The following is a 461373-nucleotide window of genomic DNA, read 5'->3' as shown; positions in this document are numbered from 1 at the left end:
GCTTCAATCTGATGCTGGATCAGTTGGAGGCTGAGCTTACGAGCGGAAATCGAAAACCAGAGAACGAGAAGCAGTACGCCAAATACTTTGAACTGTCAGATACCCCGGTACGTGGAATCAAGATCATTCCCAAACAGGATGCCATCACTCGAGCTGAAAAGGACTATGGCTTTTTCGCGCTGTTAAGTAACGACATCAAGGATCCCATCATAGCCTTGGAGATTTACCGTAACAAAGATCTGGTCGAGAAGGCGTTTGGGAATCTTAAAGAAAGGCTCAATCTGAGGCGAACTGCAGTCTCATCTGAAAGCTCGCTGGACGGAAAGCTGTTTGTCCAATTCATTGCCCTGATTTTTATGTCCCATTTGAAAAAGACGATGGCCGATAAGGGTCTATTCCAAAACTACACCATGCAGGAGCTACTAGACGAACTTGATGTCATAGAAGCATTTGAAAATCCAGGGAAGGCTCTCCAAGTAGGCGAAGTGACCAAGAAGCAGGAAGGCTTGTATACGAACTTGGGAGTAGACCCGCCATCCACGTTATAATTTTTCGGGAATTTAGGATGGATGAAATCATGGAAGTACTTCGAGAGCACGGAATCGGAAAAATCGAGGACGTAGACCTAGCCGTACTTGAGGTGGATGGGAACATCAGTGTCCTCTCGAATGGATACCAGACAAAATCAGTTAAGAAAAAGAAAACGAAAGGCCAGGATCAGCTCAAAGGATATTAACCGGTGATTCAGTGATCACTGTTCATTCAGGTGATTTGCTCTATCTGCAGAACAGCTCAACTCGATGAAGGTGAGATGACAGACAGAAACACCCTTCGATCAACGGATCGAAGGGGGTTTCTGTCTCTTATGACTCAGCCTAAAAGTCAGCGAGGAATCGTTCCATTTTTGAGCAACTGCCTGACCATGGCTGTAAGACGGGACTTAGCAGCCGCCGCAGCTCTTAATAAACTCCGGATCGTGCTTCAGCTTGCCTGAAGCGTAATCCAGCGCCGCCTGTCTGGGATCGCCGGATACACCCAGAACAACATCGACTCCGGCATTCTTCATCACGTCGACGGCTCCCTGTGCTACCGTTCCGCCAAGTGCAGCTGCCACATGAAGACCCGCCACAAAACTTGGTGGAGTAACGCCTGGCGCGTGGCCGGGATTTTTATGAAGTTCCTCACCGACGATCTTTCCATCCTCCACATCCAGAACCATGTAGTTCTCGCATAATCCAAAATGATCAGAAATGACCTGATCATTGACTGATACTGCAATTCTCATATGTTTTCTCCTTCTCTGACTTCGTCAGTTATTGTTATTTTGACCACCTTCATCCGTCTCAATACAGAGGATGCAATTAAATGGTGTACTCTGTGATTATAAGATATTTTCCGATTTACGTCATCTCCCGTTTGATCTGGTACCCGATCGTTTTAATGTGCTTCTAAGTCACTCCTGTTAGAATGAATCATGATAAACCCCCAGGATTCCAGGGTCCAACTTATTTATTGAGCGCTCTTATGGCCTGACTCTGCCCAGTCTACAGGAGGAATTTTTTTGACGTTAAAGGAAACTTATCAACAAATCCAGCATCGCCTCAGTGGGTTGGACCTGGATTCTGTCTGGTCCAAATTCTCTCTTCATCGATTTGCGCTATATAACGATACAGAAGTTATTCTCGACGGCATCAGCCTGCCAAAAACAGAAGAATTTGTTGGAAATACCGCCATCCGGTTTCAGGGAGATTTTGTTGCAATCTGGTATCTGCCGCAACCGATGGATCCGGACATTCTGACCAGTAAAATTGTGCATGAAATGTTCCATGCCTATCAGGTGGAACAGGGTGAAAGCCGATTTCCCCATGAAATCGAAGCCTTGCTTGGCTATGACTATGACAGTCACTGCATGAGCATCAAATATCGCGAGAATATCCTGCTGGCCCAGTTGTGTGAAACCTTCGATCCACAGCTTTATGCCGAATTCCTGGCACTGAGAGCCGTTCGTGAGCGGGACTTCCCATTTCAGTACCGTTATGACAGTTCCATCGAAGTCGTCGAGGGCAGTGCTCAATATGTCGAGCTTCAAGTTCTGAGACAGCTCAGCCCGATCAAATACGACAAAGAAATCCACCGCCTGATCGCACGGCTGCGTCAAGTGGAACTGCTTCGACCCGTTCGAATCCTCAGTTATGATGTCGGAGCAATAATCATCTGCCTTTGCCATGACAACAACCTGCCGTGCAATCAGACGGTCGGTCCCTGCGACTCGTTCCTTCTGGAAACAGCAGAAGCTGCAATCAGCATCGAGCCCGATGAATCCGTCATTCACTTTCTGGAAGAACATAATCAATGCTTTCGCAGCCGGCTGAATCGTGTGCGACAGAACAGCCCGAAAGTGATGGAAGGTCTCTTTGAGCTGATCGGAGTCAATGTCTATTCCGCGATCTTCCAGGACAATCATATCAGCACCGAATATTTCCTTCAGTATCGCACGGAACAGGGCGAAGCCCAAACTCTGATGGGAAATTACCTGCTGGAAATGAAAGAAAATAAAATCATTCGAATCGTTCAAGAAGATGCCTGAGCTGACCTGACAGTCTCCCCTCTCCCAGCCCAACGGGTCAAAGATAGCATGCGGTCGGAAGACAAGCCGTTGAATCACCGGTAGATTGCCATTGACTATTCTGTAAACTGGTATAATTGAGATAAGATAAGCATTTTCCACAGACCGGAGGAAGGTGTGCCTTATGGAAGAACCCAGACTGCTTGACGGATTGACGGAAGCTGAAGTCAGTCAGCGGATCAAGGAAGGACGAGTTAATTCCTATGTTAGAAAGACAAGCCGGACATACTCCGACATCATCTGTTCCAACGTCCTGACCAGGTTCAATGCGGTACTTGGCGGTCTGTTTCTTATTGTTATTTTCCTGGGAGCAATCAATGACGCCTTGTTTGGACTATTGATGATCATTAACAGTCTGATCGGTATTATCCAGGAGATCCGCGCCAAAAGGACCCTGGATAACCTGGCTCTGATCAGTTCACCCAAAGCAAAAGTTATCCGGGAAGGCAGACAGCTTGAAATTCCTTACGATCAGGTGGTCCAGGACGACCTGCTGGTGCTGCATCCCGGTGATCAGGTGGTAGTCGATGGGATCATTGTTGCGGAAGAAGGGCTTGAAATTGATGAATCCGTCCTGACCGGAGAATCCATTCCCATTGCGAAAGACGCGGGAGATGAACTTCTGTCCGGTAGTCATGCCGTTGCGGGAACAGGAAGGTATCGATCAGTCAGGGTAGGGTCCCAGGCCTATGCCCAGGAACTGGCCGACAAGGCCAGAAAGTTCCGCCTGTCAAAGTCCGAGCTCCGCGAAGGGATTGATCAGCTGCTGCGCTGGATCTTCCGGGCGATCATTCCGGTTGCCCTGCTGTTGTTTTACAGCCAGGTGCGAGCCGGGCTGTCGACTCATGACATCTACATCGGGACTATTGCTGGAATCGTAGGCATCATTCCCCAGGGACTGGTTCTGGTCACCAGCATGGCCCTGGCTGTCAGCGTGATCAATCTGGGAAGACAACGGGTGCTGGTTCAGGAATTGCCGGCTGTTGAAATTCTGGCAAGGGTTGATGTTCTTTGCGTAGACAAAACCGGAACTCTGACAGACGGAACGATTCAGACCTGCAAAGTCATTGAACTGGAATCAGGATATGATATCCCGACGGTTCTTGGTGCCTTTTGCGGTGCCGTTGCTGCTAAAAATTCAACCATCGCCGCGATCGAAGCAAATTATCCAGACCCCCACTGGACCGTTGCCGGGACCGTTCCCTTTTCATCCGACCGCAAATGGAGTTCTGCAAGTTTTAAAGACCACGGCCACTGGATTCTGGGGGCACCGGAAATCCTGATGACTGACAGCCATCCATCGGATCAAACTGCTGCGCTTTATGAAGAATTTGCGCAAAAAGGCTATCGCGTGCTGATGCTGGCTCGGAGCCATAAACCTCCTACTCAAAGGAGATTGCCCGCTCCGATTCAACCGGTTGGCCTGGTGCTTCTGGAAGAAAAAGTCAGAGATGATGTCGCGGCTTCAATGAATTTTTTCAAGAAACAGGGCGTCGCAATAAAAGTCATTTCCGGAGATAATCCCCTCACCGCGCTAAGCGTGGCCCGGCGAGCCGGTATTGCCAACGGAGGCAGCGCCTATGACGTGAGATCCCTGCCCGATGATGACGACGCCGTAGCTCAAATCATGGAGACCTACGAGGTATTTGGCCGGGTAACGCCGGAACAGAAGCAGCGAATGGTGAAGGCGCTTCAGACCCGCGGACATGTCGTTGCCATGACCGGAGACGGCGTCAATGATGTGCTGGCCCTGAAAGACGCAGACCTCGGCTTGGCGGTTGGATCCGGAGTGGCAGCAACCAAATCCGTGGCCAGGATCATTCTGCTGGACGGCAAATTCGCAACGCTGCCAAAAATCGTCGCGGAAGGCAGACGTCTGATCGCCAATATCGAGCGGGTGGCAAACCTGTATCTGGTCAAAACCATGTGTGTCATGATCCTGAACCTGGTCACCTTAATTGCCGGACTGCCCTATCCGTTCCTGCCAAGACATCTCTCCCTGGTCAGCGAGGTCACGATCGGCATTCCCTCCTTCTTTCTCGCACTGGCACCTAACACCAGACGATATCAGCCAGGCTTCATAGGCAGAATCCTAAGGTTTGTCCTGCCCATCGGATCCATCGCCGGCATTTTTACCCTAGCCAGCTTCTATTTGGCCCTTCAAGGTGGCACCCCGCTGGAAGAAGCCCGAACGGCAGCCACCCTGACACTGCTCCTGATCAGCATGTGGGTGCTTCTCCTCCTGGCTCATCCGCTGACCCGGAAGAAGACGGCCCTCATTATCGGCATGAATTTCCTGCTGCTCTGTGTCTTTCTCATTCCCTTCTCCAGAAGCTTCTTTGCCTTGAATATGCCCCCTTTGAACATTGCCGCTCGTTCCCTGATTATGACCGCAGGATCAATCCTGGCTATTGAAGTTTACTGGAGACTTCGATTGAAAGACATCATCAATCCGTGACCCGGACAATCGAACAATCCGTGACCCGGACAATCGAACAACCCTTGTTCTTTCAAAATAGAATGCCAAACCGAACTTCCTGAAACAGCGTTCCAGGAAGTTCGGTTTTTTCCATGTTTCTAGGTTGACCAGCATGATCTGCTGTAGTCTTTCAGTCCCAGACAATCACGAATCGATCAGGCCAACGATCAATGATACGGGCGCAATCAGTCCGATCAAAGGAGAACCTCGCAGCCAGTCAAAGATACGGAAGACAATGTTCACGACAGTCTTCCGAAAGCCAGCAAATAAAACTGCAGAAAATGGGAGCAGTTCATTTTAATATTCAGCGCAACTGATAACCAGATCAATTTAAATTATTAGTTGACAAATATTTCTCCTAAATGTAATGTTATAAGAACAATACCAAAGAGATGAATTCGTAAATCATCATTCCATCTGATATATACATCAGATCTTTCCTGCTCCTTCAGATAAAAAACCAACTGTCGTGAAAGGACTAAATTATGGCTCATCATTTCCCAAAGATTCAATACTCACTCATTGCCGTCACATTGGTGATCGTCCTTCTTTCTTTTCTCACGAATAACATCCGCGCAGGAAGCTATTCATGGCTTGCGGTTGCCATTCTGTTGCTTATGAACGGCTTAATGAGCTTTTACAGGAAACATCGGGCAGAAGGATTTATCTATTTACCCACCGCAACTGCTTTCACTTTTCTATTCATAAGGTTCTAGCAACGACGAAGGAATCATGCGATGAGACTGTAATGTTGTGAGACAGTATTTTGATAAGGCAAACATGATGGATCTGAACCATTGAGACGGCTCTGTAAGGGCAATCTCAGTGGTTTCTTGATTTTGGGACGAATTCAGCTCCCACGATGTTGCAGTTAGATCCCACCAGGTTCAGCTCAGACTTTCAGAGATCACAATTATTTCCGCATAAGAGGGAATCCGACCTGTCAGGTGAGCCATGATTTGCTATGATTAAGGTAATATCATGATGATTCATTGAAAGGAAGACCTATGAAGAAAGATGACTCATATTATTCCGGGCTGGTGCTCCTGGCAGCTGTTCTGTGGGGCACCACGGGAACGACCCAGGCTTTTGCCCCTGCCGGGGCCTCTTCGCTCTCCATCGGTGCCGTCCGCCTGATGGTGGGCGCCGCCGCTTTAATCCTGGCGGCCTCTTTCAAAGGTTCCATGAAGGACAGGAGGCTGTGGCTCAACCGCTTCACCCTGCTGGCCGCAGTCTCTGTGGCTGCCTACCAGCTGCTCTTCTTTGCCGGTGTCAGGAATACCGGAGTCGCCACCGGCACCATTGTGACCATCGGAAGCGCTCCGATCTTTGCCGGTCTGGCTTCTCTGCTGTTTAAACGAACAAATCCAGGCCTGTTATGGCTGGCGGCTACCCTGATGTCTGTGATCGGGTGTGTGCTTCTGGTAACTGGAGGGCAGGCAATGGAAGTCAACGCATCTGGGGTTCTGCTGAATCTGGGTGCCGGATTTGCCTATGCCATGTATTCCGCCATGTCGAAAGAGCTCCTGAAAAACTATTCAGCCGTGACGGTCACCGGAACTGTATTTGCCATAGGTTCCCTCCTGCTCCTCCCGGTGCTGATAACCTCCGACCCATCCTGGCTGGTTTCGATGCGCGGACTTGCCACCGCGCTTCACCTTGGCTTGCTGGCTACCGCGCTGCCCTATCTGCTCTACACAATGGCTCTGGCAAGAATTCCATTTCCCAAGGCAGTCACCCTGACACTGGCAGAACCGGTAACTGCCGCACTCCTGGGTCTGCTGGTTCTGCAGGAACATCTCCCCCCGATCAGTCTCCTGGGCATGGGATTTGTTTTTTCCGGACTGGTAATTCTAAGTGCAGGTCAGCTTCTGTCCAATCGTTTCCGCCAGCCCAAACCGGGATCCAGTGAATCACAATAAGCTAATACCGACTGAAGCTGATCCCGCAAAGAACGATCAGCTGCTCACAGCGCCGTCTACCCGGAATGGGGAAAGGGATTGACCATGCCGTCAAAAAATGAAGCTGTTTCAATGTATAGCGAAGCTTTGAAGACCGGATTGATCCAGGATGGCTACCGGATCATCCTGGCCTGCATGTCCCAGTTGCAGCGCTATTTGGCAGCGCAGCATCCTGAAATGCACTGTTCTTACATATACCCCGGTACGATGGACATGACATACTTTGCCCTGATCCCCGATGACCTGGCATCTCAAAATCTGAAAATTGCTCTGGTTTATCTTCACCGGGAGCAGTGCTTCGAAGTCTGGCTGGCAGGAAAAAACCGGAAAGCCCAGCAAGACCTTTATCCTCTCCTGAAAGATCAGGATCTTGGGGCAAGTCATCTCTCAGTTCCCGGACCCGGTGTTGATTCGATTCTGACTCGTACCCTTCTGGTTTGTCCTGATTTTGATCATGCCGAGACGCTCAACCACCTGCTGGAAGAAGGCATCCATCGATTCCTGGAGGACGTTCGCCAGCTGCTCCCCTGCCGTTCGGTTTAACCGCCGGCGTTCCCTCCCCTTTGAACGTTGAATTATCCCAACGGCAATGGCGGCCGTGGCTGCCAACCAGAGAATTAGTAAGAGTGTTTCAAATCGGTTTACCGCCTGCGCAGGACTGATTGAAAATAATGGCAACAGAAAATCGGCAGAAGGCCTTCGGTGACTTCTGCCGATTTTCCGTTGTGTGCAGAGCGATCTGAATTCCTGGTTCCGACTCGCTCCATTCGTTTTCATATGATGGCCATAGATTGAAAGCAGGAACCAAGGACCGTCAGATGTTATTGAGGAATGACGCCTGTCAGATCATTCATATACTGATCGAAGGTATAGCTCAGGTTCAAGCCGTATCCGTTCAAAAATTCCAGTACGTTGTTCCAGTACCTGGGATTGGCATGCTTCACGTCATTGATCAGAATCGCTGACGTTTCCCCCTTAAAATTCGTACCGGGTCCCATGGCTTTTCGAACTTCTTTGATCAAATCCAGTTTGAATGGTTTCTGCACCTTACCCCTGGCTAAGTTTGCTGTTCTACTAATAATCAGATTGGATGAAACCCCGGATTTTGACAAGATGATTTTTGCTACTTCCGGAGCTGGCAGTGGTGCTATGACCATTGCCGGAGACGCCATCGCGATCTCAAACACCGAAGATTCAACGGTCAGGATTTCAGCACTTGAAAATACAGCCTCTGCCTGAATTTGATAGAATCCCAGTTCCCTGACAGTCCAGGGATTGGATTGAAAGTCGCTGAAGGAAAGCCCCTGGAATACACCGTAATCCTTCGATGCTACGGGATCCCCCTCGTACGCAATGATATTCTGTACGTCCGTCCAGGTTCCCAGTTCATCCATGGCCTGTCCTGTCACCCGAAGCGATGTCAGTGTGGGTCCACCAACCAACTCATTCATTTCCGTAATAAATTGAATAAATCCGCTGAAAGTGATCAGCTTGCCGTCCAGTTGAAACTGATCCAGTTCCTCCTGGCTGAAGCTGATATTGCCCGGAGCATCCATCATGATCTCTGCTACGCCAGGAGCATCGACCCCCGGAACACCGGTTTCTGCCAGCGTCTGATGTTCCGTCACCATCAGCATCATCACCAGAACCAGCAGAAGAGAAAGCAGTTTCTTTTTCATTCGTTCACCACCTCATTTATTTTTACGTTTTATCCCGGTTCGAACGGAAAATCACAATTCAAACCGATAATTAATTTTAGCAAAATAATTAATTTCAATCAATTGAAACCAATTAAAATATTCAATTTAATCTCCCGATTATAATCTCTTCGGCATTTTATTTATTATGGATATAATCATTTTATTTTTCCGTTCATCGAAATATTCCGTTGTATCATAGCGATCTTCCTTAAAATAGCTTTGTTTCTATAACAGTATATTCTTCCATTTTATACTGTATTACTGATTTTTCTTTGATGGATACTGCCTGACTCCCCCCTACCTGGTCAAAGATTCGTTCCCTTCAATATCACCGGGAATGCCCGGCAGCGTCAACCATCAGACCTGCTGCCGGCAGAACTGAATCAGGGCCGCCACATGACGTGGCGGCCCTGATAACTGTTTAAATCGATTGATGGGTTCAGGCTGAATTAGCCTCGTTTCCGCTTGCTACCGGACTTTCCGTTCCCTTTTTTGTTGTCTTTCCGCTTCTTCTCGAAAAAGCCGGGGCCTTTGCGTTTGCTCTCTTTTCTCGGTTCAGTCTGCCGGCTCTTGCTTTTTTGGAAGGTGCCCAGAATCAGAGGATCCCGATCGAGATGATCTTTCCGCTTGGTGAACTCACCGTCCTCACTGATCCGGCCCAGAAATTCGAAATTGATTTCCCGGTTGTCCACATCAACGGCGGCAACCTGTACCCGGACACGATCACCCAGGCTCATGGTGCCATAGGTATCGGAGGTCAGAATCATCCGGCGGTCATCGTACATGACATCCATGGGCAGGGTATTGATATGAACCAGTCCTTCAATGGTGTTGGGCAGCTCCACAAAGAATCCGAAGCTGGTGACGGAGGAGATGACCCCCTCGAACACCTGACCCAGGCGGGCGTGCATGTACTGAGCTTTCTTCATGTCATCCACTTCGCGTTCCGCTTCTTCTGCCACTCGCTCCATCTCGCTGGAAATAAGGGAAGTTTTGGCTACCACCGCGTGATAGCGTTCCAGCTCGGGTCCGGCCAGCTGGCCGTTGAGCTGCTTTTTGATGATGCGGTGAATTTGCAGATCGGGGTAACGGCGGATCGGCGAGGTAAAGTGACTGTAATATTTGGCAGCCAGACCAAAGTGGCCCAGATTATTCGGTGAATACTTTGCCTGCATCATGCTACGCAGAAGAAGTTTTGATAACACGTGTTCTGCATCCGTGCCCTTGACGTTTGCCAGAACCTTTTGCAGATCCATCGGTTCAATGTCCCCGCCGAATCGAATCGGGACTCCCATGGTCGTTGCCATATCCGAGAACACCTGCAGTTTTTCCGGATCCGGATCTTCATGAATCCGATAGACAAACGGCAGGTTCTGCCAGTGGTAGGTCTCTGCAACGCACTCATTGGCCGCCAGCATGAACTCCTCGATGATCCGGTTGGAAACGCCGCGCACAAAGGGACGCACATCCACCGGTTCGCCATTTTCGTCCAGTACGATGTAACTTTCCGTAAAGTCAAAGTCGATGGCTCCCCGCAGCATCCGCTTTCGGTTCAGAATCTCATAGAGCGCTTCCATCTCCCGGAACATCGGGACCAGATGCTCATACTTCTGTGTGAGAGCCTCGTCATGGTCCGTCAGGATCGCATTGACATCATTATAGGTCATGCGGGCGGTGGTCCGAATGACGGACTCAAACACATCCGACTGCTTCACGGTGCCATGGCTGTCAATCTCCATTTCACAGGACAACGTCAGCTTGTCTGTATTGGGATTCAGGGAACACAGGTCATTGGACAGCTTCTGGGGCAGCATGGGGATGACCAGATCAATCAGGTAGACCGACGTCGCCCGCTTTAAGGCCTCTTCATCCAATACACTTTTTTCTTTGACATAATGAGTGACATCCGCGATATGAACCCCCAGCTTGTAATTGCCGTTCTCAAGCTTTACCACACTGATGGCATCATCCAGATCTTTGGCATCGGCTCCGTCGATGGTGACGATGGTTTCACCGCGCAGATCGCGTCTTCGCTCCAGTTCCTGGGGCGGGATGACATTGGGAATGCGGTCCACATAGTCCAGAACCGGCTGGGGGAAGGTCTGAGGAAGATTATATTTCGCCAGCACGGTCATCATATCGACGCCGGGATCTCCCTTACGGCCCAGCACTGAGATGACTTTCCCTGAGGCATTCTTATCGCCGCTGGGATATTTGGTCAGCTCGCAGACGACGACATCATTATTTTTGGCATTCAGGCTTTCACCTTTCGGGATGAAGATGTCCTCCCGGATTTTTTTATCCTCCGGCACCACGAAGCCATAATTGGCGCTCTCCTGATACACCCCGATCACAGTGGTTGTATTGCGGGCGATGATTCTGACAACTTCGCCTTCATCGCGGGCACCGGACTCATAGGCCTTCAGATCCACCTTAACCAGCACGGTATCACCATTCATGGCATTTTTGGTTTTGTCCGGAGGCAGGAAGATGTCCGGCCGAGCTTTTTCCCCCTCGACCTTATCCTGGATCAGGAAGCCAAAGCCCTTGGCATGGAGCTGGATCCGGCCACTGAAGAAGCCCAGGTTTTCCGGAAGGGTCAGCCGCCCTTTCTTGGTTTTTACAACCTGGCCGGTAATTTCCATGTTATTAATGATTCGGATCAGCTCCGTCAATTCTTTCCCCTCAAGGTTTAATTCTGACGCCAGCTCATCCATGGTGGGGGACTTTTTCCCCTGTCGTTCCTTTAGAATGTCCAGTATTTTCATTTCATCCATATCATGCACCTCGTCTTTCTTCTTATATCATTATACGCAAGGCAGTCACTGCCTGCGCATTCGCCATGAAAACTTCAATTGTTGGTTACATTTATGTTGTTTTTTCAAGCTAAAATCCCCCCGAAACCCATCTTCCAGTTCCCGTTGGCGGCGACCGGAGCAGGCGACTCAGAAAAAGCACCGCAGGCTGACCCTGAGTGCTTTTTCTGAGTGACTATTGACTTGGCGATTGCCACACGCCGTAAGACCGGCTCAAAGGAACTTGATCCCGAACAGCAAATCGGCCGGACGCCTTACGCAGAAATCGTATTTACACGAGGTAATGCTCGACATCCGCATCGTAATCAATGTCGGTCCGGCCGAAGCCGAACAGCTTCAGGAACGCCTGACGGAACCGTTCCGGATTGCCGATGTCCTCCGGAAGAATCTCTCCCGGAACAATCGAGTTCCACTTTTTATCCACCTGTTGCTGAATGGCCTCGCTCAGCTCGAACTCATTGTTGAGAACCAGGTGACCTGGCCGCGTATTGAGAAAACAGGTCTCCATCATGCGGTTGATGTGTGCCTGAGTGGAGTTGTCATACTTTTCCTGGTGGAATATCTCCATCAGAATTGTCATATACAGCGAAATTGACGGGATGACCGAACTGGACTGGGTGACCACCGCCGGCTGGGATATGACCTGGGCATTGACCCGACCGCTTTGGCTCAGGGCCTGGGCGGTCTGTGCCAGGTGATCCTTGGCTTTACCGATGGCTCCGTCATTGTAGATGGATTTAGTCTGGCTGGAACCGATGTAGGTATACGCAAAGCTTTTGCATCCTGGCTTCAGAACACCGGCTTCATGGAGCGCTTCAATCCATAATGCCCAGTCTTCTCCCCCCATGACCTTACGGGTGGATTCGACTTCCTCCGGGCTGGCCGGTTGAAGCTGAACTTCCCGCACAACTCCGCTTTCCAGATCCAGGTCCAGTGTGGTGACGGCCTCTCCAACCGGTCGGATGGAAGACTTGTAGAGATTGTCACCCACCTTGCGCCGGGCAGCTGCAATGCTGTAGATGACCAAATCCAGCCCCTGTGGAAATTCTCGGCGCAGAATGTCGATGGCTTGAGCCTTCGTCTGCGGATCAAAGGCATCCGCATTCAGATCAACATGATGGGTCGGCAGCGATTTCAGTTCTTTTGCCAACGCATAGCTGTTGTACCAGCCGGACGTCGCCTCGCGCCGATCCGAAGGAGGCTTGGAGCTGAACACGCCCATGGTATTGGCGCCCATGGAGTAAGCGGCACAAATCCGGGAACTTAATCCGAAACCATTGGAACTCCCAATGACCAGGACATTCATCGGACCATCCGTCAGATGACTCTGTCTGGCCTGATCGATTTCTTCTTTCACGTTCATGGCGCACCCGCCTGGATGGCTGTTAATGCAGATGAATTTCTTGCACTTTGGTTTAATGATCATATAATTACCCTCATTCTGGATTTGCCTCCGGGCGAATCGAACCGCCTTTGGGAGTGATTATTTACTTTGACATGCAAATTATTTGATTTTCTAACTAACTACTTCATCATATCATAGAATGCCCCAGATCAAAAGTTGACCCTTTCAATTTCTGCCGGATCTTTCGTCCCCCTCAGTTCCCAAAAAATGAAAAAATCCGGCACCCCGGATTCAATCATTCTTACACAAAATAATGCATGAAGATCGTGTTAATTGCTAACAGCACCGCAATAATGACGGTCGCTCTGGCATACATGACTTCACTGGTTCTTCCTTTATTTCTGGAGAAGAACGTATCCTGAGCGCCGCCGCCGATGAAGCCTCTCAATCCATCCTGCTTGGACGGCTGGAGCAACACGAAAGCAATGAGCGCAATCGCAAGGATAAATTCCATTACGACTAAAAAAGTTGCCATGAATCTGACCTCCTGATTTGGAACTTCGAACAACTTATTTTATCATACCACAAATCACTTGACAACGAAACGCCACTTTGTAGAAATTTGTGCAAGGCGGTCCATCGGCATTCCATCTCTCCCAGCGGCCTGCCAGGCAGATAGCGGAGGGTACCACCGATCGGGTGAGCCTGTGGGTCTCCCCCAGGTCCACTGCATACCAGTGCCTTCAGTCCACACTGCCTGATCTCTTTTATGCCTCATCTCTTTCATTCCTTAGCCGTTTCATCCTTCAGCGTCTTCATGCCTGAATTGCTTGATACCTGAACCGAGTCCTGTCTGCGCTGCAATAAGCCCGCCTTTATCCATGATCATTTTCCTCATTCTGCCCGGAGGATGAGCTGTCCTCCCTGTTCGAAGGTTGTCCAGACAATCTGGTCTGACTTAAGGCATTTCGCCAAAGCCTATGCTCGCAAGTCCAGCTTAAAGAACTTCTTTTTTCCGACTTTCAGGATATCTCCGGATTCACACGACCCCAAACTGGTAACTTTTTCTCCGTTCACCTGAATCCCCGACTGGTCCAGCATTCGGCGCAGCTCACTGGTGCTGATTGCAGTCGACCGCTTGATCGCCTGCAGTATTTCAGATTCTTCCAGAGACTGAATGCTCAGCAGCGGCACGTCCTGCGGCAGAATGCCCAGAGAAAACGTCTCCCGAAAGAAGCGTTCGGCTTCAGCCGTTTCATTCTCTGACCAGTATAGTCGGGTGATCGTCCGGGCGAGCGTCAGTTTCTCATCTCTTGGGTTCGCACCGGCGTCCAGTCGAGTCTGCACGGCTGCAATCGCCTCAGGCGTTTCATCCGTCACCAGTTCAAAATACCTGATGATGAGATGATCCGGGATGGACATGACCTTTTGAAACATGACTCGTGCCGGTTCACTGATTCCGATGTAATTGCCCAGACTTTTGCTCATTTTCAAAACTCCGTCAGTTCCCGCCAGGAGCGGAAGCGTAATCACGGCCTGGGGCGACTGACCGAAGGATTTCTGCAGGGTCCGGCCCATCAACAGATTGAATGTCTGATCGGTCCCCCCTACCTCGATGTCAGCTTCCAAGGCTATGCTGTCCCTTGCCTGGAGCAGCGGGTACATAAATTCATGGATGCCGATGGGCGTTCCGGACTCAAACCGATTCTTAAAATCATCCCGTTCCAGCATTCTGGCTACGGTGACACAGGCGGCCATCGCCAGTGAATCACTCAGACTCAGTTTGCCCAGCCACTCACTATTGTACTTGATCTGGGTTTTTTCACGATCCAGCACCCGAAAGACCTGTTCAAAGTAGGTGGCGGCATTTCGGCGAACCTCTTCATCGGTCAGCTGAACCCGTGTCTTGCTCTTTCCCGAGGGATCCCCGATCTTGCCGGTGAAGTCACCGATGATGATGACAACCTGATGCCCCAGATCCTGCAGCAGCTTCATTTTACGCAGTACAACCGTGTGCCCCAGATGAATATCCGGAGCAGTCGGATCCAGCCCAAGCTTGACGACCAGCGTTCGGCCCTGCAGCAGCTTCTCTCTGAGATCATCCTCTCCCACAACCTGGTCAGTACCTTTGCGGATCAGGCCTAAAATCCGTTCCGTCTCAGCTACCCTGTCCTCAGATGTTAAACTCAATCCATTCAATCCATTCAATCCATTCAAATCACCAATTCCACTCTCTTGAATCAATCCGCTCACTTGACTCACCCCTGTCTTTCCAATTATTTCATTCATCCGACTCACCTCTGCCCTATCTTCCATTTCGCTACCTTTTTCAGTCTTATCTGTTTCACTCACTTTATTATTCACTTGGTTATTCACTTCATTATTCACTTCAAACCTCAATTCAAACATCACGTCAGACCTCACTTCATCACTCACCTCAGACCTCACTGCTTTGTTCACTTTCCTCTTGATCACCTTATTTCCTAATGTTCAGTTTTTGATCAGCCGAACACCCCAAGGATCCTGGGCACAATGAGCTGCAAAAAATAAAAACGCCCTTTTGCTCCATGCAAAAGGACGGATATTCCGTGGTACCACCTTTTATTCACTCCTGCCTCACGGCAGGAAGCCTTTTCGGGTACGTTCATACCCTAGCATTGTAACGTATGCAGGTCACGTCACAGCCTTGAGGATCCAAAATAGGAACCTGTTCAGTGTGAGGCTCAGAGATGTATTCGGCAGATTCTGCAGTGCACCTCTCATCATCCGGTTGCTTTCTGTCCTGCTGATTATCTGCGTACTCGTTCTCATCAAAGCCGATCATATATATTCCCATCTTATAGCACAATCAGCCGTTTCGTCAAGAAATGCCAAGTCAAATTTTAACTTAACTTTAAGGGCTCGATGCCATAATGTAACCAGTTTGAAAAGACTGGGGAGTGCACGATGTTATAATTAACCTGAACTTTCCCATCGAAAAACTGCAATATTCCATGAAAAATAAGCGTTAGAATTTGAGAAAACAAGGGAGACCAAAGATGAAGCAAGGAATTATTCGAATGATCAGCGGACTTATTCTGACTGTCAGTGTTGCTGCAGCACCCATCGCCGCCAAAGCGGAGCTTAATGTGGCAGAGACCCCCTGGTCCAAGCCGACTTTTGTCTACGGAGCGGGCCTGAACTCTCAGGAAATCCTGACAACGGCCAATCATCTGGGCATTTCCGGAGAAGACTTGCTGCAGATGAATATCGATTCGAAGGATATTCAGCGGTATATCGGCAAAACCGCCTCGGACAAAGGCATGATATCGTCTGCCCTGGTCACCCGGCTCAAGGATGGCGAAGGCGTGAAGGTTGAAATCAAAACTCCTGACAACATCACTGAAATCACAGAGATCATGTATGCCAATGCCGCCATCACAGCCGGCATCAAGGACATTCGCATTGATGTAGCCGCGGTCCGTCCCGTTACCGGCAGTTCCGCCCTGACCGGGGTCTACAAAGCCATGGAAGCCAATGGCGTGCTGCTGGATGAAGACCGGATGGTAGTTGCCCAGGATGAACTGGATACAGTCAATGACATCACCCAGGAAAACACCGACAATGACAAATTCAGCATCAAGAATTTTGATCAGGTCATCATCAACATCAAGAACGAACTTAATATTTTCTACAACAATCTGCCCGATGACAAAAAAATCACCCGGGAAGATGTTCAGAAGATCGTCAATGACGCCCTGGCCAAAAACAATCTGAATGGTGTCCTGTCTCAGGATCAGATTGACCGCCTGGTCGCCTTCTTTGAAAAGTACTCAAAAACGGATGCCATCAATTCTGCGGAAGTTATCACGCAGCTGAAAGACCTCTCCGGCAATATTGTTGAACGGGCCAAGGAACTCTACGGCGAAGCCCAGGCTTCCGGCCTGCTGGACCGCATTGTTCAGTTCTTCAGTGATCTGTTCGCCGCCATTGCGTCATTCTTTCAGAATCTGACAGCCTGATCTCACCATCTGCTTGAGTAACACCGGATGAATTGAACGGTTCTCTTCTCTATAAATCCCTGACTTGTCCCGCTGGCCCCTGATTTATCCGATCCGATTCAACGATCAGTTTCGGTGATCAGGCATTGGGATCAGGCATTGGGATCAGGCATTGGGATCAGGCATTGGGATCAGGCATTGGGATCAGGCATTGGGATCAGGCATTGGGATCAGGCATTGGGATCAAGCATAGGGATCCGTCTCAGCGATCAGTCGATCCGAATTTCGAACTGCTACTGGATAAAACAGATCGGGCTGCCCAAGAGGGCAGCCCGATCTGTTTTTGTCGCCTGAATCACGGGCGATTCGTTTTAATTACAGAGGTTTTACCGGGGGATTTGCCGGGGGATTAAACATCCGAGCACCCGCCTCTCCATCAAGAAGGGTCAGGCCTGGTCCGGTTTGAGCCCGTTCCAGCTTGGCTACCCAGGTGGTGAAGTTGTCTTCTTCTTCAGCCTGTTCCTCGATGTACCAGGAGAGGAATTTCTGAGCATGGTAATCCTTGTCCAGAACGGCCTGATCATACAGGTCCTTAATGCAGGCGGTGATGAATTTCTCATGTTCCAGACCTTTCTTGAATACATCCAGAACGGATTCATATTCGTTGGTCTGAGCCTTGAGCTCTCTCATTTCCCACTTATGTCCGACAAAGGCGATGTATTCCATGAAGAACCGGCAGTGTGCCATTTCCTCTTCCGCCTGAATGTGGAAGAAGTTGGCGAAGCCGTCCCAGTTCTGTTCTCTTAAATAGGATTCCATGCCAAAATAAACATTTCTTGAGTCATACTCATGCTTGATCTGCTGGTTAAACATATCCAGCAGTTTTTCACTTAATGCCATTTGTTTTCCCTCCAACCTTTACGTGCTGTAATAGTAAATTGACTTACTCTCATTATAAGGCAGGAAAGCCGGCTAATTTCGAACTAACCATGTCCAAATAATGACTAAAATTTGAACAGCTTCGAACCGCCGGCTCTGTCACTGACTTAGCGCTTGATGTTGAAGAAGGAATCCAGGCCCTTGTACTCGGCGATTTCTTCCAGTTCTTCCTCAATGCGAAGCAGCTGATTGTATTTGGCAACCCGCTCGGACCGTGCCGGAGCTCCGGTCTTGATCTGGCCGGCATTGACTGCTACGGACAGATCGGCGATGGTGGTATCCTCGGTTTCACCGGACCGGTGGGAAATGACCGCGGTGTAGCCTGCCCGGTTGGCCATCTGAATGGCTTCCAGAGTTTCCGTCAGGGAACCGATCTGATTAAGCTTGATCAGGATGGAGTTGGCTACGCCCAGGTCAATGCCCTTCTTCAGCCGTTCCACGTTGGTAACGAACAGGTCGTCGCCTACCAGCTGAACTTTCTTTCCGATCCGTTCGGTCAGCTTCTTCCAGCCATCCCAGTCCTCTTCTGCCATCCCGTCTTCCAGTGAAATCACCGGATACCGGGTGACGATGTCTTCCCAATAATCCACCATTTCATCGGATGTCAGCTTACGGCCTTCTCCGGCCAGATGGTAATGACCGTCTTCATAGATTTCGGAAACGGCGGGATCCATGGCCAGCATAACATCGGTGCCCGGCTCGAAACCGGCTTTCTCGATGGCTTCCAGAATGACCTTGATGGCTTCCTCATTGTTGGCCAGGTCAGGAGCAAAGCCACCTTCATCGCCGACACCTGTCGCCAGCTTGCGTTCCTTCAGGACTTTCTTCAGAGCAACGTAGATCTGGGCTCCCATCTGCATGGCTTCGGCGAAGGATTCTGCTCCAACCGGCATCACCATGAATTCCTGGAAATCGATGTTGTTGTCGGCATGAGCTCCGCCATTCATGATGTTCATCATCGGAACCGGCAGTACTTTGGCGTTGACTCCGCCAATGTATTCATACAGGGACAGGCCAAGGAATCCGGCAGCAGCCTTGGCGCAGGCCAGAGAAACACCCAGGATCGCGTTGGCGCCAAGCTTGCTCTTGTTCTGGGTACCGTCCAGTTCGATCATGACCTTGTCAATGAGCGGCTGATCCAGAACATTCATTCCGATCAGTTCCGGAGCGATCACTTCATTGACGTTGTCCACTGCCTTGAGCACACCCTTGCCATTGAAATAATCGGCATCGCCGTCGCGCAGCTCCACTGCTTCAAACTGTCCGGTGGATGCACCGGATGGAACGGCGGCCCGGCCGACGGTTCCGTCCTCCAGAGTAACTTCCACCTCAACGGTTGGGAAAGCCCTGGAATCGAGCACCTGTCTTGCGAAAATGTCAATGATTTCTACATACTGTTTCATTGTTATACCTCTTGCTTTCGTTGTTGTATTGAGTAACCGGCCAAGGGCCGTGAGCTCGTCGTTGGGATCGAATCAGATCTTTCGTTTAAATAAGGATTTGCTGGTCATTTCCGAAGGGACCACCATGTCCATTTCTTCCAGCATGGTCGGGGCAAGATCGGACAGAATGCCGTCATTGCGCAGTTCCCTGGCCGGTTCATTGGTAATATAGATCAGCGGCACCGGATTGATGGTATGGGAGGTGAACACCTCGCCGGTCTCATAATCGATGAGCTGCTCGGCATTGCCGTGGTCGGCCGTGACGAAGACCGATCCGCCCTGCTCCAGAACGTTGTCGATGACCCGCTTCATCGCGCCGTCAAGGTATTCCACCGCCGTTCTGGCTGCTTCGAATACGCCCGTATGCCCCACCATATCGCAGTTGGCATAATTGAGCACAATCATGTCATAGGCCGTCTCGGCCATGGCTCGAATGACTGCGTCAGTCACCTCGGGGGCACTCATCTCCGGTTTCAGATCATAAGTCGCCACTTTCGGTGAAGGAATCAGAATCCGATCCTCCCCGGCCATGGGCTGTTCGACGCCGCCGTTGAAGAAGAATGTGACATGAGCGTATTTTTCGGTCTCGGCGATGCGCAGCTGCTTTTTGCCGGCCGCTGACACCAGTTCGCCCAGCATATGGGTCAGTTCCTGCGGCAGGTAGGCAACCTCGACGTTTTCCAGCGTGCGGTCATACTGGGTCAGCGTGACATAGGTCAGATCCAGGTTGTCCCGGGTAAACCCGGAGAATTCCCGGTCATTGAGCGCTCTGGTCATTTCCCGTCCCCGGTCCGGCCGGAAGTTGAAGAAGATGACCGAATCGCCCTTCGTGATCAGTCCCACAGGCTCACCGCCTGCCGTTACAGTCACCGGGTCGATGAATTCATCGGTGATGTCCTTTTCGTAGGAAGCTTCCAGATAGGCAATGGCATCCTGCGTCTGATTGACTGTGCCGCGCACCATGGCGGTGTAGGCCCGTTCAACCCGTTCCCAGCGATTGTCCCGGTCCATGGCATAGTAACGCCCGCTGACGGACGCGATCTGACCGGTCTGTTCCAGATCCATCAGATCCTGCAGTTCTTTCAGATAGCTGGCCCCGGCGGTCGGAGACGTATCCCGGCCGTCCATGAAGGCATGGAGGTAGAGCTTCTTGATCCCCTTCTCCTTGCCCAGCCGGATCAGCGCTTTGATGTGATCAATATGGGAGTGTACCCCTCCGTCGGATACCAGGCCCAGCAGATGAACCGCGCCATCCCTGGCCAGCGCCTGGTCAAAGGCGTGGTTCAGGGCCTGATTGCGGAAAAACTCCTGGGTCTTGATCATCTCGGAGATCCTGGTCAGTTCCTGATAGACCACCCGGCCGGCGCCAATGTTCATGTGGCCGACTTCGGAATTTCCCATCTGGCCCTCCGGCAGGCCGACCGCCAGCCCGGAAGCATTCAGCGTGGTATGGGGATAATGGTTCCAGTAATAGTCAAAATTTGGTTTCGAAGCTGCGCTCACGGCATTGCCCAGCGTTTTGTCATTGAGCCCGAAGCCATCGAGAATTAGCAGCATAACCGGTTTTTTCATGTGGTTCCTTTCCTTTACGGGCCTTGCCCGTTTATCCTTGGTTATTTGTTGTAGCGAACGATGGCGGCAAAATCGGCAGCTTTCAGGGAAGCTCCGCCTACCAGCGCGCCGTCGATGTCCGACATCGCCATCTGTTCTTGGATCGTATCGGGCTTGACGGATCCGCCGTACTGAATGCGCACGGCCTGTGCCACCTCTTCGCCATAGAGCTGTTCCACGGTATTGCGGATCAGATGGATCGTGTCATTGGCATCCTGGGCGGTGGCGGTCTTTCCGGTGCCGATGGCCCAAATTGGTTCATAGGCAATGATCATTTCCTGAACCTGCTCCGGCGACAGATTGGCCAGGCCACCCTTGACCTGACGTTCCAGATGTTCCTCGGTCTCGCCCTGTTCGCGCTGTTCCAGCGTCTCGCCGCAGCACATAATGGGGATCAGCTTATGGTTGAACGCCGCCTTGAGTTTGCGGTTGACCGTGTCATCCGTCTCACCGAAGTACTGACGGCGCTCCGAATGACCGATGATGACGTAATCTACCCCCAGATCTTCCAGCATTCCGGGAGAGATTTCACCGGTGAAGGCGCCCTTCTCCTCAAAGTGCATGTTCTGGGCTCCAATCTTCACGTTGGTTCCCGCCGTCGCTGAAACCAGCTCCGGCAGATGGATAAACGGCGCACACAGCACCACTTCGCAGTCAGCGTCTGCTACCAGGGGAATCAGCTCCTTGGCCGTTTTCACAGCTTCCGGCAGCGTGTAATGCATTTTCCAGTTTCCGGCAATGACAGGTCGTCTCATCTTATAGTTCCTCCCGATCGTTTAATGCGGCAATACCAGGCAGTTCCTGGCCTTCCAGAAATTCCAGGGAAGCTCCGCCGCCCGTGGAGATGTGGGTCATGCGATCGCCAAAGCCCAGCTGGTTGGCTGCCGCGGCAGAATCGCCGCCGCCGATGACCGTGGTGGCATCCGACTCTGCCATGGCTTTCGCCACCGCAATGGTGCCCTGGGCAAAGTTCTTGAATTCAAACACCCCCATGGGTCCGTTCCAGATGACCGTTTTGGCGGTGCGGACTGCATCGGCAAAAAGCTCCCGGGTGTTCGGTCCGATGTCCAGCCCCATCATGCCTTCGGGAATATTCTGATCCGGAGTGACGACCGGTTCGGTATCTTCGGCAAATTTCGCCCCGACAACATGGTCCACCGGCAGAAGCAGGCTGACGCCCTTGGTTTTGGCTTTTTCCACCATTTCCAGGGCATAATCCATCCGGTCGGCCTCCAGCAGCGAGCTGCCGATGGTGTAGCCCTGAGCTTTCAGGAAGGTGTAGGCCATCCCGCCGCCAATGATCAGAGTGTCCACCTTCTCCAGAAGGCTGTTGATTACGTTGATTTTGTCTGAAACCTTGGCTCCGCCCAGAATCGCCACGAAGGGACGTTCCGGATTGTTTACCGCCTCGCCCAGGAACTTCAGCTCCTTTTCAATGAGGTAGCCGGCAACCGCAGTATCAAGGAATTTTGTCACGCCTTCCGTGGAAGCATGGGCGCGATGGGCCGTGCCGAAGGCGTCGTTGACATAGACATCCGCCAGAGAAGCCAGTTCCCTCGCAAAGTCTTCCCCGTTCTTGCTCTCTTCGGGCCGGAACCGGGTATTTTCCAGAAGAATCAAGTCGCCGTCAGCCATGGCGGCAGCGGCTGCCCGGGCATTGGGACCGACCACGGCATCATCCTGGGCAAACTTCACGTCGCGTCCCAAAAGCTCTGACAGAGCCTTGGCAACGGGAGCCAGTGACAGGGACGGATCCGGACCCTTGGCCTTGCCCAGGTGCGACGTCAGAATGACGCGGGCACCATGCTCGGACAGGTAGCGCAGCGTCGGCAGCGCGCCTTCCAGGCGGGACTGGTCCGTGATCTGTCCGTCCTTCATCGGAACGTTGAAATCACAGCGGACCAGAACCCGCTTGCCTTTGACATCAATGTCTTCCACAGTTTTCTTGTTGTAATTCATACATTTTCCTCCTGCATGGACTCAAGTTATGGCGGGAACCGATCAATCCCTGAAAAGAGTCCGGCATATAACATCAGCTATAGACCGGACCCACCCTTTTCGGTTTTAGCTATTTGGTCTGAGCGTCGACTTTTGCAACATGGGCGGTCAGATCAACCAGCTTGTTGGAGTAACCCCATTCGTTGTCATACCAGGAAATCACCTTGACGAAATGGTCATTGAGAGAAATTCCGGCTTTGGCATCGAAAATGGAGGTCCGCTTGTCATGGATGAAATCGGTGGATACCACTTCATCTTCAGTATACCCCAGGATGCCCTTGAGTTCACCCTCTGATGCCTCTTTCATGGCCAGCTTGATGTCTTCGTATGAAGCCGGCTTTTCCAGTCGGCAGGTCAGGTCGACCACGGAAACATCAATGGTCGGAACGCGGAAGGACATTCCTGTCAGCTTGCCGTTGAGTTCCGGAATGACCTTGCCCACGGCCTTGGCCGCACCGGTGGATGACGGGATGATGTTGGTGGAAGCGGCCCGCCCGCCTCTCCAGTCCTTTTTGGAAGGACCGTCCACCGTCTTCTGAGTAGCCGTCGTGGAGTGGACCGTCGTCATCAGACCTTCGAGCATGCCAAACTTGTCATTAAGGACTTTGGCGATGGGGGCCAGGCAGTTCGTCGTGCAGGACGCGTTGGAGATGATGTCCATGTCACTGGTGTAGGTGTTCTGATTGACGCCCATGACGAACATCGGCGCATCCGCGGATGGCGCGGAAATAATGACTTTCTTGGCTCCGCCGGCCAGATGCTTTCTGGCATCTTCGGACTTGGTGAACAGCCCGGTGCATTCCAGGATGTATTCTGCCCCGGCTGATGCCCAGTCGATGGCGGCAGGGTCTTTTTCAAAGAAGACTTTTACCTTTTCTCCGTTCACGATGAGATAGCTGTTCTCCTCATCGACCTCGACTTCGCCCTTGAAGCCGCCATGCACGGAATCATGGGTCAGCATGTACTTCATGTAAGGAATATCCATAAAGGGGTCATTGACTGCAACTACCTGAACTTCAGGATTTTCCAGCGCTGCCCAAAAGGCCAGCTTGCCGATTCGACCGAATCCATTGACGCCTACTTTAACTTGTTCCATAAATTATCCCTCCCAGAATGGTTTAGAGTGTTTCTTTTGTTGTTTGATTTATTGCCATGTCTTTCGACAGTTCAATTATTTCTCGGGCTGCGCCCTCATCCGTGACCAGGGTCGCTCCCAGGGCATTGAAGTCCACCGAGAGGATAGCCCGGGCTTTGGCTGAGCCGCCGGCCAGTACGATGACTTCTCGGGACTGGCGGACATCCGCCAGGGAAAGCCCCACCGCCAAATTCTGCTTGACGATCTGGCCGGACTGGTTGTAATAAGATCCGAAAAACTCGCCCTGAGCTCCTGCTTGTCGCAGTTCTCTGGTTTCTTCCTCGGTCAGGTTGCGCCGACGAGCCATGGTCATGGCATCGCCGATGCCCGCAACGACGACGTCAGCCTGGCGGATCAGCCGGATCGTCTCCAGTACTTCCTTTTCCTTCAGCATCGTTTCCAGGGCAGCTTCGCTGATCATATCCGGGAGATTCAGGAGCCGGTAGTTTCCGCCGATTTTGTCAGCCAGCTGTCCGACCAGCGTATTGGCCTGAATGTCGTAATGACGTCCAACGCCGCCCCGGGCTGGCACCACTGTGACATCCGGATAGTTCCGGCTGGCGGGAAACTGTTCCACCATTTTCTTGATGGTATTGCCGCCGGTCAGGGCTACAACGGAATATTGCTTCATCATCCGGGCCAGCAGCTCAGAGCTTTTCCGCCCCATTTCATCCAACGTCTCCGGCTGTTCATCCGAATCCCCGGAGATGACATAGACCTTTTTAAAATGAAGGGACTTACGCAGGACCTCGGCTATTTCCTCGAGTCCCAGAAAGTCATGCATGATTGCGGTCAGTTCTTCGAGCAGATCGATTCCAGACAGCGTCATGATCATGCCGCGAGGCACAAAATCGATGAATTGCCGGCTTTTCAGATAATCGGTCTCGGACCGAACCACCCGTTCAGTCAGTCCGGAGCGTTGAGCCAGTGTGCGCCGCCCGATGGGCTGCTCCGACTGGATGGTGCGCAGAAGCGTAAATCGTCGTTCGAGAAGCTCGATGCCTTCAGGAATTATTTTTCGCTGCAATTGAAGTATCCTGTTCACGCCGCCTCCTTTGGGACATATTATGTCCCGATTGTTAATTTACGTCCCACCTTAATTATAACCGCATTACTTTAATTGTAAATCCTTAATATTAAGATTTTCTTCCCCTGATGTTAACTTACTATGAAGGAAATATCCATTTTCTTGCGTTTCTGTTAATTGCAGTAAACGATATCCTGAGCCAATTCCAAGCCAAAAAATCATCTTGCCTGGGCGATCCCCTCGCCTGGATTGAAACCAAACCAACCGGCCATCAGCACGGAACAAAAAAAGAGCCCTCAGGCTCTGGCTGTTCATTCTGTCGGTTGATCCTGGATTCACTGAATCTCTGGCTGCATTGAATATCTGGATTCACTGAAATCATCGGATTTTCTGATTTCACTGTATTATGGGTAGGACGAATAAATCGGGATCCCCTGACTTTTGGCCCAAATAATGAGACGCAGGTCATGCTTGAGTCGGGTGGAAATAAAATTGCGCTGCTTTTCTTCATAGCGGAACACAAACTTAATATCGCGTCCCGGCTGAAACCACTCCACATGATCAAACTGCTCCGGGGTGAACCGCTCGTAGCGGTTGAACCGGTTACGGTAGACCACGACATGATGCTTAAAGGTAATGCGGCGCCCTTTCAGCAGAGTAAAATAGCAGGCCACCATCCCGACCAGGACAGTGATCAGCGGCTCGGCCAATAGAACTTTGGTCCTCTGATAATGCAGAACCAGAATAACGAAGGCAACAATGGAGATCAGGGCCAGAAACAGGGCCAGGATCTGAATATCCTTGGTATCGATCCGGATCGGCATCTCGATGTTTTTCCAGTTGGTCTGCCCCGGCTGGCCGGAAGTTTCCTTCGGACACGGATCCGTCGCTGTCGTCATTCCCAGAATCATCACCGGACCGCCATTGCCGAAGTACTCCCTGACCGTCATAGAACCGCTTTCCAGCTCCTCGACTGCGCCCTGGCGCACCCGTGCCAGAACCTGACAACTCATGTCGCGCACTGCCATCAGATTCCAGTCCTGGCGATGATCCGGCAGCTCCAGGACTGACAGGTATTGATATACATACTGATCCACCACTTCTTCCATAGTGGTTTCATCGGAAAACTCACGCGTTTTGGCAAATGAGGTCAGCACCCTCGTTTCCCCTTCATAGGCCCTTCGCTCGAAACAAATCTTCATGCCATCCCTCCCTGCGGACTGTGTCCATCGGTTCTGTCGCGGGGGATTCGCCCGCAGACCTTATTCTAATTATAGCCTCAAAGCCAGGCAAAAGACCAATCTTCCACTTCGGATTTGAAATAAGGTGACACGATCTCAGAGCCTTTTGCTCGCCCAACTGACCGCGTCAACGGAAAAGCCGCCGACTCCGGCTGGAGTCGGCGGCCCTGTGATGATCCAGTTCCTGAAACTATTTCTCGCCCTCAACGTAGGCAGAAGGAGCGACATTGTTCTTTTCAAGGAACGTTGTGACGAAGAACGCGATGGTACCCATGGCGCAGCCGAAAACAATCGGCAGTACCGGATGGGTGGAATTGTATACCTGCCAGTACACAACGGCGATGGATCCGACAATGATGGATACCAGCCCGGAGTGTTTCGAAGCCTTGGGCACCGTCAGACCAAACGCATAGGCGGCGAAGGGTCCGGCGCTGCGCAGGGCAAAGGCAAAGAGATTCATGGTCACGATGTTGACCTTGAACATGGCAATACCCATACTGATGACGAGGATTGCGACGTTGCTGGCGCGGGTCAGGAAAATGATGCGCTTGTCTTCCACATTGGGGTTAAAGTACTTCATGTAGATATCCCGGATAATAATGGTGGAAGCGCAGAGGAGGTTGGAGTCGGCACTGGACATGGTGGCTGCAACAATCGCTGCCGCAACGATTCCAGTGATCCAGGACGGTGCAAAGTGAGTGGTCGCGTACATCAGGGCGGAGGTTCCTTTTCCACCGTCCAGCTGCGGATCCATGGCCAGGGAGACCAGACCGATGATCGTCGGGATGAAAGCCATCATGGTCATAAGGACTGCGGACAGGACGGATGCTTTCTGAGCGGCGCGTTCATCCTTGGCGGAAGAGAAACGGGAAACCATTTCCGGTCCGGACAGGAAAGTACAGAAGTAGTTGAATACCAGCCCAAGAATGGTTACCCAGCCGATCTTGAAGAAATCAAGCTGAACCGGAGGCAGTTTGGAGGAGATGACTTCCCAGCCGCCGGCACCGTTGATGATGAACGGCAGGGCAATGGCCAGACCTAAGAGAATGATGAAGAATTGAACTAAGTCCGTAATTTGATCCGCGATCATACCGCCCATGGTGGTATAAGCGATGGTGACCACACCGGCAATCAGGATGCTGACATTCAGAGGAATGCCCGTCAGCGCGTTGACGACGGTTCCGGATGCCAGGATCTGGGAAGAAGTCAGGAAGAATAAGGCCAGAACATTCAGGACGGCCGTGAGGCTGCCTGCCAGATCGCCAAAGCGGCGATTGACGACTTCAGGGATGGTCACAGCCATGGTTTTGCGGATTTTTGGTGCAAACCAGGCCAGGGGGATCATGGCGACGGAAGCGGCGATGACATACCAGGCTGCGGATAAGCCCCAGACGCCGAAGGCTCTGGTTGCGACGCCCAAAGTGGAGCCGCCGCCCACGTTGTTGGCGGACAGCGAGGCTGCCACCATGAGGACTCCCATGCGCCGACCGGCCAGCATGTAGTCGGTACTGCTCTTGATGGCATACTTGTTGGTGTAGAAACCAACGGCCAGCATGCCGATCATGTAAAGAATGACGATAAGGATTGGTGCGTTCAAATGAATTCAACTCCTTTAACAATATGTTAATGTTTACATTGTACCCGATGTGCAAACGTTCGCACAGTGGGGACGGAATATTTACCATACTGTTGAAAAAGCTTTTGGGATTAAACAAAAATTTACCTGTTTTTAATTTTCCGATAATTCAATTGTTAGATTAAGCATAACTTTGTAATCAATCCAATTCGTGAAGAGATTGGTGCTTCTGAAAAACCTCTGGTGTATCAGTTTTTCTTCTGATCCCAAAGGAAAAAGCCGCATCAGCGATGCAGCTTTTCGAAATCGATTGATCAAGACCCCGGATCAGCGCTGCCCCTTCTCATAGGGTTGCCCCAGAGAAGCCGGAGCATGCGACCGTTTGCCAAACAGGGTGATGGCAATCATGGTCAGAAGATACGGCAGGATGTAGTAAGCCTCTGTTGGGATGGGCAGTCCGAAGGCCTGGGACCGAATCTGCAGGGCTTCCGCCGCTCCGAACAGGAGTGAAGCGCCCAAAGCCCCCAAGGGTGTCCAGTTGCCGAAGATCATGGCCGCCATGGCAATGAAGCCGCGGCCGTTGATCATGCCATCCCGGTACACATTGCCCGAGACGATGGACAGAGAGGCTCCGCCGATGGCTGCCAGCACACCCGACAGGAGCACTGCCTGGTAGCGCGTCCGGAAGACGCTGATTCCCAGAGTATCCGCCGCTCTGGGATATTCACCCACAGCGCGCAGACGCAGTCCCCAGCGGGACTTGTTGATCACCCAGGTCAACACAACAACCAAAATCAGAGCGACGAAGACCATATAGTTCAGTTCCAGCAGGAAGGGTCCGATCCCGGGAATTCCGCCCAGAAAACTGCGAACCGCCGGAGAATAGCCGATTCGGGCTACCCCTTCCGACTGACTCTGCATTCCAAAGAGGATCCAGAGCAGCAGAGACGGGATGGCCGAGGCCAGCGTGTTGATGGCCGTACCGGAGATAACCTGGTCAGATTTGAGGTTGATGGACAGGAAGGCGTGAATGCCCGACGTGACAATTCCGGCGATAATTCCCGATGCCAGGCCAATGTAGGCATTGCCGGTATACTGGGATCCTACCACGGCGAAGAAAGCGCCCATGATCATGATGCCTTCCAGACCGATGTTGGTGACGCCTGATTTTTCATTGAGTACGCCGCCCAGGGAAGTCAGGATCAGCGGGGTGGCAATGCGCAGAGTGGCAGCCAAAAACGCTACCAGGAAAGGCAATGAGTTATTTTCCATTTTTGGCTGCCTCCTTTTTCTTTCTCTTATCCAGCAGGATTTTCCAGATGTGGTCTGCCGCTACGAACAGGATAACCAGAGCCTGGACAATATAGCCGATATCCTTGGAGATTCCGTTCAGCTGCATGTAGGGTCCGGCATTGATCAGGGCTCCGAACAGCATGGCTGAAAGCAAAACGCCCAGCGGATGGGACTTGGCCAGCAGCGCTACGGCGATGCCGTTGAGCCCGAATCCGGCGAACATGGACAGCTCCTTGGCTGAATGCTCCGGCCCCATGATCTGGACCGCGCCGGCCAAGCCGGCCAGGGCGCCCGAGAGCACCATTGCCAGGATGATGTTGCGCTTGCGGTTAATGCCGCCGTATTCTGCTGCGTACATATTCAGGCCGGTGGCCCGGAGTTCAAAGCCGTTCTTGGTGTAGCTCATAAAGTACCAGACGCCAAAGGCGCAGGCAATGGCAAGGAACAGGCCCAAATTGACCCGATACCGGTCGCCCAGGAATCGATAGAGGAAAGCGGAGGACTGAATGGTTTCCGTGGCTACGGTGTTGGGAACCTTCAGTGGATTCTTGACGATGTAGTTGTACACATGCATGGCGATGTAGTTCATCATGATGGTGTTGACGACTTCATTGGTCCCGCGGGTCGCCTTGAAGAAGCCGGGAATGAATGCCCAGAGGGCACCGGCCAGAATGGCTCCGGCGATGACCAGCGGGATATGGACGATCATCGGCAGCCCCGGGATGAGCCCCAGAGCGGCTGCGGTGATGGCTGCCACCGTGAACTGACCCTCGACACCGATGTTGAACAGTCCGGAACGGAATGCCAGCGTATGGGCCAGTCCGGTGAAGATCAGCGGAGTGGTATTGACCAGGAAGTCAGAGACGGCCTTCGTATTCTTAAAGTTCGCTTCCAGCAGCGAAGAGAAGAACAACTTGGCGGAATCGCCCAGTGAAATGTCCGGAATGGTGTAGTACACCACAAACAGGGAGATGACCAGAGCCAGGGCCAGCGAAGCCACCGGAGTAATCAGCGGCAGGAATTGCTCCAATGAGCGAGCCTTATTTTTCTGTTCCATGGCTGACCTCCTTCGGTTCCGGTTGAATGGCTTGCACCATGACTTCTGAGACGGGTGGCTGGGCGGGCACTGCGGCGGCTGAGGCAGCTTCCAGCGTACCTCCGGCCATCAGAATGCCCAGTTTGTTTTCCGTCGCGTCGGCCCGGTCGATGGTGGTGCTGATATGCCCGCCATAGATGACGCTGATGCGATCGGACAGATCCATGACTTCATCCAGTTCCAGGGAAACCAGGATGACAGCCTTGTCAGCGTCCCGCTCCCGGATCAGGCGCTTATGGATATACTCAATGGCTCCGACATCCAGACCCCGGGTGGGCTGGGACGCAATCAGCACCGCTGGATCCTTTGAGATTTCGCGGGCTGCGATGAGCTTTTGCTGATTTCCGCCGGAAAGACTTCGGGCGGGAACCGATTCATTGGGGGTCCGGATGTCGAAATCCTTGATCAGACCCCGGGTGTATTCCTTGATGGCTGCGTAATCCAGCGAGATGCCCTTGTTGAACTTTTTCTCGCGATGCTGTCCGAGAATGGCATTCTCATACAGTGGAAGCTGCAGCACCAGGCCTCGTTTGTGCCGGTCCTGCGGAATGTTCGACATGCCTGCCCGGATGACCTGGTCCGCGTTGAATCCGAGGATTTCCTGACCGTTCAGCCGAACGCTGCCGGAGTCGGCTTTGATCAGGCCGGTGAGAATCTCCACCAGTTCCTGCTGGCCGTTGCCGTCAACGCCGGCAATGCCGAGAATCTCGCCGCGACGCACGGAGAAGGACAGATCCTTGATCTTAGCCACCCCGCGCTCATCCTTGTAGTTCAGGTTCGATACCACCAGTACCTCGTCCCCGGCTTCATGAGGTTCCTTGTCCACGGACAGCTTGACCTGACGGCCCACCATCAGTTCAGCCAGCTCCGGAATGGTCGTATCTTTCGTGAGTACCTGCCCCACGACCTTGCCCAGCCGGAGAATGGTTACCCGGTCGCTCATCTTCATGATTTCCTTGAGTTTATGGGTAATGAGTATAACCGACTTGCCTTCCCGCGTCAGGTTGCGCAGGATGATCTCCAGTTCGTCGATTTCCTGCGGCGTCAGAACCGCCGTGGGTTCATCCAGAATCAGGATGTCGGTCTTCCGGTAAAGCGCCTTCAGGATCTCAACCTTCTGCTGCTGGCCGACCGTGATGTCCTTGATCAGGGCATCGGGATCCAGATTGAAGCCATACTGGTCTGCCAGCTGCTTCACATCTTCCCGGGCTTTGTCCAGATCAACCTGAAGACCGTTCATCGGTTCATTGCCCAAAATGATGTTCTCAGTCACCGTGAAGATATCGACCAGCATGAAATGCTGATGGATCATGCCGATGCCCAGCTCGATCGCCTTGGACGGATTGGTGATCTTCTGCTCCTTGCCATTGACAAAAATCTTGCCTTCTTCCTGCTGATAGAGTCCGTACAGGACATTCATCAGCGTCGTCTTTCCAGCGCCATTTTCTCCCAGAAGAACATGGATCTCTCCTTTGTTCAAATCAAAATCCACTTTGTCATTGGCTACGACACCCGGAAAAACTTTGGTGATTCCCTTCATTTCAATTACTTTTTCCATTATCGCACCCCTTGGAATATTATTCCGTTTCAATTGGTTCTTAACTTAATTATAACGTAAAAGAACGTCGGATGGTTAATCCATCCGACGTTCCATCAAATCTAATTCGATTGGATCAAGTCTTGTTAGGGCTTGAAGGTCTTAAGTTCTTCCAATGTTGCCGGAACCACCAGGGATCCGCCGACGATCTTTTGCTTAAATTCATCAACCTTAGTCAGGACTTCTGGCTTGGCTTTCAGATCGGGATGGATTGTATCAGACAATCCAACTGCGTCTTCCTTGAGTCCCAGGTTTTCCACGCCGTTCTTGAACGTACCGTCAATGTAGGATTTTACTGCGTTGTACACAGCAACGTCTACCCGCTTCAACATGGAAACGAGGATGACATCTGCTTTGTCCGGGAGCAGGAGAGCCTGGTCAGAGTCAACGCCCATGGCGTATTTCTTGACTTCCTGAGCTGCGTCGAACAGTCCGATGCCGACTCCGCCGGCTGCGTGGTAAATGACGTCAGCGCCGCGGCCATACATTTCCTTGGCAATTTCTTTGCCCTTGCCTGCATCCGAGAAGTTTCCGGCGTAGCTGACAAATTCACCGTGCTTTGCGTTGCCCTGGGGAACGAGAAGCTTTCCGGCTTCGGGATTCACGCTCATGACACCGGCTGCAAATCCGGACTCAAACCGTCCGATGACTTCGCCTTCCATACCGCCGATAAAGCCGATTTTGTTGGTCTTGGTCATCATTCCGGCGATGACGCCCAGGAGGAAGGAACCTTCATGTTCCTTGAAAAGAACGTTCTTGACGTTAGGCAGATCGACCACTCCATCAACCAGAAGGAATTTCTTTTCCGGATTGGCGGTCGCAACCAGCTTAACGGCATCCATCATTTTGAATCCGACGGTAACGGCCATTTCATCCTTGGATACGATGGTTTCCAGGTTCTGCTGAATCTGGCTCGGGTCCTTGGTTTCGATCAGATCATAGTTTAATCCGAATTCACTCTTGATCTTATCCAGACCGGCAATACCGGCGTCATTGAAGGACTTGTCGCCCTTTCCGCCTTCATCCGTAGACATTCCCACTGATTTTCCGGTAACGTCCGACTTGCTGACCGGTGTTGTTGTCGAAGTCTGTGTTCCTGCCGGAGTAGTGGTTGGTGTGGTCGGTTTGCATCCGGCCACGATGGTGGCCATCATCATCATGGATGCGACGACCGCGGTGATTCTCTTGTTCATTGAATTCTACCCTCCTGTATATAAATAGGTTTAACATTCACCTTGATTATAGCACAGAGCGAAACAAATTAACGTAACAAAACTTAAACTCCCTCTCAAATTATTATGATTCAAATAATAAAAATCTGCTGTTTATTCGCCCTGTTTTCAAAGGGTTTTGCTCTTGTCGAACAGGAAGAATTCCGGCAGCGGATCGCTTCCCAGCAGCGGCAGAGCGTAGTCCACAAACTCCTGTGTCAGGTCCGTACCGTCCGGGGAGATCCACTCCCGGGGAATCGGTTTCTCCCGGTTGGCGATTCTGGCGACATCCATCGGCACATAGTCTACCCGGTAAGGATCGGAACTGACTCGTTGCATCGTCACCATGACGCGGTTCATTCCGGCCACGGCACACTCCACGGCCTTCTCGCCGCAGGCATAAGCTTCTTCCACATCCACATCCGAGGACAGGTGGGCGGCCGACCGCTGCAGCAGGCTGAATTCAATGGTTCGCGTCTTGAATCCGAACTCCTTGCGGACAATGTCTTCCAGGTAGCGTCCGGAACCGGACAAGGCGGCGTGGCCGAAGGAATCAAATTCCGATTTGGGCTGAACATTGACATATTCACCGGATGCAAACTTAATGCCTTCCGAGACGGCCACGACAATAACCTTCTGCTGCTGCGACATCTCCTTGATCCGTTCTACGAACTGCTCCCGGTCAAAGGGAACTTCCGGCAGATAGACCAGATGCGGCGCATTGAACTTTTCATTCCGGGCCAGTACCGACGCGGCGGTCAGCCAGCCGGCGTTACGGCCCATGATCTCGACGATGGTGACGGAATTCCGGTCATACACCGAGGCGTCACAGAAGATCTCGCGCAGGCTGTGGGCGACGAATCGGGCCGCAGAGCCATATCCCGGTGTGTGATCAGTTTCCACCAGGTCATTGTCTATGGTCTTGGGAATGCCGATGCATTTGATCTCCATCCCCGATTCCTCGAAGTAATTGGAGAGCTTGTTCACCGTATCCATGGAGTCATTGCCGCCAATGTACATGAAATAGCCGATTTCCAGCTCCCGCAGACGGCGGGCAATGGATTCATAGTTATCATCCGGTTCCTTGGCCAGCTTGAAGCGACAGGAGCCCAGCGCCATGGACGGAGTCCGCTTAAGACACTCAAAAGCCTCCTCCTGGGCAAAGGCGCTCTCCACATCAATAATCTGATTCTTCAGCACACCTTCCAGACCGTGCAGCGCGCCATAAATCTTGCCGATAGCCGGACTGGCCATCGCTGACCGGATGGCTCCGGCCAGGGAAGCGTTGATGACCGAAGTCGGACCTCCGGATTGAGCAATCAATAAATTATTTCCCATTTTTTTCTTCCTTCTCATCTTTTGATATAATTTGTTACTAATATTGCGATGAATCTTGTGTATATACATTAATCATACAATAGCTGAGTAACTCTGTCACGAATTCTTTCAATCGGGAAACCCATACCATCCTGCTCGCGCGCTGTTTCCGAAGAATATCAATTACTTTTCCTCTGACTGAGACAGCGGCCGCAACAGTCTGAATCATCTCAATAATCTCCATGATCTCCATGATCTGCCTGATCTGCTTCAGCTGCTTGATCTGCTTCAGCTGCTTCACCTGCTCGACCTTTATCACCTGCTCGACCTTTTTCACCTGCCTGACCTGCTTCACCTGCTCGAGTTCAGTGTATCAGCGGTTCGAGAGGCTTCCACAAGGGACTTCATCGATTCAAGAAAGGATACAGGCTACTTCATCTGCGGAAAGCCCAGCTGCTTCATCGCTTCATAGGCAACAACTGCCACGGTATTAGAGAGATTGAGCGACCGGGTACTGGTCTGGATCATGGGAAGTCGGATCAGACGGTCTGCCAGGCAGTTTCGGATTTCATCCGGCAGTCCGCTGGATTCCCGCCCGAACAGAATGAAATCCCCATCCTGATAGGCAACGTCATGGTAATATCGGCTGCCCTTGGTGCTGATGGCATAGATGACTGCCTCAGGATACCTGGCGCAAAAATCCTGCCAGCTCTCATGGATTTCCAGATCCACATCCTTCCAGTAATCCAGACCGGTCCGCCGGATCTGCTTGTCGGAAATTTCGAATCCCAGGGGCTTGATCAGATGAAGCCGGGATCCGGTCAGGACGCAGGTTCTGCCAATGTTGCCGGTATTCTGCGGAATCTCCGGCTGGTACAATACGATATTTATCATAGTCCTCCTAGAGCGATGTCCCGGATGGCGCGAGCCACCCCGTGCTGAGTATTGTCCAAAGTCACAAATTTGGCCGCAGCCTGGATTGAGGCTGAGGCGTTGCCCATGGCAACCGAATAGCCGGCCGCTTCGAGCATCGTGCGGTCATTCTCCGAGTCCCCGATCACCATGATTTCCTCAGGGCTGATCCCCATGGATTCTCCCAGAAGCCGGATCCCCCGGCCCTTGTCGGCCTCGTGATGCGTTATTTCGAGATTGGTGGAAGCAGAGGATACCACCGCGATGGAGCCGATCTCCTGAAGAGCAGCCCGCAGGGGCTCCTTATCCTCCAATGACGGGAAGAAAATCCCCTTCAGCACCTGATCACCGTAGCGGTCCATCAGATCCTGGTAGGAGAACTCTCCCCCCATTTCCACAATGCGATATCTTGGATCCAGGCTGGCCAGAATGCGGTTGTCGTAATAGCGCTGCAAGCCGCTGCCGGCATACAGATTGAATTCATCATAGAAATTGGGCTGATATCCGGCCGATGTAATCTTCGCGATCACCTCACCCAGCTCCCGCCTGCCCAGGCGGAGTTCATGCAGCTTGGCCTGGGTGAAGGGATGCTTAATGAGGGCTCCGTTCATCGTCACCAGCGGCACATCAAGCTTAAGCTCTCTGGCGTAAATCAGGGCAGAGGCAAACATTCGTCCCGTAGCGAGCGTAACAGCGATGCCATGCTCCTGCGCCAGGCGGATTGCCTCCCGGTTCTCCCTTGATATGTTCAGTTCCGGATCCAGGAGGGTTCCGTCGATGTCCAGGCAGATCAGTTTTACCATAGTTGTTCTTGATTCCTCTCGTGTTTTTAGGTCTTTGTCTCTGCAGGTCTCGATGTGTCCTGCAAATCATTAGGTGTCCTGCAGATCGATATTCGCCCTGCAGATCGTTGTTTGAATGAAGGCATTGCCTTAATCAGCTAGTTCTTTTGTCATCTGCAACGCTGATGTCCTCGAGCCTGTTGTACTGATGCCGGCTGCCCTGGTATTCCTGACCAGTCTGACGGTTCAGGGAGGTTTGAGTTTCCTGCTGATTCAGCTCCCTGGACCCGGAGGACGGCTTCAGTGATATCACAGGATCCAGCGCCGCAGCAGATGGCGCGTTCTGGAACTGGTGATTCGGTGATAGCGCAGGGTCTCCTCCAGAAGCCGGGCCCGAACGGCGGCCGCAACGCTGTGGGGTGTCGACCCGTAGCGTGCCTTATAATGAGCTTCCCCGTACCGGATGAACTGACGCTGCAGGTCATGATCGGGAATGCGCCGGCTTATTTCGGACAGGGTCTGGGATTCGGTGATTTCGAGACCGGATTCCTTCAGCAGCCGGATGATGAAGTCCAGGAAAGCCTGATCCCCGGGATCTTCCAGCAGTCGCTTCACACGCTGTTTTTTCCACAGGATCAGTCCGCCCAGGCTGATCAGTCCGATCCAGGAAACAGACAGCCAGGGAGGCAGGTTCCGTTCACTGGTGGTTTCTCCGGGCGTGGGGGCGGCTCCGTTGCCCGGGGTGGTATCGGGCAGCGTGTCCTCGGCCAGGGTTCGGATCGGAGTCGTTGCAGGCGTCCCGCCGGGTTCCGTCGGAGTTGGATTCGAACCGGTGCCACCGCCGGTCTGCCCGTGTTCCCGGGCAGTCCCCGTGGCATCCCAGATCGTCCAGAGATCGCGTTCCGGATCGGTCAGAACCTCAGCCCAGGCATGCGCATCCGAATTCCGCACCAGGCGATTGCCCTGGGTGTCCACTTCCGACGACACCCGGAATCCCTCGACATAACGGGCCGGAATCCCGGCAATCCGCAGCATTACGGTCAGAGCCGTGGCATAGTAAACACAGTACCCTTCCCGGACCTCAAACAGGAAGTGGTCCACAAAATCCCCCTCCGGGAACGAGCCCGGGGAAAGCGTGTATTCATAATTATCCCTGAGATAGGTGGTCAGCGCCAGCATCTTTTCCGCCGGATCCTCCCGATCCCCCACAATGTCTTCCACCAGGTCAACGGTGCGCTGGGTTATGGTATCCGGCAGCTGCAGGTAATCCCGCCGGTCCTCCGGCACTGCCGGATCGACGGCGGCCATTGCATAGTCCTCCACCGCTTCCTGGTCATAGTAGACCACGGTATAGGGGTCAGCCTGTTCTTCGCTGACCATGAAGGTCTGGTCCTGAATGCTGTAATAGATGCGGTTGTCGCGGCTTCGGTCAGACAGTGTCACCGATCCGGGATAAACCGGAACAAACAGCGAGGAGGTCAGCAGTTCCTCCGGAAGGACAGTCAGTCGTTTCTGCGCCGCGCTGCGGTAGGCCTGGGTCACCAGGCTGGAGGCGGCGTTGTCCGTTCGGTAAAGGAAATCACTCTTTTCCCAGATGCGGCCGGTATAGACCCGCTTGGTATTGCCGCGCAGGTACTCGGGGATGTCTTCGGCCAGGCGCAGGGCAATGGACTGATCCAGCGTGACATTCCCGCCCAGTCGGGTGGAGGAGTCCTGATAGCCGGTTCGACTTAAAGAAAAGGCATCCAGAAAATAATTGCCCGGCAGAAAATCATCCTGCATGAGGTAATCATTGGCTTTCATCCAGATTTTTTCGTAATAGGTCCCCTTGCGGTCTGGAACTGCACTCATCGCAATCAGTCCCAGACAGAGCGCGATGGCGATTCCCTGCAGCATCCGCGCCCGCCCGTCAATCCGGTGAACCCGGAACGTCGCGTACTCGGCGTCACGGGCCAGAATTCGTTCATGGACCAGCACAAACGCCCACAGAAAGACAAAGGACGTCAGGACGGCGGCAGGATCGGTCAGACTGTCCACCGCCCATAAAAAGAACAGGAATGCCAGATCCGTCAGGAGCAGATTCCAGGGATAGGCATAGATCGTGAGAAAGGACAGCGCCAGCACCAGGATCACAATATTTTCCAGGAGATAGGCAAAATCCTGATACACCAGGGGCCGCGAGGCGCTGAGCTTGTCATTGATGCCCTGAACCGAGCGGATTATTTCCCCGGTATCATACTGATAGGTCTGCCAGAGGAAGAGTGCCCCGATCAGAAGGAACAGGCCGTAAACCGGCTTCAGGTCGCGAAGCAGACCGGCCAGGCCGATCCCGATCAGAAGCACAGGGATCGCCACGCCCAGAAGCGGCGGCAGATAGCCAAACGGATCCGCGCGCCGCACCTCATAGGCATCCATGAGGAGTTTGGCCAGCATCAGGCTGTGAATCAGAAGGACCAGCACCTTCACCCGGTTATTCTTAAGCCATTTCATAGCCGGGTCCCTCCAGTTCCTTCAGAATCAGGCGGCTGCCCGACAGCTCCGCCCCGCTTTTTCCAAGCTGAGGTGCAAACACCACCACTTCGTTGCGTTCATGGATCAGCTGTTCACAGGCTTCCAGATCCGATGACAGCGGCCGGGTGAAAAACAGCAGGGTCCCCCGCTCATGGAGAAACTCCTTCTTCTCCGCGATGAACTCCGCCAGCGGTTCCCGGGCATCGGCCTTCTGTGTCAGCAGATCCTCTTCCAGCTGGCTGAACACTTCCATGGTCGAAATATCAAAGAAGGGATGTCTTGAATCTGTGCGGATAAAGCCATGGGGGATCCCTTCTTCCAGCAGACCTCGCGACAGGCTGAGCGCATCCGTCACCAGGGCGTTTTCGTAGATCCCCTCGGGATCCATCTGCAGGATCTTTTCGTTCATATCCAGAATGATCAGGATGTCCTTCTCCTGAGTGGTCTCGCCGCGGCGCACCAGAAGTTCATTGTATCGGGCCGACACCTTCCAATTGATCTTGCGGAAGGAATCCCCCGGCTGATAGCGGCGCAGTTCCCGGACCACATAGGGATTTTCCCGGGAATACGTCCGGAACAAAGACCCTTCGCCCACGGTATCCAGCGCCAGTTCCCGGGTCCGGTCCGAGCGGACGGCCGGATAGATTTTAACCGGATGGGTTTCGATCCGGCGGCGGCGGATCAGAATATTCAAGACATCCGAAACGCCGACTTCAACGGTGCCCACATCCAGGATGCCACGCACCTGCGGACGAAAGTCATAGGGCAGACTGGCCCGGTCTCTGGCCGGAATCGAGATCACCCGGTGATCCCCCAGATGCTCCGCGTCGGACCGGATATAGGGTATGTTCATGAACCCGCGATTTTCCAGATTAATGGCCAGGCGGATTTTCTCTCCCGCTTCGAGCCTGCCCTGGGGTTCGACCAGCTCCACCCGGAGCGCCCGGGAAAACAGCAGAATCTGCAGCAGGGCAGCCGCCAGGAGAAGAACGGACAGCATCGCCAGCGTATTGGCGACATAGCCGCCCACGCTGAGAGAAAACAGCACTGCCAGACCGGCCGTAAAAACATAGCGAAGATCGATTTTCATAGCGTTTCCTCTGACCGCGCCGCGCTAGCGGGGAGCCTTGACATAATTGACAATGGCGGCGATGACGTCGATTTCCGTCAGGGTCCGGCCGCGGGCCTGGGAGGAAAGCTTGACCCGGTGCGGGAAGCAGAGCATGACATTGTATTTGACATCCTCCGGGATCACATAGTCCCGCCCCTCAATCAGCGCCTGAGCCTGAGACAGGCGCATCAGGGCAAGCGAAGCTCTGGGACTCACTCCGATGGTCAGGTAATTGGACGTCCGGGTTTCTTCCGCCAGCCGCACAATGTAGTCATTGATGGCGTCAGCCACTTCCACCTGGCGCACCTGATCCATCAGGTGCAGAATATCCTGCCGGGTCACAGCCGGCTCCAGCTCATCCAGCGGATTCCTCACCCGGAAATTCTTCAGGATGTTCATCTCCTGTTCCTTATCGGGATAGCCAATGGACGTCTTCATCATAAACCGGTCCAGCTGGGCTTCCGGCAGATTGAAGGTCCCTTCATACTCAATGGGATTCTGGGTTGCCAGCACCACAAACGGCTTCTCCAGCTGGTAGGACACAGCCCCTTCTGAAACCTGGGTTTCCTCCATGACCTCCAGCAGAGCGGACTGGGTTTTCGGTGAGGTCCGGTTGATCTCATCGGCCAGGACCAGATTGGCAAACACCGGACCGGGTCGAAACTCAAAGTTCATCTCCTTCTGGTTGTAGATGGAGATGCCAGTAATATCCGACGGCAGCAGATCCGGCGTAAACTGAATCCTGGAGAAACTCAGGTCCATGGTACGCGCCAGGGCTTTGACAATGGTCGTCTTGCCCAGGCCCGGGAGATCCTCAATCAGAATATGACCTCCGGAGAGGATTCCTTTGAGGATATCGATGATTTCGTTGTCCTTGCCGACGATGACCTTGCGGACGTTGGCTAAAATTCGCTGTACGATGATATTTTCCAATGCGTTCATCCTCTAATGCACAATTCATGCGGCAGAAGGTATAGTGACGTCAGCTTCCAGGGAGCACTCCCCGGGGAGATCTGGTCACCAGGCAGCAGATCATGATAGACAATAGACGGAACAGAGCGGGAGCATCAAAGAAAATAGGAGTTCGAGCTCCCCTAATCGAACAACAGGACCGCGGGCGGCAGACCGTTCCGAATGGATGGTACGGGATCCGGTCTCCGGGCTCCCTCACTTATGCAGGGTTTTGCCCGGTTCCTTCCAAAGAAGGTTTTCCCCTTCATTATAGCAGTTGCGCTGTTGTCCGCCAAAGAAACCCGGTCTTGAGAAAAGACCTCCGAACCCTGTGAAATGAGGGATCGAAAGTCTTTTGCTCCTGTATTTACAAAAAGTTTGAATCTGGATCCGGTTCGGCCCGGTGATCAACTGCTACCGGCCGACACGCTTGACTCCGACCAGTTCCCGGTAGCTGACTTTATCCCACAGGATGGTTTTAATCAGCTTGCCGTCCTTGTAGGTCTTGCGCCAGACGGTGACAGACGCTTTGGGATGGGGATAAACCAGAATTTCCTCTTCGCCTTTGTCCAGATCATCCGTGTACTTGATCTTCCAATGCTTCTCCCCTTCCACGATATTGGTCTGGGTGAACTTGTAACTGATGCCGCCCATGGCGTCTTCGTCGCTGATAATACTGAAGGTAACTCGGCCGTCCACCGCGGTTCCCTTGATGGTAATGGGATAATCCAGGGTGTTGCGGAACTTGAAATCAAGCGACGGCGCATAGATTGTGGCGTCCATGCCATAGGGCAGATAGAGTACGGAGAAGGAATGGGTGTGGCGCTCCACCAGCTCAAGACCAGCCCGCACCACCGCATTGTAGAGAGTGGATGAAACCTGGCAGACACCGCCGCCCGAGCCCTCTACGAGACTGTCCCCGGAATAAACCTGAGAGATCCGGTAACCGTTGGCAACGATCGGAGCTTTGATGGTTCGCAGCACAGAAAAGACTTCTCCGGGCTGAACCACAGTGCCGTTGATGCGTTTGGTAGCAAGCCGGACATTATGGGCGCGGGGAATCAGGCTTTCACTGTAGCGGGAGGTACCCTTCGCGATAATCGCCTGGCCCTCCTTGACTCCGGCAACAAGCTTCGGCGTGGTCTTGACCGATGCCTTGAAGCTGGCAGAGGACTTGGTCGTATAACGAATCATGCCGTCCAGCTTGTCAATGAGGGTCTGCTTGAGCAGGCTCAGCCCGGTAACCTGAGTGGTCGCCTTGCGGTAGACCTGATCGGCAACTTTATTGACATAGTTTGAAAGGACGCCGTCATTCATGGTCAATTCAAGTTCAAAGCGAAGCTCCGGAGCCGTCCGGATCATCTGTGCCCGTTCCTCCACGCTCAGATCGCGGTAGGCGGCCTGGGCGGAAGCCAGGGCCGCGGTGAACGAAACACTCAGCCCGAGCTGGCTCTGGGTTGGCGCAAATTTCCTGGTTCCCACCGTAAACGGAATCGTCCGGGCCAGAACCCGGGTGGTGATTTCATTGGCTTTGGCCTCTGCTTCGGCATAGGTCAGCCCGCCCACCTTAATGCCGGAAATAACGATCCCGGGATAAATTTTTTCACCCCATTGCTCCACCAGAAGTTCTGACTCCGACTTGGTAGCGACGGGTGTCGTCGACGGAACGGTTCCGGGGATCGATCCGGGGATGCTGGCAGGGTATGAGGTCTGACCCGGAGTCTGCTGACCCGGAATCGTCCCGGCAGCTGAAGTGTGCCCCGAAGCGGATCCCTGAGTCTGACCGGGCAAAGAGGACCCTTGCGGACCGGTTATGAGGGAACTCATTCCCTGACAGCCGCTCAAAAGAGCGCCGCAAAGAATGGTAAGTGTCAAAATACGAGCAGGTTTCACTGGTGATCTCCTCCAATAACATAGAATAAATGCAAATCACAACCAATGGATCGCTTGGGCAGCCCACTCGAAGTCCATCGAAGAATTATTATATTATCAATATACTCCTGTACGGTCAAGAATTTGTTACTAAAGAACTACAAAGTGACAGTTTATATAATTTATTATACAGATATTTTCCGGTTTTCAAATTACCGTTGGGACAACAGGCAAACCAGCTTCCCGGAAGACACCCTGTGCCCTCCGGGAAGCCGAATACCAGACGGAGTGCCCTCAGGAAATGCCTTTTCACTCATCCGCCGTTTGCTATAATGGACAGAGAAATCAATTTCAAACTCGAGGTGACATATGAACAACCAAATGATTGAACAACTGCGCGAGCTGATTGAAATACCCAGCCCGACCGGTTATGACCGCGAAATACTGCCCTACATCGAAGGAAAAATCAAAGAATCCGGTTTGGAAATCTGGCGGCTCAATAAAGGCGCCATCCTGGCCAAGCTGCCGGGACAGTCTGAAGAAGCCATTCTGTTCTCAGCTCATGTCGATACCCTGGGAGCCATGGTTAAGGAAATCAAGAGCAACGGCCGGCTGAAAGTCTCCATGCTGGGCGGCTGCCCCTGGATCAGTCTGGATGCTGAGAACTGTCTGGTTCGCACCGCCGAGGACCGCCGCATCAGCGGAACCTTCCAGGGAACCAAGCCCTCGGTGCATATTGACGGCGGCGATGTTTCCAAAACCGAACGCACCCAGGATACCACGGAACTGATCCTGGATGAAAAGGTGGAGAGCAAGGAAGATGTTGAGAAACTGGGCATCGAGGTGGGTGACTTTGTGTTCGTGGATCCCCGCTTTACGGCTCTCCCCAATGGTTTTATCAAGACCAGATATCTGGATGACAAAGCTTCCGTGGCCATCCTCCTGGAAGCGATTCAGGCCCTGAAGGCTGAAACCCTCAAAAATACCCTGTATTTCTTCATCTCCACCTACGAAGAAGTCGGTCACGGCGCAGCCGCCGGCGTTCCCTCCCAGGTCCGTGAATTCATCGCGGTTGACATGGGAGCACCCGGCAACGGTCAGAACTCCTCCGAGTTTGCCGTCAATATCTGCGCCAAGGATTCCAGCGGTCCCTACGATCTGGACATCAAGGAACGGATGGTGAAGCTGTGCAAGGATCAGGCCATTCCCTACAAAGTGGACATTTACACTTACTACGGATCCGATGCCTCCGCCTCGCTGAGAGCGGGCCACGATCTCCGCACCGGTCTCATCGGCGCCGGTGTTTTTGCCTCCCATGGCTATGAACGCACCCACATCGATTCCATGCAGGCAACCCTGGATCTCGTCCTGGCTTATGCCCGGGCCGGTCTTGCCCCGGAAAGCCGCTAACAAAGCGAAGATCTGCAAATTTCGGATACCGTACACCACCAAGAAAATACAGCTCTGCCGCTCAGCGGCAGAGCTGTATTTTCTATGGCTTGTTTAAGAGCGTCGCGTCTTGAGGGCTGCTCTTTCCGGTTTGTACTGATGGAAATCAGAAACCGGGCTTCGGCTTAGATCTCCCGCGTGTCCAGGGAGCGCTCGAAATCACGCCGGGCCAGGGAAACCTGTATGATCTTCTCCACCAGTTCCTGGTAACCCAGTCCGATGCTCTTCGCGCTGCGCGGAATCAGCGATGTGGCCGTCATGCCGGGAAGGGTGTTGATTTCCAGAACATAGGGCGTGCGGTCATGCAGAATGAAATCCACCCGGCCATATACAGAACACTTGAGGGCGTGGTAAGTGGCCAGTGCCATCTGATTCACCTGCTGCTGCAGCTCATCGTCCAGCCGGATGATGACTTCCGTGGCTCCGCCGTGGGCTTCATCCTGATACTTGGCGGTGTAATCGAAAAATCCGGTGGGCGAGCTGATCTGAATGGTTGGCAGTACCTCATCATCGAGGATCGGCACGGTGATCTCCACGCCCGAAATAAATTCTTCCACCATCACTTCGTGATCGATCAGCAGCGCTTTCCTGATGCAGTCCGCCATGACGGATTCCTCGTCGCAGATGAACGTCATGACCGAAGAACCCCCGCTGTTCGGTTTTACGACCACTTTTTTCTTGTGTTTCAGGAAGGGAGCTGCCATTGCGGCAATCTCCTGCTCATTGTGAATGACAATCCAGTCTGCCGTATTAACGCCGCGGCCGCGCAGGATGACCTTGGACAGATCCTTGTCCATGGCAATGGCTGAGCTTTTGACATCTGATCCGGAATAAGGGAGGCCCATGGCATCGAGAATGCTCTGGATCTGCCCGTCTTCGCCGTACTTGCCGTGCAGGGCCAGCAGGGCAAAATCAATGCCCTGGCATTTTTCCATGACATCGTCCTTGGAATCCAGGATGATGCGGCTCGCCTCATGTCTGGTCCGGTCGATACTGTTGAACATGTTTTCCCCGGTTTTCAGGGACACTTCCCGTTCGGTGGAGATGCCACCCATCAATACCCCGATCTTCATAGTAGCTCCTTTGCTTCTTCCGCCAGATCCTGGGTTGCCTGCGTTTTTTTCAGGCGGCGCGGTTTGCTCTGGCGGGTGATGTCTTTATAATATTTGCAGTAGTCCTGTATGGTGCATTCATGACATTGCGGGTTGCGGGCAAAGCAGGTGCGCCGGCCATGAAAAATCAGCAGGTGGTGGGCCATGATCCAGACGTTTTTATCCAAGGCTTTCATCAGCGCCTGCTCTGTTTTTTCTACATCCTTCTCATCTGTAATGCCGATCCGGTTGGCCAGCCGGAAGACGTGGGTATCCACCGCAATGCCCGGTACGCCATAGGCATTGGACAATACGACGTTGGCGGTTTTACGGCCGACTCCCGGCAGCGTGATCAGCTCCTCCATAGTCCGGGGCACCTGTCCGTCAAACCGGTCAATCAAATCGCGGACCAGCCGGTAGAGGTTTTTGGCTTTGCTCTTATACAGGCCGATGGTGCGAATCCGTTCTTCAATTTCTTCCTGGGACAGGTTCAGCCAGTCCTCCGGCCCCGGCAGCACTTCATACAGCGGCGGCATGACTTTGTTGACCTGAACATCTGTGGTCTGAGCTGACAGTACGGTGGACACCAGCAGCTGAAACGGTGTCTCGTGGATCAGCTCGCAGGCCGCGTCGGGATAGCGTTCCTGCAGCAACCGGATAATTTCCTTCTCCTTCTTGCGCATTACTCGACCTGTGTCGAAGCCGGGTCAACCACTCCGTCATAAACGCCGCGATACTCCGGTCTCAGGTTGGCGGCGATGTGGTTCATAATATCCCGGAGCGCCCGCTCATCGTACTCGTGCTTATCTTCCGCCGGTCTCTTCTTCGTCAGATGAAACGGCTCGCCTACCACGATTTCCACCGTGCCGGGATGAATCCGCTCCTGGTCCATCCGACCGGATGGATGAATCGGTACGACCTGCTCTGTCCCCATCAGGGCGATGGGGACGATGGGTACTTTTGCCATGCGGGCAATCAGGGTAATTCCCTTTTTCGCCTCGATCATGGAACCGGTTCTCGAACGGGTTCCTTCCGGGAAAATCATCACCGATTCGCCGTTCTTCAGCGTGTTGATAATGGTCTTGAGCGATTCCAGATCTGCCGAATTGGGCTTGATGTTGATGGTCTTGATCAGGGACTTGAAAAGATTCGTAAACCGGTCATTGGACAGTTTGATGCCTGCCACAAAATGCGGATCAAACTGTTTTTTCAAAAAACGCATGAGGACCATTCCGTCCAGATTGGACAAATGGTTGGCGACAAACAGACAGGGCGATTGCAGGTTATCCAGATGATGTTGCCCGCGCACGGTCAGTTTCACCTTGCGCTTCAGTTCGCGATCGATATAGGCATTGGCAATTTTCAGCTGCAGTCCCTGCGGCAGCAGGGCTAATAGATCCAGTAATTTCATTGGTTTACCTCTTTGTCAGCCCGAACGACGGGCGTTAAATCTCTTTTAGTTTATCATAAACTGCCCGGACCAGCGGGGAAGCCGGGTCAAGTTCCTGCGGCAGTCGTCCCAGGCGATGGAGCGCGGCCAGGGCGTTTTTTTCCAGTACTGCCTTTCCTCTCCAGCCCGCGCTGGTGGGAGCATACAGGCTGCGAAACTCCGCTTTGGACAGATGAACCAGCTGTTCCAGATCGGGCCGGACCATATGGTCATATGGTTTGAACGGAGCAAGACCCAGTCCGGCTTTCTCCTGATTCCAGGGACAGACTCGCTGACAGGTATCGCAGCCGAACAGCCGTCCGTCCAGGAGGAGCAGTTCCTCCGGGGAATGAGTCTTCTGCTGGGTTACAGAAGACAGGCAGCGCCTGGTTTCCACGTAGCGGGGACCCAGAATGCCGACCGGACAGGCCTTCAGACAGCGGGTGCAGTCACCGCAGGCGCTGTAGTCCCCCGGCGCGACGAACGTCTGGCTGGGCGGCAGCGACAGATTCGTACGGATTTCTCCCAGAAACACATAGGTGCCGTAGCGGCGCGTGATCAAAAGGCCGCTGCGGCCCAGCCAGCCCAGTCCTGCCAGGGCGGCAATGAGGCGCTCGGGCAGTTCATTGGAATCCACATAGGCTTGCGCCGAATATCCCCGTTCCCGGAGAAATGAGCAGATGGATTCCAGATACCCGGCCGCGACCTGATGATAATCCCTGCCCCTCACATAGACGGAAAAATGGGCATCCCGGGGCCAGGTCAGCTCATGGGCATAGGGAAATGCGACCGACAGAAACGATCCGCTGAGCTGGCAGCGGCTCTCCTGGTCTCCGCTTTCAAATGGCGAGACGGTCTCGCGGGGCCGCTCGTCATAGTACGGCTGAAAGTGCCGGATCCGCTCCCCGCTGGCAAAGCCGTACAGATCCAGGCCCAGGCTTTCGATATGCGCCTTCAAGTCCCGGACCGTATCAGAATCGCCGGCATATTGATCATTCATCAGTTTTTCCGCTTCCACAGCGGTGCCAGGAACTCATCAATGACATCGTGGATATTGATGACCCCCACCAGCTTGTTGTCATCGTCCACCACCGGGATCTGAAGCAGTTCGTACTTGATCGCCAGATCCACCGCGGTTTCCGCATGATCCCTGGCGTTGACATCCTCCACCCGGGTGTTCATGATATCCCGCAGCAGCGCGTCGTCCGCATTCTGAATCAGGTCGCTCATGGAGATGAAGCCCATGAGTTCGCCCATCTGGTCGGTGACAAATATGTAGTACATTTCGTCTGAATCGTATTCGTCGGACAGCTCGCGGATAATCTCCCGAGCCTCCCGAACGGTCAGCGAATCAAGAAATGACAGGAATTCCTTGGCCATAATGGAGCCGGCTTCCTCATCGGAATAAGATAAAATTTCCTGAACTTCCGTGGCATCGTCATAGACCAGGTTGGACAGGATCTTTGCCTTGGCCTCGTCGTCCATTTCCTCAAGAATTTCGGCGATTTCATCATTGGGAATCATTTCGAGTATTTCCTGCGCTTTGGTTTCCGACATGGCTGACAGGATCTCGGCCTGAACACCGGGGGCTTCGATTTCTTCCAGGGTATCGGCCGCCAGTTCCTCATCCAGCGTCTCAAACACCAGATTGCGGTAATGGGATTCGACCTCTTCCAGAACATCGGCCAGATCCGCCGGATGCAGCGTGGACAGCTCCTGGTAAGGTACGCTGAGTTTCAGCGTATCCTTCAGGTTCTTCGATTCCTTCAGGCTTTCCACGTCATCCCACAGAATCAGGGATTCACTGGTCGACTGGCCCGACACCTTGTTCCAGCCCTTCATCAGGGTCGAGAGGCCGTTGCGCCGGGCCCACCCGTTTCTGGACTTGTCGATGGCCAAAAGCCGCAGTCCGTCGTCCAGCTGGACCATGCGGACATCATGCACCTTGAAACTGCGCTTGCCGTTGACGTCAACCACTTCCTTGTCCAGGATGTCTTTTGAAATCAGAAACGAGAAGCTCTGCGGGATGATGTCCCGGGCTCCCCGGACCTCGATGGACACCCGACCATGGGAATCCTCGTAAAATTCGATGTCCTTGAACTCGTAATTGTAGATATCCCCGGACTTGTCGACTTTGTAGCCGATGGCCTTGGGATAGCCCTGTCCGCGGTTGATGTAGATGTCTTTCAGGATGCCCACCGTATCATCCGTTTCATCCTTGATGGGACGGTTCAGGATGGATGAGAAGTAGATCAGGTTCAGTCGTTCCATAACATTCCTCCTTCGATACTATTAACCGGGAGGATTGCTGTGCGAGCCTCCCGTGCTGATTATGTTCCGTTGATTACTGCCAGGCCCACTATCCACGAGCTCCCACTTCCTTTCATCTGATCTGATCGTTATTTTGTACTGCTTGTTGGCTCTTTCCAGGGGACCTGCCGTCCGCCGGTTCAGGCATTCCTATGATTTTGGTACGCATATTCTCTGCTTGTTCGGACCAACAGGTCCTGCCCTTGCCATGAAAGCAAGTCACCGGACTGTTCGGTCCAGCCACCGGCTTCATAATGCCTGCAGAACCATTCGAATTAATTATAGATGATATCGCCGCAAGAAAAAACCAGTTGTCCGAAAGGACAACGGTTTCTAGCGGAAATCTTTTTGTTTTTCTTCTCCCACCGGACCAAACGATGCAGGCACCCTCCCCAGTCCGATTCCGCGGATCATCGCCGCAGCGCCGGCGACCGTCAGGACCAGACCTGCCAGAAGCAGGGCTGGGACGCCTGCCTGATCCAACAGAAAGCCTCCGGCGGGATTGCCAATCACGCCGCCCAGGGTATTGGCGGTTGTCATCATAGCCTGACCTTTGACCTGATCCCTGCGATGCATCCGTTCCCGGCTGTAATAGACGATGGCCGGCATGAAGGGCGCGAAGGACAGTCCGTGCAGCACCTGAACGCCGTAAATCTGTCCGATGCTGCCTGCCAGCACATAGGCCAAAGCCTTCATGATCCAGAAAAGCGCGGCCAGCTTCATCACGCCCTCGGAAGAAACCTTGCTGGCAAAGCGGGTAAAGAAAATCATGGCGGGCAGCTCCAGGACGGCCGCCAGCCCCAGGGTCAGTCCCAGATTCTGTTCATTGCCGCCGACGTGGCGGATCATCTGAATCAGATAGGTGCTGGTGATGTTATGGAAACTGAAAATCAGGACCACGCCGGCCAGAACCAGGAAAAAACCGGGGTAGCGCTGAAAGAAACCGTTGTCGATGTCTGCCGCCGAATCCGGTGTGTCCTCTGCACTCAGTTCCAGGTGAGGGGTTTTAACCAGGGCCGTCACCAGAATCAGAACAGCTGTGAGGAATGAAGTGATCAATGGCAGTCGGGCCGCGCCCCAGGCCTGCAGAAACCAGCCGATGAAAGCGGAGGTTCCGGCAAATCCCAGAGATCCCATAGCCCGGGCAACGCCGTAATTGCAGGTCGAGCTGCCTTCATTGAAATACATGCCGACGCCGTTGACGAGGGGCATCAGGAGCGTAGTCAGCGCAATCAGCAGGACATAAAGAAAAGAAGTTCCCCGGGTATTGGGAACTCCGATCCAAAAGCTGATTGCCATCATCAGGAAACCCAGTCCACCGATGAGCTGGCTCAGCGTGAGGCGTTCCGTGCGGTCGGCAAAGTCCGCTATCAGGGGCTGCAGCAGCGCCCCGAGAATATTGCCCAGGGCCAGCAACAGGCCAATGACGGTGGCCGAGAATCCGCGTTCCAGAAGAAATACGGAAGCATAGCCGATCACCAGACAGAAGATCATCCAGTACAGTGCCTGGATCAGGGAGTAAATTCCCGTACGATCCACCTTGCCCATCATAAGTGAGCACTCACGCCCAGCACGGTCAGGCGATTGCTGGCGCATTCAATGCGAACCGGCAGTTCCGGGCCTTTCTCGCCATCCACATCCGTTGGAATCGGCTCCAATGATTCAATGGTTACATCCTTGGTCTGGAAGAACAGGACGCCGGGATCCGCCAGCGCGCTTTCATCCCCCCGCAGAATTTTGATCAAGGTCGGGCCCAGTTCCGTAATCTGAGTGGTCTTGAGCACGATAACATCCAGCAGTCCATCGTTGCCGCGGGACTCCATGGCCAGCTTCATCCGGCCGACACTGATGCCGTTAAATACGGTGCAGAACAGCATATCCCCCTCATACTGCGCCTCTTTGGCCGTGATCCGGACCTTGACGGTCCGAAGCTCCCGCATCACTTCAAAGGATTTCAGGACATAGGCCAGATATCCGATGCTGGTCTTCAGATCATTGTCCGTCCGCTGCACAAAATCGGTAAAATAACCACCGGCAAAGACGTTCAGGAAATATCGGTCATTGACTTTGCCCAGATCCATCTGCTGCGGCGGCAAGGTCAGAATCTGACGCAGGGATTCCTCGACATTCTGAGTCATTCCGATGTAGGTTGCGTAATCATTGGATGTGCCCATGGGCAGAAATGCCACCGGCGTCTCAATGCCTCGAGCCAGCATTTCATTGACAATAATATCGCAGGTTCCATCGCCGCCGGCGATGAGAACATGATCATACGTATCGGCCGGTTCAGGAAACAGATCCATCTCCTGCGAATTTTCATCCAGCCGCAAGACATCGACCTGATAGCCGTACTTCTGATACATCCAGAAGACAACATCCAGCTGCTTGCGCATCTTGCCGTCTCCGGACTGTGGGTTATATAAAAACTTAACGCGTTTCATCACAATCACCTCATGCAAAATCTGTGCCTGACAAGGCCATTGCTTTATTCTAACTTCATTTTACACGCAAATGCCGGAAGGGTCGAATTGTTTGATAAAAATTCAATCTTTTACCACAAATCCCCTCGCCCAGCTCTTCCGAGCATTCCTGGTCGTGGAGTCAGCGCATTGTCCCAGCGGTCTCTCACTTCCATTGATTCGTTCCTAAAATCTGGAACGGAGCACTCAATCTGAACGAATCAGTTTGAAGCAATCGATTGATTGCATCAGGTTATTTTTTTCACGGGAATATGCTAGAATAGGAATTCGGAGGATGCAACTATGAATTTCAAAGAACGTTTTTTTTGCAAGTCCCATGTCCCAAACTGCCTGACGTTTCTCAACCTGGCTTTTGGTGTGGCTGCCCTGATGGAAATCCTGCCCGGGCGCTACGGAAATGCCGGCCTGTTCATTCTGGCAGCTGGCATTGTGGATCGCTATGACGGCCGGATTGCCCGACTGATTGATGCCGAGTCCCTGATCGGACGGGAACTGGATTCCCTGGCGGACAATGTCTCTTTCGGAGTGGCACCTGCGATTCTTCTCTATCAGCAGTTTCAGCTAAGCCAGATTCCGGTGCTCGGAACTCTGATCCCCATCCTGTACTGCATCAGTTCAACCTTTCGCCTGGCCCGTTACAACTCCAGCGAATTTGACGGATATTTCACCGGCATTCCGGTAACGGTGGCCGGCCCAGCCCTGGTTGTGGTTGCCCTGTTTATGAAGAACCAGGGAATCACTCCGGCTCCGCCCATGCTGCTGCTGATGCTGCTGCTGATGCTGCTCTTTGCCTGGCTCATGTCCAGTCAGCTGCGCTTTCGCAAGCAGTAACCGAACTTCGCCGGATCCCGGGACGCAGCACCGGATGACGCTTCACCCAGCATCCCGGAACACTGCTTTGCCGCGGACCAGGCGCACTGCCTGAGCTTGAGATCTATCTCTCCGGTCCCGATCCAGTGTCTGATTTGCTGAGTGCCCGGTCGCCCAAACGCTGTTCTGCCTGGTGAGGACCCGCTGACCGACCAGTCGCCTTTGACCGCTCTGCGCAATTATTCTATTTTCGAAAAAAACCGGCTGATCGGGGCTCAAAAAAGCGAAGCGTACAATGAACGCTTCGCTTTTTTCATGCAGCCAGTTCCAGTGGATCGATTGAATCCCGGAATTTGGCTATTTGTGGTCTTTATGGACTTCGTGGATCTCGGCCTCGCCAAATACCATCTGTTTGAGCCGTTTTCCGGTGGGTGTGCCGGCGATTCCGCCGATGCCGGTTTCCCGAAGGTTTTCGTTCATGGAACGGCCTACTTCGTACATGGCGATCACTGCTTCATCAAAGGGAATGCGCGAGCGGACGCCAGCCATGACCATATCGGCCGTGGTCAGGGCGTTGACAGCCCCCTGGGCGTTGCGGTAGACGCAGGGGATCTCAACCAGACCTGCCACCGGGTCACAGACCAGTCCCAGCATATTCATGAAGACAATGGCGCCGGCATCCAGGCACATGGCGGGGGTTCCGCCCAGCAGGTGAACTGCCGCGCCTGCGGCCATGGCCGTAGCGGAACCGGTCTCGGCCTGACAGCCGCCTTCGGCACCGGAGATCGTCGCGTTCTGCCCAATGATGATGCCCATTGCGCCGGCGACGGCCAGCGCATCGATGAGCTGATCCTCGCTGCACTGCCGTTCATCGGCGAATGTTTTCAGGATGGCCGGGACAATGCCGCAGGCACCGGCGGTCGGCGCTGCCACAATGCGGCCCATGGCCGCGTTGACTTCGGAGGAGCTCATGGCAAAAGCCATGGCATTGGTCATGACGCTGCCGCTGATCGCCTGCCCGGTTTTGGCATAGGCGGATATTTTGGTGGAGTCGCCGCCGATCAGTCCGGACAGAGAAAATACCAGACGGCGTTTTCCTTCGGTAGCTGCGACCTTCATCACTCGGATAACCTCCGCCAGATCCGCCCGGACCTCTTCCCGGCTTACGCCGGATTCTTCCATCTCATGTCGGATTGCGGCTTCCCCCAGATGAATCCCTTCCTCTTCACAGATTTTCAGCAGTTCATGCGCGTATTGCGGAAACATTACTCCACCTCCTGCAGGTTCAGATAGCTGACCATGGATACCCCGGACAAGGTTCTCAGTTCCGCCAGAACCGATTCCGTCACCGCTTCATCTGTTTCAAACACCATGGTGGCGCCGCGGCCGCGCGAGGACCGGAACACTTTCATGAACGCGATGTTGATGTTGGACTCAGACAGCGAGCGGGTGACCTGGGCGATCACTCCGGGCACGTCCGTATGGCGGACAATCAGGGTTGGGTAGTCCCCGGTAAAATCCACTTCATCGCGATTGATGGCAATGATGCGGATATTGCCGCCGCCGATGGAGGATCCGGTAATGGAGTATTCTTTGCCCGCCTCATCGGTGACAATGGTGCGCACGGTGTTGGGATGAACGTCCCCCAGATCGGTGGGGATGAACCTGAACTCAATGCCCCGGCCTCTGGCAATGAACAGTGCGTCCTTAATGTCCTCCGACCAGGTGGAAAAGCCCATGAGTCCGGCCAGTAGAGCTCGATCCGTGCCATGTCCCTTATAAGTCATGGCGAAGGAGCCATGGAGATGAAACTCAACTTTGACAATGCGGCCCGTCACCAGAGCCCGGGCGACCCGGCCCAGCTTAACCGCACCGGCCGTATGTGAGCTGGAGGGACCGATCATGGTTGGTCCCAGAATGTCGAACAAACGATATTTCTTCAATCGAAAAAACTTCCTCCTATGAATTCTCTTAATATGGAGTTGGCAGGCACCAGCTCATCGGGCAGGTCTTCGACAAAGTTCAGCATGGCGGTAATGCGCCGCGCTTCGTCATAGACCGGGGAATCACTGGCAATCGAGGTCAGCAGCGGCAAAGCGTGTTTTTTCAGGATGGGCAGCTCATAAACCAGCGTGGTATTGAACATTTCATCGGCCTGATCCTGAAAGGGGAATATGTTCTTCTTCTCGCCGATTGTAACCCGGGTAAACAGATCCAGGGTCTGTTCCGAGGTCCAGCCGCGCTTGCGGTGATCCCGCACAATCCGGCGGATTTTTCGGACATCGGTAGTGGAAATGCGGTTGTGCGCATCCATGTTGAGCTGGGTCAGCGCGCTGACATAAACCTTGAATTTGAAGCGGTCTTCGATATTGCGCAGCAGCTCCGGATTGAGGGCATGAATGCCTTCAATAATCATGATGCCGTCAGGGGGGATAGTCAGTTCATGGTCCCCCGGCAGGGAGAGCCCCTGCTTGAAGTCAAACACCGGAGGCCGCACCGTTTCGCCGGCCATCAGGCGGCTGATATCCTCACTGAACTGGTCCAGCCGAATGGCATGAATGGACTCAAAATCAAAGGTCCCGTCCGGCAGAACCGGCGATTTGTCCCGATCCACGAAATAATTGTCCATTTCGATGGGATAGGGCTTCATGCCGTTGACCATCATCTGGATCGCCAGCCGGCGGGACGAGGTCGTTTTGCCGGAAGAGGACGGACCGGCGATCAGCACGACCCGGACATCGCCCTTCTGCTTGATCCGGTCCGCGATGTGGGCGTACTTTTTTTCATGCAGCCCCTCGGACACTCCGATCAGGCGCTTGGCATCCCCTTCCCGGATCGCCTGATTGAGTTCGCCAAGAAATGAGGTCCCTAAAATGGCATCCCATTCCCCGGTTTCACGGAAAATCTCATAGAGTTTTTCCTGAGAGTAAAACTCGGGAACCCGGTCCGGGATGGTCTGCGAGGGGTACATCAGGACAAAGCCGGCTTTATAGGGAATCAGGTCGAACAGTTTCAGATCTCCGGTATTCGCCGCCAGCGGCCCGTAAAAGAACCCGATCAGACCGTCCAGTTCATACAGCTTGATTTCGCTGAAATCCGTTCCTTCAAACAGCTTGACGACCTCGGGCCGCCGGCTGGCGCGGAAGCGGCGCAGCGCTTCGGTCTTTTCCATTACTTTCGGGATGATGGGCAGATCTTCCCGGACCAGAGCAGTCATTTCGGCTTTCAGATCCGCCAGTACGGCGTCGGTCACCGGCAACCCCTTCAGCTCACAGAACAGACCGCGCGATATCGAATGCTCAATAATGACGGTGGCGTCGGGATCCAGCCGTTTCAGCGCACGAATCATGAGGAAGCAGATGCTTCTTTCATAGGCCCGGTTCCCGGATGGATGATCCGTGGATACTACCTTGTAGTCCATGGTTTCATCCAGGACTTCCTTGCTGAGTTCGACAAACTCATCGCCGATTCGGATCAGCATTGGCAGGCCGTCATAGCCGTTCTCTCTTAAGATCTCACGATAATTCACTGCGTTACCTCCATGGATGAGTATTAGGTTCATTATACTCGATTCGCCCTTTGCCGTCAGTGGTTCTGGGTCAGTGTGACCGCCATCGATCCGTTTTTTTATCACTTTAATTCACACAATATTCAGAATGAAGATCCTCCTTCAATGCTAGAATGGTAGTAAGTATTCGAACCGGTCCATCCAGGGACAAGGAGGACTTCCATGAACGAAATCGAAGTGAAGATTCTGGATATTGACAAGGCGGCCATCCTGGCCAGACTCCGCGAAATCGGCGCTGAGCTGGTGAAGGACGAAGCGCAGGTCAATACCATTTATGATTATCCCGATCTGCGCCTGCTCGGCAAAAAAGGCTATGCCCGCATCCGGGAGATCAAAGATCGGATCACGCAGCGGGAAGCCGTCTATATGACGCTGAAAACCATGCTTTCTCAGGAAAAGTACAAAATCATGGATGAGCGGGAAACCAAAATCGAAGATGCACAGGCTGGCCACGGCATCTTTACGGGTCTGGGACTGATCGTGCGCAAGATCCTGATCAAGGATCGAATCAGCTATCTCTACAAACACTCCCTCATTGAGATCGATGATGTGAAAGACCGGGAATATCCTTTCCCGCTCCTGGAAATCGAAACGCAATACGAGGAAGAGCTGCGCGAAATTGTCGAACTGCTGGGTTATGCCATGACGGACACAACATCCATGACTATGACGGAAATCATGGAAAAGCGCCGAAACGCCATGAACATCGCTTTAAAATGAGGCTGGTCCCTCAGAAAGAGCCAGTCCCCGCCAGCCATTGACGAAATGGCCGGGGATTGGCTATAATCATTGATAGATTCCATATCATCAACATCGCTGAAATCGGAGCAGTAAGAATTGAAACCACCAAAGAGAGCCCTGGGTCGGTGCGACAGGGTGTGGCCAAAATCCTGAACTCGCCGGTGGAGATGGTCCCAGGCAATGGGGATCCGTAAACCCGCGTGAAGGGAATAGAGTGAAACAACCCTGTTGTTTAACTAGAGTGGTACCGCGCATGACTTCGTCTCTATATCCGAGACGGAGCTTTTTTATTTCTCAAGCCAAAACAGGTCAGCCACGCCACCGTGCAACAGTTCATATGTGGAAAGATCAGTCAGTATCAAAAACGCCCTCATGAGACAACAGACAGAAAAATAAGGATGAATCATCAAGCAGCATGGCAGCTTCACAAACTGTGCCTGCTTGCGAGCAGAACGAACGAACAATCCCGGGAGGAGATCTTATGATAAACATTCGTGAAACCGAACAAAAATGGCAGAAGCACTGGCTGGAGAATCACACCTTCAGTGCCTCCAATCAATCTGAGAAGGAAAAATACTACTACTTGATCGAATTCCCCTATCCCTCCGGCTCCGGCCTCCACGTCGGCCATTGCCGCAGCCACGTGGCACTGGATGTCATGGCGCGCAAGAAACGAATGATGGGCTACAACGTCCTGTTCCCCATTGGCTGGGATGCCTTCGGTGCCCCGGCGGAGCAGTATGCCGTCAAAAACAAGATCCATCCGAAAAAGGCCGTCGAGGAAAACATCCGGACCTTCAAGGCTCAGGTTCAGTCCATGGGTACTTCCTTTGAATGGGACCGCGAATTTTCCACCACAGACCCCGACTACTACAAGTGGACCCAGTGGCAGTTCCTGAAATTCTTTGAAGCCGGCCTGGCCTACAAGGCGGAGAAAAACATCAACTGGTGCCCCACCTGCAAAACCGGTCTGTCCAATGAGGATTCCTCCGGCGGAGTCTGCGAGCGATGCGGCACGCCCGTCGTTCAAAAATCCAAGGCGCAGTGGATGCTGAAGATGCAGAGCTACGCGGAACAGCTCCTGGAAGGTCTGGATGACACCCATTTCCAGGAGAAAATTAAACTGGCGCAGGTCAACTGGATCGGAAAATCCGTCGGAGCTGAAATCGACTTTGCCATCGCCGGAACGGACGAAAAACTGAGGGTCTTCACCACCCGGCCGGATACGATCTATGGCGTCACCTTCATGGTTCTGGCCCCGGAACACCCCATGATCGAAACCTACCAGGAGCGGATCACCAACCTGGATGAAGTCCGCAGCTATCAGCATGAGGCAACCCACAAATCCGAATTCGAGCGGACGCAGCTCAACAAAGATAAAACCGGAGTGGAAATCAAAGGACTCAAAGCCCTCAACCCGGTCAGCGGCGAAGAACTCCCCATCTTTATCTCCGACTATGTCATGATGGGCTACGGCACCGGAGCCATCATGGCGGTCCCCGGCCACGATCAGAGAGACTGGGAATTTGCCCGTAAATTCAATGTCCCCATCGTGGAAGTCATTGCCGGCGGCGACATGGATAAGGAAGCCTATTCCGGGGATGGCGCCAGCGTCAATTCACCTCTGATCAACGGCATCACCGACCGCAAGGAAGCCATCGGTCGGATCGTGGACCATCTGGTCGAACACCGCACCGGTGAGGCGAAAGTCAACTACAAGCTGCAGGACTGGGTCTTCTCCCGCCAGCGCTTCTGGGGCGAGCCGATTCCACTGATCTACTGCGACAGCTGCGGCTGGCAGAGCGTCCCCTATGACCAGCTTCCGGTGGAGCTTCCGGAAATTGTCGAATATGAGCCGACAGAAGACGGTGAAAGCCCCTTGGCCAACATCGACTCCTGGGTAAATACCACCTGCCCGCACTGCGGCGGATCCGCCCGCCGGGAAACCGACACCATGCCCAACTGGGCGGGTTCCTCCTGGTATTTCCTGCGCTACATGGATCCAAAGAACGACCAGGAGTTCGTCTCCCGAGAAGCCATGAATTACTGGGGCAAGGTTGACTGGTACAACGGCGGCATGGAGCACGCCACCCGCCATCTGCTGTACGCCCGGTTCTGGAATCAGTTCCTCTACAATGAAGGCCTCGTTCCCTACAAAGAACCCTTCAACGTCCGGGTGGCACATGGCATGGTGCTTGGTTCCGATGGCGAGAAAATGAGCAAATCCAAGGGGAATGTCATCAATCCCGATGACATCATCCGTCAGTACGGCGCGGATACCCTGCGCTGCTACATCATGTTCATGGGCGACTATGAAAAGGAAGTATCCTGGAACGACCACGGAGTAGCCGGTTCGCGTCGGTTCCTCGACCGGATCGTCAAGGTCGGCGATAAAGTACGGGACGGCCAGAGCTATAGCCCCGCCCTGGAAAAAACATACCACAAGACCATCAAGAAAGTGACCCGTGACATCGATGAAATGAAATTCAACACGGCCATCGCCAGCCTGATGATCCTGATGAATGAGATCGATGAACAGAGCACCGTCACCCGCAAGGATTACCGGACCCTGCTGCATCTGCTCAATCCCTTCTGTCCGCACCTGACCGAAGAGCTCAATGAACAGTTCAGCCTGGGCGAAGAACTGTCCCAGTCCGCCTGGCCAACCTATGATGAAGCGAAAACCATTGACCAGGAAAAGGAAATCGCGATCCAAGTCAACGGCAAAGTCCGTTCCACCATCCTGGTGCACCTGGATGACACCGAAGAAGCCATCAAAGCCAAAACTCTGGAAGATGAAAAGGTTCAGAAGTTCCTGGAAGGCAAGACCGTGGTCAAAGTCATCGTCATCAAAGGCAAGATCGTCAATATCGTCGTCAAATAGCAGTCCATTCAACAGGTTGAAGCCAGCCCCCTTCTGCAGCAGCAATGGCTGATCTGGCCGTCGTGCAGTTCAACGATCCGATGAATCGGCTGACGGATCAACCGATGAATCGACTGACAGATCAACCGATGAATCGACTGACAGATCAACCGACCGATCAGTAAGAAACTGAGCCCCAATCCCAGGGGCTCAGTTTCTTTTCAGTCAGGCAATCAAGTACGGATGAAATGCGATCCAGGGAACCAGGGAAACAGGTCATGGATTCTGCTCTCCCAGGAATCCGGTCATTCATATCCGAGTACTTCACTAAACATTAACATTTCGTTCACGTTTCGTTATTGATAATGACTATCATTAGATGGAGTGGTATGGTATATTGGAACTACGGAAGATAGTAAGCAGCCACTTAGTATTTTCATATTTCCCCCTTTACACGATTAGTACAGTTACCTTGAAAGAGCAGTTCCCCCGACTGCTCTTATTTTTTTTCATCGTCTTGTAGAGTAATCAAAAAAAAGATATAATACGTAATGATATGGTAAATCAGATCAAAACACTATGATTTAAAAGGAGAACGTACTATGGCAATGATTAACATCAGCGATGCAGCTTACAATGAATTCAGAGAGCTGCTGACAGCAAACGATATAACCGACACTACCGTTCGGATCGCCCTGGCCGGCTTTGGCTGTTCCGGACCAAGATTCGGACTTATGGTGGACGAGCCCACAGAGAATGACGCCACCGAACTGGTGAAGGAACTCAATTTCGTGGTGGAAAAGGAACTGGTGGAAGAATACGAAGGCTTCACCATCCTCTCCGATGAAGAAAACGGCGGAGGCGGAATGTCCTTAAGACCTCTGCGTCTGGACGAATCCGCATCAGGCTGCTCTTCCTGCGCCAGCGGCTGCTCCGTATAACATCATCCAAGCATAAATGGAAAAACCAACCGGACCGGGAGCAATCCCGGTCCGGTTGGTTTTTTTGCCGGCTCTGTTTCATTGCTGAATCCAGATTGTTAACGGGCCCATTCATGGAGCAGTTCCCGCATCGCCTCCAGACCGAAGGTCGCGTTGCGGACTTCCTGCTCCCGATTCAGCCGGATCACTTGGCCAAAGGGCTTTTTCACACTGAGCGAATCGCCGGTCACAATCCAGAGCACCTGATGCTGCGGCTTGAGCGTCAGTTCAGCCTCTCCCTGACCATCGGTAAAGTAGATCAGGAAGCACTGGCGCAGGCCCTCATCCCGCAGCCGCTCAAAGACAGGTGAGAAGGCGGTGCCGCCCCGGCGTCTGGTCATGGGGCGGATATCCGTCAGTGCAGCGATGCGATAATCCGCCTGGATTTTGTCATCGCATTCGATGACCCGCAGACTGCGGCGATAGGCTTTGGTTATCCCAAGGATCTCACTGAGAAAGTGTTTAAGGTCATGGTCCTGAATGGAGGCGGAGATGTCGATGGCTACAATGACTTCCGGAACGTAATCCCTCAGTTCGCCCTTAAGATCCAGCCGGTGTGGCTGGCGGCGGTTGCGCCGGGTGATGGTCTTGCGCCGGCCCGCCGGCATGGAAATCAGAGCACGCCGCAGGGCGTCGCTCCAGGACAGCTTCGCCGGCCCGGAAGCCTGAATCAGGTTCTTGAGTTCCTCCGGCGTTCCGCCCTTTCCGGCTTCCCGCAGCATGGCGCTGAGTTTTTCGCGGGAAGCCTCCTTTTTCAGGTCATTTCCCCGGTTCCAGGCATCGTGGACCCTGGAAAAATCGATGCCATGCTCCTTCTGATACCGGGCAGCCGCTTTGCGGTCTCTGGCCAGCGCCCGGTCAATGTCCCGGGCATAGGTCTCCAGCGTTTCATTGAATTTTAGATCCAGCTCCAGCCGGGCATTGACCGAATTGAGTTTTTCACTGAAAGCCGGCAAAAACTTAATGTACTGGTTCACCGCCACATCCATGGCCAGGTTGATGGCCAGGCTTGAATAGCGGTTCTTCAGGGCATGTTCCCGCGAATGATGATCCAGAATCAGGTGCAGCACCTCATGCTTGATCAGCGCACGGGCTTCCGCTTCGCGCAGAAATAAGAACGAGATCGGATTGACCAGTAGCTGGATTTCACTGCCCTTGACCACCGTGGCCAGAGGCCAGGTCAGGCTGAAATCCACCTCTCGTTTCATTTCCCGGGTGAACCGGGCATAAAAGTCCTCCCCGTCTTTCACCAGCTGAAAATCGATGTCGCGCAGGTATTCAAAAAAATCCCGCATGAACCCCTGGCGCAGACCGTTTCCTTCAGTATAAGCCACGACATCCCGCAGCAGATGCCGTCGGGCCGTTTCAAACCGGTCGGAAGGCTCATAGCGCTTATCGATAGCACTCAAAGAACGCCTCCAGGAAAAGGTCATCCTCCCGCAGCAGCGGATACAGATCTTTGCCATACACTTCCCGGATTTCCTTCATCAGTGAGATTCTCAGATCCCTGGGATACAGGAGCAGAATCTGGGATACGCGCCGGACGCGCTGATCACTTACCTCACCTTTGAGCTCCTTGAGCAGGTTCATCATCAGAATGTAGAGCCTGGAATGAGAGGAGTGCGCAATTTCATCCTTCACGCTCTGGGTAACCTGGTCCAGCTGGAACAGGTCCCTGGCCTTGAGCAGAGGATTTTCATTTTCTTTCAGAAAGCCCATGAAATCCTGCGCGATTCGGGTGCCGACATTTCCCCGGACAAAATGATACAGGGTCTCCCGGGTAAAATGAGTGCTCCGGTCCATCACCTTCAGGGCATCGGATACGCGCTCCCAGCTGCGCGGGGTAGCTTCGATGAATTCTTCCTCCGAAGCGGAATGGAGATATTCGTCAAAGGACGAAATGAACTCAATGACCTGGGCGTGAATATCGCCTTCCTGCAATCCCCAGAGAATCCACTCTCTGGCATCGGAATCCATGTTGAACCAGACGAAACGGTTCTCCTGAGCCGGATCCATTTCAACCACCTGATACTCGGTGTGCTTGAAATCTTCCATCCGGGCGGAGGGATTCATGGCCGAAGCCACAATGACCCGCTCATCCAGATGGTAGCCGTTGATTTCCCGGTTCAAAATCAGATTCATCAGTTCCTGCTGCACCGCATGGTCACAGCGGTTAATTTCATCGATGAACAGCAGGCAGCCCTTATCCCCCCGCTCCAGCAGCTCATCCATCTGAGCCAGCTTGTGGTGCGTCGCGTAAAAGGTGCGGCCCTTCTCCACCGTGGGAAGACCCCCGATTTCGCCTTCTTTCAGGAGATTGGCATCGATATTGACCAGATACAGGTTCATTTCCTGGCAGTAGCGCCGGATCAGAGCCGTCTTGCCAATGCCGGACTCTCCGATGATCAGGGGCACGGCTCCCGCGGCCAGAGTCAGTTCCACCGCGTGATAAGTTTCAATGAAATTCATGGTGTCTACCTCCCCAGCACGTAATCCATCAGCTTCTGACGGGTTGATTTCGATCCGTTGGCGCCGACAAAGGCAATTTTGTCCAGATCCAGAATTTCCAGTTCCATGAAGTCCCGCAGGTAGACCGCGTCAGCATCCCCCTGGAATACTTCGGTCAGGATCCGGATCAGTTCGTCCATTTCCACCGAATCATAAATGTACTTTAAAATATTGATGTTCTGCTTCAGATAGCCTTCCAGCTCTTCTGCCGAAAAGCCTCCAATGTAGGCAATTGCCTGCTCATTCCGGCTGACCGCCAGCTCTTTGGCCGTCTGGCAGGGCGAGGCAATATAGCGGATGGCATTCCAGGATCGCTCCACGGCCCGAACCTGGACCTCACAGTCCGGATCCGCAATGTATTGGATGGCATCCGCATCCCGTGACACGGCCAGAAGCTGCTCCTCCTGAGTCGGCGTAGCAATGTACTGAATCGCCCACCCCTTGTTTTCAATGGCTGCCCGCCGCACCGCCGGCGAAGGATCCTGGAAGTACTTCAGATTGTTCCAGGCATTGCCGACAGCATACAACATCAGTTCTTCCGAAGGATTTTCCAACTCCCGGAGGAACGTGGCCTGAGTTCGGATCTTTTCTTTGATTTGATCATCCAGCATATTATCTTCCTGCTTTCTTTGTATCGTTCTTTCTTGATATTCTAATCAATTTTCCTTGGCTTTCTTCATGAATTCCTTAATGGGTTTCATTCATGGTATCTCTACTGATATCTCATATTATTTTCTTTTTAATTATTTTTACGCCTGTCCACTGGACCTTGGTTTGTTCCATGGCCCATCGGACCGGATGTTATGTCAGGGAATCACGAGGACCTGATGTTTTCTCAGTGATTGCCTGAAACGGAAAAGAAAAGCACCGGGGTTCCGGTGCCTGATTGCTATAAGTGACGGAACCGCTTCACATCGCGGCTGACATCCTCCAGCAGCAGCTGGAGTTCATCCACATTTCCGGTTTCAGCCAGCTTGTTAAGGGCCAGCTGGTGCTTGGAGGCTTCCCGACCGCGGTCCAGGGAGGTTAACAGCAGGATCTGGTCCATGATGTTGGACACCAGATCTGACTTCACTTCGAAGAGCAGCTGGGCATCCTTGATTTCATCCTTGATTTCCATCATGACTTCATCGAGCAGATAGGCAGATTCAGCCGACAGCTTCAGCTTCTGCCGGATGTTTTCCGGAATCTGCTGCTTATATTTGTAATTAAGGGAATGCTCCGCTGTCGCCCAGAAGTTCATTGCCAAGGTGCGGATCTGGATTTCTACCAAAATATCCACTACACCCTCGGCCATGTAAACCGGATACTTGAGCACCATATGATAGGACCGGTAGCCGCTGGGCTTGACGTTGGTGACATAATCTTTTTCATACATCACGGTCATGTCCTGCCGGCTGCGGATCAGCTCCACCACCGTCCAGATGTCATCAACAAACTGAACCATGATGCGGATTCCGGCAATGTCTTCCAGCTCGAACCGGAGCCGGTCATGCGGAATATTGAATTTATTGGCTTTCTCCAGCATGCTGGAGAGTTCCTTCACCCGCCCCGTAATGAACTCAATGGGCGAGTATTCATTTCGTTTGCGGTATTCCTTGCGAATGCCCCTGAGCTTGATCTTGAGTTCCTCGATCGCCTGCTCATACGGTACATAAAAGGATCCCCAATCTTTTCTTGCCATAATCCCCCATCCCTGTTCCAGGTTCTTCTTCACTGAATTCAAGGCAGGCCTGCCTTGCATACCACCAGTATATTATATCAGATTTCCCGAGTCTTGATGATAGTTCACGAACTGTGATGTTCGTTTGTTGTTTCTTTGATATCAGCTGTTTCCATCGTATTTTTCCATTTCCGGGCACTTGCGGTCGCCTGGAGAAACCTCAAGAGTCCCGGAAACATCCGGTAGTTGACCCTGACATCCCTGAGGCTTGAACGAGCTCCCGCATCCGAGAAAACAATGATCCCTGACAGCGTAAGTCTCACGCTGTCAGGGATCTCAAGGCATGACCGCTTTTGTTCACTCCGAGAAGCTCTTTGAGAAGCTCTTTGAAAAGCTCTTCGAGGGCTCTTCGAGGCGGCAGTCACTGGTTATTTAGATGAACAGATTGACTGCTGATTCCTCGGCGTCGCCCAGGTAATAGCCCACGCCGCCGACTTTGACGCCGTCGATGAGTTCTTCCAGCTTCAGGCCCAGAAGGTCCATGGACATCTGGCAGGCAACCAGTTCCACTCCGTTCTTCTGAGCGGTCATCATCAAGGATTCCAGGGAGTCTACGTTCTTGTCCTTCATGATCTTCTTGATCATGGCCGGACCCATGCCCGCCATGTTCATTTTGGACAGTCCCAGCTTGCCAGCGCCGCGCGGCATCATCCGGCCGAAGAGACTTTCGATGAAGTTCTTCTGAACGCTGACCGGGGTCGACTTGCGCAGAACATTGATGCCCCAGAAGGTGAAGAACATCGTGACTTTTCCGCCCATGGCGGCTGCGCCGTTGGCAATGATGAAGGAGGCGATGGCCTTGTCCAGATCCCCAGAGAAGACCACCAGGGTCTTATTCTTGGAGGGCTGCTGGCAGGTCGGATCCACCGGTAGGATGCACTCTTCCAGAGAAGCCGCCTTCTTCAACTGAACATCGACGAAGCCTTTTGCCTTTGACAGAGACAGCACTTCGGTTCCGGTGCGCCGGGCCCAGGCCTTGACGTCTTCATAGAAGCCCGGATCCGAAGCCTTAATGTGCAGCACTTCGCCCGGATTGATCTTGTCCATGTTCTCCTTCATTTTCATGAGGGGGCCGGGGCAGGAAAGGCCGCAGGCATCGACTTCAATCACCCGGACCGGTTCAGCCGCTGCCATGACAGCTTCAGCGGCAGCCTGGACATGCTCTTCCGGCAGAACCTGAGTTCCGTCTTCATGGGTTGTCATCACGTCCTGCTTGCCTTTGTGGCCGCCGATATGAGTTTCTTCTACCGTGCCCAGAGCCAGCAGCCGGGTACCGCCTGCCAGGTTAAAGGCTTCAAAGCCGTGCTGGGTCAGGATCCGGTTGGCGGTATAGCCTCTCAGACCAATGGAACAGTAGGTCCACAGGCGCTTGCCTGCCGGAATTTCACCCAGGCGTTCCCGCAGGGAATTCAGGGGAATGTTGATGGCGCCGGGCAGTGCGTGCTGCTCGAATTCCACTTCTTCCCGGACATCGATGATGAGGTCGGTTTCTTTGTTGTATTCTGATTCAAACTGCAGGAAGGTTCTGGATTTGACCAGTCCCTCCAGGTCATTCTGAGCCGTGAAGCCAGCCATGTTGGCCGGAGATTTGGCCGACAGGAACGGCGGTGCATAGGCCAGATCCAGATCTGCCAGGTCATTGACGTCACCTTTCATCCACAGAACGGCTGCCAGTACGTCGATGAACTTGTCGACGCCTTCGTATCCAACCGCCTGTGCGCCCAGGAGCTTGCCCTGAGGATCCACCAGGATCTTGGCCGTGAGCTGCATGGCTCCCGGGTAATAGGTGGCATGGTTCATCGGGTGAACGAAGTAAGCCCGGTAATCGATGCCCTTTTGGCGGAGCTGCCGCTCGTTGTTTCCGGTGGAAGCAGCCACCAGGTCAAAGATCTGCAGAATGGAGGTTCCCTGGGAGCCCTTGTAGGTCCGGTTAATCCCCATAATGTTGTCAGCGATGATGCGGGCCTGCCGGTTAGCCGGTCCTGCCAGGGCAATGGTTGCCGCTCCGCCGGTCACGGAGTCAAACGTCTCCACGGCGTCGCCGGCTGCCCAGATATGATCCGCTGAAGTCGCCATTCGCTCATTGACCTTGATGTAGCCTCTTGGGTTCAGCTCAATTCCTGATTCTTTCAGGAAAGCGGTGTCCGGACGGACTCCGATGGCTGCAACCACAAAATCGGCATCGATCTGACGGCCGGAGGCAGTTTCTGTCCGAATGCGGCCGCTGATTTCAGTAAAGCTCTTGACTCCGTCATTGATGATCAGCTCAATGCCGTTATCCCGCATCTCCTTCTCGCAGATCATGCTGATCTCGGTATCAAGGGGTGCCAGAATGTGCGGCGCGGCTTCGATCAGAGTGACGTTCAAACCGCGATGAATCAGGTTCTCCGCTACTTCAATGCCGATGAAGCCGCCGCCGATGACGGCGCAGGACTTGGCTCCGCCGTCCACGATTTCCTTGATCTTGTCCATGTCCGGAATGTTGCGCAGGCTCTTCACCAGTTCGTGGTTGATTCCGGGAATGGGCGGAGTCAGCGGCATGGCGCCGGGTGACAGGATCAGCTCATCATAGCTTTCCTTATACTCCGAGCCGTCCTTGGCCCGTACGGTTACTTCCTTTGATTCGGGATGAACTGCGATCACTTCGGTTTCGGTTCGAACATCGATGCGGTAGCGGTTCCACAGGGCTTCCTTGGTGGTGACAACCAGGTTGCTGCGTTCCTTGATCACTTCACCGATATGGTAAGGCAGGCCGCAGTTGGCGAAACTGACATAGGGGCCGCGCTCAAACATGATGATGGACGCGGTTTCATCCAGTCGGCGCAGACGAGTGGCCGAAGTTGCTCCGCCGGCGACGCCGCCGACAATTAAAATTTTCTTACTCATGATTCTTAACTCCTAAGGTATGCAGTATTTCGATGATCCTCTGATCTTTCAACTGGTAATAGATCTCAGTGCCTTTGCGCAGCGTTTCAACGACCCCTGCATCCCGCAGGATGCCCAGGTGGGTTGATACCGTGGACTGCGGCAGATCCAGTCCGCATTTCATATCCGTGACATTGCAGTAACCTTTTCGCTCCAGTCCCATGATGATGCAGATTCGCACCGGATGGGCGATACTCTTCAACAAAGCAGCCGTGTCTTCATACTCGTGAAATATTGGCTCCATGCGTCCCCCTTTTATATCGAATTTTTACGATGATTCATTCATCAAGATTTTACGATATATTCGTTTAAAAGTAAACAACCGTTCTCACGGTTGTTTACTTTTTATGATTTCACAGATAAATCACGGTTTATTCGATTCCTTTTTCAATAAGTACGGGATCAAACTGAATAAAATCGCCGGAAGTCATGATATACTCCACGCCATTTCGTAAGCCCTGAAAAACATTCTTCAGCGCCTGTCCATGCAGATGCCCGTAAATGACCTTGCGCACGCCATACTGTTCCATCAGATCGGTAAACACCGAGTCCTGACCGTATTCGTTCATCGGCGGATAGTGAATCATAGCAATGATATCTTGGTATCCGGCGGCCCGGGCGGCCTTCAGGCTGTTTTCGAGACGGATCCCCTCTCTGCGGTAAATCGGCGCGTCCGCTTCCGTGAATTTCTCTGAGCCCTGGCAGACCCAGCCGCGAGTGCCGCAGATGGCCGTATTTTCCCAGGTGAAGAAATTATTCTGGATAAACGAAATGTTGTCGTACATTCCATTGAGTTTGGTAATGGAACTCCACCAGTAGTCATGGTTGCCCTTGATGGCGATCTTGCGGCCGGGCAGCGCGGCAATGAAATCCAGCTCCTTGACCGCTTCCTGCAGCGTCATGGACCAGGACAGGTCGCCACCCAGGAGGACTGTGTCTTCTTCCCGGATCTTGGCCAGCCAGTTGGCGCGAATTCGTTCATCATGATTGACCCATACCTCTCCGAAGACATCCATCGGCTTGTCGTCGGTGAAGGAGAGATGCAGGTCGCTGATTGCATACAGTGCCAAGAACTAGCCCTCAGTCCGTACCATGCGGTAGAACTTTTTCTTGCCCTTGCGCACCATGGCATCGCCTTCCGTCAGGTCTGTTTCGTTCAGCGTCCGGTTAACATCGCTGATCTTTTCATCATTGAGGGTCACTCCGCCCTGCTCGATGTTGCGCCGGCCCTCTGACTTGCTCGGGAATACCCCGTGCTCGGTCAGAATATCGAGCAGTGTCCGCCCAATATCAGCCGCTGACACGGGAATCTGAGGGACAGCCGAAAGATCACTGCCGCTGCCAAACAGGGCTTGAGCCGCTTTTTCAACCGCCTGGGCCTCTTCTTTGCCATGAATCAGACTGGTGACCTCAAAGGCAAGTATCCGCTTGGCTTCATTGAGCTGCTGGCCGGTCCATTCCCGCTCCATCCGCTCGATCTCTTCAATGGGGTAGAAGGTCAGAAGTTTCAGGCACTTGATGACATCCGCATCATCCACATTCCGCCAGTACTGGTAGAAATCATGGCCCGATGTTTTATTTTTATCCAGCCAGAGCGCGCCGTTGACGGTCTTGCCCATTTTCTGCCCCTCTGAGTTGGTCAGAAGCGTGCAGGTCATGGCAAAGGCATCTTTGCCTTCCTTGCGCCGGATCAGATCCATTCCGCCCAGCATGTTGGACCACTGGTCATCGCCGCCCAGCTGCATGATGCAGTTGTATTTCTGATGGAGCACAAGGAAATCGTAGCTCTGCATCAGCATATAGTTGAATTCAAGGAAGGACAGGCCACGTTCCAGCCGCAGCCGGATGGAATCTGCCCGCAGCATGTTGTTCACGGAGAAATGCACGCCGACATCACGCAGGAAATCAATGTAGTTGAGATCGAAGAGCCAGTTGGCATTGTTATCCATGATGGCACGGCCTTCGGAGAAGTCGATGAGCCTTTCCATCTGCTTCTTCATGCATTCCGCGTTGTTGTCAATGGTTTCCCTAGTCATCATGCTGCGCATGTCCGTTTTGCCCGAAGGATCTCCGATCATGGCAGTGGCTGCCCCCAGCAGGGCAATCGGAACGTGACCGGCCCGCTGCATGTGGGCCATGAACATCAGCGCGATGAAGTGACCCACATGCAGCGAATCCGCCGTGGGGTCAAAGCCAATGTAGAAGACAACCTTGTCCTTTTCCAGCAGATTCTTAATCTCTTCCGGGTGCGTCAGCTGCTTAATATACCCTCTTCGGGTCAGTTCTTCAAATACTGTCATGTTGGTGTCCCTCCTCCTGCCGGGTTCCACACAACCCGGTCAATCAATAAGAATATAGTATCACAGCCACGCAAAAAATTAAAAGCGTGCCGCAAAAAACCACTCAGACCATCAATCTGGCAAAGCCCGCTGGATTTTCCCGCAGATCCGGATCCAGCCCAGGGGCAAAAGGAAAGACTTCAGGCTTGACCTGAAGTCCGGTGGTGGGATGTATAGGACTCGAACCTACGACTTTTGCCATGTGACGGCAACACTCTCCCAGCTGAGTTAACATCCCCTGTATTTCTATTTATACACCGAACAGCGCCGGATTTCAACAGAAATCGCAGAAAATACAGAGTCCATGCCCTTTCAGGGTTCTTTCCCCCGCAAAAGGGATCCGCCGGAGCGACTTACTCAGCATTCGTCTCCTGCGCCACCTCATGCATGGCATCTGCCACAAACTGGACCTTTGGCCCGACAATGACCTGGACATTCCTGGGTCCATTGATCAACACATTGGTAATGCCGGCAGAACGGATCAATTCCTGATCAATCTGACCGGAATCCCGCACCTCTACCCGAACACGGGTGGCACAGCTGTCAAAGGCCACGACATTGGCCGAGCCCCCCAGGCCCTGATATATCCTGCGGGCCGTCTGCTGATAGAGACTGCTTCCGGACAATGCCTCCGAGTTCGGGGCAGACATGCTCTTCTCCCCAGCGGACACGGCACCGGGATGATCCTCGGCGGAATCGGCTTCCCGTCCGGGCGTCTGGAGATTGAACTTCAGAATGAACCAGCGGAAGACCACATAGTAGATCACAAAGAAAGCCAGTCCCTGGACCAGAAGCATGACGGGCTGATTCGCCAGCGGCATGAAGGTAGAGAAGAACCAGTCGATGAGGCCGGCTGAAAAGTTGAATCCCGCAGTCCACTGCATGAAGGCAGACAGAAACAGCGATACCCCGGTCAGCAGGGAGTGCACCAGATACAGCAGCGGCGAGAGAAACATAAACAGGAACTCAATGGGTTCCGTCAGTCCCGTGACGAAGGCAGAAATGGAGCCGGCCAGAAGCATGGATCCCACGACTTTCTTGCGCTCGGGCCGGGCTGTGTGATACATGGCCAGGGCCGCTCCGGGCAGTCCAAACATCATGATGGGGAAGTAGCCGCCCATATAGCGGCCGGTAATTCCCTGGATTCCGTGGGATGCCCAGAAATTGCCCAGATCATTGATGCCGATGGTATCAAACCAGAAAACGGCATTCAGCGCGTGATGCAGACCGGTCGGGATCAGCAGCCGGTTCAGGAAGCCATAAATGCCTGCACCGAGAGCTCCCATCCCCTGGATGGCGGTACCCACCTCAACCAGCCCGCCGAACAGAATCGGCCACAGGACATAGAGGATTCCGGCCAGAACAACGCTGGACAGAACGGTCAGGATTGGCACCAGGCGTCGCCCTGAGAAAAAGGACAGAGCTGCCGGCAATTCCTTGCGGCTGAACCGGTCATAGAGGAGAGCGGCCAGAATTCCGACCAGGATTCCGATAAATACATTATCGATCCGGCCAAAGGCCGGATTCACTTCCGCCACCGTGATTTTGCGGTACATGGCGACGGACTCGGGGCTCAGCAGATTGCGCAGCACCAGAAAGCCGGCCAGCCCGGACAGCGCCGCCGCCCCATCCCGATCCTTCGACATGCCCACCGGGATCCCGACGGCAAAAAGCAGGGGTATATTTTCAATGAGAGCGCCGCCTGCCTTAATCAGAATGGCAGCCACAATGCTGTTCTGGCCCCATCCGCGGTAATCCAGAGCAAAGCCCAGGCCGAACAGGATGGAGATGACCGGCAGGATCGAAACTGGCAGCATAAAGGATTTTCCAAGTTTTTGAAAGAAATTATTCACTGAGTTCCCCTCCTGGGATGGGCCTCTCTCGATCGATCGGTCGGCTGGAGTCTGCCCGGGAATATATTTGGATACTGTAAATTGAAATCAATGGTTCTTGATCGTCAATTAGCACTTGATCAGCAATGGTTGTTAATCACCTGGTGATAATTTGCACCATTTCACTTTCATTATACTGTAACCGTCGTCAGATAAATAACCCCGCAAAAAATCTGATTGATCAAAGGTCCCGCAGCCTTTCCAGCCAAACCCCAGTTTTGACCAAGGAAATAATACTGAATATCCGATTGAATTCAAAGCCTGCGAGATTAAAGATACCAAGATCAAGGAGCAACTTCGGAAAAGTCTGTGTTTATTTATTTGATTATTTATTTGTTTAATGATGTTATTTAGTGCCCCTCTATCTTCAAAAGCTTATGCTAACACCACCACGTTTTTATCTGGACAAGATAAATCGTTTTATAGTGAAATGGACACTCTAGATAAGGAGTTCTCAGAAGAGATTCCTCTAGATAAAATTGTCTCAATCAATAAGGTAGACCATTCATTTTGTAGCCCTACTTCTTCAACGAACTATACTGGAAGCGAATATGGTCCGCTAGGGTATTCTGGAGAAATTAGGCCTCAGAAAATGAGCCTTTACATTGCCGTATCACATATATCTGAATCTAGATATAAAATTTATACATTAACTACTTGGAAAACCACCACTTTACAAACCATGACTGATTTGCTAGCTATTGCATGGGGAGGGGGACATACGCTAATAAGCGACTCTATGAAAGTCGAATTTACAAATGGTTATGTTCGATATCCTGTTGGAACATTAAAAGATGTAAGTCCAAACATTGGAGTCTCAAGAGCTTTTAGTACGAGTAGATATATACCAGGGGAAAGAATTAGCTATGATGCTAAGAAAATCACATATGTAGCCATAATCGAGGCTCATGGTAGGGGTACAAGTAACGTTGTTGCTGGCTATGCTCATAAAATCTTTGGCGTAACTGGAATTGGGGCATCTTTTTCCGATGGAAAGGTTTCATTCGGTGCTGGGTTAGATGTGCTCATGGATATTTTTACTAATTATACCTATTTTTATCATTAGTTCGGTTGATTTAAGCAAAGCATTAAATTAATTTACAGTGAGAGGAGTTTAATATGAAATATTTAATTATCTCATTATTTACCTTTATTTTGATTTTTCTATTAGCTGCGTTGTTTTCTCCTAATGACAGCAGTTTAATGGCTGGATCCCTAATATATTGGGCTATCGTTTGAAGGAGTTAAAAAGGGATAACTTTAAACTGTAAGGAGAGGTGAAGAAACCTGTTAATAACCCCAGGAGGCAAAATCTAAAATGATGATTCATTCATCAAAATGATGGAGAGATGGAATCTCATGATGAAAGTACTTATCTTACAGTCAAAGAGTCTGGATCGAAAGTTCTATTAGCTCAGGATAAAGGCTTTGCTACAACAGATTTAGAACTTATTAGGTTGGACTTAAGATCCAAGAAAATAAGTTCACCACTTGACTTGAGATATTCGTCCATAGAAATGATTAACATTATTTTTAACGATACTCCATGTTGTATTGGTTAAAATTGGTTTTGCAGTTGAATTCACACAACCGCCGGGAGTTCTCTCCCGGCGGTTGCGATATGGTTCCTTCACCACAACGGAGATTCGGAGGATTTCCAGTCAGATAAATCCTCCCGAATAAGCTTATGCCTTATCCTGATCATCAGCCGACAGCGAAAGATCTCTTTCGCTCTCTGTTGAGTCATCCTTGGGAAGCCCTTCCGGCCTGGGCGGTATGTTGTAGCTGTAATTGGAGGCGTTCTCCTGACGCTCCATTCGGAGCGGCTCTCTTCTGGGCAGAAAGATCAAAAGTCCCATCACCACAACTCCGAGAAGGCTCTGCCCAACCCCTCCCAAATCTCCCATAAGCAGGCTTTGGAATGCGGTTATGACCGGCGGAATCGCATAAAGGATATAACCCCAGGTATTCTTGAATATAATAAGCAAAAGTCCGATAATCACCATCCCGCTCATAACGAGCTGCATGGGTATTTCTGCCCTCAGTGCCTGAAGTTCCTCTTCGGTAAATAACGCCATGCCCTTCATGGATTCCCGGATCAGCTCCGGGTCCCTCAGAAACAGCAGCACGCCTGCTACGAGGAACAGGTTAATGACTAAAATAACCCCCGCTAAAATCCTGGCCCCTTTGGGCACATCCCGTTTGAATAATTGATTCATTCCCTTCTCCTTATCCTAATCCTTCATTTTATGCCTGGTACGAGACAGAAAAACGATGGAGTGCTTCAGACACGCTCCACCGTTCCAGGCTGTTCTGTTGCTGAAAAGACCAGGGGCGGATCACCTGTCCGCCCCATTGGATCATTCTATTTCAACCTTATACTTTTTGAGGTACTCAGGCGTTTGTTCCGTGTCATTCAGGGCAAACAATACGGTGATTTTATTGTCATCGGACAATTTGCTCAGTTTTTCGAACTCCTTTTCTGCGTCTTCTTTTGAGAAGTCCATTTTGCCCATCAGGCCGTCCACATAAACCATGTCGACATCGTAGTCCTGAGCCACGATCCCGCATACAAAACCATACAGAGAATTTAAGTCTTCAATTTCATAGCCGTCGGTGTTAATAAATCTGATGTCTCGGTCCAGTTCATGCATTGCTCTGTTGTCATCGTCAATGAACACCACGTGTCCCTTCGTTTCTTTCATAGCTGTATTCGCGTGGCTGATCATATACTTACTTTTGCCGGAACCCCGTTTGCTCATAAATACCTGTATCATGATAATCACACCCTTTTAAGTATTTGGTTATTCTGTTGTTTATATTATAGTATTGGACTACTCGAATTACAAACGTTTAAACCCGGATTCCGCCTAATTTTTGTTGATATTGTTGAGGAATTTCTCTTTAAAATTATTTTTTGTGTACATTCCATTAATTTCCTTGTTTCTTTTCCCATTCGGCTGTGTTACAATCTAGTTGAGCCCATGAGGGCTTAATCCTACAGTCAAAAACCATCGGTCCGTCCTTCCAGGCAGCCAATGTACGTTTTATGATCTGTTGCCACAGGAGGAAAAAAATGGAAGACAAAAAGTTAATCTGCAGAGATTGCGGCGCTGAATTTGTGTTCTCCGTTGGAGAGCAGGAATTCTACAAAGAAAAAGGCTTCGAAAACGAACCAGTTAGATGCCCAGAATGCAGAAGATCCAGAAAAATGCAGAAAAATAACAGAGACAGATAAGAACCTTAAGGGAAAGCATTGCTTTCCCTTTTATTATTTTCTACTCTTTTCCCCGTTCCGGTCTTTTCCTCTTATTCTTTCTCTGCTCTTCTCCTAGCTACTCTACCCTACTCTCCTCTTCTATTATCTAATTTTCCGATCCACATCGGTTCCTCCTTGTTCGGTGAGATCACGTTGGTCAAACACTCAAACCATTCTAATGCTTGTTGATCCCTTCCCCTCTTTCGGTTTCTTTCGTGCCGCAGCACCCGATGGATTCCTGACCCGTATGCCCCCTTGGGCCTTATCTCGACTCTTTCCGCCGTTTCAGGAAAAGAGTATGATATAAGTAAGAAATCGGATCAATTCTCTGTCGTATAGTGAGGAGGTGATTCCATGAATTTAACACTCGCACCCAAAACCAAACTGGGCAGGCGTGCCTTCGGCCTGTCGGCAATCATGCTCCTGGTCAGTTATCTGCTCTATCTTCTGACAGAGCAGTGGAACCTCATCCAGTCCGATCTGGTTGTATCAGCAGTAGCCACCCTGTCCATCGCCGGTCTGGTCGCAGCTTCCGTCATGGGACTGGCGGCCCTGTTCCGGCAAAAGGATTTGTCAATCCTGGTTATACTCTCGATCACTGCCGGCATTCTCGTCCTTGCCATTCTCGCAGCCAATCTGTGACCTGGCAGGGTGAACGAATGTCCCAGATGTCCGGTTCAGTGGCGAAAGGAGGATCCCCATGCTGCGCCCAAGTATTGTCCTTGATACATTGACCATTGACTGCAAAGAAGAAGATATACCGATCCTGATGGATTTTTATGCCAATCTCACCGGCTTCACGCCGGAGCCTTGTGATGAAGATGAACTGATTCCCACGCTGATCGGACCTTCCATGGCCATCTCTTTTTTTCCGGTGAACAATTATCATGCGCCCACCTTCCCCTCTCCGGCCATCGGACGTCAGATGCACCTGGATTTCTATGTGACCGACCTGCCGGCAGCCATACGCTTCGCCCGCTCCATCGGGGCCAAAGACTCCCCCAAGCAATTCCATGACTCCTACCACATTCTGTTTGATCCCATCGGTCATCCCTTCTGCCTGACCACCAATGGTCCGACCATCCCAGACAAAGACTTTGTGTCAGAAGAATGACTTCCTTTCAGGCAGACAACGGCATCGTTCAGGAAAAACGCCAGCTCTTGAAAATACCAGGACAACGCATTATACTGTTAGTTAACGACGCAACAGAAGAAAGCAAGTAGGAAGGGTCATCCGACTCAAAGAGAGCCTTTGACGGTGGAATGAAGGCAGTTGGATCCTTGTGAATGGGTTCTTCAATGTCCCTGATCTGAACTTGAAGTAGGAACAGGCGGGCATGGCTCTCCGTTATCTTTGAGCCGGGATCTGACTGGATCCCATGAGGAAGACTTCGTCTTTGAAAACAGGTGGTACCGCGTAAATACGCCCTGTGTGCACAGCACACAGGGCTTTTTGTCGTATCTGACCGAGCCGTCTGCTTCCTTGTGAAGTTCAGGCTGGAACCAGTTAAATCAACCCGAATCCGTTAACCAATCCGAAGGAGGAACTACACAATGACAGAAGCAGCAACCCCCAAAAAGAAAATTGTTTTTTCCGGAATACAGCCCAGCGGCAGCCTGACCATCGGCAATTACCTGGGAGCGATCAAGAACTGGGTGAATCATCAGGATCTATATAATAATGTGTTCTGTATCGTTGATATGCATGCCATTACGGTTCGCCAGAACCCGGCTGATCTTCGTCGCCGCAGCCTGGAAGTAGCCGCCATCTATCTGGCCTCCGGCATTGATCCGGAAAAGTCAGCCATTTTCATTCAGTCCCATGTACCGGCACATGCTCAGGCGGCCTGGGTGTTAACCTGCAACGCCTATATGGGTGAACTTTCGCGGATGACCCAGTACAAAATGAAAACTCAGAACAAGGAAGGCGAAGCCATCGAAGCCGGCCTTTTGTACTACCCCGTTCTGATGGCTGCTGATATTCTGCTCTATCAGGCCGACTACGTACCGGTAGGCATCGACCAGACCCAGCATGTGGAACTGACCAGAGATCTGGCCATCCGGTTCAATAACTACTACTCCCCCACGTTTACCGTACCGGAAGTACTCCTGATGAAAGCCGGTGCCAAAATCATGGATCTGCAGAATCCCGAAAAGAAAATGTCCAAATCCAGCGACAACCCGAATTCCTATATCATGATTATGGATAAGCCGGAGGATATCCGTCGTAAAATCTCCCGGGCCGTTACCGATTCCATCGGAGTGATCAAGTACTCCGATGACCAGCCAGGCATCCAGAATCTGATCAACATCATGTCCGCTATCAACGGACAGTCTCCGGAAGCAATTGCCGCCCAGTATGCCGCAGCAAGCTACAAGGAGTTCAAGGAAGCGGTGGCAGAGACCATCATTGCCGAACTCACTCCCGTCCGTGAAAAGGTAGAGGAACTAATGGGCAGCGGCCGGTCCGAGCTGGAAGCAATCCTGAAGGAAGGTGCTGCCCGGGCAGACTACATGGCACAAAAAACCCTGCGCAAAATGTACAAAAAAGTAGGCTTTGTCCCTTCCTTCTAACTCACCGCTCTTCCATCGCCGGTGGCGCCAGCCTGAGATCTCTGACCTGCCTGAGCCATCTGAACAGACTGGTCAGGCATGATCTGCATTCAGGGATTAAGCATCCTTTACCGTGCCGCAGCATCGCAGTTTGATCCTGCTGCAAACTGCGATGCTTCAACTGCGATGCTTCAACTGCGATGCTTCAACTGCGCTACTTCAACTGCGATGCTTCAAACGAAAAAGGAATATTAATCATTTCCGCAATGACTTTAGCAGCAATCCAAAACACCGGAGCCTGACGAACAGGCTTCGGTGTTTTGCGTTTGTTTTTTTCTCGGGTTTGACCTTACCTGGCTGGTTCCTCACTCTGGCGCTGCTGCATCCGCAGAAACTCCACCAGTTTGACTGGTTCCAGGCGGAACGGCGAACCGATTCCCTGGAAAAATCCATGGTCCTTGATCAGATGAATTCCGACATCGGTCCAGTTGAGGTGTTCTCCGGTGGCAAGATCCGTCACATTGGTGATGCGCTTGCCGAACTTGCGGTTGTCCTTGAAGGGACATCCCAGCCAGCCCATGTACTCGGTAACTTCCACCTCAAAGCCGTCAAACACGACCGGTTCCCCCTGAGCCTCCATCCCCGCGCGGGTCAGCCGCCGCATGACTTTGCCGATGGCTTCTGCGGTGACATTGAAGTCTTCCAGCACCATGCGGTCTTCATTGATGATGGTTTCAAGGGATCTGGTGTCCTCTCCGAGATAACCGTCCAGCGTCAGCCGGCCGGGCTGCATGTCCTGTTCGATGGGTTTCATTTCGGGCCTGACTTTCATTTCCGGCACCTCCTAGAATTCGTCATAGAATATCTGGGTTTCCTTGTCGAAGCCCTTTTTCATCAGCATTTCATTCACGGACTTCAGGAACCCCGGGGATCCGCACAGATAGGCTTCCTTGCCCTGGGCGCCGGTTCCGTCTTCCAGATCTCGATCCAGCAGATCGGTGACACGGCCCTTGTCGCCGGTCCAACCCTCATCCGGCCGGGACAGGGTGGGAATAAATGTAAAGTTTTCGTTTTCCTCGGCCAGCTTGGTGAACTCTTCGATGTAGTAGAGATCATCCTGGGCTCTGGCTCCGAAGTAGAAGACCATGTCCACGGGCACCTTCTTATGCAGGTTGTCGTAGATCAGAGAGCGCATCGGCGCAAGTCCTGAACCGGCCGCTACCATGATCATGGTGTCGCAGTTGCCTCGGTAGTAGAAATCTCCGTAGGGGCCGGACAGCCGGACCTGATCCCCTTCCTTGAGATGCTTGTGGACATAGGTTGAGCAGAGGCCTTCCGGTACCTGGCGAATGACCAGTTCCACATGATTGTTGTCCTGAGGGGGTGATGAAATGGAATAGGCCCGGAAGACCTCTTCCTTCACCTTGTCATAGGGTTTGGTATAGAACTGCATGAACTGTCCCGCCTTGAAATTGACGGTTTCACCGGCCGGGAGCTCCATGCGCAGCTCTTTGATGTCGTAGGTCAGATCCTTCAGGGAAACCAGTCTGGTATTGTATTCCTTGATGTTGAACAGTTCTTCCGGAATGCCCAGTTTCATGTTTCCTTTGACCTTGATCTGACAGGCCAGTCGGTAGTGGTTGTCCCGTTCTTTCTGGGTCAGGTAAGGTTCCTCAGTGGGCAGCAGAGGGCCGGCCCCTTCAAACACCTGGACCTTGCACAGGCCACAGGTGGCTTTGCCGCCGCATGCGGAAGGAATAAAGAGCTTTTTGTCGGATAAAGTGGTCAGAAGATTGTTTCCGCCGTCCACCACCAGTTCCTTGGTTCCGTCATTAATGTCGATCTTGCATTCGCCGTAGTTGTTCAGGTAGCGCTCCGCCACCGAAATGATCACGGCCAGGCCGCCGGCGATGGCTGTAATACTAAAGGTGCCGGTCAAAATATCTTGAATCATGTTTTGCTCGCCTCCCTACTGTATTACGAAGATGCCGGAGAATCCAATGAACGCCAGGGCCATGATGCCGGTGATGATGAAGGATATGCCGATGCCCTGCAAACCGCGCGGCATCTTGTTCTTGGAGATCTTCTCCTTGATGGCGGCCAGCATGGAAATGGCCATCCACCAGCCAATGCCGGATCCCAGGTTGAACAGGAACGTCTGCAGGAAGCTGTAGTTGCGGATATCCTGGAACAGGGTAGCTCCGAGCACGGCACAGTTGACCGTAATCAGAGGAAGGAAAATACCCAGCTTGGAGTGCAGATCCGGCAGATAGCGATCCAGCGCCATTTCCAGGATCTGGACAATGGCCGCAATGACCATGATGTAGATAATGAAGGACAGATATTCAATGCCCAGAGGCATGATAACGTACTTGTTCAAAAGCCAGTTCACCGAGTTGGTGATGACCAGAACCAGAACAACGGCCTTGCCCAGTCCGTTGGCTGTCTTGAATTCACTGGAAACGGAGAGGTAGGAACACATCCCCAGGAAATTCGACAGGATCATGTTGGATGTGAAAATCGACGCGAAGAAAATGACAATCGGGCTGATATTCGGTGCAACTTCCATTAGTTCGTTCCCCCTTCCGGTTTTTTCTGGACGGTCAGACTGCCGGAGCGGACAATGCCCTGGCGTTCTTCTCGGCCGGCCTGGTAATTGTTGACAGCCCAGACCAGTGTGCCAATGATGAAGAAGGCGGCAGGTGGCATGACCATCAGGGTCCACTTAGTGAATTCAAAGGGCAGCGCCATGCCGAACACGGTGCCAAAGCCCAGAATTTCACGGATGAAGGAAATGATCAAAAGAACGATGGTGTAGCCAAGACCGGCGAACATTCCGTCCAGCATCGAGATCAGCGGAGGATTCTTGGCCGCGTAGGCTTCCATCCGGCCCATGATGATGCAGTTGGTAATGATCAGACCGACATAGGGTCCCAGCTGTTTGGAAATGTCCGGCAGGAAAGCCTGCAGGATGATGTTGACAATGATGACGTAGAAGGAAATGATCAGAACCTGAATGATCATACGGATCCTCTGCGGGATCAGATTCCGCATGGCGGAAACCGTGAGGCTGGACAGAGCGGTGGCAAACAGCACACCGAGCCCCATAACCAGAGAATTCTGCATCCGGTTGGTTACCGCCAGGGAGGAACAGATGCCAAGAATCTGGCGCAGAACCTGGTTATCGGTCCAGATATTTCGGATCGCGACTTGTTTTGCTGATTCGGTAGCCATTATTTTACCTCCCATTTGGAAATGACGTTTTGCTTCAGTATGTTCAGTGCTTTTGTCACTGCCGTGGAAGACTGGGTTGCTCCGGAGATGGCATCCACCTTCTTGTCGCCGATGGTGCCATAGGCCAGATCGCCATCGGGCAGCGGCACACCGCGCCACTGATTCTTGAAGGGTTCTTCATCAATTCGTCCGCCCAGACCAGGAGTTTCGTTCTGCTCGGTAAAGGTCAGACCCTTAATTTCTTTCAGGTCTTCCGTCACGGCGAGATAGCCACGGATGGTCCCCCACAGGGCAGGGCCGTCGAAGGGGAAGGCGTAGCCCTTTACCTGGCCGGCATCATCCACCAGTTGGAACGCTTCAATGGACGTTCCCTCGATGGTCCGGGTATCCGGCTTGACGTATTTGTCATAGGTCTGGCTGACCTCCTCATTGGTCTGGCCGCTGGGAACGTCAAAGGCGTACAGAATGGCCTGACGGCGGGCGATCTCCTTGTTTTCGGCAATCTTCGGATTCATGGCCGTCTGCGCGGTGGAGAGCAGTGCGGTGAAAAAGCTGGCAACGATGATCATGAAGATAACGGTATACTGATATCCTTTTTTCATGCTATTTCACCTCCTTGAATGGTGGGGGAGCGGCTTTCGCTTTTTTCTTCGCCTCCCAGTTCTTAACGTTCAGGTCAATCAGGGGGGCAAAGGAGTTGGCGATCAGAATGGCAAACATCATGCCTTCCGTAAAGAGAGAGAAACTCCGAATGACCATGGTGACAAAGCCGATCAGGATGCCGTACAGGATCTTGGAGGTATCCTTCATGGGAGCCGATACCGGATCCGTGGCCATGAATACGGTACCGAACAGGAAGCCGCCGGACAGAATCGAGAACACCGGATCCCCCTGCGGGCCGCCCAGGGCGCCGAACAGCAGAGTAAACACGATGCCCGAAGCAGCTACTGAGGCCATAATCTTCCAGGAAGCAGTCTTAGTATAGATCAGGTAGGCTGCAGCCAGAAGAATCAGAATGGCCGAGGTTTCACCCATGGATCCGGAAATATTTCCGATGAACAGGTTCAGTGGATTGGTGGACAGTCCGTTGACTTCCATGTCGATCATGGGCGTCACGGAAGTAGCCAGATCCGCAGTGCCTGCCCAGTGCAGGAATCCGCCGGGGAACCCGCTGAACGGCTTCTGCCAGTTGACCGTCATCTGAATCGGAAAGCTGACATAAACAAAGGCGCGGCCAACCAAAGCCGGATTGAAGACATTCTTGCCGAATCCGCCAAAAATGGCTTTGCCAAAGATAATGCCGAACAGAGTGCCGACCACTGTGATCCACAGCGGAATGGTGGGAGGAAGCGTCAGCGTGAAGAGTGCTGCGGTGACCAGAGCGGCTTCCGATACCTTGGCCTTGTCTCCATTAATCATTCGCATGATGACCAATTCACCGGCAAATGCGCTCACAAGAGATACGGCCAGCACCAGGAGAACCCTCCAGCCAAACAGATAGATCGAAAATAGATAGATCGGAAGCAGACTCCAAAGAACTGTCCTCATCATTTTCTGTTTGGTTAGGTACTTTGTAATTTGCATAATAAGACCTCACAGTAAATATTTTAACACTTCTAATTATAACCCAACTCGTTTACAATTCTGCTTTATTTTAAATTTATTCATGAATTGGGGCCAGATTATTCTCCTACAATCGTTTTTTAGTAACTAATTGTTAAAAAAAGAACAGGACCCGGTGAGTCCTGTTCACAGTGCATGATGCGGTTACTGGTTCCGTCCGTTCTTCAGATCGTCCAGACTCTGCGGCGTTCCGGCCGTATCCGTCTTGGGCGCCTTCTGAGCGTAGGCATCGTTCTTGTTGTAATTGGCGTCATACATGCCGGAGAAATCAACCCGCGGAGCCTGCCGTTCGGATTCGGTAATCTCGAAGAAGCGCTCTGCCCGGAATCCGAACATGCCGGCGATGATATTGGACGGGAAGACTTCGATCTTGGTGTTGTACTTTTGAACCGTATCGTTGTAGAACTGGCGGGAGTACCGGATTTTTTCCTCCGCATCCTTCAGTTCGCCCATCAGCTGCTGGAAATTGGCATTGGCTTTCAGCTCCGGATAATTTTCGACCAGAAGCATCATGCGGTTCAGGGCGGAAGTCATCTGATTGTTGGCTTCCATGGCTTCATCCGGCGTGGCCGCATTCATGACGGCCGATCTGGCCTGAATGACGGCTTCCAGCGTGCCGCGCTCGTGGCCGGCTGCGCCTTTTACGGTTTCCACCAGGCCAGGGATCAGATCCGCCCGGTTCTTCATCTGCACATCCATCTGCGCGTAAGCGTTGCGCACTTGATTGCGCATTCTTACCAGTCCGTTGTACATGGAAATGACCACCAGGGCCAGTACCACGATGATTCCTAATAGTACCCAGAATAATGTTGGCATCTTGTTTCTCCTTTTTCTTCCTGTATTTTGATCCGTTCTGAAATTTTAGATATGAATTGGCGATGATTTGCGCTGCGATAAAGATCTCTTTAGAAGACACCACCGCCACCGCCGCCACCGCCGCCGCCAGATGAGCCGCCGGAGAACCCGCCGCCGCCGCCGGATGAGGAGGAGCGCCTGGAGGCTGCCACTGCTTCGGCTTTCTGAATGGTCTGATTGGCTGTCGAAATGGCCTGATTAAGTGAGCGGTCCATCATCATATAGCCTCGGCCAAAGTAGAAGTCCGGATAGAAGGTCCGGGTGAAGGTAGGATCCTGCAGCTGCTGCATGGTGTATACCTTGGGCAGCTGGTCGATGACTTCCTTGGCCACGCCCAGTGAAGTGGCGTAGACCAGATAATGGTTCCAGATTGCAAGAGCTGGGATTTCGGCCTTGTCCATGTTGGAGAAGGTCAGCAGGAAGTTCTTGAAGGCCTTCCACATCGCCGTCTGGTCCGCTCCGTACTGGGTCAGCTTGCGCTTGAAGTACATCGAGGCATTCACCGCAATGACGGCCACGCCAGCAATAATCGGCACCACGCCGAGGAAGTTGAAATAGCGCAGCAGCACAAACGCGCCGCCAGCCATGAACACCAGACCGACCAGGTAGAACACGGCCGAGCCGGTTGTTTTGTTGGCTTCGCGGAATCCCATGGCTTCGCCCTGTCCGGTCACGTAGCCCTTGAACTGGGCATAGTCCCGATTGAACTGATAGGCGTTGGCCTGGCGCTTCATCAGGCTTTCCAGATCGTCCATGGCCAGTGTCTGACCATCACCCAGGTCATTGATGAACCAGTCGTAGAGGAACCGCTCATGGGCCATCAGCTTCGACAGCTGCTGCTCAGTTGGCCCCTGACTGCGAAGCCGGTAGTCGGTTTCCGACTTCTCCCCGAACAGGGAACGCTTCACCGTCTGATAGGGCTCAATCGAGAGGATGTCCTTGCGGGCCAGATCCATCAGTGTTGCCATGATGTCCTTGGACTGAGTACCGCGCTCCAGCAGATAACTCATGACAGCCGGCGTATAGTCTCCCGGCAGTTCGCGGTAATAGTCGCCGGTGAACTGAGGTTTGCGTTCCCGGCCATAGCGGATTCCGATAAAGCCGGCGATGGCTGCTCCGATGGCGCCCAGTGCCAGAATAAACGGACTCAGGGTCCTGCCGGTTTCCCGGCGCAGTCGTTCGTCTTCCAGCCGCTTTTTCTCGGCTTCGACACGGGCTTTGGCTTCTTCCCTGGCCTGATTGGCTTCCTCCGCATACCTGGCTTCTTCCTCCAAAATTCTGGGAAGTTCTGTAACCGCCACGATATTCTGCGAGTCCGGAACAAGGCTCAGAGGAAAGATCACCAGATTTTCCACAACCGCGCCCGGATCCACCAGCGGGATCTCGACATTGAAGGTTGTTTCATTCAGGATCTCATTGAAGCCAGTCAAATCACCATGCGAGAAGATCTTGAGATCTGATTTGGCGGCACCCCGCGGGATCCGAATCGTAATTTTGACATTTTCGATGGGGACGCCCCAGTTGGCATCAACCATATTCCAGTTGAGTGTGGCAATGTCATTGAATTTGACAACGGCATTGGTCAGGGTATAGCGGAAGCGGATGCTTTTCCGCTCATCGCTGGAGGGCTCAAACACCTTGAACCGGTAAATGTTCTGTTTGTCTCCTTCATAGAATTCAAACAGACCTGCTCGTCCCGTTCCCTCATCGGTCATGTAGAGCACGCGTTCTGTTCCGTTCTCAACCACCGCTGCGCTGACAAAGTCGATTCCGACCGGCTTGGCTGTGGTATTTCGCAGGCGATCCCCCAGGTTAGTATCCACATCCCGAAAGACGCCGTTGATATCCCCCTGGATATCAAACTCAATGGTTTCAGTCACCTTTACGGAACCGTTGGATTGCACCTCATAGGTCGCTTCATAACGGCTGATGCCGAAGCTGCCGGCAGCCAGGGCGGTCCTTCCCGGAAGCAGCGCGGCTGCAAAGGCCAGGATCAGCAGGAGAAGCGACGGCAATACTTTAAATTTTCGGAACATCGATGATTCATCACCATCCTTTCTTCTGTCATTAATATCTCCAGTCAATTTCATCTTAGTATAGCTCCCCTTCAGTTACAATGAAGCAGTCCAAATGTTCAAACACTGTCTACAATTCCCCCCCCATTGGTTCTCCGCTACAAATTTCTGCACTGCCAGGCACCATCTTCCAGCCAATGGTAATTCTCAGACAGCCCATCCTGGTCAAACACCTCCAGCATCTGCCGAAACCCATCGGATAAGGTCAGCCCGTCCAGTTCCTCCCGTCGAATCCAGAATACTCTGCCTTCTCTGGAATCCTTGATTTCCCCTTCAAAGGAATCGCTTTTAAAGAATAGGACGACATACCGGAACGCTCCGTCCTTCTGCGTCCATTGCTTGACCCCGCACAGGGATAAATGGGAGACAGTCAAACCGGTTTCTTCCCATACCTCTCGCCGGGCTGCCTCGATGAAGGACTCCCTCGGCTGAACATGGCCTCCCGGAAACGTAACGCCGGGCCAGTCCGGATTCAGGCGCTCCTGAACCAGAATCTGATCCCCCCGGTAAATCATGATCATGTTCGTCAATTCCACAGGTTCAATTCGATTCATAATCCTCCCCCAACCGGCACCACGTAAAAGCCGATACCGATTCCAATCTTTTTCTCGTACTGCATGACGCCGGCAGCTTCTCTGTGAAACCTCCCGGCATCATCCATTCCGCAATGCTTTTATTGTGCAGCGTCCGGGTTAAGCCAGGGTTAAAGGCGGCTTTCGGTAAAATTAAAATTTCCTTTACAAACTGGAACTACTTTGGCCAGTTTCTTGTGTTACGATACGGTCAAGACCAGTACTCGCATCCTTCTGCCAACCCTTTGGACGATGCCTGAAAGGAGGCCCCTTATGGTGACACATTATTCTTCAGACAAAGAACATGACCGCAGCAAAGCCGAGGAACGAAAGCCCGTCACAGAACAGCCGGACCAGACACCGGAGCCTGAAATGAAAGAGGAAATCAGGAAGCCGAAGGTTGAAAAACTGCCTCTTGGCACAGGTTATGAGGTGGAACACCTGCCAACTGAGGTGATCCGGCCGGAAATCAAGCCGGTTAAGCAACCCCTCCCTGATCTGGTGCGTTCCAAAGAGCTGGAAACCTGCTTGTCGGAGGAACCAGTTCCTTCTCCGGAAGATGAATTCTATGACTTCGAGAAAGATATCTATGGCGACGAGGTCGAGATCCGACCGGACCTATAATGTTACCCCACGCCTGAACTCAATCACCTGGATGAAAAACAGCCGATGCTCACTGGATCGACCAGAGGGCATCGGCTGCTTGAGTGTTGCGATCGATCGAATTCGCAGTCAGGGAACATCGCCATGACCACGCGCAAAGGACCGATCGCCGTCCAAACGTCTTCCTTCCGTGAAGCTTCAACTTCATTCAGAATTACTATCGGATCAGCTGATACAGCGCGCCGGGCGCGACATAGTGAAGCAGGAGAAGTCCCGCGATTACAAATGCCATCATCCGATGAGCTTTGAACAGACCTTTCTTCTTGGTCCGGTAGAAGGCGCCGCCCAGACCGACCTGGACAATGACGGCTGCATAGAGCAGGGTTCCGGTATGAAGGGAAATGCCGCCCAGGGCCAGGTAGCCGTGGATGAGCCCCGTTGCCAGAAATACAATCCCTAATGGCTTATGCAGCTTCCGCAGGAATTTGGTGACGTCTTTCATGGCGGCTTTTGCCTCGGCTGACAGATATCGGCTGATCCGGTTCAGGATAAACGGCAGAATCAGCAGTCCCACGATCAGAACGTTGAGGTAACCAAGGAGTCGGTAATCCATCCGTTGTACCCCCTATTTTTTCAATTTGCCGACAGCCGGAACATTGCCCAGCTTGGAAACTCCATGCGGTGACACATTCTTGATTTCCTGCGTGAGATCCTTGCCGGCCGTAAAGCCGTTGTGGCCTCCGCCCTTCCAGGCCGGGGAATTCGTCACGTCGTAGATGATGCCATCCACTGCCACATAGGCAGGCTGGCCGTTCTTTCCATCATATTTTGCCAGTTCTTCCAGCGTCAGTTCCAGTTCCGTGGTCTGAGTCCCCGGCTGGGTCGTAGCTGGTGCAGCGGTTGTCACAGCAGAGGTTGCCGCCGAAGTAGTGTTTGCAGGCGTACCGGCGGAACACCCCACCAGCAGTGAACCGGCCATGAGTCCTGCCAGCAGCAGTCCGGTACGTTTCGTATGTCTATTCATCCTGTAGTCACTCCTTGTTTTTATTTAAATCGAACAATTCGTCGATGAGATCCGGATCCTGACCACACCGCAGGTTTCCTTCAGAAAGTCGTGTCGGCTCAGTCAAGGGTGAGATGGCGACCAAGCCGATCTTCACCTTCTTCCCCGGCTCAATCAAGTGTGATCACATCATCATAAATCGCTCGAAATTTATACGTTTATTTTACTAAATTAAGGCTTAGGGTGCTCATTCGATATAAAATGTTCTCATTTATTTATTTTTCAACATTAATAATGAACTTTTTTAATCCAGCAATCCTGAACCAGCAGTACTTAACCTGCAGTCCTGAACCAGCAGTCCTGAACCAGCCGGAAACCTCCACTTACTTTCCAATCACTTTCCAATCACTTTCCGATCACTTACTGACGATTTCCCGATCATTTCCACACGCTATCCATGTCCTACCGGAATCGGATCGGGAAACAGCCTGTTTATGAAATCCACTTTTTTTTAATCCTTATTTCGTATATACTTGTAATGTTTGATTTTTTTAGAACTGTGACTTTGAAATCGGGAGGTTTCCCATGGACGATATACGTAAGGAAATAGAAAGACGGCGAACGTTTGCCATCATATCCCATCCGGATGCCGGTAAAACGACACTGACGGAAAAATTGCTGCTGTACGGAGGCGCGATCCGGGAGGCCGGTTCGGTCAAAGCACGCAAGGCTGCCCGCCACGCAACCAGTGACTGGATGGAAATCGAAAAACAGAGGGGAATCTCCGTAACCTCCTCCGTCATGCAGTTTAACTACGACGGATTCTGCATCAACATTCTGGATACTCCCGGACATCAGGACTTCTCGGAGGATACCTACCGGACCCTGATGGCGGCGGATTCAGCGGTCATGGTCATTGACGGAGCCAAAGGCGTGGAGGAACAGACGAAGAAGCTGTTCCAGGTCTGTTCCCTGCGGGGAATCCCGGTTTTTACCTTTGTCAATAAAATGGACCGGGAAGCCCGGGATCCCTTTGAGCTGATGCAGGAAATCGAGGATGTCCTCGGCATCCGGACCTATCCCATGAACTGGCCCCTGGGTTCCGGCAAGGAATTTTCCGGCGTGTATGAACGTGAAGCGGAACGAGTCCTCCTGTTCTCCGGCGGAAAGCACGGATCCAAGGAAGCCGATACCGAAATCATTGATCTGAACAATGAGTCAGAACGGGCCCATATCGCGCCGCATCAGCTGGATAAGCTCAAAGAAGACATCGAGCTGATGGACATCGCCGGCGATGATTTCAATTTCGAAGCCGTCTCCAAAGGGGAACTGTCTCCGGTCTTCTTTGGTTCTGCCCTGACTAACTTCGGTGTAGAACCCTTCCTGGAACATTTCCTCAAGCTGACACAGGCTCCGCTGAAACGAAATTCCGATCAGGGATCCATCCATCCCTTTGATCCATTCTTCTCGGCCTTCGTTTTTAAAATTCAGGCCAACATGAACCCGGCTCACCGCGACCGAATCGCCTTTATGCGAATCGTATCCGGGAAATTTGAACGGGGCATGGAAGTATTCCATATGGAAGGCAAGGGCAAGATTAAACTGGCACAGCCCCAGCAGTTCCTGGCGCAGGACCGTGAAATTGTCGAAGAAGCTTATGCCGGCGACATCATCGGTGTATTCGATCCGGGCATTTTCTCCATTGGAGATACGCTCTGCCCGGCGTCCAATAAATTTAAATTTGATCCCATCCCGGCATTTGCCCCGGAACATTATGCCCGGATCCGGCCGGTGGACACCATGAAGCGCAAGCAGTTCGTCAAGGGAATCACTCAGGTGGCCCAGGAAGGCGCCATCCAGGTTTATAAAGAAGACTATGCCGGAATGGAAGAAATCATCGCTGGTGTAGTAGGTGTCCTGCAGTTTGAAGTTCTGGAATACCGACTTAAAAATGAGTATGGCGTCGACATTCGCCTGGATCAGCTCTCCTACTGCCATGTCCGCTGGATTGAGCACTGGGATAAGGATCCGGAAGCGTTGTCTCTGACCTCTGACTCCAAGCGCCTGGTTGACTCCAAAGGCCGTCATGTCATCATTTTCTCCAACGAGTGGGGCATCGCCTGGGCTCTGGACCACAACAAGGGGCTGGTTCTGTCTGCCCTGGGCAGCTAAGGGTATCCGATCTGCCATTTCACTTTATCCAGGACTTGGATAAAAGTCCTGGATATAGCCCCGCTGGATAATAACTTAGGTTAAAGTCTTGGATAACGTCCTGGACATGTCTCGAATAAAGTCCTTAACGTCCTGGATAATGTTTATAACCCAAAAAAAACTGGAGCCATCAATGCTCCAGTTTTTTTATGTTGTTCAATATCCAAGTTACCGGTCAACGGACCGGGCATCCTGCATCATGCGGCGGATCTGTTCATGCTGGTGGGCTACAAACTGATTGAAATCCTGATTGACCCGCTGCATCTGCTGGCGGTTCTGTGCCCACAGGACTTTGGATTCCGTCATTTCATCGCGCAAATAGCCGGAGGCTTCTTCATGATTATGGAAGGTTGACTTAACCAGGGGACTGTTGTTGCCGCGCATGGTACTGTCCGATTTCATGGCTGAATTGGAAAATTTGGAAGCCTGGGCTTTTTCAGCCGCTCTGCGTCCGACGTGGGTTGAATTCTGGAGGGAATCATTCAGCCGCTTCTCCAGGTCCTGCCAGCTGGTCTTTGCCTGAGCTGCCTGTCTTGGCTGAGTGGTGGCTGACGGCGGATTAATGAGCCCTCCCGGCTGATTGGGCTTTTGATAGCCTCGGTATTGGCCCCCGGTCCGGCTGGCCTTTCCGGCACCGCCAATCCAGGAGATAATACTAATGATGATAATTAAAAAAAACAGGAAATCCACAGACATCTCCTCCATACATAATGATTCTCGGTCTAACTTAATGATTATGATTCATGTTGATTCACATCATAACACAGATCGATTAAAACAGAATGAAGAGTTCATTTCTCCTGCCACTGATTTTGATACCGGGTCATCATCAGCCAGTGAACCAGCCACACAAACGTTCCGAAAAGAAATCCCGCGATCAGGCTCAGTATGATCCAGCGAAAGCGCTGGGTCAAGGTATCGATCGGAACGAAAAACGGCGCGGCCAGAACCAGGGCGCTGGTCAGATAGAACAGCATGGTCTGCCGGAACGTTCTCTCCCGCCGGATCCGGGGCACCAGCCAACCGAGAAATCGTGCCTGAATTAAGGTGAATACCAGGAGGATCAGCCCGATGATCCAGAAACCGGCAGGCGGCGGGAAATCCGCCCCCACCAGAAAGACAGTCAGACTGATGGTAAAAAAGCCAATGGATTCCCTGCTGATAATTTTTTTCATTGTTACCCCGTTTCTCAAAAATGGAAATACTGAGTGCACCAGTCCTCGAGACAATTGGGAGGCGGCACAGATCAAAAGGAAGTCTGAGGGCAGCTCCGCGCAGCAGTTTCTGGATTGCTGCCTGGATTATGATGTCACATGAAAAGCAGGGAAGCGTTGGCTCCCCTGCCTTGTCCATATGTGGTCTTTCTCGTGATTAAGCGTTGGCTTTGACCCAGAGTCCATGCAGGTTGCAGTATTCTCTGGCAAGTTCCACTTCGTCAATGGAGACCTGGAAGAAGGCCTGCGGTGCATCGCCGGGGTTGAGATCCTGGCGCAGTACCTGACCGTTTTGGGTCAGAACTTCAATGGTGGAAATCCAATGTTCCGGGAGCATGGGATGAGCCACAGATCCAACTTTCACCCATACGCCGCCTTCAGCAGCTTCAATAACCGGAACGTGTTTTTCCAGAGCAGCGTCCACTGTGTTCTCCTTGAGCAGTTTCATTTCCTCTCCGCAGCATACCAATGCGCCGCCTCCGGCGAGCAAAACCTCAACCACATTGCCGCATACATTGCATTTGTAGATTTCTTTTACTTCAATTGCCATTATATCTCCTCCTTGAAATCGTGGATTAGTACTGTCTCTATTATAGCCTTAATTCCCGTAAAAAACTTTGAATGCTTGGTAAACAAACCAGTGGTCATCGACTCCGGCCAGTTCGCGGATGGAGTGCATGCCCAGGATCGCATTGCCAATGTCGACGGAACGGATCGGCAGGACCGTGGAGGAGATGGGGCCGATGGTTGAGCCGCCGGATTTATCAGAGCGGTTCACATAGGTCTGACAGGGAACGCCGGCTTTTTCACAAATCGCCTTGAACACAGCGGTGGACTGAGCATCCGAGGTGTAACTCTGATTGGCGGCGATCTTGATCACCGGTCCCTGATTCATGCGCGGCCGGTTGGTCGGATCGGCGAATTCACTGAAGTTGGGATGAACCGCGTGAGCCAGGTCCGCGGAGACCATGAAAGATTTTTCCAGAGCCTGGAGGTAGTCCGCCCGTGAGCCGCCCAGGGCATAGACGAGCCGCTCCAGAAGATGGGCCAGAGTGGGGGCACCGGCTCCCTGCTTGGTGCGCGATCCGACTTCTTCGTTGTCGTAAACCGCTGCCACGCGGATTCCCTTTCCGGTGGTTTCCAGCATTGCTTTCAAGGAAGCATGGGCCATAGCCAGATTATCCATGCGCTTGGAGGAGATAAATTCTTCCTTGAGTCCGACCAGTTCTCCCCTGGCTGTCTCATAGAGGTACAGTTCGTAATCGAGAATGTCCTCAACCTCAATCTCCAGCTTCTGGGCAATCAGCTGCTGGAAGATCTTTTCTTCCGTGGCTGTTTCTTCCAGGCAGACAATTGGAAGCACCTGAGTCTGAGGATTCAGTTCAACGCCCTTGTTGACTTCCCGGTTCATGTGGATGGCTGGATTGGGAATATAGAGCACCGGACGCTCCAGATCAATATTCATCAGCTGGGGGGCCATGGGGTCATTCGATTTCACCGCGACCCGTCCGGCTACCGACAAGGGCCGGTCAAACCAGGTGTTCAGGATCGGGCCGCCATAAACTTCTGTATTCAGACGAACGAAACCTTCTGAACGCATTTCGCAGTTTGGCTTGATCCGAAAGGAGGGCGAATCGGAATGGGAACCGATCAGCCGGAATCCATTGTGATAGGTGCCTGCTCCAAGGTCCACTGCGAAGATCGAGGATCCGTTCTTGATGTAGTAAACTTTATCCCCTTCTTTTACGGACCAGTCCGCGTCTCCTTTCAGTTCCCGGTAGCCCGCGCGCTCCAAAGTATCGGCGATGTCCGCCACCGCCTGGTAGGCGCTGGAGCCGCGATGCAAAAAGTCCATCAGATCCTGTGCCAGTTCTTTCTTCGTCATAATCTTCCTCCTGTTTCTTTCCGGGCTTTATTCAGCCTCTTTTCATACAGTACCAGTATAGCAAACAAAGGCCCCTCCTGAGATTGATTCTCTCCATCATGCCGTTAATTTTCCTTGAATTCTCGCCCTGGAGACGGGTATGATATCTCACGTGTGCTATAGTGAAATAATTGGACTGAGCACTGCCCGTCAAAAATAAAGATCCACCTGGTATCGTGAAAAGAGGAACCCATGACTGATTTTTTAATTAAGCGTTTTATTAAGAGTGACAATGTTCAGGATCCGGCCGTACGGGAAAAATACGGTTATCTGGGTTCGGCGGTGGGTATTCTTGTCAATATTGCCCTGTTTGGACTGAAGCTCACGGTGGGTCTGTTGATGAACAGTATCTCCGTCATCGCCGATGCGTTCAACAACCTGTCGGATACTGCCTCATCCCTGATTACCATGATCGGCTTCCGCCTGGGCAACCGCCCCGCTGATGAAGGACACCCCTATGGCCACGGACGGATTGAATATTTTTCCGGCCTGATTGTCTCGGTGCTGGTACTCTACGTCGGCATCCAGTTTCTTGTGACGTCTGTCCGGCGAATCTTAAACCCCACCCCGCTGGAATTCCGCTGGATTCCTATCATCCTGCTGATTGTCTCCATCTTCTCAAAAATCTGGATCTCCGGTTTCAATCATACTATTGGAAATAAAATCAACTCCTCGGCGCTCAAGGCATCTGCCCTGGATGCCAAAGGAGACGTCATGATCTCCTCCACCGTCGTGGCCGGGCTCCTGTTTTCCCACTTCAGCCATATCGAAATTGACGGCTACATTGGATTGTTTGTCGCCGGCATGATCGTGAAAAGTGCCTGGGAGCTGATTCGGGAAACCTTGAATCCCCTGCTTGGGACTCAGGCCGACGAAGAGCTGATTGAACGGATGAATCAAATCCTCCTGAGCAACGAAGAAGTTTTTGGAGTTCATGATACGGTGACCCATAATTACGGACCTAGTACGGTTTTTGCCACCACTCATGTCGAGGTGCGGGATGACATCTCCGTAACCGAAATTCATGACATTATTGATGATCTGGAAAAACGGGTCCTACGCGAACTCGACGTAGAACTGGTAATCCATATGGATCCGATCCGGATGGCGGACGAGAAAAAAGTGGCCATCGTCCGTCATCTCAGGGATGAACTCCTCCAGGTCGATGGCGTTCGCTCGCTCCATGATGTGAGACTGCGCGAGCACGAGACCCGATACATCGCTGAACTGGTAGTAGACCCGGAAACTGATCTGGCCTCCACTCAGCGAGTTGCTGAGCAGATTGTCCGGGATCATCAGCTGGAACCTGACCTTCACCTCGAGGTACACAACCTCATGAGTCACGGCTGGAGTAAATCATGAGATCTTATCGCTTAAGCCGTCCTTTTGACATTTCTCTGGAGAGCTATGGAGGCAGTCAGATGTGGTTTCCCCAGAAGTATCAGCTGCAGACGGGCTGCGGACCGGTGGCACTGGCCAACCTGTATGCCTGGTACCGCAACCTCCGCCTGAACCAGTCGGACATGACCCGCCTCCAGGAATTGATCACCCGCTTCCTGAGCGGACCGGTGGTACTTCCCCAGCAGTTTATCCGAGGAGCCAGACGCCTGTTTGAGCGCTCCGGCTTTCACCTGGATCCTATCCGGCAAACCCTCTTCCGGCATAGCCCGAAGGGGCGGGAACGCGTCCTGCGCCTCATCATCAGCTCCCTGGAGACGGATCATCCCCTGCCCCTGCTCATGGGACCCAACCGCCCCGGCGCTGTTTATCGCCGGGACTTTAAAAATCACTGGGTCCTGATCACCGGACTGGACCTCGAGGCCGAACGGGCCGTGCTCCACGTCAGCTCCTGGGGCAGTCCCTTCGAAGTCGATCTGGATCAGCTCATTCAGTCCAAGCTGTTTATTTCCGTGCTGTCCCTCCGGGTGAGCAGGCAGTAAATGCTCAAACCAGACCAATGATCCGAAATCCCATCTGAATTTGGCTGTATTCTATAAATGTTCTGTTTGAATACGCAAAGGCGGCCCCTGTTATATCCTCAGGATACGACAGGGGCCGCCTTATTGTTTCATCCCTCTCTATTCAGAGGCGGGATGAAAGTCATGAAGTTCTCTTTGCAGTGCTTATATGCCTACTTCGAACCATCCGAGAAATTGACGTCTTCGTTCTGTGTCTCAATCACATGGAGACGGTGCAGGGCACGCGTGCTCATGATGTATTTGACCAGGTCCGGTTTGGGGCGGTTGGGTCTGGTATCCACCAGAATGACTCCGTCAAATTCCAGGCCCTTGGCCAGGAAGGCCGATAACAGCAGGGTGCTGGAGGAATACACGCCATCCTCAGTCCGGATGAACTTATAGTAGATTTCATTCTTCAGAAGCTGATGCAGGTCCTGCGCACTGTCCAGGTCACGAGTCAGAATGGCGATGGACTCCACGCCGTCTTCCCGCATCCGGGCATACTGCGCCTTGACTAGAGCCGCCGCCGACGCAAGGTCCGGCGCTGATTCCACCTGGACCGGCTCCCCGCTGCGCAGGGATTCGGATGTTCCATTGGGCAGGAATGTATCGGCGTATTTCACAATTTCATCCGTGGAGCGGTAGCTCTTGTTCAGTTCAAAGATCCTGACATCCTCAAACAGACGGCCCAGTTCAAGGAATCCGGCATCCTCCCATTGAATCAGCCGCTGATTGAGATCTCCGACGATGGTTGCGTTGACGCAGCCGGTGATTTCCTTGATCACGCGGAAATGATTCAGGGACAGGTCCTGGGCTTCATCGATGATCAGGTATTTGACTTCGTAGGGAAGCTTCACGCCCTGAAGGCGATGCTTCAGATACAACATAGGTGCCAGGTCCTCATGGGTCAGGATCCGCATCGTATTGCCAGCCTGATACAGTTCCAGAATGCTGCCTTTTCCCAGATAAGTGATCTGCTCCCGGAATTGTACAACTTTCTCGACAAGCTGGCGTACGCTTTGCCAGCGTGACAGTGATGCATCTTCATTGAGGGTCGCCCCGCTCTCGACCTTTTTCTGGAGGTCCCGGTACCTGCGGTCTATTTCCCGCAGTTCCCGGTTGCGGACTTCGCGCATCCGGTTAATAATGACCCGCTTGATTCGCAGCGCGCGCGGAATCAGGGGCATGTAGGCAAAATCACGTGCCATGGTCTGGTGCATTTCATCCCGGCTCATCAGTACTTTCCCTAAGAATGTGATGTCCTGCTCCGGGTAAAGCGATGCTTCCAGATCCTTCACCAGCCGATCCATCCGGTCAAAGCTGGCCTCCGAGCGTTTGCTGGCCGCATCCCGATAAAGATCCTCATCCCCGGAGGCAATGGCTTCAATAAAGTCCTCCTGGGGGAGCAGATCCAGATTGGGCTCGGCGAGCAGTTCCAGCATAAAGTCCACCATGGTGTTCTGACGAACTCCGGTTTCACCCAGGGTGGGCAGAACCTGAGAAATGTATTCCATAAAGATGTTGTTAGGGCCCAGGATCAGCACCTTGTCTTCCAGCTTCTTGCGGTAATTGTACAGCAGCCAGGCGACCCGGTGCAGGGCGATGGTCGTCTTACCTGAACCGGCGATGCCGTTCACCACGGCGACACCCTGCGGGCGATGCCGGATGATTTCATCCTGCTCCCGCTGGATGGTCATAACGATGTCCTTGAGCTTCTCTCCGGCACTGGATGACAGGACATACTGCAGAATTTCATCTCTTACTTCAACGTCTGAGTCGAACATACCGAGCAGGCGGGAAGCCTTGATGATGAACTGGCGCCGGGCCAGAATCTCAGCCTGGGCGTCACCTGCCGGGGTTTTATAGCTGGCCTGTCCCAGGCCGCCATGATAGAACAGTGTGGCAATAGGGGCCCGCCAGTCGATGATGAGGGGCTCCATTCTGGCATGGTCAATAAAACCATACTTGCCGATGTAGATTTCTTCCTGGTCACTTCCTTCGGAAAAAGCGATCTTCCCGAAATAAGGAGTGTCGATGAGATCCTGGAGTTCATTGATCCGCCGCAGAACGGCTTTGAAGTTCTCTTCCATGGCGAACATTTCATGATCAAATGCATCCAACGGCATGTCCTCATCAAATTTATTTTCTTCGATCATCTGCTTGCGATAATCCACCAGATACTCCGTGAGTTTCTGCTTCTGTCCGGCCAGGTCCGCGACTTCCTGATTCAGTCTCTGAATGACTCCATCCAGATGGCTGAGCTCCACCTGAACCTGAGGTCGTGAGCGATCGAGATCGATAGTTGCTTTTGACAAATTGATATTCCTCCCCAAACGGGGTTTTCTCCCCAGTGTTGTTTATTCGATTGTGTCAGTGGGCTGCTCGGTGTCCGGTGCCGGCAGGACAATATCCTGCTGGGCTATCGGAACTTCCTGGACTTCCGGTGCCGGCAGGAGCGTATCCTGCTGGGCTTCTGGAACTTCCTGGACTTGCGGTGCCAGCAATCCAGCATCCGGTTCGGTTGGCCGAATTCCTTCGCCGGCCGAATGATGGGCTGCGTCTTCGTCAGAGCTCTTCATGAAGTCCTCACCCTTGAACGCCCGGATGATTTCTACCAGCTCAGCTCCGGTAAGGGTTTCCTTTTCCAGAAGCTTTTCCGAAGCCTTAACCAGAAGTTCCTGATTGTCTTCGAGCAGCCGGCGGGCAGTGGCATGGCAGTCTTTGATGATCATGGCCACTTCCTGGTCCAGTCTGGTCTGAGTTTCCGGACTCACGTTAGAAACCGGACGGCCATCCAGGTACACATTGGTGTTGGATTCCAGCGCCATCATGCCGAAGGCATCGCTCATGCCGTACATGGAAACCATGCGCCGGGCCATGGCAGTTGCCCGCTCGATATCATTGGACGCACCGGTGGTGATGCTGCCAAACTCCACTTCCTCAGCGGCCCGGCCGCCCAGGAGGATGGTGATTTCCTGCAGGATCTCTTCCTTGCTCATCAGGTACTTGTCTTCCATCGGCACCTGCATGGTATATCCGAGGGATCCCATCGTTCGTGGGATGATCGTGATCTTGACGACCGGATCCGTATTTTTCTGGAGGGCTGCCACCAGGGCATGCCCGATCTCATGGAAGGAGACAATTCGTTTTTCCTTGGGCGACATGATCCGGTCTTTCTTCTGCTGTCCGGCAATGACGACTTCAATGGCTTCCATCAGGTCTTCCTGCTTGACGAACTGCCGGCCATTCTTGACCGCACGCAGCGCGCCTTCATTAATGATATTGGCCAGATCAGCACCGACGGCGCCGGGCGTGGACTTTGCCAGCTCATTGAGATTGACATCATCGCCCATCTTGACATCCTTGGAATGAACTTTGAGGATCGCTTCCCGACCGCGCAGGTCCGGCGCGTCGACAATAATGCGCCGGTCAAAGCGGCCCGGACGCAGCAGCGCCTTGTCCAGCACTTCCGGACGGTTTGTGGCCGCCAGGATGACAATTCCCTTCTGGGAATCAAAGCCGTCCATTTCGGCCAGCAGCTGGTTGAGGGTCTGTTCGCGCTCATCATTGCCGCCCGGCAGTCCGCCGCTTTCGCGGCTCTTGCCGATGGCGTCGATTTCGTCGATGAAGATGATGCAGGGAGCCTTGGCTTCGGCTTCCTTGAAGATATCACGGACCCGGGCTGCGCCCATACCCACGAACATTTCCACAAATGCGGAACCGGACTGGGAGAAGAACGGCACATCCGCTTCTCCGGCTACGGCTTTGGCCAGTAAGGTTTTTCCGGTACCGGGAGGTCCCACCAGAAGGGCGCCTTTGGGCAGACGAGCGCCAATGGCTGCGTATTTCTGAGGATTATGCAGGAAATCCACAATTTCGGTGAGGGATTCCTTGGCTTCTTCCTGGGCTGCCACATCCTTGAAGGTCACGCCGGTGGACTTTTCATACAGCTTGGCCGTGCTCTTGCCCAGACCCATAATGCCACCGCCTTTGGCGCTCATGGACTTGGTGAACATACGCAGGATGAAGAAGAAGAACACCAGCGGCAGGATAAAGGAAGCCAGGTTGAGCACCGTGGTCATAATGTCGGTGCTGTTGGTCAGGCTCGTCGGAATGTTCTTCTGAGCGGCCTGATTGATGACTTCCGAAGCCAGAAGGTCAATGGCCTCCGTGCGGTAGAGGGTGTCGCCGGAGTTCAGCTGATAGGTGATGATTCCGGCGCCGGTATCGTATTTGAGGGATTTTACCTTATTTTCATTCAGCGCCGCGGTCAGGTCCGTATATCCGGCTTCCACCGATTTGGGCGCTCCAAAGTCCTTCATGTTCCAGAACATGACCAGCATGCTGATCAAAAGGACCACCATCAGAACCAGATTGCGTGAATCCGGTTTCGGCGGCTCCGGCCGTCCGGATTTTTTATTTTTATTGTCTTCGCTCATTTTGTTCCTCCCTGTCGGGTTTCATTACAAATTGGATAAAGCAAGGATGGCTTTTGCGTAGATATGGGTCCAGGTCAGCAGATCTTCAATCCGGATGAATTCATCCGCGATGTGATCGACTTCTTCACGCCCCGGCAGGCCGGGTCCGAAGGCCACCACATTGTTCATGGACTTGGCGTAGGTGCCGCCGCCGATGGCAATGGGACGGGCGGACTCATCGCCAGTTACTTCCTGGTATACACTCATCAGTGACTGGATCATGGGCAGATCCTCGGGGTAGTAGAGCGGCGGTGTAAATTCACCGAAGGACAGTTGGTAGCCCCGGGGCGCAAACTTCAGGCGCAGCGCGCTGATGACGTCTGCGTCGGTAAAGGTCACCGGGATTCTCAGGTCAAGCACCAGCTTCATCTGACCGCCGTCGCACATTAGCTGTCCCAGGTTACAGGTCAGTTTGCCGGAGGGCTCATCGGACAGTCCGATGCCCAGATGCTCGCCGTTGACATCGGCAAATGCATCCAGCAGGAACTCCATTTCCGGTGCCAGCCGGCGATCCAGCTGCTTCATGCTGCGGAATAACTTCAGAATGGCGTTATCCCCCAGTTCCGGCGTGGAGCCATGAGCTGACAGGCCTTTGAGCGCCAGTTTGGTGGACTCTCCGTCCAGACAGTAGCTCAATGTAGCTTTATCGGGAACCATATTGGGCGCGCTGCCCCCCGTCAGTTCAAGAATCTCAATGTCCGAGGTCTTGAGCGGCTTTCTCAGTTCAACCCGCAGGATCCCCTTTTCCGCGTAGATCACGGGGAAGGAGGCATCCGGGGTGAAGCCGGCTTTGGGCTGCGGCGCTGACTTGAGATAGGTTTCGATATCCGGTCCGCCGGTTTCTTCACAGGTCCCCATAATCACACGCACCGGGGAAGTCAGAACCGCACCTTCTTCCCGAAGTGCTTTCAGGGCGTACAGAGCGGCTACCAGCGGACCTTTGTCGTCATTGGTCCCACGGCCGTAGATTCTTCCGTCCCTGATTTCACCAAAGGGGTTGGCGGTCCAGTCGTTTCCAACGGGAACGATGTCCAGGTGCCCCAGGATGGCGACATAGTCATCCCCCTGGCCATGGGAAGCTTCTCCCACCCAGCCTTCGACATTGCGGGTTGTCAGGCCCAGTTCGCCGGCAATCGTCAGGGCTTCCTCAAGACACTGTGCTACCGCCTCGCCGCAGGGTGCGCCGGTCTTGGGCTCTCCTGCCACCGAATCGTGAGCCAGCAGCCGGTTCAGATCCCGGAGCATGTCGTCCTGATAACTTTCTATTCTTGCTTTTAAATTCATCGTGTTGTCCTTCCTTTTGTTGCTTTCCCGTCTGGACGGGTTATCGGGGCTGGACGGACCGTATCAGGTCCGGCGCCGGAGTTGATCAATGCCATGGTCAAACGTTTCGAAAAGGGACTGCGGGAAACGGAAAACTTCCTTCTGCTTCCTGAAGATCCACATCAGTTCATTGTATAGAGCTTAGATTAAATTTTACTTAAGATATCCCATTCGTCGGATGGGTCCGAACCGCAGAATGACTTTCCCCATGATTTCACGCCGGCGAACAAAGGGTTCCTGCCAGACTCTGGCGTCATGCGAGTCTTCGCGGTTGTCTCCCAGAAAGAGACAGGATCCGAGGGGGATGTGAAAAAGGTGCTCTCCTTTGGTATGTCCCTTAATATAAGGCTCATTCAGAGGAGTGTCATTGACATAAATCTTTCCCTGCCGAATTTCCACCGTTTCTCCGGGCAGACCGATCAGCCGCTTGATCATGACCAGGCTGCCGTCGCCCTTTTGCCGGGCCGTGGATCGAAACACCAGAAGATCGCCCCTTCGGATCGTTCCGCTTCCCGTGATCCGCCGGACCAGCAGGCGATCACCCGGCTGAATCAGCGGCAGCATGGATCCGCTGGGAACCTGGATCCGAAAGAAAGAGAACCACACCAGGTACAGCCCCAGGCCGGCCAGAAGCAGCAGGGTCAATCGAAATGCGGTTTCAGTGCTAGGCATGCCGGACCTCCCATTGTAAAAACTCAAAAAAGCTCTTCTCCTAAGTATATAACAAAAACCGGTTTGCTTCAAAAAATGCCCCCGAACCTGTGTCAAATCGGTTCGACGGTTCGACGGTACCGAAAACCGGATTATGACAGTTCTGTGTTCAGGATTCAACTGATCAAATCCATCCATCGACCGGATGGCGAATCTGTTATGGTCTTCATAAAAGTTTAATACTGGTTTAATATGGCAATCCTATAGTTAACTCGATGTGAATGATTTCACAACACAGATTGTGTTATCATTATATACGTAAAAATAAGACAGGATACGAGGTAGCAAACATGATTCGTTTTGATGAAGTCACCAAAGTCTACAACGGTACACATAAGGCCGTTGACGGGCTGTCGCTTGAAATTCAGCCGGGCGAAATCTTCGGCTTTCTGGGACCCAACGGCGCCGGCAAGACCACCACGCTGAAAATGCTGGTCGGGATCACTCCGCCGACATCCGGACAGATCGAAGTCAACGGCATCGATATCCTGAAGGATCCCATTCAGGCCAAAAGCCAGTTTGGTTATGTGCCGGACAATCCGGACATTTATATCCGCCTGCGAGGAATTGAATATCTCAACTTCATGGGAGATATCTATAATGTACCGCCCCAGGACCGGCAGCAGCGAATCGAGCAGATGGCTCGCGATTTCGAGATGACTTCGGCGCTGGGAGACAAGATTCAGAGCTACTCCCATGGTATGCGTCAGAAGATCGTCCTGATGGGTGCTTTGATCCATGAACCGAATGCCTGGATTCTGGATGAACCAATGACCGGCCTGGATCCCAAATCCTCCTATATTTTGAAGGAGCGCATGAGATCCCACGCCGACCGGGGCAATATCGTCTTCTTCTCCACCCATGTGCTGGAAGTAGCGGAAAAAATCTGCGACCGGGTCGCGATTATCAACAAAGGCAAGTTGCTGTATGTCGGAAATGTGCAGAACCTGCGAGAAACACTGGGTGAAAACACCAGTCTGGAGCAGATGTTCCTGGAGCTGACGGAAAATGAATAAAACACTGCTTCTATTCAAAACAATGTTTCGATCGGAGGATGTGCTGGAAATCAACATGCAGCGCTCCGGTCGGATTAAGGGGATTTTTAAGGTCATCGGACTGATCCTGCTCCTGCTCTTAGCCGGAGTGTCCTTCGCTCCCATCATCGCGCAACTGTATCCCCCATTCAAAATGATGGGAATGCAGGATCTGCTGCTGAAGCTGCTGCTGTTCGGAGCTTCCTTTATCGTTCTGATTTTCGGTTTTTTCTATGTCATGAGCGTCTTCTATTACTCCAGCGACATTGAGAACTACCTGTATCTGCCGATCAAGCCCGGAGCTTTGGTTCTGGCCAAGTTTATGATCGTAGCTTTTTACGAAGTCATCAGCACCCTGGCTATTTTCTATCCCTCCTTCGTGGTGTTCGGCGTCATGGATGGACAGGGACCGCTGTTTTATCTCAAAGTGCTCCTGACCATGATCATACTGCCCATTGCACCTCTGGCGATCATGGCGATCCTGTGCATGATCCTGATGCGCTTCTCAAAGCTCTTCCGGAACAAGGATCGCTTCACCCTGCTCTCATCCCTGGTAGGTATTTTCATTGCTCTGTCCATGTCCAGCATTATGCAGCGCCTGGCCAACAGCACTTCGGACGGTCTCCCGGCTCTGCTTCAGACTCAGGGAACACTGTTCAATGTGCTTTCCGCGGTATTCCCCGCCACCACCCTGATGCACCGCGCAATCTTCGGTTCAGCCGGCACCTTCCTGCTCTACACCGGACTGGCTCTGGCCGTCTGCGGCGCGTTCATCTTCGTATTCTATCAGCTCGGAAACATGCTCTATATCGACGGCGCCAAGGGCCTGAAGGAATCCGGCATGCGCCGCAAGTCTCTCAGCGTCAAGGAAATGTCCGCTTCTACCAGAAGAAGCAGTGCCATGATGGCGATTGCCGTCAAGGAAATGCGCATTCTGCTTCGGACTCCCCCGTATTTTCTCAACTGCATTCTGGTGAGCCTGATCATGCCGGTTTTCTTTATCTTCCCGGTCCTGTTCGGCGGAGACCTGAACGAACTGGCTACAGAGATCGGAATGTCTGATTTCAATCAGATTCGGCAGTATGTCAAGCCGGACATGGTCATTATCGGCATTATGGCCCTCATGGCCTTCTATGCCGGACTTAATCTGATTGCTGCCACTGCCATTACCCGGGAAGGCAGCAACTTCAGCTTTATGAAATACATTCCGGTTCCCTACCGCACCCAGCTCATGGGCAAGCTGATCCCCGCCATGGTCGTTGAACTGGCAGGAGTCATGATCCTTCTGGTCCCCGCCATTATCCTGCTTCGGCCTGCTGCCTGGGCAGTGGCCGCCGGAATTATCCTGGGCCTGCTCCTGTCGCTGGCGCTGAACTTCGCCATGCTCAGCCTGGACATCGTCAAGCCCGTCCTGACCTGGACCACGGAACAGAAAGCGGTCAAGAACAATTTCAATGCCATGATTTCATCCTTCGGTTCGATGGTGGCTGGAGCTCTCCCCGTTGTCCTCTATCTGTTTGTTCCCCTGGATAAGTTCGTTCTGTTCGCGGTGTTCTTTGTCGTTCTCGCGGTCTTGAACGCGCTGATCTATCGGCAGCTGCCGATTCTGGCGGAACGGTCATTTCAGGACAGACCATGACGCAGATCACTCCATCTCCGGTCTTTCCTTACGGCCCCAAGGAAATCGAAGAGCTGGCCCGCAGGGATGAACGCCTGGCTCAGGCCATCCGGCGAATCGGCCTCATTCAGCGGCCGATTGTTCCGGACCTGTTCGAAGCCCTGATCTCTTCCATTGTCAGCCAGCAAATTGCCAAAAAAGCTTATGAAACGGTCTGGAACAGACTGAAGACTCTGACAGGGCCGGTTACCGCCCGGAATATCCTGTCCCTGGATCGCGATCGCATCAAAGCCTGCGGACTTTCCTACAAAAAGACGGACTGGATCCTGACCATTGCCGGACAGGTTGATTCAGGGGAACTGGACCTGACTCAGCTCCACGACCTGCCGGATGAAGAAGTAATCCGCCGGTTGAGTCAGCTGCCCGGAATCGGCCGCTGGACGGCCGAAATGCTCCTGATCTTCTCCCTGCAGCGGCCGGATGTCCTGAGCTACGGTGATCTTGCCATTCGCCGGGGCATTCAGACCCTCTATGGGATGGAAGCCCTGACCAAAGCCCAGTTCGAAGAAATCCGCCGACGTCTCTCCCCTTACAACTCCATCGCATCCCTATACTTTTGGGAACTGTCCCATGAACCGATTCCATCCGCTGCGGTCGCCCAACAAGACCAGGGTTCACCAGGTGCCACGGAATGACACCGGCCCACCCCCAAAAGCAGAATGTCTCCGGGAATACTCCATGGACTATTTTATGTAATATCTCCTGAAGTAAACACTTGTAATTTCTTTTGAATTAAACATTTGTAAAATCTTCTAATGTATACACTTGATATATGTCTTGAAACAAACTCCCGGAAGATAATAAGCCGTTGTCCAATCTTTGGACAGCGGCTTTACTCTTTGGGCAGGATTCGGAATGATCGCACCTTTTTTCTTTCGGTTTGTTACTCCAAGGAGTATTTGCCGAAGCATCGCTCCTTAGGAATTAGAACTCACGCAGGCTCAGATAGAACATGGCGCAGATGGTCTTGGAATCCTGAATCTGATTGGTACGGATCCATTCCAGGACCTGGGACCGTGGAACAAATTCCCACTCGAGGAACTCGTCTTCATCGCGGTGTTCCTGGCCCTCGGAGAGTCCGCGAGCCAGATATAGCGAGATTTTCTCATCTGAATATCCGGCAGCCAGGGCCACATCACCCAGGTATTCCATGGACCTGGCTGAGAACCCCGTTTCTTCTTCCAGTTCCCGGTGAGCGGCCGCCGTCCGGTCTTCCGCCGGATCAACCTTGCCGGCCGGTATCTCCAGGATGACTTCGTCTAAAGCAGTCCGGTACTGGTACTCCAGCAGAATTTCATCCTCGTCATTGATGGCAAGAACTGCCACCGCCCCCGGATGGCGGACAATGTCCCGGATCCCTTCCCGTCCATTGGGAAGTTCCACCAGCACGCGATCCACCTTCAGGAAATCCCCTTGAAATACCTGTTCCTGCTTTTTGATAATTTCTTTCATTGTCTTCTCCTTCCTCAGCGGATCGTCCAGTCGATGGGTTCAAGTCCGTTCTGTGCCAGAAACTCATTGGCTTGCTTGAAATGTCCACAACCCAGGAAACCGCGGTGCGCCGACAGCGGAGAGGGGTGCGTGGTTTTCAGGATCAAATGTCGGTCCGAATGAATGAGCCTGGCTTTCTGCTGAGCCGGGGCTCCCCAGAGCAGGAAGACCATGGGCTTTTCCCGGTCATTCAGGCGATGTATGATCGTATCCGTGACTTCTTCCCAGCCACAGCCCTTATGGCTCAGCGGCTTGCTTTCCCGCACCGTCAGAATCGTGTTGAGCAGCAGCACCCCTTCCTTCGACCAATCGGCCAGGTAGCCGTGGTTGGGAATGGGACAGCCGAATTCGGCATGCAGTTCCTTGTAGATGTTCATCAGCGAAGGCGGGATTTTCACACCCGGCCTAACCGAAAAACACATGCCGTGGGCCTGGTTTGGCCCGTGATAAGGATCCTGGCCCAAGATCACGGCCTTGACCTCACCAAACGGGGTGGCCTTCAGGGCGTTAAAAATATCATGTTTGGGCGGATATAAGGTCTGGGTGCGGTACTCCCGGATTAAAAATTCTCTCAATCTGAGGTAATGTTCCGACTGGAATACATCTTTGAGAACTTCGTCCCAGTCATTGCCGATCTGAATCATGTTCTGTCTACTCCTTCCCGGGGTTGTCTGCTTCTATTGTACTATAACTTCCGGGGTCTAACTCCATCCCGGAAAGTGAGCTACCCAGTTATGGCAAGTTTGGTATACAATGAAAGCAATACGAGAAAGGAATGATACACCATGCACGAACACATCGTCGTGATTTCACTGGATGCCATGGGTACAGCTGATTTCAATCAGCTGAAAGACACCCCTGGATTTCAATATCTCCTGGAAAACGGGACTTACTGCGACCAGGTCACCAGTGTCTGCCCCTCCCTGACCTACCCGGCCCATTGTTCGATCGTTACCGGTAAAATGCCGCGCAATCACGGCATCATTAATAATACAAAGATCCAGCCTGATCGGGATCAGCCCGAATGGTTCTGGTATCGCAAGGATATCCAAGGTGAAACCATCTGGGATATCGCCCATAAGCAGAAGAAGTCCGTAGCTTCCCTGCTGTGGCCTGTTACAGGGCGCAGCAATATCAAGTACAACCTTCCGGAAATCATTCCGGTCAGAGCCTACCAGACGCAGGTCTCGCAGGTGATGGCGGCCGGCAGCCCCAGATACTGCCTGGAACTCGACAATAAGTTCAAGCATCTGCGCAAGGGCATCGCTCAGCCCTGGCTGGATCATTTTGTCCATGCCAGTGCCAAGTATACCTTCAGCAAATATCAGCCCTATCTGACCCTGGTCCATTATGTCGATCTGGATTCCATGCGCCATGAACACGGACTGGATTCAGAAGAAGCGCGCCAGGCGATATTGCGGCACGGAGAGCGGATTAATGACTGGATCAACTTCCTTAGGGAATCCGGCAAGCTGGAATCCACTGTATTCATCGTTCTGGGCGACCATTACCACCGGGCCGTAAAGAAGGTTATCCGGCCGAATGTCTTTTTACGAAAGCTCGGCCTGATTAAAATGATCGAGAATGACATACTGGACTGGAAAGCGTATTTCAAGAGCTGTGACGGCTCCGGCTATATTTACGTGGATAAACGGCATCCGGAAGTCGTGGAACTGATCCGCGACAATCTGACCGTTCTGTCCGCTTATGAGGAAAACGGACTCCTCCGTTTCATGGATGGATCGACGGCAGCCTCACGGGGCGCCGACCCCAACTGCACGTTCATGCTCTGTGCCTGTGACGGTTATTATTTCAGCGAATCCCCCATCGGAGAATTCATCGAGGATGTCGAGAATGATCCAGCCCTGTACCGGTCCTGTCACGGCTATGAACCGCACCTTTCGGACTATCATACGGTGTTCCTGATGTCTGGTCCCGGCATCCGCTCCGGTCACCGGATCGCGGCGATGAATCTGATTGATGAAGGCCCGACCATCGCCAAGCTCATGGGTTCTTCTCTCTGGGGGGTTGACGGAAGGATTCGCTATGATTTCTTCAGTGACATCCTGCCGTAAGCTATCGCCAGTCGGATGAATCACCCGGATCTACAGACTGAACGTGCAACTGGCCTCCGAAGGGTTTTAAACTGAATGTGGATGATCACCGCCTGAGCTCATCATTTCGAGGGGCTCTTCACCAATTCGTGCTGACAAGCGAAGCGCAGGTCCAGGTTTGGAACTGCGCCTCGCTTTATTATTGGAATTAAATATCGAATTTCACAATCGAATTTCAATATTGAAATTCAATGACTTTCTCATCAGAATGGGTTCGGATATTTGTTCAGAGTTTCCACTCCGCGGACTTCACTGGTTTTCAGGAAAGTTCCGCTACGCAGTTCGGCAAAGGCCTCGTTCAGTTCTTCCTTGGTGTTCATAACAATGGGACCTCCCCAGGCAACGGGTTCGTCAAGCTTCGGGCCTTCGATGTACATAAACAGGGCCGGCTCTGAAGCAGTGACTTCGAGGTCGGTTCCGGGAGTAAACAGAACGCCATTCTTCTTTTCCACAAGAGTTTCTCCTGCCTGGAGGGCGCCGCGGAAGATAAAGAGGAATGCGGTATCATCATGAGGCAGCTGCTTGCTGAACGAGCTGCCCGCTGCCAGTTCCACAAAGTAGATCTGGGGGGAAACATAATCAGGCCGCACTTCTCCCTGGACTCCGCCAAACTCTCCGGAGATCAGCCGTACAGTCATGCCTGGCTGGGTATACACCGGCATCTGATCTTCATTTACTTCCCGATAAGCCGGAGGCTGCATTTTGTCTTTCTGCGGCATGTTGAGCCATAGCTGGAATCCAATCATTGCCTCCGATTTCAGGGGCATTTCCTGATGCATGATCCCGGAACCCGCTGTCATCCACTGTGTACCGCCAGGCAGTATGGTTCCTCGGTTGCCTAAGGAGTCCTGATGCTCGATGGCACCGGAAATTAGATAGGTAATGGTTTCGATCCCCCGATGCGGATGCATCGGAAAGCCAGCGATGTAATCGAGATAGTTGTCTGAATCAAACACATCCAGCATCAGGAACGGATCCAGTTTGTTGATCGTCGCCTGACTCAGGACCCGAACCAGCTTAACTCCGGCTCCGTCCATTCCATCAAATCCTCGTCTGATTTCCTGTATTCCCCGTTTCATACTTCCTCCTTGCTGCTTACCATCGATTTTTTGGTTACGTCCAATTGATTTCTTACCCAAATAGTACCACAGAAACAACGAATTAGCACAGATACCACTGCTAATTCAGCGTACCGGCCGAACTGCCGGAACAAGAGCTGACTCGATCTCTTGCTGATTACTGCTCAAAAAGAGCCAAAAGAGGTCCAAGTGGGTTATTATTACTCATTCGACCGATTCCAAAAATCAGAATCGCTGAATCGGGTCGTTGACATAATCGTTCAGGATCCCCGAGCAAGTGGTCCTTGTGTATCAATTTTATTGCTGAAATAATACACAAATAAAAAAAGTCATATGAAGCTCTCACAGACTTCATATGACGTCAGAAGGTTTGTTCTTTACTATGGGAGGTAAATCCATAATAACGAATGTCATTGGGTACTCATACACCTTTCGGTATAGAAGAAGGGAAAAGAATGAAAAATTGTACCACTTTTCACCAGCTTTTCTATTTCTAATATATAATAGACTCAAGGTTAAAAAACCGCAGTTGAGTGTGGATTTTAATTTTTTTATGACAGAGGGCATGACATGATTGAAAGCTATAATATGAAAAACTTTGGAGAAGTCGTGCGCACCATCCGCGGATCTCTCAATATGACTCAAAAGGATGTACGGGACCGTGTCGGAATCAGTGAAAATGCCCTGATGAAGCTCGAGAAAGGGCAGGTTATCCCCAAATATGAAACCCTTGAGCTCCTGTCCCTGGCCTACAAGATCGACCTCATGGCCCTGTTTCTCAAGTATCGGTATGATACGAGCCTTGAGACCATCATGGTCAAGGCCGATGAAGCCATCATCAATAACCAGCCCCAGATTCTGCAGCAGTGCCATGAGCAGTACTTCGAGTATCTGAAATCGGGCGATCATCGAGACTTAATCAATTCCAGCGATTTGGACCTGCTGGAATGCTTCCTGGCGAACGCTGCCAAATATTACCACCATAACCTGAAGGACTTTCAAATCCAGGCCATGATCGAGAACATCCGCGCGACATTGCAACGGGTCAATCCCGACATGAAGTGGCACAAACTGGACAAAGGCCGCTTCAACCTGTGGGAAATCCGGCTCCTGATCCTGCTGGCCCTTTTGGAAGGAAATCTGGACCATTATGATGTATCTACTCGCATCCTCGAATCCATCTACCTTCGCTTCAAATCCCTGCGCAAGCAGGTCGTCCGGGAGCAGAAAGTCTTCCTGATCGCGCTGTTTAACCTGTCTTATCATTACCATGTGACCGATCAGTTCGACAAGGCCCTGGAGATTGCAGAGGCAGGAATCGATTATGCCAAGGAAACATCGGATTTCACCCTGCTCCACGCCCTGTATTATCGCAAGGGCATCGCCCAGTATCTGCTCGGTCAAGCGAACTACCTGGATGCTCTGCGCTTCGCGGTGACCATGCTGGAGATTCAGGACAAGCAGGAAATGGCAAAGCTTTACCGCACTGTCAGCAAGGACAACTATCAGATCGAGATACCCTGATCAGCTATATGATCGAACAGGATTTCTCCTGGAGAACTGCCGGCCAAGCGGACGCAATGTCGACTAACAATACCGACCCAACAGAAAACTGACGCCTTGAATGATCTTGACCTGTCTGCATGACAGGAAGTGATCATTCAAGGCGTCAGTTTTTTATTTCATGATCTGCTAAACATCCTAATCCAAACCGGAGCTCTGATCAGTTCATGTTCACGTTCATGTTCAGCTTCGGGTTTGGGTATAGGTATAGGTATAGGTATAGGTATAGGTATAGGTATAGGTTCCGGTTCAGTTCCAGATCCAGGTTCTTGCCCCATCAGGCAGCACGCTTCAGGTACTGCTCCAGCTTCATCAGATATCTTGCAACACCTGATTTGGCGGTTTCTTCTGTAAATCCCAGTTTTCGGAACAAGTGGTGACTACCCTCGTTCCCGGGCATGATTTTTGCCTGGAGGGTTTCATAACGGAGGCGGAAGAAGCACTCCTGCAACGCGAGTTCAACTGCTCTGGTGCCATATCCCCGGTTCCACATTTCTTTGTCACCGATGACAATGACGATTTCGGCCAGGCGATTGCCCTTGTCGACCAGCTTCAGATAGCCAATGGAGCGGCCATTGTGCTTGATTAAATAGAAATTTCCGCCGCTGCAGAACATGTGGGTTACAATCGGACAAGTCGTATAACGCAGAGCGGCCCGAATTTCATTGCTAATCTCATGCCCCTCTGAAATGTATTGAGTTATTTCCTCATTATCCAGCCAATCAGCCATCAAATAGGCATCATTTAAAAAAATCTCATCATCCAGCTCAATGATCTGATTCACAGTATCCAGGACCTCCCATCAGTAAACTCTATCCACCATAGCACAAACCCCGGGACAAATCCCCCGACTTAACCGTGGTTGTTTGAATTTACCTCATGAAACCTCAACTTCCCTTCACTTCCCTGTGCTTCTCTCCAATTACAGTTTTATTAATCAGCTCTCATCGTCTGAAATCAGCTAAAATGACCTTATATCGCCCAAAATGAACTTTTCACTTTTCATCAGGCAGTCGACGATACTAAACTCATTCATTTCCGATATTTTGGTCTGTTCGTGTAGCAATGCCGGGTTCATGATCAACGTTTGGTCACATTACCAGAATCCGTTTCTCTGCCAGGATCCAGTTTTAATTGATCCTCCTGCTTAATGACTGAAATTAAGACTCCGCAGACTGCTGGTCAATCGAAAAAAGGATCAGCCAGCTGGCGCGATGCCAGGCGGCTGATCCTTTGTAGAAGGGAATTTTTAGCGGAAGAAGAGCGGTGCAAAAACCAGAGAAATGATGGTCATCAGCTTGATCAGGATATTGATGGAGGGTCCTGAAGTATCCTTGAACGGATCTCCCACAGTATCTCCGACAACGGCTGCTTTGTGAGCATCAGAGCCCTTTCCGCCGTGATGGCCGGATTCGATGTACTTCTTGGCATTGTCCCAGGCTCCGCCTGAGTTGGACATCATGATGGCCAGGAGGACACCGGTTACAAGGGCTCCCGCCAGCAGTCCGCCCAGGGCTTCTTTGCCCAGCACGAAACCGGTGGCAAGAGGTGCCAGCAAGGCAATGAGCCCGGGGGCGATCATTTCCTTCAGAGCATGAGCTGTAGAAATGGAGACGCATCGTGCGTAATCCGGTTTCTCAGTTCCAGCCATAATGCCCGGCATTTCCTTGAACTGACGGCGTACTTCCTTGATCATTTCATCCGCTGCTCTGCCGACTGAATCCATGGTCAAAGCCGAGAACAGGAACGGCAGCATGCCTCCGATCAGAAGGCCGACGATAACCGTTGGATTGAGCAGACTGATTTCCGAAAGCTTGGCAACCTGCGCATAGGATGAGAACAGAGCCAGGGCGGTAAGAGCCGCGGAACCAATGGCAAAGCCTTTGCCGATGGCAGCGGTGGTATTTCCGACAGAGTCCAGGGTGTCCGTGATTTCACGGACTTCATGGGGCAGCTTGCTCATTTCGGCAATTCCACCGGCATTGTCTGCCACCGGGCCGTAAGCATCCACCGAGACGACCATGGCGGTCGTTGAGAGCATACCCACTGCGGCCAGCGCGATTCCGTAAAGGCCGGCAAACAGGAAGGAAACCATGATTCCAACACAGATGATCAGAATGGGCCATAGGGTGGAGAACATTCCTACACCGAGTCCGGAGATGATATTGGTGGCCGTTCCGGTTTCAGACTGAGCCGCAATGCGGCGAACAGACCGAAAAGCGTCAGAGGTGTAAAGCTCAGTGACCTTTCCGATCATGAGACCAACCACGATTCCCGAAATAATGGCATAAGCCGGCTGCAGCGTCTGAAAGAAGTAGCTGCTGAAGAAGAGCGAGGCAACCAGCACCAGGCCGCTGGACACATAGGTGCCCATATTCAGTGATTTTGCTGGCTCAGATGTTCCCTTAACGTTCATAATACCTGCCATGGAGGCCAGTATTCCGATTCCGGCGATAACCAGCGGGAAAATGGATCCTTCGACAACGGGGACAAGGAATTCCTTTCCAAGCAGCGGAACAATCTTTTCAATCGTTACTGCCAGTGTGATGGCAGAGATGATGGATCCGACATAGCTCTCAAACAGATCCGAGCCCATGCCCGCTACGTCGCCCACGTTGTCTCCGACGTTGTCAGCGATGACTGCCGGATTTCTTGGATCATCTTCCGGAATGCCAGCCTCCACCTTACCAACCAGGTCAGCTCCGACATCGGCAGCTTTTGTATAAATTCCGCCGCCCACGCGGCCGAACAGGGCAACGGATGAAGCCCCCAGAGAGAATCCGGTGATGACGCTGTAGGCATCAAAGCCCAAAAGGAACAGCGAGAACCCGATTCCGAACAGTCCCAGTCCGGCTACCGCCAGACCCATGACCGCTCCGGACCGGAACGCAATCTTCAATGCACTGCCCATGCCACTGTTCTTTGCGGCGGCGGCGGTTCGAACATTCCCCTGGGTCGCGGCATTCATGCCGAAGGCTCCCGCCAGAACGGACAGGATAGCTCCAAACAGGAAGAGGAATGCAGTCTGCAGGTTAATTCCGAACAGAATGACCAGAAATAAGATAGACATAATTGCGACCATGTAGATGTATTCCCGCTTCAGGAATGCCATGGCCCCTTCCCGGATGTATCCGGCGATCTCCCTCATCCGATCGTTTCCGGTATCCTGTTTGGTGATCCAGACAGTCAGGAACACCGCCATGGCAATGGCAAGCGCTCCGGATAAAGTTGCAGCAAGTATCCAGTTATTCATTTTATCGCTCCTTATACCAAATGTATTAATATATTATAAGTAAAGATTCCGAAGAATAAAACCACCTGAACCCATTACTTTTTCATTAACAACCCTTAAAAACTGTTCAAATAAGCAAATTATTTGCTCATTTCGCCCGTGACCTCGGGTATAAATTTAAGATTCCCCATAAAGGAACACTTTCATTAGCATTCTATGAAGTTCGTCGAACTTTATTTTCTTTCTGTTTATTCGCGAATTACTGCATAATCAACTGTTGCATTCATTGATTCTCGGGGAATGGCTGAGCCCGACGAGACCTTTAGCAGAAATTATTACTCAGCGCGGCGGTAAAGGCTCCGGAATTGAAGTTGACCAGAAGGAACCAGTTGTCAGCAAAAAAAGAAAGAGAACGGCCGGGGCTGTTCCCAGGAACCGGTCGTTCTCTCTTGACAGGGTTATGGTGTCGGCCGAAGGAATCCCTTGACCAGATTATTCTTGTAGTACCAGGTCAGGTCGACAATTTTCACGTAGTCGCCTGGTTTCGGGGAATGGATCATCTGGTTGTTTCCGATGTAGATTCCCACATGGTAGACTTTTCCGTCTTTTTCAAAGGCTATGATATCCCCAGGCCGCGGAACGGATACTTTGTTCGCGATGCCGGCCCACTGAGTGGAAGCGGTACGGGGGATCCGAATCCCAACTTTGTTGTAGGAATAGTAGGTCAGTCCGGAACAGTCGAATCCGCCTTCTTCCCAGGATTCGCCGGCGTAAACGTACGGCGCGCCGATCAGAGTCTTGGCGATTGCCACGACACGGTCGCCCAGTTCGTTGTTATCCGGTGAAGGGTCAGGAGTCGGAGTGGCAGTGCCATTATTCATGGCAGGATTAATCCAGGCACCGGGTGTTCCCTGAGTGGCTGACAGATTATACATGCCGCTGAAAATCTTGTAAATATAATACGTACCGGCTGGCAATACGGTGAGCGGTGTTCCGCCTTCGGCGGCTTCGGCTGCTGTGTAGTATCCGGCCAAAGGTGCAAGGACTTTATACTGGTCACCTGCTTCAATCGGCTTGGGCTCAGTTGGCTCTGTTCCTGGATCGGTCGGGGGCGAGGGTTCAGTGGGCGGAAGCTGGGCCACATTCGTTTCGGGATTTACCCAGGAACCAGGCACTCCGTTGGTGGTGGACACATTGTACATGCCGCTGAAGACCTTGTAGACAACGTAGGTTCCAGGAGCCACTTTGCGAGTGGAATTCGTTCCGGCCTGCGCGTCGGCGGCTGTCAGATACCCGGAAATTGATGTAAACACTTTGTACTGATCTCCCGCTGCAATATTCTCCGGATTGGTCGGAGCGGGCGGGAGCGGAGCCGGAGCAGGATCAACGGGAGTGATCGTTCCACCAGCATCGCCGGTTACAACCGGCAGGCTGTAGAACAGGACATCGGAAAGATCCCAGTAAGACTTATAGGAATATCCTCTGGTTCCATTGATTTCAAGATAGAGCCAAGATGCGCTCCTGCCGAGAACCAGAGCTTCGGTTCCAGCCTGAGCATAGAACACTTTTTCAGCTTGATTGTTGGCCGATTTTCTCACGTTGACATTGGAACGCGCCGTCAGCGTATTGGCCTGCCAGTAATCCCGATAGGTATACCCAACCAGTCCGTTCAGATCGATTTTGTACCAGCCGTTCTCAGTTCCCAGATATTGATGGATCGAACCTGCCGTAACGTACCCGACTTTCTCTGATGTGCTGCTGCTTGACGCTCTCACGTTAACATTCGACTTAGCCTTGAGGGTGGTGGCTTCAGCGATCGCACCGGTAAGCGGGGCCAGAAGCGTGGCGGCGGCTACAAGGGCAGCTGCCAGGACCTTCAGTTGTGAGTTTCGTTTCTTCATAGTTTCCTCCGAAAATTCTTACCTCAATGTGTACTGTTACCTGTTTGTAATTTTTAATCTCTAAAAACATATTACGAAAGTATTACAGTTATTACAAACTTTATTTTTAAATTATAATTCTTGTTTTGACACTGTTACATTATAACTTTGTTTTTGTTATTAAATAGTTTTGTTAATCGTAACTTTTGTTACCGCTTTAATAAAACAAGCTTATTAAAAATAACAAGTTGTTTATTTGAAATCATTAAAAAAACACTTTATTCTTTACAACTTCTTTACTTCCTTCGTCTCTTTTTTATGATTTAAGAATTATTCCAGCTATTTCTTAGAACTCTCATTGTGACATCCTCTGTTAACCAATCGATTTGTACTTCCTTAGTATATATTTCGATGAAACAAAGAAATCATACTCATAATGCCGGAATCAGCAAATGAGTATGATTAAATAATTAAATTTATCTTGTATAAAAATAGACAGAGAGTGTACTGTAATAACAACAGAACAGTAATTGCTCCCTGAAATTCCTCCATGATCATTCAGGCAAGTTCAGCAGAATCCTGATCTCATGGTCGAATCGACGGCCTGGAATCTCAATCCCAAAAGGTTGGTCTCAGAGGCTTTTTCCTCCAACTCACCGGTTAAGGACTTTGATCACCCAGGATTAATGATCAACATTCCAAAACGTTTGGTGACATCCCTGTTGCCGCCTCCCCCAATCAACCAGAACAAGGAATCGATTCAGTGACTCGATCAGAGATGCTGATCGAACAGAATCTGATTGCCATCGGGATCCGCAATCATGAACCAGTCCGGACCAGCTCCGGATTCATCCGCTTCTCTGATGAATGAAATTCCCTGACGCTTTAATTCTTGCTGAATCTGACGGACATCCGTGGCTCCCGCCAGGGGCTGAGCATTGGAATCCCAGCCTGGATTAAACGTCAGCCCGTTGGCACTCAGCATTCCTTTAAACAGACCAAGGACAACGTCCTCTTTTTTCAGGATGAGCCAGTTCATGGAAGGCTCTCCCATCAAGACCTCAAACCCTAATTTTTGGTAAAAATCCCGAGATGCTTCCAGATTTGCCACATTTAAACTTAGCGAAAACGATCCAAGTTTCATCATGATCTCCTTCTCTGATTTCATCAGTTCCAAATTTTTATGGACCCTACTCTTCCCCCGACGCTCTGGCAGCTGTCGCTTTCTGAACCAACCGGGATCTTCTTAAGCTTCAGTTTTCTCAATGAATCGGTCATAAAGAACGTCAGATGCAGTGAGAAGTCCCGTTATGGCAGATCTCTTAATGATGGGATCATTGCGCACTTCAGGACTTCTCTTAATACTGGATTCTCTAAATGCAGGACTTCCTATTTTGTTCGGTTACTCTTCAGCCCGGAAGGACGGATCCTCAGCGGCAGGATCCATCCAATCACCAGCGTGTCAGAATGTTCGGGGACGTCCGATCCGGCTTCCCAGTCTGGCACCCAGAATCAATCCCAGCAATCCCCCGAGGATCGCTCCCAGATCTCCGGTCGCTTCGTAGCCCTGGACACCGAACATTCGAAATTCTGTAAAGAAGTTCCCTCCAATGACAGCTCCGATGACCAGTCCCGCCACAGCGCCGAGAACCAGAAACAGCACGGCACCAAGGACAGCGAAAATCACTGATCGGCTCATAAAATCCCTCCTAAAGTCTGGCTGTCAGTACTTGTCTGCCGCGGTTCTGTACTTCCAGATAAGGCCGGTCCTCTGCCATCAGCAACAGCAGCAAGGTCCAGGCAGGCACGTAGGTTCCCCAGATCAGGTTTTCTTTCCACAGCATGAAATTTGCAAAGGCTGGATCATAAATGGAATAAGCTACGAACAGGTCACTGAAGAACATGAGGAACCCTGCCAGGGCAATCATCCAGGCGGCCCGCCTGGTATAAAGGCCGCGATAGAGTGTCGAAACCATAGTCATTCCGGCCAAACTAAGAATCACTCCGATTCCGATGCCGGCCTGCAGCATGAACCCGGTGGCGAATTTCTGCAGATTCATGAAAAGATAGAGAAAGATCAGGCCAAAGGGAAGGAAAGTCATCAGCTCTCTGTGCCCGAATTTCATTTGCCGGCTGAAGGCCAGAATCAGGAACAGATAAGAAAGGATGAATCCCAGCATGCCATAGAGCTGGCGGTTGGGCATACTTTCATCAAACACCTGGGCCAGAATAAAAAAGTAATCAGACACCAGAGTGAAGAGAAACGCTAATCGCAGCAAGTACCTCTCCCTGAGACGGGTCGTTAACAACCAGGCTGCCAGGACCATGGTTGCTCGAACCCCAAAGGTAAGATACAGACTGGGGTCGCCTTTTCCGTATACTGTGTGAGACAGCAGGATCAGGCCGGTGGCGACGCCGTAAAACAGCGCCAGGAACTTTTGAGTACGGTTCATGACATTCACCTCTTTATGTATATTTGTGAGAATACGTTTGAGGAAACCTTCTGAAAAAACCAATGTCATTTCTGCCCATACGATGAAGTCACTTGCGAATAATGTCGCACTTTTTCTTTGATTTAATTTTACAACTATTACAGGACATCTTCAATCACCCCGGCTCAAGCAACTGTTCAGTCAGGTTGACCGCTGCTGCAGACTCCCTTCTAATGAACTTTTCTGTAGCACTCTCATCGGGAAATTAAGAACGGCCGAACACCACATGAAGGATGTCCGGCCGTTCTTCGTTTCAATCAAACTCTTTCCCCGAGGGATTCTTGGTTCTCATTCCGAAATCGCTGGTCAGGGTCAATTGCCTTAATCTGCTGCTGGAGTTTCCGGTTGGTCATTTTAAATCACGGCAGATTGTTTCAGCTCATTCTTTATAGAACAAATTATTTAATGAATGGAATCGTCAATGGCCTTCCTGAGCGTCATTTCAACCTCAAGGGCTGTTTCTCCCAGATCGGTCTCGCCCATCAGCTGAACCAGGGCCTGCGGCTTCATCATGCCGAGTCGCACCACTCCGTCCTTCTCATAGATCGCCATCTTACAGGGCAGCATATAGCCCATTTCAAGTTTCTGATCCAGCACTTTCTTTGCCTGGGCCGGATTGCACACTTCCAGCACCATAAAATTATGGTCAAATTCCAGCCCCTTTTCCTGCAACTTATCCTTGAAATTAAGCTGCCACAAAACCCCGAAGGAATGAGCGGCCAAGTTGGCGGTCAGATCCTTGACTGCCTGTTCGAATGTTTTATCCGTTTTCTGTTCGTAAATAAAATCCATTCTGATCTCCTTTTCCTGTGTTATCTTTTGTTTTGGTGTCTTCAATTTTTTCTGATTGTTATTTTGCCAGTCCGTTCTCTGTCCAGAGAGTTCAAACTCAGACTTTCGCCTCGCCTTTGGCTGCCAGGGCAGGATCTGTTCCTGGGTATTCAATGAGAAGAGCCCTCAATCCCATCAGATCAAGGATGGCTTCTTTCATATCTCCCACCCGGAATTCTCCCAGCACATCGACGTTTCGGTCCCTGACCTGCTGTACCGCCTCCTCCAGGTCATTAACCTTGAAGTGGAAGCTGCGCACGTGCACTTCTCGATCCGGGACTTCCAGCAGCTCAATGCCTTGATTGGACAACGCCATATGGACGATTTTCCCGTCCGGCATAGTCACCTCGCCTGAGAACTCAAAGCGGATTCCCAGCAGTTTCCCAAAACGCTGCTTCCCCTCTTCCAGGTTCGGCACCGCGATGCAAATCCGATCCAGCCGTTCAATATTCATATTTCTTCCTCCTGTTCGCTTGTAGGTTCAGTATAGCAAAAAGTCTTCCCCATTATTCTCAACAATCCCTGAACAATCCTTGAACTGCTGAATGAGCAGGTGACTGTACGAACCGCCTGAGCTGCGTTCAGTCACGCAATGGTCACTTCCGGTAAAACCAGCGTTTCCCGAATTCTGTTGCCACCAGATAGCAGAATGTGATGAACAGCAGAGCCAGCAGAAGGTACGGAGGAACCGGTGTGATGCCCAGTGCCGATGCAAACGGGAGATAAGGCACTACCAGCGTGAACACACCAACTGCCAGGGAAGCGAAGATCATAATCGGCGCTGGCCGGCTCTTGTAGAAGGTTCGGCGGGTGCGCATGACCATCAGAATCAGCAGTTCGGTCAGCACCGAGACCGTAAACCAGCTGCTCTGAAACAGTGCTTCATTGGCCTTGATGATCAGCAGCAAGACGCCGAAGGTAATGTAGTCAAACACACTGCTGATCAACCCGAACAGGAACATGAAGTTCCGGATAAAGTGAATGTCCCAGCGTTGAGGGGATTTCAGGCTGTCCTGATCCACATAGTCCTGTGCAATGGCAATGGCCGGAATATCGGACAGGAAATTGAGCAGAAGGATCTGTTTGGGCAGAAGAGGCAAAAATGGCAGGAACAGTGACAATCCGGCCATGCTGACCATGTTGCCAAAATTTGCGCTGGTAGTGATCTGAATGTATTTAAGCGTATTGTGGAAGGTGGTCCGGCCCAGAATGACGCCGCGATCCAAAACCTCGAGCTTATGTTCGAGCAGAACCAGATCTGCCGTTTCTTTCGCGATGTCTGCCGCATTGTTCACTGAGATACTGACATCCGCTGCGTGAAGAGCGGGCACGTCATTAATTCCATCTCCCAGGAATCCCACCACATGGGACTTTTTCTTCAGTGCTAAAATAATTCGTTCTTTCTGATTGGGATCGACCTCACAAAAAATATTGATTTGATCTACCCGATGCCAGAAGGATTCATCACTGAGGCTGCGCAGCTCTCCCCCGGTCAGAACGCCCGTGACAGTCAGTCCGACGCTTTCCGCGGTATGAACGGCGATTAGTTTGTTGTCCCCTGTAATCAGGCACAGGCTGATCCCGTGAACCGATAAATCACGAATCGTCTGGGCAACATCTTCCTTGGGATGGTCATACATCAGCAGGAAACCGGCGAAAATCATGTCCGTTTCATCCGAAATCCCATAATCGGCCTGCTGCGGAACAACCCGGCAGGCAACAGCCAGGACGCGAATCCCCTGACGACTCCATTCAGCATATTGTTCCTGGATCCGTTGCAGATGACCTTCGTCCAGCTTTACCGCTTCCTGGCCATCAAGAACATGCGTGGAAATCGACAGCACGCTCTGAATGGCGCCTTTTGTGAGCAGTAAATTCTGGCCGCCATCTTTGACGATGACGCTCAGGCGCTCCCGGTCAAAATCAAAGGGGATTTCGTCGATTTTTGTTACCCCGGTCATTTCGGGCGGTCGGCCCTTTACAATCGCGTCGTCCAGGGAATTTGCCATCCCCGCCTGGAAGAACGCATTCAGATAAGCCATGCGATACACCTCGTCCGAGGGATGGCCGGAAAGGTCGTAGCCACCATCGATTCGGATCACGCCTTCTGTCAGCGTGCCGGTTTTATCGGTGCAGAGAATGTCCATGGAACCGAAATTCTCGATGGCGTTCAGCCGTTTGACAATGACGCCCTCCTTTGCCATGACATGCGAGCCCTGGGACAGCGTCAGACTGATGATGGCCGGCAGCAGTTCCGGAGAGATGCCAACGGCCAGGGCCACTGAAAACAGCAGCGAGTCGATGGGCGGCTTCAGGAGCAGTACATTGATAGCAAACACAATGAGAACCAGCACCAGCATGATCTGCGTCAGAAACCCGCCAAATGTCCGGATGCCTCGTTCAAATTCGGTTTCAGGAGGTCGCAGGGTCAGTTTTTTGGCAATTTCACCGAAAGCGGTGGAAGATCCGGTCTTTGTCAGGAGAACCGTGGCGCTGCCATTATGGACATTGGTTCCCATGTACACGCAGTTGGCTCGGTCTTTCAGAGCAGTCTCTTCTCCCAGGCTGCCTGGCTGCTTCGAAATGGGGAGAGACTCCCCTGTCAGAATTGCCTGATTCACTTGCAGGTCCATGGCTTCCAGAATCAGTCCGTCGGCCGGAATCAGGCTTCCTGTGCTAATCCGGACGACATCCCCGGCAACCAGGAGACGGGAGGGAACCGGAATCCAGCTGCCATCTCGCAGAACCTGAGTCGTCACCTGAACCGTTTCGCGTAATTTTTCAAGAGCTGTACTGGCCCGACGCTCCTGAAAGTAGCTGATCAGGGAACTGGACAGAACAATCAGAAAGATAATAAACGCATCCAGCCATTCACCGCTCAATGCGGAAATGATGGTGGCCACCACTAAAATCAGAACAATGGGTGTTTTAAACTGATTCAGGAAAATCAGCAGCTCCGAAGTCTTCTTCTTGGAAGCCAACACATTCTCACCCATTTCTTTCAATCGCCGGCTGGCTTCCTGGGAGCTCAGTCCGTTGATCGATGACGACAGCCCTTTTATCGCATCATCCGCTGGGATACTCCAATAGCTAAACTCTTTTGATTCCATAGGTGCTTCCCCCTTTTCAGAACGATCGGATCCTTACAACGGTCAACATACAGCATTAACAATTCTAAGGAATCATCCGTTTCATACCGATTCACTAATTCAGAGACATACCACTCTGATTGCCGCCCTCCGGCAGGGAATTGAGGACCCGCAGAGCCCGCAAGGTATTGAACCGGCTGGGTTCTCCCGTCTTCTCCATATCAAAATGAACCAGTCCGGAATGTTTTGCCTGAACTGGCCAAGTTCCGTCTTTTCTTTGTTTTTGTCGCAGAACCTTCACCGGCTCCACCAGTCTGGGGTCTGCCAAGATTCCGCGATCTGCAAAATAGACCAAAGCTCTGAGGATGTCGTATTTCCAGCGCACCGGGAAAGACAGCCTCAGCCAGGCTGGATTGATGATCTCACCGGTCTTGTCGGAGCGGAACAGATGATGGATCAGCAAGAACTCTTCCGCCCCAGCCATGCACTCGGTCAGTTCCTCCGATCGATAGGCATACCCCTGCTTCCGAAATTCCCACAAGCCCTCCAGAACCGACAAGGTGGTATGCATGGAACTGTGATGAACGCCAGGCTTCAAGAAATCACAGTTGAACCCTCCGTCTGGCATGACGCAACTCATCAAAAAATCCACCACCGATCTCAGGGAATCCTCTGGCACACCGAAAAACGCGGCATAATTCAAGAACATGCCATTGACACAGACATCTCCCCTGCGAGGCATCCTGGATTCATACAGACTGCCGTCAGGTCCTTTGTGATCCCGCAGGATCAGCCGTAAGGTTTCGCCGATTTCTTCCACCGGTTCGATTTCCAGATACCGCAGATCCAGCAGAGTGTAGTGAGAACTGATCCACTTCGGGCTGTAGAATTCATACCCCCAGTGTCCATTGGGCTGCCGAACTTGAAGAAATCGCCGGCCGAAGCCTTCTGCGGCAATTCGCTGACGCAACTCTGTCAGGCCGGATTGCGGCTGCCGGAGCAAATATTTCCTTGTCAGATACTGAACGCTGACATCTCCTTCCAGAAGCCATTCCAAAATTCGATCCATTTGGCTCACCTCCGCGATTATGCTGACCCTTGCTCATCTTCCTTCTTTAGCTTGATTATCCCACTCTCGCATGATATAAGAAAGATTTCCCGAATCGGATAAAAGTAACTTAATTGTGAAGCTCCATCAGCCACATCCATTATCGTCTGGGCGCTTCCAGAACATTGATGATCCAACTCCAAGTATGCTGAACGAAGAACTCTGACTGGTGAATGCTTGCCGGAGATGTACAGCAAAGGGAAAAGTCCTTCCCACTGGCATTCAGCCGGTGGGAAGGACTTTGATCTTTATCGTTGAGCATCGAAAGTGTGAAATAATCTTCCGGGGTTCAGCAGAAAATGAGGTCGATTCAGAAATTGTGCACCTGGCTCCAGTCTCTAACTACAGCCCGTGCTTCAGCCTTGTAACCAGCTCCTGCACTTTAGCATCTATCACGGATATCACCTGTAAGAATTCTTCGTCGCTTTTCCCGGATGGATCTTCCAGCCCCCAGTCTTCCCGGTGGCGGCTGGGCAGGAAGGGACACTGAACATTGCAGCCCATGGTGATACCCACATCAATCTCCGGCAGATCGTCAATCAGCTTCGAATGCTGCGTCGCTTCCATATCAATGCCATACTCCTGTTTCATCAGGCGAACGGCATCCTGATTGATCTGAGGCTTTGTCTCCGTACCGCCGGAATAGCTTTCAAAAACCTCACTGCCGTACTGTTTGCCCAGCGCTTCCGCGATCTGGCTGCGGCAGGAGTTGTGAACACAGATGAATGCAACTTTCGTTTTATTGCTCATGAATCATTTCTCCTTGGGATTACTGAATCGGAAACCAGTGTTTTGTATTGTTGGCGATTTTGACCAGAATAAGCATGACCGGGACCTCCGTCAGAACTCCGACAATCGTAGCCAAAGCTGCTGGACTCTGTGTACCAAAGAGGGAGATCGCAACAGCAACGGCCAGTTCAAAGAAGTTTGACGCACCGATCATTCCGGCCGGGGCTGCGATGTCATGGGGCAACTTCAGAATCCGGCTCGCAATGTAGGCAATGAAGAAGATCAGGAACGTCTGAATGGTCAGCGGAATTGCAATCAGGACGATATGCAGCGGATTTTTCAGAATTACTTCGCCCTGGAAGGAAAAGATGATGATCAGTGTCAGGAGCAGTCCAATGATCGTGACATTGTTGAATTTCGGAACAAACGAACGTTCAAAATACTCCTGTCCTTTGTTTTTAACGACGAAATGCCGGGTCAGTGCCCCCGCTGTCAGTGGAATCACAACGAACAGAACAACCGAGAGGATCAGCGTATCCCAGGGAATCGGAACTCCGCTCACACCCAGCAGAAAAGCCACAATGGGAGTAAAAGCGAAGAGAATAATCAGATCATTGGTGGCGACCTGAACAACTGTGTAAGCGGGATTACCCTTTGTCAGGTGGCTCCAGACGAAAACCATGGCCGTACAGGGTGCAGCCCCCAGCAGGATCGCACCAGCCAGATAGTTTTTCGCCAAGTCTGGTGAAATGAAGGGCTTAAAAATGACATTGAAAAACAGCCATGCGATGGCGAACATCGTAAAGGGCTTGATCAGCCAGTTCGTAATCCAGGTGACATAAAGCCCCTTGGGATTTCTCCCCACATTGCGAACACTGTGAAAATCGACCTTCAGCATCATGGGATAAATCATAAGCCAGATCAGAATGGCAATGGGCATGGATACCTTGGCATATTCAAATTGATTCAGCAGTCGCGGGATGGCAGGAAGAAACTGTCCGATCAGAATTCCTGCCACCATACAGAGTATGACCCAGACCGACAGATAGCGTTCGAAAAAGCTGATACCGTCTGTTTTTTGTTTATTCATTGTGCACCTCGTTGAAGTTGATTCGTTTCCTAGTTTTAAAAAGCTCGTCTAATAAGTTCATCTGATAAGTTCATCTGATGAGTTCATCTGATAAGTTCATTTGATAAGTTCGTTTCATATATGTTCCATATGATCAAAAGGCAGCCTTTTCGAATAAAGATTTGTAACGCCCTTTGACGATCAGCTCATGCCTCGTGGGAAAGGAAGATTGATCCCTATGATTCCAGGTTTCGCTCAGAAGTGTGTCCAGTTCTATTGCTGGCCGCCTGATTCTTATACTCCCCGAAGTTCCTCCATCCGCTCATAAAATCTGGCAAGGTTCTCAGGCAGAACATATTCCGTCTGATGTTCCATGATTCTGGCCCCCCCAAAGATCTGCTTCAGGATTGCTTCGATGATCATGCTCCTGGGCGGTTCATTATGTTCCGTTCCCTCATAATCATAGACGCGGCAGCTTACCTGATCCCCGCACAAATCCCCGCACTCCCTGCAGTCCGATTCCCTGACCACGAAATCAATATCCTGTCCATTCACCCGAATCGTGGGGGAACTCAGAAATTGATGCTTGATGGCAAGTTCTTTCGTATTCACATTGATTTTCTCGACCTTCAGGTCAAAACCCGCCGCGGCGAGCACCGGACGAACCTGGGCGATGGCTTCATCCAGATTGGCATCCGTCCCCTGACACCGATCACATTGAGACAAATCCAAATAGAGAAATTCAATCAGCACCTGCTTCTTTAAGCTCGTGTCTGAACAGTCACATCGGCTGCCCCCGCAGCAACCTGACACCGGTTCTTTGGTTTCAATGAGAAGTTTGCCTTCTCCCGACTCTTTCATTTCTCTTCCTTCTTTCATATTATTTCTTTTCTCTTTTTTATCTTTCTTTCATAAACATAAACATGCTGACTGCATCAATGATAAAGAATTTGGGATTCATCGCTATCAAAATTCCTGCCTGCAAGTTAGGCATTGGATTCATAAGGGCTTAGCAGCATTTGTTCTGAGGGTGTGATCTGCTTTTACAGATACAGTCTTCCTTATCATGGGTAATACGGTTCAGGAACTGAATCAGCTCCTCGGCTTTTGTCTGATTGAGTGAGTATCTCATCCAGGCTCCGTCTTTCTGAGCCTGAATCAAGCCGCTTTCGGTAAGAATTCGCATATGATAGCTCAGCGTCGACTGTGAGATGCTGAATTCTTCCAATATGTCACAGGCACACAGGGTGCCGCACGACAGCATGTCGATGATTCGAAGTCTGGTCTCATCAGACAGAGCCTTCATGATCGGTACATATTCCGCTGTAGTATAGTTCATGGGGTACTCCTTTCATCTGTACCTTCCTCAGACAGATCGGTACTGTCCGGTCAGGCTTTCATTTCTTAGCAGCTCCACGCCCAGAAGTCTGAGTTTCGAACCTGACTACGTTCGATCTGCATCATATCGACAAGTATCGATATCCAGTTACAGTATATCCTGCATATCGAAAGTTATCAATATGACCTGCCAAGAAATAACTTGCAATTAACATTCAGCTCACACAAACCCATAGCGAAAATCTTTTGCTGCCATCGATGAAAAAAAGCCGGAGCGTCCGGCAAGACAGCTCCAGCTTTTTCTCGTGATTTCATTAAACTTTCAGCAGTCCCCGGAACCCTCGAACTCCGTAGTAGGAATCCGCGCCGTTGTGGTAAATAAACACGGTGCCGTAGCGATAATCGCCGAACAGTGCTCCCCCCAGGCTTCGAATTGATTCCGGGGTCAGAAGCCAGCTTGAGGTCTTCTGATCAAAGGGTCCTGTCTCATGCAGCCGGCGGTACTCTGCTTCCGTCAGCAGAGCAAGGCCCATCGTCCCGGCCACGCCCATGGCGCTGGCTTCCGGGGCATTTTTCTTTCGGGCCTTTCGGGCTGGTTCATCATAGCAGAGATTGCGCCGTCCGGAAGGAGTCTCCGGGGAGCAGTCGGCAAATACGATGGATTCGCCTTCAGTCCATACTACATCCGGCTCTCCCCCCGTCTCTTCCATCTGATGAAGGGTCTGCAAAGCTTCCGGATTGTGTTCCAGACGCCGGGCGATTTCATCCCATTTCATTTCGGGGTGGCGCCGTAAATTCTGTTCAAACCGCTCTTCCAGGATTTTCAACAGCTCCTGATCACGGATCGGTATATTTAACTCGCTTTGGTTCATTGTTAATTCCTCCTGCATCCTATTAAGGTTGCTTTGATTTTGGCTCGATGAGGCTTTCAGTGCCTGAGGCTTCCGGGTCTGGTTTTTCTAAAAATGCCGCCCAGGGTCTTCCGGCTTCTTTCCAATGAGTCTGCCAGTACCGCAGCCGCTCTTCATACCATTGGATCTTACGTTCCGCTTCCGACTCATAGCCTGAGCCCTGGTGATTCAGCGCCAGAGCTGTCAATTCATACATGGGCAGTCCGATGGCATGGCCTCCTGTGTGGACTGTGGCTCCTGCATGTCCGATGGCGTGGCACAAGGCTCCGGTGATCGGATCCGTTGTCCCGGCAACCGCATGGCATGCCAATATGGCACGTTTTGCCTGAGGCATTTTGATCAGTCCCTGAGACCAGGCATCACATTGTTCAAGACATATCCTGGGTCTTAACTCCCCAGGCAGTCTCTCCTCGACTTCACATAATGTTTCCTCGGCACACTCCAAGGCCCAGAGTACCAGAGCCCGATGATCTGAGCTGCGGATTAAATTCATCAAATTGTGAAGACAAGGGCTTTCCTTACGAAACAGAATCTGCCGCTTTCGCTTTTGCCTGACCACTACATCGCTGAAATCCATTCCTTCACGCTCCTGATCGATCGAATCACTACCCTTTCATTATAAGTTGCGTTCCTCCGTTTGATTCAAAGGTCATAGACTATTCCCATTGTTGTCTCATTTTGTTCAGAAAAGCAGCCGCATCTGAGGAACCAGCAACAGCAAAAAAGCCAGGTGATAACCACCTGACTGCTCTGGTCAACGTGTCCTTGATGGACTTTGACTATTATGTTCCGTTAAGTTCCGGTATATTCCCTTAAGTTCCGGTTTCTTGCGGCACGTTCCGGTATTGTTCTGGATTATTCTCTGGGACGAGCATGGAGAATCAATCCTCTGGATCCTTGAAAACCCTGGGTTTGATCCAGAAAGCGCAGGTGGTGTTCGCTCAGGTTCTGGGAAAAAACTTCCCGGCATGCCGGTGATTGATCGTCCCCCAGCCAGATACTGTACAGTTCAATCACCGGGACGCGCTCCAGTTCGGCTTGTAAATAATCAAGGAGAGCTCCCCCCCTTGCTTGCGTGTACTGCAGACTCACTCCATAGATCAGCTTCCGTCCGGTATAAGGTCGGACCAGATCCTCACAGTCCAATGCCGGGGCGATTTCCAGTTCACCGAGCAACTCATCCGATTCACAGATCTGGATAATGGGTTCATTAGGGTCTATTTCCTGATTTTCCAAAAGAAAATCAGGGAGCTCCATATCCAGAGCGAGGGCTTCATGAAGCGACAGCTTCTTAATATATGGATTTTCGACGATTGTCAGCGCTTCATCACTGGCTAAAAATAAAAATGAACTCATCTATACTCCTTTGTCCTTCTATCACTGTAAAAATGATTCTTTTTCCTTTCCGTTTGCAGAAACTTTCAGTTGAAACCTCTGTCCCACTTTCAAGACGTAATCATTGTACCACTGTTCGAATCTGTCGTTGAACATGAAGCAAAAATCTTGTGACAGAGTTTATTTTTTCCGTGACGCAGGCAAAGCCTGATACTGCCAGGATCCAGTCTGACGCCTGCTTCCAGTTCATTCTGAGGTGAAGCCTGAATCAAACGGAATTATTAAAGAAAAATTAAATCGTATAAAACCACGTTGACACGGTGTCATTCCTGAATTAGAATAACCTTGAAATGACACGGTGTCATTTTTCTTCTGAGGACGGATCGATTTAGAAATCGACGAAGGGAGGATACAATGCCAAAAGATACATTCTTCAATTTGCCCCCGAAGAAACGGGAGCTGGTACTGGATGTCATCAAGAAAGAATTTGAAAAGCATCCGATCTCAGAGGCCAGTGTCAAAGATATCGTGAATGACCTGGGAATCGCCCGAGGCAGCTTCTACACATACTTTGAGAATCTGGAAGAAAGCTATTTTTATATTTTGGACCAGGAGACCATTGAGGTTCATGAACTGTTACTGGACCTGCTGCGGGAGCATCGGGGAGACCTGTTTAAAACATTCCCGGACTACGGCAAAGCCCTGGCCAGAGAACTGTTCAAATCCGAGAAACACGCGTTGTACCGCAACCGCTTCCTGTACTGGACTTCCGATCTGGAACAGCAGTGGCGGCACTACCAGGCAGTGAATCACGAAGAGAAACGCCTGGTTATGGAATCTGACTTCATGCGGGATGGCAATGATGACCTCAAGGAGATCAGAGAATTTATCAAGGCGGTCATTCACGCCCTGATCCGACGCCTGTTTGCCGAGAATTGGGACAGCGAGACATTCCTGAAGCATTATGACAGCCAGGTCCAACTGATGGAGCATGGCATAAAAAGCAATCTGTAAAAATTAAGGAGAAAACACATGGCATTATTCGAGACAATGTTTGATTTAACCTACCTGATCCTGGTGGTATCCCTGGGTATCCGCCTGCTGCTGGTCAATGACAGGGGAGCCCGGCTGTTTGGCCTGATGGGTGTCCTTCTGGGAAGCGGCGACGCCTTCCACCTGATCCCCCGAGTCATTTCCCACTTAAGCCGAGGTGGCTTTGAAGCTCACGCAGCCGCACTGTCCTGGGGTGAGTTTGTCACTTCCATTACGATGACCATCTTCTATCTGCTGTTCTATTTCTACTATAAGCATCTGACCGGAAAAGGCACTCGGTCGAAAGACCTCCTGGTTTACAGCATGGTCGTGCTGCGCATCCTCTTCACCCTGCTGCCCCAGAACGGCTGGGGACTGGCTGAAGGGAACTACACCTTTGCCATCCTGCGCAACATCCCCTTCGCCATCCTTGGAATCGCGCTGATTCTCTGGGCATGGGCTGAACGCAGTACAAAGGGATTGAAGCACATGGCATCGCTGGTCTTCTTCAGCTTCCTGTTCTATCTGCCGGTTGTGCTGTTTGCCCGGTTTGTCCCCATCGTCGGAGCTCTCATGATTCCGAAAACCGTCGCATATCTGCTTCTGGTTATTGTGGGCTTCAAGAACTACAAGAAGGAATTCACCCTGCAGAGCATTTTTGAAATCTCTTTTGTGAGCCTGGTCATGGGTCTGGCCGGTGGAGTATTCTTCCGGGAATTCACGAAATTCTACAATTATAGCGGAGCAACTTTCCTGGGCAAGCTCCATGTCCACACCCTGGTTCTTGGTTTCCTCAGCTTCTTCATGATTTACCTGCTCGTTCGTGGTCGGGAAAGCCTGACCCCGGCGCTTCGCCTGCCCATCTACACCTGGACCGGCGGACTGCTCTTCTCCGTCATCATGATGGTCTTCCATGGCATCCTGGAAGTCGTCGGCGGATACTACGGTACCGTTCCACAAGCTGCCATCTCCGGTCTTGCCGGAGCGGGCCACATCATCCTTGCCTTGGGCATGGGCTGGACAATTCTGACTCTGGTTAAGGCAGAACAGACTGTTCCGGCAGCCAAACAGACTGTGAAAGCCGGAAAACGATAATTGACATCCATCGAGCGGGGATTTTTCCCCGCTTTTCCCATTATTCCAAGTTCCTCATTTCAGAAAATCGGATGGAAATCCAACCTTCTCTGTTGATCTGACCAGTTGGTTCCGTTTACAAAAATGAAACAAAAAATTATTTGTTTTGTCATATTGACACTCGTGTTGTTAAAAAATATACTAGATAGGAGTGCCCAAAATCCGGCCTCAAGGACTATTAGATTATTCGGAGGAATTATGGAAAACAACATGCAAAAAGTCAAAGTCGTCGTCGCAGACCCTTCAGCGATTGGTTTATTCGGCCTGGCCATGGTCACCCTGGTAGCCTCGTCCCAGAAATTGGGCTGGACCAGCGGAACCTCATTAGTCATCCCATGGGCCATCTTCCTTGGAGCCTGTGCTCAGCTTTACGCCAGCGTTTTGGATTCCAAACACAACAATACGTTTGGTACCACAGCATTCGGTGGATATGGCTTTTTCTGGCTTGGTGTAGCAGCCACCTGGCTGATCCAGGCTGGTGTATTCGGAGATGCATTAAAGGCAGCCGCAGATCCGAAACAGCTCGGAGTTGCTTTCCTGGGATATTTCATCTTCACCTTCTTCATGACTATAGGTGCCATGGAAACTCACAAAGTACTGTTCGCGATTTTCGTATTGATCGATTTCTTATTCATCGGACTGACTCTGACCTCGTTCGGAATTGCCCATGATTTTTCCCATGGACTGGCCGCCTGGTCTGAGCTGGCCATCGCCCTGCTCTCCTTCTACGGATCAGCTGCTGCCGTCCTCAATACGCACTTCGGCAAACAGGTTCTTCCGGTTGGCAAACCCTTCGGAATTTTCAAGTAGACATTTCATTGAAATAACTCCGCACCCTGCAGGTACTGCAGACCGCGGGATCAAGACAGTCGCCCGGCATCGAGTTGGATGCCAGGCGACTGTCTTTTTGATATCGGGGTCATGAATTATGTGGTGTGGTCACTAGACAACAGGGGTGTGGCTTCAATGATCTGTGAAGGGGATGCAGTCGATCAACTTGAGACTCTGCCAATATTTCGTCTGGAGTGGTCAGGTGATCCCATCAAGCCCTCTCCAGCAGTTTCGGATAAAAATGATCGACGAGCAGCGCTCCCAGAGGTGCGGTCAGGAGGATGGACTGCACCGCAACGGTGAGGATCTGATTGCCGCTGGCTAACCCCATGGCCAGTGGGATGCCGCCAATGGCAGCCTGAACGGTAGCTTTCGGAGTATAAGCCATCATGGCGAAAATGCGTTCATTTGCGGACAGCTTCGTTCCAGTCAGGCTGAAGAAAACTCCCATCACCCGGAAGAGAAGACCGGCTGCTACGATGACCAGTGACATGACACCGGCTGCCAGGGCATAGTTGAGATCTACCGTAGCTCCCACCAGAACAAACAGCAGGATTTCCGCTCCGACCCAGATCTTGTTGTATTTGTTGGAGAGGTGCTCAGCAAGGATTTGATATCTCTGATAAATGGTAATGCCAATGCTCATGATGGCCAGCAGGCCCGAGAACGGGATCGTTCCGGCGAGGAAGTTCTGGAACTCCAGGAGCAGGGCGGAGAGGCTGATAATAATCAGAATCTTGACGGTGTCGCGCATGTGGTATTTTTTGAAAAACCAGATCAAGGCCAGACCAATCACGATTCCGGCCAGAATCCCGAGAAGAATGGAAACCGGAATTTCCAGAAATTGAACGGCTGAAACGCTGCCGCCTTTGGCGAGGGAGGTAAAGGCGGTGAACAGAACAATGACATAGACATCATCCACCGACGCTCCCGCCAGAATCAGCTGCGGGATTGAATGCTCCTTGCCGTACCCCTGCCCCATGAGCTTCAGCATGCGGGGAACGATGACGGCCGGCGAGACCGCGCCAAGAACAGTTCCCAGGATCGCACTGTCCAGCAGGGACAGGCCAAGAAGAGGTGGCCCCAGCAGAATGACACCCCAAATTTCGAAGGTAGCCGGGACAAAGCACATCAGCAGAGCCGGCCGCCCGACTTTTCTCAGGTCCTTCAGATCCAGCGCCAGGCCGGCTCGAGTCAGAATGACAATCAGGGCCAGCTGACGCAGATCAGACGAAACAGCCAGGATCGATGGATCCAGCAGATTCAGGGCATAGGGCCCTAAAATCATGCCGGTAATCAGCATGCCCAGCAGACTGGGCATTTTAAGAAGCTTGAAACATTTCCCCAAAGACAGACCCAACAAGAAAATAATGGATAAACTGGTGAGCATAGCTCCCTCCTGCAGCGATTAAAAAATTCAGAATAAAAGCAAAAAAAAAGCCGACACTTTCTGCGTACATCGCAGAAGTCATCAGCACCGGGCAGTTCAGGCACACCGCTTGCGGCGTTCCTTGGGAGAACCTCATTCCCTTCCACATCATACCATAAAAACGGTTCACAGCACATCGAAAGAAGCTGACTTTCGAAAGATTCCGAATTGCAGCTAAAAGTGTAAGAAGCAGACTTTTGAAAGAAACAGTCTTTTGAAAGAAACAGTCTTTTGAAAGAAACAGTCTTTCGCAAGAGTATTTTTTATATATCAATCCTTATCGTCAGTAAGCCCCTTCCTTAACAAACTGCGGGATTTAACACGAGATCGAAATACACTTTAGATAGAACCATCCACCTGAAGTAAGCCTGCTAGGCTTATTATCACTATTTAATTCTTTTTAAAATCTTTTTTTATTTCAAAACGTGGTATTTTCCGCTTCAATACGACCTATCCTTTCAATGAATATCACGCCATGATTCCCCTAAGAACCAGTTCCCAGGCTGTTTGGTGCAGCTTTACCTAAAATTTCATGATTTCTTCTTGGTTTCGACATGAATTACCTCTTACGGGTAACCCGGTTTCATCTTATGATGGTACTAATGAATACATAGAAAGTAATCTCTCATGTTTTCACCCCAGTTATCAAAAGAGGGAGCTGATATTATGGATAAAATTAAAATCTACCTGATTACTGTGGTCGTGTTCTTTGTCGTAGACATTTTCTGGCTGGGTGTCATCTCAAAAAACCTGTATAAGAACTACCTGGGACATCTGATGGCCCCTCAGGTCAACTGGACTGCCGCCATCATCTTCTATCTCCTGTTCATCGCCGGCCTGGTATTCTTTGTCATTGATCCGGCTCTGGCCAAAAGCAGTTTCTGGTACGCTGTAGCTGCCGGAGGCTTTTTCGGACTCATTACCTATGCCACCTACGATCTGACCAATCTGGCAACTATCAAAGACTGGCCCCTCAACATTACAATCATTGATCTGATGTGGGGCACCTTCCTGAACGCCGCTACGTCCGGCATCACCTACTGGATCGTTACCCGCTTTCTCAAATAACCTGCAGCTACAGGCCTTCGGGCAGACAGAACACTCCAGGAACTAAGGATGAATTTGTCTGAATGGATACATCAGTATTTTTTATTAATTATATGTTTGACAGTTAAAACGTTGAAAGAGTTCGATTTAATACGGGTCAATCACAAATTCTGTGGGATTGACCGACTAGATCCATTCCCCAAACCGGCATAACATTTGATAATAGAACGAGCCCCGCGCTATGATGGAAATGCATCTGGACGGATGTACAAATCCAAGCACAGCGGAGGCTCTGAATGAATTATACACAGAATGGACAGGCTAACACAATCAATGATTCCCAAAATTTTCTGCACATCCCTTCATCTCTTGTTGGGTTTACTAATACGCATAGTTCGCAGCATACCGCCGTTTCCGGTAAGAGTGTTGTTCAGTTGTATGGAGTCCTCAAGCTAGATGACACCGATCGCGCCTGCCCCAACTGCGGGGGCTTCATGCACATCAACAATACGTCCCCATGCAGTCTCTGGCACCTGAACTTCGGGCACACTTATACGTCCTTGGAGTTCGGCAAGAATCAGTTACTGTGCCCAACCTGCGGGATCACCAAGGTCCAACAGGTGTCTTTCCAGGCACAAGGCCATCGGATCACACAAGCCCTCCTGCAGTACACCAAGGACCTTCTCGCCATCGGAACCTACAATCTCAAACAGGTCGCTGAGATTACTGGTCTAGGCAAGAACACGGTCAAAGCGATCGACTTGAAACGCCTGGAGGAAATGTACACCCTTGATGGCAAGCTCATCAAGCCCCAGCGGCAGGCAAAGTGCCTCAGCATCGACGAGTTCAAGCTTCACCGGGGCCACCAGTACGCCACTCATATCATCGACATAGAGACTGGCCAAATCCTCTGGATCGCCCATGGCAAGCGCAAGCAGGTCGTCTATGACTTCATTGAGCACGTCGGTCTCGAGTGGATGGACGGTGTTGAAGCAGTCGCCTCGGACATGAACTCAGACTTCCAAGAAGCCTTTGAGGAAAAGTGCCCCCACATCCAGCCGGTCTTCGACCATTTCCACATCATCAAGAATTTCAATGACAAAGTGGTCGCTGAAGTGCGCAAAGACGAACAGAGGCGTCTTCAGGCGGTGGGTGAGTACAAAGCTGCTGAGTCCCTCAAGAGGACCCGCTATATCCTGATGTCTTCTCGGGAGACGCTGCAGCGCAAAGACCGGGAGGCCGCGGAGGGCAAACCCTTGTCCAAGGGCGGTAGGCTCTTCCAAAGGGCAGAGATCACGCGTCGTCCTGGCAGTGAGGAGAAGTACGACCAGCTCATCCAGGAGAACCAGCTTCTGTTCACAGTTGACCTCGTCAAAGAGATGCTCTCGGAGGCGTACAAGGCCGCCAGTGAGCCGGAAATGGCTAGTCTGATCACGGAGGTCATGGAAGTATGCTATGCCTCGGAGAATGAGCACCTGCAGTGGTTTGGGCGCCTGATGGACAGACATTTTGAAGGGATTATAGCTTATGCGACCTACCGCATTTCGAATGGTCAAATCGAGGGGATCAACAACAAGATTAAGACATTACGTCGACAAGGGTATGGCTATCCAGATGATGAATACTTCTTCCTCAAGTTATTCGATATGAGTCGTAAAACGTACGTAAGGAATCCACCATCCCACAGAATTTATGATTGAGCCTTTAATACCGAACGAATAATAACCGCAAAATACAAGCGACAGGAGAACTGATTATGGAAACGAAATATCTGGACGGTGAAAAACTTTATCATTGTTTTGTATCAGGGGCACGGGAAGTCATTCGCAACCGTAAAGACCTCAATGATACGAACGTCTTCCCCGTCGCGGACGGAGATACCGGGAACAATCTGGCCTCTACCATGAATTCCATCATCATTCAATCCCGGGTCACACCTTCTGCGGGAAATACCATGAATTCCATCGCTGACGCGGCCCTGACCGGTGCCAGAGGAAACTCAGGCATTATTATGGCCCAGTACATCAACGGAATCTATCTTGGCATACAGAATGAAGACCAGGTTTCCATGAGTTCTTTCGCCGAATCGGTTACGAATGCCGTCCCCCACGCCTATCATGCGATCCAGACACCGGTGGAAGGCACCATCATAACGGTGATTCGAGAGTGGGCCGAAACGGTCTATCGTTTGAAAGACAGCGCCCACGACTTCAACGAGCTGCTCACCCTTCCCCTGGAGCGAGCCTACACTGTGCTCAAGGAGACCACCAGCATGCTGAAGGTCCTGGAACGTTCCAAAGTGGTGGATTCCGGAGCGAAGGGATTTTTCCATTTTGTTCAGGGCTTCACTGAATTCATTCGAACCGGTCACATCTCCGAACCCGTTGAACTGACCGAAGAACTCAACAGCGAGGCGGAAATCATGGACAGCGAGCCATCATTCCGGTACTGCACGGAAGCCCTTATAGTCACTGATTCGGTCATGGATCTGGATTCCATCCGGGATGAGCTGGGCGGACTCGGGGACTCGCTCATCGTAGCAGGCAACCCAAAGAAAGCCCGAATCCACATCCATTCGGATCATCCGGAACTGGTCATGGACAAACTTCGGCGGCGCGGCTCCATTATTCAGCAGAAAGCGGACGATATGAGACGGCAGTATGAATCTTCCTTCACCCGCCGGCACGAAATTGCCCTGGTCACCGACTCCATTGCCGACCTCCCCGCTGAACTGCTCGATCGGTATCAGATCCATATGATCCCTTTGAATATTATGGTCGGAGAAAGCAGTTATCTGGACAAGATCACTATGACCCCGGAATTATTTTACGACCTGGCCGAAGAACTGGAAACCTATCCGTCCTCGGCTCAGCCCTCGCCGAAAGTAGTTGAGAGCCTCTACCAGACCCTGCTGAACCACTATGACCAGATTCTGGTCATAACGGTAGCCAGCGTTCAAAGTGGAACCTTTTCCGTGTTCGAGAAGGCTGCTCAGACCATGCAAACACCCGGCAAACGGATCGTCGTCATGGATTCAAAGCAGAATTCCGGGGCGGAAGGTCTGCTGGTATTAAAGGCAGCCGAGCTGATTGAAGCAGGCAAAACCATGGATGAGATCATCCCCGTTATCGAAGCTCTGAGAAGAAAAACCCGGATTCTGGTAAGCGTCAACACCCTCAAGTACATGGTCCGTTCCGGCCGGCTCAGTAAACTGTCCGGACTGGCCGGGAAAGTGATGAACCTGAAACCGGTCATCTCTCTGGATGATACCGGAAAGGGCATGATCGAAGCGAAAGCCTTCAGCACCCGTTCCAATACGCACAAAATCCTGAACATTGTTGCGAAAGCAAACCAGGGCGAGGGCATCACCCGATACGCCATCGTCCATGCCGATGACGAACCCCGGGCACAGGATCTCAAGGAAAAAATGGTTCAGCTTCTGCAGCGGGAACCGGAATACATCATGAACATTTCAACCATCGTCGGCATGAGTGCCGGACAAGGCAGCGTTGCTGTTGCTTATTTAAGTGAGGATCATCATGGATAACCTATTTGTACAGGTCGCGCTCGTCATCCTGATCTATTTCAGCATCGTCTTTGTCGTGGCACAGGTTCTTGAAAACAACTCGATAGTGGACAGCTTCTGGGGTCCCGGCTTCCTGGTCGTAGCCCTGTTCACCTTCATCCGCTCCGATCACCGGGGACTGCGGGCCATTGTTGTCACCGGTCTGGTCGCCATCTGGGCCATCCGACTGTTTATGCACATCACCATCCGCAACTGGAACAAACCGGAGGACTACCGCTACATCAATATGCGCAAACGGTGGGGCACTCAGTTCCCCAGGCTGAAAGCCTATCTCAACGTCTTCGTGTTCCAGGGCCTGATGCTGTTCATCATTTCTCTCCCCATAACAGTGGCCAACTCCAGTGCAAACCAGTCTCTGGGCCCCCTGGCCTGGCTGGGAATTGCCCTGTGGATCCTCGGCTTCTATTTCGAATCCGTCGGAGACGCTCAGCTCAAGGAATTCAAGTCGAAAGCAGAAAACAAGGGCAAAATCATGACGGAAGGTCTCTGGAGCTATACCCGCCATCCCAACTATTTTGGCGAAGCCACCATGTGGTGGGGCATTTTCCTGATCGCACTGACCGCTCTGTCTCAGCTCTGGCTGATCATCAGCCCCGGTCTGATTTCGTACCTGCTGATGTTTGTTTCAGGTGTCCCCCTCCTGGAGATTAAGTACAAGGATCGACCGGATTTCATCGAGTATTCCAAACGAACCAATAAGTTCTTTCCCTGGATCCCTAAAAATAAAGACAGTCGGAAAAGTATCATACTGTGAGAAATGTAAGAGACCGCAGAGGACAGTCATAATATCGAAGACGTATTTATGTAGAAACCCGCACCGCCGGTTCGTAGGAACCGGCGGTGCTGTTTTTGATGAATGATGATTTAATGTCAGGAATGATCGTTGCACCTTCTGCCTGTCTGACTGGCCACCTCCAGCTGATTGACTCATTCCACCGGCTGGAATTCCAGGAGCAATCCGGCAGCCAGGCCCTGGACCTGATCGCCGAGACGTTCCTGAAGCTGGCGGAAGGCCTCCTCGCTGGTGCAATGTCCGGTGTAATAAATTGTTGGGGTAGCCGCCATGTAATCCGCCACTGAATTGACGGTATCAATGATCTCCTTGTTCCACACCTTGCTTCTGAGGTGGAAGCCTCCGATCACCACATCCGGATGATATCCATACCTCTCATGGAACGCCTCCAGAATGTTCACGATGCCCTTGTGAGCACAGCCCGTGATCAGGATCGTTCTGCCCGCCTCGCGCAGGATGAGATTCTGTTCGTGGCTGAAGTCATCCGGCACCAGCTGGTCTCCGATCTTGCGATACATCACCCGGTTATCCGGAGGATTAAGCCGGAGGGGCTGCAACTCAGACAGGATCTCCAGATTCTCTGAGAGAACATGATTCCCTTTCACCTTTCGGTAGCGTACCGACTCTGTCGCCTCTCGCGGAACTCCGATGTACCTGGTCTCCGTCCCCTCCCAGGAGCAGTATTCGTCAAAGGCTGATTCCTGAATGATTACCGGCGCCTTTGAATTCAGCTCGAAGAATGCTTTCAGCCCGCCCCCGTGATCATAATGGCCGTGAGACAGAATCGCCAGATCCACATTCGACAGGTCAATCCCCATGAACTCGGCATTCTGACTGAACAGAGGACTGGCTCCGGTGTCAAACAGGATCCTTTGACCCTTCGTTTCAATCAGCAGTGACAGACCGTGTTCACAGCCCAATTCAGGTTTGCTTGTCTTATTCTCTAACAGAACATGGATCTTCATGATATCTTCTCCTCGTATTATAAGTCGAATCAAGTGATTGACCCTGCTCTCGGCCGATTTCGATCAGCGACGAACGCTGCAGGTCATTGCGGCAATCCAGTTTGGTTTTATGTACTTACTATACACTGATCCGTCATTCGTTCCAATTCCAGTCCCCCCTAAACGATATAAAACGACCGAATCTCCGAAGAGACTCGATCGTCGCCGGATTAGTTCTCCGACCCATGAATTCACTGTTGATTTATGAGGTTTCTTGCTGGTTTATTCGTCAAAGGCTTCGCTGACGTCCCATACCTTCCAGACATTGCCAACCAGATCCGGACCAGGCTTCAACGTTCTTTTTCCCGGTTTCCAGCCCGATGGAGCGACTTCTGCGCCCTTGGTGGCACGAACCATCTGGAACGCCTTAATCTGGCGTATGGTTTCGGATACATTCCGGCCTACCGGCGGAGTCAGTACTTCAAAGCCCTGAATGATGCCGTCCGGATCGATCAGGAAACGCCCCCGGGTTTCAACTCCGGCGTCCTCGTCATAAATGCCATACATCTTGCCGATGCTGCCATCCTGATCCGAGAGCATGGGGAAGGGAATATCCTTTCCGATCATTTTTGACAGCTCCTGGTCATTCCACACCTTATGAACAAACTGAGAGTCGACGCTGCAGGATAACACCTGAACACCTAATTCTTCGAATACGGGATTTTTTTCAGCAACTGCTGAAACTTCGGTTGCTCAAACGAACGTGAAATCACCGGGGTAGAAGCACAGAACCACCCATTTCCCTTTGTAATCTTCCAAATTAACACTGGTAAACTTTCCCTGATGATAAGCTGGCGCAGTAAAGGTTGGCGCCGGTTTTCCCACTTTGACCATCTGTCTGATCTCCTCCTTCTGTTCTGTCGAAATTGATTGCACTTGTTCTGCCGGTTTTTTAGCGATTGTCGGCCGGGTACAGCCGGGTTTCATTTCTTCTGGCATGTAAGCACCTCCTTAGCAAGAATACCTCATTCATTTTAAATGAAAGCATTTGCTCAACTTAAAATGATTCTAATTAAAGAATACTCCATATATCCCAATAGTCAAGAACAACTGGTCCTCCCTATGGAAGAAACCGTTGTAATACAAATCCGTCAAACCTCTAAGAAGGGCATGAAAGCCAGATGGTATGAACAATAACGGTAAGTTAAACATCCCTGAATGAGCTCGCTTCAAAACCTCCCAGTGGTTTCCTTAACCAAAAAAAACATCCCGAAGGATGTTTCTCTAAACTTTCAATAGAATAAGTAAAGAGCAGAAGTTGCCTTCTGCTCTTCGAATTAGTATCTTCTGTTGTTGCTCTGAGCTTTCTTGGCTCTTCTGCAGTCAGGGCATCTTACCGGTTCGTTTTCGAATCCTTTTTCCTTGTAGAATTCCTGCTCTCCAACGGTGAATGTGAATTCATTGTTGCAATCTCTGCATACGATCGTCTTATCTTCCATTTTGTTCTCCTCAGCTACAGTTGTTTCTTGTTGTGTATACTGAAGCCTAAGGATCAGAAATAAACATTTGAAAACTGTACTTTAATTTTTTATTATCCTTTCGGACAAGATTAATCATAACAGAGAACTTGGAAGAAAGATATACTATTTCAAAATAAAATTTTTATTTTTTCCAAGATTCTGCTGACAGCTCGATAATTGCGCCGGAGCAAGACTCCAGGATTTGTTTCAGGCATCACAGGTTTTTCAGCTTGCTACGTTCCGCCTTGATCTGATTGATGAGGACAAAGAGAATCGTCACGAGAATCAATATGATGGATCCCATGGCGGTAAAGACGACGGAGGGATATTTAAAATTAAAATTCTCCGGTCGAATGTGCTTGGTTACGATGCCGCTGTATGCCCAGACAAATACCAGACCGTACGCGATGTCCCGATTGCGGTAGGTGGTAACAATACCTATGACGATCCCGATGATCAGAATGGCCACGGTCCAGATGGTTTCGGAAATTCCCAGCCCATTCCACTTCATGTCTACCGGCAACGTCGTTACGTTGGCAATCGTGGCCACAGTGATCCAGCCAAAATACACGCTGAACGGGAGACGGATCAAAAAACTCTGGAGCAATGACAACTTTTCTTTTCTGGTCTGCAGGTTAATCAGCAGGAGGCAAACCAGGATAATCAGCATCAGAATCAATGAGATCAGGATCTGCCGATAATGCCAGGCGAAAATCCAAAAGATGTTGGCGATGGAAGACACACTGAACAGAATTCCAACCGAACGAAGCAGCTGTGACTTCTCCCGGACACCCGCCCCTCCGAAAAAGCCCAGTTGATAGGCCGAGTACCCGGCCAGCAGCAGGTAGATTACACCCCAGATGGCAAAGGTGATTCCCGCCGGCGCAAACAGGTTGGGATAGGCATCTGACACTGCTCCGGTCGTAATTCCGTTGATCGGCAGAATGTTGGCCGCTGCATTGACACCGATCATGCCAAGATAAGTAAGCACCACTGCGTATTTCACGCCGGGTTTTAAAATTGGGTCCGCTGATTGAATCAAAGAAATACCTCCTCTGAAAATTCTTGTCGTAACCGAATTGAAATTATAAAACCATTGAACTTCTGTGGCTCTGAGGATTCAGCCGCCAAGCCAACTCCAGGATCTTCAGCAATACAGGGTGATCTCCCTCCGCCTCGCACTCTGCCGCTGTCGGCTCAATGGAGCCGCCCGATTCTTCAATTTACCCAAATTATAGTACATTCCGCAAGCTGTTATGGGAGTGATAACAATATGTTCTTACTTAATTTGCAGATTGGCTACCACATAATCGAGGGTGCCAACCTAGAAATCTGCCCAGAAGCTGAATTTAACGCGGATAAGCAGTAAGATAAGATTAATATCAAGATCAAGTGGACTAACCCGTAGAAAAATAACTGCGTAAAGCGAAATGGAGGACAATCATGGAAAAGAAAAAAAGCGACTCTTACCTGCCTTGGATCCTTATCCCCATCGGAGGTCTTATCGCCCTGGCCGGAGCCTATCTGGTCTATTTCCTTCTGTTTCGAAGCCTTCAGCGATTCTTCATAAATCAGGCACAGCCGGTGTTTACGCCCATGGCGCTCCGGGCAGGTTATGCCCTGATCCTCTGGCTTGCGTACGCAGTATTCTATCGCTCCAGGGCTTCGGATCTGCTGAAAGCAATGTTCCTGCCGGCTCCTATGGCCACCACAATCATTGCCTTCATGATCTTGTTTTACCAGAATGCTGCGCTGGGCTTCGCCCTCGCCTTCCTGGTTTCCGGACTGGTTCTGCTGTTCCTGGCAAGAAGGCGAAAGCCCTGGTTTTATTACTACGCAGCAGTCCTGTCATTGGGAGCGGCTTTGTTTTATGGATGGCCCGCGGCTTAACCCGGGCTTTTTTTTGAATCAATGCCAAAGATGCGGATCGGTTAAGAATCCGAAAATTAAAATATGATATTTGCCCATTTTAACAGAATGAAACGATCCCATTTTTCAACCTGTTGGTTGTTATTCCTTCGACAAGCCTCCTCGTTCTTGACAGTTCTTTCGTCGGTTTGATATATATAAGTAGTTTCTAATTTACTTATATGGAGGTCCTGCGATGGAAACCGTCAAGAAAAAATTTCGATCTCATGCATTTGTGACACAGGGCTGTGTTGCCTGCGGCAATTGTTTGAATGCCTGCCCGTTCGGTGCTATTACCATTGACCATGGAATTCGGGCCAAAGTAGATCCGGATCGCTGCAAAGGCTGCCGCAAATGCGTTCAGGCCTGCCCTGCATCGATCATTGTCATGGAAAAACGGGAGGTGGTGTAAATGAAACAAGGCAAGAAAACGTGGTCTGACTACCTGTGGATTGCCACAGCTCTCTACCTGTTCCTCGGATTTTTTAATATCCTTTTCGCCTGGCTGGGATTGCTTTGCTTTGCGATTCCTTTGATCATCGCTCTGTCTGGAAACGGCAAAGCCTACTGCAATCACTACTGCGGCCGCGGCAAGCTTCTGGAAATGCTGGGTTCCCGCTTCAAACTCTCCCGCAACCGCCCCATGCCATCGTGGATGAAGTCTCAGGGCTTCCGCTACAGCTTCCTTGCCTTCTTCCTGGTCATGTTCACCACCATGCTCTTTGCCACCTGGCTAGTCTTCCGGGAAGTCCGAACGCTTCGTGAAGTCGTCACTCTGCTTTGGACATTCCGCCTGCCCTGGCATTGGGCATATCATACGCCGGTTACCCCCTGGATCGCTCAGTTTGCCTTTGGTTTTTACAGTGTCATGCTTACCTCCACGGTGCTGGGACTGGTCACCATGGCACTCTACAAGCCCCGGTCCTGGTGTGTCTATTGTCCCATGGGCACCGCCACTCAGGGCATCTGCATCCTGAAAGACAAGATGCGTGCCGGAGAAAGCGAATTTGAATTCTAGCGATATGGCTCACCTTTGTTCTCCGAATTTATTTCCCGTTGGTTCATGAGTGGATGGGCCGCATCACCCGTGATAAGATGTAAGATAACAAGATCGTTGAGTGAAAGGGAGTTCAAGGCACAATGGAACAAAACGCAAAAGACATCGCACAGATTCTGAAAATCATGGGCAATGAAAACCGGGTGCTCATTCTCTGTCAGCTGATGAAATCCCCTCTCACCGTCACGGAGTTATCCGAGCGCCTGTCCCACATATCTCAGTCAGCACTGTCACAGCATCTGGCCGTTCTCAAGGCTCATGGCATCCTTGATTCTGAAAAAAAGGGACTCCACATCACCTATTCGCTGAAGGATGACAGGATCCTGGCTGTTCTTGATGTTATTCGCTCAAAATTCTGCGAATAACAGCCGGCTCCTTGATGAAGCACAAAATACTGCAAAAAAACAGCCTGACCGACCATCCACGAGGACTGCCGGTCAGGCTGTTTTTTTCATCGAGACAGGCCTACTGCCTGAACTATGAAGTTGGATCCAAAAGCTGTCTGATCTCTTCCACTGTTGCCACTTTTCCCATGACTCTCACCGTGTCATCCACCACCAGTGCGGGAGTTCGCATCACCCCGTAGGCGACTATTTCTCTCAGGTCTTCGACCTTTTCTACTTCCCCCTGCAACCCCAGTTCTTTGAGGGCTTCCTTGGCGTTGGCTTCCAGTTTTTTGCAGTTGGCGCAGCCAGATCCCAAAATTTTGATCTTCATCCTGATTCCTCCCGGAATTTTTTTCTTATTATAATTTCCATTGCTGGAGATTACTCTCCCCATTTGGGGGATTCTTTTCTGCCAAATCCCCAGAGCTAAATCAACAGATGCCCGAGCATATTGAAGACATAGCCGATCAGAATAATGCCCAGGGTCACGACCGAAAAGAAGACGGCCAGAAGCTTCGGCTTGACCACTTTCTTGAGCATGATCAGGGAAGGCAGCGATAAAGCCGTCACGCCCATCATGAAGGACAGGACGGTGCCAAGGCCAACACCTTTGGCCAGCAGCGCTTCGGCGATGGGCAGTGTCCCGAAGATATCAGCGTACATCGGCACGCCGACGAAGGTAGCAATGAGCACGGAGTACCACTTATCCTGCCCCAGAATGGCGGCAATGATGGATTCGGGAATCCAGTTATGGATGGCTGCGCCGATTCCAACCCCCAGGATGACATAGAGCCAAACCCGACGGACGATGTCCTTCACCTGATCGACGGCGAATGCAATCCGATCTTTCACGGTCAGTTCCTCTGATTCCACCTCTGCCATGGCGGTGCCAAACACGAAGGATTCCACATAGTCTTCCAGCTTGGCCCGGCTGATAATCGTACCGCCCAGGACCGCCAGAATCAACCCTACCACGACATACGCCAGTGCGATCTTCCAATTGAAGATGCTGGCCAGCAGGATGATGGAGGCCAGATCCACCAGCGGAGAGGAGATCAGGAAGGAAAACGTAACGCCAATGGGCAACCCCGCGCTGGTAAAGCCAATGAACAGCGGAATGGAGGAACACGAGCAGAATGGCGTGATGGTCCCCAGCAGTGCCCCCAGAATATTTGCGCTGATTCCGTTGTAGCGACCCAGAATCTTTCGAGTTCGCTCCGGCGGGAAATAGCTTTGAATATAGGAGATGGCAAAAATCAGGAACGACAGCAGCAGGAAAATCTTGATCACGTCATACACGAAGAAGTGGACGCTGGCGCCCAGGCGATCCTGGAGGCTCAGCCCCAGTCCCTGCTCCACCAGAACCGCTACCCCGTCAGACAGCCATTTCATCTTTAGAAACTGGTCATTGAAAAATTGAAAAAAAGCCATGGTCATTAATCCTCCGTTTTATCGCACCGGCACGCAGCAGGTCGTCAGGTAAGTATCTTTCTCTTTGAGTCTGGCCTGATCCTCCATCAGCCGGGGATACTGCGCCAGGTTCTCCATGATATCCGAAAGCAGCTTCATCAGCATCGGATGATCCCCCTTGAGGGAATAGAACACAAATTTTTCTTTCCGCTCATCCCGAACCAGGCCAAGATCCCGCAGTTTTGCCAGGTTCTGCGATATTCTCGGCTGCGAGATTTCCAGTATTCCGCCCAGCTGACAGACGCAAAGTTCTTCCTGATACAGAAGAACCAGCATCCTGAGCCTCGTTTCATCCGACATCAGCTTGAATAGATTCACTAATTGATTCATAATACCTCCCCGATACATCCAAATTTGAATCACCCACTCTTGGAACATTCAAAGAAACATTCACTGAAAAGTTCACTGAGGAGCTAATCAAAATTTTACGCTTAATCATATTCATATATGTTAATACGTTAATATCATAAAGCCAACTTCTTTTCCTGTCAATGCTTTCATCATCGAATTTCGATCCATTTTTTATTGCTTTTCTATCGGTACTTTCTCCCCTCTTCTGTTCCACCGACCAGGCTTGTTGCAGCACCACCCTGGTCAGCCTCCGGACGGATTCTTTGCAATGAGCTCTTTCCTATTCTCTTTCCTATTCACTTTCCACTTCTCATTCCACTTATTAACGGGGTCTCTTTCCCCCTCTTTTCACGTATCTTCCAGAGGGGAAATGGCTGTAATCATTGTGTGCCAATGATTACAGCCATATTGATTGTGAAAATGTAGCCATACATTTTAATCGAAATCCATTGATATGTAATCGATATAAGTGTATAATAATACTATACAGTTCAATGGTGAGGTGTCTTATGAAATCGTCGAGTGATAAAAAGTCTTCACGACTGCATTTAGAGATCCAAACCCATCGTTCAAATCCGTATGGTCTCATCCGCTCTTCCTACAGGGAGAACGGTGTCATTAAGCACGAAACGCTATCCCGGATCACTGGCGTTCCCTTGGCCACGTTGAAACTCATCCAGGCTGCTTTTCAAGGCAATGTCGTCTTGAAATCAGACTTTAAAATCCTCAACTCCAAGGAGTATGGGGCTTCGTTTGCATTGCGCCAGATCGCCAGATCCACCGGACTCGACAAGATCATCTACTCCCGCCCGGCTGAGCCGTGGGTGCAGGATGTTATGGCTATGATAGTCGGCCGCGTCATCTATGCGGGCAGCAAGCTGTCCCTTACCCGAGTGGGCTCTTTCAGCTCGCTGTGGGAACTGTGCGGTGTGACTGACACGAATATCGATGTCAACCATCACTGCTACAGCCCCATGGATCGTCTCATGGAGCGCAAGGACATCATCCAGAAGAAACTGGCACAAAAGCATCTGACCCAGCGCAGTGTAATCCTCTATGACATCACCAGTACCTATTTTGAAGGAAAATATTCAAACAGCAAAATGATCACCTACGGCTACAACCGTGATAAAAAAAGAGGCCATGAACAAATCGTCATCGGCCTTATTTGCAGTCAGGATGGGTGCCCCATAGCTGTCGAGGTCTTCCGGGGAAACACCAAGGATGAGACGACCGTATCGGCGAAGATCCTCGAGATCAAAGAAAAGTATGGAGTTGAGAATGCCATCTTCGTGGGTGACCGTGGGATGATCACAAAGGCGCAGTTTGAGAAAATCCAAACCCAGGAAGCCTTCCAAATCCATACGATTTCAGCCCTGACCCATTCCCAGATCGAGAAGCTCTGCGAACGGGAAGATGTGCAGCTGTCGATGTTCGATGAGAAGAATATCGTCGAAGTGGTGGACCCTGAAAAGGGAATCCGGTATGGCTTGTGCAAGAACAACGCCCGCGCGGCCGATGAGGGGCAGACTCGCCGTGCATTACTGGAAAAGACCCGTATTGAGCTGGATAAGATCGCCAGAGGCAAGCGCAAAGTTGATGATGGCGACTTGGGGATCCGGGTAGGCAAGGTTATCAATAAGTTCAAAGTCGGTAAATTCGTGCAGTCTACCATCATCGACGGAACCTTCTCCTGGTCCTTCGACGAAGCCAAAATCCGGGAAGAAGAGCAGTTTGACGGCTGTTATGTCATTTTCACAAGTGTGCCGAAAGAAGATATGGAGATCGAGGAAGTAGTCAGGAGCTATCGGAAACTGATCAATGTTGAACAGGCCTTCCGCAACCTGAAGACAGTGCAACTCGACATCAGACCGGTATTCCACAAAACTGATAACCGAGTGGATTGCCATGTCTTTGTGTGTATGCTTGCCTACTACCTGATGTGGAACATGAAGCAGCGCATCAAACCGCTGATGGAAAGCGATGTTGAGGGAAAAAACAAAGAATATACCTTTGACTATGTCATCGAAGTTCTCAAATCGATCCGCAAAGAAATCGTCGAATTCAGCGGCGTGGAGAGCGAAGTCATCTCCGAACTCAGCGAAGAGCAGAGAAAGATTGCGGAACTGCTGGAAATCAAGTTTTGACCATACATTGGAAATTGAAAAAGTGCCTCAAAGCAAGAGGCACCAATCAATTTTGAGGTTTTTTTTCTGGAAGATACGTTTTCAGTAAATTTCTTTTCGGATCTGTTTCGAGGTACAAAGAAACGGACAGAGAGTCTCTGATCCGGTGCGGATTGGAGACTCTCTGTCAATTCAAGGAAAATTCAGCTGAGGTGGTTGGATCTGTTCGTTCATCGGCTGGTTTCTTTCAGGCTGCGGCAGTGGCTGACCAGGCGGCGCAGGGCTGCCAGATAGCTGTCGAACCCCAGTCCTTTGACGGTATCAAGGCAGGCCGGCCGTAGGTAAGAGATCCGGCGAAATGGTTCCCTGGTATCCGGATCGGACAGGTGAACCTCAATCGTAGGGATGCCTACAGCTTTCACCGCATCGAGCAGCGCGATGCTGGTGTGGGTATAGGCTGCGGGATTGATGATCAGGCCATCCTGTTTCTGATAGGCTCCCTGGATGGCATCCACCAGGGCTCCCTCATGATTGGACTGGAACAGGCTGACCTGGACGCCCAGGCAATCGGCTTCCTCCCGGATCAGCCGGCACAGGTCCTCATACGTGTCGCGTCCATAAATCTCGGGTTCCCGAATGCCCAGCATATTCAGATTGGGGCCGTTAATGACTAAAATTTTCAATGAAATCCCTCCAGATCATTGCTGCGGTGTCTTCCGGCGTGCCGCTGTTGTCAACAGCCGTAGCTCGGAACGATTCATACAGAGGCTGGCGTTCCCGCCAGAGCTCTTCCAGCTCACCTGCCTGAGACAGGGGCCGGCCTTCCCGGGCCAGCAGGCTCGGGGAGCGCTCCAGCTGATAAATCCGACCGTTCTGGCGCAGTGCGTCATAGTTCCTGCGATCCTTGACCACTCCGCCGCCGGTAACGATTATTTTCCCGCTTTCCCGACCGGCGCGCTCGACTTCCTCCCGTTCCAGTTCCCGGAAATACGCTTCGCCGCGGTCGGCAAACAGCTCTGGAATCGTCCGTCCGGCTCGCTCGACAATTCGCCGGTCCGTCTCAATGACTTCCCGTCCGGTCAGTTGACCTAGCGCTTGACCGACCGTGCTTTTGCCGCAGCCGGGCATTCCGATCAGGACCAGATTGGTGCTGTCGAAGCGCAGCTGGTTCAGAATTCGTTCGGTTTCTGATTCCGGAATGCTGCGTCCAAAAAACAGCTCTTCCGCCGCCACCGCCTGAGCCACCAGCATGGGCAGTCCGTCAGACCAGGGGATTCCCAGGGCCTCCGCCTGAAGCAGGAGCCGGGTTCGCTGCGGATTGTAGATCAGATCCAGAACGCCGCACAGCCGGGGGAAATCCCGCAGATCCACCAGCGTTTCTCCGGTTCGGGGATACATTCCCACCGGGGTGGCGTTGACTAGAATCTCGGCATCGCGATGTTCGGTGAGGTCCTCATACCGAACCGAACCGCCCCGGGTGACAGTGACAATATCTGCCGCTCCCGCCTGCACCGCCGCCTGCCGGACCGTCAGAGAAGCCCCACCTCCCCCCAGGATCAGAACCTTTCGATCTCGCAGCTCAAGGCCGCAGCGCCGAACCATGTAACGAAAGCCGGTCAGGTCGGTATTGTAACCATGCAGGCGGCTGTCCGCCTGTCTGACAATGGTATTGACGCTGCCGATCGCGGCAGCCTCCGGCGCAATGACATCGCACAGGGACATCACTGCCGTCTTATAGGGAATCGTGACATTCAATCCGGCAATGTCCGGATCCCGGAGAAAGTCCTTGAGTTCTTCCGGTTCCCGCTCAATCAGACGGTAGCTGTCGCAGCCCAGGGCCCGATGAATCGGAACGGACCAACTGTGGCTCAGGCTTCGGCCGAGCAGGCCATAAATCGGAGCGCTCACGGGGTCACCGCCGATTCCGCCGTCAGCAGCGGAACGCCTTCCTCCAGCAGCAGGTCCAGCAGAACAATGGCCGTGACGGCTTCCACCACCGGCACCGCGCGCAGGGCGACGCAGGGATCATGGCGGCCGGTGATGCTCAGTTCAGCCGGTTCCTGCCGGCTCAGAGATACTGACTGCTGCGGCTGTGCAATGGAAGGAGTCGGCTTGAGCGCCACTCGCAGGACAACGGGCATACCGCTGCTGATGCCGCCCAGAATACCGCCGGCATGATTGCTGGCTGTCCGGATTTCCCCAGCTTCCAAAACAAAGGGATCATTGTTGCGGGAACCGCGCCGGGCCGAACCGGCAAACCCTGAGCCGAATTCCACGCCTTTGACGGCAGGTATCCCAAACAGAGCCTGGGCCAGGCGAGTCTCTATGCCCCCGAACATCGGGCTGCCGATGCCGGCGGGAAGGCCGATGGCAACGCATTCAACGGTGCCGCCAATGGAGTCCCCTTCCCTGGCCACCAGCTCAATCAATGCCTTCATCCGGTCTCCGGCCGCGTCATCCAGGACTGGAAATGTTCTCGCTGCGACAGCCCGGAACAAATCAGGGTTGGGGTTCAGCGGGAACGCTTCATCCTCAATCTCACCGACCGAAGCCAGATGCGCGCCCACTTCTATGCCGCACCGGGCCAGAATTTGCCGGGCAATGCCGCCGGCGACGCACAGAGGCGCCGTCAGCCGGCCGGAGAAATGACCTCCGCCCCGCAGATCGGCCTGTCCCTTCCACTTGATCTGGGCGGCATAGTCGGCATGACCCGGGCGGGGCGTGTCCGCGAGCAAGGCATAATCGTCGGAGCGGGCATCCTGATTTTCGATGATTGCGCACAGCGGATCCCCGGTGGTGAGTCCATCCCGCAGCCCGGACAAAAAGACCGGTCGATCCGTTTCCCGGCGGGCGGTGGACCAGGGGTTTCTGCCCGGCGCGCGCCGGGCCATGAAAGCGTACAGAGCCTCCCGATCGATGGACAGGCCGGCCGGCAGCCCGTCCATGACCACGCCCACGGCTTTACCGTGGGACTGGCCGAAGATTGTTGTTTTCAGGATCTTGCCAAAATCAGAGGACATGAACATTCCCTCCCAGGGACTGGTAGTCGTTGAAAAAATCAGGGTAGGATTTCCGGACAGCTTCCGCCCCCAAAATCGTGACCGGACCTTGTGCCACAGTGGCCGCGATGGCTGCCGCCATCACGATGCGATGGTCGCTGAAGCTTTGGACTGTCCCTCCGGTCAGAGCGGATCCCTGAATGATGAGCTGATCCGGAAGTTCCCGGACCTGTCCGCCCAGGGATCGGATCAGCTCCGCCGTTGCCTTCAGGCGGTCACTTTCCTTGTAGCGCAGCCGGCCGGCGTGAATCAGTCGGGTTTCCCCCCGGGCAGCGGTGGCTGCCACCGCCAAGATCGGCAGGGCATCCGGGATTTGCCGCATGTCCACGGCGAAACCGGTCAGTGTTCCCGGCACGACGCGGAGACCCTCCGCCGAAGAGCTGAACGAAGCGCCCATTGCTTCCAGCACGCTGAGAATCTGCCGATCGCCCTGCCCTGAAGCGGGATCCAGTCCCTTCACGGTGATGTCACTGCCCAGGGCACCGGCGGTCAGGAAGAACCCAGCATTGGACCAGTCTCCCTCTACCGCCAGGTGCCCCGGCGACTGAAGCCGCGCCTGCCCCGCCACCTGCCAGCCGCTGTCGTCTGGGGAAACGGAAGCCCCAAATTGTCGGAGTGTCTGAATGGTCATCTCTACATAGGGCTGCGACTCCAGTTCGGTGGTCACCTCGAGGCTCGAGTCTCCGGGCATGACGGCCATGGCCAGAAGCAGACCGGAGAGGTACTGGGAGCTGATGCTGCCGGATATGGCGTAATGTCCGGGCTGCAGCACTCCGGATGCGGCAAAGGGCAGTCGCTCCGAGGAAAAACTGACACCCTGGTCTGACATGGCCTTGGCCAGGTCTGAAATCGGCCGGTCAGGCAGCCGGCCGCTGCCCGTAAAGCGTGCCGCCGGACAAAGTGCGGCGGCTACCGGCAGCAGAAAGCGCAGGGTGGATCCGCTTTCCCCGCAGTCCAGCAGCGGATTGTATGGGACCTTCGACCAGGGCCGGACGAGAAGTCCCTGGTCATTTCGGGTAAATTCAGCGCCCAGGGCTGACAGACAGCGCCGGGTCGCCTCAATGTCTTCCGATTGAAACTTCAGATCCAGCTGCGTCGGCTGATCGGCCAGGGCGGCGCAGATCAGCAGGCGGTGAGCCATTGATTTGGACGGGATGGCATTCACCGTACCGCCCAGCGGTCCCGGTTCAATTCGAACAATCATGAAATTCCTCCAGACCTGCCGCAAAGACGGCTTCCAGTTCGGTGACCGGGATGGTCTTTTCGACCCATTCGCCGATGCGGACCGGGATCACCAGGGTGATCTGCGTTCCCTTGCGTTTCTTGTCGCGCAGAGCTGCAGCGGCCAGCTGGGCCGCCTGGAACGGTGCTCTTACCGGCAGCTGATGATGCTCCAGAACCGCGCAGATCTTACCCGTCAGACCTGGCTCGCTCCAGCCCAGGACTTCGCCGGCCCGGGCCATGATGACCAGTCCCATTGCTACCGCCTGTCCGTGGGATACGGTGTAGCCCGAGCACAGCTCAATGGCATGGGCCGGGGTATGGCCCAGGTTGAGAATCCGGCGCAGGCCTTGTTCCCTTGGATCGGCCGCCACGACTTCTCCTTTGAAGGTCAGGCAGCGGTCGATGATTTCGCGTAAAACGGAGGGTTCGGCGGGTCTGCGGCATAAGGCAAACAGTTCGTCTCCGGACAGAATCGCGGTTTTTACCGCCTCCGCCATTCCGTCAGCCAGAACCAGCCAGGGCAGCGTCGCCAGGCAGTCGATGTCACAGAGAACGGCACTGGGCTGGTGGAACAGTCCGGCCAGATTTTTGCCCTCTGCCAGATCCACCGCGCATTTGCCGCCGACGGAGGAATCCACTGCCGCCAGCAGGGTGGTCGGCAGCTGGACATACCGGATGCCGCGCAGATAACAGCCGGCCGCAAAGCCAGCCAGATCTCCCACCACACCGCCTCCCAGAGCAATCACGGCATCGGTTCGGTCAAGGCCCGACTCTGCCAGAAACTCCAGAACAAGGCTCAGTTCCCCCATATTTTTCGAGGCCTCACCAGCCGGAATGACCCAGGAACTGACTGGATAGCCCGAAGTCTCCAGACTGCGGGTGACCGTTTCCAGATACAGCGAAGCCACATTGGAATCCGTGATCAGCGCGATGCGGCAATCCCCCAGAATCTCCCGGATCAGTTCTCCGGCATGGCAAAGCAATCCCTGTCCGATCAGGACGGGATAAGGCGGATCCACCGGTATGACTTGGTTTGACATGATATCCATGGTTTCACTCCTTTCGCTCCTGTCGGATTTTGTGCATGGCAAAAACTGCAGATCCAGTCCTATAACTCCTTCATGAATCCATGCAGGCGAGTCAGCTTTCCGGCCAGAGAGTCAAACTCTTCCGGCGTGATGGACTGTTCCCCGTCACACAGTGCGTGTTCCGGATCATTGTGCACTTCGATAAGAATTCCGTCCGCCCCTGTGGCAACAATACCCTGGGAAAGCGGCCCCACCAGCCAGGCTTTGCCGGTGGCATGGCTGGGATCAGCGATGATGGGCAGATGTGTCAGGCGGCGCATGAAGGGAATTGAGGTGATATCCAGCGTATTGCGGGTATAAGTTTCGAAGGTTCGGATGCCGCGCTCACACAGGATCACCTGGTTATTGCCCCCGGCCATGACGTATTCGGCGCTCATGAGCCACTCTTCGTAGGTCGCGGACATCCCGCGCTTGATCATGACGGGCTTGTCCTGTCGCCCCAGTGCCTTGAGCAGCTCGTAGTTCTGCATGTTGCGGGCTCCAACCTGGATGACGTCGATATCCTTGAATAGATCGAGCTGGCTCACATCCATGATCTCGCTGACCAGGGGCAGGCCGGTTTCCTGACGGGCGACCCGAAGAAGATCCAGTCCTTTTTCGCCCAGACCCTGAAAGGCATAGGGTGAAGTTCTGGGCTTGAACGCTCCGCCGCGAAGCATCGTAGCCCCGCTGGCTTTCACGGCCCGGGCAATGGCCACTACCTGAGCCTCGCTTTCCACGGAGCATGGCCCGGCCATGAGGGTCAGACTGCCTCCGCCGATCTGAGTATTTCCAACCTGAATCACGGTATCCTCGGGATGAAATTTCCGATCGGTGCAGCGTTCAAACCTCCGAATCGGCTGGACATGGTCCACGACATCCAGGGCTTCAATGAACTGCTTGTCCAATCGGGAGGTATCCCCCACCACCTCCAGATTGATCTGGGAGAGATCCATGCTGGCATGCACCAGAACCCCCTGGCTTTCCAGCCAGGTGATCAGGCGCTCCATTTCTTCTTTATTCGGGGTTGGCTTCAATACGATGATCATGGGTTCTTCTCCTCTTTGAGCGGCTGTTCCAGCCAGGTCGGTTTTCTATTCCGAGTGAATCAGAGCAATCTTCTGCTCTCCCCTGGAAGCAGTCAGCATCCGCTTGACGCCCGGCATAGGCTAATATATCTTTGGTTTTCTTTCAATTGATCTTAAAACAGACTACATATAGTTTATCAGATTCTTCCCCATCCCGTTATTAAAAAGGATGGGGAAGCCCCAGCAGTTTCCGCGAAATCTGCCGATTCATCGCCTCTGCCTATACGGAGCATTCCAGAACTTCTGCCTGGCTGCATTGTCTCGGATTGTCTCTCAGGAAATCAGGTGCTTTCCTTCAGGAATCCGTGGTAATGACCTGGTAATGACCTGATCTCATATATGCAAATGTTGTTGCTGCAATTCTTACTCTTACTCTTACTCCTACTCCTACTCCTACCCCTACTCTTTCTCTTCTCTTGTTCTGTTTCTGTTACTGTATCCGTTTCTGTTGTTGTTTCCAGTGATCACAGTCCGGACCGCCCAAAAAAAGAAGCAACCCGCCAAATTGGCAGGTCGCCTGATTTTCTAGAATACGAGATCTTCCTTCTGAACTTTTCCGTCTTCGGACATGGTGAAGGTAGTTACTTTCTTGACGAAAGGCACGCCGTCTTTCTTCTCACATTCGATCTGGTGGAATTTCTTCGGGGTGGCTCCGACTTCCTTGTAGAGCTTCTTGAAGATCTTCATTAAGGAAACTGGCTGTTCCGGTTCCTTGATGGTGAGGATGCTGGTATCGGGAACCTTGATCGCATTGTAGATCAGTTCTTCAAAGTCGATGTCCGGGATGCCGGGGATCAGGAAATACTTGGTTTCCTTTTCCAGGTCTTCCGCCTTTTTAACTTGAATCGCCGGATGGGTCTTTTTGGTGACTGCCATCAGGTTGGCCATGAAGGGTCTGGTTCCAGTTGACCGGTGACCTGCGATAATGATGGAATCTCCGCTGGTGATGGCTTCGTCAATGAAGTTGCCAACCGTTTCGTTGAAAAATCCGTCTGTAACAAATTTCATGATAAATGGATTCATGGGATACCTCCGATTTGAATTTTTGATCCTAGACTTTACGAGTCGATGGACTCGCTTCACGAAAGCCTTGTGAACAAATACGCAATTTATCTTTCGTTCTACCTCATTTTATCATAAAAGTAACCCACTACCCAATATCAATCTGATGATAAGAGCGGATTTTTCGATATGAAATTATAATTGGATTGACAGGAAAAGCGTGAGCCGGCCCCATCGGCTGATGGTACAGAAATGCTATAAAATTTCGCCGGTACTGCCGATTTTCTTCGCTGCGTCCAGATACCAGTTCGGGATCGGATTCTTCATGTTGTCAAACCAGGTCAGGACCTTTTGCACCTGGTGAATCATCCCTTCGACTTCCTTGGGACCAAAGGAGATCGCCCAGGGAATGGAGGACAGGGAATTGCTGGCGATATAGAACGCCAGCAGCGCAAAAAACTGACTGGGCGGCTCTCCGTCAAAATAGCCGTGCAGCTGGCCGGTAGCAAACGCCGGACTGACTTGTGCACTCCAGACGATTCGGTTGAATTCTTCCCAGGGATCTCCTGCATCATGTCTATTAAAATCAATGATGAACAGCTGCCGGTCCTTCGTCAGGATCATGTTGCCGACATGATAGTCCCCGTGCTGAACACACTGCGGACGATCGTTCAGCAGTTCCCGGCTGACCCGGATATAGTCCAGCAGATGCTGAACTCCCTCCACCTGGATGCCGCAGTCCTGGTACAGGGCGATGTTGCGGTCCACTTTGCGGTTAAAACGGACGGTCCAGTCCTCCTGATCCGGCGGGGCCGGCAAAGAGTGGATTTTCTTCAGGATCCGGCCGGATTCGACCCCCAGGTCATACTGCTGCCGCAAGCTCAAGGCCGGGAGCGCAAATTCCAGATCGTCGCCCTCAATCCAGCTGAGCAGTATGCCGATGCGGCGGCCGCCCTGGCAATAGCCCAGTTCCAGGGGTTCTGACATGGGTATTCCCAGTGCATAAAGCTGCTTCATGCGCTGGAATTCCAGCTCCCTGAACGCCAGCTGACCGGGTGGCGAAAGGCGCAGGAGCCGTTTTTCGCCCGAAGCGAATGAAACAATGTATTTGGGGTCGGCAGACCACCCCTTGGTCAGGAGCTCTCTGGCTGTAAACCTGGTCTCGTCAATGATGTTATGCATGGGGTCCTCCCTGTTCGTATGGTAGATGCTTCCGGAACCGGCCAGTCTGCGGGTGCTGTCTTCTGGCTTTGGTTCGGCTCAGATGAATTTCCTTAAGTTTTTGCAGGGCAGCCGGATGACGTTTCGATCGGGCATGCGGAAAGGCCCGGAACAGCCGATGTTCCCCAAAGAGCGGCCGGCTGATCAGCTCATCCACCTGATTCACGGTTTCTGCAGAGACTGGTTCGATGAACTGGTTGTCTTTCGCATCAGTCTGAGAATGTACCGGGTCCGTTGAATCGGGTGCGGACAGCGTCCCGTCGTTCAGGCGATAGTGGTACTCCCGGGTCGACTCCATATAATCCCGCAATTCCTGCCGCTTTTCTTCCAGGCGGTCCTCCATGTCCTCCTTCCGGTCGGCCAGGTAAATAAACCCGGAGGCAAGGGCTTCGCCCATCTCCTGCGAAGTCCGGCGAATATGAACCGACAGCTCTTCCAGGTGATCCAGCTTGCGGTTTAGCTTCAGAATCGTATTGGCAGTCACTACGGCATCCGATACGAGAAGCAGCAGGAGAACTCCCGCCAGAATCATGATCAACGAGGGCGACATCACGGCCATCAGCCTCATAACCCGGGGATGGATCCGTTCCACCAGAATCAGTGATCCCAACCCCCAGCCCAGCGAGAACAGCAGGCAGATATAGCCGTCCAGATTGAACGGCCGGTCGGAGTAATCCCACCATTTTTGATGAAACAGCTTCTCCAGCACGATCCCGGTGATCAGCTCCAACGCACTGGTGATTCCAACGGCTCCAAAAAACAGAACCAGAAGATTCTCCTCAAACGGCTTGAGCAGCCAGAGAATTGCCAGGATCCCAAACCCATAAATCGGACACCAGGGCCCGTTCAGAATCCCGGCATTGATGAACTTCCCTCTGGTCAGGGCGTTGTAAGCCACTTCCGTGCACCAGCCCAGAAAGGCATAGATCAAAAAAAGCAGAGCCCATTCAAAAAACATGTATGATTCCCCCATAACCGCTTCATTCTCAATCATCCGAATGTGATTCTCTCTCCTGCCCGTTCGTTCTTGGCGTGAGCAGCCGATGATTGTACTTTTACTATCTCTATTATAACCCTCTGAATAAAAATCAGATGAAATCGAGTTTGCCCGACCAGGCGACAACCATCTTTGAACCGCAAAGGGGAGAGCCCATACCGGCTGTCGATACGGGCCCTTCCTTTGCTCTGTTCATATATCATGGTTCTTCGCAAGGTCATGGTTCTTTGGATGGTCATGGTTCTTCGGAAAAACGAGGTTCGCTGAAACTAATGTTTCTTGAACCCACTGCTTCCAGGTTAAGCCATGCTTCAGATTCCTGGATAAATCCGTCAGGTTGTGGTGAATCGTTCAGTTCGTGGCGACTCCGTCAAGCCCTGCTGTTCCCGGATATCAGTTGCAGCGGTTGACGCGCTGACCCATACCGCGGCCGGCTCCTCTGCCGGCACCGCGCTGGAATCCGCCGGACGGTCCGGGGGCGGATCCCTGTCCGGGAGCGCCTTGACCGGATCGAGGCTGACGACCTGGCTGAAGAGAACCGTCCGAGCGCTGAACGGCGCGTTCAAAGGCAGCCAGATGATTCTCAGAGGCAGCTTTCAGCCGTTCAAACACCAGCCGGACGTCTTCCGGCAGCGTTTCTTTCAGGAAGCGGTCATACATTTCGATATTGAGGATCTCCGCCGTCACACCGGCTTGATAGCTTTCGACCAGAGTTTCGGGCAGTTCGATGCGCCCGGCTGCTTCGTTGACAGGAACCGTAAATCCATAACTGGCAAAGAGTGGTTCCAGCATCGCGATGTGTCGGCCTTCGGCCATGACGATGTTGCTGAAGGGTCGTACCTGGCCGAATTCAGCCAGAATTTTTACGTATTCCGCTTCGGCCAGATATTCATCCTGAATGGAGTAAGTCAGCATTTCTTCCAAGGTCAGACTGAGGTCTGCCTTTGCGGCTGGTGCGCCATAATCCGCCTCGGCGCCCAGAGCGGTTGCCGCTGAAGTCAGCAGGGCCAGGCTAAGCAGCGCCGCACTCAAAATTCGTCTTGATTTTTTCATTGTTTCCATCTCCTTGTTTTGGTTCGCTTTTCTCTTTGGTTGATTCACCGGTCGATCATCCGATGGTGAATGATGCTTGGGGATTGGATGACCCGTTCCTTGTTATCACCTTCAGTATAGTCCGGTGAATCGGCAAAGGTATAAACGAACTGCGGAAGAAGTGTGGTAACCCTGGGGCACAATTCCGGGAACAAAGATCCGGCTGTCCATTCATCGGCTCGGTGTACGCGCGACAGGCGGATTCAGTTGAATCCGCCTGGAACCTGATCGCCTTACACAATACTGATTGCGCCTCATACCTGATTGCCTCATGGCTTCCGGTCTCTTCTGCGATCGGGTCAGATGGCCGGAAAGTAGTCCTCCAGGACCATGTTCAGATCCTGCGCCATGTCCCTCATTTCCCGGAGCACCGCCGGATTGATCCGGATGCCTTCGGCTTTGCGCCGGTCATAGCATTCCGCTTCTTTTTCGCCGTGAATGTAGATCCGTTCCTGACCCTGAGCTTTGGGCGCTTCTCTCAGCTCCGTCAGGAAGCGTTCCAGATGATCCGAAATGGCAGCTGCATCGCCAAACAGCGCTGGATCAATGGCGGCAAAGAAGTGGCAGACCCCGGCGGTATCCCCCTCTTCCACATGGTTGGAGGTAATCCCTTGCGACAGGATGGACGAAAAGATTTCTGCCAGCATCGCAAAGCCATAGCCTTTGTGGCCGCCGTGGATTTCGCCCCCGCCGCCCAGCGGATGAATCCCGCCCTGCCCGGTCTTCATGGCCTCCAGCACGGCTCCGGGATCCGTCTCCTCTTCGCCGGCCGCATTGATGCCCCAGCCGGCGGGAATGGGGTGACCCTGCTTGTGGTACACCTCAAACTTGCCCGCGGTTACCACTGAAGTGGAGGCATCAAAATGGAAGGGAACCGGATTGCCCGGGTAGGTCACCGCCATCGGGTTGGTGCCCAGCACCGGCACCCGGGCAAAGGTCGGCACCACGGCCTTCAGCGAATTGGTCATGGCAATGCCCAGGAAGCCTTCCTGAGCGGCCAGGCGCGAATAATAGCCGGCGATGCCGTGATGGTTGGAATTTCGAACCGTGACCAGCCCGACACCGGAGGCGCGGGCCAGCCGAAGAGCTTCCTCCATGGCGCGAACCGAGACCAGCTGGCCCATGCCGCGATTCCCGTCAATAACTGCCGATACCGGGGTGGCAAAAACCACCTCAGGCTGTGCCGCCACATCGATGAACCCGCTGCGAATCTGTTCGTGATACAGCACAATCCGGTTGGTGCCGTGCGAATCAATCCCATACAGATCTGCCGCCAGCAGCACATCCGTGATCCGCTCGCTCTGTGCCGGTTCAAAGCCAAACCGGTGGAAAGCCTCCTCACAGAATGCCTTTAATGCTTCATAACTTACAAGGACTGATTTTATCATTTGTTCTTCCATCATCCGGTCCCCCTTCATTCGATTCATCCGAAGCTCCGGCATTCAACCGATTGCCGATTCTTCATTGTTGATAGCTCTATCTTATCATTTATCCAGTCTTTTCAACCAACTCCTGTCCTTTTTTCAGAAGACCGGCACCAACGGATTTGCGCGGACTGCCCTCCCAATCTTCCGGGCCCTGGATTTTCTGTGACCGTTTTGCGTCTGTTTTTCGTAACATTCCCCGGAATCTTTCGCTATACTGGAATCAGGTGATAAGAATGAATGAATCGATCTATATTGCAGAAGATGAAGATAATATCCGGGAAACCGTTCGAACGTTCCTGGAGAGTGAGGGGTATCAGGTCCGGGATTTTTCCACCGGCGATGCCCTGTTTGACGAATTCCAGATAAGCCCGGCCGACCTGGTGATCCTGGATGTCCTGATGCCGGGATCCTCCGGCTTTGACATCACGCGGAAAATCCGCGCGATCAGCCCCGTGCCCATCATTATTCTGACAGCCCGGGACAGTGATCTGGACTATGCCACGGGCATCAACCTGGGCAGCGACGATTATTTCACCAAACCATTCAGCGCCATTTCCCTGGTCATGCGGGTTAAGGCCATGCTGCGCCGGGTCCGTCTGGATCAGGAACAGCACGGCTCTGCCGCCCGGTCAGAGATTCACTTCGGCAGCATCCGGATCAATCGCAAGACGATGGAAGCCCGCTCCGGGGATCAGCCCCTGGAACTGACGCCCACCGAGTATGCTTTGCTGGTCTATCTCCTGGAACACCAGGATCGGGCGGTTTCGCGCAGCGAGCTGCTGGATGAGGTCTGGGGCTACAGCCAGGACATTGAAACCAGAGCCTGTGACGACACGGTTCGGCGGCTGCGCAAGAAGCTGGCCGGCAGCGGGGTTCGCATTGACAATATCTGGGGATTTGGCTTCCGGGCAGCGGAGGAATAAATGGAACGGAAAAAATACAGCCTGAAATCCCGCATGCTGCTCATGGTCACGTCCCTGATCCTGGCGGTGTTCGCGCTGACCTTCATCAGCTTCAACCTGCTCATTTCAAACTACATAGAAACCAATGCCACCGAAGCCCTCACCCAGTCGCGGTCCAATCTGCCCCCCGACCGGACGGAGGCCGGTCCCTCCGTCCGGGAACGCAAGCCGCCCCAGTCCGTCGGCGGCAACGCCGAGCGGCTGTTTGTGACGGCAGACCGTCAGGTTCTGCTGCCCGATTTCTATCCGGCGCTGGATGAATCCTCCCCCCTGTACGATTTCATCCAGCACGTCGAGGACGGAACTGTTCTCCTCGACCGTTCTGACATCCTGAAGCTCACCACGGATCAGGGGCTCTACTACTATACTGTGGTGCCGTCCGCGGAAGGCATCGCCACCTTTCAGGTCTACTTCATCAACATGACCAACCTCTACAGCTTTGAACAGAACCTCTCCCGCCTGCTGCTTTTGATCATGAGCGTCGCCCTGGTGCTGGCCGTTGCGGCCACCTATCTGATCGCTTCCCGGATCGCCGGGCCGGTCAAAGCCCTGAGCGTGTTTGCCCGGCACATCGGCAATGGCGATTATCAGACGCTGGAGGAAGATTTTGCCGACCGGGAGGTTCATGAGCTCAAACTGTCCATGAATGAATCCAGCGAGAAACTCAGACGTTATGACGAAGAACAGCGGGTCTTTTTCCAGAACGCCTCCCATGAGCTGCGCACGCCGCTCCAGATCATTAAAACCAATGCGGAAGCCCTGGAGCTGGATCTGATTCCGAAGCAGAAAGCCCTGCCGGTCATCCGGCAGGAAGTGGACAGCCTCAGCCAGCTGGTGGAAGACGTAATCCTCCTGTCCCGCCTGGATGCCCGTTCCCGCGATCTGGTGCAGACCACCGGTGATCTGAGGGAAACCCTGTCCTACACCGCGGAACGCTTCGCCTCGGTTCTGGCCGAACAGAAAATCCAGATCCAGTATGACTTTCAGGAAGACCCCGTTCTGTTTACCTATGACGACAAATCCATGGAACGGGCGCTTCAGAACCTGATTTCCAACGCGGTGCGGTATGCCCGGAGCAGCCTGACCTTAAGCTGCCGCGAAGAAGCCGGCCGCATCGTAATCCGCATAGCCGACGACGGCCCCGGGATCTCGCCGGAAGACCTGCCGCACATTTTCGACCGCTTCTACAAAGGAGCCAAGGGCAATCACGGCATCGGCCTGTCCATTGTCCGATCCATCGTCACGTCCTACGGCGGACGGGTTGAGGTCGCCACCAGTCCAGAAGGAGCCGTCTTCACGATCTTCCTGCCTCCCCTGACCTCCTCGACCCGATCAAACGGATGAAGTCTGAATCGAAGATGAAACCACTCAAAATCTGTGCCTGCTGGGCCAGCTCCCTCCGGAGCTTGCCGGCAGGCTTTTTCGTGTCCCGGAGGGCCTCTGCAGAATCGTTCTGCTTTGCGGCAGTTCTGCGTATTGTTGCGTTCAGTTTTTCGGAGAAGTATTCCCGCATCGGGTCTAAGATAAAACCAGATCAGGAAATCGGAACCAGCTGACCGGGAGAAATCAAGGAACTCCTGCGATGGACAGAATCCGGTGGAAAGGAGAACCCATGATTCACCCAGGCTATCGCAATGAACTGAAATATCTGATCAGCCCGTCTTCCCGGCAGGTGCTGTCCCGCCAGCTCGAACGCGTCCTCCGGCGGGATCCTCATGCCATAGGTAAAGGCTACGCCATCCGCAGTCTCTACTTTGATACGGCTCAGGCCGACGCTCTGCAGGACAACCTGATGGGCAGCGCTGTCCGGGAGAAATACCGGCTGAGGCTCTACAATGAGGATCCTGACAGGATCCGGCTCGAAAAAAAAGTCAGGCACGGCAATCAGGGCTTTAAGGTTTCGGCTCAGCTGACCCGGCAGGAAGTGGAATCGATCCTGAAGGGCTCCTTCGGGTTTCTGAAAGACCACCGTGAAGATCTGCTCCGCGAATTCTATGTCCGGCTGCGCTCGGGAGGCCTTTCGCCCTGCCTGGTTGTGAACTACTTTCGGGAGCCCTTCCTGTTTGATCCGGGCAATGTCCGCGTCACCCTGGACTATGACCTGGCCTACTCCCGGAATCCGCGCAGCTTTCTGGATTTCTCTCTGCCCCTGATCCCGGAATCCAGAAGCAAGTGCCTGCTGGAAGTCAAATACGATGAGTTTCTGCCAAGTCTGATCCCGTCCCTGCTGGAAGGGCATCAGCCCATGCGGACCGCTCACTCCAAGTATGTCACCGGACGCTTCCTGACCGGAGCCTGAAGTACAAACCATTACCGGAACGCTTTGATGACAGACTGAAATCCAGAGTTGTTCGAAATTCCAATCCCCGATGAACCGAAACGCCATTGGGCAAATATCACCCCCTCAATGTCCCCTATTAGCAATAAGGAGCTGATCTTATGACATTTCAGGATATCTTCAAGTCCAGCTATCTGGAAAAACTCGCGGAATTTTCTTTTCTCGATGCCGCCATCGCCCTGATTCTGGCCTTTCTGACCGGACTGTTCATCCACACCATTTACCGGCGAACCTTTAACGGCGTTCTGTACTCCAAGCCGTTCAATACCTCTCTGGTGCTTCTGACCATGCTCACCACCTTCATCATCCTGGCGGTAACTTCCAATGTGGTGCTCTCCCTTGGCATGGTGGGCGCACTCTCCATCGTTCGCTTCCGAACCGCCATCAAGGATCCCCTGGATCTGGTCTTCCTGTTCTGGGCCATCGGCTCCGGCATCGTCCTGGGCGCCGGCATGGTGCCCCTGGCCCTGGTCGGCTCCCTGCTGATCGGTCTGGTCATTCTGGCATTTGCCCGCGGAACCGATCAGGATCAGCCCTTTGTGCTCATACTGGATCTGGAAGATGAATCCGCGGAGGTTGAATCCCTGACCTATCTGAAAAAGGAACCGCACCGCCTGAAACTGAAATCCAAGACGATTACCACCGGACAGATCGAAATCATCTATGAGCTTCGCCTATGCGCCCAGAATACCGCCTTTGTCAATGAACTGGTCAGCCTGCGCGGTGTCCGCAACGCCACCCTGGTCAGCTGCAACGGAGATTATGCCGCCTGATGCCCAGTTTCCCCGGTGAACCAGAGTAGGAAACAGGCACCCAGGGATTTTGCGACATCAAACGAAGACTTGCGACATTCAACATGAGTCATTCAATTGAAAAGCTGCGACATACGACATTCAGACATATGATAAAAGGTATACAACATTAGACACCGCACCCGGCCGCATCCGACTTTGCCAGGGTACTCCGGCAGGAACGATGCTTCCAATCGGAATCATTTGATTCAGACCGGTCGGGCTCTGGAACATCAGACCTGGCCAATGATCAGGCAATGCCTGCAGAAAGGATGAAATCATGAATAAAAAATGGAACAGACGCTTACGAATCAGGGTCGCGGCCGCCCTGGCCGCAGTGACCCTCACTGCTGCCGGCTGCAGTCCATCCCCAGCGGGCAGCACTTTGGCAGGGACAGCTTCGACTCAGATCACGGTTGCAGGAACAGCTGCCGGTACACAAACCGCCGGCACAGCAGACAGACCGGACACATCGGGCACTGCCACTTCCGGCGAATCCCAGGAGGCAGCCCTGACCGTCGAGTACAGTTCAAAAGATCTGCAGACGACGGTGGATGAAACTGCTACCACAAAAATCCGGTTCGGGGAAAAAATCACGGTCAGCGGGGACGGCGCTCAGGTTTCCGACAAAATTCTGACCATCAGCCAGGCGGGCACCTATCTTCTGTCCGGAGAATCCGCTGATGGCCAGATCGTGGTGAACGCGCCGGAGGATGCCGATGTCATCCTGGTTCTGAATGGGCTGAAACTGACCTGTCCGTCGGCCTCTGTGCTGCATATTCTGGAAGCGGATAAAGTGATCCTGACGCTGGCTGCCGGCTCGGAAAATGTGCTGACCGACGGCATCGACCGTGTTCAGACGGACAGCGAGGCGACGGATGCGGCGATCTACAGCAAGGCGGATCTTACGATCAACGGCAGCGGCAGTCTCAAGGTTACGGGTCAGTATGCCCATGGCATTGTCAGCAAAGATGACCTGAAAATCGTCAGCGGTCAGATCACGATCACCGCAGTCAAAGATGGGCTGCAAGGCAAGGATCTGGTTGCGATCCGGGACGGCAATCTGACCATCACGGCAGGCGGCGACGGCATCCAGTCCACCAATGACGAGGAAGCTGCCAAGGGCGGAATCCTCATCGAAAACGGCATCTTTGACCTGACAGCCGGCCAGGATGGTATTCAGGCTGAAACCAGCCTGTGGATCAAAAACGGTACTTTCCGGCTGGTCACCGGCGGCGGCAGTGCCAATTCCAGTCAGACCAGCGGCTGGGGAAACTGGGGACCGGCACCCGCTTCCGACAGCCAGACCTCCGATTCCGCCAAGGGTCTCAAAGCCGGCACTGCGCTGGTGATTGACGGCGGAGTCATCCAGCTGGATTCCTCTGACGACGCAGTCCACTCCAACGGTGATGTCACCATCAATGGCGGTGCCATCGAACTGTCCTCCGGCGATGATGGAATCCATGCCGATCAGGCTCTGCTGATCAATGCCGGCGACATCTACATTGAGACCAGCTATGAGGGACTGGAAGGCGCCAGTGTGACGATCCGGGATGGAAAGGTCCACGTCGGCGCGATGGACGACGGGATCAACACCTCCGGAGGCAATGACGGCTCCTCTGTCAGTGGCCGGCCCGGGCAAAACGGATTTGATCAGTCCGATGGCACCCTCCTCTCCCTGCTGGGCGGCTACGTTTTTATTGATTCCGCGGGGGACGGCATTGATGCCAACGGCGACATCGTAATGGAAGCAGCCACCGTCATCGTGAACGGCCCCACCAATAACGGCAACGGGGCGGTGGACTATGCCGGCACCTTTACCCTGAATTCAGGAACGCTTCTGGCCCTGGGCAGCTCCGGCATGGCTCAGAACATCAGCGAAACCTCCAGCCAGGCAGCTTTTCTCCTGAACACCAGTGAAATCAGTGCTGACACCCTGGTCCGGATCACCTCATCCGACGGAACCGAGCAGATCACCTTCTCCTCCCCCAAACCCTTCAGTTCCATCCTTTACTCAAGCTCCGACCTGAAGGCCGGTGACACCTGCCTCATCTCCAGCGGCGGCACCTCTGACGGAACCGCCACCGACGGAATCATCCAGGGCGGCACCTGGTCCGGCGGCACGCAGCTGACCCAGGTTGAGATGACCTCAGCTCAGACAACCATCGGAGGCGGCATAGGTTCAGGCCCGGGAGGCATGAAGCCCGGTCCCGGGAACCCAGGCAAACGTCCCTGATTTAATATAGATATCCTCCTTACCCTGCGCAGCGGTTCTTCTCAGAGCCGCTGCTCTTTCCTGTCCTGACGTCTCATCCAACTCCCGTGGACTGACTGCACGCACCGGCAATGGACTGACTGCACGAACTGGCCGTGGATTGATTGCATCCAAACTTTCATACTCCCGAAACAATGACTTGGTATAATGATTTCATCGGGATGTTATCCCAGGTGAAAGGTGTGATGACAATGGCTCCTTATGAAACAGCCCCCTATCAGGTTCTGAAAGCAGAACCGCCCTTTGAGCTGGGGGCCTATGATGCGTTTGTCACCGCTTCAGTGGACAGCCGGGACTGGATAAATTCAGACGGATTTAACCAGATCTTCAATTACATCAGCGGCAGCAACGAAGCCGGTCAGAAAATTTCCATGACGACTCCGGTATTCAATGAACTGGAAAGCAGTCGGGCCACCACGGAGTTCGTCATGCCCCGGGAAGTGACCCCGCTCCTGCCTCGACCCCAGGATCCCTCCATTACGCTGAAGTCTCATTCCCCGGTGAAAACCGCAGTCATTACCTTCTCCGGCCGCATGAATGAAGCGGCGGTGGAGAAAAACAAAGCCCGGCTGACGGACTGGATTAACCGCCAGGGCCTGACCCCGGCCGGTCCCATCCGGCTGGCGCGCTACAATCCGCCGTTTATCCCCCCGTTCCTGCGCCGTAATGAGATTCTGATGGATGTGCGGGACGAATAAACCAGAGGAAGGAATACATGGTACACTCGATAATTACAGATCTTATTGACAATACAGAAACCAGCCTGGCGGCTTCGCCCGCCAGGCTCCTGGAGTTCGCTCTGGCGAATTTTCATCGGGCTGGTGATAATCATCCGGCTCTGATGGAATCCTGCAGCGCTTTGGCGCAGGCCCGCAATGAACAGGAACTCCGCTGTGTAATCGCCGTCCTGCAGGCGGACCTTGAGTCCTGGCGAGCCAAAACCGCGGCGGAGCTGACCCGGAATGACCTGAACCAGCTCCGGACAAAGATTACGGACCGTCTGACCGAGATTGACCGGAACGGCTCCCTGATGCCGGAACCCTGCCTGGAGTTCTTTATCGAACAGGGTTACCTGAAAACGGCAGAAGAATTTCTGCTCCAGGCCCGGATGCAGGATGGCAGCCTGACCATGGAGGAAGCATTCCAGGCCCAGCGCAATGTCTGGATCATGAACAGTCTGCAGCTGCTCTGGGGAATTCCCCTGTCCGTCACCCCCTCGGTCTATGCCTACAGCATGCTATACCCCTATACGGACAATTTCCTGGATGATCCCCAGGTGGATCCCCTGGAAAAAGAGCAGTTTAATCACAAGCTGAGCCTGGCTCTGGGCGGTGAATTCCCCGCACCGGCGGGAGCGCATCAGCGGAGGGTATTTGAACTGGTGGACCAGATCCGGACTCAGTATGACCCGGTCCGGTATCCCCAGGTATTCGAAGGGATCCGATTGATCCAGCAGGGACAGATCCTCAGTCTGATGCAGGACCGCGGCAAGACAATGTCACCTGAGGAACTTCTGACCTTGAGTTTTTTCAAGGGCGGCGCTTCGGTGCTGGCTGATGCCCTCCTGGTCCGGCCCGACCTGACGGAGTCCGAACTGACCTATGCCTTTGAGTACGGTGCCTCCCTGCAGCTTCTGGATGACATGCAGGATCAGCAAAACGACCGCCGGGACCGCCACCAGACGCTGTTCAGTCAGGTGATTCCCCCCGCAGCCTGCGACGAGCTGATTCAACAGCTCTTATCCTACCTGCAGTTGATTCATCGCCCCACTGCCACGGATTCAGCCCAATCCGCCCGCCTGAAGCGAATCATCGCCACCTGGACCGGTCTGATGGTCTTTGATGCGGTGGGCCGAAATCCCTCCCTGACATCCACCGCCCTGTACCGCGCTCTGGAGGCAGTCTCAAAAGTCCGCCTGAATTTCTATCAGGAAATCGAAGCCTCACTCAGTCCTTATTTTGACCAGATGGATTCAATCCAGACCCTGGCCGACAGTCCCGCCAACCTGCCCTGATCCGTGCTCTGCCGCTATTTCAGGAGCAATCGGATCCGCGCACGATGATCCGGATTAAGTGTAAAAAAATCATGTAAGAAACCATGCAAGAAAACATGATAGAAAAAATGAAAGTAAAACATGTACGGACATAGAACAATCCTTAATGGTCAATCCTTAATGGTCAATCCTTAATGGTCAATTCTTAATGGACTAACATATGCCTTCAAACAAGTGATCGGCATACGCCTGAAGACAAGAGCTGAACGTAAATCCATACGAACGTGTGAAAGCTGCCGGTCCATTCTGAAATTCAGAGCAGATGGCAGCTTTTTTATCGTTTCAAAGGCTTGTTGGTATGAGTCATGCGCTGGTCGATTCGACCGGCGGCAAGTGCGCCGCTCGATGCAGGTGCCTTTGGTGTTCACGGATTCAGGGTTTGAACTCACGACGTTCCGAGCCATCCGGCTCCATCATGTGATAGGTGTTCATGTCATTGTTGTAGTAGATGATCTGATCTTCCAGAAAATGAACCAGCGAATAGGTGCCGGGGCCAAGAATCAGTTCTCTGGTCCGGTCTTCGAGATGGAATCGAACCATCCCTTTGTCCTTGCCGGTAGCGTAGTAGTAGAGCCATCCCTGGTGGATTCCATAAAGGGTACCGGTTTCGCCATTGATGCTCTCGTCCTGGGTCGCGTCGGTCTTCATCCGGCGCAGTTCGTGATCTGATTCGGTGGTGTAGTAGATCCAGTCTTGATCCAGGGTCATCAGGGCGATGGCCTGGCCGGTGACCGGAAGAACTTTGCTTCCGTCGAGCCGGATTTTCCAGATGCCTTCTTCGCCGGCCTGATCGTTGGTCAGCGAGGGTTCAAAGTAAATCCATTCGTCATCCAGCTTCAGATTGCGCACGGCCATCTGAGTCAGCTGCTGCAGCCCGGTGCCGTCCACCCGGATTCGACATAAGGTCTGGTCCAGGGACTGATTGACAAAGTACATCCATTCATCAATGACCACGAGCTCGGAAGCGCTCTGGTCGGCAACAATGCCGTAGCCGGTGCCGTCGATCCGGACTCTGGCCAGGCAGTCGTAAAAACCGGTATCAATAAAATAGAGATAGTGACCGGACAGGTTCAGATGATTCCCCGGCCGCTTGATGACGGTACTGATGGAAATTCCGTTGCGCAGCGTCTTTCGAATCTCGCCCATATAGTGATCCAGGGAAAAGTAGATCCAGTTCCCGCCTCGGACAAACCGGCTGTGGGCGTTCGAATTGGGGACTCCCAGACCCCTGGCATAATCCGGTTCTTCCGGATCATCCCGGATCCAGTCCACGGTGTAGGCCGGTTCCATGCCGGAGCCGTCCAGTCTCACCCGGTAAGGTCGATTGACATCATCGGCATTGGAAAAATAGATCCAGCCGCCGGCGATCTGTACGCCGAAGGCCCTGGTGTTCATCAGCAGCACCGGCTCGCTTCCATCAAGCTCAGCCCGGTAAAGTCTGCCGGTCTCGCGAATGACATAAAACAGCTGATCCTGGTAGATCGTCATGCCGCACAGGCTGTCCCGAAGCAGTTCCATGGCGCCGCTGCCATCCAGTCGCATCCGCATGAGCACCCGCTGATCATCCGCCAGACTGGTATAGTAAATCCAGCCTTCGTAAGGAATGATATTGGTGCAGACCTCCTCGGCCAGGAGCCGGTCGTCAGTTCCATCCGGCCGGATCGTGCGCAGTTCGTCTCCCTGCGCCTCCTTTGCCACATAATAGATCCAGTCCCCTTCCAGCGTCAGACTCCGGCTGGTTCTGGCATTCAGCCGGACCGGTTCGGTTCCGTCTGTCTTCATCCGGTACAGCGACCCATTCTCCGCCAGGTTGGAAAAGAAAACATAGTCGCCCTTGACGAGAATATTGGCACAGGAATCGTAATCGCAGGGAATCGGGCTGATGCGCTCGATGCTCTTGCCCTCGGTGGTCATGCGATAAATATAGGCTTCCTCCAGCCTGGTCCGCTTAATGTAATAGATCCAGCCTCCCGCCACATTGATGCTGCTGACCGGCTTTTCATTGTAATCGGTGATCTGGGTGTCGTCGGCCCGTTTGCGCATCAACCGGGCGCCCTGACTGGCGTCTGCATAATAAATCCAGCCGTCCTTTTCGGCAAAGCAGCCGTGAGTACCGTAATTGGTATTGGTGTTCCCCGGTTCGCAGCCGCAAAGCGTAAACTCCGTGTCAGAGGGAGCGGTCGACGGCTTCACCTGGACAGAGGTGGCAGTCGGTCCGGTACCGGGCTTTAAAGGCGCAGCCGCAGTCCCCGGCGGCGGGGAATGAGAACAGGCGGTGAGTCCCAGCGCCAGCGCCAGGACAGTCATCAGGCTTTGGTGCAGCGATTTCATGGAAAAGCTCCTTTTGGTCCGTCGGAGAAGCCCTGTGGGCACGTCGGTCAATGAAGCTGAAGGAACTGCCGGAGCGGTCCGGCAAGCTTCCGGGGCAATTCAGTTCTAATTTAATCACAGTTAATAAAACTAGTAATTCGTTACTATAATTATAATTTTTATCTCGCTCTTTGTCAAATTTTTAATTATCTTTTCATTTTTAGTATAATATTAATAATATCCCCGCCCGGCTGAAGCAGATGGAAGTTTGCCGAAGCAACAATTATTTGATCCGCATCATCAGGAGTGCCAGGCCGACTCCGGCCACAAATGCCAGATAGGAGTGTTTTCGTTCTTCCTCCCGAACCTCTGGCAGCAGATGGGAGGCGGAAATATAGATCAGAACGCCGACGACGAAACCAAGGGCCAGGCCAATCTGGGATTCGCTCAAGCCTCCCAGGAACGGGTAGGCGACAAACGCTCCCAGCGGGGTCGATGCGCCTGCCACCAGAAACGCGGCCAGCAGGGATTTTCTGACGCTCATTCCGCTTTTAAGCAGCACCGAATAGGTCACGACGCCTTCCGCGAATTCATGGACCACCATGCCAATTCCTGATAAAATTCCGACCAGGGTTGAGGCACGAAACATGACGCTGTACATGACTCCGTCCAGCAGAGAGTGAATCCCGATCCCCTGGATGGCGGTGATGCCAAAGGCCAGATCATCCTGTTGAGTCTGATACCGGATGAACCGGTTGCTGAAAAACATGAACAGAAATCCTGACAGAGCCGCCAGTCCGGCCTGGTCATTTTTTTTAATGGCCTCGGGAAATGCCATGATCAGGGGCGAAGCAATCAGCATCCCGGCCGCAAAGCACATAAAATATTCCTTGTTGCGCTGCGCCCATTCCCGATTGCGATGGATCACCAGGATCCCGACGCTGTTGACAACCATCGCCCCTAGGGCGAACAGCGCCACCCAGCCAAATACTTGATCTTTCATTCTGTGATAAACCTCTTTCATTCAGATTACATATTCGTGGTTTCACCCGGGGTCGCCCCGGCAGGCCCGATTACTTCAGGCGATACGTATCGTAGCCTTTGTATCGGATCACAGTTACGGCTGGATCCGATTGGAGTCGTCGCAGGAGGGCTGCGGAATCTTCCGCTCCCCTGCTTTTCAGGAACCCTTCCAGTTCAAACTGATTCATGGGATGACGCAGGATGATACTCCTGATTGCCTCATAATCATCAGTGATTTCACTGTGGAATCCAGCCGAACTGAGCAGATCAATGGAGATTCCGCCCAATGTCTCCACCGCCCGCCGCATGGAGTCGGGATCCAGCGCCATAACCCAGGGTTCGGCCGGGGGACGCACCGGTGTATTGAGGTAGAGCCGGTCGTAGCGAATTGATTTCAGCAGTTCCTTATATTTTGCGAGGGACGCATCATCGTCATTGATCCCCTTCATCAGCATCAGTTCCAGCCAGAGCTGACCCTGGCAGGAGTGACTATACTCGATCAGCCCGTCCAGCACCTGTTGATAGGACAGGGATCCGTGGGGCCGGTTAATGCGGCGAAAGGAAGCTTCGTCCCAAGCATCAAGAGTTGGAAGCACCAGATCCGCCTGATTCAGGTCCTCCTGCACAGCCCGATCGTACAGCAGAGCTCCGTTGGTGATGACGGCGATGGGGTTGTCCGTCAGCTGCCGGATCTGCCGGATCAGTTCGCCAAGTCCCAGATAGAGCGTGGGCTCTCCCTCCCCGACGATGGTAACCACATCAAACTCCGGTTTCTGAAGCAGGACTTCCCGAAATTCCTCTAGAATCTCTTCCAACGGGAAAAACATCTGCCTTTGATTGGTCATTCGATCGGTCCGGCCCAGCTGGCAGTAGATGCATGAATAATTGCAGGTCTTTTTGGGTATGGGGCTGATGCCCAGGCGTCGGGATGGCACCGGACCGTATATGTATTTCATTTCTTTCATCGAATTGTTCCTCCTCCATCTTCTTGTATTAAAGGGTACGCATCCGCCTTAACCAGGGAGACCGACCGGATCAGGAAACAAACAGGGGACAGTCGCCTGCCCCCTGGATCGCAGGCTGAATCGCGCTGCTGTTTGTTGTTGTCTATTGTTGTTTATTACCTGTTCCCGCCGGAAAGGCTGGATGGTAAATTAGTCGAACCAGCGGCCTTTGATCAGATCCTTCGCATCCCGGGTCAGTGGGATCAGATCCGTCTGATCCAGATATTTCATGTCAAACTTCCGGTTGAGGGCGGCAAAGTGCTTCAGTCCAAAGGCCAGTTTGTTCAGATACGAGAAGACGCCAATGGCTCCCGGAGAAAAATCATCGGCCGCTTTTCCATACAGTGCCCGCAGTTCCGGCAGATCGCCGTAGATCTGTGCCACACTGGAGCCGTACTTCTGGTACGCCTTGGGAACTTCCCCTGCCTCGATTCTCTGGCCAATGTGCTTGCCGGTCATGGCCGCAGCCATGGCGGCTCGGCCGATTCCAACGGATGTCACATGACCCCTGCCGTAGGCCAATGCCTTGAACACCTGATCTTCTGAACTGAATCCGCCGGTGATGGTGATGGCGGGCACATACAGCCCGTTGTTTTTCATGTCCCGGGTAATCTGCAGGACAGTTTCCTCCAGTAACACGGTGGGCAATCCCCACTCATTCATCATTTTGCAGGGGCTGTAGCCACTGCCGCCGCCGGCACCGTCAAAGGTGATCATGTCGACTTCCGCCTGACTGCCCAGCTGCAGCACCCGTCGGATGTCCTCCCGGTCATAGCCGGCCATTTTGAGATAGATATTCTTTGCCCCCAGCTGGCGCAGCTCAGCGATTCGGGGAATTAAATACTCCTCATCCCAAATTGGCAGCCGGGAATAGATATAGAAGTTGGGACAGACTCCGTCAGCCTCCGCCTGAACAATGGCGGGATCCGTGGGATCCGGCAGCACCAGATGACCCAGTGCCTGCTTAATTAACGCCTCTTCCCGGTCCTTCAGCCGGTTGACCGGCTGGGTGCCCTTGGCCCCCTGGCCAAACTTGAGCTCAATGGCCTGAGCGCCATGAACCTGGATGGCATATTCGGGAACGCCCATCATGTCATCCTCAATATTGCACTGAAGCACAATCTGACCATATCCCCGGTCATAGCGACGGAAGGCATCCAGCATCTTCTGCAGCGCCGGGAAATGAACCACTTTGCCATGCTCCAGCCGCAGTTCGGGATCCTTGGTTCGGGAATCTTCCCCAATGACGCAGGTGACGCCGGCCATGGCCGCACCGCCGAAATAATCCTCCCAGTTCATCTTGATCAGGGCTGGCAGAATCAGGGGCATGGCCAGCCGAACCGGATGGAATCGGCCGTATTCGCTCTCAAGGTTTACCCGGAAAATATTCGCCTCGGCAAAATTCAGACCCGCTCCGACGGCACCGAACACTCTGCCGTTGATGTTGAAGTGCGAGTAATCCAGGGGATAGTCCTTTTCCGAAGCGATCTGATTGGCCCCGGTGTTGGTGGGGTATACCGCCCGAGCTCCCAGAACAGCCGCCAGGGCAATCTCGCAGGGGCCTTCGCAATCCTCCGTACAGAATGAGCACATCCCGGACTGGGGTGAGAGATGACGGCTGCGGTGAAAGGTATCATTGAAGGCTGATGACAGGTTGGGTGAGTAGGTCATGACAAAATCCTCCTCTTTCGATAATCTTAAATTCGATTAAAAATTCTCGCATAAAAAAAATTTCGATCATTGATTTTTACTTCGCTGCTTTAGCTGGTCATTGTTTGAACTCACTGACAGGCGCTGAATGATAACGATTTCTACTTCCATTATTTCACATCGGACTGGCGAATGGAAATACAAAGATCACCCGAATATGCCAAAAAGCTCAGGGGGGCAGCTGAAACCAGGTTCCCTGAGCTCATAGCGGCGCTGCGATCCGGCGCAGACTGTCCGTTTGGAGAATGTTCTGCGGCAGCCTGCAAACACATAACCATCAATGGGCAGGAACTCACTCCGTCAGCACCTGTGTTTTACAGGTGCTGCCCCCGGGAATCAGGCATGGCACTCCTCGTGATGACTATGTTCGTGGCACACCGAACCGGTGGATTTCAGTTCTCCGGCCAGATAAGCCAAGGCCGCGGCTCTGGCGTCGCCTCTGGCGCCGACGATTACTTCGATGTTGTGCTGGTTGAAAATGTCAATGGCTCCGCCGCCCATGCCACCGGAAATGATGACGTTGACTCCCAGGTCATTCAAAAAGTTCGGCAGAAAGCCCGGGCGATGTCCCGGATTGGGAATGCTGGCATGTTCCATAATCTCATCATTCTGAGCATTGTAGAGGTTGAAATTAACACAATGTCCGAAGTGTTCTGTCACCATGTCGTGTTCACTGGCTACTGCGATCTTAATCATTTTTGTTTCCTCCGCTTGTTCGATTTGTACTTACTATTTGTCTTTATTGTTCCGTTAATTCCTATGAGTTCCAACCGGTTCACTGCCTGCCGGAATCATGCCTTCCAGTTCCTGGGCCAGCTCATGGAGCCAGTCCCCGGCATACAGCTCGATCATGCCGCGGTCAGTGGCGGCCGCCAGTCTGGGATCGATGGGAAGCCTGGCCTGTACTTTCAGCTGATGAGCCGCGGCGACTTCGTCAATGTGGCTCTCCCCGAAGATCCGGTACTCCTTGCCGTTGTCCGGACATTTGAAGTAGGAGTAATTCTCCACCAGACCGATGATCGGAATATTCATCATCTTTGCCATTTTGACGGCTTTCCCCACAATCATGGAAACCAGTTCCTGCGGGGAGGTGACTACCAGGATGCCGTCAATCGGAATGGACTGGAAGACAGTGAGCGGAACATCTCCGGTTCCCGGAGGCATGTCGATGAACATGAAATCCACATCCTCCCAGATGACTTCCGTCCAGAACTGCTTGACCGTATTGGCCAGAATCGGACCGCGCCACAGCACGGGATCTGTCTCGTCTTCCAGCAGCAGGTTGATCGACATGATGTCAATCTCTGTTTTGGTTCGAATGGGAAGCAGGCCATACTCATTGGTTTCCGGCTGAGTTCTGATGCCGAAGGCTTTGGGGATCGACGGACCCGTAACATCCGCATCCAGAATTGCGGTATGATACCCCCGCCGATTCATTTCCACCGCCATCAGCGAGGTCACCAGCGATTTGCCGACGCCACCTTTGCCGCTGACGATTCCAATCACCTTTTTCACCCGACTCATGACATGAGGCTGTTCCAGGAAATCCTTCGGGCTGGTCTTACGCTCAGAACAGGTTTCCCCGCATCCGGAACAGTTCTGGTCACATGTTTCACTCATAGATTTCTTCTCCTTTAATTACACGAAAAAATAACTACCTCCGGAGCAACCCGGCGGCTTCCCCGCGGCATGCCAGTTTCCAATGCATTGCTCCGATTGTCTATCTATTTATCTATCCATTTATCTATGTTCTCGGCTTCAGCCTTGCTGCGATTTCATTTAGGAGTTCGTCGCGATCTTTGGGCAATACTCCCTTGATCTGGATCAGGTTGGTTGGGTGAGTGGTATTAAACAGCGTTGGCTGGCTGGGGTTCAATTCTTCCAGCAGCGTCCGGAGCTCCAGCAGCAGCTCAACGGGCTGGGCCGGAACAAACCGGCCGCTGTTCACCATGGTCTCCAAAGGGGTGCCGCCGAAAATTTTCAGATTCATGGTGATGATGATCCGGGTGGTGAACTGATTGATCATGTCGGCTGTCGCCCTGGCATATTTCTCACCCTGGCCTGCCCCGGCTATTCCATACATGATGATGGTATTGAACGGAAGCCTGGCCTGATTGAGCTTTTTCGCCTCGCGGATCGCGTCTGTCCGCCGATGAGATTTTTTCATCAAGCTGAGAACTTCATCATCCCCTGATTCGAATCCGATGTAGAGCAGTCGCAGACCGTCATCGTGCAGAATCACAAGTTCTTCCACGGTGTACTGCGCCAGATTCCGGATGGAGGCATAGGATGCGACACAGGCGCAATAGGGCAGATACTGACGAATCATGGCCAGGAGCGATTTCATTTTTCGAAAGCCAATGGCCAGAGGGTCTGCCCCGGTCAGAAAGACCTTTTCCGTATACCGTCCCGCGTTCATCAAAATCTTTTCTATTTCTGAAACCGGAACTTCCCGGTACGGGATGTCTTTGTACATGGAACAGAAGGCGCACTGATTGTAGGAACAGCCGCGCGTTACCGGCAGAAGGAAGGTGTTGAGTTCATCCTGCGGATAGTAGACCATGTCTTTTTCCATGTTCTGTTCACCTCCTGAAGTCTGCGGGACCCATCAGTTTAGCATACGTTCAGTAGAAATTCTGATCCAGGTGATTCGCACCCGGCAGGACCGCACCCAGGTGTCAGCAGGTCTTACTCTTTTTTTGAGAGTATGGTCAGGCTCTTCCCCTTCCCCAGCTGAATCAGTGTTTTGCTGAATACTTCCCGAACCGCGTCTCCGGCCGGGCAATCCAGGTCGACAATGGTCCTGCCCGTGTTGATGGCCTGAACCGCCATGGGATCAAAGGGGATCCGACCGGTAAAGGGAATTCCGCGTTCCTCGCAGAATGACTCAATCAGGGCGGCGTTCCCTTCATTGGTATCGGCCTTGTTGATGCACACCGCCACCGGGGTCTGGAATTTAGCGGCAGTCAGCACAATTCGGTCCAGATCGCTGATGCCGGACAGAGACGGCTCTGCCACGATGAGCACCAGATCCACACCGCTGATGGAAGCGATGACGGGACAGCCAATGCCGGGAGACCCGTCGATGATGGCCAGTTCGGCAGATGGCGCCGCGGCCATCAGCCGCTTCTTGACTTCCGTCACTAAAAGTCCCGAAGTGCCTGAGCCCATTTTCAGCTGGGCCGTGGAGAAGACGCTCCGGTCATCCCCATACAGCATCAGTTCGCCGGCAGTTGCCGGCTTCAGTTCAATGGCCCGGACCGGACAGACGGCTGCGCATACGCCGCAGCCTTCACAGGCAAAGGGATCCACCTGGTAGGTACCATTGACATGAATTGCCTCAAACCGGCAATGCTGGCGGCACAGATCACACTCGATGCACTGATCGGTATATATCTGCGCTTTCGGCAGGCCATAATAATCAGTCCGGTCCAATACCGGAAGATTCTGCATGACCAGATGCAGGTTGGGCGCGTCGACATCACAGTCGGCATAGGCTCTGGCCTGAGATAATCTGATAAAAGCCGACGCGACCGTAGTTTTTCCTGTACCGCCTTTACCGCTCAGAATCAGCAGCTGTTTCATAGCCGGCCACCTCCCTGATTTTTTGATGCAGTCTGGTGAACATCTCATGATACTGGGGCAGTTCACGTGCCAGGATTCGCCCATTGGAATTCAGTCGGCCAATGGTTTCATCAAAGGGTATGGACTCCAGGATTGTAATCCCCTGTTCCAGACAGTAGTCTTTGGACGGGTTGTCGCCTTCGATGCATTTATTGAGAATGACTCCGTGCGGTTTCTGAAACAGCCGCACCAGTTCATGAACCATCTTCAGGTTATGCAGCCCAAACAGGGTCGGTTCTGCCACCAGGATGCAATAATCAGCATCCCGGATGCTGTCCATGACGATGCAGGCGGACCCTGGCGGACAGTCCACGATCATCGGCTGGTCCGCCGGCGACTCCGCGGCAAACAGCTTTCGGATTATCGGAACTCCGGAGGACTGACCCGGATCAAGCCAGCCGGTTCGAACGGTTACCCCTTCCGAGGTGCCAATCTGAATCTCGCCGATGGATTTTTCCACTTCATGCAGTGCCTGCTGCGGACAAAGCAGGGTACAGCCCCCACAGGAATGACAAATGTCATCAAACAGCATCCACCTGGTCCCGACCATCGCCAGGGCATGGAACTTGCAGAATTCAACGCAGGTCCGGCAGGCATTGCATTTCGTCTCATCCACTGCCGGAATTTTTACCGTAACTGCCTCCCGCTGAATGGACTTCGGACGAAAGAAGAGATGTCCGTTGGGTTCCTCGACGTCGCAGTCCAGATAGACGGAAGGTGCAATGGCGGCCGCCAGATTTACCGATACCAGTGTTTTCCCGGTGCCCCCTTTGCCGCTTAATACCGCGATCTTCATGGACTGACTCTTAGTGTCCATGATATCCGGGATGAATCTCTTCCAGAGGCGGAAGCTGCCCGGCCTTGAATGCTTCAATATTTTCGGTCAGGCTGCCTTCGATGCTGCGATGAATCCGGACATTTGCCCCATTCAGAACCTTGGCTGCGTTTTCGCCGCACCGGGGCGTCAAAAGTACCTGGGCTCCTGAATCCACAACGGCCTGAGCAGCCTTGATTCCGGCTCCCCCCTGGCTTTGGGCTGCCTCGTTGACCATAAAGGTACCCGTCCCGGCTTCGGTGTCAAAGATCAGATAGTACGGGGTCCGGCCAAAGGAAATGCAGACATTTCCTTCCATTTTTTGTTCATCGGCTGGTATTGCTATTTTCATCGATTATTCTCCTCATGTTCCGACCCATCATCCGGGTCAATTATTAATTCACTTTGGAAGCATCGGCCATACAGGCCTCTGCGGCACTGATGGCATCCCATGCGCCGTTCCTTGTCATTGTACAGCTGGTAATCCCCGCCTCCAATCCGAAGACGGTGCCCATAGACGATTGCCTGAGCAATTTTCCCTCTGGCTTCCTTATAGATCGCCTGAATTGTTGCCCGGGCAACCTGCATTCGTTCGGCGCACTCTTCCTGGGTCAGACCCTCGAGATCAATGAGGCGAATCGTTTCATACTCCTCCACCGTCATCGGAATATCTGTCACAGGTTCCGTATCCCCGTTGAGTGGACCAAACAGATCCATCTCAGGCAGGCAGCATACTTTTCTCCACTTTCTCGGTCTTGGCATCAAATCACCTCCTCGAACAAACCCGGCGGGGGATTCTCCCGCCTACTTGACTGAATTTGACTGATTCGACTGACTCAACTGTCGGTTCACTGCGTCCAGTCTTCTTTCCAGATACGCTTTTTCCTGGGTCAGGCTGTCAGAAGCTTCTACACTCTGATTCGCCCGAAACCATCTTCTGCAGCCGTAACCAAGTCCCAGACCGAGTCCAAATTTCGCGCCGCGCGCAAGACCTTGTCTCACACCCAATCCCAATCCTCGTCCGGTTCCGGTTCTGGGACTGTCTGCATTGCAGACTCCCATTCCTCGTCCGGTAAACGCACCCTGGCCCTGCGGGCCTGTTCTATCTCTTCCTGGCATGTTGCATCCTCCTTCTTTTGTTTCCTCGAATCGTTCAAGCCGAGTTATTGGCATATGCTATTTACAATTTCATAATACTCTGTTTCTGGCATATGTCAATAATATATTTCATATCACATTTCCTCGAAGTATAAGTTTCTCTGATATCACCTGGAATCGCTTCTCCTGGGCATTATTCGGGTACTAATAGAGAACAATAAGAAAGCGCACAGGAGATCCCATGCGCAAGGTTTTGTAAGTTTCGATCAAACTTAGCACATCTCTTTCTCAGTGTCGTCCATACCGTCTTGTATGCCATGGTTTTCGGACAAACCGGAAATGTGCCGTTGGTTAGCGGATTCGATCCATTGAGATTCTCTGTTTAAGACCGAGCAGCGATTCTCACTTATACCAGGCATATCCTTACTGGTCAGGAAATCCCTTCTCCCGGAGCTCGGACGACCGCTATCTCGAGTCGAGTGATCATTTCCGCCAGGTCGATGTCATACCGCCGGGCAATGGTCTCGAGGGAATCAAACAAACAGTGACATAACAGACACTGTCCGATCTGTTCATCATATGTGCGAAATACCGGATCCGTCTGCGGATACTGTTCCACAATATCCAGCGGCGTGTCTTGCTTTGTGATCATCAATTCATCTCCTCATATTTCTTTTTCTGATTATACCTCACCGGATCGATTCCTGATACACTGTAGCCATACAACCTCCCGCCAGGCTGATCCCAACCGGAGACTCCTCCGCATCGGCCCGGATAAGGACAGGGGTGAACACCAGACAATTAGGCATTCACCAAGGCAAGGCCAATTTCATTCACAAAGGAGATTCCCATGGCAATCCAGTTGACCCACATGGCAAAGACCGCCGGCTGAGCGGCCAAGATCTCGCCTGAGATCCTTGCACAGGTTCTGTGCAAACTGCAAAAACCAGATCATCCGAACCTTCTGGTTGGTATTGAGACCTCCGATGACGCCGCCGTTTATCGGATCAACGATGAGGTCGCGCTGATCCAGACGCTGGATTTTTTCACACCCATCGTCAATGATCCCTATACCTTTGGCCAGATCGCCGCTGCCAATTCACTGAGCGATGTCTACGCCATGGGAGGCGAACCGGTCCTGGCGCTGAACATCGTCTGTTTTCCCAACTGCCTGGATCCGGAGGTTCTCTCCGACATCCTCAGAGGCGGCCAGGACAAGGTGACCGAAGCTGGCGCGGTTCTGGCCGGGGGGCACAGCGTGTCCGACGACGAGCCCAAGTACGGTCTGTCGGTCTCCGGCTTTGTCCATCCCGATCGAATTATGACCAACAGCAATGCTCGCGCCGGCGATGTGCTGGTGCTGACCAAACCGCTGGGTGTGGGCATCATCAATACCGCCATTAAGGCGGATCTCGCCAGTGACGCGGCTGCCCAGGCAGCCGTCCTCTCCATGACAACGCTCAACCGCTACGGGGCAGAAGCCGCCAAAGACCTGGCCGGTGTTCACAGCATCACCGATATTACCGGGTTCGGGCTGCTGGGGCACGCGGTGGAAATGGCCGAAAGCAGCCAGGTAACTCTTCGCCTCACCGGATCATCCATTCCGTTGCTGCCCGAAGCCCGCGACTACGCGGCCATGGGGCTGGTTCCGGCCGGAGCAGCCAAAAATCGCAGCTTTTTCCAGGACCGGATTCATCTGACGGAAGGGATTGATCCCATCCTGTCCGATCTGCTGTATGATCCCCAGACCTCCGGTGGTCTGCTCATCAGTCTGAGCGAAAGCGACGTACCCGCACTTCTTGAAAACCTGCAGGCCTCTCCTGTGGCGTATGCCGTCATCGGCCGGGTTGAGCCCTACGCTGGCCACTATGTCATCGTCGACTGATTACACCTGAAATTTAAACGGATTGTCCCGATCAATGAACAAACCTGGCAGAAGCGGCTCAGACCGTCTGCCAGGTTTGTTCATTGATCGGGTGGGTTTCTTTTTTGCCGGCCTGCTGCTGCTCTTCTCCCACTGTAGGAATGAGTTATGATTACGTGGAAGGTGCGTGACTGGTTCTTATTAAGTACGTTAGGGGTTGTTAGGGGTCATTATGGGTATGTTGCGGGATGACTAAATAGATGACTTAGCAAAGGCTGACCATGCTTCCTTGAGCTAAGCCCTGAACCGGGGCAAGCCTGCCCTACTGGTCAAACTGCTCTGCCTTCCGGTATATTTCCTCTACCTCGGCCTTACTGATCAGACGGCTGAGAATCCAGGCAATGAGGATGATGCCGGGAATATCCACGGCCAGTCGGGTCAGGGCAAAGCGATTCCCCAAAGCAGCCATTTCAAACAGCAGCATGGGGATTTTCGTGGTAGACCACGCCCCGATGAAGATCAGGATGTTGGAGAACTTCACGCCCTTCTTCATGAACACGGCCGCAACGGGAAAGGCGCCGTACAGGGGGCCGGCCGCAGCCGATCCGATGAAGATGGCCAGGAGAATGCCCACCAGTCCGGATCCTTCGCCCATAAACCGAACCATGGTTTCCCGGGGGACCCAGACATCGAGGAGTCCCAGGAGAACAAAGATCGGCGGGATGACTAGCAGCATTTCCTTGAGGGTATAGCCGGTCACGTCGATGGCTTTTGTACCCAGTTCCCGGTTGACCAGGGTGAGCAGGCCAAGAGCTGCCGCCGCAATCAGAAAGGCCCGATACCGCCGGAGCAGGGACTTCGGTCCGCGACCTGTCATTTTCTCTTTCTGCATTATCTCACCACCATTCCAATGACCCAGGCTACCACAAAGGAGAAGGCAAACGCGATGCCGTTGCGGTACAGGGTCAGCTTTTTCCCGAAGTACTTCATTTCTACCGGCATGGTCACGACACCCACCATCATCAGGGTCGAGACGAAGGCGCCGATCTGCATGGGGCCGGCTCCGCCTTTCAGCAGCAGCGCTGCCATGGGGAAAGCGACAAATCCAGGAATCAGGGTAATGGCTCCCACCAGGGCTGCCAGTATCACTCCGGACCAGCCGGATTCACTTCCGATCACCTTCGAGATCAGGGCTGGATCGGCCAGTGCCAGCAGGATTCCAACCATCAGAATGACCACCAGAAATTCCGGCAGAATGTTTTCAAAGGATTTCCAGGCTTTTTTGATCGCCATGCGGGTCTTTTTCCGATCCCGGGTCCACGACAGGACCAGGAGCAGTGCGGTCACAAGGTACAGTGCCAGATTCAAAATAACTTCCTCCCTTTCTTTCAGAAAGCTCCTCTCCGTATGTCCTCGAACGGCCACCGGATGAAGGGCTTTTTCTAACTATTAATTTAGCAGAAGAATCCCCTGCCTGCTACCGGAATAAATATACCATAGTTCGTTGTCATAATAAGAAAGATTTTCATCTCGAGAAAACTACAATACTGACTGGATCATACCGCCCTTTGTGCTCTGATTCAGAACTCTCAGCTTACCTGAGGCGGATGGACTGCGGAAATGCCTGAAGCCGGGAAATATTCCACATCCGATCAATGTAGGCCGTGGTATAAATCTGCTCCACCTGATGATACAGCAGCATGCCCCGATCGGTCAGACGATACCGGGTTCCCTCCTGTCTGAGGATTCCCAGCTTTTGCGCCAGCCACAGTTCCCGTCCGTACATCCTGGTCAGGGGCTGGCCGATCACCTGCTCAAAGCGCGCCGGATCGATGAGCAGGCCATAGCAGCTCCAGAACAGGAAATAGGCTGCCCGCTGCCTGGACGTAAAATCCAGGGTCAGGGAGGTCGCCAGCCTGCCCTGGGAGATTCGCTCAACATACCCGTCCAGGGAATGGGTATTGATTTTGAACTGGTTTCGCAGCAGACTCGTGGCCGACAGGCCGAATCCTAGAAAAGCGTCCCGGGTCACGGAAGAATACTGGGAAGTACCCGGCTTGGCAAAGGTCCAGACGGAGGTCCGCACCAGTCCCTGATCCTTGCAGGTTTTAGCCAGGTGCTTCAGCAGACGCAGCTTATCCTTGTCCGACATAGGATGCCAGGTGTTATGGGCAAAGGTAAAATCGATGAATGGATAGGTCGACACTTGGGTAGCGCCATTGGCAAAGGCGGTCTGAATATCCCGGGTCAGGGATTCCTCCGTCTGGCCCGGAATCGCGAAGATCAGATCCACATCGATGACGTCAAATCCGGCGGAATGAACCAGGCGCACCTTGTCGGCAAAGGGTTCCCAGGAGCGGCCCAGCTTTTCCAGACAGTCCCTCTCGAAGGACTGAATGCCCAGGCTTACCATAGTCACCCCGGCCGATTTCAATTTTGTCAGCGTCTCCGCGGTCAGATCTGACGGATGGAGCTCCACTCCGATGCCCCCCCGGATTTCAAAATACCGCTCCAGGGCAGCAATGATCTCGGCCAGATCATCCCCCATCAGGGCAGGCGTCCCACCCCCGAAGTAGAGACTGGTCACCGGCTGTCTTTCCCGGAGATGACCCGCCGCCAGCTCAATTTCCGCCAGCAGGCTCTCCTTATACTGCCCGGCCCGCTGCGGATCATAGATCTCCTTGCAGTAGGGACAAAAACTGCACAGCGTCCGGCAAAACGGAATATGGACATAAAGCCCGAATTCCTCCAGATCCTCAAAGGGCAGCGGCTGATCCATCCGGTTTCTGAACTCAAACGGAGCCATGGACCGTGTCAGGCCAAGGCGAAGCAATGTGGTCAGCATGGTAAACTCCCTCCCTTAAATGGATCTTGCGACAAATAAGCAGACGACTGACCGGTCAGAACTGTCTGAGATATGTCCTCAAAAACTCTCCGACTACGGGTAGATTCCCCTGAAATACCAGGGACAGCTCCGCGGCGAAGGCAAAGCCGCATTGTTCGCACAAACCTGGAATCTCAATGCAGCGGCCGCAGGTCCAGCCTGCTCCGTTCTCCATCACCACGCACTGCCGGCATGGCGCTGGAAATCTGTGCTCGATGAGCCTGGGCAATGCCCGGACCAGATTCAGAATGGGCAGGCCGTCCTGCTTCAGTGCCGTGATGGCCTGAACGGCTGACCGGGCCTCTTCCCGGGAGAGCTGCAGCGATTCTCCCCCTGGATACGGGGTATGGAAATTGAAGGCGACGGCCTTTACGGTGGCCAGCCGCTGGGCAAGCCGGCTGACTTCCTCGATGTCCTGCCAGTTGATGTTGTTGACCGCCATATAGAGGCAGATATTTCGGTTCGGCGCGGCTGCGATATGATTTAGAATCCGGTCATAGGTATCGCCCCGGATTTCATTGTGATGGCGCCGGTTTCCGTCCAGACTGACCAGGATCAGATCCGCTTCGGGCAAGTCCAGAGGGAATGTTCCGTTGGTCACAACCTGGACCAGGATGAATCCCATGGCCTTGGCTTCGCTTACCAGATCCCGCAGCGTTCGCCCCGAATCCTCCCAGAGAAAGGGTTCACCGCCGTAAAACAGCAGGATTCGAACCCCCTGCCGGTACAGGTGCTCCATGTCACGCCTTACGCTGGAATAGGGGTAAATTACGAGGGTTTTGTTGGCCACGGCACAGTGCCGGCAGGCCAGGTTGCAGCGGTCTGTCAGGATGAGGGATCCCACCAGCGGATCCTGGCGGTGAAGCAATACGGTTGTCAGTCCAAAGCGAATCAGATACAACAGATCCCGCCCTTTCATGAATATCCCCTCCTCAGGGTTTGTCCGTTGGGGCAGTGTCAGCCAGATCCGCCGCTTTCTCGCGGAAATCCGCCTGATCGATTTCCCCCCCGGGCGTAGCGCTCCCGCAGGATCGCCATGGCATCATCCGGTTTGGGCAGCCATCGCCCCAGACCGATCTTTCGGAGCAAACGCACGGCCAGCACGATGGCGCCTGCCCAGAACAGCAGATACAGGGCCATGGATACCAGCCCGACCCACCAGAAATCAACGTCTCCGATCATCATGCTGCTTGGTCCATAAAACGGATGCATGGCGTTCCTCCTCTCAAAAAAGCCGACCCGGACGGGTCGGCTGGCATCAGCTCATTGATCAGGCATGGATGCTGAGGGTACAGATCTTCCCTTCCTTGCCTTGAGTATAATCCCGATCAGGCCCTCACGCAACGAGGGAACTGCGGAGAACCCATTCCTTGGACTTCGTTACAGAATTCCCGACTGGCCATTGATGATGGCCTCTTCGTCTTCTTCCAGCGGAATGATGATGCATTTCTGGCCGTCGATGTACTGGGCTTTGATCTGAGCCACTTTTTCCGGCCGCACCTGCAGTTGAACATCGACGCCCTCCGTCTGCTCCAGGGTCAAGGGCAGTGTCGGATCCTGGGCACTGTCGCGCAGCATCTGCTTGAGATTTTCCACCTGTTTTTCCAGAGCCTGCTCCTTCTTGCGCTTTTCCGCGGTTTTGAGGGCTTTGGGATCCAGCATCCGATCAGCCAGGGGCAGATCGCTCTGGAAATATTCCTCGTAGACTTCCTCAATCTTCTGCAGGACTTCCTCCGGAGCCTTGTCCGCCAGAATATCCTGAATCTGAATACTGGTCAGGACAACGGGTTCCGGATCCGACTCCGACTGGTTTTCCTGCTCCGCCACGATGCTGTGGAGCTCTTCCTGCAGATCGAGGAACAGGTTCTCGGCTTTCTCTTCCTCATAGCCGACCGCTTCGTGAAGCAGAGTCTGCAGGGATTCACGCTGCAGAGCGGTGGTCATGACGCCTTCGCAGCCCAGGACGGTCTCCATCAGTTCAGGATGGGGTTCCCGCGGGTTTTTCGTATAGTACAGCAGGCTGTTGACGTCCCCGCTGTGCTCGGAAAAGGCGGGAAAGAGGAATCCCTGGGCGGGAGCGGAAACAACCCAGTCCCGTCCCAACGCTCGCATTCTTTGTTCTCCAGCTTCGTAATGGAGACCCGGATCCGACAAAGTGACCGGACAAACGGCGCACAGAATGTATTCAAAGGTTTCCTCCGACTCATCCAGCTTGAGATTGTCCCTGGTTCGCTTCATGACGTCATAGGCATCGGAGAACAGCAGGATCAGAAAATTACCCTCGGTCTGGTACGTGTCGATGATCTGACGATAGAATGCCTGGATGAGCTCGTCATCCTTCAGACGGCTCCGCTTCAGATCCACCAGCATGGCCTGCCGGCCCTCGGCTCCGATCTCTTCTCTTTGAAATCCCAGTTCCAGCAGATGGTTGCCCCAGGTGCCGGAAAGGATCTTCTTGGCAATTTCCAGGTATTTAAAGAACTCGGATTCCTCCAGGTTCAGAAAGGTTTCACGATAGGTGGCGACAATCTGCTTCTCACTGTTGACATAGCAGCCGCTGACCTGGCTGATGGTGCAGTGATCCTTCTTCAGGCGTTTTTTCAATTCAAGAACATCTTTATGCTTCAAGTTGTTTTCCCCTTTGATTCATGCTTGGCCCGTTATGGGCACGCTTACTATTATACCATTTTCCTTTCCGGTCACTCCGGTTTGAGAATCACATCATTTGCTCACTGTTCCCTCGGCTCTGCCTGCGTTGTTGAATCCTTCTCACCGCAGCAAAAAAACTGCCGAAACAGGTTTTCCGGATTCCCGGACATTGTGTCATCCTGCCGGCTCTGCGCAGTCCCCAACTGACGGTCGGGCAGAACCCGTTTTCCTCAGTAATCGCCTCAGCGTTCCCCGGTTTCCGGGTCATCCATCCCCACGATGGCAAGGTAATTCTTTCCCTTGCTTTCTGCAAGCCTCCTGCCCGGCTGGAGCCGGGCACGTCAAAACAGACGGGAACGTTGCGGCACCCGTCTGTTGATTCCCGTATTCAAATGCCCTTGATTGATCCGCCATTCCGCCATGGTCTGTCCTGGCCGCTGACCTCACTGCTTCGCTTCATCCGGAGCGGGGGTCATCATCTCAGGCTGGTCTCCTGCAAAACAGATCTGATCCGGTCTCAGGACCGGGACAGCGCGACCCGATAGGGGAAAAGCTCTGCTGTCATAATCCCTTCCGCGACCCCGGGATCGCTGGCCATGATTTCCCTGGCTTCGTCCAGAGAATCGGCTTCAAAAACTACAATCCCAAACGTCGTTTCATCCAGACCCCCTGTCTTCCCGGCCAGAATCAACCGCCCCTCTGCCAGCATCCGTTCCAGACGGACAAAATGACGCCTGGTGATGGCTTCCTCTTTCTCGGTCCAATGCTCCGCCACCAGAAGATGTTCAACGGGTCGAAGCACATAAATATACTGCTAACGTTCTGTCATTATCTGTTCTCCTGCCTCCTGTAAATAGTAGGGTACTATGCGTTGATCCCTTCCCTGCCTGAACTGAACCTCGTGGCTGAGGTCCCGGTCCATCCTCATTTTACTGCTTTATCTGAATGCCTTCCACTCACGATGGCAGCTGGCATCATCCATCTGTCTGAATCACCAAAGCTCTGACCAGCGGGGGCAGCTCAACCTTGTTCGTTCATATTGCCGTCAGGCCCTCCGGCTGCTCATTCCCGGGATGGGCTGACTGCCGGGAGCTGGCTGCGCCACGCCAAAAACCAGCTCAGGAGCAGCACCATAGTTTCAGTGGCGGGGAAGGACAGCCAGACACCGGGCAGACCCAGCAGACGGCTCAGCAGGAGGACAAGCGGAATCAGCAGGATGCTGCTGCGCAGCAGGGAAATCCCGATGGCGGGAAGTGTTTTCAGCGTAGCGCTGAGATAGGAGATGAGGAGAATATTGATTCCGCCGGCCAGAAAGCCGACGAAGTAGATCTTCATGCCCTGATTGGCCATCCGGGCCAGCTCGGGATCGCCGGCTTCATTGAATACGGCGCTGATCTGGGGTGCCCAGAGCAGGACGCTGCCCAGGACCAGGACGGCCAGGATGAGAGCGACCATGGCTCCCAGTCGCCGCAGATGGCGCAGGCCAGCATCATCCTTCCGGCCGAAGTACAGGCTGGCCAGGGGCTGGATTCCCTGTGCCAGTCCGGTAAACAGCGCAGTGGCAATGATGGCGACATTGGCAACAATCCCATAGGCAGCAACGCCCAGGTTACCCGCCAGCTTCAATATAACCAGATTGAAGGTAAACAGGGTGACGGCGGCGGCCCACTCCGTGATCAGCGCCGGGATGCCCAGAGTCAGCACCTGGCGGAAGCGGGGGGAATCAACCGGTCCGCGGCTCCAGCCAAAGCGGCTGTGATGGCCTCGGAAATGGAGCGCCAGGATGCCCAGGCTGATCAGAGGCGACAGTCCGGTGGCAAAGGCAGCGCCGAACATCCCCATGCCCAGGGGAAACATAAACACATAGTCCAGGACGATGTTGGACAGACTGCTGATCAGCATAGCCCGCATGGCCAGACCTGGCTCGCCGTCATTGCGCACGAAGCCCAGCAGGATATTATTTGCCAGAAACACCGGTGAAAACCAGAGAATGGTGGCAATATAAGTTTTGGTTGGTGCCAGGGTAATGGCATCCGCCCCGAGAAACCGGGAGATCGAAGCGGGCAGCCAGGCACCGGCCGCCACAAAGACCAGCGCGAAGGCCGCCCCCAGGATCAGGGTATGACGGAACGCCCGGTCATCCCGCTGTCCGCCCCGGGACTGGTCCACGGCAAAATCGATGGCTCCCCCTGTTCCCAGCATCAGACCAATGCCCTGAATAATTGAATAGACCACAATGGCGAAGTTCAGGGCAGTCAGCCCCACTGGGCCCAACGCTTTGGCGATAAAGAAGGTATCCGCCAGTATATAAACCGAGACTCCGACCATCGCCGCCATATTGGTGGCAGCATATTTCAAGAAATCACGGGTGATTGATTGTTTCATGCCTGATGCTGCCGGCCGGGCCGGCTTTCTCCTTTATTTTTCTGTCGACGGACAGTCAGCCGATCCTTCGACCGGATGCTTCCTGTCCTTGATGTTCCGCCTGACCCACGCACAGCCTGATCCGGCTCGGGGCACAAACGGTTTGCTTCCAGTCGTTCGATCTGAAGCTGAAATCGACTGCTCAGTGACAAGCCACCCGCTCCGAACAAGAGCGGGTGGCTCAGGGTGCTTCGAAATTTAGTCCGAACCTTACTTTTCCTTTGGAAGCTCCTGCAGGAGCTCAGTCAAGCGTTCCTGCGCCTCCTCCGGATTAAAGGTGGAGAAGATCCGGCGATCGTCGGGATCCAGAATCCGGAAATGGCGGGAGAACAGATTCTGCTGCAGCCGATAGCCATGCTCATCATTCAGGCTCTTCCACCAGACTTTTCCGCCCCAGGTCTTGGGGTAATCCACCGTTATGTCCCGGAACGCAATCGCAATGATGATGTCATCCAGGTCGCCGCCGGTGGCATCCTGCAGCACAATACTGCCGGAGAAAATGCTCGCCAGCGCCACCGCTCCAGTCCAGCCCAGACTTTTCCGGTTTTTTTCAATTTCGACCAGCGTCTTTTTCGAAATCCCCAGCACAACAGCCATTTTATCCTGAGTCAGTCCATATTCGGTTCGGACCAGTTTCAGTTTTCCATCCATGAATTCCACAAAATCTGCTTTTGTCATATTATGCTCCCTAAGACGTCTTAATAGTGTAAGTTTACTCACTATCACTCTTCAGTTCAAGCTTCCTCCGATAAATTTTCAGTTCAGTCAAGCATACTTTCAAGTACCTATGTTTTTAAAACCATTCTTCAGAGCACCCCAGCAGGTAACAGCTGCCACATTCTGTCCGGGAATGCCCAAGCAATTTGTCTGGGACCCTGGTATTCTGTCTGGAGCAAAGCCACTCTGCATCAGTTAAGCGATGCCCGCCCCGGCCGACTGATGTATTCACCTTGCCGATTCATTGCTTAAAACGGCAGATCATCCGCCTCGAGATAAGGCAAAGCCGGGCTACCGGATTTATCATAGCCGCTAACACAATCTTTCCTCGATTCTATTTCCGCCTCGGTCAGAAGTCCTTCGTCCAGAGCTTCCTCCCAGGTGAGGCCGTAAGGGGTGCCGTTGTCATGGTATCCGGCAATCATAAAGAATTGATCGCTGCTTTCCCAGAATTCTCCGTCATCACGGAAAGACGCCTCAGCTTGTCGGGCCTTCTTTTTTCGCTTCTTCTTTTTCGGGATCGGCTTTCCGCTGATGGCTTCTGCCAGACGGCGAGCTGATATAGGCTGCGGCGACCGGAGTTTGATTCGGTCTAACCGATAACCCTGCCAGTTTTTTTCGGTCGGGACGGCTTTGCGCAGTTCCAGAAGATTCAGCACGCTGTATCCCCTGCTTTGGAGAAAGCGGAGCATCGTCTGATTGGTGGGATGAACCTGAACATAGACCATGTCTTCTCCAAACGACCGGGCCAGTGCTTCCGCCTGGGCAAAGAGAGCGGATGCCGTCCCCTGCCGCCGGGCATCCTCCCGGACAAACAAGGCTTCCACCCAGACGGTGGGTTCCACCACCCGGCAGATCATCAGACCGATGTACTCAACTCCCTGACGAGCCCCATAGATCCGGTGTCCGGCTTCGACCGCCTCCTGCAGTTCCCGCTTGCCTGCATCGGCATCCAGGATGTTAATGATTCCCTGGAATGCATACATATCCGTGCGAAATCCGGCCGCCAGCAATGCCAGACCATCCAGATTACCGCCTTCCATTTTCAAAACTTCCATCCGCCTCACTCCCATCGTTAAGCTCTCAGTTCCAGTTCCTTTTCTCTTTCTATCTTATCAGACAATGCCTGCCCTGTACTTCATCGGAACGCCCTTTGCTGATCAGGCTTTGAGCTTTCCTGCTTAATGCCCTCAATGTAAGTAGATCAATTTAAAGAAATTAATAATATCAAAGAGATCAAAGATTGACATTATTTTATCTAAAAGGTAGAATTGGATTGAGAAAACGTTATCAGGAGGATGTGTGGTATGAAAAATTTATTTGATCTGACAGGAAAAGTTGCCCTGGTTACAGGAGCTTCGTCGGGACTTGGGGTCCAGTTTGCCAAAGCACTGGCTCGTCAGGGAGCTGATGTTGCCATTGCGGCCCGCCGGGTAGATCGTCTGGAACAGGTGAAAGCCGAAATTGAGGAACTGGGCGTTCGCTGCCTGGCTGTTCCGTGCGATGTATTAAAAACCGATCAGATCGTTGAAATGGTTCAGACAGTGAAAGAACACTTTGGCCATATCGATATCCTGGTTAACAACGCCGGTGTAGGCAAAGGCATTCCGGCTGAAATGCAGACGGACGAAGAGTGGCTGTCCACGACCCGGATCAATCTGGACGGTGTGTATTATGTTGCCCGGGAAGTCGGCAAAGTCATGATTGAGCAGAAATACGGCAAGATTATTAATCTTGGTTCCATCCACTCCATGGTTGCCATGGCCGGTTCCCCCATTTCCGCATACTGCGCCTCCAAAGGCGGAGTCCTGATGCTTACCAAAGCACTGGCCAGTGAATGGGCCAAACATAATATCACAGTCAATGCCATCGGTCCGGCTTATTTCCCCAGCGAAATGACTCAGGATGTACTGGCGATGGAAGGCTTTGATGCCGTTGTCCAAATGTACTGTCCCATGGGCCGACCCGGCCGGGACGGGGAACTGGACGGTGCCATCGTCTATTTCGCCTCCGACGCTTCCAGCTATACCACTGGGCAGTACCTGGCGGTGGATGGCGGTTGGACCGCAATCTAGATTCGAATCTCTCCCGCTCTTGGAGTAACCCGGAAAAGTGATAGCGCTGCAGCTCAGTCAACCTGAAATCAGACCGGCGAGGCAGTAAAGATTCCTTTTCTATAATGACCCGAAATAAACCACCCTTCCGGTTCAAGCTGCGATTTGCTGCCGCAGGTTTTGAACCGAAAGGGTGGTTTTTGTTTTTAGAACCTATAAACCTCGATCCCCGGCCGGGTTGAATCTAATGAACTTAGTCGGGTCCCGGACGGACATGGCTTCTAGTAGAAGTAGATGCTGGTGGAGGCGTTGCTGGAAGTATATCCTCCCAGGCTTGAGCTTGCCGTGATGGAATAAGATCCCGTCGCGGTGTAGGAGCTCGATGTCATGCTCAACGTGGCGATGCCTGAGCTGTTGGTCGTTGTCATCTGGTTCATGGTGGTGCCATTGGGGCGCCGAATGGTCAGAAGAACGGTAGCTCCGGGCAGAGCGGCTCCATTGCCGTCTTTCACGGTTATGGTAATCCGGGCCGTTTCGCCTCTGCGGTAGTAGTATTTATCCGAAGAGATTGAAGTGACGGTTTTCTGAGTGGTGCTGGAGTCAACGAAGCGAAGCGTTGTGCTGGCTGTGCTGGAGGAGTATCCGGTCAGGGAGGCATCCGCCTTCACAGAATAGGTTCCCAGGGCAACGGTGCTGTCGGAAGTCAGTGTCCATTCCGCGATGCCGGTGCTGGAGGTGGCAGCCGTATTGGTGAGGGTCTCACCGCTGGGCATGGTAAACGTAAAATTTACCGCTGCGCCGCTCAGGGGAAGGTTGTTCTGATCGGTGACCTTCGCGGTCAGACGAATGGATTCGCCGCGCTGATAGGTGGCTTTGTCTGCTGAAACGGTGACATAGGAAGTTTTGACCGGTGTCACCACACCGCCCTTGGCAGCCACTACTGCTGCGTATGCGTCAACAATGCCCGCACCGTATTCGTTTGCCGGACCGGCCGGAACTGCGGTATCTTTCAGAATGGTTCTGGCCTGGGCCGGGCTCAGGTTCGGATTGACCGACCGCATCAGACCGAGAATTCCTGCGATATGAGGAGTCGCCATGGACGTTCCTGATTTGTAGGAATAGGTGTTGTTGGGGGTTGTGCTGTAGATGTCGGAGCCGGGAGCCATAATTTCCAGTCCGGTTCCATAGTTGGAGAACCAGGATCTGGCCCGGGTGGAATCGACGGATCCTACCGCAATGCAGGCGGGGTAAGCGGACGGATAAGAAATATAGCTGGCTTCCTCATTGCCGGTTGCTGCCGCAATGATGGTGCCTCTGGAAACCGCGGTGTCGCAGGCGCTTTTTACCGTAGAGTCGTACGGTCCGCCGCCCAAGGACATGTTGATAACATCCGCCCCGATTTCCGAAGCATACAGGATGCCCTGGGCAATGCCGTAGTTTGATCCTCTTCCGTCATCGCCGAGAACCTTGACCGGAATCAGGGTGGCATTCTGCATCACACCGGAAACGGATCCCGAACTGACGATGGTTCCCGCCACATGGGTGCCATGAGAATGGTAGTCCATGGTGGTGGATGTTCCGGCGAAGCTGCGGCCCAGGCTGGTGTTGACAAAGTTTCTCAGACTCTGGTGGTTATGGTCGATGCCTGAATCCAGTACTGCTACCTTGACGGAGCTGGAACCCGGCGTGACCGTCCAGGCCTGAGGTACTTTCACCAAATTGTAATGCCAGGTCTGGACGGAGTTGATCGCCTGAGTGGTTGCCCCAATGGCTTCCGAAATAAAGTTTGGCTGGATGTAGCGAATCTTGAAGCCGCTGTTTTTCAGAACGCGTTCCAGTTCCCTGGCCGCCTTGGCTTCATCGAACTTCTTCATGTCGAATTTCACCCGGTAGACATAACCCATTTCATCGATTGCATCCTGAACAAAGTCGATCCTTGCCTTGTTGGATGATACGGTGAAGGCATCATAGTCAATGATTGAATCTGCCAGATCAAATCCTTGCTTTTTCAGAGAATTTTTCTTTTCTTTGATTTTCTGATGGGATTCCAGATTCTTAACCTTGACTCCCTCCGGATCTTTTTCCAGGGCCACTACCAGTTCGCCCTGAACTGATGGATGGTTCTTATTCGGCTTGTAAGCTGACTTGCTCTCTGCCAGCGCAGGAGCGCCCAGCAGGCCGATGGACAGCACACCTGCCATCACCAGACTAAATATCTTCTTCATGTACATTCCTCCGTTACTATTTCCGCAGAACCGGTTCATTTCCTGTTCTGCCTGATTTTGATGTTTTCGGGCTCCCCCACTGGTTTGCCCGATCTGCCTGTCGGGCATCGCCATGGCCGATTGCGAAACCCTTGCCGCATGATTCTGGTCATAACTGATGAAACGGTTCCGGAATTCCGGTTCATCGCCACCGCTGCTGTGTTGTCTGTGTCCTGATGAGATGTTCGCAATCAGATCTTTCAGGATTGCCCCCGGTTCACCCGCCCTGGCGGTATGTGTTTGTATGCTTGTACCAGGGTGATTACTGTTGCCTATCTCATTGTATATTTATACATATAAAAACATATATTATACAATTAAAAATCCATCATAATTTAGATTTTCATTGATTCATCTTATATCCATCGCATCACAACTTGTGCATATTATTAACAACCAGTTGCATTGAACCAACTGAATCGCATCATGGATATCGGGGCATAATCCTTTGAATCAGGCTCTTTGGTCCATGATCTGGAACAATTTGTAGTAGTCGTCTGGCCGCTCGGCATCATCCGTTACTGTCACAAATCCATTGATTGCCACAATGATTGACAATGTCATAATAATCATAGATAAATACTTTTTCACTGCATATCCTCCTTAATTTTCTCATCTATATAGTATAATTAATTTGAAAATAAAAAAACCCGCATGGATGCGGGGAAAGGGAGCGACATGATCTCAACGCTGGATTTTACGGAATTTGGGAAACGGATCACTCAGATTCGAAAGGAAGTCAGACTGACTCAGAATCAAGTCTATGAGAGGACCGGAATCAGTGAGGACACGGTTCGACGAATTGAGAAAGGCCTGGTCATCCCAAAATACGAGACCATTGAACTGCTCTCCGGCTTATATAAGGTTGATCTTGTCCGAATCCTGCAGGACTGCAAGAAAGACAGCAAGCTGAATTCTCTCTACAAGCTGTTTGACCTGATGGTCATTTCCCATCCGGATGAAAAGCTTCGCCAGCTGAAAGCGCTGAATCAGGAAATCCAGAAATACGACAGCTCGCAGCTGGTGAATCCAGCGGAGATGAACCTGCTTCGCGATTTCTTTGATGTAACAACACAGGTGCTCAGTTCTACCCAGATTGAGGAAGAACCGCTTATTGCCCAGCTGGAAACCGCTCTGGGTCAGACGATTCCCGACTATCGCATTGATAAATTCCAGCAGTTTCGTTACTCTGAACTGGAACTGCGGGTTTTGCTTCTGGCTGGATTGATCTATCACGAAACCGGTCAGATCCGGTCAGCCATTCCCATCTATGAGTTTTGCGTCGAATATCTGAAGCTGACTCAGGCCGATGATGCGCTGTCGAGCATTCAGCTCAAGATCAAGCTTCATTACAGCCTGTCCTATGCCTGTTATAAACTGAAAGATGATCGGCAGTCCCTCAAGTATGCCGACCTGGGCATCAAATTATGCCGGACTCACAAGACTTTTTATGTCCTGGAAATGCTGCTGGCGCGACGAGCCATTGCCGCCTACTATCTCAAGCATGACAATTACCTGGATTCCTTCCGGGAAGCCCTCCATTTATTGCTGGCAACCCAGTCACACGACCAGATTGATTATCTGATCAAGGCGACCCGCTCCAGTCATGGAATTGACCTGGCAGAGCTGTATCAGTCCCTCACCGTCTGAATATCACAGAAACCGCAGTCCCCGAATACAGGATGACTGCGGTTTCTGTGTATCCCGATGATCGCTGAATAAGTTCCCCTGGCGGGGTTCGATCCCACCGGGTCAGGCAACCGTGCCGCGATGACCGTCATACTGCTCATAGGCCCGGCTCTCCATGATGTCGATGAGGATCTCAACCAGACGGTAGACGTCCTCGTAGGAAACATAGAAGGCCACCGGCGCCAGACGGATCACATTGGGATAGCGGAAATCCGGGATCACGCCCCGGTCCTTCAGCGCCTTGTTGATGCGGATGGCGTCCTCATGCTCGAGGGCGACATGGCCGCCGCGGCGGTCATCCTGCGTCGGATTACCGTAGGAGAAACCCCAGGTCTTCAGCTTTTCGTCGATGAGGTACATCAGGTAAGCGGTCAGATTCAGCGACTTGGCCCGGACCTGTTCGATTCCGGCTTCAGCGAACATCCGAAGGCTGCCCTCGATGGGTGCCATGCTGAGGATCGGCTGGGTACCGGTCTGCCAGGCGCCGGCGTAATGCGCCGGTTCAAAGTTCATATTCAGATCAAACTGAGTGTCCTTGCGATTCCCCTGCCAGCCGGCCAGACCCGGTCCCCGGTCGAAGTGCTTCTCGTTGATGTAGAGTCCGGCAATGGCTCCCGGCCCGCCGTTGAGATACTTGTAATTGCACCAGACGGCAAAATCGCAGTCGATGGCAGCAAAATCGTGGGGTACGCTGCCAATCGAATGGCTCAGGTCAAAGCCGCAGATGATGCCGCGGTCCCGGGCTGCATCCGCTATTTTCTTCATATCCACCAGATAGGAGCTCCGGTAGAGCACGGCGGGAAGCAGGATCAGACAGACATCCTCCGTCATGGCTTCAATCAGGTCCTCCTCATGGAGTGTCTTGCCGTCCCGGCTGGGCACGACCTTGACCGCATCCGCCGGATCCAGGCCATGAAGCTTGACCTGGCTGTCCACCGCGTATTTGTCCGTCGGGAAGTTCAAGTCATCCAGCAGGATCCGAAACCGTTCCGGCGTGGGGTGATAGAACGTAGCCAGAGCCTTGTGGATGTTGATGGTAGTGTTGGTACAGATGGTCACCTCACTGCCCTTCGCGCCGATGAGCGGCGCCATGAGACTGGCCAGCCGGTCCTGATACAGGAAGTAATTGGCCTCGGGATGAGACCAGACATCAATGCCGTAGGTTTTCCAGTCATCCAGTGCCCTGAGCAGTGTTTCTTCCGCGTCTCTGGAACAAAGACCGCAGGAGTTCCCATCCATGTAGATCCCATCCTGAGGGATGTAGAAGCGTTCCTTGAACCGACGCAGCGGATCCTGTTCATCCATGGCCCGGGCAAACGCCAGACCGTCCTCAAACTGACGCACCATGATTCCTCCTTGTGCCCTCAAGGGCAGACATTCTCTGTGATTGCTTGGTTCTTGATACCTGATACTTGGTTCTTGGTTCTTAGTTCTTAGTTCTTGGTTCTTAGTTCTTAGTTCTTGATTCTTCCTTCATTGGTACTTAAGTACTCTGGTCCGGAATTCCGTTGATTCTTGGGTGGATCAGGGCATCTGGATTTATTTACCAAAATCCTAACACCATTGCATAACCTTGTCAATGGAATTATAATGTTAGTAAACAAGGATTTTCCACGCTTCGATCAGATTTCACAGGAAAGCGGCCAGGCAGAATGGCCGGAAAGGACAGCCGATGGAAAAGCAATTGACTGACAAAAATAATCAGCTGACAGCACCGTCTCCTGCTGACACAAAGCAGAGCGGCAGCGCTGCCCGCTCAGAAACAAGCGGTTATTTTATGATTCGGGAAGCAGCTGAACTGGTCGGGGTCTCACCAGCCACGTTGCGCAACTGGGAAAAAAACGGCCTCATTCAATCCAGACGGCGTGGCAATAACTATCGGGTCTTTGACTGGAACGATGTACAGGCCCTGCAGAGGATTCGTGCCTACTCCGTGGAAGCCGGTCTGTCTCAGGATGCAATCCGCGGCCTGATGGGCCGAACCGGGCAGGCTGAAGCTGCCTCAGACCGGGAGGAACGAAAGGACCGGACTGAAATTGATTCTTCTGTACAAACTGCTCTTTCATCCGAAACATCCCTGGTCTCTCCGGAGTCCCGTCTCCTGAGAGAATACCGAGAGCAGGCCGGTCTGACGTTGGATGATGCGGCCAGATCCGTCGACATTTCCCCTTCGTACCTGAGCCGCATTGAACAGGGCAAGACCAATGCCTCCTTCGACGTCCTCAGTCGCCTGGCCCGGTTTTACGGAGAGAGCCCGCTGCGCTTTTTCCGGCCGAATGAATCGAAGGGCAGCGCCCTGGTTCGGGCGGGCGAGGGAGCGATTCTGAACTCCGGACTTTCCGGGGTAGGAATCGAATCCCTGCTGGAATCCCCTTTAGCGCCTTTTCAGGCTGCCCGCTTTACCGTCAGCCCCGGCTGCGGCGACAACCGGTCCCATGCTCACCGCTCCGGTTTCGAATTTCTGCTGCTGCTTTGCGGTCAGCTCAGCGTAACCCTGGATGAGACCACTACCTGGCAGCTCGGTCCGCAGGACTCCCTGCATTTTGCTTCGAGCCGCCCCCATGCCTGGCATAATCCCGGCCCGGAGGAAGCTGTCCTGCTCTGGGTTCATTCCTACCTCTAGCACCCAATCTCTGGAAACCAGGTTGCGATCAGCAGTCAACGAGCTGCTGAGCTGCTGACCTGCCGGTTGATCGTTGTTTAATCGATGGATTTGCTGAAGGGTTGAGTTGCGATTTACTGAAATTCTATATTCTGAAATTCTGAAATTCTGAATTCAGAATTGCAAAGAACCAGACAGCCCTCCTGATGCTGGCATCAGGAGGGCTGTCTGGTTCTTTGGCTTACTCCGGCTTGATACTGGAGGATTTGTTATTCAAAGCGGATGGATTCCAGACGAACCGGCCGTTTTCGACGATTCGTCCGAATCAGCAGATTAAATCTCCAGGGCCCGATTGATACTCTCCATGTCAAACCCGACGATGATTTCACCACCGATGTCCAGCACCGGAACTCCGCGCTGACGGGATTTATGGATCATCTCCATGGCGGCTTCCCGATCCAGGGAGACATTCTTCTCGACAAACTCAACATTCTTGCTGTTCAGGTAATCCTTTACCCTGTAGCACCACGGTCAGGTGGGGGTGGAATAAACGATGACTTGCTTCATACTTGATTCCTCCGTTTCATTTGTTATGGTCCGGTCACTGGGGACATTCCTTTCTGCGGGATGGACTGATTTCCATCAGGCGGTCTGACACTGTAAGATATCTCTTAATTTTTTTATACCACGGGAAGAAAATTACTGCAACCGGCTGTTTTTCGAGGATTTCTCACCACCGGTGAGAGTCGCCTTGGACACATCGGCCGCTTTCAGAAACTGAGTCTCGTAGAGCTCGCGGTAAATGCCGTTCCGAGTCACCAGATCCGTATGAATGCCCCGTTCGACAATGCGGCCGTCCTTGAGGACCAGGATTTCATCCGCCGCCAGAATGGTGGACAAGCGATGAGCAATGATGATGCTGGTCCGCGACTGAATCAAAGGATCAATGGCTTCCTGAATCGTGGCTTCGGAGATGGAGTCCAGCGCGGAGGTGGCTTCGTCAAAGATCAGTACCGCCGGATCCTTCAGGAGCACCCGGGCAATGGAGAGCCGCTGCTTCTCGCCGCCGGACAGCTTCAGGCCGCGGTTGCCCACCAGCGTGTCATACCCCTGGGGCTGCCGCCGGATGAAATCCAGGATATTGGCCTGATCACAGGCCCGATCCAGCTCCGCCTGCGTCGCCTCCGGCCTGGCATAGAGCAGGTTGTCGCGGATGGTGCCGTTGAACAGATAAGTATCCTGGGTCACAACGCCGATCTGCCGGCGCAGAAAACCCAGCTCCAGCCGACGGACATCGATTCCGTCCAGCCGCACCCGGCCGCCGGTGACATCATACAGCCGGGGAATCAGATTGATGATGGTGCTCTTCCCCGATCCGGAGGGACCGACGATGGCAATGCTTCTGCCGGGATCCAGTGAGAAGCTGATGTCCTTGAGAATCGGGCGGTCCGGATCATAGGCAAAGGAGACCTGTTCGAAGTCGACGCGTCCTGCCGCCGCTTTGGGAACTACCGCGTCCGGCGGGGAAGTGATGTCCTGAGGCAGGTCAAAATACTCAAAAATTCTGGTAAACAGCGCCATGGAACGGATCCAGTCTACCTGGATGTTCATCAGGGCATTGACCGGCGCATACATTCGGCCCAGCAGAGCTACCAGCACGGTAATGTCGCCCACGGTCAGGTTGGAGTCATAGCGCATCATGAGCACGCCCCCCACCAGGTAGATCAGCATCGGCCCGATGCTGGAGAAGGTCGTGAGCGCCACCCGAAACCAGCGGCCTGCCATCCGTTCGCGGATGTTCAAATCGATCATGGCCCGATTGGCAGCTTCATAGCGCCCGTACTCCGCATCCTCCCGGCCGTACAGCTTGACCAGCATCTGGCCGCTGACCGACAGCGTTTCATTCAGGATGCTGTTGATCTCATCGTTATGCACCTGCGCTTCCCGCGTCAGAGACCAGCGGGTCTTGCCCACCCGCTTGGTCGGCAGAGTAAACAGCGGAACCAGAATCAGTCCCAGCGTCGCCAGAATCCAGTTCTTACGGTACATCGCAATCAGCGCCACCGTGAGGGTGATGGAATTCGAAAGAATGCTGGTCAGCGTGTTGGTGATGGTCAGCTGGACACCGGAAATATCGCTGGTCATGCGGGTGATGATGTCACCCTGCTGGTTGGTAGTGAAAAACTGCTGGGACATGCCCTGGAGATGCCGGAACATGCTGTTGCGCATGTCGAAGGTGATGTGCTGTGAGATCCAGGCATTGAGATAGCTCTCCAGCACTCCGATCAGATTGGCCCCCAGCGTAACGCCCAGAGACATACCAATCAGAGAAACCAGTACCGGCAGATTTCTGCCGATGAGCCCCTCGTCAATAATTCGTCCGGTCAGGATGGCGGGGAACACCTGCAGAACAGAGGCTGCCAGTATGGCGACGAACACCAGACTCAGCTGCTTCCAGTAGGGGCGCAGATATCCCCAGATCCGCAGAAGCAGTTCCCGGCTGACCTTGGGGCGATTGGCCTTCTCCTCGTCCGACAGAAATCCGCGGGACCCTCGACCCATTCCCTTTATGTCCATGGCGCTCCTTTCTCCGATGCGGAATCCGAATCCCTCTCCTGATGTTCCCGTTCTTCCAACCCAGCTGCCAGTTTTTGCGCCAGATGGGTCAGCTCCGCGGTTTCCTCCGGGGTCAGGATGCCGGCCAGCTGATCGGCCAGTTCTGTCCGCTCCTGGCGCAGGTGCTCCAGATGCTGTCTTCCCCGGGGCAGCAGCCGCACGACAAAAACCCGCTGATCCTTGTCATCCCGGTCTCGCTGAACCAGCCCCTTCGCTTCCAGCCCTGCCAGTTTCTCATTCAGCGATGACGGCCGAACGTCCAGCCGATCCGCCAGATCCCTTGTGGAAATTCCATCCAGCAGCTCGATCAGCCGCAGCATCCGAAATACTCCCCGTCCGCCATGGGGACGCTCCGTCGGCCGCCGCCGCAGCAGCCGCATCACCCGATCCAGCGCTCCCAGCATTTGTTCTTCATTATTTTGATCGATCAACATGATCCACTCCTCTTTTATAACAGGTACCTGTTTATTTACTTTCATTTTATAACAGGTACCGTTCGAAGTAAAGAGCTTTTTCAGAGATCCCCTCCCTCCCGGTCACCCGAGAGTCTCTGCCTGATCACCTGGTATGGAAATGTTGCCTGGTATGGAAATGGAGTGAGTGCAGGCACTCACTCCATTTCCATGTAGCCCGACATCATGCAGACACCGGCTGCACCGGCTGCAATGGCCAGATGAGCATTGTCCGCGCTGATGCCGCCGATGGCGAAGACGGGCAGGCTGACACTGCGGCAGACTTCTTCCAGAAACTCGATCCCTCTGGGAGACAGACCCTGCTTGCAGGCGGTGGCAAATATGTGTCCCGCCACCAGCCGGGTGGCTCCCATTTGCTGGGCTGCCTTGGCCTCTTCTGTCGAGTGGACGGATACGCTGATTTGTTGGAAATCAGCCAGTTCGTCCCGAAAGTGCCGGAGATGGTCAAAGGGCAGATGAATCGAAGCGCAGCCCAGCTGACGGGCAAGTGCGGGCCGACTGCGCAGAATGCATTCGATGCCATGGCGCCGGGCAAGCGCCAGGACCGCTTTGGCCATGGTGATGTACTCTGCATAGCTCAGATCCATTTCCCGAAGCAGAATCGCGTCCGGCATGGTCTGGGCGATGACTTCCAGCTGTTCCAGGAACGGCCGGCGGGACATTCTGCGGTTGGTTACCGCAATTCGACGGCCGCTAAAGGTAGACATATTCATTCCGCACCGCCTCCAGTCCCCTGCTCTGTATGGCGATCGTTACTTCCGCCACGGTTCTTGAATCGAAGATTTCGAACTGTTCATCGCCGGTGTCCTCCCCGGAGACATGGGACCCGATCCCGGTACTGACTCCGGCCGAAATTTTTGTAGCCATCCGGCCAATGACCTGGTCCCTGAACTGCGCCCGTTCCCGGGTGGATATGGTCAGATTGGCGTACGGCAGAAACAGCCGGTAAGCCGCCATGATCTGGAGCAGCTCCTCCTCACCGATGAGCTGAGGATCGATTGGCTCTTCCGTTCCGGCCGGACAAAGCCGGGGACAGGATATTGAGATCTCGGCATGAGGGTATTTGCGCTGAATCAGGTGAGCGTGCAGCCCGGTAGCGAAGGCATCTCTGCGAAAATCCGCCAGACCCAGCAGCGCACCGAAAGCAACTCCGCGCATTCCTCCCCGCAAAGCCCGTTCCTGGGCATGGAACCGGTACGGAAAGCTCCGTTTCCGCCCGGCCAGGTGCAGTTCCCCATACCGGATCGGATCGTAGGTTTCCTGAAACACCGTCACAAAGTCAGCGCCGGATTCATGAAGATGGGCATACTCCCGACTGTCCATGGGATAAACCTCAACTCCTACCATTTTGAAATGCCGGCGGGCCATGGCACAGGCCGCCGCGATGTACTCCACATCGGAAGCGGCCGGACTCTCTCCGGTCAGCAGCAGGATCTCTTCCAGGCCGGTATCGGCGATGGCCCGAAGTTCCTCTTCCATGCGCTGGGGATCCAGCTTCATCCGGCGAATCTGATGGCGGCAGTTGAACCCGCAGTAGACACAATGATTCTCACAGTAATTGGAAAGGTAGAGCGGAGTAAACAGATACACTGAGTTTCCGAAATGCCGGCGGGTTTCTTCCGTGGCCCGACGGACCATTTCCTCGAGATACGGCCGGGCAGCCGGGGACAGCAGGGCGGCAAAGCCATCCGCTGAGAGCCGGTCGGACTGAAGCGCCCGCTCCACATCCGCCCCGCTGAAGGCGCCTTCATTGTATGCCGCCCGGGAAGTCAGCACCCGGTTCATGATGTCCTCGGGGATTGCTTCCATGTCCGGCAGATATGCCATGGGATCCATTTCTCTCATCATCTGCCCGTCTCCTGCAGCAAACCGGTCAGGGGTGACGAAGCCGCCGCTCCCTGCCGGATGATCCGCCCCAGGCCGGAGCGGCACGCCAGCCGACCGGCCTCGATGGCCTGACGGAAGGCACCCGCCATCATGGCAACATCTCCGGCAGTGGCAATGGCGGTATTCGCCATAATCGCCGCCACGCCCATCTCCATGGCTTCACAGGCCTGCGAGGGCCGGCCGATGCCGGCGTCGACAATGACCGGCAGGTCCATCTCATCCACCAGGAGCTGAATAAACTCCCGGGTGCACAGGCCCTTGTTTGAACCGATGGGCGCGGCCAGCGGCATGATGCAGGCTGCGCCGGCATTGGCCAGATCCCGGGCCACATTCAGATCGGGATACATATAGGGCATGACGATGAATCCTTCCTTCGCCAGAATTTCCGTAGCGCGGATGGTTTCCTGATTATCCGGCAGCAGAGACTTACTGTCCCGGATTACTTCAATTTTGACAAAATCGCCGCAGCCCATTTCCCGGGCCAGCCGGGCAATCCGCACCGCTTCCTCAGCGGTGCGTGCCCCCGACGTATTGGGCAAGAGCGTCACCCCTGCCGGAATATGATCAAGGATGCTCTCCCCCGAGGTGTTGGCCCGGCGCAGCGCCAGGGTTACGATTTCGGCCCCGGCATGTTCCACCGCCGCCCGGATCAGCTCCATGGAATATTTCCCCGATCCCAGGATGAAGCGGGAAGAAAACGCCCGCCCCCCGATGATCAGCTGATCCTCCCGATTGCCTGCTTGTTCTGTCCTTCTGTCCTTCAATTCGTATCCTCCCCATGGATCATCTGATGATCCCTCATTGCGCGATTTGTCGTTCTGTTTATCCGTTTGTTCTTTCCAGCTTTTTGTCTGGCCGATGGATCCATCGGTCAGATCTGTGTCTCGCCCAGGAGCAGGCGGATTGCCGCGTTGGCCTGATGGCCCGCACAGATGCTGACCCGGGCAGCCATCAGGCCGATGCCGGAGTCGATGTCGGTGGTGCCGTCACCGCACAGGCAGAGCCGTCGCCCCATCCGGCGGGAGCTGATGGCATTGGCGCTGCCATATCCCGCCATGCCCGAGCCCGCGATGACCACAGTTTCTGTGGTTTCACCCAGCAGGGTATTAACGAGCATGGCTTTGGCCTGCGGCCGGTCAAAGGCTTCACAGACGATGGGATCGGCCCGGAAGATCTCACCGGCGTTTTGCTCGGTCACCCGCAGCTGATCCGTCCGGATGTCCAGATAAGGATTGATCCGTTTCAGTTCTTCGCTCAGCGCCTGGGTCTTGGCCATCCCCAGGTGCTCCAGCCGGTAGGCCTGACGGTTCAGGTTGCTCAGTTCAACCACATCAAAATCCACCAGGTGGAGGCAGCCCACTCCTGAGCGGGCCAGCATCACCGCGATATGGGAGCCGAGCCCGCCCAGTCCCGCGATTCCAACCCGGCCCCGGCGGAGTTTTTCATTGACCGTCGGCGAAAAGCGCTCATCCATGACCTTCTCAAATTCCTGTGGTGAGGGGATCCCTCCCTCGCAATGGTTTCGTTCCACGATCCTGTTTAGCCTCCTCCGACAAACTGCACAATTTCCAATGTATCTCCCGCTTCCAGCACCAGATTGGCGTACTCTGCCCGCCGCACCAGTTCTCCGTTGCGTTCCACCGCAATCCGGTCCTGTACAAATCCTGCCCGTTCCAGAAATTCGGACAGAATCAGGCCTGCTGCCTCTTCCCGGGATATGCCGTTTACCCTGATCATGCGCTCACCCCCTGTGTCATGAATGGTTTTTCTCGTTCCCCGCTGCCCGAGCAAGCAAAAAAGGCCGCACGAAGAAGCTACACCCGCGGTGGTGTACCCCTTCGTGTGACCTTTCACACTCTGGCAATATTATATCAATTGAACGAGAAATGTCAAATGGCTCCCCGGGCGGATTGGCATGACCTGCGGCTGATCGGGCGATCTCTTGCCCGGCGGAGCGGCGTGCCCTCGTAAAAAAAGCCTGGGATCAGAGAAAAATCCCCAGAGGACATTTTTGCCGGCTATGGCCGGATTTTTCCGGTCCGTTTCAACCACTCATCCTCCAGCAGGGCGTAGACGCAGTCGTCCAGCCACCGGCCGTCCTGCCGGAAGCTTTTGATGAAATGGGCTTCCTGGCGAAAGCCCAGGTTCTTCAGCAGGCGGATGGACCGCTCATTGTCCGGATCCACGGAGCCGGTGATCCGGTGTTTCCCCCGAACGGTGAACAGATAATCGATGACGGCTGACACTGCCTCCAGGGCATAGCCTTTGCCCCAGGCAGCGGGAGCGAGGGTATAGCCGATCTCCATCTGATGCTCATCCACAAAGTGAAGGCCGATGTCGCCGATCAGGCGGCCATCGGGCAGACAAACCGCCAGCTGAACCCAGCCGTACCCTTTTTCCGCCTGCTCCAGCGAATTGGTCCAGGCAAACTCCCGGACTTCCTCCACCGCCCCCGGCCGCCAGGACTGGTACCGGCTCACCTCAGGCAGGGAGCGGTAGTCAAAGAGCGCTTCGCTGTCGCCTTCGCCCAGAACGCGCAGCTCCAGCCGCTCGGTCCGGATGCGGATCGTTGCTGTCTCATCCATGGTGTGTGCCTCCTTAATTCATAGGCGGGTCGTTCCGGCCCGCCAATCATCTGATCTGCCGGAAGGATCCGGCGCCAGGATCGGGCCTGGCCCCGGGTTACTCGAAGGCCGGCGTGCTGGCCCAGCTGTACTGATCCTGCAGGAACTGGCGTACTTTCTGGCTCGTCAGATGCTTGATCAGCGCTTTCATGCCGGCGCTGTCCTTGTTGTCGCTGCGCGCTACCAGGGAGATGGCGTAGCCTTTCGTCACATCATCCTGCTTCTCCACATAGAGGCGCTGTTCATTGCCTTCCAGCTTCAGGCTCTTGGCGTAGGTAGGATACATGACGGCCAGTCCGGTCTCGCTGTATTTCTGAGCGAGACTGGTCAGCGGCACCTGGTCATCCAGCTTCAGATTCTTGGGATTTGTTGCAATGTCTTCCAGGGTCAGACCCGTGGTCTTGCCATCCTTGAAGGTCAGAAGGCCGGCCTGTCCCAGCAGATACAGCGAACGGCTCAGGTTCGTGGCATCATCGGCCAGGGTAATGCTGGCACCGTCCGGAAGATCCGCCAGATTCTTCAGGTCTTTGGAATAAAGGGCAAAGGTTGCGTGGTAGATGGGCTGAACCGTCACCAGATCGGAGCCGTTGGCCTTGTTGAAGGATTGCAGGAAATAGTCATGCTGAATCATGTTGGCATCGAGCTCCTTGCTCTTGAGCAGGTTGTTCGGAGCCTGATAATCCGAGAACTCGTTGATATTGAGTTCAAAGCCGTCTTTCTTCAGATCATCCTGAATCAGAAGCAGCAGCTCCTTCATCGGATAGAACGCGACGCCAACCTTGATCTGTTTGCTCTGGGCGGGAGCAGGGCTGCAGGCGGCCAGGGACAGGGTCATCGGGGCCAGCAGCAGTGCGGCCAGCCAGACGGTAGAACGGATTTTTTTGAATGATTTGTGAAACATGAAGAATTCTCCTTTATCGTTTGTCGTAATGTTTCGCGATCCAGTTTCCGGTGGTCTGGACCAGATGCACCATGAGGATCATGGCAATGATGATGATCCACATCAGTTCGTAGTTGAAGTTGTGATAGCCTTCGCTGATGGCCAGGTAGCCCAGACCGCCGCCGCCGATGATGCCCATCACTGTAGAATAGGACAGCAGGCTGATGGTGGTGGAGGTAAAGCTCAGGACCAGCGAGCTGCGCGCTTCCTTCAGCAGAAAATAGCGGAAGTACTGCAAGGTGTTGGCGCCCAGTGCGTAGGAGGTTTCATAGGTGCTTTTGCCCACATCCAGCAGATCCTGCTCGGTGAAGCGGGCAAAGGTGGCGATGCCGATGAGGCTCAGCGGAACCTTGGAGGCGTTGACGCCAAAGCCGGTGCCGATGAGCATTCGATTCAGCGGAATGATGACGATGATGAACAGGATAAACGGAACCGATCGGATAATATTGATGCCCCCGGACAGCAGAAAATAGACGAGCCGGTTCTGCCGGATTCCGTCTGGCCGGGTCAGGAACAGAAAAAAGCCCAGGATCAGCCCGCCGGTCAGGGCCAGGATCATGGCGGTCAGCATCATGTCGCCGGTTTCCAGAAAAGCATTCACCAGGTCCCCCTGGAATTTCTCAAAGGCCTGCAGGGTTTGATCAATCATAGCGGAAGGCCTCCTGATAGGACACCGGCTCAATTTTATGGGGGCGCAGCGTCAGGATGTCCGAGATCCGGCCGTTCTCGATGATGGCGACCCGGCCGCACATAGCCTTGATGACGGCAATGTCGTGGGACACCAGGACAATGGTTGTGCCAAAGCGCTCGTTGATCTCCTTGAGCAGCTTAAGCACCTCGTAGGTCATTTTCTCATCCAGGGCCGAGGTCGGCTCATCACAGAAAATCAGCTTCGGCCGGGTCATCAGGGTTCGTGCCATGGCAACCCGCTGCTTCTGACCTCCGGACAGTGTCCGGATATAGGCGTTCTCGTAATCCGCCAGTCCGACGAAGGACAGGAGCTCTCTGGCCCGGACCAGATGGTCCGCTTTGCTGCCTCCGCGCCAGCGGGTGGGCAGCAGGACATTTTCGATGACATTAAGATTGCTCAGCAGATTGAAGCCCTGAAACAGCATGGAGGTCTCCCGGACCAGTTCATGGCGGGAGATCCGGTCCAGCTTTCTGCCCATCAGATGGATGACACCGGCTTCCGGCTCAATGAATCCGGTCATCATGCGCAGGATGGTGGACTTGCCGCTGCCGGTTTCCCCCACCAGGCCGAAGATTTCCCGCTCACGGACGCTCAGGCTGACATCGTTGATGACAACGGTCTGTTTGCCGTTGATGTCAAAGTGTTTGGACACTCCTTCAAAGCGGATCATCGGCTGCTCCGATCGGTCCGGGGAAAACCCCATCGGTTTTTCGGTTGTTTGCTCATAGGTCATTCCAAACCGTTCCGTCCGGGGACGGAGGTCTTCCTCCCTTATTGATTCAAGCGGTTGATCCCGGAGATGCCGCAAAGGGTTTCCCGGAACAACATAGCAATATTATATCTTGACGAAGCGCTTCCGACAAATCGCCGGGTAAAAATGAGCCGGACAATCAGTCCGACTCAGTGCTGGTCCGGCTTTGCTGCGACTGCCTGATTTGACCAGTCCAGTACGCGCAGGGCCCGCAGGGTGTTCAGCCGGCTGGGTGTTCCGGCCTGCTCCATGTCAAAAAAAGTCGCACCGGGATGCTTGCGCGCCAGATTCCAGGTTCCTTCCCGGTTTCGGCGGGAATCCAGCCAGGACAGGGCCGGCTTCAGCCGGTCGTCCCGGCAATTGACCGCCCGAAAATAATCCAGAACGGTCAGGACATCATAGTGCCAGTAGCTGGGATAGGCCAGGCGCAGCCAGTCCGGTCGATCCGGCCGGAGCAGGCTCTGCTCCAGCAGGAATTCATGGGCTTTTGCCTGCGCCAGCTTTACCCCGGCATGCTGTGGATCCACCTGCCGCTGGAATTCGAACAGACCCTTCAGGATCAGCAGGGTATTTTCACAGGCATAGCGTTGCGCCCCCGGCTTGTCATCATACACCCAGGAGCCGTCGGCTTGCTGCAGTGTGACCAAAAACTCGGCAATGTCGGTAACCCTGGGATCTTCATAGCCAAACCAGGCGAGAATCCCGAGAACCAGGCCGGTCACCCCGGTGTCCCTCAACTTCTGGCCGGAGGAGTAGCGAATCTCCCGGTCCTCAAAGATGCCGCGGCGAAACAGCTGATCACAGGCCAGCGCAGTCTTTCGGTTTTGCGGCATTCCGCATTCCTTGAGCTGCAGCATGACATAAGTGGTGGAAACCCATTTTCCGACATACAGCCGGCCCGACCACAGTCCGTCATCATCCTGCTGTTCCAGCAGCGCCCGGCCCCAGCCAGTTCGCTCCATCCGGTTTCGCTCAGCTTCCACCTCCGTTTCTCGGGCTTCCGCCAGATCTCGGAGAACCTGCCAGCGGATGGCGGGATCCCCCGCCATGAGCCATTGAATCATTTCCTTGCGGTTCATCGGCAACCTCCTTGGTTCAGGTGATAGAAATCATCCCAGCCATTTCGATATCAGCCAGACGGCAAGAGCAATCCAACACAGGATCACCGGCATCGCGTAGAACCAGCGGCTGCGAGCTCCGCCGCTGCGCAGCTGCTGCGCCTGCTCCCGGCATTCATTGAGAATCTCCGGGGGAATCCGCCGGATCGTCAGCGCCGTCAGCAGAGGCAGGATCACCAGGTCATCCAGATAGCCCAGCACCGGAATGAAGTCCGGGATCAGATCAATCGGTGACATGGCATACCCTACGGTAAGGGCCGCCAGCACCTTGGCTGAGCGCGGCGTATCGCTTCGCTTCATCGCCAGCCACAGGGCTGGAATCGAATCCATCGCTGCCTGGGCTTTTTCTTTCAGGTTCATTCGGTCCCCCCTCTAAAAAATCTAAGGATTCTTCGGTCTTGTCGCGATGGAATCCATTTTGAATAACGGGAATCAGATCCTGGCTTCGGGATCTGATTCCCTGGACTCCCACAGGAATAAGGCGGCGGCCAGTTGGGGGTTAAAACTCGATCAGCAGTGGCTGGTATCCTTTGGGCAGCGGCTCTTCCTCGAGAAATTCGAAGGTTTCATCGTTCAGAATCGGCAGAAACGCCTCAAACGGCATGACCGGGAACTCAAAGGCATAATTGCTGGCCCCGAACCATTTGCCTTCCCGGGCTGACAGGTTCAGATCCCGGGCAAACTTGGTCTGGTTGGAGCAGTCATGGACCACCAGATCCCACTGCTGGTCATCGGCGATCTTCATGAATTTCAGTGTCAGCTCCCGGCTCCAGACCGGAGACAGATAGCCCTGGCGGCACAGGTACATGTTTTCGCCATAATAGTTCTCCAGGTTGTTTTCATTCAGGTGCAGCTCCGCACAGTTGATGAAATCAAGTCCGGTGGCCAGAATATCCTCCTTCTTGCGGAAGAACGTCTCAAAGAATTCCGGAGTCATGGGGGTTTCTATGCCCACCATCGGAATGTATTTTTTGGCCAGGGCAATGTTCTGAATCACAAAATCCGAGCAGTTGGACGCACCCAGATTAAAGCGCAGTTCGTTGAGGCCGGCTTCTCCCAGGGCCTTCAGCGTTTCCTCCGAGGCCAGGGTGCCATTGGTGTACAGATGCTGGTAGATTTTGGCTTGGCTGAACTTCTTGATCATGCCGTAGTATTTTTCAATTTCCATGAACGGTTCCAGATAGACATAAGCAACGCCGGATGGCTTCTTCTGGATGGACAGGAGCAGTTCCATGTCTTTTTCATAGAATTTCGTTCCGCCGATCTCCCACATGCCCTCTCCCACCGGACTGATGTTGTCAAGCACGCCGTAGTTGTAGCAGAATTTGCAGTCCAGATTGCAGGTATTGGTTTTGCGGATGGCATTCAGTCCGGTTCCCAGGAGGCAGGATTTGCAGCCTCTGGGGAACTTATCGTCATTGCCCACGTAGTATGTCCGGTTCTCCAGGGTTTTCAGTCCCCGGATCTGTTGCTTCAGTTCCTCATTACGCTGATCCACCACAGCTTCAATCTGGGCAAATACAGCATAGGTAATTTCCTCATGCTTTGCCGTAATTTCCTCTTCCCCGGTCAGCTGCGAAAAATAATCAAACCACAGCAGTGCGTCCGTTTTCGATATCTTCATTATATAGTTCCCTTCTTTTGGCAAAATTTTCAATCCAAAGTCATCTCAATTTCTGAGGCTTCATCCCTCTACTTTACCATATATTGGAAATGACAAAACCTGTTTTTTTTAGATCCTCCCTTATACCAGTCGGAATCCGCTCCGGACTGAAATCAGCTCCGGACTGAAATCACCTCCGGACTGAAACCCACCCGGTCCGGTTTTTCCTGCGTCAGAAAGGAACCGCCCAGCGGGAGCGGTTCCTCGGGTTGTTATTCAATTCTCCGAACGCTCTATCCGGCATCTGACGGTGAATTCATCCGGCGGTAGAGGCCAAGAGCCAGAGCCATGGCAAACCCGATGCCGGTGATTATTACCAGCATGTTGGGATCATCGATGGTCAGGGGAGCCAGGATCTGAAGAATCTGGCCACGGATGGGGGCTCCCTGGTTAAAGGCTCGGACCAGAAATCCAAAGGGAAGCGCAGCCAGTCCGGAGATCAGGGCGAAAAATGTCATGGCGCGGAATCCGTAGAGGATGCCGCCGATCATAGCGCCGTATACGGCACCCATGATGCCGATGGCCAGGGCGTCCGCCAGTCCTGAACTGGAGAAGGACTCTGGCAGGATGGGCACCAGGTCAAACAGACCGGCGATGCCAAAGGCTGCCAGGATCGCAATGGGTACGCCGAACAGACAGGCCGCAACAAACTGCGGCAGTTTTTTCCATAAGCCCACCAGAATCGCCAGCAGCAGACCGCCGATTCCGCCGGCGACACCGGAGAGGAGAAAGCTTTGATCGGCAGCTGATCCGATCAGGGTGATCACCACCGCCCCGACGGCAAAGGCAATCAGCCCGGCCAGTGCGGTCCAGAGGACTCCCAGTGGTTTTGATGCAAGTCGTTCCATCATCTCATCTCCTTCGAATGCGTTGAGACTGGATGCCGGGGTAAAACCCCAGGTTCTTTAGTGTTATTTTACACTTTTTAGTGAATTAATTCAACCTCTGAACGATTCCCAATGGGTGATGTTGAAGCAGCTTGTCTCACCGGCCTGCCCTGGCTTTCAGAGCCTCGGCCATATCCGTTCTTTCCCAGGGCAGATCCAGCTCCGGGCGGCCAAAATGACCGTAGCAGGCGACCTGGCGATACAGCGGCCGCCGCAGGTCAAACTGGGCAATGATGGCTGCTGGCCGCAGATCGAAACTGGTTCGGATGAGGTCTTCCAGATCCGTTTCCGGAATCCGGGCCGTACCGAAGGTATCCACCAGAAGGGCCAGCGGCCTGGCCACGCCGATGGCGTAGGATATCTGCACTTCACACTGATCTGCCAGTCCGGCAGCCACTATATTTTTGGCCACATAGCGGGCGGCATAGGCACCGGAGCGGTCGACCTTGGTCGGGTCCTTGCCGGAGAAGGATCCGCCGCCGTGGCGGGAATAGCCGCCATAGGTATCTACCATCAGCTTTTTGCCGACCCATCCGGAATCTCCTTCCGGACCGCCCACCACGAACCGGCCCGTGGAGTTGACGTAGATCTTGGTGTTCTCATCCAGCAGGGCCGCCGGCAAAGCCGCGGGAATGACCCGTTCGATCATGTCCCGCCGCAGATCCTCATAGGCAATGGTCTCATCGTGCTGACAGGCTATGACCACCGCTTCGATGCGGACCGGCTGATGTCCGAGGTATTCCACCGTCACCTGGGTTTTTCCGTCGGGGCGAAGATAGGGCAGCGCTCCGGTCTTTCTCAGCTCTGCCAGTCTTTTGGCCAGACGGTGAGCCAATGTGACCGGCAGCGGCATCAGTTCCGGGGTTTCATGGCAGGCGAAGCCAAACATCAGCCCCTGATCGCCGGCTCCCACCAGGTCCATTTCATCCTCGGATCCGGCCCGGGCTTCCAGGGAGGTGCTGACGCCGACTGAAATATCAGGGGATTGCTGATCAATTCCTGTCAGTACCGAACATTTGCCGCCGTCGATGCCATAATCCGTATCGGTATAGCCGATCTCCCGGATGATCTTGCGGGCAATGCCGGGAATATCGACGTCTGCTGTCGTCGTGATCTGACCGAAGATGGTGACCAGTCCGGTACTGGCTGATACGTCGCAGGCGACCCGGCTCATGGGATCCTGTTCCAGGATCGCGTCCAGAATTCCGTCCGCGATCTGGTCGCACAGCTTGTCCGGGTGCCCCTCCATGGTGGACTCTGAAGTAAAAAACCATCGTTTCATTGTTTTTCCACCTCCCTGAATCAATGGGCCTGTTCGTTCGCTTTGTCGCCGATCAGACCGCTTTGTTTGACAGTACCGCCAGCCAGTGTTCGGTCCAGACAGGATCCATTTTCTTCAGCCGGTTTTTCTTCAAATTTTCCTTCATGATCCAACGAATGTCCGGATCGGTCTGAACCAGCCAATGCTCCATTCGGCTCTTTCCCGCGTCCGGTGCCGACACCGCCGCGACGCTCCAGCAGTAGCCCAGGCCCTGGCGAAGCACTTTCAGATCCTCTGATGTGCGATCCCGGCTCTCATAGAGACTCTGGGTCATCTGATCGAGCAGGTCAAAGACCGGTCCAGGATCTTCCATTCGCCGGAGCAGCCGGGGTTCGCACAGCGCGGCGGCCGCCGCCCGTTTTTCCAGCCAGGTGCCCTGACTCCAGGCTTTCATCTCCTGCAGCAGCCGATCCGGATTCCGGTCACCGTAGTTCTGCAGGGCCATGGCGGCTGCTTCCCGGATTCTCCAGCGAGGATCGGAGGCTGCCCGGCGCAGCTGTTCAAAGAGCTCCGTATGATATTCATGCGGCTACCCAAACTTTTTCTTCAAGAATTTTCGGTACCTGGTCCCGAATCGAGGAATGTTATCGAAGATGTCACCCCACAAATCATAAAAATCCCGCTGCTCGATGATTTTGCCCTTATCATTGATGGTGAACCGGGAGATGCCATATAAGATCGAACTAGGATACTTCGTATAACTGATCGTCATCTCCCATTCGATGAAGAGATCATTTCCGTTCTGCTGGGCTCTGACCAGATGCATGCTTAAATCCTTTGAGCGATTGGTCAGCCGTTCCGTCATCTCTCTGAACTCAGCAATTCCCCTGATTTCCTGGATGGAATCCCTGAAATAAATCTCATCGTCATAATACGGCAGGATATGGGACCAGTCGGGCTTTCCCTGACTATTGTAGGTTTTTGTCCAAAGATCCTTCACTGTGTCCAGTGTCAGCTGATAGCCTGTCTCCACTTTGAAATCTTCCATCGATAGCCTCCTTGCTTCCTGGAAATCATGGCACTGTCCGTTTTAATTACCCATATTATACTGTTTGTCCGGTGAACTGGGCCATTCCCCCGAAGATTTAACAGAAAGAGGGGCTGGGGCTAGCGGCCCATTCCTCTCGAACTGAGACAGGTCTTCTCGTACAGTCCCCGGAAGATGTTGTCCGGATCGGTTCTGGCTTTCACCTGGTCAAAGTTGTCCTTGTTCCAGATGCTCCAGAATTCTTCTTCAGAATAGGCATTGGTAGAAATCAATGTTTTGATCGCTCCCAGCTCCATCAGCTTTTTCTCGATGATCCGATAGACATGCTGGGGATCGTCCCGTTTCATCCCATAGAGCGCAATGTCGAGAAAGAGCTCGTCCTGAATCTGGCTGCAGTACTCTTTGGACAGCCACTCGTAATGACTGACGATCTTGTAGGGGACGCACCACAGCGGAAAGTGATTAACTTCCGCTTCGTACCAGTCCATGAAATCATTGATTTTGGAAAACGGAATAAAAGTATCCACCGTGATGGGAATCTGTCCCGACGGGATGATTTTCCGGAATTTGTTGGCGATCTGCAGGGTGGTGTTGGAGTTGATGATTTTGCCGAACAGGAGCCGCAGCAGGAAGGACTGGGGGTGGACATTGGTCACACCTTTGTCGTATCGGAAAAAATAATCCGCGGTCTTGAGGTAGTCTTCCTGACGCTGGGACGTACTGCGATAGTAGATCCGCATCCAGTCATAGCTGTGAGTATAGGGTGCCTGATCCACGAACTGGCCGATGCTCAGGACATATTCGCGGGGGGAATGGATGATGCCGTCCATGAAGTCAGCGTCCTGCAAGGTATAGTGCCGATGGATTGCTGCCTTGTATTCATCAAGAGTTGGATATTTCTCATAGGTCAGCCAGACATAGGGTTTGGCCGGAACCAGTCGGAAAGTCAGCCGGGTAATGATCCCCAGGGTGCCGAATGTTCCGTGCACCATTTGGAATACCAGCTGATTCTCATTGTCCGGCGTGCAGCTTACAACTTCCCCCTTGGCTGTCACGATCTCATACTCGAGGCAGCTGTCATGGAAACCGCCAAACTTGTAGGACATGGACTCGATGGAACATCCAGCCACCGCTCCGCCGATGGTGATGGTTTTCAGTTCAGGCACGACCACCGGCACCAGACCGTGCCGCAGTGTTTCCCGGACAAGCTCCTCAAACGTCACCCCCGGTTCGGCAATGCAGACCCGGGCCTGCGGATCGATCGAAAGAATCTCATTCAAATCGCTGACATCCAGCTTCTGATCCAGATGTTTTTTATCCACTGGCCTGGGCACCACGTGCGATACCGTTTTTTTCTTTAATGACAAAGGTTGTGTACTCGTTCGTTCCTTGAGTTGCCTGGATATCCTGCCAACTTTCTCTTCATGTCTGCCCATCCTTCAGCCTCCGATGTCTTCATTTTTCCCGTAAGTGTTCCAACCTGCGCTACCTCTGACGAGCAGCCGCTGTTCCATCGCTCCGATGCCATCATGCTTATCTTCTTTTTTTCATCGGATCCAAATCCCTCTGAGCGGAAGTCCGGATCCGATGTGAAACCGAAGTCTTTCAATATAATTCTTAATCAATATATTTCTTTGGTGGCTTCAACAGGTTTTCGCCCTGAAGCGTCCGTCTTGCCTACTTTTATCTTACACTGATTCCGCCGGAGGCGATGATATCAAATTCATAATTGATAGTGTCAACTTACTTTCGGTTCAAAAATTGAATAGGCCTGCCGTGCGGATTCCAGGTAGCCCGGGTTTTACGATTTATACCACCCAAAATGAGGCGTTGCATAGCTGATTGAACCTTGTTTTACTGGGTAGACCCGGCTCTTCTTCACGATCCGTTTTTCCAGCCTCAAAAGTCGGGCTTCCTTCTTCTTTTCTTTCTCTTTGGCAGCGAAGTAGCCCATGAGATCCCCGCCATTGAGCACGAAAACTCGCATGCGCGCTATATTCTCAGCACCTACTGTGCTCCACCCCATCGGGCGTGAAGATAACCGTGAGGAAAGCACATGACTGACATGCCCTTCCGCACTGCAGCCCTGATAGCCCGACTTGGCCGCGTTCTGGATCGATTCCCAGTTGGACACAAGATAGGTTTGCATCTCGCCTAACTTCTTTTCCTGGGTCTTTTTAAGCGGCAATCCCGCCGCTGATTCGAAGAATGTGTTGATGTCCTCAAGGGAGTCCATGCTGATGGCGTCTTTGAGGTACCAGTAATATTCATCCTTTGTCCCTTTGTAGGAATCAATCGGCGTTGCCGCCTGGCGCAGGGCCTTTTCCAGGTGGAACTTATCCAGATAGAGCTTGCATCGAGGCAGAATCTGGGCACCCATCTTGATCCAGGTCGCCCCATCCCCTGATAAGGAGATTTCCTCGATCTTATCCACTTCATAAGCCGAGTTCAGGTAATCGAACACTTCGTACCACAGTTCATCCGAGTTGCCCTTGTAAAAGCCTGCAAATCGACGTACACCCATCAAGGCCTTGCGTCTCTTCCCGACACTCTGCTGCCCCTCATGGACGTAGATCAGCCGCATCTGCTGATTGGAACCGTCCTGCATAGCTACATGATCCTCATCGGCCTCAATATAGATCCGAGATACCACTTTTTTCTGAGGCAGGGGTCCCTCAGAAGACTCAATGTTCCCCAGTCGATGGACCAGATTCATTACCGTAGTGCGGCTGGTAATTCCGCTGCTTGCATAGCGCTCCACCGTCCCCTGGTATGAGATATCTTTAGCACTGGAGAGAAGACATGAGGCTAGTTCCCGGCTGATTCTCTGATGGGGCTCAAGGCCCAGGAGACGATCCACCAGACACACATGGTGATTGGTCTTTTTATCCCGAAAGTACGTCCGGTCAAAGACCACAGGTCCGGCTGTAGTAGCGATGGTTTTTGTTTGATTACGCCGTTCGATGGTGTAGTCTTTTTTCCGTAACTGTGAGTTCCTCAGGCGCTCATCGAGTACCTGAACATAATCCTGGATCTGCTCACGGGCAATCCGATCCGTCAGCTCGTGAGTCTCCTGGACCACCTGATCCATGGTGAGGGTGCCGCTTGCCATTCTTGAATCAAAACCTTGTCTGAGAGAGGTGAACATTGAGTTGAAATCTGTTAAGATAGGCATGAGAATAAGTCCTTTCGTGTAGTTTGTTTGTTGTTGTTACTAACATTCTAGCACTTGGGCTTATTCTCTTTCATTTTCGACCTACAGTAACTTTACACTAACTTCATAATTTCAACGGATCTGATCATAAGTGACCATGGAACCACGCATAATCTCAAGCTTGCCTGATTTCACGCAGACACAGACACAGAAAGGCGACCAGTTCAAAAAGGTGACAGACCTAATAAAACGGCAGACACAGAAAGGCGGCAGCCGGCTTCATCCTGCTGGATGATGCCGGCTGCCGGGAAGTATGGAAAAGGAGCTGGGCAATGAAGCCTGTTGGGAGAAGGAAGTTCGGTAAAATCCTCAGCGGTTCAGTTCCAGGGGAATGCGCAATGGCTGCTTTCGGGTAAACTGGGGCGAGCGCAGCGTAATGGTGCGGTGGTTGGTCAAACCCAGCCCCGGGTCAAAACTAAGGCTGAGGACTCCGTTCTCGACGGTCATGCTGTGGGATCCGTCCATGAAGAACCAGTCCAGTTCCGCTGTCTCCGGCCAGCTCATGGCAACCCGCACTTCATTCGGCGCGATGGGACTGCGCCGGATCTCCTGAATCCGGATGGGCACTCCCGCGAACAGGAAGGACGTGTCGGGCTGAATCACTTCACCCGGCTGCGGGATTTGGATTTTGACTTTGCTGGTATCCTGTGTCGTCCAGGACAGGGACGGGATCACCAGCTTGCCTTTTCCGGCCGGCGCATCCAGTGTCAGGGGCGGCATAAAACCGGTTCCGTAGCTGGCCGGAAGGACCAGCGGATAGGTTTTGCCGTTATCGGAAAGAAAGCTGACTTCGCCGTCGAAATCCAGAGATTCGGTAAAGCTCAGGGGTTTCACCACATCTGACAGGGCATACAGATAGACTTCCCAGCCTTGTTCGGCCGCTACCGGATCGGCCATGATCAGGATGTCTCCCAGCCTGGCATGGGGCAGGTCCGAGGGATCCTGCGCACTCAGGGAGCGCAGCGTGCCTTCCACGGAAAGTCCCAGACCCGGATGGCTAAAGCGGACCTGATCCCCGGCTTTCGCGGCTGTTTCAAAGAACACCTGAAAGACGGTCTCGCGGTCGGATCCGGAGGCGGAACCGACCGGCCTGGTCGTGACCGGCTCTCCGTTGAGGAGGGCCTGAAATTTGCCCAGGTCAAGACTTTGATCGGTTTTCGGCCCGCCCGCCGACTTGATCTGAACAGTCATCTGGATATGCTGACCGTCTGACAGCAGGACCGGACGGCGCAGAATCTGACTCTCCCCCGACAGGATCCTGACATCCGACGCGGTCAGCAGTTCATGCCTGCTTTCCACCATGCCGATTCCGGGAACCAGCGACACCAGCCGTCGAACCGTCGCCTGAACCTGGGGACTCAAAAGAGTCAATGTGCCGATGACGGCCAGGGCGGCAGCGATGCGGCGCAGGGTCCTGGTTCGACCAGGCTTTCTCTGCTGATCTCCTGCGCTGATTTTTAGGTCGCGCTGGGTTTGATCAACGGCGGCCATTCGGTGTGGATGACTTTGTCCGGATAGAGACTCCCCCATCCGCTGCTTCACCTTGGCCTGGATCCGATCCTTCACCTCATCGTCCAGGGCAAAATCCTGCGGTTCCATGCCGGCCAGAAGCCGATCCAGGTCTTCCTGGGTCAGCTGTTCCAAAAATTGATCTCGGTTGCTCATGCCAGATTCACCTCCCGGTACTGTCGAAGCTTTGCGAGGGCTCTGCGGATCCGCTGATCCACGGTATTGGGCGTCAGATCATGGACTTGGGCCAGTTCCCTGGCGGAGCGGCCGAAGAAGTAGCGGCCGATCACCAGGCTTCGGTCCGGCTCCTTCAGGGTATCCACCAGATCCAGAACCTCCCGGGACTGCTCCCGGTTTAAAATCTGGGGCAGCACTTCTTCCTCCTCCGCCCCCAGCCAGTCTTCTTCCAGAGGCAGGTCGCACCGAACGCGGCGCCGGCGGTCAATCGCCCGGCGCAGCGCAATGACTCCAAGATAACTCTTGAGACTTCCCCGCTCCGGATTGAACCGGTGCCAGTTCTGCCAGGCCTCCACAAATACATCCGCGACCGTTTCTTCGATATCTTCGGGATCTCTTAAAATCCCTCCGGCGATATGCCAGAGCAGCCCCGAATATTGATGGATCAGTAGTTCCCAGCCTTTCCCGGGATCTTTGCCAATGGCCTTCATCAGCTGCGCATCGTCCATAGGATCACCTCTCTTTGCCTTTTAATTCGCAGGAGTCTCTCACAATCTGACAAAAATCTGAAACATTTATAAAAAAAGAAATCAAACCTCCCGTGGTCCTCTCAGGGGTCGTCGGATCGTCCGGTTATGGTCAACGGGCCAGTGGTGCTTCCCGCTCATATCCTCTCTCCTGAGTTTGGGAGTTGAATGTGTCAAAACCCTTGAAGTCACTCATTTAGAGCGATTTCAAGGGCGTTTTTTTGTCCTGTTATTTTAAGTTCCTCATCAAATCGACCTTGGTTACACTTCGGAATTGGGTTAGGATCATGTTCTTTCGCAAAGGTTTCATTCCAAGGATCTTGTGCAACTTCAGATAAGTATTTGATACCTGGATGGGTGTCAGGATGATGTCTGGGAATGTACCCTGAACCACTACCCTGGGCTCCTCTAGGGTATCCATCAACACCCCTGCTGACATCGGCGACATTTCATGTTCCACTACCAGATACTCGGTGTAGCGGACTATGCATAAAGCAAGGAAACACAAGACGAAGTGGCCTCTGATGTGTTTGTCGGTGTGCACGTACACCGGACTTGCTTCCAAATCTGTCTTGAGGACTCGGAAGCTCTCTTCGATCTTCCACAAGCCATGGTAGCACATTGTGACTTCCTCAGTGGTCAAGGCCAGGTTGTTCGTTATGACTGCGTAGTATCCGTCATATTGCTCAGCATCTCTGACTTTTTCTTCACTGATCTTCCAGCCCGAGGTATCCAGTTCCATCTCAAGAAACTGGTTGACGCCTCGTTTGAGCGAGGCTTTCATCTGCTAGGGTTTGTCCATTTTCTTGTGCAGCTTCTCCAGCATTCGCTGCCGATCCGCGTAATCTTTGCTCGCTCGGCTGGCGGTCCAGGTCAGGTGGATCTTGACCGGAATGCTCTCCTCTCTCGTCTTACGTGGTCTTCCCGGTTTGCTACTGGCACTTTTCCATTTCTTCCTCAGTCAGAGGCACTTTATACTTGAATTCCTGCGTCACAACTTTTTCTTTCCGTATCAGTTCACCTGTCGTTGGATCGACGATTTGAGTCCAACCGGCCTCGTTCCACACCAGCTTTTTGCATTCCTTGGAGGAGCGTTTCAGCGTGTAGCTGATAACAAAGTCTTGACCTGCTTTGCATAGGTATTCCAAATTGAATCCGCGATCAGCGATGATGGTGATTTTTTCCATCCGGTAGAGCTCACGAAGACGTTCAACAGCAGTGATCAGAGTGCTCTGATCCATGGTGTTTCCTGGGAACAGCTCATAGGTCACAGGGATCCCGTTGTTGTCGATCAGGAGTCCCATGACGACCTGGACCTCATTGTTTTTATATTCCTTGGAAAATCCAAACATCCTCAGTTCGCCCCAGCGAGTACTTTCAAAGGAATAGGTCGTAACATCGTAATAGCCGCGGTTGCTTTTCCGATTGGTGTTCTTCTCAAAGAACTTGACCAAATGGGATATGAGCTCATCCTTGGACGCATCTAAGACGTCTAGCACATCATAGAGCCGGTCAAGTTTCATCTCAGCTACCCCTGCAAAGTCCACTTGATCCTTTGAACAGGCAAGGATACTGGATGGATCCATCAAACGGTGAACCAGAGATAGAAAATCATGTCCATGACCTCCTGTTGGTCCCGTTTGCCGATGGTTTTCGTAAACAGTTGATCCAGTTTCAGCGTCTCCCAAAGCTTCAGGATCATGCTATGACCAAAGCGGTAGCTTTGTGTGACTTCCGATTGATCATCTAACTCCTGAATGGACAAAGATGCTGTCAAAGGGGCATGGGAGGTTTTTTTTCAAGCGTACGCCTGCGCGCTTCTACTTTTAACTTGATAATGACATCCGGGTCTTGAGCCAACATCTCTTCGTAGTTGCCAAGGGTCTCAATGACATTGATCTTTTTTTGATTAGAACCAGGAATCCGTTTCTCTTCCCGAAATTGAATGACACGATACTTGCCGGAACCGGTAATTGCCACGTACATAGGGCACCTCCGTGCAGACTTGAAATCTTTATTTTATTGACGCTAACTCCCAAACTCAGGGACAACTGGTGCTTCCCGCTCATATCCTCTCTCAGGAAAAACCGCACCGATCAAACAAATTCCGCAGCAACAGAGCAGACGCACGTCTCTCGTCCGGGGAGACGTGCGTCTGCTGAGGTGTCATTCATCTGATTTTCCTCTCTGTGATATGGTGGCTCCAGTGTTTAGAATCGGCTCAGCGCCAGATTTCAGTGGGCACTTCCATGGGTGCCGGTGCGGCGTTCTGGCTGACGGAGGATATTTCATATGCAGCCGAAGGCTTTGTCTGGTCAGCGCGATGGCGCAGATCGATTCTGGCCCAGTCCGAGGGCGGGATCATGATGTGCCACTCCAGATGGATTTCCCATTCATCAGAAAAGAAGAGGTAGTGGGCCACAACCAGCCACTGGGGGCTGACCATGGTTCCGGTCCAAAGGGTATCCTTGGTGATTTTGTACTCCGGATGCGTCTCAGCCAGATAGGTGATGAAGGGGTCCAGCAATTCCTTCGCTCTGTCCTTGCGGTCATCCTCGCCCTCGATCACGTCAAAGGTCATGGTCTGGCTGTTGGCAATGGATCCCCGCTTGCCTTCGATTTTGACTTTCACCGACTTTCCGACGCTGGCGGGCTTTGGCACAGCGATCACTTCAGCAACTTTTCCTTCAACAATGTTCTGCTGAACCACTTTGATCTCAGCGTCCTCGGATGTGGCAGACATGGTGACAGGATCGGTCTTTGCTTCCTCACTCACGGTAACCAGATAGTGAATTTCCTGTCCGGAAATCGAAAATCCTTTCAGTTCCTGGGGTATTACAGTCAGTTGAAACGGAGTGCTCAGTTCTTTCTCAGTACAGCCGCCGATGAGAAGCAACGCAGTGACAAGCAGACCTGCTAACTTCCTTTTCATTGACGTTCACTCCTTCCAGATTCTTGTCCATCCGGGATCGGACGGCCAAGGCAAAGGCGGGAAGACCTGGCTGGCCATTGAACCATCCATCTTTCTGCAACTTTATTATACTACTTTTCATCCGTCTCCTTTTTAAGGTACAACCTGTTCCATCAGCCTCTAATATGGCTTCGCTCCGGTCCATCCGTTCTGTACGATCCCCCGAGCTTGTAACTTTCACGAAACGTTAAGAACTTGATCGAATCATCGCCCTTACTGTTTCAGAGTCTGATTCTCCGAGAGGATCTTCTCATTTCATCGGGTTCTGATCCTCCGAGAAACATCATTCGTTGCTTCGGACAGGATCTTCTCCGAGAACTGCCGCACACTTTATTGAATTAGCATCTGAGAAATCATCCGGTGGCAAGGACTTATCCTGATGACGATTGAACCTTGGTGCTCTTTCCTGAATAGTTGAAATAAACCCATTGAAAATTTGATCGTTCGGTAAGGAAGTCCCTCATTCGATGTGTATCGCCTGGTGATTCAGGTTCCTGTCAGAGGCTCTTCCCATTATCAAACAATCAGTTATTTTTGTCCGCATCCTTTTGTTATTTATATGTTACTTTGCACCTGGTTGAACCTACTAAAGTGAACGTAATGGGAAAATGCTTCTCGAAATCTGATGACAGAGGAGGTTCTGAAATGCTTATCCGAAAAAAGATCGCTCGATTCACCGCACTTCTGCTCGGTCTGGCATGCCTTGGCTCCTGCAGCCTGAAGGGCGTGAATGCCCCCGCAGCAACCCAAAAAACAACTCCCAAGCAAAACGAGGCTGCGCCGTCGTCCGGAGAAGTCGCTACTGCGGATCCGTCCGGAACTCCGACGATCACAAAAATAGTGCCCAATCTGAATTATGTCAAAGGCAAAGCTGAACTAAGCCGGGGTCATCTTCTGAAAATAACGTATGAAAATCTGACGGATCGTGTGTTTGAGTATGGGGAATACATCATGCTGGAGAAGTGGGATGGTCAAAAATGGGTCACAGACCCAAAGGTAATCCCATACCGCACCATCGCCTATTCGCTGAAATCCCATGGTTCGTTTGAAGAAACCACGGATCTGAACCGACATTTTGGAATTCTGCCTCAAGGCAGATACCGACTGACCAAGCAAATGTCCGAAGAAAATAATAACTTCGGGGTGAGTACTGAATTCGACATACCATAATCGGATGGTTCAGACGGTAAGCCCAAATGAACATGCTCTCCCATTCGCCCTGAGTTCCGCATAAGATTGCGAAATTCAGGGCTTTCTTCCGTCCGCTTCGATCCCAAGCTATCCAGAAAACACTGCCGCGGCCACTGCGCTGTAAAAATAAAAACCCTTTTCTGGTTTCCTGCTGATGATGCCTTGATTTGTCATCTTTATTAACTTTTTTTCCACTGGAAAATAGGCTATGATCGAACAAGACTGTCCTGCGGCCGACTTTCCTGCAGCTTTCTCTGAGTTCAGATTGATGGTGAACTGTTCATGGTGAACTTGTTCCTGATGGCCTTTGTCCTGTTGAAATTGCTCTTGGGATCCTGTATCCAGGAGTTTCGAATCATGGCAGTGGGACTTCGTGGGTCGGAGTTCGGATGAATTGACCCATCGGATGGAAGCTCATGCGGGAAGGCGCCTGTTTTGATCTTATGGGTGAAGTCTATGGTTACCCTGTGGGTGGAGCATCATGGGGGGAGCCGATGGTGGAGTCGGGGAATATATGACTGAAAAGTTTTTTTAATATTACTGAAAGTTTTTTTATTGAGGATGCAACCAAAGGGTCGAAATCCGGTCTATATGGTTGGGGACAAGACTGAGAGGAGAGAATGGAAGATGGAAGACGAACAGATCGTTGACCTTTACTGGCGGCGGTCGGAGGAGGCAATTGGTGAAACCGCCCGGCGGTTTGGCCCTTACTGCCTTCGCATCGCGGTGAATATCCTGTGGGATCCGCAGGACAGCGAGGAGTGTGTCAATGATACCTACCTTCGGGCCTGGCAGGCGATGCCGCCGCATCGGCCGAATCGTCTGTGGGCATTTCTGGGGAAGATTACGCGAAATCTGGCCATCAACCGACTGGAGGAGCGGCAGGCTTTGAAGCGTGGGGGCGGTGAATTCGAACCCTCGCTGGATGAACTGTTGCCCTGCATTCCGGATTCCGGCGGACTGGATCAGGCTCTGGCCATTCGGCAGCTGACGGAGGGGATCAATCGATTCCTGGGGACTCAATCCGCCCAGGCAAGAAGCATGTTTGTCTGCCGCTATTTTTACTGTGATGCCATCCAGACCATCGCCCGGCAGTTTCACTGCAGCGAGAGTCAGGTGAAATCCAGCCTGTTCCGGACGCGAAACCGCCTCCGGCATTTTCTGGAAAAGGAGGAGATCATGCAATGAATCGATTGGATCTGGCCAAAGCGCTGACCGAAATGGACGAAGAGTGGATCGAAGAAGCCCGTCAGGTCAGGCCCAGCCCCTGGTGGCGCAAGGCCTGGCCGCTGACTGCTGTCGTCGCCCTGGCACTCCTGTTCCTTTGGTCTTCCTGGACCCAGCCCGCTGTGGTGGCCCGTTTCCAGGACCAGGTTCTCACAGCGACCGCCTTCAATCTGGGGGACCTGTCCAACCTGCCTTCCCCCGCCACCTCAGGACCGCGAAGCTTTCCCGGCCTGACTCTGCCCCTTCGCCTGGAGCTGGATGAGCCCCGTCAAGTGGAAGCCGAAAGCGGACTCCTCTTTGCCCGGACCGATGCCGGTGCAGTTGTGCTGGAGGACGGCACCCGCTCCGAGGCTGCGGGAGTGCTGGACCTTTACTGGACCATCGATCCGGCTCAGCCCGGGCCCTTCCGTCTGCTGATTTCCGGTGATGGCGATTGTCTCGAGATTCTCCTGACCCAAACCGCTGACGGAACCTGGCAGCTGTCACAGCTGCCCTGACCCGCTTCCTCCCCTTTCTCAGTCTGTGTCCCCAACACCTGACCGCATGGCCGGACGCCTGTCGACCTGGCCGTGCACCAAGAAAACGGAGGAATATTTACTATGAATAAGATGAAAACCCTTGGACTGATTCTGCCCCTCACCCTGGCGCTGACGCTCTCTGCCTGCGCCGCCCCGACGCCTGCCACTTCACCTGCTACAAAGCCCGCCGTTGTCTCCACTCAGGCACCGGCCACTTCCACCCAGACCGTTTTGAACACTCAGCCGGCCACTCAACCTCAGACCGCGCCGACGGCAACGAAAGCCGAAGCCGGTTCATCGGCCAGCGCGCTGAAACTCCTTCAAACGATCTGGGCCGCCTATCCGGAAAGTGATCAGTTCCCTGCCGCCGGCGGCGATCCTTCCGAAGCCAATTCCACCATGAAGGGCCCCGGAGCCTTTTCGCTGGAGGATCCGGCCATGGCAGACAGCATCCTCGGCCTGCCGCAGTCCGCCGGAGCGGACATTGCCGATGCCGCCTCCCTGATGCACATGATGAACGCCAATACCTTTACCGCCGGCGCTTTCCGGGTCAAGGATCCGGCCAAAGTGAAGGATCTGGCGGAACAGCTTCAGGCGAACATTCAGAAGCGCCAGTGGATGTGCGGATTCCCGGAACAGCTGATCATCCTGTCCGTGGGCGATATTGCCATTTCAGCCTTTGGCCATTCCGAGATCATTGAGACGTTCAAAACCCAAGTCCTGGATGCCTTCGGGGAAGCCAAAGTCCTGGTGGAGGAACCGATCCGGTAGGCGCGGTATGGTATTTTCCAGCATCACCTTCTTATTCTGCTTTCTGCCGGCGGCACTGCTGCTTTGTCATGCGGTGCCCGCCCGATGGCAGAACGGGGCACTCCTTCTGGTCAGCCTGGTCTTTTATGGCTGGGGGGAGCCGCGTTCGCTGTGGCTCCTGCTGCTCAGCCTGCTGGCAGGCTGGTGGACGGGGCGGGCCATCGAAGACCGTCCGAAATCCCGAAAACGCTTCTGGCTCACGGCATCTCTGGTGGTTTCCCTGGGTGCCCTGGCTCTGTTTAAATATGCGGATTTTCTGCTCGCGACGCTCTCCGCCCTGACCGGAACTGCCTTTTTGCCGCTGGGCCTGAAGCTGCCCATCGGCATCAGCTTTTATACCTTCCAGATGGTCAGCTATACCCTCGATGTGTATCGCGGAACGGTTCCGGCCCAGCGCCGGCTGGTGGACCTGGGCGCCTACATCACTATGTTTCCCCAGCTCGTCGCCGGGCCCATTGTCCGCTACAGCGACATCCAGCCTCAGCTGGAACGCCGCTCCGTGAGTCTGGCCGATGCAGCGCTTGGCCTGCGCCGGTTTCTCCTGGGACTGGGCAAGAAAGTCCTGCTGGCCAATACCCTGGGCAGCCTGGTTGAAACCGCCCGCACCACCAGGGATCCGTCCCTGCTGTTTTTATGGCTCTACGCTGCGGCCTTCTGTCTGCAGATCTATTATGACTTCTCAGGCTACAGCGACATGGCCATTGGACTGGGCAAGCTCCTGGGCTTCTCCTTTATGGAGAATTTCAACTATCCCTTCACCGCCCGCAGCATCACGGACTTCTGGCGGCGCTGGCACATATCCCTGGGAACCTGGTTTCGCGATTATGTCTATGTGCCGCTGGGGGGCAACCGTTGCAGTCGGCCCCGCTGGATCCGGAATCTGATTCTGGTGTGGGGTCTGACGGGCCTGTGGCACGGAGCCGCCTGGAACTTCGTTCTGTGGGGACTGGGCTTTGCCCTGGTCCTGCTGGCGGAGAAGCTTTGGCTCAGCCGGATTCTGGAAAAAATCGGGGGGCTGCGCCATGTCTATGTCCTGCTGCTGATTGCGGTCAGCTTCGTCCTGTTTGATTCGACGAATCTGACGCTGGCCTGGACCCGGATCAGCGGTTTGTTCGGCGCCGGCGATCTGCCCCTTGTCTCCCCCACTGCCTGGTATCAGCTGCGCAGTTATGGCTGGCTCCTGATCGTGGCAGCCCTTGGCTCCACCCCATGGCCCGCCCGCACCTGCCGCGCCCTGGAGGGCAGCCGCGCCGGCTTGGCGATTCAGCTGACGGAACCCCCGTTTCTGCTGGGCCTGGCCGTTTGCATCACCGCCTTCCTGGTGGACGGCAGCTTTAACCCGTTTTTATATTTCCGCTTTTAAGGAGGCCCTATGGAAAAATTCAGGCAGCGTCTGCTGATCGGTCTGTTGGCCGGATATGCCCTCGTCTTCAGCATCTGGTCGGCGCTGAGTCCCGCCGGTGACATGTCCTGGAGTGAACGCCGGCTCCTGAACCAGCGCCCAGTGCTGACCCTTGCGAATGTAGCGTCCGGGTTCTACATGTCCCGGTTTGAACCCTACCTGCAGGATCAGTTCCCCTTGCGGGACAATCTGCGCCGTCTCAAGGCCCTGGTTTCGTCTAAGCTCCTGCGCCAGAGCGACCAGCACGGCATCTATCTGTATCAGGGCATCGCCGGAAAACTCGAAGAACCGCTGGATCCCGCTGGAATCCGGCGAAAAGCCGCCCTGTTCTCAGATCTCATCCGGACGCAGCTGTCCGCCAGCGCAGGCCGAATCTGGTTCGCCCTGATTCCGGACAAAGCTCAATATCTGGCTTCTGATGCCGGTGTCCCTTCCGTGAGTCACCAGGACCTGGCGGATCTGCTGCGGCAAGAGCTGTCCGGCTGCACCGTGCTGGATCTGAAAGACCAGCTGACTCTGGAGCATTTTTACCGCACCGACCTGCACTGGCGCCAGGAAATGCTGCCGGATCTGGCCGCGGATCTGGCCCGGCGGATGGGGACATCCCTGTCCGAAACCTGGCAGACCGAAACCCTCGACGCGCCCTTCCATGGCGTCTACCAGTCCCAGTCGGCACTGGCCATGGAACCGGACACCCTGCGCTGTCTGACCAATGAGATTCTCTCCGGAGTAAGGGTCTATGACCACGAGACCAGCCGGTGGAGCAGCCTCTATGATCCGGCCGCTGCCGGCGGACCCGATCCCTATTCCCTCTTTCTGTCCGGACCCAAACCGCTGCTGACCCTGGAGAATCCTGCCAGCTCCAATCCCCGCGAACTCCTCGTCTTCCGCGACTCCTTCGGCTCCAGCCTGATTCCGCTCCTGGCTGAAGGGTATGCCCGCATCACCCTCATCGATCTGCGCTACCTTTCTGCATCCCGACTGGATCAGCTGATCGACTTTCACGGTCAGGATGTCCTCTTTCTCTACAGTGCTCAGGTCCTGAACGAAGGCAATTTTCTTCCGTAGCTGACCGAGCGCCCGCACCAGCCCCCTCTCAACCGCCGTTTCGTACCTGTCCGATCTGGTCCGGACGCAAGCAGCCCCGACGCTGTTCCGGCGTCGGGGCTGCTGTCTTTTATTATGCGGCGGTTACGCCAGATGGCGTTCTACGATGGCGTTGCAGAAGAAGGTGGCGACATCATCGGCGTACTTTCCGGGCCCGAATCCGGCATCGAAGCCGATTTCCTTGGCCAGGTCGTTGCTGATGCGGGGGCCGCCGGCGATGAGGATGATCTGATTCCGGATGCCTTTGGCTTCCAGAAGTTCCACCAGTTCCGTCATGTTGGCCACATGGACATCCTTCTGGGTCACCGTCTGGGAAACCAGGAGGACATCGGCTTTGAGACGAATGGCTTCCTCGATGAATTCCTCATTGGGTACCTGGGAGCCCAGATTGACGGCCTCAATCATGTCATAGCGCTCCAACCCGTAGTGGCCGGCATAGCCCTTCATGTTCATGATGGCGTCAATGCCCACCGTATGGGCATCGGTACCGGTGCTGGCACCGACTACCACAATCTTGCGGCCGATCCGGTCCCGAATGAAGTCATCGGTTTCCGGCATGGACAGAACGGTCTGCTCGATGACCTCGACCTTGATCTCATCCAGGTTCACGGTATGGCTGACCGCGCCGAAAACGACATAATTGGTAAATTCCTCGTCCAGGGAAATATGGGCAGCGATCAGCGGATCGGGAATTCCCATCTTGATGGCCAGCTGCTTGGCCGCTTCGGCTCCGCGGTCGTCATCCTTGATGGGCAGGGTGAAGCTGAGCTGCACCTGGCCGTCATTCATCGTGTCGCCGTAGGGGCTGACCCGGGTCCGGTCAAAGTGCTGATTGTAATCCTTGGCTTTTGTGCTGTATAATCCGGAGCTCATTTATTCACCTCTTCCCAGTAACAGACTGATAAACGGATTGAAGTAGCTGCTGTCCTTCTGAACGACGCCGTCCAGTCCCTTGCCGCGGTCCTGGCCGCGCTTGATGCCGGCAAACTTGCCCTGCTCCAGGGTCAGGAACAGTCCTTCGCGCTGAATATCACTCAGGATATTGCGGGCGTCTTCCAGGACATTTTTCGCCCGGGTCTGCACCATTCCGTCTTCCTTGAAGGTAATTTCTTCTCCCAGGTCGGCCATGGTGCGGAAAATGTAGGAGGCGTTGTCAATGGAAATGGCCCGTTCGGACATGAAGGGGGTATGGATGGCTTCGGTGATCATGCCGAGCAGGTGGATCTTCTGCTGGGTCAGGATGGTCACGATGTTGAACAGGGTATCCTGAACCTGTGCCCGGAAGATGTCGCCGGTCTTGAACTTGGTGGGCGGCATGTACTTTAAGGGCGCCTGGGGGAAGATCTCCCGGGCCATCTGAGCCTGAGCGATTTCGTAGACAAAGGCGTTGGGCAGGTCCGGGTTCATTTCAAAGGCGTGCCCCAGTCCCATCTGCTGTTCCGGCAGGCCGGCCAGCAGCGCGAACTGCTCGTTGATGAACTGGGAGGCCAGCACCGTATGGGCTTCTTCAAAGGCATCGGCTGTGGTCAGATAGTTGTCTTCTCCGGTGTTGATGATGACGCCGGCATAGCCGTTGATCATGCGGGAGAAGTACTGGTCGATCATGGTCCGCTTCATGTTGATGTCCCGGAACAGGATGCCGTACAGGGCATCGTTGAGCATGACGTCCAGCCGTTCCATGGCACCCATGGCGGCGATTTCCGGCATGCACAGGCCGGAGCAGTAGTTGCACAGGCGTATGTAGCGGCCCAGCTCTTCCCCTACTTCATCCAGGGCAGCCCGCATCAGGCGGAAGTTCTCCTGGGTGGCCACGGTTCCGCCGAAGCCTTCTGTAGTGGCGCCGTAGGGCACATAGTCGAGCAGGCTCTGACCGGTGGTGCGGATGACGGCGATGACGTCGGCGCCCTGCCGGGCTGCCGCCTTGGCCTGGACGATATCCTCATAGATATTGCCCGTGGCTACGATCAGGTACAGGTAGGGTCCGGTCTTGTCGCCGTAGCGGTCCAGATAGTCTTCCCGGATCTCGCGGTTGGCCTTGATTCTGGCAACTGCTGCCTGAGCCAGGGGGGTGATGGTGCTGACGATGTCGGCCTGGGGCGCCACCGGCAGGGTAGTCAGATCCAGTTCGCCCCGGTCAATGGCTTCCGCGATGTCCTGGGGCGTCTTGCCGGTCTGAATCATGGCGTTGGCCAGATAGAAGCTGACGCCGGCGGCCAGTGCGTTTTTGGCTTTCAGGTGATCCACCACGACATTGGGCAGCGGCACCTGGTCTTCATTGATGCCGTCGATGCCCAGCAGCCGGCAGATGGTCCGCTCCACCGTTACGGTGGTGTGACGCTCGACGAAGGTCTGGGTGTCCTCGGCGATGGCCCTGGCCAGGGATCTGGCCTCGGCGATGGTCGATTCATTTAAGTTCAGTTTGCTCATAGTCATCTCCTAGGATTTGTTTGATTTCCCGCATGAGATCCGGATCCGTTCCCAAAAATTCCATCACGTGGATGGCTTCTTTGGGCACTTCCGCAGTGGAAGACACTTCCCGGATCCGGTAATCCATATTTCGTTCCAGAGCGGCAATGGCATCTTTGGGCTCTTTGCCGCTCCACTCTTTGATGTTGTCTTGCAGTAAGTTCTTCAGGCCCATGATCTGGAAGTGGCGCATGCCCTCTTCCGGCAGATCCGGCAGATGGGTAGCCAGGAAGAAATAGTCGTCCCCGGCCTTGAAATGGCGGCACAGCGCCTTCACAATGGCCTGGGCTTCCAGAGGATTGGTGCCCCTGGCCGGCTCATCCAGAAGGATCAGCCCGCAGCCCGTTTCCGCCTGCTTCAGGATCTGGTTGATCTCCAGGACCTCCACGCCGAAGCTGGAGAGCCCCCGGGTCACGTCCTGGCCGTCTTCCGCTCCGTAGTGGACAAAGTCCGGGAGCTTCAGGCTGGCGGCGCGGCAGGGCAGGAAATACCCCAGGCGGAACAGTTCCACCTGGAGAAGGAAGGTTTTGAGGGTGACGCTCTTGCCGCCCATGTTGGCGCCGGTCAGGATGGCGCTGCCTGGGGTCAGGCTCAGCGTCAGGGGTTCCATCCGGCTGCCTTTCTCCTTCAGGATGGCTTCGACCATGGGATTGACCATCTGGTCGACGCACAGGCAGCTGGTCTGGGCAAAGGCCGGCCGGACACAGGCATGCTTGCGGGCGTAGTCCGCCTTGGCAATCCGGTGATCCAGTCTGCCCAGCTCCTGCATGTTGCCAAGCAGCGCTGGTGCCCACTCTTCCAGACCGGCGGACAGCTTCTGGCGCACCTGCCAGGTCACTTCTTCCAGTTCCTCGGACAGACGCTGCGCTTCCCCGGGATAATCCGGATGCTGCCGGCCGCGCCGGTCCAGCTGACGCTTGGCCTGGCGCAGTTCCTTGAGCAGGGGCGAATAGGCATCGTAATAATGAAAGGTTAACAGTCCGGTGCCCTCCGGATCCAGCAGCCGGGAAACCGGCGCCAGATCCTTCAGGTCAATGGCTAAATTCAGTTTGGCCAGGTGCCGGCGGACCCGCTGGCAGTAGGCGGCAAACAGCTTGATTTCAAAAAATTCCACCTCATCCAGGACGTCATTGCGGCTGAGCCGCTCCACGGAGCCTGAAATGTCCTTGAGCTGGCAGAACAGGTGCATCATCTCGCGCAGGGCGCCTGCTTCCAGGTAAGCCATGCACTTGTCGATTTCCTCGTGCTCCTGCCTCAGGTCCGCCTCCTGGCCGGGCTGCCAGGTCCTGAAGGACCGCTTGCGCTGCTCGCCGAAGGGCGTCATGGTGTTGACCCGCTCCAGGACATAGTCCAGCCCGATGAGTTTACGTTGACTGGCGTTTAAATTCATCGCGTTCCCTCCTGACATTGAGTACGGGGATGCCGCTGACTTCCAGAATCTCCCGGGCCCGGACCTCATCAAACAGGCGGCCGCGCGGAGAGGTCGGATTCAGGGCGATGCAAAGCAGCCGGACCGGCTGCAGCACTTCAAAGGTAATGTGGCGCTGCTTGAGCTTCTGGAAGGTGGCCGGAGTGACCATCAGCCGGGTGGCGTCCTCCAGGATCACGGTCCTGCCCCGGAATTCCTTCCACTGGAGCAGTTCCCGGACCATGGCTTCGGACAGCAGCCCCTTCAGGGCCAGCACCGGCTCGGCCTGCCAGGCCTTGAGGATCCGGCTGATCAGCGAATTGTGCTTACTGGTCTGAGCGGCCGGGAAAGCGACAGCCTCCTCCCCCAACAGCCAGGCATCCGCCTGGGAAAAATCCACGTCCTGGCTGGCTTTGGGAAAGCTCAGCTGAGCCGCGGTCATCAGGGTCTTGTCCATGACGCGCTGAAAGCTGGCGTCGACGCTGGCGCCGGTACAAAGAATGACCTCATCGGCCAGGCCGTGACCGGCGCTGGACAGGCGGGACAGGGCACCGTCAATGAGCGGGAGCACCTCATAGTCCCGGCGGACCGCTTCCACCAGTTTCTTCATGTCGGCTATGGCGGGAGGTCCGGCCAGTTCGACATAGCCGTCATCCAGGGCACGAAACAGAATGACCTCGCCCATGGCAGTGGCAAGGCCGGTGGTCTGTAGAATTTCCTTGTCCACGGTACAGCGGGGCAGTACGCTCCGGGCCGTGGCGATCAAAGTCCCCGCCGAAACGAAGATCCGCGGTTTGTGGGTGCCAGTTACCTGATCCACGGATTCCCCGTCATAGCCGATGCTGGTGAGGAACAGCGTTCGTTCCTCACCGATGACATCGAGCAGGTGGTTGAGCACCGTGGTCTTGCCGGTATTCTTTTCCAGGCCGACGATGGCGATGCTCTTCGCCTGCCGCAGGGCTTCCTTTAGCATGGTCTAATCATTCCTTTTGTGACGCTCCAGGTTGGCGGGTTCCAGGGAGATCCGGTTGCCGGCCAAAAGACCGGATACTCCAACCAGTTTCTTGTTCAGATCCTTGCATTCCTCGCAGTGGCACTCTTCTTCATAGTGTCCGGGCTGCTCGTAGGTGGTAATGACGCCTTCGTAGTTGCGCAGGACAACGCGCTTTTCGTTGCGGCTGATGACATAGTCGGGCATAACCGGAATCTTGCCGCCGCCGCCGGGGGCATCCACGACGAAGGTGGGCACGCAGTAGCCGGAGGTATGGCCGCGCAGGCCTTCGATGATCTCGATGCCCTTGCTGATGGTGGTCCGGAAGTGTTCCAGTCCCAGGGACAGGTCGCACTGGTAGATGTAGTAGGGGCGCACCCGGATCTTGACCAGTTCGTGCACCAGCTTGCGCATGGTGTGGACGCAGTCATTGACGCCGCGCAGCAGAACGGACTGGTTGCCCAGAGGAATGCCGGCGTTGGCCATGCGGGCGCAGGCTGCCTTGGATTCCTCGGTGATTTCATTGGGATGGTTGAAGTGGGTGTTCAGCCAGATCGGGTGGTATTTCTTCAGCATGTTGACCAGATCGTCGGTGATGCGCTGGGGCATGACCACGGGAACCCGGCTGCCGATGCGGATAATCTCGACGTGCTCAATGGCGCGAAGGCTGGAGATGATATACTCGAGCATTTCATCCCGGATCAGGAGCGCGTCTCCGCCGGAGAGGAGGACATCGCGGACTTCGGGATGCTGGCGGATGTACTCAATGCAGCCGTCGATCTGTTCCTTCTTCACCGGGGCGTCGTGCTGGCCGGCAAAGCGGCGGCGGGTGCAGTGGCGGCAGTACATGGAGCACTGGTCCGTCACCAGGAACAGCACGCGGTCCGGATAGCGGTGGGTCAGTCCCGGTACCGGTGAATCCTCATCCTCATGGAGAGGATCCAGCAGATCCGCTTTCGAGCGGTGTACTTCCAGTTCCAGGGGAATTGCCTGCCGTCTGACCGGATCATAGGGATCGTTGAAGTCGATCAGGGTCAGGTAGTAAGGCGTAATCGCCATGCGCAGTGTCTTCAGGGTTTCGGCCACGCCTTTTTCCTCGGTTTCGGTCAGGTTGACGAACTTGTGCAGGTCGTCCATGGATTCCAGGCGGTTTTTCAGCTGCCAGTGCCAGTCGTTCCAGTCAGCCTCGGATACATTGGGGAACAGCTTCTTTCTATTTTCAGCGGCGATATTATTCATTATTTGTACGTCCCTTCAAAAATTTTTCTCATGGTCTCGGATTCTCTCAGTTCTTCCAGAGTGATTTCAGCATGGCCCTTGGTGTAGCCGTTGCCGATGATCATGGTGATGTCCTTGCCGATGCCTTCCGCGCCCAGAGCTGCTTTGGTAAAGCTGGTGGCCATGCTGAAGAAGTAGACGGTGCCTTCGTCCTTGACCGGAACGATGCTGGACATTTCTGTATTGGGGACGTTTACCACGTTGATGGAGAGGTCGTATTCCCGGCCGTTGTTCGCAGCCAGTGCCTTCTCCAGGATTTCGATGGGCTTGGTGGCATCGCCGATGATGACTTCATGGCAGAAGCCGTAGCTTTCCAGTTTCTCGCGGGCGGCTTCGCCGTAATCCAGGCCGACGACGCGGCCGGTGGGTCCGACCCGCTTCTTGGCCTCATAGCAGCACATCAGTCCGCTCTTGCCGGCTGCTCCCAGGATCAGGACGCTGTCGCCGGGTTTGACCAGCTTGGCGGTCTGTGCCGGCGCGCCGGCGATATCCAGGGCCGCCAGCGCCAGGGACTCGGGCATGTCTTCGGGCAGCTTGGCGTAGATGCCGGACTCGAACAGAATGGCCTTGCCCTTGATGGTGACGCGGTCGATGTCCGGTTCGATGTTGGTGATTTCGTCAATGCGCAGCGGGGTCAGGGACAGGCTGACCAGTGTCGCGATCTTGTCGCCGACTTTCAGGTCGATGTCCAGGTCCGAGCCTATTTTTTCCACGGTACCGATGAGCATGCCGCCCGAACCGGTGACCGGATTCTGCATTTTGCCGCGCTCGTCCACGATCTGGCGGATCATGTCAGCGATCCGCGCCGTATCGTGTTCGGATGCTTCTTCGATCTGCGTGAAGCTGGCGGAATCGATGTTCAAGGCGATGACGTCAATGAGGATCTCATTGTCGTAGATATCCATGTTGTTGTCTATTTTAACGGCGGTCTGAGGCATAACCCCTTTGGGTTCCAACACCCGATGCATGCCGTACTTATTTCCCTGTGCCATTTATTTCTCCTCCAAGCCTAAAATTCGTCTTGCTTCCCGGGGGGTAGCGATTTCACGTCCCAGTTCCTGGGCAATTCTTACCACGCGGCTGACCAGTTCACCATTGGACTGAGCCGGCACGCCTTTGGCCATGAAGACATTGTCTTCAAAGCCCACGCGGACATGACCGCCCATGACGATGCCCAAGGCAGCCATGGGGAACTCGCTGCGGCCGACGCCGGCAACGGTCCAGGTGGAACCGGCCGGAATGCTGTCTACCAGGAACGCCAGATCCCGCGCGGTCGCGGTCATCTGAACGCCCAGCACAAAGTCAAAGTGCATCGGCTGCTTGATGTAGCCCTGTTTGGCAAAGCGAATGGCGTAATCCACCATACCCTTGTCGAAGACTTCAATTTCCGGCTTGATGCCCCGTTCGATGAGGATTTTGCCGAAGTTCTTGATGGTGTTTTCCGTATTGATGAATATTTCATCGCCGCCAAAGTTCAGCGTGCCGCAGTCCAGGGTGGCCATCTCGATGCCCGGGATTTCCGTGGGCTGGAGCCGCTCCAGGTCGCTCATGCCGACTGCGCCGCCGGTGGAAGGCTGAATGATGGCGTCGGGACAGACTTCCCGGATCGCCTGAATGCATTGCTCAAACCGGGCCTTGTCCTGGGTCGGAGTTCCGTCATCGCGCCGCACATGGAGGTGGATGATGGAAGCGCCGGCGTCATAGGCCGATTTGGCTTCCCGCTGAATCTCCGCCACCGTATAGGGTACGGCTGGATTCTGCGCCTTGGTCACTTCCGCGCCGCAGATGGCAGCGGTAATAATCAGTTTCTCCATGCTATTTCCTCTGGCTGGCCTTGGGCACGACGCAGGTTCCGGAAGCGATGCAGACCACCACCGGCTCTTCCAGGAAATCCGCTGCCGAGGCCGAAATCTCCGGTCTGGCCACGATGACCTTGCGGGCCTCGAATTCCATTTTGCGGGAGCTGTTGCCCTCGGACACAATCCGGCCCACTGCCTCAATATAGTCCCCGGCATAAACCGGCGCCTTGAATTCCACTTTGTCGTAGGCGACAAACAGTCCTTCGTCCCCGTCCCGGCGGATCAGCAGCTCCGTCGCCACATCGCCGAACAGGCCCAGCATGCGGGCACCGTCCACCAGATTCCCGCCGTAGTGGGCGTCATGAGAACTCATTCTCATTCGAATCATTACTTCTTCCATAAAATCTTCCCCTCCTGATGTTCTCTTTTTCTTTTTCTCTTACCTGGAATTGTTTCTTCCCCGGACTTTCTCTTCTGTATGGTTTTTTCGACTCGAAAATTTTTATCTTCTGTTGGCGGAATAAACGACAAAAAGCGCTATTCACAATTTCTTGTGAATAGCGCTTCATGCTGAGCATGACAGTGGTAAGCTTTTTGCCTTTCCACCAAGGAATAATGCGGGGATACACATTAACCCTTTCGGCCTTAACGCCTTCCCGGACTTCGGATTATCCCATCCCTGAAAGCCCGGTACCTCGTTTTGGCACCTCTATCCTAAAATATTATACTCCGTGTTAACCTTTTCTTCAATAATTTTTTAACAAGATCCTTAATAATTGTAGAAACCACGCTTGGTCTTGCGACCCAGCTGATTTCCGCGCACCATCTTGCGCAGCAGGCTGTGGGCGCGGTATTTGCTGTCGCCGAATTCCTCATAGAGGACATCCATGACGGAGAGGCAGACATCCAGTCCGATCAGGTCGCCCAGTTCCAGGGGACCCATGGGATGGTTGGCGCCCAGCTTCATGGCGGTATCAATGTCCGCCGCACTGGCGATGCCTTCCGCGTAGATGCCGACCGCTTCGTTGATCATGGGGATCAGGATGCGGTTCACGACAAAGCCCGGCGCTTCCTGGACCTGGACCGGCGTCTTGCCCAGCTGGGCGGAGATCTCCACGATCCGGTCATTGACTTCATCGGTTGTGGCTACGCCGCGGATCACTTCCACCAGCTTCATGGCGGTGACGGGATTGAAGAAATGCATGCCGATGACTTTTTCCGGATAGCGGTACTGCATGGACAGCTCTGTGATGGACAGGGAACTGGTATTGGTCGCGATGATGGTGTCCTTGAGATCCAGTTCGTTCAGCGCGCTGAAAAACTCTTTCTTGGATGCCATGTCTTCCCGGATGGATTCCACGATGAGATCGCAGTCAGCCAGCTCCTGAATGTCGCTGACATAGCGGACACGAGCGAGCTGAGCGTCGCGATCCGCTTCGGACAGCTTCCCCTTTTCCACGGAACGGGCCAGACGCTTTTCCATGGCAGCTTTGCCCTGATCCAGAGAAGCCTGGCTTCTGCCCTTTACGACCACATCAAATCCGGAGGCGGTGAACTGCTGAGCAATTCCTCCTCCCATGGTTCCCATTCCAATGACTCCAACTTTCATACTATTTTCCTCCAAATGCAGGTTTGCGTTTTTCCAAAAATGCCGTCATGCCTTCCTTCTGATCGCCGTGCTCAAAACATTCGGCAAACCGTTCCACTTCAGCGGCCAGTCCCGCTTCAAAGCCCTCTGCCAGTCCCTGAGCCATGGCGCGTTTGGCCTGTCCGACCGCGGCCGCGGAGTTCTTCTGAATCTCCTGGGCCAGGGTCAGCGCGGCGGCTTCCAGCTCTTCCGGTTCCGCGATCTGACTGATCAGACCGATAGCCAGCGCTTCCTCGGCTTTGATGATCCGGCCGGTGTAGATCAGTTCCTTCGCTTTGGCCGGTCCCACGGCCAGGGTCAGGCGTTGGGTTCCCCCGAAGCCCGGTATGATGCCCAGGCCCACTTCGGGCTGACCGAACTTGGCCCGGCTGCTGGCGACTCGAAGGTCACAGGCCAGCATCAGTTCGCAGCCGCCGCCCAGGGCAAAGCCATTGACCATGGCAATGACCGGACAGGGCAGATTCTCGATGGCGGTGAAGACTTCATGTCCCCGCCGGCTGAATTCCTTCGCTTCCTGGGGATTGAGCGCTTCCATTTCCTTGATGTTGGCCCCGGCCACAAAGCTCTTGCCCACGCCGGTGATGATCAGAACATCCAGCGCCGGCAGGCTCTCTACCGCCTGGCGGATCTCGCCGAGGAAATCCGAGCTGAGGGAGTTGGGGGTCTCCGGTGAATCCAGGGTCAACAGGCCGATGCCTGACCGGTTTTCAAAATGCACTCTAGTCAATTTTCATTACCTTCAGGTGATCGCTCACGATCAGCTGGGCTTCCGTGGCTGCCTGGACATCCTCCAGCGTGTACTCCGGATTGATTTCAGTGAGCTCGATGCCCGCTTTGGTAATCTTCATGACGCCCATTTCCGTGATGATCAGATCCACTGCGTGGGATGCGGTCAGGGGCAGGTGACACTCCTTCAGAATCTTGTGAGCGCCCTTGTTGGTATGCTCCATGGCTACGATCACCGTCTTGGCGCCCGCGACCAGATCCATGGCGCCGCCCATGCCGGGGACCATTTTACCGGGGATCATGTAGTTGGCGATGTTTCCCTTCTCGTCGACCTGAAGCGCGCCCAGAACCGTCATGTCCAGATGGCCGCCGCGAATGATGCTGAAGCTCATGGCGGAGTCAAAGAACGCGCCCTGGGGCAGGATGGTGGCCGGAAGTCCACCGGCATTGACCAGATAGGGATCCGGGGTCTGGGGGTTGGGTCCCAGCCCGGTAAAGCCGTTTTCCGACTGGAAGGTGACACTGATGCCCTCCGGAACGAAGTTGCTGACCTTGGTGGGCAGTCCGATGCCCAGATTGACCAGGTCGCCGTCCTTCAGTTCCTGCGCCACGCGCCGGGCGATAAAATTCTGCATCTGTTCCTTATCCATCATTTATACCTCCACCATGTAGTCCACAAAGATTCCAGGCAGGCGAACCTCATCCTGGCTGATTCCGCCCAACGGTACGATTTCCACCGGTTCCATGATCACGGTCTGTGCCGCCATGGCCATGACAATGTTGAAGTTCTGGGTTGAACCGTGGTAGGTGGCATTGCCGAACTCATCGGCTTTTGAGGCAAAAATCAGGGCGACATCGGCCTTCAGCGGCTTTTCCAGAAGGTAGGTTTCGCCGTCGATGTCGATTTTGGTCTTGCCCTCTTCCACTCTGGTATCCAGACCGGTCTTGGTCAGGACACCGCCCAGACCTGCTCCGGCTGCCCGGATCTGTTCCACCAGGGTTCCCTGGGGAGTCAGGATGACTTCGGTTTCGCCGCTGAGCATCTGGCTGCCGGTTTCCTTATTCGTCCCGATATGGGAGGTAATAACCTTTTTCACCTGCCGACTGACAATCAGCTTGCCGATCCCCCGATCCACATAAGATGTATCATTGGCAATGATGGTCAGGTCCTTCCGGCCGCTTTCCACCAAAGCGTCGATCAGTTTTTCCGGGGTTCCCACTGCCAGGAAACCACCGATCATGATCGTCTGGCCGTCCTCGATCTTTGCGATCGCATCATTCAAAGAAATTCGTTTATTCATTCGTTGCACCACCGTGGCAAGGCTCCGCGTATCGCGAGCGTTGCTGATCCTTTCTATGTATTGCTAAGCTTGCGCAATTCTTTCGCATCTATCAGATGTTCCTGGTCCGGAAATAGCTCGAAAAGCAAATAATCTCCCCGAGTCGCCGGTTCGGACCTCCGCCGCTGCAGGAGCTGAAGTTCACTCCCGCAAGCGGCTAATTCTGACCTGGCCGCCCCAAACCAGTGATTTTAAGCAAAAGTTCCCCAGAGGCAGAGAAACAGAGCCATGCCGCTGGGGAATTCAGTCGATTAACTTTGGAAGTGGCTGGCCTTTTTACGGGCAATTTCCTCGGTGACCATCGGAATGATCTCCAGGGCATCGCCGACGATTCCCAGATTTGCCACCTGGAAAATGGGCGCCGATTCATCGGTGTTGATCGCGATGACAAAGTCGCTCTTCTCCATGCCGGCCAGATGCTGGACGGCTCCTGAAATGCCGCAGGCGATGTAGATCTTCGGCTTAACCGATTTGCCAGTCTGTCCGACCTGCAGTTCCTTGTCGATGAAGCCCGCGTCCACAGCGGAACGGGATCCGGAAACTTCCGCGCCGATCTTGTCGGCTGCTTCGCGCAGAACATGGAAGTTGTCGCCAATGCCCCGGCCGCCTGAGATCAGGATGGAGGCCTTGGTAATGTCGGCATGTTTGAGTTCCTTGTGGATGGTTTCCAGGATTCTGGTTCTGGCTTCATAGCCGGGAACTTCGAGGGTCAGGTTTTCCACCTGAGGATTGATCTGCGCCTTGCGCTCATTCAGAACCATGACGCCGGGACGGATCGTAGCCATCTGGGGCTTGGTCCGTTCGCACACGATGGTAGCGAAGAGGTTGCCGCCGAATGCCGGCCGGGTAACCATGAGCAGGGAGGAATTGGTATCCTCGGTCAGGTCAAGCTTGGTCGCATCAGCGGTGAGACCCGTTGTGCAGGCTGAGGCAATCCGGGGAGCCAGATCGCGGCCCAGAACCGTAGCCGGGAACAGGAAAACATCGGGCAGCTTCTGATCGATCAGCTGCTTAATCAGTTCCGTGTAAAGCACGGAGTCGTATTCTTTCAGGTGATTGTTGTGAATCTTAATGACCCGGTCAGCGCCGTAATGGAAAATCTCGTTGACCTGATTCTGCGGTTCGTCCCCGATGACCACGCCTACGATGTCGTAGTTCAGGTCCGGGCGCTTGGCCACGAGCCGGGTAGCCTCGGAAACCAGTTCGCAGGAAGCTTCAACCAGCTTATGATGCTGGAATTCACACAAAACGAAAATATCTTTGTAGTTCATCTGCCTGCCCCCTAAATAAAGTTCTGCTCGGACAGTACGCTGACAATCCGGTTCTTGGCTTCGCTGGCGTCAATCTTGAGGACTTCAATTTCGGAAGATCTCTGATTGGCGAAGGATCTGAATACCTTGGTGGGAGAACCGGTCAGACCGACTTCCTCCTTGGTCAGGTTCAGCTCCGCGTTGGTAACCCATTTGACTTCTTTATCAAAGGCTTCAAAGATGCCTCCGATGTTCATGTATCTCGGCTTGATGGCGGTTGCCAGCATGGTGATGACGCCGGGCAGCTTCATTTCGATGGTTTCCATGCGATCTTCCAGCGCCTTGATGACGACAATCTTATCCGAAGTCATTTCTTTGACATCCTGCACGTAAGTAACCTGGGGCAGTTCCATTTTGGCTGCTACCTGAGGTCCTACCTGTGCGGTATCTCCGTCAATGGCCTGGCGGCCGCAGACGATGAGGTCATATCCCTTGCCTTCCAGCGCTCTGGCCAGAACGTTGGAGGTTGCCCAGGTATCCGATCCGGCAAAAGCCCGGTCTGTGATCAGGGCACAGTGATCAACGCCCATGGCGTACAGTTCACGCAGCATGCTGACCGCCTGAGGGGGTCCCATGGAGATGACTGTGATTTCGATATTGGGATTCTTGTCCTTCAAACGCAGAACGGCCTCAACACCGGCCAGATCGTCGGGGTTGGTGATGGTGGGAACGCCGGTCCGGATCAGGGTACCGGTATTCTTGTCGACCTGCATTTCCGTGGTATCCGGAACTTGTTTTACTAATACTGCTATTTTCATATCTGCTACCTCATCATGGATCCAGAGATAACCATTCTCTGAACTTCGGACGTACCTTCGTAGATTTCTGTAATCTTGGCATCACGCATCAGGCGTTCCACCGGATACTCCCGGGTGTAGCCGTAACCGCCGAACAGCTGAACAGCCTTGGTGGTAACTTCCATCGCGGTTTCCGATGCGAACAGCTTGGCCATGGCGGCCTCCGTGCTGTACTTTCCGCCCTGATCCTTGACGATGGCGGCGCGATACACCAGCAGTCTGGCAGCGTCAACCTTGGTCTGCATGTCAGCCAGCTGGAACTGTGTGTTCTGGAACTTAGCCAGGGACCGGCCGAACTGCTTGCGCTGCTTGACGTACTCCACCGTTTCGTCGATGGCGCCCTGAGCGATTCCCAGTGCCTGTGCGGCAATTCCGATGCGGCCGCCGTCCAGCGTCTGCATGGCGATCTTAAAGCCCTTGCCCAGTTCGCCCAGGAGGTTTTCCTTGGGTACTCTGACATTGCGGAAAATCAGTTCAGTCGTGGCAGAACCACGAATTCCCATTTTCAGTTCCTTTTTGCCGATGGTGAATCCTTCCATCTCCTTATCCAGGATGAAGGCGCTGATGCCCTTGGTTCCCTGGGTCCGGTCGGTCATGGCGAATACGACATAGATGTCAGCCACTCCGCCGTTGGTGATGAAGATCTTGGATCCGTTCAGCAGGAAGTGGTCTCCCATATCCTGAGCAAAGGACTGCTGCATTGCCGCGTCCGTGCCCGCGTTGGGTTCCGTTAATCCGAAAGCTCCCAGCTTTTCGCCGGAGGCCAGCGGCCGTAAATACTTTTCCTTCTGTTCCGGTGTTCCGAATGCCTCGATGGGCCAGCCTGCCAGTGACGTGTGAGCGGATACGATGACGGCATGCGTGCCGCACTTCTTACCCAGTTCTTCCACACAGATCACATAGCTCAGGTTATCCCCGCCGGCTCCGCCGTATTCCTTGGAGAATGGAATCCCCAGGGCACCGATTTTCGCCAGTTCTCTTACTGTTTCTTCCGGAAACCGCTCTTGTTCGTCGATTTCGTGGGCAATGGGCGCAACTTCCTTCTCCGTGAAGTCACGGATCATCTTTTGCACCAGTGCCTGTTTTTCATTCAACCTAAAGTCCATACAATCACCTCTTAAACGCTCTGCCTCAATGTTAACAAATTGATAATTTACAATCAACCAGCCCCAGTGAAAAAGGGAAATTGCGCATTAATGAACCTCATTTGATATATGTTTGGCAATATTTTGAAGTCCTATCCACCGGTTTTACCTGTCATTTAAACGAATACAGGGCTCGGTTCGGCATCGATTTCAAAAAATCCGCCGATTAAGCGCTGATGCGGACTTTCGGGCCCATGCATAGTCTACATACTATACGGAAAAAATGTATTTTCATGTCAAAGCAGCCCGCGTTGGACGCGGGCTGCTTAAAATTCAATCCTTTATGATCTTTGATCTCATAAACAACGAGAGACGGTTATTTGCTGCATTTTTCCCAGATCGTTGCTACCCCCATGCCGCCGCCGATGCAGAGTGTTGCCAGGCCTTTCCTGGCATCGGTCTTGAGCATTTCATGAACCAGCGTGACGATAATCCGGGCACCGCTGGCTCCTACGGGATGTCCCAAAGCCAGCGCTCCGCCGTTAACATTCACTTTGCTCAGGTCAAAGCCCAGTTCGCGGGCAACGGCGATGGACTGAGCCGAGAAGGCCTCATTCCCTTCAATGAGATCCAGATCCGCAATGTCCAGTCCCGCTTTAGCCAGCGCCTGTCTGGAAGCAGGCACCGGACCGATTCCCATGATCTTGGGATCGACGCCGCCCTGACCCCAGGATACCAGTTTAACCAAGGGCTTGAGCCCGTATTTCTTGACGGCTTCGCCCGAAGCCAGAACTATGGCGGCAGCTCCGTCATTGATGCCTGAGGAATTGCCGGCGGTCACCCGCCCGTCCTTCTTGAAGACGGCAGACAGTCTGCCCAGGGCTTCCATTGAGGTAGCGCGGGGATACTCATCGGTCTTGAAGTCGATGACTTCTTTTTTCACTTTGATTGGGACCGGGACAATTTCATCGTTGAACCGGCCTTCGGCGATGGCCTTGGCTGCCTTCTCCTGGGACTTCAGTGCAAACTCATCCAGTTCGGTCCGGGTGATGCCCCACTGGTCACAGATATTCTCAGCAGTGATGCCCATGTGGTAATCATTGAACACATCGGTCAGGCCGTCGTTGACCATGGTGTCGACCATGGCCGCATTGCCCATGCGGGCTCCCCACCGGGCAGTGGGCACAGCGTAAGGCGCTGCCGACATATTCTCGGTGCCGCCCACCAGAATTACTTCGGCATCACCGGCGTGAATCGCTCGGGCGGCTTCAATCACAGACTTCATGCCTGATCCGCAGACCATGCCCACCGTATAGGCCGGGACTTCTACCGGGATCCCGGCGCCGATGGCAACCTGGCGCGCGACATTCTGCCCCAGGCCAGCCGTCAGGATGCAGCCGAACATTACTTCATCGAGTTGATCTCCGGTCAACCCCGCTCTTTCCAGAGCGGCCTTTGCCACAATGGATCCCAGCTGAGCCGCCGGTACATCCTTGAGACTCCCGCCATAGTTCCCAATTGCCGTTCTGCAGCAGCTTACCAAAAAAATTTCCTTCATTCTCTTCCTCCCCAATCCAATGAAATATATATCCCGGTGCGAAAGCCAGTACCTGCTTCCATCCCACCTGAATGCCAGTCACCAGTGACTTTCAGCCGATTCTCCCAGTGAACTGTGAACGGCTTTTAATCTATTCCTTGTTTCCATCACTAAGTTTGATTATTGTATCACTTCTGACTAACGTTTTCATTATTGATAATATTTTCTCATTTTCCCTATGAATTTCATTATTCGAAATTACAATCCGTTGATTCCAAAGAAGCAATAAAATCTCCTCACCGGTAAGAGACCGGAATTGAGGAAAGATGTTTAATCCAATTCTGATAAAGTCATTGCCTGCATTGCGCATTGTACGCGGATTCCCCCGAATGAACCCGGAATTCTCTGCTGTCCCTTGGAATCAGACAGGTTTTCATATCGGTAAGTATGAATGCACCTGGCAGCTTCCTCTCCTCATGGTTAAAATCTTGACTTTCAAAAGTCAATCCTGTTTCGCAGCATAATTGAATGCTCCCTCCTGATCAACAGAGCGTTCTGTTGATCAGCAAGGGAGCATTTCTGGATTTTATAAAGGGGATAGAACCTTAAGTCAGTCCATTCTTAGGTCCACTGGGGAATGCCAGAGATTCGGTAATCAGCTTATCGATCATCAGGCATATAAGAACTGCCCAGGTCTATTTCCTGAACTGGAATTTGGCTTCATGGCTGGTGCCGTCCTGAAGTACGACAATCAGTTTCTTGCCTGTGCCGCTCCAGCTCTTTTCTGTTTTCCACACATAGATATACTGGTCAGCAATCGGATCGTAGGTCAGCTTGCTGGCACCTGCGGTAACGGTTGTTTCGACTATATCCGTGTCAGCATCTGTATCCACAATAAATGTCATTACCTTGGGATAGCCTTCAGCCATGATATTGAGTCCCATATCGCCACCGAGACTGAACTTAATCGGAATTGCGCTTCCAGCCTTCGCAATGTTTACTTTGGACATATCCACAGGCTGGAAGAAGCCTTTGAAATCGTACTTTACCGTAACGGTAAATGAACCCGTTGCTGTATTGCCAAAGTCATCCTTGGCTGTTACAACAACTGTTGATGTTCCGAGCGGGAACCAGGTTCCGGAATTCTGTGAATATGTGATCTCAACATCCTGGTCCACCAGATCAAAGGCTGTTGCGGGATCATACTGGACCAGGGCTCCGGCAGAACTTACTGCAGTCACTGTAAGATTGCCTGGGACAGTCAGTTCCGGAGGCGTCGTATCAACCACCGTTACCGTGAACGCTGCTGCAGCTTTGTTTCCTGCTGCGTCAGTGGCAGTCAGGTCAACCGTAGTAGTTCCCAGTAGGAACGTTGACCCGGAAATGGGGGCTGCGATTACTTCGACAGCTTCATCCACAAGATCCCAGGCAGTCGGGTTAAAGGTGACAACCGCACCGGAGGGCCCAGTTGCTTCAGCTGTCATGTCATCCGGTACCGTAATGTCAGGAGGCGTTGTATCCTTAACGGTTACCGTAAAGGTCTTGCTGGCGGAGTTGCCTGCCCCATCTGTGGCCGACACCTTTACCGTCGTGGTGCCCAGGGGGAACGTTGACCCGGAAATGGGGCTGCGATTACTTCGACAGCTTCATCCACAAGGTCCCAGGCAGTCGGGTTAAAGATGACAACCGCACCGGAGGGCCCCGTTGCTTCAACTGTGATGTCATCCGGTACCGTAATGTCAGGAGCTGTCGTATCCACGACAGTTATCAGGAATGAATCCGTGGCGGTATTGCCTTTGCTGTCACTAGCTGTCAGGCTGACTGTTGTTGACCCCAATGGGAATTTCGAGCCGGAGGCTGGCATTGCCGTCACGGAAACGGCTCCGTCCACTGCATCCAGGGCTGAGACGGTGAAATCAACGAACGCTCCATCCGGCCCAGTTGCTTCAACAGTCATGTCGGCCGGTTTTGTTATAACTGGCGATGTTGTATCACTTGGCAGATTGTTTGGAACTATAACGGAATACGTCGCTGCCTTACCCATTTCCAGTGGGTCCGTAGTACTTGTATTGGTTATGTCAAACGCTTCTACTGAAAGATCAAACGTCCCAAAGCCTTGGCCGGAGGCTACCGTTACTTTCCCTTTCTCGGAGAATGTTGTGGTAGTTCCCGGTGACTGAGGATCAACTGTAAAGGACTTGGGGGCTGATCCGGTGAAAACCCCATTGTTCAGGGTCCATTCGGTGTAAATCTGAAATGTAGCAGTACCCGTTTGCTTTTTCTTCACCGTGATGTCGATGGTGATTTCTGCTGAATCACCTGGAATCAGGGTTACTCTGTTAAACGGCGCATTAAGATCAACCACGCTGGTATCAAGAGTACTGGCGAACACGCTGGAGACGGAGCTAAAGAAGAACAATGCAGCAGTGAGAAGTGAGAAGTGAGAGTGCGGTACGCATAATTTTTTTCGGCATGTGTGATTCTCCTCCTGTTAATTTGTGAGTCCGTTATGATTCCTTTTCCTTCTAAAAATAATTCCGTCCGATCCCTCCCATTCGTAGAACAACAGCACCTCCAATACCCTTCAAAGCAGAAGAACTATAATTTTAGAATGATTATATCGTGCAACCAACATTATTAATACTATTATTATTTTACTAAAATATTAATTAACGATAGGTTGTAACCGATATAAAAATGATAATTTAGTAATCAACGCTGATTTGATGGTTGACCGGGCTGAGCAGTAAGACCCGATCCTTGTGACCTCTTCTGACACATGCACCAGGGGCACCTCCCGTCGGAGGTGCCCCTGGTGATCATTCATTCTCGTTATTAAGATGGGGAATGCTGTGCGGGTCTTTTATATCCCTTCGCTTTTGGACTGGTAATGCTGGGCCTGGGCCTGGAACAGCCGGCGATAGAGATTGTCGCTTTCCATCAGTTCAGCATGGCCTGCAAAGGCGACGACTTTTCCCTGATCAAGCAGGAGAATCTTGTCGCAGAACAGGGAGGAACTCATCCGATGAGAGATGAAGACGGTGGTTTTGCCTCGGACCATTTGGGCGAAATGCTGGTAGATCTCGCTTTCGGCAAAGGGATCCAGCGCGGCCGTTGGTTCATCCAGGATCATCAGCTGGCCTTCCTTGAGCATACTTCGGGCAATGGCCAGTTTCTGATTTTCTCCGCCGGAAAAGTCAATGCCCCCTTCATGAACCTGTTTATCCAGATAGGTGTCCAGACCGTGGGGAAGCCTCTCCACTTTATGCTTCATGTCGACCATGGCCAGTCGCTCCCAGATTTCCTGCTCGGTTCGATCCCGGCCCAGATTTTCCTTCAAGGTGAAGGGGAAAAACTGAAAGTCCTGAAATACGGTGGCCAGCTGATCCAGGTAGCTGCTGTACTCATACTCCCAGATTGGCACCCCATTGTAGAGGATCTCGCCCGCCTCCGGTTCAAACAGCCGGCAGATCAGTTTCACAATGGTGGTCTTTCCGGCATTGTTGATGCCAACGATGGAGATATGTTCTCCCTGCTCGATCCGGAAGCTGACTTCTTCCAGAACGAGCTTTTCGGCCTTGGGATAGCGAAAACTGACATTGCGAAACTCCAGGCTTTCCAGTGGACCGGGCTGCCTGTTTCCGCTCTTCATCCGACTGTCCGGAATCTGCATGAATTCCACAAAGGGATCGAGCATGTCCAGGCTTTGAGCGATTTGAAAAACTCCGTTCATGGCACTTAAGAAGGACTGGGTGAATTGAATGGCGATTCCGACAAAGAACGTAAAATCACTGACCGAAAGTTTCCCACCCAGCTGCCCCTGAGTCCGGTACGCCGCAAACAGCATGATGACAAGCGTAATCAGGTACTGCAGGACGGCCTGGGAGGCCGCAATTTTTCCGCGAACCATCCGCATCCGCATCAGCCACTGATTGGAGTCCATGTTGAGCTGATGGACCAGCCGCACGATCATCGGTCCCAGATTAAACATGCGGAAATCTTTCTGCATGGCGTCATCATAAGCTTTCCCGAAATAATAGTTGTAGACCCGGTTGACCGGAATGACTTTTTTCATCAGCTCCCCGGCGCGCCGGATGCCCGCCCGGGAGATCAGGGTGGAGAGGATCGTCAGAGCGGCAATGATGCCGAACACCGTTGGACTGAAGGCCAGCAGCAGAACCGTTACCGTCAGAAGCGTAAACAGGCCTGAGATGATTTCCACCAGTGACGCGAACAGCAGATCGAAGGCCCGATACGCCGCCAGGGCAAACTGGCCGCGTTCCCGCAGATCCAGGGTTTCCGGGTCTTCCAGGTGGGCATAGTCAATGGACATGATCTTATGGGAAAACAGTCGGATGTACTGAAAGTTCAGGATCTCCCGATTGATTGACTGGCGGTTTTCAATCCATTTGCTCAGGACTGACAACATCAGGCGAACTGCGACAATGACCAGGATGAGCAAGGCATACCGCTGAAAATCGTAGTTTTGCAGGTATCCGTCGATCATCAGCTTGGGAATGGAGACCGTGAACAGGATCTGAACGGTGCTCACGATGCCTGAAGCCAAAAGCCAGAGGAGCGCTGCGGGGTTTTCCCGGAAGATCAGCCGGCTCAGAATCAGCAGCGGTTTAAAAGTCTTCATGGGCGCCCTCCTGGTAATATCTCTTCTGGGTGTCAAACATCTGGCGATAAATCCCGCCTTGCTGCATCAGTTCGTCGTGAGTACCCCGCTCCCGGACCTGCCCCTGGTCAAGCAGGATGATTTCATCACAGAACTGGGTGCTGGCCAGGCGGTGCGAGATAAAGATCCCGGTCAGTCCGTCCATCAGATCATCAAAATTTCGGTAGATGTCGGCCTCGGCCAGGGCATCGAGTGCCGCTGTCGGTTCGTCCATCACCATGATTTTAGCCTCTTCCTGATACAGCGCCCGGGCAATCATCAGTTTCTGGTTCTCGCCGCCGGAAAGGATGACTCCTTCCGGATCCACGATCTTTTGCAGCGGGCTGTCCATTCCGCGGGGGAGCGCTGAGATTTTTTCCCAGATCCCGGCCCGGCGCAGCGCCCGCTCAATTCTGGGGTAGTCAGCCGGCTCATACTCGCAGGAGACATGCTGGGCAATCGTGATTGCCAGCGGTTCCACTCCCTGGAATACCACGGCAAACATCCTGCGCATATCACTGAGGGAATACCGATGGTAATCCGTACCGTTGATCAGAATCCGGCCCTGATCTGGCCGGTACAATCCCATGAGCAGCTTAATCAGAGTGGTTTTCCCCGCTCCGTTAATTCCCACCAGAGCAATGGTGTGTCCGGCGGCAATGGTGAAGCTGACATCATGCAGAACCAGTTTATCGCTTCCGGGGTAGCTGAAGCTGACCCCTTCAAACTCAATGGTCGGAGCACTTTCAAGGGTCTGATGGTTCTCTGCCGAGGCACTGCTCCAGTTCGTTTCGACATAGCCGAAATATCTTCGGACATCACGAAACTCCGTAAAGACAAAGCTCACCGCCTGCGATACGCGCAGAATAACGAAGCTCATAGTGGTCAGCGTGGTGAGATAGAGCACAAACCGCTCAAAGGACAGACCTTGCTCCCGGGCCTGGATCAGCAGCAGCAGCGACAGGAAATCCAGCAGGATCAGGAGCAGGAAGCTGATGGCATACCCGGTGGTGTCGATCCGATAGTGCCACTGCATGATCTGTTTCAGCTTGGTGATCTCCTTGCCAAAGTAGTCCATCAGGAGCGACCGCATGCGGTAGAGCCGGATGTCCTTGCCGTATTTGAAATCAGTGGCGATCCAGCTGTACATGCTGTTCTTGCGGTGGGTCGACTGCCGCTGGGACCGACGGCGATTCTGGATCGAGCTGACCGCTCTGGCGATCAGGAGGCAGCCCAGAATCGGCAGCAGATAGAGGGGAAACAGCCAGGGACGAAGTGTGGCCATGACGGCAGCCAGGACCAGCCAGGAAGCAATGTCTGCTCCCAGCGGAAAGAATTTATGGTAGATTCCTTCCAGTCCGGTATCGTTGGTCCGGGTCGCCTGAGTCGCCGTTTCCATCTCATCCTGAAAGGTGGGATCCTCGAAGTACTTCAGATCCATGGTCGTCATGGCATTAATGTCCTTGAGAAAGTAATTCCCTCGAATCTGATTCAGCGGAGTGTAGGCGATCACCTCGCTTAAGATCATAAAGACTTTCAGGGCTCCCGCGCCGATGGCGAAGACCAGGATCACCTGGATTGCCCGGGGCAGCGCCCCCTGGTTGAGCAGTCCCGCAATCAGGCTCATGCTGAACACTTCGCTGAAAGACAGGGCTGCGCTGGCGATCCAATGGAGGATGTACAGCACCCGTTCCCTGGTTTCGACTTGCGCAAGCATCGTCCGGGCGGTTGCGCCCGACGGTGCGTCAATGATTCTCTGATTCTGCATGATGGTTCTCCTTGTCATGGCGGATCCGGTCCGCCGGATCCAATTGTCATCAAATAATAAGTTCAGCCTTCTGAAATGCCCAGCCGGGCAGGACATGATACAGGCAGCAACCCCATCACCGATCAGGTTGCTGCCTTGCAAATCAGATGTTTTAGCGTGGCGTTTCCTGCTTTGTGCTATTCTTCCAGTGCCCAGAGATGATGATCCCGCCGGAAGAATAAACAGACTGCAATGCCGGCGATGGCCAGGAAGAAGAACAGGAAGGCCGCTCCTGAGCCTTTCTCCGCACCGAAGAGTGTGGTTAATACTCCTGGTTCCCTGGCCGCCATAAAGGGTTCAAAGACCCGATCCACCAGAAAGCCTCCCAGCAGATAGCCGAGCGGAATTGTAAAGAACTGCAGGGTATTCCTGGCCGAGAAGACTCTCCCCTGCATTTCAACGGGGATATGGTTTCGCAGCAGTACTTCCATGTTCGCCCCCATCACCGGGATGAAAATCCATCCCAGGACTGCCCCGATTGACCAGATGGGAACGGTTCTGCCAAAGGCCAGAAAGAAGTTTTCTGTGCTCATGGAGAAGAGCAGGCAGTCGCAAATCACCTTCACCCGGCTTTTCGGGCGGGCAGGACCGAAACCATTACGCTGCCGGCTAGTGAAGCAATCCCCACGGTTGCGTTGACAATGCCCAGACCAGCTTCCCCGCCGCTGCTGCGTGACAGAATCAGTGCGGGAAAGGCCGCATTGTACTTGGACGCAATCAGATTGATGGCGGCTAAAAAAAGAATTAAATCCAGAATCCCCGATGATCCCTCAGGAATTGAAGGCCCGCCTGAGCCGACTGGAACAGGGTTTCCCCGGGGCGATCCTTCCGTTCCAGTTCCGGAATATGAATCCAAAGGGCTAGGCAAAGAAATGCAATTCCGAATGTCAGCAGGTCAAACAGAATGACCGCATTCATTCCCCAGAGGGTAAGAATCATGGTTGCGATAATCGGAGTTAGAACTCCGGTCAATGAATTCGAGAAAGATCGCAGACCGCTGACTTTCTGATAATATTTCTGCGGGGTCAGGAGGGTAATCGCAACGCCGGCTGATGGCTGCTGGATCGTGTTCATCAGCCCGTTCAGGGCATTCAGCAGATAGATGTGCCAGATTTCCAGCTTCTCAGTCTGCAGAAGTATCAGGATAGCGATCGTACAGCATGCGGCAAAGGTATCACACAGCAGCATGGTATGTTTTTTGTTCCACCGATCGCTCAAGGCTCCGGCGAATATGCTCATGATGACATAGGGCGCATAAGAACAGACCGCGATCAAGGCGGTGATTAAGGCCGAATCATACTGCTGATAGGACCAGATGACTAACGCATAATTGGTCATGGCGCTGCCCAGTGATGAAAAGGACTGCGAAATCCATAAAATGATACAATATTTCAAGTCTCTGAGACTTGTTCTGATTGATTCCATTTGACTTTACTCCTTTAATATATATTTTGATATTAAAATGCAAAGTCAAGATAGGACCTGATGTTACTCCATGCCTGTTGTCCTATATGACCGTGCATGGAGCTGAAACAATGCAAAGAATCACTTTCGCTGCCTCCTGATCAATTGAAGTTGATTGAATAAGCCAGTCTGATCCTGTGATCAGCCGGGCAATGATGAGTTGATGATATCGCTATCCTTTCGGATGGCCGGAGAAATAATCCGACAGAACCTGCCGGCCTTCCTCCCGGAGTAATCCGGCGCGAACGACTGGCTGAACATGCGAATGCCGGAACACCAGGTCAGAGCAATTGCATCCCGGTTCATTCAGAATCTCTGCCAGATCCTGATTGCTGGCGGCGTAAACCAGGGTTCCCAACGTCATCCAGACCAGCGCTCCGCTGCACATAAAGCACGGCTCACAGCTGGAATAAAGGGTATACTCACTTAAATCAGTGATCCCGGTTTCCTCGCAATATCTTCGAACCAAACCGATTTCAGCATGTTCCGTGGGATCTGTTTGGGAGTAGATCTGATTTTCATTGGTATAAACAATCTCCCCATCCTTGACCAGTACCGCCCCAAAGGGCTCGTTGCCATGTTCAACCGCCAGAGCTGACAGTCGAATCGCTTCCTTTAAAAACAGTTCATCCTTCATGCATTCTCTCCTTGGGATTATTTAGAAATTCGTTTACTACCTGATTGAAGCTTCCCTCAACCAGATGATGAGTGTTGATGGAGTAGTATAACTGCCATGCCTTCAGCTGCTCCCAGCTTCCCAGAAAATTTCATTTTCTGTTTCCCAAAGAATTTCATAACCCGCATCCGGTTGCTCCAGGAAGTTGTTATGGGACACGGGAATATATCACTTAGTAGGAAGGCCATTTATGCAACATTGTATATCAGCATTTGATTATTCTACAATAGCTATTCCCTCAACTCTGTATGGTGTGAGTTGCTGTTCTATATCTTCATGCTTCTCAGGAGGCCTTCCCGATCCATCTGGAGTCATCCCTTAGTCATGCCGGATTCCTTACGTAGTCACTTTCCTGTTGATTTGGTATGAAGTGAGCTTACATGATTGCCCCCTTGATTCGGATTCATCTCTTGATTCGGATTGATCCTGAAACTGCTTCCTGGTCTGATGCTAAGCACTTGTACCAAAAACCGGATTTAATTGCTCCATCAAACAGCACTTGCTTCAAGTCACCAGAATTGCCTTGAAATCAATCCTCAGCTGGCTAACAATTCCGATCGGTTGATTCCGTACAGCGCCCCATCGCCTTCTCGGGATTTCTCAGGATCATGCCTCGTACCGGAACCATCCCGAATTTCTCATAAAAAGCAGTCATCGTCTCATCGCAGCATAGGTCGACCATGTAGAAATCTTTCGTCTCCTCAAGAGCCAGTTCTGCCAACTTTCTTCCGATTCCCCGATTCCTGTATCTGGGCACAACTTCAAGCAAAGGAATATAGGCAGACAGGATTCCATCGCTTATTATGTTGATGAATCCGACGATCTTCTTCCGATCGGTATCCAGTGCCACAATGGATTTGAAGCTGTCCTTCAAGATGCTTCGATGAACCGCCTGATCCGGGTGGGCTGGCCAGCCCTCAAAAAATCCCTCATCCAAGTCCCATCCGTTTAGTTCTTTTGTATATACTCTATATTCGATCATCGATTTCCCTCTTCTTCATTCCGTTGTTCCTGACTCAACCAATGTTCCTGGCAGGGACGATTCGAACAGATATCATCCCCCTTTCATCAAGCAATATCCCAGGTTGCAGCATCAGTACATCCGCTCTGCATCTGGCTTGGCAGCCGGCCTGAATCCGCTTGATCCGGCAACCACTGGTGATTCTTTCAGAGTTCCTTGGTAAAGCAGATGATTCGGTTCGCTTCCTTGAACTTCATCGCCCTATGGAAATGATAGCTTTCTTCATTGTCCAGTTCACAGTCACTGGCATATTCCTTGCAGCCCTGCGCTTTTGCCCACTTCTCACATTCAGCCAACAGCTCTCTGGCATATCCCTTCTGGCGATATGCCGGCAGTACAAAAATTCCTTCCAGGTAACCCACCGGACTGGTTTCGGTTCCTTCGACATAGTCATGCCTTAGTTGGCATTGCGCAAAACCGACAGGCGTTCCCTGTTCGCAGATCAGAAAGAATCTGGAATGGTCTTTAGAGATTAATTCTGAAATCTCCTGTTCCATTTCCTGAATGCTGCGACCGTTCCACAGCAAAACAGCCAGATTCGCCACTGCATCCAGGTCCTCTTTCGTTGCTTCCTTGATCCGTGTTTCTTTCATCGGTATTTCTATCATCATTCCCTCTTATTTCTTCCAGTTTCTGGTAGTTCTGGTAGTTCTGGTAGTTCTGGTAGTTCTGGTAGTTTCTTCAGAATCCTTAGGTTTTAGAGTACTTTGCAGTACCTCCTGTTTCTCTTCATCTCATTCAATTCGAATTCTGCGAATCCGTGTTATATGATATTTTTTCGGAACTCTGAAAGCGTCAAAACTGCGTCGAAGGATTCATCTGTGTGCAGTTCAAACACAACGGGGAAAAATTTCAGCTTGCCCATTTGATCTGTCTCCACAATCCTCTGCTTCAGTTTATCGGACAACGAGAGGGTCATGACTTCGGATCGTACTTTTTCCGGAAAATAGATGGTTAACTTGAAATACCCTTCCCAAACCGACAGCCAGAATACAGTAACTTCCTTTTTTCCGCCGCGACTGCCGGTCCAATGATGGAGGCCTTTGCCAAGCCATGCCTTTCCATCGGTATAGTACCGCCACTCCAAGTGGATCTCCCGGCGTTCCATTTCGCTGAGAAACTTAACATAGGTGCTGTAGGCCGTTCCCAGTATTTCCTCCAGCACCTCGCTTGTTGGCTCTATGTCTGGATTCCGAAGCATCTGTTTTTCAATTGGTTTCATGCTGAACAGCCTCCCGCTATGAGTTTGCTTTCCTGCAAAAATTCGGCTATGCCCGACAGGTGTTGTAAATTCTGTTTCCAGGCCAGATTCCTGTCAGCTTTCTGTCTGTTTCCCTTCTACTCCACTCTTTCAGAGCCTTGAAAATAGTCGAGTACACGCAATGACCGCAGGGTATTCCACCGGCTGATCACGCCGGTTGACTCCATTTCAACGTGGACGGCACCTGGATAGGGTGCCGGCAATTTCCACCGGCCATCACTCGTTCGTTTTTTAAGGATTTCCTCTAATGCTTCCTGCAGTCTTTCATCGCAAGGAGCTCCGGCATTTCGAAAATATTCCAAGGCTCGGAGAATATCGTATTTCCAGCGTGTCGGAAATGCCAGCCGCAACATGGCCGGATGGATAATTTCTCCGGTTCTGTCCGATCGGAACAACCGATGCCGCAGGAGAAACTCCTGAGCTCCCCCTTCGATCTGAACCAGTTCATCTCGCCGATAGCCATATCCTTGATCAAGATATTCCCGGATTCCTTCCAGAGTGCTGATTGTGGTGTGCATCGAGCTGTGCCTGGCACCATATCGGTTCAGCATACAATTAAAACCGCCGTCTTCCATTTGCTGGCTGATCACAAAATCCACGACGGATGTGATCGCTTCTTCCTCAATGCCAAAGTAACAACCATAGTTCAGGAACATGCCATTAATGCACAAATCACTTTCGGGCACAGTCACTGAGCCGTTGATCCCGCCATCCATGCCTTTGCATGTTTCAACAATCACGTGGAGTGCCCTCGTGATGCCAGGGGTACACGGAGTACATAGGGATCTCAGGTCGAGCAGGGTGTAATTGGTCGAGGTCCACTTGGGCTGATAGAATGCACGGCCCCAGTGACCTTCCGGGTTTTGTCGCTTCAGCAGCTCATAACCCCAGCCTTCCGAGGCAATTCTTTTTTTTAACTCCCTTAATAACGCTGGATCTGATTTCAGTAAATCCCGATGTGTCTGGTATTGAATGGATACATCCCCCTCCAGCAACCAGGAAATAATTTCCTTGCGGTCCATGCTGATCCCTCCTATTGGCTGTTCATTCCAATGGCTGATAAATCCCAACAACTGATTTATCCCGGCAGTTGAATCGTACAGCCCTCAACCGTATCCCATGGTGGGCCGGTAACAAAGGTATTATCTTACTTGGTGACCGAGCGAAGAGGCAACCGTTGTTCCATCGGTGTGAAAGCGGTTCCTTTCAACCCTCTTCGATCAAAGTGCTTTGACCATAAACAGTTCCATGGGCTGCTCATACCCGGGAAGGTCTAGTGTAAGTCCACCGCAGTCTTTATAACCGAGTTTTCGATAAAAATTCTGGGCATCCTCATCCACCTGAGTTGATACCATCACCATGCCATAGCCGTGGTCTTTCATGTCATTCGCCCAATGCTCCATCAGGCGTCTTCCAAATCTCTTTCCTCGAGACTGGAGCTCCACGAACAGCAAGGTGCAGAATGGCGTATTGTCCCAGAATAAGTTGTACCGCAGAAGGGCAATTATTTAATTATGTTCCAGCAGAACATAGCCCTGTCGGTCACGTATTTTCTTTTGAAATTCACTCTCCGGCAAATGCCGGTCAAGACGGTACCAGCTTTCTTGATCTTCCGGCTGAACAGTTCGAATCTCTACCATGCTTCCTCCTATCTCATGTTTTTACGGTATCTGGCACGGCCGGGCATAATGCCTGAACTATTCGTGCTTGACCGCGCTCATGACAATGATTGACAGGTCATTATTCCTATCGGAATTCAAGAAATCCACGTCATCAAACCTGAGATGTTCTTGTGCCCATATCGCCCAGGGAAACCAGAGTTCTTTCGGATTCTCCATTTCATAACAGGCAGTGATTTCAGCAATACCCGTCTTTTCCCAGAGATGCCGCCACCAGTCCTTGCTGTGGAAGCTGAACATTTCCCCCACCCAGTGTTTTTTCAGCGTCTGGGGATAGCCCTGATCGAATTCTCTGGTTAATCCGGGAACCACGATCCCGATCTGACCGCCTGGCTTCACCAGTTTTGACAAGGTGCAGGGAAAATACAGTTCATCGGCTCCGTAGTACTGATAACTGTCGATGGAAATCACGGCATCAAAGAATCCCTCGGCATAGGGTAGGGCATGGGCTTCGGCATGGATCGGAAATACCCGGTCGCTGATGCCGGCTTCTTCAAACCGCTTCAGGTTCTCCGTAGGACTGATCCATAAATCGTTGGCAAAGACCGTTACCCCAAACTCCTTCGCCAGATACACTGAAGTAATGCCCTTACCGCAGCCCATATCCAAAACCTTCATGCCTGGCTTCAATTCCAGGTGCTGGCACAGCTCTTCGAGCAGCCACAATGGATTCGGGCCCATCCAGTTCTCGTGGATCCAGTTCTCATCATATTGCTCTGTCTTCGGAAATTTTTTCAACAAAGTACTCCCTCCCAATCTTTTCAAGTTCCACAGTCATCGATCAAGGATTAAACCACTATTTTCAGTCGGTTTTGATCATAGGTTGCCAGGCATTCTCAGGCTTGGATTGTATGGCCCTTATTGCTGAATCCGAATGAACCCTCTGATATGCTCATCCAGGTCTCGTTCCACAATCGCGGAAACGTTATTGAAGTTCCCCTCAGCCACCATCATTTTGTTATCAAGATGTTCCAGAACGATGCCAATGTGGTCATGCTCTTTGTCTTCAAAGACTCTGTCATACAAGACGATATCACCGGGCTCCGGCGTAAAATGAGCTTTATGGAAATCATGCCAGTTATGGACATGAGGCAGTTTTGACCATTGTTCCCAGGCGTTGCAGCCTGCAAAGTTACAGGTTATGCGCTGGTCCGGGTATCGTACCGGCAGGTTGATTCCCGCCTTGGTGCAGCAGTAGTACACAAATGCGGCGCACCAGTGATTATCCCATTTATCAAGATCCCAGGCCGGGAATAACGAGATGATCTCTTCAAAATTCGGTTGTGTTCCCATCACAAAACCGTGGAAGCCTCTCTGAGCTTCCTGCCGCGCAACGTTAGCAAGTCTTTGATTCATCTATTTCCCCCAAGTTTAATAGCTCTGCTGGTCTGTCTTGTTTTTTAGAATAGATTCATTTCCTTCTTCAATGACAAAAATGCTCCACTCCTGGATGGTTCATACAGTCTGAGCGAAGGCATTATTGCAGCCCCACTTTATGGATTATTCGACTCTGCCGAGGCTCTAAAATGCTGGCTTAAGCGCAGATCAGCAGCACTGCTTTCATGTTATCTTTTCGATCTCTTCCTGTATCAGTTGTTTTGATATGGTCATCGCGTCAATGATCTTCTGGCACTGCAGATGATAACGGGATCCAATCTCGTGCTTCTGCTGAGCGGCCGCGCATTTGCTGATGATCGAAATAATCGGGGGCAGCGCCTGAGTCAGTTCATCCTCTGAATAGCTTCCAGTTTCTTTCTGCTCAGCGACACAGGTAATCAGATCGCTCGATAGAGCCAAGGATTTCAGGCGATTTCGAAGCAGTGTATTCTGCGGTGAGCCTTCCAGAAATTTCGGCTTTATCTTCTCACACTTTCTAATTGTGGATTCAATTACTTTCAATGCTTGAGCCAGGTCATTCTGTTGGTCCATCATCCTCTTTTTACTCCAATACTTTTCATCAGCACCCCGCAGCATAATTCAATGAATCCTCCATGGACACTCATAGACCATTCATAGTTCTCGCAGAGGCTACGAGAACAGGAAGGCGTTTACTACCCATCCATATCCTCAGGATGATCTCCTACCGGATTTGATCCAATGTTCGCAAGTCCAGATCAGATGTAAACTATAATATCGCTGTCTGATATCCTCATAATATCACCCTTTGATTCGGTTGGTTCTCATTTCAATCGATTCCATGGACTTGATCTCAATTTAGACACATGACTTGAGCACTGAATAAAAAAATCACCGGATGCAAAGTAACATCCGGTGATTTTGAGTTTATTTCAAGATCCATGATTCCGAGTGACAGTTGTTTAGAAAAAAACGCTTCGAACCGACCACATTCATGCTCATTGAATGTGATTCCGTTTTGAGGAGGATTCAGCCATTAAAAGAAGAACGCGAAGGGATTTTCTTCATCCGGATCATTATAGATCTCGCAGGTTGACATCCATTCCTCAATCATTTCCTTGATCGTGGTGGTGAGCACTTCATAATCCATTCTGTCAATGTGTCCCCGTCCCAGCATGCTTTTATAGAACTTCTTGATGCTGGCTGCATTACTTTTGATGCTGGAGGGGGTTGACCAGGTACACTTCCTTATAAAGAAACAGCCTAAAAAATCATCAATTTTATATGGCGAGGCTCCTTCAATCATTTCCAAAGGTTCTTCCCTGGTGAGGTATACATTGATATAAAAATCCACATTGTTGCGATGCCGTTGAATCGTTTTTTCGGTTAAGCCTTCCTTTTCCAGATCCTTGCAGAATTCCTCCAGATATACCTCGTTCCTGGCTTTGATCTCTTTACACTTCTCTAGATACTCTTCATAAGTCAATTCTATGTAATCCTGTTCTTCATTTTCCATGTTCTTGTCTCCCTGCTTCATCTGATTTATTGTCTTTCCAAGCTCAACTGATGTTATCCTATTTCAGATTATATCGTAATTTTTATCCTGATTGCAGGATGCAGTTCAATCTTTCCTTTGTCAAATTCTTATGGAGGGAGCACCAGGAATCCCAGAAGCACTATAAATTCTCAATCCTGTATATCCTGAACTACCGATTCGCATGGAGAAAAAAAATTTTACCTTGAATCAACATCACTCTCAAGACCAAAAACTGATGGATCGAACATTACGCAGGGTGATGGCTGTCTTTGTGATCGCTTCGAGCCAGATTATAGATTGATGCCAAGGCTAATGTGAAATCTGTTTTCTCACGCAGGATGGATGCTGTGGTAGAATAATACCCAGGCACTTTGGTGATGATCCTATTATTTGAGCTCTTGATGCTTTCATTTTCTTGGGCGATGTAAGACCACCTTCGAAAAATCCAGAAGAGATTTTCATGGCGGACTTATTGCTACGGCACTATTGTGGATTCGCCTGGGTGTTTAATAATCCCTATTATTATCATTTACCTAGCGTTTACCTTACTGATTACGAGGAGCAGACGATATGAGCTTACTAACCGCAACCAATCTGTCAAAGAGTTTTGGAGATAAGTTGCTTTTTGAAAATATTTCTTTCAGCATCGCTGATGAAAAAATCGGGCTGATTGGCATTAACGGAACGGGCAAGTCGACTCTGTTAAAACTCATTGCTGGATTGGAGACCAGTGAGACCGGCACGGTTCAAAAGTCCAGTGGGATGAAAATCGAGTACTTAGCCCAGGATCCGGATTTTGACGAGGAATCCACGATCCTGGAACAGGTCTTTAAAGGAGATACCCCTGTCCTGCGATTGATTCGGGACTACGAGAACACATTGGAAGAAATGACAGCCGGCAGGCTGGATGAGCATATTCAAAAAAGTTTCTCTGAATTGAGCGATCAAATGAGCGCGAATCACGCCTGGGATATGGAAAGTCAGATCAAGACCATTTTAACTCAATTGGGGATTCATGATTTTACGAGAAAGATGAAGACCTTATCCGGTGGGCAAAAAAAGAGAGTAGCTCTGGCCGGGGCATTGGTAACGCCATGTGACCTGCTGATTTTAGACGAACCCACCAATCATCTGGACAATAAAATGATCGACTGGCTGGAAGGACATATCCGGCGGATGACAGGTTCCTTACTGATGATCACCCATGATCGGTATTTTTTAGATCGAGTGGTCACAAAGATCATGGAGATCGATCAGGGGAATTTATATGTATATGAAGGAAATTATACGTATCACCTGGAAAAAAAGCTTGAACGCCAGGAATTAGCTGGTGCCATTGAAAGAAAAAGGCTGAATCTTTATCGAAAGGAATTGGCCTGGATCCAGCGAGGCGCGAAAGCCAGAAGCACCAAACAGCAGGCTCGGATTCAGCGGTTTGATGCGTTGAAGGACGCAAAGGTGGATATTTCTGATTCTCAGCTTGAAATCAGCAGCATCCACTCCAGATTGGGTCAGAAAATCATTGAACTCAACAACCTTCAGAAAAGTTACGGTGCAACAAGGATCCTGAACGGATTTACCTATACCTTCCAAAAGGACGATCGCATCGGCGTCGTTGGTGATAATGGAGTCGGCAAGACCACTTTATTAAATATTCTCATCGGAAAAGCACCACTCGATGCAGGGACTGTGGAATTGGGTGACACCGTAAAGCTGGCTTATTTTTCACAGCGGATCGAATGGATGAACGAATCCCTTCGGGCTATTGAGTATATCAAGGAGACCGCAGAATATGTGACGACTTCCGACGGACATCAGATCAGTGCTTCCCAGCTGATGGAAACTTTCCTGTTTCCATCAGATCTGCAATGGACACCAATCAATAAGCTTTCCGGCGGGGAAAAGCGCCGCCTCTACCTGATGAAAATCTTGATGGAAGCCCCTAATGTCCTGGTATTGGATGAACCGACCAATGATATTGATATCGATACATTGAAGGTATTGGAAGCATACATCGACGACTTCCGAGGACCTGTCATCACCGTGTCCCACGATCGCTATTTCCTGGATCGAATCTGCAATAAGATTTTACACATGGATGGAAAAGGGAATGTAACTCAGTACACCGGCAATTACTCTGACTTCGCCAGGAATAACCGAAATGCCAATACCCTTCTAACAGAAAGCAGTGAACCATTAAAAGATGTTAAAAGTAAGGCCGCACTGGTTGAAGACAAAAAAGCCAGGGTAAAAACCCCGACCAAATTATCATATAACGAAAAGCGCGAATTTGAGACCATTGATGAAGAGATCCAGAAACTGGAAGAAAAGCTGGATCATATTTCCAATGAAATCATTCGCTATTCCACTGAGTATACCAAGCTGGAACCTTTGCTGGCTGAGAAAGATCAACTCGAAGAACAATTATTGAAAAAAATGGAACGGCAAGAGTATCTGACATCTCTGGTTGAGGAATACGAGAAACTTAGAAGTTGAGTTCATCGACAGTTAAAAAACTTTCAATTGCCAATCCCCTAGACCTGGTCGCTCCGATCAACCTCAAGGCACCGAAAAAGACTCATGCAGTGCCACCCTACCCTTGTTTACCACTCCCAAGGAACTTTTCCCTGAGACTATGGAAATGAAGAGAATTGGTTTCCGGTATCCGGTGATTCTTTCCGGAAAGTCTGGAAACAACAGATATCAGGCCTTTCCGGACCTTTTCCTTTTTCCGCAACTGTGGGTTCCTCAGGCGCTCATCGAGTACCTGACATTATCCTTGATCTGCTCACGGGCAATCCGATCCGTTAGCTCGTGAGTCTCCTGTACCACCTGATCCATGGTGAGGGTACCGCTTGCCATTCTTGAATCAAAACCTTGTCGGAGAGAGGTGAACATTGAGTTGAAATCTGTTAAGATAGGCATGAGAATAAGTCCTTTCGTGTAGTTTGTTTTTGGTTGTTACTAACGTTCTAGCACTTGGGCTTATTCTCTTTCATTTTCGACCTACAGTAACTTTACACTAAACATTGCGCTTTCTTATTTTATAGTATCTCAAAAATAAACTCGCAAGGTTTTTGCCCCTTGCTGTTAATCGGTGATGAAACAATTTCTTTTGTTTTTAGCTCAACGCCCAGTTGTAGCTGTAAGTGACACCGAAATGAGCCGGCACAACAAAAGCAATAAGAAAGCGGCATAGTGCGATCATCTTTATCGCCTGTGAGATCAGAAACCGTCATGCCCTTTTTTACGGCGGCGGAACAGACGCATTTGTATTTTTCATTTCCTTTGTATGAAAGAATTCCTGTCAATAAATTGTTCCCGTTGAAAATAATTTTTTCCCAATCAAAAATATTGTTATTCAGATGATTTACCTTTTCATCTAACGATTTCCCAGTCAGGTCTTTTCCAATCATTTTGCATTGTTCTAAAAATTTCTGTCCACCTCCACAAGCGCATGAATCTAAAATCTCACGCATCATATCATGGTCAAGCAGCCTCTCCATTCGCGAAATAACATCTACTAAATCTTCGTTGCCGATGATTTCTTTTACTATTTTTTCATCAACATTATTTAACGACAACTTCTTTTTTATTCCATAAACTCTTGCCATTTTTACTTTTCCCCCTTCAATTTGATTGGTTCATAAATGTTAATTTGATGATAGCCAAGCCCTTTTGTACCTAGTAGGGCATTGGCGACTAATATTATCAAATTAATCTTATGTAAAAGCTATTTCTGATCAAAAACACAATGGAAAATTAATATGACATTCTTTGCTCCCAGTAATCTATATAATCGCATTATGTAGATTCATAGTGAAGTTCCGTAATTTGGATGAAGCGTCTTATACCTTAAAATAAAACGTGTTACGATATTCACCTTCTTAGAAAGAGGATTACCACCTCCAATGATAGTTGGCGCTGCATTGATAATCCATTCATCCACTAAGCGCTGCTCTCCAAAATCATGAAACAATTCCCTTTCTCCGAAAATCCAAATATTCAAACCGTTCATTTGTTTCAATTTCTTGGCAAAATCTGCAACATTATCATTTGTGGATAAGATAAAAATATCATGGCATTGCCTATTTTTCATGGGAAGTGGTCACCTGCCTTATCGTTCTTCGGCCTTATATAATTGTGTCTATTGTATCATAAGTCTCAGAATAACCATGATCTCCATCACACTCGGTACTAAATAGCAATTCTTGGAAACATAATTGTGAACTTCCCATGATTTCTCCTACTCAACACTAATTAATTCCATAATAAACCTATTTAAAGCAAGGAATAGAGCCTGTTCCCCGCGTTTTCGGTTGCGGAAATGCGGGGTTTTTGCTATACTTAATTGAGTAGGATATCATTCTTAAAAAGGAGTAAAAATGTACTACGATTTTCTCGTAAAGATTCCGGAAAATACAGGCAAAATTACGGTGAACCGGCGCGGTGAAACCACTTATATTGAATACACCTATGCCCGTCATTACAACGCCGAAAAGAAGTATAACGTTCCCCAGCGAACTACGATTGGAAAACAGTCCAGGGTGGATCCAGCGATGATGCAGCCAAACCAAAATTTTATCAAGTTTTTCCCAGAGGTCGCCCTGCCCGATGAACGGAATCATTCCGATCGCAGCAGTTGCCTTTGTGTCGGGGCATTTCTTGTCATTCGCAAGATCATGGAAGAATACAAACTACCTGAAATTCTTTCCGATTACTGGGACAACCGAGGTGTCGGACTGTTTCTTGATCTGGCTGCTTATTCTATTATCTGTGAAAATAATGCCGGGCAATACTATCCGGATTACGCCTACAATCATCCGCTCCTAACAGAGGACATGACGATCTACAGTGACTCCACGGTATCTCGGTTTCTCTCATCGATAACAAGCGATGACAAAGTCGGATTCCTCAATCAATGGAATGCATCCCGGAATCACCGGGAGCAGATTTATATTTCCTACGATTCAACCAACAAAAACTGTCAGGCCGGCGACATCGAGATGGCTGAATTCGGGCATCCCAAGGATGATCAGGGCGTCCCCATATTCAATTATTCGATTGCCTATAATGTGAATAATAAAGAGCCGCTATTTTATGAAACCTACCCCGGCAGTATCGTCGACGTGTCCCAGTTGCAATTTATGTTGGAGAAGGCAAAAGGATATGGCTATCGCAAGATTGGTTTTATTCTTGATCGAGGATATTTCAGCAAGAAAAATATTCAGTACATGGACTCGTGCCAGTATGATTTCGTGATCATGGTCAAGGGGATGGCTTCTTTTGTCGAAAAGATCATCTTGAAACATAAAGGCAGCTTTGAGAAAAAGAGGTCTTGCGTGATTCCTGAATATCAGGCCTACGGGAAGACGATTCAGGAGAAGCTCTATGCGGATGATGAAATGGATCGATATTTCCATCTCTATCATAAAGTGAAAAAAGAAAGTGCAGAGCGTGGATGCCTGGAAGATAAAATTCAAAAAATGGCGGAATTTCTAAAAAAACAGGAGGGAAAGTCGCTGACATTCGGAGATGCCTATCATGAGTATTTTGAAATCTTTACCCATGAAAAGAATGATGGCACAAAAAAGTTTCTTTATGCAAAAGAAAAGAGCGAAGTGATCGAGAAGGAAATTGATCTTTGCGGATACTTTGTGATCGTCACGTCAAAAAAAATGAAAGCAGCAGAAGCGCTCTCGTTGTATAAGAGCCGAGATGCATCAGAGAAGCTATTCCGTGGAGACAAATCCTACCTGGGCAATAAAAGCCTGCGAGTCGCGGGGAATGAGTCTGCCGCCGCGAAGATATTCATTGAATTTGTGGCGTTGATTGTGCGGTGCAAGATTTATACGCAACTAAAAGCAATGATGAAAGAAATGGCAAAGAAGCCGAATTACATGACCGTTCCAGCTGCGCTGAAAGAGCTGGAAAAAATCGAAATGGTGCGGCAGATGGATAACGTATACCGGCTTGATCACGCCATAACCGCAACACAAAAGACGATACTGAAAGCCTTCGGTATCGATGAAAACTATATCAAAACCAGCGCAACGAGATTAAGTGAGCTGTTAAAAGTGGCCGCGATGCCAGAAAGGGATGAGGAAGATGGCGCGTACGAGGAAGACAATCTCTATTGACGAGAAGATAGCCCAGGCAAAGGAGAATTTTGAAAAGGCTAAGGCCAAGTATGATAATGCCGCGAAGGAACTCGAAGACCTCCAGGAAAAGCAGAGGTCAATTCAAAGAAACGAACTGATCAAAGCTGTTGAGAAAAGCGGCAAAACTTATGCTGAAATCATGGCATTTCTTGGGAGTATCGATTGATAAGAAATGCAAAACCAGGTGCTGATTAGGACTTTGAGTAGGTAAAACGTGAGAAGTTAACAATCAATGCGCTTCTTGGGGAGCGACTGAAGTTCATCATTGCCGCTGGCACGCATCTGGCCTATATCCGAAGACATATCGACGGGATCTATGACAGCATCCGATCCTTCGAAAACCTGGATGAGCAATATGGCTTATACTCCTCAACCATTCTGACTGACTGGGAGTTTCAAAAAGAACGCCCCAACAAGAAAGATGTCATCCGAGAAAAACGCCGGGTCTACCTGCACGCTTACTTCAACATTGAAAAATACGCGGATGAAGAAGCTCATTTTGATCGACGACTGCTGTCGATGAAGGGGGAAATCCTAAGCGGAAAACGTAATCCCGATCATGAGACGTTCTACAAGAAATACTTTGAAGTGACAGATACCCCGGTAAGGGGCATTAAAGTTACCGTGAAAGAAGATGTGGTCAAACAGACGAAGCGCTATTTTGGATTCTTTGCGCTGATGACCAATGAAAAGATGGATGCCATCACGGCTTTGACGCTGTATCGGAATAAAGATCTGGTGGAAAAGGCCTTCGGCAATATCAAGGAACGGCTCAATCTGAGGCGACTCTTGGTTTCCTCAGAAAAAAGCCTGGATGGAAAACTCTTTGTGGCCTTCGTCGCGCTCATCTATTTGTCCTACCTCAAAAAGCAGATGCAGGATAAAGGAATGTTCAAAGATTACACAATGCAGTCTCTGCTGGACAAGCTGGACGTCATAGAGTGCTTTGAAAACCCAGGCCATGACTTGAGGGTTGGTGAGATTCTCAACAAACAGAGGTTGATCTATGAATTCATGGGTGTTGAGACCCCATCATAGTTATGTGTTCCGGGAATCCAGGATACATGAAACGCCACCTGGAATATGCCGGGATCGACCATGAGCTCTTCTCAGATGAGGCTACTGAGGCAATCTATCGATATTCCGGTGGATCCGCCAGGCTAGTCAACCAAGTGTGTACCAGCACTCTGATCTTTGGTTACCAAAGTGGAAAGCGAATCATTGACGACCACATGGTCAAACTGGTCATCAATGGTGAACTGAGCTAAACAAAATGGCAAGTTGAAATTTCTCTCAACTTGCCATTCTTTCCAGCAATTCCCGGACAAGAAATACCATCAACTTCTGGACAAGGAACAATAGCAGTAACACTCAACGTGAATTGAGACCACGGTTAGGATGTCTTGAATATATTTTGGAATGAATTGAGACCACGGTTAGGATGTCTTGAATATATTTTGGGATGGATTGAGACAAAGGTCAGGATGTCATTAAATGGTTTTCGGGAGCTTGTGTATCAGGAAAACTTTCATATTACTTTTTGCTGGGATTTGCGTTTGAGGAAAAATTTCATTGGGGCTTGAATGTTTGGAAATTGTCACAAGAGAACTCCATCCCAAGGGTAGAGACGATCGTTATGATACCCTAGACTCATAGTTGAAAAATACCGTCTTGTATTGAGAAGTAAAAGAGCTAATCTAATTCCTGATTTTTTCGATAGATGAAAAAATACACATCCATCCTTATCCTTTATTAATTTCCTCAAAATCAACCTCAATAATTTCGCCCTCTTTTTTCCATTGTATAAATTGTTCACTCTGTTGTTCCTTGTTTTCCAATTCTTGTTTTATAAGATTTATACGGTCTATTAGCTTTAAATATTCAGGAAAAAACTGAGGAATAAATTTTTCTTCATCATTGAGAAAGTTTAAATATTCTTTTCTTTGTTCATTAAAATCTGAAACCATGCTACTTATGGCTTCGGAAAATACCTTATCCTTTTTGTTCTGGTCATAGGCTTCCCATGAGTCAAGTGCTATACCGATGAATGCACCAACATAAGGCACTGCTTTGTTAATTCCATTAGCTATCTTAATTGCTCCCCAAGGTTTAAATTTTATTGGTAATTTCAACATATCGCGTGCTGCTAAAACAGCCATGTTGTCAATATTAATAAATCCATTTTTCAAAAATTCATTACCCATTTTCAAGCCATTGAAGGCTAAATCACCAACTACGTTGGTATAATGTTGTACTCCTGCATTGAAGCTTATATTCAATCTATTAATTTCACGAGCTGTATTTCCCAGTTGACGTTCAAATTCATTATTAATTCGCGCTTCAAGAACAACGCCTTCACTTCCTATGTTATTTTGAAAAAAATCATTAAATGTTTCTATGTTTGTTCCTTGGGCTTGTAAAATTAAATTAGTAAAAAAATTGGTAATAAACTCACGTAAATTAGTACGTGCATTGATAATTTTGCGTTTGGTTTTTTCTAGATCTTTTTCAATATCATTACATACCTCATTCAATTGAATGCACTCTTTTGCACTTTTATTTACCCTTTCTTGAGCAATTGGCATTTCTCTAAGAAAAATATCCTTAACTATACTTTTTTGAGAGGACAAAATCAGTGCGTGTTTGCTTCCAACAGATTTTATCTTATTTGTTGTAGCTTCTTTTAATGTTTGAATACGGGAAAGATTCTTGTATTCATCGAGATAACCAAGCCAATAATCAATACCCTTGCCAAAAGGGTTTGCTGAAATAGCTACAATGCTCACATCTTCGTACGGTTGAATTATATCAAATGCCCGCAATCGTCCTAATATATTTTCCTTCTTAATTTTAAGCCCACGTTCGAAAGAATCGTTGTCCTCAAGATCTACTTCTTCATCAAACCGGCTAATAACAAATACTGTGCGGGATAGAATGTTTAGGTCCTTAAAAAGCCAGGTTAATTCTTCCTTGTGACTTTCCTTTATAGGATTATAGGGATTCATTACATATAGCACAAGATGAGATTCACTTACATACTTATTTGTAACATCTTTATATTTCTCTTTATCATCAGTTTCCTTGAATCCAAATAATCCAGGAGTATCAATTAACTCAATATCACCAAGAGTGTAAGTTACTATTTCGTTCGAAGATTCACTCTGACTGATTTTCATTGTAGTTTTGTCATAGTGTTCGGACCATGCAGCTGCAATGGATGTTTTCCCTTCTGAGAAACCACCAATCAAAACAACTTTTAGTCTCTCAGTCTCAGTAGTGTTGATACCGTTCTCGATCTTTTTTATTAATTTCTCATCAATTTTGACTCCAAATTTTTTCCCACTTTCCAAAAAGGCTAGTAACCTTTCAAGAACTTCAACTGTCTTTTTTTGTTTTTCTCGAAAAACTTCAACCGTTTCCATTAACTCTACTCCTTATGCTTCCATTTCTGTAATTAATAGTTCAATCTCTAATTTGGCTCCGTTAAAAATTTTATTAATTGATTTAAATTGGTCGATCGAACTAAGTAACTCATTTTTTATTTTTTCTAGACTACTATTTATAGGTTCATAACCATCGACCAATTCTTTCAATAAAACATTTAAGATGTTATCCTCCATTTTTTTTATTAAGTCTTCCGAAATTTTTTTCTGATGAGATTTTCGATACTTAGGATCAAAATAACCCCATACCTCTCTTCCAATGGAGATTGCAGCACCAATAACAATAATTCCCCATGCCGCAGGATTAATAAACAATGCAACTAAACCTAAGCCAACACCAATTATTTTGCCCCAGTTAACCTTTTTATTAAAATCCGGAATTTCGAAATTAAAATCAAATTGTAAATTGCGGAAATTATTTAACAATTCAGTTTCGTAACGATTATGTTTTTTTACAATATCCATAATTTCACCTTCGAATTCACTAATAATTTTAGTAATTGCTTTTTCAATTTTTTCTCTTAGTTTTTCAAATTCTTCTTTTTTTCTAAGTTCAAAAATTCTATTAAATTCATTATTGTCCAAACCTTTATCAATATCACTGTAAAGTATAATTCTTAATTGTGTTGTGAATGCATTAACAGCCTGACGGATAGTCGAATTTAGATTTTCTTTTAGAATTTCAACTGCCTCATCTAATTGATAATCGGTTCCTTTTTTGGTTTTAATCAGCTTTTCCTCATTTAATTTAAATTCGTTTAGGATATCTGATAATTCACTCCTAGCCTTTTCAATTGTGATTTTAATTTTTTTATAATTTGATTTTTTTATTTTTTCTCTGCAATTTTTTACAAGATTAATTTTGATCCAATCACTAAAATTACTTACTTGGCTTAATTTCAAAAGAGTTTCTGGTGATTCAACTTTACTAAAAAACTTTTTTTGTTCTCTCTCAAAATCATTTTCGTAACAATTAGCAATGGAAAGGAACGCCGGAAAAGCACTCAATATGAAGTGTTCTCTATAATGATCACCTAGTCTCTCCCTCATTCTTTCATCAAGGTCTTTTAAACTATTTTTTTCATCATCATTGACTAGATTAGGTACTAAATTTTTATAGTTCTTAATTCTTTTGTTATAAATTGAATATACTTCTGTCTGTTGGGAAAGATGATTTTTTATTTTTTCAATAGTTCCTTCTTTCTGATTATCTCCTGTTTGGGGCGGTTTAGCATCTGAACTTACATAAAATACAGCATGAGCTTTCTGCACAGCATCATTAATCTCATCTTTAACAAGATCTTCGTCTCCTTCAATTCCCGGAAGGTCAAGTATAGCGAATTTCTGCCCATTACTTTCAAACTCATAAATTGCTACTTTGCGTGTATAGTCAGACCTTCCATCACCTATTATATTTCCATCAGACTTACCTGATAGCTCCTTTGATATTCGTGTTATTTCATTATTTAAGAATTCTTTAGAAATCTTTAAACTCCTAACTTTTTCTTCGCCTTCGATTTGCACAGCTTTCCTAGCGCCTTGTAACTCTGAAGTGTGAGTGTTTAACAAAGTGAGATCTGAATTATAGTTTTTTATTTTATCCCTGATTATTTGCTGTTCGTTTTGTTCTTTCAATATTCCGAAAAAGGAACCAATTGTATAGAATATAGATAACTCACGTTTAATAGATAAAAAAAGTTCATTTTGTTGTTGTTTGTCATTTAGTCTGGCAATGCTAGAGAACAGGTCCGATTTTTCAGAATCTTTGATTTTTAAATTATTATCAATATCAGTAATTCTTAACTGATATTCTTTATTTATTTGTTCCACCATACTGATTAAATAAATAATTTGGTTTTCAGCATCGAGTTTTGAATTGTATAATGTTTTAAATTGTTCTCGCTCCATTTCTTTTGTAGGTTCTCTAAGTAAAATACGCAATGTTTCAATAAGTGTTGACTTCCCAGCATTGGTTTCTCCATAAAAGGCAATACTAAAAACGTCCCATTCTGCATTTGACCGAAGGATATCAAATGAACTTTTTAACTCTATAAGTATCCCCTCTAATCTATTCCGGGCACTATCTAATATATTAGTGATTTCTTCATCCGAATTATCTAAATTTAGGGAATGAATCAGATAATTAACCTTATTTATTACTCTCTCATAAATCTCACTCGAAGAACCCATTATTAATGAAACACCTCCTCACTAGTACTAATCAAAAAGCCACCATGATTAAACAGTTATCCATTGTGGGCTATTATTTTTTCCTCTTTTGATTCATTATTGCATCTGCAATATCCTGCTTGGCTTTGTTTTTCTTCACTAACGCTGAATATTTCATCACAGCATAACATAGTACCAGAAGTTTAAACACTGTCTTTCACCCCATTTAATACTGGTTTTGTTCGGAATTAACAAGTACTTCAATCAAACAATGATTATGGAGAAAATATTCACATCGTTTACAAGCATACAGTTATTCTAGCATAGGTATAACCAAAAGGAAGTATCTTTTACCATTATTCTATGCCAATGTGAAGACACTTTATTATTAGGTTAATATCCGTTTTTGATCGATTTACCCAGGACTTCCGGGAAATAATTAAAACCCCAGGGTCACTGTGGCAATTCTTTTCTTGCTTGTATATCAACAGAAATTCCTGATTTGAAATCAACCTTGAGATGATCATCAAAGATGGTGATTCTCTCCACCAGGATCCGCACATATTTTTCTTCATACTCGGTTAAAGCGCATGATGAAGTCTCAAGAAAACCGATCATTTCATTCATCCGTTTTCTCCAGTCTTCTTTTGCTGACTTCTCTTGAAATAACCCCTCCTTCTCCTCCCGCAGCCTTAAAATTTCATTTCCAACATCATCGACAGAATCCTGGCTGTTTACTTGGCTCAAGAGCTTTCCCTGGAGGCTTCTGATTTTGCCATGAATTTCTTCCGCTCGATTCTCCGTATCTTCCTCCAGAGTGCTCTGGATGTTTTCCCTTAAGATGGCCAGGACTTCATCCTTTTCCTGGAACGTCTCGTTAATAGCCATCCACACCGCCTCCTGCAATACATCCTCTGCTAAAGTCCTGGCATTGCATCCGTTCTTGCCATGTTCTACTCTGCAAGCGCAGCGCCACACCGTTGATTTAAGTCCTCGGTTATTCCACTTGATTCGCCGGTAAATGTCTCCGCATCCTCCGCAAAACACAATCCCTGACAGGGCATATTTCCCACTGTAGATCCGCTTTCGATTGGTGCCAGTCAAATTTGCTCTTCGAGTAATTTCCTCCTGCACTTTCAGAAAAAGATCTCTTTCGATGATTCCCTCGTGACTATTCTCCACATAATACTTTGGAACCTGCCCCTGATTGGTTCCGCGCTTTTTCTCAAGTATGTCCACGGTATATGTCTTTTGAAGGATGGCGTCGCCGATGTATTTCTCATTGGTGAGGATTTGCTTGATGTTACTTTCATGCCACCTGATATGCCCAGCTCCGTTTGTGATGCCATCACCCTCCAGGGAGCGTTTGATTTGAAGAAGGCTCTTGCCGCTGATGTACTCCCGGTATATCCGCTTCACCACCTCGGCCTGGAGAGGGTCAATGATGAGGTGTCCATCTTCGTCCTTGGTGTATCCCAAAAACCAATTATGATTGACTTGGACTTTCCCTTGCTGGTATCGAAACTGTAACCCAAGCTTTACGTTTGCTGATAAGGACTCACTCTCCTGCTGAGCCAACGATGCCATAATAGTCATCAGTACCTCTCCTTTGGCATCCAGGGTGTGGATGTTCTCCTTTTCGAAGAAGACTCCGATATTCTTACTCTTTAAGGCTCTGGTGTAATTTAAGGTTCCCTCCTTCTTCTTCCGGGATCGGGTTCAAATCCTCGAGCAAACGAATATCATTGCTGGACAGCCAGCCATTCTGTCTTCCGATGGCATATCCATTCATTCGACTCTGGTAATCTCCTCGAAGGAGTCCATCGACATTGAGTTTAATGAAGTATTCGGTTTTCTCTTTGGGGAGAAAGAGTGATCGCTGCAGGGCTTGCTCCCATCGAATGACCCAAGGGTCCAGGGTGTACTTCACAAACTCCAGCGACTGCTGCTCAATATTTGAAAAGCTCGACTTCTCCAAGTCTCCCACCATATGAGGCGGGATCCGGTAGAGCCGCGCGATTTCATTGATCTGGAACTTTCGAGTCTCTAAAAACTGCGCTTCTTCAGGCGGAATACCTATTTGCTGATATTTCATGCCTTCCTCGAGTACCGCCACTTTATGGGCATTATTGGAGCCGCGGTACACATCATTCCAGGAATCTCGGACCTTTTTAGGATCTTTTAGAACCCCTGGGTGTTCCAGGACACCGCCCGGATTGGCACCATTAGCAAAGAAACTGGCCCCATATTCCTCGCAGGCGATGGTCATACCTACAGCGTTCTTAGCCATGGCAATTGGTGAATACCCTAAAAGTCCATCAAAGCCTAGCCCAGGGATGTGCAGCACATCCTGTCTTCGAAGGATAGCCGGTCCGTCTTTATAGTTTTCATCTGATGTCCTGGAGTAGGTGTAGTAGATTTCCCCGCTTTTGTCCCGCCAGACCTCCATTTTGTTTGGCAGCAGCGGATAGAGAGCTACTACCCTCCCGGCTCCATCGCGAATGATTTGAGCATAAGCGTTCCCCCAGATGAGTAGATGACTCATTAGTGTTTCCCGAAAAACAAAGGACGTCATTTCCGAGTTCGGTTCATCATGAAGGATGTAGCAGAGCGGGTGATCGTAGACCCGTTCTTTACCGGCGGGAGTGTATCGGTAAACATGGAGTGGCAACGATGCCAGGGCTTCTGAGAGGATCCGGACACAGGAATACACTGCAGTGGTCTGCATGGCAGTGAACTCATTCACGGCCTTTCCACTGGTTGTGCTGCCGAACAGGAACGAGTAGTTTGAGCCAGAATAGTAATCAGTCGGCTTGTCTCTGGATTTAAAAAACATTGATAAAATGCCCATCGGCAGCACCTCCAAAAATGTGCATGAAAAAAGCACCCACTTAAGTAGATGCTCTGATAATAATTTTATAGTCCAAGAATTTGTTTTTTCTTCTTTTCAAAATCTTCTTTAGAGATAATACCTTTTTCCATTAGCTCATGAAATTTAAGCAATTCATCTGCTTCGGAAGCGTGTTCGAGAGATGGAGTATCGTTAATCACAGTATTAGCAATATGTCTTTTATTACTTTCCAGTATGTTTTCCAATAACGCTAAACATTCAAAAGCTTGTTTCTTCAAAGCCTTATAAGTCATACTCTTACGTGGTGTAGATTTTTTTAATAAAACAATGTAATCCACTGGTTTCTCCATATTGTCGAGGACAACTTTTATTTCTAATTGTGAGCATACTCCATTACTCTTTTTTCCACCAACCACAGACCCTACAATTGCCCCAGCTGAACCAAACGTCATAGCCCCTAGAACTGCTGTCCCAAGTCCTCCTTTTGTAATAGTTTCTCCATCCTCAATTAGTTCGAAACTAACGAGTGAATCGAAGTTATATGTCCACTGCTCTAGAGGAGGCGTACCTGATCTGTATAAAAATCCATAAGGGAAAATGGCAAATTTAGATTGCTTTTCATCAATTTGAAAAAAGTTCCCTACAGATTTACTTGCACTAAATGGTACTTTAAAAATAGTGTTATCTGGGTTATAACGGCATTTCATTTCTTCTTCAATCTCTTCAATTAGTAACCCGAAATATTTATCGGATTTCACTTCTGGAGAATAAATAGATCCAAGCTTAGGTTCCACGAGAAAAGTAAGTGCAACATTATCTCCGATTGGCTCAATATCAATATCATATAGAATGCTATTTACATCCATTTTCATCCCGGTCTTAAAAACTATTTTTCTATTAGGTTTATCAGCCCGTTTTAGTCTACCGATCTTTTCAGCAACAGTGACTATACCATTAAATGCCTTCTCAAAATCAATGGGCAATGTTCCTACGTATTTAAACTGCATGATTTCCTCCATAAAAATACTGTTACTATTAATTATACGTGCATCACTTTCTAAAGTAAAACGAACAATAACTTCAACCCATTATTCAATTTTCTATGTCAAGAAACTTTTTTATTCATTGCTCAAGAGAACTAAGGAAACACTGATTATTTGAGGTTAACGTTTCCCAGTTCGTTCATTATGTTGTTTTTTTGCTCATGGGTGCACAAAAATGCTGGATTTTAGTGCGATTTCAGCCCGTTTTGTGGGCTAACCCCCAATTTCGGGCGCACTTATCCCATGCAGAATTCTTTCGTTCGTTTTGCACGAATACAATTCAACAAATTGGCGCTGGCAAACAAGATGTTGAATCTATTCAAATTTTTGCTGATCCCCCGATAAACTACTTTGGCATAACCAAAGAACCGTTTGACGATCAAAAATGGGTGCTCCACTTTGCTTCGAACGGATGATTTGCGTTGTTTGGTTATTTCACTCTAATGATACCGGCCTTAGCGGAAGCTAAGACCGGTATCATTATCTAAGTTTTGCAAACAATTATACTAGTACATTGTAACACTTAAAACTATACTATAATCGCATATTCTGATATCCTCTAAGTAGGGGGTGTGAGTATGCCTAAAGTATCGTATGTTGTTGACCTCAGTGATAAAGAACGGGTGAAACTCCTAAACATTGTCAATAAAGGAAAGGCCACCGCGAAACGAATTCTTCATGCTAATATCCTTTTGGCTGCAGACATTAATAATCCAAACAAAGCCAGTTCTCCTGTGATTGCAGAGCGCTTTCATGTGCACCGGCAAACTGTCCAGACAGTTCGAAAAACCTATGCTACTCAGAGTTTGGAAGCTGCGCTCGATCGAAAGAAACGTACAAAGCCACCCATTGATCCTAAACTTACAGGGGATGTTGAAGCCAGAATCATAGCGATCTGTTGCAGCAATCCACCTCCAGGGTTTGAGCGGTGGACTTTGCGCCTGGTTGCAGAGGAAGCAGTCAAGTTGGAGATTGTCCCAACCATTTCTCATACGTCGGTGGGCAGGATCCTAAAAAACGAATTTCAACCTCATCTAAAGAAGTGCTGGTGTATTCCTGCCGATCAAAATGCTGCGTTTGTCGCTTGCATGGAAGACGTTCTGGCGGTATATACTCGCCCTTTCAATCCATCTATTCCAGTCATTTGCATGGATGAAAAGCCATGCCAGCTGCTGGATGAGGCCAGAAAGCCGATTCCCGCAGCACCTGGATCTGTGAGGAAGGAAGATAACGAGTATATTCGCAAAGGGACTTGCAGCCTTTTCCTTTTTACAGAACCTTTAGGCGGCTGGCGGCGGTGTGATGCATCGGAACGACGCACCAAACAAGATTGGGCAGAACAGGTTAGGATTCTTTTGGAAGAAGACTATCCGGACTGCGAAAAGGTCGTACTTGTGATGGATAATCTCAATACCCACAACATTTCAGCATTGTATGAACGGTTTCCGGCTTCTCATGCGTTCCGCCTGAGCCAACGACTGGAGATCCATCATACTCCAAAACATGGAAGTTGGCTTAACATAGCCGAAATAGAACTTAGTGCATTAACAACTCAATGTCTCGGTCGAAGAATCCCAACAATCGAGATGATGGATCGAGAAGTGAAGTCTTGGGCTACACAGCGAAACTATAATCAGAAGTCAGTAGACTGGCAATTCGATGTAACCGATGCACGATGTAAGTTGAAGCATTTATACCCGGTTATTAGTACAAATTAAGATGTTACAAGGTACTAGTAACGATCTGCAAACTCCTGAAACCATTCTAATGTCTGAGAAAATCAGTCCTTTCCATCTTGTTATCCCCTCCTATTTTTAGTATAATTATACTAAAAATAGGAGGGGATAACAATGGCTCGTCCCACGGATTCTAACAGCCCTTACCGGGTATCGATTCATCACAATAATGGATACCACTATGCCAGTACACAGCCGGCCAGAGTGAACCCAAAGACCGGAAAACGGGAATACCGTCACGTTTATTGGGGGACGGTAACAGATGATCTTAAGTTTATTCCGGGAAAGAATTATCTTCTGGAGTCTATTGAGGAACGAGATAAACTCATCTTCCCGGAAGGCTGGGATCTAAGTGAAATTGACAAACTGTCAGGACGACGGAAGGCGGGAAGGCCGGTTATTGAAAGTCAGGATGAGAACCGGCTCTATGGCGACATATGGCTGTTGGAGAAGATTGCGGAACAGACCGGCCTGAGATTCGACCTCATGAGCACATTTGACGGAGATAAGGAAAAAGTAGATACCCTCATGACACTGGCCCTCTATCTACTTTGTGGACGAGAGACCTATAACCAACTGGCTTCCTGGCAGCGCATAGCAAAAACACCACGGGCAAAGCCACTCTCTTCTCCGTATATTACAAGGTTTACCCAGTCCATTACAGAGCAGGATCGCATGGCGTTCTTGCGTCTGCGGGCACGCCGACTCCACGACAATGAGGTTTGTGCTGTCGATTCCACAAGCTGTTCCAGCTACGGACACTCGCTGGCAGATATCCATTACGGGCGGAACAAAGAACATCTGCCCCTTCCACAAACCCTGGAAGTAGTAGTCTACACCTTGGATGGCCACATGCCAGTCTATTATCGCAGCTTTGCCGGAAACACCCCTGACTCCCGAAGCCTGGCCGTGATCCTGAAGGATTTGAAACAGGCCGGCATGAAACGAATCATCCTGATCACTGACCGGGGTATGAATCGATCCGCAATCTGGAACTATACATCGACCAGCAGCAACGCATGATCATGGGAACCAAAACCGGCCAGAAACATGTTCGTCAGTTGATCGATGAATTCGGAAACTTCGGCCACCACCCGGATGGTATGCAAGTGGATCCGGAGGAACGGATCTACTATCTGCAGAAAGATATGGATTACCAGATCGAAGGGCAGCGTGACAACGTCAAGAAAGCAGAAAATCTGAAACTGAACCTGTACTTTGATCCCATCCGCCGAGGCAATGAACTAACGGATCTGGACATTGCTCTGGCAGCTCAGAGAGAAGCCTTGGAAGCGTCCCTTGTTAACCAAATCCCCTTGGATGATGATGAAACGCTCAAACAGGTCTACCGGTTTTATCGGTTGAAGTATAATGCGAAAACTCGAATCCTGGAGGACTTCAGCCTGGATGAGACCAAGGTCATCCGGTGTCGGCGAGAAGCAGGTTTCTTTGCCAACACGACCCATGGTTTGGACATGGATGCGTTGAGTGCTAACCGGCATTACAGGCTGCGGGATGAACAGGAGAAGTATTTTGCCCTGATGAAAGGGGTCCTGGGAGCCGACCGCCAGCGTACATCAACGGAAACTGGAAAAATTGGTCGTTCCTTTATTCTCTTTGTTGCCCAGATCATGGGCTGTTACCTAAGCCATGTCCGCAAAACAAAGCTGGGCGAACAGTTTCATTCGGTAGCGGATGTGTTAAACGAGATGAGGCCGATTCGCTATATCGAGCACCCCAACACGAAGGCGTACATTACCCCATTTGTGGGGAAACAGGTGGACATATGCGAGGCTCTTGGCTTTGAGATCCCTGAGGGATGCGCCCCGGACTACGTGGTGAAAAAGACGAACAAGGGTAAGCGCGGACGTCCACGTAAAAATCAATTGGTCGTTAAGGAATAGTTTCTAGTATAAAACTCTGTAAAACTCAGAATCATTAGAGTGAAATAACCACCAGCCCAGTTCCGAGAAAAACAGGGTATTCTCTTGAAATTGCTGAAACGCTGCCTGGGATACTTTGACTCACCAGCCATGAACAAACCCATCAGCCCAAAGACGATCGATGCACTCAAGACACTGTCTTTGATTCATGATCAGCAGTTTGAGATGTGGAAGTAAAAAATAACCGGATCGAACGTCGAATTGTCAGTGTGTCCCAGCCCTGGGTGAGGCCTATCAAGCGGGGCAAGGCATCCGTCAACACCGAGTTTGGTTCGAAAATTGCCCTCTCAACGCTGGATGGGTATGTGCGAATGGAGTATTTTTCGTTTGAAAACTTCAATGAAGCCCTGACCTTGCAAGAGAGTGCAGAGCGTTACAAAGAAAGAACAGGATCATATCCTGAAAGGATCCTGGCAGATAAGATATATCGAAACAAAGCCAACCTGGCATTCTGCAAAAGCAAGAATATCCGAATGAACGGTCCGGCACTTGGCAGACCCCCAAAGGATCCTCAGGTGCGCCAGCAGCAGCGAGCAGCAGAGGTCCAGGAGGCTGGCGATCGCAATATGGTGGAAGCCAAAATCGGAGAAAGCAAACGGAAGTATGGTCTAGACAGAATTATGGAGAGAACACAGCAAGCCACTGAGGTGATGATCTGTGTTAGTTTTGTTGTGATGAATTCCTTCCGCAACCTGAGGAAGCAGCTTGCTTCTTTTTTTGACAAAAACCAAGTCTTCAATTTCTACATATCTTTCGAGGTTTATGCAATTGCTTCCTGAAAAGTAGCAATTATTCATAACCCTCTATTTACTTAATAGAATTCTCGCATTTCTCTCTTTTCTTCAAGTTTCGCGTCGGCAAAATATGAATCACTTATTTTTCGAATTAAAGATGCAGTTTTAGGAAACTCAAACATCATTTTATCTGCGTACTCTTCATATCTTCTTGCAATTTGTATTTCTTCTCTCCCCCCCGTAACATTATATACACCTCTCTGGTTTCTCTTTCCAATAATGAAGTGTTGTCCGATATTTTCCGTTCCATGTTCTTCCAAGAACTCTCTAATTATTTCGTGTGGCCATACGCCATCACTCCCCAAAGGGGAATATGACAATAATTCTCCAATACAAATTTCGAATGCATTTTTATAACCTATACCTTCTGATATTTCCATAACACTTAAAAACCATTTGTTAAACACTTCTTGATCAACAGTAATATCCTTTTCAATACATCCAGGAATTAACTTAAATCTTTTTAGCAAATTATATGCACGACTAGCCCTCTCAGCATTATCATCTTCTATGTTTTCCTTGTGATCATCACTTTTATAAGCCAGGGCAAGCAACTCAACAAATAAATTTGGATTCTTTGCTAACTGAGTTGAAAGACATCTCAAATTATAATCATGATCAAAAACTGGTAAATACGCAAGCTCCAGTTGTGCAATTAATTCTTCATTTAGTTTCTCTGAATCATAGAGCTTTTCAAATAAATGAACAATATCATGGGCTGGTATACATTTGAATTCCATCCCATTTTTTTCAGGTTCGGGATATTGTTCTAAGACCTTTTGCAATATTTTAATAATATATTCAATATTATTAAATGCTGAATATGCCAATGTATCAATTAGAGTATAAGGCCTATTATTCTCTAAAAATTTATCTATCAAATATTCTGTATTAGCGGTATCTTGATTGTATAAACATGATGCAGAAATATTTTCCCAATAATACCGCTGTATTTCTTCATCGGATTCATCCAAATAATTCCATATATCTTCCTCGGCTGGTAGTGAAGTTAATATGTCCATAATTTCATTTTTATCTAAATCTGAAAATAGTTGTTTGAAATAATCAAATCCTTGTTTTTGATATATACCTGTTATCACATTAGTAAAAAATCTGAGACTCTTTTCCTTAAGATCAAAGACCACTTCAGGATTAAACTCATAATTTAATATGTCCATAACAAAAATATTAGAAAAATCATGCACATCTTCTGCCAGACTCAGCATTTTATAAAGCTCTTCAATTCCCCAATTATCGTTTATTTCTTTTATCGCATCTCTTCTCTTATCAAATATTACTTTTCTTTCAGCTTCAAAATCATATTTTTCATTTTCATAAGAAGTAGGGGTTAAAATATAAGGGTTATACTTAAATAAATAATAATATTGATGAGGTCCTTCAGGCTTAATTTTTGTATAAATCTGTACAATTTTCAATACATTCTCTTCAGTTATACTCCATTCTGCATTGGAAAACTTTCTATAACGATAAATTGCTTGACCTAATATATCAGCGAGATCCATTCTTTCCTCTGGATTATATCCCCCAAGATGATGAGTACATAATTCGAAAAGAATATCAAACTCATCCAAAAACCAATTAACTTTATTCAATATGATTTTCCATTGTCCAATATCTGCAGTTAAATATTTTAATGCAACATTCTTGACTTGTTTAATCAAGTCAAAATACTTCATTTGTGTAAGTGCTTCTTGATTTCTATAATCACATTCCTTCCATCTTGGTTTACAAATATTACTAGAAATTTGATGATTATCTGGAAGCAAAATTCTTATTAGTTCCCATCCAGCATATGGATACTTCTTGACAATGCCATCAATTATAATTATATGTTCATCTTGAGTCAGGCAATTTTGAGGATGCCATAGGCAAAACATGTTATACAAAGTATTTAATGGTGTATTTGATAGTTTATAATCAAACCTTTTTTCCACTAGTTTTACCAAAATATTTATTGCTCTTACCACATATTCCTTGTCCCAAGAAACTTTTTCCAAAGCCCATAAGATATGCGTATAAAATGTTCGCCCCATAAATAAATCTTTAGGTTGATCAAACATTTTCCAGAACTCAATATCCTCAGAAATAACCTCATTTTCAAGTTTTGACAATACCGAATTAGGGGAAGCTTCAATTAACAGAGGGATGTGATTCGCGATTGTATACCATCCTTGCCAATCTAACTTTTCCTCCAATATTTTTTTCACAATTTTATCAACATCATTCTTTGTCGAAAAGCTATTGAACAAGTTTTCTTCGCCATCACGTTCAGCCAACATTACCATAGTAATTACAAGTCCATCGAGTAAGGCTTGTGAATATTTATGGCTCTTTCCAAAAATGCTAGCTGCAAACCATTGCTCTTCCTTGAGTTCATACGTTGGATCATTCACTGAAAAAACTACCGGTATGGTACTACACAATTTTGTATAAATAGCCTCATTAATTCTATTCCAAAATATATTCCATAAATCAGGTACTGACACAATGAAGTATCTGTGATCTATTTTTATTAATGGAGGATCTTCAATCGTAAGCCATTTTGTTAACCGATTTAAATAATCCAAGTAATTTTCACCTGCAAGTGTCTCTATCAATGCGACATCTCCACTAAAACTATCATCCCAACCACCTAAAAATAATGCAGGTATCAAATCATCTATATTAGTGTCGTCAAGCCACATAGGTGTTTTTCTTGATGGTACTGTTGTTAAAAGTCTATACAATGCCATGAAGCTTCTTTTAGTATTGAAAACCATTTTGCTGTGTTCTTCAGCTTCAACGCCTATCTCCTTTAAGGCATTTTCAAAATCATTTTTCCTTTGTTTAGAAATATCTATTATTCTATAATTATCCCTAATTTTTACAAGCGGAGAATATCTACTCACTAAATGAATTACTTTAGCTTTTTCAACAGATTGTATTTTGTGAGTATCTGAAAAGAAGGGGATAAGGATTGCTTTATCATTATCAAAGACCTTAGAATTTTTCCAGCTTTCTTCATCGAGAACAATCAATGAATTTGACATTACTTCCTCATATCCCAGATTGTCGGGCTCAATAAAAATTGAAATAAAAAATAAAAGTGCCTCTAAAGTCGAATCTGCACTTAAAACTAGATGTTTTTCATTTGATTCAATCCAACTTAATATTTCATCTCTAGGTGCTGTTCTTCCATATAGGAAAAACTCTTTTTTCAATACTGGATTCGTCGTCTTAACCATATCGTTCCAATATTGCTCAAGAGATGTATAATTGCCCAAATTTTTACCTATTATATTTGAAAACCAAACTGCCACAGAATAACATGATTCAAGCCACTCTTCTAAATAATTGGCGTCAATAATTACGATATCTTTCCATTCCGAACTACTTTTAGCAGTTTCAATTTGTTCACTAATTGAAGTTCTATGATACCAGATTCGTGATGTAACAAATACAAATACACTATCGGATTTAATAATTCCTAAAGGATCATTTGTCCGTTTGACGAAATCATCATTAAATTTTGATAATATATTCGCATCTGTTCCAAATTCCCATACGGATTGGCCCTCACGTAAATAGTTGTTACCTGTAGTCAATCTAAGGATTCCATCATATCCTGAGTATTGAATACTTTTACCTGATGGAAAATTAAAGAAATCTATTTTATCAGAGGACGCAAGAATCAGTTTAATTATTAATTTCGGTAATATTTCTTGTGCCCTACGGGGTTCTTTTTGAGTCCATGCATCAATTTCCGCAGCACTAATCCACTTATAATTCAATAAACTCACCTCATTATAGCATCTGCTATTATAAATCTTACATGTCAAAAGAATTCAATATTTCCTTCAACTTCTTAATTTCATCAACTGTAAAAGTAATACCCTTACCCATTTTCATGAGCAGGATCCCATTCTCTGAGATCATACTTAGGCTCTTTATCATTCCAACTGACCAAATTAAGTTCTTTTGACCAGCCTTTCGCCGATTCTGAAAGGATCCCTATATTTTCTTTGATTTCGAATTTTATTTCTGCCATCTTCTTGTCTCCTTTGATTTTCTTACGGATTTTATTCCTCTAGATAACGGTCCATGATGAAGCTATTCAGCTCCTCTTTAGTCGCACGCCAGTCGGGTAGAAACTTGTCCATATGAGCAATAAAAACAGGCGTATGATTCTTTTCCAATAGATGTACAAGCTCATGGATAACAACATACTCAAGACACTCAGCTGGTTTCTTAGCAAGCTGCAGATTGATCCATATCCGCTTATCTTTTGTATTACACGTTCCCCAACGGGTTCTCATAATCTTAACACCTACAGAATTAGCCTTAACACCAATAATTTCTTCCCATTTATTAATAAACTCCGGGAGCTTTGTTAATCTTGAATCCTCAGAGCCGAAAAAAAAGCTTATTAAAAAACCGGTTGAGTAAAGTGCCCCCTATTGTCAAGACACGGATTTTGATTTCATCCGAACACCTTGTTCAGGCTGCGTGATGGGTTGATTGGTTCTGGCAGAAAGCATAGGGGGTAAGGCCCCCCAGGGATGCATGCGGACGAATGGTGTTGTAGGTGTGGATGTACTTTCTGATCTCTGTGATCATCTCCTTTGGTGTCTCGTACTCCTTGATGTAGAGGTCGTCGTATTTCAGACTGCGGAAGAACCGCTCGGTCCGTACATTATCCAGTGCCTGTCCTTTGCCGTCCATGGAGACCTTAACATCGCAGGAGTCCAGGAGCTTAAGGTAGGCGGGACAGGTGAAGTGGCTCCCCTGATCCGAGTTCATGATCTCAGGCTTTCTCTCGCACAAGGCACGCCTAAGGCAGCGCAGGACAAACTCCTTCTCGAGGCTATAGCTGATCTCATAGTCGACGATCCTGCGGCTGAACCAGTCGATGATGACGAACAGGTACAAGAAGCCTTTCTTGAGGGGAACATAGGTGATGTCGATCCCCCATACCTGGTCGATTCGCTCGATAACCAGGTTCCTCAAAAGGTAGGGCCGGACGTACTGCGCGTGGTATCGTCGGGAGAGGTTCGGGCCAGGATACAGGGCCTGGATGTCCATCAGGCGCATCAGGCGCCGAACCCGCTTACGGTTGATGTCGTGGCCGGAATTGCGCAGATAGTGGGCTATCTTGCGGTAACCCCAGGCCGGGTGCTCCAGATGGATCTTGTCGATGATCGTCATGAGGGTAAGATTCTCTTCTGGTTCCCCGTGGTCTATCCGCTCCTCCTTTGTACGGTAGACGCTGATCCTGTTAACGTCAAGCAATTCGCACTGACGCTTGATGGTCAGGGTCTCATTTTCTGGGGTTACGAGTTCGGTGCGCTCCTTGTGGTCCAAAGACTTCGTCAGATTTTTTTTTTAGCCAGTCACACTCGATGCTGAGCTGACCGACTTTTTGCTGCAGGACCGCGATCTCTTCCTCTTTTTGGGCGAGCGCCTCTTCCTGATCGGACGGTCCGCTCTGGAAGATCTGGGCTGCCCGTTCCTGGAACTGGCGGTGCCAGCTGCTCAACGTGGCAGGTGCGATTTGATGGATCTGGGCTAGTTCATTGAGCGAGTGCTGTCCGCTTAAGAGCTCCAGCACAACCTTTGCTTTAAAATCAGGGCTATAGATTTTTTTCTTCTTACTCATACTCTCCATTCTATTCGGATGGAACCGGTTTGTCGTGTCTCAATTCCTGGGAGCATTATAGAGACCCGGAGAAACATCGAGTCTTTTACCAATTTTCATCAACGCAATTAATATCAGAGTTAGGGTATTGCTCCCCTAATTAAACCTTGCGCATATTAAGAGGCATATTTTGTGGTTTTTGAATGGAAGAACCCCCTGATTTTATTAGGACGCAATTGCACCGTTTTTAAATGAGATCGAACATTATGTTCAAGCTCATCATCGCTCCTGGGACTTGGTTTTTTACTTATGCCACGTTTGAGATCGCTGTTGAGCAATTCATCAGGATTGTACTCTGGGGCATACGGTGGCAGGTAGAATAGCTCAATTTCTTCCTTATGCTTTTCTACCCACGCCATGACTTTTTTAGCGTGATGAACCCGCAGATTATCGAGCACCAGGAATACTTTCTTGTTGCTGTCATGCACTAACCGCCGCATAAAATCAATCAGTTTGTCGGCATTCATGTTGTCTTTATAGAGGACAAAGCGCAATTTTCCTCGATTGGAAATTGCTGAAAGCATGTTGATCTTGATATGCTTTGCTTCGGTTCGAACCACCGGCGTTTGTCCGATTGGCGCATACCCACGCAAGCAAGTTGACTGGTTTTGCAATCCGGTTTCATCTCCAAAGAAAATCTCTGCATTCTCAGCCTCTGCTCGTTCAGTAATGCCAGGAAACTCAGTTTCGACCCAGTGCTGCACCTTCTCTGTGTCTTGCTTGTAGGCGCGTTTCATCGGCCGCTGGACTGAGAATCCCCACCGCGCCAAGTAGACCCCTAAAGTAGATACGGGCAGGCTGATTTTATACTTTTCATAAATGAGCTCTGCAATGGTTTTTCTGCTCCACATGCAGTCTTTGAACTTCAATTGATCCGGTGTCTTATCAACCAGGATTTGCTGTATTTCCTTTTCCTGGGCAGGAGTAAGGGTTCGTTTCGCACCCTCTCGGCGACCACGCTTTTGGGGCTTGATCCCTGCGATCCCGCCTTCCTTGTATTGTTTCTTAGTGTTCTGGACGTGCCGCAAGCTTACATCTAAGATTTCTGCTATTTCCTCATTCGTTTTACCTTTTTCTGATAGTCGGATGATGTTCTTGCGAATCTGATATTGTTCTTCCGGACTAAGCCGTACTGCTTGGGTTTTTAAATCATTATTCATACGATTATTATATCAAAAATCATCAAGAAACGCAAGGTTTATTTAGCGAGTCAATAGTAAGTCGCTGTTGACCATCGACGATGTAGGTTTTTCCATCGACTGTGTTTGTCATATAAGAATTTAAGTAATACCAATCGTAGCTGGAGATGGCTTGTTGATCTACATTGAGGTTGGGATCATAATTTAATCTGAATCGGTAAAATATGTCATCGAGTAGTGATTTAACTGGTTTAAAGGCTTGGTTAGTATCGTTCCACTTATATTCCCTCTGATAAAAGTCCACAAAATAACGTTTGCTGCCGAATAGTTGATCTACATTGACCTGTTTAGGGTTTATGGCCATTTTGTTCTCTCCTTAATATCAAATAATAAAGCATCTTTTCTTATGCACTAAAAGGCTATCTTAATTAAGGTTTGTGCATTGTTCTTGCCAGAACGGAAATCACTGGGGGTTTTGGCGAAACTGGTTTGATACCTACCATCACCATAGTATTTTAGCTTAAAGTGTTTTCCATCATCTAAGATCTCAAATCCCATGTCCACTAGTTCTTGGCGAACACGTGGTGTCATCCCTTCATAGTTTTTGAGAAGTTGTTTTACTTCTTCTTGACGCTTCTTAGTTATTTTCTTATAGTCATTGTTTTTGATGAGATCCTTGATAATATCTGCCCTTCGCGACTTTGGATGGATCGCTGGGAGTGCTTCTTCTAAGATTGAGAGCAATATATCTTTTATTTCTCCTGGGTAAAAATCAAACTCATTTCCACTACTAAGAAGGGGGGTAGAATCCGTAAAATCTAATTTGGCTCTTAGTCCTTGATTCTCGGTCACTAGCCTCTCATTGGCTCTAGTAAGGTCTTCCACTTGCTTACTCCGACGTCTCAAATCTTCTTCAAAACTTTCTAAGATTTTATCCGCATCGTCTAAAGCCTTTTGACGAAATGCTTTTACTTCCTCACTAAAGGTGCTTTTCAAAAGTTCAGCATCTTCCTCTGCTTGTCTCTTAGCTCTTTCCGCTGCAATCCTCCCTTGAATTTGACTATCATATTTATCTCGAAGGATCGCGTTGCCTACCCCTTGCCATGTATAGAGAACGTCAACAGTTTGGTTGTTGCCGTATTGGAAAACTGCGCGGATAACACGCTCCGATAAGATGTCATCTATTCCGAAGGAGTTTCTGTAGAAATACTTTCCGTGTCTTATTACCGGATTAGGGTAGTAAATTCCAATGGCTCCATGATATTCATTTTTGCGATCACACAGGTTCATTAGTTTAAAGTTATCGCTTCTATTCTTTTGAACTAGAACATGTGCGACCCCTTTCAACCTTCCAGCCAATTTATAAACATCCACTGGATTTTCATTGAAATCGGTCTTGGATACATAAACAACGGGGAGTCGATAGGAAGTCTCTCCATTAATGACATCCGCAAGCAACTCCAGATTTTCTTCATGTATCTCCATAGGAGTTCTTAAAACTGGAAGACCATGATCATCTTTATGGTATCCCCTTTGTATTAAAAGGGTGATGAAATGCGGTGTTGAGAAATCTAAATCCAATGTATAAAAATCTTCCGTGTAACTCCTATCAAGACGTATGGCCATTTTCATCGAGTTGAAATTCATGATGTAGTCAGTATCCCAAATGATCCCGCTTGCTTCTTTCTTTTCAAATCTCACAGCTATAATATTTTGATTGCGATATTCTTCGATACCTAGCCAAAGGTCATCTTCACCAAAGCGAATGTTCCTCTCACCATTCCAGGATAGATTCGCTATGATGTTATCTTGATGCGGACTACCTTGATTCCATTCAATGACCAATTGAATAAAGGCATCTTGAGTCAGAGTATCATTGATCTCAAGCATCGCTGAAAATAGTAGCATCGGATTCCTCCTTTATTAGTCGAGAATTAGATACAACTGTATCTCTCTTAAAATCTCAAATTGGAATAGAGCTTGAGCTATTAAAATTCTATTAATATTTTCTCTTTTTAGAACATTGAATCTTTCCTTTAACGGCTATAAATTTCGTCTTGAATCCTCTTTGCTAAAATTTGAGGGATTTCGGAATCCGAATTCTCGGAATAAATCCAATAATTACCCGATACAATCCCATAGTCATTGAAGTCTAGTTTAAAATTCCATAGATGCAAACCACTTTGGGATTTTACTGTACCATAAACTAAAGGACCATCGATTTCAATATTTTTTAGGCGCTTTATGCCAATAGCCGACTTTCTAACTGCATCCTCAAACTCTAGCTTAGTTATGTCTTTAGTGAATGAACAGGGAATTCGCATTCTGGCTTTATCATCACGATTTTCTTTAAATTTATAAGCTAGTCCAATACCTAATAATCCGAATAATATTTTTTCCAACATTTTTCTTCCTCTCTTATGTGCGTTTCTTTGCTTATTTAAGGTTCATCAGATAAAAAATCACAACGAGCTGCATCACCATAATTATAGGAACTCCTACAACGAAATAATCTTGCCTGGTTTTATGTCTGAATGAATACATTGCTACAAGCGAGCCGATTGATCCTCCGAAAAACGCCAGGGCAAGTAAAGTAACGATTCTTATCCTCGATCGACCCCGAATGGCACTTATTTTGTCTATTGCATAAAAAGTAAAAGCTATTAAATTGATTCCTACAAGGTATACAATAAGCTGTTTATTTTGCTTGAAGTATCCCAATACTGTAACTAGTAAAATAAAGTATACCAATTTCGGCCATCAGAAAGGGACCAGTTTTCGCCAGAAAGTATACCACTTTGTGCCACTAAGGAGCCCACTTTCATCTGTTGTATGGTAACCTCTAGGGTATCAATGACCATGGAGGATTTTCAATAAATGAAGGAGTTTTCAATGTACAGTAAGATTAAAAACCTGGAGCGTATTGGGTTCACTCAACGGCAGATTGCCAGAGTCCTCAATATTAACCGTAAGACCGTCGCTAAATACCGAGCAATGCCCTTGGACGAGTTTATGGACTATCTTTCTGCCAACCGCAAGCTTAGCTCACTGGACGAGCTCAAACCAGTCATTCTTGATTGGCTTTACGCTTTTCCCAGCATGACAGCTGCTCAGGTCCATGACTGGATTTTGGAACACTACCCGGAAAGAGAGACGTCCGAACGAACGGTCAGCCGCTATGTTAAAAACCTCAGGCTTGATTTCGGAATCCCTAAATCAGCGCCAGGCAGGTGCTACGAGGCTGTGGACGAACTGCCAATGGGCCATCAGATGCAGCTGGACTTCGGCGTCAGGAACATGCCCTTGCCGGATCGGCAAGGTTCCCGCAAGGTATACTTTGTGGGGATGGTTCTGGCTCACTCCCGATACAAATGGGGCTATTTCCAGACTCGACCGTTTACCTCCATCGATTTAGTCCGAGCCATGACTCGCGGATTCCAATTCTTTGGGGGATCCCTAAGGAGATCGCTGTGGATCAGGACAGCATCATTGTCGTCAGTGAGAACAAAGGCGACATCATCTTCACTCATGAGTTTGAGCAGTTTAAAAACCAGATGGGCCTGAATATCTGGGTCTGTCATAAAGCCGATCCAGAGTCCAAGGGGATGGTGGAGAGCACCGTTAAGTTCGTGAAGCGCAACTTCCTGCCCCATCGTTTCTTCATGGAGGAAGAGGATCTCAACGAATCATTTCTGGCCTGGCTGGCGCGGACTGGGAACGCCAAAGTCCATGGAACGACAAAAAGTACCGGCTCAAGTGTTTGAATTGGAACGCGAACACTTGCGAGCGGTACAGTCTAAAATAAATAACCTTAGCCCAAGTATAATGCGAACGGTCCGGAAAGACAACACCATTCTCTACAACAGCAATCGGTATTCTCTCCCTCAGGGAACATACACAAAACACCCGGAAGTGACTGTTACCGCCACCCAGGACGAGCTGGCCATCTATGATGCCTTCGGCAATGATCTTCTGGCTAGGCACTCCATCAGCCCTTTGCGCGGCACTCTGATCAAACTGACCGAGCACCGCAGAGACAAGTCGGCTTCTTTGGATAAGCTGGAAGGCCAGATTCTCGAAGGGTTGGACAGCTTAGTCACTGACCAGTGGAAGGCATACCTGCGAAAAATTCGCGAGCACAAGCCTCGATACTATCGAGATCACCTGACGATGCTCAGACAACTGACCTTGGAACTGCCATTTCCGACACTGGAAGAAGCGATGCACTACTGCGCTGATCGTGAGCTGTACAGCATCAATGACCTGAAAAGCGCTGCCGAATATATTGGCCAGCAAGCCACAGTGGTTCAGCCTCCACTACTGGAGATCCAGCCCATCAGCAATCCCACCATCGTAAATCTGAACACCCAAAAGCGAAAACTCTCGGACTATCAGTATCTGGGAGGTGACACCCATGAATAAGACCCAGCAATCCGTTGTGCGGCTTGCCACCGCTATGCGGCTCAAGCCGCTAAATTTCCACGACTTGTTCCGGGATGGGCTGACGCCCCTGGAGAGCGTCGAGGTCTACCTCCAAGCCCAGTTACACCTCAAGGAGGAGCGCACCACTCAACTTCGGCTCAAGCGCTCGAATCTTCCCGTTAAGAAAACCCTCAAAGAGTTTGACTTTGGCTTCCAGCGCAGCGTCACCCGAGAGCAGATGCTCCGGTTGACTGACTGCTCCTGGATCGACGAGGCCTATAACATCATGTTTCTGGGGCCGCCCAGCGTGGGCAAGACTCATCTTGCGACCGCATTGGCCTATGAGGCCCTGGAACGGGGCTACAGTGTGTCATTTGTCAGCCTGGATGATTTAATCCGGCAACTTAAGACAGCAGACATCGCACCCTCCTCCAAACGGAGAGTGAACTACTACAGCAAATGCGACCTGGTGGTGATTGATGAGGTGGGCTTCCTTCCCGTTAACAATGCGGAGGCAAACCTGTTTTTTCGGTTTGTCAGCTCAATGCACGAGAAGACCTCCCTGGTAATCACCTCGAACAAGGGATTCAATGAATGGGCTGGCTTTCTGGGTGACGAGGTGATCACCACCGCCATTCTGGATCGACTGGTCTTCAAGTGTGAGATCTTCAACATGAGTGGAGATGGCTACCGGCTGAAGCACCGCAAATCAATTTTATAGTCTAAACCTAACATCAACAGAAAGTGGGTGGAAAACTGGTATACTTTCTGGCGAAAATTGGCTTATTTTACTTGACTGCTTACAAATACCCCGAATGATAATGATTCAGATATGTTTCCCTTGACAATCAGGAAGATAATAATTTGAATCACAAGAACACTAAAGACAAAGACTCTGGACATCATATTTCCCTTTTCTGCTTTTCTATCAAAAATCATAAAAGCTATCACTATTCCAAGTGATCCCCCCAATAAAGAGGTAATGGTTAGTGGAAGGTCAACATTTTTTTCATCAGTGTGACTGTATAGATATTTATTAATGAGATAAAGAATAAAACCAAACACATTAATGATGAGCAAGTACGAATCAAATTTATTTAAACCACTGAATATCCCCATGTCTTCTCCTTAGCTTATTTTTATTATTCAAAAAACTCCTTGATATTGACTTATAAAACTTCACTTAGTTTCCCCAGAGTCTTCAACGACGGATTTGTTCTTCCAGTTTCCAAATCAGAAATGTAAGTATTGGATATGCCGCATAGCTCGGCCAATTTTCTTTGAGTGTATTTCTTTTGAATTCTTATTTCTCGTATCTTCTCCCCGACCGATTCCATAACAAACCCCTTCTAAATAATATTCGTATAACGTTTACACGCTTAATGGTATTTTAGCATAGGGCAGCATCTCTTTAACGCCATTCTATCAATTCATCTCGACATTTTTATCATGAGAAGTAACCTCAATAAAGCTTCGATCCATATTATTCATCCAAAAACAATAACCCCGGGATTAACCCGGGGCAGTTATGAATCATATTATTCTTGTATATCAACAGAAATTCCTGATTTGAAATCCACCTTGAGATGATCATCATACACTGTGATTCTCTCCACCAGGATCCGCACATATTTTTCGTCATACTCGGTTAAAGCGCATGATGAAGTCTCAAGGAACCGAATCATCTCATCCATCCGTTTTCTCCAGTCTTCTTTTGCTGACTTCTCTTGAAATAACCCCTCCTTTTCTTCACGGCGCCTTAAGATTTCATTCCCAACATTATCGACAGAATCCTGGCTGTTAACTTGGCTCAAAAGTTTCCCCTGGAGCCGTCTAATTTCGTCATCAATCACTTCCGCTCGATTCTCCGTATCTTCCCCCAGAGTGCTCTGAATGTTTTCCCTTAAGATGGCCATGACTTCATCCTTTTCCTGGAATGTTTCGTTGATAGCCAACACTACGGCCTCCTGCAGGATTTCTTCTGCCAAGGTTCTGCCAGTGCAGCCAACGGGGCCTTCCTCAACCCTGCAGGCGCAGCGCCACACCGCTGATTTGCGGCCTCGGTTGTTCCATTTGATTCGCCGGTAAATGTCATCGCATCTTCCGCAAAACACAATCCCTGACAGGGCATATTTCCCACTGTAAATCCGCTTTCGACCAGTGCCAGTCAGATTGGCTCTTCGAGTAATTTCTTCCTGCACTTTCAGAAAAAGATCTTTTTCGATGATCCCCTCGTGACTATTCTCCACATAATACTTTGGCACCTGCCCCTGATTGGTTCCGCGCTTTTTCTCGAGGATATCCACCGTATAGGTCTTTTGAAGGATGGCATCGCCGATGTATTTCTCATTGGTGAGGATTTGTTTGATGTTACTCTCATGTCTTGCAACCGGAACAGGTTACCTTTGAGCAGTGACGGTCTTTGCAATACCCGCTAAGCTTACAGTTAAACCGGTAGCTGCAAGGATTATATGGCCGGTTAAAGCCCCCTTTTTTCACAACCAGTCTGCGCGTCTTGACCTCATTTGAAATCGTTGTAGGGGACTTGCCTAAATCTCTAGCGATTTTACGAAAAGAGCAGGCGGCATCGAGTTTAATTTTTATCTGAGTTCTATCTTCCAAAGACAGATGCTTATTCTTAGTCATGGTGACCTCCTAAAACAGAAAGGACACCACACAACTAGAGCTGACTCCTTGTTTAATATACATTATTTAAAAGAAACTTGCCTAACTAAACTGGAATAGGCCCCTTGCCAAAGTAAATTAGACGGCCCCCGCCTAATAGTGTCCAGATTACTTTGGCATTCAGCTTGAATCATTGTTTTATAGACGATTTTTCTAAAATACTTGCTATACTTACCCATCTCAATTATAATTTACACAGTTAATATTTAAGAAAGAGGTTTTTTTGTTTATGAAAAAGTTAGTTGTCGCCGGTGGCGGAGTTTTAGGTAGCCAAATTGGCTTTCAGGCAGCTTTTAAAGGCTTGGAAGTAGTATTCTGGTTACGCCATGATGATTCAATAGGCAGAACAAAACCGAAAGTTGATAATTTATATAAAATTTATTTAGGCGAATTAGAAGCCCTGAAACCTCTCTTAGGTAAAAAAGATGCTTCTTATCCACGTGGACTGATTGATGATTTTGCCGGCTTAGATGAAGCAAAAATAGAACAGCTGAAAGAGAATGTAAAGCGTGCTTATGAGAGTGTCACTTATACCACAAATTTAGCGGAAGCAGTTGAAAACGCAGATTTTGTGATTGAATCCGTTGCCGAAATTCCCGATGTAAAAATTGATTTTTATTCAAAAATGGCGGATTTATTACCTGAAAAGACGATTATCGCAACCAATTCTTCTACCTTATTGTCCAGCTCTTTCGCCCAATATACCGGCAGACCGGAAAAATATTTATCCATGCATTTTGCCAATCATATCTGGCGCAATAATCTTGCTGAAGTGATGGGACATTCAGAAACCGGCAAGGAAGCTTTTGAAGCCATTGTCAACCTGTCTCATGAAATTGGAATGATTCCTCTGAGAGTCAATAAAGAACAGCCCGGTTATCTCTTAAATTCACTTTTAGTACCTCTGTTAAGTTCAGCTCAGGCATTACTCGCGAATGAAGTATCTGATTATGAAACCATTGATCTGGCATGGAAATTGGGAACAGGTGCTCCCTATGGCCCATTCCAGATTTTAGATGTTGTCGGATTGGAAACTGCATATAATATCGCTTCAATGAGAGCGGCTCAGGAAAAAGATGAAAATGGTATACAGCATCGCATTGTAGCAATGCTCAAAAAATACATTGAGGCCGGTAAAACAGGTGTTAATGCCGGTGAAGGTTTTTATAAATATAAATAAAACTGATAAACCTAATTTATTTAGGCTCAATCACTTTTTATGTGGGATTATGATTTTCCCTGTTTACACGGAGAGGTCGACGTGGTAGCCTGACTGGCCGACTAGCCCAGCATTTATGCAGCCTAGCGGCAAGGCTGGCGGAACCACGCCGACAGAGGCTCCATGTCAACTTGGGAAAATCCCACAGTTTTTGTGATTGACCCTTTATTTATTAAATATTGTCATTCATTTGCGCAGTCAAGTCCTTAATGTTGGTGTAAATTACCTTTCGGTTGAACGCCTGCTAAGCGGTCTTGCTTAATTGCTGTCTGATCTGGTCTGCGTTCGTCCGTGCTCGGTCTCGTTCCAACCAATAGGTATCCATCGTGAGGTAGACTTTGCCGCTGATCCAGCGTTCATGCTGCTCGATCAAGAGGCTGCCGACCAGGCGCTCGATGCTCGCTTCGTTGGGGAAGATGCGGATGACGCGTTCGCGCCGTCTGATTTCTTCGTTCAAGCGCTCGATGCTGTTCGACGTCCGCAACCGCTTGCGATAGGCTTCGGGCAAATGGAAGACGGCTGTGATGTCGGCGAACGCGTCATCCAGGAGCCGGGCGGCTTTCGGGGCGATCGACTCGAGTTGGGTCAACAGACCATCGCGACGCCGACAGGCTTCCGCGAGGTCCGGGCTGTTGTAGGGGTCTTTCAAGCGGCCGTGGACCGTCGGTCGCTGTTTGGGCGAGACTTTCTCCAGGAGGTTGCGGGAGAAATGGGTCTGGCAGCGCTGCCACATGGCCCCCTGGAATTGTTCGCCGATCGCTTTGACCAGGCCGCCGTGGCTGTATTCATATAACGTTTACACACATATAAGTATTTTAGCATAGGGCAGCATCTTTATAACGCCATTCTATCAATTCATCACGACATTTTTATCATGAGAAGTAACCTCAATATAGGATAAACGCATCAATTAGCCTTCATTTTAACCGACAAATGACTTCCCCTTGTTATTTGTCGGTTTTTAGCACATAATTGTACAAAAGGTGGTGAAGGCATGGCTGATTATCCCGATTGGGTGCTTAAATGTGAACTTCCCATGATTTCTCCTACTCAACACTAATTGATGCCATAATGAACCTATTTTAAGCAAGGAATAGAGCCTGTTCCCCACGTTTTCGGTTGCGAAAATGCGGGGTTTTTGCTATACTTAATTGAGTAGGATATCATTCTTAAAAAGGAGTAAAAATGTACTACGATTTTCTCGTAAAGATTCCGGAAAATACAGGCAAAATTACGGTGAACCGGCGCGGTGAAACCACTTATATTGAATACACCTATGCCCGTCATTACAACGCCGAAAAGAAGTATAACGTTCCCCAGCGAACTACGATTGGAAAACAGTCCAGGGTGGATCCAGCGATGATGCAGCCAAACCAAAATTTTATCAAGTTTTTCCCAGAGGTCCCCCTGCCCGATGAACGGAATCATTCCGATCGCAGCAGTTGCCTTCGTGTCGGGGCATTTCTTGTCATTCGCAAGATCATGGAAGAATACAAACTACCTGAAATTCTTTCCGATTACTGGGACAACCGAGGTGTCGGACTGTTTCTTGATCTGGCTGCTTATTCTATTATCTGTGAAAATAATGCCGGGCAATACTATCCGGATTACGCCTACAATCATCCGCTCCTAACAGAGGACATGACGATCTACAGTGACTCCACGGTATCTCGGTTTCTCTCATCGATAACAAGCGATGACAAAGTCGGATTCCTCAATCAATGGAATGCATCCCGGAATCACCGGGAGCAGATTTATATTTCCTACGATTCAACCAACAAAAACTGTCAGGCCGGCGACATCGAGATGGCTGAATTCGGGCATCCCAAGGATGATCAGGGCGTCCCCATATTCAATTATTCAATTGCCTATGATGTGGATAATAAAGAGCCGCTATTTTATGAAACCTACCCCGGCAGTATCGTCGACGTGTCCCAGTTGCAATTTATGTTGGAGAAGGCAAAAGAATATGGCTATCGCAAGATTGGTTTTATTCTTGATCGAGGATATTTCAGCAAGAAAAATATTCAGTACATGGACGCGTGCCAGTATGATTTCGTGATCATGGTCAAGGGGATGGCTTCTTTTGTCGAAAAGATCATCTTGAAACATAAAGGCAGCTTTGAGAAAAAGAGGTCTTGCGTGATTCCTGAATATCAGGCCTACGGGAAGACGATTCAGGAGAAGCTCTATGCGGATGATGAAATGGATCGATATTTCCATCTCTATCATAAAGTGAAAAAAGAAAGTGCAGAGCGTGGATGCCTGGAAGATAAAATTCAAAAAATGGCGGAATTTCTAAAAAAACAGGAGGGAAAGTCGCTGACATTCGGAGATGCCTATCATGAGTATTTTGAAATCTTTACCCATGAAAAGAATGATGGCACAAAAAAGTTTCTTTATGCAAAAGAAAAGAGCGAAGTGATCGAGAAGGAAATTGATCTTTGCGGATACTTTGTGATCGTCACGTCCAAAAAAATGACAGCCGCAGAAGCGCTCTCGTTGTATAAGAGCCGAGATGCATCAGAGAAGCTATTCCGTGGAGACAAATCCTACCTGGGCAATAAAAGCCTGCGAGTCGCGGGGAATGAGTCTGCCGCCGCGAAGATATTCATTGAATTTGTGGCGTTGATTGTGCGGTGCAAGATTTATACGCAACTAAAAGCAATGGTGAAAGAAATGGCAAAGAAGCCGAATTACATGACCGTTCCAGCTGCGCTGAAAGAGCTGGAAAAAATCGAAATGGTGCGGCAGATGGATAACGTATACCGGCTTGATCACGCCATAACCGCAACACAAAAGACGATACTGAAAGCCTTCGGTATCGATGAAAACTATATCAAAACCAGCGCAACGAGATTAAGTGAGCTGTTAAAAGTGGCCGCGATGCCAGAAAGGGATGAGGAAGATGGCGCGTACGAGGAAGACGATCTCTATTGACGAGAAGATAGCCCAGGCAAAGGAGAATTTCGAAAAGGCTAAGGCCAAGTATGATAATGCCGCGAAGGAACTCGAAGACCTCCAGGAAAAGCAGAGGTCAATTCAAAGAAACGAACTGATCAAAGCTGTTGAGAAAAGCGGCAAAACTTATGCTGAAATCATGGCATTTCTTGGGAGTATCGATTGATAAGAAATGCAAAACCAGGTGCTGATTAGGACTTTGAGTAGGTAAAACGTGAGAAGTTAACACTAAAAGCAATGATGAAAGAAATGGCAAAGAAGCCGAATTACATGACCGTTCCAGCTGCGCTCAAAGAGCTGGAAAAAATCGAAATGGTGCGGCAGATGGATAACGTATACCGGCTTGATCACGCCATAACCGCAACACAAAAGACGATACTGAAAGCCTTCGGTATCGATGAAAACTATATCAAAACCAGCGCAACGAGATTAAGTGAGCTGTTAAAAGCGGCCGCGATGCCAGAAAGGGATGAGGAAGATGGCGCGTACGAGGAAGACAATCTCTATTGACGAGAAGATAGCCCAGGCAAAGGAGAATTTTGAAAAGGCCAAGGCCAAGTATGATAATGCCGCGAAGGAACTCGAAGACCTCCAGGAAAAGCAGAGGTCAATTCAAAGAAACGAACTGATCAAAGCTGTTGAGAAAAGCGGCAAAACTTATGCTGAAATCATGTCATTTCTTGGGAGTATCGATTGATAAGAAATGCAAAACCAGGTGCTGATTAGGACTTTGAGTAGGTAAAACGTGAGAAGTTAACAACTATGAGATCAGCTATAGCCTCGAGAAGGAGTTTGTCCTGCGCTGCCTTAGGCGTGCCTTGTGCGAGAGAAAGCCCGAGATCATGAACTCGGATCAGGGGAGCCACTTCACCTGTCCCGCCTACCTTAAGCTCCTGGACTCCTGCGATGTTAAAGTCTCCATGGACGGCAAAGGACAGGCACTGGATAATGTACGGACCGAGCGGTTCTTCCGAAGTCTGAAATACGACGACCTCTACATCAAGGAATACGAGACACCAAAGGAGATGATCAGAGGGATCAGAAAGTACATCCACACCTACAACGCCATTCGTCCGCATGCATCCCTGGGGGGCCTTACCCCCTATGCTTTCTGCCAGAACCAATCAACCTGTCACGCAGCCTGAACAAGGTGTTCGGATGAAATCAAAATCCGTGTCTTGACAATAGGGGGCACTTTAGGTAGCCCCGCCTCCGTTGAAAGAAGAGAGCATTTTTAATAGCAAATGTACACGGCATTGACCTTTTGTTTAAAGGTGCACATGGATATATTATCCCTTAACGAAATCGCCTAACTGATTGCATTTAAAATATCAAGTTTCAATTCTTCATCGTAGTTATATGTATCATCCATGATGGCTGTCATAATTCGATGTAATAATTCTTTTTTTATTTTTCCAGCCGCCACTTGATAACTAATATTTTCTGTAATCACAAAAAAGTTCTTTGCAACACCCATGTACCCATTAAAAAGCAAGAATTGAGCACAGAGCGTAATAGCCAGTCTTTTATTCCCATCAGCAAAACAATGAAATTCGCATGTGCAGTAGAACAGATGAGTGAGCTTGTCTACGAATGTCGGATAATAAATATCGTTCTGAATGTTTTGCAGCACACTATCTAGACGGCCAAGGTCAAAATGTTCATATGTTCCTCCACCACTGTATTTAATGGTTTTTGCATGAATGTCCTGTGCTTGTTCTAAAGTGATATAAATGATACTGTCCAAATCACTCACGCTCCTTCAGGCGTTTCAGAACCTCTTGGTTCTCTGCCATCAAGCGCTCCAATTCATCCCCAGCTGCGCCAAGAAATTTTTGATATTCATCTTTGTCCAGCGGTTTAATATACTCTGAAAGTTGATAGTGAAACGCATCTCGCAACGCCATGTCACGGCTTGCCATTTTAACTCGTCCTTTATGAATCAAAGGCTTCCACAAAGCCAAATTCTCAAAGCTGTAGAAAAGTGATTCAACTTCACCTTTGGACAACGCATGGCCTAAATGCTCGTATTCTTGTTTAATTGCATCAGCAAGTCCACTTTCATATGCAGCGATAATGTCTAATATCTCACTGTAAAATGTATCTCTAGCCTTATCATTCGCTTTTAAATCCAGTATTTTCTTATATTCTTTCGCCTTTTCTTTAAAAATGCTGACATAAATCATGTCTGTAAAATGGGCATACTTATATTTGTCCTCTTCAACATAGAGTTTCAGAGCGTCGGTAAATTGTCTGCGGTAGTTGTCTTCCTGCAGGGAAGAATAAACGAAATCCTTGTCTCGCTGATTAATGTATTTGGTTCCGCCCCCGGTTTTGCGGTTGATCAGGTCAATCACAATATCGAGCATTAGCTGACGCAATGCACGAGCTTGATCGCTTTCAGAAAGAAGCATTGCTAAATTTAAAAATGCGCGAAAATCAAATATTCCAAGTACAGTTGTCTTGGTAGGGACATTTATGTCCTTACCAGAACTCTGTGCAGTAGCTAAAAAAGACTTCAACCGTTTACCGCGCAATACCTCATATCCGTTTTTACTTAACTCTTCTCCATTTTGCTCAATATAACGACTGATTGTTCTAATATCGACATTAAAAAAGTTGGCCGTCATTTCACGTGTTACATACACTTTATCTTCCCAAACGATTCCTTCCATACCGGACTTGGTTTGTATTTCCTCAACCGCAAGATCATTATTCAAGATATTCTGTCGATCAATTTGTGATGTGGTTAAATCTTTTGCCATTATTATTCCTCCTTACTCAACGCCCAAAGTTTTATACAGCTTCTGGTGATGTTAAGTAAAATATCAAGTTACGCTCATCCATGAAGTCTTAACATCACATTAGTCATTAATTATGTATTTGGACATCTACTGCATTATCTTCACTTCTAACCTCATATCGTTTTTCAGGCTTTTCATAAACGTTCACCAGCTGGTGGCTTGTTGAAAACGAGTTGTCCTCAAGATAGCTCTTGCTTCCGAAGATCAGTTCTTCAATTTCAGGAGAAAGTTGTTCAACCCAGTCCGGCTGTTCCTTGCAGAGCCTTTCGACCTTTTTGATAAGCGTGAGATTGTTAATATTCTCGGTTTCGTCGTCGGGCATTAAGACTATCAAATAGTCCCTTGCACGGCTTATCGACACATTTACGATATTCAGCTTGTTTAGAAACATATCCTTGTGCGTAGAGATTTTCGGCGGCGGATTAAATAGAGCAATAATAATGTCGCACTCGTCGCCTTGGAAACCGTGAATCGTTCCAACTTGAACATCAACATTCTTGGGCAAAACGACCGATGTCATTAGCTTGTCAATCAAGTCAGCCTGTGCGCGGTATGGAGCAATTAACCCGATGCGAAAATCCTCATCCCCTTTGACCATTTCTATGAGTGATGTAAGATATTTCATAAATTCAAAGGCAAACAAAGCAGAGTATACCTGGTACGGTGTTTTACTCTGAAGTCGCTTAGGTCTATAAATGCTCTCAAACTTGCTCACCGGGAACTTAATAATGTTTAATGGTTTGAGGTCAATAAAGTCCTCTATCGGCAGTGTCCTCTGGCTTTCGGCAGTACGGTAGTGTTTCAAAACGCCACCGTAGGCAAACTGGCTGAACACTTCGCCGATTCCCGGAATGCTCCTATACTGAGTAGTCAACAGTTCAACATGGTAGTTGTGCGGTACAGTCGTCGTCTCAGTAAACGATTTAAGTTCGACCATCGTGTAAATATTTTCGTTTTTCCAAGTATCAACAGTCGTAATTGGCTCTATTTGGAACGGGTCACCAGCAATAATGAACTTTTCAGGTGTTTTTTTATAGAGCGGATAGACGATGTTGGCAAGCGGTATCATGGATGCTTCGTCGATGATTATGTAGTCCCACATTAAACCGCTTAAAGTAAGCCGCTTACCGTCATCCATCAGGAAATAATCATATGGAAATCGCGCTATCGTAGTGACTGTAACATTCCTTGGGAAAGTGCGAATATCAAAGGTTTTGTCCCTGAAAACATCGCTCTGTTCGATGGTGTTGTCGTTTGTCGCCCCGAAGCGCACAAGCCAGTTTATGTAGCTATGGTCTGACCCCAAGCATTCCATTAAACGACGAACAAGAACATCCGCCGACTTGTTTGTGGGCGTTAAGACGAGTACATTCAAATCTTGCGGTGACTTCATCAATGGTAGAATAATATCTCTGGCTACATGAGTGGTTTTTCCCGTTCCAGGGGGGCCGAAAACAAACTCGATGTTTTCGCATAGGTTGCTCTGCATATCATAGTCATCATCATATCCGTTTTCTTCACCGAGCCTGATAAAAGCTTTACGTAATTCCTCAATTAAGAACACAGGATTACAAGCTTCAATTCGCGCCTCGGTGACTTGAGAAAGGTCAATGTCGTCTATTTGAGCATTCGTACGCAGCTTCGCTCGAAGCGTATATGACTTCACACTTACGACTTCTACAGCCACTTTAACCATTGGTTGTCCCGCAAAGTGCAACTCAAGCGGAATGTCTGCGAGGTCTTCCATCGACTGCGGGATGTAACGGTTGGGGTGCTTCAAAATCAAGGTTCTGGACGTACCTTCCTCTCGCTCAACCTTGGCAAACGATATCGATATTTCACGACTATTTGCGTTATTCTCCCCACTGTTCAGGGATTCAAGTTCAAGCAAGGCTTTGAACCAGCCAAAGGAATAAACGTCCGCTTCTTCCGCCTGCTGCTTCAAGTCCTCAAGTCGCGCAATTTCCTGTATCTCTCTTTCCGCCTGTTCCTTTACCTTTTCAATTTTCTTGCTGATATCCACGGTCGGTTTTGAGTAGTCGTCCTCATCGGTGGGCGCGTTATCAGTGGCATCCTCTGTTTTGGTCAGGCGTTCTTTGGGTGTAGACGTTGCTCGTTTGGTAATTTCTTTACCCACGCGTTTAATGGATGGTTTGCTGATTATTGGTATATCGCCTTCTCCATCGAAAGAACCATCGACTTCTTCGTTTTCATCATCGTCATTTCCAAAATCGAAATTTTCCTCGGGCTCTTCGGCTGCTTTTCGCCGCTTAAGGTCTTCTTCGATAAGACGTTTTACATCTTCTTCCGAATAACCGTACGATTCAGCAAAAGAAGCAATATCGATATCATCATCAATCAGTTCTTCAACTTCTTCTTTGATACCCAAAATACGGAACAGCTCAAGAGCCTCATCGTTTGACACATTATACTGTGGGTTTAGAGTCTGGACTGTGAGTAAGCTTGTCGAGACAAATTCGCCGTTGGCGTTTAGTAGCCACGGTTGGGTACGTAGGCGTTTTGCCTCATTCGAATCAAAGTAGTCAGTTTGCTGTGAGCGATAGAAATACTCATACTTGCCATACAAAATGCTATCGTGTGACCATGAATAACGGTCTTTAAAAACACCATATTCGACCAATTTGAGAAGCTGATTCCACACCATTATTGACAGTTCGACATCTTGGTTCGCGACAATCCGATCAATATTTTCTTTACATCCATCTATGTATCGTTCTGACCATTTTCGAGTATTCATGTTGTAATAGGCAGGTTGTTGCCATTCAAATCGAGGCCTTATTGCATATGCCTCATCTTCAGTGAGAATTCGTAGTAGGATTCGCGGTGTGTCTTTAACGCCAAGTTCGGACAAAAACCTGACAAGGTCCTCACGCTTATCATTTCCAAGCAATTCGATGTATTCATCAAAGCAAACAAATAGTGCCTCTGGTTTCTCAGCAAACCATGAAGGCAAGGGCTCAAAAGGAAAATAGATGCCGTTCGGTATAGCTCTATATTGTGTTTTATCTCCTTCGCGCTGGCACAAAACAAATTTTTGACCCCGTAACAAATCAAGAAATGACTTGGCCGTGTTCAGAGGGCAAGATAAGTAGTATTGAAAAAACTTTTTGAAATCCGGTTTGGTGGAAATGGATACTCCGTCTTTGTAGCGTGGAAGGATTATGGTATAAATTTCATCCCGAAGAGACGGCTCGCTGACGCCGATGCGTTTAATAAATTCAAGCGTTTCCTCGTTCTGCATAAGAAATTCATTAATTGTTCTAAAACCGCTACCACCATCTAGCGGTAAAAACAACACGGCTTGGTCTTTTGAATCATATGCTTCCGCAGCTTTTCCCTCTGCATCAAGGAAAATCGGCTTGGTTTTAACACGTTTAGTACGGTCGGCATTTACAGAAATATACTTGTACAAAGTGTGAAGCCATTCGATTTTCTGCGCTTCTATAAATGACTTGTTCAGCATATCTATGACGGCATTATCAGTAACAATGTTCTCAACAATTGCCCTTATGTAGTCAAACTTTACGCTTTTACCGGCGCTACGCGGAGTGCTAAGAGAGGGGAATGCCCACCTTGCCTTTTCATTCTTGGTCAAAACAGCCAATTGATAATTCGAAAATACTTCAGCTAACTGGCTGTTATCGCCACCACCCCAGAAGGCATGTGAAGATGTCACATAACCATTGTTTAAAGTCGGTATAATCTCTTGACTTGCAAAAGCCTCTTTGATTGCAGTGTAAAAAGGCTTGAAAGAGATAGCTTTCTTGCTGGTAATATCCCCAAATCCGCTATCGTCATATGGTACGATATCAAAAATGTTATCATCGATTAACGGTACGGATTTCGATAGTCCAATATCACGAAGGTAAACAAGGCTGTCAGCCGCCAACTCCGACAGCAATGCGATCATGGAGAGGTTGTGCTGAACACCAGCACGAATTCCCTCGCGGCTGTCAGTGAGCAGGAATGGGGCGTGAAGTATAAAGTTCAAACCTGTGACTTCCTTTGTCGGAAAGAAGCAAAACGCAGTATGTGATTTGGGAATTAAATGCCCCTCGCCGTCAATGAAATAACCGACGGAGTATGTATGGGCGTTTTCGTCATCGCGGGTAAACAGCCACAACATATTATCATAGAGGTCTTCACGGTTTTCTCCGTCGTTTTGGGTGAGCCTGATGAACTCGGCTGTTACACCATCAAAATCTCGTTTCTCCTCAACTGTTTTGCCGTATAAGCCAAGAATACCGGATATCTCGAATTCGATATCTTTCAGACTTGATAAGAACAATAGCGGATAATCTAACGAGCGCAATTTTTCAGAGATATCAGCATACGACTCTTCTGGGCTACGCTTATCGTGGTCAAATGGGAAGACAAACAAAGTTTCACCGTCTCGTCTGCCCAGATAGTCCTGTTCGAGACGTATGGGAACAATGAACCGCTCAATTTTGAAAAACACATTCGGGTCATAAATGTGAGGGGTGGAGGTGTACTGAAACACTGCCTTAAATCCCACGCCAAATTTGCCTATAGTAGCTTCGTCAGTTTTATTTGAACCACCGACCGCAGTGATCGCATTTATATCTCCAAGTGTGCCATCCTCAAGGTCTTGTGCTTCTGTTGCAGGATCTGTCACGGAAAAACGGCGCGTACCATTATGGGCAAAGACAAGTTTGTCTTTGAACAACTCAAAGCGCGCCGATGTCGCTTTCGCATCATCAGCGTTTTGGAGTAGTTCATATATGAAGTGCGCTTGGTCAGAGTATTTCTCGACTACGCTATTCTTAACGCCACGGAGAGCAAAGCCCTCAAGGGCTTTCGCTCCCTCCTCGCGGTTGACAGTTAAGTCTTCAAAGTAAATTGCCTGTTGTTTATCTATCATGGTATACCCTCGTTCCGTGTTCAAATTATTACTGCAGGTATTTCTCAATAAGAGCCTTTATTGCAACAGAGTCAATGCTACCGTTCATGTCATCGTAAGACACAATCAGGTTTTCTCCCTCTATGATGTCGTGTTTTGCGTATATTGCTTTCTTTTCTTCCCACCGCTGTCGGTAATGCCTGTCTGACATCATGCCACAGTGTTCCCAGTAGAAGAGCGTACCACTTTCGACGTCGTCGATTGTGAAGTCGGGAATTCGTGTACCATCTTCGCCAAGAGACAACTCTTTTTCGTATTCATAGGTTATCCCGGCTTCGTAAAGCATATTGGCGATAATGACCTCCGACTTGGAGCGCACTAGTTCGCCTTTTAACGTTTTATGAATCAGCGAAGCCTCGTAATACTTCTGTTTGAACTCGATGATTTCAGGCTTCTCGAACAGGCAAGTGAAACGGCGGGCGATGTCAGAGAACGCTTTCGATGAGTAATTCCGCAAATGATAAGCCTCAGCATTGTAAAGAATAACAAGCCGTTCGGTTTGCCGCGTGATTGCCGTATAGAGAAGCTCTTTTGACAACAACCCACACGGTTCGCTAATCACAAGAATAACCTTGCCAAATTCGCTCCCTTGTGCCTTGTGAACAGTAAGAGCGTAGGCAAGTTCAAGAACAGCATCGGTTTCTTCACCGAAGTCTCTGCCTTCATACTGGTAAGAGGACCCACGCTGTGAGGAAAACTCCACTTTTAACCAGCCGAGCTTCATATTCCGAACTTTAGCACTGTCATCCTTTTTGACCCAGTTTGAGAATGCGACTCCTATTTCGCCATTAGCAACATAATGTATTGCCGAGGTATTATCAGAGTAAGCTTTGCGCTTTGTATTGATGACATTTATCACTTTGTCACCGTATACAATGCCCTCTGATCCAAATGGTCTCGGAATTTTTCGCAGCCAAAAATTTGATTCTTTAGCCAGTTCGGTGTAATTCGTACGATATTTACCATGGATGATATGGTTTATATTTGCGACACCGTGAGGTAAGCCACGTACTGGTGCGAGAACTTGCCAGCTTTCTGATTTATCGGCACAGCCGAGATTAAAATAGGTATACTGCCCGACTGTACCGCCAAGGCTAATGTTGAAACCGTTAATATCGTCTACATCATTCATTCCGACTTCTTCTGCGATGGTTTGAAGAATAAGGTCTTCAAGTTCCTCTGTCGAAGACCAAGTCTTGAAAGTGATGTTCTTACCGCAGTTGTTGCCCTGTAGACGCACAAATATCTCATCGTCAAGTTCGGCGGTGGTATCCGTATACCACTCGGCGAGAGCCGTATCAGTTCTTTCTTCACCGTCAGCATTTTTCTGGCGGCGGGTGACCGTCAATTCTCCATAACTTTTTCCAACTCGTGGGAATGCCGAGACATCCTTTTTTAAATAGCGGACGAGGTCGACAAACGGTCTGCCCGCTCCTATAGGTGGCAACTGGTTCGGGTCACCAACGAATATTATTCGCTGGGCTTTTCTTAATGCTTGAATGAGCGCACCAAACATTTCCTCGGTCAGCATAGAACACTCATCTATGATAACGGTAAATGGCACATCCTTTGCTTCTACATCAGATAACTGATATCGCATCGTGTAGTAGTCAAAACGGCCATTTTGGATAAGAAACTGCGCAACAGTTTTTGCGTTGCTTGAAACACCTTGTTTCTGCATCGCCTGACTCATTCTTACTCTGGCTTTTCCGGTCGGGGCAAGCAGAAGCACACCGCCATCGCGAATCTGAGGAGACTTGCATAGAAGTGAAAGCAGTGTCGTCTTACCTGTGCCAGCTCCGCCAACAAGCACGGATAAGCGAGCTTCGGCGAGTTCTTTGAGAATTGCAGATTTTTCTTCGCGGGCACGCTCCTCTGATTCGTCGTCCTTATACGCCCCAAAGGCGGCATCAACGAGTTTATTCCAGTCTTCGGAGATGACGTGTCGTTTTGCATTCACCCGTTTGTATACGGATCTTCTAATAACATCGTCAACCTCGGCCAGTCTACTAAGTTGGTATGCCACAGATCCGTCGGCACACTCAACTGTAATCAGTTCATGTGAAAGAAATTCTTTAATACTAGTAAGAATATCGCTTGACACACGGCATCCTGGCTCTATTGGCAACTCATTAATGTCAATAATGAGTTTACTTTGCGGGTAAACTGTATGTCCATTAAGAGCTTGCTGCTCTAGTACACTAATGGCAATTGCCCTTATACGGCGTTCATCGTTTTCGGAGTCGAGTGCCGACGGAGCAGAAAGCGGATAGGTATCGCGCAATTCTTTGGGTGGGAATACCGCCATATCAACTTTACGGACAGCTACTTTAAATTCATCCGCGCAAGTTCTTGTCCGCTCATATAGCAAATACGGGTTCTCGATGATTTCACTGTCGGAACAGCCGACCTTAGCTTTTTGCCTGTATTCTGTGTTGAAAAGGACATTTGCCTGCTCTACACTCAAAGACAAACGTGCAAGAAGCCAGAACAGAGTTTTGCGGTCGCCAGATAAAGCGAAAAACGCACCTTGTTCTGTCTTGCCGATAGAGGCGGCTATGTCTGAATTGAAGAAGTCATTCGGCTTCTGTAGTGCCCTTGATACATATTCCTCAAAGCTATCGTTCTTGTTTATTGAGTTCTTAATTTCATTTGCAAGCACGACCCCGAACTTAAAGCCAACGGCACAAAGCATTGGACCCAGACCCGGGAAAGCTCCTCGGTCGATCCACACATCGTTAAGCCGTGCATTCGTCCATTCAATGCATTCCTGCCAGTTGCCAGGGATGCAATTTTTAATAATCTCAAGTGCTTTTAAGGTTTGAAGTAATACGCTTATAACCGCATCATGCGAGAGATGCTCCGTGGCATAGGAGAACTCTTCAAAATACTCATCTTCGGCAAAGACTGTAACTGTCCTTATGTCGAACTCTGGATGTGTTTCAGCGTATTCCATCATTTCCTGATATGGAAGCAGGAAGCCGTCTTTTCGTTCGTTCCGGATGGAGTGTCCGATCATCGTTTCCCACAGAATAGAGCGAAGTGTTCCGTCCACAGTATGCTTATGTTCTGGTGGCTCAGTAACGGACTTTACGAAGCCTATACCCATAACAACGCGCTTTGAGTCGTCAATAAAAGGCACTTGCTTGGCATATGGAATCACCAATGACTGATTCGGCGATATATTCTCGTAGAAGGTTTTAAAAATAGCCCTCTGATTTACAGCATCCTGTATCCAGTTCGTGGTAAACGTCAATTCTGGCTCTCTTCCAGGCTCATAATCAATGTTATACCTATCAGCAAGGCGGCGAATGTTTTGGTCATCGCGGTCATTGCCCTTGCGGAGCATCGTCCAGGCAAAAGGTCGGGCGGGTAAAGAGTAAGGTAGATAAACCAACTCCGTTTCTCGAAAATGTCCGTGAGTCGCTGGATTCGACTCTTTATAAGGATGTATGTTTATCCGCGTGTGAGTGGTCGCAGACATAAATACTCCACCCTCCGACACGCAGGGAATTTCTTTTTCATGACCGACAATTGGGCATCCTTTGAGAGTTTCTTCATAAGCGTCATCCCGACTGTCGGATATATTTCTAAGCCGTAGGCAAGCATTGTTATAGCAAGGCTTGTCGCAAACCAATCCGTTATAACCGTTATCTTTCCACGGAACACGGATAGAAAGATGTTGTGCCATAATGCATAACCCCCTATTTACAGTATTAACTCTAGCCTATTCCATATAGTCAAGCGTCTGTCCATTCAGTGTCACATTGATCTCTCTCCACATCGGCATATATCTATCCATCAATAAAACGAACCTCTCGTTATGCTTCTTTTCCACAAGGTGAACTAGTTCATGGAGGATAATGTATTCAAGACACTCTGGTGTTTTCTTTGCAAGCTGCAGATTCACCCAAATCTTTCCCGTCTTTGTGTTACAGGTTCCCCAGCGGGTGGTCATATACTTTGTTTGCCAGCTTGTAGCTTTCAAACTCGTTATCTTCTCCCACTTGGGAAGCAAACGTGCTACCTCCGACTTTAGCAATTCTCGATACCATTCGCGGATGAAACTTTCACGCTGCTCGGCGGTGCTCTCCTTGCGGACAGTTAGCACAGCTTTATCGCCGGATAGCACAAGTGAATTCTTATTGCCGTATTCGGTTTGAACGTAATATTGTTTGCCCCAAACGTTCTAAGTTTTGCAAACAATTATACTAGTAACGATCTGCAAACTCCTGAAACCATTCTAATGTCTGAGAAAATCAGTCCTTTCCATCTTGTTATCCCCTCCTATTTTTAGTATAATTATACTAAAAATAGGAGGGGATAACAATGGCTCGTCCCACGGATTCTAACAGCCCTTACCGGGTATCGATTCATCACAATAATGGATACCACTATGCCAGTACACAGCCGGCCAGAGTGAACCCAAAGACCGGAAAACGGGAATACCGTCACGTTTATTGGGGGACGGTAACAGATGATCTTAAGTTTATTCCGGGAAAGAATTATCTTCTGGAGTCTATTGAGGAACGAGGTAAACTCATCTTCCCGGAAGGCTGGGATCTAAGTGAAATTGACAAACTGTCAGGACGACGGAAGGCGGGAAGGCCGGTTATTGAAAGTCAGGATGAGAACCGGCTCTATGGCGACATATGGCTGTTGGAGAAGATTGCGGAACAGACCGGCCTGAGATTCGACCTAATGAGCACATTTGATGGGGACAAGGAAAAAGTTGATACCCTCATGACATTGGCCCTCTATCTTCTTTGTGGACGAGAGACCTATAACCAGCTGGCTTCCTGGCAGCGCATAGCCAAGACCCCCTGGGCAAAGCCACTCTCTTCTCCGTATATTACCAGGTTTACCCAGTCCATTACAGAGCAGGATCGCATGGCGTTCTTGCGTCTGCGGGCACGCCGACTCCACGACAATGAGCTGTGTGCCGTCGATTCCACAAGCTGTTCCAGCTACGGACACTCGCTGGCGGATATCCATTACGGGCGGAACAAAGAACATCTGCCCCTTCCACAGACCCTGGAAGTAGTAGTCTACACCCTGGATGGCCACATGCCAGTCTATTATCGAAGCTTTGCCGGAAACACCCCTGACTCCCGAAGCCTGGCCGTGATCCTGAAGGATTTGAAACAGGCTGGCATGAAACGAATCATCCTGATCACTGACCGGGGGTATGAATCGATCCGCAATCTGGAACTATACATCGACCAGCAGCAACGCATGATCATGGGAACCAAAACCGGCCAGAAACACGTTCGTCAGTTGATCGATGAATTCGGAAACTTCGGCCACCACCCGGAGGGTATGCAAGTGGATCCGGAGGAACGGATCTACTATCTGCAGAAAGATATGGATTACCAGATCGAAGGGCAGCGTGACAACCTTAAGAAAGCAGATAATCTGAAACTGAACCTGTACTTTGATCCCATCCGCCGAGGCAATGAACTGACGGATCTGGACATTGCTCTGGCAGCTCAAAAAGAAGCCTTGGAAGCGTCCCTTGTTAACCAAATCCCCTTGGATGATGATGAAACGCTGAAACAGGTCTACCGGTTTTATCGGTTGAAGTATAATGCGAAAACTCGAATCCTGGAGGACTTCAGCCTGGATGAGACCAAGGTCATCCGGTGTCGGCGAGAAGCAGGTTTCTTTGCCAACACGACCCATGGTTTGGACATGGATGCGTTGAGTGCTAACCGGCATTACAGGCTGCGGGATGAACAGGAGAAGTATTTTGCCCTGATGAAAGGGGTCCTGGGAGCCGACCGCCAGAGTACATCAACGGAAACTGGAAAAATTGGTCGTTCCTTTATTCTCTTTGTTGCCCAGATCATGGGCTGTTACCTAAGCCATGTCCGCAAAACAAAGCTGGGCGAACAGTTTCATTCGGTAGCGGATGTGTTAAACGAGATGAGGCCGATTCGCTATATCGAGCACCCCAACACGAAGGCGTACATTACCCCATTTGTGGGGAAACAGGTGGACATATGCGAGGCTCTTGGCTTTGAGATCCCTGAGGTCGGAACGTCGTACCAAGCAGGATTGGGCGGAACAGGTTCGGATTCTTTTGGAAGAGATTATCCGGACTGTGAGAAGGTCATACTTGTGATGGATAATCTCAACACCCACAACATTTCAGCGTTGTATGAACGGTTTCCGCCAGCTCATGCGTTCCGCCTGAGTCAACGACTGGAGATCCATCATACTCCAAAACATGGAAGCTGGCTCAATATAGCCGAAATAGAACTTAGGGAAACACTGATTAATTCTGTTTTCTGTAACTCTGAGGAACGCTCTCACGATATAATTTAAGTATTACGTTACCAGCGAGGTTTTTCTTATGAAGCAGCAGACTTTCAGTGATTTTGAATACGCACATCGCCGCAAGACTACAAAGAGAGAAGAGTTTCTTGATTCTATGGAAACTATCATTCCCTGGAAAGATTGGGTCGAGATGATTCGCCCCTACTATCCTCAGGGAAAACGCGGCAGAAAGCCCATCGAAATTGAAACAATGCTTCGGATGTACCTGATGCAAAATTGGTTTAACCTCTCCGATGTTGCAATGGAAGACGCCATCTATGACAGTTATGCCATGCGCAAATTCATGCGGCTGGACTTCATCTCGCAGCAAGTGCCTGACGCAACCACGCTTCTTCACTTTCGCCATTTAATGGAAAGCCATCTCTTGGGGGAGAAGATCTTTCATGATGTCACCAGACGCTTGGAATCTGCCGGACTAATGATGCATGGCGGCACCATCGTGGATGCCACCATTATTGCAGCCCCCAGTTCTACCAAGAACCAGACGGGAGAACGAGACCCTGAGATGCACCAGACAAAGAAAGGCAATCAGTGGTACTTTGGGATGAAGGTTCATACCGGAGTTTGCGCCGGCAGTGGGTATGTCCATACAGTCACAGGGACTGCGGCCAATGTCCATGACATAAACGAGACACACAAACTGATTCGTCCCGATGATGAAGTAGCTTACGGAGATTCCGGCTATAATGGAGTCGAGTCAAGAAAAGAATTCACCGAGGATCCGCACTTATCTACTATTGAATTTCGCAGCAATGTTCGCCCTTCCAAGATCAAGACCAATAAGAACTATCCCGGGATCCAGTGGGACCGGGCAATTGAACAACGCAAATCATCCATTCGAAGCAAAGTGGAGCACCCATTTTTGATCGTCAAACGGTTCTTTGGTTATGCCAAAGTAGTTTATCGGGGGATCAGCAAAAATTTGAATAGATTCAACATCTTGTTTGCCAGCGCCAATTTGTTGAATTGTATTCGTGCAAAACGAACGAAAGAATTCTGCATGGGATAAGTGCGCCCAAAATTGGGGGTTAGCCCACAAAACGGGCTGAAATCGCACTAAAATCCAGCATTTTTGTGCACCCATGAGCAAAAAAACAACATAATGAACGAACTGGGAAACGTTAACCTCAAATAATCAGTGTTTCCTTAGATAAAATGAAAAACTTTCTCTTGATCGCACGAGAGGTTTGTTTGAATATCTGTTCAAGCCTCGTTTCGGGAATTAAATAAGGACTTTCATCAACTGTTTTTTCAGAAGTTCTCGTCGCTTTTCCATAAAATCTGAAAAATTCAGATATGTATATTCCATGATAGGCAAATAATTCACCATGCGATATTGAATTTTATCCGAGTCGGTTGGATACTGTAACTCAAACCACTTATTGAAATCTGTCGCAAGTTTCTCCTCATTAAGCTGAGCCGCAAGAAGCTGCAGATTGCATATATCGTTTACCGAATCCATGTACTCGCTTATTTTGTCCTCGTCAACGCCCATATGCCTAAGATACTTTTTCGTGAATTTGCTCTTGGGATACATATGATCTTCATGAAATTTATGGCTCAATCACTTTTTATGTGGGATTATGATTTTCCCTGTTTACACGGAGAGGTCGACGTGGTAGCCTGACTGGCCGACTAGCCCAGCATTTATGCAGCCTAGCGGCAAGGCTGGCGGAACCACGCCGACAGAGGCTCCATGTCAACTTGGGAAAATCCCACAGTTTTTGTGATTGACCCAAATTTATTGCTGAAATCCAAAGAGGGATATAAAAGCATCAGGGTAGAAAGAGTTTCGCTCTTGCCGTACTTCAACTTCAGCAGATACTCATCAATATCCGTTTCACTAAACTGTATCGACTTATTCGTTCCTTTGAATTTTTCGATAATAGCATCGAGGGGAAAATCTACTGTTCCGTTGGTTCTAAGTATTTCACGAATTGGCCGAAGCACATTATCCGGTTGGCCGCTAAACGTTCTCTTAAGAAGTGAGCGAATGAGCCATTTCTTAATTTTGTCCCGGTTCGCCCTTGTTGTTCCGGAATCTATAAAATTATCTGGCATACCTATTTTTCTTAGATAATATGCTATCGGGATGAGTGCGTTGTTCGAAGTCAACGTTTCCCCTGAATAGCCAAAAGCCGACACAAGCATCACTGCCTGCAGAATTGATTTTTTGATGTCATCCCACCCTGACTCTATTTTTATCATATTCTGTTTGTTAAAATTGTCGACCTTAAATGCGATGTTTGGAAGATCGCTTAACACGAGTGCCGACTTAAGGACAAAATCCTTATTTACCCTGAATCCATCACCTATTGAGTTCACATCGTCTACGAATTCCGTGATTTCTTCCCGGGCATCGTGGTTTTCCCATTGTGCCGAAGCAATAGAAAGAAGCAGGTCGGAGTAGCTCAGTTTTGTTCCTCCGCTATTTACCCTTATAAAAATGTTAAGAACCTTATCAAGTTCATCTTTTTTTTCCCTGTAATAGCTTATCGTTCCTGCTGTGTTGATTATCCTGTACAATTTCGATAGCGTGTTGACAGCGAACATAGACTGTTCTTTCGTATATTTGTAATTATCGGAGTAGCTGATATTATCATTGACGAAGCTGAAAACCTCCCCTTCGTCTTTCATTTCAAGAATCTGTCCGACCTCAAACCAATGCACCTCTTGATTGTTGCGAACCTCCTTCTCTGAAAGAAATTTAAAATCGTACTTATTATCGCTGTCTTCTGGTGAGGACAATATATTGAGGTAAAGTTTTCTGACGGGATATGCGTTCTGATTATTTCTTGCTAAATATTTCATTTTATACGCATACGTGCCCTTCAATCCGAGATAAATTGACGTTAAGCGCTGCTGCCCATCCAGAACAGCAGTCACTCTGTCCGATCCTTTCAGATCGATTTTCTTGTTGTGTACATTTTTATTCTCATGATAAGAACGGATGAATCCGTAAAAATCGTAGTCGCTTACGTGTTCCTTGCTGATTTCCCAAAATAGAAAAGTTCCTATCGGATACTCTTGCATAAGTGAATCGAACAGCGTTTCTATCTGCTCAGTATCCCAAACATATTCACGTTGAATAGAAGGAAGAACATACTTATCTGCTGAAATGTCCTTCAAGACCTCTGCTATAGTGAGTGGTGTTTCATATGCCATTATCTGATTCTCCTGTTTTTTATATATACCTGATGTCGTACTCCATGCCCTCAAATATCTTTTCAAAGGTCTTCTTCGTTATACTGGTTGATGACCCCCTGGTTGACAAAGTGCATTGAAGTTAATTGAAATACAATAAACCCATAATGATAAACAGTCAAGTTTTCCCTTGGTAAGCAATCTTAGTTCCGAATTGCAACTTAAAGTGAAAGACTTTTTTGGCTAAGCAAACATAAATGTAGTTTCATTCTGGATGGTGTCCTTCCCCTCGACGGGGTCCTTCGGTCAGGGTTGTTAACCCGATTGGGCCTGACCTTGACCGGTGGGCTCCGTCGAGGGATGCTACATCCTGCCAGAATGATACAGGGCCTTTGCCTCGTATGCTGTCAATCCGCCCAATACCCGTCTTGGGTAATTATTCAGCCACTCCTGAAGTTTCTGTATCTGAGCATGGCTATAATCTTTAATGGCAGCCCCCTTTGGGATGTGGTACCTGATCAGTCCATTGTTCTGCTCATTGGTTCCTCTCTCCCAAGAACTGTACGGATGACAAAAGTAAACTCTTGTCCGTGGCTTCTTACTGCCTGTCACCGATCGAATCAGTGCCTTCCAGTCGAGAAACTCAGAGCCGTTATCCACGGTGATCGATTTAAACATCTCACTGAATTTGACTCGCCCCATCCTACGCTCCAGCCGGTTAAGTACCTTCAAAACTTCGTCCTGGGTTTGCCGTGCAATCTTAAAGACCAGGCTCTCCCTTGTCATCCGATCATTCAGCGTCAGAAGGGCTGCGAGCCCTTTGCCTTTGCCTGATACGATGCAATCCATCTCCCAATGCCCGGGTTCACTTCGTTCAGTGCTTTCCACTGGGCGCTCTGTGATGCCAGGGGCATCCAACACCTTATTGGCACGTTTAACCCGACGATACGTACGCCTGGTCTGGTTCCCTTCCCGGGGCAGATTTTGATTGGAAACATCCGTGATATACCCCTTGCTGATGTAGTTATACAGAGTACGGGTTGAAACAAGGGTCTTGGATGGCATGATTTCCTTTTTCTTCAAGTCCATGATAATAGCATCCGGAGACCAGCGCTCTTCAAGGATCTTATGAGCTACATAAGCAACAAACTCATGGTCATCGCCAATTTTGAGGGCAGGTCCCTTGTTGGTGGCGGCATAATCATATGCCTCCTGTGCGATATCCGCGGAGTAGGACACATAGAGGGTCAAATCGGAGTTCATGAGTTCAACTCGCCCTTTTTTCAACTCCCGGCTTACAGTAGCCTCACTGCATTGTAAGACCGTCGCCATGTGTTTTTGGGTCACTTGTTTACGCTTCGCAAGAAGATGGTTTGATCGAACCATCCCCTCGAGTTTCTGACGATCCTTGTAGGATAAATGAGAGTATTTCTTTCTGGAGACCGAGGTGTTAGAATAGAGGTGGCTCATAGCTTTGCTCCTTAATGTTTGTTTAGTCACCTACATTATACCGCATAGCTATGGGCCACTTTATTTCACTTTATTCTACAACTCGCCGTAAGCAATCTTAGTCAATAGGCTCAAAAAAGAATAACTGTCCATCATTAGATCTTCGGAAAGCCTCCCCTATGTTAAACATTTACATTTTCATTTCATATACATTATAACAACATTCCCATCCATTTTTACTTCCTTCATTCTCGAAGAGGGCTTGTTTTTCACTTTTTCTTTGCATAAATCACATCCTATTTGGCGCGAAATAGGAATTCCGCGACAATCATCCAAATTAAGAATGGCCTTGCTGTGCGCTATCCCAACATGTTTTCTCCAGGATAAACAGTTCTCTGAATATGCAGAGTGGTTTTACTACAGATCGCAGGTCTACCCAAATACAATTATGCATCTTCCCATCAAATATTTACTTCCTAGTGCATAATCACCCAATATGCTATTATTAATGCAAACCAATCTCCTCTACTTTTGAGCCGAATTTATTTCGGCTCTTTTTTTTCGTTCATTTCTACCTCCAGTGTCCTATGACTATTGAGCGGAAAATCCGCGAAAACTTTTTTATGATTCTTTCGTTCAAACCCTGGATAAGTGTCCTAGGACTATCAGAGAGGAAAAAACCTCTCGGAAAGGAGGTACCCACCATGGATGAAGCCAACTCAACCCCCGCCCAGGAGCGGGATGAAGAACTCGCTGACACCTTACTTGCCATCAGCATCGTAGCCAAACGCCTCGCCCACAAGCTCAGAATCAAAAAAGGAGAAAACCAAAGTGAAGAATGATCTTACCCAAGTCCTCATTGAACTCAAAGAGTGCACAAAGACCCTGACTGCCATTGCCGAATCCCTGACCCAGATTCTCACAGATGAGACCGCTGTACCCGTTGTACCAACCCCTGCTGAACCTGAGATCGAATTTCTAGATGTGCGTAAGGTCTTTGTCGAAAAGGCCAGAGCCGGTCATACCGATGCCCTTAAAGCACTTCTTGAAAGCTATGGTGCAGATAAGCTCTCGAGTGTTGAGCCATCACTCTACCCCGCCCTTTTGTACGATGTCGAGGCGATCCAATGATGCATGCACTCTTATCCGCCTCATCCGCCCACCGGTGGCTGGCCTGTCCCCCTTCGATGCGGCTGTGTTTATCCTATGAAGATGTCCCCAGCACCTTCGCCCAGGAAGGCACCGACGCCCATGCGCTAGCCCAGCACATGCTGGAGAAATCCCTGGGCCTTGAGTTAGAAGATCCGACCGGCACTTTGAGCTACTACAGCGAAGAGATGAAGGACCACGCAGAAAACTACGCTGCCTTTGTGATGGAAGAACTCCAGCGGGTCAAGGAGACCTGCAAGGATCCTCTGATCCTGATCGAGCAAAAGCTCGATTTCTCAGAGTACGTCCCGGAAGGCTACGGCTTTGTGGATTGCCTCATCATCGCCGATGGCACTCTCATCGTCATTGACTACAAATACGGCCTTGGGGTCCAGGTCTCAGCCGAAAACAACCCGCAGATGTTCTGCTATGCCTTGGGCGGCCTGTCCTTATTTGATGTCCTCTATGACATCGAAACGGTCAAGATGATCATCTACCAGCCCCGAAGAGACAACATCAGTGAGCACTCGATCTCAAAAAGTGAACTGCTCACCTGGGCAAAGGATACCCTTGCACCGACTGCGAAGCTTGCCTTTGCCGGTGAAGGTGAATTCACTGCCGGTGAGCACTGCAGGTTCTGCAAAGCCAAGGCGACCTGCAGAAAGCTCTCTGAATACAACATGGAGCTGGCTAAAGAGGACTTTGATGCCCCGGCTACCTTAAGTCCGAGTGAGATCTCAAAGATCTTAGTCAAAGCTGACGAGCTGATCAATTGGATAAACGACGTAAAGGAGTATGCCCTGAAAGAAGCCCTCAAAGGCACAAAGTTTACCGGCTTTAAGCTGGTGGAGGGAAGATCCAATCGGAAGTATGCCGATGAAGCCAAAGTGGCTGAAAAAGTCATTGCAGTCGGCAAAGATCCCTACGAGAAGAAGATCCTCGGCATTACCGCCATGACCTCCCTTTTAGGGAAAAAGAAATTTGAAGAACTCCTGGGAGGACTCATCCAAAAGCCCCCGGGGAAACCGACCCTTGTAACGGTTGATGACAAACGAGAAGAATTAAACACAGCAATCAACGATTTTGATGGAGGAAATGAAAATGAATAACCCTATGAAAGTAATCACCGGACCCGATACCCGCTGGAGCTACGTCAACGCCTGGGAGCCAAAATCCATTAATGGCGGCAATCCCAAATACAGCGTCTCTCTCATTATTCCAAAGACGGATGTTAAGACCGTCGAGAAGATCAAAGCCGCCATCCTCGCTGCCTACCAGGAAGGTGAGAGTAAGCTCAAGGGCAATGGCAAGACCGTTCCGACTCTCGCATCCTTAAAAACTCCGCTGCGTGATGGCGATGCCGAGCGTCCGGATGATCCAGCTTATGCCAATGCCTACTTCGTCAATGCCAACAACAGCTCCGCCCCAGGCATCGTTGATGCAGACCGCCAGGTGATCCTGGAGCGCTCTGAAGTTTATTCAGGGGTTTATGGCAGAGCCAGCATCAACTTCTATGCCTTCAACAGTAACGGAAATAAAGGCATTGCCTGCTCGTTGAATAACCTGCAAAAGATCCGGGACGGAGAGCCCCTTGGCGGGAAGTCCACTGCAGAGGATGATTTTGCAACGGAAGTCGATGAGGACTTCCTGTCCTAAACTCAAAAAAGGCGGTGGCTCTGCAGCTGCCGCCTTTTCAACTATTAAAGGAGAAAACATGGAAATAAAAACACTATCCCTGGATCTTGAGACGTTCAGTGATGTAGACCTTAAAAAGTCCGGGGTATACCGGTATGCCCAGTCACCCGCCTTTGAAATCCTTCTTTTTGGCTATGCCATCAATGGTGGCCCATCTGTTGTCTTAGACTTAGCCATGGGCGAGACGATCCCCGAAGAGCTGCTGGATGCGCTAACGGATCCTGGTGTCATCAAGTGGGGATTTAACAGCAATTTTGAGCGGGTCTGTCTCTCTGCCTGGATTAGAAAACATCACCCTGATAAATTCAAGGGCTATGGCAACCTGGATGACACCGTAGGCGAATACCTGGACCCGTCATCCTGGCGTTGCAGCATGGTCTGGTCTGCTTACCTTGGGCTTCCACTGTCCCTAGCAGGAGTTGGGACCGTGCTGAAGCTGAAGGACCAAAAGCTCAAAGAAGGCCAGGACCTCATCCGGTACTTCTGTATGCCTTGTAAGCCCACCCAGACCAATGGCGGCCGAACCCGTAATCTACCGCAGCATGACATGGCCCGTTGGGAGTTATTCAAGAAGTACAACCAGCGCGATGTCGAAACTGAACTGGCCATCCAAAAGCGACTGGAGAGTTATCCCGTTCCAGATTTCATCTGGGATGAGTATCACCTGGATCAAGAGATCAACGACCGGGGGATCCTCCTGGATATGGATCTAGTGGAGAACGCCATCTCTTTAGATGAAATGACCCGCGAGAAGCTCACCAAAGCCATGCAGGATCTGACGAGTCTTGAAAACCCCAATAGCACCGCCCAGGTGAGGCAGTGGTTATCTGACCAGGGAACGGATACTGGTTCCCTTGGTAAAAAGAATGTCACAGCACTGATTGACTCAGTTCCGGCACGGCAGCGGGAAGTGCTCCAGCTCCGTCAGCAGCTTTCAAAAAGCAGTGTAAGAAAATACCATGCCATGAGAAACACCGTCTGCGCCGATGGCAGAGCCAGGGGTATGTTCTTCTTCTATGGCGCATCCCGATCTGGCCGCTGGGCAGGCCGTCACATTCAGCTCCAGAACCTCCCTCAAAATCACCTGCCGGACCTTGAAGACGCAAGGTCACTGGTAAAGCTCGGGGACTACAAAGCTCTGGAACTACTCTATGATGATGTCCCTGACACGCTCTCCCAGCTGATCCGCACGGCCTTCATTCCAAGACCTGGCTATAAGTTCATCGTCAGTGACTTTAGTGCCATCGAGGCAAGGGTCCTCTCCTATCTAGCTGGCGAAGAGTGGCGGCTTGAGGTATTTGAAAATGATGGAGACATCTACTGTGCTTCTGCCTCAGCGATGTTCAACGTCCCAGTAGAAAAGCATGGGGTTAATAGCCATCTTCGCCAAAAGGGTAAGCAAGCTGAGCTGGCCTGCATTGCTGAAGGTCAGCCCGTGCTCACGGATCAGGGACTCATTCCTATTGAAGAAGTGATGCTTCATCACCGGCTCTGGGATGGAGAGAACTGGGTATCCCATGAAGGTGTAATTTTCAAAGGTGAAAGGGAGGTCATTACTTATGACGGACTCACAGCAACACCCGACCACCTCGTCTGGGTTGAGGGGCAGCAGGAGCCGATACAATTTGGAATTGCCGCCTCCAGCGGCTCACATCTCCTACAAGTCGGATATGGTCGGAAAGCAATTCGGTTGGGTGAAGATCATCTTATCCGAAAAAAGAAGCGCACGGCTCGACTTTATGACATACGAAATGCCGGACCAAATCACCGTTTTACCGTATCGGGAAAGCTCGTCCACAATTGTGGATATGGTGGATCCGTAGGCGCTTTAAAAGCCATGGGTGCCCTTGAGATGGGACTTAAGGAAGCTGAACTCAAACCCTTGGTGGACTCCTGGAGAGCGGCTAACCCCAATATCACGAAGTTCTGGTGGGATGTGGACCGCGCAGCCAAAGAAGCTGTCAGACTACGGTGCGAAACCCAGACCCATGGCATCACCTTCACCTATAAAAAAGGGATGCTGTTCATTGGACTCCCCTCTGGAAGATCTCTTTCTTACGTGAAACCCAAAATCGAAATTAACCAGTATGGGAATGAGTCAGTGACCTATGAGGGCACCGGCATCGCAAAAAAGTGGGAGCGGATTGAAAGCTACGGTCCTAAGTTTGTCGAGAACATCGTCCAGGCCATCAGTCGGGATATCCTGGCATTCGCATTGAAGTCCCAGCGTCATTTATTCATCTGCGGCCATGTCCATGATGAGATCATCTTCGAATGCCCCATGGATGTGTCCTTAATGGACGTCTGCCGTGAAATGGGTAGATCTCCCTGGTGGATCAGTGACATTACCCTTCGTGCGGATAGTTTTGAAACAACATTTTATAAGAAAGATTAAGGATAAGGCGGTACTGGTAAATCAGCACCGCCACCTCTTTATTCCCCCAGGCCAGACTTCAGTGCTTCCATCAGCTTCTTAAATTGGTACTCGAAACTGGACTGTGGGATGTCCAGGATCCTCGCAATCTCGCGCCGGGAGTGGCCTTCCATAATCAGTTGGCACACCCGCAGACTCTTAGGATCAAGTTCCTCTAAAATCTTATACAGCTGTTCCAGGAGGATCCTGCCGGCCACGATGTCCGAGACGTCCATCTCTGCGGATTCCAGCACATGTTTTTTCTCTGTCATTTCATCAAGTGTGAGAATGCTTCCGTCTCTCACCCGATCACAAGCTGAACAATCCTCCAGGCAGCGTCTTAAACCGCCTTTGCCATCACTGACCTGGCAACGCTTCTGCCGGTCATTTCTCTTATGCTCTGCCCAGGTTGGCTGTTTGTAGGCCCTATAGACCTCCTCGGTGACTTTGATATCCTGCCCTTCGATTGTGATGTAGTGTTACTGCTATTGTTCCTTGTCCAGAAGTTGATGGTATTTCTTGTCCGGGAATTGCTGGAAAGAATGGCAAGTTGAGAGAAATTTCAACTTGCCATTTTGTTTAGCTCAGTTCGCCATTGATGACCAGTTTGACCATGTGGTCGTCAATGATTCGCTTTCCACTTTGGTAACCAAAAATCAGGGTGCTGGTACACACTTGGTTGACTAGCCTGGCGGATCCACCGGAATATCGATAGATTGCCTCAGTAGCCTCATCTGAGAAGAGCTCATGGTCGATCCCGGCATATTCCAGGTGGCGTTTCATGTATCCCTTCACCTGTGAGTGGTCCATCAATTGCATTTTGCACTGGATGTCGATCCGTTGCCGGATCGCCGTATAGGACTGCATCTGGAGTTTCTCCCATAGCTCGACCTGGCCCACCAGAACCAGTGCCATGGGACTGACGGCATCCATCCGGAAGTTGAGGAGAAAACGTACCTCTTCAAGCATTTCTCGATCCAGCAGATGCGCCTCATCGACAACGACCACCGGACGCTTATTGTGGAGTCCTTTCATCAACTCGATCTCTTTATGCAGCTGGCGTTTGGCATCCCCTCGATAGAATCTTGATTCGGCCCCTAACTGATCCAGCATCCCTTTGTAGAAATTTCTCGGCGTCATTTTCGAATCTGCCAGATAGATCAGGGTGTATCTGGTGTCATCCAGTTGATCGCGGAATCGGCGAATGGTGGTCGTCTTACCAGTGCCGCACTCTCCGGTGAGTACACAGAAGAGTTGCCGTTCGGCGACATAGGATAATCTGCTTAGGGACTCCTCCAGCGTATTGGAAGGGAATAGTTCCGTAGTCGGCAGATCCCGACAGAATGGAGTTTTCTTGAAGCCATAAAACGCTTCAAACATCACTGCCACCCCCTTTTCTTATGTCTTTGAAAGAGATGGCCGTAGACTGCTGTTTGTCTTTTCGCTTCTGATTCTGCTTTTGGGCACCATCGAGTAACCGGGAAGAGGTTGGCTTGACTGGAGTCAGGAACTCCGGCAGCTGAGGCTTGGGCGTCACACGCTCCCCAATGACCAGCTTTCTCACCACAAAGGGTTTGTCATCCTGATACTCAATGCTCAGTTCCTCGGTGTTACTGGGGTCATAGACCACTTCCACGCTGCGAGCCACATAGGGTAGCCCAACTTCATACTTCGCGCCGCCAAAGCTGATGCAGCCACTCTTATCGACTTTTCTGGTCTCAGCGTGCAAAAGGCGTTGGCGACCTTCTCCGCTGGCAGATATTTCAAGGGCCTGGGATCCAGATTATACGCCTGATGCGGGGTCGTTCCATTGAGTGCGGTATGCGGTTTGTTCTGGTAGCATTCTTCCAACCAGATCCAGAACCGCTCATTCATAACCTCGAGGGATCGTTCCGAGTTATCGAATTTATACTCATCGAGAAACCGATCGATATTCTGATTGAATTTTTCTATTTTTCCGGTGCCTTCCGGAGAGTAGGGCTTTGCGAAGATCAGCCGGATGCCAAGCTTTGCGCAGGCTCTGGACATCCACTTATTTTTAAACTGGCGGCCGTTGTCGAAGTATGCCTGCTCTGGAATTCCCCACTTGAGGATGGCTTTGCGGAAGCAATCCTCAACGATGCTCTGCTCCAGGTTCGAGTAGAACTGGGCATGGAGGATCATCCGGGTAGCGTCGTCCAAAAACGCCACCAGATAGACCTGCTGCGGCTTGTTTCCAGGACCGATCGGCAGGTAACAGCCATACTTGATATCCGAATGCCACAGTTTGTTGCGGGTGCGTTTTTGAAATCGGCGGGTAGCTACCCCGCCAGCGGCATAGATGGCCATATGCTTCCCGCTGTAGCCCTTCTCCTGCAATTTCTCCTGCAGGCTGCTTCGCTTGATCGCGCCAGCTTCGGTGAGGCCTTCCCATTCCATGATTCGAATGATCTCAGCCACACTTCTGGACGGGATCTCTTTGCGCAGCCGCACGGCTTCGTCCAACACCAGCGCCGGGATGGCTCTTGAATCCTGCGATACCCTCGCCTGCGGTATCAGTCCGGAAAATCCCTTCTGCTGATAACTATTCAGATATCGCCGTAAGGTCCGCTCGGAAATCCCAGCCTCGCGGCAGATCTGCTCCTTAAGCACCCGGATCTGCCCCTTGTCCAAGTCATGGGAAAGAAGGGGCGCCAGTAGAATCGCCCGTTGCGTCGCTATTTCCTGTGCTTTTTCCTTGTCCTTCATGTCATACCTCCATTCAATTTCGAGTGATGACATGATTTTAAAGGACTCCTCGTTGGACACCTATGCCAACTGGGTATGTGGCCATCGGTGATTGTTGACTAAAATCCGGACAACCTTTTTCAGCCAGCCCGCAGGCTCGCCTACAAAGAAGAAAATCCTCTCGAGTATGGACTGAGGCAGATCGGAAAAGTCGACCCCATAGTCCTGAGTGACTGTAGCATATGTACTGAGCAGAGCACCGACTATAGCGTGGGCTCTGGAGTTGAACCAGGCTCGGACCCGCCGAATGGTTGAATTCTCGACGGGCACCGCTTCATGGTGACCGGTGATGATCTGCTCCAGGATCGTTGTGGTCTGCCGCTTATAGGGAGTTAAGAGATCCGGAAGTTCGTGATGAATCTTCCCGCAACCGGGGTTGGTACAGCGCAGGCGACGAAGCACCAGGATCATGACATCCCCATTCTCGTCGATCACTGATCTCCTGCGGGAGCCAATGACCTTAAGCGACTGATGACAGATGGGACATATGCTTTTCTCCATACTCCGAACAAAAAACACCCTGATCGGGATTCCATTCTAAAACGTATTTTGATATACTGATCATGCTAATAACTTAGTAAGGATCCTCCCTGATGACTCGGCGCGAACCATAGAGTCAGGGAGGATCTCTTTTTGTCCTCCAAAATATATTTATGGACATTATATCCGTCTATTTACGGACAGGCAAGGCTGGCTACTATAGGACGATTGGTTCCGGCATAAACAATGTAGTATTCCATTTCTTTTCCTTTCCCTGAGAAAAGGACATGGAAAAGAAATAGAGCCGGTGCCTTTGAAGCACACCGACCCGCCACCTAAAAAAGTGCATAAGGAAATAAGGGTACTTCATATTGCACCCATCACCGAGTTGTGATGGTCAATATTTGTTTCCCATGCCCTTATTGCAAATCAGGCTTGCGGTTTATTTTTTTGTCCAGTTATTTTGATACACTGAAATTCATTCAATAAAAAAAGACAGCAGATAAAATACCAATTGGTACCTCACTGCCGTCTAGCGTTCTGGAGAGAATTAAATTAAAGCCTCACGTTCTTAACCTCCAGCGTTCCCGATTCATTTACTTTAATGATGGTTTTACAAGGCCCCCTGACAATTACGATGGCTTGATTTTCCTCATCAATGAGGCACACAAGCTTATCTAAAAGGTTTCGTACTTCCTGTTCCCTATCCATATTCCCCCTCCCGCAAACTATTTTTTTTACCATCGAATAGAACGTTTGTTCGATTTTTGGCGGTAAAATAATGGTATCAGTCCGATACCATTACTGTCAATTTCAACTTATAAGTTCCAAATCCAATGAGCAAAAGCGAATAAAGAGGACATACCATGAACAATTTAGCTATTTTCATCAGAGAGCATCGAGAGAAATTAAATATTTCAAAGAGAAAACTCTCAGAGCTATCGAATGTCAGCCATACTGAAATTCAGCGCCTGGAAAACGGCCACCGCAAGAATCCCTCTCCTCCGCTGTTAAGGTCCATTGCAAACGCACTGAACGTAAGGTATGAGGATATAATGGAAGCCGCAGGGTATTTGGACACCACCTCGGAATCCCTGGTCCAATCCGCTTGGTTACCATATCTTGAGGATCTTACATTTGATGAACTCAAGCGGGTCCAAACATTTATAGAATCTCTGCGGGCGAAACGGAAATAGAAGCGGATAGGAGTAACTTCAAGAGCAAGATTTTCAATAATTATAGCTAAAATTTTTCAAGCCATTTTTACTTTCATTTCGTACGTTGAAATTAAGTATTCTGAAACAGCACCTGCCATATTTACACATAGCACAGCATGACGAGAGGAAGGTCTTGAATATTTTAAACCGATAGCATGAGCATCAGATAACTTGTTTCTTAACGATGAGAGACCATTGACAACAGATTCTGCTCCTCCTAATATTTGCTTAAACTGCTGTTCTGTATGCTGACTAGGTGCCAAATTTAATTCTAATGAGGCTAGCTTATATAGTTTAATAAGGTCTGCACTATCGTCATATTGTACATTTTGATTATCTAAGATATATTTACATGTTGCTTCCAATAGTGTTCTCGCTGCAGTAATCGCACCCTCAGGGTCTTCATATCTACCCTGGATTCCCGGCGAATTATAACGGGGAATGCTGGAAATCGTTGATATCACTGGATTAGCAGCATAATTTCTCTTGATTTTGCCTCATAAACACGTTATAATTATAACGTGAGGTGGCGCATGAATATCATCGATGTCAAAAACAAGAAAAACGGAGTTATCTACGTCTACGAATCCATCGACTACTGGGACAAAGAGAAGAAACAGTCTCGAAGTAAGCGTGTTTGTATTGGCAAACGTGATGAACAGGGCAATCTGATCCCTTCCAAACGACTCACTCAACCTCCGGTCTCCACTGTGATTAAACCAGGGCCGACTCCATCTACTTCCACTCGGCATGGTTATTTTGGCGCTACGTATCTGTTTGATGCGATCGGGGAGCAGCTGGGCATCACACAAGACTTGAAGGCATGCTTTCCGCAGATTTATAAGAAGATCCTCTCCGTGGCCTACTATTTGATTTTGGAGGACCGCAACTCCCTTCTTCGTTTCCCGAAATGGGATAGGACCCATTTTCATCCACATGGGGCCTGCATCTCTTCCCAACGAAGCAGTGATCTGTTCTCGATGATTACGGAAGAAGCAAAAGAACGTTTCTTTCGCTTGCAGGGCAAGCGCCGGATGGAAAATGAATATTGGGCCTATGATACCACCAGCATTTCGTCCTATTCAGAGTCTCTCAAACAAGTCAAATATGGGATGAACAAGGATCATGATCCGCTTCCCCAGATTAACCTGGCGCTGCTCTTTGGAGAAGACTCAGGCTTGCCGTTCTACTACAGAAAGCTGGCCGGCAACATCAGCGATATCTCGACCCTGAAGAAATTGCTGGCCGACTTAAAGCAACTTGATTTTGGCAAAGTTAAACTGGTCATGGATCGTGGCTTTTACAGTGAAGCCAACATCAATGCCCTTTATCAGAACAACCTGAAATTCCTGATTGCCACCAAAGTATCCCTGAAGTTTGTGCGAAAAGAATTAGACAAAGTCAGAGACAGCATAAAAACAAGGACCAACTACAACTCAATCTATCAGTTATACAGCCATTCCACCGCCATTGAATGGAACTACTCTCAAACAAGACCCCGCAAAGGCGATGTCATCAAGGATACTCGCCGCATGTATCTGCACATCTATTACAGTAGCGAGAAGGCGTTGGAACATGAGAGCCGCTTCAATCTGATGCTGGATCAGTTGGAGGCTGAGCTTACGAGCGGAAATCGAAAACCAGAGAACGAGAAGCAGTACGCCAAATACTTTGAACTGTCAGATACCCCGGTACGTGGAATCAAGATCATTCCCAAACAGGATGCCATCACTCGAGCTGAAAAGGACTATGGCTTTTTCGCGCTGTTAAGTAACGACATCAAGGATCCCATCATAGCCTTGGAGATTTACCGTAACAAAGATCTGGTCGAGAAGGCGTTTGGGAATCTTAAAGAAAGGCTCAATCTGAGGCGAACTGCAGTCTCATCTGAAAGCTCGCTGGACGGAAAGCTGTTTGTCCAATTCATTGCCCTGATTTTTATGTCCCATTTGAAAAAGACGATGGCCGATAAGGGTCTATTCCAAAACTACACCATGCAGGAGCTACTAGACGAACTTGATGTCATAGAAGCATTTGAAAATCCAGGGAAGGCTCTCCAAGTAGGCGAAGTGACCAAGAAGCAGGAAGGCTTGTATACGAACTTGGGAGTAGACCCGCCATCCACGTTATAATTTTTCGGGAATTTAGGATCTACGGCCTAATGCCTTTACCCAAATTTCATGAATGTAATCAGAACTCATTTTAGCCGCAGATGAGACAATACCTTCGATTGGAGCTGCTGGTTCATGATATTCAAGGTAATCAAACAACGGTGAAAACTGTTCCGCCAAAAATCTCCGTCTATCGGAATAGGATTTATATTCATTTTTTATGAATCCCCAAAAAGATGGTAAATCTCTATATTTCTTGACAAATCCAGGTAGCAAGTCAATAAAGAAATCTTCTCGGATCAAATTTCTTCTACTTCTGTTAAATTCTTCTGTTAATTTCGGATTGTCATAGTTCTCTCCTGTCGAAACAGCAACTAGAATATCGTACAATCTCTTACAATCATTGTACAAATCTTGATTGGTCATACGTTTCCGTCCTTTTATTGATAAATTGGTTATTCAAAGGAAGTTGCAGCTGTATTATCATGTTCCAAACTATCATCCTTACTTTTCACATAGTCTAAGCAAGTCCGAAATACTTATCGAAAAAGCTCGTCAACTTCTCAATCACGCTCTGTTTCTTGGCCGCTCTCTTCCCTCCGCCACTAAACCGGGATACCGGAGGCAGGATCTTGTCTATGTCAGTCTATGTCTTATGCTGAAGATTGTCCCAATAGGCTATCTGAACAGCTCTTCTAGTAGATTTTCGAGTGTACCCTCTTGAGCGAAAGGGAGAGTATCAACTTGCTTAAAATTATGTGTTGTAATTGTAACCGGATCTTCAAATCCCAAAATGAAATTAGTAGCAATCTTAAAAATGATCTCCGTTGGTGCTAATCCATAAACCTGGTTTTCAAAAATATGTTTGAGCCGGAGAGCAGTGTCCGGAAATGTTTTCTTCAATCCTTCGCTTTGGTATAGTCGCTTAACAATCTCCGTAATGTAAAGGCCAGACTTCATATAAAGATCTATGAAGGTATGGTCCGGACTGTCATAGCACCCGGGATTCTCCTCATCGAGAATATCAACCATTTGCTTGACGACTTTTTTAGGTGTATAGATTTGATTGGTCTTCTGTGGTGGAATGTAATCGAAGATATCTTCTGTAGCAGATTCATCGAAGTAATTCGCAAGTTTTCTTCGCAGCCTCATAAACTCCCTAACGGAATCATCAAAAACTACTGGATCGAATAATTTTCCAGGATAATACTTCTCTTCACTGGTATCTTCATCGTAGTATTTTCCCCCATCCCGTAAGAAACTAAAATCGGATAAAGAGATACCTGTAACCTCTTTGAAAACTTTATCCGGGATAATTTTATCAAAGGAATTGAGAGTAACTGAGTCATCCCCGTAAGCCATCAAGAAAGAAGGGATAGTGCGAGAGAATCCACGCAGATGATCTCTTACCGAATCCTCTATCTCATTTTTCTTTTCTTCTTTCTTTTTGGTCTCTAAATAATCAACTACTAATTCAGCAGACTCTTTAGTGAAATCCTGAATTTTTTCTGACACAGTGTCCTTGAATATTTCAATTACTTCCCAGTTCTTCTCCTCAAATTCCTGATTGACTTGGTCTTTAGTCTTGCCACTTTTATCGATGTCTCGTAAGGCATCTTCGTGATCTTGCTCAACTGTCTTCTTGGCTATGGATAGCTCTCCATAAGTTTGCTTTGCGATTCGCTCAGCTTGCTTTTCTAACATTCGCTGGATTTGCTTTTGCTCAGATCGCTTGAAACTATCAGAGTATTTTTCCTTTGCTGTATCAAGTATTGTGTTGATAACTCGGTCTTTTAAAATATCATTGAACTTGTAAAGATCTGGCTCTTCACTTATAACATCCTCAATGATTTTTTCGACTTCTTCTTCTGTATCCTCACCAATAGCTTCATAGATTTTATCGCCGAATAATTCACTTGTGGTTCCTACCAGCGTTTGATCGTCTAATTTGACTTCCCCTGAATCATCTAAAGATAGCTCACCAGCGGTTTTTTCAGTAATTTTTATCTCCCGACTGGGTTCATCAACCGGGGTAAACTTCTTGATAATATCCAAAACCTCAGAAGGAGCACGGAAAATGTTGCTAATATTTTGGAACAGAAAGTCACTCATAAAACCACGTCGAACAACTTCCAGGGATCGAATCTTACGAGGGATGGATAGAACTTTTTCTGGATCAAGCTCGATCATTTCTCCATTTTCATCCTCCCCAATTACGGGAAAGAAATTTAACAGTTCTTTAATATGCTTCTTACGGGTGTGGGTATCACCATTACCGTTCGTAGTATCAGAAGACAAATCATTCGCAAATTGCTCATATACAGTAAGTGTCCTTGCAGGATCAAAATCAAATACATATGCATTCTCTTTACGATGGTACTCAGTGCCTATATTGAAAAGACACGGGTTTTGAGCTCTGAATGCTGCCTGCATGTAAAGAGCTGGACTCTTGATATTACTGAGCATCATTACGCCAGTCCATTCCGGGATAGTAACACCAGTAGTTAATTGTCCGACAGAAATAGTAATCGTTTTCTCGTGAGTGCTGATAGCTTCCTTAACCTTTAAATATGAATCTGCTAAAACATCTTCATCTTCGATTTTTCCATCCCCGGCTGCTAAAACTATAAAATAATCTTTAAAGACTGGATGGTCCTGAAGTTTTTTTGCCAGAAGCGTGGCGCTCTCAACCCGGTTCAAAATCCAAAATGTGTGTTTTAGTTCAGCTCTAAGTTCTTCAGTTGAAAAAGGGAATTTTTTCTGAGAGGTAAGTGCATTAAGGAATCTGTTGACGGATTCATCATAAACAAATCGTCCGTTTTTCGAAGCGAAAAATTCGTTCAAGTCAAATGCATATTCCGCAGTCTCCCCATCAATCTCTACCCCTTGTTCCAGTTCATCTTTTATAATTTCTGACATTTGATAAGTGAAAAGATTAAGCTTAGGGAGTGTTCCGTAGGGGTTTTCTTCAGGGGAAGACCATTTTTGCTTTTCTCTCTGTTCATCAGCATAAGTCCAATTATAAATTGCGTTTCTTGGAAATTTTTCATTTGCAAGGGCTTTAAAAGGCGTTCCAGATAGGTGAAGAGTGAATTTTCGTTTAATTTGGTTAAATGCTATGTCAGTTTTAAATGTATCAACGCCTTCATGAGCCTCATCAATTACAAGGATATCCCACTCGATGTCTTTTACTTCTCTCAGTTTATTGTGGATGCCGCCAAAGTATTTCGATCCTTTCAAGTCCTGAAGGCTGACAAATTGAATGCATTTTAATACAGTCTCGTCCGTCAACATCTTCACATATTCTTCTCTGGTTCTCACAAGGGGTTTACCGACCAATGAAGACGTGTTTGTGACAAACTGATAACCCGATTCTGTACCTAAGAAATCCTCATAATCTGAATACCAGGAGTTCGCGATAGCTGGTCGGTTTGTCACAATCAGAACATTATCGGCGTCCGTTTGCTTTATAAAATCATAAACTGAAAGAGTCTTGCCGAAACGTGGCTTGGCATTCCAAAGAAACTCTCCACCCTCAGGATTATCTTCCAAGAAAATCATGGTTTGGAGAACCGCTTCCTCTTGTTCCTTTCTAAGTTGATAAGGCATAGGTTCTTTTAAATCATTAATGATGCCTCTTCCACTTTTAAATTGGTAAAAATAAGCCCGTGAGGCAGTCCCTGATACATTAAACCATTCTGTTTTTGGTTTGTCCTTGATGCCTAATTTTCTAAGATATGCATGAAAACTTTTGTCGTTAAATTTCTCGCCACTACCGTCATCAAAAACAGCCATTCCGCGCCATTCTTCTTTAAATTTTACATCTACCGTTTGAGTCTGCTGCTTAATTCTCTTATTGACATCCTGTTCAGTGTATCCGATTTTTGTCCACCCATTTTTACTTGGAATTTCCGGTGTGGAATATGCGTAGATCATGGGGATAACTCGCTTTGTTGTTTCAATCTTAGGATATTTCTTAATTCCACTTTCCATTTAGTTACCTCAATCTCTTATTCTAGTCGAAATATAATCAATTTCTTCGCTTGATAATCCAATTTTATGAAATAGCTGTTTATTCAAATCAAAATTAAAGTCGAGAAATTTACTGCTAAAATCATAATTTAACAAATCCGGTACCCTTTTACCTAACGATGTTAAGGCTTCATCTGTTAACAAGAATGTAAATTTGACTAAATCCGTCTTCATATAGTTGTAAAAGTTCTTTGCTTCTAATTCTGTGGGGAATGATTTCAATGCTACTCTTGATCGTCCAAATACACTCTTATTATCAATTATTTCCAATTGGTTATCACGGCCGTCTTGACCACCACCATGAGCACTTGAAACCACAACTTGCCACTGTGAAATGTAGTCAATATTCTTCTTGATAAGGCCCTTTGAAGCGATAAACCAAACAGCCCGTCCAGCTGAACCAGCTTTGTCATTGGCTAATACCTTTATTTCTTCTTCAGGATTAAAATCTTTTCCCTCTCTAAATTCTCTGACTTTAAATGGGTTTTTTTGTACAAAATTGCTCTCGATGCCAAAAAGGGTACGTGGTAATATCGCTTTATTTAAATATTCCAATTTATTCATTTTTACAAAATTATCGATCTTGGAAGCTATAGGCATATCATCCGGATTTAAAGGAATCAAATCCTCCCCAGGATATTCAATACTTACTGATTGTTTTTTCCCTTTAAGAATATATGAATATTCAAATGTAGGTGTTACTTTATTTTTTTTCTTAACTACGATAGATATACCATCTGTAATTTCATTACTACTAAAAAGTTCTTTCGAATTTGGATAAAAATCAAGACGCGCAAGCTTAGGATCATTTATCGTAGCTAAACCAAACTGCGTCAAACCTTTCCCGGACCTATGAATCCATCTTCCTCCCGGGTAAATTAGTGCAGAACCTTCCTTTGTTATCTTATCAGCTTGAATTTGAAAATAATGGAAAATATTTTTTTTTGATTTTTGGCCATTATATTCCGATTCTTCTGACGTTTCTTCTTGATAGGGTGGATTTCCAATACAATAACTAAATAATTTCGCCATTTCGTCACTCTCCTCGACACTACTAAATTCAAATGATCTTTTTTTTCGCCAATCATAAATTTGAGTTAAGACGGGATTCTTATGTGGTAAATTAGATTGCTTATTGTCAAATACACTCATTTGACGTAATGTTTTTTCCTGGTCCGAATATGGTAGAGATGCATTTAAACCGTTCATTTGCCATATATTCCAACTGATTATGTTGGTTATTTTATTAATTTCTATATAAGTTGGTTTTTCACCCCAAATTTGAATCATATAATCCACAAAAGTAAGCAAAAGGTTAATCCTTGCTATTAGCAAGCTATCCCCTTGCCATTCATATCCATAAACACTTTGGTAGGCCCTAATTACCCACTTCATCCACTCTTCTTTTGATGTTGTGTTTTCCGAAACTACTTTTAATTTACGATCAAGCACCCCTATCCGTCGATTTATCGGTAAAATTATTTCACCTGTGGCTGGGTCATACCGAGAAACAAGGAATGGCGCTTCACCACAAGTGATTTCAATATATCTAGCGTCGACATATTCCTTCCACGTTTTATTACTAGGAAACTTCACCTTCTCTTCATTGATGACCCAGGTGTTGTCTTCCTTTTCAATGTTAAAAACATCTTTACATTGAAACCAATCATTATCACAGTAATTATTGATCTTATTGCAGATCCATGATGGAGTAAAGACTTCAGCCTTTTCTTTAGTTCTCTCTCTTTGTTGATGCTTAGATTTTGATATTCTAGGCTGAATTTCACAGGATTCCAAACCAAGGATACTATCCTCATATATATGTTCCTGTGGTGCGTACATATCTCCGAAATGTTCATAACTGGTAGTTGCGAATACTATATTACCCTTAGTTGTTTTATCTATAAGGAGTTGTTTTAAAACGTCCTTAATTGGATATTCGCGAAGTTGAATTAGACTTTCCATCCAAAAAATTCCTTTCTGATTAATTCAAATGACGCTTTTTTATTTCATATGCAAAGCGCGGAGAGTATCATAGTTCATTTTAACCCCCCCATAATAAATTGGTCTTTTAGTATTTAACTAATCGAAAATATTGATAAAAATTGCAACTATTTTTTATAATTATATCACGGCAGGTGGACAGATTGTTTGTATTGCATTTTGAAAGGGATCGGATGTTCTTTGCCTATAAAGAATAAAATCAAAAATATTCATGGCATCACATCCATAGCCTCAGCAGTCTATTACATCCTGTCTGTAGTCTCGCCAAAGCAAAAAGCATATCTGTAGTCTCAACCCTATCCTTTTTTGACTCCTGAAGTAAAAATTCCCCCGAGACTATGGATATGATGAAAAATGGTTTCCAGCCTACGGTGAAAATAACCGAATGTCTGGAAACCGCTGATATCAGGCCTTTCCAAGCCTTTTATTTATTTTCTCTTGTGATCAAGACTACCGTCTCAACGTGCGACGTTTGAGGGAACATGTCAACGGGCTGGATCTTCTGAACGCGGTACCCGTGACTCAGCAGATATTCCAAGTCTCTGGCCTGGGTTTCAGGGTTGCAGGAAATGTAGATGATCTTTTGGGGCTTCAGGCTGCATAACGAATTTAAGAATGTCTCGTCGCTGCCGGATCTGGGAGGATCCATGATTACTGCATCAATGGGTTCGTTCCTCCTGGCCAGCTCTTGCATAAACTCGCCTGCGTCTGCCTGATAAAAATGCACATTGTTCACCTGATTGGTCTGTGCATTCTTGATGGCATCGCGTACGCCATCCGGGTTAACTTCAACGCCAATGACTTCTCTGACTTGTCTGGCTGCAATCAGTGAAATGGTACCGATCCCTGAATAGGCATCCAGGATTCTTTCGTTCCCCTTAAAATCAGCCATTTTCAGAGCCGTGTTGTATAGAACTTCCGTCTGCTTGGGATTGATCTGATAGAAGGACTTGGAGGAAATCCGGAATCTCATGCCGCAAAGGATATCCTCGATATACCCCTTGCCAGAGATCGTGGTTTCCTTATCCCCCAGGATCATGGAGGTACTTCGGTTGTTAATGTTCATGATGATAGTCGTAATCTCCGGGTGTTCCTTCGTCAGAAGCTGAATGAAGTTTTTCTTACCGGTAAAGATCGAATGAGCTGTTACGAGCACCACCATGACTTCTCCGGTGGTAAAGCCAGTCCGGATCAGAACATGGCGAAGAAAGCCGGTTTCACGATCTTCCTGATACGGCTCCATCTTGTATTTTTTCATGATCTTTTTGGTGGTATGGATGATTCGGTCCGCTTGAGGATCCTGAATGATGCACTGATCAATATCAATGATGGAATGAGAGTTCTCAGCGTACATGCCTGCGATCAGCTCTTTCTTTCTTCCATATCCGAAGGAGTACTGAATCTTGTTGCGATACTCATACGGATGCTCCATTACCAGGATGTCTTCCACCTTCCCGAAGGAGCTCAGATACTTCTCAGCGATCTCCTGCTTCACCTGATTCTGGCTTTCATTGGACAAGTGCTGGAGCTGGCATCCTCCACAGCGTTCATAGTATATACAAGGCGGTTTCACGTTAACTAATTGTGTTTTATTCATTCTATGTCTTTCCCGGTGATTCCGGCGTCTGATTTTGATTGAGCGAACTGGATCTCTGCAACACCTTTGTAGTATCGAAAGGGTTGCAGAGATCCAGACTTGTACTAATTCGTTCCGATCTGTCGGCTGATTGAAACGTCTGACAGCCTGCCGACAAGTACCTGCTGATGTCATGCTCGAGGTTTCGCCACAGAATTAGAACATGGTATCCTTTTCCTCGACTGGCTCCTTAAAAAAGCAGTTGCCATCCAGGCTCAGCTTGTTTCTGTGCCCCTCCAGATTGTCTCCCTTCTGATCATCTATATAATGAACGCAGTCCGTGCAGATCCTGGCAATGCACTCGACCAGTCTCTGATCGTATTCTTCCTTCGACAAAATTGTCACTTCGCTTTCCCGGAGTTTCTCCATCCGGGAAACATTCAGATAGCAATCTGCCTGTTCCGATTCAATGAAGTAGGGTTCTACACAATTATCATCCAGCAACTGCACGAGGTGCACAAACCGGCTTTCCGTCGTATTCTGATACGCCCCCATTTGATGCAGCTCCGGATATCCTTCTGGATAAAGATAATACTCATGGTCAATTTTCAATGCTTTCACTTTCATCCTAACTTCCTGCCTCTCTTTGCTTTTTTTTTAGAAATCCAACTTTACTTATCTTTATTAAATGAAAGCCCCGCTTCTTTGAGGAGCGATCTCATGATGGGCAAGGATGCTGGTCCGATTCCATGTATATTCAATATTTCCTTCTCTGTATAGTTTGAGAGCTTTTGCAACGTATCAATCCCTTCGTGAACTAATGCGTTTCTTGCAGGAGAGCCTAATTTCGACAGGAAGCCAAATTCGGGCTTATTCTCTGCGTTGCAGATCGGACACGTTGGGCAATCACTGGTTTTTATAATATTTATGTCCCTTTTCACAAGTTCTAAGACTCATTCTCTCAGTCATAAATAATACCTCCGACTACTTTCTACACTCTGTTTTAGAGATCGGATTCTACTCATTGATCGATCTTACTCTCTTGTCATCAAGACGACGGTCTCAACGTGCTGGGTCTGAGGAAAATTGTCATAGGGCTGGATGTGTGCGGGGTGGAAGCCGAAGGTGCACAGGATCTTCGCATCGCGGGCCAGGGTGGCAGGATCGCAGGAGACATAGATCAGGCGCTGGATGCCGGAGTGGCCGATAGCCTGGAGGAGGGACTCGTCACAGCCTTTTCGGGGGGGATCCACTACCACAAGATCGGGTTCTCTGGATTCGGTCATGAGCTGCTGGATCAGATCTTCTGATTTGCCGTGGATGAACTCGACCTGGGGGAGGTTGTTGAGGGTCTTGTTATAGTTGGCATCTGCGATGGCTTCGCGGACGATTTCTACGCCGGTCACGCGGGCGGCATGGCGCGCAAGGTATAATGCGATGGTCCCGGCGCCGCAGTACAGGTCGAGAACATGTTCGTCTCCGTTTGGCTGAGCCAGCTCCACGACTTTGTCGTACATGCGCCGGGTCTGCTCCGGATTGACCTGGAAGAAGGAATGAGGAGAGATGCGGTAGCGAATATCGCCGATGGTATCCTCGATGGTTGCCTCGCCCCAGACCGTGTGGTTGATTTCGCCCAGAACCCGATTGGTTACGGCGTCATTGAGGTTCAAAACAAGTCCCCGGATCTGAGGTACGGCCAGGCGCAAATCACGAACCAGTTCTTCCAGATGAGGCACTTCCGCTGATGTGGCCACCAGAACAACCAGCATCTGGCCGGTATAGCGCGCTTCCCGGATGAGCAGGTGCCTGACTGCCCCGGGAATGATCTCGTCTTCCCGGTCCAGTACCGCAATATTCCGTTCTTTGATCCAATGGCGCACGGCTTCGGCGATTCGGTCGGAGGGCTCGTTCTGGATCAGGCATTCCTTGATATCGATGATCTCATGAGAGCGTCCGCGGTAGAATCCCACCCGGACTTCTCCGTCTCGGCGTCCGATGGGCATCTGGACCTTGTTGCGGTAGCGCCAGGGCTGCTCCATGCCAATGGCCGGTTCCACGACGGGATCGGCCAAGCCGCCGATGCGCTGGAAGCAATCCTTTACCCGCTCCGTCTTAAAAGCCAGCTGCGCTTCATACGCCTGATGCTGCAGATCACAGCCGCCGCAGCGGCCGAAATACGGACAAGGCGGCTCCACCCGATCACTGGATGACACCAGTACTTCCTCCAGCCGGGCAAAGCCGTGACTGCGGTTGACCCGGACCACCCGGGCCCGGATCTTCTCCCCGGGCAGCACCCCGTTGATAAACAAAGGGAAGTCCTGAAGCCGGACGACGCCTTCCCCGCCGACACCCTGTGCCAGCACCTGCGCTTCAATCACATCGTTCTTCTGCACGGGCGCGGTAAAGTCAGCGGCAGTCGAACTGCCGGGATGATTCCTGTTCTTTTTTTTCTGGCGGGCTGGCCGCTCCTGTGTTTGCTTCATTGGTTTCTCCCTGTATTGGTTCAATCATTTTGATTCCGTTCCCGGATTGTCACGAAAATTTCGTCGCCCGGTCCTTTTCCGATCTTCTGCCGGATTTCCTTGCGAATTCCGATGATGTGGCAGGCAGTGCCCATGCGGACCAGCTGTCCGTCATAGGGATAGCCGTCAAAGGTCGCATGGACCGCCACCCGGCCCTTGCCAAATTCCCGCCGTACATCCCAGGGGAATTCCACATAGGCTGCGTCCATCTCCGGATTGGGATGAATGATGGCCTTGAATTCATAGAGCCGGCTCATTCATCCCTCCGCCCGAACTTCATCTCCTGCCCGGCCTGATCATATTTCTTGCGCTTGGCGCTGACCTGTTCCATGGATAGGGCAAACACCCGGGTCAGAGCCATTCCCGAGGCAGCAGCCGCCTCAAAGTACTTCATCTTGTCCGGCGTATATTTTTGGCAGATCCGCTCCAGAGCCCGCTTCTTCTCCGAATCATCGCTGACCTCCGTGATGGTTCCGCCCACCATGGCCGAGGCAAACTCCGTGGTGAACACGGAGGACACCAGCTGGCCCGTCTGCTCTGGATCTGCCAGCATGGCGTCCAGCTGGGACTCCTCAAACAGTTCAGGTACCCTGACTCTGGATACAAACACGACCCAGGCGGCAGCGCCATCCGTCACCCATTCCAATTTATGACCGGCCCTGGCGGTATGGAACAGCAGCCGGTCACCATCCCGCACCAGGGACAGGGGCAGTCCGTAAGGCAGATCATCCTTTGCCAGGGCCATCACCCCATAGGCTGCCTCATCGATGATCTCCAAAGCAAAGGCCCGATCCATTTCCCGGTCTTTTCGTCTCATGCCGCTTTCCTCCCTGACGCTGGATCCGGCAGCGGACTACACACTGAATCGATGGTTCCCTGCCTGCCTGATCCCTCTGATAATAAAAATTATACCATTGAAACACCCTCTGCATCCTTCGCCTCAAATTGTTTCATTGACAAGCCCACTCAATCCGCTAAGATTAAAGTATCGAATAAAAACTTAGGAGAATACTATGGAAAAACAACCTATGGCCTGTGATGTGGAGCTCGGGACCTGCGATGTCATGACCCCTATGTCTGATTCCGTTCCGGCAACGGAAGGATCGGCAACCATCCAACTGCCGGAGTCTTCCAAAGCGATCCAGATGATCTATGTAACGGATCCCCTCTGCTGCTACTGCTGGCAGGCGGAACCCGCTTTAAGAAAATTCACCGCCCTGTACGGGCAGCACTTTGATTCCCATATCCTTATGGGCGGACTCCTGGAGTCCTGGGATGGCTTCTCGGATGAAGGCAATGACATCCGTCAGCCCAAGGACGTCGGGATTCACTGGCGCGAAGCTGCCGCTCAGTTCGGCATGCCCATCGACGGCACGCTCTGGGACAAAGACCCGGTGCGCTCCTCCTACCCCGCCTCGATCCTGTTCAAGCTGGTTCAGCAGATTTCCGACACCTCCTCGCGGCGATTCCTGAGATCCATCCGCGAAGAAGTTATGGTGAAAAACCGCAACATCAGCCGGGACGATGTCCTGGCCAATGTCTTGGACCTGAACGACCGCAACGGCCGGAAAATGGTGGAAGACATGAAGACCACTGAAGCCCGCGCTCTGCTCAATCAGGACCTGACCCTTTCCCGCCAGCTCGGCGCTACCTCCTTCCCCACTGTGATCTTCCTGAAGGAAGGCACCGAAGGAATCCGGGTTGCCGGCCTGCAGGATTTTGAAACCTACGAGCAGGCTCTACTGGACATCGCCGGCGAAGAGCTCGAAGCCGCCCCGCTGCCCGAACTGAAAGACATGTTCAAGCTCTCCCGCACCATCTTTTTCCGGGAGATCGAAGTCATGTATGACCTGGAACCCGAAGCAGTGGAAGCCTTCATTCAGCTCAACCTGCCGGAGGACAGCTACGAAATCAAGGAACATCTGAACAGCCGCTACATCGTTCGCAAATAGACCAGATCAACTCACGGCCGCCCGGCGGTCGCTACCCAGGAGGCTCTCATGACAAAGAAAATAATCACCATATGGCTTCTAGCTGGCAGCCTGGCTTTGTCTGCCTGTGCCGCGCCCGTGGCAAAGCCGCAGACAACGCCCCGCACCGGGCAGAGCACCGACACCGCAAAGAGCTCCGGCCAGACGGTAACACTGGAGGAATACGACACCCTGAAGCAGGAATCGGATGAAACCATTTCCGCGCTCAAGGATGAGATCGCCAGCCTCAAAAAAGGCGCCGATGACAAGACGGCTCCGGATAACAGTGCCATTGCTTTCCGCCAGCGTCCGGCCGGCATGCTGTATTTCCCCGTCTTTACCCTGGATGCGGAGATGAAGACAGAAACCGCCGGTTATGTCGCCATCAAGCCCCAGGCTACCCTGACCACCAAGCTGAAAGACCTGACCAGGGGAATCTCCCGGATTCTGTTTGAGAAGCGCGACATGGAAGTGGTCTCCATCAAGACCGTGAACAACAAAAAAATCGTGACCATAAACCTCAAGGGACAAAGCGAGTGGAACCAGGTATTCCAGGGAACCACCAACGGCGGCGTCAACAGCCAGGCCCTGGTGCTGAGCTACCTGCAGAAAGACTACCGCAACGGCTGGATCGACGGCGTCCGCTTCCTCATGGATGGACAGCCCATCGAACTGGAACATGCCCCGCTCCTGGAAGAAACTCAGTTCAGAAAATAAGTCCGCATCCTAAGAACAAGAAAGCAGCCTGTGTCACGCGACACAGGCTGCTTTCCTGTTCATCTTATTTCATCTCATGTTTATCTTATTCATCTCATGTTTATCTTATTTCATCTCATATTCAGCTCATTAAAGTTCAGTACAGCTCATTTCAGCTCAGTTCATCTCAGCTTCCATCCGGTACGGCCTGCTCAGAGCCTTCAGCTGGTTCGCTCCCGGGATTATTTCAGCGAAACCCGGTAGCTCCGGTCGGACTGTGGTCCTTCCCGGAACTCGACCCGTAGATCGGGATTGGCCGTATCGCAATCCTCCAGGACCTGGAGCAGTGCCTGACCGTAGTCCGGCTGGTGCTCCAGAAGTGCCGCCGTATCGGACAGAATGATTTTCACAGGGGCACCGGGCTCCGTCAGCAGATCGTACAGGGCATCCAGATTGTTGCCATAGTAATCCGGAAAGTCCAGGGCCTCCCGCAGGTAGTGATGCGTGGCGGAACGGTCTGTCATGCGGGCCCCATCCAGGCGGATGATCCGGGTAATGCGTTGTTTCATCGGATGATTGTGATCCATCAATTCCCTCCTGCCGGTCCGGCCAGCTGTTCAAAGGTCTCGTAATGATCCCCGGTATAGAAAATCAGCCCGTCGTTGGAATAGACGATGCGCTTGGCGCCCCGGGAACCTCCACGGTAGTCAATGTCACATTCGTAATACTGCCGGCCCGATTTTTTCGGAAGAAGACCTTCATTGTTCCCAAATCGGTCCCCGCCGATGCTCATTTTCTTAGTGACCTTCCACAGGTTGCTCTTCGACGCGACCCATCCCCGATCCCTGGCCTCTCCCTTCGTCAGGTAATTGGATGGCAGTTTCCCGAACTGATAGAGATAGGCCGCTACTTCCAGTTTCGTGGTATAGCGTCCGTCCTCTTTGACCGTGACGGCTGCCAGGCCCGCTCCCAGAACCGGTGTCGTGTTTTGCGGCGTCGTGACCGCCTTGGTACCGGGACTGGTCTGCGCCTGGGTCTGGGCTTTGGTTTGAGCCCCAGTCAGAGTCGGTTTCGTCAGCTGCGTGATCGGCTTACTTAGATCCTGTTCGATCAGGCTGCCCAGCTTCTGGCAGCCCGTCAGGGAAAACGCCGCCACCAGCACCAGCAGGACCGAAATATAATGCTTCCATCGTTGTTTCATACTTAACTCCCCGGCAGAAATCTGCCGATTCATTCTTTTTCTCTATTTTACCACGTTTGGAATCATTCTGAATCCACCTTTCACAATGGGTGCAGCCGACGCTTCTTCAGCGGATCCGGATCTGGTCCGAAGAGAAGAACTCCAGGACATGAAAGAAAGCGGCAGCCGCAGCTCCCGGTTCCTCGTGGAACCAGATGCTGCGGTTGCCGCTGAGAGTGACTCGCGGATGATTGACTCGCTGAGAGTGACTCGCTGAGGATAAGGAAACACTGCTTCAGTATCTGATCAGGAAGCCAGTGAGCTGCCCTTTTCCACCATGGTGCGGTACACCGAAGCGGTGGCCATGAGCTGGTCATGGCTGCCCTGCTCAATGATCCGGCCGTCAGCCAGAACCAGGATCAGGTCGGCGTTGCGAATGGTGGAGAGCCGGTGGGCGATGATGATGGTGGTGCGTTCCTGGGAGATGGTTTCAATGGCCTGCTGGATCAGGATCTCCGTCTTGGTATCGATGTTGGCGGTGGCCTCATCCAGGACAAAGATGGCCGGGTCATGGGCCAGGGCCCGGGCAAAGGACAGCAGCTGCCGCTGTCCCATGGACAGGGTGGCGCCGCGTTCCATCACGGGTTCTTCCAGTCCCTGACCGAACTGATCAATCATGGGGCGGGCATGGGATTTATCAATGGCGTCTTCAATCCGTTCCTGGGGAATTGAATCATTGAGGGTGATATTCTCCCGGATGGTGCCGGAGAACAGGAAGACATCCTGCAGCACGACGGCGACCTGACGGCGCAGATCCCGTTTTCGGATCTCCCGGATGTCGATGCCGTCGATGAGAATCTGCCCTTTCTGTATGTCATAGAAGCCCGACAAGAGGGATATGATGGTGGTCTTGCCCGACCCGGTCTCGCCGATGATGGCGAAGGTCTCGCCCGGCCTTACATGGAAGCTGACATCCTTCAGGATCCAGTTCTCCCCTTCGTAGGCAAACCAGACATTGCGGAATTCAATGTCGCCCTTCATGCCCTTGAGCTCCTGTCCCCGGTCCAGCTCCTCCAGAATGGCGGTCTGATCCGTAATCTCGAAAATCCGGGTGGCGGAAACCAGAGCCGATTCAATCTGGGTGAAGGACTCCGCCAGGTCAGCCAGCGGCGCAAAGAACTGCCGCACATAGAGCGTCAGCGCAATGACATCGCCCAGGTTGACGCTGCCCCGGCGCAGCATGTTCATTCCCACAATCAGAATGACCGCGGTGGCCAGACTTTCGAAGACGTTGGCCGAGGGGCCGGACAGGGAATGCATTTTGAGCTGGATCAGCGAGCGCCGGAAATACTCGTTGTTGAGATAGCTGAAGCCCTCGAACTTTTCCTTCTTGCCGTTGAACAGCTGCACGATCTTCATGCCCGAGATGTTTTCGGCGATGAAACCGTTGAGCCGGCTGGTAATGGCCTTCAGCTCAATCCAGTTGTCATGGATCATCTTGCGGATGTAGAAAATGACAAACAGCATGGGCGGAAGCACGATCAGCGACCACAGGGTGAGCTCGACATTCATCTGCAGCATGGCAAAGATGACGCCGGCCAGGAGAATGACGTCCTTGACCAGACTGACCAGAATGTCGGTGAACAGCTCCGACACCGCTTCCACGTCATTGGTGGTTCGGGTGATGAGCCGCCCCGCGCTGGTTTTATCCAGATAGCTCAGAGGAAAGAGCTGAATCGAGGTAAAGACGGTTTCGCGGAGCTTGCGTGCCACCAGCTGTCCGACCTTGGTGATCAGCAGCACCTGGAAGTAGAAGGCCGCCATGCCCAGGATCATGATGGCCATGTAGATGAGTGCCATGCCCCACAGCGGGAGCCCCTGGGAGCTGACCAGACGGCGGGCCACCAGGTACTCGTCCGTGATGATCTTGATGAACCAGGGCTTAAGCAGCGTTGTCAGATTCACCAGCACGATCAGGAGGCCGATCACGATGACCTGGACCAGGTGGGGCTTCAGGTAGCCGAGCAGACGGACAAAGGCGCCAGAGCCATCAGGCGTCGGCTTCTTCGGTGTCTTTGATTCGGTCTTTGTACTGTGAGTTGTAGATGTCAAAGTAGAGTCCCCTCCTTTCCAGCAGTTCCTCATGAGTGCCCCGCTCCCGAATGGTGTGTTCATCCAGAACCAGGATTTCGTCACAAGCCATCACCGCGGAGATGCGATGGGCCACGATGACGGTGGTGCGGTCGGCCCGCAGCTTGCGCAGCCTGGCCAGAATCTTGGCTTCGGTGACCGTATCCACCGCCGACAGGGCGTCGTCCAGGATCAGGATCATCGGATGGCGGATCAGCGCCCGGGCGATGGAGATGCGCTGCTTCTGGCCGCCGGAGAGATTAACCCCCCGCTCGCCCAGGATCGTATCATAGCCGTCCGGGAGCCCTGCGATGCTCTTGTTGATGTGGGCGTCCTTGGCCGCCTGGATCACCTGATCCCGGGTGTAGATGTCCTTGAAGAACCGGATGTTGGCGTCAATGGTGTCATGGAACAGGAAGTTGTCCTGGGGCACATAGCCGATGTGGTCCAGCAGGACCGGCAGGGTGTAATCGTTGATGTCCTGGCCGTCCAGGAAAATTTTTCCGTCTGGCACGTTGTAGACCTTCATCAGCAGGTTGACCAGGGTGGTTTTGCCTGACCCGGTCTCCCCCAGAATGCCCAGGGACTTGCCGTTGGGCAGGTGGATCGTCAGATCCCGCAGCACCGGCACCTCGGTTCCCGGATACATGAAATCCAGATCCACGATATCGATCTGACCCGTCTTCATGTCCGCGGCCAGGCCGCTGCCGTCCGTGATTTCGTGGGGATAGTCCAGCAGTTCATCCAGCCGCCCCATGGAGGCCATGCCGCGCTGAATCACGTTGATGATCCGTCCGATGAACATAACCGGAATCAGCATCATGTTCAGGTAATTGGCCACGGCGGTGAAATCGCCCAGGCTGATGGTTCCGTTCACCACCAGAGGACCGCAGACCATGAAGAACAGACCGTAGCTCACGGCAAAGCCGGCCTGAACCATGGGGTTAAGCAGTCCGGATACCCGAACCATGGACAGGTTGCGCAGGGCCATGGTCTGAGAAAGATCCATGAACCGCTCCATCTCCTGATCTTCCTGGACGTAGGCTTTAATAACCCGGATGCCGTTGATGTTCTCATTGACCCGGTCCGAGATGGAACCGAAGGCTTCCTGCACCTTGCGGAACCGAGCCCGGATCTGCTTGCCCAACAACACCATGGCCACAACAACCACAGGAATCGGCGCCAGGATATGGAAGGTCGTCCATCCCCCCAGGCGCTGCACCATGCCCAGGGTTGAGATCGAGATCATGGCAAAGCCGTTGATGGACATGATCAGGGCCGGCCCGAAGGCCATGCGCACCGCGTTGACATCGTTGATGTTGTAGGCGATCAGATCGCCGGTCTTGCGCTTGTTGTAGAAGGACTGGGACAGCTCCTGGAAGTTGGAGAACACCAGCGCCGACAGCTCCCGCTGCAGTTTGCGGGCATTTCCCACAATCAGATAGCGCCAGACATAGGCCCCGGCAAAGGAAATCAGCGCCACGGCGATGAGCGGATAGATAAAGCGGGACAGTCCGGCCCAGTCCGCACCGCCCGATGCCAGATAATCCGTCGCGTCCCCGACGTATTCCGGGTAGTACAGCCGGATCCGGGTGGAGATCAGCATCAGCGCGATACCCGCCAGATAGCTCCAGGCATTTTTACGGAAAAACTCCCGCAGAAATTTTCTTCCCATGTAGTTCACCTCTTTCATACACTCCCCATTATACCGACCCCTTCCAAGAGTATTCTGCAAAACCATACAGTTTTCCGAAAAGAGAAACACTAATTCCGAGAGCAAAGCCGGGACCATCGGCCCCGGCTTTCGGTTGAATTCTGTTCTGAGATACGGTCAGATTATTTGGCTCCTGCCGCGTTCTGTCCGGCGATCCGGCCGAAGACGTTGATATCAGCCAGGGCATTGCCGCCCAGACGGTTGGTGCCGTGAATGCCGCCCGTGACTTCTCCGGCTGCGTACAGACCGGGGATGGCCTTGCCGTCCTGATCGAGCACATGAGCCTGAGCATCGATGGTGATGCCGCCCATGGTGTGGTGAACGGTCGGGACGCGGGCTCCGGCGTAGAACGGAGCGGTGTCGAGCTTCTTGTCGAACAGCGTCCGGCCGAACTCGTCCTTGGCGCCGTCAACGGCTTTGTTGAAGTCCTCAACGGATTTCACGAAGGCAGCGGGATCCACGCCGATCTTTCCAGCCAGCTCTTCCAGGGTTTCGCCCTTGAAGGCGCGTCCGGCTGCGACCAGATCATCAATGGATTCGTTGAAGTTGTTGATGGTGTCGCCGGTGGGATAGGAGTTCTTGTCGACGATGACCCACATGTAGGAGTCCGTCTGTTCCATCAGCGCCTTGGTCATGACATCGCGCCGGGCCCCTTCATCCACAAACCGCTTGCCTTCCTTGTTGACGAAAATCCGGTTCTGCACGCCCTGCTCAATGTTGCCGCTGAGGGATCCGGTCTCCGGGTCGCCCATGGGCAGAAGCTGAATGTATTCCATTCCGGTAAAGCCGGCATTGACCTTTTCCGCCATGGCGATTCCGTCGCCGGTGGCTCCGGTGTGGTTGGTGGTCTTGATGTTGGTCAGATCCGGCCACAAGGAAGTATTGTACTTATTGCGCATTTCCACATTGGCGCCAAATCCGCCGGTGGCGATTATGACGCCCTTGGAAGCCCGGACGGTGACCTTGCCGGTCTTGCCCTGAGCGATGACGCCAACGATCTTGCCGCCTTCCATGATCAGATCTTCGGCCTTGGTATCCAGCAGCACTTCGATGTCGGCCTTGTTCTTTTCGATGTAGTCCTCATAGGTCTGGACAAATCCGGTGCCCAGCGGTTTCTCTGGCTTGTGCGCCCGGCTCCACAGACCGCCCAGAACGGTGAAGATATAGTCTTTGAACAGCATGCCCTTGGCTTCCAGCCACTCGATGGTGGGATAGGTGTTTTCACACAGGACATCGATCAGCTCCGGATTGCCCTTTTTGTCTCCGCCCAGATAGGTCTGCAGCTTGTGCATGGAGGGAGAGTCAAACAGCGTGGTCTTCTTGGAGTCCGTGTATTCCTTCCATTCCTGCTTCAGGGTTTCCTGCCAGGTTTTGACCTTGGCATCGTCAAAGGTCATTTCCAGAATGCCTTCCACCGTCTTTTTCTCCAGGTCAGTCATCGTCAGAGCTGCCTGGCGCTTGGGATCCGCCGCATTGTAGGCCGCTCCGGAAATGATGGTGTTTCCACCCAGTCGGGACATCTTTTCCAGAACAATGACTTTCGCGCCGTTTTCATGGGCTGACATGGCCGCCGATAAGCCGGCGCCGCCGCCGCCAATGATCACGACATCCGTCGTCTTCTCAACATCGCCGGTAGTCCCCCCGGGTCCGGCCGTCTTGTTCTTGAGAGCTTCAATGTCTGCGCCGGCACTGGTCAGGGCAGCCGTTACCGCTTCCAGGATTCCTTTGCTGGAGTAAGTCGCGCCGGACACCGCATCCACTTTCAGGGTTGTGCCGGACTTGATCAGCGCCACGATGCTCTCAATGGCCTTATCGCCGACACCCTCCGTCTCCGTCTGCTCCACCTTGATATCCGTAATCGCCGTCTCCGACAGCGTTACTTCCACCTTGATCGGTCCGTGGAAGCCTTCTGCTTCTCCCTTGTAAGTACCCGGCTTGAACTTAATCTCACCGGTTGGGGCGGTCGTTGCCGGCGGGGTGGTTGAGGGAGTAGTGGTCGCCACTGCTGTGGTAGTCGGTGCCGCTGTTCCAGCCGGTGTGGTGGTAGGTGGTGTTGTCGCACAAGCCGCCAGACCGGCGGTCATCAGACCAGCCACCATCAGGCTCATCACTCGCTTTTTCAGATTCATCTTCTTTCATCCTTAACACGACCGTATGTGATATTGTTTTCACGTATAATTATACATTTGTCAATACATCAATACAATGGAACGGCTTCATTTGATAAGTATTGTCAATGTTTTTTCAGAACCAAAGGAATAGTTAGCATCCCACTCTCATGAATATTATTGCATATCCCAGCCTCCATCCCTCCCCTCAGTCCATAAGACTTCCGCCCGGTGATGCGGTCCCTTCATTCCGTGAATCTTTTCCCCGTGAACCAGACCCTTGGTTCCGTGAATCAGGAAAATGATGATAAATAAAAAAAGCACCCGGGTTGGGTGCTTTTTTCAGGGTGAATAGAATCAGTTGCCATTGATTCGACTTCGTACTAACAGAATAACAAATGGAGAACAAAGATTCGAGAGGTAAATGTAAATCTTTTGATAACATTTTGTTATATTTTTGTTAACGAAAGAACTGAATCTTGTTTAACCGTTGCTACGACTCACTTTTTCTTGATTTCAGTTCAAATGTTAATTTTTTATGAATGAGCGCTGCTCTTGCCGCTGGTGACGATGCCCACTTTGCCGTCCACGGTGATCATGGTGCCGTCCTTGAGGCGATGGGTGGCTTCGCGGGCAGCGTACACAATCGGGATCTCCATCTTCAGTACTTCGATGGTGACTTCCGGGCTGATGGATTCCGCTTCCACGACGACGCCTTCGGCTTCATGCAGATGGGGCAGGTAGTCCGGAATCAGATCATGGACTACCAAAATGGAACCGGCTTCGACCCGATTTTCCGCTTCCAGGGGAGAGTGCACGATGGTGGCAATGCCGGAGACCTGGCGCTTGATGGGCTCAAGTCCCTTGCCTTCCAGGAGGACATCCCCGATGATGTGGATCTTCATCATATTGGTGGAGCCCTTAAAGTTAACCGGAATGCCGGCGGAAATGACGACCAGGTCCCCGTCCTGAACAAAGCCCTGAGCTTTGGCTGCGGCTGTCGTCTTTTCGATCAGTTCATCGGTGGACTCAAAGGTCTCGGATACGATGGGATAAACACCCCAGGTACAGGCCAGCTTTCGGGCCACTGCTTCCACGGGGGTTACCGCAATGATGGTGGACTTGGGCCGGAACTTGGCAATGTTGCGGGCGGTTGAACCGCTGGTGGTTCCGGTAATGATGGCTTTGGTTTCCAGCTTGTTGGCGGTGGTGCAGACCGCGGCGGAAATAGCGGACTGAACTGTATTGGTCTGGTTTTTCAGCAGCTGGGTCAGCAGGTTATTGTAGTTGATCTGAGACTCAGTGGCCAGGGCGATATCCGCCATGGTCTGAACCGCTTCCACCGGCCATTCGCCGGAGGCGGTTTCACCGGAAAGCATCACGGCGTCGGAACCATCCATGATGGCATTGGCGACGTCTGAAACCTCAGCCCGGGTCGGACGAGGATTGCGCACCATGGAGTCGAGCATCTGAGTAGCGGTGATCACGGGCTTCCCGGCCGCATTGCATTTTTGAATGATCATCTTCTGGATCATAGGCACCCGCTCGATGGGAATTTCCACCCCCATGTCGCCACGTGCCACCATGATGCCGTCAGAGTACTTGATGATCTCATCAACGTTTTCCACGCCTTCTTCATTCTCGATCTTGGAATAGATGTGGATGTGGGAAGCATTCAGCTCGTGGAGCACCTTGCGGATCTCCAGAACATCGGAGCCCTTGCGGATAAAAGAAGCGGCGATAATGTCCACGCCAAACTCCGCGCCAAAGGCCAGGTCTTTCTTGTCCTGTTCAGTCAGAGCCGGCAGATTGGTTTTGACGCCGGGCAGATTCGAGCTTTTGCGGTTGCTGATCTCTCCGGTGTTGCGCACAATGGTTTTCACCTCATTGCCGACAATCGCCGTAACCTCCAGATCAACCAGACCGTCATTGAGCAGAATATGCTTGCCCGGTTCCATGACTTTGGCCAGATCCTTGTAGGTGACGGCAAAGCGGGTTTCATCCCCGAGGAAATCCTCACCGCCGACCACTGTAACTTCCGTGCCTTCCTGCAGGATCACCTTGCCGTTCTTGAAGTCCCGGGCCCGGATCTCCGGTCCCTTGGTGTCGAGAAGGATGGCGTAGTTGAGATGCTTCTCCCCAGCCACCTTGCGCACCCGCTCCATGGTGGCGCGGTGGGAGTCATGGTTGCCGTGGGAAAAGTTATGGCGGGAAACATTCATCCCCGAATCAAACAATTTTCCGATCATTTCTTCGGAATCCGTTGCCGGTCCGATGGTACAGACAATCTTGGTTTTTCTTAACATAGGTTCTCCTTCGCTTCTTAAGATATTTCCTGGGCGATGGTCAAAAGCTTCTCATCAAAGACATTCTCCATGGCCAGGGCTTCGTGGATATCCATGTCGATGATGTGATTATCCCGAATTCCGACGACCCGGCTGGTTTTCCCTTCCATCAGCAGTTCCACCGCCCGATGGCCGAACTTGGCCGCCAGGATGCGGTCCGCCGAAGAGGGCGATCCGCCGCGCTGGATGTGACCCAGTACCGTGATCCGGGTCTCCAGACCCGTCACTTCCTCGATTTCTTCCGCCATTTCCTTGGCTCCGCCGACGCCCTCCGCCATGACGATGAGGTAGTGGTGCTTGTCCCGGGAACGCCCCTCCAGGATCAGCTTGACGACATCATTGACCGAATAAGGCTTCTCCGGAACGACCACCAGCTCGGCGCCGCCGGCAATGCCGGCATAAAGCGCGATGTCGCCGCAGTGCCGGCCCATGACCTCTACGATGGAACAACGCTCATGGGAGGCAGAGGTATCCTTCAGCTTGTTGATGGCTTCCACCACTGTATCCACGGCGGTGTCAAAGCCCAGGGTGAAGTCCGTGTAGGCCAGGTCATTGTCGATGGTTCCTGGAATGCCGATGGTATTGATCCCCAGTTCCGACAGCTTGGCCGCCCCGTGGAACGAGCCGTCGCCGCCGACTACTACCAGTCCTTCGATGCCGAAGATCCGCAGGACCTGAGCAGCCTTTTCCTGGACCGCCCGGTCCTTGAAGGTTTCCAGCCGGGCCGTCTTCAGGATCGTTCCGCCCTTGTGCACGATGTCCGAAACCGAGTTCCGGTCCATTGGCTTCAGCTCACCATTGATCAGTCCGTAAAAGCCCCGCTCCACGCCCATCACCTCGATGCCGTTGTGCAAAGCGGTCCGCACCACCGCGCGGATGGCAGCATTCATTCCGGGCGCATCGCCCCCGGAGGTCAAAATCGCTATTTTCTTCATTCGTTTTCCTTTCCTCTGTCAGCCGGCGGCCCCCGGCACCGGGCAGTTTTCCCGCCCCGATGTTCCTGAATGGTTATGCCGGATATTACCTCATATCAAGTTTATTGTATCGCATTCGAAGACCCCATCTCAACTGCAAAGGTGTTAACAATCCGCGGGCAAACGTCTTCATGGCATATGACGCAAAAATAATCTTTTGATCTTTCCAATATCACGCAATAAAATTCGTCCTTGTCCCCTCCAAAAAGAATAAAGCGGCCAACGCCGCCGATCATACCTTACGTGTTTCCCTATGCTCTGGTGTAAATCAGAGCATTACGAGCTGAGCAGAGATATTTTTTCGTTTGCAATATTTTCATTATCGCCTTGATTTGCATCACATTTTTCATAAAAGCACCTCCAGATACGAACGGAGTTTCGCCTCAACTCTAAGCCTTTTTGCATATTCAGAGAGTAAAGGAACGTTCTTGTCATTTCTTTTTATGTACCTCTTAAATGCATCCGTAACAATTTGTATATCTGTATCACTATGTTTTCGTAAAATATCACAGAGAGATCGTTCCATATTGTATGCCTTTACAGGGTTTCCAATCGGGGTTCTAATTTCTACAACACCCAATTCATAAAGTTCTTTTATGACTCTATTGCACTTAACGTTTTCACTTTTAACATTTGTTAGATTATAGCTACTCGGGAATGTCATTTGAAATCTCATTGGTGTTCGATCAGTCAAGTCGTGAAGGTATAATGCAGTCTCACCTGAGAAGATTCCTTTTTTATAACGTACTTGAAGATGATACATTTCATCATCCCAAGCATTTGCCAACTGATATACACCTCTTGCAGCCCTTTCAATGACTCCAGTGTCTACAAGATGTTTTAGACTTCCACGTGATATCCCTGCTTCCGTCACTTCCGCTGAAGTAACGACACCATTGTTTCTCTTTAAGATCTCAAGTATTTTTTCTGAATTTGTCATAACATATCCTCTTGTCCAAACATTTATACTCATAATTATTAACTTATTGAGCATAAAAGTCAAATGTGGTTGTTGCGATTGAAACCAGATGCCTAGTCAATCAGTCAAACCATGACTTGTTAAATGGGCATTCCACATACTAGGGTCAGCCACTTAGCATGAAGGATAATTTTGACTCAGTTGACCGACTGAACATAAATCGAGTCCCCAGCCCGATTTCGGTATGAGAACTCGAATACAGGAAATAATCATCGTAAGTCCTACTTCAGGACTACATTGTCCTTGCCGATTTTCTTCTCCAGCAGCTCCAGAATATTGGTGTCAAGGTCCAGGCACTGCCGCTCGGGCAGCTGATAGCTTTGCTTTTCACTGGCGGCGTAGATAATCACCGGCGTCGAGCCCTGATGGGCTGTCAGCAGGGGGGATAATCCGGCCAGGATTGCCCTGGCTTCCGCTAAGTCATGGAAGCGCAGATAGAGCTTGCCCTGAGCTCCCTCCTTCCCTTCCTTCTTGCTTGGCCGGACCCGGCCCGGCTGAACGCCAGCCCTATCCGCTCCGGAAGCTGTCGGTGAGGCCAAGTCTTGGCCATTCACCGGCTGGCTGGTGCTCCTTTCTCCCTTTGCCGAACCCTCATTGACCGATCTGCCGTTGCCTGGACTGCCGTTGGCTGAGTTGCCATTGGTCGGGCGAGAACCGGCTGAAGGCCGACTGCCCGGTTTCTCCGCGGGGGGCGTGCGCCGCTGACTGCGGCTGGCGCCGAATCGGTCCAGATCCGGGCGCATCTTGAACTGGGGCAGCTTACCCTGCTCGATCAGGCTCATTTCCTCGGCAATGACCTTAGTATTCTCATCTTCCCGGACCTGGAGCCGGCCGGAGACGGCAATGACCAGATCCTCCTGGAGGAAGCTCTTAAGCAGGTCATACGTCTTGGGGAAGACAATCAGTTCGACTTCGCCGGTGGGATCCTCCAGGGTGGCGAAGGCCATCATGGCATTGTTCCGGGTGATCTTGCGGGTGATGGATGTCAGGATGCCGCCCATGGTGACGCGCTGGCCATCGTGCAGCACCCGGTCCGAGGCCATCTGACTCTCGGCCTGCAGCGCCGCCTCGTCCCGGACATCATCCAGGAGGTCATTGGCGATGATGTCCTGGACGAAGATGGTGCACAGGGCATCCAGCTCCGCCGCGTATTCATCCAGGGGATGACCGGACAGATAGAGACCGGTCATTTCCTTTTCCATGAACAGCCGGTCCTTGAGCGGGAACTCCTCGATCTGCGGCAGGTTGATGGCAAAGCCGTCGATGTCTTCGGTGCCGTCCCCGGCTTCGGAGCCGAAGAAGGACATCTGGCCCTTGATCAGCCGCCGACGCTCACTGGAGAAGCTCTCCAGAATCCGCTCATAGACGGCCAGCAGGCGGGACCGCTCCACTCCCATGGAATCGAACGCCCCGGCTTTGATCATGCACTCGCAGGCCCGCTTGTTCAAGCCGGCTTCATCCAGCTTGCTCATAAAATCATGGAAGGAAGTAAACTGCCCCTTCTTCTCCCGGGTCTGGATGATGGACTCAATGACGGAAAATCCAAGGTTCTTGATTCCGGCCAGACCGAAACGGATTTTATTGCCGCTGACGGTGAAGCGGGCACCGGACTCGTTGATGTCCGGCGGCAGCAGCTCGATGCCGATGGACTTGGCGTAGCGGATATAGAAGCTAGCCTTTTCCGCCGAGCCGATGAAGGAATTGAGCATGGCGGCGATGAATTCCACCGGGTAGTAGCGCATCAGGTAGGCCGTCTGGTAGCCGATGACGGCATAGGCGGCGGCATGGGCCTTGTTGAAGGCATAGGAGGCGAAGTAGGACATCTGATCAAAGATCTTCTGTGCGGCCTCGTCGGAAATGCCGTTGCGCCGGGTTCCCGGTACAATCACCCGGCCGTCTTCCACAATGCCCTCAATGAAGTTCTTGCGCTCTTGTTCCATAACATCGTGCTTCTTCTTGCTCATGGCCCGGCGCACCAGATCCGCCCGGCCCAGCGAATAGCCGGCCAGATCCTGAACGATCTGCATGACCTGTTCCTGGTAGACCATGACGCCGTAGGTGACATCGAGGATATGCTCCAGCTCCGGCGTCAGGTAGCTGACCTGATCCGGATTCTTCTTGCTCTCGATGTAGCGCGGAATTTCAGACATCGGACCCGGCCGGTACAGGGATATTCCGGCGATGATGTCCTCCAGGCTCTCCGGCTTGAGTTCTTTCATAAAGGAAGTCATGCCGGCAGATTCCAGCTGGAATACTCCGACCGTCCGACCTTCCCCGATCATGTCATAGACCTTGGGATCGTCAAAGGGCAGCGCATCGACCTGGACCTGGATGCCGCGGTTTTGCCGGATCATGGTCACGGCATCCTGCATGACGGTGAGGGTGCGCAGCCCCAGAAAGTCCATCTTGAGCAGTCCCAGTTCCTCCAGGGTGCCCATGGGGAACTGGGTGACAATGGCTTCCTCGTTGCGCTGCAGCGGGACATACTCCACCAGGGGGCGGCCGGAAATCACAACGCCGGCGGCATGAGTGGAGGAATGGCGCGGCAGGCCTTCCAGGCGCAGGGCAATGTTGATCAGCTCCGTCACCCGGGGGTCGGTCTCATAGGCATTCTTAAGCTCCGGATTCATCTCCAGCGCCTTCTCAATGGTAATGCCCAGAACGGTGGGGATCATCTTGGCAATCTGGTCCACCTCGCCGTAGGGATACATCATGGCACGGCCGACATCCCGGATGCAGGCCCGGGCCGCCATGGTCCCAAAGGTTATAATTTGGGCCACGTTGTCCTTGCCGTACTTGTCCACCACGTAGTCAATGACTTCCTGACGCCGTTCATAGCAGAAGTCCGAGTCAATATCGGGCATGGAGATCCGCTCCGGGTTCAGAAAGCGTTCAAAGATGAGATTGTACCGGATCGGATCGATCTTGGTAATATTCAGGGTATAGGCGATGATGGACGCGGCGGCCGAGCCCCGGCCGGCGCCGGTGGCGATGCCGTGGTCATCGGCGAACTTGATGAAATCCCAGACAATCAGGAAATAGTCGACATAGCCCATCCGCTCGAGAATCCCCAGCTCATAGGCCAGCCGCTCAATCAGAATCCGGCTGTTGCCCGAATCCAGGGCATCCATCCGGGCCATGACCGCTTCCGACATCGGCAGATCCCGGAACTCGGCAAACACCGGATACTTGCGGGTCAGGCCCTCATAACAGCGCTGCTTGAGATACCGGGCATGGTCCGTCCCCTCCGGCAGGTCAAAGGCCGGAAGGCGGGACACATGGAACTGGTAGTCAAACTGACACTGCTGGGCGATCTTCACCGTATTTTCCAACGCTTCGGGCACATGGGCAAATAGTTCCCACATCTGCTGCGGACTCTTGAGATAGAACTCCGGCGACGGATACTTCATCCGGTCCGACTCATCCACAGCGGCAGCGGTCTGAATGCACAAAAGGACATCATGGCTGCGATGGTCGTCCCGGGCCAGATAGTGCACATCGTTGGTGGCCACCAGCGGGATGTCCAGTTCCCGGGCCAGCTCGATGTTCAGGGCATTGACCTTTTTCTGCTCGGCCAGGCCGTGGTCCTGCAGCTCCAGATAGAAGCCGTCCCGGAACGCATCCCGGTAGAAGATTGCCGCGGCGCGGGCCTTCTCCGGGAAGCCGTGATTCAGATTCTCCTGAACCTCACCGCCCAGGCAGGCAGACAGGGCAATCAGGCCCTCGCTGTGACGGGCCAGAAAGGCGTGGTCCACCCGGGGCTTATAGTAGAAGCCCCGGATCGAGGCCTCACTGACAATGCGCATCAGATTCTGGTAGCCCGTTTCGTTCTTGACCAAAAGCACCAGATGATGAATGGTGTTGTTGGCCAGGGTGCGATCCTCCATATTGCCTGAACAGACATAGATTTCCGAACCGATGATGGGCCGGATGCCTTCCCGCTGACAGGCCTTGTAGAACTCCACCGTACCGTACATGGTTCCATGGTCGGTGATGGCCAGCGCCGGCATGCCCAGTTCCCTGGCCCGGGCCACCATTTCCGGAATCTTTCCCGAGCCGTCGAGCAAAGAAAACTCGGTATGGGCGTGCAGATGCACAAAGGGATATTGTTTTTCAGTTGGTTGTTGGTTATTCAGAATCTCAGTCATATCAGTCTCTTTCTCGCAACCCGGTTGCGTGGTCGGACGGGGAAGTCACGTCTTGTCCTACTATTTTACCATCATTCCCGCCCAAGGGGAAAACCTTCCGATTTCAGTCCGAAAAGCAGCAGACACGACTCGTCCTGGAAGGTATCGCCAGCTTTTCCTCCCCCGACTGCGGATCCCGACCTCTCCTTGAGAATGCCAGAGCTTGAAGTCTGTATTCTCGGTTTGAAATCCTCCTGCACCAGGACCAATCTGGATTCCCAAATGTACCTCCTGTCTGCGCAACATGGTAAGATATGAATATCAGGAATCGCTGCGGCGATGGAATTCAAAGAAAAAAAGTACCCAAAGCATGTCTTGTCGTTTCCTCTGAACTTAATATTAAGCGGAAAAAGAATGATCCGAGTATGATCCGAAATTGATCCGAGTATGATCCGAAAATGATCTGCGAATGATTTGAGAATGATCTGAGAATAAGCAGAATGAAGACCATCGAATCCATCTCATTGACCGGGGTGATAAAAAATGAACGTGAAAGATACCGCCAGACGCTGGGGACGAAGCGAGAAGGTCGTTCGAACGTACTGCCAGGAAGGCATTGTTCCGAGCGCGGAGAAAAAAGGCAGGTTCTGGGACATTCCACAGAACGCGCCGGCACCGCCTTTAACCAGACACGGGCTGGTGCTGCTGCTCGAGAGCATCCTGCTCCAGGCTGACGGAGCCGCTGTGAATTTCCGTCGGATCGGTTATCCAGAAATCGAGGTGGTCCTGGGCTACCGCTATCTGTCGGATCAGCTCTTTATTTCCGGATTCAGCGAAACGGAGCCCATTGAAAAGGCTCTGGCACAGGCAAAGTGCACCCAACGCGGACGAAAGCTCATTGCCGCACACGAGGAGTCGAAAAATAAGGGCAGGAAAATGATCGCGGGTGAAATCGGAATTAACGCGGGCAAGCCGCATATCCTCGGAAAGTTTGAGAAAGACGATTCCTAAGACACTCAGACAATTCAGATCCCCGAGAAATGGGAAGATTAAGAAAAGTCCTGGACGTTGTCCGGGACTTTTTTGAATGAGCTGTTTAATGAGGATGACATCGAAAATCCATCCGGATATCTCGAATCACCCGACCCGAAGCGGACAAACCAAGGGTAACGATCCGTTGAACCTGATGATCCAAGCTGATTTTATGACAGTGGGAGGAAAATACCATGACCAGAGAATATTTCATTGAAGCCTGCACCGGACAGACCATCCAGGTCCGGAAAAACTCCACCATCTCGATGATTGACGTCAAGGGACGGCAGGTGGTGGATTTTTTCGCGGAAGCTCAGAATAACCCCGGGGAATTTCTGTCCACCGGAGTTACCATTGACTGCAATGAATCGTTGAAACTGAAGGTTGGCGATACCATCTATACGAACCTTTACCATCCCATGTTCCGGCTGATCTCGGATGATGTCGGCGAACACGACCTGCTTCATCCCTGCTGCCGTCCGGAAATGTATGACTTTTTCTATCATAACATCACCGGGCACAGGAACTGCCTGGTCAACATCAATCAGGCTCTGAATCAGCAGTACCCCATCATCCATCCGGTCAATTTCTTTATGCACACAAAGATCCGCCAGGATGGAACCCTCTCGGTGGAACCGCCGTTCTCAGCTCCCGGCGATCCGGTAGTGCTTGAGGCGCTCATGGATGTACGTCTGGAAATCGCAGCCTGCAGCGTCTTTGAAAGCAGCTGCAATGGGGGCTCCTGCACCCCCATTCAAGTGATCATCCGCGAAGGCTGACGCCTTACTTCCAGACGATTCAATAGCCGCGGCCGGTCCAGGAACGGCTATTGAGTATTGCCAGTGATGTATTGATGGATTGATAGGATCTAAATCTGATTTAGATTGAGCAGCCTATTGAATTGAATGTCCCCAATGGGTTGCCAATTCTTCTTTCAGTGCCACAGAGCCAACCGGTAGATGTTATAACAATTTCTCATTCCAGAGAATTTTAAGGTTCAGTCATGCTAAGTAATCCAATGTGTTCCAGTAATGTCAGTTCAAGGGCAAGAATTTACTGTTCTAACTCGTCTAATTCAATTCCAATTCATTTTTAACTCATTCCAAGAACATTAGATCGTGTTAAATATCATTTAATCAATTTATACTTTGCATATTTTCCGCCGTAAAGAAGCGCTATCTTATTCTCTTTTTGGAGTTGTTTAATGAGTGAGTATGCTTGTGAAGGAGATATATTCAATAAGTCAATGATATTCTGTTTCGTTATAATACCATTCTGAGTTTGCGCGAGCTTCATAACTAATTCTGGATCTCTGATACTATCAATACCAGTCTGTCGGACATACTGAATAGTTTCATTGATTTCGCGATAAATCTTCTTACCCAAAATAAAGGATCGGTTTCTCCCTTTACCAGATGCTTCAATCAGACCCATTTCTATCATATTCTCAACAGCTGATCTCACCTTATTTTCACTTAAACTTGTAATTTCGATGATTCTTTCAAGATTGCATCTTCTTTCATTATTGAGAAGTGACAAGATCATCAGGGTATAAATAGACAAGGGTTTACCCTGTCGATTCTGTTCATCTGCAACCAACTTTGCAAAAGGAAGGTCAGCTTTCGCTCTCTGAATAAACAGCTTAACTATCCTGTTCGTTGACTCTGAATAATCAGGCCATGGTCTTCCAAACACAATTGAACCTTCGTAAATGCGGTCAATTCCGCGCCCGGTTTTTTCTGCCAATCCTATTCTTTTCATAGCATCAGCCAGAGCCGGATTTCTTCCATGCGGGTCTACCGTTAACAGGTTTTTAAGATTAACCCCATCAATAAATCCGCCTGGGTTACTGATGACCAAACCTTCATCATCGATTAACACTCGCACGTTTCCAAGCATAGTATAGTCTCTATGACAAAATGCGTTGACCAATCCCTCTCTAAAAGCAGCCCAGTCAAATTCCGGGATAGGAATTCTGAACAAACCATACTCCATTTCTCGTTCAGGATTCCATGCCTTAAGATAAGTCTCATAGTTTTCAAAGAGTTCCAAAAGAGGCTTCGAACTATCCTCATTCATTCGTACCGCGGTTCCTTCCAAGACCTGAAAGGTCGACCTTGCAGTCGGCATTAATTCCGATATACGTTCTTCTTTGCCGATTAATAACATACCTGCCACTGTTGGCACATATTTTCCCGCTACTTCTGTAACAAGTCGAAGCGCCATATTCAGTTCATCATCGGGTAGCGCGAGGAGAGTTTTTTCTCCTCCTTGTCTGTTTTGAATTATCCGCCTCAATCGAACCCTTTGATTAGGATCCAAATCATCAAGCACGGCACCCGCAAGTGGTTGTGCAGAAAAATCCAGCATTCCAAGTTCTGATAGTCTCGAAGGAATTTCGTACGAATACATAGGAATCACTTCTGGCGTACCATCTATCTTGAGGCGGCGGCGTAGTATTTTTCCGGAAGAGGTAGATATAACCCCTCGGCTTCTGGGGATTTCAATTTTCAGAACATCCTTTTCTTCCGCGATTATTTCTGCTCTAACTGCAATCGGGGGAACTGTATTGTTGGCAATTAATGCAGTAACACCAATAGCATCCTTATGCTTTTTATTCACGCCAGTAATAGTGCCATCATCCTCAACTCCTAGATAAAGGACACCACCGACAGTATTTGTCATCCCGACAATTTCATCAATCAACTCATGATCCGGATAAGACTTCACATCACTTTTAAACTCAATATCAAGACTCTCATTTGCAGGAATGGTTCGCATTCAACCACCTCCATTTCTGTATTCTATTATAAATTTTAACGCATTTAACTCACCTTGTCGATTTACCTTATAATTTTAATTCATATTAAGTAATTAAAAACATAAGGAGACGATAGAAGTATTTGTCTTCCCATCTGCTCCTGACCTTTATTAAAAAGAATTCCTCCATTTCTTCTTCGTTTACCTTGACTCGTCAGCCATTAAAGTCGTCCGCAGCTAATGGTACTACTCGTATTAGAACGCGGGCTCCCTGATTTCATCGACGATCTGGTTAATGGTACATCATTTATACCGGCACTTCTCTTGTCGTCTTGACTTTCAGCGAGGCAGTCTTTAAGTTATCCGGTCGGCATATCTTATCGTACAGCGAATGAATCTTACGTTTAGGTTTTACTTAGGCAGTGATATAGCGTTAAAAGATGCGAAGAGTTTTCCTCTGCATGGTGTTAGTTATATTGCAGACATACATATATGGTCGGTCCGGACCATCTCCAACCTGTCCGTTTCCATCAGTATCCAGAGTTAGTTGTAGAATTTACTTACTGTTAAGGCCTGTTATCATTCTCGCCCGATTCCATCAGTGCCTTATCACAATTATTAACCCTAAGATTTCTCTATTAGCTGCTTGATAAATACGGAGTGTCTTGGCACTTACTCCGACTGGATTTTCTCCAGTTAGTAATTTGCGGCTTACTAGACCCGCGAAGAATTAAAATCAAAACCCACATAAAAAGTGATTCAGCCAGAATCACAAAATTATTAGCTACGTTCAAACCGCAGGTTATTCCCTATCTGCCGTTTTTCTGCATCAGAAAAACGCATTTAATTGACGATAGTTCCTCCCGCCGTAAATGCTGACTACATTTATGTTTGCTTAGCTAAAAAATCTTTCACTTTAAGTTGCAATTCGGATTCATCTGGTTTCTCGTAATTTCGATTTGACTCCAGACACTCCCAACAATTTGACTCGCCCCTCCTGGGTAGTCTTTCGACTTGATTTCGTGCGACTTCCTCCTGTTCGATTATTGAAGTCTTTGCCGCTAATATAAACCTTAATACAATCCCTGAGTTGTTTTTGAGAGCGAATTTTGGACATTTTACAGATGCTTCCCAAACTTCCTTTTCCCGACAAATAAGCCTTGACTGCAGCCAGTTTCAAGGCTGCACTGCAGCTTCGCTGAGTTCCAGTATTCAACAGTCCCGAAGAGCCCTCCTGCTGATAAAGCCTTATCCAGTCTTGGATTGTGCTCTTTTACACTCCAGCCAATTGGGTTGCTTGGATCATGGACAATTTACTGGACATGTAATCAGTTAGAATTTGAATCTTATCCTCAGGGCTTTGTTTTGATCGGTACAACATAAAAATGCCCCCTTAAAAATCAACAGTGTTTTCTTTTTCACTGTCTCTCTTAAAGGGAGCATACCAACCTCCCTTACGAAGGTTCGGCTGCCTGTTGTTTTTTCTCAGGTAAGTGCGCGGGCTGATATCCGATCAGCTGGTAAAATCGGCAGCGGCTGATTTGGCCAGCAGGGGCCGGATGTGTGCCAGAACCTGGTTCTGGTGATAATCACAGATCTGGTAGGCTTCCATTTCTTCCCGGGAATCAAACCGGGTGATGAGGATGACATCGAAATTTCGGTCGGATTCGACTTCATTGATTCCAACTTCGATGGCCCGCAGTTCCGGAATCCGGCCCTCCATGGAGCGCAGAATTTCAGCCAGGCGCGGGATATCCTGGCGGTCCTTGACATTCATCATGACGACATGAGTAAACATAGCATTTCCTCCTGCAGGATGGATTTGGTTCGACAAGGGTTTAGTGGACGGCTGATACCATGCCCAGGGCGACGCACTCACTGTCGCTGTTCATGACGCGGACCTCCACCTTGGAATGGCTTTTGGAGGTAAAGACCAGCTCCAGCTCGACGCTGAAATAATGCTCAGGCTGAATTGGTTTGATGATGTTCATGCTGATGTTGTCGATCTCGGTGTAGAGATTGCGGTTCTTCAGGATGATGGAGGAACATTTAACCATGATCATGGATAGCAGACTGCGGGACAGGGTCCCCAGGGGATCCAGCATTTCGCCGGTGACCCGGCCGGAGAAGATGAACTTGCCGTTCTTTTCCTCATAGCTGAAGTGCTCGATGATGCGGTCCTCCAGGGATTCCACGGTCTTGTGGGACATCCAGCGTTCCTTCAGCCCCTTGAGCACGTCGCCCCGGGAGATGATGCCCAGGAATTTGTCCCCTTCGGTGACCGGAATCTGTTCCACATCTTCCCATTCCATGATATGGGCGGCATAGGCCACCGTCGTTCTGGGATTGACCTGAACCGGCTTTTTCATGTACTTGCTCAGGGGTTCCGCGCCGTCCTTTCCCAGGACATCGCGGGGAGTAATCATTCCCACCACTTTGCCCTTTTCATCCACCACCGGGAACCGGTCAAAGCCGGTTTCTTCCGCCCGGCGCTTCCAGTCGTTCACTGTCTCGTAGTCATTGAGGGAGACCGGCGCGGTCTTCATGATGTCGGACACATAGAGAATGCGCTGCCGGATCAGGTTCTGGGACAGAGCCTTGTTGATCAGTGCGGCGATGGTATAGGTATCATAGCTGGAAGAAATGACCGGAATGGACAGACGGTCTGCCATTTCCCGGATCTTCTCGGTGCAGCCGAAGCCGCCGGAGATCAGGACACCGTTTTCGTTCTTCAGGGCTATGTTCTGCGCCGCTTCGCGGTTACCCACAATCAGGATGCCACCAGGTGTGATGTATTTTTTCATCGCGTCGAGCTCCATGGCTCCGATGACGAACTTATAGATCGGCTTTTCAATGCCGGCTTCTCCCCCCAGGAGCTCGCCGTCCACGATCTTGAGAACTTCTTCGTAGGTCAGATTCTTGATCTTCTTTTCCTTGGGCGATTCCACCCGGACGGTGCCCGCCCGGGGCAGGGTCTTGAGGTAGCCTTCCTCTTCGCATTCCTTGATGGCCTTGTAGGCCGTTCCTTCGGAGATCCCCAGCTCCGAAGCGATGGAACGAACCGAGATCTTTCGACCGATCTCCAGGTTCTTAATATGATTCACCACGAGATGAACTTTTGCCATTGATTTCCCCTATCCTTTCGATTTCCTCTTACCCTTCGATCTCTTGAGCGATGGTTTCTATTTTTCTCAGGCGATGATTGACGCCGGATTTCCCCACCGGCGGTTCCATCATTTCACCCAGTTCCTGCAATGTGGCATCGGGATAATTGACCCGCAGCTCCGCGACCTGGCGCAGAATATCCGGCAGCCGGTCCAGTCCGATGGTGCGCTGGATCAGCCGAATGGCATCCATCTGCCGCACCGCGGCATTCACCGTCTTGCTCAGATTGGCTGTCTCGCAGTTCACCAGACGGTTGACGTTGTTGCGCATCCCCTTCATGATCCGGATGTTCTCCGTTTCCAGCAGCGCCTGATGGGCGCCCATGACATTGAGCAGATCCACGATCTGTTCGCCTTCCTTGAGATAGACCACGTAGCTGCCCTTGCGGCTGATCACTTTGGCGGTCAGGTCATAGGAAGCCAGAAGGCGGACCAGCTCACTGCCGTAGTGCTCCGAATGGGTGACAAATTCCAGATGGTACTGTTTCTCCGGATTGGAGATGGAACCGGAACCCAGGAACGCGCCTCTCAAATAGGCCCGCTTCAGGGTATCGGTGCGGATCCAGCGTGCCGGAATGGAATCATCGATCATCAAATGCTCGCCCTGTGTGGACAGGATGCCGGTTTCAAACAGCAGTTCCTTCAGATCCTTCACCTCATCAAAGCTGATGAAATAGAGGTTTTTCTTTTTCATGGTCGCCCCCCGGCTGACCATGACCTGAACGGCCGGATCCACCAGTACTTTCAGCTGCCGGGTTAAAAACCGGGCAGTACCGGCATTCTCCGTCGCAATGCGGAAACCGATTCCCTTCCCCGGCAGAAGCGACATCGTGCCGGATACTTTCATCACGGCAGACAACAGGGCCATGAATTCCGGCCGGGCCATATCCAGCTGCTGGATGATTTCTGATTTGACTTTCGCCGAATAGGACATTCGCTTCTCTCCTTCCTTTGGAATTGTTACAGCTTGCGCTGATTTCGAATAATACAGACTCACCACAATTATAACAGATTTTGTGCTTTTTTTAGCAAATAATGCGTGCCCTGTGTCACAAAAACTTCAAGCATTTCGCAAAAAAACAGATGCATTCACAGCCCCTGGCTTCATTTATCCATGTTCGGCCCGAAAATAGTACACCCGCCGGCCTTGCCGCTCAGGCCGTTGCTACGGCAATGGCTGGCGCACGGACAGAATGGCACAGAATCCCTGTACATCATAAAGCAGTGCCCCAATAGAGCAAAGGCAGGCCGGGCGGCCTGCCTTTGCGGTGGATTGATTCAATTTAATGTTCGAATCTATTCCCTGGATTCGGCATGATCATCACTCTGCAGCCGGACGATCTTGCGGGCTTCAGCTTTCACCATTTCTTCCTCCAGAAGCTTCTTCTCATTGGCCAGCAGGTAGCCCAGGGCGGTGAGGGAATGCTTCAGCTCATTGTCCTGCATGATGGTATGGAACAGGGTATTGGCCAGTTTTTTGGGATCATGCCGAATCTGACGGCCAATCACCTTGAGGAGATCCGCTTCTACGATTTGAACGCCCAACGCCTCCACTTCCCTTCGATTCAGGGCAACTTCCTTGGCGCCGCTGTCCATATAGTTCTTGATCGCCATAGCATCCGACAGGGGCTGATTGTTGACCACCACATAGTCGATGGTTCCGATGTCGGAATGCTCCAGAATCTTCTTCAGGTGATCTGCCACCGTCAGTCCGTCGGTCTCTCCGGGCTGCGTCATGATGTTGCTGACATAGAACACAATGGCATGCGATTCCCGGATGGCCCGGGCCACTTCCCGGATCAGCAGATTGGGCATGACGCTGGTAAAAAGCGAACCGGGTCCCAGAATGATGGCCTGCGCCTCCCGGATGGCGGAAACTACGCTCTGGGGAGTTCTGGCATCTTCCGGGTGGATGGACAGACGGTCAATGGGATTGTCCGCGGTCACCGCGTGACCGATATTGGATTCGCCCTCAATCATGGTGCCGTCCGTCATGCGGGCAGTCAGGCGCAGGTCTTCCAAGGTCACCGGCAGCACCTTGCCGGTGATAGCCAGGACCTCCGACATCTTGCCGACCGCGTCCTCAAAGTCCTCGGACATGCCGTTCATGGCTGCCAGGAACAGGTTGCCAAAGCTCTGCCCCTTCAGGGTTCCTTCCTGGAAGCGGTACTGCAACAGTTCTTCCATGACTGAGTCGGTGTTGGCCAGCGCCACCAGGCAGTTGCGGATGTCGCCCGGAGGCAGCATGCCCATTTCGGTGCGCAGCGTCCCCGACCCGCCGCCGTCGTCGCCGACGGTGACGATGGCGGTCAGATTGCTGGTATAGTATTTCAGGCCGCGGAGCATTGTGGACAGGCCGGTTCCCCCGCCAATGGCCACAATCTTCGGACCTTTCGTCTGCATTTTCTTCTCATAGAACAGGTTGTTGATTTCCCGGGAATCCAGATTGACATGGAACATGCCCTCCCGCACCAGCTTGACAAAGTTTTTCATCCCCTCATTCACGCTGATATAGATGATCAGAAGACCCGAGAAAATCAGAAAGCCAAAGTAGATCATGTAGCTTCTGGAAAAAAAGCGGTTGTCCAGGATCTCCGTGATCCCCAGAATCACGAGCAGGAAGCCAAGGGTGGCAAACAGCACCCAGCGCTTCAGTCCCATGCCGAACCGGGTCAGGTCCTTCAATGTTTTGATGATCAAGTTGTTCACCTCTTACAGCCGGTGTTTACGGGCCACGTCTTCCTCCGAGTCGCGATGGAACGAGGCAGCATGGAAACCCTGATAGCGCAGCTGGCGCGTGATTTCTTCGGTGATGGCGACGCTGCGATGGCGTCCGCCGGTACAGCCGATCCCCACGATGAGCTGCTTCTTCCCTTCCAGAATATAATGGGGAATCAGGAACTTCAGCATATCCAGCACCTTGGTCATGAATTCCTTTGTCACATCATTGCCCAGGACAAACTGGCGCACGGGCTCATCCTGTCCCGACAGCGGACGCAGTTCATCAATGTAAAATGGATTTTCGATAAAGCGCACGTCAAAGATCAGGTCGGCATCCACCGGCACGCCGTACTTGAAGCCGAAGGATACCACGTTGATATTGAGGCTTTCCGACGCCTCCTGCATAACATAGCGGTTCTTGATCTTCTCCTGGAATTTGTGCAGGGGCAGGCCGGTGGTATCAATGATGAAATCCGCCCGGTCCTTGATGGGCTGCAGAATTTCCCGTTCCTTCTGAATGCCGTTGAGCAGACGCTCCCGGGAAGAGAGCGGGTGCACCCGCCGGGTTTCCTTGAAGCGAGTGACGATCTCTTCATCTTCGGCGTCCAGGAACAGAATCTCAAACGCGATGTTCTTGGCTGCCAGATCATCGATGGATTCATCGATGCCGTGGAAGAACTGGCCGGACCGGATGTCCATCACCAGTGCCGCATCCGTGATTTTACCCTCAGCCGAAGTCAGGACATCGATGAACTTGCCCAGCAGATTGGGAGGCAGGTTGTCCACCACATAATAGCCCAGGTCCTCAAATACCTTGACAGCCTGGCTTTTTCCTGCACCGGACATTCCGGTGATGATGACGATTTTCATTCGGTTTACCTCCCATGATTTTTCTCCCTTCATTATATCAGAAGAAGAGACCGCTGATTTGCGGGCATCCGGCAATAGTCCTGAGGATCTGGCATGGTACACTCTGAAATTCAGATTTTGTCAGTTTTTTCCAACTCCAGGCTGAACGTTGAACGCTGGTGGTTGTAGGATACAATCTCTGGCCGTCTCCAAGCCTCCAAGTGGATGCTGGACCTTTAATTTTGCCTTGGATGGTTGGCACTAGACATAATGACTGTAAAATAATAAAGTGGCAGAACTCCCTTCTAGGAAGTTCTCATACTCTGAAAATATTGGGAGGGGATTCTTATTAAAAAATATAAAGTCACAAGAATTATAAAAAACTATTTATCGATTGGAACGATATTTATAGCAATTTCAGCATGGCAAGGAGGATTTGCTCCTGTTGTAGTATACTCAGCTATTTCACTATTGGTTATTTTAAAATTAAAAAAACTAGAAGATAATATTATTGATTTAGATTCGAATAAGTAACTAGTACAAATAATCATTTGCTGCATTTGAGAAATGTTTATAAAGGTATAAAATTGAAATCACATCACAATTGCTAAATTTTATGCAAAATAATATTCCAACTCCGTTAATAAAGTTGGAATATTATTATTTTATATCCAGTGTAAGAATAGCTGCCCAAATAACCAGTATGATTGTTATACTTGTAAGCTTCCAAGTTTGTTTTCATCTTAGTTACCATCAACTGGAGCTCCAGCTTGACCCGATGGCATCCGGCTGCTTTTCTATTCCCAATCACAAGAATGTTTATATTAGGTTCCGTGAACAGGAAGTTTCTTAAAATCTAAGAGTTTTTTATCACACCCAATAAGATATCGAGATTGTTTTTTCTCTGAAATGATGGGTAAATCACAAAAACTGTGGGATTTTCCCAAGTTGACATGGAGCCTCTGTCGGCGTGGTTCCGCCAGCCTTGCCGCTAGGCTGCATAAATGCTGGGCTAGTCGGCCAGTCAGGCTACCACGTCGACCTCTCCGTGTAAACAGGGAAAATCATAATCCCACATAAGAAGTGATTGAGCCGAAAAGATTATTATTGATAGCGAAATAAAACTATTTTAATTGGTGTGAACGAGTTAGCGAATCACCTGATCTAACTCAGAATGAATTGGCTACACAAGTTTCTTTCTACTGGCAGAAACTCCTGCTTCATTATAGAATGAAAAGGAAATAGACATTGCCTGGAATACTTAAGTTAAGACTTCGGAGGACTTCCCATGTTTCGAAACCGACTCCTTGTTATACCGCTGCTGCTGCTCACCCTCACAGGGTGCGCCAGCCGGAGCAAGCCCGAACTCAAGCCGCAGATCTACACCTCGGCTCCCATCGCCACCAATCTGAGGACATCCACAGTCCCTGAAGGCATGTTTCCCTATGATAACCTGCCGGCCATGAAAAAAGCCCGGCTGGATCAGGATCCCAACCTGGGCGAAATCAATGCCGTTCCGATCCTGAGCCCGGTTCCCGACGGACTGAAGCCGGCCTATCGGGCCAATCCCGATGAAGTCCTGGTGGAATATCAGGATGAGCTGGCGAAGCGTACCATCCGGGTCTATGGTTTCTTTACCGAAGAGCCCACTTCTCTCCTGGAAGAACACATCCAGGAAACTTACTTCCATAACACCACCATTGTCGGCCGCAGCTTCTATATTCTGGCGGAATACAATCCCGACCAGGAACGGGAAGCTTATACCCTGGAAGGTCAGTGGTTCATCCACGTGTTCGCCTCCGGCATCGAAGAGGATGAGTTCAAGCGGCTCCTGGGCACCCTGAAGCTTTCCTCACTGGATTAGTCACATCTGGCTCGGAACCATGTGGCCACAAGCCCGTCGTGCCATCACCGGCGGTTCGGGATCACAGCTGCTCAACCGCTCAACATTCACTGTTAAATGTTCAATGCGCAAAACCGGACAGCCGATCCCGCAGGATCGGCTGTCCGGTTTTTTGCAGCTTCCTGGCGGCAAGTCCTCCGCCAAGGGAACGGGAGCAGGGTCCTAGAACTGAAAGCGCTTGGGGAAGAGTCCGAACAGTCCGCCGGTATGGATGAACAGAATGTTTTCGGCTCCCTGGAACCAGTGGCTGTCCTTCTCCAGTTCGGTCAGCAGGCCGCGCATGGCTTTTCCGGTGTAGACCGGATCCAGTACAATGCCTTCTGTCCGGCCGAAGGTGCGGAGAAACTCCAGCTCCTCGGCAGTGGACAGCGCATAACCCCGTCCGACATAACCGTCAATGAGCCGGATCTGTTCCGCCGGCAAATCAATGGGTCCCTGATACCCGGAAAATTCCTGGGTGATGGCCAGAATCCGGTCCCGGAAATAGGCCGCATCCCCGGCAATGGGTATACCGGTCACCTGCCGGCCTGAACCCAGTGCCGCATTCCCCAGCATCAGTCCGGCACAGGTCCCGCCGGATCCGACGGCGCAGACCACATGGTCAAAGGTAATGCCCAGGGTTTTTTCCTGCTCCATAATTTCCTGCCAGGCAGCATAGTAGCCAAAGGTACCGATGCCATTGGACGCACCGACCGGAATCAGGTAGGGTGTCCGGCCCTGCGCGATCAGAGCGGCCTTTGCCTGCTCCATGATCTCCGACAGCCGCTCGGCGTAGTCCCTGGCGGACACAAACCGAATCCTGGCTCCCAGAAGATCATCCAGCAGATAGTTGCCATCCAGCGGCTGCTTCTCATCCGCTGCCAGGATCAAGTGACATTCCAGCCCCAGTCGGACGCAGGCTGCCGCTGTTGCCCGGGCATGGTTGGACTGAATGCCGCCCGTGGTGACAATGGTATCGGCTCCTTGCGCCAGTGCTTCGGCCAGGGCAAATTCCAGCTTGCGGACCTTGTTGCCGGACAGCTCCAGCCCCGTCTGATCATCCCGTTTGATCCACAGATTGCGCCCCAGCCACTGGGAAGTATTCTCCAGAGGATCGATCCGGGTGGGCAGATTCGCCAACTTCAGCCGAGCTTGTGTAATATCCTTCATGCTCTCTCCTTCTTTCGTCACGAAATTCTAACGCTTTGTTCACGACACGTTAATGATAATGACTATCAATAAAATCCAGGCCATGGTATATTAGAAGTGCAGAAAATAGCAGTTCGCACAACCGATATTTTCATATTTCCCCCCTACACGATTAGTACATTTCCCCTGAGAGCAGTTTCCCCGACTGCTCTTTTTTTCGTCCATCAGACCATCTCAGTCTTTCAGGTCATTACTGTCAGATCTGTCATTGCTGTCATTGCTGTCATTGCTGTCATTGCTGTCATTGCTGTCATTCATATCATATCTCTTATATATATCATTACTGTCATTCATACAACATCATTATAACCCACAATACAGAGCACAGGTCGAGCGATGAACACTGGCCGACAGAATCGGGTTCAGGGTCGTCTGCGCCGGATTTTAGCAGTCCGAACCGAAAAAGATCCGGAAGTCCGGCGCAATGTAGCGCCGGTCTTTCGGGTCTTGGGTGATTTCATGGACTTCGTAGGTGCTGGATTTCTCAGGGGCATCGACTGCCTCTGCGTTTTTCCCAGATGCCGTTTATGATGAGGGCTTACTGTTTTTTCACCTGAGCCGTCGCTTCCGTTGCATCTGCTGTTCCGGATGCCGGGATGGTCAGAAGAATCGATGAGATGGCCAGCAGAACCATGATCAGGTTGAACAGCAGCGCGATGGCGGCGGCAAATCGAACTACAATGTTGTCAACCCGGCCGAGGAAGAGTCCTTCGGCAAAAACTATGTCTCCATTGGTCAGACCGGTAAAGAGAGCGGCGGAGATGGCGATGCCAAGCGCCGCGCCCAGGGAAGAAGACATTTTATAGATTCCGGCTGCGGATCCAGCCTGCTCAGCCGGCACGGTGGACAGCGCCGCATCCGTCGAGGGGGTGGCATAGAAACCCAGACCGGTGCCGAACAGGGTGAAGCCGATGGTGGCGACGATCCGATACTGACTGGCCAGGAGAAAGGTGAAGGTCAGCAGCAGAATGCCCAGGCCGGTGATGGCGCTGCCCAGGAGCATGGGACGGCGGGGTCCCCATTTCTGAAGCAGCTTCTCACCGATTCGGATGGTGATCAGAATCGCGATCAGATAGCCGATGGTCAGAAGGCCCGCTTCGAACGAAGTCATTCCGGCTCCGATCTGTACGAGGGACAGGGTGACCATGAGGGTACCGGCGGCGGAGTTGAGCAGGAAATTGGACAGGGTTGCTCCCCGGTACATCCGGTTGCGGAACAGCCCAAAATCGATGAAGGGCACCGATGCTTTGCGCTCGATGATGAAGAACGCACCCAGGGCAGCGACGGCGACCACGGCCAGTCCGATTACTGCCGTGCTGATCCAGCCCAGATTGGCGCCCTGGCCGATGACCAGGTTCAGTGCCACCATCCCCAGCATGAAGGTCAGAATCCCCGGCACATCATATCCCCGGGCTGATCCGGAAGACGCCTGCCTGCTTTCCGGAGTGCCCTGGATCAGTGTCAGGCTCAAAAGGGCCGCCGCGACGGAGATCCAGAAGATCCAGCGCCAGCCGATGGTGGTCGCCAGAAGACCGCCAAAGAGCGAGGTCAGTCCGGAACCGCCCCAGGAGCCCATGGAGAAGTAGCTGATGGCTCGCTGCCGGTCGGCTCCCTGGTAGTAAGTCTTGATCAGAGCCAGGGTGCTGGGCATGATGCAGGCAGCCGACAGCCCCTGAATGACTCGGCCAAGAATGAGGAAAGCGGCGGTTCCGGTGGGTGACAGCGCGATGAGGGCCGATCCAATGATGCTCAGCGTCAGTCCGATCCAGATGATCCGGACCCGGCCGATCCGATCACTGATGCCGCCCAGGACGACGATAAACATGCCGGAGAACAGCGCGGTGATGCTCACCGCCAGGTTGCTGCTGGTCATATCGATGCCAAGGTCGGCCCGCATCGTGGGCGCAATGTTCAGAGTGGTCTGAGCAAACAGAGAAAACGTGAGAACAGCCAGCACGATTCCGATGAGCAGCTGATTCGTGCCCCGGTATTCCCGGGCTGAGGTTTTATTTTGCTTCATGTGCATCTCCCTATCTTTCTTGATTGGATTTCAAATGGTGCGATGAATCAGAGTCCGATCCGTTCAGGCAGCCGTCTGGTCCATCTGGCACGGATGGCTGCTAAGCTTTGGCTTTGGCAGGCGGTACCGTCGCCAGGATGGAAATGATGGCAACCAGGACCATGAAGAGGTTAAACAGCAGCGCAATGGCAGCGGCGTAGCGAACGGCGATATTGTCCTGCCGGCCCCAGAACAGCCCTTCCAGAAATTCAACGTGGCCATTGCTCAGCGCGGTAAACAGCGCGGCGGAGATCGCAACGCCAAAGGCCGCGCCCAGCGAGGATGCCATTTTGTAGATCCCGGAGGCGGAACCGGCTTTCTCCGCCGGCACCGTGGACAGGGCCGCATCCGTGGACGGTGTGGCGTAAAAGCCAAGACCGATGCCGAACAGGGTGAAGCCGATGACGGCCAGAACGATATACTGGCTGGCCAGAATGAACGTGAAGGACAGGAGGAAAATGCCAAGACCGGTGATGGCGCTGCCCAGAAGCATCGGCTTGCGAGCCCCCCATTTCTGGAGGAGCTTCTCCCCTACCCGGATGGTCAGAAGGATCGCAATCAGATAGCCGATGGTAAGCATACCCGCCTGAAACGATGACATGCCGGCCGCGATCTGGACCAGGGACAGGGCAACCATGAGCGTGCCGGCGGCACCGTTCAGGAGAAAATTCGACAGCGTCGCCCCGGTGTAGGTTTTGTTGGCAAACAGTTTGAAATCGATGAAGGGAGCGGCGGACAGCTTCTCGATCCGGAAGAAAACTGCCAGGGCGGCCAGAGCCAGAACCCCCAGTCCCTGGATGAGCGGGCTCATCCAGCCCAGCCGGGCACCCTGGCCGATGACTACGTTCAAGGCGACCATGCCGACCATAAAGGATACAATGCCGGGGAGATCCATGCCTTTCCCGGACTGGGAACCCTCACTGCGGCTTTCCGGAGTACCAGCCAGCAGGACATAGCTCATCACCGCGACCAGAATCGAAATCCAGAAAATCCAGCGCCAGCCGATGGTGGAAGCCAGAATGCCGCCGAACAGAGAGCACAGACCCGATCCTCCCCAGGAACCAATGGACCAGTAGCTGACCGCGCGCTGGCGTGCCGCTCCGGAGTAATAGCTCTTAATCAGCGCCAGGGTGCTCGGCATGATGCAGGCAGCGGACAGGCCCTGAATAATCCGTCCGGCAATGAGAAACAAGGGAGCGCCGGAAGGTGACAGCGCAATCAGCAGTGATCCCAGAATGCTCAGTCCAAGACCGATCCGGGTAATCCGGAGTCGGCCGACCCGGTCGCTGATGCCCCCGAAGACAACGATGAAAATCCCGGAAAACAGCGCGGTGATGCTGACAGCCAGATTGCTGCTGCTCACGTCAATGGCCAGATCCTCCCGCATCGCAGGCGCAATGTTAAGCGTAGTCTGGGCAAAAAGCCAGAAGGTAATGACGCCAAGGACGATGCCCAGCAGCAGCCTGTCATTGCCTTCGTATTGTTTCGTAGATGTATTTGCAGTTTCCAAATCGAACGTCCCTTTAACTTTTGTTTATTCGCATAAGCATTATACCATTTTTTATTTGTAAATTCATCACCTTTTCGGTAACAGCCAAAGTTTTTTTGAATCATTCCAAGTGATATTTCCATTTCTTTCTGAACGGTTCCGCTGCCGCTGCTTCCGTCTGGTCTCGTCTGAACCTGTCTGTCTCCGCCTGTTTCTCTCTGTGCCAGACTGTACCCGACTGTACCCGTCTGTCCCCATTTACTTCTCTCTGTCCCGTCCGGATTCCACTGCCCCCGACTGATTCCATCCGGCTGCTGTTCACCCATCCCGTCAGAGGCTGGATCGGTTCCATCGATATCTCCGGGGGCATGAACTGTTAAAAAAAGACACCCGCAAGGGCTATTGCCCGAGCTGGTGCCGATGGTCTGGTTTCCGGTTGTATTTTTTATTCCAACGCAGCATTGCCCGCTCAACGGCGGGCAATGCTAAGTGGCTCTATTTGGTCCGCAAAGACTCGGGATGGTCCGTAAAACCATGATAATCCGTAAAGACCCTGATGATCCGCCAGATCGTGGATAGTCCGGGGGCTGGATGACTGGCATAGAAGATAGCGGATCAGTTCTGCTTGAGATCTTCGCCAACGATCAGAACTTCCGGATCCAGCTGGATCTCGTAGAGGTCCCGTACCGTCTTCTGGACGAAGGCGATAAGCTCCAGCACATCCTGAGCGGTGGCGTTGTTCTTGTTGATGATGAAGCCGGAGTGCTTGTCGGACACTGCCGCGCCGTTATGTTCATAGCCTTTGAGTCCGGCGTCCTGAATCAGTTTTCCGGCATAGTGGCCAACGGGCCGCTTAAAGGTGGACCCGGCGGATGGATATTCCAGTGGCTGCTTGTCCTCGCGTTTTTTGGTCAGGTCGGCGATCCGGGCCTGGATCGAGTCATAGGATCCCGGGGTCAGCTTCATGCGGGCCTGAATGACGATATCCCCGCGGGTCTTCACCCGGGAGGTCCGGTAGCCCAGTTCCAGCTCATCCCGGGTCAGCACTTGCTTCTCCCCCTGCGGGGTGACGATGGTGACGGATTCCAGAACATGGCTCATCTCTCCATCATAGGCACCGGCGTTCATAAAGACGGCGCCGCCCAGAGTTCCCGGGATGCCGCAGGCAAACTCCAGTCCGGACAGGTGATGAGTCAGGGCCAGATCGGATAATTTTTTGAGCTCCGCGCCGGAATCGGCAATGATGCAGTCCCCTTCTACCCGGATCTGATTGAGCTGTTCCAGCTTGATCACCAGTCCTCGGATTCCGCCGTCGCGGACCACCAGGTTGGAGCCGTTGCCGATAATGAAACAGGGAATGTCCTCCTGACGCGCCTGGCTCAGGATGCATTCCAGTTCCGACTGGGAAGAGGGCAGGACCATAATATCGGCCGGTCCGCCCAACTTGAAATTCGTGTGGTTTTTCATCGGCTCGTCAATCAGGATTTTCTCCTGGGGAAGGCAAGCCTCCAGCCGTTTGGCAAATTCTAAATATTGATTCATGTTAACTCCAACTTTTCATACTAGCCGGGGAGGCGGCAGCCCCAAAGGGACCGGCCGTCCGCTCACCCTGTGCAGGGTTTTCTTTGGATCAGGGGTTCCCTGCATCCTGTTATATCTTACGGCAATCTGCCATAACACTTCAATCTATTATATACCAGAGTGACCTGCTTCGGAAATAGTCCGGCGGATCTGTCTTGTCCAAATTGCCTGAAGAAGGCTCGAAAGCCTGATGAGGTCTAGGTTTCCGGATCCGGCCGCTGAGCCCCGGACTCCGACTGCTCCCAGTTTATTGCTTCCGGTTCGGCCTCCGGCACTATCCGGTCCGTTTCATTTTTCGGAAGATCCCGGTCCGGCCCGGCCGGATTCTCCGGAGACTCTGCCGGATCAGTTAGTCGTTGACTGCTGTCGCCTTCTGGTATCGGCGGATCGAAAAATGACCGAACCGCCAGAGCCGCGCGTTTGTCCATGGCCGGAACGGACTGCAGCTCCTCCAGGGAAGCGGCCCGGATGGCCTCAATGCTGCCAAACTTCAGCAGCAGATTCTTGCGCCGGCGCTCGCCGATGCCCGGAATGTCGTCCAGCACGGACCGGATCTGAGTCCGCTTGCGCAAGGAGCGGTGGTAGGTAATGGCAAAGCGGTGGACCTCGTCCTGAATCCGGGTGATGAAATGCAGCACATTGCTGTAGCCGCTCAGATTTATTTCCTGATTGCGGTAGATCAGCCCCCGGGTACGGTGGCGGTCATCCTTGACCAGTCCGGCCACCGGGATTTCCAGGTTCAGGCCGCGCAGCACGTCCTCCGCCAGGGACACCTGGCCCTTGCCCCCATCCATCAGGATCAGGTCCGGGAAGAAGGAGAACTTGCCCTGCCGGATTTCCAGTTCGGAATCCTTCATTCGCTGAATTTCCTCCAGGCCGCGCTGGAAGCGCCGAACCATGATTTCACGCAGGGAGTCGTAGTCATTGGGTCCCTGAACGGTTTTGATCTTAAAGCGGCGGTAGTCGGACGACTTGGGCTTGCCCTCCTCAAACACCACCATGGAGCCGACGCTGTCCACACCGGCGATGTTGGAGATGTCGAAGGACTCAATGCGGTGCGGGAATTCCTCGAGTTCCAGCAAAGCGGCCAGGGATTCCAGGGCTTCCTCGCCCAGGGCGGTTTCCTTGAGAATCTTGCCCTTGAACGCGGACAGCGTGACTTCGGCGTTGCGCCGCACCAGCTCCACCAGGCGCTTCTTGTCGCCCCGGCGGGGAACTTCCAGCCGGACCTGAGTGCCCTTTTTCAGGGTCAGGAACTGCTCGATCAGCTCCGGCTCCTCCACTTCCTGGGAATAGATGATCCGGGGGATATAGGCAGTCTTGCCGTAGAAGGATTCCAGGAACTCGCCCATCAGAGACTCGGGGGACTGATCCAGGGTATCGGTCACAATGAAGTGCTCCCGCCCCTGAATCTTGCCGTCGCGCTGGAAGAAGACCTGAATGCAGGTATCGGTCTCGTCCTGGAAAAGCGCCACATAGTCCTCGTCAGATTCCTTCTGGGCAAAGTAGATTTTCTGCTTTTTCTGCACCTTGTCAATGGCCAGGTACTGGTCGCGCAGCCGGGCGGCCCGCTCAAAGTCCAACGCTTCCGCAGCTGCCTCCATGTCGCGCTTGAGCTGCTTTTTCATGCCGGGATCGCCGCCGTTGAGCAGCTCCATGATTTCCTCGATCATGGCGCCGTATTCCGCCTTGGAAATATAGCCGGCACAGGGCGCCTTGCACAGGCCCATGTGGTAGTTGAGGCAGGGCCTGGTATAGGGTCCCCCCTCCAGGATGGTCCGGCTGCAGGTCCGGATGGGATAAATGGCCTTGATGGACTCCAGCGTCTCATACACGGAGTTGACGTCGGTGAAAGGACCGAAGTAGCGCGATCCGTCCTTGGGCGTCTGGCGCGTCATGAACACCCTGGGGAAATCTTCCTTCAGGGTGATTTTGATGAAGGGAAAGCGCTTGTCGTCCTTCAGGTTGATGTTGTATTTGGGCAGATGTTCCTTGATCAGGTTCTGCTCGAGAATCAGCGACTCAATTTCCGAGTCGGTGACGATGTATTCAAATTCCGCCACATGGGACACCATGAGGCGGGTTTTGGTATCCAGCCGCTGGGAATTTCGGAAGTACTGGCGAACCCGGTTTTTCAGGATCTTGGCCTTGCCGATATAGATGATCTCGCCCCGGGCGTCCTTCATAATATAAACGCCGGGGGAGTCGGGCAGGATTTTCAGCTGGTGTTCAAAATCAAACATAGACGGGACTCCTTGCGAGAATAATCGTTCAGCGGCTGTTCCAGTAGTTCAGGAGATCCCTGACCACCGGAATGGCCTGCTGGGCACCGGTGTTTTCCTTGACGTCCGCCAGATCCTCCATCACCACCGCAAAGGCGATGCGGGGATTCTTCTGCGGGGCAAAGCCGATGAACCAGGCATGAACCCGGGTGCCATCAGACACTTCAAACTGAGCAGTGCCGGTCTTGCCGGCTCCCGAATTGCGGTCCAGGGAGCGGTAGCTTGAGCCGCCGGACTTGACGTTCTGGATCATCATGGCTTTGACGGTGGCGGCGACTTCCTGGGACAGGGCCTGCGTCAGGACCGGCTCGCCGGCCTGAGACACCACCTTGCCGTCCTTATCGGTAATCTGTGAAATCAAGGCTGGCGCAGCCAGCTGGCCGTCATTGGCTACTGCCGCGGCCACCATGGCCATCTGCAGCGGGGTTGCCGCAACCGCTCCCTGACCGATGGCGGTGAGGGCCTTATCCCCCTTGGCGTATTCGCCCAGGGTCGGAAACACCGACTTGCGGGCCTTCAGCCCCTGCATTTCAATGGGCTGATTGAAGCCCAGGGCTTCCGCCGTCCGGCGCAGCTGCTCGTTGGTCAGCTCGATGCCGAGGCTGCCGAAGATGTAGTTGGAGGAATTGGTGAAGGCGGACTGCAGGTTCATTTCCCCGTAGACGTTGTTGTTGAAGTTGTTCAGGCGCGATCCATCCGGGAACTCAATGTAGCCTTTGTCCTCAAAGACGCGTTCCCGGAGTCCGGGCAGATACTCCAGGCCGGCGGCCAGGGTGATGGTCTTCATGGTGGAACCCGGGGCGAACACCGAGTTCACCGCCCGGTTGATCAGCGGCGCTGTGGCGGCGTAATCCTTGTCCGAATTGACTTTCTTCATGACTTCGTCCAGTCGGGCGGCGGAGAAGCCGGGACTCGAAACCATGGCCAGAATTTCTCCGGTTCTGGGATCCAATGCCACCACGGAACCCTTGCGGCCGTCCATGGCTTCGTAGGCGGCCTTCTGCAGGCCGGAATCCAGGGTCAGGTGCAGGGACTGGCCGACCTGCTTCTTGGTGACGCCCTCCTCGGGATTCAGCAGGGACGAGAGAAAATCAAGGGTCAGGAGTTCATCCACGCCAGGCTGCTTGGACAGGATCTGATCCATGGTGGATTCCAGGCCCGTGACGGAATACTTGGCGGAGACATAGCCCAGGATATTGCCGTAGGGCTCGCCGCCCGGGTACTCCCGGGTCTGGGTACCATCCTCGTGCAGCACGCTGCGGGAGAGGACTTTGCCGCTGCGGTCGAAGATGGAGCCGCGCAGCACTTTGTTGCGGGCTTCGGCATTGCGCCGGTTGCCGGCATCGGTGCGCAGGCTCTCGGCCCGGGTGACCTGGAAGTAGCCCAGGTAGGACATCAGGCCGATGAACATGGCCAGTATGACGGCCGCCACCCGCTTGATGTTGCGGTGCAGCAGGCGCCGCTGGGCCTCAAAATCGACCTCATAGCGGCCTTCCAGATCCAGGTCGGCCAGGTCGGCCGGCGGAGTCGATTCGCCTTTGGCCGCTCCCTGCCTGGAAGCCGGTTTCTGCTTTGCCGCCGGTTGATCCGGTACATAGACGAAGGAATCGAGATCCGCCGAGCCGGCGGACTGCCCGGGATAGACAAAGGTCTCCGGGGTCAGGTCCTGCGGAGCGGTCGACTGGTTCGGGACAGACGGCGAACTGTATTTTCGATTGCGATGAAATAATGACATTTAGGCCGCCTCCTCTGATGTTTTCTGGATGATGCCCAGGGCGAAAAATACCGTTAGCATTGATGTTCCGCCATAGCTGATCAGGGGCATGGTGATGCCGGTCAGCGGAATGACGTTAAGCACGCCGCCGACGATGACGATGGCCTGCATGGCGATCATGGTGGAAAAGCCGACGGTCAGGAGCGAGGAAAAGATGCTGCGCACATTCAGGGCTACCCGGATGCTGCGGTAAAACATCAGGAAATAGATAATCAGAATGCCCATGCTGAAGATGACGCCGAATTCCTCCGCCAGAATGGCGAAAATATAATCGGATTCACGAACCGGAATCAGGGACGGGCTGCCCTGGTAGAGCCCCCGGCCCAGCAGACCGCCGGAAGCGATGGCATACAGGCCCTGAACGATCTGATAGCCGTAGCCGTTGCGGTCACTGAACGGGTCCAGCCACATGCGCACCCGGACTTTGATGTGGTCAAACACATAGAAGCTGGCCACCGCTCCCACCGAGCCGATGCCTAAAGCGGCCGCCACATACTTCAGGCGATTGGTGGCGACATAAAGCATGGTCAGGGCGATGGATGCAAAGATCAGGGCAGAGCCCAGATCCTTCTGCAGCACCATGAAGCCCAGGGTTACCGCCACGACAATCGTCGGTTCGATCAGACTGCGCAGATCCCGGTACTTGCGCAAGGCGCTGGCCATGTAAAGAACAAAGAAAATCTTGCCGAATTCACTGGGCTGAAAGGAAACGCCTTTGATAAACACCCAGTTCTTCGCCCCGTTGATTTCCCGACCAAACAGCATGGCCATGGACACAAACACCAGCGTCAGGATCAGATAGAGGTAGCGCAGGCGGGCAAACCGCTTTAAGTCGGGCAGGACGATCACAATGCCGCAGTACAGCGCGACGCCCAGGATGAACCAGAGCACCTGACGGATGGCCAAGGCCGAGTTGACCCGATAGATCATGGCGATGCCGATGACCGAGAGCATGGTGGCAAAGGATACCAGGTATTTGTCGCCCTGGCTGAAAAAGCGCTGGACGATCAGATGGGCGTACCAGATGAGCACGCACAGAACCAGCCCGATGATCAGGGCTCCGGGGTCCATGGGACGCGCCGCGATGGCGATATTGGCGAACAGAGCCATGGTCAGGAAATAAACCGACCCGGCCAGGCCGTTGCGTTTTGGCTTCATATGCAAGTCCTCCTAGTTGATGACGCGCAGAACGGTCGAACCCAGGGTGATCAGGTCGTTGACCCTCAGGTAGGTTTTCTGTTCCAGCCGGTGCTGATTCAGTTTCGTTCCGTTGGTGGTATCCAGATCCTCAATGACATAACGCCCCTCATGCACAAAAAAACGCAGATGATGGTACGAAACGTACGGATCCTGGAGCACCACCGAATTGTCGTCCTTGCGCCCCAGTGTCATGCCGCTGCGCAGCGGAATCACCGTACCCTTGCGCAGCTTCGGATCGGCCCCGCTTTCAACTACCTCCAGCGCCCACTGCACCTGGGTTGGCGTCAGCGGCTGGCGGTCCGCCGCATCCACGTCCCGCTTCATAAGACGCAGGGCCCGAAAAATAAAAAAGTATAATGTCAGGATAAAGATCACAGAAAAACCCGTGGCGATAATACCCGTCAGATCCATGTCCAATCCCCCCTTTCTCACTCAATGGTTGATAACACGATATCGCATTGACATGAAAAGAAAATTAATCTTTCCAAAGCTTCAATGCCTAACCCTCAGTCTAGCAAAAATCCCCGGATAAGAAGTTAAAATCCGGTAAAGAGCAAAAGCCCATTCGAAACGCCATTCATCGTCCCCTTCACTGTCTCAATCACCGTCCCATTCATCGCGTAATCAGAGCGCCATTCACCGTCCCATTCATCGTGCCCTTTATAACTCCCCAAAGCTTGAAGCGAGTCCTTCCGCCACCAAACCCTCCCGCCATCCAGACGACCCGGCCGATCCGGGCAGCCCGCCGGATAACAAACAGCTTTCCTAACATGCCGGCTTTGGGCATGATAAGAAAGCTGTTGAAGAATGAAAGAATATGTCTTTCCGAGCAGGCAGTGAAGCTTCCGAGGACATCGTGAAGCTTCCGACCAGGCAATGAATCCTCCGAGCAGGCAGTGAATCCTGCGAGCGGACAGATCTGCTTCCATGCAGACAGATCTGTTTCGGAGCAGAAAACGTAGTTTCCGTTCAGTCGTACCAGGAGCTGTTTGAGGACAGGCATTGAACATCCGGGACAGCTTGGGCTGCTTTGGGATCAGGAGCGCAGCGGTCAATGGATCAGCGATCCTGGCGGGTGGCGATGTCGGGCACGATGACCACAGGACGAGGTCTCTGATTATACAGCCACAGGTTACGAACGATCAGAAATACCAGGTATGGAAGCATCATGAGGCTCAATTCGCCGTCATCGAGGAAGGGTCTGATCCAGGCCAGCAGCCCAAGCAGGGCCAGATACAGGATCAGTTCCGCCAGTCCGGCGGTTCGGCGGGAGAGCTGGTCATACAGCCGGATGCGGCGGACCCAGTAATACACCGGAAAGGCCGCCAGAACTCCGAACAGCCAGGGAGCGGCGATTCCACTTTTCATCAGCAGCGAGGAGCTGAGATACAGGGCAAACAGACTGCCCTTTCCGCTCAGGAATTTCAACGCCCTGACTGAATCCGGACCAAGTGCCGCCCGGTCTGATTCCGATTGAAGCTGCGGATAGCGCCGCCTGACGGTCTCCATGAACTGTTCCAGTGACCCCCGCGAACCGTCTTCCCGGAGTGATGCTCCGGTGAATGGCAATGGAACCAGGGGGGCTCGATCTTTGCGGGCGAATAGCCAGGCATCGCGGTCTCCGGGAAGAAACCACAGAGTCAGAGCGGTCGCCTGCCTGAGATCCATGCCGGAAAGATCGGTCAGATTCAGCAGATGATGCCCGCTCAAAACCAGGGTTCCGTTCAGTCCGACGGATTCGGCCTGAGCCAGAAGATCCGCTTTGGTCTGGCTCAGGTCAAGCCCGCGCAGATTCCGATGCTGGCGCAGGCGATCCAGAAGTGCGGCTCCGGTTGCCAGCATGAAAGCAATCAGCCCCCACAGCAGCAACACCCGGAACAGTCCCGGCAGGAGCCGGTCGGAACCGACCTGATTCAGCCAGGGCGTGGCTGCCAGAAAGGCGGCCAGCGCGGTCAAGGCACCTAATAACGCGCTGGTCAGCAGGACCAGTCGGCGATGAAGCAGTTGTCGGATGGAATGTGATGAATCCACGGTTCTCCTTTCGCAGGCAGCGGTCTCTGGTGTTTGCTCAAAGATCAGGGGAAGTAATCCGGCTTTCTGTATTGATAGAAGAAAAGTTGACGGTGAATCACCGGAAGGATCAGGAACGGCCGGCCCGATACAAAATCGGACCGGCCGTTGCTCGAGTCGTCGAATTAGAGAGCGGCGATGAGCTTGTCCAGGTCGGACTTGACCTTGGCAATGGTCTCCTCTGTGGGAGCCCCGTTGAATTCGGTCTCGCCGTAGGATTCGTACTTCATGCGCCGGTCCTCCAGAAGTTCGTTGTACTCCTTGAGGCAGCCGCCGCTCCAGCCGTAGCTGCCGAAGTAGACCGCCTTGCGGTGGGTGATCATCTTGCGGCCCATTTCATCCAGCGTGGATGCCATGGGGGGGAACATCTTGTATTCATAGGTGGGCGCTGCTACCACCAGGCCCTTGGATTCCAGGGTATGCATCAGGACGGTGCCAAGATCCGTTTCGGGAACCTTCAGCATGACCACGGGCACTTCCTTCTCTTCCAGGTAAGCCTTGGCGATGTGAGCCATCTTTTCGGTATTGCCGTACATGCTGCCGTAGAGAATCGTAACCTGCGGTTCCGCATTGCCCTTGGCATACTCGACATAGCGCCGATAATCCGCAATGACATGAGATGCCAGCTCCGGCGAATCCCAGACCAGTCCGTGGCCCGGGCAGATCATCTGGATGGGCAGATTCTCAATCTTGGTAATGCCCCGCAGGACAAAGGGCGAGAAGGTATTGAGGATAGCGCCGAAATAGCGCAGCTGCTCCTGCTCCAGGTGAACCAGCGTGGCTTCGTCGGTCTCGGAGGCCAGATTCTGCTCCAGCTTGCCGAAGGATCCGAAGGCGTCGCAGCTGAACAGGCAGCCGGACTGCTCCTCGAAGGTCATCATCGTATCGGGCCAGTGGATGTTCGGCGTTTTCTTAAAGCGCAGACGGACCTCGTTGCCCAGATCCAGGGTTTCATCATCCATGATCTCATGGATCACGCCTTCGAAGCCGTAGAAAGCGCGCAGCAGCGCCGCGGATTCCTTGGTGCAGTAAATTTCAAAGTTGGAATGCAGTTTCTTAAAATCCTCAATCCAGCCGGAGTGGTCCGGTTCCATATGGTTGATGATGAGGTAGCGGATGGAATCCAGCGTCACATTGGCTTCATCCAGCAGCTTGTAGAGCGTCTCCGGAACTCCATCCCAGCCGCAGAAGCCATCGATGATGGCCGTCCGTTCGCCCTTGACGATATAGGAGTTGAGAGTAACACCATGGGGCATATGCCACATGCCCTCAAAAAGCAGCCCTTCCACATTCATGGAGAGCAGTGTAATATTTTTGGCAATTTCTCTGGTCATAGTATCCTCCGATTTAATGCGATATATATTCATGTTATCACGAACTGTCGATCCTGACAGTTTTTTTTCATAGTTTGCCGGAAAAACCGGTTCGAGCCGATCCATGGCTCAAATTCGAACCGGACCGATCCTCCGGTCGAACCGGCCCGACCTCACCCCGGGTGTGGGGCAGGCCGGGCCGGACATGCTTCGGCTATTCTTTTTTCTTGCGGGGACGGCCTGGTTTTTTCGCCGCTGGAGCATCCGCGGTTTTGTCCGTCGGCTCCGCGTCGGCTTTTTTTGCCTTGCCGGCGGTCTGGCGGGCCGGTTTGGTTTTGACCGGGATCTGCCGGGCTGCTTCCAGCTGGGGCTTGAGATACTGTCCGGTATAGGAGATGGGCAGCGCCGCAATCTCCTCCGGGGTGCCGGTGGCCAGAATGGTGCCGCCGCGGTCACCGCCTTCGGGTCCGAGGTCGATGATGTGGTCGCAGGATTTGATCACATCCAGGTTGTGTTCGATGACGATGACGGTATTGCCGGCATCGACCAGGCGCTGGAGGATGTCGATGAGCTTGCCCACATCGTGAATGTGGAGCCCGGTGGTCGGCTCATCCAGAATATAGAGTGTCTTGCCGGTGGAGCGCTTGGACAGCTCGTAGGCCAGCTTGACCCGCTGCGCCTCGCCGCCCGAAAGAAGCGTGGAGGGCTGGCCCAGCCGGATATAGCCCAGTCCGACATCCATCAGGGTCTGAATTTTGTTGCGGATCCGGGACTGGTTCTCGAAGAACTCATAGGCTTCCTCCACCGTCATGTCCAGAACCTGCCAGATGCTCTTGCCCTTGTATTTGACTTCCAGGGTTTCGCGGTTGTAGCGCTTGCCGCCGCAGACCTCGCAGGGCACGTAGACATCGGACAGGAACTGCATTTCGATCCGGATGATGCCGTCACCGCTGCAGGCTTCGCAGCGCCCGCCCTTGACATTGAAGGAGAAGCGGCCCAGCTTATAGCCCCGGGCCTTGGCTTCCGGCGTGGAAGCGTAGAGTTCCCGGATCAGGTCGAAGGCACCGGTGTAGGTGGCGGGATTGGACCGGGGGGTCCGGCCAATGGGGCTCTGATCTATGTCAATGATCTTATCGATGAATTCCGCGCCCAGGATATCCCGGTGCTTGCCGGGGATGGTGCGGGTCTTGTTGATCTTGCGGTTTAGGCCCTTGTAGAGCACTTCGTTCACCAGGGTGCTCTTGCCCGAGCCGGATACGCCGGTGACGGCCACCAGAGCGCCCAGCGGGAAGTCCACGTCGATCTCCTTGAGATTGTTCTCTTTGGCGCCCAGCACCCGGATACGATCGCCGGACCCCGGCCGGCGGACCGCGGGCACCTCGATGCGCCGGCGGCCCGTCAGGTAGTCCGCCGTAATGGAACGGGGGGACTGCTTGACTTCTTCCAGGGTGCCGGCCGCCACGACCTCGCCGCCGTGCTCGCCGGCGCCGGGACCGATGTCCACAATGTAGTCCGCGTTGCGGATCGTGTCCTCATCATGCTCCACCACCACCAGCGTATTGCCGGCATCGCGCAGAGCCTTCAAGGTCGCGATGAGCTTGTCATTGTCGCGCTGGTGCAGCCCGATGCTGGGCTCATCCAGAATATACAGCACGCCCATCAGGGACGAGCCAATCTGTGTCGCCAGACGGATGCGCTGGGCTTCTCCGCCTGAGAGGGTGCCGGCCCGGCGGGCCAGGTCCAGATAATCCAGCCCGACATTGGTCAGGAAGGACAGCCTGGCTTTGATCTCCGTCAGGATCTGCTCGGCAATGGCCGCTTCCTTTTCCGACAGCACCAGTTCCTTGATGAAGGCCAGTTCATCGCCCACCGACAGCGCGGTGAATTCCGAGATGTTCTTACCGCCCACGGTCACGGCCAGAGCTTCCTGGCTCAGCCGCTGACCGTGGCACTTGGGGCAGGGATTGTCGCTCATGAACTGCTCGACTTCCTGCTTCATCCAGTCGGATCCCGTCTCCATGTAGCGGCGCTTCAGGTTGTTGATCTCCCCCTCATAGGCATGGCTGTAGACGCCCTGAGTGTAATTCTTGGTGTAGTGGACCTTGAGCTTTTCCCCGTTCGTGCCGTACAGCAGGATCTGCTGAATCTCCGGGGGCAGGTCCTGGAAGGGTGTGCTCAGGTCAAATTTGTAGCGCTTGGCCAGAGCATTGAGGATGCCCATGGTCCAGGAATTTTCCTTGAGCCGGCCATCGCCCCAGGAGGCGAAGGCCCCTTCCATAAGGGACTTGGAACGGTCAGGCACCACCAGGTCCTCGTCGATCTCCATCAGGGTGCCGATGCCGTCGCAGACATCGCATTTTCCCCAGGGGGAGTTGAAGGAAAAGGTGCGGGGCTCCAGCTCGGCAATGCCGACCTGGTGATCGGGGCAGGCGAAATGCTCGGAGAAGAGCAGATCCTCCTGGCCGTCAACGGTGATGATAACCGTCCCCTCCCCCAGCTTCAGCGCCTGTTCCAGGGAACCGGTCAGGCGGGTGCGGATGTCTTCCTTTACGATGAGGCGGTCGATGACGGCCTCGATGTTGTGCCGCAGGTTCTTCTCCAGGACAATTTCCTCTTCGGTGATGTCATACAGGCTGCCGTCCACCCGGGCCCGGACGAAGCCGTTGCGCCGGATGGATTCAATAACCTTCTCGTGTTCGCCCTTGCGGCCGCGGACCATGGGTGCCAGGATCTGGATCTTGGACCGCTCCGGCAGCTCCAGAATCTTATCCACCATCTGATCGACGGTCTGGCGGGAGATTTCCCGGTGGCAGACCGGACAGTGCGGAATGCCGATGCGGGCAAACAGCAGGCGCAGGTAATCATAGACCTCCGTCACCGTTCCCACCGTGGAGCGTGGGTTGCGGGAGGTGGTCTTCTGGTCGATGGAGATGGCCGGCGACAGGCCCTCGATGGATTCCACATCGGGCTTGTCCATGTTGCCCAGGAACTGCCGGGCATAGGCCGACAGCGATTCGACGTAGCGGCGCTGGCCTTCGGCATACAGCGTATCGAAGGCCAGGGACGTCTTGCCCGAACCGGACAGGCCGGTGAACACCACCAGCTGGTCGCGGGGGATGTCCAGGCTCACGTTCTTCAGATTGTTGACCTTGGCTCCCCGGATGGATATTTTATCTCTCATGGCTGCTACTTACCGCTCCTTACTTTCGTCAGTTCCTTGCGCAGCTTGAACAGCTCGTCCCGAAGGTAGGCTGCCTGCTCAAACTGCAGATCCTTGGAAGCTCTCTTCATGTCGGCTTCCAGTTTTTTCACCGTCTGTTCCAGCTGTTTGACGTCATAGGTCATGGCATCCTCCAGCGACTTGTATTCCACGGTCTCCTCCGCCAGCTTCGAGATCTCGATGACATCCCGGATCCCCTTGAGGATGGTCTGGGGCACAATCCCGTGCGCCTGGTTATGCGCTTCCTGAATCGCCCGGCGCCGGTTGGTTTCTCCGATGGCCCGGGTCATGGAGTTGGTCATGTTGTCGGCGTACATGATTACTTTGCTTGCGGAGTTTCGGGCTGCCCGGCCGATGGTCTGAATCAGTGAGGTTTCCGAACGCAGGAAGCCTTCCTTGTCGGCATCGAGAATCGCCACCAGCGCCACCTCCGGAATATCCAGACCCTCACGCAGAAGGTTGATGCCGATGAGGACATCGGCCTCGCCCAGCCGCAGATCGCGGATGATGCGCATCCGCTCGATGGTGTCAATTTCCGAATGCATGTAGGTGACCTTAAGGCCCAGATCCTGGAAGTACTTGGTCAGATCTTCGGCCATGCGCTTGGTCAGGGTGGTGACCAGAACCCGGAAGCCCTTCTCGATGGTCCGGTTGATTTCGTTGTAGAGATCGTCCATCTGGCCCTTGATGGGACGCACGATGACCTCGGGATCCAGCAGGCCGGTGGGTCGGATGACCTGTTCGGCGACGACGGCAGAATGCTCCTTTTCGTAGGGACCCGGCGTGGCCGAAACGAACAGGCACTGCCCGATCTTGCCCTCAAACTCGGCAAAGGTCAGCGGCCGGTTGTCATAGGCGGCCGGGATGCGGAAGCCGTAATCCACCAGGGACTGCTTGCGCGAGCGGTCCCCCGACTGCATGGCCCGTACCTGAGGCAGCGTGACGTGGCTCTCATCGATGAAGAGCAGGAAGTCATCGGGGAAGTAGTCGATGAGGGTGTGAGGCGGCGTGCCCGGTGCCCGACCGTCCAGAATCCGGGAGTAGTTCTCGATGCCCGAGCAGTACCCCATTTCCTGGATCATCTCCATGTCGAACTGGGTACGCTGCTTGAGGCGCTGGGCTTCCAGCAGCTTGTCCTGGGAAGTCAGCTCCTTGAGCCGCACTTCCAGCTCCAGCGCGATCTGATCCAGCGCGGGCTTAAGCTTTTGCTCCGACGTGGCAAAGTGGGACGCCGGACGGATGAAGACGTGATTGAGATCCGTGAGGATCTCACCAGTCAGGATGTCAAATTCACGGATCCGCTCGACCTCATCGCCGAAGAACTCCACCCGGATGGCCCGCTCGCTGGTAAAGGGCGGAACGATGTCCAGGACATCGCCCCGGACCCGGAAGGTGGAAGTGGTAAAATCCACATCGTTGCGCTCGAACTGCATCTCGATGAGCTTGCGGATGATGTCGTCCCGATCCTTCATCATGCCCGGCCGCAAAGACAGGGACAGGTTGCGGTACTCGTCGGGATTACCCAGACCGTAGATGCAGGAAACGGAAGCGACGATGATGACGTCACGGCGCTCGAACAGGGAGTTGGTGGCGGAGTGGCGGAGCTTTTCGATCTCATCGTTGATGGAGGAATCCTTCTCGATGAAGGTATCGGAGGAGGCCACATAGGCTTCCGGCTGGTAGTAGTCATAATAGGAAACGAAGTATTCCACGGCGGAATCCGGGAAAAAATCCCGGAACTCGGAGCAAAGCTGCGCCGCCAGGGTTTTGTTATGGGCAAGCACCAGGGTGGGCCGCTGGGTCCGTTCGATGATGTTCGCCATGGTGAAGGTCTTGCCGGAGCCGGTGACGCCCATCAGGGTCTGGAACCGGTTGCCGGCATTGATGGAATCCACCAGGGTATCGATGGCCTGGGGCTGATCCCCCGTCGGCTGAAACTTTGAATTGATCTTGAAGGTCCCTTCCATCGCGCTTCTCCTTTGCATAATATAAACATACGTTCTAAATATACCACCTGACATCTGCCTAGTAAAGTCAGTCTGGTTTAACGTCCCATGAACTTTGTATGACTTTTTCCCGTTCCATCCGGCGTAAAAAGGCCTGTTTGACACAGGCCTGGCTCAGATGCGCCGGCAGGGCGCGGTCTGGGTATTTGAGCGGAAAAAAGCTATTTATGCTGGTTGAGAATCTCGCGGGACTGGAGAAATTTTTCCAGCCGGGTTTCATAGCCGGCCTTCATGTAGACCTCGTAGGGGATGTCCTCGGTGCCAGTGAGCTCGCGCTTGATGTACTTGATCAGGGGCGGATTCATGACCAGGATCGGTCCCATCAGGTTGGTGCCGATGAAGTTCTTGTAGTGGATGCCTTCCAGCTTGCTCTTGCGGTTGAACCCGTGGCCGCGCTCAACCACCAGGAAGGGCATGCGGTCATTGCCGTACTGTTCGGTAAAGCGGGCATCGTAGCCCATGATGGGCTGACCCAGGAACCGGCCCAGAACGGTGCTGTCGTGGCGGTCCTTCATATTGCGCCGGGTGGTAAAGGGCAGCAGCTCCAGGGTGGGCAGCTTGCTGCCATCGGGCAGTTCGATGGACTTGCCGAAGATCTCCAGGGCGCTGTTGACAATGAGGAAGAAGGTTCCCCCCTCGATCAACTCCTGCAGGCGGTCCCGGTACGGGGTCAGATGGCGGGTCACCGCCGCCAGGTTGGCCTCCGTCATGGGTCCCATGTAGACCAGGTCTACTTTCTCCCGGGCAAGGCGGGGAACCTCGGTGATCTCGGTATACGCAAACTCCGCGTCGGGAAAAGTTTTTTCCAGGTATTCGACATTGCCCCGGTCGCCATACAGGATGAATCCGGGATATAGAATTTCGATGATCATTGCTGTCCCTCCAGTCGCCGGACTAACTCATCGCGGATGAATTCCGCTTCCTTCCGACTGGGCACATGGATGCCGTGCAGGATAAAGATGTCCCCCGGCTGATTCAGGCTGACCAGTTCGGGCACCCGCTGGTAGTCATCCAGGGCACGAATGTTCGCCTCCGGGATGCCGGCCATGAGGGCACGCACCACCAGGTCGTTGGACCGCCAGCTGTTGATGATGAGGCGGTTGAGGTCTTCGCCGGCCAGGTATTCAAAGTCGGTATCATAGAACCAGGCCAGGTTCTCGTCATAGCGGGTGGCCTGATGATCATCGTTGGCGATGATGACGGTCTTGGGTCCGGGATGCTTTTTGATGGCATCGAACACGCGGGAGTTGGCAATTGGGTTCATGCGCTTGGCGCAGAACAGATAGATCGTGCGGTCCCCGACGCGGGTGGCGTTGTAGCGGGAGCTGACCACGCGCAGCCGGCCCATGGCTTCGGCCAGCTCCTGCCGGCTCAGGCCGAATTCGCGCAGTGCGCTGTAGGCGGCCAGCTGGTTGTAGATCGCTTCCGTCGTGCCCAGGATCAGGGGGAGCTCCACGGCTTCCCCCGCCTCCTCCACGAACAGCTTGCGCTCGGTGTAGTCAACGGCGGTGACAACGTACTTCGGAGTCGGATTGGTAAAGCCGCAGTCCGGGCAGTGGGCCCGGCCGATGTGGTGATACCTCACAAAATCCCAATGCAGCGGAGCGCCGCAGCGGGGGCAGTACCGGATGTCCTTCAGGCGGGAATCCCGCCGCTCTTCTTCCCCTTCCAGGGGGGCGATGGAGAAAAACACCCGTTCGTTGCCGGCGCCGATCTGAGAACTGATCAGGTCGTCGGCGTTGAGGACCAGTCTGGTTGAAGCCGGAATGCCCTCTTCAATGGTCGCCTTGATAAAGTCCGTGTGGGCGTTCCGTTTATAGGAATCCTGATACAGGTTGGTAATGATTAAAAGATCCGGGGTCACATGGCGGAAGATCCGGGGCGTCCAGCGCTCATCCACTTCCAGGACGGCCAGGTCGGACTTCTTGCGGCCGGCCAGGTCCAGGTTGTCGGCCAGTGTCGTGATGATGCCGGAGTCCGTATTGGATCCGATGCTGTTGTTAACGATCCGGTCATGGCGCATGGACAGTATGTCCAGCATCATGTTGGAGGTGGTGGTTTTTCCGTTGGTGCCCGTAACGGCGATGATGCGCTTCGGTTTTGGCAGGTGCTTCAGGTAGTCGCGGTCAATGCGGGCCGAGACCACGCCGGGCAGGTAGGTGCCCTGCCGCTTCAAGAGCTGGAGTCCCAGCCGGGCGGCTTTGCCGCCATAGAGCGCCAGCCGGTATCTGAGGGTTGACATAGCTTATCCTCTCCCAATGATTTCTTCCTTTATTATAACAGCAACCAACCGGCCCTCTGAGGCATTCCGTGATTGTTCACGAAAAGATCAGCGGGGCCGGCTGGCGATAGATTATTGATCCGTCCGGTCACCGGATCGGGGCGTCAGCCGCAACCGGGTCTTGCCGTCGGCTTCTTCCAGTTCCAGGGTCATCTGGTCGGCGCGGAATGTATAGTTGGCCACGGCGGACTGCACATCCTCCTCGGCCAGAAAATGGCAGGTGACCTCAGGGACGTTCAGGGAGGCCCGAAGCAGCAGGCGGGTGCACCGAACCAGCTGCAGGGTGCCCTCACCCAGCTTCAGCTCCAGCACCGGCCGGGGCAGAAGCAGGATGAAATCCCGGTCAAAGCCCAGTTCCCTGATGTTGCGCAGGGTGAAATCGCCGGTGACTTCCAGGGGGCCGAAGCGGATGTCCATTAGTAGGCCTTGCCCCAGATCACCAGCTTGTCGGCGGGCTTGCCGCAGCAGACGCAGGTATCTCCGGTCTTTTCGCCGTCAAAGGGAATACAGCGGGAGGTCAGTCCGGCGTCTTCCTTGATCTTCTCTTCACAGGCGAGTTCGCCGCACCACATGGCTTTGATGAAGCCAGGCTTGGTTTCACCGATTTCCTTCAGCTCATCCATAGTGTGAGCCTCATAGGTCTTCTCTTCCATCCGGGCCTTGGCCTTGGCGAAGAGGCTGTCGTGGATCTCACGCAGCAGCTGGGGCAGGCGGGCGGACAGCTGATCCATGGCGACGATTTCCTTCTCCGCGGTGTCGCGGCGTACGAGGATAACCTGACCCTGTTCGATATCCTTGGGTCCGACTTCGAGACGGACCGGAATTCCCTTCATTTCTGACTCGGCAAATTTCCAGCCGGGGGATTTGTCCGTCAGATCGGTGATGACCCGGATGCCGGCGGCTTTCAGCTCGCTCTGCAGTTCCAGGGCCTTTTCACGGACTCCGCCCTTATGCATGGCGATGGGGACGATGATGACCTGATGAGGAGCGATGTTCGGAGACAGGACGAGACCGGAATTGTCGCCGTGCACCATGATCAGGGCGCCGATGCTGCGGGTGGACAGCCCCCAGGAGGTCTGGTGAACATGCTTGAGCTGTCCGTCCTTATCCTGGAAGGTCATGTTGAAGGCTTCGGCAAAGCCGGTGCCGAAGTAGTGGCTGGTTCCGGACTGCAGCGCCTTGCCGTCATGCATCATGGATTCGACGGTATAGGTGGCCTTGGCGCCGGCGAATTTTTCCTTGTCGGTCTTGATGCCGCGGATCACCGGAATTGCCAGGACTTTTTCATATACCTCGGCGTAGATATCCAGCATCTGGATGGTCTCAGCCTCGGCTTCTTCCTGCGTGGCATGCACGGTATGACCTTCATTCCAGAGGAACTCGGAAGTTCTCAGGAACGGCCGGGTGGTCTTTTCCCAGCGCACCACGTTGCACCACTGGTTGTAGAGCTTGGGCAGGTCATTGTAGGACTGAACGACCTTGGCATAGTGCTCACAGAACAGCGTCTCGGAAGTCGGCCGGACGCAGAGACGCTCCGCCAGCTCCTCGCTGCCGCCATGGGTAACCCAGGCCACTTCGGGGGCAAAGCCCTCCACGTGATCCTTTTCGCGCTGCAGCAGCGACTCCGGAATGAACAGGGGCATGGATACATTGACATGTCCGGTTTCCTTGAAGCGACGGTCCAGGTAAGCCTGAATGCCTTCCCACAGCGCGTAGCCGTACGGCTGAATGATCATGCAGCCTCTGACCGAGGAATAATCAGCCAGTTCAGCTTTGCGCACCACATCGGTATACCACTGAGCGAAATCCACCTCCATATCGGTGATCTGCTCAACTTTTTTCTTCTTGTTGTCTGCCATAATCGTTTCCTCCCAAAAAATAATAAAAAGCACCTGATCAAGGGACCGGATCCTCCGGTGGTACCACCCTGTTTGACAGCGTATTCCACTGTCCGCTCAATGCCTTAACGCGGCCGGACGTCATCCCATTCCCTGGATGAAGCTCCGTGGCGGGTTCCAGGGGATCCAAACGAGTCTTTTCACCATCCGACTCTCTCTGATGTTCCCACGCCCTGTACTTTTCCACTTCAATCACAATGCCTGATTCACTCCTAAATATGTCAGATCTCACCCGTTTTGTCAATGGAATGATAACTTATGTTAGTGCCAAGTTACCATTGGTATAGGAAATGGAATAAGTCCAAGATGAATTTCCCTTCAGGGTGACCCCTACTACTTGTATCAGCACAGGTGCAATGGTCAAACAGATCGATCAGATGTTACCTTCATTATATATTGTTCATTGCCAACATTTCTATTTTAAGACGGTGGCTTAGCTCTCCACGTTATGTTTGACGCATAAAATCTCTACCTATATACCATGTTCCAAGCATTGACTAAACGAAGGAATATGATCTCTGCTACCAGTTTACTCCGTTACATTACTCACAAAGATAGGCATGTTGGTAAATCGTAGCTTATATTCGTTAGTTTATATTTACGAAAGATCTAAAACTATTAATTTATATAGGCTTGAAGTTTTAAGGTGTATTTATACCATTTCCAGGCATTACTTTGAATCTCGTAGACGACTGAAGCAGCTCAACAAATAGCTATAAATAGAGTATGAACCGAGTTTGTGAGCCTTTACTGAAGGCCCCCTTCAAGAAGCCTTCAGTAATTCTAATCGGTGCGCTTAATCATCAGTTTTAGTGTATTATTCCTAAATGCCATCATCCAAATCTGCGTATACACTTTGATAATGGTATTTAATCAGTTGAAAATCTTCTAACTGCCAATATGATTAAACCTGTTTATTATGATCCCAAACACTAATCGAAATAGTTTAGAGAGTAATTGTACTATTGTTATGATTTCTTGGGCATTTATCAATAATTAAATGTAAATCGGTTAACAGATTAATGCTTGTGAATATTGCCTCGCCTTGATTTAACTTGGGTATCTGCTTAAACGAGTTATCAGTAAAAAAATTCCTTACTGCCTCCAATTCATTTTTATGGGTTAATCTGTGCACTAACATCGAACCAATTTGGCCTAAAAGTTCATTTGACACATCTTGAGGATTCTGAGTTGTTAAGAATAGAAATATTCCCTTCTTCCTCCCTTCTCTAGCAATTGCAGTTAATCCTGTTTGAAAACCTCCAGATCGTGGATCTTTAGAATACCTATGAACCTCATCGATAAACATCACAAAAGCGATCTTGTCTTTCTTTTTTCTGTTTATAATATAATTGCTTATAAGGTCAATTAACATCGCACCAATACCTTCACCAACTCCAATTTCTGAGGCATTAATGTATAGACTTTGAGTTTTGCCATTCATAAAGCTTGAAATTTCTTGGAGCAAATCAAATTTTTGGTCATTTCCGCCAAAAAAATCTTTCAAAAGAGCATTATTCAATTTATACTCTACTTTTTGGACAAGCCACTGCTTATTATTGAACTGAAAAGCACCACCTTGATATTTTTTCATGTTTTTATCTGCTTCAACGGCCTCTTCACTAATTTGACTAGGTAATAACGAAATATCAAAAGAAGTATCACTTGGAGTTAGAGAAGTCATCTCTTTTGAGACTTCATCCATATCTCTTCCCTTTTTTACATAAGGTGAAGTATGACCGTTTTTCTTTTGAAATCGCAAACTTTTGATTGCATCGGATAATACAGCTGGCTGCGTCGCATCATTAGTTTCAAACAAAGTCGCCCATTGTGAGAAAGAAACCTCTCCAGTATCTAAAACAGTGTCTGATCCAAGGACAAGAGTTTTCACTTTATCTTTAACAAACGATTCTGCGTACTCGCCACTCGGATCGATTACCAGTATCTTCTTTTCATCAAGGATCAATTTATCAAGGATCGAGAGACTAGTAGTTGATTTACCACTGTTTGTCGAACCGACCGCAATTAGGTGTCGATCAAATAATGTTTCTGGAGAAAGATTTAGATCCAGAAACCCCAAATTAGCGACTCTTGCAAATGAACTTAATTTTTTCTTCAGATAGTTTTCTTCCAATCGTGGATTTTCTATTGATTTTAAATACTTACTAGTTATTGCACTATTAGCAATATATACCGTGTCTGTTAGCCCAACAGCGTTAAAACCTATAGGTTTAAATGTATCGTCACCATTCTTCATCAATCCAAAAATATCGATGCTAAGTTCCGGATATATTTTTTCATTCTTAAAACTGGTTAAAGCATTATGCACACTTTCTGAATTAGGCATTTTGGATTGAAACACCTCACCAATAAAAAACCCTTGGATGGAATCAATTACTACAAAGTAATTAATAGTATTCGGAGTTAGAATCTCATTATTAATTCGTCTGGTATTAAGCCAGGTTAGGTTTTCTACTTGAGTAACACAACTGTTCTTATATACTTGGGAGACAACGCCTAGATAAAAATTATTTTTATCTATATCTGAATAGAACGAATCAATTATCATAACTATTCCCCCCAAAGTAATCCAGAAGGTCTCCGCTAAGACTCGCACGTAAAAAACATATTCTATAACCATCATTTTTTAGTTCTAATAATTCATCCCAATTTTTATTTGAACATTTTTGCTCTAATGTGTGACTTGTGCAAAGCAAAGATAAACTTGGTGAGGATTTTATCGCTTGAGTAATCATTTTAGAAATGTGGTTATCTGAAAAACTAAAGCCTGTTGTTATCAATAAAGTATTTGGCCTTTTGATAAGTTCTTGAAATTTTGAAAACAGCTCAAAATATGGTTTTTCATAGCTGTGCGAATACTTATTTGAGCTAGGAAAAATCATAATAGGATCGCTACTACTTGCCTTTCCAACCCTTGCGATATTATCGTCCTGTTTAATCCAACTTAGAGAACCATGAATTTTCAGTAAATTTACGGAAGACTTTTTATACTCAAGTTTTTCCGATTTTACATTGTAGATAGGCTTTACAAGAGACCAATCAAATAAATCTATATCAAAAATGCAGTTTGAATCGAAAGAAAATCCATCAAAAACTGTAAAACCAAGATGATTTGCAGCTTCTTCAAACAAAGTATCATAGTTAGTTGTGACAATGCTAAGTCGATTAGGCGCCTTGTGCAGACTAGATAATATCTTGATCAGTGACCCATGATTATGCTTATCTCTATCATATGAATAAGACGTCTTTTCTTTTATTATAGACAGAATTTTCTCTTTGCTTTTGCTATATTTCTTTTTAGTTTCTTCCTCTAAATATTCTTCATAAGTTATTACTTTTGATAAAAAATCTTCTAAGTTAAAAGTTGAATTGTACTTCCCATCAATTTCAATTGGAATGGCGTATTTGCATATTCTGCATAGCTCTTCAACGGGATATATAGTATCATCTTCCTTTAATATTGAATTAATGTTTTCTGCAAGCAGACTAACAGTGAATCCAAATTTTGTATCCGGAACCCCATTTTCTCCAGGCACGATTGATGCTCCAGCCCCAGCTAAAACAACAATGCTTTCAAAAGGGTAAATGAATTTAGTTATTTCATTTTTTATAACTTCCTTAAAATGACTCCAATTAAAAACCTTATCACCTTCACTCTCAAGCTCCATATCATTCTTGAAGTACCTATTTGATTTTCCGTTATCATGTAGCACATCTAAAATAGTGTTACGTGAATTGAAGTATATCTCTTTATCCATTTAGACCCCCTCGAAAGTTCATTTTTGCATCATTCATATACTCTTTCTCATATAGAATAATATCATTATTCTATATATCTTTCACTATTATCATAAATGTTATTCCAGTTGAACTAATCTCTCAGCCCAGTCAATATCATTGTCCATTTTACTGCTCTAAATAGAGGCGGTGCATTCTTAATAAAGTTAATTCTAATGCTTATACCAGCACAATTATTATCGTATCTTCATAGAGCATTAGGTTCAATTTATATAAAATACTTGCTTGATTTTTGGAATATATATATTAATAGGCAAATTCCTGATCTGTTAAAGACTTTCATTTGATATATAATACTATCTTCTCAATACTACTAAATGTGACTAATGGGATCCATGTACACGAGGTTAGACTTTTCTAAATGAACCTCCCCACCCCACTGGTAAGCAGTAAGAAGCTTCCTGTCCTCATGGCTGAAATCTACACAGGCGATTTTCTCTGAGAACAGCTCCGGTTGACCCAGGAGACCATAATGGCCAAAAAAGACTGGTGGTCCTATATATGGGATGAAATCCGGTCGATTCACCAGGGGAGCATCCGGAATCTTATCCATCTGCGGGCTGGGGATCAGGGCTGCCTCACGGTAGGATTTGAAGTCATCCCCCCACCATTTGATTCGCATCTGCTTCCGCTTATTCTTTTTCCGATCCAATATGGAATAATTTTCCGGCAGTTTCACTTCCGGTCCTTTGCAGAGCATTTCAACCGCAATGAAGTCCGGATGACCGTTTCGTGAGCTATTGATCCATTGCACCCCATGCAGACATCCTTCTTTGAAGGAATTATTCTGCTTCAACCTGGTCATTGAGGGCTCATGCCAGCAGGCATGGATAACCCGGAACTGGCCAAAATCCATCCAAAGTGGCAGTGTCTTGAACCACTGGATCAGCTCCCCATGGATTGGCTGGTTCACTACCTCGTTCAGAAAAGCTTGGTGCTGTTCTTGATTTTGTGAAGTGTGTTTTCTGAGAAATTCTCCTGGTTCCTCCGGATCCGGGGTTTCCCAGGCGATGGCATTGAATTCATGATTTCCCATGATGCAATGGGCATCATTATGTTCGACCATCCTTCGAACTAAGTTCACGGTCTTCACCTGTTGCAGACCGCCATCGACCAGATCCCCCAGAAAGATCGCCATATGCCCAGACTTATGCCATCCCTTGCTTGATTCTCTGTACCCAAGCTTCTTCAACAATTCCACCAGGTCATCATACCTGCCATGCACATCCCCGATAATATCGTAGTTCATTCTGTCTCCTCAGCCATTTGACATTTGATTAGATTCTATCCACAAAACTCGTTCATTTGCTTCAGGTTATTCCGCAGTTCAATACTACCAGGGATCGTCTTCCCTGGTAGTGTCTTGAATCCCTCTTTTCTCTCCGGCTCAGTACCTAAATGTCAAACAAGCGGTCTCCATACTTGAAGCCCGTATTTCGATCGTAGCGGCCGGCCTGCTCTTTCAGATTATGGGTCAGATCGAATTGTGCCACGAACACTTCGATTCCGCCGCGAGGATATTTCTTTTTGATAACATCGACATTCTCATCGGGCATCACGTATACCGGAAAGTCTTCGAATCCCTCGGCATAGTCCCATGTATCGCACACGATCAGGCAGTGAGAAGCACCTTTTTCTTTCCCTTCTTCCAACCATTGCAGCAGCGTCTCATTATCCACACGATAATCCATAGTTACCCCCTTCGATTCTTTTTGATTATTACCCGGCACATCAGTCCAGCTCTTCATTCCGGGCCTTGTGCTCTCATCCCTGACTCAGTCTGGGCCCTCTCTTCGGTTTCCTGGTCCTTAATGAAAAAGACGGCAAATCCATACGTCCCCTTCCCGATTCCGGCACGGGCTTCCGGATCCAGGAAGACATCCAGCGGCAGGACAAATCGGGCCCAATAGCCTCGCTCGTTCCGGGATTCCAGCAGCTTGTTGAATTCATTGGTGTATCCGTTGTTCCGAGTGATTAATTTAAATTCCATTCGGGTCCGGCGATCAGAGGGGAGAGGAGCACCAGTACTTTCAGAACATAATTGCCTCTGGTTCTGGTATAGATGGCGCCGCCGGAAGTCTGATGAATCGGCACGATGCCTGTGACCTCATACCCCTCATCCAGGATCGAGTTGATCTGCTCCGGAGTTCCCGTCAGGCTTAACTCACATACCTTCTGATGCTTCATTTGGTTAAGCTCTGCCTCAGTCATCGCTTTCACCAATGGTCAGGGTCAATTCCAGTAAATCGCTGTTTTTATGATTCGGCAGCAGCTGAATTCTATCTACGGGGAATTTCTCAGGATCAATAGGGATACCCTGTGTTTCAAGATAATCGACAACCTGGCTTTTCGAGTACTGTTCCAAACCCTGAACGGGGAACCGGTAGGTTAGAAAGGTAAATCCCGCTTCTCCCCACATTTCTGCCTGAAAGCTTCGGCCATCGGGCAGACAGTCCTCCTGCACCGCAAAGCTGCTGGAATCATCCCAGACATTTTCTTCTTCGATCCCGTTTGATTCCGATGGCTGTTGACTGGTTCCTGTCATTTTCCTTCCCTCCTGTCATGGTGTAGTATCTATTACTAATATTCCACAAAATCATGGGAGCGGCTGCCGTTCAAGTACCGATCCCGGGAATCCATTCAGTGATACATTGCCTATTCGGGCATCCACACAAAGCCTTCTTTCCCTACATAAATAAATACGATGTTCAACGGGGTATCCCTCACCATTTCCAGATAGCCGTCGTATTTTTCAAAAATCGCTGAGTTCCATTTCGTGGTGATGAAATAGATATCTTTCGTATTCCTGCAGTGCTTGGAAACATGATCAAGGCTTTCAAGCAGTCGTTTTTCAAAGCTGTCATTCTGAAAGCAGAAGGTGACAAGGAGCTCGGTGCATCCCCGCCGATTGGATGAAGATGGAATCATATTGAATCCATCAACGGAAGGGGATCCATTGCCCTGACGATGGATTTGGTCCGTTTCAGTCCAAACATCACCGACGATACGATCCGGATCAGCCTCTTCCAATCCGTCCGACATCCGAGCATCATCGATAACTGGATTTTTTCGGACACGACCTTCCAATCCTTCCGATATCCTGTCATTAAGCCTTCGCAGAATGTCTTCGATAACCGGCGGTACGATTGCTTCGCCACGATACCTGTTCCTGCGACCCATTTGATTAATACCTGCTAATGTCATTTCACTCGCTCCTCTGCCATTTAATGAACTGTGATCATTTCAACTTTTCGCACCATATATTCACTTCTTTCTACAGCTCAATTGTATGTTATTATATGGACATTTTTCTTAAAAAAGAACCTTTAATTATAATAATTATTAACCCCATTACGGTCCCCAAAATGCTGAATTAATATCTATTCCTAACTTTTTTGAACCGATTCATTCTATGCGGCTTGTTTGCCAGCGCACTGGCACACTGAATCGCAGAAAAAGCGCCTGGAGCAGTTTACAACCGCTTCAGGCGCTTTTTATCACAAGATCAGTATTTATATCTTACAGGCATGAGATTAATGGGCGGGGTGTTCCTTCTGAGAGTGGCTGGACCAGAGGCTGACCAGGCGAGTGCCCAGATTGGCCAGGGCAAGGCCGGCGATGGTGATGACCATTCCGGTGATCTGTCTGGTGTCCAGCGTTTCGTGGAGCAGCGTGACGGAGGCCAGGACTCCGACCAGCGGAACCAGCAGGGAGAAGGGCGACACGAGGGAAGCAGAATATTTCCCAATGAGGCTGGCCCAGAGGCCATAGGCTACGAAAGTGGACAGGATCACCATGTAGGCCAGGGACAGGAGAGCGGGTGCTTTCAGCTGCATCACGGCGTTGAAGACCACCTGCGGAGTTTCCAGGACAGCTGACAAAGCGAACATGGGAAGCGGAATGAAGAGCGAGGACCAGACCAGAACTTCCAGGGAACTGGTGCGTTTGCCCTGTTTGATGTTATACTCCGCGATCTGGCGATAGACCACATTGGACACGCCGAAGCTGGCGGCCGCCAGGATGACCAGGAAGAACGGCAGCAGCGGCAGCGTCCGGTCGCTCTGGAACACGCCGCCCAGATAGAGGACGCCGAACACTGATAAGAGGATTCCCCCGATCTGGATCCGGGTGATTTTCTCATGAAGCAGGAGCGCTGCCAGGGGCAGTCCAAACATGACCTGAGCCTGAATCAGTACCGAAGCAATGCCGGCCGGCATCCCGATCTGTATGGCGTAAAACAGGAAGCCAAACTGCGCAATGCCCATAAAGAAACCATACCTGAAAAGATACTGCCACGGCAGATTGGGTCGTTTAATCCACAGGCAGGCCGGAAAGAAGACCAGCAGAAACCGTACTCCGACCAGAAATAGCGGAGGAAAACCGGACAGGCCGATCTTGATCGCCACAAAATTACAGCCCCATAAAATCACCACAATCAAAATCAGTAAAAAATCCCTCAAACTTAAGCTGCGCTGCTTCATCATCTACCCCCCGGCCGGACTCCGTTTCCGGCTTGTGTCCTGAACTCTTTTGTTCTATTAAACATCATACCACCAGTCGGAACCGGTGGGCCTGGGTCTTTTCAAAGGAAACCCGGCAAATCCAGTAATTTCCCAAATCCAGAAATTTTCGCGAATCCAGAGGATTTCCATATCCAGATATGCCTTTTTTCCCAGATTTCCCAAATCCCTCCTATTCCAGGAAATCTGAATTCCCATAATCGCGAATGTCCGAATTCCGATTCCTGGATTCCTGGATTCTCCTAATAACCAGAATTACTCAAATAACCTGAATTCCCTGAAACTGCGAATTTTCGAATCATTGGAACCAATCTTTTCCTGTTGTATAATGAGGACAGAAAAACCATCAACGAATGGAGTGCTGACATGACTAATACCATCGTCCTGCTTCTGATCAGTTTTCTGGTCCTGCTGGCCGTTCTGGCCGTCGACTATTATTTTTACCGAACCAAAAAAACCATCTACATGACCAATCAGAGTCATGTTAATTTGTATGTCGTTCCCTTCCTGCTCTCCTTTGTCCTGTTCACCATCGCCATCTCCGGCGAAGGCATGACGCCCATCGGACTGACCATGCTGCTGATCTTCCTCGGGGTCTACATCTATATCCTGACCTATGACAAGATCATTCTGATGGGAGCGGATCTGGATGACGTGACCCGCGAACTGGATGAATACCTGAAGGAATCGGGCCGCAGCTTCCGAATCTTCCCCAGCAGTGAGCTGAGCCGCACAGTGGAGATCAACAACTACCGCAATGCCCTGATCATCCGGGACGCCGACAAGTGGATCGAGATCGACAACCATATTCATTATGACGAAGCCTTCGTCGCGGATCTCAATGATCATTTCCGCAAACGGGCCTCCACATTGAAAAAGAAACGGATTGTCCCCAACTTCTTTTTCTATGTCCTGGTCCTCTTCATCATCGGAATCGCCGCCTTCTTCTGCAACTTCTACCTGACCCACGGATCAGTTCCGCTGATGGGATAATCCCTCCGGCAGGTTATCTGGAAGAATAACCGGAAGTATGACCGCAGGTTATCCGGAAGTATGACTGCCGATTGATTGGTCGTATGACTCGGTTCGTCTGCAGATCGTCATTCCTTACTTTGAGTCCGTCACACTGAATAATTATGATATTAATCCTAATAAAATGCAACCCATCATTCGGAACCATTCTCCGATTGGCGGGCTGCATTTTTGTCTTTGAGTCAAATATCCCTCTTCGGAGCTGAATACCTATTGACATTCCTCGTAATCTCCGGATTAATCAACCTGCATATTTCCTGAATCTGAACATCGATTACACGCAGTCTCTTCTCCCCGAAAATTGCAATATTCATAATTATTCATCCAATTCAAGGAAAACCTATTGACACAATTCCAGTAAAAACGTAAACTTGTGCCAATTTAAGAATTCGCTTTGTGAGAAGAGGTTGCGCCATGTTAAGAGTACCGGAAGGGAAAGGGGCTGGCGCCGAAGCATCAGTGCTGGGGGCATGCTGAACAAGCATGTCACTGTTTCCGGATCGTTGCCCAATGGTCCGGAGAAGCGCTTCCACGAGGTCGGGCGATTGCATGGTGTTATTGGATAACCGTGGGCATTCGCTCACGGTTTTTCTATATTTCCGGGATCTTGAACCACCAGAATGAGATCGACAATCTACCAATTTTTTAGAGGAGGCAAACCAATGGACTGGACACAGCGATGGGAACAACACAATGGAGAACTGGTGCTGGGCGGGGTGGAAGCCGGCAAGCTGGCGCGGACCTACGGCACGCCGCTCTATGTCATGGACGAAGGCCGGATGCGTAGCAAAATGCAGGCATACCGCCAGGCCATGACCGGATCCCGGCTGGAGGGCGAAGTACTATATGCCTCCAAGGCATTCCTGTGCCAGGCCATGGTCCGGATCCTGGCGGAGGAAGGCCTGTCGCTGGATGTCGTCTCCGGCGGAGAGCTCTATACGGCACTGTCCGCCGGCTTCGATGCTTCTCGGATCTACTTTCACGGCAACAACAAGTCGGAGGCGGAGCTGGCTCAGGCGCTGGACGCCGGGGTGGGCTGCATCATTCTCGACAATGAAACCGAGGCCAGCCGGCTGATCCACCTCCTGGAAGGCACCGGACGACGCCAGCGGGTGCTGGTCCGGATCAATCCGGGCATCGAAGCTCATACCCACGAATACATCAGCACGACCCGGAATGATTCGAAATTCGGATTAAGCATGTTCCAGCCGGAAACTGCTCAATTTCTGCGGGAGCTGGCGCATCAGCCCTCCCTGGAACTGGAAGGACTGCACTGCCACATCGGCTCTCAGATCTTTGAAGCAAATTCCTTTGCCTCCGCCGCCGAGGTCATGCTGAACTATCTGGCTGACCTGTCCCGGGCGGGACTTTCCCTCAAGGTTCTGGATCTGGGCGGCGGCTTCGGCGTCCGCTACGTCAGCGGCGACGAGCCCCTGGAACCCGAAGCCTTTCTGCCTCAGCTGCTGGAACTCATCGCCGATGGTCTGGAAGCCCGCGGTCTCCCGCCGGTCCGGATCCTCATCGAGCCGGGACGCTCCATCGTCGCCGAAGCCGGTGTCACCCTCTACACTGTCGGCGGCACCAAAGCCACCTATGGCGGCACCCGCTACGTCTTCGTCGACGGCTCCATGGCCGACCATATCCGAACCGCCCTGTACGGGGCCAGCTACGAGGCCGTCCTGGCCCAGCGGGTTGAGGCCCCGGCAGAATCCGTCTATACGGTAACGGGCAAGGCCTGCGAATCCGGCGACATCCTGATCCTCGGCATCCCCCTCCCTCAGCCGGCTGCCGGCGAACTCCTGGCGGTTTTCAGCACCGGTGCCTACCATTACTCCATGGCATCCAACTACAATCGCCTCCCCCGCCCCGCCGTTGTGCTGGTGCACGAGGGAAAAAGCCGGCTGGCGGTGCGGCGTGAAAGCTATGAAGACCTGATCCGAAACGATGTCGAGGAGGCATATCACGAATGAGAAAAGTACTGAAATTTGGCGGATCCTCGCTGGCGGATCTGGATAAGATGAGGAATGTGGCCCAAAAAGTCCGGGACCGGGCGCTGCAGGGCGAAGAACTGGTGGTGGTGGTCTCCGCCATGGGCAAGACCACCAACCAGCTGATGGCCATGATCGGCGAAGCGTCCCAGGCGCCTTCCAAGCGGGAAGTGGACGTTATGCTCTCCACCGGAGAACAGGTTTCCATCGCCCTGTTAGCCATGATCCTCCAGGAACTGGGCACACCGGCCATCTCGCTGACGGGCTTTCAGGCGGGAATCCTGACGGAAGGCCTGCATACCAAAACCAAGATTCTGGACATTGATACCACGGCCGTGGAACGGCAGCTCGCCTCCGGCAACGTGGTCGTGGTGGCCGGCTTCCAGGGCTACAACGAAGCCGGTGATATTACCACCCTGGGCCGCGGCGGCTCCGATACCACGGCCGTGGCCCTGGCGGCCAAGCTGGGCTGCGGCTGCGAGATCTACACCGACGTCAGCGGAATCTACGGGGTCGATCCCCGCCTCTTTCCCCCAGCCCGCCAGCTGGAGGAAATCACCTGGGAAGAAATGAAAGAAATGGCGTTTCTGGGATCCAAGGTCATGGAACCCCGCTCCGTTGACATCGCACAGCACTTCGGCGTTGAAATCTATGTGGCATCGGCCCACGAGAACATCACCGGCACCTATATCAGAAAGGCAGGAAAATCCATGGAACATCGCAGCATCACCGGTTTATCCGTTCTCGAACACATCATGATGGTCACCCTTCGGAACCTTCCGATGGATTCCGACCAGGTCGCCGAAGTCTTTACCCGACTGGCCGGAGAAGAGATCAACATCGACATGATCTCCCAGATCCCCATGGCCGACGGCACCGTCAGCCTCTCCTTCACCGCTCCGGCGCTGGACCGCGCGGCAGTGGAAGCACTGCTCCGGGACCTGCTTCAGACACTGCCCGGCGTATCGATGGACATCGAAACCGGCCTGATCAAGGTGTCGGTGGTGGGCTCCGGCATGCGCACCCAGAGCGGCGTAGCCGCCCGGCTGTTCCAGATCCTGTCCGACCATAAAATCCCCTTCCGCCAGGTATCCACCTCGGAGATCTCCATCTCCTACACCATGGCCGAGAAGTACAAGGAACCGGCCGTTGCGGCGATCGCCAGCGCCTTCGACCTGTAATGGGAGGGAACGCCATGCGGTTTGTCAAATACCACGGGACAGGCAATGATTTCATCGTCCCCCTGGACCCGTTGCCAGCCGGAGATCTCCCGGACCTGGCTCGCCGGCTCTGTCACCGTCAGTTCGGCTTCGGCGCCGACGGGCTCCTGGTCCCGACGGCGTCCGAGCAGGCTGAAATCCGGATGCTGTACTTCAACCAGGACGGGACGCCCGCTCCGATGTGCGGCAACGGCCTGCGCTGCTTTGCCCGGCACGTGCATGAAACCGGCCTGGTCAGAAAAACGGAGTTCACCGTGGAAACCGGAGCCGGGATCCTGACCGTCGATGTCAGCGCCGGCTATGAGGAAATTCGGGTAGAAATCGGCACCCCGGTCTTTGCGGTGGAGCCCCCGGATACGATCCGCCCGGTGCCATCGGGCGAAGTGCTGGAGCTGGAGGCCGGAAGCCGGCGTTATGAACTGGAGATCCTGGTCCTGGGCACGCTCCACGCCGTGGCATTCACCTGGGACAACATTCCGGAGGCGGAGGCCGATGCCCTGTGCCACCACCCGTTCTTCCCCCGGCGAATCAATGTGAATTTTGTTCAGGTTAAGGATCGGACCCACCTGACGGTGAGGACCTACGAACGAGGCGTCGGCTACACCTGGTCCTGCGGCACCGGCGTCTGCGCCGCAGTCGCCGTGGCCAGCCGCCGCGGTCTGATCGAAGGCACCGCCCAGGTTAACGTTCCGGGCGGCAGCCTCACCGTAGAGACCGGTGAACGCTTCTGGCTCACCGGACCGGCCGTACGAATTGGAAAAGGAGAGATGGAAAATGAAACGTGTTAATTTAGCAATTGTCGGTGCGACCGGAATGGTCGGCCAGACCTTTCTGCAGGTCCTGGAGGATCTGGATGTACCCGTAGGCGAACTGGTGCTGCTGGCCTCGCAGCGTACGGCCGGTCAGACCGTTAGCTTCAAGGGACGCGACTATACGGTGGAGCTTCTGACCCCGCAGGCGCTGGATCCCGTCCGGTTCCAGTACGCCCTGTTCTCAGCCGGCGGTTCCGTCAGTACTGAATATGCCCCGCTGGCCGCCAAAGCCGGCATCACCGTCATCGACAACTCCAGTGCCTGGCGCATGGATCCGGCGGTTCCCCTGGTGGTGCCCGAAGTCAATTTCGATGCCATCGGTCCCCAGGACCATCTCATCGCCAATCCCAACTGCAGCACGATCCAGAGCGTCCTGCCCCTGAAGGTCCTGCATGACCTGTTCGGCCTCACCCGGGTTGTCTATACCACCTACCAGGCCGTGTCGGGATCCGGCTACCGCGGCACCGCCGATCTGGCCAGAACCCAGCGCGGCGAGAAGCCCGCCTTCTACCGCCACCCCATTGCCGACAACTGCCTGCCCGAGATCGATGTGTTTTTGCCCAGCGGCTACACCAAGGAAGAGCAGAAGATGATCGACGAAACCCGCAAGATCCTGGGTGATGACGCCATGGCCGTCAGCGCCACCTGCGTCCGGGTTCCGGTCCGCAACGGCCACAGCGTCGCCATCAATGTCACGACAAAGCGGCCCTTCGATTTGGATCAGCTGCATGAAGCGCTGGCCGCCGCCCCGGGAATCGGGCTGCGGATCGAACCGGAGAATTACCCCACGGCCCGCCAGGCCAGCGGCCAGGACCTGGTCCTGGTGGGACGGATCCGTCCCGACGACAGTTTCCCCAACACCCTGCACCTTTGGACCGTCGCGGACAACATCCGCAAGGGGGCCGCGACCAACGCGGTACAGATTTTAATGAAATGCATGGAGGCAAGATCATGAATTTATGGAATGGCGCCGGAGTTGCCATCGTAACTCCCTTTCAGAATGGAATCATTGATTATCCGGCAATGGCGGAGCTGATGGAATGGCAGATCGCCGAGGGCACCGATGCCTTCATCGTCGCCGGAACTACCGGGGAATCGGCCACCCTGTCCAAGGAAGAAAAACTGGAGCTGTTCGCCTTCGCCCTGAAGACGGTGAACGGTCGGATTCCTCTGATCGCCGGAACCGGATCCAACAACACCCAGGACTCGATCGCGCTGTCCGTGGCGGCCCAGGAACTGGGCGTGGACGGCCTGCTGCTGGTCACCCCCTACTACAACAAGCCCTCCCAGAGAGGCCTCCTGGCCCATTACAAGGCCATCGCCGAAGCGGTTTCGATTCCGATCATTCTCTACAACGTGCCGGGGCGGACCAGCGTGGACCTGCTGCCGGAAACGGTCATTGAACTGTCCTTTGTACCCCATATCGTTGCGCTGAAGGAAGCTTCCGGCCACCCCGAACGCTGCGGCCAGATTCTGGCCCAGGCCAAGGAAGGCTTCAAAGTCTACTCCGGAAACGACAACGAGATCTTCGACTTCATGGAACAGGGCGGCCACGGCGTTATCTCCGTACTGTCCAACGTGGCCCCCCGGGCGACCCATGATATCGTGGCCGCCTATCTGGCAGGCGACGTGGATCGTTCCCGGGCTTTGCAGGCGGAATACGACCGGCTGATCGCGGATCTGTTCATCGAGACCAATCCCGTGCCGGTAAAGGAAGCGCTGAATCTGATGGGACGACCCGTCGGCGGCTTCCGGCTGCCTCTGGTGGAACTGGCCCCGAATAACCGCCAGACCCTGTCGGAGACACTGGCTCATTATGGGCTGCTGGCCCAGGGAGGTGCCTGATGATCCTCGGAATCCACGGCAGCACCGGCCATATGGGCCGAGTGCTGGCCGAACTCTATGCCAGCGAAGAGCCCGATACCCATATTCTGGGATTCCATACCGGCCGGCCGCTGGCAGAGCATGAGGGGCAGCCCCTGGATGTCATCATTGACTTTTCGCACCGGGATGCCCTGCCGGAAGTTCTGGATTACTGCCGCAGCCATGGCACTCCCCTGGTGCTCGCCACCACGGGTTTTGACCCGGAGGCCGTAACTCAGATCCATGAAGCGGCGGCTTCCTTCCCCCTGTTTCAGAGCGCGAACCTGAGCCTGGGGATCCATGCTCTGCGCGCCCTGGTCCGGGAAGCGGCCCGTCTGCTGGGCGAGGACGCGGACATTGAAATCATTGAGCGCCATCACCGCCGCAAGCTGGACGCTCCCAGCGGAACAGCCCTGCTCCTGCTGGAGGAAGCTTCCCGGAGAGGCGATCCCAAAGTTGTCAATGGCCGAAGCGGTCAGGCGCCGCGTACGCCGGGAGAGATTGGAATCCACGCCGTTCGCGGCGGCACCATTGTCGGCGAGCACACGGTGCTGTTCGCCCTGAACGGAGAAACCATCGAACTGACCCACCGGGGAGAATCCCGGGCGCTGTTCGCCCGCGGCGCAATGAAAGCCGCGAGCTTTATCCTGCACCAGGCACCCGGACTTTACGGCATGGCGGATCTGTTCCGCCCGGAGGATGAGTCATGAATGAATTTTTAAGCGATGCCTACGCCATTGCGGCTTACATTAAAAACGCGGTTCGCCAGACGCCGGTCAAGCTCTACGTCAAAGGCGACCTGGCCGAAGCCGACTTCTCCGGTCTGCGGGTGTTCGGCGAAGGACCGTCCTACACCCTCTTTGGAGAAGCGGAAGCCGTTGGCCGGTTTCTGGAAGCGAACCGGGACCGGATCACGGATCAGGTCGTGGAATGCGATCGGCGCAATTCCGCCATTCCCCTGCTGGATATCCGGGCAGTGGACGCGCGCATTGAGCCGGGCGCCCATATCCGGGAGTTCGTGCAGATCGGCAAAGGGGCCATCATCATGATGGGCGCGGTCCTGAACATCGGCGCGGTCATCGGGGAAGGCACCATGGTGGATATGAATGCGGTGGTAGGTGCCAGGGGCACCATCGGCCGCAACTGCCACATCGGCGCAGGCGCCGTCGTGGCCGGCGTGCTGGAACCCCCTTCCAGCACCCCGGTGATTATTGAAGACGGGGTACTGGTCGGAGCCAACGCGGTGATCTTGGAAGGTGTCCGCGTCGGCGCCAACGCGGTGGTTGCCGCCGGATCCGTCGTGACCCGGGATGTCCCGCCCGATGCCGTCGTCGCCGGAGCGCCGGCCAAGGTCATCAAGCAGAAGGACGAGCAGACCGCGGAGAAGACAAAGCTCCTGGAGGATCTGCGCTAGATCGGCGGAAGATATCAGAATGAAGCTAAGAAATAAAGCAGCCAGCCGGGTGAAACCCTGCTGAAAGGAGATGCCATGGAAGGGTTACTGGAATATGTTCGGCAGACCCGACAGACACTGCATCGGATTCCTGAGCTGGGATTCGATCTGCCCAAGACCTCCCGCTGGATTCATGACGAACTGATTCGACTGGGTTATGAGCCGATCCCGGCGGCCCGATCCGGCTGGATCGCGGTACTGCCTGGCAAGTCGGCACAAGCGGTAGCATTCCGGGCAGACATGGATGCTCTGGCGATGGCGGAGGGGACGGACCGGGGGTTCCCGTCGCTGCATCCGGGACGGATGCATGCCTGCGGTCACGACGGCCATATGGCTCTGCTTCTGGGTTTTGCCCGGGTGCTGAAGGAAGGTCCTGTGCCGGATTCGACTGTGGTGCTGATTTTCCAGCCGGCGGAGGAAGGCCCGGGGGGTGCCCGTTTGATCGTGGAATCAGGGATTCTGCAGGAACTTCAGGTCCGGCGAATCTACGGCATCCATCTCTATCCGGGTCTGGCGGAAGGGAAATTCGGTCTGGCCCGCGGCCCCTTCATGGCCCGCAACGGGGAGTTCGACATACAGCTCACGGGGCAGGGTGCCCATGCCGGGCAACCGCATCAGGGCATCGATGCCCTGGCGGCCGGGGCGGCCCTGGTCAGCCAGATCCATCTCATTCCGTCCCGATCGCTGGATCCCCTGTCCCCGGCCGTTCTCAACATCGGGACATTCCAGGCCGGCGAGGTGAGAAACGCGGTGGCGAAGGAAGCCGCTCTGACGGGAACCATCCGAGCCTTTGACCGCTTGACCTATGAGCGGATCAAGCAGGAGCTGGAAGCCAAAACCCTGGGCATCGCCCAAAGCTTCGGCGTCAAAGCCGATCTGGCCATCCGGGATTTCTACCCGGAGGTGCGCAATGATGCGGCGCTGGTGGATGAACTGATTGGTCTGCTGTCCCCACCGGATTATGAAATGCTCCAGCCGTTGATGCTGGCGGAGGATTTTTCGCTTTATCAGCAGGAGTTCCCCGGGGTCTTCCTGTTCCTTGGGACGGGATCCCCCGAGAAAGGCTTCACCCATCCATTGCACAGCCCGCTGTTTGACTTTGACGAGGCCGTCCTTCTGCGCGGCATTGAGCTTTACCGCCGGATTCTGGGCCTGACGCCAGAAGGTTGAGCAAAGGCTTGACTGACAAAGAAAAAAGAAAAAAAGGAATACAAAGCACTCAGCACAAATACAGGCCGCAGATCCCGGAGGTTCCGGGTTCTGCGGCCTGGTTCATGGATCGTCGAATCAAGAGAGGGAACGCGTCAGCGCCATTCCCAGCGGGTGCCCTGATAGATATAGGGAGCGGGGTCCACTTTAGCGCCGTTGATCCGGATCTCAAAGTGGAGATGATTGCCGGTGGATCGGCCGGTGGTGCCCATGAGGCCGATCACATCGCCCTGGTGGACATATTGGCCGCGCTTCACTTTGAGCTTCCACATATGATAGTACGAAGTCTGCTGACCGTCATAATGCCGGATCAGGACGTTGTTGCCGGAAATTTCGTTGAAGCCGGCAAACGTGACGATGCCGGATTTGGTCGCATGGATCGGAGTTCCTTCCCCGTTGGCCAGGTCGATACCTTCATGCAGGGTTCGGATTCCGGTTACGGGATGGATGCGCCAGCCAAAGGGACTGGTTTCCTTCCCGGCACAGGGCAGACTGTAGGTTTCTTCCAGAAGCTTCTGAGCTTCGGTCTGGTATTCACCGGCCGGAAAAATCAGGGGATCCAGAAAATTCTTATCCGGGCGTTCCGTCAGCAGCACCAGATCATTTTTTGTCTTGGCTTCTTCTGACAGGTAGAGCAGAACGGCTTCACGGGCACGCCGGAGCTCTGACTGTTTCTCTGCCTTCTCAGCTTCCAGCTGACCCTTCGCCTCGGCTGCGGCTGACGCGAGGGATTGATCCAGGTCACGAACTGCCTGCTCCAGGTCCCGTTCATTCGTTTCCCAGTAGGAACGGTTCTTGGTCAGCAGATCCTCCCAGACCGGCTGATCGAGCCGGAAGAAATACAGATCACTCTCCCACTGAACCATGCCGCCCTGATTCGGGCCATAGTCCTGAGGCAGCACGGAGGCCTGAGCCGTAAACGGCAATAGCAGACTCAGCAATGCGGCAGCCAGTATTTTTTTCATGTCAGACCCCCCTTCGGTTGATTTCCATTCCATACTACCCTGTACTGAAACCGTTGTAAATATCCAAGAAGGAACTTCAACCTTCGAAGATCCATTCAAACCCATCCCAAAAACCAGGAAAACCCGCCATTTGGCGAAAAATCAGAAATAATATTTGCCCCCCACCCACTTTGCCATTATAATAAATCTTGACGCTGGTGCAAGATCATCCACCCGTCCATCTCATCTCCCCTTTCCAGGCAGATGAAAACTTAATACGGAAGCGTATCGAAGTGGTCATAACGGGACTGACTCGAAATCAAAACCGTTTTTCGTAAGCTTCTTCTCGGAAAGCCTTGATATTACTGGGTTTTTCGGAGTTTCACAATTTCATATTTTCCTTGTTCTCCCCATCCGTTCTCCCCAATTTCTGAGGTGAGCTGATGTGAGAAATATACGGAGCGGTATCGAAGTGGTCATAACGGGACTGACTCGAAATCAGTTGAACCGCAAGGTTCCGTGGGTTCGAATCCCACCCGCTCCGCCATCGAAAAGCCAGTAACCATGCGGGGTTGCTGGCTTTTTCTTTATGCCGGAATGGTGTTCTGAGCGGACTTTTTTGCTGTTCTCTCCATTTTTCAGGGGAGAACGGCTACTGCACTGCAAGCCCCAAGCCATTCAGCATTGCGTCAGCCGAAGAAATCTTCGAGTTGTAATCGAGATGCGCATAGATGTTTGCCGTGGTGGAAAAATCGCTGTGTCCGAGCCAGTCCTGAATCTGCTTCAAGGGAACGCCGTTTGCAAGCATCAGCGAGGCACAGCTATGTCTCAAATCATGAAACCTGATCTCTCGAAGCTCATTCGCCCGAAGCAGCTTGCGGAAGCTCTCTGTAACATAATGAGGCTTGATCAGATCGCCGATCTCGTTGATACAGACATATTCCTGATATTCCTTGATGTAGGACCGGCCACAAAGTCTGCGGTTCTCCGCCTGCTCTTCCTTGAGCGCCAGCAGCCGCGTTTTCACAAACGGAACAAGCGGCAGCGTTCTCCTGCTGGATTTTGTTTTCGTTGTGTCGGAGGCAACGAGCGTAAGCTTTCCGTCAATATCGCACGAAGTAACGGTATGTCGGATGGTCAGTGTGTCATGCTCAAAGTCAATGGCATCCCATTTCAATCCGATTGCCTCACTTCTGCGAAGACCGTAAAAAGCCCCAAACAAGATCGGGATTTCCAGCTTGGTTCCTTTCGATGCAGCGAATAAAGCGTTCATTTCATCTGCATCGTAGAAGCTCCCGACAAAGTGTTCTTTCTTAGGTCTCTCCACCTTGTCTGCCGGATTGACAGGGATCAAATCCATCTTCACGGCATATTTCAAAGCCTTGTGAATATTTGCGTGGTAGTGGATGACGGAACAAGCACTGACTCGATCAAGCTCTTTCAGATAGAAGTCCTGAATATCCTTCGCGGTCAAACCTTGAAGGGTTGTCTTCTTTTCGCGGAAATAAGGAGAGATGACACGCTTCACCATGTTGGTATAAGAAGCGTATGTCGGAACTGCAATGGAGCTTTTCACGACACGAAGCCATTGCTCCATAAAGTCTGCAAAAAGGATTTCGCTTGTCACCGGCTCATCCGGCTGAAAGGTACGGCGTTTCTCAGCAAGAATTGCCTCAGCCCGTTTCTTGTTGCCCTTCACAGTTAAGCCGGTTGACATCCATTTGGTCTTTCGATTCCCAAGAGAATCATTATAGTTTAGTACAGCATAAAAATAGCCATTCTTCTCACGAAGATGCCCTGCTACCATAAAAATACCTCCTTCTTCGCAGCAGAGACACCTACCGTCAACTGGGAACCTATTATACCAGAACCGGGTTCGAATTGGAGGACCTCTGTGCAATTCTTTTTTGTAAACTTTCCGAGTCCAAAACTTATGCGTTTGCCACTTCTTGCAGCTCTGCACATCCAATGGACAGGTAAGTGAAAAGGTGAGCCTTCGGAATACGATAGGCTCTGCCGACCTTGAGGCAGCAGACTTTTCCTTCTCTGAGGATGCGATAACCTGTTTTTGTGCTGATGCCGAGGATTTCACACATCTGTTCAATGTTCATGACGCCCGGGTATTCCTTGAGCATCAATTTGTATGCGTCCCTCTGTGTGATCGTAGTTGTATTCACCCGTCTCACCTCCTTCGTAATTTTTTGCTTATCAGCAAAAGGATGCGCAGCAGTCTTTGTCGGACTGCTGCGCATAGTTTTCATTGATAAATTTTCCAGCATATTTATCTCGTCCCCTGCTGAATAGGGAGTGCTGCGGACTGCCGACGGTCAACCGGCATCATGGGAATCTCACCCCTCCGAGGAACGCTCCGAGCCGCCTGTCTCAAGGACAGACGGAAGTATCATTGTACCCAACTTCTACATCGTCGCAAGCAGCCACACCACATGACTGTTATAGCTCTCCGGTGATCGCTCGCTCCAAACGGAGGTCTTGGCGTCGGAAACTGTGTTGCTACGCAGAAGCGGAAAGATCCGCAGCACTGACTATTCAGTTTTCAAGGAACATGAGAAGGATTACTGTCCTCTCACCTTACTACGGACATCTCAAGGCGTTTTTTTGACATGCTCTGCAAAAAATCAGAAAAGTTTTTTTGCTCGCTTTCTGATGCGTCCTATGGTCCGGGTGACGTTTGCAACATCAATTCCGGTTTCCTTCGCATAAGTCAGATATTTCATTCCGTCTACAATGCAATGCTTGTATACATCCGCTTCCCTTGCGGTGAGTGATCTTATCAGCTCTTCTTCAAGCAGATTGAACAGAGCGTCCTCCGAGCTGTTGTCACGGTCCATCGCCCACGCAGGGGCAATGTCTCCATACGCTCCTTCGATGGCATAGTCCAGAGAAAGAGGATGCAGTATTTCATTTCTCACCGAAGGTGTTTCTCCCGGCTTATCGGGAGTAATGTCACGACGGAGCCTTTTTTCCTCCCGCCGAAGGAAGCGGAAGGTGTCGGCATTAACGGCGCTCACTTCACCGGTGTTCTTCACTCGGACATAGCACTGCCCGTCATTTCTATCGATCCAAAGGTCATAGTCGAATTCTTTCGGTGTTTTCATTTTGCAGTCTCCTTTTTGATTTTTGAAATTGGGGAAAATCAAAAATCGGAGACTACGGGTACTTAGCCGAATACGGCTCCCATTGGTACATTTCTCATCCTTTCCGCTGACCCAGAGCAGTGGAAAGGCGAGAAAAATAGAGCCGCATGACGGTGAGTTGAACTTCCCATACCGATAGAACAGAGAATCCTTGAAGAAAACTCTGTCATGCGGCATTAGGAAGACTCGCCAGTCAGCGGCTCCACAGCACAGCTATGAATTATTAAATTGTTATTTTCTCTACCTCTTGCAAAGGAAGCGCAGCAGACGCCTCATGCTGAAAACATCAAAAACAGTCTCACGTCCACAGGCTTTGCACTTTGCCTGAACATGACCTCGCGTGTCCTCAAATACGACGATTGCATTGTGATGGCAATACGGGCATTCAACCATTCGCCGTTTCTGGCTGGCAATGGCTGTTCTTGCCTTTCGGATTTTGAACTGAACTTCCGGGGATGGCTCAGATACTCTTACTTTACTCTTCATTCCACACCTCCAACGGATCGCGGAAATCCGAATAAGCATATTCCTCCATATAGTCCAGCTCCTTGAGCCGGATGATGGCAGCACTCTTTGATACCCCAAAGGCTTGGCAAATCATCTTCAGGACCGAATGATCCTTGTAATTGAAATATCCTCCGTAATTCTTGAGCTTATTGCTTGCGGCGAAATACCACATAGCCAGGTCGATCTGTTCCTGCGGCATGAGAATGGCTGCGCCTAATACATTTGCCTGCCACTCATTCCAATCCTCTTTTGTCTTCAAGTCACGGAGGGAATATGCTGTATGCGCGGCATACTTTTTCCGGCATGAGGTTTTTCCGTCCTCAGACTGCATCTGATAAAGAATTTGGTGAGCGCATTCGTGGGCAAGTGTGAATCTCCGCTTTCCGCAGAGATTTCGGACTTGTCCCGGTGTTATAAAGCTCATATCCAAAATCACTTGATTCTGCTTGAGAAAAATTGTTTTGCTCTGCCCGTTTTCTTCAAGCACAAACTCGGTATCTGCGTATGCGGTCAAACCGCATAGATTCCCATCTGATGACAGATGCGCAAAGGAAACGCTCAGACCGAGATAGTCCTTTGCGAACTGATCAATCGGCGTGCCTTGAAGGTCCTCCTTTTTTCTTCCGGTTTTCTCGTTGAAAAAGAAATCGTTAAAGTCCTTCATGACGGCGACTGCAATTTCTTCAATCTGGGTACGCGATAAATACATGGATTACCTCCTTGCTTCTACAAACCATTTGCCGTCTTCATCGTACAGAAAAGTTTCCTTTCCGCAGATTGAGACGGTATAGCGGATGCCATAACCGCCAACCTTGAGGGATGAGGCTTGGCATTTGTATTTGAGCCGGTCAATCTCATAGATATGACCATCCTCCCAACGGATCATGCGCGGTCGTATGCCTCCGTCCTTGTCCACATCAATGTTGACGGAAACATAAACCTTCCTGCACTGCGGCTGCATAGCTATCCTCCTATCATTTGCACAGGCCGTTCACGAAAAAGTCTCACTTAAAAAGCGAACATTTCTTTCGTGCCCTATTGACACACGGCCTGTTCGTGTGGTAACATGAACGCGAACAAGATGTTCGTGTGATGCTTATTATACTCGAACGCAATGTTCGCGTCAATGGGAAATACGAAATTTCTGTTTGTGTTATCGGACAAAAATTAGGAGAGGTGTCTTATGGGATTCAAGGAGAAGCTAAAGGAAAAAAGAGTGGAAGCAAATCTCACTCAGGTTCAACTTGCTGAAAAAATCTCCGTAACAGCAAGGACGATCCAGAATTATGAGCTTGGCACTCGAAAGCCAACAAAGTATGCGACTGTCGAACAGCTTGCCGCTGCGCTTAATACAACAGCGGAATATCTGCTTGGTCAGTCCGGGATGCTTGTGCTTGATGCCCAGGAGAAGGGCGGCTCAAAAGCGGCAAAGGATATAGGCGAGCTTGTTGGTGAAGTGACCGGCATGTTTGCCGGCGGTCATCTTGATGACGAGTCACTGGACGGAGCTATGAAAGCTCTGAATGATGCTTACTGGATCGCAAAAGAAAAGAACAAGAAATACACACCAAAGAAATACCGCAGAGAGGACGAAAAGGACGAAAAATAATAAGTCCGTTTTTCAGGACACCCCATCTGCTACACTGATATATGAGGCGGGAAAGGAGGTTGGGCGATGAGTTCTGATTATTTATCAAAAATCGGCAGCTCTCTCGTAAGGAGATCCGAGACGCGAGATCCGTTTCGGATTGCTGATGAGCTTGGCGTTGAAGTCCTCTTCTGCGAAGACTTCGGGCGCTTGAAAGGCATGTACCGTGTTATCAAACGAAATCGCTTTATACTTCTGAAAAAGGACCTAAGCGACAGGATGATGCGAATTGTCTGCGCTCATGAGCTTGGGCATGACCAGCTGCACCGCAATCTGGCAAAGGACAGCGCGATCCGTGAATTCATGCTCTACGATATGACGACGAAGCCGGAGTACGAAGCAAACATCGTTGCGGCAGAGATCCTTTTGGATAACGATGAGATGCTGGATTACATATACACCTACCACTTCTCTGCCGAAGAGATAGCAAGACAGATGCACACAGATATTAACTTGGTTGCTTTGAAAATCGCTCACCTTGCAGAAATGGGATACGACCTCAGACCGATTGAACATCGCAGTGATTTTCTGAAATAAAGGAGTTCCGATGAGCAGAAGAGAGATAATGACAGACTTTTTGAAAAAAGCTGTTCTTCCCATAGTGATCGCGCTGCTGCTGTTCTCCATTTTCAGCCGGATATTTACTGAGAACGGCGCAAGAGACTACTTCCTGATCTGGCTGGCTTGCGGTGTTCCGTTTGGCATCGGAAAGATGTTTACACTGATCCCGATAGGGTTTGACATTGCCGGAACGGTCGGGATCGTAGCGTTGAACGTCATTCTTGGCGGGCTGATCGGCGGCGTGATTCTGATTTGGAGACTGGCTGTTGCTGTTTGGTATATTCCGTTGTCCATTTACCGGTTTGCCACGGCATAATTGGTGGAGGATTACTTATGTTTTTATGCTTTCCCTTTGATGAAGAGTTTCATTTTGACAGCGACCACATAGACAAGACGAGCGGCATTGAAGACCTTGGTCTTCGTGTGAACGATTATAACTATCTTCGCAGTCTCGGCTTCTCCACGGTGGGGCAGCTTCTTGAGATGGACGGCTGGTATTATTTCAATCTTCCCCGGCACAGTCTGAGAAAATTTGAACGATTCATCAGGAGACTCGATACGCTCGGATTCAGAGTTAAAGATGCAAGCGCAGAGCAGTATCCGGACTTAGAGCAATACTTTGAAATGTTTCGGCAAGCAGAGGCAATAGAATCTGCTGCCGAGATGGAGCGGCTGAGGCGCGAAGACAGAGCAGACCGGAGACGGCAAAGGAAATTGGCTGCGCTGGCGCAGACGAATACCTGATCTATGAGAGGAAGATTTAGTCATGTCAAAATATGAACCGCTGTGGAGGTTCTTGCAGAGCGACGGAAGTGAGCTCCTGCAACTGTCATTTGAACGCATTGAGGAAGTGATCGGCTTTGAGATCGACCATTCCTTCCTGACATACAAAAAAGAAGCTGCAAACTACGGATATTCGGTGGACGGCATCTCAATGAAAAACCGTACCGTAGATTTCCGCAGAATTGCAGCTTGACGGAGGATGAGTTATGCCGCTTGAGATAGTCCGCAATGACATCACAAAAATGAAGGTAGACGCAATCGTAAACGCTGCCAACAAATCACTTCTCGGCGGAGGCGGTGTTGACGGCTGCATTCACCGTGCCGCCGGTCCTGAACTGCTGGCGGAATGCCGGACGCTGGGCGGCTGCGAAACAGGAAGCGCGAAGATCACGAAAGCCTATAAGCTGCCCTGCAAGTATGTGATCCATGCGGTGGGTCCGCGCTGGCAGGACGGCGGACACGGCGAGAAAGATAAACTGACTTCCTGCTACAAGACTTCGCTTGACTTGGCAAAGGAAAACGGATGTGAGTCCGTTGCCTTCCCCCTTATCTCTTCCGGCATTTACGGATACCCGAAGGATCAGGCGTTGAAGGTTGCCATTGATACAATCAGCGAATTCCTCTTTGAAAACGACATGACGGTCTATATCGTCATCTTTGACCGGAAAGCCTATCAGATCGGCGAGAAGCTGTTTTCCGATATTGAAGAATACATAGATGACAATTACTCAGAGGAACATACCGACAATATAAGAGAGCGTCGGCGCAGGCTGAATCTCAGCGAAGAGGACGCTGCTCTCAATGTTGAAAACCGGCTCGAAGTGATGCCGATGATGGCATCAAAAGCCTCCGCGCTGGGCTTGAGTCTGGATGACGCCATGAAGCAGATCGACGAAAGCTTTTCTCAGATGCTTCTTCGGAAGATCGACGAAGAAAAACTGACAGACGCCGAATGCTATAAAAAAGCCAACATTGACCGGAAGCTTTTCTCGAAGATCAGAAGCGATGTTCACTACAAGCCCAGCAAGGCGACGGCGCTTGCCTTCGCCATCGCGCTTGAGCTGCCGCTGGATGAAACGAAGGACATGCTGATGAAAGCCGGATATGCCCTCTCTCACAGCAACAAGTTCGACATTATCATTGAGTTTTTTATTCAAAGCGGAAACTACAACGTCTTTGAGATCAACGAGGCGCTGTTTGCTTTTGACCAGAGCTTGCTGGGAGCGTAAGAGTGGAACAATCGGATATATTATTTCCTAAGTTTAGAAATTCAGCGCAACTTGCATGCCCTCGCCTTAGGTACAAACTATAACATAAAATTAAAAATCAGGAGGGGATTCTAATGAACAAAGATGACATTAAATCAAAACTGAATTCGTTTAGGGAGGCCATAGAGAATAACACTGCTGAAATCAACATTATGCTGGTAGATCAAAACAATCAACGCAAGCAACGATATCGTGGGTTGATGTTAAAAACACAATTGGACGACATCAAGGAAGTTCTTATTGATTCGTTTTCATACATATCCGAGGAGTTAGATAAACGAAGTTTGGACATTTATGATTTGGAAATATCAGTAGATGATTCGACTCAAATGGTAAAAAAAGAAGATGTAATTCATGGTGACGAAATATTAAGTCAGATAGCAGTACAATATACCGATGACAATGTTGTTTCTGAAAATACTGACCTATCAAAAATCAAATTCATGGTTTTTCAAATTTATGCGCAAGACAAATCTATATTTATTTTGAAAAAATATATTCAGCCCTCAGCCGCCTATAAGACAAGCCAAAAGTACATTTTTTCAGGAGGTGTTTTACGGCCATTTACAGATGAGGTTATTACCATAAATTCTTTTGTAGACGCATTTCTTTTTGACAATTATTATTATGTTTTTAATCGGAATGCCTTTAATTCGATGCTTTCATACAAGGATGTGTTTGCTAAAATACTGTCTGACAATAAGGATATGATTCGTGATTGTGGCCTCTTGTCTGGCTCGGATGAATTCGTTTCAGATTGTGAATCAGATGGCAGATACCTCACAAGATTGACAAAGGTTATTTTGGCAAAAGGCTTTGATGAAGTGGCAAAAAAGAGGGGCGAAGTGCCGAGTGTAATCCGAGAATTCAACTTATCATTAAGAACTTCGGCTGACGGAGAAATTGTTTATCGGGGAAAAGAGGATATTCCTGAGTTGCTAAACCTGCTTTTACGACACTATGTTATTGATGCGTTGACCAGCAATAAAATGATTGCAGCGGCAATTCAAGAATATCAGGCAGGTGCAAAAGGAGGATTATAAAATTGAGAAGAATAATTCTATTTGTTTCTTCCTATATTCCCCTCTACGTATTATTGATAATTAAAAACATTCTTGAGCGGTGTACTGAAGGTGGTAGATTCTTTTTCTCCATAGCGCAATTGAAATCTGCCCATTTTTTTGACGAGGTAAATGACTTTGCAATTCTCGGTTTGCTTATCTTATGCATCGTTTCATTTGTGTATTTGAAAGCTATAACTAAAAAAGTTGGAGGTATACATCACTACACGATTATTAGTGTCGAAGACCAGACTGGAAATGTTTATTTTAACTATATTTCTATCTATTTGTTATCTTGCTTGGGGCTAACCTTAAATAGTATTGTGGATGTTTTCGTGTTACTCTTTTTAATGATTATTGTGGGGTATATTTATATTTCCAATCATATGACATACATGAATCCTATGCTGCAACTGTTGGGGTACAAAATATATGAAGGAGTAGCACAATCAAAAAGTACAAATGAAGAGATTTCATCGATATTTATTGTAAGAAAGTCGGTTTCAATATTAGTGGGAAACTCATATTTAGGAAGTGGGAAAGAGGACTTCATTTCTATATCCGGGAAAGATCCGGAGAATGAATCATAAATTAAATTCCACCTGATGATAATTTGGTAAAGCCAAAGGAGATGATCGGAGCATGGAAAACCGTACATACATCGCCATTGACCTTAAAAGCTTCTATGCTTCGGTCGAGTGCATTGAGCGCGGTCTTGACCCTCTCGGCGCTAATCTTGTCGTGGCGGACGCAAGCAGGACAGAGAAGACGATCTGCCTTGCTGTTTCTCCTTCGCTCAAGGCGCACGGAATCTCAGGACGCGCAAGACTGTTCGAGGTCGTGCAGAGGGTAAAGGAAGTCAATGCGGAGCGTTTAAGAAAAGCGCCCGGTCATAAGTTTACAGGTTCCTCTTACTACGCCGCTGAGTTGAAAGAGTCGCCTGAGCTTTCTCTTGATTATGTGATCGCGCCACCGCAGATGGCGCATTACATGGAATGCAGCACAAAGATTTATCAGGTCTATCTCAACTATGTTGCCCCGGAAGACATCCACGTCTACTCCATTGATGAGGTCTTTATTGATGCGACGAGCTATCTCAGGACATACCGCCTGACTGCCCGTGAGTTTGCGATGAAGATGATCATGGATGTGCTGAACCGAACCGGCATTACGGCGACGGCCGGGATCGGCACGAATTTATACCTCTGTAAGATCGCAATGGATATTGAAGCGAAGCATCTTCAAGCCGACAAAAACGGCGTCAGGATCGCCGAGCTTGATGAAATGAGCTACCGGAGGTCTCTTTGGGCGCATCGTCCTTTGACCGATTTTTGGCGGGTCGGCAGCGGCTACGCAAAAAAGCTTGAGGCCAATGGGATGTTTACGATGGGCGATGTCGCGCGGCGTTCTGTGACCGATGAAGGGCCGCTGTATAAGCTTTTCGGCATCAATGCCGAGCTGCTGATCGACCATGCGTGGGGCTGGGAGCCCTGCACGATCGCGGAGATAAAGGCGTACAAGCCGAGCACAAACAGTATTAGCTCCGGGCAGGTGCTTCACTGCCCTTATTCATTTGAAAAGGCAAAGCTGATCACGCGAGAGATGGCGGACATGCTTGCGCTTGATCTGGTGGATAAAGGGCTGGTGACAGATCAAATTGTTTTGACCATTGGCTTTGACATTGAGAACCTGAGAGATCCGTCTATCAGAGGGCAGTATCACGGGGCGGTCACGACAGACCATTACGGACGTGAAGTTCCGAAGCACGCTCACGGAACAGGAAATCTCGGAAGACACACATCCTCTACTAAGCGAATCATGGAAGCTGCATCGGCGCTGTTTGACAGTATTGTAGATAAGAATCTGCTGATCCGGCGCATCAACGTGACCGCAAACCATGTCATAGAAGAAGCTGCCATGCCTAAGGAGCCGGAAGCGGAGCAACTTGACCTTTTCTCCGATTACGCGGAGGAAGAAGCAAGGCGCAAAGCGGAGAAAACCGAGCTTGAGCGCGAGAGAACCATGCAGCTCGCCATGCTGACCATCAAAAAGCGGTACGGCAAAAACGCGATCCTCAAGGGGATGAACTTTGAGGAAGGCGCAACTGCAAAAGACCGGAACAGCCAGATCGGAGGACACAAGGCATGACGGATCAATACGATGACATCATCCATTTGCCTCATCATATTTCATCGACCAGACCGCGCATGTCTGGCATTGACAGGGCGGCTCAGTTTTCTCCATTCGCTGCGCTGACCGGATACGATGCCTCGATCAAAGAGAGCGCGCGTCTGACCGACGCCAGAATAGAGCTTGACGACAGCCAGAAGGAAGAGATCGGCGAAAAGTTGAGGCTCGTGACCGGACAGCCTGATGCTGAAATAAAGATAACCTACTTCCTTCCTGATACAAAGAAAACCGGCGGCAAGTATGTTCTTGCAGCCGGTACAGTGAAAAAAGTTGACGAGTATGAGCGCATGATCATCATGGGTGACGGAAAGCAGATCCCGATAGATGAGGTCATTGATGTTGACTGTGATGTCTTCGGCGAGCCTTGCTGATTGTCGCTTTCCATGCGACCAAAAGAAATTCAATATCTTCTATAATGTGGCTGTAAGGTAAAGAAACCGGACAGCCACATTTTATATGGAGGATTTGAAAATGAAGAAGAATTTAACCGAGATCGTGTTCATCCTTGATCGCAGCGGGTCCATGAGCGGACTCGAAACCGACACCATAGGCGGCTTCAATTCCATGATCGAAAAGCAGAAGAAGGCTGACGGCGACGCGATGATCTCCACCGTCCTGTTCGACAACGAAAGCGAGGTAATCCATGACCGTGTGAATGTGAAAGATATTCCGCCGATGACGGATAAGGAGTATTCTGTCCGTGGTTGCACGGCGCTTCTGGACGCGATAGGCGGAGCTATCCATCACATTGGGAACATCCACAAGTATGCCCGTCAGGAAGACGTGCCGGAGCATACGCTGTTTGTCATCACCACCGATGGAATGGAGAACGCAAGTCACCGTTATACCAGCGATAAGGTCAAGCAGATGATCGAAAAAGAAAAGAGCAAATACGGCTGGGAATTCCTATTCCTCGGCGCGAACATCGACGCAGTTGAGACGGCAAAGCACTTTGGCATTGGCGCTGATCGGGCAGTCAACTATCACAGCGATCACGAGGGAACGCAACTCAATTACGAAGTGGTCAGTGAAGCTATCTGTTCCGTCAGATGCAGCCGTCCACTCGGCAAGGCATGGAAGCAACGTATTGACGAGGATTACGAAAGCAGGAAGAAATAAGGCTTTTAACGGAAAGACGCTCAGAAATGGGCGTCTTTTTTAAGTTCCATGTCAAAAAACTGCTCCGAAATGTCCGTTGTAAGATGAAGAGAAATTACGGGGGGAACCCCGCGCAGGAATACGATTTAGACGAATAGCAAGCACAGCCGGTGTATATACACACGGCGATTTTCGATTAAGGAAACCCTCCCCTTAATCCTAAAAACTGCTTGTTGGGATGTCTCCCAAACCCTCTATCTTTGCGAAAGGACGAACACAAATGGCAAACAGGACAAGACCAAATCAGCTTCTCTTCTGCGTCTCGGACAATGAGAAAAGGATCATCAAAGCGAAAATGGCGCAGCTCGGCACAAAGAACATGGGAGCGTATCTCCGAAAAATGGCGATTGACGGTTACATCATCAAGGTGGACTACACGCAGCAGAAAAAGCTCGCTGCCGCAGTCAGCCGAGTCGCAGCAAATATCAATCACATTTGCCGACGCATCAACTCGACAGGTCATTTCTATGAGGATGATGTTGCGGAGCTGAAAGAGAGGCAGCAGGAAATATGGCAGTTACTAAAATCAAACCAATCCGAGGAACTGTAAACAAGGCGCTGGCGTACATCCTCAACCCGCAGAAGACGGATGACTCTCTTCTTGTTTCCTCCTACGGATGTGCTGCCAGTGACGCTGCTGCAAAGGAGTTTGAATGGACAAGAAACCTTGCCGTCCAGCAAGGAATGCAGATGCCAAAGGTACTTGCTCGTCATCTGATTCAATCCTTTGATGTCGGAGAAGTCACGCCGGAAAAGGCACATGAAATTGGAAAGCAGTTTGTAGATGAATGGCTCAAGGGCAAGTACGAATATGTGATCGCTACCCACATTGATAAAAACCATTGCCACAATCATATAATCTTCAATGCAGTCAATTATGTGGACTACCATGCGTACCGAAGCAACAAGCGGACATACCATGAAATGCGTCAGCTCGGTGATGAGATATGCAAAGAGAATGGTTTGTCCGTCATCCCTCCTTCTCAGGGAAAGGGCATGGACTACAAAGAATATTCCGAAGCGAAACGCGGCACGAGCTGGAAGCAAAAGCTCAAACAAACCATTGACCGTTTTGTCATTGAGGCAAAGGATTACGACGAGTTCTTGAAGCTGATGCAGGAAGCCGGTTATGAAACCAAACCCGGCAAATACATCTCCTTCCGAGCGGAGGGGCAAGACCGATTTACACGGTCAAAAACCATTGGTGAAAACTACACCGAAGAGCGCATCAAGGAACGCATTCTGGGACGCAATCCCCGAAAACATCAGGTGCGGAATGGACAAAAAGGCATCACACTCATCAGCGACATTCAAGAGCGAATCCGGCTTATTGACAGCAAGGGGTACGAGTACAAAGCAAAGCTCACCATTCTCAAGGAGGCGGCGCGGACGCTCAACTATCTCACCGAGAACAATCTGCTGCAATATGCCGATCTTGAGAAAAAAGCCGAGGATGTTCACGGCTCATACACTCGTACCGGCAAGGAGCTAAAGCAAGTGGAAGCCCGTCTTCGAGACATCCAGCCGCTCATCAAAAGCGTGAGTAATTTCCAAAAACTCAAGCCAGTCTACGAGGCATATTCAAAGGCGAAGGACAAGCCTGCTTTCCGGGCAAAGCATGAAGCGGAGCTTGTCATATTCGAGGCGGCAAGAAGCAATCTCCTTGCATTCCGAACTGGCAAGAAACTGCCCAGCTTGAAGTCTCTCCAAGCGGAACAGCAGCGCCTTCTTGAAGACCAGCAGAGGCTCTACGATGAAAGAGCTAAGCTGAAAAAGGAAGCCCGCATCATCGACACAATGAAGGCAAATGTGGATGATTTCCTTCGTCCATCTGCTGAGCAAGAACGGGAAAAGGAAAAGACAAGTCAGCGAGAATAAGGAAAGAGCTTGAGCTGGATCACTTCGGCTCAAGCTTTTTCATTTGTCTGAGAAACAAAAGCGGAAACTCAGAAAAATATCGTGCAAATCGGTCGAAAATATCCAATGTTTACGAAAGTGTATTGAATTAGAGCCTATTTGATGATATACTGTATTTTAAGTCGATTCAACATACTGTGCTGAGGTGAAAAACATGAAAGCAAGTTATAAAAAACTCTGGAAGCTGCTCGTTGACAAAGACATGAGCAAGGGTGATTTACACAAAGCAAGCGGCTTGTCATCCAGTACAATGACAAAGCTCAGGAAGAGTGAAGATGTGTCGATGGAGGCACTTCGCAAGATCTGTATTGCTTTGAACTGCAACATCGCGGACATCGTTGAGTTTGTTCCTGATGTGAGTCCTGATTATGGGACAGAAAATGATGTAGAATAGAATTGGCAAATTAGATTGGAGACAAAGCGATGGATCAAACTCATTCATATAACGGAAGCCTCACGGCAGAGCAGTTTCTATTCTATGAAATCAGAATAGCTGCAAAGTTCTACATCGAGGGCATAACGATTGAGGAAGCCGTGGAAAAAATCAAGAAAGACAATCTGTTTCAATATCCCACGGAGCGGCAAGTTTCCCGGTTGGCAAGAGCCTGTTACAAGCGGCTCGATGCACTTGGAAACGAGCAACTTATCCATGAGCTTGCGTTTGCTCCAACTGAGATAGCGAAGCAAATCAATCTGTATGCCATGATGCGGTACAACTGGCTCGTATGGGAGTTTATGATTGGAGTCATTGGAGAGAAATACCGCAATCAGGATTTCAGCTTTTCCCGCAAAGATATAAATGCTTTCTTCACCCGGCTGCAAGCACAGGACGATTCAGTCAATGCGTGGAGCGAAAACACAATTAGCAAAATAAAGAGCGTACTCATTCGAGTCCTAATTGAAACAGGGTATCTGGATAATCTTAGAGACACGACATTGAATCCAGTCCTTTTATGCGAAGAACTCGAAGATGGTATCAAAACGAACAACGATTTTGATGCTTTACCGGCATTCAATTATTTCAGATAGGAGTTCGGTATTGCCATGATAAAACAGGAATTAGACAGAATAAAAGACAGGATTTCTGATCCCAGCTTTCTTGCCAATAAGGGCTTGAGTAATGAGGTTGGCATCCATGTCTTTTGCTACGATCCGGCTGATGAGTTGATCGTGGAGGATTACATCCGCAGATTGAAAAGCGAAGCCAATACAGCCTATCGGATCATTGAGTGCGACCTGTATGAGATATTCCTTTCACTGCTGGAGGACAAGCGTGTTCTCAAATCCATAGACGGTTTGGAAGAAAAACGCGGCAAAGAGTATCTGCTGAATCAACTGCAAAAAATCGCAACGCCAGAGGCGCTTTTGGCGAGGATGGACTATTCGCCCCATGTCAAAGGGCAGGATGTCCTCTTCATGACCGGGATTGGGAAAATCCACCCGTTCATGCGCTCTCACAAGATGCTGGACAGTATGCAGCATCTCTTCGCAGACATTCCCATCGTGATGTTCTATCCGGGAACTTTCAATGGTCAAACGCTCAGTTTGTTTGGCGAGTTCTTAGATGGTCATTATTATAGAGCATTTAATTTGCTGTAAATGGAGGCAGGAATATGAAGCTTCAAAAAATGTTCCAGAAGAACATCAACAGAGACATCAACGGTGTTATCAAGGTTACGCAGGATGATGACAACAGTCTTCAACAAGAACTGAGCGAGTATATTATCACGCGGGAGCTGCGCAGACATTTCCGTACATTCTTTGATAACTACTCGAAAGCGATAGATGCTCCCACTGACAAGATCGGCGTTTGGATTTCCGGCTTCTTTGGAAGCGGTAAATCTCACTTTCTGAAAATACTGTCTTATCTTCTTTCCAATCAGGAGGTCTGCGGCAAGAGGGCTATGGACTACTTCTCGGACAAGTTCGACGATCCGATGATGTACGCAACCGCCGTGAAATGCGTCTCCGTCCCGACGGAGTCCATTCTGTTCAACATCGACATTGAAGGTCCGATTACCAAAGACAAGACCGCCGTTTTGCGCGTCTTTGCCAAAATGTTCTATAATCACTGCGGCTTCTATGGCGATGATCTGAAAATTGCAAAGCTGGAACGCTTTATTGAAAGGCAAGGCAAGACGGAGCAGTTCCGTACTGCCTTTGAAGAAGTCAACGGCTCGCCGTGGACGGAAACACGGGACTCCTTTGCCTTTTTTGAAGATGACATTGTACGGGTAATGCAGTCTGTTCTCGGAATGAGCGAGCAAGCTGCCCGGAACTGGTTTAACGGCGAAGAAACAAACGAACTGAGTATTTCCCAGCTTGTTGCGGACATTGCAGAATATGTGGATGGCAAGGGGAAAGATTTCCGCTTGCTGTTCATGGTGGACGAAGTGGGTCAGTATATCGGTGCTGATGGTGACCTGATGATCAACCTTCAATCTCTCGTTGAAGAGATCGGCACTCGCTGCCGTGGTAAGGTCTGGGTCATGGTCACAAGTCAGGAAGCGATTGATTCCGTCGTTCACATTACCGGCGATGACTTCTCCAAGATTCAGGGACGCTTTAACACCCGCCTCAGCCTGTCCTCTTCCTCTGTGGATGAGGTTATCAAAAAGCGTGTGTTGGCAAAAACCGAAGAAGCGGATCAGCTTCTTCAAATGGTCTACGACAAAGAACACGCCGTACTGAAAAACCTCTATACCTTCAACAACCCGGTGCTGGACATCAAGGGCTTCTCTGATGGCGCGGAGTTTGCCGCAACCTTCCCGTTTGTCCCGTATCAGTTCATCATCATTCAGAAGGTACTTGCTGAAATCCGCAAGCACGGAAACTCCGGCAAGCATCTGTCTGGTGGTGAGCGCTCCATGCTCTCCGGCTTCCAAGAAGCGGCGCAGAAGGTGCAGGATAAGGACGAGAATGCCCTTGTTCCGTTCTACCTGTTCTACGACACGGTACATACCTTCCTTGAGAGCGCCATTCGCCGGGTCATCGACCGCTGCCAGACAGCGGCAGACAATCACGATGGGCTTGAGCAGCAGGATGTCAGTGTTCTCAAGCTTCTCTATCTTGTGCGCTACATTGAGGATGTCAAAGCGAACATCGACAACATCTCTATCCTGATGATTGATGACATCCGTACAGATAAGATCGCGCTTCGCGCCTCTGTCACTGCGTCTCTGGAACGGCTGCTGTCACAGAACTATATCTCCCGCAACGGCGATACCTATGCCTTCCTCACTGACGAAGAACAGGACATTGCCATTGACATTCGCAATACAGTCGTGGACAGTGCGCAGGTCATCACCAGCATTGCGCAGACGGTCTTTGGAGAAATCTATCCCTCCAAGAAGTTTAAGCACGATAAGTATGATTTTGCCTATGACCAATATATTGACGAGACTCTAAATGGCTCTGCCTCTGGTGGTATGCGGCTGCGCATTGTCACGGTTGCAAGTGACTATTTCGGCGCACCGGAGCAGCGTCTTATTATGGACTCTCAGGTGAACAACGAGGCGATTGTTGTTCTTTCTAATGAGACTCCCTACTTTGAAGAGCTGGAACAGGCGATGAAGATCCGCAAGTATGTGAAGCAGCGGAATGTCTCCCAGCTTCCCGAAAGCATTCAGGATATTATCCGCAAGCGCCAGCAGCAAGCCCGTGTGCTTGAGGAACGGGCGCGGGGCTACATTGAAAAGGCGATTGTCGGCGCAAAGATGGTTGTTCATGGCGAGGTCATGGACATCAAGACCGGCAATGCGAAGGACAAGCTGGATGCCGCTCTGAACGGGCTGGTGGAAAGCGTCTACTCGAAGCTCAACATGGTCAACAAGTTTGTAGAAAGCGATGCGGACATCCTTGCGATCCTGAACGGCGCGGATAACGAAACCATTGCCTTCTCCGGGCTGGGTGCCAACAACGAAGATGCACTGAATGAAATCAGCCAGTGGCTTGAACTGCAAAACTCCAAGATGCTTAGCACCTCAATGGGTGATGTGCAGCGCCGGTATGGGGCAATCCCCTATGGCTGGCGTGAGATTGACATTGCAGCTCTGGTTGCTCGACTGATCTCTCAGCAGAAGCTCTCCATCAAATACGGCGGGGCGATTGTGGGCAAGGACGAGCGCAGACTGGTGGATTATCTCCGCAAGAAGTCTGAGATCGACAAGGCGGTTGTCACACGCCGGATCGCACCCTCCGAAGACCTGATGCGCAAGAGCATCAGCTTCCTGCGGGATTACCTCGGCGCAATGGACATCCCCTCGGACGAGGATGGTTTGATCCGGTTTGTGCTGGACACCTTCACCGGCAAGCAGGAACATTACCAGAAGCTCATGGATGACGCATACGCGCAGTTCAGATACCCAGAGAAGGAAGTAGTCACGAAAGCGCGTGACCTCATGACTGATGTCCTGAGCCAGCGCAAGGACAATGTTGCGCTGCTGAGCCGCATGGTGCAGAAGCAGGAAGACCTTCTCGACACTGCGGAGGACTTGGAGGGCGTAGAACTCTTCTTCAAGTCCCAGCGCACTGTGTACGATGATGCCCGGAGCCATATGGATCGTGTCAGCAAAGAGCGTGACTACTTTGCCGCAGATGCAGAGGCTCAGGAGGTTTTCCATACCATCGCTGCCATCCTGGCCATGCCCAAGCCCTATTCACGCATTGGCGAGCTGCCAGAGCTGATCGGCAAGGTGAAAACCGCCTATAACGGATTGCTGGACATGAAGAAGGAAGAGGTTGCGGAGAACATCCGTCAGTGTATGCAGGATGTTCACCAGCTTGCCTCCGAAGCCCGTGACGCTTCGACTCTGCTGCATCAGGCAGATGATTATTTCGTCAGCAAGCGGGACGCAGCGAAGGACGCTTCTTCTATCACCGAACTGGACGCAATGATCACGCAGCTTCTCAACTACAAAGACAATATCTGCCGTCGAATGGAGATCATGGTTGCCAGCAAGGACGCACCCGCACCGGTTAATAATGCACAGACCGGCGCTGTTGCACCCAAGCCCCCGAAGATCACCTCTGTTCGCCGTTATGACCTTTGCTCGGTAAAGCGTCTGCAAACGAAGGATGACATCGACAAGTATGTCGAGGGCATCCGCGAGAAGCTGATGAAAACACTTGAGAGCTGTGATGGCGTTCAAATTAACTAAAAGGAGAAGCGGAACATGAATAAAGCCGCCATTCAACGCTTTGCGATTCAGGCGCGTACTGATTTGATTGATCAGGTTTCGCAGAGAGCGTATCAATATGGAATCACCAAAGACGGTTACGGCGAGGCAAATGCCGTGACCGTGGGTGGACGCGCACTGAATACGGATGAGCAGAGACAGCGCAAGGAGCTTGTGGAGCAGATCCGTCAAAAGGGATATACGCAGGTGATGGAAGAGGTTGCCTACACATGGTTTAACCGCTTCATCGCGCTGCGTTTTATGGAGGTCAACAACTATCTGCCCTCTCATATCCGCATTTTCTCTGACAGCACCGGCGCATTCAAGCCGGAGATCCTGAACGATGCGCTGCATCTGGATATGCCCGGACTGAACATGGACAAGGTTGCGGAGTATATCGAGAAAAACCAGACGGAAGACCTCTACCGTTATCTGCTGCTGACGCAGTGTAACGCTCTGAACGCCTCTCTTCCTCAGATGTTTGAGCGCATGGGCGGCTTTACTGAACTGTTGCTGCCGAACAACATCTTGAAGCAGGACAGCGTTCTCGGTCACATGGTCACGGACATTCCCGAAGAGGATTGGACGGATCAGGTGCAGATCATCGGCTGGCTGTATCAGTATTACAACACAGAACTAAAAGCAAAAGCCGACACTGATGTTAAGAATGGTCAAAAAATCACGGGAGATAATTTGCCTGAAAAGACACAGATATTCACGCCTGATTGGATTGTTCGTTACATGGTGGAGAACAGCTTAGGGAAACTGTGGATCGAAGGGCATCCCGACGATGAATTAAAAGCTGATTGGAAGTATTTCCTTGATGAAGCAGAACAAAAAGCAGATGTTCAGAAACAACTCGAAGCGATTCGCGTTGAGTATCGTAATATCTCCCCCCAAGAGATCAAAGTGATTGACCCTTGTATGGGCAGCGGTCATATCCTTGTGTATGCATTTGATGTTCTGGTGCAGATTTATAAGAAGTGCGGTATCAGTGAACGCGATGCTGCACAGAGTATTCTTGAGAATAACCTTTATGGTCTGGATATTGATGATCGCGCTGCGCAGCTTGCCTACTTTGCTGTCATGATGAAGGCGCGTCAGTATGACCGCCGCATCTTCTCTCGTGGCATCCAGCCTCATATTTATGCGATTGTTGAAAGTAATGGGCTGGATCGCAGCACCATTGATTACTTCACCAATAATGATCCGGAACTGATAAAGAACTTCGGAACTTTGGTAGATGAGTTGCGTGATGCTAAGGAATACGGTTCTATCCTGAACATTTCTCGTGTGGACTTTGCTGCTCTTTATGCAAGGATTGACGAAGTTCGTGATGACATTAGCATTTTCCGCGAAGTTGTCTTGAGTAGCTATCTTCCTGTCATTCAAGTAGCGGAGGTCATGGCACAAAAATATGATGTGGTTGTTACCAATCCTCCATATCTTGGCCTAAGAAGCATAGGGGCAAAAACTCTTGACTATGTGCAAAAGTATTATCCTGATAGCAAAAACGACTTTTTCTCTGTATTCATTGAAAGGGCAATCGCTATGACTAACAAGAGAGGAAAATCTTCTCTTGTTACGGCTGAAAGCTGGTTGTCTCTATCGAGTTTCGAGAAAATGCGAATGAAGCTCCTTGATTGCACAACGATAGAAAGCATGGTACATCTTGGAGAAAACGCCTTTGATGCAGGATTTGGCACAGTAGCCTTTGTTCTCAGAAAAGCACCGATTTCCGATTACTATGGCAAATACTACCGTGTTACTGAGTTAGAAACATCCGAAGAAAAAGAACTTGCCGTATTGCATAGGGATGAAAAATGCTCCTATGTTGCAAACCAGAAGGATTTTGCATTTATCCCTGGGTCTGCTGTTTCATATTGGGTAAGTCCAAAGCTATTTGATACTTTTGTATCTTACACACCGCTTGGAGATATTGCAGAGCCAAGACAAGGCTTAACTACTTGTGATAACGATAGATTCATGCGCTTTTGGCATGAAGTTGAACTAAATAACATTGGCTTTAACTGCTCTTCTACAAAAGAAAGCGAAGCACTTCCTCAAAAATGGTATCCATACAACAAAGGCGGAGAACCGCGAAAATGGTACGGAAATAATGAGTATGTTGTGAATTGGCACAACGACGGATCGGAAGTCAAAGCGTTTGTAGCCTCCAAGTATGTTAGTTACACCCGAACTGTAAAGAATATCCCGTACTATTTCAAAAAAGGACTTACATGGTCTGCAATCGCAAAGAAATATGCTGTTCGTGCATACAATGAAGGATTTATTTTTGCAGACAAGGGACAAGCTGTTTTTGCAGATGAAAGCAAGTATTACTATCTATGCGGTTTGATGAACTCAAAGTATGCGGATGCTATTCTTGCCATTATCTCACCTACTCTTGACTTCAACTGTGGCTACATTAAGAAGATTCCAATAGCTTATAATGAGTCATTCAAAGATGATATAAGCACTATTGTAAAAGAAAATATTGCTCTCTCGAAATCTGAGTGGGATATGTATGAAACCTCTTGGGATTTTGTTTCGCATCCACTTGTACCATTGACGAGCGTAAAGTTGGAGCAAGAGCAATCACAATTTGTTTCTTCACGGATGGAAAAATTCGTTCATTTAAGCTGGCACTTTGCGAAATGGCAGCAAGAGTGCGATGCTCGCTTCATCCAACTCAAGGCGAATGAAGAAGAACTTAACCGCATATTCATCGAAATTTACGGCTTGCAGGATGAGCTGACACCCGAAGTCGAGGATAAGGATGTCACCGTCCGCAAGGCTGATCTCGGACGCGATATTCGCTCTCTGATCGCCTATGCCGTTGGCTGTATGTTCGGACGCTACTCTCTGGACGAGCCGGGTCTTGCCTATGCCGGTGGTGAGTGGGATGCTTCTAAGTATAGCACCATCATTCCCGACAAGGATAACATCATTCCGATCTGCGACGATGACTACTTCGATGATGACATCACCGGACGCTTTGTGAAGTGGGTAGAAACCGTCTACGGCAGTGAGACGCTGGAAGAAAACCTCAAGTTCATTGCTGATGCTCTCGGCGGCAAGGGTACGCCTCGCGAAGTGATCCGCAGCTACTTCATCAATGACTTCTATGCCGACCACCTGAAAATCTATCAGAAGCGTCCTATCTATTGGCTCTTCGACAGCGGCAAAAAGAACGGCTTCAAGGCACTCATCTATATGCACCGTTATCAGAGTGACCTCCTTGCCCGTATGCGCACCGACTATGTTCACGAGCAGCAGGAGCGTTACCGCACTCAACTCATGCACATTGCGGACGCTATCGACCATGCCAGCGCCTCCGAGCGCGTGAAGCTGACTAAACAGCAGAAAAAACTCCAGGAGCAGTCCCTTGAAATCCAGAAATACGAAGAAAAAATCCATCACCTTGCCGACCAGAACATCCAGATCGACTTCGATGATGGCGTGAAGCACAATTACGAGATATTTTCCGATGTGCTGGCGAAGATAAAGTAAAAGGAGGGGTGCAAATGAAGGATGATCTCATTCGTCTTATAGACCAAATTGATACCATAGCGTCAAAGTTTCACCGTTCTCCTTCTTCACCGGGGCTTTGTGTCCCATCAGTGGACGAGATTTACGACATCCCTGAGTTCACATTATGGATTCAAAGGGTGCAGATGGAACTCCAAGACATTGTTGACCGCACCGAAGACCAATTTGTAGCCGGAGCTTTAGAAATATCTCAAGAGAACTATAATGGGTGGAATGACCGAAAATACTTTGAGGCGTTGAAGGGCAAGCTGCTTGCCATGAGGGATAACCTTGACAAATACTATGCCGATGACGGGAGACACGCTATGCAAAAAAGAGACTCCCCAAAAATCTTTATCAGCCATTCGAGCCGTGACAAGGAATATGTTTCTAAGCTCGTCGAGCTGATTGATGGGATGGGGCTTGATCAGACTCAGATTTTTTGTAGCTCACTACCCGGATATGACATACCGATTGACACCAACATTTTTGATCACCTGAGAAATCAGTTTCTCTCGTATGATCTTCATGTATTCTTCATCCACTCTAAGAACTACTACCTTGTAACATCTTAATTTGTACTAATAACCGGGTATAAATGCTTCAACTTACATCGTGCATCGGTTACATCGAATTGCCAGTCTACTGACTTCTGATTATAGTTTCGCTGTGTAGCCCAAGACTTCACTTCTCGATCCATCATCTCGATTGTTGGGATTCTTCGACCGAGACATTGAGTTGTTAATGCACTAAGTTCTATTTCGGCTATGTTAAGCCAACTTCCATGTTTTGGAGTATGATGGATCTCCAGTCGTTGGCTCAGGCGGAACGCATGAGAAGCCGGAAACCGTTCATACAATGCTGAAATGTTGTGGGTATTGAGATTATCCATCACAAGTACGACCTTTTCGCAGTCCGGATAGTCTTCTTCCAAAAGAATCCTAACCTGTTCTGCCCAATCTTGTTTGGTGCGTCGTTCCGATGCATCACACCGCCGCCAGCCGCCTAAAGGTTCTGTAAAAAGGAAAAGGCTGCAAGTCCCTTTGCGAATATACTCGTTATCTTCCTTCCTCACAGATCCAGGTGCTGCGGGAATCGGCTTTCTGGCCTCATCCAGCAGCTGGCATGGCTTTTCATCCATGCAAATGACTGGAATAGATGGATTGAAAGGGCGAGTATATACCGCCAGAACGTCTTCCATGCAAGCGACAAACGCAGCATTTTGATCGGCAGGAATACACCAGCACTTCTTTAGATGAGGTTGAAATTCGTTTTTTTTAGGATCCTGCCCACCGACGTATGAGAAATGGTTGGGACAATCTCCAACTTGACTGCTTCCTCTGCAACCAGGCGCAAAGTCCACCGCTCAAACCCTGGAGGTGGATTGCTGCAACAGATCGCTATGATTCTGGCTTCAACATCCCCTGTAAGTTTAGGATCAATGGGTGGCTTTGTACGTTTCTTTCGATCGAGCGCAGCTTCCAAACTCTGAGTAGCATAGGTTTTTCGAACTGTCTGGACAGTTTGCCGGTGCACATGAAAGCGCTCTGCAATCACAGGAGAACTGGCTTTGTTTGGATTATTAATGTCTGCAGCCAAAAGGATATTAGCATGAAGAATTCGTTTCGCGGTGGCCTTTCCTTTATTGACAATGTTTAGGAGTTTCACCCGTTCTTTATCACTGAGGTCAACAACATACGATACTTTAGGCATACTCACACCCCCTACTTAGAGGATATCAGAATATGCGATTATAGTATAGTTTTAAGTGTTACAATGTACTACTACCAGAGCGCAGTAAGTCTTAACGAGATGGGTGCAGCATGGGCGTTGAAAACGGAGTATTCATCACTGCTTCTTCCGGGCTTCGGTTTCGGAGAGATGACTGGCGTAGTGAACAGTCAGACTATCGCAATTAAACTTGATAACGATGAAGTTGAGGTTAAAGACAAACTCAATCAATTATATGCGAAATTGATTGAAGAGTTTGGGCTGACAAGGAAAGAAGAAATTATCTGGGAGCAAAAACGAGATCGCTTCATCAGAGAGATTAAGGAAATTGTTGTTCCTACGGTTGATAATCCCGAAACGCAGGATGACGATGTTGAAATGCTTGAAAGCGGTTTGCTAATTCGCAAATCCGAAGCATCCGCAGGAAAGACAATCCATTATTGTCCAGCTTGTTATTGCTCCCCTAATTAAACCTTGCGCATATTAAGAGGCATATTTTGTGGTTTTTGAATGGAAGAACCCCCTGATTTTATTAGGACGCAATTGCACCGTTTTTAAATGAGATCGAACATTATGTTCAAGCTCATCATCGCTCCTGGGACTTGGTTTTTTACTTATGCCACGTTTGAGATCACTGTTGAGCAATTCATCGGGATTGTATTCTGGGGCATATGGTGGCAGGTAGAACAGCTCAATTTCTTCCTTATGCTTTTCTACCCACGCCATGACTTTTTTAGCGTGATGAACCCGCAGATTATCGAGCACCAGGAATACTTTCTTGTTGCTGTCATGCACTAACCGCCGCATAAAATCAATCAGTTTGTCGGCATTCATGTTGTCTTTATAGAGGACAAAGCGCAATTTTCCTCGATTGGAAATTGCTGAAAGCATGTTGATCTTGATATGCTTTGCTTCGGTTCGAACCACCGGCGTTTGTCCGATTGGCGCATACCCACGCAAGCAAGTTGACTGGTTTTGCAATCCGGTTTCATCTCCAAAGAAAATCTCTGCATTCTCAGCCTCTGCTCGTTCAGTAATGCCAGGAAACTCAGTTTCGACCCAATGCTGCACCTTCTCTGTGTCTTGCTTGTAGGCGCGTTTCATCGGCCGCTGGACTGAGAATCCCCACCGCGCCAAGTAGACCCCTAAAGTAGATACGGGCAGGCTGATTTTATACTTTTCATAAATAAGTTCTGCAATGGTTTTTCTGCTCCACATGCAGTCTTTGAACTTCAATTGATCCGGTGTCTTATCAACCAGAATTTGTTGTATTTCCTTTTCCTGGGCAGGAGTGAGGGTTCGTTTGGCACCCTCTCGGCGACCACGCTTTTGGGGCTTGATCCCTGCGATCCCGCCTTCCTTGTATTGTTTCTTAGTGTTCTGGACGTGCCGCAAGCTTACATCTAAGATTTCTGCTATTTCCTCATTCGTTTTACCTTTTTCTGATAGTCGGATGATGTTCTTGCGAATCTGATATTGCTCTTCCGGACTAAGCCGTACTGCTTGGGTTTTTAAATCATTATTCATACGATTATTATATCAAAAATCATCAAGAAACGCAAGGTTTATTTAGCGAGTCAATACCAGAAGGACGGAAAGCTGTTCCCGATCGTGAAGGGGAGTATGGCAAGGGACCGTTTCTGTTCCAACTGTAAAATGCACTATACCATTCGATAGGAGGTATTTTCATTGTTCGAAAACATGATGCAGAAAACGGAACTCCCTTTGATCATTGTCTGTGATGACAAGGATGTGGTTTTTGCTAATTACCTTATTCAACTCATTGGGCAAAAGGACGATAAAGACGAGAAAATTGTTGGCATCGCTGATGATTCAGTCTCGGCGGCAATCTACACCACGAAGTTCTACAATGGAAACTTGCCTCAGATCCCCTCTACGCAACATATCCTTTTTATTGGTCATTCCAAAGAGGCGAAAGAACAGCGGCAGAGTATTCAGGACAAGTATGAGAAATTGGGAATGCATTATGGGTGGCTCGGCAAGCGAGCTGTGCTGTATGTAGATGAATCGTCCGGTGATTGGCTCAAGCTTAAAGATGACCGGAAACATTATGACGAGTTCTTAGAGTATAGCGAAGCGTATGGAGTCACTCACCCGGATGCTCTTCATGGCTATGCGAAAAAACTGAATGGCAAAATAGCGAAAATGATGCCTGTTTTTGTTGGTGCGCCGAAGATGCTTATTGACCGGAACGCGGCAGCAAGTGAGATCAAAGCACAGCAATATCGAACACTTGAGAAGGTGTTCTATGATGAGGGGCTGCGTCTTTTCATGGAGGGATAATCTATGACCGCCTTTGAGGAAGGTTTTGCCTTTTATGCGAAACAAGCAGGTGTTCAGATTGCAGGATTTGAAAGCGGAGCATATGTTGGTCGAGTAGATGAGGAAATAGCGAAGCTCATTCATGACCTGAACGCTTTTGAACGCTTTAAGACAGATCCCGATATGCTCAAAGGCGATATTGCAGAGTTCTGGCATTCTGACACCTTCAACATCAATGCAGTTGCACGCGATTCCGTCAGCCGCACCGTTGTTGATCGCAGCCATGACTTCGCCTCTCCTGATATAAGTAGTAACTTTGGGGAAATCTTTGGACTGAAATATTATAAGGACGGAGCAGTAAGCGCACAGCAGCAGGCAAAAAGCGTGTTCGAGCGCTTTCATGAATACCGATTAGCTGGCGGGAAAGACACACTGAATGCTTTTCTTGAAAAGCGTGGATTTGCTGATGATTCTGTTCTGCATGATCCCATTTATGCAGGACAAGTCCGAGTAATCCCAAAAGAGCAGTTAGAAACCGCTTGTGAGTGGCTGAAACGGAAGATAGCAACCGAGTCTACCATTCGTCCTGAACAAGTGGAGCGCTACAAAGACACTCTGAATATGCTTTCTGACCGTCTGCGGGATGGACAAGGTACAGAATCTATTCCTCTGACCGAAGCGGATGCTAAGGCTCTGGCGGTGTTGGCAAAGACTGGCGATGTTGATACTGAGGAATTGCAGATTCTTGGCATCTCTGCGGACGAAGTGATCCGCTTCGAATATCTTGCAAGGCAAGCATTCAAATCCGGGCTTTCAGCCGCAACAATATCAATCGTGCTGAATGTTGCACCGGAGATATACAAGGCAATCAGTTACTTAATTCAAAACGGCGAGCTGGATGAAAAGCAATTTCAACGCATAGGTTTTGCCGCCATCAAGGGAGGCAGCGAAGGCTTTGTTCGTGGAACAGTTTCAGCAGCGATCACAGTAGCCTGTAAATCCGGTATGCTGGGGGCTGCATTAGAAGGCATCTCGCCCTCTCTTGTGGGCATGGCAACCGTTCTTGCGATGGACACTATGAAAAACGCATTTCGTGTCGCTACCGGGGAAATGACGCGCTCTGAGCTTGCCCAGAAGTTGGTTAATGAGCTGATCATTTCCTCTGCCGCCCTCGCTGGCGGGACCATAGTTCAGGCATTTATTCAAATACCGGTTGTGGGCTTCATGATAGGCAGCTTTGTTGGCTCAGCGATTGGCTCATTTGCATATAATTGCGGATATAGCGCGGTCATGAGCTTCTGTGTCGATACCGGTTTCACCATGTTTGGACTTGTTAAACAAGACTACACCTTGCCGGAAGATGTTCTGAAGGACATCGGAATTGATGTATTCAAATACGAGAAGTTTCTTCCTGTTCAGTTCCAGCAACAGTGTTTTAGCGCCATCACTTTCGAGCGTCAGAAGTTTGAAGCAAACACATTAGGAATACGCATTTTGCGCAGAGGCGTGATAGGCGTTAGCGAAGTGGGCTATATTTAAGCATCCATAGCCAAGAAAGGAATATACCGCCATGTCCACAGAATCAATACAATTTGCTCTCACTGAGCGCTTTGCTGCCCCATTACCTGAGTTTTATCAGCGGCGCATCATCTTCTGGCAGGATGAAGACCGTGAGTTTGAGGCTACGCTGGATGAGCTTGTGATCCCGAATGTGAAGAGTATCAAGCTGACCGGCACAAACAACTTTGCAGTGAAAAAGCTGCTGCTGCACGATGATCTCACGAGCAACTACCTCATATACAATCCGTTCTCCTACTCTCAGCCGCAGGATGACTGGCTGCGGGACATAGAGCTGTTCAGCGAGGAATACCGGGCTGATTTCATTTCGATGCAGATGAGCGAGCTGAACATTGAAACAAGTCCGGCTATGCGGAAGACAGTGAAGCTCTATGCGAAGTTTCTTGAGAGCAAGGAGCGGCGGCAGAAGCTTCACAGGATTGGGCGTGACTACCAGACCCCGTTGCAGCTCCATATCGACATCATGGCTGTTCTTGCCGGCTTGAACGGAGGATCGGCGCAGGATGTATTTATTGCGGTGCTGTCAGACGGGCTGGATGAGGAAAAGAATGCGGCGCTGAACAACATCAAGAAGTTCGGGAACATCGAGGCGTTTTGGCAGCTTGTCCGAAAATACACGGGATATATTCACGAGGACGAGAAGCCTCTGGGCTTCTTTGCCGCTCATGTGCTGCTCACTGCGCTCGCTCAAACAATGAACGCCAGCGTTCTCAAAGGCTTGGAACGCTTCATTTCTGATTCAAACAAGGCATACTGTTACAGCATTGTTCATGAGTGGCGCAACCATGAGGACAATTCCTCCCTCTGGGATTTGTGCCGCAGCGTGGAGCAGGAATTACAGTTGCCGTCCCGCTTTGATAAGCAGGACATTGAGACGCTTCTGACCGCAGACATTTTTCCATCCATCCATGAAGTAATCCTCAGCCGTTTCTATTCCGAAGTGGCTGATCATGTGGTCAAAACGGAACTCATGTTGAAAACGGCAGAGAACCGGCGCACATCAGGCTGGTATGATCAGTTTTCCTATTATTATGACTGCCTCTATTTCGTGGCAAAGATGCAGGAGTTCTATCAGGACAACGCTGCTGGTTTCCATATCGTTGAGCCGAAGAGCATCTGGAAGCTATACGCCGATAAGGGATATGAGATGGATAATTTCTATCGCCATTTCCATTATGCCTTCGGATGCTCGCTCAAGGACAGTAACCCGCTTTTGGAGGATAAGCTGAAACACGCTGCGGAATATGTCGAGGCAGTGTATCAGAACTGGTTCCTCAAGGAGCTGACCGGATGCTGGACAAATGCAATCTCGGATAACCTTGCGTCTCTTGGATATGTTTCCGAGATCGGAAAACAGCGAAATTTCTATGCGCACTATATTAAGAGCCTTGCCGGAAAGAACTCTCGTGCATTCGTAATTATCTCCGACGCGCTGAGATATGAAGTCGCGTCCGAGCTATGCGATACGATTGTCAGAACAACAAAGGGAACAGCAAAGCTTGATGCAGTTCAGGCAGTCTTTCCATCCATCACAAAGTTTGGCATGGCAGCACTGCTACCCGGCCGCAGACTATCTGTAAACGATGAGATGGAAGTACTTGTTGAAGGAATGCCGACGCGCTCCACTCCTGAACGGGAAAAGGTACTCTGTGCCAGCAATGCAAGCAGCGTGGCTGTTCAATACAACGATATTCTGAAAATGAAACGCGCCGAGCGCCGGGAGCTTGTGGGCGGCAAAGAGGTTGTCTATATCTATCACAACACGATTGATGCAATCGGAGATAAAGCACCTACTGAAAAGAAAGTCTTCGAGGCTTGCGAGGACGCGATGCAGGAGTTAATAAACCTTCTGCGCATTGTCATCAACGATATGCAGGGTACTGATATTTTCATTACGGCAGATCATGGCTTCCTCTATACATATAGCCCGCTCACAGAGGGAGATAAGCTTGGCAAGAGCGCCTTTACCGGCGAAGTCTTTGAGGTGGGCAGACGGTATGCAATCACTGATCCGGCTACGACTGCGGATTATCTCATGCCGGTGCAGCTTGAAGGTGAAATCGAAGGAACACCGGTGAAAGGCTATACTCCGCAGGATTCAACTCGCATCAAGGTTTCTGGCGGCGGGGAGAACTTTGTTCACGGCGGCGTGAGCTTGCAGGAAATGGTTGTTCCTGTTATTGCCTTCAAAAATCTCCGTACCACAAGCAAGAAGTATGTCGAGGTTTCGAAAGCCGAGCTGAAGCTGCTCAGCGAAAGCAGGAAAATATCCAATCTGCTGTTCTCTTTGGATTTCTTCCAGCGTCAGCCCATCGGGGAGAAAATTGAGCCTTGTGCCTACTCTGTTTATATGACCGATGAGGAAGGCACAATCGTCAGTGATCGCCAGACAATCATTGCGGATCGAACAAGCACGAATGCTTCTGAGCGCGTATTCCGTGTGCGCTTCAATTTGAAAGCCGGTGTTTACGACAAAAACAAAATCTACCGCTTGATCATCGCCAACGATACCGATGTGTCAAATGAGGAAGAGTTCCACATTGACATCGCATTCGCAGATGACTTCGGATTTGATCTTTAAGGAGACTGGATGATGGACGAAATGAACGAGATAAACGCGACAGAGGACGCAAATGCCGTCATCAATGGTAAACTGCGTCAGGTGTTTGACGGAAGAATTGTCCGTAAAGACCTCACAAAGAAAATCAAAGAGGGAGCGAATGTCCCGATCTATGTTCTTGAGTTCCTTCTTGGTCAATATTGCAGCTCCGACGATCCTGATGTGATTGAGACGGGTGTCAATAATGTGAAGCGCATTTTGGCAGAAAACTATGTCCGTCCTGACGAGGCGCAGAAGATCCTTTCAGCGCTTCGTCAGCGTGGCAGCTATACTGTAATTGACAGGATAACAGTCAATCTGAATATCAAAACAGATGGCTATGAAGCAGAGTTCTCTAATCTCGGAATTAAGTCCATTCCGATTTCCGAGGAATATCCGACGAAGTTTGATCGTCTACTGTGCGGGGGCATTTGGTGCATCGTCCAACTCGAATATGAATATGTCGAGGAAGACAAAAAAAGGTCTCCGATCCTTATTCATAAACTCACCCCTGTTCAGATGCCTCATGTGGACATCGAAGAACTAAAGCAGGGACGCAAAGCGTTCACTCAGGAAGAATGGATGAAGATCCTTCTGCGTTCTATTGGCATGGAGCCGGATAAGCTCAATGAGCGTGAACGCTGGCTTCTGTTGGCGCGTATGCTTCCTCTGGTAGAAAACAATTTCAACCTCTGCGAGTTAGGACCGAGAAGCACAGGTAAATCCCACCTGTTCAAAGAGATTTCCCCGAACAGCATTCTTGTTTCGGGTGGGCAAACAACGGTTGCAAACTTGTTCTATAATATGGGCAGAAAAACAGTTGGTCTTGTTGGTCTTTGGGACTGCGTGGCGTTTGATGAGGTTGCCGGTATCAATTTCAAGGATAAAGACGGCATACAGATCATGAAGGACTATATGGCATCTGGCTCTTTTGCTCGCGGCAAAGAGGAAAAGGCTGCAAGCGCCTCTATGGTCTTTGTGGGAAATATCAATCAGAGTGTGGATGTCCTGCTAAAAACATCAAGCCTGTTTGATCCCTTCCCTCCTGAAATGGGGACAGATACGGCATTCCTCGACCGAATGCACTGCTACATTCCCGGATGGGAAATCCCGAAGTTCAGACCAGAACACTTTACCGATGATTACGGATTTATCACTGACTACCTCTCAGAGTTTGTCCGTGAGCTGCGAAAAGAACAATATGGTGATGCGCTGGACAAGTATTTCCGTCTTGGCAAAAACCTCAATCAGCGCGACACGATTGCCGTTAGAAAGATGGTTGGCGGTTTCATTAAGCTTCTCTATCCTGACGGAGAGTACACAAAGGAGCAGATTGAGGAAATCATCAGAATATCTCTTGAGATGAGACGGAGAGTGAAAGAACAGCTCAAAAAGCTGGGCGGCATGGAGTTCTACGATGTCAATTTCTCGTATATTGATGTCGAGACATTTGAGGAACGGTATGTCAGCGTTCCGGAGCAAGGCGGCGGCAAACTGATCCCGGAGGGAATGTGCAATCCGGGTCAGGTTTACACGATTTCGCAGGGCAAGTCTGGAATGCTTGGCGCATTCCGGCTTGAATCGCAAATGCTTCCCGGAAACGGCAAGTTTGAGCGCACCGGCATTGGCTCTGATACGAAAAGCAAGGAAGCTACAAATACTGCTTTTAATTATTTGAAAGCCAACGCAAGTCGGATCAGCGGCTCAATCAGAACGACAACAAAGGACTACATCATCAATTATCAGGATTTGCAAGGCATTGGGATGACCGACAAACTGGCTCTTCCAACGCTGATTGCCCTTTCATCAATCGCTTTGGGAAAACCTACTATTAGCGGGCTTGCTGTTTTAGGAGAAATCAGCATAGCCGGAACGATGATTAAGGTGGAAGAGCTTGCCAATACGCTTCAAGTCTGCCTCGATAGTGGTGCAAAGAAAGTGCTGCTTCCGATCACCTCAGCCGCAGACCTTGGGACTGTGCCTTCCGAACTGATAGGATGCTTTAACCTCATTTTCTATCAGAGCGCGGAGGATGCTGTCTATAAAGCTTTGGGCGTTGAATAACGCTATTCATTCCTTAAAACCGTAGCCAACCCATCATGGAGGAATTAGTTTGGACTATATTTTCGGCTTTTTCACACCGGCAGAACGAAAGAAACGCAGAAAAGCAGCGCTGTACTCAATGAGCGAAGAAGTCTCAACCTTCTTTTGGGATGTCGCACCGAAAAAAGGTTTTGAGATGCGGGATGGACAGCAGGATATGTCCTTTGAGATTGTAGACGCGCTCATCAACGACCAGCACTTTGCAGTAGAGGCAGGGGTAGGAATAGGAAAGTCATTCGGCTACTTGGTGCCTTTGATGCTGTATAGTAAGACGGTGGGGAGACCGGTCATTGTAGCTACATCAACCATAACTCTACAAGAACAGTTGCGGAGGGACATTCAAGATGTCATGCCTCTTCTTGGCTTGAACATGAATGTAATTCTTGCCAAAGGACAGACGCACTATCTATGCAGGAAAAAAGCTGATGAGTACATGAGCAAACCTGATGTATCAATCCCAGATGCACTAAAGGAAGGAATTGAAAAAGGGCTTCAAGATCGCAAAGATTTTCCAGAGACTCTTTCTCAAAGTATATGGGATAAAGTAAATGTTCAGCGTTTCAGCAAAAGAAGCTGTGGCGCTTGCGAGAAAAAATGCCTATATTATGAAATCCGTTCTCGGCTTTCATATGCAGATGGGATAATCTTATGTAATCAGGATTTTTTGACTTCCCACCTAATGAAAGTTCGTCGAGGACAGGATGGTCTTATAAACAGGGATGCAGATTTGATTGTTGTGGATGAGGCACACAATTTGGAGGATAAGGTGCGCAGTGCAACCACGGAGCGCGTGAATCAAGGCTTCCTTCTTTCTTTGATCCGCAGCGCGGTGAACGAATTAAAGTCTTCCGAGCGGTCAAATGTTCAAAGAGAGAACCAAGAGGCTCAGAAGGCAATTCAGAGCTTTTTCTCTTGCCTGAAGGACCAGATGCAAGCACAGATCAACGAGTCTCAGCAGGATATGCGTTATGCAGACCGTTTCTTCTTTGACGGGTACAGCAAGTCTATCTCTCTTCTCAATGAAATGATGAGCGCTATCAAAGACCTTTCGACAAGCATCCAAATCTTTGCAAGCTACGACTTTCAAAGAAGCCGTAGCTCTTCTGCCTCTGATGATCTTGACACATATAGCGATTCCCTTTCTGAACTTTGCAGCAGTATTGATAAAATGCTCATATGGATTGAGCGCAAGGGTGCAAACGCTGACCTTGTTTATTGCCCCCAAAACACCAAAGACATTATCAGCCGCCTGTATTTTGATGGATCAGAAAGAACGATCCTCACTTCGGCAACACTGACAAATGCAAATCATGGCAGTCTTGAGGAACGCTACTCATATTTTCTCAGCAATACAGGTTTCCCGACAAGTGAACAAGGATGCCTTTCAGAGCCAAAACCCTCTCCCTATCCTTACGACGAACATTCTATGATCTACTATTGCACCGACCTTCCACACCCAACACGAGAACACGATGCGTTTATTGAGCAGGGTGTCGAACGCCTTATAGAAGTTTTGAATATCTCAGAGGGAAAGGCATTGGTCTTATTCACGGCGAAGACAGACATGGAGGAAGTTCATACAATCCTTACGCAAAGAAACCTACCCTATAAAATCTTAATGCAGCAAGCTGGGTCATCGCAGGACAAAGTGCTTCACGAGTTCAAAGAGAATACAAACTCTGTTCTGCTTGGTACGGGCGCATACTGGGAAGGTATCAGCATAGAGGGGAAAAGTCTATCAAATGTAGTAATATTTCGGCTTCCTTTTCCTGTGCCAGACCCAATCATTGAGTATAAAGCCTCTATTGCAGATGACGCATTGATGGAAGTCCGTGTCCCAGAAATGATAATCAAGCTCAAGCAAGGAATTGGTAGGCTTATCCGAAACTATACCGATACCGGCATTGTCTGCATTATTGACCGGAGGCTTAGGGATGATCCCGCCGAACGATACCATGACATCACATGGGATTCTCTTCCGATTAAGAACCGGACAAGCGATCTAAACGAGCTTCGGAAGTTTTATGAAGGGCTTCAAGCAGCAATGGAATAGTCCGCCAGTGGAAAGGAGACACAAATGACACCCCAAGAAAGTGCATATGCGCCCTTGCTCGATGAGGACAAGATCACATATAAGGATAGCACATATGAGATCGTGTCAAAGGTTGCTTATTTGATAGGTGTTCCAACGCGGATATTCCAGAACGATTACGAGCCGCCAAAGCTCGAAGTATATGAAAAGCTTGAAAGGGATGAATCTGCTCGGATTATCCGGCATCTTTGTATTATACGAACCGCTATTGAGCGTAATTTCAAGCGAATAAACGAGAAGATGCGAATGGAGTACAGGACAATTCTATCGCTGCCGGAATATGTCCCACCAGAAAGCATAAACCAGCTTAACGCGGACGGAGTAAAGTTCATTAAAAAGTCCAGCACATTGCTATGCCATCATATCATCGAGATAAATAAGGAAATATCAAATAGAATAAATAACTGTAAAAAGCTATTTCCTCTTTGGATTAACTGGCAATACATTAAAGAGCTGTTTCTTATGCCAGATGGTTTGAGTGAAGACGGAACGAAAGAAGCTGCCGATCTCTACTATGCCCATTTCCTCTGCTATCCATATCAGATGTATATAAACTGGATTCCGCAGGATGTGGGCAATATTCTCTATAACGACAAGAAGTTTGTCAGTAAACTGTATCAATGGCATAATGACTACTTTACTGAATATAGCAAGGTTTCGGATGCTGGCAGTTACATCAAGGGCAGCATATATGAGTTTATTAGCAGCAGCGAAAAAGTGGTTGTGGTTGTAGACTGCGAGAACTCCGATCCCTACAAGCTGTGTGCAACATTGAAAAATCTGGATTACCAGTACACGCAGAAAATCGCCTCGATCATTCTTTTTGATGATGTTCATGCGGCTTCTGCATGGCGTATTTTAGATAGCTTTACACAGATTCCCGTTGAACATATGATGATAGAGCGCGTCAAGCAGAATAAATCTCTTGTCGATGTGATGCTCATATCAAGAACCTGTCAGGAGCATTACAAAAACAATGTGGATTCCTTTATCATCGTGTCCAGCGATTCTGATTATTGGGGATTGATTTCTTCTTTGTCCGAAGCTCGCTTTTTGGTTATGGTTGAACGGGACAACTGCGGAGCGGACTTGAAGAATGCATTGCTCAATGCCGGTGTGTTTTACTGCTATATCGACGATTTTTACTCTGGCAACTCCGAGGACATCAAGCACAGTGCGCTTTTTATGGAAATGTATCGTTACATAGACCGGGCTGTCAGACTCAACATCAATGATATGTTTGATGATGCTCTCCGCAATACTCGCATCGAGCTGAGTTCAGCAGAGAAAAAGCAGTTTATTTCCCAGTATATCAAGACAATGCAGATGACCATTGATGAGAGTGGTGATGTGGTCTTGAAGTTCAAAAGAACCTAACTTCGTGGTGTAAACCCCAACTGTGCTTAGCCGAGAAAAATATTTGGAAAAGTGAATTTTAGTTTTAATAGCGAATGTATATAGGAGGCGCAATATGGACTGGGACACATACTACGAGAAGTTCTATGACTGGTCTACAAGTACACAAATCAATCGGATGTCTTCATTGACCTCTTATGGTGCGTCCTCCGAAGTTGCAGAAGTAGCTCAGGAGTACATGGACGAAAAGGCTGCGTCTCGTCTGATCAAGAAAGCTGTTGCATATGGCGTTCAGTTCACCCCGGAAGAGATGTACGATCTGTCTGGTTGCTGCAATACCGAAGCAATGAATGCCCTGCTTGATGCTGCGAAATGTCACTTGTCGAAAGAACAGTTAGAAGATTTATGGGGCGCAGTTGATGACGATGTTCTTGAACGAGCCGCCACCAGAAATAAAATTGTCCTGTTTGAAGATGAGGCTGACGAACTGGAAGAGGAAGAGCAATTCGAAGACGATCAGATTGAGGCTGCGCCAAGAATGGGCTTTTTCACAAAGCTTTTCGCAACAATAGGCATTGTCGGATCGCTTGAATCCGGGAAAAAGCCTCATCCTGGTCACTGTACCGGTGACTGCGCAAATTGCCCCCCACATTATGGCTACCGATATGGACGATGGTATTATGGTCACGGTCATGTGTATGAATGCGAGTTTGGCGGGAATAAAGGCGATGGCAGTCTTTGATGGAGGCAATGATGTTCGGGAAAAAGAGAAAACTCAGAAAAGACCTACCAGCTATTGATTTACGGAAAAAGCCCGTAAAAGGATTGTTCGGACAAACAAAGCTTGTTGCCACTACAAAAAAAGAGCAAAGAACAATCAAGAAAAAGCTGATGGAGCATTATCCAGACCGCTATTATATAGACGATCTATATGAATGGAACTCAATTCGTGGGCAGGATGAGTTGTCGTGGATAGACGATATTGAAGCATATGACGCTCTTTTCGGAGAATAAAAAAAGAGCCTCAGCCGACACCCAATGGGCATCGACTGAGGCTCTTCGATTTATAAAGATGAGGGCAGGAAATCAACCTTTTTTGCAGCATTCACAGAGATGAGAAGTCGCATGGGAAAACATATGCGGCTTATTTTATCGTGGCTTACAGCGAAGAAAAACCCCGATTATCGACCTTTATCCAGACAGTTTTCTGTCCCGACTGCTCGCTTTGAAGAGAAGTGCGGGCAAAAGAGCAGTTCAGACCGAAAGCTCTGCTTACAGGGGTGGACGCATCGGCGGCAAACGGCGTTGTACTTCCGTCTACCGTCTGTGTCGAGAAAGAACTGCCATTCTTGCTTCCACTTTTGACTTTTACTCATAACTCATGCTCGCTTTTCCGTTCTTTGTGGGGCTGCGGCTTCTCCGGCTGCGGCTCGGACTTTGAAGATTTCAGCCTGTCCATGATGGAAGATTTCTCTGCCTTTTCAGCCGGTTCCTTGGCGCCGTTGTTGATGATCCCGTCAATCATGCCATAGTCATCCTCGGTGGACAGTTCAGCCGCCTTCAAAGGATTATCCCGCTCGATGAGAGCTTGCCAATCTGCCTTTGCCACCCCGAAAATGCCACCCTTCGCAGCATGATCCTCAAGGTCCTTAGCATCAAGCACAAGCCCCTCAGTGTTATCGGCATACAGACGGAAGACATCACACGAGGAAACAACCTCCTTTGCTGCCTCAGCCTTCATCGGAAGCATCCCACCCCAAGCATATCCATATTCCTTCATTTCATCAGCAGAAATGCTGGGATCAGGCAGCTTGCTGACAGGCAGCACTTCCCAGCGAAGCTGCTCCATCGTCTCATCGTCAAAGCCGTTATAGACATCATCCACGACAAGCCTTCCTCGTTCATCGACGATAATTGAGGCGGCTTCATCGCCGTAGGTGTCATGCTCCATCAGAAAGAAGGCGTGTCCATCGACCTCAGTGTGATCAATGGTATGCCAAGTTCCAATGTGACCGGAGACAGCCAGCCCGTCGGTGTCCATGTTTACCTCGTAATCCTTTTCCTTGAAGGAGTCGAGTTTCTGCTGCTCTTCACTGACCATCGGGAAAGCGATGATTTTGTCTCCGTGTTTTGCAAACTGTTCAGGCGTTTTGAAGAGATCGGTGAACTGGCGCATATGCTCAACGCTCAAAGAACCAAAGTCTTCATTGGTTAAGCCGACCACCATGAATGTCCCGGCAACAATATCGTAGATGTCCCCGTTGTTATCCCGCAGTGCGCGGTTGAGAGGCAGTCCTTCCAGTTTTGCCTCTTCGTTGCAGATAATCGCAACCGGCTCTTCAAAGGGGTACACGGCTTCAATATCGCCTCCGACCTCATGCTGCAAGGACTCCAGCCCAGAGTTGATCTCTTTCACATACGGCGCTTTCCCCGGCTCAACCATCAGGACAGAGATCGTACTGCTGCGCTCTTCTGCTTCGCCAGAGCCGGTAATGCGGTATTCATCGGGAATATCGTCATGAGAACCGTCAAACTGGATGTTCCAACTATCTCCGGTTGAACGAACATAGCCCTCATCGGTGAAGCTGCCGCCTTCCTCAAAGCGAACATCGCGCCCGTACCGCTCGTAGTCAATGTAGTTGGCAAAGGGTCCGAGATCCTTTTCACTGTAAATCCCGGCATCGTGAATGTAGTAATATCCCAAATCCTCATCATCATGGACGGCGGGGATAAAATCATAGGTGTCAAGGTTGAATGTCAGGTTGATTAGATCGTCAATGTCGCTGACACGATCACAACCGCCATCCATAACCGCTACAAGCTTTTCTTGCTCGTCCTTTGACATCTCATCAATCAGGGCGGCAAGATAGTTCAGCTTGTCAAGATTTTCATACTCACCGAGCATCCGGTACACGCCGTTGATAGGGCATTCATAATCGGTAATAAACCATTCCTCATATGTATTCCCAAAGCTGTCCTTTGCGCCGATTCCAATGCGCTCAAAGACCTTTTTCAGTTCCTCTTCGGTGGTGGGGAGCTTTACCCATTCACCGACAAGCTCACCTTCGTTGTACTTTCCGAGATTGGTGACAAAAGCCTCAAAATCTCCATCCAAAACAGGCATTGGCATTTCCTTTCAATCGTCCATCAGGCTGTCAGGTGCGATATAGAGTTCAGAAAACTCAGTATCGGACAGCTTTTTCAGTTTCTCAACAGTGCGATAAAGAACCTCTTCCATGTCGCTGCCCAGCTCACTCAGCGGGACGCTTTCCATGCTGGTAATCAGGCTTTTCCGGTTGGAAGTATCGAAGCAACTCATCAGGTTTGTTTCTTCTACGGTAAATTGAGCGGTCATTTTACAGTTCCATCTCCTTTCCACTGACTTTGCCTGTTCTGACAGGGCGCGTCGGTGCATCCCTTTTCGGGGCTTTCAGCTTTTCTCGAATTGAGGTGCGCTCCTTTGGCGTTTCTTCTCTTTTCTCTGGGATTGCGCTAAAGATCGCAAGTCCGGCATCCTCAACAAAGCTACGGACATAGGCAACATCTTCGGTGTATCTGACCGGATGATTCTTGACTTCCGTATTGGTCAAGGTAACTTCATTGACGGCATAATCAACCGAATCAATTCTGCACTGCACATTGCCGACTTGAAGGACTGCTCCAACGGGGATGTAGTCAGCACCGTGCAGCTCCTTAAAGGTTTCCCCATCCTTCGACAGAAAAACTTCCGCACCAGATTTCCATAGCTTCTGCGAGGCAGCAACCCACGCCTCTTCTCGAAAGCCTGTTACGGGAAGCGCAGCATGACCGCGCAATTTCTTATCCAGAAGCTTTGTGCCGAGAAGCGGAGCTGCTTTCTTGGCGTCCTCGCCGTACAGCTCAAAATAACCGTTCTGGGCAAAGCATACGAGAGCGGCGGGATGTGCCTTCTTAATTTCCTCATATTTTCTAAACTCAGAAACAGGCAGCGCCGAAAGCTTTTCCTGCTTGTCTGCCTCCGGCAGTTTCTCACGCTGGCGCTTTTGCTGAGATAGAACATCTTGAAGCGCACTTTTGTCTTCTGGGACAACATGAATTGCGCTGATCTCCCCATGCTCCGACTCAAGAAGAGAGGCTTGCCGGAGGCTCTGATTGAACGGAATGCTCTGCACGAAACCATCAGAGAAGGTGAGTTCGCTGGCAAGCGGCGCAACAGCGTCCCGTGCCACATTTGCCGCCATTTCCCGAAAGCTTGCTTCAAAGACATCTCCCATAACAATGCCGTTGCTGACCGCCTTCGGAACGACCACGCGAGCCGTAATGTCCTCCCCGGACTGCTCGGCATAATACCGGAGTGTATTATGCTCTCTGGTGTCCCGGATAAAGGTCTCGGTTTCTCTGAGGCAGTGTGTGCCGTTTTGTCGGCAAAACCATATGAGCGGCTTGTCCTCCATTCGCTCACTTTGCGCTGCTTCAAGGATAATCTTCTTGTCGATGTCGAAATCTTCCCGGTAATGCTCGACATGACGATCAACGAGCTTGGAAAGCTCGCTGATGATGTCCACATTGGTTTGTTTTTTCATTCTCATCACTCCAATCCCATCTCGTGCTTTTTGGACTTCGAGGGCGCTTTCTTCTCAGTTGGTTGCTGAGTCGCTGAACGAAGCTGGTCACGGATGGAGGGCTTTTCCGGCTTTGTCTCCCGTGCCGCTTCTCTTCCGACATACTCAAGGGTGGGGATCAGCTCACGATAGCAGCCCTGTGTTTTCTTTGCAGAATAGCGGCGATGAATGGCGAAAAGCGGCTCTCCGTTCTGCGTGACTGTATTGCCATCAATCCTGACCTTGTGCCGCATCATGATATTGGTGGACTGGGGAGAAGTCCGATAGGTAGCAAAGATACCGTCGTTATTATGGGCAATCTGGGATTTCAGTTTGTCCATTATGGCGGCTTTGATTTCTTTTTCATCCGGCGTGAGCCGATGCTGTCCCTTGCTGGCGGCTTCGGAAACTTTGACAACAGGTGATTCAACTTCATGGACGGTCAGCTTGTACGAGGTAATCTCATCCTTTTCCCAAGCAACAACCTCTGGGTCACGCATAGTTTGTTCCTGCCTCATAACCTCCATCTGACGAATGAACTCCTTCACAAACAGATCGGTCAAGCCCGGATGCGCCTTGTCTACAATAAATTGTGTGGATTTTTCAGGGCAAACCTCAATGTTTGCTGCCCACTCGATGTTCTTGCGGGAAATCCGTCCATCCCAATCCTTGTGTTGGATGGTATTAGCCAGAACATACTCCACCCGTTTCTCTGAAAACTGTCCGAGGACACTCTTTACAGCATCCTCGGACGAGAGGCGGTTGTCTGCATAGTTATCCGAAATCGCCTGTTCAATGGCTTCTCGGCAGTCCAGATTCGCTTTATGGGATGCTCTGTAAGCATCCAGCTCTCCGGCTTCATAGGCATAATTAGCCGTTTCACGATAGATGGGAACACCCTCATCCCGAAGCGGAACAGGAGAAGCATCCTTGTCCCGAACTTCGGATTGTTCCTTCTCAGCAAGCAAAACCTTGAGCTGAGCGTCGATGCTCTCAATCATCTCGGCAGCGGTTTTTCGGATGGTTTCCAACGAGCCTTTCAGTTCTTTGGTTTCCTTATCCGATGACCAACCAGCGATATAACCAAAGGAATAGTCGGAGGTTTCAAGCCCGTACCGCTGGCAAACAGTATAGGCAACGCTCTCGGCTTCTACCTCTTTTGTGTGTCGGTCTTTCTTTTCATCGGGGGAAGGCTTTTCATCGGGATCAACCGCATGAAGCTTCGCATGGGCAATTTCATGGATCAGCGTTTTGATGGTCTGCATTTCACTCATACCCTCATCAACCGCAATACGCTTGTCCACCAGATGATAGTAGCCATGTGCGCCGCCCTCAATTTTTTCAAGTGCAACCGGCACGGGAGAGATTTCCTTCAAGGCTTTCCAAAAGGTCTCGTATTGCTCGACACTACCAGTCAACTGATCCACCATGATGTCCGGCAGTTCTTTCCCATCTGTCTGAGAGACATCGAAGACGCTGACCACCTTGAAGGCGGGACGCATGACCTCCACGGTTTCCAGAACAGGCTTTCCATCGGCATTGAGGACCGGTTTGTTTGTGGCTGGGTCAATTTTCTCCTGTTCGGCTTTTGTTTTGTATGGTGCAGGAGCGAGAATCTTGATGCTCTTCTCGTCTTTCTTGACATGACGGTCGAAGTTCTTCATCCATGAGGTGTAACCGGCAACATAGGTAGCTTCCGGCTTCTGCATCGCAATGAGCAGCGTGTTATTGAACGAATAGTTGTAGAACTTGGACATCGTGCGGAGATATTCTTTGAAGCGCTCAGATTCGAACAGCTCTTTAATCCCTTGTTCCAGTTTGTCGGTTATCTCACGGACTTGATGTGCGTTTCGGTTTTCTGCCATTTCTGACCTCCAATCTTTTTATTTGAAACAGAAAGCCCCGGCTGAGGCTCGTCCAACAGACGGGCTTTGACCTCAGTCGGGGTTTGTGTTCTTGTCAGCCGATGATGGAAAACATTGTCTTCGTATTCCCATTCAATCAGCCGGTCAAAAAGTTCTGGGTGATATAAGACCATATGCCGCAGCTCGGCGTCGCTGGCATTTGGACAGAACCAGCAGCCATTTCTTCGGCAATGGTCATAGATCGGGGAGAGCAAGTCGTGTTCAGCACATAGCTTGAATGCATCCTCTTCGGTAAAGCTGTACTTATCAAGGAGGCTGACTTTGTTTGTACCGTCCAGCCGGAGAAGACGCTTTGGCTCATCGGTGGCGATGCCAACATAGCTTATGGTTGAAGGGGAAAGCGCGGCATTGTATTTTCGTATCGGAGGTATTTTGCAATCCCGGTTTGCCGCGCACATTCCCGGCCACACAAATCCACGCTTTTCTCCCTTATGGGGACCGCGAACAATGATGTGGTGAAACACATCATCGTAGGTTTTATCCGCATGAAGGATCGTGAACTTGATGCCAAGCTCATTTTCGCAGAATGGTTTCAGGCGGTTATAGATGAAATCCCGATGCTCCGGAACCTCGCCGCTTGTGTTCTGATCAAACATGACTTCGCTGAAAACAGCCTCATCCAGAGGCTCGTTGTGTTCTGCTGCCAGAAGCAGCGTTGCCACACTGTCCTTGCCGCCGCTGCAAGACGCAATGTGCTTCGTGTTGCTCATCGGTCAAACTCCATCTTGAAGCTGACATATTTGCCCCCGGTATCGTCCAGCCGGATTACCGCATCATAAAGCTGAGGCTTTTTCGGCGTGTAAATCCCCTTCATCCGGCACCAGCCCTTGTCAAGCAGCTCCGTAGCGATCTTCTTGGTCAGTTTCTTTTTCTTGGAAGAGAAGAACTTGTTGTCTTCCCAAAGGCAGAAGGCGCAGTCCTTGTTCGAGCAATAGAAATTGCCCTTTCCGACATAGACCGGAGAGCCGCAGCGGGGACATTTCCCAACGGTTTCTCTTTCGCTGTCGAAGCGGTTTGCCTCCGCTTCTGAAAGGAAGGGATAGGTCTTTACCAGCGATGCAGTCATATCCACAATACCGGAGAGGAAAGCGTCTGCATCCGCATTGCCTCGCTCAATCTGCATCAGGGTGTTTTCCCATTCCGCAGTCATAGTGGGCGATGTGATCTGCTCCGGCAGGACGCACACAAGATTGCTGCCATCCTTTGTGGGGAGAAGAGACTTGCCCTTGCGCTCAATAAAGCCGGACTTCACCAGCTTTTCAATGATTCCGGCGCGGGTGGCGGGTGTACCGAGTCCCTTCTTTTCGGTGTCATCCTCAAAATCTGCGTTTCCGGCAGTCTCCATTGCGGACAAAAGTGTGTCCTCGGTGTAGGCTTTCGGCGGCGTTGTGAAATGCTCAGTGACGCTTGCCGAAACAGGGCTGAGAACATCTCCTTCATGGACTGTGGGGAGTTCGGCTTCTGCATCTTCCTTTTCTTTGCTCTTGAGTGCATCCCGGAAGCGCTGCTCAAAAGCCTTCCAGCCGTTCTGAACGATGGTTTTCCCCTTTGCCTTAAACGCATAACCCTCACAGGACAGCGTGACAGAAGTTTCATCATAGATATGCTTTTCGCCGGTTGCCGACAGAAGCCGCATAGAAACCAGACGGAGAATCTTCTGCTCGGATTCAGGTAGCGCAGATATGTCCTGCCTTTCGAGCTGAACGGTCGGGATAATCGCATGGTGATCCGTGACCTTGGCATTGTTGGTAATGCGTTTTATGTTCGGCTCACAGCTCGTGCCATGAAAGAGCGCAACCTTTTGGCAGACAATGCCGATGACCTGACGCACAGTGCCTTCCATATCATCAGTGATAAACTGGCTGTCTGTACGGGGATAAGTCAGGAGCTTCTTTTCGTAGAGGGACTGCACCAATTCAAGGGTCTGCTGCGCGGTGAAGCTGTAATAGCGGTTAGCCTCTCGCTGCAAGGTGGTCAAATCGTATAGCTTTGGAGGATTGACAGTCTTTGTCTCCCGTGTCACAGAAGAAACGACAGCTTGCTTTTTATCACAAGCTGCCGCTATCATTTTTGCTTCATCCTCGGTTTTGACCTTCTCCATATCGGCGGTCAGTCCATCCTTCGCAACATGGACATTGTGGTACTTTTCTTTTTTGAAGGCGTTAATCTTGCCCTCACGCTCGACCAGCATAGCCAGCGTGGGAGTTTGAACACGCCCAACGATCAGCCGCTTGTGATAGAGCGTGGTGAAAAGCCGTGTTCCATTGATGCCGACAATCCAGTCAGCTTTTGACCGGCTCAGCGCCGCCTCATAGAGCTTGTCGTACTCACTGCTGTCATGCAGATGATGGAAGCCCTCCCGGATGGCTGAATCCTCAAGAGAACTGATCCAGAGGCGCTTGAAGGGCTTTGCACATCCGGCTTTACGATAAACCAGACGGAAGATCAGCTCGCCCTCACGCCCGGCATCGGTGGCGCAGACCAGCTCGGTAACACGCTGATCCTGCATGAGATTTCGCAGCACCTTAAATTGCTGCGTTTTATCCTTCGGGACTTCGAAAAGCCAGTCCTTCGGGATAATGGGGAGATCATTGTAATTCCATTTGGCATACCGCTCATCATAGCTGCTTGCATCCGCAAGCCCAACCAGATGACCGACACACCACGATACGATGTAGCCGTTTCCTTCGAGATACCCGTCCTTGCGGGAAGAAGCACCTATGACCTTCGCAATGGACTGGGCAACGCTTGGTTTTTCAGCGATAACTAAAATCAATCGAAAACCTCCTGCATAAAATTATGATTGAGTCGTTCTGCATTGGGAAAAGAAAATGCCCGTCACATTTTTGCTGTGACGGGCATCCTTGTTATTCCTCTTCATCCTCCGCAGCAGAAGGACTTTCCTCATCATCTGCGGCAATATCAGGCTCTTTGTCCTCGTTGATGTAGGCTTCTTCCTCATAGCCTTCATCGTCAAAGAAATCCAAGTCTTCATCCGGCTGCTTCTTGCCACGGACAAACCGGAAATAGTAATAAGCTGCGCCGCCAATACCGGCGATAGCGATGACAACGACGATCATGACCATATTGGAGTTTTTTTCAGGCTGTTTCTCATCAGGCTGTTCTTGCTCTTCATCCGGCATAGGAGTCTCCGGGGCAGAAGACTTTCCGCTGCATTCGCTCATATTGGTCTTGCAAACCGGGCATTCCGTATTGACATCTCCTGCAACACACTTCTCTGTGCAAGTACAGGTGGTCAGACCGGAAACCGTGTCTTCATCCAGCAGTGCAAGCAGATCGCTGTCATCCACCATGTTCAGGAAGTAAGTCTGATACTGTTCCTCTTCATCGTTTACCGGAGCGTCGTAGTCGATCACGATAAAAAAAGTATTGCCATTTTTCGTCTGAACGGTGATGAACTGCTTGTTGGTTGCTTTATCATAAAGCAGATCACGGGTGTAGGCATTCCCCTCATCCGCAATCGGCTCGCCGTCTGTGACCGGCTCCAGTTTGACATCCGGCGCTTCCTCCGGCTGCGTAGCCTCAGTGATGGGAAGCTCCTGATCCGTGTCATCCGCATAAGCAAATGCGGACACGGAGAAGCAGCACATCAGCACAAGGCAAAGCATCATCGCGAAGAGGAAGCGAAAGCCCTTTTTCTTATTCATTCTCAGTTACCTCCATATGCTTTTTTTCCGGCTTGGCGGGTTTCATGGTGGAGAGGAACGCCATCACCTGATCCTTGTCCATGACCATAGCCCGGACGGTATTGATGATCTCAAGGTTTTC

At 50.9% G+C, this 461373-nt stretch carries 413 protein-coding genes, 2 tRNA genes, 10 pseudogenes, 3 riboswitches and 2 other annotated features (2 of these 430 only partly in view); of the genes and pseudogenes, 126 read left to right on the top strand and 299 right to left on the bottom strand.

Annotated elements, in window-relative coordinates; all coding sequences use genetic code 11:
- Together P6M73_RS05710 and P6M73_RS05705 are read left to right on the top strand one after the other, a co-directional pair.
- Nucleotides 1-548, top strand: the final stretch of a protein-coding gene (locus tag P6M73_RS05710; RefSeq protein ID WP_277855153.1) for an IS1634 family transposase. It extends 1051 nt beyond the left edge of the window; the window shows 548 of its 1599 coding nt (coding positions 1052-1599); its start codon lies off the left edge, out of view; it ends in the stop codon at nucleotides 546-548.
- A 17-nt stretch (nucleotides 549-565) separates the two neighbouring features.
- A complete protein-coding gene (locus P6M73_RS05705; protein ID WP_277855152.1) occupies nucleotides 566-736 on the top strand; it encodes a YetF domain-containing protein in 171 nt (56 codons plus the stop codon).
- Nucleotides 737-940: 204 nt separating this feature from the next.
- Here P6M73_RS05705 and P6M73_RS05700 read toward each other — a convergent pair whose 3' ends face one another.
- A complete protein-coding gene (locus tag P6M73_RS05700) occupies nucleotides 941-1285 on the bottom strand; it encodes a NifB/NifX family molybdenum-iron cluster-binding protein (RefSeq protein WP_277855151.1) in 345 nt (114 codons plus the stop codon).
- A gap of 276 nt (nucleotides 1286-1561) precedes the next feature.
- On the opposite strand from P6M73_RS05700, the gene P6M73_RS05695 reads away from it, so the two are divergent.
- The 4 genes from P6M73_RS05695 to P6M73_RS05680 all read left to right on the top strand — a co-directional run bounded on the left by P6M73_RS05695 (nucleotide 1562) and on the right by P6M73_RS05680 (nucleotide 7609).
- Complete coding sequence (locus P6M73_RS05695) at nucleotides 1562-2587, top strand: hypothetical protein (protein ID WP_277855150.1); 1026 nt, start codon at nucleotides 1562-1564, stop codon at nucleotides 2585-2587.
- A 163-nt stretch (nucleotides 2588-2750) separates the two neighbouring features.
- Nucleotides 2751-5084 carry an HAD-IC family P-type ATPase gene (locus tag P6M73_RS05690; RefSeq protein WP_277855149.1) on the top strand — a complete coding sequence of 778 codons (2334 nt, stop codon included), beginning with the start codon at nucleotides 2751-2753 and terminating at the stop codon, nucleotides 5082-5084.
- 1028 nt (nucleotides 5085-6112) lie between these two features.
- Nucleotides 6113-7027 (top strand): EamA family transporter, encoded by a 915-nt coding sequence (locus P6M73_RS05685; protein WP_277855148.1) that lies wholly within the window; start codon nucleotides 6113-6115, stop codon nucleotides 7025-7027.
- Between the two features lie 84 nt (nucleotides 7028-7111).
- On the top strand, nucleotides 7112-7609 hold the full coding sequence (locus P6M73_RS05680; protein ID WP_489666474.1) for a DUF7000 family protein: 498 nt from the start codon (nucleotides 7112-7114) through the stop codon (nucleotides 7607-7609).
- A gap of 278 nt (nucleotides 7610-7887) precedes the next feature.
- Here the strand turns inward: P6M73_RS05680 and P6M73_RS05675 are convergent, their stop codons facing one another.
- The 5 genes from P6M73_RS05675 to tyrS (P6M73_RS05655) all read right to left on the bottom strand — a co-directional run bounded on the left by P6M73_RS05675 (nucleotide 7888) and on the right by tyrS (P6M73_RS05655) (nucleotide 15117).
- Nucleotides 7888-8745, bottom strand: coding sequence for a hypothetical protein (locus tag P6M73_RS05675; RefSeq protein ID WP_277855146.1), 858 nt, complete (start codon nucleotides 8743-8745; stop codon nucleotides 7888-7890).
- 470 nt (nucleotides 8746-9215) lie between these two features.
- Nucleotides 9216-11534 carry a ribonuclease R gene (gene rnr / locus P6M73_RS05670; protein ID WP_489666492.1) on the bottom strand — a complete coding sequence of 773 codons (2319 nt, stop codon included), beginning with the start codon at nucleotides 11532-11534 and terminating at the stop codon, nucleotides 9216-9218.
- 319 nt (nucleotides 11535-11853) lie between these two features.
- Entirely contained in the window at nucleotides 11854-13008 is a 1155-nt protein-coding gene (gene fabV / locus P6M73_RS05665) for an enoyl-[acyl-carrier-protein] reductase FabV (RefSeq protein WP_277855144.1), read from the bottom strand.
- 220 nt (nucleotides 13009-13228) lie between these two features.
- The gene (gene secG / locus P6M73_RS05660; RefSeq protein ID WP_277855143.1) at nucleotides 13229-13462 is read right to left on the bottom strand and encodes a preprotein translocase subunit SecG; all 234 of its coding nucleotides are present in this window, start codon (nucleotides 13460-13462) and stop codon (nucleotides 13229-13231) included.
- 443 nt (nucleotides 13463-13905) lie between these two features.
- Nucleotides 13906-15117 carry a tyrosine--tRNA ligase gene (tyrS, locus tag P6M73_RS05655; RefSeq protein ID WP_277855142.1) on the bottom strand — a complete coding sequence of 404 codons (1212 nt, stop codon included), beginning with the start codon at nucleotides 15115-15117 and terminating at the stop codon, nucleotides 13906-13908.
- A gap of 848 nt (nucleotides 15118-15965) precedes the next feature.
- Here tyrS (P6M73_RS05655) and P6M73_RS05650 point away from each other — a divergent pair.
- Entirely contained in the window at nucleotides 15966-16928 is a 963-nt protein-coding gene (locus P6M73_RS05650) for a DUF1002 domain-containing protein (RefSeq protein WP_277855141.1), read from the top strand.
- A gap of 354 nt (nucleotides 16929-17282) precedes the next feature.
- Here the strand turns inward: P6M73_RS05650 and P6M73_RS05645 are convergent, their stop codons facing one another.
- The 21 genes from P6M73_RS05645 to P6M73_RS05545 form a co-directional block, all read right to left on the bottom strand.
- Nucleotides 17283-17807 carry a ferritin gene (locus tag P6M73_RS05645; protein ID WP_277855140.1) on the bottom strand — a complete coding sequence of 175 codons (525 nt, stop codon included), beginning with the start codon at nucleotides 17805-17807 and terminating at the stop codon, nucleotides 17283-17285.
- A gap of 146 nt (nucleotides 17808-17953) precedes the next feature.
- Nucleotides 17954-19249 (bottom strand): phosphopyruvate hydratase, encoded by a 1296-nt coding sequence (gene eno, locus P6M73_RS05640; RefSeq protein WP_277855139.1) that lies wholly within the window; start codon nucleotides 19247-19249, stop codon nucleotides 17954-17956.
- A 72-nt stretch (nucleotides 19250-19321) separates the two neighbouring features.
- Complete coding sequence (gene gpmI / locus P6M73_RS05635; RefSeq protein ID WP_277855138.1) at nucleotides 19322-20860, bottom strand: 2,3-bisphosphoglycerate-independent phosphoglycerate mutase; 1539 nt, start codon at nucleotides 20858-20860, stop codon at nucleotides 19322-19324.
- A gap of 41 nt (nucleotides 20861-20901) precedes the next feature.
- The gene (gene tpiA / locus P6M73_RS05630) at nucleotides 20902-21654 is read right to left on the bottom strand and encodes a triose-phosphate isomerase (RefSeq protein WP_277855137.1); all 753 of its coding nucleotides are present in this window, start codon (nucleotides 21652-21654) and stop codon (nucleotides 20902-20904) included.
- Between the two features lies 1 nt (nucleotide 21655).
- Entirely contained in the window at nucleotides 21656-22858 is a 1203-nt protein-coding gene (locus P6M73_RS05625) for a phosphoglycerate kinase (RefSeq protein WP_277855136.1), read from the bottom strand.
- Nucleotides 22859-22967: 109 nt separating this feature from the next.
- Nucleotides 22968-23993 (bottom strand): type I glyceraldehyde-3-phosphate dehydrogenase, encoded by a 1026-nt coding sequence (gene gap / locus P6M73_RS05620; protein ID WP_277855135.1) that lies wholly within the window; start codon nucleotides 23991-23993, stop codon nucleotides 22968-22970.
- Between the two features lie 22 nt (nucleotides 23994-24015).
- On the bottom strand, nucleotides 24016-25059 hold the full coding sequence (locus P6M73_RS05615) for a sugar-binding transcriptional regulator (protein WP_277855134.1): 1044 nt from the start codon (nucleotides 25057-25059) through the stop codon (nucleotides 24016-24018).
- Between the two features lie 84 nt (nucleotides 25060-25143).
- Complete coding sequence (locus P6M73_RS05610) at nucleotides 25144-25374, bottom strand: hypothetical protein (protein ID WP_277855133.1); 231 nt, start codon at nucleotides 25372-25374, stop codon at nucleotides 25144-25146.
- Between the two features lie 89 nt (nucleotides 25375-25463).
- The gene (locus P6M73_RS05605; RefSeq protein WP_277855132.1) at nucleotides 25464-26261 is read right to left on the bottom strand and encodes a hypothetical protein; all 798 of its coding nucleotides are present in this window, start codon (nucleotides 26259-26261) and stop codon (nucleotides 25464-25466) included.
- A gap of 229 nt (nucleotides 26262-26490) precedes the next feature.
- Complete coding sequence (locus tag P6M73_RS05600; protein WP_277855131.1) at nucleotides 26491-27897, bottom strand: sodium:solute symporter family protein; 1407 nt, start codon at nucleotides 27895-27897, stop codon at nucleotides 26491-26493.
- Nucleotides 27898-28203: 306 nt separating this feature from the next.
- Nucleotides 28204-29148, bottom strand: coding sequence for an ABC transporter permease (locus P6M73_RS05595; protein WP_277855130.1), 945 nt, complete (start codon nucleotides 29146-29148; stop codon nucleotides 28204-28206).
- Nucleotides 29138-30226 (bottom strand): ABC transporter permease, encoded by a 1089-nt coding sequence (locus tag P6M73_RS05590; protein WP_277855129.1) that lies wholly within the window; start codon nucleotides 30224-30226, stop codon nucleotides 29138-29140. The genes P6M73_RS05595 and P6M73_RS05590 overlap by 11 nt, the downstream gene beginning before the upstream one ends.
- Nucleotides 30210-31823, bottom strand: coding sequence for an ABC transporter ATP-binding protein (locus tag P6M73_RS05585; RefSeq protein WP_277855128.1), 1614 nt, complete (start codon nucleotides 31821-31823; stop codon nucleotides 30210-30212). The genes P6M73_RS05590 and P6M73_RS05585 overlap by 17 nt, the downstream gene beginning before the upstream one ends.
- 125 nt (nucleotides 31824-31948) lie before the next feature.
- On the bottom strand, nucleotides 31949-33055 hold the full coding sequence (locus P6M73_RS05580; RefSeq protein WP_277855127.1) for a BMP family lipoprotein: 1107 nt from the start codon (nucleotides 33053-33055) through the stop codon (nucleotides 31949-31951).
- 147 nt (nucleotides 33056-33202) lie between these two features.
- Nucleotides 33203-34411 carry a 6-phosphofructokinase gene (locus tag P6M73_RS05575; RefSeq protein WP_277855126.1) on the bottom strand — a complete coding sequence of 403 codons (1209 nt, stop codon included), beginning with the start codon at nucleotides 34409-34411 and terminating at the stop codon, nucleotides 33203-33205.
- Between the two features lie 408 nt (nucleotides 34412-34819).
- Entirely contained in the window at nucleotides 34820-35284 is a 465-nt protein-coding gene (trmL, locus tag P6M73_RS05570) for a tRNA (uridine(34)/cytosine(34)/5-carboxymethylaminomethyluridine(34)-2'-O)-methyltransferase TrmL (RefSeq protein ID WP_277855125.1), read from the bottom strand.
- The gene (locus P6M73_RS05565; RefSeq protein ID WP_277855124.1) at nucleotides 35281-36105 is read right to left on the bottom strand and encodes a Cof-type HAD-IIB family hydrolase; all 825 of its coding nucleotides are present in this window, start codon (nucleotides 36103-36105) and stop codon (nucleotides 35281-35283) included. The genes trmL and P6M73_RS05565 overlap by 4 nt, the downstream gene beginning before the upstream one ends.
- Before the next feature lie 288 nt (nucleotides 36106-36393).
- Nucleotides 36394-38574: a transglutaminase TgpA family protein gene (locus P6M73_RS05560; RefSeq protein ID WP_277855123.1), complete on the bottom strand. Its 2181-nt coding sequence runs from the start codon at nucleotides 38572-38574 to the stop codon at nucleotides 36394-36396.
- On the bottom strand, nucleotides 38561-39685 hold the full coding sequence (locus P6M73_RS05555; RefSeq protein ID WP_277855122.1) for a DUF58 domain-containing protein: 1125 nt from the start codon (nucleotides 39683-39685) through the stop codon (nucleotides 38561-38563). The genes P6M73_RS05560 and P6M73_RS05555 overlap by 14 nt, the downstream gene beginning before the upstream one ends.
- Nucleotides 39686-39709: 24 nt before the next feature.
- Complete coding sequence (locus P6M73_RS05550) at nucleotides 39710-40648, bottom strand: AAA family ATPase (RefSeq protein ID WP_277855121.1); 939 nt, start codon at nucleotides 40646-40648, stop codon at nucleotides 39710-39712.
- Between the two features lie 423 nt (nucleotides 40649-41071).
- Nucleotides 41072-42550 (bottom strand): VanW family protein, encoded by a 1479-nt coding sequence (locus tag P6M73_RS05545; protein WP_277855120.1) that lies wholly within the window; start codon nucleotides 42548-42550, stop codon nucleotides 41072-41074.
- Nucleotides 42551-42898: 348 nt separating this feature from the next.
- On the opposite strand from P6M73_RS05545, the gene P6M73_RS05540 reads away from it, so the two are divergent.
- The gene (locus P6M73_RS05540) at nucleotides 42899-43939 is read left to right on the top strand and encodes a M42 family metallopeptidase (protein WP_277855119.1); all 1041 of its coding nucleotides are present in this window, start codon (nucleotides 42899-42901) and stop codon (nucleotides 43937-43939) included.
- 164 nt (nucleotides 43940-44103) lie between these two features.
- Here the strand turns inward: P6M73_RS05540 and P6M73_RS05535 are convergent, their stop codons facing one another.
- From P6M73_RS05535 to P6M73_RS05505, 7 genes are all read right to left on the bottom strand, one after another.
- On the bottom strand, nucleotides 44104-45051 hold the full coding sequence (locus P6M73_RS05535) for a D-alanine--D-alanine ligase (RefSeq protein WP_277855118.1): 948 nt from the start codon (nucleotides 45049-45051) through the stop codon (nucleotides 44104-44106).
- Nucleotides 45048-45752 carry an endonuclease III gene (nth, locus tag P6M73_RS05530; RefSeq protein WP_277855117.1) on the bottom strand — a complete coding sequence of 235 codons (705 nt, stop codon included), beginning with the start codon at nucleotides 45750-45752 and terminating at the stop codon, nucleotides 45048-45050. The genes P6M73_RS05535 and nth overlap by 4 nt, the downstream gene beginning before the upstream one ends.
- A complete protein-coding gene (locus P6M73_RS05525) occupies nucleotides 45752-46480 on the bottom strand; it encodes a lysophospholipid acyltransferase family protein (protein ID WP_277855116.1) in 729 nt (242 codons plus the stop codon). Before P6M73_RS05525 ends, nth begins: the two co-directional genes overlap by 1 nt.
- Before the next feature lie 34 nt (nucleotides 46481-46514).
- Entirely contained in the window at nucleotides 46515-47498 is a 984-nt protein-coding gene (locus P6M73_RS05520; protein WP_277855115.1) for an epoxyqueuosine reductase, read from the bottom strand.
- Nucleotides 47498-48769 carry a magnesium transporter MgtE N-terminal domain-containing protein gene (locus P6M73_RS05515; RefSeq protein ID WP_277855114.1) on the bottom strand — a complete coding sequence of 424 codons (1272 nt, stop codon included), beginning with the start codon at nucleotides 48767-48769 and terminating at the stop codon, nucleotides 47498-47500. The genes P6M73_RS05520 and P6M73_RS05515 overlap by 1 nt, the downstream gene beginning before the upstream one ends.
- Before the next feature lie 372 nt (nucleotides 48770-49141).
- Nucleotides 49142-50359, bottom strand: coding sequence for an MFS transporter (locus P6M73_RS05510; RefSeq protein ID WP_277855113.1), 1218 nt, complete (start codon nucleotides 50357-50359; stop codon nucleotides 49142-49144).
- Nucleotides 50356-51249, bottom strand: coding sequence for a YegS/Rv2252/BmrU family lipid kinase (locus P6M73_RS05505; protein ID WP_277855112.1), 894 nt, complete (start codon nucleotides 51247-51249; stop codon nucleotides 50356-50358). The genes P6M73_RS05510 and P6M73_RS05505 overlap by 4 nt, the downstream gene beginning before the upstream one ends.
- 321 nt (nucleotides 51250-51570) lie before the next feature.
- Here P6M73_RS05505 and P6M73_RS05500 point away from each other — a divergent pair, with 321 nt between their 5' ends.
- Nucleotides 51571-52119 carry a CDP-alcohol phosphatidyltransferase family protein gene (locus P6M73_RS05500; protein WP_277855111.1) on the top strand — a complete coding sequence of 183 codons (549 nt, stop codon included), beginning with the start codon at nucleotides 51571-51573 and terminating at the stop codon, nucleotides 52117-52119.
- A 336-nt stretch (nucleotides 52120-52455) separates the two neighbouring features.
- On the opposite strand, the gene sdaAA is transcribed toward P6M73_RS05500, so the two are convergent.
- Genes sdaAA through P6M73_RS05485 form a run of 3 tightly spaced genes read right to left on the bottom strand, consistent with a single transcriptional unit; the run spans nucleotide 52456 to nucleotide 55627 of the window.
- Nucleotides 52456-53364, bottom strand: coding sequence for an L-serine ammonia-lyase, iron-sulfur-dependent, subunit alpha (gene sdaAA / locus P6M73_RS05495; RefSeq protein WP_277855110.1), 909 nt, complete (start codon nucleotides 53362-53364; stop codon nucleotides 52456-52458).
- On the bottom strand, nucleotides 53364-54041 hold the full coding sequence (sdaAB, locus tag P6M73_RS05490) for an L-serine ammonia-lyase, iron-sulfur-dependent subunit beta (RefSeq protein WP_277855109.1): 678 nt from the start codon (nucleotides 54039-54041) through the stop codon (nucleotides 53364-53366). The genes sdaAA and sdaAB overlap by 1 nt, the downstream gene beginning before the upstream one ends.
- Nucleotides 54038-55627 carry a nucleoside kinase gene (locus P6M73_RS05485; RefSeq protein WP_277855108.1) on the bottom strand — a complete coding sequence of 530 codons (1590 nt, stop codon included), beginning with the start codon at nucleotides 55625-55627 and terminating at the stop codon, nucleotides 54038-54040. Before P6M73_RS05485 ends, sdaAB begins: the two co-directional genes overlap by 4 nt.
- A 201-nt stretch (nucleotides 55628-55828) precedes the next feature.
- Here P6M73_RS05485 and P6M73_RS05480 point away from each other — a divergent pair, with 201 nt between their 5' ends.
- From P6M73_RS05480 to P6M73_RS05470, 3 genes are all read left to right on the top strand, one after another.
- Entirely contained in the window at nucleotides 55829-56386 is a 558-nt protein-coding gene (locus tag P6M73_RS05480; protein WP_277855107.1) for a class IV adenylate cyclase, read from the top strand.
- A gap of 87 nt (nucleotides 56387-56473) precedes the next feature.
- Nucleotides 56474-56677 (top strand) — a binding site (T-box leader).
- Between the two features lie 211 nt (nucleotides 56678-56888).
- Complete coding sequence (gene leuS / locus P6M73_RS05475) at nucleotides 56889-59291, top strand: leucine--tRNA ligase (RefSeq protein ID WP_277855106.1); 2403 nt, start codon at nucleotides 56889-56891, stop codon at nucleotides 59289-59291.
- A gap of 581 nt (nucleotides 59292-59872) precedes the next feature.
- The gene (locus tag P6M73_RS05470; protein ID WP_277855105.1) at nucleotides 59873-60211 is read left to right on the top strand and encodes a HesB-like protein; all 339 of its coding nucleotides are present in this window, start codon (nucleotides 59873-59875) and stop codon (nucleotides 60209-60211) included.
- Between the two features lie 98 nt (nucleotides 60212-60309).
- Here P6M73_RS05470 and P6M73_RS05465 read toward each other — a convergent pair whose 3' ends face one another.
- The 10 genes from P6M73_RS05465 to nagE form a co-directional block, all read right to left on the bottom strand.
- On the bottom strand, nucleotides 60310-61659 hold the full coding sequence (locus P6M73_RS05465) for a vWA domain-containing protein (protein ID WP_277855104.1): 1350 nt from the start codon (nucleotides 61657-61659) through the stop codon (nucleotides 60310-60312).
- Nucleotides 61643-62719, bottom strand: a complete 1077-nt coding sequence (locus tag P6M73_RS05460; RefSeq protein ID WP_277855103.1) for an ATP-binding protein — start codon at nucleotides 62717-62719, stop codon at nucleotides 61643-61645. Before P6M73_RS05460 ends, P6M73_RS05465 begins: the two co-directional genes overlap by 17 nt.
- Nucleotides 62720-62724: 5 nt before the next feature.
- Complete coding sequence (locus P6M73_RS05455; protein ID WP_277855102.1) at nucleotides 62725-63369, bottom strand: hypothetical protein; 645 nt, start codon at nucleotides 63367-63369, stop codon at nucleotides 62725-62727.
- A gap of 278 nt (nucleotides 63370-63647) precedes the next feature.
- Complete coding sequence (locus P6M73_RS05450; RefSeq protein WP_277855101.1) at nucleotides 63648-64442, bottom strand: GTP pyrophosphokinase; 795 nt, start codon at nucleotides 64440-64442, stop codon at nucleotides 63648-63650.
- A gap of 411 nt (nucleotides 64443-64853) precedes the next feature.
- Nucleotides 64854-67367, bottom strand: coding sequence for a DsrE/DsrF/DrsH-like family protein (locus tag P6M73_RS05445; protein ID WP_277855100.1), 2514 nt, complete (start codon nucleotides 67365-67367; stop codon nucleotides 64854-64856).
- Nucleotides 67360-67650, bottom strand: coding sequence for an ArsR/SmtB family transcription factor (locus tag P6M73_RS05440; RefSeq protein ID WP_277855099.1), 291 nt, complete (start codon nucleotides 67648-67650; stop codon nucleotides 67360-67362). Before P6M73_RS05440 ends, P6M73_RS05445 begins: the two co-directional genes overlap by 8 nt.
- Before the next feature lie 127 nt (nucleotides 67651-67777).
- Nucleotides 67778-68476: a metallophosphoesterase gene (locus tag P6M73_RS05435; protein WP_277855098.1), complete on the bottom strand. Its 699-nt coding sequence runs from the start codon at nucleotides 68474-68476 to the stop codon at nucleotides 67778-67780.
- A gap of 3 nt (nucleotides 68477-68479) precedes the next feature.
- Nucleotides 68480-69706: a tyrosine--tRNA ligase gene (gene tyrS, locus P6M73_RS05430; RefSeq protein ID WP_277855097.1), complete on the bottom strand. Its 1227-nt coding sequence runs from the start codon at nucleotides 69704-69706 to the stop codon at nucleotides 68480-68482.
- Nucleotides 69707-69907: 201 nt separating this feature from the next.
- Nucleotides 69908-69983 (bottom strand) — tRNA-Val (locus P6M73_RS05425).
- Between the two features lie 115 nt (nucleotides 69984-70098).
- Nucleotides 70099-71598, bottom strand: a complete 1500-nt coding sequence (nagE, locus tag P6M73_RS05420; protein WP_277855096.1) for an N-acetylglucosamine-specific PTS transporter subunit IIBC — start codon at nucleotides 71596-71598, stop codon at nucleotides 70099-70101.
- A gap of 379 nt (nucleotides 71599-71977) precedes the next feature.
- Here nagE and P6M73_RS05415 point away from each other — a divergent pair, with 379 nt between their 5' ends.
- A complete protein-coding gene (locus P6M73_RS05415; protein ID WP_277855095.1) occupies nucleotides 71978-72703 on the top strand; it encodes a hypothetical protein in 726 nt (241 codons plus the stop codon).
- 619 nt (nucleotides 72704-73322) lie between these two features.
- On the opposite strand, the gene P6M73_RS05410 is transcribed toward P6M73_RS05415, so the two are convergent.
- Both P6M73_RS05410 and P6M73_RS05405 read right to left on the bottom strand, forming a co-directional pair.
- Nucleotides 73323-73856: a hypothetical protein gene (locus P6M73_RS05410; RefSeq protein WP_277855094.1), complete on the bottom strand. Its 534-nt coding sequence runs from the start codon at nucleotides 73854-73856 to the stop codon at nucleotides 73323-73325.
- A 141-nt stretch (nucleotides 73857-73997) separates the two neighbouring features.
- Entirely contained in the window at nucleotides 73998-74414 is a 417-nt protein-coding gene (locus P6M73_RS05405) for a hypothetical protein (RefSeq protein WP_277855093.1), read from the bottom strand.
- Between the two features lie 299 nt (nucleotides 74415-74713).
- Here P6M73_RS05405 and P6M73_RS05400 point away from each other — a divergent pair, with 299 nt between their 5' ends.
- From P6M73_RS05400 to trpS, 4 genes are all read left to right on the top strand, one after another.
- On the top strand, nucleotides 74714-74875 hold the full coding sequence (locus tag P6M73_RS05400; RefSeq protein WP_277855092.1) for a zinc-ribbon domain-containing protein: 162 nt from the start codon (nucleotides 74714-74716) through the stop codon (nucleotides 74873-74875).
- A 375-nt stretch (nucleotides 74876-75250) separates the two neighbouring features.
- The gene (locus P6M73_RS05395) at nucleotides 75251-75538 is read left to right on the top strand and encodes a hypothetical protein (RefSeq protein WP_277855091.1); all 288 of its coding nucleotides are present in this window, start codon (nucleotides 75251-75253) and stop codon (nucleotides 75536-75538) included.
- 58 nt (nucleotides 75539-75596) lie between these two features.
- Nucleotides 75597-76010 carry a VOC family protein gene (locus P6M73_RS05390; RefSeq protein ID WP_277855090.1) on the top strand — a complete coding sequence of 138 codons (414 nt, stop codon included), beginning with the start codon at nucleotides 75597-75599 and terminating at the stop codon, nucleotides 76008-76010.
- A gap of 440 nt (nucleotides 76011-76450) precedes the next feature.
- Nucleotides 76451-77470, top strand: a complete 1020-nt coding sequence (gene trpS / locus P6M73_RS05385) for a tryptophan--tRNA ligase (protein WP_277855089.1) — start codon at nucleotides 76451-76453, stop codon at nucleotides 77468-77470.
- Between the two features lie 328 nt (nucleotides 77471-77798).
- Here the strand turns inward: trpS and P6M73_RS05380 are convergent, their stop codons facing one another.
- The 9 genes from P6M73_RS05380 to P6M73_RS05340 form a co-directional block, all read right to left on the bottom strand.
- Nucleotides 77799-78281, bottom strand: coding sequence for a hypothetical protein (locus P6M73_RS05380; protein ID WP_277855088.1), 483 nt, complete (start codon nucleotides 78279-78281; stop codon nucleotides 77799-77801).
- A 12-nt stretch (nucleotides 78282-78293) separates the two neighbouring features.
- Nucleotides 78294-79403, bottom strand: coding sequence for an NADH:ubiquinone reductase (Na(+)-transporting) subunit F (locus P6M73_RS05375; protein ID WP_277855087.1), 1110 nt, complete (start codon nucleotides 79401-79403; stop codon nucleotides 78294-78296).
- 15 nt (nucleotides 79404-79418) lie between these two features.
- Nucleotides 79419-80018, bottom strand: coding sequence for an NADH:ubiquinone reductase (Na(+)-transporting) subunit E (locus P6M73_RS05370; protein WP_277855086.1), 600 nt, complete (start codon nucleotides 80016-80018; stop codon nucleotides 79419-79421).
- Nucleotides 80018-80683: an NADH:ubiquinone reductase (Na(+)-transporting) subunit D gene (locus P6M73_RS05365; RefSeq protein ID WP_277855085.1), complete on the bottom strand. Its 666-nt coding sequence runs from the start codon at nucleotides 80681-80683 to the stop codon at nucleotides 80018-80020. The genes P6M73_RS05370 and P6M73_RS05365 overlap by 1 nt, the downstream gene beginning before the upstream one ends.
- A complete protein-coding gene (locus tag P6M73_RS05360) occupies nucleotides 80683-81285 on the bottom strand; it encodes an FMN-binding protein (RefSeq protein WP_277855084.1) in 603 nt (200 codons plus the stop codon). Before P6M73_RS05360 ends, P6M73_RS05365 begins: the two co-directional genes overlap by 1 nt.
- Before the next feature lies 1 nt (nucleotide 81286).
- Entirely contained in the window at nucleotides 81287-82267 is a 981-nt protein-coding gene (locus P6M73_RS05355; protein WP_277855083.1) for an RnfABCDGE type electron transport complex subunit D, read from the bottom strand.
- Nucleotides 82268-82450: 183 nt separating this feature from the next.
- On the bottom strand, nucleotides 82451-83122 hold the full coding sequence (locus P6M73_RS05350) for a LemA family protein (protein WP_277855082.1): 672 nt from the start codon (nucleotides 83120-83122) through the stop codon (nucleotides 82451-82453).
- Between the two features lie 89 nt (nucleotides 83123-83211).
- The gene (locus tag P6M73_RS05345; RefSeq protein WP_277855081.1) at nucleotides 83212-85197 is read right to left on the bottom strand and encodes a DUF2207 domain-containing protein; all 1986 of its coding nucleotides are present in this window, start codon (nucleotides 85195-85197) and stop codon (nucleotides 83212-83214) included.
- A gap of 137 nt (nucleotides 85198-85334) precedes the next feature.
- Complete coding sequence (locus P6M73_RS05340; RefSeq protein WP_277855080.1) at nucleotides 85335-85790, bottom strand: 8-oxo-dGTP diphosphatase; 456 nt, start codon at nucleotides 85788-85790, stop codon at nucleotides 85335-85337.
- A gap of 291 nt (nucleotides 85791-86081) precedes the next feature.
- On the opposite strand from P6M73_RS05340, the gene P6M73_RS05335 reads away from it, so the two are divergent.
- On the top strand, nucleotides 86082-86432 hold the full coding sequence (locus P6M73_RS05335) for a hypothetical protein (RefSeq protein ID WP_277855079.1): 351 nt from the start codon (nucleotides 86082-86084) through the stop codon (nucleotides 86430-86432).
- A 196-nt stretch (nucleotides 86433-86628) separates the two neighbouring features.
- On the opposite strand, the gene P6M73_RS05330 is transcribed toward P6M73_RS05335, so the two are convergent.
- Nucleotides 86629-87024 (bottom strand): hypothetical protein, encoded by a 396-nt coding sequence (locus P6M73_RS05330; protein WP_277855078.1) that lies wholly within the window; start codon nucleotides 87022-87024, stop codon nucleotides 86629-86631.
- Between the two features lie 12 nt (nucleotides 87025-87036).
- Nucleotides 87037-87435, bottom strand: coding sequence for a cytochrome b5 domain-containing protein (locus tag P6M73_RS05325; protein ID WP_277855077.1), 399 nt, complete (start codon nucleotides 87433-87435; stop codon nucleotides 87037-87039).
- A 564-nt stretch (nucleotides 87436-87999) separates the two neighbouring features.
- Between P6M73_RS05325 and P6M73_RS05320 the strand changes: the two genes are divergently transcribed.
- The gene (locus P6M73_RS05320; protein WP_277855076.1) at nucleotides 88000-89586 is read left to right on the top strand and encodes a peptide chain release factor 3; all 1587 of its coding nucleotides are present in this window, start codon (nucleotides 88000-88002) and stop codon (nucleotides 89584-89586) included.
- A gap of 207 nt (nucleotides 89587-89793) precedes the next feature.
- Here the strand turns inward: P6M73_RS05320 and P6M73_RS05315 are convergent, their stop codons facing one another.
- From P6M73_RS05315 to P6M73_RS05300, 4 genes are all read right to left on the bottom strand, one after another.
- Nucleotides 89794-90315 carry a hypothetical protein gene (locus tag P6M73_RS05315; RefSeq protein ID WP_277855075.1) on the bottom strand — a complete coding sequence of 174 codons (522 nt, stop codon included), beginning with the start codon at nucleotides 90313-90315 and terminating at the stop codon, nucleotides 89794-89796.
- 101 nt (nucleotides 90316-90416) lie between these two features.
- Nucleotides 90417-90800: a hypothetical protein gene (locus P6M73_RS05310; RefSeq protein ID WP_277855074.1), complete on the bottom strand. Its 384-nt coding sequence runs from the start codon at nucleotides 90798-90800 to the stop codon at nucleotides 90417-90419.
- Between the two features lie 196 nt (nucleotides 90801-90996).
- Nucleotides 90997-91389 (bottom strand): desulfoferrodoxin, encoded by a 393-nt coding sequence (locus P6M73_RS05305; protein ID WP_277855073.1) that lies wholly within the window; start codon nucleotides 91387-91389, stop codon nucleotides 90997-90999.
- A 48-nt stretch (nucleotides 91390-91437) separates the two neighbouring features.
- Nucleotides 91438-92724, bottom strand: coding sequence for a M18 family aminopeptidase (locus P6M73_RS05300; RefSeq protein WP_277855072.1), 1287 nt, complete (start codon nucleotides 92722-92724; stop codon nucleotides 91438-91440).
- Between the two features lie 231 nt (nucleotides 92725-92955).
- Here P6M73_RS05300 and P6M73_RS05295 point away from each other — a divergent pair, with 231 nt between their 5' ends.
- Both P6M73_RS05295 and P6M73_RS05290 read left to right on the top strand, forming a co-directional pair.
- Entirely contained in the window at nucleotides 92956-94125 is a 1170-nt protein-coding gene (locus tag P6M73_RS05295) for a cation diffusion facilitator family transporter (protein ID WP_277855071.1), read from the top strand.
- A complete protein-coding gene (locus tag P6M73_RS05290) occupies nucleotides 94122-94703 on the top strand; it encodes a hypothetical protein (protein WP_277855070.1) in 582 nt (193 codons plus the stop codon). Before P6M73_RS05295 ends, P6M73_RS05290 begins: the two co-directional genes overlap by 4 nt.
- 191 nt (nucleotides 94704-94894) lie before the next feature.
- On the opposite strand, the gene P6M73_RS05285 is transcribed toward P6M73_RS05290, so the two are convergent.
- The 4 genes from P6M73_RS05285 to lepB all read right to left on the bottom strand — a co-directional run bounded on the left by P6M73_RS05285 (nucleotide 94895) and on the right by lepB (nucleotide 101194).
- Entirely contained in the window at nucleotides 94895-97036 is a 2142-nt protein-coding gene (locus P6M73_RS05285; protein WP_277855069.1) for a HelD family protein, read from the bottom strand.
- 42 nt (nucleotides 97037-97078) lie between these two features.
- Nucleotides 97079-99085, bottom strand: coding sequence for an ATP-dependent zinc metalloprotease FtsH (ftsH, locus tag P6M73_RS05280; protein ID WP_489666491.1), 2007 nt, complete (start codon nucleotides 99083-99085; stop codon nucleotides 97079-97081).
- A gap of 99 nt (nucleotides 99086-99184) precedes the next feature.
- Entirely contained in the window at nucleotides 99185-100483 is a 1299-nt protein-coding gene (locus P6M73_RS05275) for a Sapep family Mn(2+)-dependent dipeptidase (protein ID WP_277855067.1), read from the bottom strand.
- Nucleotides 100484-100675: 192 nt separating this feature from the next.
- Nucleotides 100676-101194, bottom strand: a complete 519-nt coding sequence (gene lepB, locus P6M73_RS05270; RefSeq protein ID WP_277855066.1) for a signal peptidase I — start codon at nucleotides 101192-101194, stop codon at nucleotides 100676-100678.
- Nucleotides 101195-101523: 329 nt separating this feature from the next.
- On the opposite strand from lepB, the gene P6M73_RS05265 reads away from it, so the two are divergent.
- Genes P6M73_RS05265 through P6M73_RS05255 form a run of 3 tightly spaced genes read left to right on the top strand, consistent with a single transcriptional unit; the run spans nucleotide 101524 to nucleotide 104580 of the window.
- On the top strand, nucleotides 101524-102249 hold the full coding sequence (locus P6M73_RS05265) for an ABC transporter ATP-binding protein (RefSeq protein ID WP_277855065.1): 726 nt from the start codon (nucleotides 101524-101526) through the stop codon (nucleotides 102247-102249).
- Nucleotides 102242-103906, top strand: a complete 1665-nt coding sequence (locus P6M73_RS05260) for an ABC-2 family transporter permease (protein WP_277855064.1) — start codon at nucleotides 102242-102244, stop codon at nucleotides 103904-103906. The genes P6M73_RS05265 and P6M73_RS05260 overlap by 8 nt, the downstream gene beginning before the upstream one ends.
- The gene (locus P6M73_RS05255; protein WP_277855063.1) at nucleotides 103903-104580 is read left to right on the top strand and encodes a DNA-3-methyladenine glycosylase family protein; all 678 of its coding nucleotides are present in this window, start codon (nucleotides 103903-103905) and stop codon (nucleotides 104578-104580) included. Before P6M73_RS05260 ends, P6M73_RS05255 begins: the two co-directional genes overlap by 4 nt.
- A gap of 289 nt (nucleotides 104581-104869) precedes the next feature.
- On the opposite strand, the gene P6M73_RS05250 is transcribed toward P6M73_RS05255, so the two are convergent.
- Both P6M73_RS05250 and ung read right to left on the bottom strand, forming a co-directional pair.
- Nucleotides 104870-105397 carry an NUDIX domain-containing protein gene (locus P6M73_RS05250; RefSeq protein ID WP_277855062.1) on the bottom strand — a complete coding sequence of 176 codons (528 nt, stop codon included), beginning with the start codon at nucleotides 105395-105397 and terminating at the stop codon, nucleotides 104870-104872.
- A gap of 14 nt (nucleotides 105398-105411) precedes the next feature.
- Nucleotides 105412-106080 (bottom strand): uracil-DNA glycosylase, encoded by a 669-nt coding sequence (gene ung / locus P6M73_RS05245; protein ID WP_277855061.1) that lies wholly within the window; start codon nucleotides 106078-106080, stop codon nucleotides 105412-105414.
- Nucleotides 106081-106221: 141 nt separating this feature from the next.
- Here ung and P6M73_RS05240 point away from each other — a divergent pair, with 141 nt between their 5' ends.
- Nucleotides 106222-107511 (top strand): alkaline phosphatase family protein, encoded by a 1290-nt coding sequence (locus tag P6M73_RS05240; RefSeq protein ID WP_277855060.1) that lies wholly within the window; start codon nucleotides 106222-106224, stop codon nucleotides 107509-107511.
- A gap of 242 nt (nucleotides 107512-107753) precedes the next feature.
- Here P6M73_RS05240 and P6M73_RS05235 read toward each other — a convergent pair whose 3' ends face one another.
- On the bottom strand, nucleotides 107754-108629 hold the full coding sequence (locus tag P6M73_RS05235; protein WP_277855059.1) for a pirin family protein: 876 nt from the start codon (nucleotides 108627-108629) through the stop codon (nucleotides 107754-107756).
- A 570-nt stretch (nucleotides 108630-109199) separates the two neighbouring features.
- Between P6M73_RS05235 and P6M73_RS05230 the strand changes: the two genes are divergently transcribed.
- Complete coding sequence (locus P6M73_RS05230; RefSeq protein ID WP_277855058.1) at nucleotides 109200-110153, top strand: helix-turn-helix domain-containing protein; 954 nt, start codon at nucleotides 109200-109202, stop codon at nucleotides 110151-110153.
- Nucleotides 110154-110469: 316 nt separating this feature from the next.
- Here the strand turns inward: P6M73_RS05230 and P6M73_RS05225 are convergent, their stop codons facing one another.
- The 17 genes from P6M73_RS05225 to P6M73_RS05145 all read right to left on the bottom strand — a co-directional run bounded on the left by P6M73_RS05225 (nucleotide 110470) and on the right by P6M73_RS05145 (nucleotide 128227).
- Nucleotides 110470-110976, bottom strand: a complete 507-nt coding sequence (locus P6M73_RS05225; protein WP_277855057.1) for a GNAT family N-acetyltransferase — start codon at nucleotides 110974-110976, stop codon at nucleotides 110470-110472.
- A gap of 465 nt (nucleotides 110977-111441) precedes the next feature.
- Nucleotides 111442-113445 carry a sodium-translocating pyrophosphatase gene (locus tag P6M73_RS05220; protein WP_277855056.1) on the bottom strand — a complete coding sequence of 668 codons (2004 nt, stop codon included), beginning with the start codon at nucleotides 113443-113445 and terminating at the stop codon, nucleotides 111442-111444.
- Nucleotides 113446-113882: 437 nt separating this feature from the next.
- A complete protein-coding gene (locus P6M73_RS05215; protein ID WP_277855055.1) occupies nucleotides 113883-115325 on the bottom strand; it encodes a C40 family peptidase in 1443 nt (480 codons plus the stop codon).
- Between the two features lie 751 nt (nucleotides 115326-116076).
- Nucleotides 116077-116448, bottom strand: coding sequence for a VOC family protein (locus P6M73_RS05210; RefSeq protein ID WP_347276329.1), 372 nt, complete (start codon nucleotides 116446-116448; stop codon nucleotides 116077-116079).
- Nucleotides 116449-116766: 318 nt separating this feature from the next.
- Complete coding sequence (locus tag P6M73_RS05205; protein ID WP_277855053.1) at nucleotides 116767-117003, bottom strand: hypothetical protein; 237 nt, start codon at nucleotides 117001-117003, stop codon at nucleotides 116767-116769.
- A gap of 10 nt (nucleotides 117004-117013) precedes the next feature.
- Entirely contained in the window at nucleotides 117014-117757 is a 744-nt protein-coding gene (locus P6M73_RS05200; protein ID WP_277855052.1) for a lysoplasmalogenase family protein, read from the bottom strand.
- Nucleotides 117758-118198: 441 nt separating this feature from the next.
- Nucleotides 118199-118588 (bottom strand): DUF302 domain-containing protein, encoded by a 390-nt coding sequence (locus P6M73_RS05195; protein WP_277855051.1) that lies wholly within the window; start codon nucleotides 118586-118588, stop codon nucleotides 118199-118201.
- Nucleotides 118589-118685: 97 nt separating this feature from the next.
- The gene (locus tag P6M73_RS05190) at nucleotides 118686-119081 is read right to left on the bottom strand and encodes a VOC family protein (RefSeq protein ID WP_277855050.1); all 396 of its coding nucleotides are present in this window, start codon (nucleotides 119079-119081) and stop codon (nucleotides 118686-118688) included.
- A 142-nt stretch (nucleotides 119082-119223) separates the two neighbouring features.
- Nucleotides 119224-121737 carry a magnesium-translocating P-type ATPase gene (gene mgtA / locus P6M73_RS05185; RefSeq protein ID WP_277855049.1) on the bottom strand — a complete coding sequence of 838 codons (2514 nt, stop codon included), beginning with the start codon at nucleotides 121735-121737 and terminating at the stop codon, nucleotides 119224-119226.
- Nucleotides 121738-121831: 94 nt separating this feature from the next.
- Nucleotides 121832-122785, bottom strand: a complete 954-nt coding sequence (locus P6M73_RS05180; RefSeq protein ID WP_277855048.1) for a hypothetical protein — start codon at nucleotides 122783-122785, stop codon at nucleotides 121832-121834.
- Nucleotides 122786-123166: 381 nt separating this feature from the next.
- Nucleotides 123167-123574, bottom strand: a complete 408-nt coding sequence (locus P6M73_RS05175) for an arsenate reductase ArsC (RefSeq protein ID WP_277855047.1) — start codon at nucleotides 123572-123574, stop codon at nucleotides 123167-123169.
- 19 nt (nucleotides 123575-123593) lie between these two features.
- Nucleotides 123594-124643 carry an ACR3 family arsenite efflux transporter gene (gene arsB / locus P6M73_RS05170; protein ID WP_277855046.1) on the bottom strand — a complete coding sequence of 350 codons (1050 nt, stop codon included), beginning with the start codon at nucleotides 124641-124643 and terminating at the stop codon, nucleotides 123594-123596.
- 273 nt (nucleotides 124644-124916) lie between these two features.
- Nucleotides 124917-125483 (bottom strand): DUF2703 domain-containing protein, encoded by a 567-nt coding sequence (locus tag P6M73_RS05165; RefSeq protein ID WP_277855045.1) that lies wholly within the window; start codon nucleotides 125481-125483, stop codon nucleotides 124917-124919.
- A 148-nt stretch (nucleotides 125484-125631) separates the two neighbouring features.
- Nucleotides 125632-125961: an ArsR/SmtB family transcription factor gene (locus P6M73_RS05160; protein WP_277855044.1), complete on the bottom strand. Its 330-nt coding sequence runs from the start codon at nucleotides 125959-125961 to the stop codon at nucleotides 125632-125634.
- Nucleotides 125962-126274: 313 nt separating this feature from the next.
- Nucleotides 126275-126832 carry a DUF4256 domain-containing protein gene (locus tag P6M73_RS05155; protein ID WP_277855043.1) on the bottom strand — a complete coding sequence of 186 codons (558 nt, stop codon included), beginning with the start codon at nucleotides 126830-126832 and terminating at the stop codon, nucleotides 126275-126277.
- 22 nt (nucleotides 126833-126854) lie between these two features.
- Nucleotides 126855-127448, bottom strand: coding sequence for a putative immunity protein (locus P6M73_RS05150; RefSeq protein WP_277855042.1), 594 nt, complete (start codon nucleotides 127446-127448; stop codon nucleotides 126855-126857).
- Nucleotides 127449-127726: 278 nt separating this feature from the next.
- Nucleotides 127727-128227 carry a hypothetical protein gene (locus tag P6M73_RS05145; protein ID WP_277855041.1) on the bottom strand — a complete coding sequence of 167 codons (501 nt, stop codon included), beginning with the start codon at nucleotides 128225-128227 and terminating at the stop codon, nucleotides 127727-127729.
- A 393-nt stretch (nucleotides 128228-128620) separates the two neighbouring features.
- Here P6M73_RS05145 and P6M73_RS05140 point away from each other — a divergent pair, with 393 nt between their 5' ends.
- The 3 genes from P6M73_RS05140 to P6M73_RS05130 all read left to right on the top strand — a co-directional run bounded on the left by P6M73_RS05140 (nucleotide 128621) and on the right by P6M73_RS05130 (nucleotide 131182).
- Complete coding sequence (locus tag P6M73_RS05140) at nucleotides 128621-129220, top strand: TetR family transcriptional regulator (protein WP_277855040.1); 600 nt, start codon at nucleotides 128621-128623, stop codon at nucleotides 129218-129220.
- A gap of 18 nt (nucleotides 129221-129238) precedes the next feature.
- Nucleotides 129239-130333 (top strand): DUF2871 family protein, encoded by a 1095-nt coding sequence (locus tag P6M73_RS05135; protein ID WP_277855039.1) that lies wholly within the window; start codon nucleotides 129239-129241, stop codon nucleotides 130331-130333.
- Nucleotides 130334-130570: 237 nt separating this feature from the next.
- Nucleotides 130571-131182 carry an acetate uptake transporter gene (locus tag P6M73_RS05130; protein ID WP_277855038.1) on the top strand — a complete coding sequence of 204 codons (612 nt, stop codon included), beginning with the start codon at nucleotides 130571-130573 and terminating at the stop codon, nucleotides 131180-131182.
- Between the two features lie 232 nt (nucleotides 131183-131414).
- On the opposite strand, the gene P6M73_RS05125 is transcribed toward P6M73_RS05130, so the two are convergent.
- Nucleotides 131415-132593, bottom strand: coding sequence for a cation:proton antiporter (locus P6M73_RS05125; protein ID WP_277855037.1), 1179 nt, complete (start codon nucleotides 132591-132593; stop codon nucleotides 131415-131417).
- Between the two features lie 65 nt (nucleotides 132594-132658).
- A riboswitch (Fluoride riboswitch) is annotated at nucleotides 132659-132742 on the bottom strand.
- Nucleotides 132743-133298: 556 nt separating this feature from the next.
- Here P6M73_RS05125 and P6M73_RS05120 point away from each other — a divergent pair.
- From P6M73_RS05120 to P6M73_RS05105, 4 genes are all read left to right on the top strand, one after another.
- On the top strand, nucleotides 133299-133700 hold the full coding sequence (locus tag P6M73_RS05120; RefSeq protein ID WP_277855036.1) for a DUF2177 family protein: 402 nt from the start codon (nucleotides 133299-133301) through the stop codon (nucleotides 133698-133700).
- 275 nt (nucleotides 133701-133975) lie between these two features.
- Nucleotides 133976-135379 carry an ISL3 family transposase gene (locus P6M73_RS05115; protein WP_277855035.1) on the top strand — a complete coding sequence of 468 codons (1404 nt, stop codon included), beginning with the start codon at nucleotides 133976-133978 and terminating at the stop codon, nucleotides 135377-135379.
- A 56-nt stretch (nucleotides 135380-135435) separates the two neighbouring features.
- On the top strand, nucleotides 135436-137226 hold the full coding sequence (locus P6M73_RS05110; RefSeq protein WP_277855034.1) for a DAK2 domain-containing protein: 1791 nt from the start codon (nucleotides 135436-135438) through the stop codon (nucleotides 137224-137226).
- Complete coding sequence (locus P6M73_RS05105; protein WP_277855033.1) at nucleotides 137219-138019, top strand: DUF1295 domain-containing protein; 801 nt, start codon at nucleotides 137219-137221, stop codon at nucleotides 138017-138019. Before P6M73_RS05110 ends, P6M73_RS05105 begins: the two co-directional genes overlap by 8 nt.
- A gap of 173 nt (nucleotides 138020-138192) precedes the next feature.
- On the opposite strand, the gene P6M73_RS05100 is transcribed toward P6M73_RS05105, so the two are convergent.
- The 4 genes from P6M73_RS05100 to P6M73_RS05085 all read right to left on the bottom strand — a co-directional run bounded on the left by P6M73_RS05100 (nucleotide 138193) and on the right by P6M73_RS05085 (nucleotide 141564).
- Entirely contained in the window at nucleotides 138193-139023 is an 831-nt protein-coding gene (locus P6M73_RS05100) for an MBL fold metallo-hydrolase (protein ID WP_277855032.1), read from the bottom strand.
- Nucleotides 139024-139284: 261 nt separating this feature from the next.
- Complete coding sequence (gene prxU / locus P6M73_RS05095) at nucleotides 139285-140001, bottom strand: thioredoxin-dependent peroxiredoxin (RefSeq protein ID WP_277855031.1); 717 nt, start codon at nucleotides 139999-140001, stop codon at nucleotides 139285-139287.
- Nucleotides 140002-140339: 338 nt separating this feature from the next.
- Entirely contained in the window at nucleotides 140340-140501 is a 162-nt protein-coding gene (locus tag P6M73_RS05090; RefSeq protein WP_277855030.1) for a zinc-ribbon domain-containing protein, read from the bottom strand.
- A gap of 235 nt (nucleotides 140502-140736) precedes the next feature.
- The gene (locus tag P6M73_RS05085) at nucleotides 140737-141564 is read right to left on the bottom strand and encodes a tryptophan-rich sensory protein (RefSeq protein ID WP_277855029.1); all 828 of its coding nucleotides are present in this window, start codon (nucleotides 141562-141564) and stop codon (nucleotides 140737-140739) included.
- Nucleotides 141565-141965: 401 nt separating this feature from the next.
- Between P6M73_RS05085 and P6M73_RS05080 the strand changes: the two genes are divergently transcribed.
- The 4 genes from P6M73_RS05080 to P6M73_RS05065 all read left to right on the top strand — a co-directional run bounded on the left by P6M73_RS05080 (nucleotide 141966) and on the right by P6M73_RS05065 (nucleotide 143852).
- Nucleotides 141966-142412 (top strand): hypothetical protein, encoded by a 447-nt coding sequence (locus tag P6M73_RS05080; protein WP_277855028.1) that lies wholly within the window; start codon nucleotides 141966-141968, stop codon nucleotides 142410-142412.
- A gap of 214 nt (nucleotides 142413-142626) precedes the next feature.
- Entirely contained in the window at nucleotides 142627-142842 is a 216-nt protein-coding gene (locus P6M73_RS05075; protein WP_277855027.1) for a 4Fe-4S binding protein, read from the top strand.
- Complete coding sequence (locus tag P6M73_RS05070; RefSeq protein ID WP_277855026.1) at nucleotides 142843-143448, top strand: 4Fe-4S binding protein; 606 nt, start codon at nucleotides 142843-142845, stop codon at nucleotides 143446-143448.
- 122 nt (nucleotides 143449-143570) lie between these two features.
- Complete coding sequence (locus P6M73_RS05065) at nucleotides 143571-143852, top strand: ArsR/SmtB family transcription factor (protein ID WP_277855025.1); 282 nt, start codon at nucleotides 143571-143573, stop codon at nucleotides 143850-143852.
- 112 nt (nucleotides 143853-143964) lie between these two features.
- Here P6M73_RS05065 and P6M73_RS05060 read toward each other — a convergent pair whose 3' ends face one another.
- The 4 genes from P6M73_RS05060 to P6M73_RS05045 all read right to left on the bottom strand — a co-directional run bounded on the left by P6M73_RS05060 (nucleotide 143965) and on the right by P6M73_RS05045 (nucleotide 145932).
- Nucleotides 143965-144204 (bottom strand): thioredoxin family protein, encoded by a 240-nt coding sequence (locus P6M73_RS05060; RefSeq protein ID WP_277855024.1) that lies wholly within the window; start codon nucleotides 144202-144204, stop codon nucleotides 143965-143967.
- Nucleotides 144205-144299: 95 nt separating this feature from the next.
- The gene (locus P6M73_RS05055) at nucleotides 144300-145304 is read right to left on the bottom strand and encodes a permease (RefSeq protein WP_277855023.1); all 1005 of its coding nucleotides are present in this window, start codon (nucleotides 145302-145304) and stop codon (nucleotides 144300-144302) included.
- 18 nt (nucleotides 145305-145322) lie between these two features.
- Complete coding sequence (locus P6M73_RS05050) at nucleotides 145323-145673, bottom strand: ArsR/SmtB family transcription factor (RefSeq protein ID WP_277855022.1); 351 nt, start codon at nucleotides 145671-145673, stop codon at nucleotides 145323-145325.
- Entirely contained in the window at nucleotides 145633-145932 is a 300-nt protein-coding gene (locus P6M73_RS05045; protein ID WP_277855021.1) for a hypothetical protein, read from the bottom strand. The genes P6M73_RS05050 and P6M73_RS05045 overlap by 41 nt, the downstream gene beginning before the upstream one ends.
- Before the next feature lie 271 nt (nucleotides 145933-146203).
- On the opposite strand from P6M73_RS05045, the gene P6M73_RS05040 reads away from it, so the two are divergent.
- The gene (locus tag P6M73_RS05040) at nucleotides 146204-147841 is read left to right on the top strand and encodes an IS1634 family transposase (protein WP_277853696.1); all 1638 of its coding nucleotides are present in this window, start codon (nucleotides 146204-146206) and stop codon (nucleotides 147839-147841) included.
- 209 nt (nucleotides 147842-148050) lie between these two features.
- On the opposite strand, the gene aroQ is transcribed toward P6M73_RS05040, so the two are convergent.
- The 11 genes from aroQ to P6M73_RS04985 all read right to left on the bottom strand — a co-directional run bounded on the left by aroQ (nucleotide 148051) and on the right by P6M73_RS04985 (nucleotide 159997).
- Nucleotides 148051-148503: a type II 3-dehydroquinate dehydratase gene (gene aroQ, locus P6M73_RS05035; RefSeq protein WP_277855020.1), complete on the bottom strand. Its 453-nt coding sequence runs from the start codon at nucleotides 148501-148503 to the stop codon at nucleotides 148051-148053.
- A complete protein-coding gene (locus tag P6M73_RS05030) occupies nucleotides 148484-149728 on the bottom strand; it encodes a shikimate kinase (RefSeq protein WP_277855019.1) in 1245 nt (414 codons plus the stop codon). The genes aroQ and P6M73_RS05030 overlap by 20 nt, the downstream gene beginning before the upstream one ends.
- Complete coding sequence (gene aroC / locus P6M73_RS05025) at nucleotides 149725-150840, bottom strand: chorismate synthase (protein ID WP_277855018.1); 1116 nt, start codon at nucleotides 150838-150840, stop codon at nucleotides 149725-149727. Before aroC ends, P6M73_RS05030 begins: the two co-directional genes overlap by 4 nt.
- Nucleotides 150830-152083, bottom strand: coding sequence for a 3-phosphoshikimate 1-carboxyvinyltransferase (aroA, locus tag P6M73_RS05020; protein WP_277855017.1), 1254 nt, complete (start codon nucleotides 152081-152083; stop codon nucleotides 150830-150832). The genes aroC and aroA overlap by 11 nt, the downstream gene beginning before the upstream one ends.
- A complete protein-coding gene (gene aroB / locus P6M73_RS05015) occupies nucleotides 152067-153152 on the bottom strand; it encodes a 3-dehydroquinate synthase (RefSeq protein WP_277855016.1) in 1086 nt (361 codons plus the stop codon). The genes aroA and aroB overlap by 17 nt, the downstream gene beginning before the upstream one ends.
- Before the next feature lie 59 nt (nucleotides 153153-153211).
- Nucleotides 153212-154219, bottom strand: a complete 1008-nt coding sequence (gene aroF / locus P6M73_RS05010) for a 3-deoxy-7-phosphoheptulonate synthase (protein WP_277855015.1) — start codon at nucleotides 154217-154219, stop codon at nucleotides 153212-153214.
- Nucleotides 154220-154783: 564 nt separating this feature from the next.
- Complete coding sequence (locus P6M73_RS05005; RefSeq protein WP_277855014.1) at nucleotides 154784-155281, bottom strand: hypothetical protein; 498 nt, start codon at nucleotides 155279-155281, stop codon at nucleotides 154784-154786.
- 234 nt (nucleotides 155282-155515) lie between these two features.
- The gene (locus P6M73_RS05000) at nucleotides 155516-156442 is read right to left on the bottom strand and encodes a phosphotransferase family protein (protein ID WP_277855013.1); all 927 of its coding nucleotides are present in this window, start codon (nucleotides 156440-156442) and stop codon (nucleotides 155516-155518) included.
- Nucleotides 156435-157439 (bottom strand): putative ABC transporter permease, encoded by a 1005-nt coding sequence (locus P6M73_RS04995; RefSeq protein WP_277855012.1) that lies wholly within the window; start codon nucleotides 157437-157439, stop codon nucleotides 156435-156437. The genes P6M73_RS05000 and P6M73_RS04995 overlap by 8 nt, the downstream gene beginning before the upstream one ends.
- A gap of 432 nt (nucleotides 157440-157871) precedes the next feature.
- Nucleotides 157872-158531, bottom strand: a complete 660-nt coding sequence (locus tag P6M73_RS04990; RefSeq protein ID WP_277855011.1) for a ferritin-like domain-containing protein — start codon at nucleotides 158529-158531, stop codon at nucleotides 157872-157874.
- 338 nt (nucleotides 158532-158869) lie between these two features.
- Nucleotides 158870-159997 carry an Ldh family oxidoreductase gene (locus P6M73_RS04985; RefSeq protein WP_277855010.1) on the bottom strand — a complete coding sequence of 376 codons (1128 nt, stop codon included), beginning with the start codon at nucleotides 159995-159997 and terminating at the stop codon, nucleotides 158870-158872.
- Nucleotides 159998-160230: 233 nt separating this feature from the next.
- On the opposite strand from P6M73_RS04985, the gene P6M73_RS04980 reads away from it, so the two are divergent.
- The 7 genes from P6M73_RS04980 to P6M73_RS04950 all read left to right on the top strand — a co-directional run bounded on the left by P6M73_RS04980 (nucleotide 160231) and on the right by P6M73_RS04950 (nucleotide 168377).
- Nucleotides 160231-160920 carry a response regulator transcription factor gene (locus P6M73_RS04980; protein ID WP_277855009.1) on the top strand — a complete coding sequence of 230 codons (690 nt, stop codon included), beginning with the start codon at nucleotides 160231-160233 and terminating at the stop codon, nucleotides 160918-160920.
- Complete coding sequence (locus P6M73_RS04975; protein WP_277855008.1) at nucleotides 160921-162303, top strand: sensor histidine kinase; 1383 nt, start codon at nucleotides 160921-160923, stop codon at nucleotides 162301-162303. It abuts the gene before it with no gap.
- A 268-nt stretch (nucleotides 162304-162571) separates the two neighbouring features.
- On the top strand, nucleotides 162572-163258 hold the full coding sequence (locus P6M73_RS04970; protein WP_277855007.1) for a polyphosphate polymerase domain-containing protein: 687 nt from the start codon (nucleotides 162572-162574) through the stop codon (nucleotides 163256-163258).
- A 140-nt stretch (nucleotides 163259-163398) separates the two neighbouring features.
- Nucleotides 163399-164070 (top strand): DUF4956 domain-containing protein, encoded by a 672-nt coding sequence (locus tag P6M73_RS04965; protein WP_277855006.1) that lies wholly within the window; start codon nucleotides 163399-163401, stop codon nucleotides 164068-164070.
- 298 nt (nucleotides 164071-164368) lie between these two features.
- Entirely contained in the window at nucleotides 164369-166324 is a 1956-nt protein-coding gene (locus P6M73_RS04960) for a carbohydrate-binding domain-containing protein (protein ID WP_277855005.1), read from the top strand.
- A gap of 230 nt (nucleotides 166325-166554) precedes the next feature.
- Complete coding sequence (locus P6M73_RS04955; RefSeq protein WP_277855004.1) at nucleotides 166555-167061, top strand: SOUL family heme-binding protein; 507 nt, start codon at nucleotides 166555-166557, stop codon at nucleotides 167059-167061.
- Nucleotides 167062-167078: 17 nt separating this feature from the next.
- Nucleotides 167079-168377, top strand: a complete 1299-nt coding sequence (locus P6M73_RS04950; protein WP_277855003.1) for a hypothetical protein — start codon at nucleotides 167079-167081, stop codon at nucleotides 168375-168377.
- Between the two features lie 411 nt (nucleotides 168378-168788).
- Here the strand turns inward: P6M73_RS04950 and P6M73_RS04945 are convergent, their stop codons facing one another.
- The 13 genes from P6M73_RS04945 to P6M73_RS04885 form a co-directional block, all read right to left on the bottom strand.
- Complete coding sequence (locus P6M73_RS04945; protein ID WP_277855002.1) at nucleotides 168789-170747, bottom strand: DUF5050 domain-containing protein; 1959 nt, start codon at nucleotides 170745-170747, stop codon at nucleotides 168789-168791.
- Between the two features lie 262 nt (nucleotides 170748-171009).
- Complete coding sequence (locus tag P6M73_RS04940) at nucleotides 171010-171729, bottom strand: ZIP family metal transporter (RefSeq protein ID WP_277855001.1); 720 nt, start codon at nucleotides 171727-171729, stop codon at nucleotides 171010-171012.
- 70 nt (nucleotides 171730-171799) lie between these two features.
- Nucleotides 171800-172714: a radical SAM protein gene (locus P6M73_RS04935; RefSeq protein WP_277855000.1), complete on the bottom strand. Its 915-nt coding sequence runs from the start codon at nucleotides 172712-172714 to the stop codon at nucleotides 171800-171802.
- 189 nt (nucleotides 172715-172903) lie between these two features.
- Nucleotides 172904-174424, bottom strand: coding sequence for a glutamate synthase-related protein (locus tag P6M73_RS04930; RefSeq protein ID WP_277854999.1), 1521 nt, complete (start codon nucleotides 174422-174424; stop codon nucleotides 172904-172906).
- Nucleotides 174425-174799: 375 nt separating this feature from the next.
- Nucleotides 174800-175159 carry a NifB/NifX family molybdenum-iron cluster-binding protein gene (locus P6M73_RS04925; protein WP_277854998.1) on the bottom strand — a complete coding sequence of 120 codons (360 nt, stop codon included), beginning with the start codon at nucleotides 175157-175159 and terminating at the stop codon, nucleotides 174800-174802.
- A gap of 54 nt (nucleotides 175160-175213) precedes the next feature.
- A complete protein-coding gene (locus tag P6M73_RS04920) occupies nucleotides 175214-176083 on the bottom strand; it encodes an Mrp/NBP35 family ATP-binding protein (protein ID WP_277854997.1) in 870 nt (289 codons plus the stop codon).
- Nucleotides 176084-176207: 124 nt separating this feature from the next.
- Nucleotides 176208-177038: a radical SAM protein gene (locus tag P6M73_RS04915; protein WP_277854996.1), complete on the bottom strand. Its 831-nt coding sequence runs from the start codon at nucleotides 177036-177038 to the stop codon at nucleotides 176208-176210.
- A 113-nt stretch (nucleotides 177039-177151) separates the two neighbouring features.
- Nucleotides 177152-178048, bottom strand: a complete 897-nt coding sequence (locus P6M73_RS04910; RefSeq protein ID WP_277854995.1) for an ATP-binding protein — start codon at nucleotides 178046-178048, stop codon at nucleotides 177152-177154.
- The gene (locus tag P6M73_RS04905; protein WP_277854994.1) at nucleotides 178020-178883 is read right to left on the bottom strand and encodes an ATP-binding protein; all 864 of its coding nucleotides are present in this window, start codon (nucleotides 178881-178883) and stop codon (nucleotides 178020-178022) included. The genes P6M73_RS04910 and P6M73_RS04905 overlap by 29 nt, the downstream gene beginning before the upstream one ends.
- A 10-nt stretch (nucleotides 178884-178893) precedes the next feature.
- The gene (locus tag P6M73_RS04900) at nucleotides 178894-179253 is read right to left on the bottom strand and encodes a NifB/NifX family molybdenum-iron cluster-binding protein (protein ID WP_277854993.1); all 360 of its coding nucleotides are present in this window, start codon (nucleotides 179251-179253) and stop codon (nucleotides 178894-178896) included.
- Complete coding sequence (locus P6M73_RS04895; protein ID WP_277854992.1) at nucleotides 179250-179663, bottom strand: DUF134 domain-containing protein; 414 nt, start codon at nucleotides 179661-179663, stop codon at nucleotides 179250-179252. The genes P6M73_RS04900 and P6M73_RS04895 overlap by 4 nt, the downstream gene beginning before the upstream one ends.
- 42 nt (nucleotides 179664-179705) lie before the next feature.
- Nucleotides 179706-180020: a DUF5320 domain-containing protein gene (locus P6M73_RS04890; protein WP_277854991.1), complete on the bottom strand. Its 315-nt coding sequence runs from the start codon at nucleotides 180018-180020 to the stop codon at nucleotides 179706-179708.
- 409 nt (nucleotides 180021-180429) lie between these two features.
- Entirely contained in the window at nucleotides 180430-180651 is a 222-nt protein-coding gene (locus P6M73_RS04885) for a disulfide oxidoreductase (protein WP_277854990.1), read from the bottom strand.
- A 198-nt stretch (nucleotides 180652-180849) separates the two neighbouring features.
- On the opposite strand from P6M73_RS04885, the gene selD reads away from it, so the two are divergent.
- Nucleotides 180850-181884, top strand: a complete 1035-nt coding sequence (gene selD, locus P6M73_RS04880) for a selenide, water dikinase SelD (RefSeq protein WP_277854989.1) — start codon at nucleotides 180850-180852, stop codon at nucleotides 181882-181884.
- Nucleotides 181885-182185: 301 nt separating this feature from the next.
- On the opposite strand, the gene P6M73_RS04875 is transcribed toward selD, so the two are convergent.
- The 10 genes from P6M73_RS04875 to P6M73_RS04830 form a co-directional block, all read right to left on the bottom strand.
- Nucleotides 182186-182755: a permease gene (locus P6M73_RS04875; protein WP_277854988.1), complete on the bottom strand. Its 570-nt coding sequence runs from the start codon at nucleotides 182753-182755 to the stop codon at nucleotides 182186-182188.
- Complete coding sequence (locus P6M73_RS04870; protein WP_489666473.1) at nucleotides 182755-183231, bottom strand: permease; 477 nt, start codon at nucleotides 183229-183231, stop codon at nucleotides 182755-182757. The genes P6M73_RS04875 and P6M73_RS04870 overlap by 1 nt, the downstream gene beginning before the upstream one ends.
- A 226-nt stretch (nucleotides 183232-183457) precedes the next feature.
- A complete protein-coding gene (locus P6M73_RS04865) occupies nucleotides 183458-184708 on the bottom strand; it encodes a coproporphyrinogen-III oxidase family protein (RefSeq protein ID WP_277854987.1) in 1251 nt (416 codons plus the stop codon).
- 55 nt (nucleotides 184709-184763) lie between these two features.
- Nucleotides 184764-185666, bottom strand: a complete 903-nt coding sequence (locus P6M73_RS04860; RefSeq protein WP_277854986.1) for a radical SAM protein — start codon at nucleotides 185664-185666, stop codon at nucleotides 184764-184766.
- Between the two features lie 38 nt (nucleotides 185667-185704).
- Nucleotides 185705-185959: an SHOCT domain-containing protein gene (locus P6M73_RS04855; protein ID WP_277854985.1), complete on the bottom strand. Its 255-nt coding sequence runs from the start codon at nucleotides 185957-185959 to the stop codon at nucleotides 185705-185707.
- A gap of 168 nt (nucleotides 185960-186127) precedes the next feature.
- Nucleotides 186128-187375 (bottom strand): DUF4317 domain-containing protein, encoded by a 1248-nt coding sequence (locus P6M73_RS04850; RefSeq protein ID WP_277854984.1) that lies wholly within the window; start codon nucleotides 187373-187375, stop codon nucleotides 186128-186130.
- A gap of 538 nt (nucleotides 187376-187913) precedes the next feature.
- Nucleotides 187914-188198: a YciI family protein gene (locus tag P6M73_RS04845; RefSeq protein ID WP_277854983.1), complete on the bottom strand. Its 285-nt coding sequence runs from the start codon at nucleotides 188196-188198 to the stop codon at nucleotides 187914-187916.
- A gap of 260 nt (nucleotides 188199-188458) precedes the next feature.
- On the bottom strand, nucleotides 188459-189781 hold the full coding sequence (locus P6M73_RS04840) for an MATE family efflux transporter (protein WP_277854982.1): 1323 nt from the start codon (nucleotides 189779-189781) through the stop codon (nucleotides 188459-188461).
- Nucleotides 189782-190030: 249 nt separating this feature from the next.
- Nucleotides 190031-190498, bottom strand: coding sequence for a helix-turn-helix transcriptional regulator (locus P6M73_RS04835; protein ID WP_277854981.1), 468 nt, complete (start codon nucleotides 190496-190498; stop codon nucleotides 190031-190033).
- Between the two features lie 287 nt (nucleotides 190499-190785).
- Nucleotides 190786-191595 carry a GNAT family N-acetyltransferase gene (locus tag P6M73_RS04830; protein ID WP_277854980.1) on the bottom strand — a complete coding sequence of 270 codons (810 nt, stop codon included), beginning with the start codon at nucleotides 191593-191595 and terminating at the stop codon, nucleotides 190786-190788.
- Between the two features lie 249 nt (nucleotides 191596-191844).
- On the opposite strand from P6M73_RS04830, the gene P6M73_RS04825 reads away from it, so the two are divergent.
- Nucleotides 191845-192612 carry an SDR family oxidoreductase gene (locus tag P6M73_RS04825; protein WP_277854979.1) on the top strand — a complete coding sequence of 256 codons (768 nt, stop codon included), beginning with the start codon at nucleotides 191845-191847 and terminating at the stop codon, nucleotides 192610-192612.
- A gap of 260 nt (nucleotides 192613-192872) precedes the next feature.
- Here the strand turns inward: P6M73_RS04825 and P6M73_RS04820 are convergent, their stop codons facing one another.
- Together P6M73_RS04820 and P6M73_RS04815 are read right to left on the bottom strand one after the other, a co-directional pair.
- Nucleotides 192873-194816: a S8 family serine peptidase gene (locus P6M73_RS04820; protein ID WP_277854978.1), complete on the bottom strand. Its 1944-nt coding sequence runs from the start codon at nucleotides 194814-194816 to the stop codon at nucleotides 192873-192875.
- Nucleotides 194817-195308: 492 nt separating this feature from the next.
- Nucleotides 195309-195446, bottom strand: a complete 138-nt coding sequence (locus tag P6M73_RS04815) for a hypothetical protein (RefSeq protein WP_277854977.1) — start codon at nucleotides 195444-195446, stop codon at nucleotides 195309-195311.
- An 87-nt stretch (nucleotides 195447-195533) separates the two neighbouring features.
- On the opposite strand from P6M73_RS04815, the gene P6M73_RS04810 reads away from it, so the two are divergent.
- Complete coding sequence (locus tag P6M73_RS04810) at nucleotides 195534-196505, top strand: helix-turn-helix domain-containing protein (protein ID WP_277854976.1); 972 nt, start codon at nucleotides 195534-195536, stop codon at nucleotides 196503-196505.
- Nucleotides 196506-196607: 102 nt separating this feature from the next.
- On the opposite strand, the gene kynU is transcribed toward P6M73_RS04810, so the two are convergent.
- Nucleotides 196608-197891 (bottom strand): kynureninase, encoded by a 1284-nt coding sequence (gene kynU / locus P6M73_RS04805; RefSeq protein WP_277854975.1) that lies wholly within the window; start codon nucleotides 197889-197891, stop codon nucleotides 196608-196610.
- Between the two features lie 325 nt (nucleotides 197892-198216).
- Here kynU and P6M73_RS04800 point away from each other — a divergent pair, with 325 nt between their 5' ends.
- On the top strand, nucleotides 198217-199167 hold the full coding sequence (locus P6M73_RS04800) for a helix-turn-helix domain-containing protein (RefSeq protein ID WP_277854974.1): 951 nt from the start codon (nucleotides 198217-198219) through the stop codon (nucleotides 199165-199167).
- Between the two features lie 312 nt (nucleotides 199168-199479).
- On the opposite strand, the pseudogene P6M73_RS04795 reads toward P6M73_RS04800, so the two are convergent.
- The 27 genes and pseudogenes from P6M73_RS04795 to P6M73_RS04665 all read right to left on the bottom strand — a co-directional run.
- Nucleotides 199480-199665, bottom strand: a pseudogene (locus P6M73_RS04795) (glutaredoxin domain-containing protein); the annotation flags it as partial.
- Between the two features lie 180 nt (nucleotides 199666-199845).
- On the bottom strand, nucleotides 199846-201723 hold the full coding sequence (locus P6M73_RS04790) for an ABC transporter ATP-binding protein (RefSeq protein WP_277854972.1): 1878 nt from the start codon (nucleotides 201721-201723) through the stop codon (nucleotides 199846-199848).
- Nucleotides 201714-202196: a MarR family winged helix-turn-helix transcriptional regulator gene (locus P6M73_RS04785; protein WP_277854971.1), complete on the bottom strand. Its 483-nt coding sequence runs from the start codon at nucleotides 202194-202196 to the stop codon at nucleotides 201714-201716. Before P6M73_RS04785 ends, P6M73_RS04790 begins: the two co-directional genes overlap by 10 nt.
- 176 nt (nucleotides 202197-202372) lie before the next feature.
- Nucleotides 202373-202948 (bottom strand): thiamine phosphate synthase, encoded by a 576-nt coding sequence (locus P6M73_RS04780; RefSeq protein ID WP_277854970.1) that lies wholly within the window; start codon nucleotides 202946-202948, stop codon nucleotides 202373-202375.
- On the bottom strand, nucleotides 202929-204083 hold the full coding sequence (gene thiH, locus P6M73_RS04775; RefSeq protein ID WP_277854969.1) for a 2-iminoacetate synthase ThiH: 1155 nt from the start codon (nucleotides 204081-204083) through the stop codon (nucleotides 202929-202931). The genes P6M73_RS04780 and thiH overlap by 20 nt, the downstream gene beginning before the upstream one ends.
- A complete protein-coding gene (locus tag P6M73_RS04770) occupies nucleotides 204080-204841 on the bottom strand; it encodes a thiazole synthase (protein WP_489666490.1) in 762 nt (253 codons plus the stop codon). The genes thiH and P6M73_RS04770 overlap by 4 nt, the downstream gene beginning before the upstream one ends.
- 152 nt (nucleotides 204842-204993) lie before the next feature.
- Nucleotides 204994-205653, bottom strand: a complete 660-nt coding sequence (gene thiF / locus P6M73_RS04765) for a sulfur carrier protein ThiS adenylyltransferase ThiF (protein ID WP_277854967.1) — start codon at nucleotides 205651-205653, stop codon at nucleotides 204994-204996.
- An 8-nt stretch (nucleotides 205654-205661) separates the two neighbouring features.
- Nucleotides 205662-205859 (bottom strand): sulfur carrier protein ThiS, encoded by a 198-nt coding sequence (thiS, locus tag P6M73_RS04760; RefSeq protein WP_277854966.1) that lies wholly within the window; start codon nucleotides 205857-205859, stop codon nucleotides 205662-205664.
- A gap of 281 nt (nucleotides 205860-206140) precedes the next feature.
- Complete coding sequence (locus P6M73_RS04755) at nucleotides 206141-206707, bottom strand: GNAT family N-acetyltransferase (protein ID WP_277854965.1); 567 nt, start codon at nucleotides 206705-206707, stop codon at nucleotides 206141-206143.
- A 97-nt stretch (nucleotides 206708-206804) separates the two neighbouring features.
- A complete protein-coding gene (locus P6M73_RS04750; protein ID WP_277854964.1) occupies nucleotides 206805-207647 on the bottom strand; it encodes a MetQ/NlpA family ABC transporter substrate-binding protein in 843 nt (280 codons plus the stop codon).
- A gap of 13 nt (nucleotides 207648-207660) precedes the next feature.
- Nucleotides 207661-208335, bottom strand: coding sequence for a methionine ABC transporter permease (locus P6M73_RS04745; RefSeq protein WP_277854963.1), 675 nt, complete (start codon nucleotides 208333-208335; stop codon nucleotides 207661-207663).
- The gene (locus P6M73_RS04740; RefSeq protein ID WP_277854962.1) at nucleotides 208328-209110 is read right to left on the bottom strand and encodes an ATP-binding cassette domain-containing protein; all 783 of its coding nucleotides are present in this window, start codon (nucleotides 209108-209110) and stop codon (nucleotides 208328-208330) included. Before P6M73_RS04740 ends, P6M73_RS04745 begins: the two co-directional genes overlap by 8 nt.
- 167 nt (nucleotides 209111-209277) lie before the next feature.
- Nucleotides 209278-210207, bottom strand: coding sequence for a prenyltransferase/squalene oxidase repeat-containing protein (locus P6M73_RS04735; protein ID WP_277854961.1), 930 nt, complete (start codon nucleotides 210205-210207; stop codon nucleotides 209278-209280).
- A gap of 30 nt (nucleotides 210208-210237) precedes the next feature.
- Complete coding sequence (locus P6M73_RS16950) at nucleotides 210238-210606, bottom strand: YkvA family protein (protein WP_489666472.1); 369 nt, start codon at nucleotides 210604-210606, stop codon at nucleotides 210238-210240.
- 139 nt (nucleotides 210607-210745) lie between these two features.
- Nucleotides 210746-211870 (bottom strand): radical SAM protein, encoded by a 1125-nt coding sequence (locus P6M73_RS04725; protein WP_277854960.1) that lies wholly within the window; start codon nucleotides 211868-211870, stop codon nucleotides 210746-210748.
- Between the two features lie 272 nt (nucleotides 211871-212142).
- Complete coding sequence (locus P6M73_RS04720) at nucleotides 212143-212760, bottom strand: hypothetical protein (protein ID WP_277854959.1); 618 nt, start codon at nucleotides 212758-212760, stop codon at nucleotides 212143-212145.
- Nucleotides 212761-212893: 133 nt separating this feature from the next.
- The gene (metK, locus tag P6M73_RS04715; RefSeq protein ID WP_277854958.1) at nucleotides 212894-214078 is read right to left on the bottom strand and encodes a methionine adenosyltransferase; all 1185 of its coding nucleotides are present in this window, start codon (nucleotides 214076-214078) and stop codon (nucleotides 212894-212896) included.
- A gap of 52 nt (nucleotides 214079-214130) precedes the next feature.
- Nucleotides 214131-214562 (bottom strand): hypothetical protein, encoded by a 432-nt coding sequence (locus tag P6M73_RS04710; RefSeq protein WP_277854957.1) that lies wholly within the window; start codon nucleotides 214560-214562, stop codon nucleotides 214131-214133.
- 84 nt (nucleotides 214563-214646) lie between these two features.
- Complete coding sequence (locus P6M73_RS04705; RefSeq protein ID WP_277854956.1) at nucleotides 214647-215105, bottom strand: nuclear transport factor 2 family protein; 459 nt, start codon at nucleotides 215103-215105, stop codon at nucleotides 214647-214649.
- Nucleotides 215106-215224: 119 nt separating this feature from the next.
- Nucleotides 215225-216541 (bottom strand): FAD-binding oxidoreductase, encoded by a 1317-nt coding sequence (locus tag P6M73_RS04700; RefSeq protein ID WP_277854955.1) that lies wholly within the window; start codon nucleotides 216539-216541, stop codon nucleotides 215225-215227.
- A 365-nt stretch (nucleotides 216542-216906) separates the two neighbouring features.
- Complete coding sequence (locus P6M73_RS04695; protein ID WP_277854954.1) at nucleotides 216907-218280, bottom strand: ISLre2 family transposase; 1374 nt, start codon at nucleotides 218278-218280, stop codon at nucleotides 216907-216909.
- Between the two features lie 348 nt (nucleotides 218281-218628).
- Nucleotides 218629-219984 carry a hypothetical protein gene (locus P6M73_RS04690; RefSeq protein ID WP_277854953.1) on the bottom strand — a complete coding sequence of 452 codons (1356 nt, stop codon included), beginning with the start codon at nucleotides 219982-219984 and terminating at the stop codon, nucleotides 218629-218631.
- A complete protein-coding gene (locus tag P6M73_RS04685) occupies nucleotides 219981-220514 on the bottom strand; it encodes an RNA polymerase sigma factor (protein ID WP_277854952.1) in 534 nt (177 codons plus the stop codon). Before P6M73_RS04685 ends, P6M73_RS04690 begins: the two co-directional genes overlap by 4 nt.
- Nucleotides 220515-220761: 247 nt before the next feature.
- Nucleotides 220762-221274: an IS1634 family transposase gene (locus P6M73_RS04680; protein ID WP_277854951.1), complete on the bottom strand. Its 513-nt coding sequence runs from the start codon at nucleotides 221272-221274 to the stop codon at nucleotides 220762-220764.
- Between the two features lie 190 nt (nucleotides 221275-221464).
- Complete coding sequence (locus tag P6M73_RS04675) at nucleotides 221465-222118, bottom strand: IS1634 family transposase (RefSeq protein ID WP_277854950.1); 654 nt, start codon at nucleotides 222116-222118, stop codon at nucleotides 221465-221467.
- Between the two features lie 187 nt (nucleotides 222119-222305).
- A complete protein-coding gene (locus P6M73_RS04670) occupies nucleotides 222306-222518 on the bottom strand; it encodes a hypothetical protein (protein ID WP_277854949.1) in 213 nt (70 codons plus the stop codon).
- A gap of 235 nt (nucleotides 222519-222753) precedes the next feature.
- Nucleotides 222754-223464 (bottom strand): hypothetical protein, encoded by a 711-nt coding sequence (locus P6M73_RS04665; RefSeq protein WP_277854948.1) that lies wholly within the window; start codon nucleotides 223462-223464, stop codon nucleotides 222754-222756.
- A gap of 684 nt (nucleotides 223465-224148) precedes the next feature.
- Between P6M73_RS04665 and P6M73_RS04660 the strand changes: the two genes are divergently transcribed.
- The 6 genes from P6M73_RS04660 (at nucleotide 224149) to P6M73_RS04635 (ending at nucleotide 229719) form a co-directional block, all read left to right on the top strand.
- On the top strand, nucleotides 224149-224673 hold the full coding sequence (locus P6M73_RS04660; RefSeq protein ID WP_277854947.1) for an immunoglobulin-like domain-containing protein: 525 nt from the start codon (nucleotides 224149-224151) through the stop codon (nucleotides 224671-224673).
- A gap of 648 nt (nucleotides 224674-225321) precedes the next feature.
- Nucleotides 225322-225882 carry an RNA polymerase sigma factor gene (locus P6M73_RS04655; protein ID WP_277854946.1) on the top strand — a complete coding sequence of 187 codons (561 nt, stop codon included), beginning with the start codon at nucleotides 225322-225324 and terminating at the stop codon, nucleotides 225880-225882.
- Complete coding sequence (locus tag P6M73_RS04650; RefSeq protein ID WP_277854945.1) at nucleotides 225879-226418, top strand: hypothetical protein; 540 nt, start codon at nucleotides 225879-225881, stop codon at nucleotides 226416-226418. The genes P6M73_RS04655 and P6M73_RS04650 overlap by 4 nt, the downstream gene beginning before the upstream one ends.
- A 102-nt stretch (nucleotides 226419-226520) precedes the next feature.
- A complete protein-coding gene (locus P6M73_RS04645) occupies nucleotides 226521-227210 on the top strand; it encodes a hypothetical protein (protein ID WP_277854944.1) in 690 nt (229 codons plus the stop codon).
- Nucleotides 227211-227217: 7 nt separating this feature from the next.
- Nucleotides 227218-228612 carry an MBOAT family O-acyltransferase gene (locus P6M73_RS04640; protein WP_277854943.1) on the top strand — a complete coding sequence of 465 codons (1395 nt, stop codon included), beginning with the start codon at nucleotides 227218-227220 and terminating at the stop codon, nucleotides 228610-228612.
- 9 nt (nucleotides 228613-228621) lie between these two features.
- Entirely contained in the window at nucleotides 228622-229719 is a 1098-nt protein-coding gene (locus P6M73_RS04635; protein WP_277854942.1) for an alginate O-acetyltransferase AlgX-related protein, read from the top strand.
- A 123-nt stretch (nucleotides 229720-229842) separates the two neighbouring features.
- Here P6M73_RS04635 and kamE read toward each other — a convergent pair whose 3' ends face one another.
- From kamE to P6M73_RS04475, 32 genes and pseudogenes are all read right to left on the bottom strand, one after another.
- On the bottom strand, nucleotides 229843-230631 hold the full coding sequence (kamE, locus tag P6M73_RS04630) for a lysine 5,6-aminomutase subunit beta (RefSeq protein WP_277854941.1): 789 nt from the start codon (nucleotides 230629-230631) through the stop codon (nucleotides 229843-229845).
- A complete protein-coding gene (gene kamD, locus P6M73_RS04625; RefSeq protein ID WP_347276319.1) occupies nucleotides 230632-232191 on the bottom strand; it encodes a lysine 5,6-aminomutase subunit alpha in 1560 nt (519 codons plus the stop codon).
- Nucleotides 232163-233614 carry a lysine 5,6-aminomutase reactivase ATPase KamC gene (kamC, locus tag P6M73_RS04620; protein WP_277854939.1) on the bottom strand — a complete coding sequence of 484 codons (1452 nt, stop codon included), beginning with the start codon at nucleotides 233612-233614 and terminating at the stop codon, nucleotides 232163-232165. Before kamC ends, kamD begins: the two co-directional genes overlap by 29 nt.
- On the bottom strand, nucleotides 233589-234605 hold the full coding sequence (gene kamB, locus P6M73_RS04615) for a lysine 5,6-aminomutase reactivase subunit KamB (protein ID WP_277854938.1): 1017 nt from the start codon (nucleotides 234603-234605) through the stop codon (nucleotides 233589-233591). Before kamB ends, kamC begins: the two co-directional genes overlap by 26 nt.
- Nucleotides 234606-234608: 3 nt before the next feature.
- Nucleotides 234609-235862 carry a lysine 2,3-aminomutase gene (gene kamA / locus P6M73_RS04610; protein ID WP_277854937.1) on the bottom strand — a complete coding sequence of 418 codons (1254 nt, stop codon included), beginning with the start codon at nucleotides 235860-235862 and terminating at the stop codon, nucleotides 234609-234611.
- The gene (gene kdd / locus P6M73_RS04605; RefSeq protein WP_277854936.1) at nucleotides 235862-236893 is read right to left on the bottom strand and encodes an L-erythro-3,5-diaminohexanoate dehydrogenase; all 1032 of its coding nucleotides are present in this window, start codon (nucleotides 236891-236893) and stop codon (nucleotides 235862-235864) included. The genes kamA and kdd overlap by 1 nt, the downstream gene beginning before the upstream one ends.
- The gene (gene kce / locus P6M73_RS04600; protein ID WP_277854935.1) at nucleotides 236894-237715 is read right to left on the bottom strand and encodes a 3-keto-5-aminohexanoate cleavage enzyme; all 822 of its coding nucleotides are present in this window, start codon (nucleotides 237713-237715) and stop codon (nucleotides 236894-236896) included. It abuts the gene before it with no gap.
- Between the two features lies 1 nt (nucleotide 237716).
- The gene (gene kal, locus P6M73_RS04595) at nucleotides 237717-238100 is read right to left on the bottom strand and encodes a 3-aminobutyryl-CoA ammonia lyase (RefSeq protein WP_277854934.1); all 384 of its coding nucleotides are present in this window, start codon (nucleotides 238098-238100) and stop codon (nucleotides 237717-237719) included.
- A gap of 150 nt (nucleotides 238101-238250) precedes the next feature.
- A riboswitch (Lysine riboswitch) is annotated at nucleotides 238251-238420 on the bottom strand.
- Between the two features lie 49 nt (nucleotides 238421-238469).
- Nucleotides 238470-239309, bottom strand: coding sequence for a 3-hydroxyacyl-CoA dehydrogenase NAD-binding domain-containing protein (locus P6M73_RS04590; protein ID WP_277854933.1), 840 nt, complete (start codon nucleotides 239307-239309; stop codon nucleotides 238470-238472).
- A 1-nt stretch (nucleotide 239310) separates the two neighbouring features.
- Entirely contained in the window at nucleotides 239311-240066 is a 756-nt protein-coding gene (locus P6M73_RS04585) for an enoyl-CoA hydratase/isomerase family protein (RefSeq protein WP_489666489.1), read from the bottom strand.
- Between the two features lies 1 nt (nucleotide 240067).
- Nucleotides 240068-240724 (bottom strand): 3-oxoacid CoA-transferase subunit B, encoded by a 657-nt coding sequence (locus P6M73_RS04580; RefSeq protein ID WP_277855735.1) that lies wholly within the window; start codon nucleotides 240722-240724, stop codon nucleotides 240068-240070.
- A gap of 3 nt (nucleotides 240725-240727) precedes the next feature.
- Nucleotides 240728-241375: a CoA transferase subunit A gene (locus tag P6M73_RS04575; protein WP_277854931.1), complete on the bottom strand. Its 648-nt coding sequence runs from the start codon at nucleotides 241373-241375 to the stop codon at nucleotides 240728-240730.
- Between the two features lie 290 nt (nucleotides 241376-241665).
- Complete coding sequence (locus tag P6M73_RS04570; protein ID WP_277854930.1) at nucleotides 241666-242685, bottom strand: electron transfer flavoprotein subunit alpha/FixB family protein; 1020 nt, start codon at nucleotides 242683-242685, stop codon at nucleotides 241666-241668.
- Nucleotides 242686-242696: 11 nt separating this feature from the next.
- Complete coding sequence (locus P6M73_RS04565; RefSeq protein ID WP_277854929.1) at nucleotides 242697-243482, bottom strand: electron transfer flavoprotein subunit beta/FixA family protein; 786 nt, start codon at nucleotides 243480-243482, stop codon at nucleotides 242697-242699.
- Between the two features lie 5 nt (nucleotides 243483-243487).
- Nucleotides 243488-244627: an acyl-CoA dehydrogenase gene (locus P6M73_RS04560; RefSeq protein WP_277854928.1), complete on the bottom strand. Its 1140-nt coding sequence runs from the start codon at nucleotides 244625-244627 to the stop codon at nucleotides 243488-243490.
- Nucleotides 244628-244982: 355 nt separating this feature from the next.
- Nucleotides 244983-246164, bottom strand: a complete 1182-nt coding sequence (locus P6M73_RS04555; protein ID WP_277854927.1) for an acetyl-CoA C-acetyltransferase — start codon at nucleotides 246162-246164, stop codon at nucleotides 244983-244985.
- 674 nt (nucleotides 246165-246838) lie between these two features.
- The gene (locus P6M73_RS04550; RefSeq protein ID WP_277854926.1) at nucleotides 246839-247723 is read right to left on the bottom strand and encodes a PxKF domain-containing protein; all 885 of its coding nucleotides are present in this window, start codon (nucleotides 247721-247723) and stop codon (nucleotides 246839-246841) included.
- Between the two features lie 2 nt (nucleotides 247724-247725).
- Entirely contained in the window at nucleotides 247726-248508 is a 783-nt protein-coding gene (locus P6M73_RS04545; protein ID WP_277854925.1) for an HYR domain-containing protein, read from the bottom strand.
- Nucleotides 248509-249006: 498 nt separating this feature from the next.
- Entirely contained in the window at nucleotides 249007-250785 is a 1779-nt protein-coding gene (locus P6M73_RS04540; protein ID WP_277854924.1) for an ABC transporter ATP-binding protein, read from the bottom strand.
- The gene (locus tag P6M73_RS04535; RefSeq protein WP_277854923.1) at nucleotides 250772-252571 is read right to left on the bottom strand and encodes an ABC transporter ATP-binding protein; all 1800 of its coding nucleotides are present in this window, start codon (nucleotides 252569-252571) and stop codon (nucleotides 250772-250774) included. The genes P6M73_RS04540 and P6M73_RS04535 overlap by 14 nt, the downstream gene beginning before the upstream one ends.
- 176 nt (nucleotides 252572-252747) lie before the next feature.
- Nucleotides 252748-254035, bottom strand: a pseudogene (locus P6M73_RS04530) (MFS transporter).
- 211 nt (nucleotides 254036-254246) lie between these two features.
- The gene (locus P6M73_RS04525; RefSeq protein WP_277854922.1) at nucleotides 254247-254711 is read right to left on the bottom strand and encodes a nucleoside deaminase; all 465 of its coding nucleotides are present in this window, start codon (nucleotides 254709-254711) and stop codon (nucleotides 254247-254249) included.
- Nucleotides 254712-255294: 583 nt separating this feature from the next.
- The gene (locus P6M73_RS04520) at nucleotides 255295-255732 is read right to left on the bottom strand and encodes a GNAT family N-acetyltransferase (protein WP_277854921.1); all 438 of its coding nucleotides are present in this window, start codon (nucleotides 255730-255732) and stop codon (nucleotides 255295-255297) included.
- Nucleotides 255733-255917: 185 nt separating this feature from the next.
- A complete protein-coding gene (aac(6'), locus tag P6M73_RS04515; protein ID WP_347276318.1) occupies nucleotides 255918-256382 on the bottom strand; it encodes an aminoglycoside 6'-N-acetyltransferase in 465 nt (154 codons plus the stop codon).
- 152 nt (nucleotides 256383-256534) lie between these two features.
- Nucleotides 256535-256993, bottom strand: a complete 459-nt coding sequence (locus P6M73_RS04510; protein WP_277854920.1) for a DUF3788 family protein — start codon at nucleotides 256991-256993, stop codon at nucleotides 256535-256537.
- Between the two features lie 116 nt (nucleotides 256994-257109).
- Nucleotides 257110-258054 carry a prenyltransferase/squalene oxidase repeat-containing protein gene (locus tag P6M73_RS04505; protein WP_277854919.1) on the bottom strand — a complete coding sequence of 315 codons (945 nt, stop codon included), beginning with the start codon at nucleotides 258052-258054 and terminating at the stop codon, nucleotides 257110-257112.
- A gap of 198 nt (nucleotides 258055-258252) precedes the next feature.
- A complete protein-coding gene (locus P6M73_RS04500) occupies nucleotides 258253-258528 on the bottom strand; it encodes a GNAT family N-acetyltransferase (protein WP_277855733.1) in 276 nt (91 codons plus the stop codon).
- A 12-nt stretch (nucleotides 258529-258540) separates the two neighbouring features.
- Nucleotides 258541-258672: a hypothetical protein gene (locus P6M73_RS04495; protein ID WP_277854918.1), complete on the bottom strand. Its 132-nt coding sequence runs from the start codon at nucleotides 258670-258672 to the stop codon at nucleotides 258541-258543.
- Nucleotides 258673-258729: 57 nt separating this feature from the next.
- Nucleotides 258730-259452, bottom strand: a complete 723-nt coding sequence (locus tag P6M73_RS04490; RefSeq protein WP_277854917.1) for an SAM-dependent methyltransferase — start codon at nucleotides 259450-259452, stop codon at nucleotides 258730-258732.
- Nucleotides 259453-259569: 117 nt separating this feature from the next.
- Complete coding sequence (locus P6M73_RS04485; protein ID WP_277854916.1) at nucleotides 259570-260067, bottom strand: CHAP domain-containing protein; 498 nt, start codon at nucleotides 260065-260067, stop codon at nucleotides 259570-259572.
- A 204-nt stretch (nucleotides 260068-260271) separates the two neighbouring features.
- Nucleotides 260272-260643, bottom strand: a complete 372-nt coding sequence (locus tag P6M73_RS04480) for a hypothetical protein (protein WP_277854915.1) — start codon at nucleotides 260641-260643, stop codon at nucleotides 260272-260274.
- 460 nt (nucleotides 260644-261103) lie between these two features.
- The gene (locus P6M73_RS04475; RefSeq protein WP_277854914.1) at nucleotides 261104-261583 is read right to left on the bottom strand and encodes a hypothetical protein; all 480 of its coding nucleotides are present in this window, start codon (nucleotides 261581-261583) and stop codon (nucleotides 261104-261106) included.
- 591 nt (nucleotides 261584-262174) lie between these two features.
- Here P6M73_RS04475 and P6M73_RS04470 point away from each other — a divergent pair.
- On the top strand, nucleotides 262175-264100 hold the full coding sequence (locus tag P6M73_RS04470) for an ABC-F family ATP-binding cassette domain-containing protein (RefSeq protein ID WP_277854913.1): 1926 nt from the start codon (nucleotides 262175-262177) through the stop codon (nucleotides 264098-264100).
- Nucleotides 264101-264352: 252 nt separating this feature from the next.
- Here the strand turns inward: P6M73_RS04470 and P6M73_RS04465 are convergent, their stop codons facing one another.
- From P6M73_RS04465 to P6M73_RS04455, 3 genes are all read right to left on the bottom strand, one after another.
- Nucleotides 264353-264529, bottom strand: a complete 177-nt coding sequence (locus P6M73_RS04465) for a hypothetical protein (RefSeq protein WP_277854912.1) — start codon at nucleotides 264527-264529, stop codon at nucleotides 264353-264355.
- 119 nt (nucleotides 264530-264648) lie between these two features.
- Entirely contained in the window at nucleotides 264649-265218 is a 570-nt protein-coding gene (locus P6M73_RS04460; protein WP_277854911.1) for a hypothetical protein, read from the bottom strand.
- 200 nt (nucleotides 265219-265418) lie between these two features.
- Nucleotides 265419-265703: a dihydrofolate reductase family protein gene (locus tag P6M73_RS04455; RefSeq protein WP_277854910.1), complete on the bottom strand. Its 285-nt coding sequence runs from the start codon at nucleotides 265701-265703 to the stop codon at nucleotides 265419-265421.
- Between the two features lie 286 nt (nucleotides 265704-265989).
- On the opposite strand from P6M73_RS04455, the gene P6M73_RS04450 reads away from it, so the two are divergent.
- The 4 genes from P6M73_RS04450 (at nucleotide 265990) to P6M73_RS04435 (ending at nucleotide 269033) form a co-directional block, all read left to right on the top strand.
- On the top strand, nucleotides 265990-267744 hold the full coding sequence (locus P6M73_RS04450) for an IS1634 family transposase (RefSeq protein WP_277854909.1): 1755 nt from the start codon (nucleotides 265990-265992) through the stop codon (nucleotides 267742-267744).
- Nucleotides 267713-267931: an ErpK protein gene (locus P6M73_RS04445; protein ID WP_277852971.1), complete on the top strand. Its 219-nt coding sequence runs from the start codon at nucleotides 267713-267715 to the stop codon at nucleotides 267929-267931. The genes P6M73_RS04450 and P6M73_RS04445 overlap by 32 nt, the downstream gene beginning before the upstream one ends.
- Before the next feature lie 62 nt (nucleotides 267932-267993).
- A complete protein-coding gene (locus P6M73_RS16945; protein ID WP_489666488.1) occupies nucleotides 267994-268803 on the top strand; it encodes an IS1634 family transposase in 810 nt (269 codons plus the stop codon).
- A gap of 26 nt (nucleotides 268804-268829) precedes the next feature.
- A complete protein-coding gene (locus P6M73_RS04435; protein ID WP_277854907.1) occupies nucleotides 268830-269033 on the top strand; it encodes a general secretion pathway protein in 204 nt (67 codons plus the stop codon).
- A 474-nt stretch (nucleotides 269034-269507) separates the two neighbouring features.
- Here P6M73_RS04435 and P6M73_RS04430 read toward each other — a convergent pair whose 3' ends face one another.
- The 6 genes and pseudogenes from P6M73_RS04430 to P6M73_RS04400 all read right to left on the bottom strand — a co-directional run.
- A complete protein-coding gene (locus P6M73_RS04430) occupies nucleotides 269508-271187 on the bottom strand; it encodes a LeoA/HP0731 family dynamin-like GTPase (protein WP_277854906.1) in 1680 nt (559 codons plus the stop codon).
- A gap of 12 nt (nucleotides 271188-271199) precedes the next feature.
- The gene (locus P6M73_RS04425) at nucleotides 271200-273398 is read right to left on the bottom strand and encodes a hypothetical protein (RefSeq protein ID WP_277854905.1); all 2199 of its coding nucleotides are present in this window, start codon (nucleotides 273396-273398) and stop codon (nucleotides 271200-271202) included.
- 432 nt (nucleotides 273399-273830) lie between these two features.
- Nucleotides 273831-275006 carry a recombinase family protein gene (locus P6M73_RS16940; RefSeq protein WP_489666487.1) on the bottom strand — a complete coding sequence of 392 codons (1176 nt, stop codon included), beginning with the start codon at nucleotides 275004-275006 and terminating at the stop codon, nucleotides 273831-273833.
- A gap of 31 nt (nucleotides 275007-275037) precedes the next feature.
- Nucleotides 275038-276228 carry a phage portal protein gene (locus P6M73_RS04410; protein WP_277854903.1) on the bottom strand — a complete coding sequence of 397 codons (1191 nt, stop codon included), beginning with the start codon at nucleotides 276226-276228 and terminating at the stop codon, nucleotides 275038-275040.
- A gap of 65 nt (nucleotides 276229-276293) precedes the next feature.
- Complete coding sequence (locus tag P6M73_RS04405; RefSeq protein WP_277854902.1) at nucleotides 276294-277235, bottom strand: SHOCT domain-containing protein; 942 nt, start codon at nucleotides 277233-277235, stop codon at nucleotides 276294-276296.
- Nucleotides 277236-277507: 272 nt separating this feature from the next.
- Nucleotides 277508-277690: pseudogene (locus tag P6M73_RS04400) on the bottom strand (IS5 family transposase); the annotation flags it as partial.
- Between the two features lie 159 nt (nucleotides 277691-277849).
- Between P6M73_RS04400 and P6M73_RS04395 the strand changes: the two are divergent.
- From P6M73_RS04395 to P6M73_RS04375, 5 genes are all read left to right on the top strand, one after another.
- On the top strand, nucleotides 277850-278989 hold the full coding sequence (locus P6M73_RS04395; RefSeq protein WP_277854901.1) for an IS630 family transposase: 1140 nt from the start codon (nucleotides 277850-277852) through the stop codon (nucleotides 278987-278989).
- A gap of 132 nt (nucleotides 278990-279121) precedes the next feature.
- Nucleotides 279122-280030 carry a hypothetical protein gene (locus P6M73_RS04390; RefSeq protein WP_277854900.1) on the top strand — a complete coding sequence of 303 codons (909 nt, stop codon included), beginning with the start codon at nucleotides 279122-279124 and terminating at the stop codon, nucleotides 280028-280030.
- Nucleotides 280027-280911 carry a hypothetical protein gene (locus tag P6M73_RS04385; RefSeq protein WP_277854899.1) on the top strand — a complete coding sequence of 295 codons (885 nt, stop codon included), beginning with the start codon at nucleotides 280027-280029 and terminating at the stop codon, nucleotides 280909-280911. Before P6M73_RS04390 ends, P6M73_RS04385 begins: the two co-directional genes overlap by 4 nt.
- An 84-nt stretch (nucleotides 280912-280995) precedes the next feature.
- The gene (locus tag P6M73_RS04380) at nucleotides 280996-281127 is read left to right on the top strand and encodes a hypothetical protein (protein ID WP_277854898.1); all 132 of its coding nucleotides are present in this window, start codon (nucleotides 280996-280998) and stop codon (nucleotides 281125-281127) included.
- Complete coding sequence (locus P6M73_RS04375) at nucleotides 281118-281729, top strand: transposase (protein WP_277854897.1); 612 nt, start codon at nucleotides 281118-281120, stop codon at nucleotides 281727-281729. Before P6M73_RS04380 ends, P6M73_RS04375 begins: the two co-directional genes overlap by 10 nt.
- A gap of 32 nt (nucleotides 281730-281761) precedes the next feature.
- Here P6M73_RS04375 and P6M73_RS04370 read toward each other — a convergent pair whose 3' ends face one another.
- The 9 genes and pseudogenes from P6M73_RS04370 to P6M73_RS16935 form a co-directional block, all read right to left on the bottom strand.
- Nucleotides 281762-285535 (bottom strand): hypothetical protein, encoded by a 3774-nt coding sequence (locus P6M73_RS04370; protein ID WP_277854896.1) that lies wholly within the window; start codon nucleotides 285533-285535, stop codon nucleotides 281762-281764.
- 37 nt (nucleotides 285536-285572) lie between these two features.
- Nucleotides 285573-285792, bottom strand: a pseudogene (locus tag P6M73_RS04365) (YdbC family protein).
- Between the two features lie 31 nt (nucleotides 285793-285823).
- Entirely contained in the window at nucleotides 285824-286096 is a 273-nt protein-coding gene (locus P6M73_RS04360) for a M48 metallopeptidase family protein (protein WP_489666486.1), read from the bottom strand.
- A 145-nt stretch (nucleotides 286097-286241) separates the two neighbouring features.
- Nucleotides 286242-287400 (bottom strand): IS3 family transposase gene (locus P6M73_RS04355; RefSeq protein ID WP_277854895.1). Its coding sequence is split into 2 segments (ribosomal slippage): nucleotides 286242-287127 and nucleotides 287126-287400, totalling 1161 coding nucleotides; the frame shifts between segments, so codons are not numbered across the junction.
- A 155-nt stretch (nucleotides 287401-287555) separates the two neighbouring features.
- Entirely contained in the window at nucleotides 287556-288599 is a 1044-nt protein-coding gene (locus P6M73_RS04350; RefSeq protein ID WP_277852687.1) for an IS630 family transposase, read from the bottom strand.
- Nucleotides 288600-288621: 22 nt separating this feature from the next.
- Nucleotides 288622-288942, bottom strand: coding sequence for a DUF262 domain-containing protein (locus tag P6M73_RS04345; RefSeq protein WP_277854894.1), 321 nt, complete (start codon nucleotides 288940-288942; stop codon nucleotides 288622-288624).
- Nucleotides 288943-288989: 47 nt separating this feature from the next.
- On the bottom strand, nucleotides 288990-290486 hold the full coding sequence (locus P6M73_RS04340; RefSeq protein ID WP_277854893.1) for a hypothetical protein: 1497 nt from the start codon (nucleotides 290484-290486) through the stop codon (nucleotides 288990-288992).
- A gap of 128 nt (nucleotides 290487-290614) precedes the next feature.
- Nucleotides 290615-290983, bottom strand: coding sequence for a hypothetical protein (locus tag P6M73_RS04335; protein WP_277854892.1), 369 nt, complete (start codon nucleotides 290981-290983; stop codon nucleotides 290615-290617).
- Between the two features lie 31 nt (nucleotides 290984-291014).
- Entirely contained in the window at nucleotides 291015-291299 is a 285-nt protein-coding gene (locus P6M73_RS16935) for a DUF1294 domain-containing protein (protein ID WP_277855730.1), read from the bottom strand.
- Between the two features lie 749 nt (nucleotides 291300-292048).
- Between P6M73_RS16935 and P6M73_RS04325 the strand changes: the two genes are divergently transcribed.
- Genes P6M73_RS04325 through istB form a run of 3 tightly spaced genes read left to right on the top strand, consistent with a single transcriptional unit; the run spans nucleotide 292049 to nucleotide 293721 of the window.
- Nucleotides 292049-292342 (top strand): hypothetical protein, encoded by a 294-nt coding sequence (locus P6M73_RS04325; RefSeq protein ID WP_277854891.1) that lies wholly within the window; start codon nucleotides 292049-292051, stop codon nucleotides 292340-292342.
- Nucleotides 292308-293000 carry a Mu transposase domain-containing protein gene (locus P6M73_RS04320; RefSeq protein WP_277854890.1) on the top strand — a complete coding sequence of 231 codons (693 nt, stop codon included), beginning with the start codon at nucleotides 292308-292310 and terminating at the stop codon, nucleotides 292998-293000. The genes P6M73_RS04325 and P6M73_RS04320 overlap by 35 nt, the downstream gene beginning before the upstream one ends.
- Nucleotides 292993-293721 (top strand): IS21-like element helper ATPase IstB, encoded by a 729-nt coding sequence (gene istB / locus P6M73_RS04315; protein WP_277853478.1) that lies wholly within the window; start codon nucleotides 292993-292995, stop codon nucleotides 293719-293721. The genes P6M73_RS04320 and istB overlap by 8 nt, the downstream gene beginning before the upstream one ends.
- A gap of 62 nt (nucleotides 293722-293783) precedes the next feature.
- On the opposite strand, the gene P6M73_RS04310 is transcribed toward istB, so the two are convergent.
- From P6M73_RS04310 to P6M73_RS16925, 5 genes and pseudogenes are all read right to left on the bottom strand, one after another.
- The gene (locus tag P6M73_RS04310) at nucleotides 293784-294119 is read right to left on the bottom strand and encodes a DUF1294 domain-containing protein (RefSeq protein WP_277854889.1); all 336 of its coding nucleotides are present in this window, start codon (nucleotides 294117-294119) and stop codon (nucleotides 293784-293786) included.
- A 50-nt stretch (nucleotides 294120-294169) separates the two neighbouring features.
- Nucleotides 294170-294337 (bottom strand): helix-turn-helix domain-containing protein, encoded by a 168-nt coding sequence (locus tag P6M73_RS04305; RefSeq protein ID WP_277854888.1) that lies wholly within the window; start codon nucleotides 294335-294337, stop codon nucleotides 294170-294172.
- A gap of 201 nt (nucleotides 294338-294538) precedes the next feature.
- A complete protein-coding gene (locus P6M73_RS04300) occupies nucleotides 294539-294955 on the bottom strand; it encodes a hypothetical protein (protein WP_277854887.1) in 417 nt (138 codons plus the stop codon).
- A gap of 3 nt (nucleotides 294956-294958) precedes the next feature.
- Nucleotides 294959-295369: pseudogene (locus P6M73_RS16930) on the bottom strand (recombinase family protein); the annotation flags it as partial.
- 7 nt (nucleotides 295370-295376) lie between these two features.
- A complete protein-coding gene (locus tag P6M73_RS16925) occupies nucleotides 295377-295646 on the bottom strand; it encodes a helix-turn-helix domain-containing protein (RefSeq protein ID WP_489666471.1) in 270 nt (89 codons plus the stop codon).
- 268 nt (nucleotides 295647-295914) lie between these two features.
- Here P6M73_RS16925 and P6M73_RS04295 point away from each other — a divergent pair, with 268 nt between their 5' ends.
- Nucleotides 295915-296865, top strand: a complete 951-nt coding sequence (locus P6M73_RS04295; RefSeq protein WP_277854886.1) for a 3-hydroxyacyl-CoA dehydrogenase — start codon at nucleotides 295915-295917, stop codon at nucleotides 296863-296865.
- 283 nt (nucleotides 296866-297148) lie between these two features.
- Here the strand turns inward: P6M73_RS04295 and P6M73_RS04290 are convergent, their stop codons facing one another.
- Nucleotides 297149-297673: a transposase gene (locus tag P6M73_RS04290; protein WP_277855729.1), complete on the bottom strand. Its 525-nt coding sequence runs from the start codon at nucleotides 297671-297673 to the stop codon at nucleotides 297149-297151.
- A gap of 416 nt (nucleotides 297674-298089) precedes the next feature.
- On the opposite strand from P6M73_RS04290, the gene P6M73_RS04285 reads away from it, so the two are divergent.
- From P6M73_RS04285 to P6M73_RS04265, 5 genes and pseudogenes are all read left to right on the top strand, one after another.
- Nucleotides 298090-299844, top strand: coding sequence for an IS1634 family transposase (locus P6M73_RS04285; RefSeq protein WP_277854885.1), 1755 nt, complete (start codon nucleotides 298090-298092; stop codon nucleotides 299842-299844).
- Nucleotides 299813-300031, top strand: coding sequence for an ErpK protein (locus P6M73_RS04280; protein ID WP_277852971.1), 219 nt, complete (start codon nucleotides 299813-299815; stop codon nucleotides 300029-300031). The genes P6M73_RS04285 and P6M73_RS04280 overlap by 32 nt, the downstream gene beginning before the upstream one ends.
- A 62-nt stretch (nucleotides 300032-300093) precedes the next feature.
- Nucleotides 300094-300375 (top strand): annotated as a pseudogene (locus tag P6M73_RS04275) (hypothetical protein); the annotation flags it as partial.
- Nucleotides 300344-300562 (top strand): ErpK protein, encoded by a 219-nt coding sequence (locus P6M73_RS04270; protein ID WP_277854884.1) that lies wholly within the window; start codon nucleotides 300344-300346, stop codon nucleotides 300560-300562. The pseudogene P6M73_RS04275 and the gene P6M73_RS04270, both read left to right, overlap by 32 nt.
- A 61-nt stretch (nucleotides 300563-300623) precedes the next feature.
- Nucleotides 300624-301010 (top strand): annotated as a pseudogene (locus P6M73_RS04265) (transposase); the annotation flags it as partial.
- A 164-nt stretch (nucleotides 301011-301174) separates the two neighbouring features.
- On the opposite strand, the gene P6M73_RS04260 reads toward P6M73_RS04265, so the two are convergent.
- The 5 genes and pseudogenes from P6M73_RS04260 to P6M73_RS04240 all read right to left on the bottom strand — a co-directional run.
- Nucleotides 301175-301612, bottom strand: a complete 438-nt coding sequence (locus P6M73_RS04260) for a type II toxin-antitoxin system death-on-curing family toxin (protein WP_277854882.1) — start codon at nucleotides 301610-301612, stop codon at nucleotides 301175-301177.
- Nucleotide 301613: 1 nt separating this feature from the next.
- Complete coding sequence (locus P6M73_RS04255) at nucleotides 301614-302630, bottom strand: DNA-binding protein (RefSeq protein WP_277854881.1); 1017 nt, start codon at nucleotides 302628-302630, stop codon at nucleotides 301614-301616.
- A 106-nt stretch (nucleotides 302631-302736) separates the two neighbouring features.
- On the bottom strand, nucleotides 302737-307572 hold the full coding sequence (locus P6M73_RS04250; RefSeq protein ID WP_277854880.1) for a DEAD/DEAH box helicase: 4836 nt from the start codon (nucleotides 307570-307572) through the stop codon (nucleotides 302737-302739).
- A 28-nt stretch (nucleotides 307573-307600) separates the two neighbouring features.
- Nucleotides 307601-311302, bottom strand: coding sequence for an ATP-dependent DNA helicase (locus tag P6M73_RS04245; RefSeq protein WP_277854879.1), 3702 nt, complete (start codon nucleotides 311300-311302; stop codon nucleotides 307601-307603).
- A 36-nt stretch (nucleotides 311303-311338) separates the two neighbouring features.
- Nucleotides 311339-311785 (bottom strand): annotated as a pseudogene (locus tag P6M73_RS04240) (YgjP family zinc-dependent metalloprotease); the annotation flags it as partial.
- A 155-nt stretch (nucleotides 311786-311940) separates the two neighbouring features.
- Here P6M73_RS04240 and P6M73_RS16830 point away from each other — a divergent pair.
- Nucleotides 311941-313938, top strand: coding sequence for an IS1634 family transposase (locus P6M73_RS16830; RefSeq protein WP_489666470.1), 1998 nt, complete (start codon nucleotides 311941-311943; stop codon nucleotides 313936-313938).
- Between the two features lie 28 nt (nucleotides 313939-313966).
- Nucleotides 313967-314959, top strand: coding sequence for an IS5 family transposase (locus tag P6M73_RS04225; RefSeq protein WP_277853549.1), 993 nt, complete (start codon nucleotides 313967-313969; stop codon nucleotides 314957-314959).
- A 647-nt stretch (nucleotides 314960-315606) separates the two neighbouring features.
- On the opposite strand, the gene P6M73_RS04220 is transcribed toward P6M73_RS04225, so the two are convergent.
- Both P6M73_RS04220 and P6M73_RS04215 read right to left on the bottom strand, forming a co-directional pair.
- Nucleotides 315607-317115: a DUF262 domain-containing protein gene (locus P6M73_RS04220; RefSeq protein ID WP_277854878.1), complete on the bottom strand. Its 1509-nt coding sequence runs from the start codon at nucleotides 317113-317115 to the stop codon at nucleotides 315607-315609.
- 342 nt (nucleotides 317116-317457) lie between these two features.
- Complete coding sequence (locus tag P6M73_RS04215; RefSeq protein ID WP_277854877.1) at nucleotides 317458-318564, bottom strand: IS30 family transposase; 1107 nt, start codon at nucleotides 318562-318564, stop codon at nucleotides 317458-317460.
- A gap of 683 nt (nucleotides 318565-319247) precedes the next feature.
- On the opposite strand from P6M73_RS04215, the gene P6M73_RS04210 reads away from it, so the two are divergent.
- The 5 genes from P6M73_RS04210 to P6M73_RS04190 all read left to right on the top strand — a co-directional run bounded on the left by P6M73_RS04210 (nucleotide 319248) and on the right by P6M73_RS04190 (nucleotide 323782).
- On the top strand, nucleotides 319248-319385 hold the full coding sequence (locus tag P6M73_RS04210; protein WP_277854876.1) for a hypothetical protein: 138 nt from the start codon (nucleotides 319248-319250) through the stop codon (nucleotides 319383-319385).
- Nucleotides 319375-319674, top strand: a complete 300-nt coding sequence (locus tag P6M73_RS04205; protein WP_277854875.1) for a DNA ligase — start codon at nucleotides 319375-319377, stop codon at nucleotides 319672-319674. The genes P6M73_RS04210 and P6M73_RS04205 overlap by 11 nt, the downstream gene beginning before the upstream one ends.
- A complete protein-coding gene (locus tag P6M73_RS04200) occupies nucleotides 319671-320801 on the top strand; it encodes a DUF2800 domain-containing protein (protein WP_277854874.1) in 1131 nt (376 codons plus the stop codon). The genes P6M73_RS04205 and P6M73_RS04200 overlap by 4 nt, the downstream gene beginning before the upstream one ends.
- Nucleotides 320788-321348 (top strand): DUF2815 family protein, encoded by a 561-nt coding sequence (locus P6M73_RS04195; RefSeq protein ID WP_347276316.1) that lies wholly within the window; start codon nucleotides 320788-320790, stop codon nucleotides 321346-321348. Before P6M73_RS04200 ends, P6M73_RS04195 begins: the two co-directional genes overlap by 14 nt.
- 64 nt (nucleotides 321349-321412) lie before the next feature.
- Nucleotides 321413-323782: a DNA polymerase gene (locus tag P6M73_RS04190; protein WP_347276328.1), complete on the top strand. Its 2370-nt coding sequence runs from the start codon at nucleotides 321413-321415 to the stop codon at nucleotides 323780-323782.
- Nucleotides 323783-323820: 38 nt separating this feature from the next.
- Here P6M73_RS04190 and P6M73_RS04185 read toward each other — a convergent pair whose 3' ends face one another.
- The 6 genes from P6M73_RS04185 to P6M73_RS04160 form a co-directional block, all read right to left on the bottom strand.
- A complete protein-coding gene (locus tag P6M73_RS04185; protein WP_277854871.1) occupies nucleotides 323821-324072 on the bottom strand; it encodes an RNA polymerase sigma factor in 252 nt (83 codons plus the stop codon).
- A 307-nt stretch (nucleotides 324073-324379) separates the two neighbouring features.
- Entirely contained in the window at nucleotides 324380-325180 is an 801-nt protein-coding gene (locus P6M73_RS04180; RefSeq protein WP_277853148.1) for an ExeA family protein, read from the bottom strand.
- The gene (locus P6M73_RS04175) at nucleotides 325173-325490 is read right to left on the bottom strand and encodes a hypothetical protein (RefSeq protein WP_277855728.1); all 318 of its coding nucleotides are present in this window, start codon (nucleotides 325488-325490) and stop codon (nucleotides 325173-325175) included. Before P6M73_RS04175 ends, P6M73_RS04180 begins: the two co-directional genes overlap by 8 nt.
- The gene (locus tag P6M73_RS04170) at nucleotides 325397-326527 is read right to left on the bottom strand and encodes a DDE-type integrase/transposase/recombinase (protein WP_277854870.1); all 1131 of its coding nucleotides are present in this window, start codon (nucleotides 326525-326527) and stop codon (nucleotides 325397-325399) included. The genes P6M73_RS04175 and P6M73_RS04170 overlap by 94 nt, the downstream gene beginning before the upstream one ends.
- A 60-nt stretch (nucleotides 326528-326587) precedes the next feature.
- Nucleotides 326588-327067 (bottom strand): DUF6431 domain-containing protein, encoded by a 480-nt coding sequence (locus P6M73_RS04165; RefSeq protein ID WP_277854496.1) that lies wholly within the window; start codon nucleotides 327065-327067, stop codon nucleotides 326588-326590.
- Between the two features lie 534 nt (nucleotides 327068-327601).
- On the bottom strand, nucleotides 327602-327757 hold the full coding sequence (locus P6M73_RS04160; RefSeq protein ID WP_277854869.1) for a hypothetical protein: 156 nt from the start codon (nucleotides 327755-327757) through the stop codon (nucleotides 327602-327604).
- A 155-nt stretch (nucleotides 327758-327912) separates the two neighbouring features.
- Between P6M73_RS04160 and P6M73_RS04155 the strand changes: the two genes are divergently transcribed.
- Nucleotides 327913-328242 carry a helix-turn-helix domain-containing protein gene (locus P6M73_RS04155; protein ID WP_277854868.1) on the top strand — a complete coding sequence of 110 codons (330 nt, stop codon included), beginning with the start codon at nucleotides 327913-327915 and terminating at the stop codon, nucleotides 328240-328242.
- Between the two features lie 56 nt (nucleotides 328243-328298).
- Here P6M73_RS04155 and P6M73_RS04150 read toward each other — a convergent pair whose 3' ends face one another.
- Complete coding sequence (locus P6M73_RS04150) at nucleotides 328299-328727, bottom strand: abortive infection family protein (protein ID WP_489666469.1); 429 nt, start codon at nucleotides 328725-328727, stop codon at nucleotides 328299-328301.
- A 69-nt stretch (nucleotides 328728-328796) separates the two neighbouring features.
- On the opposite strand from P6M73_RS04150, the gene P6M73_RS04145 reads away from it, so the two are divergent.
- Complete coding sequence (locus P6M73_RS04145; RefSeq protein WP_277853047.1) at nucleotides 328797-330395, top strand: IS1634 family transposase; 1599 nt, start codon at nucleotides 328797-328799, stop codon at nucleotides 330393-330395.
- Nucleotides 330396-330407: 12 nt separating this feature from the next.
- On the opposite strand, the gene P6M73_RS04140 is transcribed toward P6M73_RS04145, so the two are convergent.
- The 9 genes from P6M73_RS04140 to P6M73_RS04100 form a co-directional block, all read right to left on the bottom strand.
- Nucleotides 330408-330800, bottom strand: coding sequence for a hypothetical protein (locus tag P6M73_RS04140; RefSeq protein ID WP_277854866.1), 393 nt, complete (start codon nucleotides 330798-330800; stop codon nucleotides 330408-330410).
- A gap of 252 nt (nucleotides 330801-331052) precedes the next feature.
- Entirely contained in the window at nucleotides 331053-334367 is a 3315-nt protein-coding gene (locus P6M73_RS04135; protein WP_277854865.1) for a DEAD/DEAH box helicase family protein, read from the bottom strand.
- A 9-nt stretch (nucleotides 334368-334376) separates the two neighbouring features.
- Nucleotides 334377-336371 (bottom strand): Eco57I restriction-modification methylase domain-containing protein, encoded by a 1995-nt coding sequence (locus tag P6M73_RS04130; RefSeq protein WP_277854864.1) that lies wholly within the window; start codon nucleotides 336369-336371, stop codon nucleotides 334377-334379.
- Between the two features lie 463 nt (nucleotides 336372-336834).
- Nucleotides 336835-338007, bottom strand: a complete 1173-nt coding sequence (gene rlmD, locus P6M73_RS04125; RefSeq protein WP_277854863.1) for a 23S rRNA (uracil(1939)-C(5))-methyltransferase RlmD — start codon at nucleotides 338005-338007, stop codon at nucleotides 336835-336837.
- Between the two features lie 195 nt (nucleotides 338008-338202).
- A complete protein-coding gene (locus tag P6M73_RS04120) occupies nucleotides 338203-338613 on the bottom strand; it encodes a hypothetical protein (protein WP_277854862.1) in 411 nt (136 codons plus the stop codon).
- A 44-nt stretch (nucleotides 338614-338657) separates the two neighbouring features.
- Nucleotides 338658-338927: an RNA polymerase alpha subunit C-terminal domain-containing protein gene (locus P6M73_RS04115; RefSeq protein WP_277854861.1), complete on the bottom strand. Its 270-nt coding sequence runs from the start codon at nucleotides 338925-338927 to the stop codon at nucleotides 338658-338660.
- Between the two features lie 93 nt (nucleotides 338928-339020).
- On the bottom strand, nucleotides 339021-340469 hold the full coding sequence (rlmD, locus tag P6M73_RS04110; RefSeq protein WP_277854860.1) for a 23S rRNA (uracil(1939)-C(5))-methyltransferase RlmD: 1449 nt from the start codon (nucleotides 340467-340469) through the stop codon (nucleotides 339021-339023).
- A 20-nt stretch (nucleotides 340470-340489) separates the two neighbouring features.
- On the bottom strand, nucleotides 340490-340765 hold the full coding sequence (locus P6M73_RS04105) for a DUF1905 domain-containing protein (protein WP_277854859.1): 276 nt from the start codon (nucleotides 340763-340765) through the stop codon (nucleotides 340490-340492).
- Entirely contained in the window at nucleotides 340762-341325 is a 564-nt protein-coding gene (locus P6M73_RS04100) for a pyridoxamine 5'-phosphate oxidase family protein (RefSeq protein WP_277854858.1), read from the bottom strand. The genes P6M73_RS04105 and P6M73_RS04100 overlap by 4 nt, the downstream gene beginning before the upstream one ends.
- Before the next feature lie 196 nt (nucleotides 341326-341521).
- Between P6M73_RS04100 and P6M73_RS04095 the strand changes: the two genes are divergently transcribed.
- Together P6M73_RS04095 and P6M73_RS04090 are read left to right on the top strand one after the other, a co-directional pair.
- Nucleotides 341522-342460, top strand: a complete 939-nt coding sequence (locus P6M73_RS04095; RefSeq protein WP_277854857.1) for a DsbA family protein — start codon at nucleotides 341522-341524, stop codon at nucleotides 342458-342460.
- Nucleotides 342461-342508: 48 nt separating this feature from the next.
- Nucleotides 342509-343195, top strand: coding sequence for a hypothetical protein (locus tag P6M73_RS04090; RefSeq protein ID WP_277854856.1), 687 nt, complete (start codon nucleotides 342509-342511; stop codon nucleotides 343193-343195).
- A gap of 221 nt (nucleotides 343196-343416) precedes the next feature.
- Here P6M73_RS04090 and P6M73_RS04085 read toward each other — a convergent pair whose 3' ends face one another.
- The 9 genes from P6M73_RS04085 to P6M73_RS04045 all read right to left on the bottom strand — a co-directional run bounded on the left by P6M73_RS04085 (nucleotide 343417) and on the right by P6M73_RS04045 (nucleotide 358752).
- Entirely contained in the window at nucleotides 343417-343761 is a 345-nt protein-coding gene (locus P6M73_RS04085; RefSeq protein ID WP_277854855.1) for a barstar family protein, read from the bottom strand.
- The gene (locus P6M73_RS04080) at nucleotides 343761-344375 is read right to left on the bottom strand and encodes a ribonuclease domain-containing protein (protein ID WP_277854854.1); all 615 of its coding nucleotides are present in this window, start codon (nucleotides 344373-344375) and stop codon (nucleotides 343761-343763) included. The genes P6M73_RS04085 and P6M73_RS04080 overlap by 1 nt, the downstream gene beginning before the upstream one ends.
- Before the next feature lie 285 nt (nucleotides 344376-344660).
- The gene (locus P6M73_RS04075; RefSeq protein WP_277854853.1) at nucleotides 344661-346466 is read right to left on the bottom strand and encodes an ABC transporter ATP-binding protein; all 1806 of its coding nucleotides are present in this window, start codon (nucleotides 346464-346466) and stop codon (nucleotides 344661-344663) included.
- Nucleotides 346405-348159 (bottom strand): ABC transporter ATP-binding protein, encoded by a 1755-nt coding sequence (locus P6M73_RS04070; RefSeq protein ID WP_277854852.1) that lies wholly within the window; start codon nucleotides 348157-348159, stop codon nucleotides 346405-346407. The genes P6M73_RS04075 and P6M73_RS04070 overlap by 62 nt, the downstream gene beginning before the upstream one ends.
- A 161-nt stretch (nucleotides 348160-348320) precedes the next feature.
- Nucleotides 348321-350327 carry a flavocytochrome c gene (locus P6M73_RS04065; protein ID WP_277854851.1) on the bottom strand — a complete coding sequence of 669 codons (2007 nt, stop codon included), beginning with the start codon at nucleotides 350325-350327 and terminating at the stop codon, nucleotides 348321-348323.
- A 515-nt stretch (nucleotides 350328-350842) separates the two neighbouring features.
- The gene (gene pyk / locus P6M73_RS04060) at nucleotides 350843-352612 is read right to left on the bottom strand and encodes a pyruvate kinase (protein ID WP_277854850.1); all 1770 of its coding nucleotides are present in this window, start codon (nucleotides 352610-352612) and stop codon (nucleotides 350843-350845) included.
- A 17-nt stretch (nucleotides 352613-352629) separates the two neighbouring features.
- Nucleotides 352630-353586 carry a 6-phosphofructokinase gene (gene pfkA, locus P6M73_RS04055; protein ID WP_277854849.1) on the bottom strand — a complete coding sequence of 319 codons (957 nt, stop codon included), beginning with the start codon at nucleotides 353584-353586 and terminating at the stop codon, nucleotides 352630-352632.
- 385 nt (nucleotides 353587-353971) lie between these two features.
- A complete protein-coding gene (locus tag P6M73_RS04050; RefSeq protein ID WP_277854848.1) occupies nucleotides 353972-354565 on the bottom strand; it encodes a type IV toxin-antitoxin system AbiEi family antitoxin domain-containing protein in 594 nt (197 codons plus the stop codon).
- A 260-nt stretch (nucleotides 354566-354825) separates the two neighbouring features.
- Entirely contained in the window at nucleotides 354826-358752 is a 3927-nt protein-coding gene (locus P6M73_RS04045; RefSeq protein WP_277854847.1) for a DNA polymerase III subunit alpha, read from the bottom strand.
- 522 nt (nucleotides 358753-359274) lie between these two features.
- Here P6M73_RS04045 and P6M73_RS04040 point away from each other — a divergent pair.
- Entirely contained in the window at nucleotides 359275-359742 is a 468-nt protein-coding gene (locus P6M73_RS04040; protein WP_277854846.1) for a hypothetical protein, read from the top strand.
- 215 nt (nucleotides 359743-359957) lie between these two features.
- Entirely contained in the window at nucleotides 359958-360542 is a 585-nt protein-coding gene (locus P6M73_RS04035; RefSeq protein WP_277854845.1) for an urea carboxylase-associated family protein, read from the top strand.
- Between the two features lie 349 nt (nucleotides 360543-360891).
- Here the strand turns inward: P6M73_RS04035 and P6M73_RS04030 are convergent, their stop codons facing one another.
- From P6M73_RS04030 to rapZ, 6 genes are all read right to left on the bottom strand, one after another.
- Nucleotides 360892-362544: an RNA/DNA-binding domain-containing protein gene (locus tag P6M73_RS04030; RefSeq protein WP_277854844.1), complete on the bottom strand. Its 1653-nt coding sequence runs from the start codon at nucleotides 362542-362544 to the stop codon at nucleotides 360892-360894.
- A 1492-nt stretch (nucleotides 362545-364036) separates the two neighbouring features.
- On the bottom strand, nucleotides 364037-364321 hold the full coding sequence (locus P6M73_RS04025) for a Dabb family protein (RefSeq protein WP_277854843.1): 285 nt from the start codon (nucleotides 364319-364321) through the stop codon (nucleotides 364037-364039).
- A 40-nt stretch (nucleotides 364322-364361) separates the two neighbouring features.
- On the bottom strand, nucleotides 364362-365648 hold the full coding sequence (locus P6M73_RS04020) for a DRTGG domain-containing protein (protein WP_277854842.1): 1287 nt from the start codon (nucleotides 365646-365648) through the stop codon (nucleotides 364362-364364).
- A 28-nt stretch (nucleotides 365649-365676) separates the two neighbouring features.
- Entirely contained in the window at nucleotides 365677-366621 is a 945-nt protein-coding gene (gene whiA / locus P6M73_RS04015) for a DNA-binding protein WhiA (RefSeq protein ID WP_277854841.1), read from the bottom strand.
- Between the two features lie 362 nt (nucleotides 366622-366983).
- Nucleotides 366984-368387 (bottom strand): gluconeogenesis factor YvcK family protein, encoded by a 1404-nt coding sequence (locus P6M73_RS04010; protein ID WP_277854840.1) that lies wholly within the window; start codon nucleotides 368385-368387, stop codon nucleotides 366984-366986.
- A 12-nt stretch (nucleotides 368388-368399) separates the two neighbouring features.
- A complete protein-coding gene (gene rapZ / locus P6M73_RS04005) occupies nucleotides 368400-369278 on the bottom strand; it encodes an RNase adapter RapZ (RefSeq protein WP_277854839.1) in 879 nt (292 codons plus the stop codon).
- Between the two features lie 1267 nt (nucleotides 369279-370545).
- On the opposite strand from rapZ, the gene P6M73_RS04000 reads away from it, so the two are divergent.
- Entirely contained in the window at nucleotides 370546-371121 is a 576-nt protein-coding gene (locus P6M73_RS04000; protein ID WP_277854838.1) for a hypothetical protein, read from the top strand.
- 201 nt (nucleotides 371122-371322) lie between these two features.
- Here the strand turns inward: P6M73_RS04000 and P6M73_RS03995 are convergent, their stop codons facing one another.
- From P6M73_RS03995 to P6M73_RS03870, 26 genes and pseudogenes are all read right to left on the bottom strand, one after another.
- Nucleotides 371323-372309 carry a D-cysteine desulfhydrase family protein gene (locus P6M73_RS03995; protein WP_277854837.1) on the bottom strand — a complete coding sequence of 329 codons (987 nt, stop codon included), beginning with the start codon at nucleotides 372307-372309 and terminating at the stop codon, nucleotides 371323-371325.
- Between the two features lie 577 nt (nucleotides 372310-372886).
- Entirely contained in the window at nucleotides 372887-374368 is a 1482-nt protein-coding gene (locus P6M73_RS03990; RefSeq protein ID WP_277854836.1) for an MFS transporter, read from the bottom strand.
- A 100-nt stretch (nucleotides 374369-374468) separates the two neighbouring features.
- Nucleotides 374469-375917 carry an MFS transporter gene (locus tag P6M73_RS03985; RefSeq protein ID WP_277854835.1) on the bottom strand — a complete coding sequence of 483 codons (1449 nt, stop codon included), beginning with the start codon at nucleotides 375915-375917 and terminating at the stop codon, nucleotides 374469-374471.
- A gap of 594 nt (nucleotides 375918-376511) precedes the next feature.
- A complete protein-coding gene (gene murB, locus P6M73_RS03980) occupies nucleotides 376512-377438 on the bottom strand; it encodes a UDP-N-acetylmuramate dehydrogenase (RefSeq protein ID WP_277854834.1) in 927 nt (308 codons plus the stop codon).
- 428 nt (nucleotides 377439-377866) lie between these two features.
- A pseudogene (gene uvrC, locus P6M73_RS03975) lies at nucleotides 377867-379720 on the bottom strand (excinuclease ABC subunit UvrC); the annotation flags it as partial.
- A 28-nt stretch (nucleotides 379721-379748) separates the two neighbouring features.
- Nucleotides 379749-381494: a peptidoglycan D,D-transpeptidase FtsI family protein gene (locus tag P6M73_RS03970; protein ID WP_277854833.1), complete on the bottom strand. Its 1746-nt coding sequence runs from the start codon at nucleotides 381492-381494 to the stop codon at nucleotides 379749-379751.
- On the bottom strand, nucleotides 381495-382691 hold the full coding sequence (locus P6M73_RS03965; protein WP_277854832.1) for an FtsW/RodA/SpoVE family cell cycle protein: 1197 nt from the start codon (nucleotides 382689-382691) through the stop codon (nucleotides 381495-381497).
- 12 nt (nucleotides 382692-382703) lie between these two features.
- Entirely contained in the window at nucleotides 382704-383144 is a 441-nt protein-coding gene (locus P6M73_RS03960; RefSeq protein WP_277854831.1) for an FHA domain-containing protein, read from the bottom strand.
- A 202-nt stretch (nucleotides 383145-383346) separates the two neighbouring features.
- Complete coding sequence (locus P6M73_RS03955; protein ID WP_277854830.1) at nucleotides 383347-383610, bottom strand: hypothetical protein; 264 nt, start codon at nucleotides 383608-383610, stop codon at nucleotides 383347-383349.
- Nucleotides 383611-383792: 182 nt separating this feature from the next.
- Nucleotides 383793-384764, bottom strand: a complete 972-nt coding sequence (locus P6M73_RS03950; RefSeq protein ID WP_277854829.1) for a hypothetical protein — start codon at nucleotides 384762-384764, stop codon at nucleotides 383793-383795.
- A 164-nt stretch (nucleotides 384765-384928) separates the two neighbouring features.
- Complete coding sequence (locus tag P6M73_RS03945; RefSeq protein ID WP_277854828.1) at nucleotides 384929-386137, bottom strand: FprA family A-type flavoprotein; 1209 nt, start codon at nucleotides 386135-386137, stop codon at nucleotides 384929-384931.
- Nucleotides 386138-386477: 340 nt separating this feature from the next.
- Nucleotides 386478-389297, bottom strand: a pseudogene (uvrA, locus tag P6M73_RS03940) (excinuclease ABC subunit UvrA); the annotation flags it as partial.
- Nucleotides 389298-389302: 5 nt separating this feature from the next.
- Nucleotides 389303-391303, bottom strand: a complete 2001-nt coding sequence (gene uvrB, locus P6M73_RS03935; RefSeq protein ID WP_277854827.1) for an excinuclease ABC subunit UvrB — start codon at nucleotides 391301-391303, stop codon at nucleotides 389303-389305.
- A 200-nt stretch (nucleotides 391304-391503) separates the two neighbouring features.
- Nucleotides 391504-392214 carry a hypothetical protein gene (locus P6M73_RS03930; RefSeq protein ID WP_277854826.1) on the bottom strand — a complete coding sequence of 237 codons (711 nt, stop codon included), beginning with the start codon at nucleotides 392212-392214 and terminating at the stop codon, nucleotides 391504-391506.
- The gene (locus P6M73_RS03925) at nucleotides 392211-393584 is read right to left on the bottom strand and encodes a MurT ligase domain-containing protein (RefSeq protein WP_277854825.1); all 1374 of its coding nucleotides are present in this window, start codon (nucleotides 393582-393584) and stop codon (nucleotides 392211-392213) included. The genes P6M73_RS03930 and P6M73_RS03925 overlap by 4 nt, the downstream gene beginning before the upstream one ends.
- A gap of 111 nt (nucleotides 393585-393695) precedes the next feature.
- Entirely contained in the window at nucleotides 393696-394040 is a 345-nt protein-coding gene (locus tag P6M73_RS03920) for a hypothetical protein (protein ID WP_277854824.1), read from the bottom strand.
- A complete protein-coding gene (proS, locus tag P6M73_RS03915; protein ID WP_277854823.1) occupies nucleotides 394040-395482 on the bottom strand; it encodes a proline--tRNA ligase in 1443 nt (480 codons plus the stop codon). The genes P6M73_RS03920 and proS overlap by 1 nt, the downstream gene beginning before the upstream one ends.
- A gap of 37 nt (nucleotides 395483-395519) precedes the next feature.
- Nucleotides 395520-395723: a binding site (T-box leader), on the bottom strand.
- Between the two features lie 744 nt (nucleotides 395724-396467).
- The gene (locus P6M73_RS03910; protein WP_277854822.1) at nucleotides 396468-398090 is read right to left on the bottom strand and encodes an ATP-binding protein; all 1623 of its coding nucleotides are present in this window, start codon (nucleotides 398088-398090) and stop codon (nucleotides 396468-396470) included.
- Complete coding sequence (locus P6M73_RS03905) at nucleotides 398080-399300, bottom strand: SIR2 family protein (RefSeq protein WP_277854821.1); 1221 nt, start codon at nucleotides 399298-399300, stop codon at nucleotides 398080-398082. The genes P6M73_RS03910 and P6M73_RS03905 overlap by 11 nt, the downstream gene beginning before the upstream one ends.
- A gap of 353 nt (nucleotides 399301-399653) precedes the next feature.
- On the bottom strand, nucleotides 399654-400589 hold the full coding sequence (locus P6M73_RS03900; protein ID WP_277854820.1) for a metallophosphoesterase: 936 nt from the start codon (nucleotides 400587-400589) through the stop codon (nucleotides 399654-399656).
- Between the two features lie 145 nt (nucleotides 400590-400734).
- Nucleotides 400735-401031 (bottom strand): hypothetical protein, encoded by a 297-nt coding sequence (locus P6M73_RS03895; protein ID WP_277854819.1) that lies wholly within the window; start codon nucleotides 401029-401031, stop codon nucleotides 400735-400737.
- Nucleotides 401032-401084: 53 nt separating this feature from the next.
- Nucleotides 401085-401330, bottom strand: coding sequence for a hypothetical protein (locus tag P6M73_RS03890; RefSeq protein WP_277854818.1), 246 nt, complete (start codon nucleotides 401328-401330; stop codon nucleotides 401085-401087).
- Nucleotides 401315-401527, bottom strand: coding sequence for a hypothetical protein (locus P6M73_RS03885; protein ID WP_277854817.1), 213 nt, complete (start codon nucleotides 401525-401527; stop codon nucleotides 401315-401317). The genes P6M73_RS03890 and P6M73_RS03885 overlap by 16 nt, the downstream gene beginning before the upstream one ends.
- Nucleotides 401528-401543: 16 nt before the next feature.
- A complete protein-coding gene (locus P6M73_RS03880) occupies nucleotides 401544-401885 on the bottom strand; it encodes a hypothetical protein (protein ID WP_277854816.1) in 342 nt (113 codons plus the stop codon).
- A 110-nt stretch (nucleotides 401886-401995) separates the two neighbouring features.
- Entirely contained in the window at nucleotides 401996-402544 is a 549-nt protein-coding gene (locus P6M73_RS03875; RefSeq protein ID WP_277854815.1) for a hypothetical protein, read from the bottom strand.
- A 329-nt stretch (nucleotides 402545-402873) separates the two neighbouring features.
- The gene (locus tag P6M73_RS03870; RefSeq protein WP_277854814.1) at nucleotides 402874-403824 is read right to left on the bottom strand and encodes an EamA family transporter; all 951 of its coding nucleotides are present in this window, start codon (nucleotides 403822-403824) and stop codon (nucleotides 402874-402876) included.
- A 402-nt stretch (nucleotides 403825-404226) separates the two neighbouring features.
- Here P6M73_RS03870 and P6M73_RS03865 point away from each other — a divergent pair, with 402 nt between their 5' ends.
- The 9 genes from P6M73_RS03865 (at nucleotide 404227) to P6M73_RS03825 (ending at nucleotide 413398) form a co-directional block, all read left to right on the top strand.
- Nucleotides 404227-404853 (top strand): hypothetical protein, encoded by a 627-nt coding sequence (locus tag P6M73_RS03865; protein WP_277854813.1) that lies wholly within the window; start codon nucleotides 404227-404229, stop codon nucleotides 404851-404853.
- Nucleotides 404854-405285: 432 nt separating this feature from the next.
- Nucleotides 405286-405429: riboswitch (Lysine riboswitch) on the top strand.
- A 125-nt stretch (nucleotides 405430-405554) separates the two neighbouring features.
- Nucleotides 405555-406862 carry a diaminopimelate decarboxylase gene (lysA, locus tag P6M73_RS03860; RefSeq protein WP_277854812.1) on the top strand — a complete coding sequence of 436 codons (1308 nt, stop codon included), beginning with the start codon at nucleotides 405555-405557 and terminating at the stop codon, nucleotides 406860-406862.
- Nucleotides 406859-408061 (top strand): aspartate kinase, encoded by a 1203-nt coding sequence (locus P6M73_RS03855; protein WP_277854811.1) that lies wholly within the window; start codon nucleotides 406859-406861, stop codon nucleotides 408059-408061. Before lysA ends, P6M73_RS03855 begins: the two co-directional genes overlap by 4 nt.
- Nucleotides 408062-408075: 14 nt before the next feature.
- Entirely contained in the window at nucleotides 408076-408888 is an 813-nt protein-coding gene (gene dapF, locus P6M73_RS03850) for a diaminopimelate epimerase (protein ID WP_277854810.1), read from the top strand.
- A complete protein-coding gene (locus tag P6M73_RS03845) occupies nucleotides 408875-409867 on the top strand; it encodes an aspartate-semialdehyde dehydrogenase (RefSeq protein ID WP_277854809.1) in 993 nt (330 codons plus the stop codon). The genes dapF and P6M73_RS03845 overlap by 14 nt, the downstream gene beginning before the upstream one ends.
- Complete coding sequence (gene dapA, locus P6M73_RS03840) at nucleotides 409864-410757, top strand: 4-hydroxy-tetrahydrodipicolinate synthase (protein WP_277854808.1); 894 nt, start codon at nucleotides 409864-409866, stop codon at nucleotides 410755-410757. Before P6M73_RS03845 ends, dapA begins: the two co-directional genes overlap by 4 nt.
- Complete coding sequence (gene dapB, locus P6M73_RS03835) at nucleotides 410757-411485, top strand: 4-hydroxy-tetrahydrodipicolinate reductase (RefSeq protein ID WP_277854807.1); 729 nt, start codon at nucleotides 410757-410759, stop codon at nucleotides 411483-411485. Before dapA ends, dapB begins: the two co-directional genes overlap by 1 nt.
- Nucleotides 411482-412189 carry a 2,3,4,5-tetrahydropyridine-2,6-dicarboxylate N-acetyltransferase gene (gene dapD, locus P6M73_RS03830; RefSeq protein ID WP_277854806.1) on the top strand — a complete coding sequence of 236 codons (708 nt, stop codon included), beginning with the start codon at nucleotides 411482-411484 and terminating at the stop codon, nucleotides 412187-412189. The genes dapB and dapD overlap by 4 nt, the downstream gene beginning before the upstream one ends.
- A 75-nt stretch (nucleotides 412190-412264) precedes the next feature.
- Nucleotides 412265-413398 (top strand): M20 metallopeptidase family protein, encoded by a 1134-nt coding sequence (locus P6M73_RS03825; protein ID WP_277854805.1) that lies wholly within the window; start codon nucleotides 412265-412267, stop codon nucleotides 413396-413398.
- Nucleotides 413399-413532: 134 nt separating this feature from the next.
- Here the strand turns inward: P6M73_RS03825 and P6M73_RS03820 are convergent, their stop codons facing one another.
- On the bottom strand, nucleotides 413533-414402 hold the full coding sequence (locus P6M73_RS03820) for a M23 family metallopeptidase (RefSeq protein ID WP_277854804.1): 870 nt from the start codon (nucleotides 414400-414402) through the stop codon (nucleotides 413533-413535).
- A 437-nt stretch (nucleotides 414403-414839) separates the two neighbouring features.
- Between P6M73_RS03820 and P6M73_RS03815 the strand changes: the two genes are divergently transcribed.
- Nucleotides 414840-414928, top strand: a tRNA-Ser gene (locus P6M73_RS03815).
- A 105-nt stretch (nucleotides 414929-415033) separates the two neighbouring features.
- Here the strand turns inward: P6M73_RS03815 and P6M73_RS03810 are convergent.
- The 6 genes from P6M73_RS03810 to P6M73_RS03785 all read right to left on the bottom strand — a co-directional run bounded on the left by P6M73_RS03810 (nucleotide 415034) and on the right by P6M73_RS03785 (nucleotide 419004).
- Nucleotides 415034-416188, bottom strand: coding sequence for a tyrosine-type recombinase/integrase (locus P6M73_RS03810; RefSeq protein WP_277854803.1), 1155 nt, complete (start codon nucleotides 416186-416188; stop codon nucleotides 415034-415036).
- Nucleotides 416189-416312: 124 nt separating this feature from the next.
- On the bottom strand, nucleotides 416313-416660 hold the full coding sequence (locus P6M73_RS16825; protein ID WP_347276314.1) for a helix-turn-helix domain-containing protein: 348 nt from the start codon (nucleotides 416658-416660) through the stop codon (nucleotides 416313-416315).
- Nucleotides 416661-417017: 357 nt separating this feature from the next.
- Nucleotides 417018-417497 (bottom strand): RNA polymerase sigma factor sigma-70 region 4 domain-containing protein, encoded by a 480-nt coding sequence (locus tag P6M73_RS03800; RefSeq protein ID WP_277854802.1) that lies wholly within the window; start codon nucleotides 417495-417497, stop codon nucleotides 417018-417020.
- A 279-nt stretch (nucleotides 417498-417776) separates the two neighbouring features.
- Complete coding sequence (locus P6M73_RS03795) at nucleotides 417777-418022, bottom strand: hypothetical protein (protein WP_277854801.1); 246 nt, start codon at nucleotides 418020-418022, stop codon at nucleotides 417777-417779.
- The gene (locus P6M73_RS03790) at nucleotides 418012-418752 is read right to left on the bottom strand and encodes an ImmA/IrrE family metallo-endopeptidase (protein ID WP_277854800.1); all 741 of its coding nucleotides are present in this window, start codon (nucleotides 418750-418752) and stop codon (nucleotides 418012-418014) included. Before P6M73_RS03790 ends, P6M73_RS03795 begins: the two co-directional genes overlap by 11 nt.
- A 3-nt stretch (nucleotides 418753-418755) precedes the next feature.
- Nucleotides 418756-419004, bottom strand: coding sequence for a hypothetical protein (locus P6M73_RS03785; protein ID WP_277854799.1), 249 nt, complete (start codon nucleotides 419002-419004; stop codon nucleotides 418756-418758).
- Between the two features lie 222 nt (nucleotides 419005-419226).
- Between P6M73_RS03785 and P6M73_RS03780 the strand changes: the two genes are divergently transcribed.
- The 19 genes from P6M73_RS03780 (at nucleotide 419227) to P6M73_RS03690 (ending at nucleotide 437912) form a co-directional block, all read left to right on the top strand.
- Nucleotides 419227-419652, top strand: coding sequence for a helix-turn-helix domain-containing protein (locus tag P6M73_RS03780; protein ID WP_277854798.1), 426 nt, complete (start codon nucleotides 419227-419229; stop codon nucleotides 419650-419652).
- 66 nt (nucleotides 419653-419718) lie between these two features.
- On the top strand, nucleotides 419719-420228 hold the full coding sequence (locus P6M73_RS03775) for an ImmA/IrrE family metallo-endopeptidase (RefSeq protein WP_277854797.1): 510 nt from the start codon (nucleotides 419719-419721) through the stop codon (nucleotides 420226-420228).
- A 10-nt stretch (nucleotides 420229-420238) separates the two neighbouring features.
- A complete protein-coding gene (locus P6M73_RS03770) occupies nucleotides 420239-420568 on the top strand; it encodes a DUF6050 family protein (RefSeq protein ID WP_277854796.1) in 330 nt (109 codons plus the stop codon).
- A gap of 17 nt (nucleotides 420569-420585) precedes the next feature.
- Nucleotides 420586-420996 carry a DNA-directed RNA polymerase subunit alpha C-terminal domain-containing protein gene (locus P6M73_RS03765; protein ID WP_277854795.1) on the top strand — a complete coding sequence of 137 codons (411 nt, stop codon included), beginning with the start codon at nucleotides 420586-420588 and terminating at the stop codon, nucleotides 420994-420996.
- 22 nt (nucleotides 420997-421018) lie between these two features.
- Entirely contained in the window at nucleotides 421019-421228 is a 210-nt protein-coding gene (locus tag P6M73_RS03760; RefSeq protein ID WP_277854794.1) for a hypothetical protein, read from the top strand.
- A gap of 13 nt (nucleotides 421229-421241) precedes the next feature.
- Entirely contained in the window at nucleotides 421242-422264 is a 1023-nt protein-coding gene (locus P6M73_RS03755) for an O-acetyl-ADP-ribose deacetylase (protein ID WP_277854793.1), read from the top strand.
- Between the two features lie 113 nt (nucleotides 422265-422377).
- Nucleotides 422378-423346, top strand: coding sequence for a Kiwa anti-phage protein KwaB-like domain-containing protein (locus P6M73_RS03750; protein WP_277854792.1), 969 nt, complete (start codon nucleotides 422378-422380; stop codon nucleotides 423344-423346).
- Between the two features lie 2 nt (nucleotides 423347-423348).
- Nucleotides 423349-423954, top strand: coding sequence for a hypothetical protein (locus tag P6M73_RS03745; RefSeq protein WP_277854791.1), 606 nt, complete (start codon nucleotides 423349-423351; stop codon nucleotides 423952-423954).
- 52 nt (nucleotides 423955-424006) lie between these two features.
- Nucleotides 424007-425512: a Y-family DNA polymerase gene (locus P6M73_RS03740; protein WP_277854790.1), complete on the top strand. Its 1506-nt coding sequence runs from the start codon at nucleotides 424007-424009 to the stop codon at nucleotides 425510-425512.
- Entirely contained in the window at nucleotides 425509-425925 is a 417-nt protein-coding gene (locus tag P6M73_RS03735; RefSeq protein WP_277854789.1) for a YolD-like family protein, read from the top strand. Before P6M73_RS03740 ends, P6M73_RS03735 begins: the two co-directional genes overlap by 4 nt.
- 100 nt (nucleotides 425926-426025) lie before the next feature.
- Nucleotides 426026-426673, top strand: coding sequence for a vWA domain-containing protein (locus P6M73_RS03730; RefSeq protein WP_277854788.1), 648 nt, complete (start codon nucleotides 426026-426028; stop codon nucleotides 426671-426673).
- A gap of 259 nt (nucleotides 426674-426932) precedes the next feature.
- Nucleotides 426933-427262, top strand: coding sequence for a plasmid mobilization protein (locus P6M73_RS03725; protein WP_277854787.1), 330 nt, complete (start codon nucleotides 426933-426935; stop codon nucleotides 427260-427262).
- Nucleotides 427223-428590: a relaxase/mobilization nuclease domain-containing protein gene (locus tag P6M73_RS03720; protein ID WP_277854786.1), complete on the top strand. Its 1368-nt coding sequence runs from the start codon at nucleotides 427223-427225 to the stop codon at nucleotides 428588-428590. Before P6M73_RS03725 ends, P6M73_RS03720 begins: the two co-directional genes overlap by 40 nt.
- Before the next feature lie 193 nt (nucleotides 428591-428783).
- On the top strand, nucleotides 428784-429023 hold the full coding sequence (locus P6M73_RS03715; RefSeq protein WP_277854785.1) for a helix-turn-helix domain-containing protein: 240 nt from the start codon (nucleotides 428784-428786) through the stop codon (nucleotides 429021-429023).
- 29 nt (nucleotides 429024-429052) lie between these two features.
- On the top strand, nucleotides 429053-429658 hold the full coding sequence (locus P6M73_RS03710; RefSeq protein ID WP_277854784.1) for a DUF1819 family protein: 606 nt from the start codon (nucleotides 429053-429055) through the stop codon (nucleotides 429656-429658).
- Nucleotides 429659-429673: 15 nt separating this feature from the next.
- A complete protein-coding gene (locus P6M73_RS03705) occupies nucleotides 429674-430228 on the top strand; it encodes a DUF1788 domain-containing protein (RefSeq protein WP_277854783.1) in 555 nt (184 codons plus the stop codon).
- Between the two features lie 14 nt (nucleotides 430229-430242).
- Nucleotides 430243-433788, top strand: a complete 3546-nt coding sequence (brxC, locus tag P6M73_RS03700; RefSeq protein WP_277854782.1) for a BREX system P-loop protein BrxC — start codon at nucleotides 430243-430245, stop codon at nucleotides 433786-433788.
- A 15-nt stretch (nucleotides 433789-433803) separates the two neighbouring features.
- Nucleotides 433804-437319 (top strand): BREX-1 system adenine-specific DNA-methyltransferase PglX, encoded by a 3516-nt coding sequence (gene pglX / locus P6M73_RS03695; RefSeq protein WP_277854781.1) that lies wholly within the window; start codon nucleotides 433804-433806, stop codon nucleotides 437317-437319.
- A 14-nt stretch (nucleotides 437320-437333) separates the two neighbouring features.
- The gene (locus tag P6M73_RS03690; protein WP_277854780.1) at nucleotides 437334-437912 is read left to right on the top strand and encodes a hypothetical protein; all 579 of its coding nucleotides are present in this window, start codon (nucleotides 437334-437336) and stop codon (nucleotides 437910-437912) included.
- Here P6M73_RS03690 and P6M73_RS03685 read toward each other — a convergent pair.
- A complete protein-coding gene (locus P6M73_RS03685; protein ID WP_277854779.1) occupies nucleotides 437909-438700 on the bottom strand; it encodes an IS630 family transposase in 792 nt (263 codons plus the stop codon). The two genes, P6M73_RS03690 and P6M73_RS03685, sit on opposite strands and share 4 nt — an antisense overlap.
- Nucleotides 438589-439050 carry a helix-turn-helix domain-containing protein gene (locus tag P6M73_RS03680; RefSeq protein WP_277854778.1) on the bottom strand — a complete coding sequence of 154 codons (462 nt, stop codon included), beginning with the start codon at nucleotides 439048-439050 and terminating at the stop codon, nucleotides 438589-438591. Before P6M73_RS03680 ends, P6M73_RS03685 begins: the two co-directional genes overlap by 112 nt.
- 63 nt (nucleotides 439051-439113) lie before the next feature.
- Between P6M73_RS03680 and P6M73_RS03675 the strand changes: the two genes are divergently transcribed.
- Nucleotides 439114-439539, top strand: a complete 426-nt coding sequence (locus tag P6M73_RS03675) for a hypothetical protein (protein WP_277854777.1) — start codon at nucleotides 439114-439116, stop codon at nucleotides 439537-439539.
- 12 nt (nucleotides 439540-439551) lie between these two features.
- Here the strand turns inward: P6M73_RS03675 and P6M73_RS03670 are convergent, their stop codons facing one another.
- Nucleotides 439552-440595, bottom strand: coding sequence for an IS630 family transposase (locus P6M73_RS03670; RefSeq protein WP_277852687.1), 1044 nt, complete (start codon nucleotides 440593-440595; stop codon nucleotides 439552-439554).
- 162 nt (nucleotides 440596-440757) lie between these two features.
- Between P6M73_RS03670 and P6M73_RS03665 the strand changes: the two genes are divergently transcribed.
- The 8 genes from P6M73_RS03665 to P6M73_RS03630 all read left to right on the top strand — a co-directional run bounded on the left by P6M73_RS03665 (nucleotide 440758) and on the right by P6M73_RS03630 (nucleotide 452093).
- Entirely contained in the window at nucleotides 440758-441372 is a 615-nt protein-coding gene (locus P6M73_RS03665; RefSeq protein WP_277854776.1) for a hypothetical protein, read from the top strand.
- 3 nt (nucleotides 441373-441375) lie between these two features.
- Nucleotides 441376-442890, top strand: coding sequence for a hypothetical protein (locus P6M73_RS03660; protein WP_277854775.1), 1515 nt, complete (start codon nucleotides 441376-441378; stop codon nucleotides 442888-442890).
- A gap of 31 nt (nucleotides 442891-442921) precedes the next feature.
- Nucleotides 442922-445510 (top strand): BREX-1 system phosphatase PglZ type A, encoded by a 2589-nt coding sequence (pglZ, locus tag P6M73_RS03655; protein WP_277854774.1) that lies wholly within the window; start codon nucleotides 442922-442924, stop codon nucleotides 445508-445510.
- A gap of 9 nt (nucleotides 445511-445519) precedes the next feature.
- On the top strand, nucleotides 445520-447592 hold the full coding sequence (gene brxL / locus P6M73_RS03650) for a protease Lon-related BREX system protein BrxL (RefSeq protein WP_489666468.1): 2073 nt from the start codon (nucleotides 445520-445522) through the stop codon (nucleotides 447590-447592).
- Nucleotides 447593-447641: 49 nt separating this feature from the next.
- Nucleotides 447642-449684: an ATP-dependent DNA helicase gene (locus P6M73_RS03645; RefSeq protein WP_277854773.1), complete on the top strand. Its 2043-nt coding sequence runs from the start codon at nucleotides 447642-447644 to the stop codon at nucleotides 449682-449684.
- A gap of 24 nt (nucleotides 449685-449708) precedes the next feature.
- The gene (locus P6M73_RS03640; protein WP_277854772.1) at nucleotides 449709-451100 is read left to right on the top strand and encodes an NYN domain-containing protein; all 1392 of its coding nucleotides are present in this window, start codon (nucleotides 449709-449711) and stop codon (nucleotides 451098-451100) included.
- Nucleotides 451101-451194: 94 nt separating this feature from the next.
- Nucleotides 451195-451821, top strand: coding sequence for a hypothetical protein (locus P6M73_RS03635; protein ID WP_277854771.1), 627 nt, complete (start codon nucleotides 451195-451197; stop codon nucleotides 451819-451821).
- 8 nt (nucleotides 451822-451829) lie between these two features.
- Nucleotides 451830-452093: a hypothetical protein gene (locus tag P6M73_RS03630; RefSeq protein WP_277854770.1), complete on the top strand. Its 264-nt coding sequence runs from the start codon at nucleotides 451830-451832 to the stop codon at nucleotides 452091-452093.
- 358 nt (nucleotides 452094-452451) lie between these two features.
- Here the strand turns inward: P6M73_RS03630 and P6M73_RS03620 are convergent, their stop codons facing one another.
- The 8 genes from P6M73_RS03620 to P6M73_RS03585 form a co-directional block, all read right to left on the bottom strand.
- Nucleotides 452452-454203: an antirestriction protein ArdA gene (locus tag P6M73_RS03620; RefSeq protein ID WP_277854768.1), complete on the bottom strand. Its 1752-nt coding sequence runs from the start codon at nucleotides 454201-454203 to the stop codon at nucleotides 452452-452454.
- A gap of 12 nt (nucleotides 454204-454215) precedes the next feature.
- Nucleotides 454216-454434, bottom strand: a complete 219-nt coding sequence (locus tag P6M73_RS03615) for a transposon-transfer assisting family protein (RefSeq protein WP_277854767.1) — start codon at nucleotides 454432-454434, stop codon at nucleotides 454216-454218.
- Nucleotide 454435: 1 nt separating this feature from the next.
- Nucleotides 454436-455641: a MutS N-terminal domain-containing protein gene (locus P6M73_RS03610; protein WP_277854766.1), complete on the bottom strand. Its 1206-nt coding sequence runs from the start codon at nucleotides 455639-455641 to the stop codon at nucleotides 454436-454438.
- Between the two features lie 5 nt (nucleotides 455642-455646).
- On the bottom strand, nucleotides 455647-457524 hold the full coding sequence (locus P6M73_RS03605) for a DUF3849 domain-containing protein (protein WP_347276313.1): 1878 nt from the start codon (nucleotides 457522-457524) through the stop codon (nucleotides 455647-455649).
- Nucleotides 457485-458294, bottom strand: coding sequence for an adenine nucleotide alpha hydrolase family protein (locus P6M73_RS03600; RefSeq protein WP_277854765.1), 810 nt, complete (start codon nucleotides 458292-458294; stop codon nucleotides 457485-457487). The genes P6M73_RS03605 and P6M73_RS03600 overlap by 40 nt, the downstream gene beginning before the upstream one ends.
- Nucleotides 458291-460360, bottom strand: coding sequence for a DNA topoisomerase 3 (locus P6M73_RS03595; RefSeq protein WP_277854764.1), 2070 nt, complete (start codon nucleotides 460358-460360; stop codon nucleotides 458291-458293). Before P6M73_RS03595 ends, P6M73_RS03600 begins: the two co-directional genes overlap by 4 nt.
- Before the next feature lie 91 nt (nucleotides 460361-460451).
- Entirely contained in the window at nucleotides 460452-461252 is an 801-nt protein-coding gene (locus P6M73_RS03590) for a DUF4366 domain-containing protein (protein WP_277854763.1), read from the bottom strand.
- A protein-coding gene (locus P6M73_RS03585) for a DUF4315 family protein (protein WP_277854762.1) crosses the window boundary here: on the bottom strand, nucleotides 461245-461373 show its 3' portion. It continues 108 nt past the right edge of the window; the window shows 129 of its 237 coding nt (coding positions 109-237); its start codon lies beyond the right edge, outside the window; it ends in the stop codon at nucleotides 461245-461247. The genes P6M73_RS03590 and P6M73_RS03585 overlap by 8 nt, the downstream gene beginning before the upstream one ends.

It is taken from the genome of Anaerococcoides asporogena, assembly GCF_029590275.1.
In the GTDB taxonomy this organism is placed as follows: domain Bacteria; phylum Bacillota; class Clostridia; order Clostridiales; family Clostridiaceae; genus JG1575.
The sequence above is the reverse complement of the archived record's forward strand: the minus strand, read 5'-3'. Positions and strand labels throughout refer to the sequence as shown.

Coding starts and splice junctions, on each gene's coding strand:
- P6M73_RS05705 (WP_277855152.1), top strand. CDS start 566: ATGGATGAAATCATGGAAGTACTTCGAGAGCACGGAATCGGAAAAATC.
- P6M73_RS05700 (WP_277855151.1), bottom strand. CDS start 1,285: ATGAGAATTGCAGTATCAGTCAATGATCAGGTCATTTCTGATCATTTT.
- P6M73_RS05690 (WP_277855149.1), top strand. CDS start 2,751: ATGGAAGAACCCAGACTGCTTGACGGATTGACGGAAGCTGAAGTCAGT.
- P6M73_RS05685 (WP_277855148.1), top strand. CDS start 6,113: ATGAAGAAAGATGACTCATATTATTCCGGGCTGGTGCTCCTGGCAGCT.
- P6M73_RS05680 (WP_489666474.1), top strand. CDS start 7,112: ATGCCGTCAAAAAATGAAGCTGTTTCAATGTATAGCGAAGCTTTGAAG.
- P6M73_RS05675 (WP_277855146.1), bottom strand. CDS start 8,745: ATGAAAAAGAAACTGCTTTCTCTTCTGCTGGTTCTGGTGATGATGCTG.
- rnr (WP_489666492.1), bottom strand. CDS start 11,534: ATGAAAATACTGGACATTCTAAAGGAACGACAGGGGAAAAAGTCCCCC.
- fabV (WP_277855144.1), bottom strand. CDS start 13,008: ATGATCATTAAACCAAAGTGCAAGAAATTCATCTGCATTAACAGCCAT.
- secG (WP_277855143.1), bottom strand. CDS start 13,462: ATGGCAACTTTTTTAGTCGTAATGGAATTTATCCTTGCGATTGCGCTC.
- P6M73_RS05650 (WP_277855141.1), top strand. CDS start 15,966: ATGAAGCAAGGAATTATTCGAATGATCAGCGGACTTATTCTGACTGTC.
- P6M73_RS05645 (WP_277855140.1), bottom strand. CDS start 17,807: ATGGCATTAAGTGAAAAACTGCTGGATATGTTTAACCAGCAGATCAAG.
- eno (WP_277855139.1), bottom strand. CDS start 19,249: ATGAAACAGTATGTAGAAATCATTGACATTTTCGCAAGACAGGTGCTC.
- gpmI (WP_277855138.1), bottom strand. CDS start 20,860: ATGAAAAAACCGGTTATGCTGCTAATTCTCGATGGCTTCGGGCTCAAT.
- tpiA (WP_277855137.1), bottom strand. CDS start 21,654: ATGAGACGACCTGTCATTGCCGGAAACTGGAAAATGCATTACACGCTG.
- P6M73_RS05625 (WP_277855136.1), bottom strand. CDS start 22,858: ATGAATTACAACAAGAAAACTGTGGAAGACATTGATGTCAAAGGCAAG.
- gap (WP_277855135.1), bottom strand. CDS start 23,993: ATGGAACAAGTTAAAGTAGGCGTCAATGGATTCGGTCGAATCGGCAAG.
- P6M73_RS05610 (WP_277855133.1), bottom strand. CDS start 25,374: ATGAACAGCCAGAGCCTGAGGGCTCTTTTTTTGTTCCGTGCTGATGGC.
- P6M73_RS05605 (WP_277855132.1), bottom strand. CDS start 26,261: ATGAAGATTTGTTTCGAGCGAAGGGCCTATGAAGGGGAAACGAGGGTG.
- P6M73_RS05595 (WP_277855130.1), bottom strand. CDS start 29,148: ATGGAAAATAACTCATTGCCTTTCCTGGTAGCGTTTTTGGCTGCCACT.
- P6M73_RS05590 (WP_277855129.1), bottom strand. CDS start 30,226: ATGGAACAGAAAAATAAGGCTCGCTCATTGGAGCAATTCCTGCCGCTG.
- P6M73_RS05585 (WP_277855128.1), bottom strand. CDS start 31,823: ATGGAAAAAGTAATTGAAATGAAGGGAATCACCAAAGTTTTTCCGGGT.
- P6M73_RS05580 (WP_277855127.1), bottom strand. CDS start 33,055: ATGAACAAGAGAATCACCGCGGTCGTCGCATCCATGATGATGATGGCC.
- P6M73_RS05575 (WP_277855126.1), bottom strand. CDS start 34,411: ATGGGAAATAATTTATTGATTGCTCAATCCGGAGGTCCGACTTCGGTC.
- trmL (WP_277855125.1), bottom strand. CDS start 35,284: ATGATAAATATCGTATTGTACCAGCCGGAGATTCCGCAGAATACCGGC.
- P6M73_RS05565 (WP_277855124.1), bottom strand. CDS start 36,105: ATGGTAAAACTGATCTGCCTGGACATCGACGGAACCCTCCTGGATCCG.
- P6M73_RS05560 (WP_277855123.1), bottom strand. CDS start 38,574: ATGAAATGGCTTAAGAATAACCGGGTGAAGGTGCTGGTCCTTCTGATT.
- P6M73_RS05555 (WP_277855122.1), bottom strand. CDS start 39,685: ATGAAAATCGATCTTCGCTATGTTTTTACGGCCGGTCTGGCAGTGCTG.
- P6M73_RS05550 (WP_277855121.1), bottom strand. CDS start 40,648: ATGAACGCATTGGAAAATATCATCGTACAGCGAATTTTAGCCAACGTC.
- P6M73_RS05540 (WP_277855119.1), top strand. CDS start 42,899: ATGAACAACCAAATGATTGAACAACTGCGCGAGCTGATTGAAATACCC.
- P6M73_RS05535 (WP_277855118.1), bottom strand. CDS start 45,051: ATGAAGATCGGGGTATTGATGGGTGGCATCTCCACCGAACGGGAAGTG.
- nth (WP_277855117.1), bottom strand. CDS start 45,752: ATGCGCAAGAAGGAGAAGGAAATTATCCGGTTGCTGCAGGAACGCTAT.
- P6M73_RS05525 (WP_277855116.1), bottom strand. CDS start 46,480: ATGAAATTACTGGATCTATTAGCCCTGCTGCCGCAGGGACTGCAGCTG.
- P6M73_RS05520 (WP_277855115.1), bottom strand. CDS start 47,498: ATGAATGATCAATATGCCGGCGATTCTGATACGGTCCGGGACTTGAAG.
- P6M73_RS05515 (WP_277855114.1), bottom strand. CDS start 48,769: ATGGAACGACTGAACCTGATCTACTTCTCATCCATCCTGAACCGTCCC.
- P6M73_RS05510 (WP_277855113.1), bottom strand. CDS start 50,359: ATGATGGGCAAGGTGGATCGTACGGGAATTTACTCCCTGATCCAGGCA.
- P6M73_RS05505 (WP_277855112.1), bottom strand. CDS start 51,249: ATGAAACGCGTTAAGTTTTTATATAACCCACAGTCCGGAGACGGCAAG.
- P6M73_RS05500 (WP_277855111.1), top strand. CDS start 51,571: ATGAATTTCAAAGAACGTTTTTTTTGCAAGTCCCATGTCCCAAACTGC.
- sdaAA (WP_277855110.1), bottom strand. CDS start 53,364: ATGTTTCCGCAATACGCGCATGAACTGCTGAAAATCTGTGAAGAGGAA.
- P6M73_RS05480 (WP_277855107.1), top strand. CDS start 55,829: ATGAACGAAATCGAAGTGAAGATTCTGGATATTGACAAGGCGGCCATC.
- leuS (WP_277855106.1), top strand. CDS start 56,889: ATGATAAACATTCGTGAAACCGAACAAAAATGGCAGAAGCACTGGCTG.
- P6M73_RS05470 (WP_277855105.1), top strand. CDS start 59,873: ATGGCAATGATTAACATCAGCGATGCAGCTTACAATGAATTCAGAGAG.
- P6M73_RS05460 (WP_277855103.1), bottom strand. CDS start 62,719: ATGAATTTCATTGAAACTTATCACGCGGTGGAACTGACTCTGGCCGCG.
- P6M73_RS05455 (WP_277855102.1), bottom strand. CDS start 63,369: ATGCTGGATGATCAAATCAAAGAAAAGATCCGAACTCAGGCCACGTTC.
- P6M73_RS05450 (WP_277855101.1), bottom strand. CDS start 64,442: ATGGCAAGAAAAGATTGGGGATCCTTTTATGTACCGTATGAGCAGGCG.
- P6M73_RS05445 (WP_277855100.1), bottom strand. CDS start 67,367: ATGAGTAAGAAAATTTTAATTGTCGGCGGCGTCGCCGGCGGAGCAACT.
- P6M73_RS05440 (WP_277855099.1), bottom strand. CDS start 67,650: ATGGAGCCAATATTTCACGAGTATGAAGACACGGCTGCTTTGTTGAAG.
- tyrS (WP_277855097.1), bottom strand. CDS start 69,706: ATGACAGTATTTGAAGAACTGACCCGAAGAGGGTATATTAAGCAGCTG.
- P6M73_RS05415 (WP_277855095.1), top strand. CDS start 71,978: ATGATGTTATTTAGTGCCCCTCTATCTTCAAAAGCTTATGCTAACACC.
- P6M73_RS05410 (WP_277855094.1), bottom strand. CDS start 73,856: ATGAATCAATTATTCAAACGGGATGTGCCCAAAGGGGCCAGGATTTTA.
- P6M73_RS05405 (WP_277855093.1), bottom strand. CDS start 74,414: ATGATACAGGTATTTATGAGCAAACGGGGTTCCGGCAAAAGTAAGTAT.
- P6M73_RS05400 (WP_277855092.1), top strand. CDS start 74,714: ATGGAAGACAAAAAGTTAATCTGCAGAGATTGCGGCGCTGAATTTGTG.
- P6M73_RS05395 (WP_277855091.1), top strand. CDS start 75,251: ATGAATTTAACACTCGCACCCAAAACCAAACTGGGCAGGCGTGCCTTC.
- P6M73_RS05390 (WP_277855090.1), top strand. CDS start 75,597: ATGCTGCGCCCAAGTATTGTCCTTGATACATTGACCATTGACTGCAAA.
- trpS (WP_277855089.1), top strand. CDS start 76,451: ATGACAGAAGCAGCAACCCCCAAAAAGAAAATTGTTTTTTCCGGAATA.
- P6M73_RS05380 (WP_277855088.1), bottom strand. CDS start 78,281: ATGAAAGTCAGGCCCGAAATGAAACCCATCGAACAGGACATGCAGCCC.
- P6M73_RS05375 (WP_277855087.1), bottom strand. CDS start 79,403: ATGATTCAAGATATTTTGACCGGCACCTTTAGTATTACAGCCATCGCC.
- P6M73_RS05370 (WP_277855086.1), bottom strand. CDS start 80,018: ATGGAAGTTGCACCGAATATCAGCCCGATTGTCATTTTCTTCGCGTCG.
- P6M73_RS05365 (WP_277855085.1), bottom strand. CDS start 80,683: ATGGCTACCGAATCAGCAAAACAAGTCGCGATCCGAAATATCTGGACC.
- P6M73_RS05360 (WP_277855084.1), bottom strand. CDS start 81,285: ATGAAAAAAGGATATCAGTATACCGTTATCTTCATGATCATCGTTGCC.
- P6M73_RS05355 (WP_277855083.1), bottom strand. CDS start 82,267: ATGCAAATTACAAAGTACCTAACCAAACAGAAAATGATGAGGACAGTT.
- P6M73_RS05350 (WP_277855082.1), bottom strand. CDS start 83,122: ATGCCAACATTATTCTGGGTACTATTAGGAATCATCGTGGTACTGGCC.
- P6M73_RS05345 (WP_277855081.1), bottom strand. CDS start 85,197: ATGTTCCGAAAATTTAAAGTATTGCCGTCGCTTCTCCTGCTGATCCTG.
- P6M73_RS05340 (WP_277855080.1), bottom strand. CDS start 85,790: ATGAATCGAATTGAACCTGTGGAATTGACGAACATGATCATGATTTAC.
- P6M73_RS05335 (WP_277855079.1), top strand. CDS start 86,082: ATGGTGACACATTATTCTTCAGACAAAGAACATGACCGCAGCAAAGCC.
- P6M73_RS05330 (WP_277855078.1), bottom strand. CDS start 87,024: ATGGATTACCGACTCCTTGGTTACCTCAACGTTCTGATCGTGGGACTG.
- P6M73_RS05325 (WP_277855077.1), bottom strand. CDS start 87,435: ATGAATAGACATACGAAACGTACCGGACTGCTGCTGGCAGGACTCATG.
- P6M73_RS05320 (WP_277855076.1), top strand. CDS start 88,000: ATGGACGATATACGTAAGGAAATAGAAAGACGGCGAACGTTTGCCATC.
- P6M73_RS05310 (WP_277855074.1), bottom strand. CDS start 90,800: ATGAAAAAAATTATCAGCAGGGAATCCATTGGCTTTTTTACCATCAGT.
- P6M73_RS05305 (WP_277855073.1), bottom strand. CDS start 91,389: ATGGCAATTGAAGTAAAAGAAATCTACAAATGCAATGTATGCGGCAAT.
- P6M73_RS05300 (WP_277855072.1), bottom strand. CDS start 92,724: ATGACGAAGAAAGAACTGGCACAGGATCTGATGGACTTTTTGCATCGC.
- P6M73_RS05295 (WP_277855071.1), top strand. CDS start 92,956: ATGACTGATTTTTTAATTAAGCGTTTTATTAAGAGTGACAATGTTCAG.
- P6M73_RS05290 (WP_277855070.1), top strand. CDS start 94,122: ATGAGATCTTATCGCTTAAGCCGTCCTTTTGACATTTCTCTGGAGAGC.
- ftsH (WP_489666491.1), bottom strand. CDS start 99,085: ATGGTGGTCCTTTTGATCAGCATGCTGGTCATGTTCTGGAACATGAAG.
- P6M73_RS05275 (WP_277855067.1), bottom strand. CDS start 100,483: ATGAATTTAAAAGCAAGAATAGAAAGTTATCAGGACGACATGCTCCGG.
- lepB (WP_277855066.1), bottom strand. CDS start 101,194: ATGCCTAGCACTGAAACCGCATTTCGATTGACCCTGCTGCTTCTGGCC.
- P6M73_RS05265 (WP_277855065.1), top strand. CDS start 101,524: ATGATTCGTTTTGATGAAGTCACCAAAGTCTACAACGGTACACATAAG.
- P6M73_RS05260 (WP_277855064.1), top strand. CDS start 102,242: ATGAATAAAACACTGCTTCTATTCAAAACAATGTTTCGATCGGAGGAT.
- P6M73_RS05255 (WP_277855063.1), top strand. CDS start 103,903: ATGACGCAGATCACTCCATCTCCGGTCTTTCCTTACGGCCCCAAGGAA.
- P6M73_RS05250 (WP_277855062.1), bottom strand. CDS start 105,397: ATGAAAGAAATTATCAAAAAGCAGGAACAGGTATTTCAAGGGGATTTC.
- ung (WP_277855061.1), bottom strand. CDS start 106,080: ATGATTCAGATCGGCAATGACTGGGACGAAGTTCTCAAAGATGTATTC.
- P6M73_RS05240 (WP_277855060.1), top strand. CDS start 106,222: ATGCACGAACACATCGTCGTGATTTCACTGGATGCCATGGGTACAGCT.
- P6M73_RS05235 (WP_277855059.1), bottom strand. CDS start 108,629: ATGAAACGGGGAATACAGGAAATCAGACGAGGATTTGATGGAATGGAC.
- P6M73_RS05230 (WP_277855058.1), top strand. CDS start 109,200: ATGATTGAAAGCTATAATATGAAAAACTTTGGAGAAGTCGTGCGCACC.
- P6M73_RS05220 (WP_277855056.1), bottom strand. CDS start 113,445: ATGAATAACTGGATACTTGCTGCAACTTTATCCGGAGCGCTTGCCATT.
- P6M73_RS05215 (WP_277855055.1), bottom strand. CDS start 115,325: ATGAAGAAACGAAACTCACAACTGAAGGTCCTGGCAGCTGCCCTTGTA.
- P6M73_RS05210 (WP_347276329.1), bottom strand. CDS start 116,448: ATGAAACTTGGATCGTTTTCGCTAAGTTTAAATGTGGCAAATCTGGAA.
- P6M73_RS05205 (WP_277855053.1), bottom strand. CDS start 117,003: ATGAGCCGATCAGTGATTTTCGCTGTCCTTGGTGCCGTGCTGTTTCTG.
- P6M73_RS05200 (WP_277855052.1), bottom strand. CDS start 117,757: ATGAACCGTACTCAAAAGTTCCTGGCGCTGTTTTACGGCGTCGCCACC.
- P6M73_RS05195 (WP_277855051.1), bottom strand. CDS start 118,588: ATGGATTTTATTTACGAACAGAAAACGGATAAAACATTCGAACAGGCA.
- P6M73_RS05190 (WP_277855050.1), bottom strand. CDS start 119,081: ATGAATATTGAACGGCTGGATCGGATTTGCATCGCGGTGCCGAACCTG.
- mgtA (WP_277855049.1), bottom strand. CDS start 121,737: ATGGAATCAAAAGAGTTTAGCTATTGGAGTATCCCAGCGGATGATGCG.
- P6M73_RS05180 (WP_277855048.1), bottom strand. CDS start 122,785: ATGGATCGAATTTTGGAATGGCTTCTGGAAGGAGATGTCAGCGTTCAG.
- P6M73_RS05175 (WP_277855047.1), bottom strand. CDS start 123,574: ATGAGCAATAAAACGAAAGTTGCATTCATCTGTGTTCACAACTCCTGC.
- arsB (WP_277855046.1), bottom strand. CDS start 124,643: ATGAATAAACAAAAAACAGACGGTATCAGCTTTTTCGAACGCTATCTG.
- P6M73_RS05165 (WP_277855045.1), bottom strand. CDS start 125,483: ATGAAAGAGTCGGGAGAAGGCAAACTTCTCATTGAAACCAAAGAACCG.
- P6M73_RS05160 (WP_277855044.1), bottom strand. CDS start 125,961: ATGAACTATACTACAGCGGAATATGTACCGATCATGAAGGCTCTGTCT.
- P6M73_RS05155 (WP_277855043.1), bottom strand. CDS start 126,832: ATGAACCAAAGCGAGTTAAATATACCGATCCGTGATCAGGAGCTGTTG.
- P6M73_RS05150 (WP_277855042.1), bottom strand. CDS start 127,448: ATGGATTTCAGCGATGTAGTGGTCAGGCAAAAGCGAAAGCGGCAGATT.
- P6M73_RS05145 (WP_277855041.1), bottom strand. CDS start 128,227: ATGAGTTCATTTTTATTTTTAGCCAGTGATGAAGCGCTGACAATCGTC.
- P6M73_RS05140 (WP_277855040.1), top strand. CDS start 128,621: ATGCCAAAAGATACATTCTTCAATTTGCCCCCGAAGAAACGGGAGCTG.
- P6M73_RS05135 (WP_277855039.1), top strand. CDS start 129,239: ATGGCATTATTCGAGACAATGTTTGATTTAACCTACCTGATCCTGGTG.
- P6M73_RS05130 (WP_277855038.1), top strand. CDS start 130,571: ATGGAAAACAACATGCAAAAAGTCAAAGTCGTCGTCGCAGACCCTTCA.
- P6M73_RS05125 (WP_277855037.1), bottom strand. CDS start 132,593: ATGCTCACCAGTTTATCCATTATTTTCTTGTTGGGTCTGTCTTTGGGG.
- P6M73_RS05120 (WP_277855036.1), top strand. CDS start 133,299: ATGGATAAAATTAAAATCTACCTGATTACTGTGGTCGTGTTCTTTGTC.
- P6M73_RS05115 (WP_277855035.1), top strand. CDS start 133,976: ATGAATTATACACAGAATGGACAGGCTAACACAATCAATGATTCCCAA.
- P6M73_RS05110 (WP_277855034.1), top strand. CDS start 135,436: ATGGAAACGAAATATCTGGACGGTGAAAAACTTTATCATTGTTTTGTA.
- P6M73_RS05105 (WP_277855033.1), top strand. CDS start 137,219: ATGGATAACCTATTTGTACAGGTCGCGCTCGTCATCCTGATCTATTTC.
- P6M73_RS05100 (WP_277855032.1), bottom strand. CDS start 139,023: ATGAAGATCCATGTTCTGTTAGAGAATAAGACAAGCAAACCTGAATTG.
- P6M73_RS05090 (WP_277855030.1), bottom strand. CDS start 140,501: ATGGAAGATAAGACGATCGTATGCAGAGATTGCAACAATGAATTCACA.
- P6M73_RS05080 (WP_277855028.1), top strand. CDS start 141,966: ATGGAAAAGAAAAAAAGCGACTCTTACCTGCCTTGGATCCTTATCCCC.
- P6M73_RS05075 (WP_277855027.1), top strand. CDS start 142,627: ATGGAAACCGTCAAGAAAAAATTTCGATCTCATGCATTTGTGACACAG.
- P6M73_RS05070 (WP_277855026.1), top strand. CDS start 142,843: ATGAAACAAGGCAAGAAAACGTGGTCTGACTACCTGTGGATTGCCACA.
- P6M73_RS05065 (WP_277855025.1), top strand. CDS start 143,571: ATGGAACAAAACGCAAAAGACATCGCACAGATTCTGAAAATCATGGGC.
- P6M73_RS05060 (WP_277855024.1), bottom strand. CDS start 144,204: ATGAAGATCAAAATTTTGGGATCTGGCTGCGCCAACTGCAAAAAACTG.
- P6M73_RS05055 (WP_277855023.1), bottom strand. CDS start 145,304: ATGGCTTTTTTTCAATTTTTCAATGACCAGTTTCTAAAGATGAAATGG.
- P6M73_RS05050 (WP_277855022.1), bottom strand. CDS start 145,673: ATGAATCAATTAGTGAATCTATTCAAGCTGATGTCGGATGAAACGAGG.
- P6M73_RS05040 (WP_277853696.1), top strand. CDS start 146,204: ATGAAATCGTCGAGTGATAAAAAGTCTTCACGACTGCATTTAGAGATC.
- aroC (WP_277855018.1), bottom strand. CDS start 150,840: ATGTCCTCTGATTTTGGCAAGATCCTGAAAACAACAATCTTCGGCCAG.
- aroA (WP_277855017.1), bottom strand. CDS start 152,083: ATGATTGTTCGAATTGAACCGGGACCGCTGGGCGGTACGGTGAATGCC.
- aroB (WP_277855016.1), bottom strand. CDS start 153,152: ATGGATATCATGTCAAACCAAGTCATACCGGTGGATCCGCCTTATCCC.
- aroF (WP_277855015.1), bottom strand. CDS start 154,219: ATGATCATCGTATTGAAGCCAACCCCGAATAAAGAAGAAATGGAGCGC.
- P6M73_RS05005 (WP_277855014.1), bottom strand. CDS start 155,281: ATGAATCCATTTATCATGAAATTTGTTACAGACGGATTTTTCAACGAA.
- P6M73_RS05000 (WP_277855013.1), bottom strand. CDS start 156,442: ATGCATAACATCATTGACGAGACCAGGTTTACAGCCAGAGAGCTCCTG.
- P6M73_RS04995 (WP_277855012.1), bottom strand. CDS start 157,439: ATGTTTTTTGAATGGGCTCTGCTTTTTTTGATCTATGCCTTTCTGGGC.
- P6M73_RS04990 (WP_277855011.1), bottom strand. CDS start 158,531: ATGAAAAAATCAAGACGAATTTTGAGTGCGGCGCTGCTTAGCCTGGCC.
- P6M73_RS04985 (WP_277855010.1), bottom strand. CDS start 159,997: ATGAATCGAATGAAGGGGGACCGGATGATGGAAGAACAAATGATAAAA.
- P6M73_RS04980 (WP_277855009.1), top strand. CDS start 160,231: ATGAATGAATCGATCTATATTGCAGAAGATGAAGATAATATCCGGGAA.
- P6M73_RS04975 (WP_277855008.1), top strand. CDS start 160,921: ATGGAACGGAAAAAATACAGCCTGAAATCCCGCATGCTGCTCATGGTC.
- P6M73_RS04970 (WP_277855007.1), top strand. CDS start 162,572: ATGATTCACCCAGGCTATCGCAATGAACTGAAATATCTGATCAGCCCG.
- P6M73_RS04965 (WP_277855006.1), top strand. CDS start 163,399: ATGACATTTCAGGATATCTTCAAGTCCAGCTATCTGGAAAAACTCGCG.
- P6M73_RS04960 (WP_277855005.1), top strand. CDS start 164,369: ATGAATAAAAAATGGAACAGACGCTTACGAATCAGGGTCGCGGCCGCC.
- P6M73_RS04955 (WP_277855004.1), top strand. CDS start 166,555: ATGGCTCCTTATGAAACAGCCCCCTATCAGGTTCTGAAAGCAGAACCG.
- P6M73_RS04950 (WP_277855003.1), top strand. CDS start 167,079: ATGGTACACTCGATAATTACAGATCTTATTGACAATACAGAAACCAGC.
- P6M73_RS04945 (WP_277855002.1), bottom strand. CDS start 170,747: ATGAAATCGCTGCACCAAAGCCTGATGACTGTCCTGGCGCTGGCGCTG.
- P6M73_RS04940 (WP_277855001.1), bottom strand. CDS start 171,729: ATGAAAGATCAAGTATTTGGCTGGGTGGCGCTGTTCGCCCTAGGGGCG.
- P6M73_RS04935 (WP_277855000.1), bottom strand. CDS start 172,714: ATGAAAGAAATGAAATACATATACGGTCCGGTGCCATCCCGACGCCTG.
- P6M73_RS04930 (WP_277854999.1), bottom strand. CDS start 174,424: ATGACCTACTCACCCAACCTGTCATCAGCCTTCAATGATACCTTTCAC.
- P6M73_RS04925 (WP_277854998.1), bottom strand. CDS start 175,159: ATGATTAAGATCGCAGTAGCCAGTGAACACGACATGGTGACAGAACAC.
- P6M73_RS04920 (WP_277854997.1), bottom strand. CDS start 176,083: ATGAGTGAAACATGTGACCAGAACTGTTCCGGATGCGGGGAAACCTGT.
- P6M73_RS04915 (WP_277854996.1), bottom strand. CDS start 177,038: ATGGAAAAAGACATGGTCTACTATCCGCAGGATGAACTCAACACCTTC.
- P6M73_RS04910 (WP_277854995.1), bottom strand. CDS start 178,048: ATGAAACAGCTGCTGATTCTGAGCGGTAAAGGCGGTACAGGAAAAACT.
- P6M73_RS04905 (WP_277854994.1), bottom strand. CDS start 178,883: ATGAAGATCGCGGTATTAAGCGGCAAAGGGGGCACCGGGAAAACACTG.
- P6M73_RS04900 (WP_277854993.1), bottom strand. CDS start 179,253: ATGAAAATAGCAATACCAGCCGATGAACAAAAAATGGAAGGAAATGTC.
- P6M73_RS04895 (WP_277854992.1), bottom strand. CDS start 179,663: ATGCCAAGACCGAGAAAGTGGAGAAAAGTATGCTGCCTGCCTGAGATG.
- P6M73_RS04890 (WP_277854991.1), bottom strand. CDS start 180,020: ATGCCAGGAAGAGATAGAACAGGCCCGCAGGGCCAGGGTGCGTTTACC.
- P6M73_RS04885 (WP_277854990.1), bottom strand. CDS start 180,651: ATGATCACAAAGCAAGACACGCCGCTGGATATTGTGGAACAGTATCCG.
- P6M73_RS04875 (WP_277854988.1), bottom strand. CDS start 182,755: ATGCAGAAAGAGAAAATGACAGGTCGCGGACCGAAGTCCCTGCTCCGG.
- P6M73_RS04865 (WP_277854987.1), bottom strand. CDS start 184,708: ATGCTGACCACATTGCTTCGCCTTGGCCTGACACGGTCCATGGCTCCG.
- P6M73_RS04860 (WP_277854986.1), bottom strand. CDS start 185,666: ATGAAAGGGCGGGATCTGTTGTATCTGATTCGCTTTGGACTGACAACC.
- P6M73_RS04855 (WP_277854985.1), bottom strand. CDS start 185,959: ATGCATCCGTTTTATGGACCAAGCAGCATGATGATCGGAGACGTTGAT.
- P6M73_RS04840 (WP_277854982.1), bottom strand. CDS start 189,781: ATGAAACAATCAATCACCCGTGATTTCTTGAAATATGCTGCCACCAAT.
- P6M73_RS04835 (WP_277854981.1), bottom strand. CDS start 190,498: ATGACAAAAGCAGATTTTGTGGAATTCATGGATGGAAAACTGAAACTG.
- P6M73_RS04830 (WP_277854980.1), bottom strand. CDS start 191,595: ATGGAAGTTTTGAAAATGGAAGGCGGTAATCTGGATGGTCTGGCATTG.
- P6M73_RS04825 (WP_277854979.1), top strand. CDS start 191,845: ATGAAAAATTTATTTGATCTGACAGGAAAAGTTGCCCTGGTTACAGGA.
- P6M73_RS04820 (WP_277854978.1), bottom strand. CDS start 194,816: ATGAAGAAGATATTTAGTCTGGTGATGGCAGGTGTGCTGTCCATCGGC.
- P6M73_RS04810 (WP_277854976.1), top strand. CDS start 195,534: ATGATCTCAACGCTGGATTTTACGGAATTTGGGAAACGGATCACTCAG.
- kynU (WP_277854975.1), bottom strand. CDS start 197,891: ATGGTGCGTCAGTTTGAGGACGGTCTGGCGTTTGCCCGGGCCATGGAT.
- P6M73_RS04800 (WP_277854974.1), top strand. CDS start 198,217: ATGGAAAAGCAATTGACTGACAAAAATAATCAGCTGACAGCACCGTCT.
- P6M73_RS04790 (WP_277854972.1), bottom strand. CDS start 201,723: ATGGACATAAAGGGAATGGGTCGAGGGTCCCGCGGATTTCTGTCGGAC.
- P6M73_RS04785 (WP_277854971.1), bottom strand. CDS start 202,196: ATGTTGATCGATCAAAATAATGAAGAACAAATGCTGGGAGCGCTGGAT.
- P6M73_RS04780 (WP_277854970.1), bottom strand. CDS start 202,948: ATGAATATGTCTACCTTTAGCGGCCGTCGAATTGCGGTAACCAACCGC.
- thiH (WP_277854969.1), bottom strand. CDS start 204,083: ATGATGAGAGAAATGGATCCCATGGCATATCTGCCGGACATGGAAGCA.
- thiS (WP_277854966.1), bottom strand. CDS start 205,859: ATGATCAGGGTAAACGGCATATCCCGGGAAGAGGCAGCAGGCCTGATT.
- P6M73_RS04755 (WP_277854965.1), bottom strand. CDS start 206,707: ATGGATGAGACAGCAACGATCCGCATCCGGACCGAGCGGCTGGAGCTG.
- P6M73_RS04750 (WP_277854964.1), bottom strand. CDS start 207,647: ATGTTTCACAAATCATTCAAAAAAATCCGTTCTACCGTCTGGCTGGCC.
- P6M73_RS04745 (WP_277854963.1), bottom strand. CDS start 208,335: ATGATTGATCAAACCCTGCAGGCCTTTGAGAAATTCCAGGGGGACCTG.
- P6M73_RS04740 (WP_277854962.1), bottom strand. CDS start 209,110: ATGACCTATGAGCAAACAACCGAAAAACCGATGGGGTTTTCCCCGGAC.
- P6M73_RS04735 (WP_277854961.1), bottom strand. CDS start 210,207: ATGAACCGCAAGGAAATGATTCAATGGCTCATGGCGGGGGATCCCGCC.
- P6M73_RS16950 (WP_489666472.1), bottom strand. CDS start 210,606: ATGAACCTGAAAGAAAAAGCCCAGGCAGCGATGGATTCGATTCCAGCC.
- P6M73_RS04725 (WP_277854960.1), bottom strand. CDS start 211,870: ATGAAGATATCGAAAACGGACGCACTGCTGTGGTTTGATTATTTTTCG.
- P6M73_RS04720 (WP_277854959.1), bottom strand. CDS start 212,760: ATGATGGAACGACTTGCATCAAAACCACTGGGAGTCCTCTGGACCGCA.
- metK (WP_277854958.1), bottom strand. CDS start 214,078: ATGAAACGATGGTTTTTTACTTCAGAGTCCACCATGGAGGGGCACCCG.
- P6M73_RS04710 (WP_277854957.1), bottom strand. CDS start 214,562: ATGGCCCTGCAGAACTACGGTGACCGGAATCCGGATCGGCTGCTGCAG.
- P6M73_RS04705 (WP_277854956.1), bottom strand. CDS start 215,105: ATGGAAGATTTCAAAGTGGAGACAGGCTATCAGCTGACACTGGACACA.
- P6M73_RS04700 (WP_277854955.1), bottom strand. CDS start 216,541: ATGGGCAGACATGAAGAGAAAGTTGGCAGGATATCCAGGCAACTCAAG.
- P6M73_RS04695 (WP_277854954.1), bottom strand. CDS start 218,280: ATGCCTATCTTAACAGATTTCAACTCAATGTTCACCTCTCTCAGACAA.
- P6M73_RS04690 (WP_277854953.1), bottom strand. CDS start 219,984: ATGAGCAACCGAGATCAATTTTTGGAACAGCTGACCCAGGAAGACCTG.
- P6M73_RS04685 (WP_277854952.1), bottom strand. CDS start 220,514: ATGGACGATGCGCAGCTGATGAAGGCCATTGGCAAAGATCCCGGGAAA.
- P6M73_RS04680 (WP_277854951.1), bottom strand. CDS start 221,274: ATGGAACTGGATACCTCGGGCTGGAAGATCAGTGAAGAAAAAGTCAGA.
- P6M73_RS04675 (WP_277854950.1), bottom strand. CDS start 222,118: ATGGATCCATCCAGTATCCTTGCCTGTTCAAAGGATCAAGTGGACTTT.
- P6M73_RS04670 (WP_277854949.1), bottom strand. CDS start 222,518: ATGTACGTGGCAATTACCGGTTCCGGCAAGTATCGTGTCATTCAATTT.
- P6M73_RS04665 (WP_277854948.1), bottom strand. CDS start 223,464: ATGAAAAGGAAGTTAGCAGGTCTGCTTGTCACTGCGTTGCTTCTCATC.
- P6M73_RS04660 (WP_277854947.1), top strand. CDS start 224,149: ATGCTTATCCGAAAAAAGATCGCTCGATTCACCGCACTTCTGCTCGGT.
- P6M73_RS04655 (WP_277854946.1), top strand. CDS start 225,322: ATGGAAGACGAACAGATCGTTGACCTTTACTGGCGGCGGTCGGAGGAG.
- P6M73_RS04650 (WP_277854945.1), top strand. CDS start 225,879: ATGAATCGATTGGATCTGGCCAAAGCGCTGACCGAAATGGACGAAGAG.
- P6M73_RS04645 (WP_277854944.1), top strand. CDS start 226,521: ATGAATAAGATGAAAACCCTTGGACTGATTCTGCCCCTCACCCTGGCG.
- P6M73_RS04640 (WP_277854943.1), top strand. CDS start 227,218: ATGGTATTTTCCAGCATCACCTTCTTATTCTGCTTTCTGCCGGCGGCA.
- P6M73_RS04635 (WP_277854942.1), top strand. CDS start 228,622: ATGGAAAAATTCAGGCAGCGTCTGCTGATCGGTCTGTTGGCCGGATAT.
- kamE (WP_277854941.1), bottom strand. CDS start 230,631: ATGAGCTCCGGATTATACAGCACAAAAGCCAAGGATTACAATCAGCAC.
- kamD (WP_347276319.1), bottom strand. CDS start 232,191: ATGACTATGAGCAAACTGAACTTAAATGAATCGACCATCGCCGAGGCC.
- kamC (WP_277854939.1), bottom strand. CDS start 233,614: ATGAATTTAAACGCCAGTCAACGTAAACTCATCGGGCTGGACTATGTC.
- kamB (WP_277854938.1), bottom strand. CDS start 234,605: ATGCTAAAGGAAGCCCTGCGGCAGGCGAAGAGCATCGCCATCGTCGGC.
- kamA (WP_277854937.1), bottom strand. CDS start 235,862: ATGAATAATATCGCCGCTGAAAATAGAAAGAAGCTGTTCCCCAATGTA.
- kdd (WP_277854936.1), bottom strand. CDS start 236,893: ATGGCACAGGGAAATAAGTACGGCATGCATCGGGTGTTGGAACCCAAA.
- kce (WP_277854935.1), bottom strand. CDS start 237,715: ATGGAGAAACTGATTATTACCGCTGCCATCTGCGGCGCGGAAGTGACC.
- kal (WP_277854934.1), bottom strand. CDS start 238,100: ATGGAAGAAGTAATGATTCGAATGAGAATGAGTTCTCATGACGCCCAC.
- P6M73_RS04590 (WP_277854933.1), bottom strand. CDS start 239,309: ATGAAAGTTGGAGTCATTGGAATGGGAACCATGGGAGGAGGAATTGCT.
- P6M73_RS04580 (WP_277855735.1), bottom strand. CDS start 240,724: ATGGATAAGGAACAGATGCAGAATTTTATCGCCCGGCGCGTGGCGCAG.
- P6M73_RS04575 (WP_277854931.1), bottom strand. CDS start 241,375: ATGAATAAACGAATTTCTTTGAATGATGCGATCGCAAAGATCGAGGAC.
- P6M73_RS04570 (WP_277854930.1), bottom strand. CDS start 242,685: ATGAACTACAAAGATATTTTCGTTTTGTGTGAATTCCAGCATCATAAG.
- P6M73_RS04565 (WP_277854929.1), bottom strand. CDS start 243,482: ATGAAAATAGCAGTATTAGTAAAACAAGTTCCGGATACCACGGAAATG.
- P6M73_RS04560 (WP_277854928.1), bottom strand. CDS start 244,627: ATGGACTTTAGGTTGAATGAAAAACAGGCACTGGTGCAAAAGATGATC.
- P6M73_RS04555 (WP_277854927.1), bottom strand. CDS start 246,164: ATGAAGGAAATTTTTTTGGTAAGCTGCTGCAGAACGGCAATTGGGAAC.
- P6M73_RS04540 (WP_277854924.1), bottom strand. CDS start 250,785: ATGAAGACTTTTAAACCGCTGCTGATTCTGAGCCGGCTGATCTTCCGG.
- P6M73_RS04535 (WP_277854923.1), bottom strand. CDS start 252,571: ATGCAGAATCAGAGAATCATTGACGCACCGTCGGGCGCAACCGCCCGG.
- P6M73_RS04525 (WP_277854922.1), bottom strand. CDS start 254,711: ATGAAGGATGAACTGTTTTTAAAGGAAGCGATTCGACTGTCAGCTCTG.
- P6M73_RS04520 (WP_277854921.1), bottom strand. CDS start 255,732: ATGATCGAATATAGAGTATATACAAAAGAACTAAACGGATGGGACTTG.
- P6M73_RS04510 (WP_277854920.1), bottom strand. CDS start 256,993: ATGAAACCAATTGAAAAACAGATGCTTCGGAATCCAGACATAGAGCCA.
- P6M73_RS04505 (WP_277854919.1), bottom strand. CDS start 258,054: ATGGACCGCAAGGAAATTATTTCCTGGTTGCTGGAGGGGGATGTATCC.
- P6M73_RS04495 (WP_277854918.1), bottom strand. CDS start 258,672: ATGGTAGAGATTCGAACTGTTCAGCCGGAAGATCAAGAAAGCTGGTAC.
- P6M73_RS04485 (WP_277854916.1), bottom strand. CDS start 260,067: ATGAATCAAAGACTTGCTAACGTTGCGCGGCAGGAAGCTCAGAGAGGC.
- P6M73_RS04480 (WP_277854915.1), bottom strand. CDS start 260,643: ATGATGGACCAACAGAATGACCTGGCTCAAGCATTGAAAGTAATTGAA.
- P6M73_RS04475 (WP_277854914.1), bottom strand. CDS start 261,583: ATGGAAAATGAAGAACAGGATTACATAGAATTGACTTATGAAGAGTAT.
- P6M73_RS04470 (WP_277854913.1), top strand. CDS start 262,175: ATGAGCTTACTAACCGCAACCAATCTGTCAAAGAGTTTTGGAGATAAG.
- P6M73_RS04465 (WP_277854912.1), bottom strand. CDS start 264,529: ATGCCTATCTTAACAGATTTCAACTCAATGTTCACCTCTCTCCGACAA.
- P6M73_RS04460 (WP_277854911.1), bottom strand. CDS start 265,218: ATGGCAAGAGTTTATGGAATAAAAAAGAAGTTGTCGTTAAATAATGTT.
- P6M73_RS04455 (WP_277854910.1), bottom strand. CDS start 265,703: ATGAAAAATAGGCAATGCCATGATATTTTTATCTTATCCACAAATGAT.
- P6M73_RS04450 (WP_277854909.1), top strand. CDS start 265,990: ATGTACTACGATTTTCTCGTAAAGATTCCGGAAAATACAGGCAAAATT.
- P6M73_RS04445 (WP_277852971.1), top strand. CDS start 267,713: ATGGCGCGTACGAGGAAGACAATCTCTATTGACGAGAAGATAGCCCAG.
- P6M73_RS04435 (WP_277854907.1), top strand. CDS start 268,830: ATGAAACGCCACCTGGAATATGCCGGGATCGACCATGAGCTCTTCTCA.
- P6M73_RS04430 (WP_277854906.1), bottom strand. CDS start 271,187: ATGGAAACGGTTGAAGTTTTTCGAGAAAAACAAAAAAAGACAGTTGAA.
- P6M73_RS04425 (WP_277854905.1), bottom strand. CDS start 273,398: ATGGGTTCTTCGAGTGAGATTTATGAGAGAGTAATAAATAAGGTTAAT.
- P6M73_RS04410 (WP_277854903.1), bottom strand. CDS start 276,228: ATGGGCATTTTATCAATGTTTTTTAAATCCAGAGACAAGCCGACTGAT.
- P6M73_RS04405 (WP_277854902.1), bottom strand. CDS start 277,235: ATGCAGTTTAAATACGTAGGAACATTGCCCATTGATTTTGAGAAGGCA.
- P6M73_RS04395 (WP_277854901.1), top strand. CDS start 277,850: ATGCCTAAAGTATCGTATGTTGTTGACCTCAGTGATAAAGAACGGGTG.
- P6M73_RS04390 (WP_277854900.1), top strand. CDS start 279,122: ATGGCTCGTCCCACGGATTCTAACAGCCCTTACCGGGTATCGATTCAT.
- P6M73_RS04385 (WP_277854899.1), top strand. CDS start 280,027: ATGATCATGGGAACCAAAACCGGCCAGAAACATGTTCGTCAGTTGATC.
- P6M73_RS04350 (WP_277852687.1), bottom strand. CDS start 288,599: ATGAATAATGATTTAAAAACCCAAGCAGTACGGCTTAGTCCGGAAGAA.
- P6M73_RS04345 (WP_277854894.1), bottom strand. CDS start 288,942: ATGGCCATAAACCCTAAACAGGTCAATGTAGATCAACTATTCGGCAGC.
- P6M73_RS04340 (WP_277854893.1), bottom strand. CDS start 290,486: ATGCTACTATTTTCAGCGATGCTTGAGATCAATGATACTCTGACTCAA.
- P6M73_RS04335 (WP_277854892.1), bottom strand. CDS start 290,983: ATGTTGGAAAAAATATTATTCGGATTATTAGGTATTGGACTAGCTTAT.
- P6M73_RS04320 (WP_277854890.1), top strand. CDS start 292,308: ATGGAACGACAAAAAGTACCGGCTCAAGTGTTTGAATTGGAACGCGAA.
- istB (WP_277853478.1), top strand. CDS start 292,993: ATGAATAAGACCCAGCAATCCGTTGTGCGGCTTGCCACCGCTATGCGG.
- P6M73_RS04310 (WP_277854889.1), bottom strand. CDS start 294,119: ATGGGGATATTCAGTGGTTTAAATAAATTTGATTCGTACTTGCTCATC.
- P6M73_RS04305 (WP_277854888.1), bottom strand. CDS start 294,337: ATGGAATCGGTCGGGGAGAAGATACGAGAAATAAGAATTCAAAAGAAA.
- P6M73_RS16925 (WP_489666471.1), bottom strand. CDS start 295,646: ATGACTAAGAATAAGCATCTGTCTTTGGAAGATAGAACTCAGATAAAA.
- P6M73_RS04295 (WP_277854886.1), top strand. CDS start 295,915: ATGAAAAAGTTAGTTGTCGCCGGTGGCGGAGTTTTAGGTAGCCAAATT.
- P6M73_RS04285 (WP_277854885.1), top strand. CDS start 298,090: ATGTACTACGATTTTCTCGTAAAGATTCCGGAAAATACAGGCAAAATT.
- P6M73_RS04280 (WP_277852971.1), top strand. CDS start 299,813: ATGGCGCGTACGAGGAAGACGATCTCTATTGACGAGAAGATAGCCCAG.
- P6M73_RS04270 (WP_277854884.1), top strand. CDS start 300,344: ATGGCGCGTACGAGGAAGACAATCTCTATTGACGAGAAGATAGCCCAG.
- P6M73_RS04255 (WP_277854881.1), bottom strand. CDS start 302,630: ATGGCAAAAGATTTAACCACATCACAAATTGATCGACAGAATATCTTG.
- P6M73_RS04250 (WP_277854880.1), bottom strand. CDS start 307,572: ATGATAGATAAACAACAGGCAATTTACTTTGAAGACTTAACTGTCAAC.
- P6M73_RS04245 (WP_277854879.1), bottom strand. CDS start 311,302: ATGGCACAACATCTTTCTATCCGTGTTCCGTGGAAAGATAACGGTTAT.
- P6M73_RS16830 (WP_489666470.1), top strand. CDS start 311,941: ATGGCTCGTCCCACGGATTCTAACAGCCCTTACCGGGTATCGATTCAT.
- P6M73_RS04225 (WP_277853549.1), top strand. CDS start 313,967: ATGAAGCAGCAGACTTTCAGTGATTTTGAATACGCACATCGCCGCAAG.
- P6M73_RS04220 (WP_277854878.1), bottom strand. CDS start 317,115: ATGGCATATGAAACACCACTCACTATAGCAGAGGTCTTGAAGGACATT.
- P6M73_RS04215 (WP_277854877.1), bottom strand. CDS start 318,564: ATGAGCCACCTCTATTCTAACACCTCGGTCTCCAGAAAGAAATACTCT.
- P6M73_RS04210 (WP_277854876.1), top strand. CDS start 319,248: ATGGATGAAGCCAACTCAACCCCCGCCCAGGAGCGGGATGAAGAACTC.
- P6M73_RS04200 (WP_277854874.1), top strand. CDS start 319,671: ATGATGCATGCACTCTTATCCGCCTCATCCGCCCACCGGTGGCTGGCC.
- P6M73_RS04195 (WP_347276316.1), top strand. CDS start 320,788: ATGAAAATGAATAACCCTATGAAAGTAATCACCGGACCCGATACCCGC.
- P6M73_RS04185 (WP_277854871.1), bottom strand. CDS start 324,072: ATGACAGAGAAAAAACATGTGCTGGAATCCGCAGAGATGGACGTCTCG.
- P6M73_RS04180 (WP_277853148.1), bottom strand. CDS start 325,180: ATGTTTGAAGCGTTTTATGGCTTCAAGAAAACTCCATTCTGTCGGGAT.
- P6M73_RS04170 (WP_277854870.1), bottom strand. CDS start 326,527: ATGAAGGACAAGGAAAAAGCACAGGAAATAGCGACGCAACGGGCGATT.
- P6M73_RS04165 (WP_277854496.1), bottom strand. CDS start 327,067: ATGGAGAAAAGCATATGTCCCATCTGTCATCAGTCGCTTAAGGTCATT.
- P6M73_RS04160 (WP_277854869.1), bottom strand. CDS start 327,757: ATGGATAGGGAACAGGAAGTACGAAACCTTTTAGATAAGCTTGTGTGC.
- P6M73_RS04155 (WP_277854868.1), top strand. CDS start 327,913: ATGAACAATTTAGCTATTTTCATCAGAGAGCATCGAGAGAAATTAAAT.
- P6M73_RS04145 (WP_277853047.1), top strand. CDS start 328,797: ATGAATATCATCGATGTCAAAAACAAGAAAAACGGAGTTATCTACGTC.
- P6M73_RS04140 (WP_277854866.1), bottom strand. CDS start 330,800: ATGACCAATCAAGATTTGTACAATGATTGTAAGAGATTGTACGATATT.
- P6M73_RS04135 (WP_277854865.1), bottom strand. CDS start 334,367: ATGGAAAGTGGAATTAAGAAATATCCTAAGATTGAAACAACAAAGCGA.
- P6M73_RS04130 (WP_277854864.1), bottom strand. CDS start 336,371: ATGGAAAGTCTAATTCAACTTCGCGAATATCCAATTAAGGACGTTTTA.
- rlmD (WP_277854863.1), bottom strand. CDS start 338,007: ATGAATAAAACACAATTAGTTAACGTGAAACCGCCTTGTATATACTAT.
- P6M73_RS04120 (WP_277854862.1), bottom strand. CDS start 338,613: ATGAAAGTGAAAGCATTGAAAATTGACCATGAGTATTATCTTTATCCA.
- rlmD (WP_277854860.1), bottom strand. CDS start 340,469: ATGAAGCAAACACAGGAGCGGCCAGCCCGCCAGAAAAAAAAGAACAGG.
- P6M73_RS04105 (WP_277854859.1), bottom strand. CDS start 340,765: ATGAGCCGGCTCTATGAATTCAAGGCCATCATTCATCCCAATCCGGAG.
- P6M73_RS04100 (WP_277854858.1), bottom strand. CDS start 341,325: ATGAGACGAAAAGACCGGGAAATGGATCGGGCCTTTGCTTTGGAGATC.
- P6M73_RS04095 (WP_277854857.1), top strand. CDS start 341,522: ATGGAAAAACAACCTATGGCCTGTGATGTGGAGCTCGGGACCTGCGAT.
- P6M73_RS04090 (WP_277854856.1), top strand. CDS start 342,509: ATGACAAAGAAAATAATCACCATATGGCTTCTAGCTGGCAGCCTGGCT.
- P6M73_RS04085 (WP_277854855.1), bottom strand. CDS start 343,761: ATGGATCACAATCATCCGATGAAACAACGCATTACCCGGATCATCCGC.
- P6M73_RS04080 (WP_277854854.1), bottom strand. CDS start 344,375: ATGAAACAACGATGGAAGCATTATATTTCGGTCCTGCTGGTGCTGGTG.
- P6M73_RS04070 (WP_277854852.1), bottom strand. CDS start 348,159: ATGGGAAGAAAATTTCTGCGGGAGTTTTTCCGTAAAAATGCCTGGAGC.
- P6M73_RS04065 (WP_277854851.1), bottom strand. CDS start 350,327: ATGAATCTGAAAAAGCGAGTGATGAGCCTGATGGTGGCTGGTCTGATG.
- pyk (WP_277854850.1), bottom strand. CDS start 352,612: ATGTTAAGAAAAACCAAGATTGTCTGTACCATCGGACCGGCAACGGAT.
- pfkA (WP_277854849.1), bottom strand. CDS start 353,586: ATGAAGAAAATAGCGATTTTGACCTCCGGGGGCGATGCGCCCGGAATG.
- P6M73_RS04050 (WP_277854848.1), bottom strand. CDS start 354,565: ATGACAAATTCAGAAAAAATACTTGAGATCTTAAAGAGAAACAATGGT.
- P6M73_RS04045 (WP_277854847.1), bottom strand. CDS start 358,752: ATGACTGAGATTCTGAATAACCAACAACCAACTGAAAAACAATATCCC.
- P6M73_RS04040 (WP_277854846.1), top strand. CDS start 359,275: ATGAACGTGAAAGATACCGCCAGACGCTGGGGACGAAGCGAGAAGGTC.
- P6M73_RS04035 (WP_277854845.1), top strand. CDS start 359,958: ATGACCAGAGAATATTTCATTGAAGCCTGCACCGGACAGACCATCCAG.
- P6M73_RS04030 (WP_277854844.1), bottom strand. CDS start 362,544: ATGCGAACCATTCCTGCAAATGAGAGTCTTGATATTGAGTTTAAAAGT.
- P6M73_RS04025 (WP_277854843.1), bottom strand. CDS start 364,321: ATGTTTACTCATGTCGTCATGATGAATGTCAAGGACCGCCAGGATATC.
- P6M73_RS04020 (WP_277854842.1), bottom strand. CDS start 365,648: ATGGCAAAAGTTCATCTCGTGGTGAATCATATTAAGAACCTGGAGATC.
- whiA (WP_277854841.1), bottom strand. CDS start 366,621: ATGTCCTATTCGGCGAAAGTCAAATCAGAAATCATCCAGCAGCTGGAT.
- rapZ (WP_277854839.1), bottom strand. CDS start 369,278: ATGAAAATCGTCATCATCACCGGAATGTCCGGTGCAGGAAAAAGCCAG.
- P6M73_RS04000 (WP_277854838.1), top strand. CDS start 370,546: ATGTTTCGAAACCGACTCCTTGTTATACCGCTGCTGCTGCTCACCCTC.
- P6M73_RS03995 (WP_277854837.1), bottom strand. CDS start 372,309: ATGAAGGATATTACACAAGCTCGGCTGAAGTTGGCGAATCTGCCCACC.
- P6M73_RS03990 (WP_277854836.1), bottom strand. CDS start 374,368: ATGAAGCAAAATAAAACCTCAGCCCGGGAATACCGGGGCACGAATCAG.
- murB (WP_277854834.1), bottom strand. CDS start 377,438: ATGAATCAATATTTAGAATTTGCCAAACGGCTGGAGGCTTGCCTTCCC.
- P6M73_RS03970 (WP_277854833.1), bottom strand. CDS start 381,494: ATGTCATTATTTCATCGCAATCGAAAATACAGTTCGCCGTCTGTCCCG.
- P6M73_RS03965 (WP_277854832.1), bottom strand. CDS start 382,691: ATGAAGCCAAAACGCAACGGCCTGGCCGGGTCGGTTTATTTCCTGACC.
- P6M73_RS03960 (WP_277854831.1), bottom strand. CDS start 383,144: ATGGATCTGACGGGTATTATCGCCACGGGTTTTTCTGTGATCTTTATC.
- P6M73_RS03945 (WP_277854828.1), bottom strand. CDS start 386,137: ATGACCAGAGAAATTGCCAAAAATATTACACTGCTCTCCATGAATGTG.
- uvrB (WP_277854827.1), bottom strand. CDS start 391,303: ATGGAAGGGACCTTCAAGATCAATTCAAAGTTTCAGCCGACGGGGGAT.
- P6M73_RS03930 (WP_277854826.1), bottom strand. CDS start 392,214: ATGATCATCGAAATTCTATATCCCGGATTCATCCTGTATGGCGACCGG.
- P6M73_RS03925 (WP_277854825.1), bottom strand. CDS start 393,584: ATGTCAACCCTCAGATACCGGCTGGCGCTCTATGGCGGCAAAGCCGCC.
- P6M73_RS03920 (WP_277854824.1), bottom strand. CDS start 394,040: ATGGACATCCGCTTCGGCCCCCTGGAAGTCACCGGCGATTTCACCCTG.
- proS (WP_277854823.1), bottom strand. CDS start 395,482: ATGGCAGACAACAAGAAGAAAAAAGTTGAGCAGATCACCGATATGGAG.
- P6M73_RS03910 (WP_277854822.1), bottom strand. CDS start 398,090: ATGATAATTGATTCGTTCTATTCAGATATAGATAAAAATAATTTTTAT.
- P6M73_RS03905 (WP_277854821.1), bottom strand. CDS start 399,300: ATGGATAAAGAGATATACTTCAATTCACGTAACACTATTTTAGATGTG.
- P6M73_RS03900 (WP_277854820.1), bottom strand. CDS start 400,589: ATGAACTACGATATTATCGGGGATGTGCATGGCAGGTATGATGACCTG.
- P6M73_RS03895 (WP_277854819.1), bottom strand. CDS start 401,031: ATGGATTATCGTGTGGATAATGAGACGCTGCTGCAATGGTTGGAAGAA.
- P6M73_RS03890 (WP_277854818.1), bottom strand. CDS start 401,330: ATGGAATTTAAATTAATCACTCGGAACAACGGATACACCAATGAATTC.
- P6M73_RS03885 (WP_277854817.1), bottom strand. CDS start 401,527: ATGAAGCATCAGAAGGTATGTGAGTTAAGCCTGACGGGAACTCCGGAG.
- P6M73_RS03880 (WP_277854816.1), bottom strand. CDS start 401,885: ATGACAGGAACCAGTCAACAGCCATCGGAATCAAACGGGATCGAAGAA.
- P6M73_RS03875 (WP_277854815.1), bottom strand. CDS start 402,544: ATGACATTAGCAGGTATTAATCAAATGGGTCGCAGGAACAGGTATCGT.
- P6M73_RS03870 (WP_277854814.1), bottom strand. CDS start 403,824: ATGATGAAGCAGCGCAGCTTAAGTTTGAGGGATTTTTTACTGATTTTG.
- P6M73_RS03865 (WP_277854813.1), top strand. CDS start 404,227: ATGACTAATACCATCGTCCTGCTTCTGATCAGTTTTCTGGTCCTGCTG.
- lysA (WP_277854812.1), top strand. CDS start 405,555: ATGGACTGGACACAGCGATGGGAACAACACAATGGAGAACTGGTGCTG.
- P6M73_RS03855 (WP_277854811.1), top strand. CDS start 406,859: ATGAGAAAAGTACTGAAATTTGGCGGATCCTCGCTGGCGGATCTGGAT.
- dapF (WP_277854810.1), top strand. CDS start 408,076: ATGCGGTTTGTCAAATACCACGGGACAGGCAATGATTTCATCGTCCCC.
- P6M73_RS03845 (WP_277854809.1), top strand. CDS start 408,875: ATGAAACGTGTTAATTTAGCAATTGTCGGTGCGACCGGAATGGTCGGC.
- dapA (WP_277854808.1), top strand. CDS start 409,864: ATGAATTTATGGAATGGCGCCGGAGTTGCCATCGTAACTCCCTTTCAG.
- dapB (WP_277854807.1), top strand. CDS start 410,757: ATGATCCTCGGAATCCACGGCAGCACCGGCCATATGGGCCGAGTGCTG.
- dapD (WP_277854806.1), top strand. CDS start 411,482: ATGAATGAATTTTTAAGCGATGCCTACGCCATTGCGGCTTACATTAAA.
- P6M73_RS03825 (WP_277854805.1), top strand. CDS start 412,265: ATGGAAGGGTTACTGGAATATGTTCGGCAGACCCGACAGACACTGCAT.
- P6M73_RS03820 (WP_277854804.1), bottom strand. CDS start 414,402: ATGAAAAAAATACTGGCTGCCGCATTGCTGAGTCTGCTATTGCCGTTT.
- P6M73_RS03810 (WP_277854803.1), bottom strand. CDS start 416,188: ATGGTAGCAGGGCATCTTCGTGAGAAGAATGGCTATTTTTATGCTGTA.
- P6M73_RS16825 (WP_347276314.1), bottom strand. CDS start 416,660: ATGCTGGAAAATTTATCAATGAAAACTATGCGCAGCAGTCCGACAAAG.
- P6M73_RS03800 (WP_277854802.1), bottom strand. CDS start 417,497: ATGAAAACACCGAAAGAATTCGACTATGACCTTTGGATCGATAGAAAT.
- P6M73_RS03795 (WP_277854801.1), bottom strand. CDS start 418,022: ATGAAGAGTAAAGTAAGAGTATCTGAGCCATCCCCGGAAGTTCAGTTC.
- P6M73_RS03790 (WP_277854800.1), bottom strand. CDS start 418,752: ATGTATTTATCGCGTACCCAGATTGAAGAAATTGCAGTCGCCGTCATG.
- P6M73_RS03785 (WP_277854799.1), bottom strand. CDS start 419,004: ATGCAGCCGCAGTGCAGGAAGGTTTATGTTTCCGTCAACATTGATGTG.
- P6M73_RS03780 (WP_277854798.1), top strand. CDS start 419,227: ATGGGATTCAAGGAGAAGCTAAAGGAAAAAAGAGTGGAAGCAAATCTC.
- P6M73_RS03775 (WP_277854797.1), top strand. CDS start 419,719: ATGAGTTCTGATTATTTATCAAAAATCGGCAGCTCTCTCGTAAGGAGA.
- P6M73_RS03770 (WP_277854796.1), top strand. CDS start 420,239: ATGAGCAGAAGAGAGATAATGACAGACTTTTTGAAAAAAGCTGTTCTT.
- P6M73_RS03765 (WP_277854795.1), top strand. CDS start 420,586: ATGTTTTTATGCTTTCCCTTTGATGAAGAGTTTCATTTTGACAGCGAC.
- P6M73_RS03760 (WP_277854794.1), top strand. CDS start 421,019: ATGTCAAAATATGAACCGCTGTGGAGGTTCTTGCAGAGCGACGGAAGT.
- P6M73_RS03755 (WP_277854793.1), top strand. CDS start 421,242: ATGCCGCTTGAGATAGTCCGCAATGACATCACAAAAATGAAGGTAGAC.
- P6M73_RS03750 (WP_277854792.1), top strand. CDS start 422,378: ATGAACAAAGATGACATTAAATCAAAACTGAATTCGTTTAGGGAGGCC.
- P6M73_RS03740 (WP_277854790.1), top strand. CDS start 424,007: ATGGAAAACCGTACATACATCGCCATTGACCTTAAAAGCTTCTATGCT.
- P6M73_RS03735 (WP_277854789.1), top strand. CDS start 425,509: ATGACGGATCAATACGATGACATCATCCATTTGCCTCATCATATTTCA.
- P6M73_RS03730 (WP_277854788.1), top strand. CDS start 426,026: ATGAAGAAGAATTTAACCGAGATCGTGTTCATCCTTGATCGCAGCGGG.
- P6M73_RS03725 (WP_277854787.1), top strand. CDS start 426,933: ATGGCAAACAGGACAAGACCAAATCAGCTTCTCTTCTGCGTCTCGGAC.
- P6M73_RS03720 (WP_277854786.1), top strand. CDS start 427,223: ATGGCAGTTACTAAAATCAAACCAATCCGAGGAACTGTAAACAAGGCG.
- P6M73_RS03715 (WP_277854785.1), top strand. CDS start 428,784: ATGAAAGCAAGTTATAAAAAACTCTGGAAGCTGCTCGTTGACAAAGAC.
- P6M73_RS03710 (WP_277854784.1), top strand. CDS start 429,053: ATGGATCAAACTCATTCATATAACGGAAGCCTCACGGCAGAGCAGTTT.
- P6M73_RS03705 (WP_277854783.1), top strand. CDS start 429,674: ATGATAAAACAGGAATTAGACAGAATAAAAGACAGGATTTCTGATCCC.
- brxC (WP_277854782.1), top strand. CDS start 430,243: ATGAAGCTTCAAAAAATGTTCCAGAAGAACATCAACAGAGACATCAAC.
- pglX (WP_277854781.1), top strand. CDS start 433,804: ATGAATAAAGCCGCCATTCAACGCTTTGCGATTCAGGCGCGTACTGAT.
- P6M73_RS03690 (WP_277854780.1), top strand. CDS start 437,334: ATGAAGGATGATCTCATTCGTCTTATAGACCAAATTGATACCATAGCG.
- P6M73_RS03680 (WP_277854778.1), bottom strand. CDS start 439,050: ATGCCTAAAGTATCGTATGTTGTTGACCTCAGTGATAAAGAACGGGTG.
- P6M73_RS03675 (WP_277854777.1), top strand. CDS start 439,114: ATGTACTACTACCAGAGCGCAGTAAGTCTTAACGAGATGGGTGCAGCA.
- P6M73_RS03670 (WP_277852687.1), bottom strand. CDS start 440,595: ATGAATAATGATTTAAAAACCCAAGCAGTACGGCTTAGTCCGGAAGAG.
- P6M73_RS03660 (WP_277854775.1), top strand. CDS start 441,376: ATGACCGCCTTTGAGGAAGGTTTTGCCTTTTATGCGAAACAAGCAGGT.
- pglZ (WP_277854774.1), top strand. CDS start 442,922: ATGTCCACAGAATCAATACAATTTGCTCTCACTGAGCGCTTTGCTGCC.
- brxL (WP_489666468.1), top strand. CDS start 445,520: ATGATGGACGAAATGAACGAGATAAACGCGACAGAGGACGCAAATGCC.
- P6M73_RS03640 (WP_277854772.1), top strand. CDS start 449,709: ATGACACCCCAAGAAAGTGCATATGCGCCCTTGCTCGATGAGGACAAG.
- P6M73_RS03635 (WP_277854771.1), top strand. CDS start 451,195: ATGGACTGGGACACATACTACGAGAAGTTCTATGACTGGTCTACAAGT.
- P6M73_RS03630 (WP_277854770.1), top strand. CDS start 451,830: ATGATGTTCGGGAAAAAGAGAAAACTCAGAAAAGACCTACCAGCTATT.
- P6M73_RS03620 (WP_277854768.1), bottom strand. CDS start 454,203: ATGCCTGTTTTGGATGGAGATTTTGAGGCTTTTGTCACCAATCTCGGA.
- P6M73_RS03615 (WP_277854767.1), bottom strand. CDS start 454,434: ATGACCGCTCAATTTACCGTAGAAGAAACAAACCTGATGAGTTGCTTC.
- P6M73_RS03610 (WP_277854766.1), bottom strand. CDS start 455,641: ATGAAAAAACAAACCAATGTGGACATCATCAGCGAGCTTTCCAAGCTC.
- P6M73_RS03605 (WP_347276313.1), bottom strand. CDS start 457,524: ATGGCAGAAAACCGAAACGCACATCAAGTCCGTGAGATAACCGACAAA.
- P6M73_RS03600 (WP_277854765.1), bottom strand. CDS start 458,294: ATGAGCAACACGAAGCACATTGCGTCTTGCAGCGGCGGCAAGGACAGT.
- P6M73_RS03590 (WP_277854763.1), bottom strand. CDS start 461,252: ATGAATAAGAAAAAGGGCTTTCGCTTCCTCTTCGCGATGATGCTTTGC.